Source organism: Pseudomonas sp. 10(2024), from assembly GCF_045164175.1.
Classification (GTDB): domain Bacteria; phylum Pseudomonadota; class Gammaproteobacteria; order Pseudomonadales; family Pseudomonadaceae; genus Aquipseudomonas; species Aquipseudomonas alloputida.
Map to the genome: position 1 here is coordinate 1,020,471 of NZ_CP174006.1, position 450,570 is coordinate 1,471,040.

Consider the following 450,570-nt stretch of genomic DNA (forward strand, 5'->3'; position numbering starts at 1 on the left):
GACTTCGCCCAGAGCGAAGAAGTCGACCTCGCCCACTGGCATGCGCGCCCTTTGTGGCGCAGGGTGAAGCAACGGATCTGGGGCTGGCTCGATCGGCTGGTGGTCAACTTCCTCGACCGCCGTGACTGACAGCGGCTATCGTGCAGTGACTATTCACAGTTAACCGAAGGAGTGGGCGAGATGACGGCGAAGAAAATTCTCATGCTGGTGGGCGACTACGTCGAAGATTACGAAGCGATGGTGCCGTTCCAGGCCTTGAGCATGGTGGGCCACACGGTGCATGCGGTGTGCCCGGAAAAGCTGGCGGGGCAGACCGTGCGTACCGCGATTCATGACTTCGAGGGTGAGCAGACCTACAGCGAAAAGCCTGGGCACAATTTTGCCCTGAATTATGATTTCGTGCGGGTGCGGCCCGAGAGTTATGACGCGCTGCTGATCCCGGGTGGCCGGGCGCCGGAGTACCTGCGCCTGAATGAAAAGGTGTTGGACCTGGTGCGGGCGTTCGACCAGGCCGGCAAGCCGATTGCGGCGGTGTGCCATGGTGCCCAGCTGCTGGCGGCGGCAGGGGTGCTGGAGGGGCGTGAGTGCAGCGCGTACCCGGCATGTGCGCCAGAAGTGCGCCTGGCGGGTGGCACGTTCATCGACATCGCGGTGGACCAGGCGCATGTGGATGGCAACCTGGTGACCGCACCGGCATGGCCGGCGCACCCGGCCTGGCTGGCGGCGTTCCTGCAAGTGCTGGGCACGCGTATTGTCTGACAGGCTTGATTGAGTTGGCAGCGGGTTGCTTCAGGCAACCTGCTCCACCCAGTCATTGAGGTTGTAGTAGTTGGTCACCCGGGCAATCTTGCCACAGTGAATATAGAAGAACGCCCCCGCCGGCAGCACATAGGTCTGGCCGTTTGCTGTCGGCAACCCTTCGTCATCGGCCAGGTATTGGCCATGCACGGTGAACTCCGCCGCCGCGCGGCTGCCATCGGCGTTCTGCATCACCACGATGTCGGCCAGGCGCTCGCGGTAGCAGCGGTTCATCTTTTCCATGAACGCGGCGAACCTGGCCTTGCCCATCTGGCGCTCGCCCTGGTTGATGTCGTGGATCACGTCTTCGCTGAGCAGCGCCAGAAACGCCTGCATGTCACCCGCGTTGAAGGCGGCGTAGTAAGCATTTACCAGTTCGGTTGCGGTCATGGAACATTTCCTGTCGTGTAGGGAAAAGGCGGGTCGTTAACTCGGATGATAGGGTTTCCCCTCAAGCCCGGCTTAGCCGAGCGCGTCATCCACATCGACAAAACGACCGCCAAACATGGAAATACGCCTGTTGCACGGTGCCGCTATCGCGCCTTACATCGATGACCTCGCTCGCCTGCGCCTTACTGTGTTCCGCGAGTTCCCCTACCTTTACGACGGCACCCCGGAGTACGAGGCCGACTACCTGGCCAACTATGCCCGCTCCGGGCGCAGCCTGGTTGTGCTGGCGCTGGACGACGGCAAGGTGGTCGGCGCCTCTACCGGCCTGCCGCTGGTGGATGTCGCGCCCGAATTCCAGCAGCCATTCCTGGCCCAGGGGCGCGACCCGGCCAGTGTGTACTACTTCGGTGAGTCGCTGGTGTTGCCGGCATACCGCGGACAGGGCCTGGGGGTTCGCTTCTTCATCGAGCGCGAGTCCTACGCACACAAACTGGCCGAGTTCGATTACTGCGCGTTCTGCGCGGTCGAGCGACCCGGTGCGCACCCGCGCCGGCCAGCCGAGTACAAACCCCTGCACGGCTTCTGGCGCAACCGCGGCTTCCTGCACGACCCATCGCTGCGTACCACCTACGCCTGGCGCGATCTGGACGAGCAGGAAAGCTCCGACAAGCTGATGTCGTTCTGGCTCAAGGCACTGCCGGTATGATCCGCCTGGCAGCCTGCCAGTACGCCATCGAGCTGCACGAAACCTGGGACGCCTACGCCGACCACCTGCAAGGCCTGTGCGCCGAAGCGGTGGAGGCGGGGGCACACTTGCTGCTACTGCCGGAGTACGCCGGGCTGGTGCTGAGCGGCCAGCTGAATGCCGGGCAGCGGGAAGACCTGAAGGCTTCGATTGCCGGTATCCAGCCGCTGATCGAACCTTGGAAAGCGTTGTGCGAGAGCCTTGCCCGACGCTGGGGGATCTACCTGCAACCGGGCAGTGTGCCGGTGCTGGACAACGATGGGCGCTACCGCAACCGTGCCTGGCTGTTCGGCCCCCAAGGTGTGCTGGGTTATCAGGACAAACTGATGATGACCCGCTTCGAGCGCGAGCAGTGGGACATCGCTGCAGGCCAGGGGCTGCAGGTGTTCGAAACCGAACTGGGGCGCTTGGGCATCCTGATCTGCTACGACAACGAGTTCCCGATGCTGGCCCGCCGCCTGGCCGAGTGTGGTGCCGACCTGATCCTGGCGCCAAGTTGTACCGATACCGAAGCCGGTTACCACCGGGTGCGTATTGGCGCCCAGGCGCGCGCCCTGGAGAACCAGATTGCCGTGTTGCAGAGCCCGACGGTGGGGGTGGCGCCCTGGTCGCCGGCATTGGACGAGAATATCGGCCGGGCAGGCTTGTTCGTACCGCCGGATCACGGGATGCCGGGGGATGGGGTGGTGGCGTTGAGCGAGCAGCTGAACCCGGACTGCAGCCAGTGGCTGGTGTGTGAGGTAGATTTGGAGGAAGTGCGGCGGGTGAGGCGGGAAGGGCAGGTGTTTACCTGGCGGGACTGGCCGGAGCAGTTCGAGAGAGTCCTGTGATGACTGTGGCGGCCTCTTCGCGGGCAAGCCCGCTCCCACAGTCAAATGCGTAGCCTTCTGGCTTGCGCTGTACGTGGACTGCCCCCCAAAAGTTGGACAGTTTTAAGCTGCAGCCTGAGCCCTGTACTCCACAGGGCTCAGGCCATTGAGCCTCAGCTTGATGCGATCATGGTTGTAGTAGTGAATGTACTCATCCAGACCCGCTCTCAGCTCATCAATGCTCTCGAAACGCTTCAGGTAGAAAAACTCAGATTTGAGCGTGCCGAAGAAGCTTTCCATGGCCGCGTTGTCCAGGCAATTGCCTTTTCGAGACATGCTCTGCTTTACCCCACATTCGCTTAGCTTACGGCGGTATTGCGCCTGCTGGTAATGCCATCCCTGATCCGAATGCAGCACGAGCTTCGGTTTCTCTCCCAGGCAATCGAGCGCTTTGCCAAGCATGTTCCCAACCAGGCTATAGCACGGGCGGCTGGCCATTTCGTAGGCCACGATTTCGCCGTTGTACAAATCCATCACGGGCGACAGATAGAGCTTCTGTTGAGCTACTTTGAACTCGGTTACGTCAGTCACCCACTTCTGGTTTGGGCGTTGAGCGACAAAATTTCGCTCCAGTACATTCGCTGCCACTTTGCCGACGGTACCTCGATAGGAGCGATATTTCTTGGGGCGCACTACTGATTTCAATCCCTGCTCAGCCATCAGCCGTTCAATGACCTTCTTGTTCACCCGCTTTTCCTTCCTGATTACGAGTGCGACACGGCGATAACCATAAAGCCGTTTCTGCTCGTGATAGACGCGATGCACCAATGCCTTGAGCTCAGCATGCCGGTCTGGCTTCTGCTGAGCTTTGAGCTGGTAGTAGAAGGTGCTGCGCGCCAGCTCGACCAACTGAAGGAGGTCAGGCAAAGGAAACCTGCGCTTGAGTTTGGAAACGATCAGGACTTTTTCCCGCGTGTTCGTTCCTTTTCCTCGCGCAGAGCCTTGAGCTCCTTTAGGACAGCATTCTCCATGCGCAGGTACTCAAGTTCAGCCATCAGCTGATCTCGAGACTTCTGATCATCATTGGTATCGGTGGGTTTGGCAGGCTTGATCTTCTTCGACACGTCGATTGGCTTTCTTGGCTTGGTGGCAGTAGAGGGTGCAGGACTGCCACTGTAGTACTGCCGCTGCCAAATGCCTATCTGAGAGGACTGCCCAAGACCAAAGTGGGCAGCAGTCTGGCGCAGCGAAAGCCGATGCTCGTGCATATAGCTAAGCACCTGCTGTTTGAAATCACTGGTATAGCGCCGCCCATGCGAGCCTGGACCAATGCCATTATTGGCCTGATAACTGGCCACCCAGCGTCGAAGCAGGCTGAAATCGATACCTAAGTGTTGAGCCACCTTTCTGAAACCGTTGCTGCCATCCAGGTAGGCTGTGATCGCTGTGAGCTTGAATTGCTCGGTGTACTTACCCATAGATCCCCCAAGGGTTGGATTGGTGTCCAACTTCTTGGGGGCAGTCCAACGTGTGGGAGCGGGCTTGCCCGCGAAGCAGCCGCCGCAGTTACATCAGGTTACTTCACTTCGACGGCCAGGCTTTCGGCAATCTTGCTCTGCCACAGGGCAGGGCCAGTGATGTGTACCGACTCACCGTTGCTGTCCACGGCGACGGTCACCGGCATGTCCTTGACCTCGAACTCGTAGATCGCTTCCATGCCCAGCTCGGCGAAGGCCAGTACCTTCGACTTGCGGATGGCCTGGGCGACCAGGTAGGCAGCGCCGCCAACGGCCATCAGGTACACGGCCTTGTTGTCCTTGATCGCCTCGATGGCGGTCGGGCCACGCTCGGACTTGCCGATCATGCCCAGCAGGCCAGTCTGCTCGAGGATCTGGCGAGTGAACTTGTCCATACGGGTAGCAGTGGTCGGGCCGGCTGGGCCTACCACTTCGTCACCCACCGGGTCGACCGGGCCGACGTAGTAGATGAAGCGGCCTTTCAGGTCTACCGGCAACTCTTCGCCACGGTTGAGCATTTCAACCATGCGCTTGTGCGCGGCATCGCGGCCGGTCAGCATCTTGCCGTTGAGCAGGATGGTTTCACCCGGCTTCCAGCTGGCCACTTCTTCCGGGGTGATGTCGTCGAGGTTGACGCGACGGGCGCTCGGGCCGGCTTCCCAGACGATTTCCGGGTAGGCGTCCAGCGACGGCGCTTCCAGTTCTGCCGGGCCGGTGCCATCGAGCACGAAGTGGGCGTGGCGGGTAGCAGCGCAGTTGGGGATCATGCACACCGGCAAGGACGCGGCGTGGGTCGGGTAGTCCATGATCTTGACGTCGAGCACGGTGGTCAGGCCACCCAGGCCCTGGGCGCCGATGCCCAGCTGGTTGACCTTGTCGAACAGCTCCAGGCGGATTTCTTCCAGGCGGTTCTGTGGGCCACGGGCTTTCAGTTCGTGAATGTCGATGGACTCCATCAACACTTCCTTGGCCATGACCGCGGCCTTCTCGGCGGTACCGCCGATGCCGATGCCGAGCATGCCAGGCGGGCACCAGCCAGCACCCATGGTCGGCACGGTCTTCAGTACCCAGTCGACGATCGAGTCGGACGGGTTGAGCATGGCCATCTTCGACTTGTTTTCCGAGCCGCCGCCCTTGGCTGCGACATCAACTTCCACCTTGTCGCCGGGGACGATGGAGTAGTGGATCACTGCCGGGGTGTTGTCCTTGGTGTTCTTGCGGGCACCGGCCGGGTCGGCCAGGATCGAAGCGCGCAGGACGTTTTCAGGCAGGTTGTAGGCGCGACGCACACCTTCGTTGATCATGTCGTCGACGCTCATGGTGGCGCCGTCCCAGCGCACGTCCATGCCCACGCGGATGAACACGGTGACGATACCGGTGTCCTGGCAGATTGGACGATGGCCGGTGGCGCACATGCGCGAGTTGATCAGGATCTGGGCGATGGAATCGCGTGCAGCAGGCGATTCCTCACGCAGATAGGCCTCGTGCATGGCCTGGATGAAATCGACGGGGTGGTAGTACGAGATGAATTGCAGGGCGTCGGCGACGCTCTGAATCAGGTCGTCTTGCTTGATCACGGTCATGCAGCGCGCTCCTCTTAAAGACGGGAACATTCAAAAAGACGCTCGACATAGCCGACCAGCACGTCGAAGCGCCTTGCAAGGCGCCGGCAGGTCAGGCCGACGGAAAAAGGCGCGGCAGTATAGCGCGCATCCGTGCCCGGCACACCTGCGGCCGGTCTGGACCATGGTCGGCAGCGCGCAGGCATCTATTTTGCTGGTGTGCTCTGCTTGGCTTACAGTGAGCCTTGGACAGCAGGAGATGTACCGAACATGCCCGAAATTTGCGTGGGCGAGCGCCGCTGGCTGGTGCCCATTGGCAGCAACCTGCTCGATGCCCTCAACGAGGCGGGGCTGAATGTGCCTTACAGTTGCCGCGCTGGCAGTTGCCACGCCTGCCTGGTGCGCTGCCTGGAAGGGCAACCGGCAGACGCTTTGCCCGAGGCGTTGGCGTTGGAGAAACACGCCCAGGGCTGGCGCCTGGCCTGCCAGTGCCGGGTGGTCGAGGACCTGCGTGTGGCGCTATACGACCCCCTGCTGGGCGGTGTCCCGGCGCAGGTCTGTGCGTTGGACTGGTTTGGCGATGTGTTGCGCCTGCGGTTGCGCCCCGATCGGGTGGTACGTTATCAGGCGGGGCAGCACGTGGTGCTGTGGCTAGGCGCGGTTGCTCGGCCTTATTCCTTGGCCAGCCTGCCGGGCCAGGATGATTTTCTCGAGTTTCATATCGATTGCCAGCGGCCTGGTGCCTTTTGCGACAAGGCGCGCGGTCTGCAGGTCGGCGATGAGATGCGTTTGGGGGAGTTCAGAGGCGGAGCCCTTCATTACGACCCTGATTGGCAGGAGCGGCCGCTGTGGTTGCTGGCTGCGGGAACCGGGCTGGCGCCGCTCTGGGGGATCTTGCGCGAAGCGTTGCGCCGGGGGCATCGGGGCGAAATCCGGGTGGTGCATGTGGCGCGGGATCCGGCTGGGCACTATCTGGCGGAGAAGCTGCTGAAGCTGCCAAGGGTCAGTGTCGAGCTGGTGCTGGTGGAGCATGTGGATGAAGCGTTGGCCGGGATGCGGCTGTTGTCGCGACAGACGGTGGCGCTGCTGTGTGGGGCACCGGGGAGTGTCGAGCGGTTTGCCCGACGCATGTTCATGGCAGGGGTACCGCGGGGACAGGTGTTTGCTGATGTGTTCGTCGAGCATGCCTGAGTAGCATTTGAAGTGCGAAGGGCCGCAAAGCGGCCCCTCTTTCATGCGGCGCTGCGCTCGGCGACGGGCACCTCGGCCAGCCCCCGCCGATAGAGAACCAGGTAATACGACCCCAATCCGATCAACCAGCAGAACACTGCCGTCCACACATTGTGCGACAGGAAGTGCGCCCCCTGCATCATCCTGCCCACCGACAGTATCGACCCTGCTGTCAAGGCCACTACAAACGCCACCCGCGCCAGGCGCGGCTTGCGATCACGCAGCATGAAGAACAAGGCGAACAGGCAGAAACCCGTCGCTGCATGCCCGCCCGGCCAGCACAGGCCAGGCTTGTCGGTAGGCGGCCGTGGTTCCAGCAGCTTGCTGTAGGTTTCGGTGCCGCCAAACTGGGTCAGGCTCCAGGGGCACTGCACCTGGGTGACTTTTTTCAGCGGCGTGACAAACGCCGTGGACAAGCCCAGTGCCAGCGCCAGGCAGCCCAGTTCACGGCGCCAGCCAAACAGGCGCTTCCAGAAAAAGCTCGCGGCAAAGGTCAGCAGCGATATCACCCCCAACAGGATCACCACTTGCTTGACCCGGTCATGCAGGATGTTTTCCAACAGGTAACTGTGGCGGCCAATGAACTGCCCGGCAGCGGGGTCGAAGAACAGGTTGGCGACATCCATGTCGACTGAAGTCAGCTCCAGCAGGATCAAGGCCACCGCAGTCGCCAGGGGAATCCCCAGGTACAGCCAGTAGTTGATCGGGCGGGGGCGGGTGCGTTGCTGCATGACGGCTCCAGGGCGCGAAAAAGATCGGGCATTGTCGACCGCCCGCTATCCTGTGTCCGTGAAGGATCAGTGAAAAAACCGTCAAGTGCGGTGAATTTTCCCCAGGGCTGGCACCGTCCAGGCATAGGCCTTAAGCTGCGCCTGCCGCGCACCACAGCGAGAAGCGCCGCACAGGAGAAACCGATGCGCATTCTTTTGGTTGAAGACAACCGCGATATCCTGGCCAACCTGGCCGATTACCTGGGCATGAAAGGCTACACCGTCGACTGTGCCCAGGATGGCCTGTCCGGGCTGCATCTGGCCGCCACCGAACACTACGACCTGATCGTACTCGACATCATGCTGCCAGGCATCGATGGCTACACCCTGTGCAAGCGCCTGCGCGAAGATGCCCGCCGTGACACGCCGGTGATCATGCTCACTGCCCGTGACCAGCTGGACGACCGCCTGCAGGGCTTCCGCTCGGGGGCTGACGACTACCTGCTCAAGCCATTTGCCCTGTCGGAGCTGGCGGCGCGCATCGAAGCGGTGCTGCGCCGTGCCCAGGGCGGTGGGCGCCGCACCCTGCAGGTGGCTGACCTGAGCTACGACCTCGATACCCTGGAGGTTACCCGCCAGGGTCGCCTGTTGAAGCTCAACCCGGTCGGCCTCAAGCTGCTGGCGGTACTGATGCAGAAAAGCCCGCACGTACTGCGCCGCGAGGTGCTGGAAGAAGCCTTGTGGGGCGACGACTGCCCCGATAGCGACAGCCTGCGCAGCCATGTGCATCAACTGCGCCAGGTGATCGACAAACCGTTTGAAAAACCGTTGCTGCATACCGTCCATGGCGTCGGCTATCGCCTCGCCGAGGGCCGCGATGGAGTTTAAGCAAAGCCTTGCCCAGCGCATCATCATCGCCTTTGCCCTGATGAGCGCGCTGGTGGCCGGGGCCTTCGCATTCGGTATCGTCGGCACGGTGCACCTGGTCGAAGAGCGACTGATTTCCTCGGTACTGGGCGGTGACCTGCAGCGCCTGCTGCGTATGGACAGCGTCAGTGACTGGAGTCATCGGCCTCGCCCAGATCAGCTGTTCTATTTCAGCGGCGGGCGTGACGACTTCGAGCTGCCCAAGGACCTGCGTCACCTCGACCGCGGTTTCCACGAGGTGTTCCGAGACCAGCTGTCCTACCACGCCATGGTCGAGATCGTCGATGGTCGCCGTTATGTACTGCTGCAGGACCAGAGCGACTTCGAGGAGCGCGAGCGCGTACTGTTTGCCGTGGTTGTGGTGGGCTTCGTGCTCAGCCTGGTGCTGGCGGTCATCCTTGGCTGGCTGGTTGCACGTCGGGTAATGGCACCGGTCATCCGCCTGGCGCGTCAGGTGCGCCACCGCGATCAACTACTGGGCCTGGCCCCGCCGCTGGCTCCGGATTATGCGGCAGACGAAGTCGGCCAGCTTGCAGTGGCTTTCGACGATACCCTGGGCCGGCTGCGTGATGCGCTGACCCGCGAGCGGCTGTTCACCAGCGACGTCAGCCACGAGCTGCGCACGCCGTTGATGGTGTTGGCTACCTCGTGTGAGCTTCTGATGGAAAACCCTGGCCTCGATGCCCGCGCGCGTAGCCAGGTGGAGCGCGTGGCGCGGGCCACCGAAGAGATGCGCGAGCTGGTCAAGACCTTCCTCATGTTGGCCCGCGCGCAGCGTGATGAGGGGGCAGTGGCGTCACGGGCGACCCTGCGCGAAGTGGCCGACGAGCTCATCGGGGTGTGGCGCGACACCATCGAACAGAAAGGCCTCACCCTGTATTTCGATGGCCGCGTGAGCGCTAGCCCTGTGCTGTACAACGCCACCTTCCTGCAGTCGGTGATGGGCAACCTGCTGCGCAATGCGGCGCACTACACCGACAGTGGGTATATCCGCCTGAGCCTGGAAGCCAACGGTTTCAGCGTAGAGGACAGTGGCGTGGGTATCCCCGAAGAGCAGCGTGAGGCCATGTTCAGGCCGTTCGTGCGCGGCGATGAACGGCGTGGCGAGGGGCTTGGGCTGGGGCTTTCGCTGGTGCAGCGGATCTGCGACGACCAAGGTTGGCGTGTCACCCTGACATCCACCTTGCCGCATGGCTGCCGCTTCCAGGTGGACCTGAGCAACACCGCGGCCAAAGGCGACCCGGACGCCCTGGTCGAGTAATTTCTTGTATCAGGTCAACTGGTGCCCAACGTTTTTTTCACATTGGCATGACCTGATTCCAACGCTTGCATGACTAGTGTGGGCGCAATGGAGTCAGGAGATGCCCAATGCGTAGCCCCATCAAGCTTGAATTTTCCGAGAAGTACGACAAAGACCATGCGCGCGAGTACTTTCTCAAGCACCAGGACGGCCTGGCGCGACGCCTTTCCCACAAGCGAGATGAGCAGTTGGCGCGCCGCGCCTTGGCATTGGCGGGCGAGCCTGGCCTGGTACTCGACCTGCCATGCGGAGCGGGCCGTTTCTGGCCGCTGTTGGCGGAAAAGCCCAATCGGGTAATCATCGGTGCCGACAACTCCGAGGCTATGATCGAGACAGCCTGTGCGGCGCAACCGCCAGAAGTGGTGGCACGGGTACGGCCTTTGCAGACTTCTGCATTTGCCATCGACCTGCCAGATAACGCCGTGGACAGCATTTTCTGCATGCGCCTGTTCCATCACATTGGCGAGTCGGCGCACAGAAAGACCATTCTTTCGGAATTTCAACGGGTTAGCCGTGATAGTGTGATCCTTTCCCTGTGGGTGGATGGCAACTTCAAGGCCTGGCGGCGGAAAAAGCTAGAGCAACGCCGTAGCGCCAAGGCCGAGCAGGATAATTACCAGAACCGTTTCGTGTTACCTGCCGAAACGGTCGAAGAAGAATTCAGGGCCGCCGGCTTCAGAATCCAGGAACGCCTCGACTTCCTGCCGTTCTATGCCATGTGGCGGGTCTATGTATTGCGTAAGGGGTAGTATTTGATGGCTGTAGCCCATAAAGGGGAAGCGCAGTTCGATTTTTACTGGCGCCAGCAAGGCGAGTGGGTCGAGGAGCCTAACCAGCGCCGCGGCGGCGAGAGTGGCGTGCAACGCCTCAACGATGCCGATGGCAAGCTGTTGTATGCCAAACGCCAGGTTGGGCATATCTACCGCAGCCTGTTGCACCCTTTTGGTCGGCCGACCGTGTTGCGTGAACTCGATGCGCTGAACAGTTTCGAGCAGTTGGGCGTGCGTGTACCGCGCATCGTCTTCTGTGGCGCGCAGCGCGATGCCGAGCACCAGTGGCGCGCGCTGCTGGTCAGCGAAGCGCTGGACGGTTTTGTCGAACTCGACACCTGGCATGCCGAAGGTGCCCGCGAGCGTTACCCGCAGGTGGTGCATGAGCGCATGCTCAAGGACCTGGCGGACAACCTGGCGCGAATGCACCTGGGGCACTGGCAGCACGGCTGCCTGTATGGCAAGCACGTATTCATCAAGGTAATCGGCGAGGGCGAGCAGGCCCGCGTCGAAGTGGCGCTGCTGGACCTGGAAAAGTGCAGGCGGCGCATCAGCTGCCAGCGGGCGGCCGGCAATGACTTGCGTCAGCTACGCCGCCATTCGTCGCTCAATGACGCGGAATGGCGGACGCTGCTCTACTTTTACAAGATGGCGTTTGGCAGCGCTGTCAAAGGGTTAGAGTAATGAAACTAGAAATTGCTCGAGCTTTGTTCCTGGTAGCTGGCCTGGCGGTGACCACCGTGGCGGTGGCTGCCTGGGAAGAGCCGAGGCCAACCGTGTTCAGCAAGGCTGAGATGGCAGACCAGTGCGCGTTGCCGCGGGATGCAAAACCGCAGCAGCAGGCCCGGAGCGAGCCGGACCAGGACCTTTTGCTGTTCCTGTTTGGCCTGCGTCAAGGGTTGCGGTCACAGGGATGAACCCTGCGTTAGCTGGAAAAGCCAGAGGCCTCGCGATTGCGGGGCCTTTGGTTTTTTGCGGCTGCCTTGCCGGCCTCTTCGCGGGCAAGCCCGCCCCAAGGTCGGTTCAAGCGATTGCAGGTGCCTTGGCGCTCGCCTTGTGCGCCAGCAGGGTGTAGATGCACGGCAACACAAACAAGGTAAACAGCGTGCCAATCGACATCCCGGTGGCAATCACCATACCGATGTCAAACCGGCTGACCGCTCCCGCCCCGCTTGCCAGAATCAGCGGCACCATGCCGAACACCATAGCCGCAGTGGTCATCAGCACCGGCCGCAGGCGAATGGCCGCTGCTTCCTCGATCGCTTCGCGCACACTCAGGCCACGCTCATCGCGTAGCTGATTGGCGAACTCGACGATCAGGATACCGTGCTTGCTGATAAGCCCGATCAATGTCACCAGCCCGACCTGGGTGTAGATGTTCATGCTCGACACGCCCAGGAACAGCGGCAAAAGCGCGCCACAGATGGACAACGGCACTGTCACCAGAATCACCAACGGGTCGCGGAAGCTTTCGAACTGTGCAGCCAGCACGAGGAAAATGATCGCCAGCGCCAGGCCGAAGGTGACCCACAATGCGCTTCCTTCCTGTACAAACTGGCGGGCCGCGCCGGCGTAGTCGAAGGCAAAGCCTTCCGGGGCCTCTTCGCGAGCGATGTCCTGCACGGTCTTGAGCGCCTCGCCCAGGCTGACCATGGGCACGCCCTGAATGATCGCAGCGTTCAGTTGCTGGAACTGGTTGAGCTGGCGTGGGCGAGCGCGGTCGGTGAGGGTGATCAGGGTCGACAGCGGCAGCAACTGGCCCTGGTCGTTCTTCACGTAGTAGTTGTTCAGCCAGCCGGGGTTGTCGCGGTAAGGCCGTTCAACCTGGGCGATCACCTTGTAACTGCGGCCTTCAAGGGTGAAACGGTTGATTTCCGCCTCGCCCAGCAGGGTCGCCAGGGTGCCGCCGAGGGTGTCCATCGACACCCCCATCTGCGCCGCCTTTGCCCGGTCGATGTCCACCACCACTTCGGGCTTGTCGAAGGCAAGATCGATATCAAGGAAGGCGAACTTGCCCGATTCCTGAGCGCGCGTCTTGATGCGTTGGGCCACGTCCAGCAGTGCCGGGTAGTCGCCAGCGGTATTGATCACGAACTGGAATGGCAAGCCCTCGCCAGTGCCGGGTAATGAAGGCAGGTTGAAGCCGAAGATCTGCAGCCCGCTGATTTCCTCGAGTTTGGCCTGCACCAGCGGCAGTAGCTCCATCTGTGTGCGTTCGCGCTCGTTCCAGGGCTTGAGCAAAAAACCACCGATACCGGTCTGTACGCCGTTGAAGCCGTTGATCTGAAACGACGAGTAATACTCGGGGAAGGCCTTGAACAGCGGTGTGAACTGGTCGGTGTAGGCGTTGAGGTAGTCGAGGTTGGCCGGTTGAGGCGAGCTGCTCATCATGAAGATCACCCCCTGGTCCTCGTTGGGCGCCAGTTCGTTCTGGGTGAATTTGAGCAGCACCGGGATCAGGCACAGGATGATCACGGCAAACACCAGCACCACCGGCCGGCTGTCGAGGGTGGCGTGAAGCACGCGCTGGTAGCGCCCTTTCAGGCGTTCGAACAGCTGATCGAGGCGGTGGGCCAGGCCGCTCGGGTTCTGCTCCCGGCGCAGCAGCAGGGCGCACATCATCGGTGACAGGGTCAGGGCAACGATACCGGAAATGATCACCGCCCCGGCCAGCGTCAGGGCAAACTCCTTGAACAGCGCGCCGGTGAGCCCGGTGAGGAAGCCGATCGGTGCATACACGGCGGCAAGGGTGATGGTCATGGACACCACTGGCATGGCAATTTCGCGCGCGCCTTCCAGGGCTGCGTCGAACGGCGACTTGCCTTCTTCCATGTGCCGGTGAATGTTTTCCACCACCACAATGGCATCGTCCACCACCAGGCCGATGGCCAGCACCATGGCGAGCAGGGTCAGCAGGTTGAGCGAGTAGCCCATCATCTGCATGAAGAACAGTACACCGATCATCGACAGCGGTATGGTCACCACCGGAATCAGTACCGAGCGCAGGGCACCGAGGAACAGGAACACCACCACGATGACGATCAGCACCGCTTCGCCCAAGGTCTTGATCACTTCGTCGATCGAGGCCTGGATGAACCGCGTGGCGTCGTAGGCAATCGATACGTTCAGTGCCGAGGGCAGCTGGCTTTCCAGCTCAGGCATGATGCGCCGCACTTCCTTGATGACATCCAGCGGGTTGGCGGCCGGGGTGGCCTTGATGCCGATATAGACCGACGGGGTGCCGTCGAACGAGCTGACTGTGTCGTAGTTTTCTGCGCCCATCTCGACCCGCGCCACATCGCCCAGCAGCACGCGGCTGTCACCGCTTGTCTTGAGCGGCAGGGCGGCGAATGCCTCGGCCGACTTCAGCTCGGTGCTGGCGTTGACGCTGGTGACCACGTATTCGCCTTTCACCTCGCCAGCGGCGGAAAGGAAGTTGTAGCGGCGTACGGCATTGGTCACGTCGGTAGCCGAAAGGCCGAAACCAGCCAGCTTCACCGGGTCCAGCCAAAGGCGCATGGCGAACACCTGGTTGCCGAGGATCTCCGCCTCGGCCATGCCCGGCAGAGTGGCCAGCTTGGGCTGAATAACCCGTGACAGGTAGTCGGTGATTTGCGGGTTGCTCATTTCCTTGCTGTAGAAGCTGACGTACATCAGCGCCGAGGCGTCGGCAGCTTCCTTGCTCAGTACCGGGTCTTCGGAGTCCTGGGGTAGCTTGTTTCGCACCTCATTGGCCTTGGCCAGCAGCTCGGTGAACAGCCGGTCGCTGTCGGCGCCAATGCGCGCGTAAATGGAAATGATCGAGAAATTCTGCCGGCTCACCGAGGTCATGTAGTCGATGCCTTCGGCGCTGGCCAGGCTTTGCTGCAATGGCTGGGTGATATAACCCTGAATGGTTTCGGCGTTGGCCCCGGGGTAGGCGGTGGTGACCGTGATCAGGGCGTTTTCCATTTGCGGGTACTGGCGGATCTGCAGCTTGTTCCAGGCCTGGAAGCCGAGCAGCAGAATCAGCAGGCTGACCACGCTGGCCAGCACCGGGCGGCGGATGAACGGGTCGGTGAACGCCATGTCAGCCTCCTGAGTCCTTGGCCGCTGCGCCCGCTTCGGGCTGGAGGGCGTTGTCCTGGCCAATGCGTATTGCGGCACCGGGTGTGAGTTTCAGCTGCCCGGCGGTGACCACCTGTTCCCCGGCCTGCAGGCCTTCGCTGACTACAACCACGCCGTCTCGGCGCTCGCCAGTCTTTACCGTGCGCTGTTCGGCGACCAGCTGGGGTTGGCCCTTGTCGTCGTATTCCGGCTTGCCGTCCTTGTCCTTTTTCGGTGAGGCGACATACACCGAGTTGCCATACAGGGTGTAGGTAATGGCGCTTTCCGGCACCACCACTTGCGGCTGCGGGTTGGGCAGCAGGATCAACAGGCTGGCGAACATGCCTGGCAGCAGTTTGCCGTCGGGGTTGGCCATGGTGGCGCGTACCAGCAGGTTGCGCGTGGTTTCCTCGACCTTGGGGTTGATGGCGCTGAGGCTGCCGGGGAAGCGCTGACCCGGGTAGGCGGCCACTTGCACCAGCACCTTCTGGCCCAGGCTCAGGTGTGGCAGCGCCTGTTCCGGCACGTTGAAGTCTACGTACAGGCTGGAGGTGTCTTGCAGGGTGGCGATCACAGTGCCGGCGGCCAGGTACTGGCCGATGTCCACCTGGCGGATGCCGATGGTGCCGCTGAAAGGTGCATTGATGCGTTTCTTGATCTTCTGCGCCTTAAGCTGCTCGACCACCGCCTGGTTGCGCCGGTACTGGGAGGAAAGGCGGTCGAACTCGCCGCGGGAGATGGCCGAATCACCAACCAGCTGGCTGCCACGGCCGAAGTCGACCTTGGCCAGGCCCAGGTCGGCCAGGGCGGTACCGAGCAGGGCTGTTTCCTGATCGTCGTTGAGCTGCAAGAGCAGTTGCCCGGCCTTGACCTGCTGGCCTGAGTCGAAGTGCAGGGATTTGACGATGCCTTCCACCTCCAGGCTCAGATCCACGCCCTGCAGCGCCTTGAGGCTGCCGACAGCGGGCAGGCGCTCTTGCCACGGGCGTTGTTCGGCCATGGCAGCCGCCACGGTGATGGGGGGCTTGGGGGCAGTGAACATCTGGATCTGCTGGTAGATCGAGAAGGCTTTGTAACCCCCCAGGGCCAGCACGATCAGCAGAACCACGGCCAACATGATGAGCATGCGGCGGCGCAGCATAGGTCCGGTTCCTTGGATGCAGTTGTTATTCGCTTCTACACGACAACGGGCGATCCTGCCCACGTGTGAATGGGGGAAGTATTGACTGTTTTTCCGGAGGTGGGGCGTGAAATGCCTGTGCCGGCCTTTTCGCGGCTAAAGCCGCTCCTACAGGGACTGTGTAGAACCCTGTGGGATCGGCTTCAGCTGGGAGAAGGCCAGTGAATGCAACAGAAAAATCAGACGAGATGCAGGTGGTTGTCCCAGAAGCCGGACGGCAGGTTCATCGGTTGCCCGACCAGTTCGGCCTTGCGGCAATCGTAGAACCGGCAGCGGCCCTGCCCGGAGGTGACGACAAAGCCGTCCTTCACCGCGCCAACGCCTGCGCAGTCGGGCATCGGGGCATCCAGCCGCACCGCGCCGCTGTCCAGGTCCCAGATGAACAGGCGGTTGGCCCGCGGTGCCGTCAGCGCCACCAGCCGCAGCTCGCTGTGGATGGCAACGCTTGCGGTGTATTGGGCCATGGCTTGCAGTTGCCGCTCCGGTACCGGGAAGGCCTTGAATGGCTCACCCGGGCGCTTGATCGCCAGCAGCTCGGCAGTTTCATCGGCATCGCCCATGAACTGCTGGCAGGCGGCGATGGTGCCATCGCTGGCCACTGCCAGGTGTCGCACGCTGTTCATCTGCTGGGCCAGGGTTTCCTTGCTCAACAGGGTGCCGTCGCGCTGCATCAGCACCAGGCTCGGTTGCATGGCGTCGAGGTTCATCTCGACACGGCTTTCGGCCTCGGTACGGATACCGCCGTTGGCCACGACCAGCGTTTCACCGTCAGGCAGCCAGGCAACCTCGTGCGGGCCGATACCGTGGGTCGGGATTTCACCGGTGTGCACCAGGCGATCGCCTTCGAAACGGTACACGCCAAGCACGCCGCGCCCTGGGTCGGTGGTGTCGTTCTCGGTGGCATACAACCATTCGCCGCCTTTGTGCACGACGGCGTGGCCATAGAAGTGCCGGTTCGGCTGCGAGGCTACCGTTTGCAGCAGGCGCCCGTCACGCAGGTCGATCAGGTAGCTTTCGGTACCTGGGCGGCGGGCGACGAACAGAGCGATTGGCTGCTCAGGGTGGTGGATGATGGCATGGCAACGCTGAGCGACCTGCGTGCTGAACACCTGTGTGCCATCCAGGCGAAAACCTACGGCATAGTGCTGGCCGTCGCCGTTGTCACGCGCCGAGAGCAGCAAGGGTTCGCTGCCTTTGCTGCGGAACAGGCTCCAGCCGCCCAAGGTGAGGGCACTGAGCAATACGCTACCGAGTTTGAGTGCCTGGCGTCGCAGCATGATCAGTCACCGTCGTTGGCATTGAAGCCCAGCTGGATGTTCAGCGCCTTGGCCAGATCGCCTTCGTGCAGGCGGTGGACGACGTTCAAGCTGTCGTAGATCTGGTTGAGGGTTTGCTGACCGGCGTCGTCGGCCAGCAGCTCACCCAGCGTTTTCTGGTTGTCGGCCAGCAACTTGAGCGAGGTAGCGTAGGCGGCGTCGATCTTGTCCGCCAGCGCTTTCTGATCGCTGGGCAACAGGCCGCGCAGGCCCTGGTTGTCTACCCCGACCCAGACGGCTTCGGCGGCCTTGAGGCTGGCCTGCAGGCTGTTCATCGAGTTGTGGCTGCGCCAGGCCTCGGCCTGCAGCGGCTGCGGGATGCCCTTGCTCTGACGGCCCATCGGTGCGCCGAGCTTCTTCTTCAGGGTGTCCAGGGCGGTCACCTGGGCGCGCAGCAGATCGGCGATAGCCTCATGGGAGTCGGCATAGCGCTGGTTGGGGAACTTGGTCATCTGCGAAAGCATGCCGTCGGTGCTGTTCCAGCCTTTGAGAATCTCCTCTGCCAAGGCCTTCTGGTGCGCGCCGATGGCCACCAGCAGCGGGCAGTAGCGGGCTTTCTGTTCGGCCGTGGCGATGTCCGGCTTGCTGTCGAACAGGATGTACTCATAGGCCGACAGGCCACGCACCACCACGCTGGACTTGCCCAAGACCTCAGCATCAACCGGCTTGTCGCCGTTGACCAGTTGTTCGACCTGACGGCCGACCAGGTTTTTCTTGTCGGGCCAGAATTGTACCTGCCAGGCGCGGTTGCCTTCGGCCAACGGGCCGACCAGCAGCGGTTGCAGCTCGGCCCAGGCTTTTTGTGCGTTGAGGAAGTCGGCGCGGGCTTTGTCCAGGCTTTCCTTGCCTTCGCAGTAGGCCAGGGCGCTGGCAGCCAGCGTACGGTCGGCTTCGACCCAGCGGCTGTAGGTAGGCAGGATCACCTGGTTGGCGATGGCGGCGGAGGTCACTGCTTGCGGGTCTTGTGGCGAGCAGGCACCGAGGGCGAGTGCGGCGAGGCTTGTGAACAACAGTTTGGGTCGGAACATGCCCGGCTCCTTTGCGCGTTTAAAGTGAGTTCAGGAACGCGAGCAACGCAGCGCGCTGCTCGGCATCGAAAGTGAGTACGAAATTGCGTGCCGCCTCGGCTTCGCCACCGTGCCACAGCACGGCCTCAAGCAGGTTGCGGGCGCGGCCGTCATGCAGGAACTGGCTATGGCCACTGACCGTTTCGCTCAGGCCGATGCCCCACAGTGGCGGCGTACGCCAGTCCTGGCCGTTGGCGGCGAATTCGGTGCGCTCGTCGGCCAGCCCCGGGCCCATGTCATGCAGCAGCAGGTCGCTATAGGGGCGTATGACCTGGTTGGCCAACGCGGGTTCGGTGGCGTCGGCGGCGGTGGTGAACTGCGGTGTGTGGCAACCTTGGCAACCCGCCTGGTAGAACAGGTTCTTGCCCGCCAGTACCTGTGGCGAGCCGACGTCGCGGCGGGCCGGCACAGCCAGGTTGCGGGTGTAGAACGTGACCAGGCGCAGGATGTTGTCGCTGACTTCTTTCTCGCCATCGGCCCCGTCGCCGTTGGGCGCAGCCAGGCAGCCGGTTTGTGCCTGGGTGCAATCGTCGTTGGGCAGCAGGGTGCTGGTCAGGCCCATGTCGCCGGCAAAGGCGTGCACGTTCTGCTGGTTGACGTTGGGCTGCCCGGCTTTCCAGCCGAAGCGGCCGATCACTGTTTTGCCCTGGGCGTCGTCCCACACACGGTTGGCCCGCCCGCGGATGCCATCGCGGTTACGGTCGTCCGGGTCTTCGTTGGCCAGCATGTCGGCTTCGGGGATCGCTTCAAGCAGGCCCAGGCCGATCATCGGTGGTGCCACCCGCGCAGAAAAGCGCGTGTCGGGGTGCATCACTCCATAGCCGAGCTGGGTGATTTGCAGGGCCGGCTTGCGCAGCTCGACCTGATGGCCGTCCTTGAATGACACGGTTTCGCGGGTGTAGCTCACCCGCACCTTGCCTTCGGGCGCCACGCCGGGGATGGCCATGTCCTGCAGCTGGGTACCGTAGACGGGCTCTGGCACCACGCCGAGGCGTTCGATCACTTTGGCCAGGTAGGGTTGGTCGGGGATCGACAGGCGTACCAGCATACCCACGGCGTTGCTGTCGCCCGGCTCTGGTGGGTGGCCACGGCCGTCGCGCACGTGGCAGTTCTGACAGGCGTTGGTATTGAACAACGGACCCAGACCATCACGCGCGGTGGTGGTTGACGGCGCGATCACCCAAGGGTTGCGAAAGAAGCTGTTACCCACGGCGAAGTCCAGGCGTAGCTCTGGCGAGAGGTTGGCCGAGGGCAGGGAATAGGCATTGCGGTCGCTGCGCTGCACGGTCGCCTGGCCACCCGACAACGCTTCGCCGGGCTCGGCGTGGGTGAAGCGCGGGGCGTCGTCACAGGCGGCCAAGGCCAGGGCCAGCAGCAGGGGGGGGAGTCGGGACAGCGACAAGGACATCTAGAATCCTGGGCGTGAGCGAAAAACCGGCGTGCAGCTTAGCAGGCCCAGGATCATTGAATAAGAGCAATTTGCGTTTGCTTGATGAAATCGCTGCGAGCGCGGTTGGTCAGGCCATATAGAGCATGAAGTGTCGGTTGACCAGGTTGACGATCAGGTTCTTGTTGCCGCCACCGCGATTATCGCCGGTGACTTCGATGACTTCTTCGCTGGTGTATTCCATGGAGGAGGCGGTAATGCACTTGACCGCGTCCATGTGCGCAGGTTGCCAGTAATCCTGGAATATCCAGATGCTGGTGTCGGCAGACGGGCCGAGGATCAGGCGCAAGGCCTTGTGGTTCTCAGTCGATCTGCCGATCCACGGGATGGCCAGCGAGCCATTCCAGACGTGTTGTGCGCCGACTGCCAGGCTGTTGCTGCGGTTTTCACCGTCGATCAGGGTCAGGGTATAAGGCGTGTTATTGGCGATGGAGCGCAAGTAGGTGACGTTGGCCATGTAGTGTTTTCCTTTCAATGTTCAGTTTTCGGGCGGGGTAACGGGCTGGTCGGGGCGCGATAGACATAGGCCGCGAGCAAGGTGATTTCGTTGAACGGGGGGGCGAGCTCGGCGGGATGAAAGCGACCGAGCAGCTGCATCCCATGGTCAATGGCGACTGCCTCGAACATCCGGCGGTCGGTTTCGTTGGGGTCGTAGAGGTAGATCTTGCCGGGGCGGGCAACTACCCGGCACATTTCCTCGGCCACACGGTGGGTGATCGGAGCGCCCATCAGCGTCACGTGAGGGACTGCATGGTCGTCGAGGGGGAAGTCCGGAGCATCGTATTCGTATACGACGATGAGGTTGGGAATGTGCCCGCCAGCGAACGGCCCGTTGGAGATGAGCTGGCCAGCCTTGTTCAGGTTGTACGCATCGTTGAATCCGGTGATGAGGTCTTCCCCATTCATGCGCTGGACGATTCGGCCTTCGCCCCAGACATCAAGAATCTGCAGCACTGTGCCTCCTGTTAGGTTTGATCGAAGGCCTACAGGATGAGCATCTGCGCGCACGCCAGGCAGCGGGAAGCGTTTTACCCGGCAGCAAACGAAAACGCCCGGCACAAGGCCGGGCGTTTGCGGTGAAGCGCTACAGCAGGATCAGAACTCGTGATCCGCAGTGTCCGGGTTCAGATTGGCAATGCCCAGCTTGCCCGCAGCCTGTTCGATCGACCCGGTCTGCTTGACCAGGGCGGCGATGGCGTCCCGTACAACCTGGTTGCCGGCAGCGTTGTCGGCGGCGATCAGCTGGTCGTAGTGCTCGCCTTTGAGGGCGTGGTCTACGATCACCTGAAGCTTGGCCTCGGTGGCTTCCAGATCGGCCTTGAGGGCTGCATCGGCGGCCGGGTCAACCTTGGCGACCAGCGACGACAGGCTAGGGCCGGTCAGCTTGGTGCCGTCCGGGCGGGTGTACTCGCCCAGGTAGACGTTGCGGATGCCCTTGGCGTCGTAGAAGTGCGAGTAGTGGGTGTTGTCGCTGAAGCAGTCTTGCTCGTCTTCCGGCGAGTTGGCTTCCAGCGAAACTTTCATGCGCTCGCCAGCCAGCTCGCCCAGCGACAGGCTGCCCATGCCGAACAGCATCTTGCGCAGGCCGTCGTTGACAGGCTCGGCTTCCAGCTTGGCGCGGTAGTTGTCGGCGACGTTCGGTGCCCAGTTGCCGACCATCTCTTCGAGGTCGGTCACCAGCAGGTCGGTAACCGCTTTCAGGTAGGCGCGGCGGCGGTCGTTGTGGCCGCCGGTAGCGCCCTGGCCTTCCAGGTAGTCGGATGCCGGGCGGTTGCCAGCGCCAGGGCCGGTGCCGTTCAGGTCCTGGCCCCAGAGCAGGAATTCGATGGCGTGATAGCCCGTGGCAACGTTGGCCTCGGAGCCAGCCAGCTCGTTCAGGCTAGCCAGTTTTTCGGGGGTGATGTCCTTGACGTCGACCTTCTCTTCACCCACCTGGATCTCGGTGTTGGCGATGATGTTGGCGCTGGCCCCCGGGTTGCCCAAGGCGTGCTCGTAGCTCTTGTCGACGTAGTCGATCAGGCCTTCGTCCAGGGGCCAGGCGTTCACCTGGCCTTCCCAGTCGTCGATGATGGTGTTGCCAAAGCGGAAGGTTTCGCTCTGCAGGTACGGTACGCGCGCGGCGAACCAGGCTTCCTTGGCGGCTTTCAGCGTTTCGTCGTTGGGCTTGGCCAGGAACGCGTCGACTGCGGTCTGCAGCGTCTTGGCAGTGCTCAGCGAGTCGCTGTACACGGCGTAGACCATGTCGGTGTAATGCTTGACCACGGCTTTGCCGGTTGCTTCGTCGACAGCCCCTGGCGCAGCGGTGGTGGCAGCAGCAGGTGCCTGGGCTTGCGGCGCGGCGGCTTTTTCGTCCTTGCCTTCACCGCAACCGGCGAGGGCGATGGCAATGGCCAGCAGACTGGCGGAGGCCAGAGGCATTCGAATCATTATTGGTTTTCCTGCATCGTGTGGTTGGACCAAAGGGGTGGACCGTGCGCCGTGGCACGCAAAACTACAACATCATGCGAAAGATTTGCATTTGCTGTAAAGGGGCGGGCGCGCAATTCATGTAAATCAGGGGCTCGGCCTGTAACCGGGCAGGTGCCTCAGGACACCGAAACCCGGTTGCGTTGCGCTTGTTTGAGGAAGTGGGTCAGTTCACGGGCCGAAAGGGGCTTGCTGTAGTGGTAGCCCTGGCCCTCGTGGCAACCCTGGGCCACGATGTAGGTTTCCTGCTCGGCCGTTTCCACGCCCTCGGCGATCACCTGCATCCCCAGGCTCTTGCCCAGCTGGATGATGGCGCGAACGATGGTGGCGTCGTCATCGTCGTCGAGCAGGTCCTGAACGAAACTCTTGTCGATCTTGATCTTGTCCAAGGGCAGCGACTTCAGATAGCTGAGGGACGAGTAGCCGGTGCCGAAGTCGTCGATGGCAATCAGCGCCCCGGAGCGGCGCAGGCTCAGCAGGTGCTGGGCGGCGGTGCTGATGTCTTCCATCAGGCCGGTTTCGGTGACTTCCAGTTCCAGGCTGCGCGGTGGTAGGCGATAGGCTTGCAGCAGGTTGTTGACCACCCGTGGCAGCTCGCTGTGGTGCAGTTGCACGGTAGACAGGTTGACCGCCATGCGCAGGTCGCTGAAGCCCTGGTCGTGCCATTCGCGCAGTTGCCGGCAGGCCTGGTCAAGCACCCATTCGCCGATGCTGATGATGCTGCCGTTCTGCTCGGCCAAGGGGATGAACTGGTCGGGTGGCACCATGCCCAGGTCCGGGTGCTGCCAGCGCAGCAGGGCCTCTACGCCAACCACCCGGTGGTCGCGGTAGCTGATCTGTGGCTGGTACACCAGGTACAGCTGGTTGCGGGGCAGGGCTTCACGCAGGTCCTTTTCCAGTTCGCGACGGCGACGCATCTCGCTGTCGACGCTGGCGATATAGAACTGGTAGCGGTTGCGCGAGCGGGCCTTGGCCAGGGTCATGGTCTGTTCGGCTTTCTGCAGCAGTTTTTCGGTGCTGTCACCGTCTTCGGGGAACAGGGTGATGCCGATGGTCGCGCGCAGGCGGATTTGCTCGTGGTCGAGGTCGAACGGTACTTCCAGGTCGTCAAGGATGCTTTGCGCCAGTTCGGCAGCCTCGTAGGGCTGCTCGATATTGGCCTGTACCAGGGCGAACTGGTCGCCGCCCAGCCGCGCCAGAGCGCCCAGGCGGCCGCTGTGGGCGCGTAGTCGATCGGCCAGGGCCAGCAGCAACTGGTCACCGACCTGGTAGCTGAATTGTTCGTTGATACCCTTGAAGTCGTCCAGGCCAACGCACAGCACTGCCACTCGGTGCTGCAGGCGGCCGCCGTCGACGAGGATCTTGTCCAGTTGCTGCTGCAGTTGCTGGCGGTTGGGCAGGCCGGTGAGGAAGTCGTACTGGGCCATGCGCTGCAGGCTGTTTTCCGCCTCGTGGCGCAAATGGGTGTTGCGCTCGATCGAGGCCAGCAACTGGTTGGCGGTGTTCACCCACAGGCCCAGCTCGTTTTTCTCGTGGCCCTTGAGCAGCGGTATCTGGTGCTGGCTGGGGCGGTCAGGGTTGATCTGGGTGAGGTGCTCGATGATCTTCGACAGCGGTTTGGTCAGCAACCAGTGGTAGACCAGGTAAAGCACCAGGCCCATGGCCATGGCCCGCAGCACGCCGGATATGAAGATGATCACCGCGTTGATCAGGAAATCTTTGCCGTAGGAGGAGGTATCGAGGGTAATGCTGAGGTCGCCGTAGTATTCGCTGTAAGGTCCACGGCCGACCAGTTGCGTGGTGTAGGTGCGCTCCTGGCCGAGGATGAGGTCGGTGAGCCAGCGCATGGACATGTCCTGCAACGGGCGGGACTTTTCTGCCAGCATGGTTTCGTTGGGATGGCCAATGGAGGCCATGCGCACTGATTCGTCCTGGAACAGGCCTTCCATGACCTGCATGCCCATTTCACGGTCGAGGCTGTAAACCGCCTGGGTCGAAGGATCGCGGAACATGTCGAGGATGCGCTGGGCGTCGCTGTCCACGGCCTGGCGGGTCTTGTAGGTGTCATAGATGATTTGCGCACAGCTGAGCACGACGCCGACCGCCAGCGCCGACAGCAGCACGACCCTGAGCAACTTGACCGACAAGCTGTTCCGCAATTCCAGCTTCAATGGGGTTTCCTTAATCCATGCGCATGGCATCATTTTGCCATCAACGATGACGATACACTACCGGCCGACCATTAGCAGTGTATCGGTTGCCTGACCCCGCAACTTGAATGCGCTGTATCAATCTTCCAGAGGTTTGATGTTAGCGTGGTATGCGGTCTGAGCAAGCGTTTTGCGGGTGGGGCGCAGGTGAAATACGTGCTGGCCGCTTCGCGGATAGCCCGCCCCCACAGGCATGGCACATTCCTCGAACAGAGGGCCTGTGGAGCGGAAGTAAACGATGGCTGCCCCTGAAAGGCAGCGCTATTTCTCCGGCAGCGCCCAGGCAATGATGCTGTCACTCAGCTTGGTCGGAATCCGGTCTTGCCCGCCGACCACGGCAACCACGTACTGGCGGCCTTCGCTCACGTAGGTCAGGGGCGACTCCTGGACCGATTTGGCATTGATCGCATCGAGCTGCTCGCGTGGAACCAGCCCCAGCATGTACGGCAGCCGCTGGTTGTTGATGATCAGCAGGCCTCGCTGCAGGTCCACCATCACGCCGCCCCAGTTCAGGCCGCCGTGGTGCCCGGGAAAAATCAGGCTTTGCTGGCCGACTACTGGCGGCATAGGGCATCCAGGGCCACCAGCGAAGAGCTGAACTTGTCTTCCTGTTCGGTGCGGGTACCGCCATAGAAGTCACCTGCTGCATTACCAGTGGTGATGTAGACCAGCCCCAGCTCGTCGTCGGCGGAAATCGGCGCCCATGAGTTGGGCGTGCTGAGCGTATAGGTTTCATCTGCGTCGGCAGGTGCAGTGCTATCGGGATGGCCAAGATCCCAGGCCCACTTTTGTTTGCCGCTGACTGCATCGTAGGCGCGAACCACGCCTGACGGTGCCGGGCGCACATTCGAGTCCAGCACCCGGCCACCGGTGATGACCACCCCGCGGATGGGTTGGCATCTGGTAATGCCACCGTGCTGCGGCTGAACGGTTGCTGTGAATGCGCGGTAATAGCCGGCGAGTCGGCCAGATGAACGGTGTTCGGGAAGAACAGCGGTGCCAGGATGGTGGCCGCCATCAGCAGCGGCAGCACGCCCATGATGCTGAAGTACAGTGCCTTGTTGATTTTGGCGAAGTCGCGGCGGACCAGTGGCCAGAAAGCCAGAAAGATCACACTGAGCAGTACCAGCCAGGCCAGGCGTGGAATATAGGCCCAGCCGTTATAGCCCGACTCCCAGATCGCCCAACCGTAGGTGGCCAGGGATGCTGCGCCATAGAGGTAGATTCCGGCCGCCTTCTTCAGGCCCATGAGTGCGGCGGCCAGCAACAATACGGTGCCCATCATCGCGTAGTAAGGCGAGCCACCAGCATCGACCAGCGCGCCTCCCTGATAGGCCAGTGTCAGGCCAAGCAGGGCCAGCAGAATCGTGTACACCCCGAACAGAAGGCTCGAGACCCCCGCCCCTTTAGCCAACGTTCCTTGTTCCATTGCATCCCTTCCTGTGTGATTCGGTGCCACAGTGCGTCCGAGCGGTGCGCATATTGCTTATTGTTGCAATGAAATACAATAAGTGGCGCAAATTTTACGCCGAGCGCTGATTTTTCAGGCTGCTTTGTATCTTGTGTCAAAAGGAGGCAATGGATAAGCTGCCATACCTGATTCACGCGCGGGTTTGAGGAAGGAGGAGAGGGGTTATGCCTGCTGGCTTTCCTGCAAGGCAGCCTGGCCGGTTTTGAGGCGGCCTACTTCGTCCAGATGTTTCCACAGAAACCGTGCGGCCTCTTCGCGCCGACCGGACTCGATCAGGTCGAGCAGGTGCAGGTGCTCCAGGCATTGCGTCATCAGGCGACTGCGGTCGACGTTGGCTTTGTAGCTCATGAAGCGTCTGAGCTGGTTTTGCCGGCGTATGGCATCGATGAAGAAGAGGTTGCCCGAGCATTGCACGATCATTTCGTGAAACTGGGCGCCGATCTCAAACAGTTGGGCACGTGACAGCGTGTGAATCTCGCCGTCGAGCATGGCCTGCTGTTGTGCCCTGGCTTTGGCAAAGGCGGCCTGGTTCACGTTGTAGCCCGGCTCACGCAGTGCGGCCGGCTCGATGGCCATGCGGAAGCGGTAGCTCTGGATGTGGGTCTGGGCGTTGTGCACGAATTCGTTGAGGCTCCAGCCTTGCCCAGGCTTGCGCTCGACCATGGCTTCGCTTGCCAGCCGGTTGAGGACCTTGAGCAGTTGCCCGCGAGGCACAGAGTAGCGTCGCAGTAGCTGGGCTTCAAAGAATTCGGCAGGGATTTCCCCGTTGAGGATGTCGTCCACCACACGCAGGTAGAAGTCTTCGAAGGGGTCGCAGACGGGCGGTACGATGGCTTCCTGGATCTGCCCGGCGTCCTGTTTCAGAAAATAGCCGCGATTGGGCTCCTGCACCGCGATGTTCCACTCGGCGAGCAGGGCGAATACCCTGCGGATGGGGGAGCGGGAGACATCGAAGGCTTGGGCGAAGGTCTGCTCGCGCAATGGCTCGCCGGCCTTCATCGACCGGGCGCGGATCATCTCGATGACGCGAGGGGCCAATTGCAGGGCGAGGTCTTTCTTGATCACAGGCTGTATTCCGAATGTTTGACTTCAGTCGATCCGGCAGATTTGGGTCGGACTGGGGCAGGAAAATACCACACGAAGGACCTGAGTATCTGCACGCCGCGAGCTGGCGCAGTTGCCGCCAGCGCAGTGCCTGAGCCGCGGCTCAGGCTTTGCAACGACGAATGTTTTCTTCCCGGGATGGAACTTTACACATGCTCAAATTCAATGCTCACCTCGGCTTCCAGTTCAACGAACTGCCTTTTCTGCAGCGTATCGAAGCCGCCGCTACCGCCGGATTTCGCGCGGTGGAATTCCCCTCGCCCTATGAGTTGGATGCGAGTTTGTTGGCTGATGAACTGGCGAAGTATGCGTTGCCATTGGTCCAGTTTGCCGCACCGGCTGGCGTTTCCAAGGGCATTGCTGCGGTGGCTGGCAAGGAGCCCGAGTTTCGTGACGGGTTGCGCCAGGCGGCCAGCTATGCCCGCACGTTGGCATGTACGGATGTGCACCTGATGTCCGGGATAACCCACGAGGATGGTGCCGGCAAGGTGTACGCGAGCAACCTGGACTATGCCGTGAAGTATTTCGAGGACCAGGGGCTGCGGCCATTGATCGAAGTGATCTGCACGCAGGAAATGCCAGGGTATTACATGTCCGACTTCAACAAGGCACAGCAGGTGCTGGAGGCGCATGCGAGTATCGGGCTGATCCTTGATCTGTACCATGCGCAGTTGTTGACCGGAAATGCGGCCGATGTGCTGGCACAGTTCTTTGAGCGGACGGTGCATGTGCAGGTGGCCGACTGTCCTGGGCGGCATCAGCCGGGGACGGGGCAGATGGACATTGCAGGGTTGTTTGCGACGCTGGAGCAGCGCGGGTATGCGGGCTGGGTCGGGTGTGAGTACCGGCCTACGGGCGCTACTGCAGATAGCCTTGGCTGGCTTGGTCAGTACGCCTCATGAAAGCCCTGTGCGCTGGCCCGTTCCAGAACCCTTGAAAAAAAACCGATGCCAGAAGACTGGCATCGGTTTTTCGAGGAAGCCCGGCGTGGATGGCAATGCTGGACTGCCAGCATTACGGCACGAGGCCGGGTTTCTTGCTCAAGGCTGAGGGACTCAGGCCTTGAAGGTCTTGCCTTCGAACTGCTCGGCAACGAAGGCCCAGTTGACCAGGTTCCAGAATGCCTCGACGTACTTCGGACGCAGGTTGCGGTAGTCGATGTAGTAGGCGTGTTCCCAGACGTCGCAGGTCAGCAGCGGGGTGTCGCCGCTGGTCAGTGGGCAGCCGGCGCCGATGGTGCTGGCCAGGGCCAGGGAACCGTCAGCTTTCTTGACCAGCCAGCCCCAGCCGGAACCGAAGGTGCCAACCGAAGTCTTGGTGAACTCTTCCTTGAACTTGTCGAAGGAACCGAAAGCGGCGTTGATGGCGTCAGCCAGTGCACCGGTAGGCTGGCCGCCGCCGTTTGGCGACAGGCAGTTCCAGTAGAAGGTGTGGTTCCAGACTTGAGCGGCGTTGTTGAAGATGCCGCCCGAAGAGCTCTTGACGATCTCTTCCAGGGTCTTGCCTTCGAATTCGGTGCCTGGGACCAGGTTGTTCAGGTTCACGACGTAGGTGTTGTGGTGCTTGTCGTGGTGATACTCCAGGGTTTCCTTGGAGATGTGCGGCTGCAGGGCGTCATGGGCGTACGGCAGCGGCGGCAATTCAAAAGCCATGGTGGATCTCCTGATTCAGGTCTGTTTGCGGTTTGCGCAAGGCCGATCACGGGCGGCCCGATAAGCGTCGGCGAGTCTGTACTCTTTGCGACGCAAGGGCTGGATCATAGCACCGGGCCCGGCGCATAACCACGCAACAAACATAGGGAATAGAGGTTCCGCAGGGGCTGGGCTGTGCCGACCGGCGGCTCGCGTTGCGCGGGTGTTGCCTGCAAGACCGCGTGCCGCTCGATCTTGCCGTTGATGAATATGCCGCGCCCCGAGGTCAGTTGAAGATCAATTGCGCCGCCACCGCGAACATCATCACCGCCACCATCAGGTCGAGCATGCGCCAGGTCGCCGGCCGCGCCAGCCACGGTGCCAGCCACGCCGCGCCAATGGCCAGGGTCGAGAACCACAGCAGCGAAGCGCTGGCCGCACCGGCCACGTAGGCGCCAGGGGCGGACTGTTGGGCGCCCAGCGAGCCGATCAGCAACACCGTGTCGAGGTACACGTGCGGGTTCAGCAGGGTCACCGCCAGGGCGCTGAGCAGTACGGCGCGACGTGAGCGAACGCCCTGGCCTTGCTGGTGCTGCAGGCTCTGCTTGGAGCAGGCACTGCGCAGCGCCTTGGCGCCGTACCAGATCAGGAACACTGCGCCGCCCCAGCGGGCAATCGCCAGCAAGGTCGGGTTGTGTGCCAGCACGGTAGCCAGGCCGAATACCCCGGCGGCCACGAGGATGGCGTCACAGACGATGCACAGCGCTGCCACCGGCAGGTGATGCTCACGGCGCAGGCTCTGGGCGAGGACGAAGGCGTTCTGGGCGCCGATGGCCATGATCAGGCCGAAGGCCACCAGCATGCCATTGAGATAGCTTTGCCACATGGCAGGGCTCTCCAAAAAGGGTCACGAAAGATGCTGGCCATTGTGATGTTCGGCGCTGTATAAGAAAAACAAATAAAGCTCATCACCCATTAGGAAAATCGATGTTCGACTACAAACTGCTGGCTGCCCTCGCGGCAGTGATCGAACAAGGCGGTTTCGAGCGTGCGGCGCAGGTGCTGGGCTTGTCGCAATCGGCGATTTCCCAGCGAATCAAGTTGCTTGAGGCGCGGGTCGGCCAGCCGGTGCTGGTACGTGCCTCGCCGCCCGGCACGACCGAAGTCGGCCGCCAGCTACTCAACCATGTGCAGCAGGTGCGCCTGCTCGAACGCGACCTGCAGCGCCAGGTACCGGCGCTGGACGAAGAGGGCATGCCGGAGCGCCTGCGCATCGCCCTCAACGCCGATAGCCTGGCCACCTGGTGGGCCGGCGCGGTGGGCAACTTCTGCGCACAACAGAACGTGCTGACCGACCTGGTGGTTGAGGACCAGGAAGTGGGCCTGAAACGCATGCGTGCCGGCGAAGTGGCGGCCTGCCTGTGTGGGAGTGAGCGGCCGGTAGCCGGCGCACGCAGTTTGCCACTGGGGGCCATGCGCTACCGGGCATTGGCCAGTCCCGTGTTCATGGCGCGGCACTTCCCCCAAGGTTTTGTCGCCAGCCGCCTGGCCCGTACGCCAGCGATCGTGTACGGGCCGGACGATTTCCTGCAGCATCGCTACCTGGCATCGCTGGGCATAGAGGGTGGTTTCCTGCACCACCTGTGCCCTTCATCCGAAGGCTTCCTGCGCATGACCGAGGCCGGGTTGGGGTGGGGCCTGGTGCCCGAATTGCAGGCCCGGGAGCAACTGGCCAGTGGGCAATTGGTGGAAATCTGCCGCGATACCCCTATCGATGTGCCGCTGTACTGGCATCATTGGCGCAATGGCGGGCAATTGCTCGCGCAACTGACCGACCACCTGCGGCACACCGCGCAGCATTGGCTGGTGCCCTTGTAGCCATGGCTGGCGTCAGTTGCATCTGAAATCTGGCAAGACGGAGTGTTACATGCGAATTCTGGTCACCGGCGCGAGTGGCTTCATTGGCGGGCGCTTTGCGCGTTTCGCCCTGGAGCAAGGCCTGGACGTGCGCGTCAGCGGCCGCCGTGCCGAAGGGGTCGAGCATCTGGTCAAGCGTGGCGCACAGTTCATCCCGGGCGACCTGGGTGACGCCGAGCTGGCCCGGCGTTTGTGCCAGGGTGTCGAAGCCGTGGTGCACTGCGCTGGCGCAGTGGGTAACTGGGGGCGCTATCAGGATTTCTACCAAGGCAACGTGGTGGTGACCGAGAACGTGGTCGAGGGCTGCCTGAAAGAGCACGTACGGCGCCTGGTGCATCTGTCTTCGCCGTCGATCTACTTCAATGGCCGTTCGCGTCTGGACGTCCGTGAAGACCAGGTACCGCGTCGCTTCCACGATCACTATGGGCAAACCAAGTACCTGGCCGAGCAGAAAGTGTTCGGCGCCCAGGAGTTTGGCCTTGAAGTGCTGGCGCTGCGCCCGCGCTTCGTCACCGGCGCGGGCGATGCCAGTATCTTCCCGCGGCTGATGCAGATGCAGCGCAAAGGGCGTGTGGCGATCATCGGCAACGGCCTGAACAAGGTCGATTTCACCAGTGTGCACAACCTCAACGAGGCGCTGCTAAGTGCATTGTTCGCTGATGACCGGGCGCTGGGCCAGGCTTACAACATAAGCAACGGCCAGCCACTGCCGCTGTGGGACGTGGTCAACTACGTGATGCGCCAGATGCAGCTTCCCCAGGTGACCCGCTACCGTTCCTATGGCCTTGCCTACAGCCTGGCCGCGCTGAACGAGGCGGCCTGCATGTTATGGCCAGGGCGCCCGCAACCGACCTTGTCGCGCCTGGGGATGCAGGTGATGAGCCGTGATTTCACCCTGGATATCAGCCGTGCCCGGCAGTACCTGGACTATCAGCCCAAGGTCAGCCTGTGGACGGCGGTGGATGAATTCTGCGGCTGGTGGAAGCATTTGCCGCCCGGCTGACAATGGTCATCAATGCGCTGCGCTGGCGGTTTATACTCGTGCCTCTTTGTGACTACCGCGGTTGAATGTATCCATGCGTAACCATGCTCACGATGACTTTGATGACGTGCCTGCCTTGCGGGCGGGCACCGTTGATGATGACGAACTGATGCCGGCGCATGTGATGCGCAGCCGCCAGAAAGCCGCCCGCGGGGCCAGCACGGCGCCGTTGTGGGCATTGCTCGGTGCCTCGTTCATCGCGTTGGCGGGTCTGGGCTGGTGGAGCTTCCAGCAGATCTCGCTGATGGAGCAGCAACTGGTGGCGACCCAGGAAAGCTTTGCCCGCATCAGTGAAGAGGCGGCTGGCCGCCTTCAGGCAATCAGTGGCAAGGTGGCGGCCAGTGAGTCTGGCGCCACTACCAGCAGCGAGGCATTGAAGCTACAGCTGCGCCAGTTGCAGCAGGGTGTTGCCGGGCAGACCGGCGACCTGGGCAAGCGTCTGGAGCAGGTGCTGGCCGATACCCGAGAACAGCAGAAGGCTGTTACCGAGCTGCAAAGCCAGTTGCAGGCGCAACTGAAGCTGGTGAATGGCGAGTTGGCGGCGCTGCGTTCCGGCCAGGTCGATGGTGGCAAGCTGGATGCCCAGTTGAAGAGCCTGAGCGAGCAGGTTGCCGCGCTGAAGGCCTCACAGTTGGATGGCGCTCAGCTGGACGGCCAGCTCAAGAGTTTGGGTAGCGAGGTGGCGGCCTTGAAGAAACAGGGCAACCCGAGCGCTGACATTCAGAGCCTGCAGCAGGACATGCTGGTGTTGAAGAGCCAGGTCGACAACCGCCCGGCTGCGGCGTCATCCGGTAGTGCTTCGGTGCAGGAGTTCGATGCCTTCCGTGCGCAGATGACGCGTAACCTGAATACGCTGCAGAGCCAGATTCAGAACCTGCAGCAACAGATCAACGCCCGTCCGTAACATCAGCTGAGCCTTGTTCGCGGGCACGCCCGCTTCCACAGGATCGAGCACAGCTTTCAAGCCTGTCGCTATACCGGTGGGAGCGGGCATGCCCGCGAATGGCCCTCAATCACAACCGCGGATAATCGATGTAACCCACCGGCCCCTTGCCATAGAAGGTTTCGGGATGTGCCTCGTTCAACGGCGCATCCGCTGCCAGCCGTGCCGGCAGGTCGGGGTTGGCGATGAACGGCACACCAAACGCCACGGCATCCGCTTTGCCACTGGCCAAGGCCGCATTGGCACTGGCCTTGTCGAACCGCTCGTTGACGATGTACGGGCCACCGAATGCCTCTTTGATCAGCGGCCCGATGCTGTCGTCGGCTTCCCGCTCCCGTGAGCAGATGAAGGCGATGCCGCGCTTGCCCAGCTCTCGGGCCACATAGGTGAAGGTCTCGGCGCGGTCGGCGTCGCCCATGTCGTGGGCGTCGGCACGCGGTGCCAGGTGCACACCTACGCGCTGCGCGCCCCACACTTCAATGGCCGCATCGGTCACCTCCAGCAACAGGCGCGCGCGGTTTTCCAGCGAGCCACCGTAACGGTCGGTGCGCTGGTTGGTGCTGCTTTGCAGGAACTGGTCGAGCAGGTAACCGTTGGCGCCATGGATCTCCACACCATCGAAACCGGCAGCCTTGGCATTTTCGGCGCCACTGCGGTAGGCCTCGACGATGTCGTTGATTTCTTCGGTTTCCAGCGCCCGCGGGGTAGGGTAGTCACTCAGTGGGCGCACAAGGCTCACATGGCCCTTGGGCTGGATCGCGCTGGGGGCCACAGGCAGTTCGCCATTCAGATAGCTGGGGTGGGAGATACGACCTACGTGCCACAGCTGCAGGAAAATGCGACCGCCCGCGGCATGCACGGCCTTTGTCACGTTGTTCCAGCCACGTACCTGTTCATCGTTCCAGATGCCGGGGGTATCTGGGTAGCCGACGCCCATGGGGCTGACCGAAGTCGCCTCGCTGAGGATCAGCCCGGCGCTGGCACGTTGTACGTAGTATTCGGCCATCAGCGCATTGGGTACGCGGCCTTCATCGGCGCGGCAGCGGGTGAGCGGGGCCATGATGATACGGTTGGGCAGTTGCAGGTCGCCCAGTTTGATCGGATCGAAAAGCGTGGTCATAGCGGTTACCTGCCTTGTCAAAGTGCTTGGCGCAGTTGTTCGAGGAACGCCTGGATGGTGGCTTCGTCGCGTTTGAAGAAGTGCCATTGGCCAATCTTCTGGCTGCTGATCAGCCCGGCGCGCTGCAACGTGGCCAGGTGGGCAGAGACGGTCGACTGCGACAGGCCGCAGCGTTGGTCGATTTGCCCGGCACACACACCGTTTTCGGTGCTGTGGTACTGGTCCGGGAACTGGGTTGCCGGGTCTTTCAGCCAGCTGAGAATTTCTCGCCTGACCGGGTGGGCCAGTGCTTTTATGATTTCGTCGAGATCGAGTGGCATGGTTTGAGGCTCGTTGTAGCGGTATATCGCGATGGAGCGAAATATAATTCGCTGAATTCCGATATACAAATACGAAGGTGTTCTGAGCTGAGCACGAATCGATATATCGCGTTATAACGATATGTTCGGTGACGATGCTAGACTGCGCTCATGAACTACCTCGCACACTTGCACCTGGGCGGCCCGGCGCCGCAACAACTGCTTGGCAGCCTGTATGGCGACTTTGTCAAAGGCTCGTTGGAAGGGCGCTTTCCGCCTGCGCTGGAGGCGGCCATCCGGCTGCACCGGCAAATCGACAGTTACACTGACCGGCACCCAGTGGTGCTGGCGGCTCTGGCACGTTTTCCACGCGAGCGGCGGCGTTTTGCCGGCATCGTCCTGGATGTGTTTTTCGACCATTGCCTGGCACGGCACTGGGGCAACTACGCCGAGCAGCCGCTGGAGCAGTTCACTGGCGCGTTCTATCGGGTATTGCTGGCTGAGCCCGAGCTGCCTGGGCGGCTGGCGCGGATTGCGCCGTTCATGGCAGCGGATGACTGGCTAGGGGCGTATGGCGACTTCGATACGCTGGCGCAGGTGTTCAACGGCATTGCCCGGCGCTTGTCGCGGCCTGAGGGGATGGCCGGGGTGATGGTGGAGCTGGAGCGGCTGTATGAGCCGCTGCTGGCGGATTTTCGCGAGTTCTACCCGCAACTGCAGGCGTTTGCGGCGGTGGGGCGGATGTCTGACCGTTAGAGGTGTGTGGGTGATACTGGCCTCTTCGCGGGTAAACCCGCTCCTACGGGCAATGCGCTCAGTGTAGGAGCGGGTTCACCCGCGAAAGGGCCAGAACAGGCAGTGCAAGCATTCAGGCAGCCCGCGCCTGCCGACGTGGCGCCATCTCCACGTCTTCAACCCCGAACAGCGCCAAGTGAATCGCCTGTTGCGCCTGCAACGCCAGCACCGCACGTTCCTTGCCCACGCTACCTATTGGCTGCAGCAGGTGGATGCACACCTCGCCCCGCGGCAGGGCGAACAGGCGCATAAGGTGGGACACCAGGTCGTCCTCACCAATGAACGGCGCTACCGGGTCGATCCGGCCATCACGCAGGTACTGGATAGCGACTGGCTGCACTGCCACGCCACGGTCGATGGCACCTGCAAGCAGGCGGCCATGAAAGGTGCGCAACGTGCGGCCGCTGGTAGTGGTGCCTTCGGGGAATATCAGCAGCGGACGAGCCAGCCCCAGTTGTCCGGCGATCTGTTCGCGCAGGCGCTGACTGTCGCCACCACCACGGCGAATGAACAGCGTGCCGGCCTTTTCCGCCAGCCAGCCGGCCACCGGCCAGTGACGCACTTCGGCCTTGGACAGGAAAGACAGCGGCGTGAGCATGCCAAGCAGGGGGATGTCGGTCCAGGAAACATGGTTGCTGACCCACAACATCGGCCGTTGCGGAAGTTCGCCGACTACCTTGACGTCGAAGGGCAGGGCAGCGACCAGGCGCTTCATGAACAGGCAAGTCCAGCGCTGGCGCCGTTCGATCGGCGCCTTGAAGCCCAAGCGTTCGCCCAAGGCGATAATGCTGGCCATCAGCATGCCCTGCGCCAGGACCAGCAGCAGTCGGATGAGGCGGGCCAGTACCCGCAACTTCGGCATCAGACCGCCGCCTTGAAGTGGCGGGCGTAGCGTGGGCACAGCTCGTCGCGTTTGAGCAGGATGAATACGTCAGCCACCTGGAAGTCCTCGTCCCAGCATGGTTCGCCGCAAATCTTCGCGCCCAGGCGCATGTAGGCCTTGAGCAGCGGTGGCATTTCGGCAATGACGTTGTTGGGCAGGGCCAGCTTCGGCAGCGGGTTTTTTGGTTCGGCACGCAGGTGTTCGGTGCACAGGTAGCGCTCACGCAGGCGCTGCATCACTGCATGGGCCTGCACGCCGCCGTCCTGCATGGAGATACTGGCGCAGCCCATCAGATAGCTGTAGCGGCCCTCGTTGAGCACCTCGGCCAGTTCACCCCAGAGCACGGCGATGGTGCCGCCGTTGCGGTAGTCGGGGGCCACGCAGGTACGGCCCAGCTCAAGGATCGGGCCTTGCAGCTGCAACAGGCCGTGCAGGCTGAACTCTTCTTCGCTGTAGAAGCGGCCCAGGCTGCTGGCGGCCTGATGATCGAGCAGGCGGGTGGTGGCAACCAGTTCGCCGGTGTTCAGGTCGCGTACACCAATGTGGCGGCAGTGCACGTCGTAGTCGTCCATGTCCAGGCCCTGCTCGGCACCTTTGAGCTTGGCCTTGAATTCTGCGCTGAATACGGTGTAGCGCAGAGCCTGGGCTTCTTGCAACGCCGCGGCGCCAACCAGGCGTTCGGCTTGCAGACGGCGTTCGGTGCTGTAGTCGCCAGCGGTAGCGATCCGAGTCATTACGAGTCTCCATAAGCCAGCCAAGAAGGGTTGCGGCCGGTCGGCTTTGTTGTGCAAAGTCAGCCTAGGTAGACCCAGTGTCACCCCTGTGAATGTTTGGTGATGCTTGCGTGACACACCCTGAGCCTTAACTGAAAGCCCTCCAGCAAGGAGCTGTTCCATGGCCTGGTTGCAACGACTCAACGATCCGCTTCGCCTCGCGCCGACAGGCACCCTGGGCGAAACCTACGCCGCGCTGCTTGAGCGCCTCGGCCCGGTTGCCCCGTTCGAACTGGCGGTACTGGGTGGGCGTGCAATGGCCACCCCGGGCCTGGCCTTCCTGGTGGGTTACCAGGCCGCCCTTCGCGTGCTGTGGCCCAGTGCGCCGCACAGCCTTGGCGCCTTGTGTGCCACCGAGCGGCGCAGCGTGCGGCCTGCAGACATGCACACACGGCTGGACGCTCTGCGGCTGTCGGGCTGCAAAGACTTCGTTACCGCAGGCCTGGAGGCGGAGTGGTTGCTGGTGGCGGCGCGTAGCGAAGCGGCTGGCGCGGCGCCGCAACTGAGCCTGGCGGTGGTCTATCCCGGGGAGCCGGGGGTGACACTGGAGCCATTGCCGACCCTGCCGCTGATGCCGGAAGTCGGGCACGCCCGGCTGCTGCTGGAGCAGGCATCGTGCGAGTTGCTGGCCGGTGACGGCTGGGATGCCTACGTGAAGCCGTTCCGTTCGCTGGAGGATTTGTATGTGCTCGCGGCGCTGACCGCCTGGTTGTATGGCGTTGGGCAGGAGTGCGCCTGGCCGCAGGGGCTGCGCCTGCAGTTGCTTGGGCTGTTGGCCGGCTGCGCCGAGGGTAGCCGCCAGTGTGCCGATAGCATGGGTTGTCACTTGTTGCTTGGCGGGTTGTTTGCGCAGTTCCAGGCCTTGCGGGGGGAGATCGATGCGGCGTTGGCGACAGGGCCGGTGCAGTGGGCGCAAGTCTGGCAGCGTGACCAAGGGGTGATGGCGCTGGCGGCGTCGGCGCGGGAGAAGCGGCTGAACAAGGCTTGGGCTGCTGCGGGCTTTTCATGAATGGCTCACAGGTTTGTGTGAACCGATGAATCACGGCGTGGTACCTGTGGGGGCGGGGTTAGGTGCAAAGCGGCCGGTACTGGCAGCAGAAAACCTGAAAGACATTTCCTTTTATCGCGCTTGATCCCCGCAAATCCCAGCCGTTGACGTATCATTGGCCGCCTGACGGCAACCCCTCCAGGATCGCTTGCGCATGCTCGCCCTTCTTATCCAGACCCTGAACATCACGGCACCGGTTTTCGCCATGCTGTTCATGGGCGTCCTGCTCAAACGCATTCACTTGATCGACGACAACTTCAACCGCGTCGCCTCGCAGCTGGTATTCAACGTCTGCATGCCGGCGCTGCTCTTTCTCGGCATCTACCACGCCGACCTGGCCGCAGCGGTCAAGCCCGGTGTCATCCTGTATTTCATCATCGCCACCCTGGTCGGTTTCGCCATTGCCTGGGGCATGGCCATCTGGCGCAGCCCGATGGCCGACCGGGGCATCTATACCCAGGGCGCCTTCCGCGGCAACAACGGTGTGATCGGCCTGGCCCTGGCCGCCAGCCTGTACGGTGACTATGGCATTTCCCTGGGGGCGGTACTCGCAGGCCTGGTCATCCTCATGTACAACTCGCTGTCAGCGGTGGTACTGGCGGTGTACAGCCCCGACCTCAAGTCCGATCCGTGGAGCATCTGCAAGAGCATTTTCAGCAACCCGCTGATCATCAGCGTGCTGGTGGCCGCGCCCATGGCTTACGGCCAGGTGCCGCTGCCCAACTGGCTACTGACCTCGGGCGACTACCTGGCACAGATGACCCTGCCGCTGGCGCTGATCTGTATCGGCGGCACGCTGTCGCTGGCAGCGCTGCGTAACTGTGGCCGGCTGGCCATCGATGCCAGCTTCGTGAAAATGCTCTGGCTGCCGCTGCTCGGCACCCTTGGGGCCTGGTTGTGCGGGTTTCGCGGGGCGGAGCTGGGCATCCTGTTCCTGTACATAGGCAGCCCGACCGCTGCGGCCAGCTACGTGATGGCGCGGGCAGCCAACGGCAATCATGAACTGGCTGCGTCGATCATCGTGATTACCACGCTAATGGCGGCGATCACCACCAACATTGGTATTTTCATCTTGCAGTGGGGCGGATGGATCTAGATCCTTGACTGCAAATAACAGCAACAACACTGCCTCACTGAGCTAAAGGACACTTCATGCAAGACCAGAGCACGCCCGAGCGGTTACAGCGCGGGCTGAAGAATCGCCATATCCAGCTGATCGCGCTGGGCGGGGCCATCGGTACCGGGTTGTTCCTGGGCATTGCCCAGACCATCCAGTTGGCCGGCCCCTCCGTGTTGCTGGGCTACGCCATCGCCGGCCTGATGGCCTTCCTGATCATGCGCCAGCTGGGCGAAATGGTGGTGGAAGAGCCGGTCGCCGGCAGCTTCAGCCACTTCGCCCACCAATACTGGAGCGAGTTTGCCGGCTTTGTCTCAGGCTGGAATTACTGGGTGGTGTACGTGCTGGTCGGCATGGCCGAGCTGACGGCGGTCGGTATCTACGTGCAGTACTGGTGGCCGGACTTCCCCACCTGGGCCACGGCGGCGATTTTCTTCGTGGTGATCAACCTGATCAACCTGACCCAGGTAAAGGTCTATGGCGAGATGGAGTTCTGGTTCGCCCTGGTCAAGGTGGTAGCCATCGTCAGCATGATCGGCTTTGGTGCCTGGTTGCTGGGTAGCGGTCATGGTGGCCCGGATGCCAGCGTGGCCAACCTGTGGCAGTACGGCGGCTTCTTCCCTAACGGCGTCACGGGTCTGGTAATGGCCCTGGCGGTGATCATGTTCTCGTTCGGTGGCCTGGAGTTGGTCGGCATCACGGCTGCCGAGGCTGACAACCCGCGCGAGAGCATCCCCAAGGCCACCAACCAGGTGGTGTACCGCATCCTGATTTTCTACATCGGTGCCTTGGCAGTGCTGTTGTCGCTGTACCCTTGGCAGAAGGTGGTGCAGGGCGGCAGCCCGTTCGTGATGATCTTCCACGAACTGGACAGCGACCTGGTGGCGACCATTCTGAATATCGTGGTGCTGACGGCTGCGCTGTCTGTGTACAACAGCTGTGTGTACGCCAATAGCCGTATGCTGTTTGGCCTGGCCAGCCAGGGCGATGCGCCGCGTCAGTTGCTGAAGGTGAGCCGTAGCGGCGTGCCGCTGACCGCGCTGGCCGTGTCGGCCTTTGCGACCGGCCTGTGCGTGCTGATCAATTACCTGATGCCGGGCGGGGCCTTTGGCTTGCTGATGGCGTTGGCAGTGTCCGCGTTGGTGATCAACTGGGCGAGCATCAGCATTACCCACCTCAAATTCCGCAAGGCCAAGCTGGCCGCCGGGATCACCCCCTTCTACAAAAGCCTGGGGCACCCGCTGACCAACTACCTGTGCCTGGCGTTCATCGTGCTGATCCTGGTGGTGATGTACCTGACGCCGCCGATTCGCATCTCGGTAATGCTGATCCCGGCATGGATCGCTGTGCTGTGGGTGGCTTTCAAGCTGAAGAAGGCTCGCCAGGCCAAGGGCTGATCGGGTTTGTTCGTAAGGGGTATGCCGTTAGGTTTTCGGCGCCTGTGAGATCGAGCGCCGCCCGTGCGGCGCTTCGCGGGTAAACCCGCTCCTACGTTTGTTTCGGGCCAGTCCGTTCTGTGCCAGGCGCGCGCGACCGCCTTGTTTGTACGACGCGATATCGAGGCATGCGCCAAAGCGTTCGCGCGCAGATCCCGCAGGAATAATTGGCCCGAAACAAACGTAGGAGCGGGTTTACCCGCGAAGCGCCGCGCGGGCGGCGCTCGATCTCACAGGCGATGAAAGCCTAAAGGCATGCGTCTGGCGGCCCTGACGCGTGCCCCTTCGATGCCCCTCAATGCTGCCTCCGCCAAGCACGCACAGTGGTGTACAGCAACACCGTAGCGAGCACCGGCAGTACATAGAACAGCATCAATCGCTCCAGGCGGCCAGCCAGCGGCATACCCATGGTAAAAGCCGCCACATGAAGGCCGTAGGCCAGGTACAGGCAAAGAAACACCAGGCCTTCTGCGCGAGTGATGCGGTAACCGGAATAGAACACTGGCAGGCTCAGGACAGCAACGCCGAGCATTACAGGCAGATCGAAAGACAGCGCGTTAGGCGAGATCGACAGGGGTTCCGGGGTGATCAGTGCGGTCAGGCCCAGTACAGCCAGCAGGTTGAACAGGTTACTGCCGATCACCGTGCCCACGGCGATCTCCCGTTCGCCACGCAAGGCGGCGATCAGCGCAGCGGCCAGTTCCGGCAGGGAGGTGCAGATGGCGACGACCGTCAGGCCGATAATACGCTCGGACAGGCCCAGGTCGGTGGCCACCTCGATGGCAGCTTCCAGTAGCAAGTGGCCCGCCAGGCTCAGCAGGCCAAGGCCGACCAGTATCTGCAGCAGCGTACCTGACCAGAAGCGCCCGGCCCCGGACCTGGCGGCGTCCGGGGCAGGGTAGGTGCGTGCGTAATGGCGCGACTGATGCCAGAGCATTGCCAGGTAACCGGCCAGCCCCAGCAATAGCAGTGCCCCTTCAACCCTGCCCAGGTGGGCATTGGCGGACAGCGCATACACCAGCCCGCTGGCAAGGATCATCAGGGGAATGTCCAGCCGCACCAGCTGGCGTGACACCCGCAGCGGGATGATCAGCGCGGCCAGGCCGAGAATGACCAGTACGTTGAAGATGTTGCTGCCGATCACGCTGCCTACTGCCACATCCGGCGCACCCTGGTAGGCGGCCTGCAGGCTTACGGTCAATTGTGGCGCGGTACTGCCGAAGGCCACCAGGCTCAGGCCTATGATCAGCGGGCGCACGTGCAGGCGCTGCGCCAGGCGCAAAGCGGAGCGCACCAGTAGCTCGGCGCCGCCGACCAGCAACAGCAGGGCAACGCCCATTTGCAGCAGGCTAAAAGTGGGAAGGGTGGCCAGGTCGAAAATGGTCGGACTCCTGTCGCGTCAGTCGCTAAGCCCTTGTACTCGCACGCGCGCTGTTCCGCTACGGAGCATGCCGATTTTTTCCGCTGCTGCGCGAGACAGGTCGATCAGGCGGCCGCGGGTGTGCGGGCCACGGTCGTTTATGCGTACCACCACACTGCGCTGATTGGTCATGTTGGTCACCCGTACACGTGTGCCGAAGGGCAGGCTGCGATGGGCGGCGGTAAGGCCGTGCTGGTTGAACGGTTCGCCACTGGCGGTGCGTTTGCCATGGTGGCGCGAGCCGTAGTAGGAAGCGGTGCCCGTCTGGTCGTAGCCGCGCGGGTCGATGTCATGGCTGGCGCAGCCGGCCAGGAAAGAAAACAGGGCGAGGGTGCCGAGGGAACGTTTTAGCAAGTCAGGTGCTCTCCGGTGCGACCATTCGCGGGTAAATCCGCTCCTACAGGGAACGCTTGGCTTGTGTAGGAGCGGCTTCAGCCGCGAACGAGGGCGAAGCCCTCGCAGCATTACAGGGGTAAAACCATCACCCTTCGAGCTTGGCTTTGAGCAATTGGTTCACCTGCCCCGGGTTGGCCTTGCCTTTGGAGGCTTTCATGGCCTGGCCGACGAAGAAGCCGAACATCTTGCCGCGCTTGGCCTCATCGGCTGCGCGATACTGTTCGACCTGCTCGGCATTGGCTGCCAGCATTTCGTCGAGCATCTTGTCGATCGCACCCGTGTCGGTAACCTGTTTCAGGCCTTTGCTCTCGATGATGCTGTCGGCATCGCCTTCACCGGCGGCCATGGCCTCGAACACGGTCTTGGCAATCTTGCCGCTGATGGTGTTGTCACGAATGCGCAGCAGCATGCCGCCCAGTTGCGCGGCGCTGACCGGCGCCTGATCGATTTCGACACCCAGCTTGTTCAGCAGGCTACCCAGTTCGACCATGACCCAGTTGGCTGCCAGCTTGGCATCACCACCGATCTTCACCACTTCTTCGAAGTAGTCTGCCTGTTCGCGGCTGGAGGCCAATACGTTGGCGTCGTAGGCCGACAGGCCGTACTGAGTCTGGAAGCGCTCGACCTTCTGTGGCGGCAGCTCCGGCAGGCCGGCGCGGATGGTTTCGAGGAAGCTGTCCTCGATGACCACCGGCAGCAGGTCGGGGTCGGGGAAGTAACGGTAGTCGTTGGCTTCCTCTTTGCTGCGCATGGAGCGGGTTTCGTCCTTGTTCGGGTCGTACAGGCGGGTTTCCTGCACCACTTTGCCACCGTCTTCGATCAGGTCGATCTGGCGCTGGATTTCGCTGTTGATCGCGCGCTCGATGAAGCGGAACGAGTTGACGTTCTTGATTTCACAGCGAGTGCCGAACTCGGTCTGGCCTTTCGGGCGGATCGATACGTTGCAGTCGCAGCGCAGCGAACCTTCGGCCATGTTGCCGTCGCAGATGCCCAGGTAGCGCACCAGCGCGTGGATCGCCTTGACGTAAGCCACGGCTTCCTTGGCGCTGCGCATGTCAGGCTCGGAGACGATTTCCAGCAGCGGGGTGCCGGCACGGTTCAGGTCGATGCCGGTGGAACCGCTGAAGTCTTCGTGCAGGCTCTTGCCGGCGTCTTCTTCCAGGTGCGCGCGGGTTACACCGATGCGCTTGATGGTGCCGTCTTCCAGCGCGATGTCCAGGTGACCCTTGCCGACGATCGGCAGGTCCATCTGGCTGATCTGGTAGCCCTTGGGCAGGTCGGGGTAGAAGTAGTTCTTGCGTGCGAACACGTTGCGCTTGCCGATCTCGGCATCGATGGCCAGGCCGAACATGCACGCCATGCGCACGGCTTGCTCGTTCAGCACCGGCAGTACGCCGGGCATGCCCAGGTCAACCAGGCTGGCCTGAGTATTCGGCTCGGAGCCAAAGGTGGTAGCGCTGCCGGAGAAGATCTTCGACTGGGTGGCGAGCTGAGTGTGGATTTCCAGCCCGATCACAACTTCCCATTGCATGTGTGAATTCCTCAGAAGCCGTTGGGGGCGCGGGTATGCCAGTCGGTCACCTGTTGGTAGCGGTGCGCGACGTTGAGCAGGCGGCCTTCCTGGAAGTACGGCGCCAGCAGTTGCACGCCGACCGGCAGGCCGTCGACGAAGCCCGCAGGCATCGACAGGCCTGGCAGGCCCGCCAGGTTGGCGGTGATGGTGTAGACGTCTTCGAGATAGGCGGCAACCGGGTCGCTGCTCTTGGCGCCAAGCTTCCAGGCCGGGTTTGGCGTGGTCGGGCCGAGAATCAGGTCGACATCGTTGAATGCGGCCATGAAGTCGTTCTTGATCAGGCGGCGGATTTGCTGCGCCTTCACGTAATAGGCGTCGTAGTAGCCGGCCGACAGGGCGTAGGTACCGACCATGATGCGGCGCTGTACTTCAACGCCGAACCCTTCGCCGCGTGAGCGCTTGTACAGGTCGGTGAGGTCTTTGGGCTCTTCACAGCGGTAGCCGAAGCGTACGCCGTCGAAACGCGACAGGTTGGAAGAGGCTTCAGCCGGAGCGATCACGTAGTAGGCCGGAATGGCATGCTGCATGTTCGGCAGGCTGATTTCCTTGACCACTGCACCGAGCTTTTCCAGCTCCTTGACGCTGGCCTGTACCAGGTCGGCGATGCGTGGGTCGAGGCCGGCACCGAAGTACTCTTTCGGCAGGCCGATGCGCAGGCCCTGCAGCGAAGCGTTCAGGCTGGCGCTGTAGTCCGGCACCGGTTCTTCGATGCTGGTGGAGTCCTTGGCGTCGAAACCGGCCATACCTTGCAGCAGCAGCGCGCAGTCCTCGGCGGTGCGTGCCAGCGGGCCGCCCTGGTCGAGGCTGGAGGCATAGGCGATCATGCCCCAGCGCGACACACGACCGTACGTCGGCTTGAGGCCGGTGAGGTTGGTCAGTGCCGCTGGCTGGCGGATCGAGCCGCCGGTGTCGGTGCCCGTGGTGGCGGGCAGCAGGCGCGCGGCCACGGCAGCGGCCGAACCACCGGACGATCCGCCCGGAACGTGCTCGAGGTTCCACGGGTTCTTCACCGCGCCGTAATGGCTGGATTCGTTGGCCGAACCCATGGCGAATTCGTCCATGTTGGTCTTGCCCAGGGTGACCATGCCGGCTTCGGCCAGCTTGGCGACCACGGTGGCGTCATAGGGCGCCTTGAAGTTGTCGAGCATCTTCGAGCCGCAGCTGGTGCGTACGCCGTTGGTGCAGAACAGGTCTTTGTGAGCGATCGGTGCGCCCAGCAGCGCGCCGGTTTCGCCCGCGGCGCGACGGGCATCGGCGGCACGCGCCTGGCCCAGGGCCAGGTCTTCGGTGACGCTGATGAAGCTGTTGATCTGCGGGTCGAGCTGCTTGATGCGCGCCAGCAGCGTGCCGGTCAGCTCTTCGGAAGAAAACGATTTGTCGGCGAGTCCGCGGGCGATCTCGGCCAGGGTCAATTGATGCATGGCAGGCTCTATCCCTTACTCGATGACTTTGGGAACCAGGTACAGACCGCTTTCGGTCGACGGCGCGATGGCCTGGTAGGCATCGCGCTGGTTGCTTTCGGTGACTTGGTCAGGACGCAGGCGCTGGCTGGCCTCCAGCGGGTGGGCCAGGGGCTCGATGCCAGTGGTATCGACCGCTTGCATCTGGTCGACCAGGCCGAGAATGCTGTTCAGGGCGTCGGTAATGCGTGGCAGTTCGCCATCGTTCAGGCCCAGGCGGGCCAGATGGGCGATCTTTTCCACGTCGCAGCGTTCAAGCGCCATGAGGATCTCCAAGGGAAACAAAGAACGGAATTTGGGTCCGCGGTGAGGAACATGTCAGCTTTCTGGCGGTCTAACGGCCGCGAAATTCTGCTGGCGTGCTCGGAAAAACAGCCAATTTAACATATTGGCTCCTTGCCCAAAATCCCTGCCATTGTTAGAGTTTGCCGCACTTTTTTACCCACGCTTTCCCCAGGGTCACTTTCCCATGTTCAAGAAACTGCGTGGCATGTTTTCCAGCGATCTTTCTATCGACCTGGGTACTGCCAACACCCTTATTTACGTGCGTGAGCGCGGTATCGTCCTGAATGAGCCCTCGGTTGTTGCCATCCGTACCCATGGCAACCAGAAAAGCGTCGTCGCCGTCGGTACCGAAGCCAAACGCATGCTGGGCCGTACGCCCGGCAACATTGCAGCCATTCGTCCGATGAAGGACGGCGTCATTGCCGACTTCAGCGTCTGCGAAAAAATGTTGCAATATTTTATCAACAAGGTTCACGAGAACAGCTTCCTGCAGCCGAGCCCGCGCGTGCTGATCTGCGTGCCGTGCAAGTCGACCCAGGTCGAGCGCCGCGCCATCCGCGAGTCGGCCCTCGGCGCGGGTGCCCGTGAAGTGTTCCTGATCGAAGAGCCGATGGCCGCTGCCATCGGTGCAGGCCTGCCGGTTGAAGAGGCCCGCGGTTCGATGGTCGTCGATATCGGTGGCGGTACCACTGAAATCGCCCTGATCTCGCTGAACGGCGTGGTCTATGCCGAGTCCGTCCGCGTTGGCGGTGACCGCTTCGACGAAGCCATCGTGACCTACGTGCGCCGCAACTACGGCAGCTTGATCGGCGAATCCACCGCCGAACGTATCAAGCAGGAAATCGGCACTGCCTACCCAGGTGGCGAAGTACGTGAAGTCGACGTGCGTGGTCGTAACCTGGCCGAAGGTGTACCGCGTGCCTTCACCCTGAACTCCAACGAAGTGCTCGAAGCGCTGCAGGAATCGCTGGCGACCATCGTCCAGGCGGTCAAGAGCGCCCTCGAGCAATCGCCGCCGGAACTCGCCTCGGACATCGCCGAGCGCGGCCTGGTGCTGACCGGTGGTGGTGCGCTGCTGCGTGACCTCGACAAACTGCTGGCCCAGGAAACCGGCCTGCCGGTGATCGTCGCCGAGGACCCGCTGACCTGCGTCGCCCGTGGCGGCGGTCGCGCCCTGGAGATGATGGACAAGCACGCGATGGACCTGCTCTCCAGCGAGTGATCCCGCTCGCTGTTCACGAGCGCCCGGTTTACAGGTAGTACGTACAGTGCTACCTGTATGCGCTGGGCTGGCGCCCGTTTGGGGCGCCGTATCCGTCAACCCGCAACCAGGCTGGTGCGTTGTTCCATGTCCAATGACCTCCTGAGTCGTCCACGAGGAACGGCCCATTAAACCGCTTTTCTCCAAGGGCCCTTCGCTGGGCGTTCGCCTGCTCGTTCTGGTGGTGATGTCGGTCGCGTTGATGGTTGTCGACGCGCGCTTCGACGTGCTCAAACCCGTGCGCAGTCAGATGGGCCTGGTGCTGATGGAGTCGTACTGGATCACCGATTTGCCACAGCGTGCCTGGCAAGGTGTGGCCGGCCAGTTCGGTAGCCGCACCGAGCTGATTGCCGAAAACGAGAAGCTCAAGACCGAAGCCCTGCTGCTGCAGGGGCGCCTGCAGAAGCTGGCGGCCCTGACCGAGCAGAACGTGCGGCTGCGCGAGTTGCTCAACTCTTCGGCGCTGGTCAACGAAAAGGTTGAAGTGGCCGAGCTGATCGGTGTCGACCCCAACCCGTTCACCCACCGCATTCTGATCAACAAGGGTGAGCGTGATGGTGTGTTCCTGGGCCAGCCGGTGCTCGATGCCCGCGGCCTGATGGGCCAGGTCGTAGAGTTGATGCCCTATACCGCGCGGGTGCTGTTGCTGACCGATACCACCCACAGCATTCCGGTGCAGGTCAACCGCAACGGTTTGCGTGCCATCGCCAGCGGCACTGGCAACCCGGAGCGCCTGGAGTTGCGCCATGTGGCCGACACTGCCGACATCAAGGAAGGCGACCTGCTGGTCAGTTCCGGCATGGGGCAGCGCTTTCCTGCCGGCTACCCGGTGGCCACGGTCAACGAAGTGATCCACGATTCCGGCCAACCCTTTGCCATCGTCCGTGCCATCCCCACCGCCGCGCTCAACCGCAGCCGCTACATGTTGCTGGTGTTCAGTGACCGGCGTAGCCCGGAGCAGCGCGCCACCGATGCCGCCATTGCCCAGGAAGAGGCTGACCGCAAGGGCGCTGCACCTGCTGGCCAGCCGGCCGCTACCCGTGATCAGGTCGCACCCGCCGCTGGCACGCCTGCCGCGTCGGTCACACCGGCAGCACCGGCCACTCCGGTCGCGCAGCCAGCAGCCCCGTCTGCTGCACCTGCCACGCCGGCCGCACCCGCTCAACCCCGGAGGCAATGATGGCTGCATCACGCCGCAATAACGGCTGGGTCATCTGGCTTACGTTCGCCATCGGCCTGCTGCTCAGCGTTTCCCCCATGCCGCAGTTCATGGAAGTGTTCCGGCCCATGTGGCTGGCCTTGCTGGTGTCGTTCTGGACCCTTGCCGTGCCGAACAAGGTCGGCATGACCACGGCATTCGTGCTGGGCCTTGCCGAGGACGTGCTGTATGGCACGCTGCTGGGGCAGAATGCGCTGGTCCTTACCCTCATCACCTTCTTGGTGCTGTCCCTGCAGCAGCGTCTGCGCATGTTCCCCATGTGGCAGCAAAGCCTGGTCATTCTGGTGATCTTCGGTATCGCCCAGTTGATCCAGCTGTGGCTCAGTGCACTGACCGGCAACCGCCTGCCCACCCTGGCGCTGGTCTGGTCGGCGGTGATCAGCGCCTTGCTCTGGCCGTGGATCAGCTTTGCCTTGCGCGACCTGCGTCGACGCTTGCACATCAACTGACGGCAACGCGCCACTGACAGGGAGATGTCTGCATGACCCCGCTATACCTGGCTTCAGGCTCGCCCCGTCGTCGTGAACTGCTGACGCAGATCGGCGTGCCGTTCATTGTCATCAGTGCCCCGGTCGATGAATCTCCGCTACCCAGCGAAAGCGCCCCTGCCTACGTCGAACGCCTGGCCCGGGCAAAGGCCGCCGCCGGCCTGGCCAGTGTCGACGGCCCGGCTGTAGTGCTCGGCGCAGACACTGCCGTGGTGCTCGATGGTCGTATTCTCGGCAAACCGGAAAACCGTGAAGATGCCTTGGCCATGCTGGCTGACCTGTCAGGCCGTGAGCATCAGGTGCTGACCGCTGTCGCCCTGGACGATGGCCAGCGTGTGCACAGTTTTTGCGTGACCAGCACGGTGCGCTTTCGCGCCATCAGCACTGATGAAGCGCAACGCTATTGGGCCAGCGGCGAGCCATCTGACAAGGCTGGCGGCTATGCCGTCCAGGGGCTGGGTGCGGTCTTCGTCACCGGCCTTTCCGGCAGCTATTCGGCGGTGGTCGGCTTGCCGCTCTGTGAAACGGCCGATTTGCTTGGCCAGTTCGGCATCGCCTGCTGGCAATCGCTCGCGCATACGCCAGAGGTAACAAACCCGCAGTAGCCAGCAGTGCATACGCCATCCATCATTAGAAGAACCTTTGACGAGAGCCTGCCATGAGTGAAGAGATCCTGATCAACATCACCCCGATGGAGTCACGTGTGGCGGTGGTGGAAAACGGGGTGCTGCAGGAGGTGCACGTCGAGCGCACCCAGCGCCGTGGCATCGTCGGCAATATCTACAAGGGCAAGGTGGTGCGTGTGCTGCCAGGCATGCAGGCGGCCTTCGTCGACATCGGCCTCGAACGCGCAGCGTTTATCCATGCCTCGGAAATCTCCCAGCGCGAAGGCTCGGCGGTAGAGAACATCACCGCACTGGTACATGAAGGCCAGGCCCTGGTGGTGCAGGTGACCAAGGACCCGATCGGCACCAAGGGTGCACGCCTGACCACCCAGCTATCGATTCCGTCGCGTTACCTGGTGTACATGCCACGCAGCAGCCATGTCGGTATTTCGCTGAAAATCGAGGACGAAGCCGAGCGTGAGCGCCTCAAGCAAGTGGTCAGCGACTGCATGGATGGCGAAAACATCAAGGATGCCGGTGGTTTCATCTTGCGCACCGCCGCCGAAGGCGCGCGTGCCGAGGAGATCTTGCAGGACATCCGTTACCTGCGCCGCCTGTGGGAGCAGATTGGCACCCAGATCAAGACCTGCGGCGCGCCCACGGTCATTTACGAAGACCTTGGCCTGGCCCTGCGTACCCTGCGCGACCTGGTCAACCCGAAGATCGAGAAGATCCGCATCGACTCGCGGGAAACCTTCCAGAAGACCACGCAGTTCGTCGGCGAGTTGATGCCGGAAATTGCCGACCGCCTCGAACACTACCCGGGCGAGCGCCCAATCTTTGACCTGTACGGCGTCGAAGACGAGATCCAGCGGGCTCTGGAGCGCAAGGTGCCGTTGAAGTCCGGCGGTTACCTGGTGGTCGACCCGGCCGAGGCGATGACCACCATCGACGTCAATACCGGAGCTTTCGTCGGCCATCGCAACCTCGAAGAAACCATCTTCAAGACCAACCTCGAGGCTGCTACCGCCATCGCCCGACAACTGCGCCTGCGCAACATTGGCGGCATCATCATCATCGACTTCATCGACATGGAAGACGAAGATCACCAGCGCCAGGTACTGCGTACCCTGGAAAAACAGCTGGAGCGCGATCACGCCAAGACCAACATCATCGGCATCACCGAGCTGGGTCTGGTGCAGATGACCCGCAAGCGCACGCGGGAAAGCCTGGAACAGGTGCTTTGCGAGCCGTGCCTGGCCTGTCAGGGCCGCGGCAAGCTGAAAACGCCCGAGACCATCTGTTACGAAATATTCCGCGAGATCCTGCGTGAGGCCCGTGCCTATCAGGCTGAAGGCTACCGTGTGCTGGCCAACCAGAAGGTGGTCGACCGCCTGCTGGATGAAGAGTCAGGCAACGTGGCGGAACTGGAAGCCTTCATCGGTCGTACCATTCGCTTCCAGGTCGAGTCGATGTATTCGCAGGAACAATACGACGTGGTGCTGCTCTGAGGCCTTCTGAAACACGCCACTGCATCGGCGCGCTGGCAAAACCGGCACGACGGGCCATCATGGATAAACGACTTGGAGGGCCATGGCCATGGGACGTCTGAACCGCGTTCTTGTTGCTCTGACCCGCTGGGGGTTGGGTATATGTGCCCTGCTGGCCGTATTGGTGGCGCTGTATGTCAGCCTTGGTCGGGAACTGGTGCCGCTGGTAGCCGAGTACCGTGCCGACGTAGAAAGCAAGGCCGAGCAGGCACTGGGCCTGCCCGTGCATGTCGGTGCCCTGGAAGGGCACTGGAGCGGACTGGCCCCTGTGCTGCGGGTGCGCGACCTGCAATTGGGCGAAGGCGCCAAGGCGCTCCGGCTGGATGACGTCATGGTGGTGCCCGACATCTGGGCCAGCCTCACCGCCCGCGAAGTGCGCCTGGCGCGCATCCAGCTGGGCGGACTGCAACTGATCCTTCGCGAGAACGAGCAGGGCGCCTGGAGCCTGGAAGGCCTGCCGAAGAAGGACGACGCGCCGCTGGACCCTGCCGACTTGCTGCAGCGCCTGCGCCAGCTGGGGCGCATCGATGTGTTCGACAGTCTGGTCACCCTGCACCCCTGGCAGCGCGACCCACTGACCCTGACATATGTGAGTGCCGGCCTGCAGGCGGGTGCTAAACGCCAGGCCCTGGATTTGCGTGCGACCCTGCCTGACGGCCAGCCCCTGGCGTTGAGCCTGAACAGCCGTATGTCGGCCGAGGCCTGGCGTGATGGCGAGGTAGAAGCCTATGTGAGCCTGCCGCAAAGTGACTGGGCACATTGGTTGCCGCCTAGGGTGTTGGGGCAGTGGCATGCTGACACCCTGCGGGCAGGCGGTGAGGTCTGGATCGGCTGGGGCAAGGGGCAGTTGCAACGGGCCGTCGTAAGGCTCAATGCACCCAGGCTGGAGGGGGCCTATGCCGGGCGCAAGGCTGCCAACCTGAATAACCTGGCTTTGGGCGCCTGGTTCCAGCGCCGGGAGCAAGGCTTCGATGTGGTCGTCGACTCCTTGGCCATGGACCTCGGCAAGGCCCGCTGGGAGTCTCACCTGCAGTTGCAGCAGCGCCCTGGCCAGAGCGCAGCTGATGAAAGCTGGCAGTTACAGGCCGACCGCCTCGACCTCACCCCGCTGACTCCGCTGATCGATGCCCTGGCCCCCCTGCCGGACAAGGTCAAGGATGTGGTCGATGGCTTGAAGGTGACCGGTGCGTTGCGCAATGTGCGCCTCGAGGCCAGGCCCAAGGCCGAGGGTGACCAGCGCCTGCAGTTCGCAGCCAACCTGGAGAAGGTAGGCTTCGATGCTTATCACAACGCCCCGGCGGCCGGTAACGTCAGTGGCAGCATCAGTGGTGACCTGGGCCACGGCGAACTGCGCCTGGATACCGATGCGTTCATGCTGCATCTGTACCCGATCTTCGCCAAGCCCTGGCATTACCAGAAGGCGAATGCGCGCTTGACCTGGACCTTGGACAAAGACGGTTTCACCCTGATTGCGCCCTACCTCAAGGTGCTGGGCGAGGAGGGCAAGATCGCCGGTGACTTCCTGATTCGCCTGTTGTTCGAGGAAGGCCGCGAGGACTACATGGACCTGCGCGTCGGCCTGACCGAAGGCGATGGCCGCTTTACTGCCAAGTATCTGCCCGAGGTGCTCAGCCCGGCCCTCGACGAGTGGCTGCGCAGCGCTATCGTCAAAGGCGCTGTGGATGAAGGCTACTTCCAGTATCAGGGCTCTCTGAACCATGGCGCATCCCCGCAAGCGCGCAGCATCAGCCTGTTCTTCAAGGTGCATGACGCCGCGCTGGACTTCCAGCCCGGTTGGCCACAGGTGCAGCATGTCGATGGCGATGTGTTCATCGAGGACAGTGGCGTGCGCATCAAGGCTCAGCGAGGCGTGCTGCTCGACACCAAGGTCAGCGATGTGAATGTCGATATCCCGCATGTCGACGGCGACCAGCACAGCCATCTCTACCTGGATGGCGACTTCGACGGTAGCCTGGGTGATGGCCTGAAGATTCTCAAGGAAGCGCCAATCGGCACCGGTGAAATTTTCGCCGGCTGGGAAGGTGAGGGGCCGCTGAAGGGCAAGGTCAAGCTCGATATCCCGCTGGCCCATGGGCAGCGCCCAAAAGTGCAGGTGGACTTCGCCACCAGCGATGCGCGCCTGAAAGTTGCTCCGCCAAGCCTGGAGTTGAGCCGCCTGAAGGGAGACTTCAGCTTCGATTTCGACAAGGGCCTGAGTGGCAAAGGCATCAGCCTACAGGCCTTCGGCAAGCCGGTAACGGCTCGAATATCCGCTGAAGGTCAGGCTGGGCAGATGCAGACCCGCATCAATGCCAATGGCCAGGTATCGCTCAAGGCGCTGACTGACTGGTTGCAGTTCAAGCAGGCCTTGCCGGCCTCCGGTGACCTGCCCTATCAGTTGCAGCTCAGTCTGGGGAGCCGGGACAACCGCCTGAGTGTCACTTCCAGCCTCAAGGGGCTGGCCATCGACCTGCCGGCTCCGTTCGGCAAAGCGGCAGCAGATACCCGCGACAGCCGTTTCAGCATGAGCCTTCAGGGCCCGGAGCGGCAATTCGATGCTGCCTACGCCGACCTTGCCCGTTTTGCCTATGCTGCACCGGCTGAAAACTTGACCCAGGGCCGTGGCGAGCTAGTGCTGGGCACAGGCGACGCCCGGGTACCTGCCAGCCAGGGGCTGAGGGTGCGCGGGCGCCTGGAGACCCTGGACCTGGCCCCCTGGCAAGAGCAGGCGGGCCGGCTGGCTGGGGACGACCCCGGTGGCAGCGCGCGGCAGAACCTGCAAAGCGTCGACCTGAGCATCGGCCAGTTGAAAGCCTTCGGCATGGACCTGAACCAGGCCGTGGTGCGCCTGGCCCGGGGCGGCCCGGCCTGGGATTTGCGCCTCGACAGCAAGGAAGTCATCGGTAACGCACGCGTTCCGGATGCCAAGGGCGCGCCGATGGTCGTGCGCATGCAGACCTTGCGGCTGCCTGCCGCCAGCGCCGCTGAACAGCAGGCTGAAGACGGCCCCGACCCGCTGGCCTCGTTCGATCCGCGCAAAGTCCCGGCACTGGACCTGAGCATCGACAAGCTCTATCGCGGTGACGATCTTTACGGCAGCGCCGCGATCAAGCTGCGGCCGACCCCACGTGGCGTTACTGCCAGTGATATCGACCTCGACCTCAAGGGGTTGCGCATCGATGGCGGTGGTGGCTGGGAGGGGGAAACGGGCAAAACCAGCAGCTGGTACAAAGGGCGCCTTGACGGCAAGAACCTGGCGGATGTGCTCAGCGCCTGGGGCTTTGCCCCGACGGTGACCAGCCGCGACTTCCGCCTGGACGTGGATGGCCGCTGGCCGGGTTCGCCGGCCGCAGTGGGCCTGAAGCGCTTCTCGGGCAGCATGGATGCGGCGCTGCGCACCGGCCAGTTCGTCGAGGTCGAAGGCAGCGCACAGGCACTGCGGGTGTTCGGCCTGCTCAACTTCAACTCGATTGGCCGGCGCCTGCGTCTGGACTTTTCCGACCTGTTTGACAAGGGCCTGGCCTATGACCGGGTCAAGGGCTTGCTGGTGGCCAGCAGTGGCGTGTACGTGACCCGCGAACCGATTACCGTGACCGGCCCGTCGAGCAACTTCGAGCTCGACGGCACGCTGGACATGGTCAGGGACCGGGTCGATGCTGACTTGCAGGTGAGCCTGCCGGTGACCAACAACCTGCCGCTGGCGGCGTTGATCGTCGGCGCGCCGGCGGTGGGCGGTGCGCTGTTCCTGGTCGATCGGCTGATCGGTGACCGCGTGTCACGCTTTGCCAGCGTGCACTACCGTGTCGAAGGGCCGTGGAAAGAGCCTAGAATCACATTTGTGAAACCTTTCGAGAAATCCCGCTAGGAGTACCCATGAAGGCAGCGGTAATCCAGATGGTCAGCCAGGACGACGTGCAGACCAACCTGCAGCGTGCCGGCGCCCTGTTGGAGCAGGCCGCGCTGGGCGGCGCACGGCTGGCGGTGCTGCCGGAAAACTTTGCCGCCATGGGGCGCAAGGACGCGGCTGCCATCGGTCGTGCCGAAGCCTTGGGGGAAGGGCCCATTCTGCCGTGGTTGAAACGCACCGCCCGCGACCTCAAGTTATGGATTGTTGCCGGTACTTTGCCCTTGCCACCGTTCGGCCAGCCCGATGCCAAGGCCCATGCGTGCTCGCTGCTGGTCGATGAACACGGCGAGGTGGCGGCAAGGTATGACAAGCTGCACTTGTTTGATGTGGACGTGGCCGACAACCGGGGCCGTTACCGCGAGTCGGATGACTACGCACAGGGTGCTCAGGTGGTGGTGGCTGATACGCCGGTCGGTCGGCTGGGGCTGAGCGTGTGTTACGACCTGCGCTTTCCCGAACTTTACAGCGCGCTGCGCGCGGCCGGCGCGGAGCTGATCACCGCACCGGCAGCTTTTACTGCAGTGACCGGCGCAGCACATTGGGAGGTGCTGGTGCGTGCCAGGGCCATCGAAACCCAGTGTTACCTGCTGGCTGCGGCACAGGGCGGAGCCCACCCTGGCCCACGGGAGACCCATGGCCATGCGGCGATCGTCGACCCTTGGGGGCGCATTCTCGCAGAACAGGCGCAAGGTGAAGCGGTACTGCTTGCCGAGCGCGACATTGAAGAACAAGCGTCCATTCGGACGCGCATGCCGGTGGTATCGCACCGGCGCTTTTTTTCGCAGGGCGCGTTGCGGCCTGCGCATACCTCGGAGTGACTATGAGCCAGATGTTATCCACCGTCAGTGAGCAGCTCCTGGCCCCAGGCGGCTTGACCCTGGACAGCCTGCAGAGCGTGCTGGGTGAGTTGGCTGGCCCCGGCATCGATGCCGCCGACCTGTATTTCCAGGGCCAGATCTCGGAAACCTGGGCGCTGGAAGACGGCATCGTCAAAGAGGGCAGCTTCAACCTCGACCAGGGCGTGGGCGTGCGTGCCCAGTCCGGCGAAAAAACCGGCTTCGCCTACAGCAACGCGATCAACCTCGAAGCGCTGACCTCGGCAGCCCGTGCCGCCCGTTCGATTTCCCGGGCCGGGCAAAACGGCACGGTGCAAGCCTTCCGCAGCCAGGAAGTGGCCGCCCTGTATACCGCGGACAACCCGCTGGACGTGCTCAGCCGTGCCGAAAAGGTCGAGCTGCTTAAGCGTGTCGATGCCGCCACTCGTGCCCTGGACCCGCGCATTCAGCAAGTCAGCGTGAGCATGGCCGGGGTCTGGGAACGCATTCTGATTGCCGCGGCCGATGGCAGCCTGGCCGCCGACGTACGCCCGCTGGTGCGCTTCAATGTCAGCGTCATCGTCGAGCAGAATGGCCGTCGCGAACGTGGCGGGCAGGGCGGTGGCGGGCGTACCGATTACCGCTACTTCACCGAAGAGCGGGTGATGGGCTATGCCCGCGAGGCCCTGCGCCAGGCCCTGGTGAATCTGGAAGCGATCCCGGCACCGGCCGGTACCTTGCCGGTTGTGCTGGGCTCGGGCTGGTCGGGCGTGCTGTTGCACGAAGCGGTCGGTCATGGCCTGGAAGGCGACTTCAACCGCAAGGGCAGTTCGGCGTTCAGTGGCCGCATTGGCGAAAAAGTGGCGTCGAGCCTGTGCACCATCGTCGACGATGGCACCCTCGAAGGCCGCCGCGGCTCGTTGAGCGTGGACGACGAAGGTACCCCGACCGAGTGCACCACGCTGATCGAGAATGGCGTGCTCAAGGGGTACATGCAGGACAAGCTGAACGCGCGCCTGATGGGCATGGCCGTGACCGGCAACGGGCGCCGTGAATCCTACGCGCACCTGCCGATGCCTCGCATGACCAACACCTACATGCGAGCCGGCGAAAGCGACCCACAGGAGATCATCGCGTCGGTGAAGAAGGGTATCTACTGCGCCAACCTCGGTGGTGGGCAGGTGGATATCACCAGCGGCAAGTTCGTGTTCTCCACCAGTGAGGCCTACCTGATCGAAGACGGCAAGATTACCGCGCCAGTGAAGGGCGCAACCCTTATCGGCAATGGTCCCGAGGCGATGAGCCGGGTTTCGATGGTCGGTAACGACCTGGCACTGGACAGCGGGGTAGGAACGTGCGGAAAGGACGGGCAGTCGGTGCCGGTCGGGGTGGGGCAACCTACCTTGAAACTGGATGCGATTACCGTGGGCGGTACCGGGGCTTGATGGTTTCGGGGGCCTTTGCAGGAGCGGGCACGTCCGCTCCCACAGGGCCCCAGTCCGTCAGCGCAACCCGCGCTGCAACTCGTCGAGGTCGCGGATGTACTTGAACACCTTGCGCGCGGCGGCAGGCGGCTTGTTCCGCGCCTTCTCGTGCTGGGCATGGCGCACCAGCGAGCGCAGCTGCTGGCGGTCGGTGTCGGGATACTCGTTGACGAAGCGCTCGAGGTCTTCGTCGTTACCGTCGATCAACCGGTCACGCCAGCGCTCCAGGCTGTGGAAACGTTCGTTGTACTGGCGAGTCGAGCTGTCCATCTGTTCGAGCAAGGCATGGATGGCATCGAGGTCTTGCACGCGCATGAGCTTGCCGACGAACGACATGTGGCGTTTACGGGCGCCATGAGCGGTGTGCTTGCTGGCCTCGGCCAGTGCCTTGCGCAGCTCGTCGGTCAAAGGCAGGCGCGCCAAGGTATCGGCCTTGAGCGTGGTAAGCCGCTCGCCGAGTTCGACCAGCGCATGCAGTTCGCGCTTGATCTGGGTTTTGCTTTTTTCGCCGTCGAAGGCGTCGTCGTTTGAATCAACCATGGTGGCAGTCCGCTAGAAATCGCCGCCATGATAACCAGTCGGGGGCCGCTTGTCCGGCCCGGTCGTAGAATGACCCCAAGCCGAACGCAGAATTTGAGTGGAGAGAACCATGAGTGCAGTCCAGAGCGTAGGTCCGAAAGACCTGCCAGCATTGCAGGAACAGGTCGAGGCGATCATCGCCGAGGCGCGTCGTCAGGGGGCCAGTGCCTGCGAAGTGGCGGTGTCGCTGGAGCAAGGGCTGTCCACCACCGTACGCCAGCGTGAGGTCGAAACGGTCGAGTTCAACCGCGACCAGGGCTTTGGTATCACCCTTTATGTTGGCCAGCGCAAAGGTTCGGCCAGCACCTCGGCCAGTGGACCGGAGGCGATTCGCGAGACCGTCGCCGCAGCGTTGGCAATTGCCAGGCATACCTCCGAGGATGAATGCTCGGGCTTGGCCGACGCAGCGCTGATGGCGCGTGAAATCCCGGATCTGGACCTGTACCACGACTGGGATATCGAGCCCGAGAAGGCCATCGAAATGGCCCTGGCCTGCGAGGCGGCGGCGTTCGACGCCGACCCGCGCATCCTCAACGCCGATGGCACCACCCTCAATACCCACCAGGGCTGCCGCGTGTATGGCAACAGCCATGGGTTCATCGGTGGTTACGCCTCGACCCGGCACAGCCTGAGCTGCGTGATGATTGCCGAAGGCGACGGGCAGATGCAGCGTGACTACTGGTACGACGTGAACCGCCAGGGCAACCTGCTGGCCGACCCGAGCAGCATCGGCCTGCGCGCTGCCCAGCGTGCCGCCAGCCGCCTTGGCGCCCGGCCGGTGCCGACTTGCGAGGTGCCGGTGCTGTTCTCGGCCGAATTGGCCGGAGGCCTGTTCGGCAGCTTCCTGTCGGCCATTTCCGGCGGCAATCTGTACCGCAAGTCGTCGTTCCTGGAGGGTACCATTGGCCAGCGCCTGTTCCCTTCCTGGCTGACCCTCGACGAACGCCCGCATATTCCGCGCGCGTTGGGCAGCGCTGCCTTCGACGGTGATGGCCTGGCCACCTATGCCAAACCGTTTGTCGACAAAGGCGAGCTGGTGTCGTACTTGCTGGGTACCTATTCAGGGCGCAAGCTGGGTTTGCCGAGTACGGCCAATTCCGGTGGCGTGCACAACCTGTTCGTCAGCCACGGTGTCGAAGATCAGGCCGCGCTGATTCGCCGCATGGGGCGCGGGCTGCTGGTGACCGAACTGATGGGGCATGGCTTGAACATGGTGACGGGGGACTATTCCCGTGGTGCGGCGGGGTTCTGGGTCGAGAATGGCGAGATTCAGCATGCCGTACAGGAAGTCACCATCGCCGGAAACATGAAGGACATGTTCCAGCAGATTGTCGCGATCGGTAGCGATCTTGAAACCCGTAGCAACATTCATACGGGCTCGGTGTTGATCGAGCGTATGACCGTTGCTGGTAGCTGATCTTTAGCCTGCGCCGGCCCTTTCGCGGGTAAACCCGCTCCTACACGGTGGTGGACGTACATCGGGGTTGGACACAGGCCGTTGTAGGAGCGGGTTCACCCGCGAAGAGGCCGGCACAGCACTACACCTTTCCCTGCAAATCCGAAGACCCGGCCCTCGCGCCGGGTTTTTATTTCATCACCTTTTCCTTGAAGTGATTCTGTTTATCACTTAATAATGAATATCATTATCCAGTAACCCGGCGATGATGTTCATGAAATCCGTCCTCCGCGAACTGCCCTACCTGGAAAACTGGCGCTGGCTCAGCCGGCGCATTCGCTGTGCGCTCGACCCCGACGAGCCGCGCCTGATCGAGCATTACCTGGCCGAAGGCCGCTATCTGGTGTGCTGCACCGAAACCTCGCCATGGACGGTGGCGCTGACAGCGTTTCGCCTGCTGCTGGATACCGCCTGCGATCGCATGCTCCCCTGGCATTGGCGTTGCCTGTGCCTGGATCAGGCGTGGCGCCCTCTGCTGGACCTGCGCAACCTCGACCGCCAGGAACAGAACCAACGCTGGCAACCCTATGCCCTGCAGTTGGCCAATTGCCGTCTGCTGCCTTCGATTTCTCCCGATGAACTGATGCAAGGATTTGATGATGAGTGATACCCGTATCGAGCGTGACAGCATGGGTGAGCTGCAGGTGCCGGCCCAGGCCCTCTACGGCGCCCAGACCCAGCGCGCGGTCGACAACTTCCCGATCAGCGGCCAGCGTATGCCGGCCCAGTTCATTCGTGCCTTGTTGCTGGCCAAGGCCGCTGCGGCCAAGGCCAACGTCGAACTGGAGCAACTGTCTGCCGGGCAGGGCCAGGCTATCGTCAAGGCTGTTGAGCAACTGCTGGCCGAGGACTTCATCCAGCACTTCCCGGTGGATGTGTTCCAGACAGGTTCTGGCACCAGTTCGAACATGAACGCCAACGAGGTGATCGCCACCTTGGCTACCCATGTACTGGGTGAGGCGGTCAATGCCAATGACCACGTCAACTGTGGCCAGAGCAGCAATGACATCATTCCGACCACCATCCACGTCAGCGCCGCGCTGGCCCTGCACGAGCAGTTGCTGCCAGCCCTGGCGCACCTGGTACAGGCGATTGAGGTCAAGTCGGCACAAGTACATCAATACGTGAAGACCGGTCGTACTCACCTGATGGACGCGATGCCCGTGCGCATGAGCCAGGTGCTGGATGGCTGGGCTGCGCAGATCAATGCTGCCAAGGCGCACATCGAAGGGATACTGCCGCACTTGCAGGCGCTGGCCCAGGGCGGAACCGCCGTGGGTACCGGCATCAATGCCCATCCGCAGTTCGCTGTCGGTTTCGCTCGCCAGCTCAGTGGCCTGACCAAGGTCGAGTTCACGCCCGGCCAGAACCTGTTCGCCCTGATCGGCTCGCAGGACACTGCCGTGGCTTTGTCGGGCCAGCTCAAGACCACCGCGGTGGCGTTGATGAAAATCGCCAACGATCTGCGCTGGATGAACTCCGGCCCGCTGGCCGGTCTGGGCGAAATCGAGCTGCAAGCTCTGCAGCCGGGCTCTTCGATCATGCCAGGCAAGGTCAACCCGGTGATCCCGGAGGCCACTGCCATGGTCTCCGCCCAAGTGATTGGCAACGACGCTACCATCGCCGTCGCAGGCCAAGCCGGTAACTTCGAGCTGAACGTGATGCTGCCGGTGATCGCCCGCAACCTGCTGGAAAGCATCGAGCTGATGGCCAATGTCAGCCGCTTGCTGGCCGACAAAGCCATCGCCAGCTTCAAGGTCAACGAAGACAAACTCAAGGAAGCCCTAGCCCGCAACCCGATTCTGGTCACGGCGTTGAATCCGATCATCGGCTACCTCAAGGCCGCCGAAATCGCCAAGACCGCCTACAAGCAGGGTCGTCCAATCATCGATGTGGCGCTTGAGCACACCGACCTGTCCCGCGACCAGCTTGAAGCGCTGCTGGACCCGGAAAAACTCACCGCCGGCGGTATCTGACCCTGCGTCCCCGCCCAGGAGACAACCATGCAGCACTGGAAACGCACCACGGAAACCGCCAACCGCCTATTCGAACAAGGCGAGCTGGTGGACGCCCGGGAACACTACCTGCAAGCCTTGGCGTTGGCCCAGGTGCTGTTCGAGCGCTGGCATGACGTGGACGAAGCGGTGGCTGCATTCGTCATCGCCCACCACAACCTGGCTGACCTGCACCTGCGCCTTGACCAGCCGCATGAAAGCGCCGACTACCTGTGCGCTGCTCACCAGCGACTGCTGCAGGCCTGCCAGGAAGTGCGCCTGCCTCAGGGGCTGCGTGATGCAGCCTTGCGCCACAGTGCGCGCACTTACACCGAGCTGCTGAGTTTCATTGCCGAGTATGGCCAGTACCCGCGTACCGAGCGCTTGCTCAACCGCCACAGCGCCGGGGCCAGCGAGCTCGCTGCCTTACCGGATGTGGCACCCAGAAACCATGCCTACGGAATTCATTGACATGCCCCATACCTTGCCTGCATTGCCATACGCCTACGATGCGCTGGAACCACACATTGATGCCCAGACAATGGAAATCCACCACACCAAGCATCACCAGACCTACGTGAACGGCCTCAACGCCGCCCTCGAAGGTACCGAGTGGGCCGAATGGCCGGTGGAAAAACTGGTCGCTGCCGTCAAGCAACTGCCGGAAAACCTGCGTGGCGCCGTGACCAACCACGGCGGTGGTCACGCCAACCACAGCCTGTTCTGGACTGTCATGTCGCCTCAGGGCGGTGGCGAGCCTGTGGGCCAGCTGGCGCAAGCCGTCACTGCACAACTTGGCGGCTTCGAGGCTTTCAAGGAGGCTTTCACCAAAGCCGCGTTGACCCGCTTCGGCAGCGGTTGGGCCTGGCTCAGCGTGACGCCGCAAAAAACCTTGATGGTGGAGAGTAGCGGCAACCAGGACAGCCCGCTGATGCACGGCAATGCGCCGATCCTGGGCCTGGACGTGTGGGAGCACGCGTACTACCTCAAGTACCAGAACCGTCGTCCGGAATACATCGGTGCCTTCTACAACGTCATTGACTGGGTGGAAGTTGAACGTCGTTACCTTGAAGCCCTGAAGTGAGTCGGACCGGTATGCGCTCTGAGGTGATGTCTGTCAGCAGTGTGCGCCTGTTCCGCCTGGCGCTTGGGACTTTGCTTTTGCTGGCTGGCGCCGCGTTATTGGTGGCGCGCGGCCTCGCCTGGCTAGATCTCGACCCGCGCATACTGCGCGCCCTGGAGGGCGGTGCTTTATGCGCACTGGGTACGGCTCTGGGCGCAGTACCGGTACTGGTCATTCGCAATATGCCCGTGGCGCTGGCGGATACGCTGTTGGGCTTCGGTGCTGGCGTGATGCTGGCGGCCACCGCGTTTTCCCTGATCATGCCGGGCCTGGCGGCGGCTCAGTCTATTGGTTTCAGCCCTTGGGGGGCAGGTGGCCTGGTCAGTTTTGGCCTGATGTTCGGGGCGTTGTGCCTGTTCCTGGTCGACCTCAAGGTTTCCTGGGCTTCGCCGGAAGCGCTGGTGGGCACGGCAAACCAACCGGTGATTGCAGCGCGCATCTGGCTTTTCGTGATTGCCATCATTGCCCACAACATCCCCGAAGGTATGGCCATTGGTGTGTCGGCCGGGGGTGGAATGGCCGACGCCGACAGCCTGGCCATGGGCATTGCCTTGCAGGATGTGCCTGAGGGGCTGGTGATCGCGCTGGTGCTGGCAGGGGCGGGCATGCCGCGCTTCAAGGCCTTCCTGATCGGCGCAGCCTCAGGCTTGGTCGAGCCGCTGGCGGCGTTGATCTGTGCCTGGCTGGTGAATGTTGCCGAACTGCTGCTGCCGCTGGGGCTGGCCTGTGCAGCGGGGGCGATGTTGCTGGTGGTCACCCAGGAAATCATCCCCGAATCGCGCAGCAACGGCCATCATCGTCTGGCCAGCCTTGGGCTGTGTACAGGCTTCTGTCTGATGATGGTGATGGATACCGCGATGTCCTGACCTGGTGCAAGCGCAGGTTTGCGAGGCCTATTCGCCTTCGTCAAAGAAATTGTTGATCAGCTCGACCAGTGCGTCCATGGCGTCGCTGTCCTGCTCGCCCTCGGTATGCAGGTGCACCTGGGTGCCTTTGCCTGCGGCCAGCATCATCACCGCCATGATGCTCTTGCCATCCACCAGCTTGTCCGGGGCGCGACCCACCCGTACCTGGCAGGGGAAGCGGCCGGCCACACCGACGAACTTGGCTGCCGCCCGGGCATGCAGACCCAGCTTGTTGATGATGGTGATTTCGCGGGCGGGCATCTGGGGCGGATCCTTGGGCTAGAGGTCGCGATGGCGGACCTGGACGTTTTTCAGGGTTTGCTGCAGCTGTCGACCAAGGCGCTCGGTGATGTACACCGAACGGTGATGTCCGCCAGTGCAGCCGATGGCAATGGTTACGTAGGCGCGGTTGCTGGCAGCGAAGCGGGGCAACCATTTGAGCAGGTAGCTGGAGATGTCGTTGTACATGTCTTCGACATCCGGTTGTGCGGCCAGGTAGTCGATCACGGGTTGATCGAGGCCCGAGTGCTCACGCAGTTCCGGTTTCCAGTAGGGGTTGGGCAGGCAGCGCACGTCAAAAACCAGGTCGGCGTCGACCGGCATGCCCCGCTTGAAGCCGAACGACTCGACCAGAAACGCTGTGCCAGGCTCGGGCTGGTTGAGCAGGCGCAGCTTGATCGAGTCACGCAACTGGTACAGGTTCAGATTGGTGGTGTCGATCTTCAGGTCGGCCAGGTCGGCAATGGGCCCCAACAAGTCGCTTTCCACGCGGATCGCTTCCGCGAGCGAGCGGTTGGCGTTGGTCAGGGGGTGCCGCCTGCGGGTTTCCGAGAAACGCTTGAGAAGGACCTCTTCATCGGCATCCAGGTACAACACGTCGCACTGGATGTGCCGGGCGCGGGCTTCTTCAAGCAGCTCGGGAAAACGCATCAGGTGGCTGGGCAGGTTGCGCGCGTCGATCGAAACCGCCACCTTGGGCTGCAGCAATTCGGTGTTGATCAGTGCATTTTCCGCCAACTGCGGCAGTAGCCCGGCGGGCAGATTGTCGATGCAATAGAAACCGCTGTCTTCCAGGACATCGAGGGCGGTGCTCTTGCCGGAGCCGGACCGGCCGCTGACGATGATCAGGCGCATGTTCAGTGCTCGTTCTGTACGTCCAGGACAACCTGGAACAGGGCCTCGTTGCTGGTGGCCGCACGCAGTCGATCACGGACCTCCTTGCGATCGAGCATGCTGGCGATCTGACGCAGAAGTTCAAGGTGGGCATCGGTGGCCGCTTCGGGCACCAGCAGCACAAACAGCAGGTCCACCGGCGCGCCATCGATGGCGTCGTAATCGATAGGCGCTTCCAGGTGCAGCAGGGCGCTGACAGGCGCGGAGCATCCTTCAAGCCGGCAGTGCGGGATGGCGATGCCATTGCCAAAACCGGTAGAACCGAGCTTTTCCCGGGCTACCAGTTTTTCGAAGACGTCCTGCATCTCCAGTTCTGGCACTTGGTCGGCGATGACAGTGGCGACCTTTTCCAGGGCGCGCTTCTTGCTGCCGCCCGGCACGTTCACGAGGGAACGGCCGGGGGTCAGGATGGTTTCAAGTCGGATCATGGATGAGGGGGATCAGCGGGCAGCTGCACCTTGCAGCAGGCTTTGCTGTTTTTCCTTGTGTTTTTTCAGTTGGCGGTCGAGCTTGTCGGCCAGGGCGTCGATCGCTGCATACATGTCTTCGTGTTCGGCGTTGGCTACCACTTCACCGCCGGGAATCTGCAGGGTCGCCTCGACCTTCTGCTGAAGCTTCTCGACTTTCATGATTACCTGCACGTTGGTGATCTTGTCGAAGTGACTCTCCACGCGGGCGAGCTTTTCAAGCACGTAATCGCGCAGTGGCTGGGTGACTTCTACATGCTGTCCACTGATATTGACTTGCATACAGCTTCTCCTTTGTTGCCCGTGCATAAAGAGGCAGGTCTTGCACCTGCCACGAAAACGCTGTGGCACATCTCAGGGGCTACATCAGTCGCTTGCGTTCGCTCGACGGTGCGATGCCGAGGGACTCGCGGTACTTGGCGACGGTGCGACGGGCTACCTGGATGCCTTGTGCCTCCAGTAAACCAGCGATCTTGCTGTCACTCAATGGCTTTTTCTGATTTTCCGCCGCAACCAGTTTCTTGATGATCGCGCGGATCGCCGTGGACGAGCATTCTCCGCCTTCGGAGGTGCTGACATGGCTGGAGAAAAAGTATTTCAGTTCGTAGATGCCACGCGGGGTGTGCATGTATTTCTGCGTGGTAACCCGCGAAATGGTCGATTCGTGCATGCCTACGGCTTCGGCAATGTCATGCAGCACCAACGGCTTCATTGCTTCGTCGCCGTGGTCGAGGAAGCCGCGTTGGTGCTCGACGATCTGCGTGGCAACCTTCATCAGGGTTTCGTTACGGCTTTGCAGGCTCTTGATGAACCAGCGCGCTTCCTGCAGCTGGTTGCGCATGAAGGTGTTGTCGGCGCTGGTGTCGGCACGGCGGACGAAGCCGGCGTATTGTGGGTTGACGCGCAGGCGTGGGATGGCTTCCTGGTTCAGTTCTACCAGCCAACGGTCGCTGTCCTTGCGCACGATGACGTCGGGCACCACGTACTCGGGCTCGCTGGACTCGATCTGCGAACCAGGGCGCGGGTTAAGGCTTTGCACCAGTTCGATGACCTGGCGCAGCTCGTCTTCCTTGATTTTCATCCGCCGCATCAGCTGGCTGTAGTCACGGCTGCCGAGCAGGTCGATGAAATCGGTGACCAGGCGCTTGGCTTCGGTCATCCACGGGGTTGTAGCGGGCAGCTGGCGCAGTTGCAGCAACAGGCATTCGCCCAGGTTGCGGGCGCCAACGCCAGCCGGCTCGAACTGCTGGATGCGGTGCAGTACGGCTTCGACCTCGTCCAGTTCGATATCCAGCTCGGGGTCGAAACCGGCGCAGATTTCTTCGAGTGTGTCTTCCAGGTAGCCCTGGCCGTTGATGCTGTCGATCAGGGTCACGGCAATCAAGCGATCGGTGTCGGACATCGGTGCCAGGTTCAACTGCCACAGCAGGTGGCTTTGCAGGCTTTCGCCGGCCGATGTGCGCGTGGTGAAGTCCCATTCGTCGTCATCGTTGCTCGGCAGGCTGCTGGCGCTGGTCTGGTAGATGTCTTCCCAGGCGGTATCGACCGGGAGCTCGTTGGGGATGCGCTCGCTCCACTCACCGTCTTCCAGGTTGTCGGCGCTGACGGTGCTTTCCTGGAAACTGTTGTCCTGAACTTCGGCGGCCGGCTTGTTCTCGGCGTTGTCGGCCATCGGGTCGCTGTTGTCGAAGTCTTCGCCGTCTTCCTGACGTTCGAGCATCGGGTTCGACTCCAGCGCTTCCTGGATTTCCTGTTGGAGGTCCAGGGTAGAGAGCTGGAGCAGGCGGATGGCCTGTTGCAACTGAGGTGTCATCGTCAGTTGCTGGCCCATTTTTAGGACGAGCGATGGTTTCATGGCAGGGGCTTAATACCTTGTTCGCCGGCGCGCATGCGCCATCCACTACACGAGGGCGCCGAAGCGCCAGATCAAGCAAGTTTTATGCCTTAAATTGTAGCGTTTGCCTAGAGTACCGTAACAACTTTACCTGCAGTTTCAGGGCTGTTTGCCAGTACTTCAGGCGCGTGCCGGGTCAGAGGCGGAACTCGTGACCCAGGTAAACTTCTTTGACCAGGTCGTTTGCCAGGATGGTTTCAGCGTCGCCTTCGGCGATCAGTCGGCCATCGTTGACGATATAAGCGGTTTCGCAGATATCCAGGGTTTCACGCACGTTGTGGTCGGTAATCAGTACGCCGATACCTTTGGCCTTGAGGTGGTGGATGATCTGCTTGATGTCGCCGACCGAAATCGGGTCGACACCGGCGAACGGTTCGTCCAGCAGGATGAACTTGGGTGCGGTCGCCAGGGCGCGCGCGATTTCGACGCGGCGGCGTTCACCGCCGGACAGGCTCATGCCGAGGTTGTCACGGATGTGGCTGATGTGGAACTCCTGCAGCAGGCTTTCCAGCTCTTTGCGGCGGCCGTCCCGGTCGAGGTCCTTGCGGGTCTCGAGGATGGCCATGATGTTGTCGGCGACCGATAGCTTGCGGAAGATCGAGGCTTCCTGCGGCAGGTAGCCGATTCCGGCGCGGGCGCGGCCGTGCATCGGCTGGTGGCTGACATCGAGGTTGTCGATCAGTACGCGGCCCTGTTCGGCCTGGACCAGCCCAACAATCATGTAGAAGCAAGTGGTCTTGCCGGCGCCGTTGGGGCCGAGCAGGCCGACGATCTGGCCGCTGTCGATAGACAGGCTGACATCACGTACTACCTGCCGCCCCTTGTAGCTCTTTGCCAGGTGCTGGGCTTTGAGGGTTGCCATTTACTCGGCCTTCTTCTTGGGCTGGATCACCATGTCGATGCGCTGACGGGGTGTTGTCACATTGCCACCGCGACCGGCGGTCGCCACCTGGGTCTGGGTGTTGTAGACGATCTTTTCGCCTTCGGTGGTATTGCCTTCGCTCTCGACCTTGGCGCGGTCGGTGAGAATGACCAAGTCCTTCTGCGACTGGTACTGGATGGTTACGCCCCAGCCTTTCATCTTGTCCGGCTTGGCTGCGCTCTGCTGCTGCTCGAAGTAGGCCAGGTTGCCCACCGAGGTCACTACGTCGATATCGCCAGAGGCGGAGCGGGTAATGGTCACGGTGTTGCCTTTGATCATCATAGAACCCTGAGTGATGATCACGTCGCCGGTGTAAGTGGCCACGCCTTGCTTGTCATCCAGGTGAGCGTTGTCGGCCTGGATGCGGATAGGCTGGTCACGGTCGTTCGGCAGGGCGAGGGCGCTCGCGCTTCCCAGTGCTGCGCTCAGGCTGAGCAAAAGGGGGAGGGTTTTAACGAGCCTCATACTGTCCTCTTACGTTAGAGAGCAAGTCCATCTTGCCTTCTTTCAAATACGCTTTCATGCCTTTGCCCGTAGTGGTGCCTCCGGCGCCGTCGATTCTAACGGCTTGCTCGGTCTGCGCATATTGCTTCTGCGGGAACACGGTCATGCGTGAGCTGGTGATGATGGTTTCACGCTGCTTTTCATCGGTGCGGGCAATCCGCACCTTGTCGATCAGTTCGACCTCGGTACCGTCAGGATTGACCTCGGCGCGCGTGCTCTGCACATGCCACGGGTACTCGGTGCCGCGGTACAGGTGCAGGTCCGGTGTGGTCACTTGGGTGATTTCGCTGGTCTTGAGGTGTTCGATCCTGTCGGCGGTCATTTCGTATTGCAGCTTGCCGTCGGGCAGGAACTGCACGCTGTGGGCGTTGATCGCGTAGTAATCGATGGCGCTTTCGTCGACCTGGGCCACGGGCTTGTCGAGGAAGCTCTCCGGGCTGACATTCCAGTAGCCAATGGCTACCAACAGGGCGGCTATCGCCCCGAGCAGCGCAATGTTTCGGGCTTTCTTGCTGAGCATGGGCAGCCTTACAGGTAGTTGGCGTTGGCAGCGTCCAGGGTGCCCTGGGCCTGCATGATCATTTCGCAGAATTCACGGGCCGCGCCTTCGCCGCCACGTGCCTGGGTCACGCCGTGGGCGTGCTGGCGTACGAACGGTGCGGCGTTGGCTACGGCCATGCCCAGAGCCACCCGGCGAATCACCGGCAGGTCGGGCAGGTCGTCGCCCAGGTAAGCCACTTGATCATAGCTTAGGCCCAGTTCGGCGAGCAGGCCGTCAAGCACCACCAATTTGTCCTCCCGGCCTTGGTAGAGGTGCGGGATACCGAGGTTCCTGGCCCGGCGTTCGACCACGGGGGTCTTGCGCCCGCTGATGATCGCGGTGGTCACGCCCGAGGCCATGAGCATCTTGATGCCCTGGCCGTCGAGGGTATTGAACGTCTTGAATTCGCTGCCATCCTCGAGGAAGTACAGGCGGCCGTCGGTGAGCACGCCGTCCACGTCGAACACTGCCAGCTTGATGCCTTTGCCGCGTTGCATGAGGTCCTGGTTCATTCCATCGCTCCTTTACATTACGCCGGCGCGCAGCAGGTCATGCATGTTCAGGGCGCCGGTCGGGCGGTCTTCACGGTCCACCACCACCAGGGCGTTGATCTTGTGGTCTTCCATTATCTTCAGGGCTTCGGCGGCGAGCATGTCGGCACGCGCAGTCTTGCCATGAACGGTCATGACCTGGTCGATCAGGGTGGTGTGCACATCGATATTGCGGTCCAGGCTGCGGCGCAGGTCACCGTCGGTGAAGATCCCGGCCAGTTTGCCATCGGCTTCGACGATCACGGTCATGCCCAAACCTTTGTGGGACATTTCCAGCAGCGCGTCCTTGAGCAGGGTGCCGCGTGGTACTTGAGGCAGGTCGTCGCCGGCGTGCATCACGTTCTCGACCTTCAGCAGCAGGCGGCGGCCCAGCGCGCCTCCCGGGTGCGAGAAGGCGAAGTCCTCGGCGGTGAAGCCGCGGGCTTCGAGCAAGGCGATGGCCAAGGCGTCGCCCAGTACCAGCGCTGCCGTGGTGGAGGAGGTGGGTGCCAGGTTCAGCGGGCAGGCCTCTTGTTCGACACGTGCGTCAAGGTTGACCTCGGCGGCCTGGGCCAGCGGCGAGTCCGGGTTGCCGGTCAGGCTGATCAGCTTGATGCCAAGGCGCTTGATGAACGGCAGCAGGGTGACGATTTCGGCGGTGCTGCCGGAGTTCGACAGCGCAAGGATGACATCATCACGGGTGATCATGCCCATGTCGCCATGGCTGGCTTCGGCCGGATGCACGAAAAACGCCGGTGTGCCGGTGCTGGCCAGGGTCGCGGCGATCTTGTTGCCGATGTGCCCGGACTTGCCCATGCCGACCACGACGACCCGGCCCTTGCTGGCCAGAATCAGTTCGCAGGCTTTGACGAAATTGTCGTCGATGCGCGCCAAAAGGGCCTCTACGGCCTCGAGTTCCAGGCGCAGAGTGCGTTGGGCGGATTGGATCAGCTCGCTGGATTGGCTCATGTCGAAAAAGCAATGCCTGATGAAAGGGCGACGATTATACGCGCAATGATGAAAACCCTCACCTCCTCGATTGTTGCAGTGAATACCACCAAAGCCTGTCCCGGGGCTGAACGACTGCTTGTCCGGCCTTGGGGCGTGGCTGTCAGCGGTGCTATAGTTCGCCGCTATTCGGCCTGTCAGGGGTGCGTGTGCCTTCCAGATGGAGGCCGGCGTCCATTAGGACGAGGCTGCATTAGCAAGGAGTCTAGATGAGTGTGGATAGCGCCTACGCGGTCGAGTTGAAGGGAGTAACCTTCAAACGTGGTTCGCGCAGCATTTTCAGCAACGTGGACATCAGCATCCCGCGCGGCAAGGTCACCGGCATCATGGGGCCATCGGGGTGCGGCAAGACCACGTTGCTCCGCCTGATGGGCGCACAGTTGCGCCCCTCGAGCGGTGAGGTATGGGTTGCCGGGCAGAACCTGCCGACGCTGTCGCGCAGCGACCTGTTCGACGCCCGCAAGCAGATGGGCGTGCTGTTCCAGAGCGGCGCGTTGTTCACCGACCTCGATGTGTTCGAGAACGTCGCGTTCCCGCTGCGCGTGCATACTCAGCTGTCGGACGAAATGATCCGTGACATCGTGTTGATGAAGCTGCAGGCCGTGGGCCTGCGCGGTGCCATCGACCTGATGCCCGACGAGCTGTCCGGTGGCATGAAGCGCCGTGTAGCGCTGGCCCGGGCGATTGCCCTGGACCCGCAGATCCTCATGTACGACGAACCGTTCGTCGGCCAGGACCCGATCGCCATGGGGGTACTGGTGCGCCTGATTCGCCTGCTCAACGATGCCCTGGGCATCACCAGCATCGTGGTTTCCCATGACCTGGCAGAAACCGCCAGCATCGCCGACTACATTTACGTGGTAGGTGACGGCCAGGTGCTGGGCCAGGGGACGCCTGATGAGCTGATGGGTTCGGACAATCCACGGATCCGCCAATTCATGAAAGGCGACCCGGATGGCCCGGTTCCCTTCCACTTTCCCGCGCCTGACTACCGCGCCGACCTGCTGGGGGCGCGTTGATGCGCAGAAAATCCTTACTCGAACGTGTCCGCCTGCTGGGCCGCTCGGCAATCGACGTGCTGGCCGTGCTCGGGCGTTCGTGCCTGTTCCTGTTCCATGCACTGGTCGGTCGCGGTGGTATTGGCGGCGGCTTCCAGCTGCTGACCAAGCAGTTGTACTCGGTGGGTGTGCTGTCGCTGGCGATCGTCGTCGTGTCCGGTGTGTTCATCGGCATGGTGCTGGCGCTGCAGGGCTACAGCATCCTGACCAAGTACGGCTCGGAGCAGGCGGTAGGGCAGATGGTCGCCCTGACCCTGCTGCGTGAACTTGGTCCGGTGGTAACGGCGTTGCTGTTCGCTGGGCGTGCCGGTTCCGCGCTGACCGCCGAAATCGGCAACATGAAGTCCACCGAGCAGTTGTCGAGCCTGGAAATGATCGGTGTCGACCCGCTCAAGTACATCGTTGCGCCACGCCTGTGGGCCGGTTTCATCTCGCTGCCGCTGCTGGCGCTGATCTTCAGCGTGGTCGGTATCTGGGGTGGCTCGTGGGTGGCGGTGGACTGGCTGGGTGTCTACGAGGGCTCGTTCTGGGCCAACATGCAGAACAGTGTTTCTTTCACTGACGACGTGCTCAACGGGCTGGTCAAGAGCGTGGTGTTTGCTTTCGTCTCGACCTGGATCGCCGTATTCCAGGGGTACGACTGTGAGCCCACCTCAGAAGGGATCAGTCGTGCAACCACCAAGACCGTGGTCTATGCCTCGTTGGCAGTGCTGGGTCTGGACTTTATTCTGACCGCCTTGATGTTTGGAGATTTCTGATGCAAAACCGCACCCTGGAAATCGGTGTCGGCCTGTTCCTCCTGGCCGGGATCCTGGCGCTGCTGCTGCTGGCCCTGCGTGTCAGCGGGCTGTCGGCCAGCCCGAGCAGCGATACCTATAAAGTTTATGCTTACTTCGACAATATCGCCGGTTTGACGGTCAGAGCTAAAGTGACCATGGCCGGTGTGACCATCGGCAAGGTCACCGCCATCGATCTGGACCGTGATTCCTACACCGGTCGGGTGACGTTGCAGCTGGACAAGTCGGTCGATAACCTGCCGACCGACTCCACTGCCTCGATCCTGACCGCCGGTTTGCTTGGTGAGAAGTACATCGGCATCAGCGTTGGCGGTGAAGACGACGTTCTCAAGGATGGTGCAACCATCCATGACACTCAGTCGGCACTGGTGCTGGAGGATCTGATTGGCAAGTTCCTGCTCAACTCTGTTGGCAAGGAACCGAAAGAAGCGCAACCGGCTAATTAAGGAGTACCCATGATTTCGATCCTGCGACGTGGCTTGCTGGTGCTGCTGGCGGCCTTCCCCCTGCTGGCCCTGGCTGTGCAGACACCGCACGAAGTGGTTCAAAGCACCACCAATGAACTGCTCGGTGACCTCAAGGCCAACAAGGAGCAGTACAAGTCCAACCCCAACGCCTTCTATGACTCGCTCAACCGCATTCTCGGCCCGGTGGTGGATGCTGACGGTATCTCGCGCAGCATCATGACCGTGAAATACTCCCGCAAGGCGACCCCGGAGCAGATGCAGCGCTTCCAGGAAAACTTCAAGCGCAGCCTGATGCAGTTCTATGGCAATGCCTTGCTCGAGTACAACAACCAGGGCATCACTGTCGACCCGGCTAAAGCCGATGACGGCAAGCGCGCCAGTGTCGGCATGAAGGTTACCGGCAACAACGGTGCCGTGTACCCCGTGCAGTACACCCTGGAGAACATTGGCGGCGAGTGGAAGGTGCGTAACGTGATCGTCAACGGCATCAACATCGGCAAGCTGTTCCGTGACCAGTTCGCCGATGCCATGCAGCGTAACGGCAATGACCTGGACAAGACCATCGACGGCTGGGCCGGCGAAGTGGCCAAGGCCAAGCAGGCTGCCGACAACTCGCCAGAGAAGAGCGTCAAATGAGTGAGGCCGCTGTAAGCATGGCAGAGCCGGGCGTGCTGCGTCTGGCTGGCGTGCTGGACTACCGCAGCGGCCCGGCCTTGCGCAAGCAAGGCAAAGTGCTGATCGATGGCTCGCGCGAGCCGCGACTGGTGCTTGATTGCTCGGCTGTCGAGAAGTCGTCGAGTGTCGGCCTGTCGCTACTGCTGGCGTACATGCGGGATGCTCAGGCCACTGGCAAGGCGTGCGAGGTGCGTGGCATGCCTGACGACATGCGGGAAATTGCCGAGGTCTATGATCTCGATGAAGTGCTGGCAAGCTAGTGGCCAGGCACGGATGATGACCCCTCGGTCAGCGAAGCCTTCGTTGGGCTTCGCAGGCGAGGGGCTTTTTTGTATGATGGCCGACCCGTGCGCATCGGGCGCCGATTGAGGTTGAGCATGCAGGCCGTAGAAGTTAAAAGCTTCCTTGAAGAGAAATTGCCGGGTTCCCGGGTCGAAGTTGAAGGCGAAGGCTGCAACTTCCAGTTGAACGTGATCAGCGACGAGTTGGCTGGCCTGAGTCCGGTCAAACGCCAGCAGGCGATCTATGCTCACCTGAATCCGTGGATCGCCAATGGCAGCATCCATGCGGTAACCATGAAATTTTTCAGCAGCGCAGCCTGGGCTGAGCGCACCTGAGCCAACTTGGCGGCGAGACTCCAATGGACAAACTGATTATTACTGGCGGCGCTCGCCTTGACGGCGAGATCCGCATTTCGGGCGCGAAGAACGCAGCCCTGCCGATTCTGGCAGCCACTCTGCTGGCCGATGGCCCGGTCACCGTGGGCAACCTGCCGCACCTGCACGACATCACCACCATGATCGAGCTCTTCGGGCGCATGGGCATCGAGCCTGTGATCGACGAAAAGCTGTCGGTGGAGATCGATCCACGCACCATCAAGACCCTGGTCGCGCCGTACGAGCTGGTCAAGACCATGCGCGCCTCGATCCTGGTGCTGGGCCCGATGGTTGCCCGTTTCGGCGAGGCCGAAGTGGCCCTGCCTGGCGGTTGCGCCATTGGTTCGCGCCCGGTCGATCTGCACATCCGTGGCCTTGAGGCCATGGGGGCGAAGATCGAAGTGGAAGGCGGCTACATCAAGGCCAAGGCGCCTGAAGGTGGCCTGCGTGGCGCGCACTTCTTCTTCGACACCGTCAGCGTGACCGGTACCGAGAACATCATGATGGCCGCTGCCTTGGCCAAGGGCCGCAGCGTGTTGCAGAACGCCGCGCGTGAGCCTGAAGTGGTCGACCTGGCCAACTTCATCAACGCCATGGGCGGGAACATTCAGGGCGCCGGTACCGACACCATCACCATCGATGGTGTCGAACGACTGGATTCGGCCAACTACCGCGTGATGCCGGACCGCATCGAGACCGGTACCTACCTGGTTGCCGCTGCCGTGACCGGTGGCCGCGTCAAGGTCAAGGACACCGACCCTACCATCCTTGAAGCCGTGCTTGAAAAACTCAAGGAAGCGGGTGCCGACATCAACACCGGCGAAGACTGGATCGAACTGGACATGCATGGCAAGCGGCCGAAAGCCGTCAACCTGCGTACTGCCCCGTATCCGGCGTTCCCGACCGACATGCAGGCGCAGTTCATCTCGCTGAATGCCATTGCCGAAGGCACTGGCGCGGTGATCGAGACCATCTTCGAAAACCGCTTCATGCATGTTTACGAAATGCACCGCATGGGCGCGCAGATCCAGGTCGAAGGCAACACCGCCATCGTCACTGGCGTCAAGGCGCTGAAGGGTGCCCCGGTCATGGCCACCGACCTGCGTGCTTCTGCCAGCCTGGTGCTGTCGGCGCTGGTTGCCGAAGGCGATACCCTGATCGATCGCATCTACCACATCGACCGTGGTTACGAGTGCATCGAGGAAAAACTGCAGATGCTCGGCGCGAAAATCCGCCGCGTACCGGGCTAGTACCCCGCGGGTGCAAGGACGCACCTTTTGAATTGAATGCGGCCAGGTCGATGACCTGGCCGGCAGCAGCCGCTTAAGGACCGACGTTCCAATGTTGACCATCGCGCTTTCCAAAGGCCGTATTCTCGACGATACCTTGCCGTTGCTCGCCGAGGCCGGCATCGTGCCGACCGAAAACCCGGACAAGAGCCGCAAACTGATCATCCCCACCACGCAGGACGATGTACGCCTGCTGATCGTGCGTGCCACCGACGTGCCGACCTATGTCGAGCATGGCGCTGCCGACCTGGGTGTGGCCGGCAAGGACGTGCTGATGGAGTACGGCGGCCAGGGCCTGTATGAGCCTCTGGACCTGCAGATTGCTCAATGCAAGCTGATGACCGCGGGCGTAGTCGGCGCAGCCGAGCCCAAGGGCCGCCTGCGCGTGGCCACCAAGTTCGTCAACGTAGCCAAGCGTTACTATGCCGAACAAGGTCGCCAGGTCGACATCATCAAGCTGTATGGCTCGATGGAGCTGGCACCGCTGATCAACCTTGCCGACAAGATCATCGACGTGGTCGACACCGGCAACACCCTGCGTGCCAACGGCCTGGAACCCCAGGAACTGATCGCCACGATCAGCTCTCGCCTGGTGGTCAACAAAGCCTCCATGAAAATGCAGCACGCCCGTATCCAGAGCCTGATCGACACGCTGCGTCAAGCGGTCGAATCGCGACACCGCGGTTGACTCCTGTGCGCGACCTTCGCTGTCGCGCCCGTCTATCCGCGTCATAGCCATTTTTCTCGGGTGCCCGCGCGGATGGACTGGTAGCTTGGGATTGTGCGAAAAGTCGCCGAGCGGCGATCATGCAAGAACGAAAACAGGCGAGGAACGGCCGGGGTCGCGCCCGACTTTGCTGGTTGCAAATGAGCATTCCGAGCCTGTTTTTAACGTAGCATGATCGTCGCGCAGGCACTTTTCGCACAATCCCCTAGGGCGCCTGAGCATTCGCTAATATTACGAGGCCCTCGCCATGACCGTGTCCACTGCAATTGCCCGTCTCAACGCCGCTGATCCGGATTTCGCCCGACATCTGGATCATCTGCTGAGCTGGGAAAGTGTGTCCGATGACGCGGTCAATCAGCGCGTGCTCGACATCATCAAGGCCGTGCGTGAACGCGGTGATGCGGCGCTGGTGGAATTCACCCAGCGTTTCGATGGTGTTGACGCCAAGTCGATTGACGACCTGATCCTCAATCGCGCGCGCCTGGAACTGGCGCTGACCCGTATTACCCCGGTCCAGCGCGAGGCCCTGGAAAAGGCCGCCAACCGTGTGCGCATTTATCACGAGCGGCAGAAGCAGGATTCCTGGCAGTACACCGAGGCCGACGGCACCGTGCTCGGCCAGAAGGTCACCCCGCTGGACCGTGCTGGCCTGTATGTGCCGGGCGGCAAGGCGTCGTACCCGTCGTCGGTGCTGATGAACGCCATCCCGGCCAAGGTCGCGGGCGTGGCTGAAGTGGTGATGGTGGTACCGACCCCGCGTGGTGAGGTCAACGAGCTGGTGCTGGCGGCTGCCTGCATCGCCGGTGTCGACCGGGTGTTCACCGTCGGTGGTGCCCAGGCCGTGGCTGCGCTGGCCTACGGTACTGAAAGCGTGCCGCAGGTGGACAAGATCGTCGGCCCGGGCAACATCTACGTTGCCACCGCCAAACGCCACGTGTTCGGCCAGGTAGGCATTGACATGATCGCCGGCCCCTCGGAAATTCTCGTGGTGTGCGACGGTCAGACCGACCCGGACTGGATTGCCATGGACCTGTTCTCCCAGGCCGAGCACGACGAAGACGCCCAGGCCATCCTGGTCAGCCCGGATGCCGCCTTCCTCGATCGTGTGGCTGCCAGCATCGACAAGCTGATGCCGACCATGGAACGTGCCGATATCATCGAGAAGTCGATCAATGGCCGTGGTGCGCTGATCCAGGTGCGTGACATGCAGCAGGCCATGGACGTGGCCAACCGCATTGCACCGGAGCACCTGGAGCTGTCGGTGGCCGACCCGCAAGCCTGGCTGCCACACATTCGCCACGCTGGCGCGATCTTCATGGGCCGCCACACCAGCGAAGCGCTGGGCGATTACTGCGCTGGCCCTAACCACGTGCTGCCCACTTCAGGTACCGCGCGTTTTTCGTCGCCGCTGGGGGTGTATGACTTCCAGAAGCGTTCGTCGATCATCTTCTGCTCCGAACAGGGCGCGTCCGAACTGGGCCACACTGCCTCGGTCCTGGCCCGTGGCGAGTCGCTGACCGCCCACGCCCGCAGCGCTGAATACCGTATTTTGACCCAAGAGAAGGGGAACTGAGCATGAGTCGATTCTGGAGCCCCTTCGTCAAGGACCTGGTGCCTTACGTGCCGGGCGAGCAACCCAAGCTGGCCCGCCTGGTCAAGCTGAACACCAACGAAAACCCCTATGGCCCGTCGCCCAAGGCGCTGGAGGCCATGCGCGGCGAGCTGAACGATAACCTGCGCCTGTACCCGGACCCGAACGGTGACCGTCTCAAGCAAGCGGTGGCCGAGTACTACGGCGTGACCCCGGCGCAGGTGTTTGTCGGCAACGGTTCGGACGAGGTGCTGGCGCACATCTTCCACGGCCTGTTCCAGCACGATGCGCCGCTGCTGTTCCCGGACATCAGCTACAGCTTCTACCCGGTCTACTGTGGCCTGTACGGCATTGCCTTCGAACAGGTGGCGCTGGATGAGCAGTTCCAGATCCGCATTGAGGACTACAAAAAGCCCAACGCTGGCATCATCTTCCCCAACCCCAACGCGCCGACCGGTTGCCTGATGCCGTTGCAGGTGGTGGAGGAGTTGCTGCAGGCCAACCGTGATTCGGTGGTGGTGGTGGATGAGGCCTACATCGATTTCGGTGGTGAAACGGCGATCAGCCTGGTGGACCGCTACGATAACCTGCTGGTTACCCAGACGCTGTCGAAGTCGCGCTCGCTGGCGGGGCTGCGAGTTGGCCTGGCGGTGGGGCATCCGGACCTGATCGAGGCGTTGGAGCGGATCAAGAACAGCTTCAACTCCTATCCACTGGACCGTGCAGCTATCGTCGGCGCGGCGGTGGCGTTCGAAGACCGTGAGTACTTCGAGGAAACCTGCCGCAAGGTAATAGACAGCCGCGAGGTGTTGGTCGGTCAGCTGCAGGCCAAGGGCTTTGAGGTGCTGCCGTCGGCGGCCAACTTCATCTTCGCCCGCCACCCGCAGCAGGATGCCGGCGAGCTGGCGGCACGCTTGCGCGAGCAGGGCGTGATCGTGCGTCACTTCAAGCAGCCGCGTATTGCCCAGTTCCTGCGGATTACCATCGGTACGCCGGAAATGAACCAGGCGCTGCTGGATGCGTTGAGCTGACGTGTAGGAGCGGGTTTACCCGCGAATACGGTAGCGGCGGCAGCGGCGAACGGTCGGTGGAAATTGGCCAGCAGGCCCGGCCCCTTCGCGGGTGAACCCGCTCCTATGTATGGACTCGCCCACACTGTCTAGCTGCTTTTTTGAACATAGGAACCCGGTTGCATCTATGTATCAGGCCTGTTCGAGGAAGCTTTTTGCTTCTGGCCAACATCGTGGTGAGCTCGCAGTGTGCCGTTTACATTGAGGCCACTATCAGGCCTGTAGGAGCGGAGGCATCGGTCTGCGACGGTCTTACCTAGGGTCAATGTTCACTAGCAGGGGTTGGAGCGCCTAGCGCCCCGGTGGCATTACCCGGTGGGTCAGAGGCTCATAGCCGCCTCCGGTTTTTCGTTCGGTTTGCGTTGGTAAACCTGATCGCTCTGTAACAGGGCCCAGATAATCCGCAGATTTCGATTAGCCAGCCTGATCGCCGCCTCCTTGCGCCCAAGGCGGGATAGCCAACGCAAGAGGCGGCGATCATCTGGCTGATCGGAATCAGGCCTTAGCTGGCTCAAGACGGAATGCGCGCCCTGGATCATCAGGCTGCGTATGTAGCCGTCACCGCGCTTGCTCATCTTGCCCAATCTGATTTTGTTTCCGCTGCTGTGCTGATCGGGCACGATACCGAAGAAGGCGGAATACATTCGGCCACTGGCGAAGCGGCTGGGGTCGGTCTGTTTCGCCACGATCGCCGTGGCAATGATAGGGCCGACGCCGCGAATGGTGATCAGTCGCTGAGCGACTTTATCCTCTTGGGCAGTCGCTTCGAGCCGGCGGCTCAGCGCCGCTATGCGTTCACCTAGAGACAACCAGTCCATCAGCAACTCATCGAGCAACTCGCGCAACAGGTCGGGTAGAGGCAAGGAAGCATCCTCAAGCGCCTGAGGCACATGCTTATTGATCGCGGCATCGCCCTGGGGCATGGATACGCCATGCTCGAGTAGCAAACCACGGATCTGATTACCCAGCGCGGTATGTCGCTTGATGTTACCGCGCCGGATACGGTGCAGCGCTTGAATAGCCAGTGCAGTGGTGCTCTTGATCGGTATCGAAGCGATGCTCGTATCGCGACCGGCACGCAAAATGGCATAGCAGTCGTTACGATCGTTCTTAGCACCGCTGCGATGTTCGGCGACACGTTGCGCCGGCAGGATGCGAACCGGATTACCTTTGGCCTGCAGCAGTCTGGCCCAGGCTTGCGCACCTGGGCCGCACTCCATCAAGACGGCCACGGTCGTTGGCAGCCTGAGCAGGAAATCGTGGAACGCTTGGCGGGATTTGATGCGATCTTCGTAGATCACCCGCCCAGTAGCGTCCTCGCCTGCTAATTGGAAGACCTGTTTGGCCAGGTCTACGCAGATGGTTGTGCAAAGCTCCACATCAGTGGAAGACAGGGAATCGTGTTTCGAACTATGCTTTTTCATGGTCTCGCCCTCGCTGCCGTTGGCTTCTTCGAACACCACCGTGGCACTGTGATGCCTCGGCGGGGGCGAGTCCATCGATTACAACAGCCTGTGCGCGTCCATCGTAGGAGCGGGTTTACCCGCGAATACGGTAGCGGCGGCAGCGGCGAACGGTCGGTGGAAATTGGCCAGCAGGCCCGGCCCATTCGCGGGTGAACCCGCTCCTACAACAGCCTGTGCGCGTCCAATGTAGGAGCGGGTTTACCCGCGAATACGGTAGCGGCGGCAACGGTGAATGGCGGGTGGTAATTGGCCAGCAGGTCCGGCCCTTTCGCGGGTGAACCCGCTCCTACGGGGGGGGGCGCGCAAGCCCTTGAGGAACGACAGAGCTGTTGCTTCCCAAGGGCTTAATAGCGGCGGTCTTCGATTACAAACGGCTTGGCTGCCGGCCTGTTGCGCACTGCCGCCGGTGTACCATCCAGTACCAGTGCATAATCGTTCTGCTTGTCCATCCCCTCCGGATCGGTCCATTGCTCGTCTCTGGCCGCAACCTGGGCAACCACATGGCCGTTCTTGATAATGGTCAGATAACCCTTGGCGTTACTGTTCCAGCGTAGCCGTCCTTTGTTTTCATCGGCCCGCGCCTTGCGCACGCCGGTATCACCCAGTAAAGGCGTGCCGTCCAATAGCCATTCCGGCTGCAGCTTGAGGCCCATGTGGCGCAGCACCGTGGGCGCTACCGAGGTCTGCGCGGGAAGCCCGTACAGACCGCCGGGCCCAGGCATTTCCACAGGAATGCTCAGCTCGGTCAGTTCCTGATTCAACGGTTTGTTGCTGGCGATGAAGATGCTCTTTTCCTGCTCCGAAGCGCCGCCATGGCCTTTGCCCCAATAGTCCCGGCCATGGTTGGTACTGACGAGTACCAGCCAGTCTTCCTGTGGGAACATGCGACGCCGCTGGCCTACCTTGTCCAACAGCCGCCCGATCTCGCTGTCGGCCTTGCGCAACGCCTGCGCATAGCGCTCACCATAACCCCTGTGATGGCCAATCTGGTCAGGTTCGTCCAATTGAATGAACGTGAAATCAGCGGGTGTGTCGCCGAGGATCTGCAACGTTCGTTCAATCACTTGTTCATCTGGCAAACCACTTTCGCGTACATCGGCGCCATGGGCGTCCTCCAGCAGAAATGCCGTGTTGATGGGCGACCAGTTGACGATGCTGGAGAGGTAGGCATTGGGGTAGGCCAGGCGTAGCCGCTTGAACAGGCTAGGAAACGCCGGGTTTACCCGTTGCGAGTCGTCGTCCGATTCAACGCCATGCTTGTCGCTCCACACGCCGGTCAGCAAAGTGATCCAGCCTGGGCCACTCAAGGTGGGTTGCTCGCTGGCTTTACCATTGATCCCCCCGGCGTAAGCCTTGCCGTAGTGCAGCCGCTGTTTCAGGTTGGTCGCATCGCCCAATTGCAGGTACTGCTGCAATTGCACGCCGTCAAGGCCGATGAGCAAGGTTTTAGGGCGGCTCGGGTGCCGGGCCGGGTCACAGCCCGGCTGCAGGGCCAGGAACAGCAATAACAGCAAACTTGCCAGTCGCATGGGGTCGCATCCTTGAAAGCACGCAACGAGCGTTGCAACAAAGTGGCATGCCCACAACTGGCAGAAATACCAGGTGGTTTACCTCTTTGCCTGCAATCCAGTAAGCTGCATCAATTCGTCGGATGATTGGTTGAGTGGCATGAATACAGAGCTGACCAAGCGCTCCCTGGTGGAGTTGGCGGTAGAGCGCATGCGCGAATGCATCGTGCTGGGCGATTGGCAGGTCGGTCAGCGCCTGCCTACCGAGCCAGAGCTTGCCTTGCAGCTGGGCATCAGCCGCAACACCGTGCGTGAGGCCATGCGCGTGCTGGCGTTCAGTGGCCTGGTGGAAATTCGCCAGGGCGACGGCAGCTACCTGCGCACTGCCCAGGACCCGCTGCAGGCGGTGCACGCGATGTCCCGGTGTACGCCCGAGCAGGCCCGTGAAACCCGCCATATTCTCGAGGCGGAGGCCGTCGGGCTGGCGGCCTTGCGCCGTACCGATGCCGACCTGCAAGCGCTACGGGATGCCCTGGAAGGCAGTGCCGGGCATTTTCACGGCGATGTCGATGCCTATGTGGCCTGCGACCTGGTGTTCCACCAGCGGCTGGTCGATGCCGCCCACAACCCGGCATTAAGCGAGCTTTACCGTTACTTTTCCGGGGTCGTGGCTGCCGCGCTGCAACACAATATGGCCACCGTTCCGCGCTGCCAGGCCACGTTCGACTTGCATGGACAGATCCTCGACGCCATCGAGCAACGTGACGCTGAACGGGCCAAGCGCCTGACCCGTATCCTCATTGAATCCTGAGACCGAGAAGGCCATGGCTGAATCCATCACCCGTAATTCCCCGTCGAACGAGCGGGATCTCGATGAGCTGCTGATCGACGCTGAAGCTGACGACGAACAGGTCCAGCAGCAGGCTGTGGTGTTGCGGCGGCCCTGGCTGTTGCTGCTGGGCCTGGTGCTGGTGGCTTTGAACCTGCGCCCGGCATTGTCGAGCATGGCGCCGGTGCTGGGCCAAGTATCTGAAGGCTTGGGGCTGAATGCTTCACAGGCTGGCTTGCTGACCACCTTGCCGGTGCTCTGCCTTGGCCTGTTTGCTCCCTTGGCGCCGTTGCTGGCGCGGCGCTTTGGCAGCGAGCGAGTGATTCTTGGCATCCTCCTCACTCTGGCACTTGGCCTTGTGGTACGAAGTACCTTTGGGGCAATCGGGGTGTTCCTCGGCAGCCTGATGGCGGGGGCCAGCATCGGCATTATCGGCGTATTGTTACCCGGTATCGTCAAGCGCGACTTTCCACAGCACGCTGGCACGCTGACCGGTGTATACACCATGGCGTTATGCCTGGGCGCGGCCATGGCCGCAGGTGCCACCGTACCTTTGGCCCAGCATTTCGACGGCAGCTGGGCACTGGGGTTGGGCTTCTGGGTGCTGCCGGCTTTGCTGGCCATGCTGGTGTGGCTGCCACAGGCCCGTCAGGGGCATGGCCTGCACAAGGTGGCCTATCGCGTGCGAGGCTTGTGGCGTGACCCACTGGCCTGGCAGGTGACCCTGTATATGGGCCTGCAGTCATCACTGGCTTACATCGTGTTCGGTTGGTTGCCATCGATCCTGATCGGCCGCGGCCTCACCCCGACCGAGGCAGGGTTGGTGCTGTCAGGGTCGGTAATCGTGCAGTTGATCAGTTCGCTCAGCGCCCCCTGGCTGGCCACCCGCGGCAAGGACCAGCGGCTGGCAATCGTGGTGGTCATGTCGGGCACGCTGGCGGGGCTGTTCGGTTGCCTGTATGCGCCACTTTCCGGACTGTGGGGGTGGGCCATTGTGCTGGGCCTGGGGCAGGGCGGTACCTTTGCCCTGGCGCTGACCTTGATCGTGCTGCGCTCGAAGGACGCCCACGTGGCGGCGAACTTGTCGAGCATGGCCCAAGGGGTGGGTTATACCCTGGCCTCGATGGGGCCTTTTGCGGTGGGGCTGGTGCATGACCTGACCGGCGGCTGGACGGCACTGGGTTGGATTTTTGCGGTGCTGGGCGTTGGCGCCGTGGTGTTCGGGCTGGGTGCCGGGCGGGCGTTGCATGTGCAGGTGACCTGCGAAAAAGTCTGAGGCCTGTTTTAGCAGTCCCGTCCTCGTGCCTGCCAAGAGGGCGGGACTGGCATAAGCCACCGGGGCAGATTATCGTGCAGTTTTCGAACCTAGGACGGACCAGCCCCCAATGAGCGATGCCAACCGCGCCCTGATCACCCGTTTCTACCAGGCTTTCCAGCGCCTGGATGCCGACGCCATGCTGGCCTGCTACAGCGACGATATCGTTTTCAGCGACCCGGTGTTCGGCACCCTGCGCGGCAAGGACGCAGGCGATATGTGGCGGATGCTCACCACCCGCGCCAAGAACTTCACCCTGACATTCGACAGCATACGCGCAGATGAGCACAGTGGCAGCGCGCACTGGGTGGCTACCTACCTGTTCAGCCAGACCGGCCGTGTTGTGGTCAACGATATCCAGGCACGCTTTGTCATTCGTGATGGGCTGATTTGCCAGCATGACGACACCTTTGACCTGTGGCGCTGGTCGCGGCAAGCGTTGGGTGTTCCTGGAATGCTGCTGGGGTGGTCGCCGCTGATGCAGAACAAGGTCCGCCTGCAGGCATTCAAGGGGTTGCGCGCATTCCAGCAGGCCCAGGGTGAGTGAAGTCGTCGAACCTGCAATGGGTAAGCCCTGGTTTGTCTATCTGGTAAGGGCTGCCAATGGCTCGTTGTATTGCGGCATCAGCGATGACCCGCAGCGTCGGTTCGCCGCGCATCAGAAAGGGCAGGGCGCCCGCTATTTCAAGACCAGCCCGGCCCAGGCGCTGGTGTATGTGGAGCAGTGGCCGGACAAGAGCGCGGCGCTGCGCCAGGAGCGGTTGGTGAAACGGCTGCGCAAGTCGGCGAAGGAGGCACTGGTGGCCTCCTTTGGCGGCTTGGGGGAAATCAGTCCTTGCGGCGCTTCAGCTGATCCACCAAGGTTGTCGGCAGCCCCTTGATGATCAAGGTCCCCGCCGCTTCGTCATACTCCACCTTGTCCCCCAGCAAATGTGCCTCGAAGCTGATCGACAGCCCCTCGGCACGCCCGGTGAAACGGCGGAACTGGTTGAGGGTGCGTTTGTCAGCAGGAATTTCCGGCGACAGGCCGTAGTCCTTGTTGCGGATGTGGTCGTAGAACGCTTTGGGGCGGTCCTCGTCGATCAGGCTGGACAGCTCTTCGAGCGTCACCGGCTCGCCCAGCTTGGTCTGGGTGGTGGCGTACTCGACCAGGGTCTGGGTCTTTTCGCGGGCGGATTCTTCCGGCAGGTCTTCGCTTTCGACGAAATCGCTGAAGGCCTTGAGCAGGGTGCGGGTTTCGCCCGGGCCGTCGACGCCTTCCTGGCAGCCTATGAAGTCGCGGAAGTAATCCGACACCTTCTTGCCGTTCTTGCCCTTGATGAACGAAATATACTGCCTGGAGTTCTGGTTGTTCTTCCACTCCGACAGGTTGATGCGTGCTGCCAGGTGCAGCTGGCCGAGGTCGAGGTGACGGGAAGGGGTCACGTCGAGCTGGGCATTCACCGCCACGCCTTCGCTATGGTGCAGCAGGGCGATCGCCAGGTACTCGGTCATGCCTTGCTGATAGTGGGCAAACAGGATGTGGCCGCCGGTGGACAGGTTGGACTCTTCCATCAGCTTCTGCAGATGCTCGACAGCCACGCGGCTGAAGGCGGTGAAGTCTTTTTCTTCATCCAGGTACTGCTTCAGCCAGCCACTCAGCGGGTAGGCGCCCGATTCGCCGTGGAAAAAGCCCCAGGCCTTGCCTTGCTTGGCGTTGTAGCTGTCATTGAGGTCGGCCAGGAGGTTTTCGATGGCATCGGAGGCAGCCAGTTCGGAGTCGCGAGCATGCAGTACGGCGGGGCTGCCATCGGGCTTTTTGTCGATCAGGTGAACGATGCAATGACGGATTGGCATGGAATTCTCGGCGAGCTGCAAAAGTTGCCAAGTTTAACCTAGACCTGAGGTGATGCAGTGGCCGTATGTTGGCAGATATGTCGGTTGTTCGTTTTTTGTTCAATTTTCTGTGTTTTCAGCTGAAACCCCCGAAAAACCTGCATTTAATCAAAGTGCGAAGCGGATATTTATCCATTCATGTGGTAGTTTTGCGCGGTCTTGCGCCCCTCGTGTGCGCATTGCTGGCAGCAAGCTTTCGTCGTGTCGAACCAAACGCCGATTTTCGTATCTACATACGCAATTGGCGCGGCCCTCCATTTCAAGGGGCTGGCCCGATAACGTCGTAGTCCGCTGCTTAACCATCGAATTTGATAGGGAAGGAACACCACCATGGCATTGACCAAAGACCAACTGATTGCCGACATCGCCGAATCGATCGCCGCGCCAAAAGCCACCGCCAAGAACGCTCTGGAGCAACTGGGCCAGATCGTTGCTGACCAACTGGAAAACGGCGCTGAAATCACTCTGCCAGGCATCGGCAAGCTGAAAGTCTCCGAGCGTCCTGCCCGTACCGGCCGCAACCCTTCGACTGGCGCTGCCATCGAAATCGCTGCCAAGAAAGTCGTCAAGTTCGTTCCAGCCAAAGTGCTGACCGACGCCATCAACAAGTAATTGTTGCTTTGACGAAACCGCGCCCGGCTTGCCCGGGCGCGGTTTTTTCATGCCTGTGATTTACGCTGGGCGTGCCAGGCTTGGCGTGCGGCGTCGTCAAGGAAGCTCCAGGCGACCATGCGGCTCTGTTTCTGCCCCTGGCCCATCTCAATGATGCGTACGGCCTTGGCGCCGGACTTCTTCAACGCGGCTTCGATGCCCGGCAGGTTGCTGGCCTTGGACACCAGGCTGGTGAACCAAAGTACCCGTTCGGCGTACTGCACGCTTTCGCCGATCAGCTGGGTGACAAAGCGGATTTCGCCACCCTCGCACCACAGTTCATTGTTCTGGCCACCGAAGTTCAGCACGGGCAGCTTGCGTTTGGGGTCCTGTTTGCCGAGGTTCTTCCATTTGCGCTGGCTGCCGCGGGTGGCTTCGTCGCGTGAGGCATGGAAGGGCGGGTTGCACAGGGTCAGGTCGAAGCGTTCGCCCTCCTGCAGCAGGCCGCTGAGGATGTGCGCTCGGTTGGCCTGCTGGCGCAGGGTAATGGCTTTGCCCAGGCCATTGGCCTGGACGATAGCCTTGGCCGAGGCCAGCGCCACCGGGTCGATGTCCGAACCGAGGAAGCGCCAGCGGTAGTCACTGTAGCCCAGCAGTGGATAGATGCAGTTGGCCCCCACGCCGATGTCCAGCGCGCGCACTTGGGCACCCCTTGGGACGTCGCCGGCATTGTCATCGGCCAACAGATCGGCGGCTACGTGGATGTAGTCGGCACGGCCAGGAATGGGCGGGCACAGGTAATCGGCTGGGATGTCCCAGTGCTGGATGCCGTACTGGGCCTTGAGCAGTGCACGGTTGAACACGCGGACGGCTTCGGGGTTGGCAAAGTCGATGCTGGGCTTGCCGTGGGGGTTGGTGATGGTGAAACGGGCCAGATCAGGGTGGGCCTTGATCAGGCTGGGGAAGTCGTAGCGACCCTGGTGGCGGTTGCGCGGGTGCAGGGTGGGTTTGTTCGGGGTCATGGCAGTGTCCAGCCCTATACGAGCGGTGGCTTGAAGACCCTGGAGCTGCTACGCAGCCCTTTTGCGACACAAGGCCGCTCCCACAGGAGGGTGGCGCCTTGAAGGTTGGCGCCGTCCTGTGGGAGCGGCCTTGTGTCGCGAAAGGGCCGTGCAGCGGCCCCAACGGTCTCTCTAGTGATTACAGCGCTGCAATCCGCGCATGCTGCTCGGTGAAGTTGGCCAGGGCCTGTTCGGACTCGGCCAGCTTGGCGCGTTCCTTCTCGATCACCGCAGGCGGGGCCTTGTCGACGAAGGCTGCGTTGGACAGCTTGCCGCCAACACGTTGCACTTCACCTTGCAGACGCTGGATTTCCTTGTTCAGGCGCGCCAGCTCGGCATCCTTGTCGATCAGCCCGGCCATTGGCACCAGCACTTGCAGGTCACCTACCAGGGCGGTAGCGGACAGCGGCGCTTCGTCGGCATCACCCAGTACGGTGAACGACTCGACCTTGGCCAGCTTCTTCAGCAGCGCTTCGTTTTCCTGCAGGCGGCGCTGGTCGTCGGCGTTGGCGTTCTTCAGGAACAGCGGCAGCGGCTTGCCGGGGCCGATGTTCATTTCGGCGCGGATATTGCGCAGGCCGACCATCAACTCTTTCAGCCACTCGATGTCGCCTTCGGCAGCGGCGTCAATGCGTGCTTCGTTGGCCACTGGCCATGGCTGCAGCATGATGGTCTTGCCGTCGATGCCGGCCAGCGGCGCGATGCGCTGCCAGATTTCTTCGGTGATGAACGGCATGAACGGATGCGCAAGACGCAGTGCCACTTCCAGTACGCGCACCAGGGTGCGGCGAGTGCCGCGAGCGCGCTCTACCGGGGCATTTTCGTCCCACAGTACCGGTTTGGACAGCTCCAGGTACCAGTCGCAGTACTGGTTCCAGATGAACTCGTACAGCGCCTGGCTGGCCAGGTCGAAGCGGAACTGCTCCAGCTGGCGGGTTACTTCGGCTTCGGTACGCTGAAGTTGCGAGATGATCCAGCGGTCTGCCAGCGACAGCTCGTAGGCTTCGCCGTTCTGGCCGCAGTCTTCGCCCTTGTCCAGCACGTAGCGGGCAGCGTTCCAGATCTTGTTGCAGAAGTTGCGGTAGCCTTCGACGCGGCCCATGTCGAACTTGATGTCGCGGCCTGTCGAGGCCAGCGAGCAGAAGGTGAAGCGCAGGGCGTCGGTGCCGTAGCTGGCAATACCTTCGGGGAACTCGGCCTTGGTCTGCTTGGCGATCTTCTCGGCAAGCTTGGGCTGCATCATGCCGCTGGTGCGTTTTTCCAGCAGGGCGTCGAGGGTAATACCGTCGACGATGTCCAGCGGGTCCAGCACGTTGCCCTTGGACTTGGACATCTTCTGGCCCTGGCCGTCACGTACCAGGCCGTGCACGTACACGGTCTTGAACGGTACCTGCGGGGTGCCGTCTTCGTTCTTGATCAGGTGCATGGTCAGCATGATCATGCGCGCCACCCAGAAGAAGATGATGTCGAAGCCAGTCACCAGCACGTCGGTGGAGTGGAACTTCTTGAGGAATTCGGTCTGTTCCGGCCAGCCCAGGGTGGAGAATGTCCACAGGCCCGAGCTGAACCAGGTGTCGAGTACGTCGTCATCCTGACGCAGGACCACGTCGGCGCCCAGCTTGTGCTTGGCGCGCACTTCTTCCTCGTTGCGGCCAACGTAGACCTGGCCGGCCTCGTCGTACCACGCAGGAATGCGGTGGCCCCACCACAGTTGGCGGCTGATGCACCAGTCCTGGATATCGCGCATCCAGGAGAAGTACATGTTCTCGTATTGCTTGGGCACGAACTGGATGCGGCCATCTTCCACGGCGGCGATGGCAGGTTCTGCCAGCGGCTTGGTGGAAACGTACCACTGGTCGGTCAGCCACGGCTCGATGACCGTGCCGGAGCGGTCGCCTTTCGGCACTTTCAGGGCGTGGTCGTCGATGCTGACCAGCAGGCCCTGGGCGTCCAGGTCGGCGACGATCTGCTTGCGCGCGACAAAGCGGTCAAGGTTGGCGTACTGGGCCGGCAGTCGGGTGTCGACCTGCTCGTTAACGCTGCCGTCGAGGTTGAAGGCCTGGGCGCTGGCCAGCACGAAGGCGTTCTTGTCGAAGATGTTCAGCAGTGGCAGGTTGTGACGCTTGCCGACTTCGTAGTCGTTGAAGTCGTGGGCCGGGGTGATCTTCACGCAACCGGTACCGAACTCGGGGTCGCAGTAGTCATCGGCGATGATCGGGATGCGGCGGCCGACCAACGGCAGTTCGACGAATTTGCCGATCAGTGCCTGGTAGCGTTCGTCGTTCGGGTTGACGGCCACGGCAGCGTCACCCAGCAGGGTTTCCGGACGCGTGGTGGCAACTACCAGGTAGTCCTGGCCTTCGGCGGTCTTGGCGCCGTCGGCCAGTGGGTAGCGCAGGTTCCACAGGTGGCCTTTCTCGTCGTGGTTTTCCACTTCGAGGTCGGAGATGGCCGTGTGCAGCTTGGTGTCCCAGTTGACCAGGCGCTTGCCGCGGTAGATAAGGCCGTCTTCATGCAGGCGCACGAACGCTTCTTTTACCGCTTCGGAGAGGCCGTCGTCCATGGTGAAGCGCTCGCGGCTCCAGTCAACCGACGAGCCCAGGCGGCGAATCTGGCGGCTGATGTTGCCACCGGACTGATCCTTCCATTCCCAGACTTTTTCCAGGAACTTTTCGCGGCCCAGGTCATGACGGTTCTGGCCTTTGGCTTCAAGTTGGCGCTCGACCAGCATCTGCGTGGCGATACCCGCGTGATCGGTGCCTGGCTGCCACAGGGTGTCGCGGCCTTGCATGCGGCGGAAACGGATCAGGGCGTCCATGATCGCGTTGTTGAACCCGTGGCCCATGTGCAGGCTGCCGGTTACGTTCGGCGGCGGGATCATGATGGTGTAGGACTCGCCTGCACCTTGTGGAGCGAAATAGTTCTCGGACTCCCAGGTGTTGTACCAGGAAGTTTCGATTGCGTGCGGCTGGTAGGTCTTATCCATGCGCGGCGGGACCCTGTGCATTTATTCGGGAAAGCCGGGAAGTATAACCAAGCTGGGGGCCGCAGGCGACAAGCTGCTGACAACTGTCGGAACAGTGTCGCCTGTTTCGCGGGCAAAGCGCAGGCTTCGAACCTGTGGGAGCGGGCGCGCCCGCGAAGCAGGCGACACCGTTGCCGGTTCTACTCGGAACGCTTGATCAGCCGCTCGATCCGCGCATCCAGCCGGCGCTTGATTTCGTTCTCGATATGCGGGGTAAAGTCGTTGATCACGTCCTGCATGATCATCTGCGCTGCGGCGCGCAGCTCGCTTTCCAGGTGCAGCAGGGTGTCCTGGCGGCGGGTCTGCGGGTCGTCCTCGGGCTCGGCAGCTACCGGTTCGGCGGGCGCCGCGGGGTCGCTGGTGGCTTCGTCCAGCAGCAACGGAATCTGCTCTACCGTCTCGGTGAGCAGTGGCGGTTGCAGGTCGGCGTCGCCAAGCAGCTGACGGATCGACTCGAGGTCATCGAGCAGATGGGCGGAATCGGGCAAAGGGGAGGGCTTGTCCATCGTCGTCAAAGTCGCTGTAAGCGGTGGTCTTGCAGAGCATAGCCCTGTTCGCGGTAGAAACGGAATCGCTCACGGGCTGATTGGCGGATAGCCGGCTCTTCAACAACGATTTCGGCCACCCGCTCGAACTGCCCGACAAAGCCCGGCACGCTGGCGCCGAGGTTGATCAGCAGACCGTGGTGCTCGCCGGCGTTGTCAGCCAGGCCCAGAACCACGTCAGCATCGGCATGCACCTCGGCGAGGTCGTGGGGCACGAAGGCCTCGCCCTTGAAGCGCCACAGGCGTTGGTCCAGTTCACTGCGCTGTTCGGCATCCTGGCAGTGCAGATAGACCCGGTGGCCGAGGCGCCAGGCCTTCTCGCACAGCTTGCAGGCGAAATCGAGCCGCGCCGACAGCGAGTCGGTGGGCAGAATGTAGAAGTCGACTTTGCTCATGGTGGGAATCGCCGGCCGGTGGCGCGCAAGGCACCACCGGCTTCACGGCTTCAGGCGCCAGCGCGGTCCAGCAGGTACTGGGTCAGCAGAGGTACCGGGCGGCCAGTGGCGCCTTTGTCCTTGCCGCCACTGACCCAGGCGGTACCGGCAATGTCCATGTGCGCCCAGTTGTAGGCTTTGGCGAAGCGCGACAGGAAGCAACCCGCGGTGATCGTACCGGCCTTCGGCCCACCGATGTTGCCCATGTCGGCGAACGGGCTGTCCAGTTGCTCCTGATATTCCTCGAACAGCGGCAACTGCCAGGCACGGTCGTCGGCGCGCTTGCCGGCATCGAGCAACTGCCCGACCAGGTCGTCGTTATTGCCCATCAGGCCGGAGGTGTGGCTGCCCAGGGCGACGATGCAGGCGCCGGTCAGGGTGGCGATGTCGATGACCGCCTGCGGCTTGAAGCGCTCGGCGTAGGTCAGGGTGTCGCACAGCACCAGGCGGCCTTCAGCGTCGGTGTTGAGGATTTCCACGGTCTGGCCGCTCATGGTGGTGACGATGTCACCTGGGCGGGTTGCACCGCCGCTTGGCATGTTCTCGGCGCAGGCCAGCAGGCACACCAGGTTGATCGGCAGTTGCAGCTCGAGCACTGCACGCAGGGTGCCGAACACGCTGGCGGCGCCGCACATGTCGTACTTCATTTCATCCATGCCGGCGCCTGGCTTGAGGCTGATGCCGCCGGTGTCGAAGGTAATGCCTTTACCCACCAGCACGAATGGCTTGTCGGCCTTTTTGCCGCCCTGGTAATTGAGCACGATCAGGCGTGGCGGCTGGTCGCTGCCCTGGCCCACGGCGTAGAACGCGCCCATGCCCAGGTCCTTGATCTTTTTCTCGTCCAGCACTTCAACCTTGAGGGCCTTGTGCGCCTTGCCCAGCTCCTTCGCCTGTTCGGCCAGGTAGCTTGGGTGGCAAAGGTTGGGCGGCAGGTTGCCGAGGTCGCGGGTGAAGGCCATGCCGCTGGCGATGGCGCTGGCATGCTTGACCGCACGCTCGACTTCGGCCTGGCCGGCTTTGTCGGCCAGCAGGGTGACCTTTTTCAGCGCGCGCGGCTCTGCCTTCTGGCTCTTGAAACGGTCGAACACATATTCGCCGTCCAGCAGGGTTTCGGCCAGCAGGCGGTACTTGCCGTAATGGGCGTCGCGGTTGCTGACCGCGATATCGTCCAGGGCCAGTACTGCGTCAGCGCCGTTCAGGCCCTTGAGCACGCCAGCGACACTGGCTACCAGTTTGCGCCAGGCGCGGTCGCCCAGGGCTTCTTCCTTGCCGCTGCCCACCAGCAGCACGCGCTCGGCCTTCAGGCCCGGAAGGTTCTGTAGCAGCAGGGTCTGGCCCGGCTTGCCGGCCAGGTCGCCGCGCTTGAGCACGGCGCTGATGGCGCCTTCGCTGGCCTGGTCGACAGCCTGGGCAACAGCGCCGAGCTTGCGGTTTTCACCTACCGGAAGGACCAGTGTGGCGGTTTTTACGGATGCAGCAGCTACGCTTTTTACAACCAGTTCCATGTCAGGATCCCCGAATGATCGATACGTATGGCGCTGTGTGTTCCAGCGCTCTGGACGGGCCTGGCCGCGTCGTCGCGCACCAGCGGAAAAGCTGCCAGTTTGAGCCTGTGGCAAGCGTGCTGACAACCCCGATGTGCGCCTTCGTACGCGGCCAAGTGACAGGGGCGGTCAATCACAGGATAATGCGCGCACTTTACATGGAGGTTCGCCTTTGGCGAACCGGCATTGGTCTTGGATGTACTAAGTCATTGTTTGGCGCCATTGCATGGCAGTCCGCCCTGACAACCCAGGAGTGTCTGGTTTGATCGTCTTTCGTTATCTGTCCCGCGAGGTCCTGGTCACCTTGAGCGCCGTCAGCGCTGTGCTGTTGGTGATCATCATGAGCGGGCGCTTCATCAAGTACCTGGCCCAGGCTGCTCAGGGCGTGCTCGACCCGGGCGTGTTGTTCCTGATCATGGGCTTCCGCTTGCCAGGCTTCCTGCAACTGATTCTGCCTCTGGGGCTGTTCCTCGGCATCCTCCTGGCTTACGGGCGCCTGTACCTGGAAAGCGAGATGACCGTGCTGTCGGCCACTGGCATGAGCCAGCAGCGCCTGCTGGGCATGACCATGGCGCCGGCTGCCCTGGTTGCCCTGCTGGTGGCTTGGCTGAGCCTGAGCCTGGCCCCGCTGGGCGTGGCCCAGGTGCAGCAGATCATCAGCCAGCAGGATGCCCTGACCGAGTTCGACACCTTGGTGCCGGGCCGCTTCCAGACCTTGCGTGATGGTTCGCGGGTAACCTATACCGAGCAACTGTCGGATGACCGCATCAACCTGGGCGGGGTGTTCATCTCCGAGAAGCGCTTCAACCAGGACAAGACCAAGGACCGCGCCCCGTCGGTGCTGGTCGCCGAGAAAGGCCACCAGGAAATCCAGGCCGACGGCAACCGCTACCTGGTGCTGGAAAACGGTTACCGCTACGACGGCAACCCGGGCCAGGCCGACTACCGCGCCATCAAGTACGACACCTACGGCGTGCTGCTGCCCAAGCCGGAAGTCGCCGAGGAAGTGACCGAGCGCGAAGCGCTTCCCACCTCCGAACTGATCGGCAAGGAGGGCCTGCGTGAGCGCGCCGAGCTGCAATGGCGGCTGTCGCTGCCGATCCTGGTGTTCGTCGTCACCCTGCTGGCGGTGCCACTGTCGCGGGTCAACCCGCGCCAGGGCCGCTTCCTCAAGCTGCTGCCGGCAATTCTTCTGTACATGGCCTACCTGACAATGCTGATTTCCGTACGCGGCGCCCTCGAGAAGGGCAAACTGCCGATCGCCCTGGGCATGTGGTGGGTCCACGGCCTGTTCCTGCTGATCGGCCTTGGCCTGATGTATTGGGAGCCGCTGCGCCTCAAGCGTGCCGCCCGCCGTGCGGAGGTGGCCCATGGCTAAGCTCGATCGCTACATCGGCCAGAGCGTGCTGCTGGCCATCCTGGCCGTGCTGGGGATCATCCTCGGCCTGGCTTCGCTTTTCGCCTTCATCGATGAAATGGGCGACCTGAGTGACACCTACACGGTGATGGAAGCGGGCAACTTTGTCCTGCTTACCGCACCTCGGCGGCTGTATGAAATGCTGCCAATGGCCGCCCTGATCGGTTGCCTGATCGGCCTGGGCAGTCTGGCCAGCAGCAGCGAGCTGACCATCATGCGTGCGGCCGGCGTGTCCATTGGCCGTATCGTCTGGGCGGTGATGAAGCCGATGCTGGTGCTGATGCTGGTGGGGCTGCTGATTGGCGAATATGTGGCACCGGTGACCGAGAACAAGGCCCAGGCCGACCGTTCCCTGGCCCAGGGTGGTGGTGAAGCACAAAGCTCCAAACGTGGCATGTGGCACCGCCAGGGCGAGGAGTACGTGCACATCAACGCCGTACAGCCCGATGGCCTGCTGCTGGGCGTGACCCGCTACCGCTTCGACAGCGAGCGCAAGATTGTCACCTCGAGCTTTGCCCGCCGTGCGCAGTACCAGAACGACCACTGGCTGCTCGCCGATGTGCGTACCACCTACTTCCGCGGCGACCACACCGAGGTGGTCAACGCGCCAGAGGAGCGCTGGGATGTTTCGCTCACGCCAGAACTGCTCAATACCGTGATCCTCGCGCCAGAGTCGCTTTCGATTACCGGGTTGTGGGATTACATCCACTACTTGTCTGATCAGGGCCTGAACAACTCCCGCTACTGGCTGGCGTTCTGGACCAAGGTGCTGCAGCCGATGGTAACGGCGGCCCTGGTGCTGATGGCGATCTCGTTCATCTTTGGCCCGCTGCGTTCGGTAACCCTTGGTCAGCGCGTGTTCACGGGTGTACTGGTGGGCTTCGTGTTTCGCATTGGCCAGGACCTGCTTGGGCCTTCGAGCCAGGTATTTGGCTTCCCGCCACTGCTGGCGGTGGTGATACCGGCGGGCATCTGTGCCTTGGCCGGTGTGTGGTTGTTGCGCCGGGCAGGGTAATAGCCTGAGCTGCACAAGAAAGCCGACCGCAGGGTCGGCTTTTTCGTGGGTGTTGATCTGGCCCGGCCTCTTCGCGGGTAAGCCCGCGCCTACAGGTACCGCGCAGGCATCAGGAAAGGGCCCGAAGGCAACTCCAATCCTCTGGCTTATTTCTTCTGTTTCGGCACCCGCACCAGCTGGCTTTCCGAATAGATGTCATGCCAACCGCGCTTGCGCTTGTCGATCAGCACCCAGAAAAAACCCAGCCCCAGGCACAGCCACGAGGCGATCGACACGACGAACCGCAACAGCGCCTGCCACAGGCTGATGGCCGAGCCATCGGCATTCTGCACCCGAACGCCCCATACCTGCATACCCAGCGTCTGCCCGCCGTGGGTCCAGAACTTGGCAAAGAAGCCGAACAGGGCAAACAGCAATACCGTAGACAGCAATGGGTCGCCATCCAGTGCGCCGGCCTCGGTCAGCTCGCGCATGCGTGCTTCGCCGATGATCGACATCTGAATCATCTTGTAGGCGCCGGCGGTCACGATCAGCAGTGCGGTGCACAGTAAAAAGTCATAGAACATCGCTGCCAGGCGCCGGCCCAGGCCGACCGGTGGAAAATCCCCCTGGGGAGTGAGTAGAGGCTTGGACATGCAGGACGCTCCAAAAGACGAGCCCACTATTCTACGGGCAAAAAAAAGCCCCTGCACTTGGCAGGGGCTTTTCAAAGTCTGGCGCTGGATCAGACAGGTTGAACCTTGTCAGCCTGCATGCCTTTTTGGCCTTGGACTGCTTCGAAGGTGACTTGCTGGCCTTCTTTCAGGCTCTTGAAGCCGTTGCCTTCGATAGCGCGGAAGTGAACGAAGAGATCCGGACCGCTTTCTGGGGTGATGAAGCCGTAACCTTTTTCGTCATTGAACCACTTGACGGTACCCTTCTGACGCTCAGCCATTGTCTTATTTCCTATGAAACTTAAATTTTGATGACAGTTACTTTCGCACTTTTTTGTAAGCGAAAGATTACTGGGCTGGGTTGCAGGAAGTAAGAGACGTCGAACGGGTTGTAGCAAATCTCGGCTACTGGCCCAGGTCACGAACTGTTGCGACCCATGCAAACACAGTGCAGTGACTCTACGCCAACTCCCGAGCGAAAAACAAGCCCTTGGTCGTATGGAAAACTGGCGGCTTGCCGATAACCGACCGATTTGTCGGAAACGGCATGGCGCCTGGCCTGGCGCCATGTTCAAAAGTTATTGGGCAGGTTCGAAAACGAATATGTCTACGCTGCCCAAAACCTTCACAAAGCCGTTTCAGCCACGGTAGTAACGTGGTGTCACGAAAGGCATTTTACTGACTTTCAAGGCCACCCTCTTTCCACGCACCACGGCAAACAGTGCGGTGTCGAGTGCAGCATGTTCACTATCGATATAACCCATGGCGACAGGGGCAGCGAGTGTCGGGCCAAAGCCCCCGCTGCACACTTTACCCACCGGTTTATCGTTTGCGTCGACAATGTCCGCACCTTCACGAACAGGCGTACGCTCCTGCGGCAACAGGCCGACACGTTTGCGCGCAACACCATCGCGCACGTGGGCGAAGATCGCCTCGGCACCCGGGAAGCCGGCAGCACGTGCACCGTCGGCACGGCGCACCTTGGAAATTGCCCACAGCAGGCTGGCTTCGATCGGCGTAGTCTCGCTGTTCATGTCGTGGCCATACAGGCACAGGCCAGCTTCCAGGCGCAGCGAGTCGCGTGCGCCCAAGCCGATCGGCTGTACTTCCGGCTCGGCCAGCAGGCGGCGGGCCAGGGCGTCGGCAGCGTTGACCGGTGCCGAGATCTCGTAGCCGTCTTCGCCGGTGTAGCCCGAGCGGCTGACGAAGCAGTCCACACCCAGCAGTTTTACCCGGCGGAACTGCATGAAGGTCATGCCGGCCACTTCTGGAGCCAGGCGTTCCAGCACCTTGACTGCAGCCGGGCCTTGCAGGGCGAGCAGGGCACGCTCCTCGAACAGCGGCTGCACCTCGCAACGGCTGCCGATGTGGGTTTGCAGGTGAGCCAGGTCCTGCTCCTTGCAGGCGGCGTTGACGACCAGGAACAGGGTGTCCTCGCCCAGGTTGGCAACCATCAGGTCGTCGAGAATGCCGCCTTGCTCATTGGTGAACATGGCATAGCGCTGCATACCCACCGGCAGGTCGATGATGTCCACCGGTACCAGGCTTTCCAGCGCCTTGGCGGCGTCAGCGCCACGCAGAATGATCTGGCCCATGTGCGAGACGTCGAACAGGCCGGCCTGCTCGCGGGTGTGCAGGTGTTCCTTGAGCACGCCCAGCGGGTACTGCACCGGCATGTCGTAGCCGGCGAACGGCACCATGCGCGCACCCAGTTCCAGGTGCAGGGCATGCAGTGGGGTCTTGAGCAGTGTTTCGGACATCGATGACTCCTTGCTGTCATTGTCGGGTCAACATTCGATGATGTTGACGGCCAGGCCGCCACGGGCGGTCTCTTTGTATTTGCTTTTCATGTCGGCGCCGGTCTGGCGCATGGTGCGGATGACCTTGTCCAGCGACACGTAGTGCTGCCCGTCGCCGCGCAGGGCCATGCGTACCGCGTTGATGGCCTTCACCGAGCCCATCGCATTGCGCTCGATACAGGGCACCTGTACGAGGCCGCCGATCGGGTCGCAGGTCAGGCCCAGGTTGTGTTCCATGCCTATTTCGGCGGCGTTCTCCACCTGCTGCACGCTGCCGCCCATCACTTCGCACAGCGCCCCGGCGGCCATCGAGCAGGCGACGCCGACCTCGCCCTGGCAGCCCACTTCGGCGCCGGAGATGGAGGCGTTTTCCTTGTACAGGATGCCGATGGCTGCGGCGGTGAGCAGAAAGCGCACCACCCCGTCCTCGCTGGCCCCCGGGACGAAGCGCATGTAGTAGTGAAGGACTGCCGGGACGATGCCCGCTGCGCCGTTGGTAGGGGCGGTGACCACACGACCGCCGTAGGCGTTTTCCTCGTTCACCGCCAAGGCGTAGAGGTTGACCCAGTCGAGCACGGACAGGGCGTCACGCAGGCTGGCTTCCGGGTGGCCGCTCAGTTGGCGGTACAGGGCCGGCGCGCGGCGTTTAACCTTGAGCCCTCCCGGTAATATGCCCTCATGCTGGCAACCTGCCGCGACGCAATCTTGCATCACCTGCCAGATGCGCAGCAGCCCGGCCCGGGTTTCTGCTTCTGGGCGCCAGGCGGACTCGTTGGCCAGCATCACCTGGCTCACCGACAGGTCATGCGCGGTGCAGTGGCCGAGGAGCGCCTTGGCGGTCTTGAACGGATAGGCCAGCACCGTGGTGTCCTCGACGATGCGGTCGTGGCCGGCAGCGTCCTCGTCGACCACGAAACCACCGCCTACCGAGTAGTACTCGCGGCTTCGGATTTGCAGGCCTGCGTCGTCGAACGCGCGGAAGATCATGCCGTTGGGGTGGTAGTCCAACGGCTTGCGGATCATCGCCAGGTGCTGCTTTTCGATGAACGCAATGCTGTGCTCGCCCAGCAGGTTGATGCGTCCGCTGTCGCGGATGACCTGCAGGCGGGCGGGAATGCTGTCGGTGTCGATAATGTCCGGGTGTTCGCCTTCAAGGCCCAGCAGCACGGCTTTGTCACTGCCGTGGCCTTTGCCTGTGGCGCCCAGTGAGCCATACAGCTCGGCTTTGACGCTGGCGGTGCGGGCCAGCAGGCCGTCACGGCGCAGCCCTTCGGCAAACCGCGCAGCGGCGCGCATCGGGCCGACCGTGTGGGAGCTGGAGGGGCCGATGCCGATCTTGAACAGGTCGAAGACGCTCAGTGACATGTGGACCTCCTGCCAGGTTGTTGGGTGGACATTGAGCCCTGTAGGAGCGGGTTTACCCGCGAATGCGGCGGTATAGCCACCATCGCATTCGCGGGTAAACCCGCTCCTACACAGAACCCGCCACCCAAGCCAGGTGGCGGGGAGGGCTATCAGGCGTCCTGATAGCTCTCGATCGACGGGCAGGCGCACACCAGGTTGCGGTCGCCGAACACGTTGTCGACCCGGCCGACCGGCGGCCAGTACTTGCCTTCCACCAGGCTCGCCAGGGGGTATACCGCCTGCTCGCGGCTGTAGCCATGGGTCCATTCGCCAACCAGCTCAGCCGCAGTGTGCGGTGCGTTTTTCAGCGGGTTGTCGTCCTTGTCCAGGCTACCGTCCTCCACCGCGCGGATTTCTTCGCGGATCTGGATCATTGCGTTGCAGAAGCGGTCCAGTTCTTCTTTGGACTCGCTTTCGGTCGGTTCGATCATCAGCGTGCCAGCCACCGGGAAAGACATGGTCGGGGCGTGGAAGCCGAAGTCGATCAACCGTTTGGCCACGTCGTCGACACTGATGCCGCTGGTGTCCTTCAGTGGGCGCAGGTCGAGAATGCATTCGTGAGCCACCAGGCCGTTACCGCCGGTATACAGAACAGGATAGTGCTCTTCCAGGCGGCGGGCGATGTAGTTGGCGTTGAGGATTGCCATTTGCGAGGCACGTTTGAGGCCGGCACCGCCCATCATGCGGATATACATCCATGTGATTGGCAGGATGCTGGCGCTACCGAACGGCGCAGCGCATACCGCGCCCTGGGTGTTTTCCAGCTGTGCATGGCCTGGCAGGAACGGCGCCAGGTGCGACTTGACGCCAATCGGGCCAACACCCGGGCCACCACCACCGTGCGGGATGCAGAAGGTCTTGTGCAGGTTCAGGTGGGAAACGTCGCCGCCGAACTTGCCTGGCGCGCACAGTCCGACCATGGCGTTCATGTTGGCGCCATCGATGTACACCTGGCCACCGTTGTCGTGGATGATCGCGCAGATTTCGCCGATCGCTTCCTCGAACACGCCGTGGGTCGACGGGTAGGTGATCATGATTGCAGCCAGGCGCTCGCGGTGCTCGATGGCTTTGGCGCGCAGGTCCTCGACATCGACGTTGCCACGGGCGTCACAGGCGGTAACCACGACACGCATGCCAGCCATGTGTGCGGTGGCCGGGTTGGTGCCATGGGCCGACGACGGAATCAGGCAGATATCGCGATGGCCTTCACCACGGCTGCGGTGGTAGGCGCGGATCGCCAACAGCCCGGCGTATTCGCCCTGCGAGCCGGCGTTGGGCTGCAGCGACACGGCATCATAGCCAGTGGCCGCGCACAGCATGGCCTCCAGTTCGGTGGTCATCTGCAGGTAGCCCTGGCTCTGCTCGGCCGGGGCGAACGGGTGCAGGTTGCCGAACTCGGCCCAGGTGACCGGGATCATTTCGCTGGCGGCGTTCAGCTTCATGGTGCACGAGCCCAGCGGGATCATGCTGCGGTCCAGCGCCAGGTCCTTGTCGGCCAGGCGGCGCAGGTAGCGCATCAGCTCGGTTTCGCTGTGGTAGCGGTTGAACACCGGGTGTTCGAGGATGGCCGACTGGCGCAGCAGGGCGGCAGGCAGCAGGGAACCGGTGCTGGCGGCCAGTGCGGTGAAATCAGGCTGTGCCTGCTCGCCACCCAACAGCTGCCACAGCGACTCGACGTCAGCCTGAGTGCTGGTTTCGTCCAGAGACAGGCCCACATGGGCGGCATCGATCTGGCGCAGGTTGATGCCCTGGGCGCGTGCCTTGTCATGCAGGCTGGCGGTGGCAGTGCCGGTGGCCAGGGTCAGGGTATCGAAGGCGCTGGCGCCCACCACTTGTACGCCCAGCGCCTTCAGGCCGGCGGCGAGGATCGCGGTCAGGGCGTGGGTGCGTTCGGCAATGCGCTTGAGGCCGGCAGGGCCGTGGTACACGGCGAACATGCTGGCGATGTTGGCCAGCAGCACCTGGGCGGTGCAGATGTTGCTGGTGGCCTTTTCGCGGCGGATGTGCTGCTCGCGGGTCTGCATGGCCAGACGCAGGGCGGTTTTGCCGAAGCGGTCGATCGACACGCCGACCAGGCGGCCAGGCATGTCGCGCTTGAACGCGTCGCGGGTGGCGAAGTAAGCCGCGTGCGGGCCACCGAAGCCCAGTGGCACGCCGAAGCGCTGGGCGCTACCGATGGCCACGTCGGCGTCGAATTCGCCCGGTGGGGTCAGCAGGGTCAGGGCCAGTAGGTCTGCCGCTACGGCGACCAGGGCGTTGGCCGCGTGGAAGCGCTGCACGACCTCGCGGTAGTCGAACACTTCACCGTTGCTGGCAGGGTATTGCAGCAGGGCGCCGAAGAAGGCGCTGACATCGCCCAGCTCGCGCTCGTCGCCAACCACAACCTCGATACCCAGCGGCTCGGCACGGGTGCGCAGCACGTCGAGGGTTTGCGGGTGGCAGTGCACGGAGGCGAAGAAGGCATGGCTGGACTTGTTCTTCGACAGGCGCTTGCAGAAGGTCATGGCCTCGGCCGCAGCAGTGGCTTCGTCGAGCAAGGAGGCGTTGGCGATCGGCAGGCCGGTGAGGTCGCTGATCAGGGTCTGGAAGTTCAGCAGCGCTTCCAGGCGGCCTTGGGAAATTTCTGGCTGATACGGGGTGTAGGCGGTGTACCAGGCCGGGTTTTCCAGCAGGTTGCGCAGGATCGGTGCCGGAGTGTGGGTGTTGTAGTAGCCCTGGCCGATGTAGCTTTTGAACAGCTGGTTCTTGCCAGCGATGGCCTTGAGCGCAGCGAGCGCGTCGGCCTCGCTCTGGCCGTCGTGCGAGCCAAGCACGCTGGTACCTTTGATGCTGTCGGGGATGACCGCAGCGGTCATGGCGTCCAGCGAGTCGAAGCCCAGTGCAGTGAGCATGGCCTGTTCGTCAGCGGCGCGCGGGCCTATGTGACGGGCGATGAATTCGTTGGCGGTGCCGAGGTTGATGGTCATGGCGGGATTCCTCAGGCGTCGTCGTTGGCTTTGAGCAGGCGGTCGTAGGCGTCCTGGTCGAGCAGCGCGGTTACCGCTTCTACATCGGCAGGGATGAAGCGGAAGAACCAGCCTTCGCCCATCGGGTCTTCGTTGACCAGTTCCGGGCTGTCTTCGAGCTGGCCGTTGACCTCGACCACTTCACCCGTCAGTGGCATGTACACGCCGCTGGCGGCCTTGACCGATTCAACGGTGGACGCTTCGTTGCCTTTCTCATACTGCTGCAACTCTGGCAGTTGCACGAAAACCACGTCGCCAAGGGCATTCTGGGCGTAGGCGGTGATGCCCACGGTGACGCTGCCATCGGCTTCGACGCGCAGCCATTCGTGATCTTCAGTGAAACGCAACTCGCTCATGGGGAATCCTCGGGAAGCAGGGCGTTGGGGGCGCGGTGGCGCCGCGCTCTTAGGGTAGGATTCCCTTAGCAATAATGCGGCCAACCTATAAAACTTCTTATTTATCAATAGATTACGTAAATTGTCGGAGAAGCCGTATTTTTCGTGTGGAATGATATCGTTACAGGTGCCTATGGGAGGAAAAGGGTTTGAGCATCAAACCCTTGTGCACCCACGGCGAGGAGGGTGTGTATCGTTTTCGCTACGACGTAGCGAAAACGATACATGTGGTGCCTGGACAGCCGAGGTGCCAATGGCCTTCGGTCATCTCACTTTCAGCAGATGATCCAGCGAAAACGCGCCGGCGCCTCGGGCAACCAGGAGCAGCAAGAGCCCTGCCCAGGTCAGGTGGGTGGGCCACGCATCGGGGTAGACGAACACTTCGATCACCAACGTCATGCCCAGCAGTGCCAGCGCCGATAGCCGGGTCATCAGCCCGAGCACCAGCAATAGCGGGAACAAGTGCTCAGCGTAGGCGGCCAGGTGCGCTGCAAGCCAGGGCGAGAGTAGAGGCACCGCGTACTCGGTGCGGAACAGCTCATAGGTGCCGGGTGTAAGGGTGAGGAAACCCTCCACTTTGGTGCGTCCGGAAAGAAAGAATATCGAGGCGATCCCGAACCGGGCGACCAGGCACAACAGGTCATCGCTCAAACGGCGCTCGAGGCTCTGTGCAACGTGGTTCCAGGCGCGCCGCAGGCTGCTGGCCGGAGGTGTGAAATCGGCACTAGCCATGGTGGTGTTCTCCTGTGAAGGCGAGTGAGCGAAAAGCCTGGGCCGTCATCAGGCGCCCGAGCATCTCGGTGAAATCCAGGTCGGTTTCAGCGTGTCGCGCCAGGTCCGAGGCCTGCATCAGCGACTGTCCGGCAGCACAGGCCTTGAGAAACGCATGGCCACCTTTTCCCAGTGGCTGGTGGCATACGCCATCAGCGGTGCCGACAAACAGCACCCCTTCGCCCACCCATGGTTGGTCATCGGGCCAGGCAACCTGCTCGCGGGCGCAGCGCCACAGGGTGTACACAGGGTGCGCCTCGCACCAGTACCAGCGAGCACTGGCACGGGGGTGCAAGCAACCGTGATCAAGATCGCTGGGGGTCATGCCTGCCAGTTCGACAAGGTTCAGGCACGTTTCGTACGGCGCACTGAAGGCTTCTGTCCAACGCAGGTCCAGGCGGGCGACTTCCGCCAGATACGGCACAGCGTGCTGTGACTGAATGTCTTCGAGGAAATCCGGGAAGGTCGCGCCGTAGCAGATCAACCGGGGATCGCTGGGGGGGAATTGCCGCGCATAGATTGCCGCGGTCTCATCCATCCAGGTGCGCCCGACGAGTGTGCACACGCTCGGAAAGTTTGCGCGAAGCGCATCCACGCAGCCGGCCAACACCGTGTTGCGATAAACCGCGAACGCCGCTTGTTCGGTCACGCCCGAAAGCTGGGGAGCGGGACGGGAATAGAGTGCCTCGATGAACGCTTGCTGGAACTGACCAAGGGAAAGGTTCATGGCAATACACCTGGGCAAGTCATGATCGACTGTGCAATGGACCGTTCAGCAAGCAGTTCGGTGAACGGGGGAAGCTTGTCGTCACGTTCAATGAGGGTCGGGCGCGGGCCTACACGGGAAACCAGTTTGCGGTACAGCGCCCATACAGGCTCGGCCACCTGCGCATCATGAGAGTCGATCAACAGGCTGCCTTGGTCATCGTTGCTGTGCCCGGCCAGATGAACTTCTGTGATGGCTTGCGCTGGAAAGCGATCCAGGTAGGCAGTTGCCGAGAACCCCAGATTGTGAGCGCTCACGTAGACGTTGTTGATGTCCAGCAACAGACCACAACCGGTGCGACGTGTCAGTTCGCCAAGAAAGTCGATCTCGTCCCAGTCATGGCCCTGCAGCTGCAAATAATGACTGGGGTTTTCGATGGATATCCGCCGGCCCAAAACCTCCTGGCATCGCTGGATGTTTTCAGCGATGCGCTGCAGAGCTTCGTTGCTGCGCGGAAATGGCAGCAGGTCTGGATGGTAGTGCCCCTGCCAGGTTGACCAGGCCAGGTGCTCTGATACCAGTACCGGTTCGGTCTGATCGCACAGTGCGCGCAGACGCTGCAGATGGTCCTGATCGGGGGCCGCGTCAGCCGCAAGCGAAAGTGCCACACCATGCAATGAGACCGGGTGCCGCTCTGCGATTCGGTTCAGCCAGGCAAGGCGAGGGCCACCGACCATGTAGTTCTCCGGGTGAACTTCAAACCAGAGCCCTTCGAGATTGCACGCCAGCGCCTGGTCGTAGTGCTCGGCCTTCAGGCTGACTCCGGCGCCCATTCGTGCGTCTGTGTTCATGGTCGGTTTCCCCTGATCAAGACTTGATAGGTGTCAGCGAGCCCATGCCGGCGGGTGTCTTGATCGATGTGCAGGTGCCGGCGGGGACGTTTTTCCAGTGCATGCCGTCGTAGTCCTTCTTCGCACTGCCAGCGCAGCTGGTGCCGGCGCCGGCCTTGCAATCGTTCTTTCCTGCCATGGCGACGCCGTAGCATTTTTCCATGGCAGCGCCATTGCCTGCGGGTTGCGTGCTGTCGGCCGCCATGGCGGCGCCTGCAAGCGTGGCAAGCGCGAGTGCTGCGGTGGTGAGGGCGAGGGTTTTCATGGTCAATCTCCTGAGAGTGTGGCCGTGGTCTATACCGGCGGCTCATGGAGTAATTCGTGCCTCGCGTAAAAAGGGTTACAGCCTTGGAAGAAATTTTTTCAGGGCGTGTCTTCACGACCTGATGTTGAAGCCAAGGGCATGGCATATTTGCAGCACCTGCGTGCCACACGGCGGGAGCGGATGAATCAAGTCAATTGTATTCAGGGTGTAACCCAGGCGACCCATGCAGCGAACTAACTCACAGGATGAGCTCGAGGCTCGCGAGGCCCGGTTGAAAGCACTGTTGCTTCAGGGGCTGACAGGCGACCAGCTGGCCTATCAGGATTTTCTTGGCACGCTTGCGCTGCATGTACGTGCGTTTCTGCGCAGCCGTCTGAGCAGGCGCCCGGCCGAGATAGAGGACATGGTGCAGGATGTGCTGCTGGCGGTGCATAACGCGCGCCACACTTACCAGCCGCAGCAGCCTTTGACTGCCTGGGTGCAGGCGATTGCCCGTTACAAGCTGGCGGATCATCTGCGAAGTGTTTCACGTCGCGACGCCCGGCATGATGTGCTGGACGATGATGCGCAACTGTTTGCCGTCTCGGAGGTTGAATCAGCCGAGGCCAGCCGAGACCTGACCAAGCTGCTCAAACAGCTGCCAGAGCGGCAACGACTGCCGATTGTTCATGTCAAGCTGGAGGGGTTGTCTGTCGAAGAGACGGCACAACTTACCGGGCTTTCCAGTTCAGCGGTAAAGGTTGGGATACATCGAGGTCTGAAAGCGCTATCCAGGCTGATTGGAGGAGCCAACAACCATGAAGACTGACGATTTGATTGCCTTGCTGGCCGCAGGCGAAGGGCCAGTGCCGCGCCACGCCGTTGGCAGGCGGATGGCAGTGGCTGTGCTGGGCGGGCTGACCGCAGCACTGCTGCTGACTATTACCCTTTACGGTGTACGCAGTGATATCACAGAGGTCGCACAAACCCCGTTGTTCTGGGGCAAAGTCGCCTTTCCAACCAGCTTGGCGTTGATCGGGCTGTGGTTGACGAGCCGCTTGGCCAGGCCAGGAGGGAAGGGCGCTGCAGGCTGGAAGATGCTTGGCTTGCCACTGCTGCTGGTCTGGTGCGGGGCGGCGGTGAGTATCGCCGGGGCGCCTGTGGAGGCGCGCGCCGACCTGTTGTTCGGGCGCACATGGCGTACCTGCGCACTGAATATCGCGTTGCTGTCGGTGCCGGCCTTTGTCACCGTGTTCTGGGCGCTGAAAGGCCTGGCGCCCACCCGGTTGCGGCTGGCAGGTGCTGCCGGTGGCCTGCTGGCGGGCTCGAGCGCAACGGTGGCCTACTGCCTGCATTGCCCGGAAATGGGCGTGCCGTTCTGGGGTGTGTGGTATGTCCTCGGCATGCTCGTGCCGACGGTACTCGGTGCCTGGTGGGGCCCCCGCATGCTGCGTTGGTAGGCTGTGCCGGCAGGCCCCACGCAACTCAGAACGACGTGCTGATTGCCTGCCCTGGCTTCACAGGTTCGTGACCTCGCTTAACCCGCAACAAACCAAGGCAATGCCAGGTACAGCTTGATCACGATGACATTGATGATGTCGATGAAGAACGCCCCCACCATCGGCACCACCAGGAAGGCGAGGTGCGAGGCACCATAGCGTTGTGTCACCGCTTGCATGTTGGCGATGGCTGTCGGTGTAGCACCCAGGCCGAAGCCACAGTGGCCGGCGGCGAGGACTGCTGCATCGTAGTTGCGCCCCATTATCTTGAACGTCACGAAGATTGCGAACAGCGCCATGACCAGTGTCTGTGCGGCCAACAAGGTAAAGAAGGGTAATGCCAGGGCTGCCAGGTCCCACAACTTGAGCGACATCAAGGCAATGGCCAGGAACAGGGACAAACTCACATTGCCCAGTACCGACACTTCCCGTTCGAATACTTTGTAAACACCTAAAGCCCGAAGCCCATTGCGCAACAGTACGCCGACGAAGAGTACGCAAACAAATGTCGGCAGTTCGAATGCTGTGCCTTTCAACAAGCCATTAAGTAAGGTACCGGTCAGTAAGCTGACAGCAATAAGTGCCAAGGTTTCTATAAATGAAAACGAGGTGATCAGGCGCTCTTTGTCCGGTTGTTCAAAGCCTTTGGGTAATTGCGGTGCTTCTTCTTGCACCCCAGGCGTTTCGACCCGTTTGATCAGCAACCGGGCGACTGGGCCACCAATCAAACCGCCCAACACCAGGCCGAAAGTGGCAGAGGCCATTGCCAGTTCCGAAGCCGAAGCCAGGCCGAACCGCTCAGTGAAGGTCGCGCCCCAGGCAGCGCCTGTGCCGTGGCCACCCGACAAGCTGATCGATCCGGCCAGCAGGCCCATCAGCGGGTCGAGCCCCAATGCTGTTGCCAGGCCGATGCCCATGGCGTTCTGAACCATAAGCAAACCCGTCACCACCAGTAGGAATACTGCGACCACCCGTCCACCCTTCTTCAGGCTTGCGAAGTCTGCACTCAAGCCGATGGTAGCGAAGAATGCCAGCATCAACGGTGTTTGCAACGAGGTATCAAATTGGACGTGTACATCGAAACTGCGCAATGCCAGGAGTGACAAGGCAACGACCAGGCCGCCTGCAACAGGCTCCGGGATATTGTATGCGCGCAGGAAACCAATGCGTGCGACCAAGCCGCGTCCCAGTAGCAGTACCAAAGAGGCGGCTACAAGTGTCCCGTAAAAATCGAGTTCGAACATCAGGGTACTCTTCGTTCAGGGTGACAAGCAAAATTACAATGTCGCCATTCTACGGGGAGCACTCCAGTCAAATGTGGCTGAGCGGCTAGGAAAAGTCCGATTCAATTATGGGTTTTGACCACAGTCGTTATGGTTTCCCGGGTATTCCATATTTACGCAGCCTCTGCGCGATAGCTGTGTGCGAAGTTTGCAAGCGCCCGGCCAGTTGCCGTGTTGACGGGTAGCTGGCGTATAAGCGCTGTAACAGTTCGCGCTCGAAATCACCTACAGCCTGTTCCAGGCTGGCCACTTCGCCGTCTTGCCCGCGTGCCACCGAGGTGCCGGCGATATCCAGGTCGCCGATATCCACCAGGTTGCCCTCGCAGATAGCCGCGGCGCGGAAGATCACGTTCTGCAACTGGCGCACATTGCCCGGCCAAGGGTTGGCCAGCAGTGCCGAATGGGTGGAGGGGGTCAGCCGACAGGCTGGGCGCTGGATCTGCGTGCACGCCTGCTGCATGAAGAAGTGCGCCAGCATCAGGATGTCCTGGCCACGGTCGCGAAGCGGCGGTACCTCCAGGTTAAGCACGTTCAGACGGTAGAACAGGTCTTCGCGGAAGCTGCCTTCGGCGACCATGCGCTCCAGATCGCGGTGGGTGGCGCTGATGATGCGCACATCCACCTTCACTTCACGGTCGCCACCCACCCGGCGGAAGCTGCCATCGCTGAGAAAACGCAGCAGCTTGGCCTGCAGGTAGGGCGACATTTCACCAATTTCATCGAGGAACACGGTGCCCTGGTTGGCCAGTTCCATCAGCCCAGGCTTGCCACCTCGTTGCGCGCCGGTAAAGGCCCCGGGCGCGTAGCCGAACAGCTCGCTTTCGGCCAGGCTCTCGGGCAGCGCGGCGCAGTTCAGGGCCAGGAACGGGGCCGCGTGGCGGCTGCTGACGGCATGGCAGGCGCGGGCTACCAGTTCTTTGCCGGTGCCGGTCTCGCCATGCACCAGCAGCGGTGCATCGAGCGCAGCCACGCGTAAGGCGCGGGCCTTGAGGGTGCGGATGGCCGGCGACTCGCCCAGCAAGGCATCGAAGCCTTCGGCGTGGTCGTGGTGCAGGGCCGACAGGCGTTCGCCCATACGCGAAGGTGGGTACAGCGTCAGCAGGCCACCGGCGTTGGTAATCGGCATGGCGTCCAGCAGCAGGCTATGGCCGTTCAGCTGCATTTCGCGCATGGGCAGGTGGAAGTTGTTGTCCAGCAGCGCCTGCAGCAGCGCGGGGTCGCCAAACAGCTCACCCACCGAGCGGCCGGCAGATTCGCGGCCGCACAGTTCGATCAGCGCCGGGTTGGCCAACAGCACCAGGCCTGCGCTGTCCACCGCCAGCACCGGGTCGCTCATGGCGGCCAGCAGGGCATCGAGCTGCAGGTGGCGGCGCTGGCCGGGGAGGATGTCGACCACGTCCACCGATTGCACGCCGTGTACTTCGAACAGCGCGTCGTGCAGTTCTTCAAGTACGGCGGGGCTGAGGGTGGGGGCGTCGATGTAGACGTTCGGCGGGACCATCTCCACGGCGTCCAGGTTGAGGTTGCGGGCACCGAGCAGGGCGAGGACTTCCTGGGTGATGCCGACGCGGTCGATGAAGCTGACGTGGATGCGCATGGGGTTCGAACAGTTGGCAATGGAGGCCGCCAGTATGCCCTGAGACGGGTGTCAGGCCCAAGGTTGGCGGTGGCGCATTCGCGGGCGCGCCCGCTCCCACAGGCTTGCTGCTGTGGGGGCGGGCTTGCTCGCGAAAAGGGTCACTCCAGATGTTCAGGTTTGATCGGGTCGCCCGATTTCACATCGAGCTTTTCGCGAATGTCCGCGAACATATGGTCATAGAGCTTGTGCGGCGAACTCAGGGTCTCGAATTTCTTCGGCGGCGCCAGATACGACTGCGCCTTGCGGGTCAGTAGCATGAGGAAGCTGGGCAAGACCTGGTCCTTGGCCAGGAAGAACTTTTCTTCCACCGGCTTGCCTTCGATGCTGCCATGCATGTGGAACTGAATACCTCTGCCTTCCTTGGGGTCCGCCACGGCCTCGTACTCGATGTTCAGGTCATAGCTGTGGTCGGCGTTGTTCAGCGCAGTGCGCTCGATGTGTACATGACCGGAGTGATACTGGGCCATGGCTATCTCCTTTGGAAGGTCGAAAATGGCGGGCCGCGTAAGCCCGCCGACTGCATTCAACGGTAGCTGATCCCCGGCTTCTCGGTGGAAACCCGAGTGCCGGCTTTGCCTTTGACGATGTCTTCGATGTTCTCCAGCGAACTGATCACCGCCACCTTGCCGGTGTTGCGGGCAAAGTCGCAGGCAGCCTGCACCTTCGGCCCCATGGAGCCGGCGGCAAACCCCAGCGTTTCCAGCGCGTCCGGGTGGGCCTGGGCGATGGCCTTCTGCGTCGGTTTGCCCCAGTCAATGTAGGCTGCATCGACGTCGGTGGCGATAATCAGAAGGTCGGCTTCCAATTGCTCGGCCAGCAGCGCCGAGCACAGGTCTTTGTCGATCACCGCCTCGATGCCTTTGAGCTTGCCGTTTTCATCGTACATGGTGGGGATGCCGCCACCGCCTGCGCAAATCACGATGCTGCTTTTCTCCAGCAGCCACTTGATCGGGCGAATTTCGAAGATGCGCTTGGGTTTCGGGCTGGCTACCACGCGGCGGTACTTGTCGCCGTCGGCCTTGACCACCCAGCCCTTTTCCTTGGCCAGGCGCTCGGCCTCTTCCTTGCTGTAGACCGGGCCGATGAACTTGGTCGGATCCCTGAAGGCCGGGTCATTGGCGTCCACTTCTACTTGGGTGAGCAAGGTGGCGAATGGCACCTCGAAGGCCAGCAGGTTGCCCAGTTCCTGTTCGATCATGTAACCGATCATGCCCTCGGTCTCGGCACCCAGCACGTCCAGCGGGTAGGCCTCGTCTGGCTTGTACGACAGGGCCTGAAGCGACAGCAGACCCACTTGCGGGCCGTTGCCGTGGGCGATGACCAGCTCGTTGCCAGGGTGAATCTTGGCGATCTGTTCGGTGGCGGTGCGGATATTGGCGCGCTGGTTGTCAGCGGTCATGGGCTCGCCGCGACGAAGCAGGGCGTTGCCGCCCAATGCAACAACGATACGCATGTGGAATGTCCTTTAGCGAAAGAATGAATGGACTGTCGCTGCACGGAGGATGCGGAGTTCGCTGTGGGAGCGGGCATGCCCGCGAAGAGGCCAGACCTGACATCATCGATGATGCGGCTGACGCCTTCGCGGGCACGCCCGCTCCCACAGGGACTGCGGGCTACCTATAGATCAGCCAGGGTCGATACCAGGATCGCCTTGATCGTGTGCATGCGGTTTTCCGCCTGCTCGAAGGCGATGCACGCTGGCGACTCGAACACGTCATCGGTCACTTCGATGCCGTTGGCCAGGTCCGGGTATTGTTCGGCGATCTGCTTGCCTACCTTGGTTTCGGAGTTGTGGAATGCCGGCAGGCAGTGCATGAACTTGGTCCGTGGGTTACCGGTGGACTTCATCAGTTCGGCATTCACCTGATAAGGCTTGAGCTGCTTGATGCGCTCACCCCAGGCTTCGATCGGCTCGCCCATCGATACCCACACGTCGGTATGGACAAAGTCGACACCTTTGACCGCGGCTTTCGGGTCTTCGGTGAGGGTAATGCGTGCGCCGCTTTCTTCAGCGTACTGCTTGCAGCGCTCGACCAGGTCGTCGTGTGGCCACAGTGCCTTGGGCGCGGCGATGCGCACATCCATGCCCAGCTTGGCGCCGATCAGCAGCAGCGAGTTGCCCATGTTGTTGCGGGCATCGCCCAGGTAGGCGTAGCTGATGTCGTGCAGCGGCTTGTCGCTGTGCTCACGCATGGTCAGCACGTCGGCGATCATCTGGGTCGGGTGGTATTCGTCGGTCAGGCCGTTGAACACCGGTACGCCGGCGAACTTGGCCAGCTCTTCGACGATTTCCTGCTTGAAGCCACGGTACTCGATGGCGTCATACATGCGCCCGAGCACACGGGCGGTGTCCTTCATGCTTTCCTTGTGGCCGATCTGCGAGGAGTTGGGGTCGATGTAGGTGACGTTGGCGCCTTGGTCATAGGCTGCGACTTCGAAGGCACAACGGGTACGGGTGGAGGTTTTTTCGAAGATCAGGGCGATGTTGTTGCCCTTCAGGTGTTGCTGCTCGGTGCCCGTGTACTTGGCGCGCTTGAGGTCGCGGGACAGGTCCAGCAGGTAGCGCAACTCACGGGTGGTGTGGTGTTCCAGGCTGAGCAAGTTGCGGTTGTGAATGTTGAACGCCATGACAGTTTCTCCTTGAGTTCGGTGATGTCCCGGCCGCCACTTCATGGGTGCGGCCGGGCGTAATGGTCGTTAGTAGTCGATCGGGTCGCGCACGATAGGGCAGGTCATGCAGTGGCCGCCGCCACGGCCCCGGCCCAGTTCGCCGGCGCTGATGGTGATGACCTCGATGCCAGCCTTGCGCAGCAGGGTGTTGGTGTAGGTGTTGCGGTCGTAGCCAATGACCACGCCCGGCTCGATGGCCACCACGTTGTTACCGTCATCCCACTGCTCGCGCTCGGCGGCGAAGCTGTTGCCGCCGGTCTCGACCACGCGCAGCTGCACGCCCAGTTGCTCGCCCACCACCTCGATAAACGACTTGTTGATGCGGCGTACATCCATTCCGTAAGGCTTGCTTTCGTCCGGGCGGATGATGAATGGCACAATCTCTTTCACCACTTCCGGGAAGACCGTGACCAGGTCGCGATCGCAGAAGCTGAAGACAGTGTCCAGGTGCATGGCGGCGCGGGACTTTGGCAGGCCGGCGACGATCACTTCCTTGACGGCGCCCTTGGCGAACAGGTTTTGCGCGAGCTGGCCGATGGCCTGGCGCGAGGTGCGCTCACCCATGCCGATGAGCACGATGCCATTGCCGATCGGCATCACATCACCGCCTTCGAGCGTGGCATTGCCATGGTCCTTGTCCGGGTCGCCATACCACACCTGGAAGTCGGCCTCGGTGAACTCCTTGTGGAACTTGTAGATGGCGGTGGTCAACAGGGTTTCCTGGCGACGCGCCGGCCAGTACATCGGGTTCAACGTCACGCCGCCGTAGATCCAGCAGGTGGTGTCGCGCGTGAACTGGGTGTTGGGCAGTGGTGGCAGGATGAAGCTGGAGTGGCCCAGGTAGTCGTTGTACATCTTCACGACTTCGGCGCCTTCGCTCTGCGGCAGGTCCTGGCCCGCCACGCCGCCGATCAGGAATTCGGCCAGGTGGCGTGGCTCCAGGCCTTCGAGCCAGCTGCGCACTTCGTTGGTGAGGCCTACGCCGACGGTGTCAGGGGTGATCTTGCGGTCGAGGATCCACTTGAGCGCCTCTTTGTTCTGCACGATATCGGTCAGCAGGTTGTGCATCTCCAGCACATCCACGCCACGCTCGCGCATCTTGGTGACGAAGTCGAAATGGTCACGCTTGGCCTGGTCGACCCAGATCACGTCGTCGAACAGCAGTTCGTCACAGTTGCTCGGCGTCAGGCGCTTGTGCGCCAGGCCCGGGGCGCAAACCATCACTTTGCGCAGTTTGCCGGCTTCGGAGTGGACACCGTACTTCTGTTTTTCAGCGGACATGGTTTCATTCCTCCAATTGATCGAAGACGTGGGTCAAAGGGTCAGGAAGCCGTCATACAGGCCATAGGCTGCCACCAGGGCGCCAATGACCACGGCTGCGAAGATCAGTTTTTCCACGTTGGTGAAGACCGGTTTGCCCACCTCACGCTTGGCCTTGGCGAACAGGATGGCGCCAGGTGCGTAGAGCAGGGCAGAGAGCAGCAGGTATTTCACGCCGCCGGCGTACAGCAGCCAGATGGCGTACAACAGGGCGATGCCACCGATGATCAGGTCCTTCTTGCGTTCGGCCAGGGCTTGTTCGTAGGTTTCGCTGCGCAGTGCCAGCAGGAACGCATAGGCTGCCGACCACAGGTAGGGCACCAGGATCATCGAGGTGGCGAGGTAGATCAGAGACAGGTAGGTGCTGCTTGAGAACAGCGTGATGACCAGGAAGATCTGCACCATGGCGTTGGTCAGCCACAGGGCGTTGGCCGGTACCTGTTTGGCGTTCTCGCGGCGCAGGAACTCCGGCATGGTGTGGTCCTTGGCTGCGGCGAACATGATCTCGGCGCACAGCAGCACCCACGACAGCAGCGCCCCGAGCAGCGAGATGACCAGGCCGACGCTGATCAGCACCGCCCCCCAGTGGCCGACCACATGCTCCAGCACGGCAGCCATCGACGGGTTCTGCAGCTTGGCCAGTTCCGGTTGAGTCATGATGCCCAGCGACAGCACGTTGACCAACACCAGGAACAGCAGCACGGTCACGAAGCCGATCACCGTTGCCTTGCCCACGTCGGTGCGTTTTTCCGCCCGCGCCGAGAAGATGCTCGCGCCCTCGATGCCGATGAACACCCACACGGTGACCAGCATCATGTTGCGCACCTGGTTCATGACACTGCCAAGCTCTGGCGTGCCCATGGCCCAGATATCGGCGGTGAAGATGTCGAGCCTGAAGGCGAACAGGCAGATCAGGGCGAACAGCACCAGCGGCACCACTTTGGCCACAGTGGTGACCAAGTTGATGAAGGCGGCTTCCTTGATGCCGCGTAGTACCAGGAAGTGCACCGCCCACAACAGGATCGACGCGCCAATGATGGCGGCTGGGGTGTTGCCTTCACCGAAGATCGGGAAGAAGTAACCCAGGGTGCTGAACAGCAGCACAAAGTAGCCGACGTTGCCCAGCCAGGCACTGATCCAGTAGCCCCAGGCCGAGGAAAAGCCCATGTAGTCGCCGAAACCAGCCTTGGCGTAGGCATACACCCCGCCATCCAGGTCAGGCTTGCGGTTGGCCAGGGTCTGGAACACGAAGGCCAGGGTCAGCATGCCGACCGCGGTGATCGCCCAGCCGATCAGCACGGCCCCAACCCCTGCGCTGGCGGCCATGTTTTGCGGCAGCGAGAAGATACCGCCGCCAATCATCGAGCCGACGACAAGTGCAACTAACGCGCCGAGCTTTAGTTTTCCGGATGAATCAGACATTTAACAACTCCTGCCAGGAGAAAGTTGACGACAGAATAGATCCGACGCCTTTGCCTTGACCTGACTTGCGTCAGTTTAAGGCGACGTGAAGGTAGGAAATTTCCTTCACGGGTGCTCCTGGAGAGTGCCGACAGCTTGAGCTGCAGGCCTTACGTACTGGCACCTCCATGTCCTTCTAGAGCAAACGCTCTGTTCAGCCTGCGATGCTTGAAACTAGCTGCTTTTGCCGCTTTCGCAAATTTTCCACAAGAATTTCGAGTTTTATCCGTTTCTTTTCTAGTTGCCGGACTGCTGCTAGTTTTGAGAGAGCAGGCACATAGACAAAGCAGTTATGAGTGATATAGGTTGAACGCACAGCTTTAGTATAAGTAACGATATTCATATAGCCCGCAAGGCTGTTTCAAACGCATGACAGGGCTCGAAGAAAGGGAGGCTCATGAGCGAACCGGGACAGAAGCTGCGCCTGGGCGCGCTGATCGCGCTGGTGGTCGGGTCGATGATTGGCGGCGGTATCTTCTCGCTGCCGCAGAACATGGCCGCGCGTGCTGATGTGGGCGCAGTGCTGATCGGCTGGGGGATCACCGCGGTCGGCATGTTGGCCCTGGCCTTCGTGTTCCAGACCCTGGCCAACCGCAAGCCGGAACTGGACTCAGGGGTATATGCCTACGCCAAGGCCGGCTTTGGCGAGTACATGGGCTTTTCCTCGGCCTGGGGCTACTGGATCAGCGCCTGGCTGGGCAACGTCGGCTACTTCGTGCTGCTGTTCAGTACCCTGGGCTTCTACTTCCCGGTGTTCGGCGAAGGCAACACGCCCATCGCCATCGGATGTGCCTCGCTGCTGCTGTGGTCGGTGCACTTCCTGGTACTGCGCGGCATCAAGGAGGCGGCCTTCATCAACCAGGTCACCACCGTCGCCAAAGTGGTGCCTTTGCTGATTTTCGTGGTGATCGCGGCATTTGCCTTCCGCGCCGATATCTTCACCCGGGATATCTGGGGCTTGAGCAACCCACAATTCGGCAGCGTGCTGGAGCAGGTGCGCAACATGATGCTGGTGACCGTGTTCGTGTTCATCGGCATCGAGGGCGCCAGTGTGTATTCCGGGCGCGCCCAGCGTCGGTCAGACGTTGGGAAGGCCACGGTCATCGGTTTTCTGGGTGTGCTGGCGCTGCTGGTGCTGGTCAACGTGTTGTCGCTGGGCATCATGACCCAACCGGAACTGGCCGGGCTGCAGAACCCCTCGCTGGCCTCGGTGCTGGAGCATATCGTCGGCCCCTGGGGCGCCTTGCTGATCAGCCTCGGCCTGGCGGTCTCGCTGCTTGGCGCCTTGCTTTCATGGGCGCTGCTGTGTGCCGAAATCCTTTACGCCACGGCGCGGGACAAGACCATGCCGCGCTTTCTGGCCAAGGAAAACGCCAACCATGTGCCGGCTAACGCCCTGTGGCTGACCAACTGCATGATTCAGGGTTTCCTGCTGATTACGCTGTTCTCCGCCGGTACGTACACTAGTCTGATCTACCTGGCCTCGTCGATGATCCTGGTGCCCTACCTGTGGTCTGCGGCGTATGCCGTGCTGCTGGCGATGCGCGCAGAAACCTATGCCGGGCAGCCGAGGTTGCGGCGCAAGGACTTGCTGGTGGCGCTGGTTGCCCTGCTGTATGCCGTGTGGCTGCTGTATGCCGGCGGGCTCAAGTACCTGCTGCTTTCGGCGCTGCTGTACGCCCCCGGCGTCATCTTGTTCGCGAGGGCCAAGCATGAGCAGGGGCAGACGTTGTTCACGGCCTGGGAAAAGCTGATTTTCGCCGCCGTGCTGGTGGGTGCCGCGCTGGCGGCCTACGCCTTGTATTCAGGGCTGCTGAGCTTGTGACGGGGCAGAGCAGACGTGTTCCGGGCGTGACCAGATCCACAGGTTGCCCAGGGTCATGCCGGCGATTGCCAGGAATACTGGCCAGTGGTGTTCCAGAAAGGTCAGCATCAAGCCCGCGCACAGCAGCATGCTGATGGTTGCGCTGACCTTGGCCCGGCGCTGGATCACCTTGCCGTTGCGCCAGTTATGCAGAATTGGCCCGAACAGCCGGTGGTTCTCCAGCCATGCCGACAGGCGCGGTGAACTGCGTGTGGCAGCCCAGGCGGCCAGCAGGATGAACTCGGTGGTCGGCAAGCCAGGAATCACAATGGCGACCAGACCCACCCCAAGGCTCACGTAAGCCAGGATTCCATACAACAGGCGGGCGAGTTTCGAGCGGGCTGGTAGGGTCATGTTCTCACTGCAAAAAACGGTTCGGCCACCGGAGGGGTGGCCGGCTACGGCGTATCAGACCAGCGCGGCATCCGCAGCGTAGGCGTGCTTGAGCAACTGGGTGAAGCGCTCGAAGGCGGCCACTGCACCGCGTTCTGCAGCCGCTTCCTCTTCAGGCGAGAGCGCCAGGCCATCGAGGATGCGGGTGAACTGCTTCCAGCCTTCGGCACGGCCACCGGCGGGTTCCCCCAGGTGACGGGCGCCGAAGCTGTCGGACAGTTCCAGGGCCACGGCACGCTTGATCAGAAACGCAGCGCCCAGTTTGGAGCCTTCGGAGACGAAGATCCAGCCCATTGCCTCGCCCAGGCTTGGCTTGTCCACAGCGCCCGGCACGGCGGCCGGTACTTCGGTGTCGAGGTCGGCGAGGTCCAGGCGGGCCTGGTCGGCACGGCAGCGCTCAGCCAGATCAGGGACGATGGCGATCAGCTGAGGGTCGTTGTACAGGGCCTGCAGCTCGGACTGGAACAGGTACTGCGCGACGACGAAGCGGGCGAAACTTTCGCGGCTGTCGAAAGGCGCGTGGGATTTCACCAGGGCATCCAGCTCGGCGTGCGGGGCGTGGGTGATCTGGTTCAGGCGCTGGGAGCGCAGGGCTGGGCGGTCGGTCATGGGGGAGTCCTTGGAAAGAGGGCGTCTAGATACAAGACGAAACAGCGGGAGCGGGACAGTAAAAAAAGCCGGTATTTGTGTTGCCAGTACCGGCCTCTTCGCGGGTAAACCCGCCCCTGCAGCAACATCACAGGTCCAAGACCTGTGTTGAACCTGTGGGCGCGGGCGTGCCCGCAAAGAGGCCGGTACAGACGTAACGCCTCAGATATCCCAAACCACATTGATACCGAAGTTGCGCCCCGGCATGGTCAGGCGGTCGATGTTGGCAGGCTGGGTCACAGCCGCCTCACCCTGGCCGTCGTAGCTGCGCACCGAATCCCACTGCCAGTATTTCTTGTCGGTAAGGTTGTACAGCCCGGCATTGATGGTGACGTCGTCGGTGACCTTGTAGTAACCGGTCAGGTCCAGCACACCGTAGCCCGGGGTGCGGAACTTCGAGGTTGAACCGTCAGGCGAATAAAAGGTGCTGTCGTCGACGCGGGTCTTGCGCTTGACCAGCGTCCAGCTCAGCAAGCCACCGTAGTTCTGCTGCTCGTAGCCCAGGCCGAATACGCCCTTGAGCGGGTTGACACTGTTCAACGGCTGACCAGTGTCATCGTTACGACCATAGGTGTAGGCAATCGAGCTTTGGGTATAGAGGCCCTGCGGTGCGCCGAAGTGGTCGAGGTTCAGGCGGCCCTTGAATTCGGCACCCTTGATGGTGGCGTGCTTGATGTTGTTGGCCTGGAAGGTCTGTTCCAGGTTGGCGCTTTGCACGGCATCTTCGTCGATGAAATCACGGTACTTGTTGTAGAACACTGCCACGTCGAAGTTGCCGGCGTCGAAGTTGCCACGCAGGCCGGTTTCGTAGCTTTTGCTCTTTTCAGGCTCAAGGTTCGGGTTGCCCTCCACGCGGTAGCCTTGGTCCAGGTTCTGGAAGCGGCCATACATGGCTTTGGCGGTCGGCGTGCGGAAGCCCTCTGCATACTGGCCGTACCAGGTGTAATTGTCGTTGAAGGCGTAGGTCAGGCCGAACTTGGGCGAGACGCGGTGCCACTTCTTGTCCGAATCGTCCTGGGAGGTAGGCGCCGTACCGCTGGACTCCAGACCGCGCAGGAATTCCTCGGTGAATTTGGGCTCCATACGGGTGTAGTCGTAGCGCGCGCCGGGCATGAAGGTCCAGTTGTTCCAGCGGATTTCATCCTGCGCGAACAGGCTGTAGGTATTCACGGTCGGGTCCGGGAAGTCGCTGACCAGAACCTGGCCGTCTGCCGGGCGTTCGGCGCCGGCGGCGGAACAACCGGATCCTACGGTCAAGCAGGTACCGGTACCGCTGCGCGAACCGGTGACCTTTTCGTGCTTGAGCGTGGTGCCGTAGGTCAGCAGGTGGTCGGTGGCGCCGATGCTGAAGGCCTTGTCCAGCTGGGCGTCGAACACCCACTGGCGGTCCTTGTAGGTGGTATCGCGGGTGCGCAGCACCTGGCGGCCAGGCGGCACGTAAACTTCCTCGGTGTGCTGGTCGGTCTTGGCAATCTGGTAGTTCAGGCTCCACTTGACGTGGTCGGCGACCAGCGAGTCCAGGCCGAACTCATGGTTAACGCCGAAGCGCTCGCGGGTGATGGTGTCGTTGCCATTACGCGCCTTGTAGTAGCCCATGCCACCAAAGCCGGGGATGAACGGCCCACCCACCGCGCTGAGGATGTTCTGGTCGCGGTCATCCTTGTAGCGCTCGTAGGTGAACCCCAGGCGCGCGTCGTCGGCGTAGTTCCAGCCCAGCTTGGCCAGAACGTTGGTGGTGCGCACGTCCATCGGGTTGGCTTCGGTGCGCGACAGGCCGTCGCCACTGTGGCTGCCGTGGGTTTCGGTCTCGTGGCCGTTGCGCTGGCTCAGGTGCAGCAGGCCGTCGAAGTCACCCTGGCGGCCGGCGACGGTGGCGGAGGTCAGCCAGCTTTCGTCGGCCGAGCTGTAGCCGGTTTTCAGGCGCGCACCCACGTCTTTGCCGGGCTTGATGATGTCGTCCGGGTCGAGGGTGAAGTAGCTCACCGCACCGCCGATGGCGTTGCTGCCATACAACACCGAGGCCGGGCCGCGGAGGATTTCCACACGCTTGACGATTTCCGGGTCGACATAGTTGCGCTGGGTCTGGGCATAGGGGCCGTAGAAGAAGCTGTCGGGGATCGACACGCCGTCGACTTGGGTGAGGATCCGCTCGCCGTCGATACCACGGATGTTGTAGCCGTTCAGCCCGCTGCGCTGGCCGGTTCCGGATACCGACACACCCGGCTCGTAGCGCACCAGGTCCTGGATATTGTTCACGTTCTGCCGGTCCAGTTGCTCACGGGTCTGCACGCTGACAGTGCTCGGCACCTGGCTGACGTCCTGTGCGCTGCGGGTGGCGCTGACGGTCACCTGCTGCAGGGCGATCACGTTGCTTGCGGTTTGGCGCTCCAGTACCACATTGCCGTTGCTGATCTTGCGAAAACTCAGCCCGGTACCCCGCAACAGGCGCTTGAGGGCAGCATCTGGCGGCAGCGAACCCTGCACGCCTGGCGAAGCCACGCCGTCGGCCAGCTCGGCGCTGAAGCCGACCTGCCAGCCGGTGACCTGGCTGAAGGCGTTGATCGCCGACACCAGCGGCTGCTGGCCGATGCTGAAGCGGTAGTCGCCCATGCGCGGGCTGCTGGCCTGGGCCGGCTCGGCGGCCAGCGCCGGCAGGCTGCAGGCGCCGCTGGCGAGCAGGGCAAGGGTCAACAGGGACAGTTGTCCTGTACGGCGGGGAAGGTTGGACGAGCGGGTAGGACCAGTGGACATCGGAAGCGCTCCCAGACGCGCGGGCTGTTATAGGTGATGGCTGTTCTCGTTCTCAAACAAGAATCAGTTGCATTGGCTATAACGAGACGGGCGGGCGAGTGCGATCGCGTAAAAATAATTCAGGGGTCAGTTCAGGATGACCAGCGCCGGGTACTCATGCAGTTGTGCCGAGGTGATGTGGGCCAGTGCGCGCAGGGTTTCCAGCGGCTGGTCGAGGCGGTAGTTACCGGTGACGGCAACGTGCTCCAACTGCGCATTGCGGTTGATGATCCAGCCCGGGTAATAGCGCTGCACTTCGGCCAGTACCTGGCTCAACGGGCAGTTCTCGAACACCAGGCGGCCGTCGATCCAGGCCAGGTCCCTGTGCATGTCGGGGCGCTGGCGCTGGCCAAAGCCTTGGGGGCCGACGCTGATGCTGTCGCCGGCACTCAGGCGGATGCGCTGGTCGCGCTCCCCCTGCAGGTCGACATCGCCGCGTTGCACCCGTACCTGGGCCTCGCCGTCAAGGTAGCGCACGGCAAAGTCGGTGTTGCGCACCTGTGCGCGCAACGGCCCGGCTTCCACCTCCAGCGGCAGCTGCGCGCCCTCGGGGACCTGGAAGTAAGCCTCGCCCTGTAGCAGGCGGGCGACCTGGCGGCCGTCCTGGCGTTCGCTGGCGAATGCCGAATTGGTGTTGAGCAGCACTTTTGCGCCGTCTTCCAGTTGCAGGCGCTGGCGCTCGCCGACCACCGTAAGGTGGTCGGCCTGCAGGCGCATGGGCAGGTTACCGACGGTGAACAGCCCGACCAGCAGCAGCGCTGCGGTGGCCAGGGGTTTCCAGTGACTGCGCAGGCGCCCGCGCCATGAGCGGCGTTGCTGCTGGTGCATGTGCGTGGCCACCTTGTGCAACGGCGTACCGTTCCACAGCGCCTCGGCTTCGACATAGGCCTCGGCGTTTTCCGGCGCGGCGCTCAGCCAGGCTTCAAAGGCCTGGGTGTCTGCGGCATCTGCGCATTGCAGGCGCACCAGCCAGTCCAGCGCCTCGTCCATGGCACGAGCACGGGCATCAGGCCTGGCAGGTGACGGGCGAGGGGCAGGGCTGTCGGTCACGGTGAATCCTTGAATGGTTTTTTTGCGAATGATCAAGGCTAAGGCGGGGTGTGGCAAGGGCTTTGCGTTGCCGTTCGCCTGGGGTCAGCTTACTTGAGTCGTTCGGCAACACCCATGCAGATTGCCATGATCAGTTTCAGTTCCTTTTGTACCGTGCTGGGCGAAACACTCAGTTGTTCGGCGATTTCCAGATAGGTGGCGCCATGCAGGCGGCTGAGGATGAAAATGCGTTGTTGGCGTTCGCTCAGTTGATTGAGGCTGACGCTGAGGTGCTTGAGCAACTGCTCGGCGTGGGCGGCATCCTCGCTGCTGGTGGCGGGCGCGGCGACACTGTGCAGCACTTCGTCGGGCACGTCGTCGACCAGCATGCGTGCCTGCACCCGGCGTGCCCGCAGGTGGTCCAGCGCCAGGTTGCGCGCGGTCTGAAACACGAACGGCTCGATGTGCTCGATGGGCCGCTCGCCCAGCGCGCGGGACACCCGCAGGTAGGTTTCCTGCAGCAGGTCTTCGGCCGTGCTGGGGTTACCGACCATGCGCTGCAGGGTACGCAGCAGGGTGAGGCGCTGAACGAGGAAGACGGAATTGAACCGGGACTGACTCACGGGGGGACCTGGCCGACGAAAGGTTAATGATAATGCTTATCATCCGTACGGCAGGTCAAGTGTGGAATTATCAGGAAAAGGTAAAGATTGTAGTCGCTGGATGTCGTTTGCTTTTTTTGGGAGCAACTGTCTTGCTCAATTTCTAAAAGCTGGCGCGATCCCTGTGGGAGCGGGCTTGCCCGCGAACACGGGCGAAGCCCGTGCCATCCACCACGGTGTTGGCTTCGCGGGCAAGCCCGCTCCCACATGGGTCGCGTCAGCCAGCCCGGTGCAGCGCCAGGCAGTTATCCAGCATCCGGTTGCTGAACCCCCACTCGTTGTCATACCAGGCCAGCACCTTGAGCATCCGCCCGTTGGCCCGGGTATGGTTGGCATCGAAGATCGACGACAGCGGGTTGTGGTTGAAATCGCAGGAAACCAATGGCAGGGCGTTGTAGCCCAATACCTTGGAATGCTTGCTGGCCTCGAGGAACAGCTGGTTCACTTGCTCGGCCGTGGCCTCGCGCTTGAGGTTGACGGTGAGGTCCACCAACGACACGTTGATGACGGGCACCCGCACCGCCATGCCGGTCAGCTTGCCGGCCAGCTCCGGCAGCACCAGGCCCACGGCCTCGGCGGCACCGGTCTTGCTCGGGATCATCGACTGGGTGGCTGAACGCGCGCGGTACGGGTCGCTGTGGTAAACGTCAGTCAGCACCTGGTCGTTGGTGTAGGCGTGGATGGTGGTCATCAAGCCTTGCTCGATGCCGAACTCCCGGTGCAGCACCTGGGCGATCGGCGCCAGGCAGTTGGTGGTGCAGGAGGCATTGGAAATGACCTGGTGCGAGGCCCGCAGGATGTCGTGGTTGACCCCGTATACCACGGTGGCATCGGCACCCTTGGCCGGCGCCGAGACAATCACCTTGCCCGCCCCGGCGGCCAGGTGCGCAGCGGCTTTGGCGCGGTCGGTGAACAGCCCGGTGCACTCGAACACCACGTCGATCGCCTCGGCCTTCCAGGGCAGTTCGGCCGGATTGCGAATGGCACTGACCGCGATACGGTCACCGTTGACCGTCAGGCTTTCGTGGTCGGCCTCGACGGTCGCGTCGAAGGTGCCGTGGACACTGTCGTACTTGAGCAGGTGGGCGTTCATGGTGCTGTCGCCCAGGTCGTTGATGGCGACGACCTGCAGGTCCTGGCGGTAGCCTTGGGTATACAGTGCGCGCAGGACATTGCGCCCGATTCGGCCGAATCCATTGATGGCGATGCGAAGGGTCATGGCAGTACCTCTGGCAGTTCGAGTGAAACCTGTGGCACAAAGGAGCTTCACTGAAACGGTTTTGTTGTTGGAATTACAAGATTATTCACTGGCTGATAGAAAACAAGCCTTTTTAGTGGCAGTATTTTGTTTAAATATACAACGAGTGGTTGGGCGTCGTGCCTCCACCGATGCAGCGGGCTCCTAACCATGAGCCTAGGCCGCAATCGTTTGGAGGGGAAATGCCCGGTAAACCGCCCTTACAATTAGCCTGGAGTCCAGTACATGCATCCGCGCATCCTTGAGGTCACCCAGCGGCTGGTCGAACGCAGCCGCGCCACCCGCGAACGCTACCTGCAACTGATTCGCGGTGCGGCCAGTGAAGGCCCCATGCGTGCCAGCCTGCAGTGCGCCAACTTCGCCCACGGCGTGGCCGGTTGCGGCAGCGAAGACAAGCAGACTCTGCGCCTCATGAACGCGGCCAACGTGGCCATCGTCTCGGCCTACAACGACATGTTGTCTGCCCACCAGCCTTACTTGCACTTCCCCGAGCAGATCAAGCAGGCCCTGCGCGAGGTCGGCTCGGTCGGCCAGTTCGCCGGTGGCGTGCCGGCCATGTGCGATGGGGTGACCCAGGGCGAGCCGGGCATGGAGCTGGCGATCGCCAGCCGTGAAGTGATCGCGATGTCCACGGCGGTAGCGCTGTCGCACAACATGTTCGACGCGGCACTCATGCTGGGCATCTGCGACAAGATCGTCCCCGGCCTGATGATGGGCGCGTTGCGCTTCGGCCACCTGCCCACCATCTTCGTCCCGGGTGGGCCAATGGTTTCCGGCATCTCCAACAAGCAGAAGGCCGATGTGCGCCAGCGCTATGCCGAAGGCAAGGCCAGCCGCGAAGAGCTGTTGGAGTCCGAGATGAATTCCTACCACAGCCCCGGCACCTGCACCTTCTACGGCACCGCCAACACCAACCAGTTGGTGATGGAAGTGATGGGGCTGCACCTGCCGGGCGCCTCGTTCGTCAACCCGTACACGCCGCTGCGTGACGCACTCACCGCCGAGGCTGCGCAGCAGGTGACGCGCATGACCAAGGCCAGTGGCAGCTTCATGCCGCTGGGCGAAATCGTCGACGAGAAGGCGCTGGTCAACTCCATCGTCGCGCTGCACGCTACCGGCGGCTCGACCAACCACACCCTGCACATCCCGGCGATCGCCCAGGCTGCGGGTATCCAGCTGACCTGGCAGGACATGGCCGACCTTTCCGAAGTGGTGCCGACCCTGTCGCACGTCTACCCCAACGGCAAGGCCGACATCAACCACTTCCAGGCTGCCGGCGGCATGGCCTTCCTGATTCGTGAACTGCTCGACGCCGGCCTGCTGCACGAAGATGTCAACACCGTGGCCGGCCATGGCCTGCGCCGCTACACCCAGGAACCCTTCCTCGACAATGGCAAGCTGGTGTGGCGCGAAGGGCCGCAACACAGCCTGGACGAAAGCATCCTGCGCCCGGTGTCGCGACCATTCTCGGCCGAAGGCGGCCTGCGGGTGATGGAAGGCAACCTGGGCCGTGGCGTGATGAAAGTGTCTGCCGTCGCCCCCGAGCACCAGGTGGTCGAGGCCCCGGCGCGGGTGTTCCAGGACCAGCAGTCGCTGGCCGACGCGTTCAAGGCCGGTGAGCTGGAGCGTGACTTTGTCGCGGTGGTGCGCTTCCAGGGCCCGCGCTGCAATGGCATGCCGGAACTGCACAAGCTCACCCCGTTCCTCGGTGTATTGCAGGACCGTGGCTACAAGGTTGCGTTGGTCACCGACGGGCGCATGTCCGGTGCCTCGGGCAAGATCCCCGCGGCCATTCACGTTTGCCCGGAGGCTTACGACGGCGGCCCGCTGGCGCGGGTGCGCGATGGTGATATCGTGCGGGTCGACGGAGTCGAAGGCACGTTGCGGATCATGGTGTCGGCCGAAGAACTGGCCAGCCGTGAGCTGCCGCCGGCACCCCAGGGCAACGACCTGGGTTGTGGGCGCGAGCTGTTCGGCTTCATGCGCATGGCGTTCAGCCCGGCAGAGCAGGGTGCCAGTGCCTTTACCTCGGCCCTGGAGCACCTCAAATGAAGCACCTGCTGGTTGGTGATATTGGCGGCACCAATGCCCGTTTTGCGTTGTGGCGTGACAACCAGCTGCATGAAGTAAATGTTTTCGCCACCGCGGACTACACCAACCCCGAGCAGGCCATCGAGGCCTACCTGGAAAGCCAAGGTATCGCCCGCGGTGGCCTGGCGGCGGTGTGCCTGGCGGTGGCCGGCCCGGTCGATGGCGATGAATTCCGCTTCACCAACAACCACTGGCGCCTGAGCCGCACGGCATTTTGCAAGACCTTGCAGGTCGAGCGACTGTTGCTCATCAATGATTTCACCGCGATGGCGCTGGGCATGACGCGTCTGCGCGAAGGCGAGTTCCGCGAGGTGTGCCCCGGCCAGGCCGACCCCTCGAGGCCGGCATTGGTGATCGGGCCAGGTACTGGCCTGGGTGTGGGCTCGCTGCTGCGACTGGGCGAACAGCACTGGAAGGCCCTGCCGGGTGAAGGCGGACATGTTGACCTGCCGGTAGGCAATGCTCGCGAAGCGGCAATCCACCAGCAGATCCACAGTCAGATCGGTCATGTCAGCGCCGAGGCCGTGCTCAGTGGGGGTGGCCTGGTGCGGCTGTACCAGGCGATCTGTGCGCTGGACGGCGAAACGCCCAGGCACAAGACCCCGGCGCATATCACCGATGCCGCGCTGGGCGGTGAGCCACGGGCGCTGGCGGTGGTCGAGCAGTTCTGTCGTTTCCTTGGGCGAGTGGCGGGTAACAATGTGCTGACGCTGGGCGCGCGAGGCGGGGTCTATATTGTGGGCGGTGTGATTCCGCGCTTTGCCGAGCTGTTCTTGCGTAGCGGGTTTGCCGCGAGTTTTGCCGACAAGGGGTGTATGAGTGGCTATTTCACCGGGGTGCCGGTGTGGCTGGTGACGGCGGAGTTTTCCGGGTTGGAGGGGGCAGGGGTAGCGTTGCAGCAGGCGTTGGATCACTGAGGGGGCCGCTTTGCGGCCCCGATGGCAATACCCGACAGCAGGCAAAAAGACCTGTAATCAACAAGAGGAAGGACCACCTTGAGCACTGCCGGCAAATCGATCCTGATGGTCGACGACGACCAGGAAATCCGTGAACTGCTGCAAACCTACCTGAGCCGATCCGGCTTCCAGGTGCATGCCGAGGCTGACGGCAAGGGCTTTCGCCACGCGCTGGAAACCACGCCCTGCGACCTGGTCATTCTTGACGTCATGTTGCCCGACGAAGACGGCTTCAGCTTGTGCCGCTGGGTACGCCAGCACCCACGCCAAGCGCGCGTACCTATCATCATGCTCACCGCCAGCTCCGACGAGGCCGACCGGGTCATCGGCCTGGAGCTGGGCGCTGACGACTATCTGGGCAAGCCGTTCAGCCCCCGCGAACTGCAAGCGCGAATCAAGGCTTTGTTGCGCCGCACCGAGTTCGGCCAGACGGCGCCGGGCAGCGCCGTGCTGGCCTTCGACGACTGGCGCCTGGACACGGTCAGCCACCGCCTGTTCCACCGTGATGGAGAGGAGGTGATCCTCTCCGGCGCCGACTTTGCCCTGCTCAAACTGTTCCTCGATCACCCGCAGCAAATCCTCGACCGCGACACCATCGGCAACGCCACCCGTGGCCGCGAACCGATGCCGCTGGACCGTATCGTCGACATGGCGGTCAGCCGTCTGCGCCAGCGCCTGCGCGATACCGACAAACCTCCCCGGCTGATCCGCACCGTGCGAGGCAGTGGCTACTTGTTGGCGGCGCATGTCTGCTGTGCGCCCTGAGCGGCGCTGGCGCCTGCTGCCGCGCTCCTTGCTGGGGCGCATGCTGCTGCTGACCTTGCTGGTTGTCCTGCTGGCCCAGGGGTTGTCCAGCATCATCTGGGTATCTCAGCTGCGCGCCAGCCAGCTTCAGGGGCTGCGTGCCAGCGCCAGCAGCCTGGCCCATTCCATGAGTGCCAGCGTCAGTTACTTCCGCTCGCTGCCGGTGGCCTACCGGCCGCTGGTGCTCGACCAATTGCGCAGCATGGGCGGCACGCGTTTCTTCGTGTCGCTCAACGCCACACCGCTGGACATGCAGGCACTGCCCGTCACCCCTCGCAAGCAGGCGGTGATCGATGTGTTCCAGCAGGTGCTGCACGAGCGCCTGGGTTCGCAGATGGAAATTTCCGTGGAGTTTGTCGGGCCTGACGACCTGCGCATCTTCAACAGCGGCCTCAAACTCGATGAACTGCCGCGCTCATGGGCCCATTATTCGCTGACCCTGGAACCGCTGAAACCCCCGGTACTGGTCACGCAGATCCGCTTGGGCGAGGGCGAATGGTTGTACATCGCCTCGCTGTTGCCCGAACCGTACACGGGGCTGGAAGCCGAACGCCTGCCGCGCCAGCAGATCGGCTTCATCGTGCTGACCACGGCCTTGCTGTTGCTGTTCATCGGCTTGCTGGTGCACTGGCAAAGCTGGCCACTGAAGCGCCTGGCGCGGGCCGCCCGAGAGATGTCGCTGGGTGCCGATGTGGCGCCAGTGGCTGAAGCTGGCGGCAGTGAAGTGGTCGAGGTGAGCCGGGCATTCAACAGCATGCGCGAGCGTATCAGCCGTTACCTGACCGAACGCAGCCAGCTGTTCAGCGCCATTTCCCATGACCTGCGCACCCCGATCACACGCCTGCGCCTGCGTGTCGAACTGCTGGAGGACGAGCGCCTGCAGGCCAAGTTCAGCCAGGACCTGGACGAGCTGGAGTTGCTGGTCAAAGGCGCCTTGCAGTGCGTAAAGGACACCGACATCCACGAAAACATCGAGCCGGTCGACCTTAACCAGGTGCTGGAGATTCTGGCCGAGCCTTACCTGGGCGATGGTCGCATCACCGTCGAGGGCCAGGCGCTGGCGCCATACCCGGGCAAGCCGCTGGCGTTGCGTCGCTGCATCGGCAACCTGATCGACAACGCCATCAAGTACGGCGAACGGGCGCGGCTGCGCATCATCGACGGGGCAGAGGGCTTTGTGCTGCAGGTGGATGACCAGGGGCCCGGGGTGCCGCAGCAGCAGCTGGAACAGGTGTTCGAGCCGCATTTCCGGCTGGCCGGGCAGCAGCAGGGGTATGGGCTGGGGTTGGGCATTGCGCGCAACATCGCCCATAGCCATGGGGGCGAGGTGAGCTTGCTGAACCTGCGGGAGGGCGGGCTGCGGGTGACCCTGTATCTGCCGCGGGGTTTGGATTGAGTTTTTGGGGTGCCTGTGCGGGCCTCTTCGCGGGCAAGCCCGCTCCCACAGGTACAGCGTAAACTTGGAAGGCTGTGCGGTCTTTGTGGGAGCGGGCGCGCCCGCGAAGAGGCCAATACAGGCAGGCGAAATGTCACTGCCCAGTGACAATCCCGTCGTCCTTCGTGACATCCGCCATGACCCCGCTGGCTAGAATTCGCAAACGACTGGCAAGGATCAAGCTGGCCCATGACCCCCCTCAACCTGTCCGTTAACAGCTGGCTCAATGCCCCGGCCCACACCGCCTGGCGCCTGGCTGAAGCACAGCGCCTGCTGGCCTTTGCCAAGGCCGCGAAACTACCCGACGGTTTCGGTAACCTGGATGCCAATGGGCAACTCGCCCCCGGTGCCCGTGCTGAAACCATCAACACCGCCCGCATGACCCATTGCTTTGCCTTGGCCCACCTGCAGGGCATCCCCGGTAGCCTGGCCTATGCCGAGCACGGTGTGGCAGCGCTGCGCGGTGCCATGCAGGATGCCACCCACGGCGGTTGGTTCGCCCATCCTGGCGGCCACGACGATAGCGGCAAGGCGGCGTACCTGCATGCCTTCGTCGCGCTGGCCGCCAGCTCGGCGGTGGTGGCCGGCGCTGTCGACGCCAATACGCTATTGGCAGACGCAATCCAGGTGATCGAAGCGCATTTCTGGAGCGAAGAAGAAGGTGCCCTGCGGGAAACCTTCTCCCGCGCCTGGCAGCTTCCCGAGCAGTACCGGGGCGCCAACAGCAACATGCACGCGACCGAGGCCTTCCTGGCGTTGGCAGACGTCACCGGCAACGGCCTGTGGCTGCAACGTGCCTTGCGTATCGCCGAACGCATCATCCATACCCATGCCGCCGCCAACGGCTATCGGGTGATCGAACATTTCGATGCCCATTGGCAGCCGCTGCCGGATTACAACCTCGAACACCCCGCCGACCCCTTCCGGCCTTATGGCACTACACCCGGGCATGCCCTGGAGTGGGCGCGGTTGCTGTTGCACCTGGAAGCTAGCCTTGAACGGGCCGGCCTGTACGCCCCGCAATGGCTGGCGGACAGTGCCCGCGCATTGTTCGACACAGCCTGCCAACAGGCCTGGAACGTCGATGGCGAACCGGGTTTCGTCTATACGCTGGACTGGGCTGATCGCCCGGTGGTGCATGCACGATTGCACTGGGTGCACGCTGAGGCTTGCGCGGCTGCGGCAGCCCTGTTGCAACGCACCGGCGAGGCGCATTACGAACAGTGGTACCGCTGCTGCTGGGGCTTTATCGCCAACCATTTCATCGACCCCATTGGCGGCAGCTGGCACCACGAACTCGGTGCGCACAACCAGCCGGCCGGGTCCCTCTGGCCGGGCAAGCCCGACCTCTATCACGCCTACCAGGCGCTGCTGCTGCCAGGTTTGCCCCTGGCACCCAGCCTGGCCAGCAACCTGGCCGGCAATGTAACCAAATGATGACATTCACGCATCGCTTCGTTACCTGACGAGGCGGGCACGCTGTTTAGACTTCATGCTACGCAAGCGATCGACTTGCACGGCATAACAACAAGAAAGGTGCTCCGATGAATTCCACGCTCCGTCTCGCTGCCGCAATTTCCTTTGCCTCGTTAATCCCCTTGGGTGCCCAGGCTGCTGACGCCAAAGGCAGCGTCGAAGTGGTGCACTGGTGGACCTCCGGTGGTGAAAAAGCGGCGGTCGATGTGCTCAAGGCCCAGGTCGAAAAAGACGGCTTCATCTGGAAGGACGGCGCCGTCGCCGGCGGCGGTGGTGCAACGGCCATGACCGTGCTCAAAAGCCGCGCAGTGGCCGGCAACCCGCCGGGCGTCGCGCAGATCAAAGGCCCGGACATCCAGGACTGGGCGGCCACCGGCCTGCTCGACGCCGATGTGCTCAAGGATGTGGCCAAGGAAGAAAAGTGGGACTCGCTGCTGGACAAGAAAGTGGCCGACACCGTGAAGTACGACGGTGACTACGTTGCCGTACCGGTGAATATCCACCGCATCAACTGGCTGTGGATCAACCCCGAGGTGTTCAAAAAAGCCGGCATCGACAAGGCGCCCACCACCCTCGACGAATTCTACGCCGCCGCCGACAAGCTCAAGGCTGCCGGTTTCATCCCGCTCGCCCATGGTGGGCAACCCTGGCAGGACAGCACCGTGTTCGAAAGCGTGGTGCTGTCGGTGATGGGCGTCGATGGCTACAAGAAGGCCTTGGTCGACCTCGACAGCGCAACGCTGACCGGGCCGCAGATGGTCAAGGCGCTGACCGAGCTGAAGAAGGTCGCCACCTACATGGACCCGGACGGCAAGGGCCAGGACTGGAACCTGGAAGCCGCCAAGGTCATCAACGGCAAGGCCGGCATGCAGATCATGGGCGACTGGGCCAAGAGCGAATGGACCCTGGCGAAGAAAACTGCTGGCAAGGATTACCAGTGCGTGCCGTTCCCCGGTACTGACAAGTCCTTCCTGTACAACATCGACTCGTTGGTGGTGTTCAAGCAGAACAACGCTGGCACCTCTGCCGGTCAGCAGGACATCGCCCGCAAGGTGCTGGGTGAGGACTTCCAGAAAGTCTTCAGCATCAACAAGGGTTCGATCCCGGTACGCAACGACATGCTTGCCGACATGGGCAAGTATGGTTTCGATGCCTGTGCTCAAACCTCCGCCAAGGACTTCCTGGCCGACGCCAAAACGGGCGGCCTGCAACCGAGCATGGCGCACAACATGGCCACCACGCTGGCCGTGCAGGGCGCGTTCTTCGATGTGGTGACCAACTACATCAACGACCCCAAGGCCGACCCGGCCGATGCGGCGAAGAAGCTGGCGGCGGCTATCAAGGCTGCCCAGTAACGGCTGTTCGCGGGCACGCCCGCTCCCAGATGGGCCCTGCTCACCACTGTTCCTGGTCATGACGCCGGACCTGTGGGAGCGGGCTTGCCCGCGAAGCGGTGCATAGCACTGCCACTACCTCGGGATCCAATACATGACCACGACCACCGCCCAATTGCGGGCCTCACCCCTGGACGCGCTTCAGCGCTGGCTGCCCAAGCTGGTGCTGGCACCCAGCATGTTCATCGTCCTAGTGGGCTTCTACGGCTACATCCTCTGGACCTTCGTGCTGTCCTTCACCACCTCGACCTTTCTGCCCACCTACAAGTGGGCGGGCCTTGCGCAATACGCCCGTCTGTTCGACAACGACCGCTGGTGGGTGGCGAGCAAGAACCTGCTTCTGTTCGGCGGCCTGTTCATCGCCATCAGCCTGGCCATCGGTGTGTTGCTGGCGGTGCTGCTGGACCAGCGCATCCGTCGCGAGGGCTTCATCCGCACCATTTACCTGTACCCCATGGCGTTGTCGATGATCGTCACCGGTACCGCCTGGAAGTGGCTGCTCAACCCGGGCATGGGCCTGGACAAGTTGTTGCGTGACTGGGGCTGGGAGGGCTTTCGCCTGGACTGGCTGATCGATCCCGACCGGGTGGTGTATTGCCTGGTGATCGCGGCCGTGTGGCAGGCTTCGGGCTTCATCATGGCCATGTTCCTTGCCGGCTTGCGTGGCGTCGACCCGTCGATCATCCGCGCTGCGCAGATGGATGGCGCCAGCCTGCCGCGCATCTACTGGACCGTGGTGCTGCCCAGCCTGCGCCCGGTGTTCTTCAGTGCACTGATGATCCTCTCGCACATTGCCATCAAGAGCTTCGACCTGGTGGCGGCAATGACGGCCGGCGGCCCGGGTTACTCCTCCGACTTGCCGGCAATGTTCATGTACTCGTTCACCTTCAGCCGCGGCCAGATGGGCATGGGCTCGGCCAGCGCCATCCTGATGCTCGGGGCGATCCTGGCGATCCTCGTGCCTTACCTGTACTCGGAGCTGCGGAGCAAACGCCATGCATAGTCCTGTCGACAAGCCAGTGCTCAGCCTCAGCCGCATGGCCATCCATGCCGTGTTGCTGATCGCCGTGCTGCTGTATCTGGTGCCGCTGGTGGTGATGCTGCTGACCAGCTTCAAGACCCCCGAAGACATCACCACCGGCAACCTGCTGAGCTGGCCTGCAGTGATTACCGGCATAGGCTGGGTCAAGGCCTGGGGAGCGGTCAGCGGTTACTTCTGGAACTCGATCATGATCACCGTGCCCGCGGTGCTGATCTCCACCGCGATTGGTGCACTGAACGGCTATGTGCTGTCGATGTGGCGCTTCCGAGGTTCGCAACTGTTCTTCGGCCTGCTGCTGTTCGGCTGTTTCCTGCCGTTCCAGACCGTGCTGCTGCCGGCCTCGTTCACCCTCGGCAAGCTTGGTCTGGCCAGTACCACTGGTGGCCTGGTGCTGGTGCATGTGGTCTACGGCCTGGCCTTCACCACGCTGTTCTTCCGCAACTTCTACGTGAGCATCCCCGACGCGCTGGTCAAGGCCGCGCGGTTGGACGGTGCCGGGTTCTTCACCATCTTCCGCCGCATCATCCTGCCGATGTCCACGCCGATCATCATGGTCTGCCTGATCTGGCAGTTCACCCAGATCTGGAACGATTTCCTGTTCGGCGTGGTGTTCTCCAGCGGCGATTCGCAACCGATTACCGTCGCCCTGAACAATCTGGTCAATACCAGCACCGGGGCCAAGGAATACAACGTCGACATGGCGGCAGCGATGATCGCTGGCCTGCCAACCCTGCTGGTCTACGTGGTGGCAGGCAAATATTTCGTGCGCGGGCTGACGGCCGGCGCGGTCAAGGGGTAAGCCATGGCAACGCTCGAACTTCGCAATGTGAACAAGACCTACGGCAGCGGCCTGCCGGATACCCTCAAGGACATCCAGCTGTCGATCAAGGACGGCGAGTTCCTGATCCTGGTGGGTCCGTCGGGCTGCGGCAAGTCGACCCTGATGAACTGTATCGCCGGCCTGGAGCAGATCACCGGCGGCGCCATCCTCATCGACGAGCAGGACGTCAGTGGCATGAGCCCCAAGGATCGCGATATCGCCATGGTGTTCCAGTCCTATGCGCTGTACCCCACCATGAGCGTGCGCGAGAACATCGAGTTCGGCCTGAAGATCCGCAAGCTGCCCCAGGCCGCCATCGACGAGGAAGTGGCGCGGGTGGCCAAGTTGCTGCAGATCGAACACTTGCTGGCGCGCAAGCCGGCGCAGCTGTCCGGCGGCCAGCAGCAGCGCGTGGCCATGGGCCGGGCACTGGCGCGGCGACCCAAGATCTACCTGTTCGATGAACCCCTGTCCAACCTCGATGCCAAGCTGCGGGTCGAAATGCGCACCGAAATGAAGTTGATGCACCAGCGCCTGAAGACCACCACGGTGTACGTCACCCATGACCAGATCGAGGCCATGACCCTGGGCGACAAGGTGGCGGTGATGAAGGACGGCATCATCCAGCAGTTCGGCACCCCGCAGCAGATCTACAACGACCCGGCCAACCAGTTCGTGGCCAGCTTCATCGGTTCGCCGCCAATGAACTTCATTCCGGTGCGTCTGGCCAGGCAGGATGGCCGCTTGCTGGCGCTGCTCGACAGCGGCCAGGCGCGCTGCGAACTGCCCTTGGGGGAGGCTGCTGACGCGCTTGAGGGGCGCGAGATCATCCTCGGCATCCGCCCTGAGCAGATCGCCCTGGGCACTGCTGACGGCAATGGTTTGCCGGCTATCCGCGCCGAGGTGCAGGTGACAGAGCCCACCGGGCCGGACCTGCTGGTGTTCGTCACGCTCAACCAGACCAAGGTGTGCTGCCGCCTGGCGCCAGATGTGGCGTGCCGGGTGGGCGACACCCTCAACCTGCAATTCGACCCGGCCCGGGTGCTGCTGTTCGACGCCGCCAATGGCGAGCGCCTGCACCTGGCCAGTACTGGCGCAACCGCAAAGGATAACGTGGCTCACTTCAAAGGCCGTTGACTCGTCTACACCATCAATAAGAAAAAGAGGACGCAAAGGGATGGAACAGCGCAAACGCATCAAGACACTGGGATCGCTGGCCTTGCTTGCACTTGTAGGCAGCAGCGGTACACAGGCTGCCGAGGCTTTTTCCAGCGAATCCAAATGGATGACCGGCGACTGGGGCGGCACCCGGACCGAGCTGCTGGACAAGGGCTATGACTTCACCCTCGATTATGTGGGTGAGGTGGCTGGCAACCTGCATGGCGGCTACAACGACGACAAGACGGCACGCTACAGCGACCAGTTCGCCCTCGGCGCGCATCTGGACTTGCAGAAGATACTGGGTTGGCATGATGCCGAGTTCAAGCTGGCGATCACCGAGCGAAGCGGTCGCAACCTGTCCAACGACCGCATCAGCGACCCGCGCGCCGGGCAGTTCAGCTCGGTGCAGGAGGTGTGGGGCCGTGGCCAGACCTGGCGCCTGACCCAGATGTGGATCAAGCAGAAGTACTTCGACGGCGCGCTGGACGTGAAATTTGGCCGTTTTGGCGAGGGCGAGGACTTCAACAGCTTCCCTTGCGACTTCCAGAACCTGGCCTTCTGCGGCTCGCAGGTGGGCAACTGGGTGGGCGGCATCTGGTACAACTGGCCGGTCAGCCAGTGGGCGCTGCGGGTGAAGTACAACATCACGCCGGAGTTCTTCGTACAGGTCGGGGCCTTCGAGCAGAACCCTTCCAACCTGGAAACCGGCAACGGCTTCAAGCTCAGCGGCAGTGGTACCAAGGGTGCGATCTTGCCGGTGGAAGCGGTGTGGTCGCCCAAGGTCAATGGCCTGCCGGGCGAGTACCGCCTGGGTTACTACTACAGCACGGCCAAGGCTGACGATGTGTACGACGACGTCAACGGCAACCCGCAGGCGCTGACAGGTGAAGCCTTCAAGTCGCACTCCAGCAAGCACGGATGGTGGGTGGTGGCGCAGCAGCAGGTCACTGCCCATGGCGGCGACGTCAACCGGGGCCTCAGCCTTTTCGCCAACTTCACCGTGCACGACAAGGCCACCAACGTGGTCGACAACTACCAACAGGTGGGGTTGGTCTACAAAGGCGCTTTCGACGCCCGGCCCAAGGATGACATCGGCTTCGGCGTGGCGCGAATTCATGTGAATGACGACGTGAAGAAGCGCGCCGAACTGCTCAACGCACAGAGCGGCATCAACGATTACGACAACCCTGGTTTCGTACCGCTGCAGCGTACCGAATACAACGCAGAGCTCTACTACGGCTTCCACGTTACCAACTGGCTGACCGTGAGGCCCAACCTGCAGTACATCAAGAGCCCTGGCGGGGTGGACGAGGTGGATAACGCGCTGGTCGCTGGCTTGAAGATTCAGTCGTCATTCTGAGTCAACTTGTTGTAAATTTACGCCAATCCATTTTCGGTTCCCGGCACCCACTGGTCTGCAGTGGGTGTTGGGGATAGGCCGAGACAGCGCTATCTCAAACAACAAGAGCTCTGAACCATGCCCGAACATCCGCTCCATCGCTTCTTCTCCTCGCAGCGGCCCCGGCCGACATTCGAGTGGGAGCGTTATCAGCAGCGCGATGTCCTGATCATCGATCACCCCCGTTGCCAGGCGGTGTTCAGCCGCCAGGGCGCGCAGTTGCTGCACTTTCAGCCAGCGGGTGAGCGGCCGTGGCTGTGGTGCGCCGAACAGTGGCCGCAGGTGGGGGCGATCCGCGGTGGTGTGCCGGTGTGCTGGCCCTGGTATGGCCGTCATCCCAGCGAAGACCTGTGGCCGGCCCACGGTTGGGCGCGGTTGCTGGACTGGAAGCTGGTGGACAGCCGTGAGGACGAGGAGGGCGTGACCCTGAAATGGCGGCTGGACCTGTGCGACTGGCAGGTCGACCTGCATGCCCGGTTGGGTAGCCGCATGGAGCTGAGCTTGAGCACCGAACATCAGGACAGCGAACCCTGCCAGTTGAGCCATGCGCTGCTGGCGTACTGGCGCATCAGTGACGTGTCCGAGATAGCGCTGTCTGGTCTGGAAGACATCGAGGGCTACGACCGCCTCAACCGCCAGGCTTGCCGTGAGGATGGCGCGCTGAAGCTCAAGGGCGGCTGCCAGAAGGTCTACCCCGGTACGCCACGGGTGCAATTGCAGGACCCAGCCTGGCAGCGCGAGCTGTGCATCGACACCGGTGACAGCGACGACACCGTGGTCTGGCACCCTGGCAATCGCCCGCTGATGGGGGTGACTGGCCGCGAGTCGCAGCGTTTTGTCTGCGTCGAGGCGACCAGCGGCAGTGGCGAAGGCCTGAGCCTGGCACCTGGGCAGCGTGCGCACCTGCGTTTGCAGGCGCACCGGCTCAGTTGAGTTCGTCGTCCTCGATCGGGTAGCGGCTGGCGTTGAGGCTTTCCTTGATCTTGCGCAGGTGGGGCTGGAAGTCCACGCCGCGGCGCAGGGTCATGCCGGTGGCCAGTACATCGAGCACAGTCAGCTGGATGATCCGCGAGGTCATTGGCATGTAGATGTCGGTATCTTCCGGCAGCGGAATGTGCAGGCTCAGGCTGCAAGCATTGGCCAGTGGCGAGCCTGCGGCGGTCAGGCCCAGCACCGAAGCGCCGTTTTCACGTGCCAGGCGCGCCACTTCGACCAGTTCGCGGGTGCGCCCGGTGTAGGAAATGATCACGAACAGATCGCCGGTGTGGGCGACCGAGGCCAGCATGCGCTGCATCAGCACATCGGCGTGGGCCGACACGGCCAGGTTGAAGCGGAAGAACTTGTGCTGCGCATCCAGGGCCACCGGGGCTGAGGCGCCGAGGCCGAAGAAGTGGATCTGCCGGGCCTGGATCATCATGTCCACGGCGCGGCTGACCTGCTGCGGGTCCAGTTGCTGGCAGGCGCTGTCAAGCGAGGCGATGGCGCTGGCGAAGATCTTCTGGGTGTAGGCGGCCGGGTCATCGTCGGCCTCTACCGCGCGGCTGACATAGGCGGCACCACTGGCCAGGCTCTGCGCCAGTTGCAGCTTGAGCTCGGGGTAGCCGCTGACGCCGAACGAGCGGCAGAAGCGGTTGACGGTCGGTTCGCTGACCTTGGCCGCCTGGGCCAGCGCAGCGATGCTGAAACGGGTGGCTTGTTGCGGGTTGAGCAGGATGACTTCGGCGACTTTGCGTTCGGCCTTGTTCAGCTCGTCGAGGCGGCCCTGGATCTGTTCCAGGAGGTTTCGCACGCGGTCCATGGGTGTGTCCTTGGGTCGGGAAGACAGCCGGCTGTGTGAGCAGCAGGCTTTTTGCACGGTCGTCTATCGTACTGTCGGTGCGGTTGGCGTACCACTTGTCTGTAACACTTGTGTGTAATGTTGTGGTTTTTACTACATTATCCCTTGAAAACCGTGTGTGAAAGCGGTATTCCTAGACCAACTTTAGGAAAGAACCAACATCATGGCCGCAATCAGTGTCGAACCTTGCACCTTTGCCCTGTTTGGCGCCCTCGGCGACCTGGCATTGCGCAAGCTGTTTCCTGCGCTCTACCAGCTCGACCGGGCCAACCTGTTGCACCCGGACACCCGCCTGCTGGCCCTCGCCCGTGAGGTCGGCAGTGCGCAGGAGCACCTGGACAGCATCGAAGCCCACCTGCGCCGGCACGTGCCCGAGGCAGATATCGAGCCTGCTGCGCTGGGGCGCTTCCTTGCCCGCCTGAATTACCAGCACCTGGACTTCCTTCAGCCTGAGGGCTATCAGGCCTTGGCCGAGCAACTGCCGGGCGAGCTGCCGCTGATCGCCTACTTCGCCACGGCGGCGGCGGTGTATGGGGCCATCTGCGAAAACCTCGACAAGGTCGGGCTGGCTGCGCGCACCCGGGTAGTGCTCGAGAAACCTATTGGCCACGACCTGGAGTCGTCGCGCCGGGTCAACGATGCCGTGGCGCGGTTCTTCCCTGAAAGCCGGGTTTACCGCATTGACCATTACCTGGGCAAAGAGACGGTGCAGAACCTGATTGCCCTGCGCTTCGCCAATAGCCTGTTCGAAACCCAGTGGAACCAGAATTCCATCTCCCATGTGGAGATTACCGTCGCGGAAAAGGTCGGTATCGAGGGCCGTTGGGGTTATTTCGACAAGGCCGGCCAACTGCGCGACATGATCCAGAATCACCTGCTGCAGTTGCTGTGCCTGATCGCCATGGACCCGCCCAGCGAACTGTCCGCCGATGCCATCCGCGACGAGAAGGTGAAAGTGCTCAAAGCCCTGGCACCGATCACTGGCGACGGCCTGAGCACCAGCGTGGTGCGTGGCCAGTACATTGCCGGCTACAGCGAAGGCAAACCGGTGCCGGGTTACCTTGAAGAAGATAACGCCAACGCCCAGAGCGACACCGAAACCTTCGTCGCCCTGCGCGCCGACATCCGTAACTGGCGCTGGTCGGGCGTGCCGTTCTACCTGCGAACCGGCAAGCGCATGCCGCAAAAACTGTCGCAGATCGTCATTCACTTCAAGGAAACGCCGCACTACATCTTCGCCCCGGAACAGCGTTTGCAGATCGGTAACAAGCTGATCATCCGCCTGCAACCGGACGAAGGCATTTCTTTACGGGTGATGACCAAGGAGCAGGGCCTGGACAAGGGCATGCAACTGCGCAGTGGCCCATTGCAGCTGAATTTTTCTGATGCCTGGCGCAGTGCACGAATTCCGGATGCCTACGAGCGGCTGTTGCTCGAAGTGATGCGCGGCAACCAGAACCTGTTCGTGCGCAAGGACGAAATCGAGTATGCCTGGAAGTGGTGCGACCAGTTGATCGCCGGCTGGCGTAATGCGGGCGATGCGCCCAAGCCATACGCGGCGGGCTCCTGGGGGCCGATGAGCTCGATTGCACTGATCACACGCGATGGGAGGGCGTGGTATGGGGATATCTGAATTGAAACTGCCAGCGGCCGTGAAGGCTCATGAACTGGCGGATGCCAAGGCACTGTCCGTGTCCTTGGCTCATGATGTGGCTGAGCGCCTGCGCGCCGCGATTGCCGCCAAGGGGCAGGCCTGTGTGGTGTTGTCTGGCGGCCGCAGCCCGGTGCCGTTCCTGGAGAAACTGGCCAGCGAGCACCTGGACTGGGCCAAGGTCACTGTCAGCCTGGCTGATGAGCGCTGGGTGCCGGTGGAGCACGCCGACAGCAATACCGGCCTGCTGGCCCGCCACCTGCTGAAGGGCGAGGCGGCCAAGGCCCGTTTCGTTGGCCTGTACCAGCAGGCGGAGAACCTCGATGCAGCTGCGCTCAAAGCTGACCAGGCCTTGGCCGAGCTACCGCCGATCGACGTGCTGGTGCTGGGCATGGGCGACGATGGCCATACCGCCTCGCTGTTCCCCGCCAGTCCCAACCTGGAAGCAGGCCTGGACCCGGCCGGCCCACGCCGCTGCCTGCCGATGCTGGCGCCGAGCGTGCCGCACCAGCGCCTGTCGATGACCCGTTCGCTGCTGGCCAGCGCGGCCTTCATCGCGCTGTCTGTGCAAGGCCAGGGCAAACTCGCTACCCTGCGCGCCGCGCTGGCGGGCAACGACCTTACTGAAATGCCGATTCGCGCTTTTCTTCACGACCCCCTGGACATCTACTGGTGCCCATGAGCCAAGGATCCACAGTCATGACCACCCTTGAACGCCCACAGCCCAAGCTCTCGATGGCTGATAAAGCCGCGCGGATCGACGCCATTTGCAAAAAGGCGCGCATCCTGCCGGTAATCACCATTGCTCGTGAGGAAGACATTCTGCCGCTGGCTGACGCCCTGGCCGCTGGCGGTATCCGTACCCTGGAAGTGACCCTGCGCTCGCAGCATGGCCTCAAGGCCATTCAGGTGCTGCGTGAGCAGCGCCCGGAGCTGTGTGTCGGCGCCGGTACCGTGCTCGACCGCAGCATGTTCGCGGCGGTTGAAGCTGCGGGCGCGCAGTTCGTCGTTACCCCTGGCATTACCCAGGACATTCTCGAGGCTGGCGTGGACAGTGAAATCCCGCTGTTGCCGGGCATCAGCACGCCGTCCGAAATCATGATGGGCTATGCCCTGGGCTACCGCCGGTTCAAGTTGTTCCCGGCGGAAATCAGCGGCGGCGTAGCGGCGATCAAGGCCTTTGGTGGCCCGTTCGGCGATATTCGTTTTTGTCCCACCGGCGGTGTGAACCCGGCCAACGTGCGCAACTACATGGCACTGCCGAATGTGATGTGCGTGGGTGGAACCTGGATGCTCGACAGCAGCTGGATCAAGAACGGTGACTGGGCGCGGATCGAAGCGTGCAGTGCCGAGGCGATGGCGCTGCTGGACGCCAACTGAAAACAGTTGTGTGCTTTACGGCTTGTGGGGCGCTTGGTCGGCGCCCCTTTTTTTGGGTTCTTCACGGAATCCCGGGAAAGACAGAAACAAGAACGCCGGTTTGATGGATGATGTTCGTGCGAGCAAACACATCAACAAACCGGCGTTCTTGTGCACGATATTAATACGTTTCTGCCCTTTTGGGAGGGCTTTTCTGTCATTGCCATCAGGCCTGACGGCGACGATCTGCTGATCGACCTGATTCCGCAGCCCACTAGGTTCCCCACCTGCAGCGGCTGCCATCAGCCCAGCACCGCCATCCACGAATACTGCCAGCGTTCGATCCGTGATCTCCCCATTCTTGGCCATGCGGTACGGTTGAATGTGGAACTGCGGCGCGTTGGGTGTCGCGCATGCGGCAAGCGGATGGAGTCAGTCAGCTGGCTTGATCGCTATTCGCGTATGACCCAGCGCTTGGCCGAGGCCGTGATCCAGGCTTGCCAGCGGCTGCCTACCCTGCACGTCGCTGAGCTGTTTGACTTGCATTGGGACAGTGTGCGCTTGCTGGAGCGACGAGCTCTACAAGCCGCTCTAGAGAAGCTACCAAAGGCCCAGCCCAGGCGCCTGGTGATGGACGAGTTCGCCCTGTTCAAAGGCCATCGCTACGCCAGCGTGGTGCTGGACGCCGATACCCGCCGGGTTCTGTGGATTGGCGAAGGACGTAGCAGAGCGGCTGTCAGGCCCTTCTTTGAGGAGTTGGGGCCAGAAGGCTGTGCGCGGATCGAAGCAGTGGCGATGGACATGAACACCGCATTTGACCTGGAGGTACGCCAACACTGCCCTCAGGCACGCGTGGTCTACGACCTGTTTCATGTAGTCGCCAAGTATGGGCGCGAGGTGATTGACCGGGTACGGGTCGACGAAGCCAACCGTCTGCGCCATGACAAACCCGCGCGCAGGGTGATCAAGCAAGCACGCTGGCTACTGCTGCGTAATCCGGAAAATCTCAAGCGAAAAGATCAACAGGTGCACCTGAGGGATCTGCTGTCGGCTAACCAATCGCTGATGACGGTTTATCTGATGAAAGCAGAGTTAAAAGCGCTGTGGTCGCCCACCACCGCCTGGGGTTGGCGATCAGCCTGGAAGCAGTGGCTGCGTCTGGCTGATGAAAGCGCGATACCGGCACTGAAGCAGTTTGCTAAACGCCTGAAGGGATACTGGCGCGGCATCTTGAGCAGGGTGCGATGGCCGATGCATACGGGCCAGCTGGAAGGCATCAACAACCGGATCAAGGTGATCAAGCGGATGGCTTACGGTTACCGGGACAGCGAATTCTTTTTCATGAAGATCAAGAATGACTTTCCCGGCAATCCGTGAAGAACCTTTTTTTGCCTGGGGTATTTGCCGTGGTTGTGCTGGCCCTTTCGCGGGTAAACCCGCTCCTACGCACCGATCTGCGGTGGACACACACCGGGTGTTGGACACAGGCCGTCGTAGGAGCGGGTTTACCCGCGAATGGGCCGGGCCCGCTGGCCAATATCCCTGGCCGTTCACCGTTGCCGTGGCCTGCGTATTCGCGGGTAAACCCGCTCCTACACCTGATCGGTGGTGGACACACATTGGTGATTGGGCGCAGCCCGTCGTAGGAGCGGGTTTACCCGCGAAAGGGCCAGTCCAGGCCAACAAAAAGCCCGCATCAAACGATGCGGGCTTTCTCATCCCTCATTCCAGGCTTCAGGCCGCCTTGGCTTCCTGCTGGCTCAGCGAGCGGTTCAGCGCACTGAACAGCGCCTTGAAGCTGGCCGTGGTGATGTTCTCATCGATACCCACGCCATGTACCGGGCGGCCACCGGCCACGCGCAGTTCGATGTAGGCAGCTGCCTTGGCGTTGGTGCCAGCGCCAATCGCATGCTCGTTGTAGTCCATGATCTCCACGGCAATCGGCAGGCCGGCCACCAGTGCTTCCAGGGCGCCGTTGCCCTTGCCGCGCCAGTGCAGGGTGGTTTCGCCTTCACCGGCAACTTCCACTTCCACGGCGCTGTGGCCGTTTTCTTCCTGCAGGCGATGGCTGACCAGTGCGTATGGCGCGTTGGCCTGGAGGTATTCCTTGTGCAGCAGGCTGTAGATCTGCTGGGCGGTCATTTCCAGGCCCAGGCGGTCAGTCTCACCCTGCACCACCTGGCTGAATTCGATCTGCATGCGACGCGGCAGGCTGATGCCATATTCCTGCTCGAGCAGGTAGGTGATACCGCCTTTGCCCGACTGGCTGTTGACGCGGATTACCGCTTCGTAGCTGCGGCCGATGTCGGCCGGGTCGATCGGCAGGTAAGGCACCTCCCACAGTTCCCCATCCTGCTGCTTGGCGAAGCCCTTGCGGATGGCGTCCTGGTGCGAGCCGGAGAACGCGGTATGGACCAGGTCGCCCACATACGGGTGACGAGGGTGTACCGGCAACTGGTTGCATTCTTCGACCACCTTGCGCACGCCGTCGATGTCGGAGAAGTCCAGCAACGGGTCGATGCCCTGGGTGTAGAGGTTCAGTGCCAAGGTCACCAGGTCGACGTTACCGGTACGCTCGCCGTTGCCGAACAGGCAGCCTTCGGCACGGTCGGCGCCGGCCATGAGGCCCAGTTCGGTGGCAGCGATGCCGGTGCCGCGGTCGTTGTGGCAGTGCAGGCTGATGATCACGCTGTCGCGGCGGCTGACGTTGCGGCAGAACCACTCGATCTGGTCGGCGTAGATATTTGGCGTGGACACTTCCACGGTGGCCGGCAGGTTGAGGATGATCTTGTGTTCAGGGGTAGGGTTCCACACCTCGATGACCGCGTCGCAGACCTCCTTGGCGAACTCCATTTCAGTGGCGCTGAAGGTTTCTGGCGAGTACTGGAAGGTCCACTGGGTTTCCGGCTGCTGGGCGGCGTACTTGACGAACAGCTTGGCCGCGTTCACCGCGATGTCCTTCACGCCTTGCTTGTCCTGATTGAAGACGATGCGGCGGAACGACGGGCTGGTGGCGTTGTACAGGTGGACGATGGCCTTCTTCGCACCGCGCAGCGATTCGAAGGTACGGGCAATCAGGTCTTCACGTGCCTGGGTGAGCACCTGGATGGTGGTGTCATCCGGGATGTGGCCGTCCTCGATCAGGGTGCGCACGAAGTCGAAATCGGTTTGCGAGGCAGACGGGAACGAGGCTTCGATCTCCTTCACGCCAACCTGCACCAAGGTCTTCCAGAAGCGCAGTTTCTTCTCCGAGTCCATCGGCTCGATCAGCGACTGGTTGCCATCACGCAGGTCGGAGCTGCACCAGATAGGTGCCTGGGTGATGGTCTTCGACGGCCAGGTACGGTCAGGCAGGTCGATGGTCGGGAAAGCGCGGTATTTCTTCGAAGGGTCTTTGAGCATGGTCATGGAAGCAATCCTTTTGTGTGCGGCCGAGATCGGGCCTGCCGAGCGATAACGATATGAAGAGGCGAGGCGACGCGATTCAGCCTGGTAGTCGGGCGCTGACCAGGCAGAGGCTGCGATGTTGTCGGAGCAGGATGAGGGTGCTGAAGGTTTTCATGCCTTCAAACTTAACCAGTGGGGTGGGGGATGGCAAGCGTTCGGGAAAAATTGAGAGGAATGCTTAAAAAAAGCCATTAGGCGAGATTTTATGGCTTGGATCTGCTGGGCGCTTATTGATGTTTGCGCAGTATTTTTCGATGGCGCAACACAGTTGAACTGCTGTCGACTGTGCTGGCCTCTTCGCGGGCATGCCCGCTCCCACAAGTATTGTGCTGTGTCTGAAGGCTTCGCTGTACCTGTGGGAGCGGGCGTGCCCGCGAAGCAGGCGCCGCATTTTCAGGGCTGGAACGCGCCAATGAAAATCGCCGGGTCCACCCGTGCATCGTTCAGGCTGACGTTCCAGTGCATGTGCGGCCCGGTAGCCCGCCCGGTCGAGCCCACGCGCCCGACCACCTCGCCACGACGCAGTTGCTGGCCGACCTGCACATCGATTTTCGACATGTGGCAGAACATGCTGATAAAGCCCTGCCCATGGTCGACGAACACCGTGCGGCCGTTGAAGAAATAATCCCCCACCAGAATCACTTTGCCATTGGCGGGTGTCTTGATCGGCGTGCCTGCCGGCACCGCAAAATCCAGCCCCGCATGCGGGTTGCGTTCTTCGCCGTTGAAGAAGCGGCGCACGCCGAACTTGCTCGACAGCGGGCCGTTGACGGGCTTGTCGAGAACCAGGTTGCTCGGCAGGTTCGGGCTGAAGCTGCGGTAGGCCTTGATCTGCTCGGCCAGCTCGCGCTCGATGCGCTTGAGGTCGGCCGGGTTCGGGTTGACTTGGCGCGTGTTCTTCAGGGTAATGCGCTGCTCAGGGTACTTCTTGCTGCCTACGCTGAAAGGCAGGGTGCGCCCGCCCTGGTTCAGCACTGCGGTGCCGGGCTTCTGGGTCAGCGGGATGCCGACGATGGCCAGCCAGTTGTCCTGCTCCTTCACCACCAGCACCGGTTTGCCGTCGAAACGGGCGCTGGGTGCGCTGGTGGCGGGGCCCAGGTCGACGACTGCCACACCGCCGGGTACCGGTTTGTTCAGTGTGCGGGTGATGTAGCTGGCCTGGGCGCCGCCGGCCAACAGCAGCAGGGAAAGGGCAAGCAGGGGCGCGAGCACGCGGGGCATGTGTCAGTCCAGTAGTGAGAGGGTGACCGGGGTCAGGTGGTTGTCTTCGACCCGCACCAGCAGCTCGCCTTCGTTCAGGCGGGCGGTCAGGCGTTGGCCGTTGCGGGTCTGTTCGGCGCTGCGAATGGCCTGGCCTTGCTCATCCAGCAAAATGCTGTATCCACGGGCCAGGGTGGCCAGCGGACTGACCACCTGCAGTGTCTGCAACTGGGCCTGGAACCGCTGGCGACGGTCCTTGAGCACCTCGCGCATGGCCCGTGGCAGGCGGTCGGCCAGGCTGTCCAGGCGCTGGTTCAGCAGTTTCAGGTTACGCCCCGGATGCTGCGCGGCCAGGCGGGCGTCCAGGCGTGCCAGGCGTTCGCGGCGCTGGTTGAGGTTGAGCATGAACGCGCGACGCAGGCGCATGTCCAGGTCGTCCAGGCGTTGAGCCTGCTGGCGCAAACGCTCGCCTGGGTGGCGCAGGCGCCGGGTGAGTGACTCCAGGCGCAGGCGGTCGTGGGTCAGGCGGTTCTGCATGCGCAGCAGCAGGCGCCGTTGCAGGCCATCCAGGCGTTGCCGAAGGCCGCTGTTGTCAGGGGCCAGCAGCTCGGCGGCAGCCGACGGGGTGGGCGCGCGCACGTCAGCCACGAAGTCGCTGATCGACACGTCGGTTTCATGGCCCACGGCGCTGACAATCGGCGTGACGCAGGCGGCCACGGCACGCGCCACGGCTTCCTCGTTGAAACACCACAGGTCTTCCAGCGAACCCCCACCCCGCGCCAGAATCAGCGCATCGAAGCCGAGGCTGTCGGCCAGGCGGATGGCGCGTACGATCTGCGCGATGGCTTCGCGGCCCTGTACCGCCGTAGGGATCAGGTTCAGCTCCACCTGCGGGGCACGGCGGCCGAACACGCTGATGATGTCGCGGATCACCGCGCCAGTGGGCGAGGTGATGATGCCGATGCGCTGCGGGTGAGCCGGCAGTGGCTTCTTTCGTTCGGCGCTGAACAGCCCCTCGGCCCCGAGCTTTTCCTTCAGGGCATCGAAAGCCAGGCGCAGCGCGCCATCACCGGCTGGCTCGACAGTGTCGAGAATAAGCTGGTAGTCGCCACGCCCCTCGAACAGCGAAACCTTGCCACGCACCCGCACCGCCAGGCCGTCGCGCAGCGCCTGGCGTACCCGCGTGGCGTTCTGCCGGAACAACGCACAACGCACCTGGGCGCCGCTGTCCTTGAGGGTGAAGTACATGTGGCCGGACGCCGGGCGGGCGAGGTTGGAGATTTCGCCTTCCACCCACACGCTGCGGAAAACGTCTTCCAGCAGCACGCGGGCGCGGCCGTTGAGTTGGCTGACGGTAAGGACCTCGCGGTCCAGCCCGAGTCGTTCGAAAGGGTCTTTGATCATGGCTGGCATCATAAATGACATCGGCCCCGGTTGTCTGTCCCGGGCCCTGTTGGAGCGGGTGCACCGGCGAGGAACAAGGTTCAGGCCTGCAGGGCCGTTACGAACTGCCTGGCTATCTGCCCCGCATCGCGGCGACAGGCCAGCGCCACTGTGCTCTGGCAATCGCCTTCCAGCGCCACGAAACTGACCGAAGCGGGTGCGATCTGGCGCATGCACTCTGGCAACAACGCCACCCCAAACCCCGCCTGTATCAGCTGCAACTGCGTAGTCTTGCGCGACAGTACCTGCGCCGCCTGCGGGAAGAACCCTGCCCCCATGCACAACGAGGCCGACAGGTAGCTCAAGCCACCGCGATCCCGGTGCGGGATGGAAATGAAGCGTTCTTCCTTCAATTGCTCCAGTTGCACGTGCTGAGTACCCGCCAAGGGGTGTCCAGCGGCGACCGCCAGCAACAAGGGTTCGTCGAACAACTCATGCAGCACCACGCCTTCATGCTGGCGCAGCACCGGCAAGCGCAACAGGCCGATATCCAGCCGTCCGGCAGCAATGTCTTCCAGCTGTGCCTCCGATGACTGCTGCGCAATCTCCAGCGAAACCCCTGGGTTGTGCTTCAGGTAGTTCCCCAGGCGAGCCAGAAGCCCGCCGGTCAGCGGCACGGTGCTGGAATGGTTCAGGCGCAAGCTGCCTTGCAACCCTTGGCCAATGTCACGGGTAACCCGCTCGGCCTGTTCCAGGTCAGCCAGCAAGCGTCGCGCCCGTTCAAGAAAGGCCTGACCGGCCAGCGTCAGGCGAGGCAGGCGCGCCGTGCGTTCGAACAGCGGCGTGTCCAGTTGTTGCTCCAGCTCCTTGATCTGCCGGCTAAGGGCCGACTGGGCGACGTACAGTCGCTCGGCGGCGCTGCTGAAACTGCCGCACTCGGCGATCTCCACGAAGTAACGCAGCTGTCGGATTGACGTCATGTCATGCCTTTTCGAGATGGCTTTTGGGATAAAGGCATATTAGTCGGCATGGCTCATGGCTGGCTAACCTTTGCCTGTCTTCCCAGGAACTGCTGCCATGCTTGCCCAACTGTCGTTTTCCGGCCTTGACTGGCTGCCGATCCTGTTCGCCATTGCCGCGGCCTACATCGTCTTCGGCATCGCCGGCTTCGGTACTGCACTGGTGGCGGGGCCAGTGCTGATTCACTTCATGCCGTTGTCACGCATCATCCCGTTGCTGGTGCTGCTGGATTTCGTGGCCGCGTTCGGCAACCTGCTGCCGTCGCGCCGGGATGTGGTCCGCAGTGAATTGCTGCGGCTGCTGCCCTTCATGGCCTTGGGTTGTACTTTGGGCGTGGTGTTCCTGCTGCAACTGAAGTCCGACCTGTTGCTGCTGTTGATGGGGGTATTCGTGACTGCCTATGCAGTTTACGGGCTGGCAGTGAAAGTGAGGCCAGCCAGCCTGTCCGGCTTCTGGGCGGTGCCGATGGGCACGGCAGGCGGGTTGTTCGGGGCTTTGTTCGGCAGCGGCGGATTTCTTTATGCCCTTTACCTGAGCGCACGGCTGGAGGTGAAGGAACAGGTACGCGCCACCCAGAGCGCGCTGATCAGCTGCAGTACGATAGTGCGTCTGTCGCTGTTCCTGATCGCCGGTGTCTATGCCGACCAAAGCCTGCTGCTGCTCGCCGCCTCCCTGCTGCCTGTCATGTTCATTGGCCTTTGGGTAGGGCGTCGGTTGACCAACCGGTTGTCCCGCGAAGCGTTCGTACGGCTGGTGACCTGGCTGGTGCTGGCCAGTGGGCTGGCGTTGATTGGTCGCTACCTGAGCGCCTGAGCGGTAGAATTGCGTCATTACCGGCGTTTCTCAGGCTTGTCCCGTTCATGAACACCCAGAGCATCATCGTTCCAAAGCTGTCTACCGTCCCGGTGCATGAAGCCCGTGCCCGCGCCATCCTGCGCTGGCTGGTGCGCGAAAAGGTCGTCGAGGAGCAACTGACCACCTGTGGCCGCACCGGCAACCGCATGGGCCACGCCCTGGCGGCAGGGGCGCGCAAAGTGGCCCTGCACCCGGAAAAACTGCCCTTCGGCGAACCGGTCAACGGCCTGGAAGTGATGCTCAAACGCTGCATCTATACCCCCACCGAAGGCTTCCTCGAAGAAGCCGGTTGCCCGGAGTGCCGGCGCGAGGTAGGTGAGCCGTTGTTCGAAAGCCTGGAAGAGTGGATGCCGGCAGTGAGCGACAATTTCACCTGCCCACTGTGCGGCTTCGAAGATGACATCAATGGCTTCATTTACCTGCAGCCATGTGCCTTTTCCAACCTGGGGTTCATCTTCAACAACTGGGGCGAGGCCGGGTTCACCCAGGCCTTTCTCGACAGCTTCGCCGACTGGCTCGACCAGCCGGTGGCCGTGGTGCAGGTAAAACTGCCACAAGCCTGACCGAAGGCCCTTATTTTGCATTGAGCGGCGCGCCATGCATGAGTATAATGGCGCGCTTCCATTTTTCCCGCCCGGGAGCCCCCGCGATGCTGCGTATCAGCCAAGAAGCCCTGACCTTCGACGATATCCTCCTTGTACCTGGCTATTCCGAGGTACTGCCCAATGAAGTCAGTCTCAAGACCCGTTTGACCCGTGGCATCGAGCTGAACATTCCGCTGGTTTCCGCTGCCATGGATACCGTGACCGAAGCGCGTCTGGCCATTGCCATGGCTCAGGAAGGCGGTATCGGCATCATCCACAAGAACATGACCATCGAACAACAGGCCGGCGAAGTGCGCAAGGTCAAGAAGTTCGAGGCTGGCGTGGTCAAGGACCCGATCACCATCGACGCCGATGCCACTGTGCGCGACCTGTTCGAGCTGACCCGCCTGAACAACATCTCCGGCGTGCCGGTACTGGCCAATGGCGACCTGGTCGGCATCGTCACCTCCCGTGACGTGCGCTTCGAAAATCGCCTGGACGCCAAGGTTCGCGACGTGATGACGCCGAAAGAGCGCCTGGTCACCGTCCGCGAAGGCGCCGACAAGAACGAAGTTCGCGAGCTGCTGCACAAGCATCGCCTGGAAAAAGTCCTGATCGTTGACGACAAGTTCAACCTCAAGGGCATGATGACCGTCAAGGACATCGAAAAGGCCAAGGCTTACCCGCTGGCCAGCAAGGACGACCAGGGTCGCCTGCGCGTCGGCGCCGCCGTCGGCACCGGCAAGGACACCGGCGAGCGCGTTGCGGCGCTGGTGGCGGCTGGCGTTGATGTCGTCGTCGTCGACACTGCCCACGGCCACTCCAAAGGTGTGATCGACCGCGTACGCTGGGTGAAAGAAACCTACCCGCAAGTGCAGGTGATCGGCGGCAACATCGCCACCGGCGCTGCCGCCAAGGCCCTGGCCGAAGCGGGTGCCGATGCGGTCAAGGTTGGTATCGGCCCTGGCTCTATCTGCACCACTCGTATCGTTGCCGGTGTCGGCGTGCCGCAAATCAGCGCCATCGCCAACGTCGCCGCAGCACTGGAAGGCACTGGCGTGCCACTGATCGCTGACGGCGGTATCCGCTTCTCCGGTGACCTGTCCAAGGCCATCGTTGCCGGTGCTTCCTGCGTGATGATGGGTTCGATGTTCGCCGGTACCGAAGAGGCCCCGGGTGAAGTCGAGCTGTTCCAGGGCCGTTCCTACAAGGCCTACCGCGGCATGGGCTCGCTGGGTGCCATGGCACAGGCGCAAGGCTCGTCCGACCGTTACTTCCAGGACTCCTCGGCCGGCGCCGAGAAGCTGGTACCGGAAGGCATCGAAGGCCGCGTTCCTTACAAAGGCGCCCTGGCCGCGATCATCCACCAGCTGATGGGCGGCCTGCGTTCGTCCATGGGCTACACCGGCAGCGCAACCATCGAAGAAATGCGCACCAAGCCGGAGTTCGTGCGCATCACCGGTGCCGGCATGGCCGAGTCCCACGTGCACGACGTGCAAATCACCAAAGAAGCCCCTAACTACCGCGTAGGCTGAGGCTTCAAGCTACAACATAAAGCGGGGCTGTCATGACAGCCCCGCGTCGTTTCCGATTTCCACTGACGAGATTGAGTCATGGCCCTCGACATTCACGCTCACCGCATCCTGATCCTCGATTTCGGTTCCCAGTACACCCAGCTGATCGCCCGCCGCGTGCGCGAAATCGGCGTGTACTGCGAACTGCACCCGTTCGACATGGACGATGAAGCGATCCGCGAATTCAACCCGCGCGGCATCATCCTCGCCGGCGGCCCCGAGTCGGTCCACGAAGCCAACAGCCCGCGCGCTCCGCAGGCCGTGTTTGACCTGAATGTGCCTGTGCTGGGTATCTGCTACGGCATGCAGACCATGGCCGAGCAGATGGGCGGCAAGGTAGAAGGTTCCGACCTGCGTGAGTTCGGCTATGCCCGCGTGGACGTTGTCGGCAAGAGCCGCCTGCTCGACGGCATCGAAGACCACGTTGATGACGATGGCGTGCTGGGCCTGGACGTGTGGATGAGCCACGGTGACAAGGTCACCCAGATGCCTGGCAACTTCAACATTCTGGCCAGCACCCCAAGCTGCCCGATCGCCGGCATGTACGACGACGTCCGCGGCTACTACGGCGTGCAGTTCCACCCCGAAGTGACCCACACCAAGCAAGGTGGTCGCATCCTGTCCCGCTTCGTGCAGGACATCTGCGGCTGTGAAGCCCTGTGGACGGCGTCCAACATCGTCGAAGACGCCATCGCCCAGGTGCGTGCGCAAGTCGGTTCGGCCAACGTCCTGCTGGGCCTGTCCGGCGGCGTCGACAGCTCGGTGGTTGCCGCGCTGCTGCACCGCGCCATCGGCGACCAGCTGACCTGCGTATTCGTCGACAACGGCCTGCTGCGCCTGCACGAAGGCGACCAGGTGATGGCCATGTTCAAAGAGAACATGGGCGTCAAGGTGATCCGCGCCGACGCTGAAAAGCAGTTCCTCGACAACCTGGCCGGCGAAGCCGACCCGGAGAAGAAGCGCAAGATCATCGGCCGCACCTTCATCGACGTGTTCGATGCCGAAGCCAGCAAGCTGGAAAACATCCAGTTCCTCGCCCAGGGCACCATCTACCCGGACGTGATCGAGTCGGCTGGCGCCAAGAGCGGCAAGGCCCACGTGATCAAGTCGCACCACAACGTCGGCGGCCTGCCGGAGGAAATGAACCTCAAGCTGGTCGAACCGCTGCGTGAACTGTTCAAGGACGAAGTGCGCAAGATCGGCCTGGAGCTGGGCCTGCCGTACGACATGGTCTACCGCCACCCGTTCCCGGGCCCGGGCCTGGGCGTACGTATCCTCGGCGAAGTGAAGAAGGAATACGCCGACATCCTGCGTCGCGCCGACCACATCTTCATTGAAGAGCTGCGCAAGGCCGACTGGTACCACAAGACCAGCCAGGCGTTCGTGGTGTTCCAGCCGGTCAAGTCGGTCGGCGTCGTCGGCGACGGCCGTCGCTACGCCTGGGTCGTGGCCCTGCGTGCCGTCGAGACCGTGGACTTCATGACCGCGCGTTGGGCACACCTGCCGTACGAGCTGCTGGAAACTGTCAGCGGTCGTATCATCAACGAAATCGAGGGTATCTCGCGCGTTACCTACGACGTGTCGAGCAAGCCGCCTGCCACTATCGAGTGGGAATGATTGGGTAGCCAGCCCAGGCTGGTACCCGCAGGACGGATACACCAGAAAGCCCGCATGATTGCGGGCTTTCTGGTTCTTGCTCGTTCAGATTGCTTATTCTTCTGGCTTTCTGGCAAATAGCGCTTTCTGGTAGGCGTTATAGGAAAGCAGCCTGCTCCTCACTGCGATGAACTCGTCACCCTCCACGCGTTGCGGGTGCTTTTCCTGCGGGTCATCCTCAAGATTGTATTTAGTCAGGGTGTCCGAACTGAATTCGTATATGTATTTGTACGGGTGCTCCACCAAGGCTGACGCCAGTTGGTCAAAGAACGTGGACATGAAGAATGTGCGTTTCCCCTGTTCCCTCAACAAGCTGATGCCTTGTACAGAGAGGGGGGATTCGGTCACATCAAAAAAATCGGCAACCGTGGGCGTAATATCGATCTGGTGACTGGTGGTTGAGGCGGGTTTGGGCAGTGACTTTCCATTACTCCAGAAAATCAGGGGGACGCTCACTTCTTCTTCGTGCATGGACGCGTTGTGAATGAACAGACCGTGCTCACCAAATGACTCACCGTGGTCACCCACGAGTACGAATAATGTCGAGTCCAGAAGGCCTTGCTTGTCGAAGGATGTCAGCATTTCACCCAGCACGCTGTCTGTCTTGGCTATGCAGTCTTCATACTTTTCCAGCTCGCTCTGTAATGGGGGCCCTTGGCTGCATTGGTAGGGGTAGTGGGCTGCGCTTGGGAAATAGAGCGCGATGAAACCCTTGCCATTCTTTTTGATGTTTTCCAGGTAAGCGATGCTGGACGAAAACAGCTGTTCATCACTTTCACCGAAGCTGCTGGCGTTTTGTGAGCGGTTCTCGGCGGGGATGAGCTCCGAAATTCCGTAAGCATTCGACACACCGATGGATTTCAGGAAGCCCTCCATGTTTTCGAACTGCAGGTACAGCGAGCTGAAGGCGACGGCTTCCATGTTTTTCCTGTTCTTCAGCTCATGGATGACACTGGGTTGTAGCAGGTACATGGCTTCTTTGATTTCAATATCAGGGTAGGCATGCAGCCCCGTCAGGATCGCGTGGTAGCCTTTGGACGAGTGAGGCACTGAGACGTACGATTTGAAGAGCATGCCCTCCCGAGCGAGCTTATCGAAGGTGGGGTACCGCTCGGCGGTTTTGATGTCGGGAGCAAACACGCTGTTCCAGCGCACTGACTCCAGAACGATGAAGACCAGGTTCTTGAAGTCTGGCGTGGGGTGAGATTGAAGTTTTTGGATTTCGTTGACGCTGGCCAGCGGGTAGGCGGGTTGTTCGAATGGCAGCGACGGTCTATGCGGCGCTGCGGTCAAGGAAGTGGTGTTTCTGAGTGTTGTGACCAGTGGGCTGATGACAATGTTTTCGTTCAGGTGATAGCGCGCGTCTTTGGCATGGATGGAGCCGAAGAGCAGGGCGCCGATCACCAGCAGTGATGCCCAGAGGTGTTGTCTTTTCTTTACTGTGCGGGTGCGCTGTTCTTTATAAGCGATGCAGGTTGCCAGCCCAGCGAAAGACCAGGTCGCCAGGTAAGCCAGAAAAAGCACAAAGACAATGAACCTGAATGTGTGCCCGAAACCGGCAGATTGCGTGAGAAACACCTCGGCCCCGGAGGTCAGGTTGCTTGCGTTTTGCAGGCTGTAGCTTATCAGTTGCCAGTCCAGAGGCTTCAGCCATAGCTCCCGAACACGCATGTCCACCAGCAGGAACAGCAGCAAGGCGCCTGAGGCGATGCTCAACAGATAGAAGTTGAATTTGTTTCTGGTAATGGTGTTGGCGGCAATCACATAGAGGGCAACCACTAACAGCACGTCTTGAAGCAAGTACAGGGCAATGTCGAAAACACCGGTCTCCACCCATCGATGGGAGAAAAACTCGATCAGGATGATCTTCGGTGCCAGCAGCAGGCCTGCAGCGAGCAGGAGCGAGATATGCAGTAATGAATTCCTGAGCCACATGGTGTCTACCTTCGCATTCACAGAGCCGGCGTCTTGTCTGAAGCGATAGGCGGGCAAAAGGCCAGCACCTGCGCACCCCGTTTTTAGACTTAAGCAGCCCACCCTGAATTCGGCAAGTCAGCCCCGGGGCGTTGGGTTGGTACCGAAGGGGGAGCGGGTTGCCACTGGCGATCGCGGCCGCTAACCGGTCGTGCGACAAGACTTCACTTAATATTTCGCAAATGCAGGTGTATCGTATTCGCCCTTCATCGCCAGCCCCTGCTGGCAGACTGATTGCGCAGAAACGAGGTACCCGCACCGATGTCCTTTACCCGTCGACAAATGCTCAAAGGCCTTACTGGTCTGGTTGTGGTAGGCCTGGGCGCCGGGGGCGCGGCGCGCTACTGGCTGGGCAAGGTCGAGGACGAGAATGCCGGGCACGACTACGAGCTGATTGCCGCCCCACTGGAAGTGGAGCTGGTGCCGGGTTTCAAGACCGAAGCCTGGGCCTTCGGCCCGTCGGCACCTGGCACCGAACTGCGGGTGCGCCAAGGCACCTGGTTGCGGGTGCGTTTCATCAATCACCTGCCGGTCGAAACCACCATCCACTGGCACGGCATCCGCCTGCCGCTGGAGATGGATGGTGTGCCATACGTTTCGCAATTGCCGGTCAAGCCTGGTGAATACTTCGATTACAAATTCCGCGTGCCGGACGCCGGCAGCTATTGGTATCACCCCCATGTCAGCAGTTCCGAGGAGCTGGGCCGCGGTCTGGTCGGGCCGCTGATCGTCGAGGAACGTGAACCCACCGGGTTCCAGCATGAGCGTACGCTGAGCCTGAAGAACTGGCATGTGGACGAACAGGGTGCATGGCTGCCTTTCAGCATCCCGCGCGAGGCCGCGCGCAACGGCACTGCCGGGCGGTTGATCACCATCAATGGCCAGGCCGACTCGATCACCGAGCTGCCGGCCGGCCAGGTGGTGCGGGTGCGCCTGCTGAACCTGGACAATACCTGGACCTACCGCCTCAACCTCAAGGGCAACTGCGAGGCGAGAATCTATGCCCTCGATGGCAACCCAGTGACCCCGCGTGCGCTGGATGAGTACTGGCTAGGCCCGGGCATGCGTATCTGCCTGGCCATCCGCATTCCCGAGGCGGGTGAGGAAATCTCCCTGCGCGACGGTTTCGTGCGCCTGGGCACCCTGCGTTCGGTGGCCAGCAACGACGCGCCGAGTGACTGGCCGCCCGCGCTGCCGCCCAATCCGATCGCCGAGCCGGACCTGGAGAATGCCGAAAAGCTGAACTTCAATTTCGAGTGGGCGGCCAGCGTCTCTGTCACCCCTGATCCGGCCAAACCGTCGAGCATGTGGCAGATCAACGGCCAGGCCTGGGATATTACCGACAAGACCTGCGCCGACCGCCCCATCGCCACGTTGCAGAAGGGCAAGAGCTACATCTTCGAGCTTAAGAACATGACCCAGTACCAGCACCCGATCCACTTGCATGGCATGAGCTTCAAGGTGATCGCCTCCAACCGTCACGACATCAAGGAGCCGTGGTTCACCGACACCTACTTGCTGGGCAAGAATGAGCGCGCCCAGGTAGCACTGGTGGCGGATAACCCTGGGACCTGGATGTTTCACTGCCACGTCATCGACCACATGGAAACCGGCCTGATGGCCGCGATCGCGGTGGTCTGATGCGCCCGCAGATCATCGATCGCAGTCGCGATCAGGAATTCATGCGTCTGGCGCTGGCCTTGGCCGCCGAAGGCGCGGCGTTGGGCGAGGTGCCAGTGGGGGCGGTGCTGGTGCAGCATGGGCAGGTGATCGGCCAGGGTTTCAACCGGCCGATCATCGACAGCGACCCCAGCGCGCATGCCGAGATGGTGGCGATCAGGGCGGCAGCCAGGTCGGCAAGCAACTACCGGCTACCCGGCAGCACCCTGTATGTGACCCTGGAACCGTGCAGCATGTGTGCGGGGCTGATCGTGCATTCGCGGGTGATGCGCGTGGTGTTTGGCGCGCTGGAACCCAAGGCGGGGATCGTGCAGAGCCAGGGGCAGTTCTTTGGCCAAGGCTTTCTCAACCACCGGGTGATGGTGGAGGGCGGGGTGCTGGCGCAAGAGTGCGGGCAGATCCTCAGCGACTTCTTCAAGGCCCGCCGGGCCAAGGCTTGAGCTGCACCGGCCTCTTCGCGGGCAAGCCCGCTCCTACAGGTTCTGCGCAAATCTTGTAAGCGCGGGCGTGCCCGCGAAGAGGCCTGCTGGCTTACATCGGCGACGACTTATCCGCTGGCTTGTCCTTGTTGACCCCGGGCACATGCAGGTTGCCCTCGGCCACCTGGCCTTCGAGCTGCGGCTGGGTCACCCAGGTGAGGATGTCGTAGTAACGGCGGATGTTGGCCACGAAATGCACCGGTTCGCCCCCACGGGCATAGCCGTACTTGGTCTGCCGGTACCACTGCTTCTGAGCCAGCCGCGGCAGCATCTTCTTCACGTCCAGCCACTTGTTCGGGTTGAGCTTCTCGCGCTTGGCCAGGGTGCGGGCGTCTTCCAGGTGGCCGCCACCGACATTGTAGGCGGCAAGGGCGAACCAGGTGCGGTCCGGCTCCTTGATGCTGTCGTCAAGCTCTTCCTTGATCTTCATGAAGTACTTGGCGCCGCCCTGGATGCTCTGCCTCGGGTCCAGGCGGTTGGACACACCCATGGCCTGGGCGGTGCGCTGGGTCAGCATCATCAGGCCGCGCACGCCGGTCTTGGAGGTGACTTCCGGCTGCCACATCGATTCCTGGTAGCCGATGGCTGCCAGCAGGCGCCAGTCGACCTGCTCGACCTTGGCGTAGCTCTTGAAGTGCTTCTCGTACTTGGGCAGGCGCTGTTGCAGGTGCTGGGCGAAGGTGTAGGCGCCGACATAGCCAAGTACGTCGACATGGCCGTAGTAGCGGTCCTTCAAGCGCTGAAGGGTGCCGTTTTTCTGTGCCTTGTCGAGATACTCGTTGATTTCGTTGAGCAGGCTGTTGTCTTCGCCTGCTGCCACTGCCCAGCGCTGGTCACGGGTTTCGCCCAGATCGAAGGCGACCCGCACGTTGGGGAAATACACCTGGTTCATCGCCAGTTCGTTGGAGTCCACCAGGGTCAAGTCGATCTGACCTTCGTCCACCATGCGCAGCAGGTCGACCACTTCGACGGCGTCGGATTCCTCATATTGCAAGGCCGGGTACTGCTTTTTCAGCTCGGCCAGCTGATCAGCATGGCTGCTGCCCTTGAGCACCATGATCTTCTTGCCGACCAAACCCTTGGCGCCGGTGGGGCGCGGGCGGCCGTTGCGGTAGATGACCTGCGGGGTCACCTCCAGATAGGGATGGGAGTATCTCACCTGGGTTTTGCGCCGCTCACTGCTGACCAGGCCGGCGGCAGCCAGTACCGGGCCGGATGGCTTGGCGAGGGCGTCGTACAGCTCGTCCAGATTGTCGGCGGTCTCGATCTGCAGCTTTACGCCGAGATCGTCGGCGAAATGCTGGACCAGTTCGTACTCGAAGCCGGTTTCGCCGTTACGGTCCTGGAAGTAGGTTGCCGGGCTGTTGCGTGTGATCACGCGCAGCACGCCATCCTCCTTCACGCGCTCGAGGGTGCTGGGTTTTTCAACGCAGGCACCTAGCAGCAGAAAGAGTCCGGTTGCGAGAAGCCATTTGGCGCAACGCTGGCGCAAATCAGTGTGGGCGAACATAGGTTGCAGTATACGCAAAGGACTGGCCCAACCATATCTCGACAACTGTTAGCTTGTCTGGTAGCGGGTTGTGTGGTTGGGGAGAGGGGGGATTGCATCAGGGCTACCAGGTGGCCGGCTTGAGATATTCAGCGCCTGTGAGATCGAGCGCCGCCAGGTGTCCGCCTTAAGATATTCAGCGCCTATGAGATCGAGCGCCGCCCGCGCGGCGCTTCGCGGGTAAACCCGCTCCTACGTTTGTTTCGGGCCAGTCCATCCTGTGCCTGGCGCGCGCGACCGCCTTGTTGGTACGACGCGATATCGAGATAGGCACCAAGGCGTTCGCGCGCGAATCCCACAGGCATAATTGGCCCGAAACAAACGTAGGAGCGGGTTTACCCGCGAAGCGCCGCGCGGGCGGCGCTCGATCTCACAGGCGCTGAATGTCTTGAGGCGGACACCTGCGGCGCTCGATCTCCCTGGCGCTGAATGTGTCGAGCCGGACACCCGGTGCCGCTCGATCTCGTCTCAAGCCGGACGCCTCTGAAAACTGACCCCGAAGTCCGGTTCCGCCGCCCGGCAGGCGTGGCTTAGAGCAGGTGCCGAAAGCCATCGAATTAGGCTAGAATGCACGGCCTCTAAGCACACCCCTTCCTGAGGCTGTCCCGACGATGTTGATCCTGCGCGGCGCTCCTGCCCTTTCTGCCTTTCGCCACGGTAAATTACTCGAGCAACTGAGCCAGAAAGTCCCCGCTGTTACTGGTTTGTATGCCGAATTTGCCCACTTCGCCGATGTTGACGGCGAGCTGACCGCCGACCAGCAGCAGGTGCTGGGCCGTCTGCTCAAGTACGGCCCGAGCGTGCCGGTACAGGAGCCGACGGGTCGTCTGTTCCTGGTGGTACCGCGCCTGGGCACCATTTCGCCATGGGCCAGCAAGGCCAGCGACATCGCCCACAACTGCGGCCTGCAGTCGATCCAGCGCCTGGAGCGCGGCATCGCCTACTACGTTGCCGGCACCCTGAGCGACGCTGATGCCGAACTGATCGCCGCCGAACTGCACGACCGCATGACCCAGCGTGTGCTCGGCCAGCTGGAGCAGGCTGCAGACCTGTTCAGCCACGCCCAGCCCAAGCCGATGACCTCGGTGGACATCCTGTCCGGCGGTCGCGACGCCCTGGCCAAGGCCAACATCGACCTGGGCCTGGCCCTGGCCGAAGACGAGATCGACTACCTGGTCAACGCCTTCCAGGGCCTCAAGCGCAACCCGAACGACATCGAACTGATGATGTTCGCCCAGGCCAACTCCGAGCACTGCCGCCACAAGATCTTCAACGCCAGTTGGGATATCGACGGCCAGGCCCAGGAAAAGAGCCTGTTCGGCATGATCAAGAACACCTACCAGATGCACAACGAAGGTGTGCTGTCGGCGTACAAGGACAACGCCTCGGTGATCGTCGGCAACGTTGCCGGCCGCTTCTTCCCGAACCCTGAAACCCGCCAGTACGGCGCGGTGCAGGAGCCGGTGCACATCCTGATGAAGGTGGAAACGCACAACCACCCGACCGCCATCGCGCCGTTCTCCGGCGCCTCGACAGGCTCCGGTGGCGAAATCCGCGACGAAGGTGCTACCGGCCGGGGCGCCAAGCCCAAGGCCGGCCTGACCGGCTTCACCGTGTCCAACCTGCGCATTCCGGGCTTCGAACAGCCTTGGGAGCAGGCCTATGGCAAGCCCGAGCGTATCGTCGACGCCCTCGACATCATGATCGAAGGCCCTCTTGGCGGCGCTGCGTTCAACAACGAATTCGGCCGCCCGGCCCTGACCGGTTACTTCCGTACCTTCGAGCAAGCCATCAACACCCCGCACGGTGAAGAAGTGCGCGGCTACCACAAGCCGATCATGCTCGCCGGAGGTATGGGCAACATCCGTGAAGACCACGTGCAGAAGGGCGAGATCACTGTCGGCGCCAAGCTGATCGTGCTCGGCGGCCCGGCCATGCTGATCGGCCTGGGCGGCGGCGCTGCTTCGTCGGTGGCTACCGGTGCCAGCTCGGCTGACCTGGACTTCGCTTCGGTACAGCGCGAAAACCCGGAAATGGAGCGCCGTTGCCAGGAGGTCATCGACCGTTGCTGGCAGCTGGGCGACGACAACCCGATCGCCTTCATCCACGACGTGGGTGCTGGCGGTATTTCCAACGCCTTCCCTGAGCTGGTCAACGACGGTGGCCGCGGTGGTCGCTTCGAGCTGCGCAACGTGCCCAACGACGAGCCGGGCATGGCCCCGCACGAAATCTGGAGCAACGAATCGCAAGAGCGTTACGTGCTGGCCGTCAGCGCGGTCGACTTCGAGCGCTTCAAGGCCATCTGCGAGCGCGAACGTTGCCCGTTTGCCGTGGTGGGTGAAGCGACTGAAGAGCAGCACCTGACCGTCAGCGACAGCCACTTCGGCAACACCCCGGTGGACATGCCGCTGGACGTGCTGCTGGGCAAGCCGCCGCGCATGCACCGTTCGGTTACCCGCGAAGCCGAGCTGGGCGATGACTTCGACCCGAGCGAGCTGGACCTGGACAGCGCCGTCCAGCGCGTGCTGAACCACCCGGCCGTGGCCAGCAAGAGCTTCCTGATCACCATTGGCGACCGCACCATCACCGGCCTGGTTGCCCGCGACCAGATGGTCGGCCCGTGGCAGGTTCCGGTGGCTGACTGCGCCGTCACCGCCACCAGCTTCGACGTCTACACCGGTGAAGCCATGGCCATGGGCGAGCGTACGCCGCTGGCGCTGCTGGATGCCCCGGCGTCCGGCCGCATGGCCATCGGCGAAACCCTGACCAACCTGGCTGCTTCGCGCATCGAAAAGCTGTCCGACATCAAACTGTCGGCCAACTGGATGTCCGCTGCTGGTCATCCAGGTGAAGACGCACGCCTGTACGACACCGTGAAGGCTGTCGGCATGGAGCTGTGCCCGGAGCTGGGCATCACCATTCCGGTCGGCAAAGACTCGATGTCGATGAAGACCAAGTGGAGCGACGAGGGCATCGAGAAGAGCGTCACCTCGCCGATGTCGCTGATCATCACCGGCTTCGCCCCGGTCACCGACATCCGCAAGACCCTGACCCCGCAACTGCGCATGGACAAGGGCGAGACCGACCTGATCCTGATCGACCTGGGCCGCGGCAAGAACCGCATGGGCGCCTCGATCCTGGCCCAGACCTACGGCAAGATCGCGGCCCAGGCACCGGACGTCGACGACGCCGAAGACCTCAAGGCCTTCTTCGCCGTGATCCAGGGCCTGAACGCCGATGGCCACCTGCTGGCCTACCACGACCGTTCCGACGGCGGCCTGGTCACCACCGTGCTGGAAATGGCCTTCGCCGGCCACTGCGGCCTCGACCTGCAACTCGACCCGCTGACCGACAGCAAGGGCGAAGTGCCGGCCATCCTCTTCAACGAAGAGCTGGGTGCGGTGATCCAGGTTCGCCAGGATGCTACCCCGGACGTGCTGGCACAGTTCAGCGCTGCAGGCCTGGGTGAAGAGTGCGTCGCGGTGATCGGCAAGCCGGTCAACAACGCTGAAGTGACCATCAGCCTGAACGGCGAAGTGCTGTTCGACGATGACCGTCGCATGCTGCAGCGTCAGTGGGCTGAAACCAGCTACCAGATCCAGCGCCTGCGCGACAACGCCGACTGCGCTGACCAGGAGTTCGACCTGCTGCTCGAGGAAGACAACCCGGGCCTGTCGGTGAAGCTGGGCTTCGACGTCAACGACGACATCGCCGCGCCTTACATCAAGAAGGGCGTGCGCCCGCAAGTGGCCATCCTGCGCGAGCAGGGCGTCAACGGCCAGGTCGAGATGGCTGCTGCCTTCGACCGCGCCGGCTTCGCCGCCATCGACGTGCACATGAGCGATATTCTCGCTGGCCGTGTCGACTTCGAAGCCTTCAAGGGCCTGGTCGCCTGTGGCGGCTTCTCGTACGGTGACGTGCTGGGCGCTGGCGAAGGCTGGGCCAAGTCGGCGCTGTTCAACGCCCGTGCCCGTGACGCCTTCCAGGCCTTCTTCGAGCGTACCGACAGCTTCGCCCTGGGCGTGTGCAACGGTTGCCAGATGATGTCCAACCTGCACGAGCTGATCCCGGGCACCGAGTACTGGCCGCACTTCGTGCGCAACCGTTCCGAGCAGTTCGAGGCCCGCGTGGCCATGGTCGAAGTGCAGAAGTCCAACTCGATCTTCCTGCAGGGCATGGCCGGTTCGCGCATGCCGATCGCCATCGCCCACGGCGAAGGCCATGCCGAGTTCGCCAGCGAAGAAGCATTGCTGGAAGCCGATGTGTCCGGTTGCGTGGCCCTGCGCTACGTCGACAACCACGGCAAGGTCACCGAAGCCTACCCGGCCAACCCGAACGGCTCGCCGCGTGGTATCACCGGCCTGACCAGCCGCGACGGCCGCGTGACCATCATGATGCCGCACCCGGAGCGTGTGTTCCGCGCTGTGCAGAACTCCTGGCGCCCGGACGAGTGGCAGGAAGATGCCGCGCTGATGCGTATGTTCCGCAACGCGCGGGTGTGGGTGAACTAAGGCGTGTACAAGCTCGCCTTCTTCGTCCCCGCCAGCCATGTCGAAGTGGTCAAGGCCGCTGTGTTCGCTGCTGGCGGCGGGCGCATCGGTGACTATGACCACTGCGCCTGGCAAACCCTTGGCCAGGGCCAGTTCCGCCCGTTGGACGGCAGCCAGCCGTTCCTCGGGCAAGCGGGCCAGGTCGAGGCGGTGGAAGAGTGGAAGGTGGAGCTGGTGGTGGCTGACGAGCTGATTGTGCAGGTCGTCGCTGCGCTCAAGCAGAGCCACCCGTACGAGACGCCAGCCTATGAAGTCTGGCGGCTCGCCGAGTTCTAGAACGCATCACGGCTATTCGCCGGCACGCCCGCTCCCACAGGGATATCACAATCTTCAGAACCGTGATATCCCTGTGGGAGCGGGCGTGCCCGCGAAAGGGCCCTACAATCCAGCCACAATCTCCTTGTCTGGCTCCGGCCGCTTCAACATTCCACAAGCCAGCAACCCCATCTCGAACAGCACCCACATCGGCACTGCCAGCATCGTCTGCGAAAACACATCCGGCGGTGTCAGGATCATCCCCACCACAAAGCACCCGACGACCACGTAGGGCCTGCTGCGCCGCAATGTGGCCACATCGGCCAACCCTGCCCAGACCACGATGAACGTCGCCACCGGGATCTCGAACGCCAGCCCGAACGCCAGAAACAGCGCCAGGATAAAGTCCAGGTACTGGCTGATATCGGTCATCATCGCCACGCCGTCCGGCGTCACGCTGGCAAAGAAACCGAACATCATCGGGAAAACCAGGAAGAACGCGAACGCCATGCCGGCATAGAACAGCACGATGCTCGATACCAGCAGCGGCAGGGCAATGCGCCGTTCACGGCGGTACAGCCCAGGCGCCAGAAAGCCCCAGGCCTGATGCAGCAGCAGCGGCATGGCCAGGAACAGTGCGCACATCGCGGTCAGCTTGAACGGTGTCAGAAAGGGCGAGGTGACACTGGTGGCGATCATGCTCGCGCCTTCAGGCAAAAAGCGCCGTAGCGGCTCGGATATGAGCGTGTACAGCGTCTGGGCGAAGGGGAACAGGCCGGCAAATACCAATGCCACCAGCGCCAGGCAACGCACCAGGCGTTTGCGCAGGTCGCGCAGGTGTTCGGTCAGGGGCATGCTCGCGGCAGGGTCCATGGCAACACTCATGAAGCATTTTCCTTGGGCAGCACGGCCGTGGCCGCATCATTGGCCGGTTCCGCGTTCAGGCTGATGCCCTGGCGGATCTCCTGTTCCAGGCGTTGCAGAGGTGCCTGGTCAAGGTTGGGCATCTCGATTTCGCGCTCCACCTGCGTGCGCAAGGCGTGCATGGCCCGGCGCGCCTGGCCCAGGCCGCGCCCGAGGGTACGGGCTGCCACCGGTAGGCGCTCGGGGCCCAGCACCAACAGCGCGACGACGCCGATCAGCAGCAACTCGCTGAAGCCTACCTCGAACATCAGGCCTGGCGGTCCGCTTGAGGTTGCTGAGCAGCCTGGCCGTTCAGCGGGCACTGTAGCTGCACTTGCGCCTGGCCAGCGGCGTTGGCGTCATTGTCACCGCCCATGGACTTGCGAAAACCCTGGATCGCCTCGCCCACATCGCTACCCAGACCCTTCAGGCGTTTGGTACCAAACAGCAAGAACACGATCAGCAGTACGATCACCAGTTGCCAGATTCCAATGCCACCCATAGCGACCACTCCTGTAAGGTCATGAAAAGGAAGGGCAATCCTGCCTTGCCTAGATGACGTGCACATGACGAACAGGCATTGCCATCTAGCTGAAACACCCCGCGTGTTGACTGGCGTTTTTATTCCGCGAGCGAGGCACGCACGGATGGGTGGAAGGCAACAGCGGGGTGCGGCCCTGCTGATGGTGATGGTGGTGCTGGCAATGCTGGCGGCGGGCATGGCCTGGCTGGTGGAGGATGGCCGACGTCAGGTCGACGAAGTGCGGCTGCTACACCAGCGGGTGCAGGTGCGGGCCATGGAGCAGGCCGGCCTGGCCTATGCCGGGCAAGCCCTGCGTGACCCCGCCTGGCGGCTCAGCCCGCTGTTCTGGCAAGCCTTGCGTGGGCAGCCGCTGAAATACGATTTTGGCGCTGGTCAGGCTCAGTTGCAGGTACGCGACCAGCACACCTGCTTCAATGTAAACGCATTGCTCGGCGCCGACGGCGAACGCGCCGAGCGCCAGCTGCGTTACTTGCTGGGCAATGACATGGCGGCCGAGCGCCTGGTCGATGCCCTGGCCGACTGGCTCGATGCCGACAGTGATGCCCGCCTGCAGGGCGCCGAGAGCGCCCAGTACCTGCGTCAGCAACCGCCACGGCTGGCGGCCAACCAGCCGATGCTCGACACCAGCGAGCTGAACCTGTTGCTGGAGCCGGACGCCAGCCGCCAGGCGCGTTACCCGATGCTGTGCGCCTTGCCCCAGACCACGGGTTGGCGGCTCAACGCCAATGCGCTGGGGTTGGAGCATCTGCCTCTGCTGGAGGCGCTGTATGAAGGGCGTTACTCGCGTTCGTTGCTAAGCCGCATTGTCAGCGGCAGGCCGGCGTCGGGGTATGTGGACGCGGCTGCACTGCGTCAGGCGCTGGGGGCGGTGGATGACGAAACGTTCGAACGGTTGAGCGAAGGGCTGCTGCTCAACAGCGGTCATTTTCTGTTGCAGCTGTCGTTCGAGGAAGAGGGGCGGGTGATGCGCAGCGAATTCCAGGTGGAGGCGCTGGGGGTGGTGCAATGGCATGCCCGTGTACCTGCGCAACAAGTGCGGGTGCGTAGCCGGGAGCCGATAGCCTGGTAACGTTCACTGACCTCTTAGCGGGCAAATCCGCCCCTACGCTGGTTCTGAAACCAGTGCCCCCCCGTAGGAGCGGGCTTGCCCGCGAAGAGGCCGGTACAGCCAGCAAAAGTTGACTGACCGACACTTCAGTTCTCCGAGTGCTGAATTTGGACGCGCTGACCGGCACCTGCTTGCCGCTGGCATCCTTAAGGTGATCATCATTTCTTCTCCTCGACTCGTCGTGCAGCTGATTGCGTAGCGATACTTTTTGGGAACAAAGCGCATCACAAGCTCACGCCATCGCGCACAATTTGTGCCACCGTCCTCAGTCGTTAAAACGAATATAAGGAGCATGGGGATTTTGAGTAGTGCCGCTTCGAATGCTTGATAGAACATCAAAGATGATGCCTCTGTCGAGATATACCTGAGTTGAGAGCGCGGTGGCAAGAGGGAGATATGTATTGGTTGTGCCAAGAATACTTTGAGTCGCAAGCCGTGTTGCAGTACCGACCATAACCCCTGCGGCAAAATTCTGGGCGCGGGTGATTACTTGTCCAGAAACCTCAGCTAGCTCATCGGAGCTATTAAGGACTCGGTTTCCTATTTGCGCGACTTCCTCGATGTAATCGACTTGTAGGGTAATGTGGGGTGAGTCTGGTGACGGTGTTTGTCCCCTTCTATGTAAATTGATACGTGGAGTTGGATTTTGCGAGTTTCTGTTGCCGATGGGTAACTGTGGTCTGTCTACAGAAAGCGTTGGCAACTGATTGGCCAGCCAACGCACACCTTGACTCACACCTTGACTCACCTTCAGCCGCAACCATTCCCAAAACTGTCCAGTCGGGTCATTCCGATTGATGGGGTCGTTCTGACAATAGCTGTATCCGTTAGGCCCACCTTTAAGAAATGGAGACTGAGTATCAGGCTGGAGAAAACGTCTTAATGTGGGGCTGTAGAATCGGTGTCCATTGCCAAGTGCGTAACAGTGCAGCACGTTATCAAGTCGCTGCCCGCTGTATGCGACAAGTTGTGATGATGGAACTGTGTGGAGAAAACCATAGGGTGTATAATTTTGTGGCAAGCCTTCAGGAATGCCACGCAAAGCAGAATTGGCATTGTCAGATTGTAGAATTTGGCCTGCTTGTGTGGGGATCTCTAACTCTGCTAATGCCTTGCCATTGCCCCACAACAGGTGGCGGGGGCTGTCACTTGCTTCACAAACCAATCGGTCACCTTGGAAAAAGAAATGCTTCTTTTTTGACTGTAGCGTTGTTGAGCGCATATGCGTCATCCGCAGAGTTGTAGGTGGTCGAATGATTTTCTACAGGCGGGCGGATGTCTACTGGCAGATTTATCAGGTAGCTTGAATACTGCCACTGTGTGTGCGGTTTCGAGGGGAAGTGGAAGGAAAGATTTTGCTGGATTGCTATGCAGCCCATCGCGACACAAGGGCGGCTCAGGGGGATTCGATCCCTTCGAAGAGCGGCCTCGCGTTGCGATTGGGCCGCAAAGCGGCCCCGGTACCCCGGTCTATCAAACGGTCCCGATCTCCCCACCATCAATACGCTGGATCACCACGGTCGAAGCCCGCGGCCGTACGGTAGCCCCAGCCGGCGTCGCATCGGTCGCCTTGTCGGTATACGGCCAGTTGTCCGGGTGTTGAATGTTGACGAACAGCGTCTTGTTGTCCGGGGTAAAGGTAATCCCGGTCACCTCGCAACCATTTGGCCCGACAAAGAAGCGCCGCAGGTCCACCTGGTTCTGTGCGTTCACCGGCACCTGCTTGCCGCTGGCATCCACCAGGTCAGTAGGGATCACCGCCAGCAACTGGTCGTTGGTGTAGTCGGTCAAGGTGGTTTCGCCGTTGTCGGTCTCGAACCACAGCACGCCTCGGCTATCGAAGCTCATGCCGTCGGGGCTGGCGAACTGGTTCAGTTCGGTCAGGCCGGAGCGGTTGATGTCGGCGGTGCCGGCAGCGTTGGCGCCGAACACGAAGATGTCCCAGGTAAAGCTCAGCTGGTCGTCGCTGTCGTGCCAGCGAATGATGTGGCCGTGGCGGTTCGGGCCGCGTGGGTTCGCTGCATCGACCTTGTCCGGGGTGCGTGCACTGTTGTTGGTCAGGGTCAGGTACACATCGCCGTTCAGCGGGTTGACCGTGGTCCACTCCGGGCGGTCCATCGGCGTTGCGCCCACGGCATCGCCAGCACCACGGGTGTTGAGGATGATGCCCGGCAGGTCACCATACAGCGCGCCCAGGGTGCTGCCACCTGTGGTGGCGGTGCCCACGTCCAGCAGCAGCCATACGCCGGTGCCGTCGGCATTGAAGCGGGCCACGTAGAGTTTGCCTTGGTCGAGGTACTTGGCGCCGGTGGCCAGGCGGTCGGCCGGGGTGGCGTCGGCGGGGTCCCACACGGCGGTGGACACCCACTTGTACAGGTACTCGTTGTTCGAGTCGTCACCCATGTACCACACCAGCGGCTTGCCGGCGACGGGCAGGCCGGGGGCGCAGCCCTCGTGGCGGAAGCGGCCCAGCGCGGTGCGTTTGGTGGCCAGGGTGCTGCTGTTGTACGGGTCGATCTCGACAATGTAGCCGTAGGTGCTGGCTTCGTTGCGATAGTCGTCGGTGGCGCTGGCGCCTTTGACGGTAACGTCGAAGCGGGCGAATTCGTCGTCCACTTCGCTGGCGTCACCGGCAGCGCTTTCCCACTTGTACTGGCCGCTGGAAGTGCCCACGCCAATGCGGCGCTGGTCCTCGGGGCGGGTGCCCTTGTTGACGAAAATGCCCGGCCAGTTCTCTTCGCAGGTCAGGTAGGTGCCCCACGGGGTATAGCCGTTGCCGCAGTTGTTGTTGGTGCCACGGCAGTGGGTGCCAGCAGTGGAGTATTTGGTCTTGACGTGGTCGGTGCCACGCAGCGGGCCGGTGATTTCCATGCGTGAAGCGGTGGTGAAGCGACGGTTCAGCGGGTCGTTGTCGACCACCTGCCAACGGCCGTTGATTTTCTGCAGGCGTACGACGCCCGCACCGTGTGCGTTGATTTCCTTGCGCACTTCTTCAACCGGGCGCTTGCCGTTGACATCGGTAGTGGGGCCGGCCGGGTGCAGGGCTGCGGTGTCGATGTACTCGAAATTGATTGCCAGCAGGCCGTCTTCCGAGCTGCCGTTGATGGGGAAGAAGTGCATGCCGTCGTGGTGCATGCCCATGGCGTTGGCCTGGTCGGTCGAGGTGTTGCTGCCGTCGGACTTCCACGGGTTGCCGTTGCTGTTCAGTGGCGTACCCCAGGGCGCCAGCACGTAGGCGCTGTAGCCGGCGGCGACCACACAGGCGTCGGTGCGCGAGCCTGGGATGGACTGGAAGCCCAGTGCCAGTTTCGGCACTTCCGGCTCGGTGACTGGCGGTTCGGTCACCGGTGGCTCGGTGACCGGATCATCGTGATCGGAACCACCACCGTCGAAGCAGCCTGTCAGGCCGGTACCGGCAATCATGGCGATGGCGGCGCCCAGGCTGCCGCGCATCACGCTGCGGCGGCTCAGGTAGGCGTCCATGACGTTGGCCATCGGCAGGTTGCCGCTTTGGTTCCGGTCCAGGTTGTCGCCGGTATCTCGACTCATCAGGTTGTCCTTATGTTGGCTGAGTTGGAAGAAACCGCGACTGTAAGGCGCAAGTGTGATGATTCCTTGGCAGAAATGTTAACGAGCTTTTAAAACTTCCGGTTCTTGGATTGCTCTTCTAAAGATCGAATTGGAATTGCTGTCGGATTTCTGCCATCAAACTGTAATGCAAACGCCGCAACATCCGGGGCCCTGAATGGACGTGGTTAAGGATGGCGGATGCGATGGCGAGCAGTGTGCACAGGCGCGAAGTGATCGGCTGGATGGGTATCGGTGCCTTGGCACCGCTGCTCGGCGCCTGCACAGCCTTCCCAGGGCAGCAGGGCGGCAATGCCCAGCTCGACTTGCTGTACGTCGCCGATACCCTCGATGCCCGCCAGCCTGGCCAGGCGGTGGTACCGGCTACCCGGTTGGGGCCGGTCAGCCACTTGGGCCGTGCGCCCTGGATGACCGGCCGCAGCGCCAGTATCGCCTACCCGCAACTGGCGCCGCTGCTCGATGCCCGCCAGGCAACGACAGCCCAGCTGGGCGGTTATGCGGTACTCGCGGCGTTGCTGGAACAACTGCGTGGCGAGGCCGGTGCAGGCAACAGCCTGACCCTGGAAAACGGCCAGGGCTGGAATGGCAGTGGCCTGGCCTACCTGACCCAAGGCGAAAGTGGCGTGCAAGGCAGCCAGCTGCTGGGCATCGAAGCGCGGGTCAGCAGCGACGAGCGTGTGCTGTGGCCACAACGCAGCACGGGCCTGTATCGCCAGGCCAGCGCCATTACCCTCGGTGCCGGGCTGGCTGATGCACAACGCCAGGCACTGGGTGTGCAAGCCCTGCACGTTTTCGAGCGCGGCGGTGCCCGTATTGCAGTGGTCGGCGTGACCGACCCGTACGCCCAGGATCAGAAAGCCTCACTCAAACAGTGGTACCAGTCTCTGCTGCCGGTATTCGAACAAGCCCGGCACGAGGCTGACCTGGTGGTGGCCATGGCCGATGCAGGCACGGGCCCCGGCCTGTGGCTGGCTGAACGGGTGCCGCAAATCGACGTGCTGTTGTGCGCCCGTGGTCAGGACCTGTGGCCCGCACCGGTCGAGGTCACCCAGGCCAGCGGTCGGCGCGTGCCGGTGCTGTTTGCCGGCTGCCGGGGCAGCGGTGCCTTCCGCCTGCGCTGCCAGTGTGTGGCCGGCCAGTGGCAGTTCGACGGGCGTTTTTTCCCGGCCTTTGAACAGCAACTGGCGCCTGCCGCGCAGCTGCGTGTCGCGCAATTGCAGGCGCAACTGCGCCAGCAACGGTCCGGCCACGCGGCCTGGCTTGACCAGCCGCTGGCCCGCGCGCCCCAGGCCTTGTGGCGCCGCGATACCCGTGGCGGCAGCTGGGACTGCCTGCTGCATCAAGCCTTGGCCGACGATAGCAGCATGCCCGTGTTGCTGCCGGGCTTGCGTTATGACTACCCGCTGGCAGCGGGGGCGGCCATTACCCGCGAACATCTGATCAGCCTTACCGGTGGCTACCCCGCGCCAGTGGTCGAGGCACCGGCCAGGCAGGTCGAGCAAGTGCTGGAAAACGCCGCTGAGCAATTGTTCGGTGACCCGCTGCTGCTGGACAACAGCCAGGACCTGCCGCGCTGGCAGGGCCAGGCCTGGAGCGTCAGCTACAGCCCGCAAGGCAAGCGCATCACGGGGTTGGAGCCGGTGCAGGGCCTGTGCCGCACCTTTGGCTTGCAATTCGAAAGCCAGGCCGGCGAGCCACTGTGGCAGCGGGTCGAAGCCTGGCTGGCCCGTCAGCCTGACAACTGGCAACTGGCGCCGCTGCAACTGCCCGAAGTGCGTTACGTGCAGGGGCACCCAGGCTGGCACCCACGGCAATTGGCCTCGTGATGCTCACCTCGCGTCTGCTCACCGGTGCTGGCCTGACCCTGGCCGGCTGGCTGTCTGCGCAGTGTGTGCTGCAGTTGAGCCGGCAGCCACACCCGGCCACGGCGCCTGCGGTGGCCGACAGCCCGCTGCCCGGGCTGATGGTCGGTCACTGGCAGGCGCCGCCCGACGACGGCGCCATCACCATCACTCGTCTGCCGCTGCAATACCTCGGCGGCCTCAAGGCCCAGCCATTGGCCGCCAGTGTGGTGGTGCTGCGCTACGGCGAGCAAGTGCGCACCCTGGCCCGCGGTCAGCGCCTGGCGCCAGGGATCGTGCTGCAGGACATCGACAGCGATGGCCTGATTTTCAACAACCAGGGGCGGCGTGAGCGCCTGCCCTGGCCGCCACGCCCCGCCGTGACCGGCTTCAAGCGGCAAGGATGAACGATGCCTGTTAGATACTGCATGGCAGCTGCGCTGAGCCTGGCCTTGTCCATGGCCTATGCCCAAGAGCCGGTGTTCGATGACAACGGTACGCCGATGTACGAAGTGAATTTCGTCGATACCGAACTCGGCGAGTTCATCGACAGCGTGTCGCGCATCACCGGCACCACCTTCATCGTCGACCCCCGGGTCAAGGGCAAGGTCACCGTGCGCACCGTCGACCTGCACGACGCCGACGCCATCTACGACATCTTCCTGGCCCAACTGCGTGCCCAGGGCTATGCCACCGTCGACCTGCCCAATGGCAGCGTGAAAATCGTGCCCGACCAGGCCGCGCGCCTGGAGCCGGTGCCAGTGGAGGCGGGCGGGCAGCAAGGCGAGGGCAGCGACAGCGTGGCCACCCGCGTATTCAGCGTGCGCAACGCCGCCAGCGAACAGGTACTGGGCATCCTCAAACCGCTGATCGACCCACGGGTTGGGGTTATTACACCGTACCCGGCGGCGCACCAGTTGGTGGTGACTGACTGGCGCAGCAACCTCGAACGCATCGCCAGCCTGCTGCGCCAGCTCGACCGCCCTCAAGAGGCACCGGGCAGCGGCAGCACCCAGGTGATCTACTTGCGCCATGCCAATGCCGGTGAAGTGGTCAAGGTGCTGCGAGGGCTCAGCCAGGAAGGGGCGGTGCCGGCTGAAGGCGCGGGTGAGGCAGAGGGCAAGGACCGGCCGGTGGTGCCAGCCGCCGGTGGCTCGGGCATCCGCCTGGAATACGAAGAAGGTACCAATGCCGTGGTCATGGTCGGCCCCGACAGCGAGCTGGCGGCGTACCGGGCCATTGTCGAGCAACTGGACATTCGCCGTGCCCAGGTGGTGGTCGAAGCGATCATCGCCGAGGTGTCCGACAGCAGCGCCCAGGAGCTGGGCGTGCAGTGGCTGTTCGCCGACGACAAGTTCGGCGCCGGTATCGTCAACTTCGGCAGTAACGGGGTGAATATCGCCAGCATTGCCGGGGCCGCCGCCAGTGGAGACAACGAGGCCCTGGGCGATCTGTTGTCCACCACCACCGGTGCCACGGCAGGCATCGGCCATTTCGGCGGTGGCTTCAACTTCGCCATGCTGGTCAACGCGCTGAAGGGCAAGAGCGGCTTCAACCTGCTGTCCACGCCCACCTTGCTGACCCTGGACAACGCCGAAGCATCGATCCTGGTCGGCCAGGAAGTGCCCTTCGTCACCGGCTCCGTGACGCAGAACAACGCCAACCCGTACCAGACCATCGAGCGCAAGGAAGTCGGGGTGAAGCTGCGCATCAAGCCGCAGATCAATATCGACAACAGCGTGCGCCTGGACATCGTCCAGGAGGTGTCGTCGATTGCCGACACCAGCTCGGCCAGCGACGTGATCACCAACAAGCGCGAGATCAAGACCAAGGTCATGGTCGAGGACAACGGCCTGGTGATACTTGGCGGCCTGATCAGCGACGAGTTGAGTACCAGCGACCAGCGTGTGCCACTGCTCGGCGACATTCCTTATCTTGGCCGGTTGTTCCGCTCCGATGCCACCCGCAATACCAAGCAGAACCTGATGGTGTTCATCCGCCCGCGTATCCTGCGCGACGGGCCGAGCCTGGCGGGCCTCAGTGAAGACAAGTACCGCACCTTACAGCAGACAACACCGCTGCAGTTGCCGGACCTTGCAGAGGGCACACGGCTGTTGCAGGTATTCCCCGCCAGCCGCGCACGCCTGGAAGGCGGTGACTGGTGATGCTGCCCTATCGCCAGGCACGGCAGAGCGGAGTGGCCATGGCCCCGGCAGAGCAGGGCTGGCAGCTATGGCTGCGGCCCGACGCCGACAATGCCCAGTTGCAGGAGTTGCTGCGTGTGCATGGCCAGCCAAGCCTGCTCGAATACCTGGAACCTGCGCTGTTCGACGAGCGCCTTGGCCAGCTGTACCAGGCCGGCGATGCCGCCACCGAAGCGCTGATCGAAGGCATCGGCGACCAGGTCGACCTGGATAGCCTGATGAGCGAGATGCCGCGCATCGAAGACCTGCTTGAAAGCGACGACGAAGCCCCGGTGATCCGCCTGATCAACGGCCTGTTCGGCCAGGCGCTGCGGCTGCGCGCCTCGGATATCCATATCGAGACCTTCGAGCAGAGTCTGGTGGTGCGTCTGCGGGTCGATGGCCACCTGCGTGAGGTGCTGCGTCCTCCACGTGCGTTGTCGGCCATGCTGGTATCACGGATCAAGGTCATGGCCCGCCTGGACATCGCTGAGAAGCGTCAGCCCCAGGACGGCCGCATCACCTTGCGCGCGGCGGGGCGCGAAGTGGATGTACGAGTCTCGACCTTGCCCGGCATCCACGGCGAGCGGGTGGTGATGCGCGTGCTCGACAAGCAGGCCAGCCTGCTGGCGCTGGATAACCTGGGCATGCCGGCAGCGGTATTGCAGGGCCTGCGCAGTTGCCTGGCGCGGCCCAACGGCATTGTGCTGTCCACCGGGCCGACCGGTTCGGGCAAGACCACGACCTTGTACGCCAGCCTGAACAGCCTCAACGATGGCAGCCGCAACATCCTCACCGTCGAGGACCCGGTGGAGTACGCCATCGCCGGCATTGGCCAGACCGCCATCAACCCGCGTGCCGGGCTGACGTTTGCCAGTGGCCTGCGCGCCATCCTGCGTCAGGACCCTGACGTGATCATGCTCGGCGAAATCCGCGATCAGGAGACTGCACAGATCGCCGTGCAGGCCAGCCTCACCGGCCACCTGGTGCTGTCGACCTTGCACACCAACAGCGCGGTAGGCGCAGTGACCCGCCTGCGCGACATGGGCATCGAGCCCTTCCTGATCGCCTCGTGCCTGCGCGGCGTCCTGGCCCAGCGCCTGGTGCGGCGTTTGTGCAACTGTGCCGTGGCGCACCCGCTACAGGCTGCCGAGCGCGAGCTATGGCCTGAGCTGGCGGCGTTGGGCAGCACTTATCACGCCGTGGGTTGCGAGCAGTGCCAGGGCAGCGGTTATATCGGGCGACTGGGGCTGTACGAATTCATCGAGCTGGACGCTGGGCTCATCGGTCTGTTGTACGACGGCGCCAGTGAGCTGGCCATGCAGGACTATCTGGCTGACCGGCGCCAAAGCCTGGTGGCGATGGCCAGCGATTGCCTGGCCCGCGGTGAGACCAGCCTGGCCGAAGTGCTGCGCGTGGTGCAGGGCTAAGGCATGCCGACCTATCGCTACCAGGCCGTTGACCTCGCCGGCAAATCGCACAAGGCCAGCCTGCAGGCTGACAGTGAACGCCACGCCCGCCAGCTGTTGCGCGAGCAGGGCCTGTTCGCCCGCCAGTTGCAGCGTCATGACGCCGGCAGCCGACAACCCCGTCGCCAGCGCCTGAGCCGCGCCCAATTGTGTGAGCTGACCCGTCAGCTGGCCACCTTGACCGGGGCCGGCATTCCCTTGGTCGATGCCCTTTCCACCCTTGAACGGCAACTGCGTCAGCCCGCCTTGCACAGTGTGCTGGTGGCCTTGCGCGGCTCACTGGCCGAAGGCCTGGGCCTGGCCCGCAGCCTGGCCCGGCAGGGGGCACCGTTCACTGGCTTGTACTGCGCGCTGGTCGAGGCCGGCGAACGTTCCGGGCACCTGGCCCAGGTGCTGACCCGCTTGGCCGACCACCTGGAGCAGGTGCAACGCCAGCAGCACAAGGCCCGCACAGCGCTGATCTACCCCGCTGTGCTGATGGGTGTATCGCTGGCCGTGGTGATTGGCCTGATGACGTTCGTCGTGCCCAAACTCACCGAGCAATTCGCCCATGCCGGGCAAAGCCTGCCGCTGATCACCTCGTTGCTGATCGGCCTGAGCCAGGGGCTGGTGCACGCCGGGCCCTGGTTGTTAGGGGGGGCGCTGTTGCTCGGGGGGCTGGCTGGCTGGTTGTTGCGCAAACCGCACTGGTGCCTGCGTCGCGACCAGCTGCTGCTGCGCCTGCCGCGTATTGGCAACCTGCTGCAGGTGCTGGAAAGCGCGCGCCTGGCGCGCAGCCTGGCGATTCTCTGTGGCAGTGGCGTGGCCCTGCTCGAAGCCTTGCAAGTGGCCACCGAAACCATCGGCAACCGGCGTATCCGCCTGGCCATGGAGCAGGTGCGCCAACACGTGCAGGGCGGCACCAGCCTGCACCGTGCGCTGGATGCCAGCCAGCAATTCCCGCCGCTGCTGGTGAACATGGTCGGCAGCGGCGAGGCCAGCGGCACCCTGGCGGACATGCTCGAGCGCGTGGCCGACGACCAGGAGCGCGGCTTTGCCCGCCAGGTCGATACCGCCATGGCGCTGTTCGAACCCCTGATGATCCTGATGATGGGCGCCGTGGTGCTGTTCATCGTGCTGGCGGTGCTGCTGCCGATCATGCAACTCAACCAGGGCCTGCAATTGTGACGACAAGGAGTATTGCCATGCAGCATCGACGTAACCGCCAACGCGGCTTCACCCTCATGGAAATCATGGTGGTGATCTTCATCATCGGCCTGCTGATTGCCGTGGTGGCGCCCAGCGTGCTGGGCAACCAGGACAAGGCCATGAAGCAGAAGGTGATGGCCGACCTGGCCACCCTGGAGCAGGCGCTGGACATGTATCGCCTGGACAACCTGCGCTTCCCCAGCAACGAACAGGGCCTGGCCGCGCTGGTCAAAAAGCCGGCTCAGGAGCCGCTGCCTCGGGCCTGGCGCAGTGATGGCTACGTGCGTCGCCTGCCGGAAGACCCGTGGGGCACCCCGTACCAGTACCGCATGCCTGGGGAACATGGCCGGGTCGATGTGTACTCGCTGGGTGCCGATGGCCTGCCGGGTGGAGAAGGCCAGGATGCCGACCTGGGTAACTGGGCGCTGTAACGGTGCGTCATCAGCGCGGCTTCAGCCTGATCGAACTGTTGGTGGTACTGGCCATTGCCGGGCTGATGACCGGGCTGGCGGTGGCCGGCCTTGGCAACGGCCAGGCCAGTGTCGAGCAGGCCTTGCAACGGCTGGCGGTCGAGGTCCGCAGCCAGGCCGCGCTGGCCCGGCATGCGGGGCAACTGCGCGGGCTGCGCTGGAATGGCCAGCGACCGGAGTTCGTCCGCCGCGAGGGCAATGCCTGGGTGGTCGAAGCGGTCCCGCTCGGCGACTGGCCCAAGGGCCTGCACCCGGACTGGCCGGCCAGCCCGCAACCGCGCGTACTGTTCACGCCGCATGGCTGGGCGCAGGCGGGTAGCGTGCGCTGGCGCTGGGCCGATGGCAGTCAGCAATGGGCCTGGAGCCGCACCGATGGCATGTGGGTAGTGCCATGAAGCAAGCACAGCGTGGTTTCACTCTGCTGGAGGTGACCGTAGCCCTGGCAATCGCTGCTGTGCTGGCGGTGATCACCAGCCAGGTACTGCGCCAGCGGCTGGCAGTGCAGGACAACCTGCAACAGCACCGCCTTGGCCTGTTGTGCGCGCGTGAGCTGCAAGCCCGCTTTGCCGTCGAGCAGTACTGGCCCGCCGAAAACCAGGTAGCCGGCGAGCTCGGCCTAGGTGGCCAACTGTGTCACTGGCAATTGCAACTGCGCCGCACCGGCGTGCGAGACCTGCGCCGTGGCGAACTGCAATTGTTCGCCGACCGTGACCAGCGCCTGCCACTGGGTCAGTACACCGTGTTTCTGGAGCGCCCATGAAACACCGCCAAACCGGCCTGACCCTGATCGAGCTGATGGTCGCCCTGGCCCTGACTGCCGTGCTCGGCATCATGCTCGCCGCGCTGGTCAATGGCTGGCTGAAGGTTCGCGAACGCCTGCAGGACACCACTCGGCAAACCTCGGTGCTGGACTTTTGCCTGGCCCTGGAGCGGCGCTTCGACAGCCCGGTGCTGCGCCGTGTCTACGACCAGCGTCTGCCGCTGGCCAGCCGTTGGCTGGACTGGCAGCCCGCCAGCAACCAGTTGCTGTGGGTCGCCAGCACCGGTCTGCCGGCAGCCGAAGGTGGCTCGCGCCTGCAACGCCAGCGCCTGCGGTTCGAGGCCCGCGAGCAACGCCTGCTGCTGGAAAGCTCGGCGGACTTGTACGCCGCCGTCGCCCCGCGCTGGGTACAGCGCGAACGACTCGACCAGGTCAGTGCCATGAACGTTCTGTACTACCAGGGCGGCCGCTGGCTGGCCTGGCCTTCTGACCAACCGGTGCACCCAGGCCGTGGTGTGCGTCTGGAACTGCTGCGTGATGGAGCCCCCTATGTTTGCACCTTCGCCCTTCCATGGGGGCGCTCATGAAACTTGAATGGCGGCGGCGTACGCCGGCCCAGGCGTGGCTGCTGCTGCGCCCGGGTGCTGTCTGGCACTGGGCACTGGTTCAGGACGGTATTTTGCAAAGCGAGGGGCAGGGCGAGCCACCGGCCAACCCGCAGGCGCATGTTGCGCTGGTTCTGCCTGCCGAGGCGTGCAGCCATTTTCGCGTGCCGGCTCCGCCCGGGCTCAAGCGCGAAGAGTGGCCTTTGCTGCTTGAGGATCGCTTGCTGCAGGCCCCGCATGAGGTGGCCTGTGCTTGCCTGGCCCGTGAACCGGGGTACCTTCGTCTGTTGGTAGTGGCGCGTCAGCAGCTGGATGACTGGCGTGGCCAATGCGCCGAATGGGGCTTGCAGACGGTACGTTGCTGGACGGAGCTACAGCTGCTGCCATCACCCGAGCCAGGATGCGCCTGGCAATGGCAACGCACCCCCGGCATGTCGCTCTACAAAGGCTTGGCCGAAGACGGACAGGAGCACTGGCTGGCGTGGCCTGATGCCTTGGGTGGCGTGCCGCAGCCACCGTGGGCAGGGCTGCACAAGACGTCGCTGAGCGGCAAGTGGCCAACCGTATTTGCGCCGCTCGACACAATGCCCGGCCTGTTCGACCGCGCCCGCAAGGTGCGCTCGTTGCCGGCGGCGTCCCGCCAGCAGCAGCGGCTGCTGGCAGCTTGCCTGGTGTTGGCCACCGTTTGGGGTGGCCTGTGGGTGAGCCAGCAATGGCGTCAGGCGCAACTCTGGCGTAGCCAGGTCGTTGCCGTGACCGGCGAGCAGGCCAGCCCTCGGCACGCGGCACAGGCCCTCAAGCGCCTGCGCGAGAGCGTACTGCAGCAGCAACTGCGTACACGTCAGCTCGACGACCTGCAGGCTCGCTTGCAGACCTGGCTGCGTGACAACCCCGGCTTGCGCCTGCAAGCGGTGCGCTTCGATGGTCAGCGTTGGCACCTGCGCCTGGAGGGCGAGGGCAGTGCGCCGCCATGGCCTGATATGGCGGCTGCCGCTGGCGCCACAGTGCAGGTTCAAGATGGCCAAGTGATCTTCGACCTGGGAGCAGCCTCATGAACCGGGACTGGCTACAGCGTCATCGCTTCACGTTCGCCTGGGGACTGATCGCCCTGCTGCTGGCCTTCCTGGCGCTGCGCGAAGGCGTTGCGCAATGGCGCGTGCTTGGCCAGTGGCGTGTGCTGGCCGAACAGGCGGCCAGCCTGCAAGGCGGGCCCGGTTTGAACCTGGAGCGGCTACGTCAGTCGGCCCAGGCCCGTGGGGTCGAACTGATCGAAGTCGATACGCAAGGCAAGGCCTGGCAACTGCGTGGGCAGGTGGCCGATGAGCGCATGCTGCAAGGCTGGGTGCAGAGCCTGCGTGCAGAAGGCGCATTGCCGTTGCAATGGGGGCTGGAGCAGCAGGGCATGGCTTTGCGATTCGACCTGGTGGTGCAGCCATGAGCCGCAGTGCAGCAATGGCCTGGGTGCTACTGGTATTCGTGCTCACGCTGTTTATCGAGCTTCCGGCCAATTGGGTGGTGCGTGCGTTCGGCCTGCCGGTACGCGATGTCGGTGGAAGCCTCTGGCAAGGGCAGGCACAACAATGGGGGCCGGTCGGGCCTTTGCGCTGGACGCTGCAGCCCTGGCGCTTGCAGGCGAATGCGCAAGTGGGGTTCCAGGGCCAGGCCTGGCAGTTGCGCGCAGAAGGCTGGCCTTGGCAGTGGCGGCTGGAGGCATCAGCCAAGGGGGCTTTGGCGACGGTCTCGACGGATTATCGCCTGGCCGGCCAGTGGCAGGGGGGGGTGAGGATGCAGGGGGCAGGGCGCCAATGCCAGGCCAGTGAAGGCCGCGTGATCGTAACCGACCTAGCCCTCAGCGACCCTTGGTCCCTGGGCCTTGGGCACGGCTGGCTGGAAATGGATTGCCGCAGTGGCTGGCACCTGCGCGGGCAGTTGGCGCAGCAAGGGCAACATCAACTGACCGTGGATGCCGACCTGCCAGGACGCCGGGCGCAGGTGGTGTTCCAGCTGCAGCCTGAAGCGCAGTTGACGCCATTGTTGCGGGGGGCCCAATGGCTCGGGCCGCAGGCCTTGGCGGGGCAGCGAGACCTTCGTTGGTAAGCAACAACGTGGCGCGGCCTCCTGTAGATACGCTGCGAGCGGTCGAGCTTTTCTGAGCTGCTCGGGGCTGAAGCGCTTGGTCGTATCGATGGTGCATACCCGCGAAGCAGGCGGCGCGTTGCGTGGCACCGGCTGCGCCGGTGTTCGCGGGTGAACCCGCTCCTACAACGGCCTGTGCCCAACCACCGATTTGTGTCCAACCGCCGATTTATGTCCATCCCCGATCAGTGTAGGAGCGGGCTTGCCCGCGAAGACGGCAGATCAGGCAATCACGATCACTCGTCGTCCGCAGTCCCGTTGGCCCGCCAGTAGGCTGCAGCCTTTAGCGCATCTTCCGGCACCCCTTTCTCCAGCAACAACGCCTTGGCCTGGCGAGTCAGGGCTTTTTCCAGCGCCACCCAGGCATACAGCCGGCCTTGCGGCAAGCTCAGGTTACGCACCAGTTCCAACAAGTCTTCCTCTTGGCGACGTACCCAGATCACTTCCACCTGCGCCTTGCTTGGCAGCGGCTGGCGCTCGTGCTCGTCTTCGATCTGGATCACTGCCAGTACCTGGCGGCCCGCCGGCAACTCCTCCAGCCGACGGCCAATGGCCGGGATGGCAGTTTCATCACCGATCAGCAGGTAGCTGTCGAAAATATCCGGCACCACCAGCGAGGCCCGTGGCCCTGCGATGTCCAGGGTTTGCCCAGGCGCGGCTTGCGCGGCCCAGGTAGAGGCAGGGCCGTCGCCGTGCAGCACGAAGTCGATGTCCAGCTCATGTGCCACCAGGTCGATGCGCCGTGGTGTGTACTCGCGCATGGTGGGCCGCGCGCCACCGTCCTTGCCCAGGTTACGGGCCTCGATGGCCTGTCGTTGCTCCGGCGTTTCGGCGAACAGCAGCTTGATATGGTCGTCGCTGCCCACGCTGGTAAAGCCTTGCAGCTCGCCACCCCCAAGGGTGATGCGGCGCATGCGCGGGGTCAGCTCGGTGACCCGCAGCACTTGCAGACGGCGCTGGCGGATCTCGTGGTTTACGCGGTGAATGGTGTCACTCATGGGGCGTCTCCCTGAAAGGTTCGGTGGGCCCGGAGGCGATGGCCTTGGCGGTATGGTTGAGCAGGTCACGGACCCGTTCGATTTCTTCCACTGTCCAGCGGCCGCTGTGCATGTGCAGTGCATGGCGCAGGTTGCCGACCGCTTCATGAATCTCTGGTGGGCGGTCGTGGCCGCGCAGGGCGCGTTTGCTGACCTCGATGCGCATGCGCACGCCATCCAGGGCCACTGCCTGATCCGCCAAGGCGCTGCGGCCGGCATCGGTGATCGCGTAGAGGCGTTTGCTGCCTTGTACCTGGCCGCTGATCAGTTCGGCCTCTTCAAGGAAGTTCAGCGTGGGGTAGATCACCCCAGGGCTTGGGCTGTAGCTGCCGTCGAACAGATTTTCGATCTGGCGGATCAGGTCGTAACCGTGGCCGGGCTGCTCGGCCAGCAAGTCCAGCATCAGCAGCTTGAGGTCACCCGGGGCGAAGACACGCGGGCCGCGCTCGCCACGGGCGGGGCGCCGCTCGAAGGGATCATGAGGGGGATGTTCGCGCATAGGGATAGGGCTCCGTCGTTTGCGATATATCGTAAGATATTACTCAAGATATATCTAAAGACAAGCCCTTCAATGCTGATGATTATCATCTACTGCGTCGATGTGTTCCCTGCCGGTGGCGGTGTGTGCAGGGCAACCTGTGGCGGCTTGCACTCATTCGGGTTGCCCGGCTGCAGGTAAGGCATGAGGATCGGTGCCATGCCCTTGAGCACCTGCACCGGCAGCGCCGAGGTAAATTTGAACGCTTCTGCCGTGCGACCCGGCACGAAGGCGGTCAGCGTGCCGAAATGGTTATCGCCGAGGAAGAACACGAAGGTGGCGGTGCGGTTCAGCGAGCGCGAGCCGATCAGCCGGCCGCCGGCGCCGAAACTCTCGATTCGGTTGTCGCCGGTACCGGTCTTGCCGCCCATCACCAGCGGCGTGCCGTCCTGCAGCTTGAAACTGCCGGAAATACGCCGCGCGGTACCTGCATCGACCACTTGCGACATGGCGCCTTTGAGTGCACGCGCCACTTCGACTGGCAGAATTCGCACGCCCCGGTCCGGGTCTGTGATCAACTTGGTCTCATAGGGTGTGTTGGCTGCGAAATGCAGGGTGTCGATGCGCAGGGTCGGCAGGCGAACACCGTCATTCTGGATGATCCCGACCAGTTCGGAGAGGGCAGCGGGGCGGTCGCCGGAGCTGCCGATGGCGGTGGCCAATGAGGGCACCAGGTGGTCGAATGGATAGCCCACGCGTTTCCAGCGTTGGTGGATATCGAGGAAGGCTTCGATTTCGACCATGGTGCGGATGCGGCTGTCACGGGCGCCCTGGTGGCGGCTCTTGAACAGCCAGCCGTATACCTCCTGGCGTTCGAAACGACTGGCGTTGATCATCTCGGTCAGTGTCGAGCTCGGGTTCTTCAGCAGGTAGCCAAGCAGCCACAGGTCCAGCGGGTGGACCTTGGCGATGTAACCCTGGTCGGGCAGGTCGTACTTGCCGGGGCCGTAAGCTACGTACATCTCTGACAGACGGCCATCGGTCAGTTTGCCCAGCACGACCTTGTCACCCTTGAGGTGGGCACGCACGAACGCGTTGAAGGTTTCCTGGCTTGCCTCGGGGAACAGGTAGCGGTGTACCGCCGCCAACCGCTGTGGGGTCACGCGCATGCTGTCGAGGAAGGTGTCCAGGCGTTGTTGCGAGGTTTTACGCTGGTACTTCTTCCAGAAGCGCATCAGGTAGTTGGTGCCTTCCTTGTCGGCAAAGCGCGCAAGGTACTCCTGGCGGCGCGGGTCGGCATCGTCCTTGAGCAGCGGCACGCGATTGTACGGCTGCTGGTAAGTCACGTAGCGCACCAGGTCGCGCATCAGGCGGATGAACGGCAGGTTGATCGACTCGCGCAGTGCATCCTTGAGTGTCGGGTTGCGGTTGTTGTCTTCCTTGCGGAAGTTGTTGAACACATGCATCCCGCCACCGGTGAAAAACGCTTCACCGGTGTTGGCCGAGTACTTGCGCTCGAGCGCGGCGTCGAGCATGGCGTCAAGGCTCTGGTTCTTGCTGTTCTGCGCCAGCCATTCCAGCGACCATTGCGTGATGCGGTCGAGTTCGGCCACTTCGACCTTCTTCAGCTCGGCGGCAGGTTTGCCAGCGTACTTCTCGTGCAGCTCGGCGATAATTTCAAGGTAGGTGGTCAGTACCCGCAGCTTGGCGGTTGAGCCCAGCTCCAGCTTGCTGCCTTCGTTGATGTCGAAGGGCTGGTTGGTGCTGTCGGTCTGCACCCGTACCCGCGAGCCATCTGCGGTGCGTTCGAACAAGGTGAAGCTGTAGCTCACCTGGTCGGTGGTCTTGGCAGTGAGCAGCCGCTCGCCGATCAGGCCGATCTGTGCGGCAAACTCCGGGTCGGCAAGGTTTTTCAGGTACTGGCTGACTTGCAGCTGCAGGTCGGCCTGCAAGGTACTGGTGGCTGACAGGTCGAGGCGGTCGAGGTCGTACAGCGGGCGATTGAGCATGGCCGACAGGCGGTTGCGCGCCAGGCTGATGCCCTTGTTGGTGATGATCGGTACGATGGTCGGCTGCGCGACCCAGTCGCGGTACACCGCCTTGCTGGCCAGCGCGGCATCGGCCAGCGGCTGATCGATGACCTTGTTGGCGGCAAGCAGCCGAATGTGCGAATCGGTGAGTTCGGCCAGCTCGACCCGGCCCTTGGACAAGTAATGCGAGGGGCGGCGCTGGGCAATCATCAGCGACAGCACCTGGCGCAGGGCCAGGCCACGTGCGGCCATGCTCTGGGGGTCGGTGGCGGTGGCGTTCAGAGCCTGGTTGACCTGGTCGAAGTCGGCGCCGTACCACACCCGCAGGCCCTCGGCCATGCCATGTACCTCACCATGCCCAGGCACGGCCGACAGCGGTACGCTGTTGAGGTAGTCGCGCACGATGCGCTGGCGTGCCTCGGTGGTGTCGGGGCCGCCCTGGTAGGCACGCACGCTGGCAGAAATCATCTGCCGGATCTTCTCCGCGCCCGATACCGTCAGGCCGTCGGGTGAGTGGCGATATTTCTCCAGCTGTGTGGCCAGGGTGCTGCCGCCGGCAGACTGGCCGGGCAGGGCCAGGTACTTGGCGACCTGGCTGTAGGCGGCCTTGGCAAAGCGTGGCCAGTCCACTGCCGGGTTGTTACGTGGGTCCTGGGTATCCAGCAGGTCGCGGTTTTCGATGAACAGCAAGCTGTTGACCATCACGGGAGGGATCGCTGCAAAGTCCGGGTACAGGTGCTGGGGGTAGTTGTACTGGTACAGCGTGTCGCCGCGGCAGTCGGTGATCGACAGGCCGGCCTGGATTTTCTCGATATAGGGCGCGAACAGCCCATGATCGACGTAGTTCATCAATGCGGGTGAGAACTTCACCTGTTCGCTGATGAGATAGTCGCGCTTGAGCAGGCGTGGCAGGAATTCACCCAGGGCGCTATAGCCCAGGCGTTTGTCGAACGGCCCGTCACCGGGGTAGATGATGGCATCGCTGGGACCGGGTTGCAGCGAATAGGTCAGTGTACTGGCCAGTTTGCTGAACTCGCGCGATTGCAGTTCGGAGGTACGGAATTCGTCATACGCGGCAACACCGATGGCTACCAGTGCCACCAGCAGGATGAGGATGATCAGCCGCCACCATAGCCGACGCTGACGGGGGGACTTGGGTTGTGGCGTCTCGTCCGGAGGTATCTCGGGTGCTTCCGTTCTGCTTGGTTCCGATTGCCACAGTGCGCCCATAATCTTCTATCCGGCCAAGTATTTTCGTCTTGCTTGTCTGAAGCTTAGACGTTGAGTGGATAGGGTGAAAAATTTGTAAGAAGAAGGAAAAAGTCATGTGGGGCTATGCGGCTTTGGTGTGGGTTCCTTCAACGGACGATGTTGTTATGGTGCCCTGGCGATTTTTGGGGCGCGAAGCGGCCCCAGAGTTCTAGCCAAATTTCTGCATATATACAGTGAAAACACCTACAACGGTCTTCCTATACTGCTCGCCCCCTTCGCCCTGCCGGGCGCTCTAGTCCGGCACATGGGCAGGCCCACAAGGCCAGCCTGGCAAGCCAACGCCACGCCTATCGGCATGGTCGCGGCTGCACGAAGGTCAAATCCAATAACAAAATGAGGTTGTATTGCTATGCCAGTCGGCAACCACTCTGCCCACGGCCAGGCCACTGAAGGCGGCCCGCTCAAGCGTGAACTGGGCGAACGGCACATCCGCTTGATGGCGCTGGGCGCCTGTATCGGTGTCGGTCTTTTCCTCGGTTCGGCCAAGGCGATCGAAATGGCCGGCCCAGCCATCATGTTGTCTTACATCATCGGTGGCCTGGCCATCCTGGTGATCATGCGCGCGCTCGGTGAAATGGCCGTGCATAACCCTGTCGCCGGCTCTTTCAGCCGTTATGCCCAGGATTACCTCGGCCCATTGGCGGGCTTCCTGACCGGCTGGAACTACTGGTTCCTGTGGCTGGTGACCTGTGTTGCCGAAATTACTGCAGTGGCCATCTACATGGGCATCTGGTTCCCCGACGTACCGCGCTGGATCTGGGCCCTGGCGGCACTGGGCAGCATGGGCGCGATCAACCTGGTGGCGGTGAAGGCTTTTGGTGAATTCGAGTTCTGGTTCGCGCTGATCAAGATCGTCACCATCATCGCCATGGTGCTTGGCGGCATCGGCATCATTGCCTTCGGCTTTGGCAATGACGGTGTGGCAGTGGGGATCTCCAACCTGTGGAGCAACGGCGGCTTCATGCCCAATGGTGTGACCGGCGTGCTGATGTCGCTGCAGATGGTGATGTTCGCCTATCTGGGTGTGGAAATGATCGGCCTCACCGCCGGTGAAGCACGCAACCCGCAAAAGACCATTCCGCAGGCCATCGGCTCGGTGTTCTGGCGCATCCTGCTGTTCTACGTCGGTGCGTTGTTCGTGATCCTGTCGATTTACCCGTGGAACGAAATCGGTAGCCAGGGCAGCCCGTTCGTCATGACCTTCGAGCGCCTCGGCATCAAGACCGCTGCCGGCATCATCAACTTCGTGGTCATCACGGCGGCGCTTTCGTCGTGCAACGGCGGCATCTTCAGCACCGGGCGCATGCTCTATAGCCTGGCACAGAACGGCCAGGCCCCGGCGGCCTTCGCCCGCACCTCGAAGAACGGCGTGCCACGCAATGCGCTGCTGCTGTCGATCGGCGCGTTGCTGCTGGGCGTGCTGGCCAACTACCTGGTGCCAGAAAAAGTCTTCGTCTGGGTGACCTCGATCGCCACCTTCGGTGCGATCTGGACCTGGGTGATGATCTTGCTGGCGCAGTTGAAGTTCCGTGCCGGCCTTACCACTGCCGAGCGCAAGGCACTGAAGTACCGCATGTGGCTGTGGCCGCTGAGCTCGTATCTGGCACTGGCCTTCCTGGTGCTGGTGGTGGGGCTGATGGCGTACTTCGAGGATACGCGTGTGGCCCTGTACATCGGCCCGGCGTTCCTGGTGTTGCTGACAGTGCTGTATTACACGTTCCGCCTGGCGCCGAAAGACGCGCAAGGTGTGACGAGTACAGCCTCCTGACCTGACGTGGGGCCGCTTCGCGGCCCCAGCGTTCTCTCAGGCCGCCACTTCGCTGTGCGGCTCGAAACTGTCCGACCGGGCCAGTTGCCACATCCGCGAATAGAACTGCCCGTTCACCTCGCCGGTCAGCAGCTCGCCTGGCTTCAAGAACACATGCATCTGCGAGAACAGCTTGATTTCGGTGGCCGAAATGCGCCGCACCAGGTGCTTGGCCTCCAGTTGTGCCGGATGCTCCAGGCCTGCCGCCGCCAGCATTTCTGCCAAGGCACGCAACGTGTTGTGATGGAAGTTCAGCACCCGCTGGGCTTTGTCGGGCACCACCAGCGCGCGCTGGCGCAGCGGATCTTGCGTGGCCACGCCGGTCGGGCATTTGTTGGTGTGGCAGCTTTGTGACTGGATGCAGCCGATGGCGAACATGAAGCCGCGTGCCGAGTTGGCCCAGTCGGCGCCAATGGCCAGCACGCTGGCGATGTCGAAGGCGCTGACAATCTTGCCGCTGGCGCCCAGCTTGATCTTGTCGCGCAGGTTCAGGCCGACCAGGGTGTTGTGCACGAACAGCAGGCCTTCACGCAGTGGCACGCCGATATGGTCGGTGAACTCCACGGGCGCTGCGCCGGTGCCGCCTTCCTTGCCATCGACGACGATGAAGTCGGGCAGGATGCCGGTTTCCAGCATGGCCTTGGCGATGCCCATGAATTCCCACGGGTGGCCCAGGCAGAACTTGAACCCCACTGGCTTGCCGCCGGACAGCTCACGCAACTGGGCGATGAACTGCATCATTTCGATCGGTGTCGAGAAGGCGCTGTGGCGCGACGGTGAGATGCAATCCTCGCCCATCAGCACGCCACGGGTTTCGGCAATTTCCTGGGTGACCTTGTGTTTGGGCAATATGCCGCCATGGCCGGGTTTGGCACCCTGGCTCATCTTGATCTCGATCATGCGCACCTGAGGGCTGCGCGCCTGGGCGGCGAAGCGTTCGGGATCGAAGCGCCCATCTGGCGTGCGGCACCCGAAGTAGCCGCTGCCCAGTTCCCACAGCAGGTCACCACCGTGCTCGCGATGGTAGGGGCTGATGCTGCCCTCGCCGGTGTCATGGTGGAAATTGCCCAGCTTGGCGCCCTGGTTGAGCGCACGGATGGCATTGGCGCTGAGCGAGCCGAAACTCATGGCCGAAATGTTGAAGATCGACGCGGAATACGGCTGGCTGCACTGCGGCCCACCGACGATGACACGGAAGCTGGTCGGGTCAGCCAGCGGTGCCGGGCGCATGGAGTGGCCGATGAACTCGAAACCGGATTCATATACGTCGATCAGGGTGCCGAAAGGTTTGTCCGAGGCTTCGTTCTTCGCCCGGGCATACACCAGCGAGCGCTGGGCGCGGGAGAAGGGCAGGGCATCGCTGTCGGACTCCAGCAGGTACTGGCGGATTTCCGGGCGAATGGCCTCGACCAGATAGCGGATGTTGCCGAGAATCGGGTAGTTGCGGCGTACGGCGTGGCGGTGCTGCAGCAGGTCGAACAGGCCGATCAGGCTGAGAATGCCTGTGGTCAGGGTGAACGGCCACAGCCATTCGTGGTGGCTGAAGGGGAGGCTCGCCAGGGTGAACAGCACACAGGCGGCGAAGAAGGCATAGCGACTGAGAAGTGACAGGCTCATACAGGGTCCTTGCGATGGCGCGGTCAGGCTCAGGGCCTGGGGGCAAACCCCGACCATAGCCAAGTTGCCGGGCGCTGCAAAATAAAATCGGGGTAGCGAAAATCATTCTCGACCCGAGCCGAATTGCCTGGGTGCAACGCAATCGGGGGTGGGCACACATTGATGATTGGGCACAGGCCGTCGTGTAGGAGCGGGTTTACCCGCGAAAGGGCCGGGCCTGCTGGCCAATTTCACCCGCCGTTCACCGTTGCCGCCGCTACCGTATTCGCGGGTGAACCCGCTCCTACAGGGGGGCGCGCAGCAGTTTCTGCCGCCAGCTTTCCTGCTCCTGTGCGGACGCCTCGACCAGATACGCGTAACGCCCGGCCATCCGCACCGCCACCGGTATCCCGTCGCGATACAGAAGCCGGTTGCCAATCACTGCCGGCACTTTCGCCCCAGGCAGCAACGAGCCGATCAGGTTCAGCGGGTCACCGGCGCTCACCACCTGCAGCGTTCCGTCCGGTTCACGTCGTCTCACTTGCCGCAGCAATACTACCGCCTCAGGCAAGGCGAACTGTTCACCGGCCAGCCCGGCAATGAAGCGCCCGCCCCGGATCTCGCCACGCGCTTCCAATCGGTGATAGCAGCGCAGCAGCTCACGCCAGGGCGGCAGTACATCACTCTCGCGCGCCAACAGCCGCCAGCAGATCACGCCATAGCGGCGCAGCAGCGTGCGGGCAATGTGCTCCAGGCGCTGGTCGTGATCCGGGGGCGCATCGCTGCGGCGCAGCAGGGCCCAACGTCCGGCATGCGCCATGCTGCTGGAAAGCGGCGGGTGCCCTCGGCGGCTGTTACGTGAGCTGCGCTTGGTTGCAGGCGTGATCAGGCTGCGCAAGCCAGTGAAACTGTCCGCCCCGGCCAGGCCCGAGCCCACCAGCTCCTGCAGTGCAGTTTCCAGTTCACTGGGCAGCAGGTGTGCCTCATGTGCCAGTTCATCGAAGAACAGCGCACCCTGGGTTTTCAGCGCTTCGTGCACACGTTGCGCACGTAGGCCAAGGGCGTCGACAGCAGGTGCGGGCGCCAGGCTGCGCCACGTGTTCAACTGGTCCCGCGGCAGCAACACCAGTGGGGTACTGGTCAACGTGCTGCTCGCCACTGTTGCCGCCAGCCGGCTCCAGGCAAACTGGCCGCTTCGGCAGGCTTCGTCGAGCCAGTGCGGACTGTAGTCTTTGATACGCGCCGGCAGCAGTTCCGCCTCCCAGGCCGCTGCGGCGCTGGGGAACCCTTGTAACTGGCCCAGCACTTCGGCCACCGCCGGCGGACCACGCAGGCGCTCGTCTGGCGCCAGGTGCTGCCAATCGAACAGAAAGCGCATGAAGTCTTGCAGGCTGACCGGTTCGATCTCGCGGCGCAGGCGTTTGACCGTGTAGCGGTGGATGCGCGCCAGCAAGTGGCGTTCGCACCATTGCAGGTCAGTTGCACCTGGGCTGAAGTGCCCGCGCAGCACATAGCCTTCGGCTTCCAGGCGGGCCAGAGCCTGCTCGATATCGGTTACCGGTTTGCCCAATGGCGCAGCGATCTGCGCCAGGGTCTGTGGGCCATGGCCGCTCAGGCGGGCGCGCAGCAGTTCGCTCAGTGCGTGGTCGGGCTCGATGGGCTGGTCGAAGCCAGCGAGCCGTTCGAGCGCTGGCTCCCTGTGCGCTGTGGGGTACAGTGCCAGCAGCAGGTTCAGGCGTTCGCGGGCCAACCAGAGCTTGTCATCGGGCAGGCGCAAGGCACGCCCGGCCTTGGCCAGCTGCCTTAGCAGCAAATCCCAGCAGGGGTTGGCATCTACCTCGACCTGACCGATGGCACCCAGGCTCATCAATGCTTCGTGCATTTCGTCGGGATTGGCCGGCTGTGGCCAGGCCTCGGCCGCGACGGCAGCAATGGCATCAGCGTCCAGCGCGCCCAGGTCGTCGCTACTGTGCACGTCGTTCCAGCGCCGGTTGAGTACCGCCTGGGTACGTCGTTCTTCCAGTGGCGCATCGTCCAGAAAGGCATAAGGCCGGGCGTTGAGAATCGCTGATGCCAGCGGCGAGGGGGCGGGCAAATCCCGGCACAGCAAGCGCACTGCACCGCTTTCCATGCGCCGCAGCAGGGCCAGCCAGCCTTCGCTGTCCATCGCCTCGTGCAGGCAGTCGTCGAGGGTTTGCTCGACCAGCGGATGGTCGGGAATCTGCCGCTCGCCGGCGATGTTCTCCAGGCAGGCGATCTGGTCGGGGAACACGGCGGCAACCAGGTCCTCACTCTTCATGCGCTGGATTTGTGGCGCCACCTTGCGTCCGCCCACAAAGCGCGGCAGTGCCATGGCCACGCCTGCATTCCAGCGCCAGCGCACGCCAAACAGCGGTGCATCGAGCAGGGCCTGGATGAGAATCGGCTCGGCGCTGCGGCTGTTCAGGTAACGCCACACTTCGTCCAGCTCGAAACTGTGGCTGGTCGACAGTGACAGCACGATGGCGTCCTCGCTGGCGGCAGCCTGCAATTCGAAGTTGAAGGTGCGGCAGAAGCGCTTGCGCAGGGCCAGGCCCCAGGCGCGGTTGATGCGGCTACCGTAGGGTGAATGAATGATCAGTTGGGTCCCGCCGGACTCATCGAAAAAACGTTCCATCACCAGCGTATCCTGCGAGGGCAGGGCGCCAAGCACTTCACGGGTGCGGGCCAGGTAGTCGAGCAACTGGCCCGCACAAGCTTCGTCCAGTTCGAAGGTCGCCTGCAACCAGGCCAGTACCTCCACCATGTCGCCGCCTGCCAGCGCCAGTTGCTGGTCGATTCGCGCCTGCAGCCGGGCCACGGCGGCAGACAGCTCGTCACTGCGCCCCGGCGCTTCACCCAGCCAGAACGGAATGGTCGGTGGCAGGCCATGAGCATCCTCTACCCGCACCCGGCCCGGCTCGACGCGCAGAATGCGATAGGAGGCGTTGCCCAGCTGGAAAATATCGCCAGCAATGCTTTCCACGGCAAAGTCTTCATTGACGCTGCCGATGTTCAGCGCCTGCGGCTCCAGCAACACGGCGTAGTCGGCGTTGTCGGGGATGGTGCCGCCGCTGGTCAGCGCGGTCAGCTGGCTGCCACGTCGGCCACGCAGCGTGCCGCTCACTGCGTCACGGTGCAAGTAGGCACTGCGCACACCCTGGCGGCCGTTGTAGCCCTCGGCGAGCATGCGCAGCAGGGCCTGGTAATGGTGCTGGTCAAGCTCGGCGTAAGGTGTGGCCTGGCGCAGGCAATCCAGCAGTTCCTGTTCGTGCCAGGCCTGGTTGCTGGCTTCTGCGACGATCTGCTGGGCCAGCACATCCAGCGGTGCCCGGGGGATGTGCAGTGCGTCCAGTTCGCCCTGTCGAACGCAGTCAAGCAAGGCAACGCATTCGATCAGGTCATCGCGTGAGGTGGGGAACAGGCGCCCCTTCGGCACACCATCGACCTGGTGTCCAGCGCGGCCAACCCGTTGCAGGAAGGCGGCAATCGAGCCCGGCGAGGCGATCTGGCAGACCAGGTCGATATCGCCAATATCAATGCCAAGCTCCAGCGATGCGGTCGCTACCAGCACCTGGAGCTGGCCGCTCTTGAGCCGCTGCTCCGCATCCAGGCGCAGCGCTTTGGACAGGCTGCCATGGTGTGCGGCAACCGCCTCCTTGCCCAGCCGGTCGCTGAGGTGGCGGGTGATACGTTCGGCCAGGCGCCGGGTGTTGACGAATACCAGCGTGGTGCGGTGTTCGCGGGCAAGTGTGGCCAAGCGGTCATACACCAGGCCCCAGACATCGGTGGCCATCACCGCCCCCAGCGGTACCGGCGGCACTTCGATGGCCAGGTCACGCTTGCGGGCATGGCCGATATCGACAATGGCGCAGGGACGCCCGCTACCCACCAGAAACTGTGCCACCCGTTCGACCGGGCGTTGGGTAGCGGACAGGCCGATACGCCGCAGTGGCTTTTTGCACAAGGCTTGCAGGCGTTCCAAGGTCAGGGCCAGATGGGCGCCACGCTTGTTACCGGCCAAGGCATGGATTTCGTCGACGATTACCGTGTGCACATGGGCCAGGCCTTCACGGCCAGAAGCCGAGCCCATCAGCACGTAAAGCGATTCGGGGGTCGTCACCAGAATGTGCGGGGCCAGCTTGCGCATGGCGGCGCGTTCCTTCTGCGGTGTATCGCCGGTGCGTACTGCCGTGGTGATGCGCGGGGCGCTCAGGCCTTGCTCTGCAATGGCTTGGCTGATGCCTTCGAGCGGGGCCTGCAGGTTCAGACGAATGTCATTGGACAGGGCCTTCAGAGGTGAAACGTAGATCACCAGGGTCTGTGCGGGCAGTTCGCCCTCGTGCTTCATGCCTTCACGCAGCAGCTCATCAAGCACGGCCAGAAAAGCGCTCAGGGTCTTGCCTGAGCCCGTTGGCGCGGCCAGCAGCATGGATTGCCCGGCGTGGATCAACGGCCAGGCCTGAGCCTGGGCATCGGTGACCGTGGCGAAGTGGCGGCGGAACCAGGTGCTGACGGCAGGGTGGAACAGCTCGAGCACCGGGTGGTGTTTGGCGGGCAGGTTCATGTGTTGTTTATGGAGGGTGTGCAACAGGTTGGCAAGGGGCCGCTCGTCTGCCAGGCCGGTACAGGAATAACCGGCCTTGTCAGGCCAATGACCTCATGGGATCCTCGCGGGTCATTTTATTCAGCGAGCCCACCCCATGCCCAACATCATCCGCATCGCCGCCGCCCTGCTGATCGACCCTCAGGGCCGCACGCTGCTGGTGCGCAAGCGTGGCACCGAGGCTTTCATGCAGCCAGGCGGCAAGATCGATGCCGGTGAAACGCCGGTACAGGCGCTGGTGCGCGAGTTGCAGGAGGAACTGGGCCTGCGCATCGACCCGGCTCAGGCCATGCACCTGGGCCAGTTCAGTGCCCCCGCCGCCAACGAGCCAGGCTTCGAAGTGCAAGCCGAGCTGTTCCGTGTCGACAGCGCCGCTGCCGTGGTGCCGGCCGCAGAGATCGAGGAGGTGATCTGGCTGGCTGCAGATCAGGCACCCGTCATGCCACTGGCTCCCCTGACCCGCGACTTGATTCTGCCGCTGTATCGCCAGGCGCTCAACGCACCGCGCTGACACCGTCGAGGGTGGCGAACGAGGTGTCCTTGGCCGTCAGCAAAAAGTCGCGCATGTACGGGGCATCGAGCATGTCGGTGCGTACGGCGGCATAAAGCGTGGCAAACAGGCCTTTCTCACCCAGGCGTTTGCCCTTCACATAGCCGCGCGAGCTGTACTCGTGCAGCGCCCAATGCGGCATGCCGCATACACCACGGCCGCTGGCCACCAGTTGCATCATCATCACCGTCAGCTCCGAGGTACGCACGGCGGCTGGCTCGATATCGGCCGGCTCCAGGAAGCGGGTGAAGATGTCCAGGCGATCGCGCTCCACCGGGTAGGTGATCAGCGTCTGGTCGAGCAAGTCTTGCGGCACGATGTAAGGCTTGCTGGCCAGCGGGTGCTGGTTGGCCACTGCCAGCATCGCCTCGTAGGTGAACAGCGGCACATAAGTGATGCCTGCCAGGTCCACCGGGTCGGAGGTCACCACCAGGTCAAGGTCGCCGCGGGCCAGGGCCGGCAGCGGGGCGAAGGCAAAGCCCGAGGCCAGGTCCAGTTCCACTTCCGGCCAGGCATCACGGAACTGGTCGATGGTCGGCATCAGCCACTGGAAGCAACTGTGGCATTCGATAGCCATGTGCAGGCGTCCGGCAGTGCCTCCGGCCAGGCGTGCGATGTCACGTTCGGCACTGCGCAGCAACGGCAGGGTGGCATCAGCCAGTTGCAGCAGACGCAGCCCGGCGCTGGTGAAGCGGATCGGCTTGGTCTTGCGCACGAAAATCGGGAGGCCCAGGCGCTCTTCAAGCTCCTTGAACTGGTGCGACAACGCCGACTGGGTCAGGTGCAGGCGTTCGGCGGCCTCCACCAGGCTGTCGGCCTCGCGCAGGGCATGAAGGGTTTTCAGGTGACGGATCTCCAGCACAGATAACTCCGGGGTATGGAATAGAGGAACCAGGTAATGAGTTGAGTTTCTCTCATGATGCTACATCTGTCGACTGGGCGATCGTCGCACCGCCTGGCGGGAGTCATGAAACTGTCACCGAACTGTGGCAGCGCGCCCGAACAGAATTCATCAGACTCGCGCTCTACTGGGGATCTGCATTCTGGTGTTTCTTTCATGCGGGCTTTTTGGTTTTTTCTTTTCTTTCTGTTCAGCGCACCGGCGAGTTTCGCCGAACAGCGCTGTGACGCCCAGGTGCCGGTGCAGCGTGCCGAACTCGGTGCCGTCAGCCTGGTGTACCAGAGCGTCGGTGCGCCACGCGACCCGGCCTTGCTGCTGGTCATGGGCTTGGGCGGGCAGCTGATTCATTGGCCAGACGACGTGGTCGAAGCATTGTGCCGCCAAGGTTTTCGGGTGATCCGCTATGACAACCGCGATGTCGGCCTGTCACGCTGGAACCAGGTGCCACCGCACGCCAACCTGACGCTCGAACTGTTGCGTTACAAGCTGGGCCTGCCCGTGTCGGCGCCCTACACGCTGACTGATATGGCCGATGACGGCTTGCGCCTGATGGACGCGTTGGGCGTGCGCCAGTTTCATGTATTGGGGGTGAGCATGGGCGGCATGATTGCCCAGCACCTGGCGGCGATGGCGCCCGAGCGTGTGCGCAGCCTGACGCTGGTCATGTCCAGTTCAGGGGCGGCGGGGCTGCCGGCGCCGGACCCGGCGCTGGTGCAGTTGCTGGCCCGGCGCAGCGCACCGAACCGTGAAGTGGCAATCGAGCAGCAGGCCGACCTGCTGGCGGCCTTGGGCAGCCCTGAGGTACGGGACGACCGCGAGGTGTTGCTGCACCAGGCGGCGCAGGCCTACGACCGGGCGTTCAACCCTGACGGGGCCAAGCGCCAGATCATGGCGATACTGGCCGAGCCGAGCCGCGTCGAGTTGCTCAACCAGTTGCGAGTGCCGACCCTGGTGGTACACGGCACGGCTGATCCGTTATTGCCGGTGATGCATGGCGTGCACCTGGCGGCGCATATCCGGGGCAGCCAGTTGCGCTTGATCCCGGGGCTGGCGCACCGTTTCCAGGAGCCGTTCAAGGCGCCGTTACTGGGGGCGGTGTTGCCTTATTTGCAGGCGCATAGGCAAGAGGTCACGCACATCGCAGGGCTCTGAATCCGCGCTGGCTGCTTCGCGGGCTTGCCCGCTCCCACAGGTGCTGCACCGATCTCAGACATTGTGGAGACCCTGGGAGCGGGCGAGCCCGCGAAGCAGCCAGTGCCGATTTCGCTCAGTGCATCCGCACCCACAAAGTCACCAGCACGGTCGCGGCGATCAGCCAGGCCACCGTGGCCAGCGCCATCGAAGCCTCGAGGCGCAAGCGGTCGACCAGTACATACAGGGTTGCCAGGTACACGAAATACGGAATGATCGACCACATGCCAAACAGGATGGTGGTCTTCAGGTCGGCAATGCTGCGCCCCTTGCCGACGATGTAGTGGGCAATCAGGGCGAAGGTGGGGAACAGCGGCACCAGCCCTGCGATGTAGTAGTTGCGCGTTTTCGACAGCACCGCCAGCAATAGCACCACGCCTGCGCCCAGGGCCGCTTTGAATACCAGGTCCACGTTGTTTTCCAGTTTGGGTTCAGTCAGGCGAGGCCGTATTTTTTCACTTTGTCGAACAGCGTGGTCTTGGCCATGCCCAGTTCCTGGCTGGCCTGGCTCAGGTTGCCACCCGTGCGTTGCAGGGCATCAGTGAGCAGGTTGCGTTCGAATGCTTCCACCGCCTCGGCAAAAAGCAGGCCTTGGTTGGCACCACCGCTGGGGCCTTTCTTGAACGCTGGCAGGCCGAGGGCATAGCGTTCGGCCACGTTGCGCAACTCGCGCACGTTGCCTGGCCAGTCGTGGGCCATCAGGCGCGACAGGGTCTGGCTGTCCAGTGTCGGTGTTTCGCGGTCGAAGCGCAGGGCCGACTGCTGCAGGAAATGTTCGAACAACTGCAGGATGTCTTCACGGCGCTCACGCAGCGGCGGCAGCTCCAGGGTGACCACGTTCAACCGGTAATACAGGTCGCTGCGGAACTGGCCGCTCTGGCCCAAGGCATCGAGGTCGGCCTTTGTCGCGGCGATCACCCGGCAATCCACCGGGATGCTCTGGTTCGAGCCCAATCGTTCCAAGGTGCGCTCCTGCAGCACGCGCAGCAGCTTGATCTGCAGGTTGATCGGCATGCTCTCCACTTCATCGAGGAACAGCGTGCCGCCATTGGCGTGTTCGATCTTGCCGATGCGGCGTTTGCCGGCACCGGTGAAGGCGTTGGCCTCGTGGCCGAATATCTCGCTTTCAAACAGGTTTTCCGGCAGGCCTCCACAGTTCAGCGCCACGAACGGGTGGCTCTGGCGGCGGCTGAAGTCGTGCAGGCAGCGTGCGACCAGCTCTTTGCCGGTGCCGGTCTCGCCTTCGATCAGCACGTTGGCTGAGGTGTCGGCGACGTTGGCGATCAGTTCGCGCAAGTGCTCCATGGCCGGTGAGCGGCCAATGATGCGTCCCTCCAGGCTGCTCTGTTCGGCCAGCTGGCGGCGCAGGGCCACCACTTCGCGTGAAAGCCCGCGCTGTTCCAGCGCGCGGCGTACCACGTCGACCAGGCGCTCGGGGGAGAACGGTTTTTCCATGAAGTCGTAGGCGCCGTTACGCATGGCGCCAACGGCCATGTCGATATCGCCATGGCCAGTGATCAGCACCACCGGCAGGCTGCGGTCACGGGCCTTGAGGCGATTGAGCAGCTCCAGGCCATCAATACCCGGCAGGCGGATGTCGCTGACGACAATGCCGGCGAAATCGTCGCCGATGCGTTCCAACGCCTGTTCGGCGCTGCCTACGCCCTCGCAGGCGATATCCTCCAGGGCCAGCGCCTGCTGGCAGCCGAGCAGCACATGCGGGTCGTCTTCGACGATCAGGACGGTAAGAGGCGCTTGGTTCATGGATGCTCTGCCGATTCGCTAGGGGGTGAAACCAGAGGCAGGGCCAGGACAAAGGCCGTGCCGCCGGTGACGGGATGCTCGACGTTTAGGCTTCCCTTGGCGGCGGCGGCAAGGCTCGCCGACAGGGTCAGGCCCAGGCCCAGGCCATGCTCGCCCGGTTTGGTGGTAAAGAAAGGTTCGAACAGGTGCTTGCGCGCTTCGGGGTCGATACCGTGGCCGTTGTCGCGCACCTGCAAACGGTACTTGTCACCCTGCAACTCACCTTCCAGCCATAGCTCAGGCTGCGGTTGCGCGGCCATGGCGTCAAGGGCATTCCCGATCAGGTTGACCAGAATCTGCTCCAGGCGGGTCTGGTCGATAGCCAGTTGCTGGTCCTCGAACTGGTGGTGCAATTGCAAATGACAGGCACTGATGCGGTTGGCCAGCACCTGCAGGGTGGCCTCTACTGCCTTGGCCAGTGAAGCCTGGCCGCTGTCATCGCCGCGCCGGGCGAACGAGCGCAGGCTGGCGGTGATGCGGCCCATGCGGTCGATCAGGTCATTCATGGTGCGCAGGTTGGTGCTGGCGGTTTCCAGCGCCCCGCGCTCGAGGAAGCGCACTGTATTGCCAGAAAGGGTGCGCAGTGCAGCCAGTGGCTGGTTCAGCTCGTGGGCAATGCTGGTGGACATCTGCCCGATGGCGGCCAGCTTACCTGCCTGTACCAGCTCATCCTGGGCGTGGCGCAAGGTCTGCTCGGCATGCCGGCGCTCGCGAATCTGGCCCTTGAGGCGTTCGTTGCTGGCGCGCAGGTCGGCGGTGCGTTCGGCAATCCGTCGCTCCAGCTGGCTGTTGGCCTCTTCAAGGGCTTCACGGGCCGCCAGGCGGGTGGCGATCACTTTGCGCCGCTCGTTCCAGGCAATGCCGAGGATCGCCAGCAAGGCAAAGGCAACGCCCACCAGAATGCCCTGCACCATGGATTCGCGACGCAGGTCCTGCAGTGGGGTCAGCAGGGTGAAATGCCAGGGTGTGTCGACCAGGCGCCTGGTTTGTGCCAGGTACGCCACTTCGTGCGGTTTGCCATGAGCGGTTTCGGTGTTGGCCGGGAAGGTCAGTTTTTCCACACCATCGGCCAGGGTTTCCCGGGCCAGGGGCTGCAATTCGTTCAGCGGCCACCAGTAGTACTGCAGGCTTCGCGCCAGGCGCTCCTTGATTTGCGGGGTCAGCGGGCGCACCGACTTGAGGCGCCGGGCCGGGTCGCTGGAGAGAATGATGATGCCATTCTCGTCACTGACGAACGCCTCCAGGCGGGCACGCTGCCAGCGCTCCTCGAGGGTGTCCAGGCGCACCTTGATCACCGCAACGCCTATGATCTTGCCGTGCTCCTCAAGCCCATGGGCCAGGTAATAGCCGGCCTCGCCCGTGGTACTGCCGATGCCGTAGAACCGCCCTGGCTCGCCGCGCACGGCAGTCTGGAAGTAGGCGCGGAACGACAGGTCTTCACCCAGGAACGAGTCGGCATCGCGCCAGTTGCTGGTGGCCTGTACCCGGCCATTGGTGTCGAGGACGAAGATGGCCCGACTGCGACTGCGACGGTTCAGGCCTTCAAGGTATTCGTTGACCGTCTGGCGTGAGGCGCCGTCCGGGTCGTTGAGCAGGTGCGAGACGCTGTCTTCCAGCTCCAGCAGGCTCGGCAAGTAGGTGTACTTGCTGATTTCGCTTTCGACCGTGCGTGCGTGCAGCTCCAGCTGGCGTTCGCCGTTTTCGCTGAGGGTGCGGATACCATTGCTCTCGCTGATCAGGTAGCCAGCCATTCCCAGGCCGACCATCAGCAGGATGATCAGTGGTGGTAACAGCAATTGACGGATCAGGCGGGAATTCACGGCAGGCTTGGCAGGGCGAAGTAGCGAGGGATCGCATTTCATCACAGTGGCCTTGTTACGACCAGCTTCCGCTGCCTGGTGGGTCCCTGGCAGCGGAAGCTGTGGCCGGGTCAGTGCTGCAGGATCTTGCTGAGGAAGTGCTGGGTGCGCTGGTCGCGGGCGCTCTGGTCACCGAAGAACTCTTCCTTGGTGCAGTCTTCGATGATGCTGCCCTTGTCCATGAAGATGACCCGGTTGGCGACTTTGCGGGCAAAGCCCATCTCGTGGGTTACGCACATCATGGTCATGCCTTCGTGGGCCAGTTGCACCATCACGTCCAGTACCTCGCTGACCATTTCCGGGTCCAGTGCGGAGGTAGGTTCGTCGAACAGCATGACGATCGGGTCCATCGCCAGGGCGCGGGCGATTGCCACGCGCTGCTGCTGGCCACCGGAGAGCTGGCCGGGGTGTTTCTTGGCATGGGCACTGAGGCCTACACGGTCGAGCAGCGCCAGGCCCTTCTTGGTGGCTTCCGCCTCGCTGCGGCCCAGTACCTTGCGCTGGGCAATGGTCAGGTTCTCGGTGATGGTCAGGTGCGGGAACAGCTCGAAGTGCTGGAACACCATGCCCACGCGCGAGCGCAGCTTGGGCAGGTTGGTCTTCGGGTCGGCAATCGAAGTGCCATCGACCACGATGTCGCCCTTCTGGAACGGCTCCAGCGCGTTGACGCACTTGATCAGGGTGGACTTGCCCGAGCCCGACGGGCCACAGACCACCACCACCTCACCTTTCTTGACCTCGGTGCTGCAGTCGGTCAGTACCTGGAAGTCGCCGTACCACTTGTTGACGTTCTTGATGGAAATCATACGGTGATCCTTTTTTGCAGGCGCTTGACCAGCCACGAAGCGGAGAAGCTGATGAGGAAGTAGACGACGCCGGCGAAGATCAGGAACTCATGGGAGCGCCCGATGATGTCGCCGTTGGAGCGTGCCGAGTTGAGGAAGTCGACCAGGCCCACGGTGTATACCAGCGAGGTGTCCTGGAACAGGATGATGCTCTGCTGCAGCAGCAGCGGGGTCATCTTGCGGAAGGCCTGGGGCAGGATGATCAGGCGCATGGTCTGCGCGTAGTTCATGCCCAGCGCTTGTGCGGCGCCCATCTGGCCCTTGGAGATCGACTGCACACCGGCGCGGACGATTTCGCAGAAATACGCGGCCTCGAACATCATGAAGGCGACCACGCAGGAGGTGAAGGCACCCACCGGGGTATCTTCGCCGGTGATCCAGCGCAGCACGAACGGTACCGCCAGGTAGAACCAGGTGATCACCAGCAGCAGCGGGATCGAGCGGAAGTAGTTGACGTAGGCGCCGGCCAGGTTCGACAGCAGTTTGCTCGACGACAGGCGCATCAGTGCCAGGATGGTGCCCAGCACGATACCGCCGATGACTCCCATGACCATCAGTTTGAGGGTCATGACCATGCCCTCCCAGAGGGCAGGCAGGGCGGGGATGATTTCGCTGAAATCCATTTCCATTTACTTGCCCCCCACGGAAATCAGGCCAGGCACGGCGACTTTCTTCTCGACCATGCGCATGAGCAGCATCAGGCCCATGTTCAGGGTGAAGTAGATCAGCGTGGCCAAAGTGAACGCCTCGAACAGGTTGGCGGAAAACTCTGCGGTCTGTTTGGTCTGCGCCAGCAGCTCCATCAGGCCGATCAGCGACGCCACCGAGGAGTTCTTGAATACGTTGAGGAACTCGGAGGTGAGCGGCGGAATGATGATCCGGTAGGCTTGCGGCAGTAGCACATTGTTGTAGATCTGCGGGAGGCTGAAGCCCATGGCGCGGGCGGCAGCTTCCTGGCCTTTGGGCAGCGCCTGGATACCGGTACGCACTTGCTCACAGACGCGCGCGGCGGTGAACAGGCCCAGGCAGATGACCACGCTGATCAGCGCCGAAGTGGTCGGGTTGAGGTCCTGCTTGAACCATTCCTGCAAGCCTTCTGGCAGCAGGTCCGGTACCAGGAAGTACCAGATGAACAGTTGCACCAGCAGTGGCACGTTGCGGAACAGTTCCACGTAGGCGGTGGCGATACCCGATACCAGGCGGTTCGGTACGGTACGCATGACACCGAGGAGCGACCCCAGCAGCAGCGCGATGATCCAGGCGGTGATGGCGATGGCGATGGTCCAGCCCAGGCCGGTGATGTACCAGTCCAGATAGGTTTCGCTGCCCACGCCGGTGGACTTGAAGAACACGCCCCAGTCCCAGTTGTAATTCATCGGGATTTCCCCTCAGACGGTTGTTTCACGGGCACCTTCGAGCATCCGGGGGCGCAAGGCGCCCACGGATGAAAGGTTAGACACTAATGAGTGGCCTGCAGAATTGATTCGTGCTCGTGAGCACCAGGCCACTATTTACTGAGGATCAGGACTTCTTCTCGTCCGCAGCCTTGTCGGTCGGCTCGGCGATCAGTTTTTTCAGCTCGTCGCTCATCTGGAAGTTGAGGTTCAGACCTTTAGGCGGGATCGGCTGCATGAACCACTTGTCATAGCTCTTGTTGACTTCGCCCGACTTGAAGTAGGCAACGATGGCGTCGTCGACCGCTTTCTTGAACGCAGCGTCATCCTTGCGCACCATGCAGCCGTAGATTTCGTACGACTGAGGGGTACCGGTGATGACCCAGTCCGCTGGCTTGCGCGCCTTGGCCATTTCACCGGCGAGCAGGGCGTCGTCCATCATGAAGGCCACGGCGCGGCCGCTTTCGAGCATGTTGAAGGCTTCACCGTGGTCCTTGGCGGAAATCACGTTCATCTTCATCTGCTTGTCGGCGTTCATCGCCTTGAGGATGCGCTCGGAGGTGGTACCGGCGGTGGTCACCACGTTCTTGCCGGCCAGGTCCGGGAAGTCTTTGTATGCCGGCTGACCATCCTTGACCTTGGTCAACAGGCGGGTACCGACTTCGAAGATGCCGACCGAGAAGCCGACTTGTTGCTGGCGCTCGACGTTGTTGGTGGTGGAGCCGCACTCCAGGTCGACGGTGCCGTTCTGCACCAGCGGAATACGGGTTTGCGAGGTGACCAGGTTGTAGCGGACCTTGATGTCCGTGCCCAGTTGCTTTTTCAGCGCGTCGACGACGGCCAGCTGGATGTCATGCGAGTAACCGACGGGCTCGGGTTTGCCGGCCAGGTAGGAAAATGGAATGGAGGAGTCGCGGTGCCCCAGCGTGATGGTGCCCGATTCCTTGATCTTCTTCAGGGTGCCGGTGAGCTCCTCGGCCATGGCCGGCGAAGCGATGACTGCAGCCGCGATGGCTGCGCCCAGCAATTGACGAACGATACGCATCAAATTTTCCTCGACGTGTTTGTTTTTTTTATGGAGCCGTTGGCGGACTCTTCGTTCAACGAATACAGCAAGAAGCGGGTGCATTCGGCTACCAAGTGTAGAGCATGACTCGTGCCAAGCCCTGCTGTCGACCTTAAACCACTGGTATTGCTCGTGCTTGACAGTCTCGATCTCTCTTCGGGGTTCGCCAGGCCGAATAAACAGCGATTGCTCGTTCGGTTATCCGAACGCATGGGCAGCCACCTATCCCGGTATCGCTTGCGGTAACTATGCAGTGCGCGGCAAGGGCTCAGACGTAGTGAGCTTTGCTCTTTGCCTGGAGAGTTCCACAGATGTCACCGCACCGGCTCCCGAACGATTCCATCGATAGCCTGATCGCCCAGAATTTGCCTGGATGGCTAGTCGACCACGCCCAACCGGAAAGGCTCGATGCGTTACGTAATGCCCTGAGTCGTCAGGCGCACTGCAATGCGCGGCTTGGCCCGATCCTCCAGGCCATCCCTTCTTTGCAGGCCTACGCAGCAGCGTTGCTCAAAACGAAACTGCGCAAGAGCGGCTTCAGCAACCCGGACGTGACGGGCTGGAGGGTACGGGTCTCGCAGCGGCTGTTGCTGCCCAGCGCTTCGCCTGTGCTGCTGCGGCCCACCTATGTTCGCCGCTCCAGGCGGTCATTGCTGGAGGCGGCGCTGCATAACTATCATCGTAGGGAGACACGCCCCGGGCTCACGCTCAAAGGTGAACTGGTCGATGGCAACGGTAACCGCCTGCCGATGAGCTTCCACGCGTTTGCCTCCGCATGTCGCGAGGTCGACGCAGGGGGCAAGTACCAGGCGTTGCTCACCCACCATCTACAGCCTGAAGATGGCCCGGAGGATGAGCCGGGCCAGGCCGTTTCCCGCTTGCACGGGCTGTTCGAGGCGAGTTTCAAGGCCCATTTCGAGGTGGCGATGCGGGTCGCTGCGTTGAAACAGGACATTGACGAGCGCACGTATTTTTTTCTGTTGCCACTTATTGCCGAAAAGCCGGTGGTGCCTGCGCTGGTGGGCACTGTGGTGCCCCGGCAGTTGTACCTGCTGGGCCGCCCGGTTCAGGGCGTGCTGACGCTGGAAGTGCGTTCCTCCGCTGATGGCGCAGTGGAGTCGGTGGTGATCTGGATACCCGATGACCCTCATCAGCCCGTCTCCCGTCATGCCAGCTGGGATGCACTCGACAACTACCTTGGAAAGCGCTTCCGTGCGCCGGCCTATCGGCGCTTTTTCGCACGCTTCATTACCGAGCGTGAGCGCATCAATTTCTATCGCGTATTGAACGAGCGGGTCGCACAGGCATCGACAGCCGGGGTGGAACTCGACGCCCGTTCTGCACCGATCACTGACGCACCGTTCGTACACCTGCGTCGGCAATGCCTCGCCAAGATCAGGGATGACGCCAGGGTGCTCGCCGTGCCCACCGATGTCGAAGATGACGAAGACCGTGAAGCGCGCATGCAGGGCTACAAAGAGCTGGGTTTGAATGTGCTGAACGTGGCGGGGGCGTTCGTGCCTGTGCTTGGCGAAGTGCTGCTGGTGGCAAACGCGGTTCAGATTGCTGACGAAGTTTATGAAGGGTATGAAGATTGGCGCATGGGTGACCGCGAAGGGGCGTTGAACCACCTGTTCAACGTTGCCGAAAACGTCGTGGTCGGCGGGATGATCGCAGCCGGCAGCCAAGTAGCCGTGCGTGCTCTTGAGCGTCTGGCCTTCGTGGATGACTTGGCACCGGTGTGCACCTCCGCCGGCAAGGTCAAGCTCATGGCCACGGATCTACCCGGTTACGATGCCAAACCATTGCGTGGTGCTGGCGCACAGGAATGGTTATGGCACCTCGATGAGGGCCGTTATCGGGTGATGGAGGATCCGCAGGATGGTCGCGCCAGGATCCTGCACCCTGGTCGTCCCGGTGCCTATCGCCCTGTGATCGAGCAGAATGGCGCCGGCGGCTGGCGCCATGAACTGGAAGCTCCCCAATACTGGGACGGGCGGGCCAATCTGGTGCGCCGCCTGAGTACGCCCCTGGCAGAACTACCGGAAGCGACATGCGACTACCTGCTCCAGGTAACAGGGCTGAGTGAAGCGCAGGTTCGCCGTTTGCACGTCGAGCACATGGGCGCACCTGCACGCTTGCTCGATGCCCTGGAGCTTTATCAGGCACATGAATTACACCCGGACTTCAGCGCGCCGCGACTGGCGCAGTACGTTGCTGCACGGCAAGTGCAGCCCAATGGTATCGAGCGGATATTGCAGCGCACTTTCCCGGGCCTGTCGGCTCGTTGTACCCGTGAGCTGCTTCAGCAATGCAGCGGTGCACAGCTCGATACGCTCAGCGCCGCGCAGCGGGTCCCTTTGGCAGTGGCCGAGCGCGCACGATGGTCGCTGCGCGAAAGCCGTCTGGACAGGGCCTGTGCGGGTTTTCGCCTGCCGCGTTGCGTCAATCCGGACACCGAACGCCTGGCTTTGGGGTTGCTCGAGCGTCAGCTGAAATGGCCGGACACCCTGCGCATCGAACTGCGCGAAGGCAGCCCGAGTGGCCGGTATCTGGCCGGTATCGGCGCCGAGTCTGCGCAGGATGTACGGTGTATCGTGCGCCGCGGCGACGGCTACCGCTACGCCGGTCAAGGCACATCCGGCCCCTACCTGGCGGCACTGTTGGCGGCGCTGGACGAGACGCAGACAGCCGATCTCGGCGATGCCGCTGTCAGTCCAGGCGCCCTGGGCTCGTTGCTGATCGAGGCCGCTGCCGGTGATCGCACCCAAGCGGCTGAGCTCTGTGGCATGCCGCGTCTGGGTGTTGGCCTGCGACCCCCGACCCGTTTCGGGGATGGGCGTATCGGGTATGCCTTGAGTGGGCGAGGCGAAAGCAGTCGGCGTGCCATAGGACGTGGTATTCACCAAGTGTTTCCGACGATGACAGACGGGGAGCTACAAGCCTATCTGCTTGACCTCATGGAGCGGCGAGTAGGGTTGTGGGAGCACTACAGCCAGCTGACGGGGCAGTTGGCGCGCCTGCGTCAGAGCCTGCGCCAGTGGCGCAGGGATGCCAGTAACCCACTGGACGCGCTACGCCGCCGTCGGGTCGCTACTGCCGTACGGCGAAGCTGGCGGCGCAAGATAACCGACGAGGCCGGGGACTACGCGCTGATCATCAGCGGAGAGCGTATCGGGAGTCTGCCCGAATTACCGGAGGGGGTGAGCTTTGATCATGTGCGACGGCTGATCCTCAGTGACCTGGGCCTTGCTGAAATCAATGCGGACTTTCTTCGCCGTTTTCCCAACCTGATTGAACTCGACCTGTCCGGCAATCGCCTGACTGCGATCCCTCACGGCATTGAACATATGCCCCGCCTGCGGCAGCTAAACCTGCGCCGCAACAGCGTGATAATGGATGAGGCCGGTGAATTGCGTCTTGCCGGGATGAGTGCGCTGCGGTACCTGGACCTCAGCCACAACCCGTTGGGAAGGGCGCCGGTACTGACGCGCCTGGGCAATTTGCGTGAAGTCAACCTGCGCTCTGCCGGCCTTGAGGCGTTGCCTGAGCAGATCTCATTTCGTGCCCATGTGGACGTGCGTAACAACAACATTCGCACACTGCGCCGAGAGTTGCAGCAGCTGCGCCTGCAGGTGCACCAGTTGTCCTTGCACGATAATCCACTTGGCGAAGCTGACGCATTGCTGCTCGATGAGGCTCGAGGTGTGGCCCCGGGCCAGTGGGGGGCAGCGTCCGCACGCCATCGCGGCATTGACAGTGACCTGTTCAATACCTGGGCCAACAGCACAGCCGACGCTGAACGTGATCGCCAGCAGGCCATATGGACAGCGCTGCTTGAGGAACCGCACTCAGATGGAATGTTCCGATTTCTGGCAGACTTCGTCCACGGCGAGGACTTTGAACAGCACCCTGGGCATTACCGCAGCCGAATCTGGCGGATTCTGGAAACGTGTGAGCAGCACGAGCAGTTGCGTCATCAATTGTTTCTCGAGGCATCTGGCCGGCGCAGTTGTGAGGACCGCCTGCTGCTGTTGCTGGAGCAGATGGAGCTTGGGGTTTTGGTACTGCGCGCCGTCGAAGATGCTCATGGCAGCCGGATGGAAGCTCGTTTGCTAAGCCTGGCGCGTGGTTTGTTTCGCCTGGACGAGGTCGACCGCCACGCGACGTTGCACGTGCAACGCATGCATGCCGAGCACGCCCCACATATCGATGAAATCGAGACAAGGCTGTTTTACCGACAGCGGCTTGCGCGTCCATTGGGCTTGCCGATCGAGCTCGACGAAATGCACTACCCAAGTTTTGCAAACGTGACCACCAGCGACCTGCTGCGGGTCCAGGACGCGGTTTTGCAAAATGAGTCGATGGATGCCCTGATTGCCTCGTTGGCACAGCGGCCTTTCTGGGAGCAATACGCGCGCGAGTTTCATGCGCAGCGATTTGAAGACCTGGTACAGCCACTGCACCAGCGTATGGAGGCCCTGCAGGCTCAGGTAGATGAGCAAGTGATCAGCGAAAACGAGTTTCTGCAACGCTGTGAAGCACTGAAGGCTGATTTCGATCGCAGCGAGCGGGCATTGCTGGCGCGTTTGGCGCGTGAAGCCTATGAGCGCTGGGCGAGTACGCCCCCTTGACGGATCAAGAGGGCTTCACCGTCGGTATCAGGCTGCGCGGCTATTCGCGCGCACCTTGCGGGCTTGCTGCAGATACGCCTCCAGGGCCACCTGCTCCTGTGCGGTCAGCGACAGGCCCAGCTTGGTGCGACGCCAGATAATGTCAGCGGTTTGCTCAGCCCATTCCTCCTCCAGCAGGTAGTCCACCTCACGGGTGAACAGCCCGGCCCCGATAGCCTGCCCGAGGTCTTCGGGGCCGTGAACGCCATCGAGCAGTCGCCACACACGGCTGCCATAGGTGAGCACCCAGCGTTTGGCCAGGTCGACAGGCAACCAGCCGCAACGTGCCAGTACGGCATCGATCAGCGCCTGTACCGTTGTCATGCCCTCTGCGCCCGGCAGTGGCGCACTGGCGGTCCAGGGGGCGCGCATCTGGGTGAAGAAGGGCTTGAGTTCAGCCATGGCAGATTCGGCCAGCTTGCGGTAAGTGGTGAGCTTGCCGCCGAACACCGACAGCAGCGGTGCCTGGCCAACCTCTGCCGAAAGGGCGAGTGTGTAGTCCCGGGTCACCGCCGAAGGGTTGTCCGACTCGTCGTTGCACAGCGGCCGAACGCCGGAGTAGGTATGCAGGATGTCGGCTTGGCTCAGTTGGTGGTTGAAGTGCTCGTTGACGACCTTCAACAGGTAATGTGTTTCCTGCTCGGTAATGGCGACCGCGGCCGGGTCGCCGCTGTATTCCCGGTCAGTGGTGCCGATCAGGGTGAAGCGGTCCAGGTACGGGATGCAGAAGACGATGCGCTGGTCTTCATTCTGCAGAATGTAGGCATGTTCGCCTTCATACAGGCGCGGCACGATAATGTGGCTGCCCTGGATCAGGCGGATGCCGTAAGGCGCATCGAGCTTGAGGTCGTCCTTGATGAAGCTGGCCACCCACGGGCCGGCGGCGTTGACCAGCGCGCGGGCATGGATCGTCTGGAGGCTGCCATCGGCGTGCTGTAGCTCTACCTGCCACAAGCCCTCTACACGTTCGGCGCGCAAGCAGCGGGTGCGGGTGCGGATATGGGCGCCAAGCTCACGGGCCGCCATGGCGTTGAGTACTACCAGGCGGGCGTCATCGACAGCGCAGTCGGCGTATTCGAAGCCGCGGGTGATTGCCGGCTTCAGCGGGTAGCCCGGGCCAAAGCGCAGGCTGCGCGAGGCGCCCAGGCGCTTGCGCTTGCCCAGGTGGTCGTAGAGGAACAGGCCGGCGCGGATCATCCATGCAGGGCGCAGGTGCGGGCGGTGCGGAAGCACGAAGCGCATAGGTTTGACGATGTGCGGCGCCTTGGCCAGCAGCACTTCGCGTTCAGCCAGGGCCTCGCGCACGAGGCGAAATTCGTAGTGCTCCAGGTAGCGCAGTCCACCGTGAATCAGTTTGCTGCTGGCTGACGACGTGTGTTGGGCCAGGTCGTCTTTTTCGCAAAGGAAGACCTTCAAGCCGCGACCAGCGGCGTCGGCAGCGATGCCCACGCCATTGATGCCACCGCCGATTACGGCAAGGTCATAGCAGTTGGCTGTTGGGGGCTGGGACGAAACTGGCTGGGACACGGGCAAGGCCTCCTGGGGCTGTTCACATCGAATATGAACATTGATGTTCGTTTGCGAAAATATTAGCGCAACAGAAAGCCGGTCGCCAGTCAGTCTCTATAGAAAAAACTGATCAAATGACAATGAAGTGAACATTTACGAAAATTCAGGGGGTACGGCTTGGGTGAGGGGCGCTTGCTCACGCAGACACCAAAAATCTGGCGGCATGCACCCACCAGCCCTCACACCACCTCAAGCCTGATCTTGTTCTGATTCAACAATTGGGTAAGGGCCGGGGTCGGTGTCTGGTCGGTCACCAGGCAGTCGACCAGGTCGATCGAGCCCAGGCGCACCATGGCATTGCGCCCGAACTTGCTGGAATCGGCGGCGAGGATCACTTGCCGGGCATTGGCAATGATGGCTTGCGACACCCGCACTTCCTGATAGTCGAAATCGAGCAGGCTGCCATCCTCGTCGATACCGCTGATGCCCACCAGGGCGAAGTCGACCTTGAACTGGTTGATGAAATCGACACTGGCCTGGCCGACGACACCACCATCTCGGCGCACCGTGCCACCCGCCACCAGCACTTCGAAATCGTCCTTGGCGGCCAGGATCGCCGCCACATGCAAGTTATTGGTGATGACTTTCAGGTGGCTGTGGTTGAGCAGCGCCCGTGCGATCGATTCGGTGGTGGTGCCGATGTTGATGAACAGCGACGCATGGTCGGGAATCTGCCGGGCTACGGCGTCGGCAATGCGCTGCTTTTCGTCACGCATCTGGTCGGCACGCATGGCGTAGGCGGTGTTCTCGATGCTCGAGTCGTAAGCCGCGCCGCCGTGGTAACGGCGCAGCAGGTTGAGCTCGGCAAGCTGATTGATGTCGCGTCGGATGGTCTGGGGAGTGACAACGAACAGCTGCGCCATTTCCTCGATACTGACATAGCCGCGTTCGCGTACCAGTTCGAGGATTTGTTGTTGGCGGGGGGGCAGATTCATGGGCGGTCCTTTGGGGCTGCCGGACAAATTCTGCAATGATGCCGTAGGAAGGGGATGACGGCCAGTAGACGATTGGGGCCGCATGGCGGCCCCAACAGCGATCATGCCTCGTGATCTTCCCAGTCACGGGTACGCTCGACCGCCTTCTTCCAGCCGGCATACAGCTTTTCTTTCTGCGCTTCGTCCAGTTGCGGGCTGAACTCACGCTCGATGATCGCCTTGTCGCGCAGCTCGTCCAGGCCACTCCAGAAGCCACAGGCCAGGCCTGCCAGATAGGCGGCGCCCAGCGCCGTGGTTTCGCGCATCTGCGGCCGCTCCACGCAGGTGCCGAGGATGTCGGCCTGGAACTGCATGAGGAAGTTGTTGGCCACGGCACCACCGTCCACGCGCAGCTCGGACAGGCGCTGGCCACAGTCCTGCTGCATGGCGTCGAGGACATCGCGGGTCTGGTAGGCGATGGACTCCAGTGCGGCGCGGATGATGTGGTCCACCTTCACGCCACGTGTCAGGCCGAACAACGCACCACGGGCATACGGGTCCCAGTACGGGGCACCCAGGCCGGTAAAGGCTGGCACCAGGTACACGCCATTGCTGTCCTTGACCTTGCTGGCGAAATACTCGGTATCCAGGGCGTCGTTGACGATCTTCAGTTCGTCACGCAGCCATTGCACGGTAGAGCCACCATTGAATACCGCGCCTTCCAGTGCATAGGCCACCTCACCACGCGGGCCGCAGGCAATGGTCGTGAGCAGGCCGTGGGACGACTTCACCGCCTGGTCGCCCGTGTTCATCAACAGGAAGCAGCCAGTGCCGTAGGTATTCTTGGCTTGGCCCGGCTCCACGCACATCTGGCCGAACAGTGCCGATTGCTGGTCGCCGGCGATACCGGCGATGGCTATGCCGCTCTTGGTGTGGCCGTACACTTCCGAGGATGGGCGCACCTCAGGCAGCATCTGCCGCGGAATGCCCAGGATTTCCAGCAGCTTGTCGTCCCACTGCAGGCTGTGGATGTTGAACATCAGCGTGCGCGAGGCGTTGGTGTAGTCGGTGACGTGAACCTTGCCACCCGTAAACTTCCAGATCAGCCAGGTGTCGATGGTGCCGAACAGCAGTTCGCCACGCTCGGCGCGTTCACGGGCGCCGTCGACATTGTCGAGGATCCATTTCAGCTTGGTGCCGGAGAAATACGGGTCGGTGACCAGGCCGGTGGTTTCACGAATGTAGTCTTCATGGCCGTCACGCTTGAGCTGAGCACAGATCTCGGTGCTGCGGCGGCACTGCCAGACAATGGCGTTGTACACCGGGCGCCCGGTTTCCTTGTCCCATACCACCGTGGTTTCGCGCTGGTTGGTAATGCCCAGCGCGGCGACCTGGGCGTGGCTGATACCCGCCTGGGCCAGGGCCTCGACCATGGTCGCGCTTTGTGTGGCGAAAATCTCCATCGGGTCATGCTCGACCCAGCCCGCCTGCGGGTAATGCTGTGCGAACTCGCGCTGGGAGGTACCTACAACATTGGCGTCACGGTCGAAAATGATCGCCCGCGAACTGGTGGTACCCTGGTCCAGGGCGATGATGTAGTTCTTATCCTGGGTGTCTGTCATGGTCGTAGGCCTTGCAAGAATAGGGGGTCAGGGCTGTGCGTGATGGTGGCATCAATTGGCTTGAGTATCGCCCTGGCGAATGTCATTTGTCTCAGGGGTCGCGGCGGGCGCCATTGGCAGGTTGCGTGCAATCAGGCCGCGATAGCTCGCTGCACCCAAGCAGGCGCCAAGGATCGGTGCAAATACCGGAACCAGGAAATAGGGAATATCCCGCCCGCCAGTGAAGGCGATTTCGCCCCAACCGGCCAGGAAGGTCATGAGTTTTGGCCCGAAATCGCGGGCCGGGTTCATCGCAAAACCCGTCAATGGGCCCATGGCGCTGCCAATCACTGCAATCAGCAGGCCGATCAGCAGCGGGGCCATGGCGCCGCGCGGCAGGCCGTTGTTGTCGTCGGTCAGGGCCATGATCACGGCCATCAGAATGGCAGTGATCACCACTTCGACCAGAAACGCCTGGCTGGTGGACAGCGACGGGTGTGGATAGGTGGAGAACACCGAGGCCAGCTCCAGGCTGCCTTCGCTACCGCGCAGCATGGCGTGGGCTTGTTCGAAATCGAAGAACAGGTTGCTGTACAGCGTGTAGACCAGTGCCGCGCCACAGAATGCGCCGCATACCTGGGCCAGCATGTAGAAGGGCAGCTTGCGCTTGTCGAACCCTGCGAACAGTGTGAGGGCGATACTCACGGCTGGGTTCAGGTGCGCACCGGAAATACCGGCGGTGAGGTAGATGGCCATGCTGACGCCCACGCCCCAGATGATACTGATTTCCCAAAGCCCGAAGCTGGCGCCGGCAACCTTGAGCGCGGCGACGCAGCCGGTGCCGAAGAAGATAAGCAGGGCGGTGCCGAGAAACTCGGCCAGGCATTGGCTGGACAGTGTGGGTTGGCGCAGAGCAGTCGTCATGTATGACCTCGTTTTTTTTGTTGTGAGGCGCGTGGCGCTCGACAGCAAAACCCGGTGTCTATCCCCATTGACCCCGGGTGATGTAGGAAATGCACCTTAAAAGGGCATCGTTTATTCAGAAACGAAAAAATATAGACAAGAAACGCTGATGTCAAAGGTCGAAAGTGAACGGTCAGTCACGATAAGGTCGCTAGAATCAGCTGCTGATCCCTGTACTAGACGCGCGCGATTGCGGTGCGGTGGCTGGGATGTGGGAATTGTCCTAAAGTAGCCGCCGAGTCGTCCCTGACTGGAGCCCTTGCATGACCCCCGCCCTAGACCTGTTGAAGAAGCACCGTGCCGAGCATCGTGTGCACAGTTATGAACATGACCCGAAGTCGGCGTCGTACGGCCTGGAGGCGGCAGAAAAGCTCGGGCTCGACCCGCAACAGGTGTTCAAGACGTTGCTGGCAAGCAGCGAGAAAGGGGAATTGCTGGTAGCGGTTGTGCCTGTGGTGGGTACCCTAGACCTCAAGGCCCTGGCCCATGCTGCCGGGGTGAAGAAGTGCGAGATGGCCGACCCGGCGGCGGCGCAGCGGGCGACCGGTTACCTGGTGGGCGGCATCAGCCCGCTGGGGCAGAAGAAGCGCCTGCGGACCTTCATTGATGATTCGGCGCAGAATTTTGCAACTATCCATGTCAGCGCCGGCAGGCGTGGCCTGGAAGTGGAGTTGGCCGCGGCGGTGCTGGCGGAGTATACGCAGGGCACGTTTGCCGGGATTGGTCGAGGCTGAGAACAGGGGGCCGCCAAGCGGCCCCCTGGCGCTTGAGTCAAGTCGCCGAACTGTATCGACGCACGCCGTTCTCCTGGCGTGGCAACTGTGCCGCAACGCTTCCCGGTACCGGGAATAGCACGAGGTGATCGGCCTTCACTGCAATCTCCACATTCTCACCGACCTCGTGGTCATCATGGCTAGGGAAGATCGCTTCGAGCTGGCTACCGGTGGGCAACTGCAGGCGGTAGAGCGTGGATGCCCCAAGGAAACTCTTGCCCACGATGTTCGCCATGAGCGCGCTGCCAGGTGCATGCACGATATCATCCGGGCGCAGCAGTACATCCACCGAGCTGCCCGGCGCCATGATGTAGGCGCGGTTACCGCGCAGCTCACCCACTTCGGTATTGACCGCCTCGTGGCTGCTCATTTGCCCACGGATGAAGTACCCCTGGCCGATGAAACTCGCCACGAATGGCGTCTGCGGTTCGTGGTAAAGGTTATAGGGCGTATCCCACTGTTCCAGGCGGCCTTCCTTGAAGACGCCAACCTGGTCGCTGACGGCAAAGGCTTCTTCCTGGTCATGGGTGACCAGAATGGCGCTGGTACCGCGGCTTTTGAGAATATCGCGAACCTCATGGCTCAGGCGCCGGCGCAGCTCCACGTCGAGGTTGGAGAATGGCTCGTCAAGCAGCAGCAGTTGCGGCTCGGGCGCCAGCGCCCGGGCCAGGGCAACACGTTGCTGCTGGCCGCCGGACAGCTCATGCGGGTAACGCCCGCCCAGCCCGCCGAGTTTGACCAGCTCCAGCATCTCTTCGATGACGGCGGCCTGGCGTGGGTGTTTGGCGATACCAAAGGCAATGTTCTGCGCCACGGTCAGGTGCGGGAACAGCGCGTAGTCCTGAAATACCATGCCGATGCGGCGCTTTTCCGGGGCCAGGGTGAACCCAGCCCGGGAAATGACTTCGCCAGCCAGGTGGATTTCACCTTCGTGCACCGGCTCGAAACCGGCGATGGCGCGCAGGGTGGTGGTCTTGCCACAACCGGATGAACCCAGCAGGCAACCGATGTCGCCTGCGTTCAGGTGCAGGTTGAGGTTCTGGACGATGCGCTGGTCGCCATAGCCGCAGGCGAGGTTGCGCAGGTTGAGCAGTAGGGGTTGACTCATGCGTGGTGGTAAGCCGGTTCTACAAGGAATTCGAGAAGCGCCTTCTGTGCATGCAGGCGGTTTTCAGCCTCGTCCCAGGCGACCGAGCGTGGGTCGTCGAGCAGGTCCTGGCTGATTTCCTCGCCACGGTGGGCGGGCAGGCAGTGCATGAAGAGGACATCGGGTGCAGCCAGGTCGAGCAGTTCGCGGGTGACCTGGTAAGGCGCGAAATGCGCCAGGCGCCGTGCAGTTTCCTCCTCCTGACCCATGGAAGTCCAGACGTCGGTGACCACCAGGTGTGCATCACGCACAGCTTCCCTGGCATCCCGGATGATCTGCACGCGGTCACCGCCCAGTGCCATGAAGCGTTGATCCGGCTCATAGCCTTCGGGGCAGGCGATGCGCAGCTGGAAATCGAACTGCCTGGCGGCTTCGATATAGGAGTTGCACATGTTGAAGCCATCGCCGATCCAGGTCACGGTCTTGCCCTGAATCGAGCCGCGGTGTTCAACGAAGGTCTGCATGTCGGCCAGCAGTTGGCACGGGTGCGATTCGTCGGACAGGCCGTTGATCACGGGTACACGCGACTTGGCGGCGAACTCGGTCAGGGTGCTGTGGGCGTGGGTACGGATCATCACCGCATCAACCATGCTCGACAGCACGATGGCGCTGTCACCAATCGGCTCGCCGCGGCCCAGCTGGGTGTCGCGGGGCGAGAGGAAGATGGCTTGGCCGCCGAGCTGGATCATGCCGGCCTCGAACGACACACGGGTACGGGTCGAGGACTTTTCGAAGATCATGCCCAGCACACGGTTCTTCAGCGGTTCGAACAGCACGCCTCGCTTACGCAGGTCCTTCAGCTCGATGCCGCGGCGGATCACCCCGAGCAATTCGTCGGTGGTGAAGTCCAGCAGGGAGAGAAAGTGCCTAGCGCTCATGAGTGACTACCTTATCTGCAACGGTATGCAGGTCGACCGTATGGTTTTTTTTGACAACGGGGGTGACCTGCGGCGTAAGCCGCACGGGGCGGACGAAATAGGGAAAGGCGCAATACTATAAGTAAATGTCGCCTGAAGCCAAGGGGGGAAAAGCGGCGTGATTGCAAAGGGTGTTGCAAAGGGTGTCTTTACCCGTTGGCCCGTGCTGTTCTTTATTTGCTACAAACGGTTGTACACGGCTTGCTGGCAATTTGGCAAATGGCTGTCGTAAATCGTGCGCATGATGTCGGTGGATTCACGCGGCGAAGCGCACTGGCCGCGGGGCGGGGGCGGGCGCATAGTCACTGTTCGACAACAACAAGGCAGAGGCGGCCATGACCAAGACCCTGCATCACCGTGCCTGTCACCTGTGCGAAGCGATCTGCGGGCTCAACATCGAAGTCAGCCATGAGGAGGACGGGCGGGCGCTGATCAGCTCGATCAAGGGCGACCCCCTGGACCCGTTCAGCCGTGGCCATGTCTGCCCCAAGGCCGTGGCGTTGCAGGACATCCAGAACGACCCGGACCGCCTGCGCCAGCCCCACAAGCGAGTCGGCGAGCATTGGCAGGCCATTGGCTGGGATGAGGCTTTCGCACTGGCTGCCGAAAAGCTGTGGGCGGTCCAGCAAGCCCATGGGCGCAATGCCGTGGCGGTCTACCAAGGCAACCCGAGTGTGCACAATTACGGCTTGATGACCCACAGCAACTACTTTCTGGGCCTGCTCAAGACCCGTAACCGTTTCTCTGCCACGTCCGTGGACCAGTTGCCCCAACACCTGGTCAGCCACTTGATGTATGGGCATGGGCTGCTGCTGCCGATTCCGGACATCGATCACACGGGGTTCATGCTGATTCTTGGCGGCAACCCGCTGGCCTCCAATGGCAGCATCATGACCGTCCCGGACGTGGAGAAGCGCCTTAAGGCCCTGCGGGCGCGTGGTGGGCGCCTGGTGGTGGTTGACCCGCGGCGTAGCGAAACGGCGGCAATGGCTGACCGCCATTTGTTCATACGCCCTGGTGGTGATGCAGCCCTGTTGTGCGGCTTGCTCAACACATTGTTCGAAGAAGGCCTGGCACGGGGCTCGCACTTGCCGGTCAGCGGCCTGGAGCAGGTGCGCGAGGCCATTGCGCCGTTCAGTGCCGAGGCCATGAGCGCCCAATGTGGTATTGCTGCCGCGGACATTCGCCAGCTGGCACGCGACTTCGCTGCAGCCGGGCAGGCCGTGTGCTACGGCCGCATGGGTGTCTCGACCCAGGCATTCGGTACCCTTTGCCACTGGCTGGTGCAGCTTGTGAACCTGGTGACCGGCAACCTCGACCGTACAGGCGGCGCGTTGTGCACGGAGCCTGCCGTCGACCTGGTGGCAACCACCTCGGGCGGCCATTTCAACGCCTGGCAGAGCCGTGTGTCGGGCTTGCCCGAGTACGGCGGCGAGCTGCCGGTGGCTGCCCTGGCTGAGGAAATGCAAACACCGGGCGAAGGGCAGGTGCGCGCCCTGGTGACCGTTGCCGGCAACCCTGTGTTGTCCACGCCTAACGGCCGCCAGCTGGATACGGCGCTGGAGGGTTTGGAGTTCATGCTCAGTATCGATCTCTACATCAACGAAACCACCCGCCATGCCGACTTGATCCTGCCCTCTACCTCCGCGCTGGAAAACGACCATTACGACAGCACCTTCAACCTGCTGGCAGTGCGCAATGTCACGCGCTTCAACCGGGCGATCCTGCCCAAGCCGGAGGGAGCACTGCATGACTGGGAGATCTTCGTCGGCCTGGCCCAGGCGTTTGCCAAGCGTGCCGAGTTGGCGTTGAAGCCGACCTGGTCGCCTGCGCAGATGATTGATCAAGCCCTGCGCAAAGGGCGTTACGGTGAAGCAACGCCTTGGCGCCTCTCTCTGGCAGCCCTGGACGATCACCCGCACGGGCTTGACCTGGGGCCGTTACGCAGCAACCTCGCTGGTCGTCTGGCGACTGCCAGCAAGGCTGTCGAAGCCGCCCCCCAGGTTTTGCTGGACGACCTGCACCGCCTGGCGCAAATGACGCCCCCGGTGCCGGGCGAGCTGCTGCTGATCGGGCGCCGCCATGTGCGCAGCAACAACTCGTGGATGCACAACTTTCATCGCCTGGTGAAAGGCAAGCCACGGCATCAGTTGTTGATGCACCCGCAAGATTTGCAGCAGCGGCAACTGCAGGATGGCCAGCGCGTGTGCATCCGTTCGCGTACCGGCTCCCTGGAGGTCGAGGTGCAGGCCTGCGAGGACATGATGCCCGGTGTGGTCAGCTTGCCCCATGGTTATGGTCATGGTCGTCAGGGCGTGCACATGCAGATCGCCCAGGCGCAACCCGGCGTGAGTGCCAATGACCTGACCGATGAGCGCTTTCGGGACCAGGTTTCCGGAAACGCTGCGCTCAATGGCGTACCCGTGCAGGTCGAGGCCGCTTGAGGAACGGCAAGGCCGAGCACAGCGCTCGGCTTTCCGATACAATGCGACACCGTGCCGACGACTGTGTCGGATAGTTCAGCCGAGGTGCTACATGGATATCATCGAAACGATCAAAGAGCAGATTGCCAACAACACCATTCTGCTTTACATGAAAGGCTCGCCGAATGCCCCGCAGTGCGGCTTCTCTGCGCGTGCATCGCAGGCCGTGATGGGTTGTGGCGAAAAGTTCGCCTACGTCGACATCCTGCAGAACCCGGAAATTCGCGCCAACCTGCCAAAATACGCCAACTGGCCGACCTTCCCGCAACTGTGGGTAGCCGGTGAGCTGGTTGGCGGCAGCGACATCATGCTGGAAATGTTCGAGAAGGGTGAGCTGCAAACCCTGATCAAGGAAGCGGCTGCCAAGGCCAAGGCTTCTGAAGCCTGATCTTCCGGCAAGCATGAAAAAACCCGCTGATCGCGGGTTTTTTCATGGGGCGAATAGTTACTCTTCGCCCATCTGCGACTGCAGGTAGTTCTCGATACCGATCTTGTCTATCAGCCCCAGTTGGGTTTCCAGCCAGTCGATGTGTTCTTCCTCGGACTCGAGGATATCTTCGAGCACGTCACGCGAGCCGAAGTCGCCAGCGGTTTCACAATGGGCGATGGCGGCCTTCAGGTCGACCAGGCCTTGCTGTTCAATCTTCAGGTCACACTCAAGCATTTCCTTGGTGTGCTCGCCGATCAGCAGTTTGCCCAGGTCCTGAACGTTAGGAATACCTTCGAGGAACAAAATACGCTTGATCAGTTTGTCAGCGTGTTTCATTTCATCGATGGATTCTTTGTACTCGTGCTTGCCGAGTTTGTTCAGCCCCCAATCTTCGTACATGCGTGCGTGCAGGAAGTACTGGTTGATCGCGACCAGCTCGTTTCCGAGGATCTTGTTGAGATGCTGGATGACGCTTACGTCGCCTTTCATGTCGGGTTCCTGCCCTGTAGAAGTGTGTCAATCCACTGAAGTTTGAGCCCGATACTTAGGTGTGTCAAACCTAAGTTCTTGAATACTAAGTGAAAATTAATAGGAATAAGAATGTTTGTGAACCGCGTTGCAACGCTAACTTGTTGAATTTCGGGCATAAAAAAACCGGACACCAGGTCCGGGACCATGCTTTTTCGCCTGGATTCATGCGGGTTCATACTCCTTTACGGTCTAGTGTTTTCGGGGTCTCCAGTGCTTTATGGGGCTACGCTGAAATTATCCGGGTTACACCTGCTGCGTAACCCGAGCGTAACCCGTGGAGGCCCACGATGAGCAGCAACGTGAATTTCACTCAAGTAGCGCTAAATGGCCTGCCGCTTCCCGCGCCTGGGGAGCGTGCCGTTTATCATGATTTTGGTGGATCGCAGTCGGTTTCCGGGTTGGAGGTGCGCGTCACCAGCACCGGCGTCAAGACCTTCAGCGTTTTCAAACGGGTCGCGGGTGGAAAGCCTGAGCGCGTCACAATCGGCAAGTTTCCCGAGGTCTCGATTGACCAGGCGAGAAAGAAGGCCAAGGCAATCATCGCTGATTTGGCCGCCGGGGTAAGCCCCAGCGAAACAAAGCGCGAAGCGAAGGCGCAGGGCATGACCCTGGCCGAGGCTGTGACCCGCTATATAGAAGAACAGACCCGAGAAGATAACGGCATGCACCTCAAGGCGCGGACCAAGGCCGATTACTTGGGCATGATCCAGCCCAGTCGGGCGACTGTGAAGGGCAAGCCAACGAAAGGCGGCCTGCTGCGCAAGCTGGCCAAAAAGCCGATACGTGCCATCACCGCCGGTGAGATAAAGGCAGTGAATATTGAAAACAAGGCGCAGCGGGGCGAGCGTCAGGCGGCCTATGGGATGCAGGTACTACGGGCCGTTTTGGGCTTTTACGGTGTCGTGCTCAAGGACAGCCCGTTCGACAAGAAAACGCCCAAGGCCGAGCGGGTCGTGATTCCAAAAACGCAAGCCGCCGATGATGCACCGGTGAAGGCGCTGCTGAGTAATCTTGGCACGTTCTGGCGGGGGCTAAGCGCTATGCCGCAAACACCCACCCGCGACTACTTGATGTTCCTGCTGCTGACTGGGTGTCGGCCTGGCGAGCCGCTGCGCGTACCGGTGGGTGATTGTGACCTGGCAGTGGGTCAGGTGCTGCTGCGCGACACGAAAACCCGAACCGACCATACGTTGCTGCTTTCAACTCAGGCGCTGGTGATTGTGCAAAGGCAGGTTGAGGGCAAGACCAGTGACGACCGCTTGTTCACCGTCACACCTGCGCAAGCGAATGCTCTTGCTGATGAACTCATGAGCCTGACGGGTCTGGATTTTGTCCCCAAAAATTTGCGTGCCGCGTTCGCGTCAATCGCCAGCAATTTGGTAAACGTGCACACGTATAGGCGCATCATGAACCGTGGGCGGAAAAGCGATACAGACGACAATAGTTATATAAAGCTGCTCGAAAGCCAAATGCGCGAGGGCTGGCAAAAGGTCGCCGATCATATCGAGGCCACTGCCGCCAATAATGTTATCCCGATATCAGTTAAATTAAGCTAAATCTAAAAGGCCCTCTCTGAAGGGCCTTTTTTATTCTCCCGACAAATGGTAAATGGCTGTAAACACCCAAACTTTCAACACGTTACCTAGTGTTTGTATCACGCTTGTATTTTTACACTACAGAACTTGCCGCTTGATATCTTCTTTTCCCAGTTCTAGTGTGGGCTTGTAGTCAGTCATTCACTGTTGTGGGGTTTGATATGAACGAGAAATTTAACACTGAGCAAGCCGCCGAATACCTCGGGCTTAAGCCTGGCACGCTGAATATCTGGCGTTGCACGAAAGCTTCACCGGCGCCCGCGTATATTAAAATGGGGACAAAGGTTTATTACCTGAAGAAAGACTTGGATGCGTACATTGAAAGTCAAACTGTGCGGGCTTGAGAAGCCGCGCGACTGGCTGACGAATAAAGAAACCGACCTTGGGGTGGGGCAAGGTCGGTTCAAGTGATAGCAACTTTGAGGAAGTACACCGGGAACGCCGGGGATCAATCAGCAGCACCAAGTGGTATTTTCAATATAAACCCACTGGTGTTACTTGGCAACATCAGGGGGTTATTCATGAATCTTGACGATATCTTTGGTTACATTGGCGAGCTTCCACGTTGGGTGCCCTTTAAACTGGTCTACAACACGAAGCGTAAAAAACACGACAAGGTGCCGGACAACGGGCGCCATGGCTTGGCGACTACTGACCCAATGGACTGGCGCCCGTTACTGGAAGCGATCAAGACCGCCAAGGAAGGCTTCGGCCTGTCGGGCGTCGGCCTTGTCATGACTGGCGGTATCGAGGTAGACGGGCTCACGCTGGTTGGTTTCGACTTCGACGGCGTAGACAAAGACAAGTTCGACCTGCCGTTCGAGACGTACACCGAGCTGTCGCCATCGGGTAAAGGCATCCGCGCCTTTGCATGGGCACCGTCGAGCTGGTGTAAGCAGTATCAGGATTCAGCCGACACGCATCCGCCACATTGCGAGCACGCCGAAATTTATATCGGCACGGCGCCGCGCTTCTTGACCGTCACCTTCATCCCCGTCCAGCAGCTTGAGTTCAAGGAGCTGGACGAAGACGATTTAAAAGTCCTTGTCTCGTGGGGCATGAAACCCTATGTGGAAAAGGTCGAGCCGTCCATAGCACCAGACACGGCGGGCAAGCCTGCTGACTTGACCCGCGTCCGGCTCACCGATGACCAGAAACAACTGGTCGACGGCACGTTCAAGGGCGACAAGTCCAAGACCATGCAAGGTCTTATCATCCGTCTGCTGGACAGCAACTTATCCAATGAAGACGTATTCGCCACACTGGTACAGACGCCAGCCTTGTGGGCCTATCTGCTGTCGCACCGCAGCGAGGATGAAACCAAGGCGCTCAAGTTCGCACACGACGAAATCAGCAAGGCCTATCCGCTATCAATGGCTGGCAAGCGCGAAGCTTTGACCGCCTATAACGAAAACTGGAAGCCGACCACGAACGCGGTGTCAAAAGATTCCGAAACAGTGGCCTACCCGACACCCTACCCCGGCATCATGGATGAAGTGGTAAAAGCGGCCTTGGAAGTGGCGCACAAGCCGCAGCCACAATTGACCATGCTGGCGGTTTTGATTGCCTCGGCATCCCTGTGCGGCAGTTTCTACGCGCTCGCCAGCGGCTGCCGGTTGAATCTATACGGCATCGGCGTATTGCCGACCGCTGGCGGCAAGAACCAGCCGCAGCAACTGACCAAAAAACTTGCCGCGCAGGGCAACGTAAAAATTATCAGCGCGCCCGCATCCGGTGAAGCCTTGGAAGATGATCTGCTCAGTCACATTGGAACTTATTGTGTCGTCGATGAAATTGGGCACCTGCTGGCATTAACGAACGCAAGGGACGCAAAAGCATGGCACGTTTCATTAATGCGCAAAATCCTCGACTTATACGCGGCAGGTGCGGATGACAATTATTACCAACGCGGCAAAGCAGGCAAGCCGGGGCGTGCTATCCCGAATCCGGCATTGAATCTTATTGGCTTCACCACACCGGGGGTACTTGCACAGGCTCTTACCTTGGCCGATATCGAAAACGGACTGTGCGGGCGTTTGTTGTGGGTGGTCAGTGATGACATGCCGAAAAACCGCCGTATCAGAAAGCCATTCGTGATGCCTAAATCGTTCAGCAGCGCCGCCACACGGATAAAAGTCAACCTGGCGAGTAGCAGTTTAGCGAACGGTGCGCCAGTTTTAGTCGATATCCACCCCAACGCCGACGCACTGCTTGACACCCTCAACGATGAGTTCGATCTGATCGGTCGTGGCGTCGGTGCGCCGCACGAAAGGGCACTCTGCGCCCGCTCATTGGAGAACGTCGAGCATATTTCGGGCGTGCTGGCCGTGCTCGATGACCCGGATAAGCCAGTGATTACCACGGCGCATGTGGAGTGGGCGGCGCAGTTCGTGCGGGCATCCAACAAGGCCGTACTCGGCTACGTCGAGAGCGAGCTACACAGCGGGGGTGAACAGAAGAATGCCGCCATCTTGCTGCAAATGATTAGCGACGGCGAAACCAAACCGAGAAGCACCAGCGAAGTAGCTGCCTGCAAGGCGGGATGGACACCACGTTCGGCGCTGTTGCGCCGGTCGAAAATGGGAGCGGATCGGGAGTTTGAACCCGCCATACGCCTGCTGGTGAAGCGCGGCGAAATCGTGGAGTGGGAGTTTGGCGGCTCGAAACTCCAGGTGCTGAGGCTCAGGGGCGATGACGAATAGGGGGCTTACACCGGCGGGGGCGTTCCGCCCGTTCCGGTCCCGTTCCGGGAACGCTGGAAGGCCCGTGGTAGAGAGGTTAGAGAGATAAATATATACACATTCCCCCCCCCTCTACACACAGCTCTTTTTTTATGGGGTTCTTATGGGTTTTTTAATTATTTTTAACTTATTTTGGGGCCATCTGTGTGTGTGTTCGTGAGAAGGGCGGAACGGTGAAAAAATCCTCACGCAGCCCATGCGCGGTGTGGCTTTCAGCGTTCCCGGAACGGGGCGTCGTTCCGGACGGAACGACCACTTTTTGGAGGTGAAATTGTGAAACCGAAAATGATGGTGCACCCATCGCAGGCTCGGACCATTTCCAGCCCGGTGGAAGTTGAACGCCTGCTCGCTCTGGGCTGGCTGATTGGCACGCCGAAACCGCGAACCGCGATGGCGAAGCGGATGCGCACATTGAGAGCGCAACGGCGGGCTGAAGGTTGGACGGTGCTTTCGCTGTGGGTCGATCCCGAAGACGCCGCCGCCATCCGGGAGTGCCAGCGCCCCGGCGAGACTGTGGTGGAAATGATAATTCGTTTAGTGCGCAAACAAAGTTTGCTCTAACTAATTTGTATGGTGTAGGCACACAACTAGAAAAACTGCCCGCAGCTTTATCAGAGGGCTCTAATCCGCAAACTATGAGGCCTGGGAGAATGAAAGATCATCTGATGCTTGAGTTCTATAAATCTCAAACCAGCTTCGACGATGATGTTTTTGCGAACTGGTGCGCCTGGTGCGTCGATCATGCTGAGCCACATGGTTCCTACAGCGAGTTCGTGGGGCGCCTGTCCCGTTGCCACATCGCGCAGTTGCGGGTGAGAAATTCCAGGTCCGGCCACCTGTCGGTCCTGCAAATCGGCCAGCCAAAAATACTCAAAACGGACTGTTGATCCGCTTTTTTTACCAGTGAAAGCACCATGCTAGAGCGGATACACCGTTTTGGGGTTACGAAAGGGTCACGGAAAGCGAACAAAGCACGGGTTTTCGGAAAACCGGGCCAGTCCCAGCAAGGCCAAAAAGAGCCCCGCTGTGAAGCGCAAGCACTACCCCTGTGGGTATGGGCGAAATAGACCAGAAACACGCCAGGGGCGCACGGGGCGGCCTTCTGGTGGCACATTTGAGGGAAGGTGACGATGAAAACTCAAAAAGTCAGGACCATTCTCGATTTGCCGTGGTTCGAATACCGCGAAACGCCCTGGCGGCCACGCGGCTCGAAAGCTCACAACGGAATGAGAAAGTCCGGTGTAAAGGGGATTAGGTTATGAACATCACAGCAGGGTCAACCGCCTACGACGATGCCCAACTGGCCCGCCGCCTGCCGCCTGACCTGCTGCTCACTGTGCTGGCCTATGAGGATGAATTGCAGCGGCTCCAGGCGCTACCAGCCAGGAAAACCAAGCTCATGCGTCAGGTCAAGATAGACGCGGCACTGGCCAAGGACGCGGACCTGCAAGCCGCCATCGCCAAGGTGCTGGAAATCAAGCTCAAATCCATCAAAAAGAAGGACCGGAGTGAACGCGCCAGCTTCGTCAAGTCCCAGTTGGAATCAACGCCTGTCGAATACGGACTCTCAGCAGACTACGCGGAAACTGCACGGCAGAAGGACATTCGCCTGATCCGCAAGGCACTGCGCGAATGGGAAAAAATAAACGGACTTTCTTGTAAGAGCGGACAGCCAGACTAGATCGGATGCCGTTAACTGGCTCCAGATAGCTGATCTATCTGGAGAACATAATCATGCCAGCTACACCCTCTACAGAAACCACAGAAGCGCCCATCAAGATCAAGCCACTTGTGCGCTCTGCGATGACGTTTCACGAGACCAGGAACAATAACTGGAGCGCCGTTATCCCACGCGGCACCACCAAGGAAATGCTTACGTTGTCCGCCTTGTGGAGCGTGTGCAGTGACCAATGGCACAGCTTCGACCGCGTGAATTGCATATGGGAAGACCGCAGCGCCTATGCTGAATTGCTGGTGCTCGACGCCGGTCGTGGATATGCAAACGTCATCTTGCTTAGTTATCACCCACTTCCCGCGTTGCTCGTTTCCGAAGCCGGTTTGCCGCCTGGGTTCGAGATTTTTTACAGCGGCCCGGTGGAGAACGCCAGTAGAGGATATTGCGTTAAGAGGCTCTGTGATGGCGTCCTCATGGTGCAGGGTAAAACTTCCCGCGATGCCGCTTTGGCAGAGCTGCTGGACTCGGCAACGCTTCGGTAAACAGCCATGAACATCGAACAGCAGCTAATCCTGTTAGCACACTTACAGTTCACGGCGCGGCACTTCATCGCACTAAGATGTTCACTGGATAAGCTTATCGAACTGGTGCGCTATTCCATCGGTGAAGCGGCGCCAGCACCCGACCAGATCAGGTTGTTCCTGCTTAAAGAGTCCACGCAAAAGACGCTTGAACTGGAGTACGAAAGCGCGCTTTGGCAGTCCAGCGACTATTCCAAGAGCTGGCGCCTGATCTGCCTGGCCACTACTGCTGACCCGCAAGTCGCGTCTCGTTTACTGGCACGGCGCCCGCCTAGTTCAGATTGCTGTGCATTTTGCTTCCAAGACGAACGTGGCGTGATGAACGCACTAAAACCGGAGTTGGATATCTACGGCAACAAGCTTGCCGGTGTATACCTTCATCGCCAGTGCAGCCGTCCTTGGAAGTACCTTCGCGACCTGGTAGCACGGGCTGGCAACATCGAGAAAGTTAAGGAGTCATTACTGTGACCGAGTTTGAAATCTCAATTTACCGACTTATCAACGAATTCGCGCAAGCTGAGTCGCGCAAATGCACCTTCCCGCAATTCCTGGCCGCTATCGGCAAGGACGAGGTACCGCTTGAAGAGAAGTCGAGTATCGCCACGCTTATCCACGACGCCACCTTCCAGAAAGTGCTACGGCAGGTGGGCACTCATTTGTGGATTGGCCGTGACCACATGATTCGTATCGTCGATACGCTGTCATCAGCGAAGGGCGCTCAAGAAGTTGGCCCCGGCATGTGCCGCCTGTGCTTGATGGACGAAGACGACCATCAGGAACTGGTGCAAGTCGGGAAGCAAAGTTTTGTCCATCACGGCTGCAAGGCACGTTACGAACTTATGCGGAAATGCCGCAAGGTTGTGGGAGTAGAACTCGATGGCGAATGAACTCGATACCCACAGCTTTGGCGGCATTCAGTCCTACGAGCCAGGCCAGCCCCTTGCACCCGCACCGACCCCCGACTTCGGTGGCACTGAACTCGATCTGCTGCACGAGTCCACTACCAATTACAACGGTGGCGGGCAAATGGTTTTTGGCCAGCCACTTCCTGCTGGTGTAACTTTAGGTCAGGTCATGGAGGCCTATAACCAACTGGGCGCGCTGTTCGTTAATGACTTTATGCGTCTCGGCCATAACGTCAGCCATACGCAGAAGTGCGTTAAGTGGTTTATGGACTCCATAAGCAATCCTCCCGCCAAGCAAAAGCCAAGGCACAATTACAATCTCTACGAGCACGTCAATGATCCACTGTTCCAGGCCTTTGCAAACTACGCATATGACAACGGTTTTAGTGCCAAGCTGCTCAGCGATGCTTGTTACTGGGTCAGTCGAGCCGGAGAGCAACTTGCAGCACGAAATGGCAGTACCCCTGCGCAAGGACGCGCACTTTCTTCCGAGCCGACCGATAATCTCACAGACGCCCAGTTCGAAGCGGTGGTGAAGGCCAACGACGCAGCCAAGCTAAAGACTTATGTTTACTTTGAGAATCTGTGGGGTCAAAGTTATCAAGCCAACATGAAGATGGTGGACGCTTATTTTCAGTCGCTACCATTACATGAACAGCGAGCCTTAGATGTATTTACCACAGGATGGATCAAGGCCCTAAACACAAAGGAAGTCATACTCGGGCTTTATAAGCAAGCCATTGGGTCGGCGACCCTCCCAAGTGGGGCTGCCCTTGCGGCAGAAATCGCACAGCACGAGCATGCCATGAAGACTGACCGCAAGCGCTGGATGAACGATGAAAGACTCGGCGCTAGATACCGGGAACTTATCCGTATGCGTGATGGTGGATAAAATGCAGCCGAAAAAGACCAAACGTATCGACACACAACTGGCCAAGGAGCGCGCTCGTTGGTTGAAGAAGCAAAAGCGTAACAAGGGGAAATAGCATGTCTGATTATATCCACACGGGGCACTCCCTGATTCAGGCCGCAACGGAAGCTCGCGATAAACTTGCCTTGACCGGCAGTGATGAAGTATCGCTGCGCAAACTGGATGACTTGATTAAAAAGGCATCGGGTGTAGGACTGCACGGCGGCGAGCAATTGAAGTTAGAGCGCTTGTTGGAGAAACTGAAATGACCCCTCGACTGCAATTGATCGCCCGTCAAATGGATCGGCGAGAGCAGCAACAGGCACCCGCGCCCGAAGTTCCCTCAGGTATTGGTGGTGCCATCGAAGCGATGATCGAGCAGGCGGTGGAGGAGCGTGTCACCCAGGCACTGGCCGCACAGAAACAGATGCTGGCCGAACAGCAGCCCAAACCGCGCTTCGACGACTTCAGGCAGATCCCCCCTGTGCAAAGTACGCGAGCACCCAAGGCCATGCAGGGTACGGTACAGCGAGACGGCGCTGGCGTGGCAAGGGCGATGGTCATCAACGGCCAGCGCTTCCTACTGCAACGTGACGCTGCTGGCCAACTGGTGGGCTTCGTCGACGAACAGCAGGCCAGCGAGGTCAGCTACAACGGCCAGCCTGTGCCACCGGCTAAGCTGAACCGCCCCCGCAAGCTGTATGGCAACGATCCCGAGGTATGACGATGGCTACCGTGACCTTCACCGATGACCCGGTGGCAGAAGCCCGCGCCCTGGCCACCACACTCAACCTGTGGCTGGCCGAACAGCCACGGCCCGAAGCAGCGCCCCCGGCCACTGTACGCTTTGCCTACACCGAGGACGGCGACCTCAAGGCCGTGACCGTGACCTTGGGGGATGACTGACATGGCCAGAGGTAGACCGCCAGGACAGCCGAAAACAGGCGGTCGGCTTCGCAAGTCCCTGGACAAGGGCGAAAGGCAGTTGGTCAGTGCCGAGCTTGCTGGGTCAATTCTGACGACATTCGAGCGCCTTGGTGGCGTGGATGACATGCTGTCGTGGGCGTCCGCAAATCGCTCCGTCTTCTACACACAGGTTTTGAGCCGCTTGTATCCGGCGCCTCAAAAAGACGAGCCGGATGTGCAGTTCAACGTACAGACCAACATCGGCAATATGTCCGATTTTCAAATCGCACAAAGAATCGCATTTGTGTTGGCGAAAGCCGCCTATGAACAAGAACAGCTGCCACCCGCAATCGAAGCGGTACGCGTCACGAGCGCACGGGCAGCACCCGAGCCGGTGGAACAGCCGGAAATGTCGCCCCAGGAAGCCTGCCGCTGGGGGGCGTCCGATCAGCCGAACCCATCACCAGAGCCCGAAGGCCTCGACCTCGCACGCCAACGGTGGGTCGAGGAACTGCCCCTCACCCCCGAGGAAAGGGCCGACAATGCTCTTACCCGAGAGACCCGCGAATGCAGCCTCGAAACGTACCATGGCAGCAGCGCCGAGCAGTGTGACGCCCCGGCCCGACCGTCATCGCGCCGACTAACCGCTGGTGAACGGTGCCGAGCATTGAGCCGTCGCGGGCGTGATCTGTTGTGATCAAGAGGGATCAAGTATGAACGAACGACATGCAGCCGCTTTGGGCGCCCTTGTGCGCACCGTATCGCTGATGCTGAGCAGCCCCAGCCCGGACATCGGGTTGGGGCGCAGGATGAATCTACTTCTACCGGTGGACTTTGGTACCAGCGAACATCCCGAGAAGGATGTAGGAGGGATCGAGGCCGCAAGCCTTGCACCAGTTGGCGAATTCTTGAGGGTGGATTGTCACCTCGTTGATAACCTCGCCACGCGCTCGATGTTGCTCGTTTTCCTTCGTAGTGCGTTTGAGCCAATCGTCGTAGGTTTTGGGAAATTCAGGGTCATGACCGATGATGGTGGCGAAGGCATCATATTCGTCAGGTGAGATGATTACGGCAATGCGCGGCATCGTGACCTCCTTGAACGTCAGCGCTGAACAGTTCCAGTTGCACAGGCGCCGGGTCTGCTAACGGGTCCAGTTCAATGACTAGGCCGGTGTCCAGGTCGATGCCTGGATGGGTGAAGGCTTGAAGGTTTTGCTGGTCGATGACGATGATGGTAGGCATGAGGGCGAGTCTCCAATTAGAAGGCAAATCGCTGGCGCCCCCCTTCAATTGGCAAATCAGGGCGCGATTCCATCCTACACCGACTGGTGTGGTCACACATCGTGTCAGACCAGTGGCCTGACGTGGACGCTGGAGCCGATAATGTAGACAGGGTGATGGCAACTCGGTAGCTTTCTGGCCATTGAGTTGCAAGAACGGAATCCGCTTGATGAGCTTACATTTTTTGGAAACCCGCTTTGACAAGGTCAGCTATCTGCAGAACCTGCTGATTGCTCACGCCACAGGGAAACCAGCAGACTCGGGTGAGTACGCTCAACTCCGTCATGAGCTTCTTAGCGACAACGAAATAGCTAAGCAGCTCCCCGCATGGCTCAAGCTTCACAGGGATCTAGAATCTTTTTGGGGCTTTATCCAACCAAAATTTGGTACATATGCCGAGCGAAGAACCTACATATCACAGCAGTTTACCCCGCTGCTTGATGCGCTAGAGTTCGGTGCGACTGGATATACGCCCGCCCAACCAACGCCCGGTCCCGTCGTTGATCCTCGCACCTTCCCCATACCTATGCCGGTCGCAGGGCCGACCCCGACCGTTGCCAGGAACAAAAGGAATGTCTTTATCGTTCATGGCAGGGATAACGAAGCCAAGCTGGACGTAAGTCGCTTCATCGAAAGCATTGGGCTCAGGGCGATAATCCTGCACGAACAAGCCAATGCTGGAATGACCATCATCGAGAAGATTGAGCACTATGCAGGTGAAGCCGACTTCGCCCTGGTGCTCTACACGCCTTGCGATCAAGGGCGGGGGCATCATGAGAAAAAGATGCCACCCAAGGACCGCGCTCGGCAGAATGTGGTCTTCGAGCACGGTTATTTGATGGCGAAGCTCGGCAGGGAAAACGTATGCGCCTTGGTCAAAGGCACAATTGAGACACCTAATGACGTTAGTGGTGTGGTTTATGTGTCTCTGGACCAATCAGGGGCGTGGCAAAAAGAAATCGTCAAAGAGCTTAGGGCTTGTGGTTACACCATCAACAATTGGTAGCAGCAGGCTCAGTTCTTGGCCGACCAGTGGTCAGCGTCACCCCGACGTAACCCCGGCCAGAAACGACAAAGGCCTACATCGCTGTAGGCCTTTGTTTTTGCTCGAATTCTTGACTGTTTCGGGCTTGGAATACGCGGACACCAGGTCCGGTTCTTGAAATTCTGCGTTCAGGCAGCGGTAAATTCGACGGGGTAGGGCAGGGCTGCCTGGCTGACCTGAAGCTCGGTCAGGGTCTCGCGGACCACCTGCTTGGCCACGCAGGCGCATTTCCCACACTGGCTGGCGACATTGGTGGCGGCTCGCACTTCCTTGTAACTGCAGCATCCTTCATAGATCGCATCGCGGATCTGTCCGTCGGTAACGCCGACACAAAGACACACATACATAAGGGCTGACCATCGCTGGTTGGGTCGATGGGTTGGAGCTTAATGGTAATGAGAATGCTTGTCAAAGATCTTTCTGAGAGGGCTGTGCTTGAGCGACCGGTGGTCGCTTTGTCGACGGAGTCGGCCTGTCATGAGAAGCCGTGTATGATGGTCGGCCTTTGTTGGATGTCGGGCAAGCCCGTCTGGCCCGGCAAACGGTTTTTCACCCTCATCAGGAGATTACAATGAGCGTACTCGTTGGTAAGAAAGCCCCCGATTTCACCGTTCCGGCCGTGCTGGGCAATGGCGAGATCGTCGATAGCTTCAACCTGGCCTCGGCCATCAAGGGCAAGTACGGCCTGGTGTTCTTCTACCCGCTGGACTTCACCTTCGTCTGCCCGTCCGAGCTGATCGCCCTGGACAACCGCATCCCTGACTTCCAGGCGCGCAACGTGGAAGTGATCGGCGTGTCGATCGACTCGCACTTCACCCACAACGCCTGGCGTAACACCCCGGTCAACAACGGCGGCATCGGTCAGGTGAAGTACACCCTGGCTGCCGACATGACCCACGAAATCTGCAAAGCCTACGACGTCGAGTCCGAAGGCGGCGTGGCCTTCCGTGGTGCCTTCCTGATCGATACCAACGGTGTTGTCCGTTCGCAGATCGTCAACGACCTGCCACTGGGTCGTAACATGGACGAGCTGCTGCGTCTGGTTGACGCTCTGCAGTTCCACGAAGAGCACGGCGAAGTCTGCCCTGCCAACTGGAAAAAAGGCGACAAGGGCATGAACGCTTCGCCTGAAGGCGTTGCTGCCTACCTGAGCGAGAACGCTGGCAAGCTGTAATTGCGGCGTGCATGAAAAAACCGGCCTTCGTGGCTAATGCCAGTCAGTTAAGCTGACTGGCATTTTTCATTTTCGGGTGGGGTACTTCGCTGGACGTTGCTTCACCGTTCGCGGAAACCATCGGTCAGGCCGTCGATGTGGCAAGACATATTGTGCCGCCGAAGCCTGCAGATCCGACAAAAATCCCGGCAAATTTCCGGGGTGGTTCAAGGATGTGCCATGCAGCAAGCCCAGTATTGCCCAGCTACAGGCAGTAAAACTCATCTCGCATGGGTACACACCAGGGCACTGTCGAGACATTTGCACCATCTGATAACGCAACAGGTTGTAGCCCAGCAGTACGCCCCATAGCTCTTGCGCAATCATCTCCGGCGTCTTGCTTCTCAGCGTATATTCACCACCTAAAAGCCCTTGCTTGATCTCTCGATATCCCAGTTCGATTTCCCAACGCTGACTGTAAAGGTCGACGATCTCATCACCCGGGAAACGCAGCGGATCGACCATTGAGGTCAGTACGCTCACCACCTTGCCTTTAATCGTCTTGCTTAACAGCCGTGCTCGAGTCTCCAGCGGCAGGCCGGGCCATTGCTTACGGGCTTGTGGCGAGGTGCGCAGAATGACTACGGCATCGTTGCGCCCAAGCTTGTGCTCGACTTCGTACTGGCTACCCTTCTTCAAAGGAATAAGCCAATGACGCTGCTCGCCTTGTGATTGCCAGTGATGCAGCAAACCCAACGAGTAGAAACCTTTATCGAACAGGGTCAGCGAGTGATCAGGCGTGGTAGCGATCAACTGTTCGGCCAGCTTCATTTCGCTACTGTGATAGCTCTCGAAAGTACTGCTTATCAGCAGATGGCTAGTCAGTTCCATCTGGCAGACCATTCGGACTTGAGGGTAACTGCCATCGCCATGCTGATTGGTCGCGCCGCCGTAGCACGCCCGATTTTCTGCGGTGTCGGGGGTATTCCAGACGACGCCATCCACACCCAAAAGTGTTAACCCCAACCATTGAGGGTGTTGGACTTCTGCATGCCATCGCTGCTGGGTGAGCGAAAACACCTCGCGAACCGCTTCGCTACCCAGCCGTTGCCGTCCCTGAACAACAGCGCTGGGCGCCACCAGCGGTCGCTTGCCCGGCAGCATGATGTCCATGTGATTCACGACATCCCAAGCCGACATCCGGCGGAACAACGCCATGCCGATGATGCACCAGACCAGGCTTTCCAACGGCAACCGGCGCTTGCGTATAGTCGAGACACCTGCCGTTTCGAAGGCCTGTTTCACAATGTCTGGATCAAGCAAGGCTCCAAGCCCTTCGAGGGCATGTGGCCGCGATGCCATTTCATGAGTGAGGGACAGGGCTTTTGACAGGCGCATAAAAAATCCGATGCTCGTTTCCAAGCATCGGATTTTGCGGCCTATGGGCTAAAGGTCAATGCGTCAGTCTTAACTGACTGGCATTAGCCTTCGTGGCCGGTTTTTTTTTGCCTTCCTGTGCCGGCCTCTTCGCGGGCGCGCCCGCTCCCACAGATTCTCTGCATGCCTGAAGGCAAAGGTGAACCTGTGGGAGCGGGCGTGCCCGCGAATGCCTTTAGCAGATCAATCGTTGAAATCGCGCCAGCCGCCCATTTCTTTCCAGCGGTTGACGATGCCGCAGAACAGCTCAGCGGTTTTCTCGGTGTCATAGCGTGCCGAGTGCGCCTCACGCCCGTCGAAGTCGATGTCGGCGCTCTGGCAGGCCCGCGCCAGCACGGTCTGGCCATACGCCAGGCCCGCCAGGGTGGCGGTGTCGAAGCTGGAGAACGGGTGGAACGGGTTGCGCTTCAGGTCATTGCGCGCCACTGCTGCATTGAGGAAACCCAGGTCGAAGCTGCTGTTGTGGCCGACCAGAATCGCCCGCTTGCAGCCGTTGGCCTTGAGTGCCTTGCGCACGCCACGGAAGATGTCGGTCATCGCGCTTTCCTCGCTGACCGCCATGCGCAGCGGGTGGTCCAGCTTGATCCCGGTGAACTCAAGTGCGGCCGGCTCGATGTTGGCGCCCTCGAACGGCTCCACTCGGTGGAAGTAGGTATGTTCGGGGAACAGGAAACCTTTCTCGTCCATGCCAATGGTGACGGCGGCAATTTCCAGCAATGCATCGGTAGCGCTGTTGAAACCACCGGTTTCAACATCCACCACGACCGGCAGATAGCCGCGGAAGCGCTCGGCCATCGGGTGACGAGGACCGCTGCTGCCTTGGGTGTCCAGGTCGTCTTCGTAAAGGTCTTCGCTCACGCGTTTTTCTCCAGCAGGCGCCAGCGCAGTTTTTCGCCAGCGCGCAGCGGGACTACGGTTAGCTCGCCAAATGGCAGGCTTTCCGGAGCGGTCCATTCTTCGCGGACCAGGGTAATGGTGTCGGTGTTCGCCGGCAGGCCATAGAAGGCCGGACCGTGCAGGCTGGCGAAGCCTTCCAGCTTGTCCAGCGCGTTACGCTGTTCGAATGCTTCGGCGTACATCTCGATGGCCGCATAAGCGGTGTAGCAACCCGCGCAACCACAGGCTGCTTCCTTGGTGTGACGGGCATGAGGTGCCGAGTCGGTGCCGAGGAAGAACTTCGGATTGCCGCTGGTGGCAGCGTCCAGCAAGGCCACCTGGTGGGTGTTGCGCTTGAGGATCGGCAGGCAGTAAAAGTGCGGGCGAATGCCGCCGACCAGCATGTGGTTGCGGTTGTACAGCAGGTGCTGGGCGGTGATGGTCGCACCCACGTTGGCCGGGGCCTCGGTGACGAACTGCGCGGCGTCGCTGGTGGTGATGTGTTCGAACACCACTTTCAGCGTCGGGAAGCGCTCGACCACACGGCGCATGTGCTCGTCGATGAAGCGCTTCTCGCGGTCGAACACGTCGATCTCGCTGCGGGTCACTTCGCCATGCACCAGCAGCGGCATGCCCACTTCCGCCAGTGCCTCTATGGCCGGGAAGATGTTGTCGATGCTGGTCACGCCCGAATCGGAGTTGGTGGTGGCGCCGGCCGGGTACAACTTGGCGGCGTACACGAAACCGCTGGCCTTGGCCGCGCGGACGTCCTCGGGGCTGGTGCGGTCGGTGAGGTACAGCACCATCAGCGGCTCGAAGCGGCTGCCGGCCGGGCGGACAGCCAGAATGCGCTCACGGTAGGCGCCGGCCTCGGTGGCATTGCGCACCGGCGGCACGAGGTTGGGCATGATGATGGCACGGGCGAAGGTACGCGCCACGTCGCCAACGGTGTGGGGCAGGACGGCACCATCGCGCAGATGGATGTGCCAGTCGTCGGGGCGCAGGAGGGTCAGGCGATCGGACATTGGGGATTCCAGGCGGGTCGAACTCAAGCCCCAATCCTACCGGAAAACCCCGGGGCGAGCACGGCTATCAAGTTTTCCGGACAGCGTCCGATAGCCTGCTGGTAAGCCGTCAGAATTTGTGGAGCCGCCCGTGCGCCAGCGTTACCTAGCCCTGTTGACCCTGTTCGCCAGCCTGCCGGCTGGCGCACTGACTTTCCAGACGCGCATGGAGAACATTGCCTGGAAGGTCGAGGGTGACCAGTTCGAGTGCCGTCTGAGCCAGCCGATCGAAGGTTTCGGCAGCGGTACGTTCGTGCGTCGGGCAGGCGAGCAGCCGGTGTTTCAGCTGCGGTCGGACAGCAACGCACTGGGTGCCGGCACCGCCAGCCTTCTGGCTGCGGCAGCGCCGTGGCAACCTGGGCGTGGCGATATCAACCTGGGCAATGTGCGAATGGCCCGCAGTGGCGTGCTGTTCAGCTCCTCCCAAGGGCAGGCCAGCCGGCTGATCAACGGCTTGCTCGACGGGCGTAGCACCGTTGTGCGCAACTACACCGGTGAGGCGGGCAGGCCGATGGAGGTGCGTGTGCTGCCGGTCAGCTTCGCCAAAGCCTACAATGACTATCAGGTCTGTGCTGGCAAGCTGTTGCCGATGAACTACGACCAGGTGCGCCAGACCCAGGTGGGTTTCCCCGGGGGCGGTATCGAGCTGGATGCAGCAGCCAAGGCGCGGCTGGATGTGATCCTCGATTACATGAAAGCCGACCCGACGGTGAACCATGTCGAGCTCAATGGGCATTCCGACAACAGTGGCAACCGCCTGGCCAACCGCGACCTGTCGCGCCGCCGCGCATTGGCCGTGGCCGATTATTTCAAGGCTAACGGTGTGCCGGAAGAGCAGATCACTGTGCGCTTCCATGGCGAGCGTTATCCGCTCGCGAAGAACAACAGTGCGTCGAATCGGGCGCGTAATCGGCGGGTGAATATCGAGCTGGATCGGGTGGCGGTGGTTGAAAAAGCCGTGGAAAAGCCGGTTGAGCAAGCGGCGCCGGCTGTTGCACCTGCCTCGGGCGTCCCGGGGGCGAAGGCGCCCTGAGATCTGGTCGGTGCATGTCATGGGCTCGCATCAAGGCCACCAGGGGTTCGTCACAACATTTTCAGCGCCTGTGAGACCGAGCGCCGCCAGGTGTCCGCCTCGACACATTCAGCGCCTGTGAGATCGAGCGCCGCCCGCGCGGCGCTTCGCGGGTAAACCCGCTCCTACGTTTGTTTCGGGCCAGTCCATCCTGTGCCTGGCGCGCGCGACCGCCTTGTTGGTACGACGCGATATCGAGATAGGCACCAAGGCGTTCGCGCGCGAATCCCACAGGCATAATTGGCCCGAAACAAACGTAGATACTCTGTTGGCGGTCAAGCTTTTCCGAGGTGTTCAGAGCTGAAAAGCTTCACCGTATCAAATGGCACATCCCCACGCATGCATGCCCAGATGCCTGTCAGATACTTGCGCATGACAGCAGCGATAGCCTGCATTTTTTTCTTGCCCCTACTGACCAGGGATTCGTAAAAAGCCTTCGCATAAGGGTCGCAGCGCACTGCGGTCAAGGCAGGCATGTACATGGCTGCCCGCAGATAAGCATTCCCGCTTTTGCCGAGCCGACCGGGCTTGTCAATGCTCGTCCCCGACTGTGTCTGCCGAACATCCAGCCCCGCGTGACGAGCTACCTGCGAGGACTTGAGCATTTGAGGAAGGGTGGTCAGCTCAGCCAATGCAGCAAGTGCTGAGACTTCTCCTATTCCTGGGCCTGCGAGCAGCTGCTTGTACTGCCGAGTAAGCGTCGGACACTGGGCGACCATCTCGCGGCCAGCCTTACGAAAGCGTTCAATTCGATTATCCAGTGAAGCAATGGCTTCTTCTTGATCTTCGATCAGCATCGACACGGTCGTAGAGGTCGCCTGCAGCGCATGAAGTTCGTTCTTCGCCCTGGTACGGTGTCCCACCAAACGGTTGATGTGCCGGCCCAGAGCCCTCAGCTCAAGCTGCACAGGGCTTGGAGGCGTCCACAAGCGCGGTGTCATACGCTCGCCGTACTCGGACAGCAACTGAGCATCTATTGCATCGGTCTTGCTGTTCACCAGCATCAGTTTGGCGAAATTGTGAAAGCTCTTGGGGTTGATCACTGAAACAGGGAGGTCAGCCGCATGTAGCTCAAGAGCCAAGTCTAGGTAATAGATTCCGGTCGCCTCCATCACGATCGACTTGGGCTTGAGTGCCAGCAGCTTTTTCACCGCAGCCTTACGGCCTGCAGGGGTTTGAGCGATATCCCACTGTCCGGCCGGACGCCCATCTTTACGTACCCCGACGATCGAAGTGCGTGAGCCGATATCGAGGCCAACACAGACACTCATTCTTCCCTCTCCCCAGCGAGTTAGGTAACAATGGCCTCCGGTTCCCCGACCTCGAACTTCATGCTGCTGCAACCTTGTAATGCGAAGTCCGACTTGTCGGCTTCTCGATACTCTTCGCAGTGGGCAATGAGGCGGGGGGCCTCTCTACGTACAAGGTCAGGGGTAATCCCTGCCTTTAGGAGCGATCGGCCTCCCCGGAAGTGCTTCTTCAGCCTGACGAGAATAACCTCTCCCGCCAGGCTAAGGACAACATACAAGGAGCGGGTTTACCCGCGAAGCGCCGCGCGGGCGGCGCTCGGTCTCACAGGCGCAGAATGCGTCGAGGCGGACACCTGAGGCACTCGATCTCACAGGCGCAGAATGCGTCGAGGCGGACACCTGGTGGCGCTCGATCTCACAGGCGCAGAATGTCTTGAGGCGGCCACCTGGCGGCGCTCGATCTCACAGGCGCTGAACTCCTCAAGGCATGCACGCTGCGGCGCGACGCCCCTCCAAGGTCCTCATGCCACATCCCTCAACCGACCGCCCGTCGCCCCTACGAAAGTTCCTGTCGCTTTGTCGTCAGAAGCTGTCGCCCCACTGTAAATTTATCCGCAACGCCGGTAGAATCGATCCCTTTCCGTACAACCCCGTGGAGTGATGGCATGGCGGACGTAAAAAAGGTCGTACTGGCGTATTCCGGCGGCCTTGATACTTCGGTGATTCTCAAGTGGCTGCAGGATACCTACAACTGCGAAGTGGTGACCTTCACCGCTGACCTGGGGCAGGGCGAAGAGGTCGAACCGGCCCGTGCCAAGGCCCAGGCAATGGGCGTTAAAGAGATCTACATCGACGACCTGCGCGAAGAATTCGTGCGTGATTTCGTGTTCCCGATGTTCCGCGCCAACACCGTCTACGAAGGCGAGTACCTGCTGGGTACTTCCATCGCCCGTCCGCTGATCGCCAAGCGCCTGATCGAAATCGCCAACGAAACCGGCGCTGACGCCATTTCCCATGGCGCCACCGGCAAGGGTAACGACCAGGTGCGCTTCGAGCTGGGTGCCTATGCCCTGAAGCCAGGCGTCAAGGTCATCGCTCCATGGCGCGAGTGGGACCTGCTGTCCCGCGAAAAGCTGATGGACTACGCCGAGAAGCACGGCATCCCGATCGAGCGCCACGGCAAGAAGAAGTCGCCGTACTCGATGGACGCCAACCTGCTGCACATCTCCTATGAAGGCGGTGTCCTGGAAGATACCTGGACCGAGCACGAAGAAGACATGTGGCGCTGGAGTGTCTCGCCTGAGAACGCCCCGGACCAGGCTACCTACATCGAGCTGACCTACCGCAATGGTGACATCGTTGCCATCGACGGCGTCGAGAAATCCCCGGCCACCGTCCTGGCAGACCTGAACCGTATCGGTGGTGCCAACGGCATCGGCCGTCTGGACATCGTCGAAAACCGTTACGTCGGCATGAAGTCGCGCGGTTGCTACGAAACGCCTGGCGGTACCATCATGCTCAAGGCACACCGTGCCATCGAGTCGATCACCCTGGACCGCGAAGTCGCTCACCTGAAAGATGAGCTGATGCCAAAGTATGCCAGCCTGATCTACACCGGCTACTGGTGGAGCCCGGAGCGTCTGATGCTGCAACAGATGATCGATGCTTCGCAGGTCAACGTGAATGGTGTGGTGCGCCTGAAACTGTACAAGGGCAATGTGACCGTGGTTGGCCGCAAGTCGGACGATTCGCTGTTCGATGCCAACATCGCCACCTTTGAAGAAGATGGTGGTGCCTACAACCAGGCAGATGCTGCTGGCTTCATCAAGCTCAATGCACTGCGTATGCGCATTGCCGCCAACAAGGGCCGTTCGCTGCTCTGATTGCTGGTGTGTGCGAAAACCCCGGCTCGGTCCGGGGTTTTTTTATGCCCGCGCAAAGGCGGGTCGTTCAACTTCGATGGCTCACATCATCGCCCTCGAGTGCGCTGATCGAAAGCTGCGCACATTGACGTCTGTCCAGATTACAAAAGCGCCAGACGCGCGCTGGCTCGGGCGGTTGGGCAAGTGCGTGCAAGAGTTGTTGTTCCATCATGCGACAGGCGTCGGGGCCGGAGAACATGAAAGTGACAGGTTCGCCCTGTACCGCCTCGGGGGCATCATTGGCAATTGCGGGTGTGGCCACACTGCTCAGTGCTGGCGTGTTGTCGTGTGCTGTGTTGTTGGGAAGCGGGCTATAGAACGACTTGTAATTGAAGTTGAGTGTCAGAAAAAACAGTGCCGTCAGAAAGAATGGAAAGCCTACCAGGAACCAGGTGTAGAGCTTTTGGCTGGACTCGCCGAGAAATGGCAGTGTGGCAAGGGCGGAGGCTTCGATGATCCCCGCGAAGATGGCAATGATCGTCAGCGGGGCGACAGGTTGTGCTTGGGTCATATAGGCCGTCTCCAGCGGTTTTGTCCATCTTTACCTTACTGCTGTACTCAACTAAAGGCTGGATTGTTTCCCGGGGGAGGAATGATCGTCAGAGAACCTCGTTGTGTTGCTTTTTCGACGTGTTTGAGTCGGAAGTTTTCCTTTGCTGAAGATCAGTATTCAACTGGTACGTTTATGTCAGTGGGTGGTACCTTTTTTTCGGTAATAAGTAATTTATTTGTTACAACCATAGTCATTGTGTGTAGGAAGTTTCTGTAAGTTCTGTAGGCTTTGTCTGTCCATGGCTTTCGCTGGTAAATCGCCGCGCCAGCAAGCGTCCTGTCGGTTATCGTGGCGTGCCAAAGCAACAACAATGTATGGATATCGCATGAATAAAGTGCTTATCGTGGATGATCATCCGGTCATACGCCTGGCCGTACGCATGCTGATGGAGCGGCATGGGTATGACGTTGTGGCGGAGACTGACAATGGGGTAGCTGCGTTGCAGCTGACACGGCAACACCTGCCGGATATTGTGGTGCTGGATATCGGTATCCCGAAACTGGATGGCCTGGAGGTGATTGCCCGCATGGCGACATTCAGCCCGGGTAGCAAGGTACTGGTGCTGACGTCACAGGCCCCCGGCAACTTTTCGATGCGCTGCATGCAGGCAGGGGCGGCGGGTTACGTGTGCAAGCAGCAGGAGCTTACCGAACTGCTCAGCGCTATCAAGGCTGTGTTGTCGGGTTACAGCTACTTCCCCAACCAGGCCTTGCATGCGTCACGTGGCAGGGGGGCGGGCAGCGAGACGGATATGGTGAATCGCCTTTCTGCCCGAGAAATGACGGTGCTGCAACAACTGGCGCGAGGGCGTTCGAACAAGGAGATTGCCGACAGCATGTACCTCAGTAACAAGACGGTCAGTACCTACAAGTCGCGGCTGTTGCTAAAACTCAATGCACGGTCACTGGTTGACCTGATCGAGCTGGCGCAACGGCAAGGTCTGAACTGATCGCCAAGCCTTGAAGCCTCCAGCCAGGAGGCTTTGCCAAGGCTATCGGTCCATGACTACGGGACCCGCACTACAGGTCGTAATCGAAATCGGCCAACTGCTTTTGCAGGCGCCGTTCTTCCAGCATGTTGTCGATGGTGCGACGTTTGCTCAGGTTGGTCTTTGCGATTTCAACCTGTGGCTCCGCGTCATCGTCTGCGGCAACAAAATCATCATCGATCGACAGGTCGTCTTTATCGGTACTCATGAGTCGCTCCAAGCCAAGGGGCCATTGGCCGTCCTTATAACCAGAAAGCAGACGCTGGTAAAAAAGATTTTTTCAATCGATGTGAGTGGTTTTTGGCTATCGGCTCAATCGTCGGAGGTTTTGTGCTTGTACTCGCACAAATCTTCGATCCTGCAGCTGCCGCACCTTGGCTTGCGCGCCTGGCACACGTAGCGCCCGTGCAGGATCAGCCAGTGGTGGGCGTCGAGCAGGTAGTCCTTGGGTACAAACTTGAGCAGTTTCTTTTCCACTTCCAGCACCGTTTTGCCTGGCGCGATGCCTGTGCGGTTACTCACCCGGAAGATATGGGTATCCACGGCCATGGCCGGTTGGCGAAACGCCGTGTTTAGCACCACGTTGGCGGTTTTGCGGCCGACGCCGGGTAGCGCCTCCAGCGCTTCGCGGGTTTGCGGTACCTGGCTGTCGTGGCGCTCGATCAGTAGCCGACACGTTTCTATGACATTCTTGGCCTTGCTGTTGTAAAGCCCGATGGTCTTGATGTATTCGCTGAGGCCTTCAACGCCCAGGGCATAGATGGCCTCGGGGGTGTTGGCGACGGGGAACAGGCGGGCAGTGGCCTTGTTGACGCCGACGTCGGTGGATTGCGCGGACAGTGTCACGGCGACCAGCAGTTCAAACGGGGTCGTGTAGGCCAGTTCGGTCTTTGGGTCGGGGTTGTCTTCGTGCAGCCTGCGAAAAATCTCCAGGCGTTTGGCGGCATTCATGAAATCAGGGCTTTCCTTGACGAGGTGGGTGGGCAGGGTCCGGAAGCAGGCGATTGTACAAGGCCAACAGCAGACCCAGCAGCAGTAGCGCACCGGGTGCGAGGCTGGCCAGGTGCAGCTCGGCATGGTCAGCCAGCCATTGGCGGCTGGCGCCCAGCAGCAGGCAAATGGCAAAGACAGCGCCGAGGTGCCTTGCGAGCAGGCGCCAGCGGCGTTGGTCAGGTAGCAGGTGGTCACTGGCCAGGCATTGCATACACAGCAATGCGGGATAGTGGCCCAGGGCAATGGCCAGCGGTAGCAGCCAGGCCCGCAGGGCCAACTGCAGGCAACTGGCCAAGGCTGCCAGCAGCAGCAGGCTAGCCAGTACATAGGCCCAGCTGGCCACGTGTTTACGCAGTGGCGCCAGCAACAGTTGGTGCAGCCCCCCCATCAGTACTGCGCACAGGCCGATGGCCGCGCCTTCAGCCAGCGTTCGGGTGGCACCCAGCAGTGGCGCCAGGCTCATGGCCAGCAGGCAGAACCTATTCATGGGTGGCGCCCTCCAGCAATACACTACGCTGCTCGTCGAAATAGCTCAGCGCATCCTGCAATGCGGCGATCACCGCGCGCGAGGTCACGGTTGCGCCGGCCAATTGGTCAAAGTCACCCTGGTCCCGCTTCAGCGCCCAGTGATCGCCCTGATCGCGGTTGTTGAACTGACTCAGCCAGTGCAATCGCGGATCCCCCAGGCGATCGCCCAGCCCGGGGCTTTCCTGTTGTTCGACAACCTGGCTGCCGATCAGCCGGCCGTCCGTGGCGATGGCGACGCTCAGCACGATCGGCCCGGCATACCCCTGGGCCTGTGTGATCAGGATAATGGCGCTTGGCTTACCTGCCACAGTGGCACGGTAAGCTGTCAGGATACGGCTGTTGGGCCTCTGTGCGGCGGGCCTTGGCAGCGGGCTTTCCAGGGGCTGGTTGTCATAGCTACCGTCGGGCAGCACGGCCAGTCGCTGGCGGCTTTGCAGCTGCTTTTCAGCGCCGGCGATGGCCGGACCGGTCCACTGCCGCCAGGCCAGGGTGGCAGACACTGCCAATACTCCCGTCAGCAGCAACAGGCCCACATCCCGAACCCCGCGCTTCATCGGGCTGCCTGCTGACGCTGCGCAGCCATGCGCTCGAGTGCCGGTGCGAAAAGGTTCATCAGCAGGATGGCGAACGCGGTGCCGTCCGGATAGCTGCCCCAGGTACGAATCAGGTAGATGAGCACCCCTGTTCCCACGCCGAAGCACAGCTTGGCCCAGTCGTCTCTGGGGCCGGACACTGGCTCGGTCGCAATGAAGAAGGCTGCCAGCATGGTCGAGCCGGAAAACAGGTGCAGCAGAGGCGAGCCATTGGAGTCCGACCCCGAACCGTTCCAGCCCAACAAGCTGAATACCAATAGCCCCGCCAGCAAACCTGCCGGTGCATGCCAACTGATCACCTTGCGCTGTAACAAGAACAGGCCACCAAGCAGGAATGCCAGGTTGACCCATTCGCTGCCTGCCCCGCCAATGTTGCCAAAGCCCGGATGGCTGGCAAACAGCTCGTCGATGGTCAGGCTGCGGTTGTGGCGCAAGCCGTCGAGCAATGTCGGACGGGCCCAGGCATCGATCTGTTCGCCCCCAGCGAACACCTGCTGCACGCTGTCGAGCAGGCCTGGGGCCTGCCCAGGCCAATGGTTCATCTGCAACGGGAAGCTGAGCAGCACGAAGGCATAGCCCACCATGGCTGGATTGAACAGATTTCGCCCGACCCCACCGTAGGCCTGCTTGCCGATACCGATCGCGACACTTGCCGCGATGACCGGCAGCCACCATGGCGCCAAGGTGGGCAGGGCGGCCGCCAGCAGTACGGCGGTCACCAGTGCGCTGCCGTCGTTGAGCGCCTGGCTCAGTGATTGGCTGCGCAGTGCCAGCAGCGATGCCTCGCACAGCAGCGCGGCACTGGCGCACAGCAACAGGTTCAGCATCATGCCCCAGCCATGCAGCCACAACAGCGCCAGCAGCCCAGGCGTGCAAGCGAGCAAGACCAGGCCCATGCTGGTGCGTAGGCGCGGATCGGGACTGCTCATTGGCCAAACATTCCGTTGAAACCGGAAAACGCCATGGCCATCACCCCGGCACCGATCAACTCGATGGGCAGGCCGCGCAGTGCGTTGGGGATATCGGCGTGGGCGCTGCGCTGGCGCAGGTCGGCGAACACCATCAGTGCCAGCCAGAAGCCGCCACCCGTCAGCAAGCCTTGGAGCAGCATGGTTGGCCAGGTGCTGTCGTCGCTTGTCTGCTGCAGGGCCAGCCCAAGCGCTGCTGCATTGCTCAACAGCAGCGCTGGCAACCCCACTACAGGCCAGGCCGGGCGCCACTTGGCCAAAAGCCAGGGCAGGCCCCAGGCGAGCAAAGCCAGCCAGGGCAATAGCAGAAACAGGGCAAGATCGTGGATGTGCAACGGGGCAAGTACCGCGTGCACCAGCAGCTGCGCGCCGATTACGCCCAGGGCGATGCACAGGGCGCAGGCCAGGCCGTGCACCTGCAGTTGCAGCCCGGAGAGTGGCTGTCGGAGCAGGCACAGGTGATTGATCAGTGCGGCGCTGATCAGGACCAGGATGTAGTCATTCATGAGATGACGATAGCCGGGAATCGGTGCGATTGTCCGGGTTTGACATGAAGGGCCTGCGTAATTGTGGGAGCGGGCAGGCCGCTCCCACAATGGCCCGCAGGGCGGTTACTTGATGCGCTGGCCTGGCTTGGCGCCGCTGTCCGGGCTCAGCAGGTAGATTTCTTCACCGCCAGGGCCGGCAGCCATGACCATGCCTTCGGACACGCCAAAGCGCATCTTCCGGGGTTTGAGGTTGGCTACCATCATGGTCAGGCGGCCTTCCAGCTTGGACGGGTCTGGGTAGGCTGACTTGATGCCGGAGAACACGTTGCGGCGCTCGTCACCAATGTCCAGGGTCAGTTGCAGCAACTTGTCGGCACCCGCCACGGCTTCAGCCTTGACGATCAGCGCCACACGCAGGTCGACGGCAGCGAAGGTATCGAACTCGATCTCTGCCGACAGCGGGTCCTTGGCCAGCTCGCCATTGCCCGCCGGGGCCTTGGCTTCGGCAGCCAGCAGGTCTTCCTTGCTGGCAGCGACCATGGCTTCGACCTTGGCCGGCTCGATACGGCTCATCAAGGCCTTGAACGGGTTAAGCGCGTGGTTTTCCAGGCGTGTCAGGTGGTCGTTCCAGGTCAGCGGGGCCACGTTGAGGAAAGCCTCGGCGTCAGCGGCCAGCACCGGCAGCACCGGTTTGAGGAAGATCACCAGCTGGCGGAACAGGTTGATGCCTTGGGCGCAGATGGCCTGGACTTCATCCTGTTTGCCTTCCTGCTTGGCCAGTGACCACGGTGCCTTGTCGGCGATCCAGGCGTTGGCGCGGTCGGCCAGTGCCATGATTTCGCGCATGGCGCGGCCAAAATCACGGGCCTCATAGGCTTCGGCGATGGAAGGTGCGGCAGCCAGGAAGGCTTCGGTCAGCTCAGGCGCGGCATCACCGCTTACCATCACACCTTCGTTGCCCTTGTGGATGAAACCGGCGCAGCGGCTTGCAATGTTGACGACCTTGCCGACCAGGTCGGAGTTGACCTTCTGCACGAAGTCTTCCAGGTTCAGGTCCAGGTCGTCGACGCCACGGCCCAGCTTGGCCGCATAGTAGTAACGCAGGTATTCCGGCTGCAGGTGGTCCAGGTAGGTGCGGGCCTTGATGAAGGTGCCGCGCGACTTGGACATCTTGGCGCCGTTGACCGTCAGGTAGCCGTGCACGTTGACCGCGGTCGGCTTGCGGAAGCCGGCGCCTTCGAGCATGGCTGGCCAGAACAGGGCGTGGAAGTTGACGATGTCCTTGCCGATGAAGTGGTACAGCTCGGCCTTGGAGCCTTCGTTCCAGAAGGCGTCGAAGTCCAGCTCCGGGCGGCGTGCGCAGAGGTTCTTGAAGCTGGCCATGTAGCCGATTGGCGCATCCAGCCATACGTAGAAGTATTTGCCAGGCTCGCCCGGGATCTCGAAGCCGAAGTACGGTGCGTCGCGGGAGATATCCCACTCCTGCAGGCCGGAGTCCAGCCATTCCGCCAGTTTGTTGGCTACCGCGTCCTGCAGGGTGCCGCTTCGGGTCCACTGCTGCAGCATGGCCTGGAAGTCTGGCAGCTTGAAGAAGAAATGCTGGGAATCACGCAGTACCGGGGTGGCACCGGAGATCGCTGACTTGGGGTTCTTCAGCTCGGTGGGTGCGTAGGTGGCGCCGCATTTTTCGCAGTTGTCGCCGTACTGGTCTTCGGCCGCGCACTTCGGGCAGGTGCCCTTGATGAAGCGGTCGGCGAGGAACATGCCTTTTTCCGGGTCGAAGTACTGAGTCACCGAACGGGTGGCAATGTGCCCGGCTTCACGCAGGCGTGAGTAGATCAGGCTCGACAGCTCGCGGTTCTCTTCGCTGTGGGTGGAGTGGAAGTTGTCGAAGTCCACCAGGAAGTCGGCGAAATCGCTGCTGTGCTCGGCCTGGACGTTGGCGATCAGCTGTTCCGGGGTGATGCCTTCCTTTTCGGCGCGCAGCATGATGGCCGAACCGTGGGCGTCGTCGGCGCAGACATAGATGCACTGGTTGCCGCGCAGCTTCTGGAAGCGCACCCACATGTCCGTCTGGATGTACTCCAGCATATGGCCGAGATGGATCGATCCATTGGCATAGGGCAGGGCGCTGGTGACGAGAATCTGGCGTGGCTCGGACATGGTGGCTCGGCTACTTATCTGGCTACGGGGTAAAAATGAGGATGATCGGCCACTATAAAGGGCTGGCGAAGATATTTCACCCCGCAAGCGCATCTGCTGACGATTGACGGGTTAGGATAGGCGGCTGTTTTACATTCAGTTTGCCAATGGGAGTCTCCATGAGTGCCGTCACCCGTGCCGCCGTTGAAGGCGTGCTTCGCCAGTACACCGACCCCTACCTGAACCAGGACCCGGTCAGCGCCGGCTGCGTGCGCGCCATCGATATCCAGGGCGGGCAGGTCAGCGTGCAGTTGCAGTTGGGTTATGCCGCAGGGCTGTTCAAGAACGGCTGGGCCCAGGTGCTGCAGACCGCCATTGGCAGCCTCGAGGGGGTCACTGGCGCCCAGGTTTCGATCGATTGCGTGGTGGCCGCGCACAAGGCCCAGGCCCAGGTGCCAGCCATGGCCAACGTCAAGAACATCATCGCCGTGGCCTCGGGCAAGGGCGGTGTGGGCAAGTCGACCACCGCGGCCAACCTGGCCTTGGCCCTCGCACGCGAAGGCGCACGGGTAGGTATTCTCGATGCCGATATCTACGGCCCCAGTCAGGGGGTGATGTTCGGCATCGCCGAGGGCACCCGTCCACAGATTCGCGAGCAGAAGTGGTTCGTGCCGATCAAGGCCCACGGCGTGGAAGTCATGTCCATGGCCTTCCTCACCGACGACAACACGCCGATGGTATGGCGTGGCCCAATGGTGTCTGGCGCGCTGCTGCAACTGGTCACCCAGACTGCCTGGGATGACCTGGATTACCTGGTGATCGATATGCCACCGGGTACCGGTGACATCCAGCTGACCCTGGCACAAAAGGTACCGGTGGTCGGTTCGGTGATCGTCACCACGCCGCAGGACCTGGCGCTGCTGGATGCCAAGAAGGGCGTGGAAATGTTCCGCAAGGTCAACATTCCGGTGCTGGGCGTGGTCGAGAACATGGCCGTGCATATCTGCTCGAATTGCGGCCATGCCGAACACCTGTTCGGTGAAGGTGGCGGCGAGAAGCTGGCCAGCCAGTATGGCGTCGACCTGCTGGCGTCGCTGCCGTTGTCGATGCTGATACGTGAGCAGGCCGACAGCGGCAAGCCCACGGCGATCGCCGAGCCGGAAAGCCAGATTGCCATGGTTTACCAGGAGCTGGCTCGCCAGGTAGGCGCGCGGATCGTGCTGCAGGAAGCTGCGGCGCCGGCAATGCCCAGCATTACCATCAGCGAAGATTGACCTGCTATACCGAGTTTGCCCGCACACAGCGACTGCGCCGTACTTGAAGCCTGTGCAGTCCCTGTGGGAGCGGGCGAGCCCGCGAAGAGGCCAGCGCCTATTTCGAGCAGGCATAAAAAAACCCGCCAGAAGGCGGGTTTTTTTGAAAGCTAGGAAGCTAGATCGACTTAGGCGATCTGAACTTCTTCAGCCTGCATGCCTTTCTGGCCGCGGGTAGCGACGAAAGTAACAGCCTGGCCTTCTTTCAGGGTTTTGAAGCCGTCAGCTTGGATGGCTTTGAAGTGCACGAACAGGTCGTCGCCCGACTGAGGGGTGATGAAGCCGTAGCCTTTCTCATCGTTGAACCACTTAACAACACCGGATTGACGGTTGGACATTTTTCTGTCTCCTTGGACAATTTGATAACGGTCAGGAAAAACCCTGCCCGGGACTGAGCGCAAAGAGAGCAGAAAATTCAGCGATGGGCCGATCAGGATCGTGCATCAAACTAGAGATTCTCGGTGTCACGTGCAGCACAGTGGCAACACCTTACCCCACTTTCCGCAACCTGCCAATGGTCAGAAGACGCTTTAGGCAAATTCGGATCGGCGGCGGCTGCAGCCCCCACCCGGCGCGGGATGAGGGATGGAACTTTAACCTGGGCGCCGGGACCGGTAATATGCGCGTCACGATTTTCACCTCGCAACTCTTCAGGACACCCCGCCATGAGCATCAAATCGGACAAGTGGATTCGCCGCATGGCGCAGGAACACGGCATGATCGAGCCGTTCGTCGAGCGCCAGGTGCGCGGCGAGCAGGACAACCGCGTGATCTCCTTCGGCGTCTCCAGCTATGGGTACGACGTACGCTGCGCCGACGAATTCAAGGTGTTCACCAACATCAACTCGGCCACCGTCGACCCGAAAAATTTCGATGCTGGCAGCTTCGTCGATATCAAGAGCGACGTGTGCATCATCCCGCCAAACTCTTTCGCCCTGGCGCGCACTGTCGAATATTTCCGCATTCCTCGTGACGTGCTGACCATTTGCCTGGGCAAGAGCACCTACGCCCGTTGCGGCATCATCGTCAACGTCACGCCGCTCGAGCCCGAATGGGAAGGCCACGTGACGTTGGAGTTCTCCAACACCACCACGCTGCCGGCGAAGATCTACGCCAACGAAGGCGTGGCGCAGATGCTGTTCTTGCAGTCCGACGAAGAGTGCGAAGTGTCGTACAAGGACCGTGGCGGCAAATACCAGGGCCAACGCGGCGTCACTCTGCCGCGTACCTGAGCCGACCAGCGCGGGGAATTACCCGCGCCTTTGGCACTCCAACGAAGTAACGCCGGTGTGCATGATGTGCATCGGCTTTCGTCAGGAGCAGCCAATGAAACTCCATCCCGCAATCAGTGCCAAGCTGGCAGGCCTGCAGCCCAATCACGTAGGGTTGTTGCCCTGGTCACTGCTGGCGCACCCGCTGCCCATGCAGGCGGGGGGCGTGCCCCATCAGCCTGACCCCGATACCCCGCAACCGCCGGAACCCGGTGAGACGCCTCCCATGGAGCCGGGTGAGCCGACCTTGCCGGACGAGCCGCCTCCCGCCCCTGTGGCCTGAGCGTCGCTAAAGCGGCCAGACGCGTTCAGCGCCAGCCAGGTACAGCCGGCTGGCGCTGGCGGGGGTGATTTCCCACCCCCCGGTGAACTCACCGAATGCAGGTAGCAGGCTGACTTGCTCATCGATCACGAAGCAAGGCAGGCGCAAGCGCTGACGGGCCTTGCCGCGCAGGACGAAGACCGGGTGTACATGGCCCGCCAGTACCGGGTGTGTGCGGTGGGGCTGCGGCTCGTGCTGCAGGGCAAAGGGCTCCAGAACCCAAGGCTCGTCCACGACCTGAATATCGAGCGAGGCAGGTGGATCGCCGGCGTTGCGATCATGATTGCCGCGTATGAGCACCACTTTCAGATTTTTGTGCCGCTTGCGCCAATCCTCCACCTTGGCCAGCGTTGCCGGGGCGCGGGCCGTGCGGGCATGCAGAAAGTCGCCCAGGATGATCAGTTGTTCGCAGTCATGCTCGGCCAGCAGGCGATCGAGCCTGTCGAGTGTCGCCTCAGTCGTTCCGCGTGGCACTGGTTGATGCAGGGCGCGGTAGCTGGCGGCCTTTCCGATGTGCACGTCGGCCACCAGCAGGGCGCGACGTGCGGGCCAGTAGATGGCTTTGTCGGCGAGCAGCCAGAGCACCTGACCCCAGTGTTCGATGGGTTGGTAGTTCATCCCGCGTCCGCCGCTTGTTCCAGTTCCGCCACCATCCGCGCGATGCGGTCTGCCAGCTTCTCGGTGCTCAATGTCTCGCGCATGCCTTCCACCAACAAGGCAAACGCCAGGGGCCCTGGCCGCTTCAACGCCTGCAGGTCCAGTTGCAACTCACTCATTTTCAGCAGTTGCCGATGCAGCCGTTCGATTTCCAGCTCTTCGCTCAATACTTCATCCCGCGCCTGGCCAAGCAGCAAATTCCCCGCGTCGTGCTTGCGAAACACCTCATAGAACAGCCCGCTGGAGGCCTGGATTTGCCGCGTGCTCTTTTGCGCGGCGGGATAGCCGCCAAACACCAGCCCGGCAATCTGGGCAATTTCACGAAAGCGCCGCAGTGCCATTTCCCCGGCATTCAGGCTGGCCAGCACATCTTCCAGCAGGTCCGCGGTGCCGAGTGCTTGAGGCAGGTGACTGGCCCAGTCCACCTGGGTAGGGCTGAGGAGTTCGAATCCGTAATCGTTGACGGCAATCGACACCGACAGCGGCTGTGCGCGGCTGACCCGCCAGGCAATCAGATTGGCCAAGCCCAGGTTGGCCATGCGCCCGGCAAAGGGATACAGGAACAAGTGCCAGCCCTGGCGGGACTTGAAGGTCTCGGCCAGCAGTGTGCTTGTGGTGGGCAAGGCTGACCACTGCGCCTGGAGCGCAAGCAGCGGGCGTACTGCGCGCATTTCCGGCCCGTCAAAGCGTTCATGGGCGGCAGCATCGAGCTGCTCGACCAGCGCCTCGGCCAGTTCGCTCGAGAGCGGCATGCGCCCGCCGTTCCAGCGCGCTACCGCAGCCTTGCGCGCCGTGCTGCGACGCACATAGGCCGTCATGTTTTCCACGCGCACCAGCTCCAGTACCCGCCCGGCAAACACCAGCGTATCGCCGGGGCGCAGGCGGGCGATGAACGCTTCTTCAACACTGCCCAGCGTTTTCCCGCCGCCGCCCTTGCTCCAGTATTTCAGTTGCAGGTTGGCATCGCTGACGATGGTGCCGATGCCCATGCGGTGGCGCCGCGCCAGGCGTTCGCTGGTAACCCGGTAAACACCGTCGGCCTGGCGCTCGACGCGCTGGTAGTCCGGGTAGGCGGTCAGTGAGCTGCCGCCGTGGCAGACGAAGTCCAGCGCCCATTGCCATTGGCTGTCGCGCAACTGGCGAAAAGCCCAGGTGCTGCGCACTTCGGCGAGCAGTTGCTCCGGGCGAAAACCGCTGCCCAAGGCCATGCTGACCAGATGCTGTACCAGCACGTCCATGCACAGGCGCGGTGAAAAGCGGGCTTCGATGTGGCCGGCTATCAGCGCCTGCCGGGCCGCCGCCGCTTCCACCAGTTCCAGGCTATGGGTGGGCACCAGGGTGACCCTGGAGCGCCGCCCGGGCGCGTGTCCTGAGCGACCCGCCCGCTGCATCAGGCGGGCGATGCCCTTGGCCGAGCCGATTTGCAGCACCCGTTCCACGGGCAGAAAGTCCACGCCCAGGTCCAGGCTGGACGTGCAGATCACCGCCTTGAGGCTGCCTTGCTTGAGGCTGCGCTCGACCCAGTCGCGGGTATCGCGGGCCAGCGAGGCGTGGTGCAGGGCGATCAGCCCGGCCCAGTCCGGGCGGGCCTCAAGCAGGGCCTGATACCAGATTTCTGCCTGGGCGCGGGTGTTGGTGAACACCAGGCTACTGGCACTGGCATCGATCTCGTGACAGACCTGGTCGAGCATCTTCAGGCCCATGTGTCCAGCCCAAGGGAAGCGCTCGATCGCTTTTGGCAGCAGGGTGTCGACTTGCAGTGCCTTGTCTTGCCGGCCTTGCACCAGCAGGCCGCCCTGGGGCAGCAAGACATCCCGTGCGTGTTGCAGGTTGCCGAGGGTTGCCGACAAGCCCCAGGTCGGTAGGCCCGGGTGCCAATGCCGCAGGCGCGCCAAGGCCAGCTGCAGTTGTACCCCGCGCTTGTTGCCAAGCAGCTCGTGCCATTCATCCACCACCACCAGTTGCAGCGTGGCGAAATCCTCACGTGCCTGTGCCCGGGTCAGCAGCAGGGTCAGGCTTTCGGGGGTGGTGATCAGCACACTGGGTAGCCGCCGGGCCTGTCGGGCGCGCTCGGCACTGTTGGTGTCGCCGCTGCGCACCCCTACGCTCCAAGGCAGCTGGAGTTCATCAAGCGGCGCTTGCAACGCACGTGCGGTGTCGGCGGCCAGGGCACGCATGGGCGTCACCCACAGCACCTGTATGGGGGTCAAGTGGCGGCCCTGGGGCCTGGGCTTGAACGCACGCAGCGCCGCGAGCCAGACCGCGTAGGTCTTGCCGGCACCGGTACTGGCATGCAGCAAACCGGACTCGCCCCGTTCGACGGCAGCCCATACGCGCCGCTGGAAGGCGAAGGGCTTCCAGCCGCGCTTGGCAAACCAGGCATTGGCGAGGTCGGTAGCAGCAGGCATGAGGCAGGCGGTCCTTCGAAGGCTGTGCTTCTACAGACCACTTGCCGGCTGCAATGGTTTTACCGGATCAATTGGCCAACAGGTAGCCGCTGCGGCATACCTGTTCGCCGGCCACATGGGCGATGACCATGCCAGCGGTGGCCATGCGCCGGACGCTACGCGCATACAGCAGCCCCGGCTGGCTGTTGCGCAGGGGGGTGACTCGGTCACTGAGTGGGTCGATGACTTCGGCGATCAGTTGGCCGGCCTCCAGGTGCTGGCCCGGTCTGGCGTGGTAAACCAGCAACCCACCCAGTGGCGTTGCCACAGGTTCCACCGCGGCCAACGGCGTGGCGTGGCGTAACAGCGCGGGCAGGGGGGCGCTGGTGCCTTCGATGACACCAGCGTGGGTCAGGAAGTCGAGGATCGCCTGGCAGTCCTTGCTGGCCAGATCATGGCTGACATCCGCCTGGCCACGAAGCTCCACGGTAACCGAGCAGCAGCCCAGCGGAATCGGGAAGCGTTTGCCGAAACGTTGCTGCAATTGCCACCAGACCAGGCTGAAACATTCATCGAACGACTGCCCGCCCGAGTCGGTTGCCAGCAGGCTGGCCTGGGCGCCCAGGTAACGGGCCAAGGGTTCGATCTGGGGCCAGGCATCGGGTGTGGTGTACAGGTGCTCGACTGCTTCGAAGTCGCAGTGCAGGTCCAGCACCATATCGGCATCGCAGGCCAGGCGCTGCAGTATCAGGCGCTGGGCTTGCAGGGGAGTGCGGACCGGGTGTGCGTCCAGGCCGCGGCGCAGGTATTCGCGGATCAGTGCGAGGTTGTGCGTCGGGTCCTGGGTGAGGTGTTCTTCGATCTGGTCGCCGATGCTATCCGACAGGTCGACGAAGTTGCGATTGAAGTTCTCGCCGCTTTGCAGTTCAAAACGCCCCAATGGTGAATCCAGCAGCACTTGCTCCAAGCCCACCGGGTTGGCCACCGGCACCAGTATGATCTCGCGCTGCAGTCGGCCTTGCTGTTCCAGCTCGGCCAGGCGGCGCTTGAGGTGCCAGGCTACCAGCATGCCCGGCAGTTCGTCGGCGTGCAGCGAGGCCTGGATATAGATTTTGCCACCACTGCGGGGGCCGAAGTGGAAGCTGTGCAGTTGGCGGGTGATCCCCGGTACGGGGGAGAGCAGGTCGTGGGTTGAATGGTGCATGTTGGTCCTGGCTGCGTGGCGAAAACGGTCTGCGACACGGGTCGGCTCAAAAATAGAAGCATAGTTTCAGCGAATGCGCCTCATCCTGCAGCAGTCGGGCATCGCAAACTTTTTCAGGCCAGTAGTGCCTGCAAGGTGGCCAGGTCATCTGCTTCTTCCACCGGCTTGTCCAGCCGCCAGCGCAGCATGCGCGGAAAGCGCACGGCAATACCGCTTTTGTGGCGCCGGGACAGGGCGATGCCTTCGAAGCCCACCTCGAACACCAACGTTGGAGTGACACTGCGCACCGGGCCGAACGTTTCCACCGTGGTCTTGCGGATGATGGCGTCGACCTTGCGCATTTCTTCGTCGCTGAGCCCTGAATAGGCCTTGGCAAAGGGCACCAACGCCCGACCAGGGGAACCTGCCGGTGCATCCCATACGGCAAAGGTGTAGTCGCTGTAAAGACTGGCCCTGCGGCCGTGGCCGCGTTGGGCATAGATCAGCACCGCATCGACGCTGAAAGGGTCGATCTTCCACTTCCACCAGATGCCCATGTCCTTGGTGCGCCCCACGCCGTACAGGGCCTCGCGCTGCTTCAGCATCAGCCCTTCCACGCCCAGGCTGCGTGACTGTTCGCGCTGGCGGGCAAGGTCGGCCCAGTCCGGGCCTTGCAGCAGAGGCGACAACAGCACGGGGGCAAGTGGGTGTTCATCCACCAGGCGTTCCAGCTGGCTTCGGCGTTCGTGTTGCGGTCGGCTGCGCCAGTCCTCGCCCTGCCACTCCAGCAGGTCGTAGGCCTGCAGCACCACCGGCGCATCGTTCAGCAGTTTTTTGCCCAGCGTTTTGCGACCGATACGCTGTTGCAGCAAGGCAAACGGCTGCACGGCCAGTTCAGCCTCGGTTTCACCAGGTTTCCAGACCAGGATCTCGCCGTCGAGCACCACGCCATCGGGCAACGTCTGTGCCAGACCATGCAGTTCGGGGAAACGCTCGGTAACCAGTTCTTCGCCGCGTGACCACACCCACAGCTGGCCATCGCGCTTCACCACTTGCGCCCGAATGCCATCCCACTTCCATTCGATTTGCCAATCGCTTGGTGGCCCGAGCAGGGTATCGAACTGATCGCTGGACACTTGCAGCGGATGGGCCAGGAAGAATGGGTAGGGCTGGCCGCCACGCTGGTTGTGTTCATCGGCGGACTCTGGGGCGATCAGCCTCTGGTAACTGGCTGCAGTCGGGCGATGGCCTATATCGGTGTAGCCGACCAGGCGCTGGGCCACGCGTTTGGCGTCCAGCCCGGCCAGTTGCGCCAGGGCGCGGGTGACCAACAGCTTTGACACGCCCACGCGAAAGCTGCCAGTGATCAGCTTCAGGCATAGCATCAGGCTGGCACGGTCCAACCGGGCCCAGAGCGGCGGCAGGCGCTGGCGGACTTGCTCAGGCGTCAGCCCGCGCAGGGGCAGCAAGTGCTGTTCCACCCAGGTGGCCAGGCCTTCCTCGTTGCCATCGGCGTGCAGCGGCAGCAGCAGCGAAATGGTCTCGGCCAGGTCGCCCACGGCCTGATAGCTTTCTTCGAAAAGCCAGTCCGGCAGGCCAGCCAGCGTCGTCGCCAGTTCGCGTAGAAGGCGGGTGGGCACCAGCTGGCGTGGGCGCCCGCCGGCCAGGAAATACACCGCCCAGGCAGCATCGTCGGCGGGCGCCATGTCGAAGTAGTCGCGCAGTGCCTCGAGCTTGGCATTGCTGGAGGTGGTCGCGTCCAGGCGCAGGAACAGCGTAGCGAAGGCTTTCATGGCGAGGGGGCGGTGTTGGGCACATCGTCTTCGTCGCCATACTCGGTGACGAAGGCGCGGGCATCCAGGCCTTGTTCGGTGAGGTAGCGCACCAGTACCTCGACCGAGCCGTGGGTGACCATCACCCGTTGGGCACCGGTCTGGCCAATGGCCCAGAGCAGGCCAGGCCAGTCGGCGTGGTCGGACAGCACAAAGCCCCGGTCCACGCCGCGCCGCCGGCGGGCGCCGCGTAGCAGCATCCAGCCGCTGGCGAAGGCATCACTGTAATCGCCAAAACGGCGCATCCAGCTACTGCCGCCGGCTGACGGGGGCGCCAGGACCAGTGCCTGGCGCAGCAGTGGATCGTTGCGCGGAATATCGCCTGCGTAGCGGGTTTCCGGCAGGCGGATGCCGGCATCCCGGTACACCCGGTTGAGCGGCTCCATGGCGCCATGCACGAGGATCGGGCCGATGCTGGCATCCAGCCCATGCAGAATCCGCTGGGCCTTTCCGAAGGCATAGCAGAACAGCACGCTGGCCTTGCCCTGTTCACTGTTGGCCCGCCACCAGGCATTGATGCTGGCGAAAATCTCGCTCTGGCTTGGCCAGCGGTAGATCGGCAGGCCGAAGGTCGACTCGGTGATGAAGGTGTGGCACGCCACCGGTTCGAAGGGCGTACAGGTGCCATCGGGTTCTACCTTGTAGTCACCGGATGCAACCCAGACTTCACCTCGATACTCCAGGCGCACCTGTGCCGAACCCAGCACGTGCCCGGCCGGGTGCAGGCTCAACGTCACGCCGTGGTGCAGCAGGCGCTCACCGTAGGGCAGGGTCTGCAAATTGATGTCCTGGCCCAGGCGGCTGCGCAGAATGCCGGCACCGGGGCTGGCGGTCAGATAATGGCCATTGCCGGTGCGTGCGTGGTCGCCGTGGCCATGGGTAATGACAGCCCGGTCCACGGGCCGCCAGGGGTCGATGTAGAAATCTCCGGGCGGGCAGTACAGGCCTTCGGGGCGGGCGATGACGAGGTCCATGGCACGGGCACTGGTTCTGGGGTTACCCGTTAAGAGGCATGGTGCTGGACGTTAGTTCGGATGGATTTGGGAGGGAGCTGCTGAAAAAAGTTCATCAAGCCCCCTCATGCGCCCCTGAACGCCGTTACCGCCCCGGCACCAACGTAAGCCGCTGGTTGCCATACGCCCTGCCGAAGTTCTGCTGTTGCAGTGGCAGGCTCATGAAGCGCCCTTTGAACCAGGCATCCAGCCCATCGCGGTAATGCGCGCTGGCCGGGTTGCCGGACTGGCCGCTGCTGGTCAGTATCTGCAACGGTTCGGCCTGGCCGAAGTCGACGATCATCCGTGCCGAGGCTGGCAGACGCGTGTCGAAGTCGCTGCCCCAGGCGAATGGTGTGAGGGCCAGGGTAGTGAAGTCGCCGCCTGCGGCAAGCGGCGCACGGCTGATCGCATCACCCAGGCCATGGTAAGCCGGTGCCGGCCAGCGGTACTGGTGCAGCTTGCCCCACTGCCAGGTGCGTCGGTCGGCCCCCAGCTGTGCGATACCGGCCTCCATTGCGCCCGCCAGGCTGCGGGCGAGGATGGCGGGCTTGTCTTCTTTTTGCGGCGTGTTGCGATCATCCCAGAAGGGGCTGTCATCGCGGCCCAGCAGATGATCGGCCTGCGCCGAGAACGACAAACGTGCATTGCTGACGAATGCCTGCCAGGCCGGGCCGGACTCCGGGCCCAGGTCATCGAGGAAGGTCTGTCGAGCGACCTCCTGCAGGAACAACTCGTACAGCGCGGCATCTGCCGACACCGGGCTCAGGCGGCCATCGAAGGCCTTGAGCCGGGCCAGCGTGTCGCGGGCCTTGTCGCGCTGCCCGGCGGGGAGGGCGTCGATCGCCTGCTTCAGTGGCTGGGCCATGCCGGGTGCGTCGAACATCTGCTTGAGCTTGTTGGCCAGCAAGGTCACCTGGTCGTTCTGCAGGGCCATCAGGCTGCGACTGTCGTGGCGACCGTTGCCGGCCAGCTGTGCCAGGCGTTCGGCACGCTCGGGGTAGTACCAGGTGCTGGACAGCTGCATGCCATAGCCGCGCGGCAGGCTGCGCTGGTTGGCATGGCCGATCCAGCCCGCGGGTGGGTCCTGGTCGTACGGGTGCAGCATCGGGTCGGCATAGCCGTCCCAGTCGTAACGCCCGTCCCAGCCCGGCGAGGGCAGCAGGCCCTGGCCTTCGCGGCGATTGGGGTAGCGGCCACTGACTTGCCAGCCGATGTGCTCAGGCTCGGCGAAAACGAAGTTGACGGCAGCAGCAGTCACCTCACGTGTGCTGTCGAAGGCCCGCTCCACGTTCTTGGCCCGCGTCAGGTCGAACAGGGCATCCAGGCTGCGATCACCTTTGAACTGTGGCAGGTTCAGCGCAAGGCCCAGGCTGGCATTTTCTGGCTGGGTCAGCAGGGTGCCGTGGCGGGTGTCGTACATCACTTCGCGCACGGGGCGTTGGCCACGTACAAAGTAGGTTTCGCTGCGGGCGCGGGCCGGCAGCCATTTACCATCGGCCAGGTAGCTCAGCTGATTGCCTTGGCGGCGCAGCTGCTCGAGGAACAGGTCCTGATTGTCGGCCATGACCGCGCTGCTGCTCCAGGCCAGCTTGCCATTGTAGCCGGCCAGCACAATTGGCAGGCCCGGCAAGGACAGGCCGGCAACCTGATACTTGCTGGTATTGATTTGTACCGGGCTCAAGGCCCAGGCGGCGCGGCTGTCGCTGGCCAGCAGGCTCTTGCCGCTGCGGCTGCGCTGCGGGCCCAGGGCCAGGTTGGCCGACCCCGGGCTACCGAGCAGGTCGAGGTCGGCGAGCTTCTGGCTGGCAGCCGCCAGGGCTGCCAGCCCCGGCAACTGGCTGGCCAGGTTCAGGCCCTTGAGCTTGTCCACTTCCATTTCGGCCAACGGCTCGTCCGGGGCCCCGGGCAGCAACCAGGCCAGCTTGTCGCTACCGGCTTTTTGCGCCAGGGGCAGGGCGCTGAGTTCCTCTTGCAGGTTGACCGACTGGCTGAACGCGTACAGGCAGAAGATCAGCGCCGAGTCTTCAGGCTTCCAGTATTCGGGGCGATAGCCACTACTGGCCAGGCCTGCTGGCAGCTTGTCGCGGTAGCGGAACAGGTAGGCGTTGACCCCGCGCGCGTACACTTCGAAGAAGCGCTTGAGCCGTGGCGATGCGTCGGCGTATTGCTGGGCGGCACTCTGCTTGAGGTTGGCGGCGCGCATGAGGCGGTCGATATCCAGCGCCTCGCTGCCGGCCAGTTCGGCCAGGCGGCCCTGGGCGAGCAGGCGCATGGCGACCATCTGTTCGATGCGGTCACCGGCGTGCACATAGCCCAGGCTGAACAGCGCATCATGGAAGCTGCTGCTTTCGATCAGCGGCGCGCCCATGGCATTGCGCCGTACCGAAACATTCTGTGCCAGGCCTTTGAGCGGCTGCACGCCGCTGGTCGGTGGCACGCTGTCCTGATAGCCGCCCGTCTGGCAGCCGGCCAGCCCGAGCATGCCGAGCAGGGTGGCAGCGGTTGCGAACCGCAGGCGGAAGGGAGGAAAGGCGGGGGCGGCCATGGCAAGGGCTCCTGCAAGGCGAGGCTGGTTTGGAAAGGCGCTAAGGTAGTAAGCGCGCAGGCGCCGTGCAAGGTCCCAGGTCGGTTTATTTGATTGCGCCGGGTTAAACCTCGAAGTGCTCGGCCAAGGCGTCGGAAAAATGCGTGCAATTGATGCGCGTGTAGCGTTGGTAGTCACGGCTCACCGCGAATGCAGAGCCGGGCATCAGCAGGATCTTGTGTTGCTCCAGTTTACGCACGAAAGGTTGCAGGTCGGGCAGGTCCGGGTGGTATACCCAGAGGAACATACCCCCTTGCGGTGCGATGTCGAACTGCCAGCCGCGCTCGAGCAGCAAGCGTTGGGTTTGCACTTGCTGGCGGATCAGGCGCTGCTGCACGTCTTTCATGTGCCGGGCATAAGTGCCATCCGACAATATGGTGTTGACGAAGCGTTCGCAAAACGCGGGGACAGCGACGCAGGTCAGCAGTTTAAGGCGTGTGAGCGGCTCGATCAGGTCTTGCGAGCAGGCAATGAACCCTACGCGCAGCGAGGCCGACAGGCATTTGGAGAAGCTGCCGATGTAGATAACCCGGTCAAGGTTGTCCAGCTCGGCAAAGGTCTGGCGCACAGCAGGGCTGAAGTCCCCGTAAACGTCGTCCTCGACCACGAAGAACTCGTGCTCCACCGCCAGGCGCAGGACGCTGAAGGCGTTGTGCGGGCTGATGTTGCTGCCGGTCGGGTTGTGGAAGGTGCTGTTGCAGAAAAACGCCTTGACCTTGTGCCTGGCCAGGTGGCTTCTCATTTCTTCCACGTCCGGCCCGTCCTGGGTCCGCCGAATGCCGACGACGTGTCCGCCAGCCAGTTGGATCAGCTTGATCAGGTTGCCGTTGCCCGGCTCGTCGACGAACACGTGGTCGCCCGGTTTGATCAGCAACCGTGCAACCAGGTCCAGGCCTTGCGTGGCCCCCAGTGTGGTCAGCAACTGGTTGGGGCGGACTTCGACACGGGTTAGCCGTTTCATGTGCACGCAGAGCTGTTTGCGCATGGGCAGGTACCCCTGGATGTCGCCGTACTCTGCCAGCGAGCTCTGCTCCAGCCGCGCCGTGCGACGAATCGCCTTGGCCAGCAGTTCGGTGTCGCGCCACGCTGGGGGCAGCCAGCCGCTGCCCAGCTTGGTGAAGTGCTGGCCGCCCTGCAGCAGCCGGAACAGCGGGTCGCCGGCCATGCATTCGGGTTCGTGGATCACGCTGGTTTGCCGGGCGCGGTTTGCCACGAAGTAGCCTCGCCCAGGTGATGCCGTCAACACACCTTCGCTGACCAGCTGGGCGTAGGCCGACACGACGTCGTGGTAACTGAAGTCCACTGCAGCGGTCAGCTTGCGGATGGAGGGCATGCGTTGCCCGGGCAACCACTCGCCTGCATCCAGGCGTTGTTTCAAAAGGTGATGAAGGCTGCAGGGGATCATGGCAGGTCCGAAACCGTTAGAAAAAAAAGCCTAACAGTTAACGGAAATGCTTGTCGACTGTTCGTTTGCAAATGGCCAGCACATGCCAATATCCCTGTGTCGGAACTTTCGGCTGCCAACAAAGGCGGCACTTTTAGCGTCTGTGCAGACCAGACAACTGGATATCAAGCCCATGCACCCTATGGACATGCAATCAGCCGTCATTGCCAGGCTTCCTGTCCCTGACGAACTGGAGTCATTCAAAGTTGTAAAGAATCTTGTGACCTCGGCGTTATTGGAGTGTTGTTCAGTCGTCGAGTTCGAAGCACTGAAAGAAACAATGGTCATAGAACATGTGACTGAACAGGCACATGCCGATTTACAGGCATTTGCCATGAAGGATCCGGCTGCCGGCCGCGACCTGGTATTCATTGCAAAAACCTACACCTCTTATTCTGCGGTTTTGCATTATCGGCTTGCCCATTGGATTTACAACAATAGCGCCGCGACCTACGGCGCCGGCGGTCAATGCCTGGCCGCCATGATCTCCAGGCGCGGAAAAATGCTTTCGGGGGCGGAGATCCATTTCCGCAGCCGCATTGGTGCGCGCTTCATCATCGATCACGGCATGGGCACCGTCATTGGTGAAACGTCGACCATTGGTGACGATTGCTACGTGCTTGGCGGCGTAACCCTGGGCGCCCGCGGTATCAGTGACAACCCCTCGAGCCCCAGGCATCCGACGTTGGGTAACCGGGTGCAGATCGGCGCTTTCGCCAGTGTGCTGGGCGCAATTCATGTCGGTGACGGTGCGTTTATCGGGCCGGGCTGCATTGTTACCAAAGACGTCCCGGCCGCTGCCCGGGTACAGGTTAAAACATCATTGCAGGTGGTATTGGAATCATGAACGCTCTGAACTATGAAGTTTTAAGAAATACCGAGAAACTGTATTACAAAGACCAGTATTTGGCGGGCGCGAATACGCAAGTAGCGCGGGTGCACAGTGACGGCATCGAGTTGCTGAGTACGGTGGCCTATCCAGAAGGAGGCGGCCAGGAAGCTGACTTCGGCACCATTGAATTACCGGTGGGTACCGTGCGATTCGTCTGGGTTAAAAAACTCTACGGTAGCCCTATTCGCCTGGAAGGTTTCAAAGGTGGAAAACTGGGCGGCATCATTATTCACAGCCTGCACCCTGATGATTTGCACTTGCTGGATGAAGTCACGGTAGGCATGCCGGCCCGCGTCACTATCGATATCGAACGGCGCGAACGGCTGACGTTGTCTCACAGTGCCAGCCACTTTCTGTATGCCGCCGCCATCGGGCTGCGTGAAGAATTGAAGCAATGGACTATCGGCTGCCATATCAAGGAGGACACGGCACGTTTCGACTTCCTGGTCGAGGACGCGTTCACGGCTGAAGACGTACTTGAAATAGAACGACGGGCGAATGAACTGATCGGCTGCGATGCGCCCATCGAGCACTACGCGGTTCAAGGCCTGGAAGACGCGCGTTTGTGGACCTACAACGGCATCGAAATCCCGTGCGGTGGCACGCACCTCGATTCGCCTCGGCGCATCGGGCGCCTTGGCGTCAAGCGCAAACGCCTGGGTAAAGGCAAGGAACGGCTGATCTGCGTGTTCCCCGAGGCCGAAATCGACCTGTCCACTTATCACGAGCACGCATTATGAACAGCACGTTACCGCGGCGCACGTACCTGTACTTCACGGCGCAGTCGATCAACCTGACGACTGCCGTGATGTCGGTGACGATGGCGGCCATTGTCGGGGCTGCGCTGGCGCCTGATGCCGCATGGTCCACGGTGCCGTACGGGTTCCAGTTTCTGTGCCTGATGCTGGCAACTTATCCAGTCTCCAGGCTGATGAGCCGTATCGGCCGTAAAAAGGCGTTCATGCTGGGCGCGATTCCCCTGGCGCTGTCTGGCGTCAGCGGCTTTCTGGCGGTGGAGCACCAGCATTTTCCAACGCTGGTCCTCAGCCACTCTGCATTGGGTGTGTACATCGCGTTCGCCAACTTCAACCGGTTCGCGGCAACCGACAATCTTTCCCAGGCCTTGAAGCCCAAGGCGCTTTCGCTGGTCGTGGCGGGCGGGGTCATCGCGGCTGTCGTCGGGCCGACGCTTACCGAGTGGCTGCGTGACGTGGGTGGCTATCCACTGTTTTCGCTGTGTTATGCCGCGTTTGTCGGCCTGGCGTTGCTTTCATTGTTGATTGCGCTGTGCCTGCCCAACGATTCCGGTATGGCCAGCGCGGTCAACAGCGCAGCAAAGCCGGCCAGTGTCCGTGCCGAGCCGGCAGGCCCGAGCGTGGTTGTGGCAATGGCTGTCGCTGCCCTGGGCTACGGGATCATGAACCTGCTGATGATCCAGGCCTCGATGCACATGAAACACATGCACGAGGACTTCACTGACGTCCGTCTGGCGATCCAGTGGCATGTGATTGCCATGTTTGCCCCGTCGTTCTTCACCGGCGCCATCATCCAGCGGCTGGGTATCAAGACCACCATTTGCGCGGGCCTGGCCCTGTTGATCGGTTGCTCAGCGATGAATATCTGGTCGCACAGCTACGCCATGATGACCCTGGCACTGATTGCCCTCGGGCTGGGCTGGAACCTCACTTACGTAGGCGGAGGCGCCTTGCTGGCCCAGTCACTGCAGAACAGCCCGGCAGCGATGCAGATGCAGGGTAAAAACGACCTGGCCATTGCCATTTTTGCCACCCTCGGCGCATTCAGCCCTTCGCTGTTGCTCAGCTCGGTCGGCTGGGACGGTACCAACGCCATCTGCATGGTCCTCTGCCTGGGGCTGCTGGTTGCCACTGCCGGCCTGCTGCAGAACAAGGTCGGCCTGCAAACTTCAATGGAAGGTAGCCGCAAATGAGCGAGCTCATCAGTGTCAGCGATCGTATCTACACCAAGCTGGAAATGAACAATCCGGGCGGTAGCCACAAATATCGGGCGGCGCGGCGGATCGTCGAACATGCCGTGCGCAAGGGTGAGATCATTCCCGGGGTGACGACCGTCATCGAAAAAACCGGTGGCAGCTTCGGTTTTGGCTTGCTGGCGGCCTGCCACAAGTACCAGGTCGCCGTAGAGCTGGCGGTCGGGCTGAGCTTCAGCCAGACCAAGCGGGATCTGCTGGAGTGTTTCGGTGCCCGACTGATCGGCAAGGAAATGCTGATGGCCGGTGCCACACCCAAGGACGTGGTGATGCATCACCTGGATAACCAGGCCGCGCTGGGCAAGTCATACTTCTACACCGACCAGTTCAACAACCCGGTGGGCATCGAGGCACATCGTTATCAGACCGCCAGCGAACTGGCCGTGCAACTGAGCAACGCCGGGGCAGGACGGCAGATCCTGTTCGTGGGCTGTGCGGGTACTGGCGCCAGTTTCACGGGTATCACCCTGGGGCTGAAGGACCATGGCTTCGACGTGTCGACGGTACTGGTCGATCCCAATGGCTGCGATTCGAGGGCTGGCGTGTTCGCCGATCATCGTTTTGAAGGCATGGCCGTGGGCGTTTGCCCGCCGTTCATGGACTGGTCGCTGGTGGACGAGCGGGCCCAGGTGCAACATGCAGAAATGCTGGCCGCACAGCGCTGGTTCTACATGCAGAGTGGCATTTTCGTCGGTAATACAGCCGCTGCCTGCCTGGCGGTTGCCCAGCGCATGGCCCAGCACCCGCGGTATGTCGAGACCACCCTGGTGACCATCGCCTATGATGCCGGCCTCTGGTACCAGGACCTGTTGGGGGCAAACCGGCGAAAGGCCGCGTAGCCACCTGTGTCAGGCTCATGATCCAGAGGCTGGCACGGAAACTGTGCGGGCGAGCCCGCGAAGCAGGCGACGCGGTGGATGGCACGGGCTTCGCCCGTGTTCGCGGGCGCGCCCGCTCCCACAGTGTTCGAGCCATCTCTCAGATTTTTATCGCGTCAGTCGATCAGGCGCCGTGGCACTTCTTGTACTTCTTCTCGCTACCGCACGGGCACGGGTCGTTACGGCCAACGTCCTTCAGGGCGTTGCGTACCGGCTCCTGGTGGCCGTGGTTGCAGTGCGGGCCGTGTACATGGCCGTGGTCGTGGTGGTGATCATGGTCATGGTTGCAGTCAGGGCCATGAACGTGGGGTTGTTGGGACATTGCAGGGTTACTCCGGTATGTAATCGTCGGGGATTATCTCACCACTGCGCGAGATGTGCAGGTCCCGATGGATGAGCAACCCGGTCGCCAGTTCGCCCTGCAGGGAGTAACGCAGCGGCTGCTTGCTTCTGAGCAGCTTGGCCAGTGGCTTCAGGTGCTGCCACAGGTTGGTTCGTGCGGTGATCTTGAAAGTGCGCCGTGCATGCCCGCCCACGCTGCGCCATACGCTGGCTTCATCCTGCACCAGTAGCAGGTCATTGAGGCGTATTGCATACGACACGTTGCGAATGAACAGGCGGCTGTCATTGGGGTTGTCGACCCGCAGGTGCAACACGAACTCCTGTTCCAGTAACCTGGCCTTGACCGTTTCGACCTCGACCAGATGCACTTCGGGCTCGCGCCAGTCCTCGCCCCAACTGGCACAGCCCGTCAGCCATGCCAGCAGCGCACCGAGCAGTAGCAGACGGGTGCGCTTGATCATGTTCAGCTCCCTACGTAGCTGGCGCAGCATTTCTTGAATTTGTGCCCACTGGCGCAGGGGCAGGGGTCGTTGCGCCCGGCCTTCAGCCCGACCGTTGGGTCGATGAAGTACCAGCGACCGGCATGCTGGACGAAGGCCGAGCGTTCGCGGTGCTGATGATCGCCGTCTTGGTCGTGCCAGCGCGCGGTGAAGGTGACGAAGCTGTGCTCGGGTTGGCCGCCCAGCACTTCTGCGCTTTCCACCTCCAGGCCCAGCCAGGTGCTCTGTGCACTCCAGTCGGCCATGGCAGCACGGTCCAGGCCGGCTTGCTGGGCCGGTAGGGTGGTGGCTACCAGGTAGTCGACCAGGCCCAGCACGTAGGCACTGTAGCGTGAGCGCATCAGGGCCTGGGCATCCGGTGCCGGGGTACCGGCATGGTAATGCCCGCAGCAGGCGTCAAGCAGGTTGCCACTGCCACAAGGGCAGACCGAGACACTCATCATCACCACCAGTACTTGCCGAAGTTTTCAGGGTTGGCCCAGAACCTGGCATTGAGCCAGTCCGGGACCTGCTTATAGTCATGTAGATCATAGGTGAACAGGCTCAAAACCTGTTGGTCACGGCAGAATTTCTCGCTGGCCGACATGGCCAGGGCGAAAAAGTCGGTGTCCTGCCAGCCGCAGGCAGCCAGGTCGGCCAGCACTGCAACCCGGCTGGCATTGAGGTTGCGAATACCGCCGAGCAGCTCCAGGCCGGTGCGCCTGGGCAAGTGTTCCAGGCAGTCCACCAGTACCGCCAGGTCAAAGCGCTTGGCGGCCAGTTCGGCTGGCAGCGGGCCAGGGGCGGCGGTGTCGATGGTGACCTGGGGGTGTGCCTGGGCGAAGGCGTCCAGCGCCGGAAAGCGCGTACCTACCAGCAGCAGCCGTTGTGGAGTGAAGCGCTCGAGCAGGGCTGCCAGGGCCTGTTGCGGGGTGCGTTTGGAGAAACCTTCGGTCATTGCCATTCCTCGTTCAAGTCATCCAAGACTAGCGGGCTGCGGCGTGCGGGCAAAGAGGCATGTGACCGTGTCGTAGCTTATTGCTGGCAGGGTTGGAATGCGCGGTCTTTACTCCCAGAGATCGGCCTTATGCCGATTCCCCCTAGGAGAAGCAATGAAATGAGCATAGTACGCACAGCGTTACCCCTGGTACTGCTCACCAGTGTGTTGACTGGTTGTGCAGGTTTGCAAAAAACCGACTGGCCGAAATGTGCCGCCGTCGGGGGTGTAGGCGGCGCCGCCCTGGGCGCCATCGAAAGCTCCAGCTGGGCTGGCTGGGGTGCGTTGCTGGGCGGTGGCCTGGCGGCGGGCTATTGCTGGGCCCATGGCGATGGCGACGAGGATGGCGACGGCGTGCCAGACAGCCGTGACAAGTGCCCTGGCACCCCGCGTGGTGTGCAGGTCGATGCCAACGGATGCCCGCCTGAGCCGGTTGCGGTGGTCGAAGAAGTGGTGGTGCAGAAGGAAGAAGTCATTGTCATCCGCGACGTGCACTTCGAGTTCGATTCTGCGCGCCTGACTGCCAGTGACAAAGAGCGCCTCAATACCATTGCCACGCGCCTGAAGCAGGAAGCGCCCTCTGCCCGCCTTAGCGTCAGCGGCCATACCGACAGCGTCGGTTCCGACAGCTACAACCAGAAACTGTCCGAGCGCCGTGCCCATTCGGTGACCGATTACCTGGTCGAGAGCGGTGTACCGCGCAGTAGCTTCGTTTCGGTGGTCGGCGCGGGTGAAACCCAGCCGGTGGCAGACAACGCCACGGCCGAAGGGCGTGCCATGAACCGTCGTACCGAGATCAAGATCCAGCGGTAAGACGGCAGGCGCCCGTGCCTTGAGCAGTGGCACGGGCGCGTCTTCATGCCGGCCAGCCGTTTGTGGCCAATGACACAGGAGCATTCAGCATGAGTGTGACGTCGAAGGCGGCTTTGCCGCTGTTGGTGGCTGCCAGCCTGCTCACGGGCTGCGCTACGCACAGCGATGGCAGCGCGCCCCTCAATCAAAGGACCTGGCCCATCTGCAGCCTGCTGGGCGGCTTGGTCGGTGGTGGCCTTGGTGCCATCGAGAGTTCTTCCTGGGCTGCCGGTGGTGGCGCCTTGGGCGCCATCGCCGGCGGGCTGATTTGTTACGCCCAGGACGGTGACGAAGATGGTGACGGCATTTTCGACCGGCGCGATCACTGCCCCGAGACCCCGGCCAACACGGCGGTCGACCACATGGGTTGCCCACTGAAACAGTACCCGGCCGCGCCACCTGCCAGTGCACCCGAACCCTCGCCAGAGGTGATCACCCTCGATGACAACGGCGCGGTGATGTTCGCCTTCGACTCCGCCGAACTGACGCCGGCGGCCCAGCAACGCCTGCAAGGCCTCGTGGAGAAGCTCAATTCACCGACGGTGGCCAAGGTTCGTGTGATCGGGCACACCGACAGTGTGGGCTCCGACAGCTACAACCAGGCACTTTCCGAACGCCGCGCCAGCAGCGTTGCCGAGTACCTGATCGGCCAGGGTCTGGAGATGGGCAAGGTCACCAGCCAGGGCCGTGGGGAAAGCGAGCCGGTTACCGACAACGAAACCGAGGAGGGCCGTGCGCGCAACCGACGGGTGGAGCTGCACCTCAACTGAGTGGTGCTGGCGCCTGCCTCGGCATTGCCGTTAATGTTGTTCGCACAGTTTGCTCGATCAGGCCACCTCGACATGACAACCATCTATAGGGGCGTGGTATGAAGTTCATCCTGGGCCTGGGCAAGGTCCTGACGGTCGCTTTCTGGGGGGTGGTGCTGTTCAATCAGCTGATGCCACAACCCTTGCCCTTCAATCTGCTGATCAATGCCGCAGGCATCGTCTTGTTTGGCCTGCACCTGCTTGAAGTGCTGTTCTTCAATCGCAGCCTGCGCGGGCGCAGTCACCGTTGGTTTGACCGTTTGCAAATCCTGTTGACGGGAATCTTCCATGTCATGTCCATTCCCCGTCCGCGGGAGGCGCCGCGGGTGAACTGATCTTGCCGCGTACTAATTCTCGCTGCGATCCCTTGCAGGAGCGGACTTGCCCGCGAACACTGGCAACGCCGGTGCCATCCATCGTGGCACCTGCTTCACTGCTGTTTGCACGCAGCGCCTGTCAGATCACCAGCCGCGAACTGGCCACCGCAACCACGGCCAGCCCCAGCAGCAGATTGATACCCACCATCCGCCGAATGCGCCCGAGTACCGCCGCCCCCGTCGGCCAGTCCTCGGCCTGCACTGCTGCCTTCAATTCCGGCAGCAGCAACGCCTGAATGCGCATGAACAAGGCAAGCATGGCGATCCCGCCACCTATCATTACGTGCACGTACCGGGGCGCCGTTTCGAAACCGCTGAAGCGCATGTGCAACATGCCGATACCACTTATCGCCAAAATCGCCACCGCCAGCCAGACCCAGCCGAAGAAGCGTCGGAAAACTTCCACCCACAAGCGCAGACGGGCAGGCCCTTCAAGGGCTGCAACCGTTGCCGGGCGCAGCACCAGCCAGGCGAAGAACATGCCGCCGACCCATACGAGTGCGGCCAGAACATGCAGGGTGTAGGGCAGGGCAAAGGCGAGCATTCGGATCTCCATGCGGCAGAAAGGGCAATAGCGGGGTATGATAGCCGCCCCATGTGAAACACTGAAAATATATCCAGCCCTTCGGGCGCCTGCAGACCATGATCAGCAACGAACTCAAAGCCACTATCCAGGGCGCCTATTCGCGTTTTCTCGAAGCCAAGAGCCTCAAGCCGCGCTATGGCCAGCGCCTGATGATCGCCGAAGTGGCCAAGGTGCTTGGCGACATTGCCTGCGACGATGACGGCCGCCGCGCCGGCGAGCCTGCCGTGGTGGCCGTGGAAGCGGGCACCGGTACCGGCAAGACGGTAGCCTACAGCCTGGCAGCCATCCCGGCGGCCAAGGCCGCCGGCAAACGCCTGGTGATCGCCACGGCCACCGTGGCCCTGCAGGAACAGATCGTCTTCAAGGACCTGCCCGACCTGATGCGCAGCAGCGGCCTCAACTTCAGCTTCGCCCTGGCCAAGGGCCGTGGCCGCTATCTGTGCCTGTCCAAGCTCGACATCCTGTTGCAGGAAGGCCACGCCCAGTCAGCCACGGCTCAGTTGTTCGAGGAAGAAGGCTTCCGCATCGAAGTCGACGAGCGCAGCCAGAAGCTGTTCAACAGCATGATCGAGAAGCTTGCCGGCAACCGCTGGGACGGTGACCGTGACAGCTGGCCAGAGGCCCTGGAAGACCAGGACTGGGCACGCCTGACCACCGATCACAGCCAGTGCACCGGCCGCCACTGCCCCAACTTCCAGCAGTGCGTGTTCTACAAGGCCCGCGAAGGCATGGGCAAGGTCGATGTGATCGTCACCAACCACGACATGGTCCTGGCCGACCTGGCCCTGGGTGGCGGTGCGGTGTTACCCGACCCGCGCGATACCATGTACGTGTTCGACGAAGGCCATCATCTGCCAGACAAGGCGATCGGCCATTTCGCCCATTATTCGCGGCTGCGTTCCACCGCCGACTGGCTGGAGCAGACCGCCAAGAACCTGACCAAATTGCTGGCCCAGCATCCGCTGCCTGGCGACCTGGGCAAGTACATCGAGCAGGTGCCGGAGCTGGCGCGAGAAGTACGCACCCAGCAGCAGTTCATGTTCACCCTTTGTGAACAGGTGGCTGACTTCCGTCCCAGCGAGGACACCGAAGGCCGTGAGCGCCCGCGTTACCGTTTCGAGGGTGGGGTGGTGCCGGAGCAGATTCGTGAAGTGGGCATCGAACTGAAAAAGGGCTTTGCCCGCCTCAACGATTTGTTCACCCGCCTGGCTGACCTGCTCAAGGAAGGCATGGACGGCGAGGTCAATATCGGCATCGCCAGCCATCAGGCCGAAGAGTGGTATCCGCTGTTCGGCAGCCTGGTCACCCGTGCCCAGGGTAACTGGGAGCTGTGGACGGCCTTCACCGCCGAAGACCCGGAAGACAGCCCGCCCATGGCGCGCTGGCTGACCTTGGCCGAAAGTGGCGCGCTGTTCGACATCGAAGTCAACGCCAGCCCCATCCTCGCCGCCGATATGCTGCGGCGCAGCCTGTGGAGCGTGGCCCACGGCGCGCTGGTGACCTCGGCGACATTGACCGCGCTAGGCAAGTTCGACCGTTTTCGCATGCGTTCGGGGTTGCCGCGCGACGCAGTCACCTGCGTGGTGCCCAGCCCGTTCGTGCATGGCGATGCCGGCCTGTTGCGGGTCCCCGACCTGCAGGCCGACCCACGCGATGCAGCAGCGCACACCGCGGCGATCATCCGCGAACTGCCGAACATCGTCGAAGATGCCCGTGGCGCGCTGGTGTTGTTCTCGTCACGCAAGCAGATGCAGGATGTGTTTGACGGTCTGGACCGTGACTGGCGCAAGCTGGTGCTCATCCAGGGCAACCTTTCAAAGCAGGAAACACTGAACAAGCACAAGGCGCGGGTCGACGATGGCCAGCACAGCGTGCTGTTCGGCCTGGCCAGCTTTGCCGAGGGTGTCGACCTGCCGGGCGCGTATTGCGAGCACGTGGTCATCGCCAAGATTCCCTTTGCTGTGCCCGACGACCCGGTCGAAGCTGCGCTGGCCGAGTGGATCGAGGCACGTGGCGGCAACCCGTTCATGGAAATTGCCGTGCCTGACGCCTCGTTGAAGCTGATCCAGGCCTGCGGCCGCCTTCTGCGTACCGAGCAGGATCGCGGCGTTATCACCTTGCTTGACCGGCGCTTGGTCACGCAGCGCTACGGCAAGGCTATTCTCAATGCGCTGCCGCCGTTCCGGCGGGAAATTTCCTGACCGCCGGAGCACTTGCGCCGGCGCATTGTCCATTACTCGTCTTGGGCCCATCAGGGTCCTGAAGGAGAGCCTCAGCCTTATGATCCGCCGCACCCTGCCCGCCGTATTCGCCTTGTTGTGCAGTTCGCCCTTGCTGGCCGGGCAGCAAACGCTGTTCAGCTTCGTGCGCCCGGCTTCGGTGGTCAATGTGGCGACGGTGGATGCCGGCATGCCGCAGTACAACGCGGAGCAAACGGCCGAGGGCGAGGTGTTGCGGCGTGTGGTGTTCAACCCGGCCCAGCAGCCGACCCTGCGCCTGAGCCCGCAGAGCGGGGTGTGGGACTGGTCCGCCGGGCAGTTCCTGACCTTGCGCCTGCAAAGTGCCATGGATTGGGCATTGACCGTGGATGTCACAGTGCAAGGCAGCGATGGCCGCGTCTTGACCAGCCGTATCGACCTCCCCGCTGGCCCCGCGCAAACCGTAATGGTGCCCCTGACGGCCAGTTCGCCGCTGGACCAGGGCATGCGCGCCGGCCCGCCGATGCCCTGGAACCATGGTGGTCAGCGCCTCCTTTTGACCAGCAGCGCCGGTGCAGTCGACCTCAAGCAGGTGACCTCGGTCAGCCTGAGCATCCCCAGCCCCAAGGTGGCGCAGAGCCTGCTGATCGAGCGTGTCGGTATCCAGGATGACGACCAGGCGTACAGGGCGGCCTACCACGAGCTGATTGATGCTTATGGCCAGTCGACTCGCGGTAACTGGCCCGAGAAGGTATCCAGTGACGAGCAGCTCAAGGCGGCCGATACCCGTGAACAGCAACAGCTCAAGGGCTGGTTGGCAGAGCGCGGCAAGCTGCAGCTGGACGCTTACGGTGGCCTGGTGGGCGGGCCGACCTTTGCAGCCAAGGGTTTCTTTCGCACTGAAAAGCGTGATGGCCGCTGGTACCTGGTAACGCCGGATGGGCACCCGTTCTATTCTCTGGGGGTGAACGCCGTGGCGGCAGACGGCGGGCGTACCTATGTCGCCGGGCGCGAAGGCATGTTCAAGGCCTTGCCCGCTGAGGGCGATGCACTGGCCGCGTTCTATGGCGAAAGCAACAACGACGATGGCAATGCCTCGTCGCAAGGGCGCAATTTCAAGCAGGGGCGCTGGTTCGACTTCTACGCCGCCAACCTGCAGCGTACCTATGGCAAACCCTGCCGGCCCGCAGTGGAGGGCCAGCCAGCCGATTGCGCGCCGCCGGTGCTGGATGCCGACCGCTGGCAGGCGCATGCGCTTGATCGCCTTCAGGCCTGGGGGTTTAACACTATTGGCAACTGGAGCGAGCCGGCGCTTGGCCAAGCCAGACGCATGCCGTACACCTTGCCGCTGTCGATCGTAGGCGACTACGCCAGCATCAGCACTGGCATGGACTGGTGGGGCCGCATGCCCGACCCGTTCGACCCGCGTTTTGCCATGGCCACCGAACGTGCCGTGGCCATCGCCGCTCGTGATCACCGTGACGACCCTTGGCTCATCGGCTACTTCGCCGATAACGAACTGGCATGGGCCGCCCCTGGAAGCGACCCCAAGAGCCGTTATGGCCTGGCCTACGGCACCTTGCGCCTGACCACCGATGTGCCAGCCAAACGCGCATTCCTCAAGCAGTTGCGCGACAAGTATCGCAACCAGGAAGGGTTGTCCAAGGCCTGGGGCATCGAACTGACCGCCTGGGAACTCATGGAAGATCCTGGCTTCGAGGCGCCGTTGCCTGACCCGGAGCACCCGGAAATCGAACGTGACTACCAGCACTTCCAGCGGGTATTTGCCGAGACCTACTTCAAGACCATTTCCGATTCGTTGAAATGGCATGCGCCCAATCACATGCTCCTGGGTGGCCGCTATGCAGTTAGTACGCCGGAAGCGGTCAAGGCCTGTGCCGAGTTCTGCGATGTACTGAGCTTCAACTTCTATACCCTCAAGCCACAGGACGGCTACGACTTTGCCCGCCTGGCAGAGCTGGACAAGCCGGTGCTGGTGTCCGAGTTCCAGTTCGGCTCGCGTGATCGCGGGCCGTTCTGGCCGGGGCCATTGGAGCTGGCGCGGGAAGAGGATCGCGGCCCGGCCTATGCAAACTTCCTCAAGGCAGCCATGGCGCAGCCGATGATCGTTGGCGCGCACTGGTTCCAGTACCTCGACCAACCGGCCAGCGGTCGCCTGCTCGATGGTGAGAACGGCCACCTGGGGCTGGTGGCGATTACCGATATGCCCTATCCAGGGTTTGTCGATGCCGTGCGCAAAAGCAATCTGCAAACCATGAACCAACTGCGTGCCGAGCTGGAAAAACCGGCCCCCTGAGATCAGGCAGATGCAGTCAACCCAGGTGAGAGCGGCCTTGTGTCGCGACCACTTGGCCCAAGCCAGTTTGCAAAACACCCAACTACTGAAACAATGCACACCTTTTTGGATATGGTCGTACGGAGAGCAGCGGGTGCAGATCCAGGGTCACTATGAGCTGAAGTTCGAAGCTGTGCGCGAAGCTTTTGCCGCGCTGTTCGATGATCCCCAGGAGCGTGGCGCCGCGCTGTGCATCCAGGTGGGTGGCGAAACCGTCGTTGACCTGTGGGCCGGCAGTGCCGACAAGGACGGCCAGCAGGCCTGGCACAGCGATACCATCGCCAACCTGTTCTCCTGCACCAAGACCTTCGCGGCCGTTACCGCCCTGCAGTTGGTCGGCGAGGGCAAGCTGGCCCTCGATGCCCCGGTGGCCAACTACTGGCCCGAGTTCGCCCAGGCGGGTAAGCAGTCGATCACCTTGCGTCAGCTGCTCAGCCACCGTGCTGGCTTACCGGCCATTCGTGAGCTGCTGCCGGCTGAAGCCTTGTATGACTGGCAGATCATGGTCGATGCCCTGGCAGCCGAGACTCCGTGGTGGACGCCAGGCACAGAACACGGCTATGCCGCCATCACCTATGGCTGGCTGATCGGCGAGCTGATTCGCCGTGCCGACGGCCGTGGCCCTGGCGACTCGATCGTGGCCCGCACCGCCCGCCCATTGGGGCTGGATTTCCATGTTGGCCTGGCCGACGAGGAGTTCCACCGCGTGGCGCATATCGCCCGTGGCAAGGGCAATGCTGGAGACAGCGCAGCGCAACGCTTGCTGCAGGTGACCATGCGCGAGCCTGAGGCGCTGTCGACCCGTGCCTTTACCAACCCACCCGCGATACTGACCAGCACCAACAAACCGGAATGGCGACGCATGCAGCAGCCAGCGGCCAATGGCCATGGCAACGCACGCAGCCTGGCGGGGTTCTATGCCGGGCTGCTGGACGGCAGCCTGCTTGAATCCGAACTGCTCGATGAGCTGACCCGCGAGCATAGCCTTGGCCAGGACCGTACCTTGCTCACCCAGACCCGTTTCGGCCTGGGTTGCATGCTCGACCAGCCCGATGTGGCCAATGCCACCTTTGGTCTCGGCGCCCGCGCCTTTGGCCACCCTGGTGCCGGTGGTTCGGTCGGTTTTGCCGACCCGGAGTACGATGTGGCCTTCGGTTTTGTGGTCAATACCCTCGGCCCTTATGTGCTGATGGACCCACGCGCCCAGAAACTGGTACGCGTCCTTGCCAGTTGCCTTTGATCGGGTAATGCGGGTATTGCCACCCCCCTTTGACTATTCTCAATGCCAACGCCTGAAGTTCGTAGGCAAAATATCTTTCTATTTCATGGTGTATCGCTGATGTCTTCACATAAAACCTTAGCACTCGCCCTGTGCCTGACCGCCGTTACCGGCTGCGCCAGCCACTCCCCGGACGGCTCCAAGGAAGGTGGCTCCAGCTGGTGGCCTTTCGGTTCGGACAAGGTTGCCGAGCAGGAAGTGAAGTCAGCCGTCACTGAAAACGTGGCCAAAGCCGATGCCAAATCCGAAAGCTCCAGCCGCTGGTGGTGGCCGTTTGGCGGTGACGACAAGCAAGCCAAGGGGCCGGTGGTACCGAAGATCGATCAGAAGGCCACGCAGGCCTGGCTGGACGAATACGAGCCCAAGCTGCGCGAAGCGATCAAGGACAGCAAGCTGGAGCTGGAGCGTCGTGACAACGTGCTGGCGGTAACCCTGCCGGTGGACAGCTCGTACAATCCTGATCGCCCGAACATGTTGCTGCCCATGTCCCTGGGCCCGATTACCCGCGTTGCCAAGACTGTCGAAGGCGACCCCAAGACTGCCGTGCTGGTACTGGGCCATGCCGACAGCAGCGGCGCCGCCGTTGCCAACCAGAAGCTCAGCCTGGAGCGCGCCGCTTCGGTATCGGCCATCTTCCGCCTCAGCGGCCTGCAGCGTGACCGCCTGACCCTCAAGGGCATGGGTTCGGTGATGCCGCGCGCTGCCAACGACAGTGCCGAGGGGCGCGCCCTGAACCGCCGCGTGGAAATGTTGCTGACTCCGCAAAACACCATGGTCGCGCTGCTGGCCAAGTACCAGCAGGCCGCCCCGGCACCCGCCCCGGCCTCGATGGTGGCGGTGCAGGATGCCAAGGCACCAGCCGCCAAGGCCGCGGCGAAGAAACCGGTAGCCAAGGCCAAAACGCCTGCGAAGACTGCAGCCAAGAAAAAAGCTGCGCCGGCCAAGCCTGCAGCCAAGAAAGCTGCCGTTGACAAGAAAGTAGCTGCCAACAGCCCTGCGAAGACCAACTGATCGTCAAGGAACCGCAGTAATGACCCAATCCCTGGCCGATATGCGCCGCGATTACACCCGTGATGGCCTGGCCGAAGCCCAGGCACCAGGGGAGCCGTTCGCCCTGTTCCACCAGTGGTTCGCCGATGCGGTGAAAACCGAGCAGGTACCGGTGGAAGCCAACGCCATGACCTTGGCCACCGTGGACGGCGAAGGTCGCCCGCATTGCCGTGTTTTGCTGTTGAAGGGGCTCGACGAGCAGGGTTTCACCTTCTTCACCAACTATGACAGCGCCAAGGGCCAGCAACTGCAAGCCAACCCCTTTGCGGCAATGACCTTCTTCTGGCCGGCCCTGGAACGTCAGGTGCGCATTGAGGGCCGGGTGCAGAAGGTCACGGCGCAGGAGTCGGATGCCTACTACCAGGTGCGCCCGCTGGGCAGTCGCCTGGGGGCCTGGGCTTCGCCACAGAGCCGCGTGATTGCCGGGCGTGAAGAGCTGGAGAGCCTGGTAAAGGCTACCGAAGCGCGTTTCTCCGACACCCAGCCGCACTGCCCTGAGCATTGGGGGGGGTACCGGTTGTTGCCCGAGCGCATCGAGTTCTGGCAGGGGCGGCCAAGCCGCCTGCATGACCGGTTGAACTATCGACTGGTGGATGGGCAGTGGCTGCGAGAGCGGCTGGCGCCCTGAGCAACCGGGGCCGCCAAGCGGCCCCAGCCATTGATCAAGCTACCCCGTATAACCTGCTGCCTCGCGCTCCAACCACCCCGCCAGTTGCTTACGCCCCACCTTCTCCTGGCGTGCCTGCGCCAACCTTTCCAGCATGAAGGCGCGTTTTTCAGGATCGGCCCCTGCCAGCGACAACGCCAGGTCGCGGTCCATCCAGCGGCGCATGCGCACATACAGCCACCAGTGGAAATACAGTCCCGTAACGGTGGTGACCACGACGATGAAGTAATCCATGGCTATTCTTGGTCTCACTTGAAAGGCCTTCGACACAGCCCGGCAGGCTGTACCCCGGCTGAATGAAAACAATTTTATTACGTTTGTACCGTGACAGCCGTCAATGTGCAGCGTCTAATGAGCACCTGACTTATGGAGACTTTACCCATGCGTAAATCCGCTTTGCTGGTGGCGACCTTTACCACCATGTCGCTGCTGCTGGGGGGCTGTGCCTCGAGCCTGACCGGTGACAGCTACTCTCGTGACGAAGCCCGCCGCGTGCAAACCGTGCGTATGGGTACCATCGAATCCCTGCGTCCGGTCAAGATCGAGGGCACCAAGACCCCGATTGGCGGCGGTGCCGGTGCCATCGTGGGTGGCGTAGCCGGCAGCGCCGTGGGCGGTGGCCGTGGCAGCATCGTGGCTGCCGTGATCGGTGCCGTGGCCGGTGGCTTGGCCGGCTCCGCAGCAGAAGAAGGCCTGACCCGTACCCAAGGTGTCGAAATTACCGTTCGTGAAGATGATGGCAGCATGCGCGCTTATGTGCAGGCCGTGCAGGAGAACGAAATCTTCCGCGTTGGCGACCGCGTGCGCATCATGACAGTTGACGGTACCAGCCGCGTTTCGCACTGACCGTAGCGCAGTCAAACAAAACCCCGACATGGCTGATGCCAGTCGGGGTTTTTTCATGCCTCAGCCAAGTCAGGCAATGCTGGTTTTGCGGCTGGCCATTGCGGTGACGGCGTAGCCGATCACCGCGGCAAAGAACGAACCAGTAAGAATGCCCATGCGGTCCATGCCGGCGTACTCACTGCTACCCGGGGCGAAGGCGAGCGAGCCTACGAACAGGCTCATGGTAAAGCCAATGCCGCAGAGTATCGCCACCCCCAGAATTTGCCCCCAACCAGCGCCCGCAGGCAGCGCGGCCAGGCGCAGCTTGACCGCCACCCAGGTCAGGCCGAAAACCCCCACTGTCTTGCCCAGCAACAGGCCGATCGTGATGCCCATCGGCACGGGGTGGGTGAAGCTGTCTACGGTCATGCCTGCCAGCGAAACGCCGGCATTGGCAAAGGCGAAAATTGGCAGGATGGCATAGGCCACCCAGGGCTGCAGGGCGTGTTCCAGCGCCAGCAGCGGCGACGATTCAGCATTGCGTGTACGCAGCGGGATGCAAAAGGCCAGGGCGACACCAGCCAAGGTGGCATGCACGCCACTCTTGAGCACGCAGACCCACAGGATCAGGCCAACGATCATATACGGGCCAAGCTTGATCACACCAAGCCGGTTCATCGCCACCAGCACCAGCAGACAGGCCGCAGCCAGCAGCAGCGATACACTCGACAGGGTGCCGGAGTAGAACAGGGCGATGACAATGATCGCACCCAGGTCGTCGATGATCGCCAGGGTCATCAGGAACAACTTCAGTGACACCGGTACGCGTTTGCCGAGCAGGGCCAGGACACCGAGGGCGAAGGCGATGTCGGTGGCGGTAGGGATCGCCCAACCGGCCACGGCCGCAGGATTGTCACGGTTGATGAACCAGTAGATCAGCGCTGGCACCACCATGCCGCCCACGGCTGCGGTGGCAGGCAGAATCACTTGTGAGGGCTTCGACAGGTGACCGTCGACCACCTCGCGTTTGACCTCCAGGCCGATGAGCAGGAAGAACAGGGCCATCAGGCCGTCGTTGATCCACAGCAGCAATGGCTTGGCGATGTTCAGCGCGCCTACCTGGATGGCGACGGGTACCTCGAGCAAGCCGCCGTACAGGTCGGACAGTGGCGAGTTGTTGATGATCAGGGCCAGAACGGCGGCGGCGATCAGCAGCAGGCCGCTGGCGGCTTCGAGCTGGAAGAAACGGGTAAACAGGCTACGCACGGGCTGTAGGCCCTCCATGAGCAGTTTACGCAGGGTACGGGCGTACACCCTAGCCTGTAGAGATATGCTTTCAAACAAAAGACATATTCGTTTTTGTTATATGTTGTTGCTGACAGGCCTGAGGCAAGCCTAGATGGATTTGGGGAAGGATGGGGAGGGGAAGTCTGGAGTAGGTGCTGGAATAGTCTGATGCCGGACCGGGCCCTTTCGCGGGTAAACCCGCTCCTACAGGGGATCATTGTTCCGTGTAGGAGCGGGTTTACCCGCGAAGAGGCCCTGTCAGTCGATAAAGCATCAGAGGCCGAGCATATCCCGCGCCACTGCCTCGGCGATGCGAATGCCATCCACACCGGCTGACAGGATCCCGCCCGCGTACCCGGCCCCTTCACCCGCTGGGAACAGCCCTTTGAGGTTCAGGCTCTGGTAATCCTCACCGCGGGTAATCCGCAGTGGCGAAGAGGTACGCGTCTCGATCCCGGTCAACACTGCATCATGCAGGTTATAGCCCTTGATCTGCCGGTCGAACGCTGGCAGTGCTTCACGGATCGCCTCGATGGCGAAGTCCGGCAGGCTCGGCGCCAGGTCACCCAAGGTCACGCCCGGCTTGTAGGACGGCTCGACACTGCCCAGTGCGGTCGAGGGCCGGCCGGCGACAAAATCACCCACCAGCTGTGCCGGGGCCTGGTAGTTGCTGCCGCCCATTACATAGGCGTGCGCCTCCAGGCGCTCCTGCAGTTCGATACCGGCCAACGGGCCACCCGGGTAGTCGCGCTCGGGGTCGATGCCGACGACGATGCCGGAGTTGGCGTTGCGCTCGTTACGCGAATACTGGCTCATGCCGTTGGTGACGACTCGCCCTGGCTCGCTGGTGGCCGCGACCACGGTGCCACCCGGACACATGCAGAAGCTGTATACCGAGCGGCCATTCTTGGCGTGGTACACCAGCTTGTAGTCGGCGGCACCCAGTTTCGGGTGGCCGGCATACTTGCCCAGGCGTGCCTTGTCGATCAGCGTTTGCGGGTGCTCGATACGGAAGCCCACCGAGAACGGTTTGGCTTCCATGTAGACACCTTTGGCGTGCAGCATGCGGAAGGTGTCGCGGGCGCTGTGGCCCAGGGCCAATACCACATGGCGCGAGTGCAACTGCTCGCCGCTTTCAAGCACTACACCGGTCAGTTGGCCATCTTCGATCAACAGGTCGGTGACCTTCTCCTGGAAGCGCACTTCGGCCCCTAGGGCGATCATGTCCTGGCGCATCTGTTCGACCATGCCGGTGAGGCGGAAGGTGCCGATGTGCGGCTTGTTGATGTACAGGATTTCGTCTGGCGCACCGGCCTTGACGAATTCTTCCAGCACTTTGCGGCCGTGGTGTTGCGGGTCCTTGATCTGGCTATACAGCTTGCCGTCCGAGAAGGTACCGGCGCCGCCTTCACCGAACTGCACGTTGGACTCGGGGTTGAGCACGCTCTTGCGCCACAGGCCCCAGGTGTCCTTGGTGCGCTGGCGCACTTCCTTGCCACGTTCGAGGATGATCGGCTTGAAGCCCATTTGTGCCAGCAACAGGCCGGCAAAGATGCCGCACGGGCCGAAACCGACCACGATCGGGCGCTCCTGCAGGCCTGCCGGGGCCTGGCCGACGAACTTGTAGGTGACGTCTGGAGCCGGGCCGATGTTGCGATCATCGGCGAACTTGCTGAGCAGCTCGGCCTCGTTGCTGGCTTCCAGATCGATGGTGTAGATGAACAGCAGTTCGCTGTTCTTCTTGCGCGCATCGTAGCTGCGCTTGAACAGGTTGAAGCTGAGCAGTTGCTCGTCGCGGATGCCCAGGCGCTGGACGATGGCTTCGCGCAGCGCTTCGTCGGGATGGTCCAGGGGCAGCTTCAGTTCGGTGATTCGTAGCATGGCAGGGTCCAGTATCCCGGCCATGGGCGGCCGGCGGCTTTACACAAACCGCCAAGTATAAGCTGTTAACCGCCCCGACTGGCAGGATAAAAGCGCCCGGCGATCAGTTGTCGCGCGCACCACCGTAGTAACCGCAGCCGCGCAGGGTCTGGCCGTCGATGCGCAGTTCGGCGCGCAAGTGGCGTACGGCGCCGGTGGCGCTGTCGACGCAGCGTTGCGGGGCGACCCACAGTTCCACGTGCTGGCCGTTGGCTTCGCTGGTCAGGGTCAGGCCGCCGCCGGGCACTTCTTCTTCGAGGAATGGCAGGGGCAGCGGGTCTTTGCCGATGCGGTTAAGCACCATGCCCTTGCCGCTGGCCTTGATGTCCCAATCCGGTTCATGGCCATTGGCGCGCAGGGTCAGCTGCTTGAAGTTGGGGTCGTCGCAAGCGCGGGTGGAGGGTTCCAGGCGGTACAGGCGGCTGACTTCCAGCTGGCCGTCGTTGTCGGCCTGCTTGGCGCCAGTGAGGCGACCGCGCACGTCGGCGAACAACTTGGCGTTGGCGTCCTTGGCCAGGTTGGCGGACTCCTGCAGGATGCCGGTGCCGGCAACGTCGTTGATCACGAAGCGGCGTGCTTCGCTGCAGGGCTTGAACAACAGGCGGCCGCCGTTGGCGCTCAGTTCGCCCTGCATGCGCGTGGTGCCGATGTTCGGGTCACGGGGCTTCTCGGCCAGTAACTGGCAGCCAGCGAACAGGGGCAGCAGGGCACTGAGCAGCAGGGTAGGGGTGAGACGCATGAGCGGGCTCCGGGGGAATCTTTGCCAAAGAGCTGGCCACGATACACGTCCTGCGGGCAGAAAAAAGGGCCCGAAGGCCCTTTTTCATTCAACCCCCGAGGTAGGCATCGCGTACCTTCGGGTCGGTCAGCAGTGCCTCACCGGTGCCCTGCATCACCACCCGACCGTTCTCCAGCACGTACGCCCGGTCAGCGATCTTCAACGCCTGGTTGGCGTTCTGCTCCACGAGGAACACCGTCACGCCATCGCGGCGCAGCTGTTCGATGATGTCGAAGATCTGCTGGATGATGATCGGCGCCAGGCCCAGCGAAGGCTCGTCGAGCAGCAGCAGCTTGGGCTTGCTCATCAGCGCCCGGCCGATGGCCAGCATCTGTTGCTCGCCACCGGACATGGTGCCGCCGCGCTGGATGTAACGCTCTTTCAGGCGCGGGAACAGTTGCAGGACCTTGTCCAGTTGTTCCTGATAGTCGCCCTTGTCGGTGAAGAAACCGCCCATGGCCAGGTTTTCCTCGACGGTCAGGCGAGCGAACACGCGACGGCCTTCCGGCACTACCGCGATGCTCTTGCGCATGATGTGCGAGGACGGCTGGCCGACCAGCTCTTCACCCAGGTACTTGATGCTGCCGCTGTGCGCCTGCGGCGAACCGCACAGGGTCATCAGCAAGGTCGACTTGCCGGCACCGTTGGCGCCGATCAGGGTGACGATCTCGCCCTGGTTGATCTCCACGTTGACGCTGTGCAGCGCCTGGATCTTGCCGTAGAAAGTGGAAACGTTTTCAAACTTCAGCATTTACGCTTCCCCCAGGTAGGCTTTGATCACGTCAGGGTTGTCGCGGATCTCTTCCGGCGTGCCGTCGGCCAGGGGGGTGCCCTGGTTGATGACCACGATATGGTCGGAAATGCTCATCACCAGCTTCATGTCGTGCTCGATCAGCAGCACGGTGACGTTGTGCGACTCACGCAGGTAGGCGATCAGAGCCTTGAGGTCTTCGGTTTCCTTCGGGTTCAGGCCGGCCGCCGGTTCATCGAGCATGATGATGCGTGGCTGGGTCATCATGCAGCGGGCGATTTCCAGGCGGCGTTGCTGCCCGTAGGCGAGGGTGCCGGCGGTACGGTTGGCGAACTCGGTCAGGTTGACCTTCTCCAGCCAGTACTGCGCACGCTCCAAGGCTTCCTTCTCGCTGCGGCGGAAACTCGGGGTCTTGAACAGGCCGGCGAAGAAGTTGGTGTTGAGGTGGCGGTGCTGGGCAATCAGCAGGTTTTCCAGTGCGGTCATTTCCTTGAACAGGCGCACGTTCTGGAAGGTCCGCACCACGCCCTTGCGGGCGATCTGGTGGCCGGCCAGGCCCTGGATCGGCTGGCCATCGAGCAGGATGGTGCCGTCGCTGGGTTTGTAGAAGCCGGTCAGGCAGTTGAACACGGTGGTCTTGCCGGCGCCGTTCGGGCCGATCAGCGCCACTACCTGTTTCTCCTTGACGGTCAGGCCCACGCCGTTGACCGCCAACAAGCCGCCAAAGCGCATGCTCAGGCCGCTGACTTGCAGAATTTCGCGGCTCATCGGGGCAGCTCCATCTGTGGACGTTGCATAGGCAGCAGGCCTTGCGGACGCCAGATCATCATCAACACCATCAGCGCACCGAACATCAGCATCCGGTATTCGCTGAACTCACGCATCAGCTCAGGCAGCAGGATCATCACGATGGCCGCGAGAATCACGCCCAGTTGTGAGCCCATGCCACCCAGCACGACGATGGCGAGGATGATTGCCGACTCGATGAAGGTGAACGACTCCGGCGTCACCAGACCTTGGCGCGCGGCGAAGAAGCTGCCGGCGAAACCGGCGAAGCAGGCACCCAGGGTGAATGCCGAGAGCTTGATCACGGTCGGGTTCAGGCCCAGAGCACGGCAGGCGATCTCGTCTTCACGCAGGGCTTCCCAGGCACGGCCGATCGGCATGCGCAGCAGGCGGTTGATCACGAACAACGCCAGCAGGGCCAGCAGCAGGGCCACCAGGTACAGGAAGATGACCTTGTTGATCGAGTTGTATTGCAGCCCGAAGAACTCGTGGAAGGTCTGCATGCCCTCGGCCGCACGGCGTTCGAAGGTCAGGCCGAAGAACTCCGGCTTGGGGATGTTGCTGATGCCGTTGGGGCCGCCGGTCCAATCGGTGAGGTTGCGCAGGAACAGGCGGATGATCTCACCGAAACCGAGGGTCACGATCGCCAGGTAGTCACCACGCAGGCGCAGCACCGGGAAGCCGAGCAGGAAGCCGAACGTGGCAGCCATCAGGCCGGCAATCGGCAGGCACACCCAGAAGCTCCAGCCCAGGTAATGCGAGAGCATGGCGTAGCTGTAGGCACCGACGGCATAGAAGCCCACATAGCCGAGGTCGAGCAGGCCCGCCAGGCCGACCACGATGTTCAGGCCCAGGCCCAGCAACACGTAGATCAGGATCAGCGTGGCGATGTCGACCGCACCGCGAGAGCCGAAGAACGGCCATACCAGTGCCATCACGATCAACCCGATGATGACATAGCGCTGGGTCTTGGGCAGGGTGAGGTAGTTGCTGACTGCCGGGGGGATCAGCTTGCGATCCGATCGGCGGCCCATCACCGAACTCCACTGCTTGTCGAACAGCACGCGCAGGAACATCAGCACCGAACAGACGGCGATGATGCTGATGGTGAACGAGCCCTGACTGTGCACGACCAGGCTGATGCCGTCGATGCTCAGTTTCAGGCCCAGTACCGGGAAGGCCACGGCCCAGACCAGCAAGGCGCTGAAGAACGCCTGTTTGAGATTTCTGTTCATACTTTTTCAACCTCCGGGCGGCCCAGGATGCCGGTCGGCCGGAATAGCAGGACAAGAACCAACAAGCCGAATGCCACCACGTCCTTGTACTGGTCGCCGAAGATATCGGCACCGAACGCTTCGGCCACGCCCAGCACCAGCCCACCGAGCATGGCGCCCGGGATGCTGCCGATGCCACCCAGTACCGCCGCGGTGAAAGCCTTCAGGCCCACCAGGAAACCGGCGTTGGGGTTGATCACCCCGTACTGCATGCTCAGCAGCACGGCCGCCACGGCAGCCAGGGCGGCACCGATGACGAAGGTGAGGGCGATGATGTTGTTGGTGTTGATGCCCAGCAGGTTGGCCATCTTGATGTCCTCGGCACAGGCGCGGCAGGCGCGGCCCAGGCGGGAACGAGAGATGAACAGGGTGAGCAGGGTCATGGCCACCAGGGTGACGACGAACACCAGGATTTGCATGTAGCTGATCAGTACTTCTTCAGCACCGCCTGGCCCGAAGGAGAAACTCCCGGGGATCAGGTTGGGGATGGACTTGTCCTTGGAGTCCTGCGAAAGCAAGACCGTGTTCTGCAGGAAGATCGACATGCCGATGGCAGAAATCAGCGGGATCAGACGGTTGCTGTTGCGCAGGGGGCGGTAGGCAACCCGTTCGATACTGTAGCCATAGGCACTGGTGACGAAGATCGTCGCGACGAAGGCGACGGTCATCAGGATCGGCAGCGAATGGATACCCATCATGGCCAGGCCCGCCAGGGCGATGAAGGCCACGTAGGAACCGATCATGTACACCTCGCCGTGGGCGAAGTTGATCATGCCAATGATGCCGTACACCATCGTGTAGCCGATGGCGATCAAGGCATAGGTGCTGCCGATGGTCAATCCATTAACCAGTTGTTGGAAGAAATGGTAGATCTCAGGCATTACAGCGCTCCTAAAAACCTGATTTGCATTTCACTGGCAGGGGTACGGCCAGGAAACCGCGGGTGACGGTTTTAAGATTTTCAGGTGAGCCGGCCCCCGGATCGCGGGGATCGGGCCCATGAACCTCATAAAACGAAGCCCACTGCTCGCACAGTGGGCTCGTAGGTCAGCTATTAGTCACGCAGTTACTGAGGGGAGACTTCGGTCTTCGGCTTGCCGAAGTGCCATTCGTAGACCACGAACTTGAAGTCTTTCAGGTCGCCTTTGTCGTCGAACGACAGGTCGCCGGTCGGGGTCTTGAAGGTGCCTTCGTGGATGGCCTTGGCCACCTTGTCGGTATCATCGGAACCGGCTTTCTTGATGCCTTGAGCGATCAGCTCGACAGCCGAGTAGGCAGGGAATACGAACGGGCCACTTGGGTCCTTGCCGTCAGCCTTGATGGCGTCGACGATCTTCTTGTTCGCCGGGTCTGCGTCGAACGACTTCGGCAGGGTGACCAGCAGGCCTTCGGAGGCGTTCTGGGCGATCTGCGAAATGGAGTCGTTACCCACGCCTTCCGGACCCATGAACTTGGCTTTCAGGCCCTTCTCTTGAGCCTGGCGCAGGATCAGGCCCAGCTCTGGGTGGTAGCCGCCGTAGTAGACGAAGTCGACGTTGTTCTGCTTGAGCTTCTGGATGATCGAGGAGAAGTCCTTGTCACCCGCGTTCAGGCCTTCGAACACGGCAACCTTGGTGCCTTTGCTTTCCAGGGTTTGCTTGACGGCGGTGGCGATGCCTTCACCGTACTGCTGCTTGTCGTGCAGGACGGCAACGACCTTCGGCTTGACGTGGTCGGCGATGTAGTTGCCGGCAGCCGGGCCCTGGGCGCTGTCCAGGCCGATGGTGCGGAAGATCAGCTTGTAGCCACGGGCGGTGATTTCCGGCGAGGTGGCGGCCGGGGTGATCATGATCACGCCTTCGTCCTCGTAGATGTCGGACGCTGGCTGGGTGGAGCTGGAGCACAGGTGGCCGACCACGAACTTGACGCCGTCGTTGACCACTTTGTTGGCGACTGCCACGGCCTGTTTAGGGTCGCAGGCGTCGTCGTATTCCTTGGCTTCGAGCATCTTGCCATCCACGCCGCCCGCGGCGTTGATATCCTTGATGGCTTGCTTGGCGCCGATGAACTGCATGTCGCCGTACTGGGTCACGGGACCCGTCTTGGGACCGGCGATGCCGATCTTGATGGTATCGGCGGCAAACGAATGGCTGGCTACCCCGGCCAGTACCATTGCGGCGAACAGCTTGGAAATCTTGATCATAGTGCTCCACTCATTCTGTTGTAATTCTTATAGTCCTGGCGGCCAGGGCTACAGACCGGGCGGGATTTGCGGCGTGGCCATGCCAACGCGCTAGCCCACCTTCCCCCGGAACATGTCCCGGAACTGTACCGGTACAGTGTAGAGCGCTGTTCGAGCGCTTGAAAAGCGGTCGAAAAGTGCGTCTTTCCTGCGTTGTCGCTTGATCGACAGAAAGATACAGAAAGGCGCCATCAAACTGCCTGCATCTGCGACCCCGTCCCACAACTTCGGGGCCAATCGACCAAATTACATATTTGAAACCGGGTTTTTCTGCAAAAATGCCGGCCTTTTTATTGACCGATTTTTTGCGGATACCACCCATGACTGATCAAACAAGCACCCTCTATGCCAAATTGCTTGGCGAGACGGCAATCATCGAGTGGAAAGCGCTGGAGCGTTTTTGGGCCAAGGGTGACCTGATTTGGGTCGACCCCAGCCTTGACCTGATCGCCGTTGCCGAGGCGATGGCCGAGAATCGCAGCGAGATCTTCGCCAAGTGGCGTAGTGATGGCACTGTTGGGCCGGTGTCGGCCGAGCAGGCATTGGACCTGCAAAGCCGCGACCCAGAGATCTGGGCGGTGGTGGTTTCACCGTTCATCGTGATTCAGGTGAAGGGCCAGGAAGAGGCGTGATCTTTTTTAGTGCGCAAAAATACGCATCAGCGCCGTTTTGGTGCTTGAAAGCAATCAAGACGGGTAGAGGGAAGTAACAATTCGGCGTGGCGGTAACAGTTTACGGGATGCGTAATGTGGCCATCGTTCTGCCAGGCGCCACCGGGACCGTCGCCAGCCTGGGAAATGTTCGAATCAGTCAGGAGTTTATCGATGAGCACTGCACTACCTTCGCTTGGATTCGCCGGCATCGGCCTGATGGGCCTGCCCATGTGCCGCCGCCTGCTGGCAGCGGGTTATCCGCTGACGGTATGGAACCGCAGCCCGGACAAGTGCGCCGCGCTGGTCGCTGCTGGTGCGCGCCTGGCCAGCAGCCCGGCCGAATTGTGCCGTGACAGCGACATGGTGCTACTGTGCCTCGCCGACACGGCGGTGGTGCGTGAAGTGGTGTTCGGCGAGCAAGGCGTTGCCCAGGGCGGGCGCAGCGGCCAGTTGCTGATCGATTTCTCCAGCCTGGAACCCACCGCCACCCGTGAAATGGCTGCCGAACTGGCCGCACTGTGCGGCATGGCCTGGCTGGATGCACCGGTATCTGGCGGTACGCCCGGTGCCGAAGCGGGCACGCTGGCGATCATGGTTGGCGGTGAAGCGGCCGATCTGCAGCGTGCACGCCCGGTGCTGCAGGTGCTTGGTCAGCGCGTGACGCATATGGGCGCGGTAGGCGCGGGCCAGGTGACCAAGGCTTGCAACCAGATGATCGTAGCCTGCAATGCCCTGGTAATTGCAGAAGTGGTGGCACTGGCCGAACAGTCGGGCGTGGACGCGACGCTGATCGCTGAAGCGCTGGCGGGGGGCTTTGCCGATTCCAAGCCATTGCAGATTCTTGCGCCGCAAATGGCCGAGAGCCGCTTCGAGCCAATCAAGTGGCACGTACGCACGCTGCTCAAGGACCTCGATGGCGCGGTCAAGTTTTCCCGCGAGCAAGGCTCTGCGACGCCGCTCAGTGGCCTTGCCGCGCAACTGATGCGCTTGCACGGTAGCCAGGGTTACCTGCAAAAAGATCCGGCGACCCTGGTAGAGCTGTACCGCAAGAAGGTGTGATCCGGCTGTTTTGGCGCTGCAACCGCTCCAGCAGTGGGCGCAACTCGGCCAGCGGTACGGGGCGCCCCAACAGGTAGCCCTGCAGGTAGTCGCAACCATGGCTTTCGAGGAACGCCTGCTGTTCGGCGGTTTCCACGCCCTCGCTGACTACCCGCAGGTGCAGGGTATGCGCCATGGCGATGATCGCCTGGACAATTTCCCGGTCTTTCTGGCTGCCCGGTACATCCTGCAGGAAGGTGCGGTCGATCTTCAGCACATCCAGCGGCAGGCGCTTGAGGTAGGCCAGTGACGAGTAGCCGGTACCAAAATCATCGATCGAAAGTGCCACCCCCAAAGCCCTGACGCGTTTGAGCAGGCTGACCGTGCGCTGGATATCCCCCACCAGGGCGTTCTCGGTCACCTCCAGCTCCAGGTGGCGTGGCGCAAGGCCGGCGTGGAACAGCGCCTTTTCTACTTCGTTAGGCAGTTCGTCGTGGCTGAGGGTGACTGCCGAGCAATTGACCGTGACCTTGACCTCGCCGTAGCCGTGGCGCTGCAAGTGGGCCAGGTCGGCACAGGCATGGCGCAGCACCCACAGGTCAAGGTCGATGATCAGGCCGTTGGCTTCGGCAATGCCGACAAAACGGTCGGGCCCGAGCAGGCCGTGTTGAGGATGCTGCCAGCGTACCAGCGCTTCCAGTTTGGCCATTTGCCCGCTGCGCAGGTCGAAGATCGGCTGGTAGTGCACACACAGCCCGCGCTCTTCGAGCAGCGCCAGGCGCAGCTCTTCTTCCAGTTGCAAGGCGATCGACGCGCGAGCCTTCAGGCTGTCATTGAAGAAATTCAGGCTGTTGCGCCCGTTGTCCTTGGATTGGTAGAGGGCCAGGTCGGCATGCTTGAGCAGCTCTTCGGCTGTGCTGCCATCGTCCGGGAAGATACTTATACCAATGCTGGTGGTCATGACCATGCGCCGCCCGCCCAGGTCGATGGGGTCTTTCATCCGTTGCATGATGCGCTGGGCCAGGTGGCGGGCTTCGTCGCGGCTGTTCAGGCTGGTGACTACACAGAACTCGTCGCCACCAAAGCGCGCAACCAGGTCGTGGTTGCGGGTAGCGGCCTTGATGTGGTTGGCGATCACCTTGAGCAGCTCGTCACCGGCATCGTGGCCAAGGCTGTCGTTGATACGCTTGAAATGGTCGATGTCGAGGAACATGACGGCCAGGCGGTTTTCGCTGGCCTGATGTTCGACCAGGCGCTCGGCGAATACCTGGTTGAATCCACGGCGGTTGAGCAGGTTGGTCAGGGCATCATAATGCGCCGCCTGCTGCAGCGAAGCGCGGGCCTGGTCCAGTTGGCTGAGTAGTACGCTGACCCGGCGCAGGTCGTGCTCCTTGCTTTGCAGCTTCTTGTCGGCCAGTGCGGCGCTGATGCTGGCGCCACTGATCAGCAGGGTGATGAAGCCGATGCCCAGTCCCAGTTGCAGGCTGTTGTCGCCCGAGGGCAGGCGCAGTGCGGTATCGGCAGGGATGACCAAGGTCATGGCCGACATCGCGGTGAAATGAGTGGCGACGATGCCGCCGGCCATCAGCAGGCTGGCGCCGTACTTCATGGCCTGGTACAGGGTGCCGCTGCCATTGCGCAAGTAGCGGGCCAGGTACAGCGCGGTCAGGGCGGTGAGCAGGGCAATGGCGGCAGAGGCAAGTAGCAAGCCGGTTTGGTAGTACTGGCGGGCACCCGTTTCCATCGCGGCCATGCCGACAAAATGCATGAGGATGATGCCCAGGCCGATCAGCCCTGCGCTCGGCACGAAATGGTGCGCGCGCATGTTGCTGCGTTCGAGGCTGTGCATGGCCAACCAGGCCACGCCCAGTGCGATGAGCAGTGAAAGAATGGTCAGGGATACGTCGTAGTGCACGTCCACCGGGGCCCGAAAGGCCAGCATGCTGATGAAGTGCATGGCCCATATGCCGCCTGCCAGGCAGCAGGCTCCAAGCATGTTCCATTGCCGGTGGGCGGTGGGGTCGTCGCTGTGGGACTGACGCTCGGCCATGTCGAGCGTGGCGAAACAGGCCGCGCAAGCAACGAAATAGGCGAGCAGAACCAAGAGCGGTTCATGACGGCAGTCGATGACGATGCGCCCGGTTGCGGGAAGATCGGCGAACAGTTGCAGCCCCAGCCATTCCATGGAATGCCTCTTGATCGAGTCTTCACTCGTCTGCGCTACAACCCTGTGCAGACTGTCCAGAGGCAGTATAGGAAGGAGTACTTAAGCCTTCCTGACTAATGGCACAATGATTTCTACGATTTGGTTATAACTCCAATCGCAGTGAGGAATAAATTTGGGGCCCTAATGCCTTCCTGTGGGAGCGGGCGAGCCCGCGAAGCATCCACTGCGGTGGATGCCACCGGCTTCGCCGGTGTTCGCGGGCGTGCCCGCTCCCACAAGGGGCGCGGGGCCTGCGTTAGCCAGCCACCAGCACGCGAATGGCTTCCAGGCGCAGGGCGGCCTTTTCCAGCATTGCCAAGCCATCTTCGCGCCGCTTGCGCAGGGCGTCGATTTCGCTGTCACGCACACTTGGGTTGACCGCTTGCAATGCCACCAGGCGCGCCAGCTCTTCGTCGGCCTCGGCTGTCAGGCGGCGCTGGGCTTCGGCCACGCGCTCGTTGTGGGCCGGCAGGATCTTCTCCTCGCCGCCACTGATACGCTTGGCCAGCACATCGCGCTGGGCCTGGACGAACTTGTTGGCGCTGGCGCGCGGTACACTCTCGAGCTGGTCGTTGAGGGTTTCGAAGGCCACGCGTGACGCCAGGTCGTTGCCATTGGCATCGAGCAGGCAGCGCAGTGCCGCCGGCGGCAGGTAGCGGCCCAGTTGCAGGCTACGGGGTGCCACCACCTCGCTGACGAACAGCAGTTCAAGCAGGACAGTGCCTGGTTTGAGCGCTTTGTTCTTGATCAACGCCACGGCGGTGTTGCCCATCGAGCCTGACAGCACCAGATCCATGCCGCCCTGTACCATCGGGTGCTCCCAGGTGAGGAACTGCATGTCCTCGCGTGACAGCGCCTGGCCACGGTCGTAGGTGATGGTCACGCCTTCATCGTCGCCCAGCGGGAAGCTGGCATCGAGCATCTTCTCGCTCGGCTTGAGGATCAGTGCGTTCTCGGAATGGTCTTCGCTGTCGATGCCGAAGGCGTCGAACAGGGTTTCCATGTAGATCGGCAGAGCGAACTGGTCGTCCTGTTCCAGAATGGCCTCGACCAGCGCCTGACCTTCGCCGGCGCCGCCGGAATTGAGTTCCAGCAGGCGGTCACGGCCAGTGTGCAGTTCGGCTTCCAGGCGCTCGCGTTCGCTGCGGGCGTCGGCCACCAGGGTATCCCAGGCCTTGTTTTCGCCGCCTTCGAGCAGCGGCAGCAGGCGTGGGCCGAACTGGTGCTGCAGGGCATTGCCGGTGGGGCAGGTGTTGAGGAAGGCGTTGAGGCCTTCGTGGTACCACTGGAACAGGCGCTCTTGCGGGCTTTCCTGCAGGTACGGGATGTGCAGCTGGATAGTGTGCTTCTGGCCGATCCGGTCAAGGCGGCCGATGCGCTGTTCGAGCAGGTCGGGGTGCGCCGGCAGGTCGAACATCACCAGGTGATGAGCGAACTGGAAGTTGCGGCCTTCGCTGCCGATTTCCGAGCAGATCAGCACCTGGGCGCCAAACTCTTCATCGGCAAAGTAGGCAGCGGCACGGTCGCGCTCGAGGATGCTCATGCCTTCATGGAACACCGAGGCCGGGATGCCGGAGCGCACGCGCAGGGCGTCCTCCAGGTCCATTGCGGTTTCGGCGTGAGCGCAGATCACCAGCACTTTGGTGCGCTTGAGCATCTTCAGGGTGTCGATCAGCCAGTCGACGCGTGGGTCGAAACGCCACCAGCGCTCGTCATCGGCCACTTCACCCTGGGCCTGGAAGGCAACTTCCGGGTACAGCTCGGCGTGCTCGCCGGCTGGCAGGTCGCGGTATTGCTCGGGCGTGGGCAGCGGGTAGGGGTGCAACTGGCGCTCGGGGAAGCCCTGGATCGCCGCACGGGTGTTACGGAACAGCACGCGGCCGGTGCCGTGGCGATCCAGCAGCTCGCGAATCAGCCGTGCGCTGGCCTGGGTATCGCCGTCGCTGACTGCCGCCAGCAGGGCTTCGCCTTCGGCACCCAGGAAGCCCAGTATGGTGGCGTGGGCCTTGGGCGACAGGCGGCCTTCGTCGAGCAGTTCCTGCACTGCCTCGGCTACCGGGCGGTAGTGTTCGCTCTCGGCGCGGAAAGCGGCCAGGTCATGAAAACGGTTGGGGTCGAGCAGGCGCAGGCGGGCGAAGTGGCTGTCCTGGCCAAGCTGCTCGGGGGTGGCGGTCAGCAACAGTACGCCCGGAATCACTTGGGCCAGTTGCTCGACCAGGCCGTATTCGGCGCTGACCTGGTCTTCGTGCCAGACCAGGTGGTGGGCTTCGTCGACGACCATCAGGTCCCAGCCAGCGGCAAACAGCGCGTCCTGGGCCTTTTCGTCATCGACCAGCCACTCCAGGGCAACCAACGCCAGTTGGGCATCCTCGAACGGGTTGCTGGCGTCGCTTTCGATGAAGCGCTCGGCGTCGAACAGCGCCACTTGCAGATTGAAGCGCCGGCGCATTTCCACCAGCCACTGGTGCTGGAGGTTTTCCGGCACCAGGATCAGTACGCGGCTGGCGCGACCCGACAGCAGTTGGCGGTGAATGACCAGGCCGGCTTCGATGGTTTTGCCCAGGCCCACTTCGTCGGCCAGCAGAACGCGCGGGGCGCTGCGGTCGGCGACTTCGCGGGCAATGTGCAGTTGGTGGGCGATGGGCTGTGCGCGGCAGCCGCCCAACCCCCACAGTGCCGACTGCATCTGCTTGCTGGTGTGCTGCAGGGTGTTGTAGCGCAGGCTGAACCACGACAGTGGGTCTATCTGCCCGGCGAACAGGCGGTCGCTGGCCAGGCGGAACTGAATGAAGTTCGACAACTGGGTTTCAGGCAGGGTGCGAGGCTGGTTCTGCCCGTCCAGGCCGTGGTAGACCATCAGCCCGTCGATGTCCTCGACCTCGCGCACGGTCAGCTTCCAGCCCTCGAAGTGGGTGATCTGGTCACCTGGCGAGAAGCGCACGCGGGTCAGCGGCGCATTGCGCAGGGAATACTGGCGGGTGTCGCCAGTGGCCGGGTAGAGCACGGTCAACAGGCGGCCATCCTGCGCCAGGATGGTACCCAGGCCGAGCTCTGCTTCGCTGTCGCTGATCCAGCGTTGCCCCGGTTGATACTGCTGCGCCATACTGCCTGAACTCCCGCGATGAAAAAGCCGATTATGTTAACGGATCGGCCGGTCAGACCAAAGTGCCGATAGCACCGAATGGTATCGAAAGGCACAGTCTAGTCGTTTCATCGCCCTGCACAGCGCCGCCGACGAGGGCCCCGGATCAACATGTCTGCCAAGCACCGCTGGATCAGCGCTTCGATGGCCGTGGGCAGCCTGGTGCTGCTGAGCGCCTGCGAGCAGAAAAACTTTGAGACATTGCCCCCCATTCCGATGGAGCAGCTTGAGGTACTGGGCGTGCAGACGCCGATAAAGAGCGTGCACTTTCGTGACAGTGACGGCGAAGGGCTGCTGGTCCTGAGCCGCAGCGATGGCCAGGCCAGCGACCTCGAAAGCGAACAGGAAGTGGACAAGGTGGTGCTCAAGGCCACCTTGTACGGGCGCACGGCCGAGAGCGACGCCTTCAAGGCGCGTTGGCAGGTCGAGCAGGAAACGACCTGCCCGGGGCTGGACCTGGACGTGGACTTCTATAATGACGTCAGTGACGTCAGCGACCTGAACCAGAATGGGGTGGCCGAGATAACGGTGGCCAGCCATGCATTCTGCGGCGGCGGTATCGACCCGCATGACATCGCCATCGAGATGCGTGAAGGGCAGGCCAGTTACACCATTACCGGCCAGTCGCTGATCACCCCGGCGGGCGAGGAACCGGTCGGTGGTGAGCGCGAGGACAGCGCTTCGCTGAAAGCCGCGCCGCAGGTATTGCGCGATCATATGGATGCGGTTTGGCAGCAGGTGTACAAGCGGCCCTGGAGCGAGGCCAGCCCGCCAGTCGACGACGAGCCGGGTGACGAAGCCGAGTAAATGTTGTCCATGACATCAAGGTAAAGCTGCGCCTGCCGATACAGGGGGCATAGGAGAACGTCCATGCTGCCGCCGATCATTCCGCTCAGTGCCGCCCCGGTCACCTCGCAACAGGACCCGGTCAAGCCAACCCCCGACGTCAAGCCGGTGGTGCCGACGCAGCCTGCGTCCGGCGAAAGTGCCATTGACCTCAAGCGCCAGCGCGACCCGCAGGAGCAGGTATTGTTGCTGCGCGATGAACAGCGCCGCCAGCAGCAACGCCGGAACAAGGGCGAGCAGGAACGCTACGAGGCCGTGCCGGGTGACGAGGTCAATGCCGACAACACCGTACCGGTAGCGCCATTGATGGGCGAGCATGTACGCCAAGGGCTGCTAGTGGACATCGAAGTCTGATACGGGGCTGGTCAGCGCCTGCGCCTGGCTTCATCATGCAATTCTCTGTTGATCGTCGAGCCCACCCCATGAGCCAAGACAACCTCATCGATTTCGATGCCGAACGTGCCAAGCGCGTCCACGACCTCAAGGAAAAGCGGCTAAATGAAATGCGCAATGCTTTCGAGCAGGCCCTGCCATTGAGTACCAGCAAGAAAAAGAAGCCCAAGGGCAAACCTAAGAAGCGTTGAAACTTGACGCAGGTCAACCCTGCGCACCCCTCGCGTGCCCGGCCTCGGGCACCATTGACACTGATCAATTTTCCCCGCCGCCACATTGGTTAACGTGTACCCATCGGACAACGGCAAACGAATGGGGAGGCCAGCATGTTCTTCGACAACGTGGTTATCGCCGGTGTGGTAACGGTCGGGCTGATGGTCGCCTTCTTTGCCGGTCTGGGCATTTTCATCTGGAAGGACTCGAACAAGCGCAAGCCGCGCTGACCTTCCGGGTACACGAGCACGCAAGGCATTTAGGGCGACTTCGGTCGCCCATTTTTTTTGCCTGCATTTTTTACTGTCTGAGCTGTCCCTTTCAATGCAGGCAAATCGAATATACATGATTAGCTAGCTAATTAATCGTTTCCGCTTTATCCTGCTCATCATTGTCTATCTTTTCAGCAAGACTTTTCCCCGCAAGGTCCGCCTCGTGCCCATCACCTTTCAGGCCCTGTTCGCGCCCAGCAGCCTCGCCCTCAAGTTTGCCATCAAGACCCTGCTCGGGGGCGGCCTGGCGTTGTGGCTGGCGATGCGCTGGGGGCTGGAGCAACCCTCCTGGGCATTGATGACTGCTTTCATCGTCGCCCAGCCGCTATCGGGCATGGTGGTGCAGAAAGGCTTGGCGCGGTTGGCCGGCACGTTGGTCGGCACAGTCATGTCGGTGCTGTTCATCGGCCTGTTCGCCCAGACCCCCGGCCTGTTTCTGCTTACCTTGGCGCTTTGGCTGGCGCTGTGTACCGCCGCGTCCACCCAGTTGCGCAGCGCCTGGGCCTATGCCTTCGTGCTGGCCGGCTACACCGCAGCGATCATTGCCTTGCCGGCCATTGACCACCCCCTGCAAGTATTCGACCAGGCCGTGGCTCGCTGTACCGAGATCTGCCTGGGTATTTTCTGTGCAACAGCCAGCAGTGCCTTGCTCTGGCCCATGCGGGTCGAGCAGCAACTGGGCGGGCAGGCGCGGCAGGCCTGGCAGAACGGCCTGCAGGCCGCCAGCGCCATGCTGGGCGGAGAGGACGAGGCGCGTAAAGGCCTGCTGGAAAGCCTGGGGCGCATCGTTGCCATCGACAGCCAACGTGAACATGCCTGGTTCGAGGGCAATCGCGGGCGCCAACGTGCCCGTGCCATTCGTGGCCTTAGCCAGAAACTGATGGTGCTGTTGCGTATTTCCCGTTCGGTGCGCCGCCAGTGGCGGCAACTGGATGAGGGTGAGGTCGAGCATCTGACGCCCTGGTTGCAGGAAGTGCGCACGCTGCTGGCCCAACCCGATCAGCCCAGCCTGCTGTTGTTGCGTCAGCGAATCTGGGATGCCGCCCACGATGAGCAAATCAGTTCGGCGGAGCACTTCTGCCTGGCGCGCATGGCCCTGCTATTGGACTATGCCATGGCCGCCAGCCAGGCACTTGAGGATGTGGAGGCGGGCAGGGCGCCCAAGGACGTGTCCCAGGGGCTGGCCGCGCACCGAGACTGGTCGCTGGCCTTGCTGTTCGGCTCGCGCAGCGCGCTGGCCTTCCTGGTAATGAGTGGTTTCTGGCTGGCCACGGCCTGGCCTTCGGCCCCCGGTGGCCTGGTGCTGACCTGCGTGGTCTGCAGCCTGTTCGCCAGTCGCGAGAACGGCGCACAGATCGGCCTGAGTTTCCTGCGCGGGATATTCCTGGCGATACCGGCGGCGTTTGTGGTCGGGCAGATCATGCTGCCGCAATGGAGCAGCTTCGCCATGCTCTGCCTGGGCATGGGCGTGCCACTGTTTCTTGGTGCACTGGGCATGGCCCATCCGCGTACCGGGGCTACGGCCACTTCCTATTGCCTGCACTTCATTGTGCTGGTGTCGCCGCTCAACGCCATGCAGTTCGGCGTGGCGACCATGCTGAACAGTGCCCTGGCCATGCTGGTGGGGGTGTCGGCAGCGGTCATGGCCTTTCGCTTACTGGTGTTCCGCCATCCGGCCTGGCTGGGCCGGCGCTTGCGTGCTGCAACGCAGAACGACCTGGTGCGCCTGACTCGGCGCGACCTGCGCGGGGCTGACAGCTGGTTTGGCGGGCGCATGGCCGACCGGCTGATGCAACTGGCGCGGCATGCCAGTGAATTACCGGAAGGCGAACGCAAACGTTGGGATGACGGCCTGCACGGGCTGGATATCGGCGATGAACTGGTACACCTGCGCATGTGCCTGGCGGTCGCACAGGCCCCTTTGGGGCGGGCCGAGCGCGAGTACCTGCAACACGTGGAGGCAGCGCTGGCCAAAGGGCCTGCTGCCGGGCGTGGGCAGCTGCTGGATGCTGCCAGTGAGCAGTTCATTGCGGCCTTGCGTCGGCTGCCAGCCAGCGACCCGCTTCGCCTGGCCGAGGGGGCGGTACTGCAATTGCAGAAAAGCTGGGGCAAATGGTGCCGCTGGCAGGAGGACACCCATGGGTTTGTGTGAGTGGGAAGTGGGCGGTGTGCTGCTCAGCCCGTTTTTGCTTTATGTGTTGTTGGCGCTGCTGCTCACCGGCCTGCTGCGCCTGGTGGTGCATGCCACACCGTTGGGGCGCTGGATCTGGCATGAAGCGCTGTTCGACGCTGCGCTGTTCGTCTGTGTGTTGTTCCTGGTGGTACGTCTGTCTGGGACTTTATAAAGGAGTGTTTCGATGCGTGCGGCCGTACGTATTCTGGTGACCCTGTGTGTGGTGGCCCTGGCCGTGTTGGCCGGCTACCAGCTGTGGCAGTACTACATGCTCACCCCATGGACGCGCGATGCCCGTGTGCGCGCCGATGTGGTGGTGATCGCACCTGATGTGTCTGGCTGGGTTCGTGAACTCAAGGTCCATGACAACCAGCAGGTCAAGGCTGGCGACCTGTTGATGAGCATTGACCGCGAGCGCTTCCAGGCCGCGTTCGATCAGGCCAGCGCGGTGACCGAGACCCGCGCCCAGCAACTGCGCTTGCGCGAGCGTGAAGCAGCCCGGCGTACTGCTTTGGGGCCAGAGGCGATCAGTGCCGAGTTGCGTGAAAACGCCCAGATCAATGCCGCCATCGCACGTGGCGAGCTGCATGAAGCCGAGGCGCAGTTGCAGGTGGCCAGGATCAACCTGGCGCGCAGTGAAGTGCGGGCCCCGCGCAGCGGGCATATCACCAATCTGCGTCTGGCCGAGGGCAATTATGTGAACACCGGGGAGTCGGTGATGGCGCTGGTGGATGATTCGACGTTCTACATCCAGGCCTATTTCGAGGAAACCAAGTTGCCGCGCATTCGCGTTGGGGACACTGTGAAGGTGTGGCTGATGGGCACGGGTGAACCGATGCAGGGGCACGTGGAGAGCATCAGCCGCGGCATCACCGACCGCAACAGCAACCCGGACAGCCAGTTGCTGCCGGAGGTAGAGCCGACCTTCAACTGGGTGCGACTGGCCCAGCGCATACCGGTGAGGATTCGCCTGGATCAGGTGCCGGAAGGGCTGACCTTGAGTGCGGGGATGACGGCGAGTGTGCAAGTGCACGAGGACCGCGACCCGCAGTGATGGTGCTGCCTCAAAGACAGAAATGTAACGTTCGAAGCGGTACAGCCGGGTCGTGTGGTGAAGGCAGTCCAACTCCAGTACGCCGACGACGTCGGGCAAACACGAAAAAACTTGGCGATCGGCCCGCCAGTTGCGTTAGGCTGCCGTTGTGAGTTGCCCGACAGAGGCAACCCTTTTCCCGCCTGGCGTGCGTATCTTCCGATTTCATTGCGAGGTTACGTCATGGCCATCACTTCCCAGGATATCTGCAACGCCGCCGATCAGCTAAAGGGCTTTGTCGGCTTTCACGGCAAGCGCGGTGTTCATATCGTGCGTTTCTCCGAGGACGCGTTCGGCATGGACGTGGCCGACGCCAGTATCACCCCCTGCAGCGAGTTTGTCTGGCGGCCCGAGCAAGGGCAGCGCATGGCGTTGTGCCGCGAACGGCTGTCGCTTTTGCTGGATCAGCATGTGGATGACCGCTTGAACATTGGTGAACCGCTGCGCGCCTACCTTCGCCGCTGTGATCTGCCTGAAATCGTGGCGCAGCGCAGCCTGCAGCAGCGCACCCAGTCTGTTTAGGAGCAAGGCCGGGTCTACAAAGGCTGTGCAGTGTTTTGGGAGGGTTGGTGCAACAACGCCGTCAACCCGGCGCTGTCCAGGGGCTTGCTCAGGTAATAGCCTTGCACTTCATGGCAGCGGTCCTTTTCCAGCGACTTGAGTTGATGTTCGCTTTCCACGCCTTCGGCTGTCACTGTCAGCCCCATCGCTTCGCCCAGGTTGATGATGGCCTGGACCACAGCGCGGTCGCTGCCGCCGTTGTTGTTCAGGCCGCTGATGAAGCGCTTGTCGATCTTGATGCTGTCGAACGGGTAGGTACGCAGGTAGCCCAACGACGAATAGCCGGTGCCGAAATCATCCATGTTCAGGCGCACCCCTAGCTCCTTGAGCGACAGCATGGTGCCTAATGCGCCTTCGATATCGTTGAGCATCACGTTCTCGGTAATTTCCAGTTCCAGGCGTTGGGCGGGGAAGGCCGTGTCGAGCAAAGTTTCGCGCACGTCCGCTACCACATCGCTGCGCAAGAACTGGGCAGGCGACAGGTTGACCGAAACCAGCACGTCGGCCGGCCAGTCATGGGCAGTGCGGCAAGCTTCGCGAAGCACCCAGCGGCCCAGCGCAACAATGATGTCGCTCTGCTCGGCCAACGGGATGAAGGTGTCCGGCCCCAGCAACCCTTCCTGAGGATGCCGCCAGCGCACCAAGGCCTCGACCGCGACGATACGCAGGTCGTCGAGGCGGTAGCGCGGCTGGTAATGCAACTCGAACTCCTCATTGCGCAGGGCCCGGCGCAGGTCGTTCTCCAACTGGCGGCGGTACTGGATCTGCTGGTTCATTTCGGCAACGAAGTAGCGCCATGTGTTCTTTCCATCGGCCTTGGCCTGGTACAGGGCGATGTCGGCGCAGCGGATCAGCTCACATGCATCGAAGCCCTGGTTGCGCGTCTGGGCAACACCAATGCTGGCACCAATGTGCAGCGGCTGGTTTTCGAAGACGATGGGTTGCTGCAGCAGGCCGATCAGGCGCGCACAGAAGCGGTCGATCTCGCTGCTGTTGTCCATGCCGCTGAGTACCAGGATGAACTCGTCGCCGCCCAGGCGCGCGACCAGGTCGCCATCGCGGGTGGTGTCGCGCAGGCGCGTTGCCACTTCTTGCAGCACGGCATCTCCGGCAGCATGACCGAGCGAGTCGTTGATCGGCTTGAAGTTGTCCAGGTCCAGCAGCAACAAGGTCAGCGGCGGCGAGTCACTGCCGCGCAACAAGGCCTGCTCCAGGTGCCGGGCGAGCTTGTTGCGGTTGGCCAGCCCGGTCAGTGGGTCGTGCAGCGAAAGGTGCTGGATGCGCGCATGGGCGTCGACTTCGTCGGTGATATCGCTGGCGGTACCCCGAAAACCGATGGCCTTGCCATCGCGCCAGATAGCGCGGGCGGATATCCGGCAGTAGCGGTTCTGGCCATTCTGGTCGCGGTAAGTGCAGCGCAGGTTGGCCAATTGCTGTGGCTCGGCCGTAGTCAGGGCGTCCAGCCAGGGTGACAGCGGCGTGGTATCGCAGGCCAGCAACTGGTTGAGCGGGTGGCCCAGCCAGCCGTCTACCGGGTAGCCGGTGACGTTGGCGAAGCGTTGCGACAGGTAGGTCAGGCGTTGTTGCCGGTCGGTTTCCCAGATCCAGTCGGATGCCGACTCGGCCACCGCCCGGAAGCGCTGCTCGCTGGCCTCCAGGGCCTGGTTGCTTTGTTGCAGATGCACGAGCGTGAGGCCGATTGCCCGGGAGCTGCGCAAGGCATGGCGGAACAGGTACAGCATCACCAGCCCAAGTATCAGTAGCGCGCACAACAGTGCGGGCAACACTGCCCACAGCATCTGCTGCCCCGGCAGCGGGCTGTTCCAGGTCAGATGGTAGCCGGTGTCGCCCAGGTCGATGCGCAGGTGGTTGTGATCCTGCATATCCTCCTTTTCCACGTGCATGCCGGTCAGGCCGGCGCCTTTGCCCAACTGCGCCAGTTTGCTTTCGGTGAGCTGGTCAATGAACAGCATGACCGGCGCCTGGCTCACCTCGCTGTCGGTAACCTCCCGGTCCGGGCGCACGGCTGCTGCACTGAGTGCGGCCGGCCAGCCATTGAACAGCACGAAACGGGTGACCTGCTCGCGTGAAATCGCCGCCGCGCGGGCCTGTTCGATGATCGGCTGCAGCGGTGTGTCTATATAGCTGTCAGCGCCTGCCTGGCTGGGCTGGCCTTTGAACAAGGCATAGGTGGTGCGGTCGTTTTCCACTACGAACACCCCTTCGTAGCCGCTGGCGCTGTACAGCGACTCGCCTACGTTCTTTTCCTCGTAGGCCCATTGCCAGTCGGCTTGGCCCGACAGGTGCTCGAAGGCTGCATCCCATACGGCATAGCTGGACAGAAACTGGCGCGAGGCGAGCAGCCGTTGTTCCAGCGCCTGGGTCGCATGGAAGGCGCTACGCTCGCGCTCCTGTTGGTCGAGCGTGCGGGCGATATTGAACAGAGCGCCGAGAATGACCAGGCAAGCCAGGCCGAACACTGCGCTGAAACCGGCAATGAGGTGGCGTACCTGAAAGCGCGGTGTAGGGCTAGCGGGTGAAAGCTTGGCGGTCCTGGCCATGCGCGAGCGACTCCTTCAGGCAACCTCCCGCCAGTCAGTCAGGAAGGAGGTTCAATCAGGATAGGCCAGCCTGAGCGTGGCAGCTTCACCGCGGGCAAAATTGACCTGATCGCGGCCAGCGTGCTTGGCGATGTACAGCGCCTTGTCTGCCTGTTCGAGCCAGTGCTCGGGGGACTCGAGGCTGGCCTGGAAGGGCGACAGGCCGATACTCAGGCTGATGCGCAGGTGCGGTAACTGTGGGTTGCGGTAGCTGGAAACCCGCTCGCGCAGACGCTCCATGGCTTGGCAGGCCTGGGCTTCGCTGGTTTCGGGCATGATCACGCAGAATTCGTCGCCGCCGTAACGCCCGGCCTGGTCGCCCTCGCGCAAACTGCGCCGCAGCTCAGCACTGAGCTGGCGCAGTACACAGTCGCCGACCACATGGCCAAAGGTGTCGTTGATGGTCTTGAAGTGATCGATGTCGATCAGGGCAATCACCGCGTGCCCCTGTTGTTGCTTGCACGCCTGGAACTTGAGCTGCAGCAGGTCCTTCCAGGCACCGTGGTTGAACAGCCCGGTCAGGCTGTCGGTCAGGCTCAGGGCGCTCAGCCGGCGCTTGTGGTCGCCCAGCTTGATCGCAAGCTGGTAGCACACCCAGCCCAAAGCCAGCGGGTACAGCGCCAGCATGGGCAGGCACGCATAGACCTGCAGGGGCGTGGCGGTCAATTGCAAGCCAGGGCCGAGCAGCAGGATGGCGGCGAGCATGCCAGCCAGTTGCGCCAGCACCCCGCGAAAGACCATGCGCTTGCCGCCGGCGGCGACGTTGTTCATCGTCATCATCGCCAGCACGGTCACGCTGGGCAGCGGGTTGAAGTGCATGGCGGCGGTCCAGAACCCGCCCATCAGGGAGTCCAGCAGGAGGTTGCGCTGTTCCGACTGGTAAGGCGTTGTCGAGCGGGCAGCCCACAGGTAGGCCACGTGCGGCCACAGTAGACCATTGAACAGTAACAGCAGCCATGCCCAGGAGGGGGGCGACAGCGGCGCAATGGCCGCCATGACAGTGAACAGACCGATTCCCAGGCCAATGACCCGCGGCAGGTAGATGCGCTTGACGAATGAAAGTCCTTTGCCGTTGCGGTTATCCATAGTGCTCACAGTTTTCTGTCGGTGTACCGTTCATCGCATAACACGCATGAATATTGTTGAACAGTGTGTCACCGGCGAGAAATGACCTTGCAAGCCAATTCACGGTTGATTCGATCACGGTGGGGCAGTTGATAACCAGGCTCAGGTACGACTGAGCACTCGCAGGCGGGGGCGAGGCAACCTGGACTCACCGCATGACGGGCAAACGGATGGGTAGCCCCTGGCCTGTGAGTGAGCAGGACCAGGGGCATGAACTCACCGTAGCGGCACGCTGAGTATCATTTGTGCTCATGTCTGCTGCGCGCGGACCGGGGCTGGTCGTCGTTCAGAAGCCGCGAGGGTGGTTTGCCACTGTCACTGCGCACTTGTGCATGGCTGATCAAGGCGAAGATGAAACTGCCACCGATGATGTTGCCCGCCAGCGTCGGCAGTGCAAATTCCAGCCAGAAGCGGCTCCAGGTTTCGTCGCCAGCCCACACCAGGTAGGACACTTCGACTGACCCCACTACTATATGAGTGAAATCGCCAAGGGCCATCAGGTAGGTGATCATCAGAATGATCCAGATCTTGGCGTGCTCCATTGAAGGGATCATCCAGACCATGGTGGCAATCATCCAGCCTGAGACTATGCCCTTGGCGAACATCTGGCTGATGTCGTTCTTCATTACCTTGCGACCGACCTCCAGGAATGCCACATCGGTCTTGCTGTCGAATATCGGCAGTTCCAGCATCACCCAGGCCACCAGCAGGGTACCTGCCAGGTTGCCAAGCAACACCACGCCCCAGAGGCGTAGCAGGCGTCCGAAGTTGGCCAGCGTAGGGGCGGTCATGACGGGCAGCACCGCGGTGAGCGTATTCTCGGTGAACAGTTGCTGGCGGGCCAGGATCACGGCAAGAAAGCCCGCACTGTAGCCGATGCTGGCAACCACCTGGGCACCATCGCCTTCTGGCAGGCGGGCGTAGAATAGCCCCATGGCCATCAACGACAGCCCCATGGACAGGCCGGCGGCAAGTGCCGACCACCACAACGCGGCAAGTGTACGTTCCAGCTCCTGGTCGCCCTGGTAGCGAATGATTTCGTGCAGCACTGCCGCCCGTGGCGGTTGGCTGTGGCTGACCTCCTGCTCTTCATCTGCAGAGAGGCCGGGGGTTTTCTCGCTTTGCCCATTGCTCATGGCCGCTACGCTCCGTGGTGTGTTTCTTTACAGATCCACGGCGCTTTCATTAGTTGCCGGTTAGCGGCAAAACGGTGTTGGAAAAGTTTTTCAGAACAAGGTGTTGACTCTGATTTCAAAGCGCGTATTATTCGCCTCCTCGCAGCGATGAACGCTTCGGGGCAAGCGGTAAGTTGTTGAAGTTGTTAGCTTTCGAAAGAAAGCGGTAGTAAAAAACTTCAAAATAAACGCTTGACAGGCTCTGAGGAAAGCGTAGAATGCGCGCCTCGGTTGAGACGAAAAGCTCTTAACCAAACGCTCTTTAACAAATCGAATCAAGCAATTCGTGTGGGTGCTTGTGAGTACGGACTGATAGTCAAAAAGATTATCAGCATCACAAGTGGCCATGCGAGAAATCACATAGTCATTTGAGATTGCTGAGCCAAGTTTAGGGTTTCTTAAAAACCCAAGCAGTATTGAACTGAAGAGTTTGATCATGGCTCAGATTGAACGCTGGCGGCAGGCCTAACACATGCAAGTCGAGCGGATGACGGGAGCTTGCTCCTTGATTCAGCGGCGGACGGGTGAGTAATGCCTAGGAATCTGCCTGGTAGTGGGGGACAACGTTTCGAAAGGAACGCTAATACCGCATACGTCCTACGGGAGAAAGCAGGGGACCTTCGGGCCTTGCGCTATCAGATGAGCCTAGGTCGGATTAGCTAGTTGGTGGGGTAATGGCTCACCAAGGCGACGATCCGTAACTGGTCTGAGAGGATGATCAGTCACACTGGAACTGAGACACGGTCCAGACTCCTACGGGAGGCAGCAGTGGGGAATATTGGACAATGGGCGAAAGCCTGATCCAGCCATGCCGCGTGTGTGAAGAAGGTCTTCGGATTGTAAAGCACTTTAAGTTGGGAGGAAGGGCAGTAAGCTAATACCTTGCTGTTTTGACGTTACCGACAGAATAAGCACCGGCTAACTCTGTGCCAGCAGCCGCGGTAATACAGAGGGTGCAAGCGTTAATCGGAATTACTGGGCGTAAAGCGCGCGTAGGTGGTTTGTTAAGTTGGATGTGAAAGCCCCGGGCTCAACCTGGGAACTGCATCCAAAACTGGCAAGCTAGAGTACGGTAGAGGGTGGTGGAATTTCCTGTGTAGCGGTGAAATGCGTAGATATAGGAAGGAACACCAGTGGCGAAGGCGACCACCTGGACTGATACTGACACTGAGGTGCGAAAGCGTGGGGAGCAAACAGGATTAGATACCCTGGTAGTCCACGCCGTAAACGATGTCAACTAGCCGTTGGAATCCTTGAGATTTTAGTGGCGCAGCTAACGCATTAAGTTGACCGCCTGGGGAGTACGGCCGCAAGGTTAAAACTCAAATGAATTGACGGGGGCCCGCACAAGCGGTGGAGCATGTGGTTTAATTCGAAGCAACGCGAAGAACCTTACCAGGCCTTGACATGCAGAGAACTTTCCAGAGATGGATTGGTGCCTTCGGGAACTCTGACACAGGTGCTGCATGGCTGTCGTCAGCTCGTGTCGTGAGATGTTGGGTTAAGTCCCGTAACGAGCGCAACCCTTGTCCTTAGTTACCAGCACGTTATGGTGGGCACTCTAAGGAGACTGCCGGTGACAAACCGGAGGAAGGTGGGGATGACGTCAAGTCATCATGGCCCTTACGGCCTGGGCTACACACGTGCTACAATGGTCGGTACAGAGGGTTGCCAAGCCGCGAGGTGGAGCTAATCTCACAAAACCGATCGTAGTCCGGATCGCAGTCTGCAACTCGACTGCGTGAAGTCGGAATCGCTAGTAATCGCGAATCAGAATGTCGCGGTGAATACGTTCCCGGGCCTTGTACACACCGCCCGTCACACCATGGGAGTGGGTTGCACCAGAAGTAGCTAGTCTAACCTTCGGGGGGACGGTTACCACGGTGTGATTCATGACTGGGGTGAAGTCGTAACAAGGTAGCCGTAGGGGAACCTGCGGCTGGATCACCTCCTTAATCGACGACATCAGCCTGCTGATGAGCTCCCACACGAATTGCTTGATTCATTGTCGAAGACGTTTTTCCTGGTCAGAACCTGGAAATGAGCATTCGCTTCGAATGTTGATTTCTGGCTTTTGTCAGATCGTTCTTTAAAAATTCGGATATGTGATAGATATAGACTGAACACCAGTTTCACTGCTGGTGGATCAGGCTAAGGTAAAATTTGTGAGTTCTGCTCGAAAGAGCAACGTACGAATTTTCGGCGAATGTCGTCTTCACAGTATAACCAGATTGCTTGGGGTTATATGGTCAAGTGAAGAAGCGCATACGGTGGATGCCTTGGCAGTCAGAGGCGATGAAAGACGTGGTAGCCTGCGATAAGCTTTGGGGAGTCGGCAAACAGACTGTGATCCAGAGATCTCTGAATGGGGGAACCCAGCCAGCACAAGCTGGTTATCTTGTACTGAATACATAGGTGCAAGAGGCGAACCAGGGGAACTGAAACATCTAAGTACCCTGAGGAAAAGAAATCAACCGAGATTCCCTTAGTAGTGGCGAGCGAACGGGGACCAGCCCTTAAGTTGATTTGAGATTAGTGGAACGCTCTGGAAAGTGCGGCCATAGTGGGTGATAGCCCCGTACACGAAAATCTCTTATCAATGAAATCGAGTAGGACGGAGCACGAGAAACTTTGTCTGAATATGGGGGGACCATCCTCCAAGGCTAAATACTACTGACTGACCGATAGTGAACCAGTACCGTGAGGGAAAGGCGAAAAGAACCCCGGAGAGGGGAGTGAAATAGAACCTGAAACCGTATGCGTACAAGCAGTGGGAGCCTACTTTGTTAGGTGACTGCGTACCTTTTGTATAATGGGTCAGCGACTTATATTCAGTGGCGAGCTTAACCGAATAGGGGAGGCGTAGCGAAAGCGAGTCTTAATAGGGCGTTTAGTCGCTGGGTATAGACCCGAAACCGGGCGATCTATCCATGGGCAGGTTGAAGGTTAGGTAACACTGACTGGAGGACCGAACCGACTACCGTTGAAAAGTTAGCGGATGACCTGTGGATCGGAGTGAAAGGCTAATCAAGCTCGGAGATAGCTGGTTCTCCTCGAAAGCTATTTAGGTAGCGCCTCATGTATCACTGTAGGGGGTAGAGCACTGTTTCGGCTAGGGGGTCATCCCGACTTACCAAACCGATGCAAACTCCGAATACCTACAAGTGCCGAGCATGGGAGACACACGGCGGGTGCTAACGTCCGTCGTGAAAAGGGAAACAACCCAGACCGTCAGCTAAGGTCCCAAAGTCATGGTTAAGTGGGAAACGATGTGGGAAGGCTTAGACAGCTAGGAGGTTGGCTTAGAAGCAGCCACCCTTTAAAGAAAGCGTAATAGCTCACTAGTCGAGTCGGCCTGCGCGGAAGATGTAACGGGGCTCAAACCATGCACCGAAGCTACGGGTATCATCTTATGATGATGCGGTAGAGGAGCGTTCTGTAAGCCTGTGAAGGTGAGTTGAGAAGCTTGCTGGAGGTATCAGAAGTGCGAATGCTGACATGAGTAACGACAATGCGAGTGAAAAACTCGCACGCCGAAAGACCAAGGTTTCCTGCGCAACGTTAATCGACGCAGGGTTAGTCGGTCCCTAAGGCGAGGCTGAAAAGCGTAGTCGATGGAAAACAGGTTAATATTCCTGTACTTCCAGTTATTGCGATGGAGGGACGGAGAAGGTTAGGCCAGCCTGGCGTTGGTTGTCCAGGTTTAAGGTGGTAGGCTGAAATCTTAGGCAAATCCGGGATTTCAAGGCCGAGAGCTGATGACGAGTTGCCTTCAGGCGACGAAGTGGTTGATACCATGCTTCCAAGAAAAGCTCCTAAGCTTCAGATAACTGGGAACCGTACCCCAAACCGACACAGGTGGTTAGGTAGAGAATACCAAGGCGCTTGAGAGAACTCGGGTGAAGGAACTAGGCAAAATGGCACCGTAACTTCGGGAGAAGGTGCGCCGGCGAGGGTGAAGGACTTGCTCCGTAAGCCCATGCCGGTCGAAGATACCAGGCCGCTGCGACTGTTTATTAAAAACACAGCACTCTGCAAACACGAAAGTGGACGTATAGGGTGTGACGCCTGCCCGGTGCCGGAAGGTTAATTGATGGGGTTAGCGCAAGCGAAGCTCTTGATCGAAGCCCCGGTAAACGGCGGCCGTAACTATAACGGTCCTAAGGTAGCGAAATTCCTTGTCGGGTAAGTTCCGACCTGCACGAATGGCGTAACGATGGCGGCGCTGTCTCCACCCGAGACTCAGTGAAATTGAAATCGCTGTGAAGATGCAGTGTATCCGCGGCTAGACGGAAAGACCCCGTGAACCTTTACTATAGCTTTGCACTGGACTTTGAATTTGCTTGTGTAGGATAGGTGGGAGGCTTTGAAGTGGGGACGCCAGTTCTCATGGAGCCATCCTTGAAATACCACCCTGGCAACTTTGAGGTTCTAACTCAGGTCCGTTATCCGGATCGAGGACAGTGTATGGTGGGTAGTTTGACTGGGGCGGTCTCCTCCCAAAGAGTAACGGAGGAGTACGAAGGTGCGCTCAGACCGGTCGGAAATCGGTCGTAGAGTATAAAGGCAAAAGCGCGCTTGACTGCGAGACAAACACGTCGAGCAGGTACGAAAGTAGGTCTTAGTGATCCGGTGGTTCTGTATGGAAGGGCCATCGCTCAACGGATAAAAGGTACTCCGGGGATAACAGGCTGATACCGCCCAAGAGTTCATATCGACGGCGGTGTTTGGCACCTCGATGTCGGCTCATCACATCCTGGGGCTGAAGCCGGTCCCAAGGGTATGGCTGTTCGCCATTTAAAGTGGTACGCGAGCTGGGTTTAGAACGTCGTGAGACAGTTCGGTCCCTATCTGCCGTGGACGTTTGAGATTTGAGAGGGGCTGCTCCTAGTACGAGAGGACCGGAGTGGACGAACCTCTGGTGTTCCGGTTGTCACGCCAGTGGCATTGCCGGGTAGCTATGTTCGGAAGAGATAACCGCTGAAAGCATCTAAGCGGGAAACTTGCCTCAAGATGAGATCTCACTGGGATCTTGAATCCCCTAAAGGGCCGTCGAAGACTACGACGTTGATAGGTTGGGTGTGTAAGCGCTGTGAGGCGTTGAGCTAACCAATACTAATTGCCCGTGAGGCTTGACCATATAACACCCAAGCAATTTGCTGACGCAGATTGCGGTGGTGAAGACGAAAGACCCGAAAATTCGTAAGACCACAAATATCGCATATCCGAATTCGCTGGGCTGTCCATCTGGACATTCTGGCAACAGAATTTCTTGACGACCATAGAGCATTGGAACCACCTGATCCCATCCCGAACTCAGTAGTGAAACGATGCATCGCCGATGGTAGTGTGGGGTTTCCCCATGTGAGAGTAGGTCATCGTCAAGATTCATTTCGCAAAACCCCTATCTGCGCATGCAGGTAGGGGTTTTTGTCTTTGTGGGCAAAAAACTGGACCTGCTCGAGAGCGGAGATGGCACCGGCTTCGCCGGTGTTCGCGGGTAAACCCGCTCCTACAGAGGATGGTGCGAAGCCAGGTTAGAATGGCCTCAACGCGGCATTAACGTGACTTTCCCGCATCCCCCCTACGTCAAGACTTTGGTTCGGGGCACTTTTGCTCCTGGACCTGGCGATGCCAGCGTACCGTGCTGCGCATTTCTGGACTTCCCCGTCCCATCACTTGAGGTAGCAAGCAAGATGGCCAAGGCCGCCGATGTCGTTGTGCAATGCCTGGAAAACGAAGGTGTCGAGTATGTATTCGGCATTCCCGGTGAGGAAAACCTCGACCTGCTCGAATCCCTGCGCAAGTCGAAGATCAAGCTGGTACTGACCCGTCACGAGCAGTCTGCAGGTTTCATGGCTGCCACCTACGGTCGTCTGACCGGCAAGACCGGCGTCAGCCTGTCGACCCTCGGCCCTGGTGCCACCAACCTGGTGACCGCCAGCGCCTACGCCTATCTGGGCGGCATGCCGATGATGATGATCACCGGGCAGAAGCCGATCAAGAAGTCCAAGCAGGGTCGCTTCCAGATCATTGACGTGTGCGGCATGATGGACCCCATCACCAAGTACACCCACCAGTTCGCCTCGGCCGACAACATCCCGGCCCGCATGCGCGAAGCCTTCCGCCTGGCCGAAGAAGAAAAGCCGGGTGCGGTGCACCTGGAGCTGCCGGAGGACATCGCCGCCGAGCAGACCGACGCGCTGCCGATCCCGCGCAGCCTGCACCGCCGCCCGCTGGCCGAGCATGTGGCCATCGAAGCTGCCGTCGAAAAACTGCAGAACGCGCGTAACCCGATCCTGGTGATCGGTGCCGGTGCCAACCGCAAGATGACCGCCAAGGTCCTCAAGCAACTGATCGACAAGACCGGCATCCCGTTCATCACCACCCAGATGGGTAAAGGCGTGGTCGACGAGCGCCACCCGCGCTTCCTCGGCAACGCGGCGCTGTCGTCGGGCGACTTCGTTCACCGCGCTGTCGAAGCCGCCGACCTGATCATCAACATCGGCCACGATGTGATCGAGAAGCCACCGTTCTTCATGGTCCGTGGCGGCACCGAAGTCATCCACATCAACTTCCGCGCTGCCGAAGTCGATGCCGTGTACTTCCCGCAAGTAGAAGTGATTGGCGACATCGCCAACGCCGTGTGGCAGATCAGTGAAGCACTGAACGACACGTCGCACTGGGACTTCACCCGCCTGATGGCCATCCGTGAAGCCAACGAAGCACAGATCGCCGAAGGCGCCGACGACGACCGCTTCCCGGTCTACCCACAGCGCATGGTGGCTGACATCCGTCGTGTACTGCCGTCCGAAGGCATCGTCGCCCTGGACAACGGCATCTACAAGATCTGGTTCGCCCGCAACTACAAAGCGCACAAGCCAAACACCGTGCTGCTGGACAACGCCCTGGCGACCATGGGCGCCGGCCTGCCATCGGCAATGGCTGCGCACCTGGTGCACCCGGACCGCCCGGTAATCTCGGTGTGTGGCGACGGCGGCTTCATGATGAACAGCCAGGAACTGGAAACTGCAGTACGTCTGGGCATGCACATCACCGTGGTGATCCTGCGTGACGACGGCTACGGCATGATCCGCTGGAAGCAGGCCAACATGGGCTTCACCGATTTCGGCCTGGACTACGGCAACCCGGACTTCGTCAAATATGCCGAAGCCTACGGCGCCAACGGCCACCGCGTGGAAAGTGCCGAAGGCCTGCTGCCGCTGCTGGAGCACTGCATCAAGACCCCAGGTGTGCACGTGATCGACTGCCCGGTCGATTACAGCGAGAACGACCGCATCCTCAACAGCGAGCTGCGTGAGCGCGCCCTGGCGGTGTAAGCCCTGACGCCCTGATCGCTGCAAGGCGGCACCTACAGGTATCTCACGATCCTGTAGGTGCCGTCGGGTGGTGCATAGCAACCACTTTACGCCTCTCGCAATTGATCATTCTCAGGTTCTCTACTCATGGAGAACACGAGAACATGACTATTGGTTCAACACACAACCATCCTGCCGATCTGGCCATCGACCCATTACTGCCCACGCAGCCGTGGGCCGCGCGTTTCCCTAATCCCCCGGATCTCTGCTTCGACTACCGCCGGCTTCTCGAACAAGAGGGCGGCGTCGCACGTGCCACACAACCCGATCACCGCATTTGCATCGTCGGTGCCGGAGTTACCGGGCTGACTGCTGCCCGCGAGTTATTGCGCTGTGGTTTCAACCGTATCACCTTGATTGAGCAGTCCCGGCGTGTAGGCGGGCGACACCTGACGGTCGTGAACAGCTCAGCAAGCCACAAGCAACCTGCAACCCCTTTTGAAATGGGGGCGATGCGCATGCCGTTCTTCAATAGGACTGGAGAGTCGCCTAAAGAGGGGCGCTCGCTTATGGCCCATTACGCAAAGCTGTTCGAGCTGCGGATTTCTGACTTCCCTAACCCAGGTACACCTTGGGTGAATGCCACGGGGATTTATCTTCGTGAAGGTCAATTAGAAGGGGAAGGTGACCCGGGTCTTTTGATCTGGCGTAATCCGTCAGGCGAAACCCCACCTCCTTCGGCAATCTTGCAACAGGTCTACGAGAAATGGCGCAATTTTGCTCAGCAATTTGCTGAACATGTTGCCGCGGTTTATGGCACGTCAAGCTGGGAGTCGCTATGGCGGGAAATCGTCGAACGCTATCATCGACTGTCGTTCAGGGATCTGGTGCATTTGCCCGCCCTTGCTGCCTGGGATCCTGAAAACCCTGGTGACTTTGGCGGTTTGGGCATGAGCAGTGACGAGTCAGCCATTTTCTATGCAATCGGTATTGGCGATGGCAGCTGGGGAGCATTTTATGATGTTTGCTGCCTGTACCCGCTACGTACGGCAATCTTTGGCTTCAGCAGTCATTTGCAGTTGGTGCATGGCCGTGTGGATTCAAGAGGGGTGCCTTACACTGCGCCGCATCTTGAAGCAAACAATGTCCCTGATAGCAGGGGATTGCCGTTTCAAGGGCCAGCCTATCTCGGACTTGCGGCCCTCGACGAAAGCCTTTTGCACCTGGACGTCGGCATGGGTGGGATTTCGCTATATGAACATCTTCTGAAAACAAATGATGGGCTACTGACAGATACGTCCGTGTGTGCGGTGCAGAAGCTGGAAGATGGCCGTGTTCGGGTCGGATATCGTTGGCGATGCAGTGATCCGTTACACGAGAGCACCGAGTATGAAGACTTCGACAGCGTGATCATGACCACTCCGTCATGGCTGATCGAAACCAACATCAACCTCAGCGGCTTCACCCGCCAGATGTTGCCGCAGCCGATTATCGATGCCTGGAAGCATGCCCATTGGGAGACCAGTTGCAAGGTCTATGCACCGTTGAAGAAAAGTTTCCTCGACCACAAGCCGATGCCGCAAATTCTGATTACCGATAGCTTTGTGCACGATGTCTATGCCTATCGGTACAACGATAGCTATCCAGATGACTGCATTCTCCTCAGTTATACCTGGGAAGATGACGCGACCAAACTGGCAGCCTTTTCTGATGCGGAGTTGGCGAGCAAATGCCTGAAGGAGCTTGATCGGATCCTTCTACGCTGCACCAATGTGGGGGAGGCTATTTCGCCTTACGTCGATACTCGAAATATTTGCATACAGCGTTGGATCACAGACCGAAATGCGCTCGGGTGTGCGAAGTTGTATAGGGCAGGTACCTACTTTGATGCTGTAAACCTGATGAAATACAACCGAGACCTGAGTGCGCGCTCAGGGCTGTATCTGGCTGGCGAGTCCTTCTCAGTTGACGCTGGATGGACCGAGCCGTGTTTGCGCACGGCAATCGATACGGTCATCAACCTCTGCAACAACACGTCAGCCCAGTTCAATGGCGGCTTTACCCTCGAGTACTACCCCCACTATCAGGTTGGGAAATAACGGCGTACGGGCCATTTTGTAGGGGGAGTCCTACTGCCATTATGTGACTTTCCTTTGGCCCTATAGGACTCTCCTGACTGTCGCTCCCTGACCCAACATCGCTTTACTGGCGTCCTTCCAAAACAACCACAAAAAGGAAGCCGCCATGTCTGAATCCTGTTCCCCCGTCAGCCCCGTACGTATAGCTGTCATCCAGTACGACCCTCAGGTCGGTCTTGACCACTGTGAGAGCAACGTGAGCAGAGGCCTGGCATTGGCCCGGCGCGCAGCACGCGAAGGTGCGAACCTGATCGTACTGCCTGAACTGGCCAACACGGGCTACACCTTCAACTCCCGTGCCGAAGCCTATTCCCATGCGCAGGTGCTGCAGGACGGCCCTTGCCTGAAAACCTGGGCGGACTTCGCCAGGCAATACCAGGTATACCTGGCTGCGGGGTTTGCCGAACGCGACGGGCTGAAGCTCTACGACAGTGCTGTCCTGTTTGGCCCCGAAGGCCTGCTTGGGCATTACCGCAAAGCGCATCTGTGGAACCAGGAAAAGCTTTGGTTCACCCCCGGTGACCTGGGGTTCCCGGTATTCGAGACGCCTATCGGCCGTATCGGCCTGCTGATCTGCTGGGACATCTGGTTCCCGGAAGTACCACGGGTGATGGCCGCACAAGGTGCCGACATCATCTGCAGCCTCAACAACTGGGTATGGACCCCGCCACCTTTGTTCGATGATGCAGGGCGCTGTATGGCCTCGTACCTGACCATGACGGCAGCGCATGTCAACAACGTTTATATCGCCGCCGCGAACCGTGTCGGCAGCGAGCGGGGCGGGCGCTTTCTGGGCTGCTCGCTGATCGCCGGTACCAATGGCTGGCCGATCGGCGAGGTGGGCAGTGCAGAAGCCGAGGAGATCATCTATGCCGATGTCGATTTGAGCAGTGCGCGCTCGGCACCGATCTGGAACAGCCTCAACGACCTGCCAAGAGACCGGCGCACCGACCTCTACGATGCCACCCTTGGCTATCGCTTGCATGCACCTATGCCACGTTGAGGAGTTGCGAATGAACACGCTCTTCTTCTCACGACAGCAGTATTGGCTTGCGTTGATTTTCGGCTGCCTGCTGGTGTTTCTCGCTGCAAGCCTTGGCCATGGGCAATGGCTGGATTATGCACAGAGGGTGGCGACGCTCGATGAGCCGCTCAGCCGCTTGCGCTGGATTGTTGGTGATATCAGTGAAGTGGCTTTCTACAAGCACGAACTGCCCGCGATGGGCTTGCTGCTGGGCGCGTGCCTGGCGCACTGGGCGCAGCTGCAAGGGTACCGCTGGCAGGGCTTTGCCATCTGCTATGGCAGCGGATTATGGCCATGGGTGTTTACCAGCTCGCTTTTGGGCTTGCTGCTTAGCCATGTGTTGTGGGGATGGACCTTGGCCAGTGGCACCTGGCAACCAACGTTCGTTGCCTTCGTGTCATTGCCGGCAGCCATGGTCTTGCTTTTTGGTGCGGGCTGGCGGGTGACGATCACAGGGGCGCTACTGGGGGCACTACTGGTAACACCGGCCAGCCTGCTGATGGTCAATTACCTGTGTTATCCCCTGCAGTTACCAGTGGTAGTGGGCAATGTGAGTGGCATGGCAGTGGCAAGCGTGGTGGCCTTCATCCTGTGCAAGCGCTTTCCTTCATGGGTACGCCAATGCGGTGAACCCACCGTCGTGGCGCCGGTTGTCAATCAGCCTGACTACGGTGTGGTCTGGACTTTGCGACGCGTTCTGGCCGACTTCAGCGAAGCCCCATTCTTTGGTAATGAGCTGGCCAGCCTCGGGCTATTGCTGGGTGTGTTGCTGGCATACCTGTTGAGCCCGGCTGCACTGTCCTACGGTTCTATGCTGGTGATGCAGATAGTGGCCGGGCAGGCCCTGGCATCCCTGGTCGGAGTTGTACTCTGGCGTGGACAGTGGAAAGCCTGTGGGTGGTACCCTACCTACATTCCGATTGTGTCGATCGTCCCGGCCGCGGTGTTGACACATGGCGGCAGCTGGCAAGTAGTGGTGGCCAGTGCAGTGCTGGGTGCCCTGGTGGCTCCGCCGCTGGCAGTGGCGATCACTCAGCGGTTGCCGGCCTATGTGCATGGCTACATCGGCAATGTGGTGTCGATGGCCATCTGCACGCTTGGCATCGTGCCGGTAGTCGGGTTGCTTGTGGGGGGAGAAGCATGAGTGAACATTCGAGCCTGCCCAGGCTGTCGATCGCTACTCTGGGCGGCACGGTCAGTATGCAGGCCTGTGCTGTCGGGGATGGTGTAACGCCAAGCCTGGATTGTGAGCGGCAACTGCTTCAGGTTCCACAATTTCGCGAGATGGCGCAGTTGAACGTTGCTTCATTGTGCCTGCTCCCCAGTGCATCGCTGGGCTTCGCGACGTTGCTGGAGGTGCTGGCATGGGCCCGGGGCGAGGTGGAGCGCGGGGCTCAGGCCTTGGTATTGAGCCAAGGGACCGACAGCCTTGAAGAAACGGCCTATTTCCTGGATCTGCTCTGGCCATTCGATGTGCCATTGGTGATGACCGGTGCCATGCGCTCGGCGAGTCAGCCGGGCAATGATGGGCCGGCCAACTTGTTGGCTGCGGCTCAGGTTGCATTGGCACAAGACAGCCGTGGGCGAGGTGTGCTTGTGGTCATGAATGATCAGGTCCACTGCGCGGCAAGGGTTCGCAAGACGGCCAGCCTGGCGATGGCGGCATTCGAGTCGCCCGGATGTGGCCCGTTGGGCGACGTTGTGGAGGGTGTTGTGTTGTATCGCCATCCGCCCGGGCGACGGAAAGTGTTGCCGTTACCGTATCGCACCGACCAGCGCGTTGCCCTGCTGGAAGCCTGCCTGGACGCAGACACGGCGCTGCTGCGGGCTGTGGCCACCTTGGGTTATGAGGGGTTGGTCATCGCCGGTTTCGGTGCTGGGCATGTTTCCGCCAGTTGGTCCGAAGTGCTGGAACACCTGGCGCCCACCTTGCCGGTCATGGTTGCTACGCGCACAGGTAGGGGGCCTACAGCCCGGGCAACCTACGGGTTTGCTGGTGCAGAGATCGACCTGCAGAAAAAAGGCGCCTACATGGCTGGGCAACTCTGCCCGCGCAAATGCCGCATCTTGCTGTGGCTGCTGATAGGCACCGACCGGCAACATGAGCTGCAGGCCTGGTTGCAGCCCTGAACCATCTGCCCGCGCGGGTGTTCGCGCGGGCAGCCCTTCCGGCGTTGCTGTGCTAGGGTGCACACACTTTTGCTTCCCAGGATTCTTACCCATGCTCCCCGTACTCAGCGAAAAAGAACTCGACCGCCTCGAAGACCTGCTGATCACCTATGGCAATGACTACTCGGTGCTGGACCTGGCCGAGCTCAATGGCTTTTTCGTCGCACTCGCCAGTTCGCCGATCACTGTCCTGCCGGAACAATGGCTGCCGGCGGTAGCGGGTGGCAAGGTACCGAAGTTCAAGAAGCCCGCCCATGAGGAGGCCTACACGGCATTGATGCTGCGTTATGCCAGCCAGGTGGCAGAAGAACTGAGCAATGAGGTCGACCAGTTCGAACCGCTGTTCGAGGAACGCGAAGGCGAGCAGGGCACTGTGATCGTGATGGAGGAGTGGTGTTTCGGCTACATGCGCGGTACCCAGGTGGCCGGTTGGGGCGAGTTGCCACCGGCGCAGGCCTCGCTGCTCAAGGCCATTTCGCTACATGGGCTGGAAGATAACTTCGAGCTGCTGGACCAGATGAGCGATGAGGATATCCAGGCCTGTGTGCCGCAGGTGGTCGAGGCTGCGCGTGGGCTGTACCGACATTTCAAAAAGCTGCACTGATCGGATCGTTGGCTAGCGCTCACCTGCAGGCGCCGGCGCAAGTGTTTGGAAACCATTATTCCGCCCTGCGAAATTATGGTTTCCCCTGCGCACTGATTCTGCTGCCAGCCGATCCAGTGCAGCATGTGCTCCATCAGCCCCATCCCGGCGCTGACCAGGAGCCAAGCCCATGTCGCACCCGATCAAGCTCTACAACTTCCCAAAGTCTGGCCATGCTCACCGCATCGAGTTGATGCTCTCGCTACTGAACCTGCCCACCGAGCTGGTGTTTGTCGACCTGGCCAAAGGCGCGCACAAGCAGCCGGACTTCCTCGCCCTCAACCCGTTCGGCCAGGTTCCAGTCATCGATGACAACGGCACTGTGATTGCCGACTCCAACGCCATCCTCGTCTACCTGGCCAAAAAGTATGACAACGGTGCCTGGCTGCCCGAAGAACCTGCCGCCGCCGCCCGGGTGCAACGCTGGCTATCAGTCGCTGCCGGCCCGCTGGCCTTTGGCCCGGCCGCCGCCCGCCTGGTCACGGTGTTCGGGGCTTCGTTCAATACCGACGAAGTGATTTCCCGCGCCCACACCTTGCTCAAGGTGATCGATGCCGAGTTGGCCAACACGCCATTCCTGACGGGTAGCACACCCACCATAGCGGACATTGCCAACTACTCGTACATCGCTCACGCCCCCGAAGGCAATGTGTCGCTGGAGCCCTATGCCAATGTGCGCAACTGGCTGGCGCGGATCGAGGCGCTGCCGCGTTTCGTCCCCATGCCGCGCACCGTGATCGGGCTGCAAACCCACGCCTGAAACCCCGCCATCGCGAGGAACGCCGCCATGCAACAATCTCCTGATCACCGCCCCTCGCCCTGGCATGCGGGTGAAAAGACCCTGCAGGAAAAGGTCGGTGTAGCAGAACGCATGGAGGCGTTCGGGCAAAAGGTCATTCGTGACCACATGCCCGACCAGCATCGAACGTTCTATCACCAGTTACCGTTCATGGTCGCCGCCAGTGTTGATGCCCAGGGTCGGCCTTGGGCCACGCTGCTGGAAGGGCCGGAAGGGTTCGTAAGCTCGCCCGACCCTCGTATGCTGACGATCCACACCACGTTGCCAGCAGATGACCCCGCCACCCCCGGGTTGGCAGCCGGGCAGGCGGTCGGCCTGCTGGGGATCGAACTGCACACCCGTCGGCGCAATCGCATCAACGGGCAGATCCGCCACGCTGCCCAAGGGCAACTGCAAGTGGCCGTAGAGCAGGCGTTTGGCAACTGCCCGCAGTACATCCAGTTGCGTGACTACACCCGCGTCACCGAACCCGCCCTCGGGCGCATCGATGCGACAACACTGGATACCTCAACCGTCAGCATGATCCAGGCGGCCGATACCTTCTTCGTCGCCAGCTATGTCGAGCATGCTGACGGCCAGCGCTCGGTGGATGTCTCCCACCGTGGTGGCCGGCCAGGGTTCATCAAGGTCGAAGGCAATCGGCTCACCATTCCCGACTATGCAGGCAATCTGCATTTCAACACCTTGGGCAACCTGGTGGTCAACCCGCGGGCCGGCTTGCTGTTCATCGACTTCAAAAATGGCAATGTGTTGCAACTGTACGGGCGTGCCGAGGTGCTGCTGGACAGCCCGGCCATCCAGGCCTTTGAAGGCGCTGAGCGGTTATGGACACTGCAGGTCGAGCAGGTGGTGTGGCGTCCGGCAGCCGTTGCCCTGCGCTGGGCTTTCAAGGAGTACGCGCCGACCAGTCTGATGACCGGTACCTGGGCCGAGGCCGATGCGCGCCTGGAGCAGCGGCAACAACAGCGCCAATGGCTGGCCTGGCAGGTGCTGCGGGTGGAGCAGGAAAGCCGCGACATCCGCTCGTTCTATCTCGAACCACCGGCAGGCTGCCGTGTGGCCTTTGCCCCTGGCCAGCATCTGCCTGTGCAAGTGCCGCGTGATGGCGAGTCGGCGCTGATCCGCACCTACAGCCTTTCAAGTGCCCCCGACGATGGATTCTTGCGCATCAGCGTCAAAGCCCAGGGCCCGGCTTCGCGGTATTTGCATGAGCGCGTTGTGGCCGGCAATGTGCTGAATGTGCGGCCGCCGATGGGCAGCTTCACGCTTGACCAGCAAAGCACGCGCCCGTTGGTGCTGATCGGCGCGGGCGTGGGCATCACGCCGTTGCTGGCCATGCTGCGCCAGCAGTTGAGGACAGGGCAGGCCCGGCGCATTCATCTGTTCCATGGCGCCCGCAGCCTGGCCGACTTGCCGTTCCAGCAGGAACTGGCGGCCTTGCAGCAACAGGCTGGCGATCTACTGCAGGTACACCGCGCCCTGAGCCAGCCTGAAGGGCACGCGCAGGTCGGTCGTGATTACGAGTTTGCCGGCCGGTTGGGTATCGAACAGGTCAAGGCAACGCTGGCGTTGGACGACTACGATTTCTACCTGTGTGGCCCGGGCAGCTTCACCCAGCAGCTTTACGAAGGGCTGCGTAGGGTGCATGTGCCGGATGCGCGGATTCACGCCGAAGCGTTTGGCCCGTCGACGCTGCGGCGGCACACCGACGCAGACCAGCCAATCCTGCAACAGCCACCTGCCGCTGACGAACCGGTGCCGGTGTATTTTGCCGCGTCGGCCAAGGAGGCTCGCTGGGTACCCGGTAGCGGCACCTTACTGGAACTGGCCGAGGCGCGTGGGCTGGCACCGGAGTTCAGTTGCCGGGGTGGTTCGTGTGGTACCTGCAAGACCCGGCTGGTGAGCGGCCAGGTGCATTATCCGAATCCGCCGGCAGAGTTGCCGGAGGCAGGGTCGGTGCTGATCTGTTGCGCTGTGCCGGCGAAGGTGGAGGAGGGGGGGCAGGCGTTGGTGCTGGATGTCTGATTCAAGCCAGTCGCAGGTGCGGGCTTGCCCGCCAAGAGGCCGGCACAGCTAACACCAGGCATCCAGATGAAAGATAATCCCCACGCCTCTTAACCTTCAGGAGCCCGCATGGACCAGATCCACCTGATGAAGGTGTTCGTCGCCGTCGGCGAGCTGGAAAGCTTCGCCGCTGCTGCTCGCCGTCTGGACATTTCCCCGGCCGCCGTCACCCGCGCCGTCAGCGCCCTGGAAGAGCAGCTCGGGGTCAAGCTGTTGCTGCGCACAACACGCAGCGTGCGCCTGACCGAGGCCGGCGGCCGCTATCTGGAAGACACCCGGCACATCCTCGCCAGTATCCACGAGGCCAATGAAGCCGCTGCCGGTATCAACGCGACTCCCAGGGGCGATTTGGCGGTGACCGCCCCGATTTTGTTCGGCAAGAAGTTCGTCATGCCGTGCATCGTCCGTTACCTGCAGCAGTACCCGGAAGTCGATGTTTCCGCGTTCTTTCTCGACCGAGTGGTGAACATGGTCGAGGAGGGCATGGACGTGGCCGTGCGCATCGGGCCGTTGCCCGACTCCGGGTTGAAGGCGCTGCGGGTGGGCAGGGTGCGGCGCATGTTGTGTGCCTCGCCCGACTACCTGGCGCGCCATGGTGTGCCGAAGCATCCGTCGGACCTGGCCGGGCATGCGATAATCGGCACCACCAACCTGTCGCCGCGTGCGGGTTGGCGCTTCGGAGTGACCGACGAGCCGACCTTGGTGCGCATGAAGCCGCGGCTGACGGTCACCAGCAATGACGGGGCAATCGCAGCTGCCAGCGGCGGGCTGGGGATTGCCCGGCTGCTGTCGTACCAGGTGGCAGACGAACTGGCCAGCGGGCAGTTGCAGGTGCTGCTGGCCGAGTACGAAGAGGCGCCCTGGCCCATTCATGTGCTGCACCGCGAAAGCAAGTACGGCTCGGCCAAGGTCAGGGCCTTTATCGACATGCTGGCGCAAGGATTGCGCGATCAGCAGCTGGATTAAGGTCTTACAGCGGGTCGAAAAGGATGTCAGACAATGTTCGATATCGTGGCGGCCCTTTCTCAGGCAACCCGCTCACAACGCCCGATACTGCATCCTGAACCCCAGGTTCATTGCCTCCCCCCGGTGCAGCAACCGCAACCCTGGTCGCCCTGGCAGGTGGTGCGCATTGATGGGGTGGCTAACCGGCTCAAAGCAGAAAAAACCTTGCCCTTGCGGGCAAAACAGCAAGAAGTGCTCAGCCCCGCTGGCACTGCACGCCAGTCGATAACCCGCGCTGGGCTGTTCGATCACACACTCCCCTGGCCAGCCAGTGAAGGCGTGATCAACCACTGTCTCGGGTAAACGCCCCATGGCATTGAAGCGCCATTGTTCGGGCACTTCGGCGTGGTACGAGGGCAACCGACCATCCTCTGCCAGCCATACTTTGCGTGCGGCTGCGTACAACTTGGTATCGGGATACCGCGGAAAGTAGGGGTGCAGCCCCAGCCCGCACCAGGTAGCTGGCTCATCCAGGTGCATCAGATGCAGGTCCAGATTGAGGCAACCTTCATGCAGTTGCACATCCAGCGTGGCCTGGTAGGCGAACGGCACGGCACTGTCCAGCGTCAACCGAGCATGCTGTTCACTGTGCTGTTCTACCTGCCAGGCCTGCTGCCAGGCGCTGCCATGAATCGGGTAAGGGTCATGCCCGGTATTCGGTAGCAGTGCCTGCCACCCTTCGGGGCGCGCAAACCCACCCTCGGCAATACGGTTGGACCACGGCGCCAGCGGGTAGCAGGCCAGGCGTCGTGGCGTACCACTGGCCAGCGCGGCCGCGTCGGTATGGCGCAGCAGCGCCTGCCCGGTCGCCTTTACCTGCCAGTTGACCAGGCTGGCACCGATTTCCGGGGCCAGGCTCAGGCGTGTCAGGCGGTCTTGCAGGTGCAGTTCGGTCACAGCCATGCAAGGCTCCTTTATGGAAGATCAATCAATTGGCCCGGCGGTAGGTGAGCAGCACGATGCCACACACCACCACCGCAGCGCCGACCAGTTGCACAGGGCTCAGGTGCTGGTCGAGCAAGGCCCAACCCAGCAACAACGTGGCGATGGGTTCAACGTTCATTACGGGTGCGTTCTGCGCCATGTTCAGGCGAGGGACACAGACGAACAGCAAGCTGAAGGCCAGGCCATACAGCATCACCAGGCTGGCCAGGGCCGCCCAGCCACTGCTGCTGCCCGGCAGTGACAAACCGGATGGCATCACGCCGCTTGCGCCTGCAACCAGCATGCTGGAGAAAACGATCAGCAAGGTCAGCAGGCTGCGTACAGGGCCGCGCACGGCAGCCAGTTTGTGGTCGGTGATCCACAAGGCACAGGCAAAGGCACAGGCCGCGCCGAAAGCCAGGCTCACCCCTATTGCCCAGTGCGGGTTGGCCGCAGAGCTGTCGGCCAGGCGTGCCGGCACATCCAGCGCCAGTACCAGGCCGCACAGAATCAGGCCCATGAACAACACCGTGCGGCCGGTGGGGCGTGCACCGCCCAGTGCCCAGGTGAGCAGCGCCAGTAGCATCGGGAACGTGTTGCCCACCAGCAGCGCCAGGGCTACCGGAATGCGTGCTACCGCCGAGTACAGGCACAGGCTCTGGGTGGCGATCAGCAGGCCAAGCAACAGTTGCCAGTGCCGGGTACCGGCGGGCAGGCCCAGGGCCTGGCGTTGCCACAGCAGCAGGCAGGCAAGCACCAGCAAGGTGATGCCTGAGCGGCAGAGAATGGCCAGCAGCACGCCGGTGCCGTCGTCGAATGCAATGCGAGCGGCGATGTGATTGCCGGCGAACGAACAGGCCAGCAGGGCCAGCAAGGCGATTGCCAGTTTGCGTGGGAATAGAGGTGCAGCCGAGGAGGGGACAGCCATGTGCAGGATCCGTTTGCAGGTAGGGTCAAGGGGGCTGCCTGGCACCCCCCTCGCAGCCCCGATTTTATTTACAGCACCACACTGGGCAGCCACAGCGAGATGGCCGGAATGTAGGTTACCGCCATCAGGACCATGAACAGCGCCAGGTAGAACGGCAGCATCGCCTTCACCGTCGACTCGATGCTCACCTTGCCGATGGCCGAGCCGACGAACAGCACGGCGCCCACCGGTGGTGTGATCAGCCCGATCCCCAGGTTCACCAGCATGATCATGCCAAAGTGCACCGGGTCCACGCCGATACCGGTGATGACCGGCAACAGGATCGGCGTAAGGATCAGGATCAGCGGCGCCATGTCCATCACCGTGCCCAGCAGCAACAGCATGAAGTTGATGCACATCAGCACCACATAGCGGTTGTCCGAGAGGGTCAGGAACGCCGTGGTGATCTTCGACGGAATCTGCATCAGCGTCATCACGTAACCAAAACTGGCAGCAAAGCCGATGAGGATCATCACGATCGAGATGGTCCGTACCGTGCGGTGCATCAGCTTGGGCAGGTCGCGCCATTTGTAGTCGCGGTAGATGAACATGGTCACGAAGAACGACCACACCACCGCCACTGCTGCCGATTCGGTCGCGGTGAACATGCCCGACAGAATACCGCCCAGAATGATCACCATGGCCATCAGGCCCCACAGCGCTTCACCGGCAATCTTCAGCGCCTGGCGCATCGGAATCACCTCACCCTTGGGGTAGTTGCGCTTCCTGGCAAAGATCAGGCACAGGCCCATCATCACGGCGCTCAGCAGCAACCCGGGCATCACACCTGCGATGAACAGCGAGCCAATGGAAACCGTACCGCCCGCCGCCAACGAGTACAGCACCGAGTTGTGGCTGGGCGGCGTCAGCAGCGCCTGTACCGAGCCGCTGACGGTGACGGCGGTGGAGAACTCGCGCGGGTAGCCCTTGCGCTCCATTTCCGGGATAAGCACCGAGCCCACCGATGCGGTGTCCGCCACCGACGAGCCGGAAATCGCGCCGAAGAAGGTCGAGGCCATGATGTTGACCAGCGACAGCCCGCCACGCACGAAGCCCACCAGTACCCCGGCAAACGCCACCAGCCGCCGCGACATACCGCCTTCGGCCATGATCGCGCCGGCCAGCACGAAGAACGGAATCGCCAGCAGCGAGAATTTGTTAACCCCACTGGCCACCTGGATCATCATCGCCTGCAGCGGGATGTCGATCCACCAGGCGCCAATCAACGCCGACAGCCCCAGGGCGTAGGCCACTGGCATGCCCAGCAGAATAAGCGCAATGAAGCTGCCCAACAGAATGAACGCATCCATTTATGCCGCTCCTTCGTTTTCTTCCAGGTGGTCGAAGCGCATGACATTGCGGTGGCTCTGATCGCCCAGCAGGAGCCTTTCCAGCACAAAGACCAGGGTCAGCACGCCACCGATCGGGATCGGCGCATAGGTCATGCCCACCCGCACACCCGGCAGTGACGCCAGAAACTGGTTCCAGGTGGTGATGCACAGCTTCGTGCCGTAGTAGGTCATGAACACGCACACCAGAATCATCAGTACTTGCACCAGTAGCGCGGCCAGGCTGCGCTGCAGCGGTGGCAGGCGGTCGGTGATCATCGTCACCGCCATGTGTGCCCCGGCCCGGTAGCTTGCGGCGGCACCGACGAAGGTGAACACCACCATCAGCAGGATCGCCACCGGCTCCGGCCAGCTGGCGCCGGTGCCGAGCACGTAGCGGGCAAAAATGCCCCACGGAATGATCAGCGACATGGTCAGGATCGACAGGCCGGCAACCCAGGTGCAGGTGCAGTACAGCGTGTCATTCACACGCAGGAACAGGTTTTTCATGGGCATCACCAAAGCGGCAGTGCGACGGGCGCCGCGCTGCCGAGGTCGTTCAGGAAGGGGCGCGGTTACTGGACAGCGTCGATACGCTTCATCAAGTCGGCGTACTGCGCGCCGTATTTTTCGCGTACCGAAGCGGTGGCGTCGTAGAACGGCTTCTTGTCGACGGTAATGAACTCGACACCGGCGGCCTTGAGCTTCTCTTCGCTGGCGGCGGACTTGGCGTCCCACAGCGCGCGCTCTTCCATCTGTGCTTCACGCGCAACCTTCTTCACCAGCGCCTGCTGCTCGGGGCTGAGCTTGTTCCAGGTGGTCTTGGACATCACTACCGGCTCCGGGAGGATCAGGTGACCCGTGAGTGTGTAGTACTTGGCGCTCTGGAAGTGGTTGTGCTCAAGCAGCGTGGGCGGGTTGTTCTCGGCGCCATCGATCACGCCAGTCTGCAGGGCGCTGAAGATTTCCCCGGTGTCCATGGCGATGCCGTTGCCGCCCATGGCGTTCATCATGTCGATGAACAGCGGGTTGCCTTGTACGCGAATCTTCATGCCCTTGAGGTCTTCCAGGCTGCGCACCGGCTTTTTCGTGTAGATGCTGCGCGAGCCGCCGTCCATCCAGGCCAGGGCCACCAGGTTGAAATCGGAATTGGTGATCTTGTCGAGGATTTCCTGGCCGATCTCGCCGTCGATGATCTTGCGCATGTGATCATGGTCGCGGAACACGAACGGCATGTTGAATACGTTCACATCCGGCACCACCGGGCCGACGATCCCCAAGCTGACACGGGTCATTTGCACGGCACCGATCTGTGCCTGTTCGATCACTTCCTTCTCAGAACCCAGAACGCCGCCGGCGAACATCTTGAAGGTGATTTCGCCATTGCTGGCGTCTTCCAGCTTTTTACCCATGTTCTGTTCGGCGACCACGGTCGGGTACCCGGCCGGGTGAATCTCGGCGAACTTGATGTCCAGTGCCGAGGCGGGCATGGCCACGCTGAAGGCGAACGGGAGTACGGCAAGAAGCAGCTTGCGTTTGAACGTCATGATGAAACTCCGTGGTTTTTATTATCTGGTTTCGTGGGTGCAAGTGTGGGTGTGGCACGGCGCGTCAGCCCCGGTAGGCAGGTTCCTCCAGGCCCTTGGTGCCAGGGTCGAGGGCAAATACCCCGCCAGCCAGGGGCTGGTCGCTGAGGTCGATGCCCGTGGGGCGGATCGAGGTGACGTACAGAATGTCCAGGCTGGCGCCGCCAAAGGCGCACATTGCCGGCTTTTTCACCGGCACGCTGAGTGATCGGTCGAGGCGACCTTCGGGGGTAAAACGGTGGATCTGCCCGGCGTCGTTGCCGCAGATCCAGTAGCAGCCGTCCTGGTCGATGGCGGCGCCATCCGGGCGGCCGGGGTAATTGCGCATGTCGACGAACAGCTGCTTGCCGTGCGGTGTGCCGCTGTCGGTGTCGTAGTCGAAAGCCCATACCTTCTGTACGTTCGGGTGCGAGTCGGACAGGTACATGCGCTTGCCGTCGGGGCTGAACGCCAGGCCGTTGGGCACGATCATGCCGTCCTGCTGCAGGTGCAGGTGGCCTTCGCCGTCATGCCGGTACAGCGCGCCCACGCGGGCACCTTGCTGCATGTCCAGCAGCATGGTCCCGGCCCAGAAGCGGCCCTGACGGTCGCAGCGGCCATCGTTGAAGCGCATGCCGGCCTGGGCGTGCTGCACGTTGCTGAGCAGTCGGCTGTCCAGGCTGCCGTCCGCCTTGGCCTGGAGCTGGAAGATGCCGCTTTCCATGCCCGCAACCCAGTCCTGACCGCTGCGGGCGATGCAGGCCAGCATCTCGTCGCCCTGCCAGCACTGGTGTTTGCCATCTGCCGCTTGCCAGCGATGTAATTGGCGAGCGGGAATGTCTACCCAGTACAAGGCCTGTTCACCGGGGTGCCACACAGGGCTTTCGCCGGTACCGTTACGGGCGTCGACGATCAGTTCGCAGTTCATGGCCGTGCCTCCTGGCGTGGGGTCAGTTGAACGGGCCGGCCACGGCGAAAGCGCCGCCCTGGTAGACCATGCTCGGGTCATCGGCGGCGGGTGCCGGTTGTGCCTCCACGGCTGCGCGGAAGGCTTCCGAGCTGTCCTTGGGCACATAGCCCAGGTGCGCGGCATGGCGGTTGTCCCACCACACGGTGCGATTGTCGGAGGCGCCGTAGACGATGGTGTGGCCAACCCCGGGGGTGAACAGCCCGCGTTCGATCAACTGCACCAGGTCGTCGTAACTGAGCCAGGTGCAGAGCATGCGCAGGTTTTGTGGCTGCGGGAACGACGAGCCGATGCGAATGCTGACGGTCTCGATGCCGTAGCGGTCAAAGTAGAAGCTGGCCACATCTTCGCCGTAGCACTTGGACAGCCCGTAATAGCTGTCGGGACGGCGCGGCGCGTGAGCGTCGATGCGCTCATCCTGGCGATAGAAACCGATGGTGTGGTTGGAGCTGGCGAAGATGATGCGCTTGACCCCGTGCTTGCGCGCTGCCTCGTACACGTGGAACACGCCGCAGATATTGGGGCCGAGAATCTCTTCGAAGGCGTGTTCGGTAGAAACCCCGCCAAAGTGGATGATGGCGTCTACGCCCTCGACCAGGGCATGCACCGCAGCCTTGTCGGCCAGGTCACAGGTAATGACTTCTTCATGCGGGCCCGCGGCCGGGGCCATGGGGCTGATGTCAGACAGGCGCAGGACCTCGGCGTAGCCTTGCAGGCGTTCGCGAAGGACCTTGCCCAGGCCGCCTGCGGCTCCGGTGAGCAGCAGGCGATTGAAGGGGGTAGTGGTCATGGCCGGCTCTTGTTGTTAGTTGTTGTAGGTTGTCGTATGACTTGGGTGATTATTGGCGGTGGTTCTGTGTGTTGTCAATGAGGCTTGGGCGGCTTTTGCCGGCCTTTTCGCGGGTAAGAAATGCGAAAGGCCTGCGCGACCGCCCGTAGGAGCGGGTTTACCCGCGAAGAGGCCGGCCCCTGCTGGCCAATCTCCACCCGTCGTTCACCGTCTCCGCCACCACCGCATTCGCGGGTAAACCCGCTCCTACACACATCGGTGGTTGGGCACGGGCCGCCGTAGGAGCGGGTTTACCCGCGAAAGGGCCGGCCCTGCTGGCCAATCCCCACCCGCCATTCACCGTCGCAGCCACCACCGTATTCGCGGGTAAACCCGCTCCTACACCTGATCAATGGTGGACACACATCGGAGGTTGGACTGAGGCCGCCGTAGGAGCGGGTTTACCCGCGAAAGGGCCGGCCCTGCTGGCCAATCCCCACCCGCCATTCACCGTCGCAGCCACCACCGTATTCGCGGGTAAACCCGCTCCTACACCTGATCAATGGTGGACACACATCGGAGGTTGGACTGAGGCCGCTGTAGGAGCGGGTTCACCCGCGAAAGGGCCGGCCCTGCTGGCCAATCTCCACCCGCTGTTCACCGTCGCCACCGCCACCGTATTCCCGGGTAAACCCGCAGATCTTGATCAGAGCAACGACAGCGGATAGTTGAAGATCAACCGGTTCTCATCGAACTCGTTATTGCTGTAATCCCGGCGAATCGACGAGTTACGCCATTTCACGCTCAAATCCTTGAACGCCCCGCTCTGGATCACGTACGCAAGCTCCGTTTCACGCACCCACTCCTTGCCATCGGTCACGCCCCCGCTGTGCACATCGCGCCCGCTGATGTAGCGGTTCATCAGGGTCAACCCCGGTACCCCGACGGTGACGAAGTTGAAGTCATGGCGCACCTGCCACGAACGCTCGTTGGCATTGTCGAAGCTGGAGTTGTAACTGTCGTTGGCCAAGGTTCCGCCACTGGTGCCGTTCACCCGCATCCAGGTATCACCATCGACTTTTTGCAGCCCCACCCAGAAGGTGCTGCCGCCGTACTTGGCCGAGAACATCCCCGAGTAGGTCTTGTTGTCCAGCTGCCCGGCGCGTTCGGAGCCGTCCTCGTCGCCATGGAAGTAGCCCAGGTTCGCACCCAGGGTCCAGTCACCCACCGGCTGGCTGTGGCTCAGTTGCAGGTATTGCTGCTGGTACACGTCCTTCAGCACCGCATTCCACAGCCCCACCAGCGTGCGGTCCTGGTTGAACTTGTACTCGCCGCCGACGAAGTTGAAACGGTCCGACACGCCGCCGCCGTAGCTCATGTCTTCCATGCTCGCGTCGTTACGCGGGCTGTTGCCGCGGAACTGGCCGCCGTACAGGGTCAGCCCGGCGATTTCATTGGAGGTAACCTGCCCGCCACGGAATGTTTGCGGCAACGAACGCCCGTCGTCCGAACGTAGAATCGGCAGCACCGGCATCCATTCACCGATCTTCAGTTCGGTCTTGGATATACGCGCCTTGCCCGCCACCGCCAGGCGCCCGTAATCGTCGGCTGGCCGGCCATCGTCATGGCGAGGCAGCAACGCCGTGCCATAGGTACCGCCACCGCCGTCGAGCTTGACCGACCACAGCCCCAGCACATCCACGCCGAAGCCGATTGGCCCTTCTGTGAACCCCGAGCGGGCGTCGAGGATGAAGCTTTGCGTCCACTCCTCGGCCGTGCTTTGCGGGTTGCTGGGGTTGGTGAAGTTTCGGTTGATGTAGAAGTTGCGCAGCCCGAGGGTGGCCTTGCCGTCCTCGACAAATCCCGCGGCCAGGCTGGTGCCCGGCAGGCTGGCGATAACCCCGGCGCCAAGCAGGGCGAAGGGCAGGGTGTGGCAGATTTTCATTATTGTTGTGCTCCCTAAGGGTGTGGCAGCCCGTCCACCGGGCACGCGCAAGCGGCCTGCGGCAGGGGCGGGTAGATAACGGGCCGGTCAGGGCCAGGGGTGAATGCGCGGTAACCGGGCGCTACGTACTGGCAGGTATACGCGAGCTGGCTGGGGGAAGAGGGGTATGCAACAGACGTAGGTGTAGGGGGATGGATGTCGACATGAGTTCGTCCACTGATTGTTGTTTTTGTTATGCGTTGTCGTACAACTGTGGGCGATTATTAGCAAGGGGGAGGAGGGCTGTCAACGGCTGATCGCAGAGCAAATAAGGTACTAGACGCCAAAAACTGAGCGGCAGAGGCTCTACCCTGAACGCGCTGCAGACATACTACAACTGCCATGCACCATGCCACGCACGTACGCGACCTATTGGTAGGAGCGGGCTTGCCCGCGAGCACGGGTAAAGCCCGTGCCATCCACCCCATTGGCTGCCTCGCACCGCAAACCGGGGACAGGGTTACAAATGAAATCGAAACAGCGGTGGCCCTATACCCGAGCCTGCGCTATCTTCAGATCTGGCCTCGCCCTTGACCACTTAGACTGGCATGTCCAGTCCCGGCATCCTTGCTGGTGCCGTACCCCTCCTGTCGGCAGGGGCGAGGCCTCTTCATTTGAAGGGAATGGCGCTGTGGTCACTTTTCGTAACTGACGTCAGGACCCTTGGGGAAAATCATAAAAAAAGGCTGCCAATCGGCAGCCTTCTCGATAATCAGCCCGGACAATCAGTCCCAGCTCAACGCACCACCCGTCTGATACTCAATCACACGCGTCTCAAAGAAGTTCTTCTCTTTCTTCAAGTCCATGATCTCGCTCATCCATGGGAACGGGTTGGTAGTCCCTGGGTACTCTTCTTTCAAACCAATCTGGGTCAAACGACGGTTGGCAATGAACTTGAGGTAATCCTCCATCATCGCTGCGTTCATGCCCAATACGCCGCGTGGCATGGTGTCTCGGGCGTATTCGATCTCCAGCTGGGTCCCTTGCAGGATCATCTGGGTCGCTTCTTCCTTCATCGCCGCATCCCACAGGTGCGGGTTTTCGATCTTGATCTGGTTGATCACGTCGATACCGAAGTTCAGGTGCATCGACTCGTCACGCAGGATGTACTGGAACTGCTCGGCCACGCCGGTCATCTTGTTGCGGCGGCCCATGGACAGGATCTGGGTGAAGCCGCAGTAGAAGAAGATGCCTTCCAGGACGCAGTAGTAGGCGATCAGGTTGCGCAGCAGCTCTTTGTCGGTTTCGACGGTGCCGGTGTTGAATTCCGGGTCGGAGATGGCGCGGGTGTACTTCAGGCCCCAGGCGGCTTTTTTAGCGACCGACGGGATCTCGTGGTACATGTTGAAGATCTCGCCTTCATCCATGCCCAGCGACTCGATGCAGTACTGGTAGGCGTGGGTGTGGATCGCCTCTTCGAAAGCCTGGCGCAGGATGTACTGGCGGCACTCCGGGTTGGTGATCAGGCGGTACACGGCCAGGGCTAGGTTGTTGGCAACCAGCGAGTCGGCGGTGGAGAAGAAGCCGAGGTTGCGCATGACGATGCGGCGCTCGTCTTCGGTCAGGCCGTCCTGGCTCTTCCACAGGGCGATGTCGGCGGTCATGTTGACCTCTTGCGGCATCCAGTGGTTGGCGCAGCCGTCCAGGTACTTCTGCCAGGCCCAGTCGTACTTGAACGGTACCAGCTGGTTGAGGTCGGCGCGGCAGTTGATCATGCGCTTTTCATCTACTGCAACGCGGGCCGAGGAGCCTTCCAGCTCGGCCAGGCCTTCGGCAACGTCGAGGGCGTCGAGGGCAGCCTTGGCACGTTTGACGGCTTCGGAGTCAGAAGCGGTGGCCGCACGGGCCTCCAGGGCGGCGGCACCACCGGCGCTGTCGAGCTTGTCGAGGGTGGCGGCGGCAGCGGCCTGCGCAGGGGTGTTGCCTTTGGCGGCTACTTCGCCGTCTTCTTTGTCGAATTCGTCCCAGCTCAGCATGGTTTGGCTCCTGCTTGAGGGTCGCCCAGAGGCAACCGGTTGGATTTTAAGAATGTGATGCCTGACGCAAGGCCGTAATGGCGAATGGGCAGCTCGAGAGGCTGACTCTCGTTTACATCTGAATGTGTTCTGGCTTGTACCTGGCCAGGCCTCTGGGAGGGGCCAGGACAATTGAATAGGTGCTCTTTTCAGAGGGCGCAAAGTATACCGGAATTCACCTTCGATCGGGGCGCGTGTCTTGCCGGCGAGGGTAACTTTTTTGACCGGTTTGGCGTGCGTCCGTTCACGAAACGGGTGGCTTCTTCTACGGGGGGAGAGTGTAGCGCCAACCTATATGTTGTGCCAGTTTAAATTTTAAGGCACATCATATGGTGTTTCTGAGGGCTGTATTGGCGGAATCGGCCTCACCGAGGGCTAGCCGGCGATGAGGCCAGCCACCACTAGCTACGGTGGGTATACAGCGTTTCGACGATGTGTGTCTTGGGGTGCTTGCGTGCCTGTTCCACTGAGGTGAAACGGCCGGTTTCGGCGTTGCGACCAATCTTGCGAGATGCCAGTTTTTTCCGCGCCATGGGCTTACATCCTTTTTGAGAGGTCCTGTTCTTTTACCGAGCTGCGTGAACAGTGGGCAAAGGGCAAGGTTTCTCTGAGGCGCGGATACAAAAATGCCGCGCGGGGCACCCGTAGGTACCGCGCACGGCATTCAGGCCTTACTGGCAGGCTTCGCAGTCAGGCTCGTCGATCGCGCAGGCCTTCGGCACTGGCGCTGGGCCGGCTGCCTGGACCGGGGCGCTGTCGCCACCGCTGGAAACGGCGTTGAGCTTGCCGGTGTTGATGGTCGACTTCTCGGTGCTGGTGGCGGCCAGGGCACGGAGGTAGTAGGTGGTTTTCAGGCCACGGTACCAGGCCATGCGGTAGGTCACGTCCAGCTTCTTGCCCGATGCACCAGCGATGTACAGGTTCAGCGATTGCGCCTGGTCGATCCACTTCTGGCGACGGGAAGCAGCATCGACAATCCACTTGGTCTCGACTTCGAACGCAGTGGCGTACAGGTCTTTCAGCTCTTGCGGGATACGCTCGATCTGCTGTACCGAACCGTCGTAGTACTTCAGGTCGTTGATCATGACCGAGTCCCACAGGTCGCGGGCCTTGAGGTCGCGAACCAGGTACGGGTTGATCACGGTGAATTCGCCCGACAGGTTCGATTTCACGTACAGGTTCTGGTAGGTAGGCTCGATCGACTGCGACACGCCAGTGATGTTGGCGATGGTCGCGGTTGGCGCGATGGCCATGATGTTCGAGTTACGAATACCTTTCTGTACGCGGGCACGTACCGGCGCCCAGTCCAGGGTTTCTTCCAGGTTGACGTCGATGTACTTCTGGCCACGGGCCTCGATCAGGATCTGTTGCGAATCCAGCGGCAGAATGCCCTTGGACCACAGCGAACCCTGGAAGGTCTCGTAGGCGCCGCGTTCATCAGCCAGGTCGCAAGAAGCCTGGATGGCGTAGTAGCTGACCGCTTCCATCGACTTGTCGGCAAACTCGACGGCAGCATCGGAGCCGTAAGGAATGTGCTGCAGGTACAGCGCATCCTGGAAGCCCATGATGCCCAGGCCGACCGGACGGTGCTTGAAGTTCGAGTTACGCGCTTGCGGCACCGAGTAGTAGTTGATGTCGATCACGTTGTCGAGCATGCGCACAGCGGTGTTCACGGTGCGTTGCAACTTGGTGGTGTCCAGCTTGCCGTCGACGATGTGGTTCGGCAGGTTGATCGAGCCCAGGTTGCAGACCGCGATCTCGTCCTTGTTGGTGTTCAGGGTGATTTCGGTGCACAGGTTCGAGCTGTGGACCACGCCCACGTGCTGCTGCGGCGAACGCAGGTTGCACGGGTCCTTGAAGGTCAGCCATGGGTGGCCGGTCTCGAACAGCATCGACAGCATCTTGCGCCACAGGTCTTTGGCCTGGACGGTCTTGAACACCTTGATCTTGTTGTACTCGGTCAGGGCTTCGTAGTACTCGTAGCGCTCTTCGAAGGCCTTGCCGGTCAGGTCGTGCAGGTCTGGCACTTCCGAAGGCGAGAACAGGGTCCACTTGCCGTCATCGAAGACACGCTTCATGAACAGGTCAGGGATCCAGTTGGCGGTGTTCATGTCGTGGGTACGACGGCGGTCATCACCGGTGTTCTTGCGCAGCTCGATGAACTCTTCGATGTCCAGGTGCCAGGTTTCCAGGTAGGCACACACGGCGCCTTTGCGCTTGCCACCCTGGTTGACCGCAACGGCGGTGTCGTTGACCACTTTCAGGAACGGTACGACGCCCTGCGACTTGCCGTTGGTGCCCTTGATGTACGAGCCCAGTGCGCGCACAGGGGTCCAGTCGTTGCCCAGGCCACCGGCGAATTTCGACAGCATGGCGTTGTCGTGGATCGCGTGGTAGATGCCCGACAGGTCGTCCGGCACGGTGGTCAGGTAGCAGCTGGACAGCTGCGGGCGCAGGGTGCCGGCGTTGAACAGGGTCGGGGTCGAGGCCATGTAGTCGAACGACGACAACAGGTTGTAGAACTCGATCGCACGGGCTTCCTTGTCTTTTTCTTCCAGCGCCAGGCCCATGGCCACACGCATGAAGAACACCTGCGGCAGCTCGAAGCGCACGCCATCCTTGTGGATGAAGTAGCGGTCGTACAGGGTCTGCAGGCCCAGGTAGGTGAACTGCTGGTCGCGCTCGTGGTTGATCGCCTTGCCCAGTTTTTCCAGGTCGAAGTCGGCCAGGGCCGGGTTCAGCAGCTCGAACTCGATACCTTTGGCGACGTAGGCCGGCAGGGCCTTGGCGTAAAGGTCAGCCATCTCGTGGTGGGTGGCGCTGTCGGCTACATTCAGGAAGCCCAGGCCTTCGGCGCGCAGGGTGTCCATCAGCAGGCGGGCGGTAACGAACGAGTAGTTCGGCTCGCGCTCCACCAGGGTACGGGCGGTCATCACCAGGGCGGTGTTGACGTCCTTGATGGCCACGCCGTCGTACAGGTTCTTCAGGGTTTCGCGCTGGATCAGGTCGCCATCGACTTCGGCCAGGCCTTCGCAGGCTTCGCTGATGATGGTGTTCAGGCGGGCCATGTCGAGCGGCGCCAGGCTGCCGTCAGCCAGGGTGATGCGGATGCTCGGGTGCGGCTCGACCACGGCGTCGGTGTTGGCGCGGGTGGCGCGCTCCTTGGCGCGCTGGTCACGGTAGATCACGTAGTCGCGGGCGACTTTCTGCTCGCCGGCGCGCATCAGGGCCAGTTCGACCTGGTCCTGGATTTCTTCGATGTGGATGGTGCCACCCGATGGCATGCGACGCTTGAACGTGGCGGTAACCTGCTCGGTCAGGCGCGCGACGGTGTCGTGGATGCGCGACGAAGCGGCGGCGGTACCGCCTTCAACTGCGAGGAACGCCTTGGTGATGGCCACGGTGATCTTGTCGTCTGTGTAAGGGACGACAGTGCCGTTGCGCTTGATCACACGCAGTTGGCCAGGGGCGGTGGCGGCCAGATCCGGGTTGGAATCGGCGGCCTGCGGCACCTTGGCCTGCGGGTTCTCGCGAGTTGTGTCGGTTTGCATGGGTGGGTGTCTCCACAATTTCTATATTGTTCAGGCGCCCTAAGGGCGCCCACCGTTCCGTCCACTTGCTCGATGGCCTCGCGGGGATGCGTAATGCATGCGCATCCGCCCGCGCGGGCGTACCGACTTCGGGACAGACTCAGGAATAAGGGGCAATGGCTTGCCGCTCCCTGGCCGAAGTCAAAGGTTCTGGGCGGGGCCCAAAATCTGTTGCTGATGGATGCCAGGCCTGGCCTGCAACACCCATGCCCGAACAAGGCCCTGGAAGGGCTTGCCTCGGTCGCCTCCGCAGGAGCGGTTTGGCTGCTGAAATCACTTCAAGTTCCGCCCGGAAAATCGCTTGATCTTGCGGGTTGACTTTTGTGTGTGATTTTGCACGAACCCCTATATCTAGTGGTTCGCTGCGATCGGGATACAAGATAATGCGGTATTGGGGGCTTTGCAAGGCAATCGCCTGTGGATAACGTGTGCGTACTTTGTGAGTGAATGGTGGGTATTCGCTGTAGGCCTTGTGCCAAGTGGTTTGCAGTATTTTTCTGCTTCGTGACGCCCTTGGGCAGTTTTTTTCGGGCGCGAACCCTATCACAAAAAACGGTTCAGTCGAGGGGGCGGTAGGGGCATGCCTGAAGATCCTGGTTCCCGCGCGCGCGGTCGCCTGTAATCGATGGACTCGCCCCCGCCGAGGCATCACAGTGCCACGGTGGTGTTCGAAGAAGCCAACGGCAGCGAGGGCGAGACCATGAAAAAGCATAGTTCGAAACACGATTCCCTGTCTTCCACTGATGTGGAGCTTTGCACAACCATCTGCGTAGACCTGGCCAAACAGGTCTTCCAATTAGCAGGCGAGGACGCTACTGGGCGGGTGATCTACGAAGATCGCATCAAATCCCGCCAAGCGTTCCATGATTTCCTGCTCAGGCTGCCAACGACCGTGGCCGTCTTGATGGAGTGCGGTCCAGGTGCGCAAGCCTGGGCCAGGCTGCTGCAGGCCAAAGGTAATCCGGTTCGCATCCTGCCGGCGCAACGTGTCGCCGAACATCGCAGCGGTGCAAAGAACGATCGTAACGACTGCTATGCCATTTTGCGTGCCGGTCGCGATACGAGCATCGCTTCGATACCGATCAAGAGCACCACAGCACTGGCTATTCAAGCGCTGCACCGTATCCGGCGCGGTAACATCAAGCGACATACCGCGCTGGGCAATCAGATCCGTGGTTTGCTACTTGAGCATGGCGTATCCATGCCCCAGGGCGATGCCGCGATCAATAAGCATGTGCCTCAGGCGCTTGAGGATGCTTCCTTGCCTCTACCCGACCTGTTGCGCGAGTTGCTCGATGAGTTGCTGATGGACTGGTTGTCTCTAGGTGAACGCATAGCGGCGCTGAGCCGCCGGCTCGAAGCGACTGCCCAAGAGGATAAAGTCGCTCAGCGACTGATCACCATTCGCGGCGTCGGCCCTATCATTGCCACGGCGATCGTGGCGAAACAGACCGACCCCAGCCGCTTCGCCAGTGGCCGAATGTATTCCGCCTTCTTCGGTATCGTGCCCGATCAGCACAGCAGCGGAAACAAAATCAGATTGGGCAAGATGAGCAAGCGCGGTGACGGCTACATACGCAGCCTGATGATCCAGGGCGCGCATTCCGTCTTGAGCCAGCTAAGGCCTGATTCCGATCAGCCAGATGATCGCCGCCTCTTGCGTTGGCTATCCCGCCTTGGGCGCAAGGAGGCGGCGATCAGGCTGGCTAATCGAAATCTGCGGATTATCTGGGCCCTGTTACAGAGCGATCAGGTTTACCAACGCAAACCGAACGAAAAACCGGAGGCGGCTATGAGCCTCTGACCCACCGGGTAATGCCACCGGGGCGCTAGGCGCTCCAACCCCTGCTAGTGAACATTGACCCTAGGTAAGACCGTCGCAGACCGATGCCTCCGCTCCTACAGGCCTGATAGTGGCCTCAATGTAAACGGCACACTGCGAGCTCACCACGATGTTGGCCAGAAGCAAAAAGCTTCCTCGAACAGGCCTGATACATAGATGCAACCGGGTTCCTATGTTCAAAAAAGCAGCTAGACAGTGTGGGCGAGTCCATACATAGGAGCGGGTTCACCCGCGAAAGGGCCGGCCCTGCTGGCCAATTTCCACCCGCCGTTCACCGTTGCCGCCGCCACCGTATTCGCGGGTAAACCCGCTCCTACGCCTGATCGAGGGTGGACACATGTCGGTGGTTGGGCGCAGGCCGCCGTGTAGGAGCGGGTTCACCCGCGAAAGGGCCGGCCCTGCTGGCCAATTTCCACCCGCCGTTCACCGTTGCCGCCGCCACCGTATTCGCGGGTAAACCCGCTCCTACGCCTGATCGAGGGTGGACACATGTCGGTGGTTGGGCGCAGGCCGCCGTGTAGGAGCGGGTTCACCCGCGAAAGGGCCGGCCCTGCTGGCCAATTTCCACCCGCCGTTCACCGTTGCCGCCGCCACCGTATTCGCGGGTAAACCCGCTCCTACGCCTGATCGAGGGTGGACACATGTCGGTGGTTGGGCACAGGCCGCCGTGTAGGAGCGGGTTCACCCGCGAAAGGGCCGGCCCTGCTGGCCAATCTCCACCCGCCGTTCACCGTTGCCGCCGCCACCGTATTCGCGGGTAAACCCGCTCCTACGCCTGATCGAGGGTGGACACATGTCGGTGGTTGGGCACAGGCCGCCGTGTAGGAGCGGGTTCACCCGCGAAAGGGCCGGCCCTGCTGGCCAATCTCCACCCGCCGTTCACCGTTGCCGCCGCCACCGTATTCGCGGGTAAACCCGCTCCTACGCCTGATCGAGGGTGGACACATGTCGGTGGTTGGGCACAGGCCGCCGTGTAGGAGCGGGTTCACCCGCGAAAGGGCCGGCCCTGCTGGCCAATTTCCACCCGCCGTTCACCGTTGCCGCCGCCACCGTATTCGCGGGTAAACCCGCTCCTACACATTGATCGGTGGTGGGCACACATCGGGGGTTGGACACAGGCCGTTGTAGCGAGCTTCGCTCGCGATGCGCCGTGCGGGCGGCGCTCGATCTCGCAGGCCCCACCCATCTACAGTCATACTCTCAGCTGCCCTGACACGATCCCAAGAACAAACAAGGCCAAAGTCATGGACCAAACCCTACCCCGCATCCTCATTGTCGAAGACGACCAGCGCCTGGCCGAGCTGACCGCCGAGTACCTGCAGGCCAACGGCTTCGAGGTCAGCGTGGAGGGTGATGGTGCCCGCGCCGCCCGGCGCATCATCGACAGCCAGCCCGACTTGGTCATCCTCGACCTGATGCTGCCCGGCGAGGACGGCCTGAGCATCTGCCGCCGGGTGCGCAGCCAGTACCAGGGGCCGATCCTCATGCTCACCGCGCGCAGCGATGAACTCGACCAGGTCCAGGGCCTGGACCTGGGCGCCGACGACTACGTCTGCAAACCCGTGCGCCCACGCTTGCTGCTGGCACGTATCCAGGCCCTGCTGCGCCGCAGCGAAACCGTGGACAGCAAGCGCCAGGACCTGGCCTTCGGTGCGCTGCGTATCGACAACCGCCTGCGTGAGGCGCACCTGGGCGAGCAGTTGATCGAGCTGACCGGCGCCGAATTCGACCTGCTCTGGCTGTTGGCCAGCAACGCTGGCCGGGTGCTGACCCGTGAACAGATCTTCACCGCACTGCGTGGCGTGGGCTACGACGGCCAGGACCGCTCCATCGATATCCGCATCTCGAAAATCCGCCCCAAGATCGGCGATGACCCGCTTCAGCCGCGGTTGATCAAGACCCTGCGCAGCAAAGGCTACCTGTTCGTGGGCGAGGCGCCATGAACAATTCGATCTTCCTGCGCATCTACGGCGGCATGCTGGCCGTGCTGGTGCTGGTGGCCCTGCTTGGCGTGCTCAGCCTGCACCTGGTCAACGAAGTGCGCGCTGCCCAGCACCGCGAGGGCCTGGCCCAGGGCACCTTCAGCCTGATGGCCGACAACCTGGCAATGCAGAATGAAACCCAACGCAAGCGTTCGCTGCTGATCTGGGAACGCCTGCTTGGCGTGCCGTTGGCGCTGCAGCCGATGAGCGCACGCAGCCTTGACGGTGGCCAGCGGGCGCGCCTGTACCGTGGCCTGGTGGTGGTCGAGAAGATTGGCCCGCATGCGGCGCAAGTGCTACGCAAGGTGGGCCAGGAAGACCTGATGCTGGTCGCGCAGATCAAACAGATCAGCGAGCAGTTGGCGCGGGCCACCCTCTATCTATTGGCCGACGAATTGGTGCGCTACCCGGTAGCCGAACAGCAGCAGCGTCTGGCACAGATCAAGCAGGAAAAAGGCTTCGGCTTTGGCGTTGCCTTGCAACGTATCGAGCGGGTCAGCCTGGACGATGACCAGCGGCGCCGGGTGGAGGAGGGCGACACGGTGATGGCGCTGGGCAAGGATGGTGACTCGATCCGGGTGTTCGCTGGGCTGACGGGCTCGCCATGGGTACTGGAAATCGGCCCGCTGTACCAGCTCAACCCTTACCCGCCGCAGTTGCTGATCCTGATTGCCTTCCTGGGGCTGTGCCTGATCGGCCTGGTGGTCTACCTGCTGGTGCGTCAGCTGGAACGTCGTGTGTCGGGCCTGGAGATTGCTGCCACGCGCATCGCCCAGGGCAGCCTGGATACCCGCGTGCCGGCCGGCGACGCCGACTCGGTAGGGCGCCTGGCGGCTGCCTTCAATGGCATGGCCGAGCACCTGCAGCGCTCGCTGACCATGCAGCGTGAGCTGGTGCGAGCGGTGTCCCACGAGCTGCGCACGCCGGTGGCGCGCCTGCGCTTTGGCCTGGAGATGATCGAAAGCGCCACGACTGAACAGGTGCGGGCTAAGCATCTGGCGGGCATGGACGGGGATATTCAGGACCTCGACAAGCTGGTCGATGAGATGCTGACCTACGCCCGCCTGGAGCAGGGCGCACCGGCCTTGAAGTTCCAGCGGGTCGATCTGGATGCCTTGCTCGATCGGGTGATCGAAGAGCTCGCACCTTTGCGTGCCGAGGTGCGGGTGGTGCGCGGCGACTGCCAGGGCGCGGATGCCGAAGGCGCCTGGGTCGAGGCCGAGCCGCGCTACTTGCACCGGGCCTTGCAGAACCTTGTCGGCAATGCCATGCGCCATGCCGAGGGCGAAGTGCGCCTGAGCTATCAGCTGGGCCAGCAACGTTGCCGCATCGATGTGGAGGATGACGGCCCGGGGATCCCCGAGGGCTTCTGGGACCGCATCTTCACGCCCTTCACCCGCCTCGATGACAGCCGTACCCGTGCCTCGGGCGGGCACGGGTTGGGCTTGTCGATCGTACGGCGGATCATCTACTGGCACGCGGGCCGGGCCACGGTGGGCCGCAGCGAGGCGTTGGGCGGTGCCTGCTTCAGCCTGAACTGGCCAAGGCAGCAGGCACCGCTGTAAAGGTCAGACGCTGACCAGGCTCAGCAGGTGGCCGTCCTGCAGGCAGAACTGGCCTTGCAGCTCTGCGCCTTGCTGCCACTGCGGTGACAGGTCGGTGAGCAGGCGCAAGCGCGCCAGCCCTTCCGCGGACCAGTCGAGCACTTCTGCGTGTTCGAAGTAGAAGCGTTGGCGAGTCAGTGGGTACAGGGTCTTGAACAAGCTTTCCTTCAGCGAGAACGTCAGGGTGACCGTAAGCCCAAGCTGGCGGCGGTCAAGGCGTTCGAGCTCTGCCGGGATAAGGATTTCACCCATCAGCCGCTCGGCGCGCTCGTCATCCAGCAAGGCTTCCTGATCCAGGCCCAGACCTTGGCAGCTGTTTTCGCCGGCGACCACCGCAGCGGCCCAGCCCTTGCCGTGTGTGATCGAGCCATGAATACCGGCGGGCCAGATGGGCGAGCGGTCTTCGTGGGTGCCGGGCACGTAGTCGCGACCGTCCAGGTGCTGGAGCGCGGCGCGGGCACATACGCGACCGGCCAGGTACTCGGCCTGGCGCTTGGCGACCGAGCGCTGCAGGCTGGCGCTGGGCACGATACCGGCGCGCTGGAAGTCGTCGGTTGCCAGGTGGGCAGGGTCGAAGGCGCAACTGACCAGCACCGCGCCGGGCAATGGACGGGGCAGGGGCCAGTGGTGCCGGAGCGGGGCGCAGCAGGCGGGAAGTGTGTTCATGGCGGCTATTGTGCCAGCTGTGCAGGCGCTAAGGGAGGTGGCGTGGCAGGATGACTTACCGCAGCCATGACAACATGGCGCAGATCAAAGCGTGATCGTGTGGGAGATTCTATGGTTTTCAGCAAGCCAATTTTCGGCTTTTGGTGACGTATTCGCCCTGATCTCGCATCAGGGCGAATGCGACGCGAGCGAGCTTGCGAGCCAAGATCACTAATGCCTGAGTCGTTGCTTTACCGTTGCTCCGATACTGCTCATACACGTCTTTCCAGGTAGCTGACCTACTGGCCGACATCGCTGCGTTATGCAACAAACGACGGATCTCCGAACAGCCTCGCTTTGTAAGGCGGCGGCGTCCATTCTTTTGCCCGGAGTCATTCACTCGCAGATCCATCCCCAAGAAGGCGATGTAAGCGTCACTGCTTTTGAATTCGCCTCTGATAAATGCCATTACCAGTGCTGACGCTGTGAGAAAACCAATACCTTCCACGGCTTGGCAGCGAATAACCTGTTCAAGCAGCCCTGCCTCTCGCAATACTTCTTTGATCTTCTTTTGTATCAGCAAGTCCAGCCGTTCTATCGACTTGACGAAGGTTTCGAAGGCCGCTTTCAACAGGCCCTCGTTAGCCCAGCTCTGCGTCATTGCAGTACGTGCCGATACCAGCGCAGCCCTGCGCCGCAGAAGGCTCTGCAGCTTGCCGTAGACGGCGGGAGGCGGGGTCCAAGGGCGAAGATCCTCACCCTCGTTTTTCAGAAAACGGGACAGTAACCGCGCATCGGACGGGTCAGTTTTGACTCGGCCGCCAACACTCTTGCGATAGTTACTCAGTTGAAATCCATCAATGACATAAACATCGAAGCCCATGCCATGGGCTAGCTCGACCAGATCCAAGTGATAGATGTTGGTCGCTTCAACGGCGATAGCCGTGTTCAGTGGCTGCTGCCTGAGCCACTTATTGATTTCAGATTTAGAGTTTTTCAGCTTGATGATCTCATCACGCTCCTCGTGATGGATCACCAATTCAGCTTTTGCAACGTCCGCTCCGATGATCGACTTCACTACCTGCATTGCCATCGGCGGCTCTCCACGTTATGGTTTTTCGGCTTGAGGGGCTTTCACCAAGAGGCGCTGGCTTGCTTCTATCGTCGCTTGCAAACGATGCATTCTTTATCGGCGCTTTGGTGGAAGGGGTGGGGCGATGTCTCCCACGGTCTGTACTGCTCGTAACAGTCAGAATCGGGCATTTAGTCCCACCACCCCTTCAAGTCTAACCATACAAGCGGGTTTACCCGCGAAGAATACACCGCGGTGGATGGCACGGGCTTCGCCCGTGTTCGCGGGCAAGCCCGCTCCCACAGATCGCGCCAGCTTTTAGAAATTGAGCAAGACAGTTGCTCCTACAACGATTGCACAATCTTTTATTTGAACACCTTCTTGAAGAACGCCTGCATATCCGCCCAGGAACGCTCGTCCGCTGCCTTGTTATAGCCAATGTCCGGCCCACCATGTTCACCATGGCTCAGCCGATCGGCATCGGGGTTGGTGAACCCGTGCTTGGCCCCTTCAATACTGACGAACTGGTAGTTGACCTTGGCCGCATCCATCTCGGCCTTGAACGCCTCTACCTGCTGTGGGGTGACCATGCTGTCCGCCGCACCATGCTCGACCAGGATATCGGCCCGCACTACGCCAGGTTTTGCCGGGGTCTGGGTGGCCAATGCGCCATGGAAGCTCACCACGCCATCGAGCTTTTCTCCCCGGCGTGCGGCATCGAGCACCACCTTGCCGCCAAAACAGTAGCCGACAGCGCCCAGTTGATGCTTGTTCACATTCGGCTGCTTTTTCAACAACTCCAGGCCCGCGTCGAAGCGCGCTGCTGCTGCGGCCGGGTCCTTCATTGCTGCGGCCATGAATGCCTGGGCATCCTGCGGATGTTCGGTGTGTTTGCCATCGCCGTACATGTCGATGGCCAGTGCCTTGTAGCCCAGGGCGGCGAGATCTCTCGCACGACGCTTGGCATAGTCGTTCAGGCCCCACCATTCATGCACCACAACGATGCCTGGGCGTTTGCCGTCCAGCGCGTCATCGTAGGCGTAGTAGCCGACGAGGCGGTTGCCATCGTCGTCCTGATAAGGAATTTCACGGGTCACTACCGCCGCTTGGGCGAGGGCGGCGCTGCACATCAGGGTCAGGGCCAGCAGGGCTCGCATGTTCACAACTCCTTGTTTTGCTATCGGTTCGTTCAGCCGGGGTTCAGCCAGGGTTCAGTCGCGGTTCAGGGTGCCCTGATTACTCTAGCTTCCAGACCGAAACAGCGCACCCAACTGGAGTACCCAGCCATGAAAACCTTCAATACCCTGCTTGCCGCCATGGCCGTCTGTGCCGCTGGCATCACCACCGCCCAGGCCGCGGACGACAACTTCGCCAGCCTCACCTACGGCCAGACCAGCGACAAAGTCCGCAAGTCCGGCCTGCTGCAACGCAACACCGACCACCTCAACGCCGACGGTATCATCGGCAAGGACGATACCTGGGGTGTGCGTCTGGGCAAGATCAACGACCAGGGCCGCTACTACATGACCTATGACAACGTATCTGGCGACCACAGTGGCCTGAAGTTGCGCCAGGAAAACCTGCTTGGCAGCTACGACTTGTTCCTGCCGGTGGGCGATACCACCAAGCTGTTCGGTGGTGGCAGCCTGGGTGTGACCAAGCTGACCCAGGACTCGCCAGGCGCCAGCCGGGACACTGACTACGGTTATGCCTACGGCTTGCAGGCCGGTGTGATCCAGGACATCACCGACAAGGCCTCGGTCGAACTGGGCTACCGTTACCTGCGCACCAATGCCGCGACCGAGGTGGGCGCACATGGCGGGCCGAAGGACGGCACCCTGCGTCTGACCAGCAGCGCCCAGACCTACCTGGCGGCTTCATACAAGTTCTGACGGACGAGCCGCGTTATCCTGTACTGGCCTCTTCGCGGGCACGCCCGCTCCCACAGGTGCTGCACAAACCTCAGAACCTGTGCAGTGCCTTTGGTTTCTGCAGGTGCTACACAGGTTTCAGGGACTGTGCGATTACTGTGGGAGCGGGCGTGCCCGCGAAAGGGCCGGTACAGGCAATACACATAAGGAGCTGCACATGAAACTGCTGGTGGTCGAGGACGAAGCCCTGCTTCGCCATCACCTCTACACCCGCCTGGGCGAAAGCGGCCATGTGGTCGAGGCGGTCGCTGATGCCGAAGAGGCGCTGTACCAGGCCGAGCAGTACCATTTCGACCTTGCCATCATCGACCTGGGCCTGCCCGGTATCAGCGGCCTGGAGCTGATTACGCGCCTGCGCAGCCAGGACAAGACCTTCCCCATTCTCATCCTCACAGCCCGTGGCAACTGGCAAGACAAGGTCGAGGGCCTGGCCGCCGGTGCCGACGACTACCTGGTCAAGCCGTTCCAGTTCGAGGAGCTTGAAGCACGGCTCAATGCCCTGTTGCGCCGCTCCAGTGGTTTCACCCAGTCGACCATCGCCGCTGGCCCCTTGGTGCTTGACCTCAACCGCAAGCAGGCCACCCTCGACGAACAAGCCTTGGCCCTGACCGCCTACGAATACCGCATCCTCGAATACCTCATGCGCCATCACCAGCAGGTGGTGGCCAAGGATCGCCTGATGGAGCAGTTGTACCCAGGAGACGAAGAGCGCGACCCCAATGTCATCGAAGTGCTGGTTGGCCGCCTGCGCCGCAAGCTTGAAGGGGAGCGCGGCTTCAAACCCATCGACACGGTGCGCGGCCTGGGCTACCTGTTCACCGAGCGCTGCCGATGATCCGCTCGCTGCGGGTGCGCCTGATGCTGGCCGCCGCAGTGTTGGCGCTGCTGTTCATGCTGGCGCTGCTGCCGGCCTTGCAGAAGGCCTTCAGCCTGGCTCTGCAGGAATCGATCGAGCAGCGTCTGGCCTCGGATGTGACCACGCTGATTTCCGCTGCGCGTATCGAGCATGGCCGGTTGCAGATGCCGACACTGCTGCCGGACGAGCGCTACAACCTGCCCTACACAGGCCTGCTCGGTTATATCTTTGACCGCGACGGCAAACTGGTCTGGCAGTCGCGTGCCACCGCCGACCGGCACATCAACTACCAGCCGCGCTATGACGGGCGCGGCAACGAGTTCGACCGCATTCACCAGTCCGATGGCGAAGAGTTCTTCGTGTATGACGTCGAGATAAAGCTGCTGGGCGGGCAGAGCGCCGCCTACAGCATTGTCGCTCTGCAGCCCGTGAGCGAGTACAAGGCCACCCTCAATGGCCTGCGCGAAAAGCTCTACCTGGGGTTCGGCGCTGCATTGCTGGCGCTCATGGTGTTGTTGTGGGCAGGCCTGACCTGGGGGCTGCGCTCGTTGCGACGCCTCAGCCACGAACTGGATGAAGTGGAATCCGGTGCACGTGACGGCCTGAGCGGCGAGCACCCACGCGAGTTGCTGCGCCTGACCCGCTCGCTCAACCGTCTGTTGCGCAGTGAGCGTGAGCAGCGCACGCGCTACCGTGATTCGCTGGACGACCTGGCGCACAGCCTGAAGACGCCGCTGGCGGTGTTGCAGGGGGTGGGTGAAAGCTTGCAGCAACGCAGCGGCGAGCGCGAGCAGGCGCGGGTGCTGCAAAGCCAGATCGAGCGCATGAGCCAGCAGATCGACTACCAGCTGCAACGCGCCAGCCTGCGCAAGAGTGGCCTGGTCCGCCACAGCGTATTGCTGCGGCCGTTGCTCGACAGCCTGTGCAGCACCTTGGCCAAGGTTTACCGGGAAAAACGCGTGGACGTGGTGCTGGAGTTGCCGGACGCGGCGCAGGTACCGATGGAGCAGGGCGCGTTGTTGGAAATGCTCGGCAACCTGCTGGAGAACGCCTACCGGCTGAGCCTGGGCCAAGTGCGGGTGAGCCTGGTGAAGGCGCCGGGGTATCTGACCTTGTGCATCGAGGACGACGGGCCGGGCGTGCCCGTCGACCAGCGTGAACGCATTCTGGAGCGTGGGGAGCGGCTGGACAGCCAGCACCCGGGGCAGGGCATTGGCTTGGCAGTGGTCAAGGATATCGTCGACAGCTATGACGCCGAGCTGAGCCTTGGCGATTCGCCGCTGGGGGGCGCTGCGTTCAGGATCACCTTCCACCTGGATTGATTCGTAGCCTGTACCAGCCCGTTCGCAGGTCAATCCGCGAATGGGCCGGCACAGGCAATCCACAAAGGGCGGATTTCCGCCATTCCTCCTTGTACAAATTCCGCCATCGGGCGGAAATCCGCCAATCCGTCCCGTGAGTATCGCCCTGTCGTTGGGCATTTATCCCCAGCAAATACGGACCTTGCACCCTTCATGGGCATTTTGGCACCACCCTTGCTATTGATCCTCGCAGAGGCCTGCCCAGGCAGCTCGAACACAACGACAAATCCCTCCAAGTGCAGGAGGGTTAGCGATTCAGGTGCCCCCATCACCCTGGGAAGGGTGAACCGGCACACTTGAGGAAAATTAGCCATGACGACACGTCAGCCGCTGTACAAATCCCTGTATGTCCAGGTGTTGGTCGCCATCACCATCGGCATCCTGCTCGGCCACTACTACCCGGAAACGGGCGTTGCCCTCAAACCCCTGGGTGACGGCTTCGTCAAACTGATCAAGATGGTCATCGCCCCGATCATCTTCTGTACCGTGGTCAGCGGCATTGCCGGCATGCAGAGCATGAAGTCGGTCGGCAAAACCGGCGGCTACGCGTTGCTGTACTTTGAAATCGTCTCCACCATCGCCCTGATCATCGGCCTCGTCGTCGTCAACGTGGTCAAGCCAGGCGCTGGCATGCACATCGACGTCAGCACCCTGAACGCCAGCAGCGTGGCTGCCTACGCCGCCGCCGGCGCGCAGCAGACTACCGTCGGTTTCCTGCTTAACGTCATCCCCAACACGGTCGTCGGCGCCTTCGCCAACGGCGACATCCTGCAAGTGCTGATGTTCTCGGTACTGTTCGGCTTCGCCCTGCACCGCCTGGGCAGCTACGGCAAGCCGGTACTGGACATGATCGACCGCTTCGCCCACGTCATGTTCAACATCATCAACATGATCATGAAGCTGGCTCCGATCGGCGCTTTCGGCGCCATGGCCTTCACCATTGGCCAGTACGGTGTTGGCTCGCTGGTGCAGCTGGGCTACCTGATGGCCTGCTTCTACATCACCTGCCTGCTGTTCGTGCTGGTGGTGCTGGGCGGTATCTGCCGTGCCCACGGCTTCAGCGTGATCAAGCTGATCCGCTACATCCGTGAAGAACTGCTGATCGTGCTGGGTACTTCGTCCTCGGAGTCGGCCCTGCCACGCATGCTGGCCAAGATGGAGCGCCTGGGTGCCAAGAAATCGGTAGTGGGCCTGGTTATCCCGACTGGCTACTCGTTCAACCTGGACGGTACCTCGATCTACCTGACCATGGCTGCGGTGTTCATCGCTCAGGCCACTGACACCACCATGGACATCACTCACCAGATCACCCTGCTGCTGGTGCTGCTGGTGGCGTCCAAGGGGGCTGCCGGCGTTACCGGGTCGGGCTTCATCGTGCTGGCCGCGACCCTGTCGGCTGTTGGCCACCTGCCGGTTGCCGGCCTGGCGCTGATCCTCGGCATCGACCGCTTCATGTCCGAAGCCCGCGCCCTGACCAACCTGGTGGGCAACGCCGTTGCCACCGTGGTAGTGGCCAAGTGGGTCAAGGAAATGGACAACGACAAGCTGGCTTCGGAACTGGACTCCGGTGGTGCGCCGCTGATCGATACCCGCCCGACGGACGACCTGGGCGTGGCTGAAGGCCCGGCTCGTTGATAGCTGGTTGAAATGAGAAAGGCGACCAAAGGTCGCCTTTTTCGTGTTAGCGCGGTCCCTTGTGTGGGCCTTGCTCAATTTCTAAAAGCTGGCGCGATTGGACTTGTGGGAGCGGGCTTGCCCGCGAACACGGGCGAAGCCCGTGGCCCTCAGCCCAGTACCACTTCCAACACCCGGATGACGTCCGGCTGCGGGTAATGCCACCTTACTTGCACATCCCAGAACTTCACCCCGTACACCCGCTCGGCCGGTGGTATCTGGTAGGCCGGCCGTGGGTCCTGCGCCAGGCATTGCTCGATCAGCTCCACCAGCGGCTCGCTCAGACGCTGCGCATGCTCGCGGGCCTGGAGCAGGGCGTTGTCGGCCCACTGCACGGCAATTGCCACCGGCGCTGCGTTGGCCATCTGGTTGCTGGCGCCAGCGATGCTGTCGGCATAGGGCACATACGGCTTGATGTCCAGCACCGGCGTGCCGTCGAGCAGGTCGATCCCGGACAGCAGCAGGCGCCCGGGCTCCACGCCCTCCAGGCGTACCACCGACTGGCCGATGCCGTTGGGCCGGTGGGTGGCGCGGGTGGCGAACACCCCCATGCTCTTGTTGCCGCCCAGACGCGGAGGCCGCACTTTCAGGCGCGGCTTTTCCTCCAGGGCCTGGTGGAACAGGAACAGCAGCCACACATGGCTGACCTGTTCCAGGCCCTCGACCGCGTCACCTTGATCAAACGGCGGCAACAGTTCGAGGACGCCACGGGCGGCAGGCGCCAGTTGCGGCTGGCGCGGAATGGCGAACTTTTCCTTGAAACAGGAGTGGACGATGCCGACCGGGACAACCGTATGCTGCATGGCCACTCAGCCGCGCACGCGCAGGGTCAGGCCCTTGAGGAAGTTGCGCATCAACTGGTCGCCACACGGGCGGTAGTTGTCGTGGCCAGCCTTGCGGAACAGCGCGCTGAGCTCAGGTTTGCTGACCGGGAAGTTGACCGACTTGAGAATCGCATGCAGGTCGTCTTCCTTGAGCTCAAAGGCCACACGCAGCTTCTTGAGGATCAGGTTGTTGGTTACCGGCAGCTCGATCGGCTGCTGCGGGCGGCTCTCGTCTTTGCCTCGGCGGTAGATCACCAGGCCGTCAAGGAAGTGCGCCATCACCCGTTCCGGGCAGCGCACGAAGCCTTCCTCTTCTTCTTTTTTCAGGTAGGTGGCCAGCACCAGAGGATGCACTTCGAGGCCAGAGAGCCCGATGATTTCGGCCATCTTGGCGTCGTTCACCTTGAGCATGTAGCGCAGGCTGCGCAGGACGTCGTTGTGGTTCATTGCAGCAGAATCCTGTTCAGGTGCCGCGCATTCCAGCGCGGCGTATTGCTTAGAAACGTTCGGAGGTAGCCAAGTAACGCCATTGGCCCAAGGGCAGCTTGCCCATCGACACACCACCCAGGCGAATGCGTCGCATGCCTAAAAGCTCCAGGCGCAGGTAGGCGCATAGCTCGGAAATCTGCCCTGGTTGTGGGTTTTTCAACACCATGCGCAGGTGTGTCTCGTTCTGCCAGCTGGCCTTGGCCTTGGGCAACTCGCGGTCATTGCGCATGGCCCCACGCGCCAGGCGTTCCAGCGCCTGGGGGGTGGTTTCGCCGCGCACTTCAATGATGAACTCCTGCTCCAGGCGACGCAGGTCGGCCTCGATCTTGCGGGATACCCGCCAGTCCTGGGTAAACACCTGCAGGCCGCTGGCGCCACGCTCCAGCGGTGCCACGCAGGCCTGCCGGGCAAAATGCCCGTGCAGGGCGCGCACGCCTTCGCGGTGGGCTTCGCTGAGGCTGCCCATGTTCATGCTGGCGCGGGCGTCTTCACTGTCCATGCCGGCTGGCTGGTTCAGTAGCAGGGTCACCGGCTCCAGGGTTTCGGCGCGGGCGCCCGGCAACAGCTCGACGCGCTGCTGCTCAACCTTGAACTGCGGCTGCTCGACCACCACGCCATCGACGGTTACCCAGCCTCCTTCAATGTACTGCTCGGCCTCGCGGCGGGAGCAGCCGAGCTGCTCGATGAGGCGTTTGGACAGGCGGACGGGTTCGGACATGGGGCAATTCGCAAGGCAGGGAAAGGCCTCCATTGTACCTGCCTGCAAGCGGTAGATGATGGGAATCTGTGTCAGGTGCGCCATTTTGGACACATAGCGCGGCACATTCAGGCGCCGCCTCAAGGCACTGTGCGCATCAGCCTCATGTGCAGCAGAGGATAGGGCTGGCCCAGGCCGTCGGTTTCCGAACGGCCGATGACCTCGAAACCTTCATGCAGGTAGAAGCCCAGCGCTTTCGGGTTCTGCTCGTTGACGTCAAGGTACTCGGCATTCAGCTCACTGATGGCATAGCGCAGCAGGCGCTTGCCTACCCCTTGGCCATGGTAGCCAGGTGAGACGAACAGCATGTCCACCCGCCCGTTGGCGACACCGGCGAAGCCACAGATGCGCTGGCGGTCCTTGCAGCAGATCAGCATCACTGCGTCGAGGTAGCGGCGCAGCACATGTTCGCGCAGTAGCAGGATATAGCCCTCTGGCAGAAAGTCGTGGGTGGCGCGTACTGAATCCTCCCACACCTGTACCAGCTCGCTGTAGTCGCACAAGCGCGGGGTTTGCAGCGTCAGTAGCGCAGCCATGCCGGTGTTCCTCTGGGGCGATAGGGAAAACATAGCAGGCCAACCACTCGTCGAGGGGCGTCCTGATGCTGTTCCACAGGTTCTGACAAAAAAGCCCCTGCGCCGGTCATTCCCTATGGAGAACGCCGGGGCAGGGGCTTTGCTGGCTTCAGCCGTTTTAGACGGGTTCAGCCCACATGTCGTACTCGTCGGCATCCACCACACGGCAACGCACTTTGTCGCCTGGCTTGAAACCATGGTCGCCATCGATGAACACGCTGCCGTCGATTTCCGGTGCATCGAAGAAGCTGCGGCCAACCGAACCTTGTTCTTCGACTTCGTCGATCAGCACGTCGATTTCCTTGCCGATGCGCAATTGCAGGCGGGCAGCACTGATGGCCTGCTGGTGGGCCATGAAGCGGTCCCAGCGCTCTTGCTTGACGTCGTCCGGTACTTCTTCCAGGCCCAGGTCGTTGGCCGGGGCGCCTTCTACCGGCGAGTACTGGAAGCAGCCCACGCGGTCGAGCTGGGCTTCGGTCAGCCAGTCCAGCAGGTACTGGAAGTCTTCCTCGGTCTCGCCCGGGAAGCCGACGATGAAGGTGGAGCGGATCACCAGCTCAGGGCATTGCTCGCGCCAGTTCTTGATGCGTGCCAGGGTGCGGTCTTCGAAGGCCGGGCGCTTCATCGACTTGAGCACTTTCGGGCTGGCGTGCTGGAACGGGATGTCCAGGTACGGCAGGATCTTGCCGGCAGCCATCAGCGGGATCACGTCGTCAACGTTCGGGTAAGGGTACACATAGTGCAGGCGTACCCAGGCGCCCAGGCTGCTCAGTGCTTCGCACAGCTCGAGCATGCGGGTCTTGACCGGGCGGCCGTTCCAGAAGTCGGTCTTGTACTTGACGTCGACGCCGTAGGCGCTGGTGTCCTGGGAAATCACCAGGATTTCCTTCACCCCGGCCTTGACCAGGCGCTCGGCCTCGCTCAGCACTTCACCCACAGGGCGGCTGACCAGCTTGCCGCGCATCGACGGGATGATGCAGAAGCTGCAGCTGTGGTTGCAGCCTTCGGAGATCTTCAGGTAGGCATAGTGGCGCGGGGTCAGCTTGACGCCCTGTGGCGGCACCAGGTCGATCAGCGGGTTGTGGTCCTGACGCGGCGGCACCACTTCGTGAACGGCGTTGACTACCTGCTCGTACTGCTGCGGGCCAGTGACCGACAGCACGCTTGGGTGCACGTCACGGATGCTGCCTTCTTCGACGCCCATGCAGCCGGTGACGATCACCTTGCCGTTTTCCTTGATCGCTTCGCCGATCACTTCCAGCGATTCGGCCTTGGCGCTGTCGATGAAGCCGCAGGTGTTGACCACCACCACGTCGGCGTCCTCGTAGGTGGGTACGACTTCATAGCCTTCCATGCGCAGCTGGGTGAGGATGCGCTCGGAGTCGACCAGGGCTTTTGGGCAACCCAGGCTTACGAAACCTACCTTGGGGGTGGCGGGCGTGGTGGACATGACTAACCTCGGTATTGAATGCAGGTCGCCCGGCCGGAATCGGGGGCGAACTTGACGGGCGCTTTTGGCGCCTCTGATCAAAAAGTGCGCAATTCTAGCGAGCGCAAGGGCGCTTGACCAGCAGAAATACGACTAACGCTGCGCTATGCTTCGCGCCGTTGTGCCGGGGTACCTTCTAGGGCCTGGTGGCTTTCGTGTACTTAGCTCAAGGCCGCAAGTACATGTTCGGGATCGTTATGAATCGCTCGAAGCAAGGCACGAGCTGGTCCTTCAGGTTCGCGACGGCCCTGTTCCCAATTCCGTAGAGTTCCTACTGCGACATCGATACGTTTGGCAAACGCAGCCTGGGAAAGGCCAGTGGCTTGACGAATCTTTTTGACTTGAAGTGCGTCTACGTGGAACTCACGCGAGGGCTGACGCTCACCGCGATCGATCTCATCCATCTGAGTCATGCTTTCCACAAGACGATCGAAGAGATGCTTTTCCATTATTTCCACCCTTTGTTTAGTGCGCGAAGCTGCGCTTTCTGACTGCTTGTCAAGGTATCCACGATGCCCTTGCGATAGATCAGAATCATACGGATCTGGTGGGCTGCAGTGACGTGGTAGTAGATCACTCGTACACCCCCACTCTTGCCCTTGCCCTTGGCTGCCCAGCGGATCTTTCTGAGGCCGCCGGTTTCCTCCAGGAGAGAACCGGCTTCGGGATGCTCGGCCAGATAGGCCTGCAAAGCCCGGTATTCTTCATCATCCAGGTGCTCCTTGAGATCGGAGGTGAATACTGGGGTCTCGATGAAGATCATGCAGTCCCTGCTATGCGTCAATGGCGTAGCTGGATGATAGGGCGCTCATCTAAGTTGTACAAGGTGACGCTTGTGTCAGCGTGTGATTCTTCTTGATCAGGGGATGAGCGGTATAGGTTGAGATCAACGTTCAAGTATGGATTGAGAGTCATCAGGGCAATCCAGGCCTTCCAAACCGAAACCTACCTTGGGGTGGCGGGCGTGGTGGACATGACTAACCTCGGTATTGAATGCAGGTCGCCCGGCCGGAATCGGGGGCGAACTTGACGGGCGCTTTTGGCGCCTCTGATCAAAAAGTGCGCAATTCTAGCGAGCGCAAGGGCGCTTGACCAGCAGAAATACGACGAACGCTGCGCTATGCTTCGCGCCGTTGTACCGGGGTACCTTCCAGGGCCTGGTGGCAGACTGATTACCAAGGGCCGTGATGGCCGTTTGCGGGAGTGGTCGATGGTTCAGGCAAGCAGTCACGCTGAGAGCGGGCACGAGGGGAAGCAGGGGGCATCGCGGGCGGTGGGCCTGCTGGTGGCGGCGGTCGGGGTGGTTTATGGCGATATCGGCACCAGCCCGTTGTATACCCTCAAGGAAGTCTTTACCGGCGGCTACGGGGTGTCGGTCAACCATGATGGCGTGCTGGGGATCCTCTCGCTGATCCTGTGGTCGCTGCTGTGGGTGGTGTCGTTCAAGTACGTGATGTTCATCTTGCGCGCCGATAACCAGGGGGAGGGCGGCACCATGGCGCTGACCGCACTGGCGCGGCGGGCCACGGCGGCGTACCCGCGGCTGCGCACACTGATGGTGATCTGTGGCTTGATCGGCGCTTCGCTGTTCTATGGCGACAGTATGATCACCCCGGCGGTGTCGGTGCTGTCGGCGGTGGAGGGCGTGGGCCTGGCCTTCGACGGTATTGACCACTGGGTGGTGCCAATTTCGCTGGTGGTGCTGGTGGCACTGTTCCTGGTACAGCGGCACGGCACCGAGAAAATCGGCAAGCTGTTTGGTCCTATCATGGTTACCTGGTTCCTGGCGCTGGGCGCGCTGGGTGTGCATGGCATCTCGCAGAGCCCGGAAGTACTCAAGGCGTTCAGCCCGGTCTGGGCAGTCAATTTCTTCGTGGTGCACCCTGGCATCGGCGTGGCCATTCTCGGCGCGGTCGTGCTGGCGCTGACGGGGGCCGAGGCGCTGTACGCCGACATGGGGCACTTTGGCCGTAAGCCGATTGCCCGGGCCTGGTTCATCCTGGTGCTCCCGGCGCTGGTGCTCAATTACTTTGGCCAGGGTGCATTGCTGCTGCAAAACCCGGAGGCCGCGCGCAACCCGTTCTACCTGCTGGCGCCGGGCTGGGCGCTGCTGCCCCTGGTTGGGCTGGCCACCATGGCCACGGTTATCGCCTCGCAGGCGGTGATTTCCGGGGCCTTCTCCTTGACACGCCAGGCCATCCAGTTGGGCTATATTCCGCGTATGCACATTCAGCACACTTCAAGCGACGAGCAGGGGCAGATCTACATTGGTGCGGTGAACTGGACGCTGATGGTGGGCGTGGTGTTGCTGGTCATCGGTTTCGAGTCGTCAGGCGCCCTGGCGGCTGCCTACGGGGTTGCGGTGACCGGTACCATGCTGATCACCACCGTCCTGGTGTCAGCGGTGATGCTGCTGCTGTGGAAGTGGCCGCCGCTGCTCGCAGTGCCGATTCTGGTCGGCTTCCTGCTGGTCGACGGGCTGTTCTTCGCCGCCAACGTGCCGAAAATCGCTCAGGGCGGTGCCTTCCCGGTGTTGGCCGGTGGTGTGTTGTTCCTGCTGATGAGCACCTGGAAGCGCGGCAAGCAGATTCTGGTCGAGCGCATCGATGAAGGGGCGCTGCCATTGCCATTGTTCATCAGCAGCATCCGCATTCAGCCACCGCACCGGGTCGAGGGTACGGCGGTGTTTCTGACTGCACGCTCCGATGCCGTGCCGCATGCGTTGTTGCACAACATGTTGCACAACCAGGTGCTGCACAGCCAGGTGGTGCTGCTGACTGTGGTCAGCGAGGACCGGCCCCGTGTGCCGGAACATGAGCGTTTCGAGGTGGAAGCCTATGGCGACGGATTCTTCCGGGTGTTGCTGCACTTTGGGTTCATGGATGAGCCGGACGTGCCTGCCGCGTTGAAGCTGTGTCATCTGGATGGCCTGGACTTCACGCCCATGCGCACCACTTACTTCCTCAGCCGCGAGACGGTGATCGCGTCACGGCTGGAGGGGATGTCGCGCTGGCGGGGCAACCTGTTCGCGTTCTTGCTGAAGAATGCCAACGGCAACTTGCGCTTCTTCAACCTGCCGTTGAACCGGGTGATCGAGCTAGGGACCCAGGTCGAGATCTGAATCGGTTTATACAGCAGGCTCAGGGCCGCAGAGCGGCCCTGAGCTTTGTCAGTTCTGCTCAGCTACGCTGGACTTGCCTTGGCGCGTCTCGATCTCGCCAATCAACCGCTTGGCGAGTGCCGGGTAGTTCTCGTCGAAGTGGTGCCCGCCAGGCAGTTTCAGGCGCTCACCTACTGCCGTCTTTTCCGTGCAACCGCTCTCGTCGGTTTCCTCGACGCCATATACGCACACGACCTTGGACGCCGGCAGCTTGGCCATTTCCGGCCCGGTTGGCGCTTCCTGGCCTTCCTTGCCCAGCCAGCCCTCGACCTCGATCTCGAAGCTGCCACTGCGCGCAAAGGCTAGCAGCATCACCGCATCGATACGCTGCTGGTCCTCGACGGGCAGGCGGTTGTAGATCGCCGGCAGCACGTCGGCGCCGAACGAATAGCCGGTCAACACGAAGCGCTTGGTACCCCACTTCTGCCGGTAGTGATGCATCAGCTCGGAAAGGTCGGCGGCGCTTTGTTCCGGGGTCTTGTGCTGCCAGTAGTAGCGCAGCGTGTCGATGCCCACCACCGGGTAACCCAGCTTGGCCATTTCCCCGGCCACGTCGCGGTCCAGATCGCGCCAGCCGCCATCACCAGAGAGGAACAAGGTAACCGTGTCTGTGGTTTGCCCGGCCGGCACTTCGACCACCGGGATGGCCAGTGCGTTACCGTCGCGGCCGACCAGGGCTTGGGTCAGTTGCGCCTTGAGCACTTGTGGCAAGTGGATGTCGTAGTCGCTGATGCTGGTTTCGGCGTTAGCCTGGTCGCGCACGAAGGCGGCGCTGGCGTCATCCGGGTTGTCGTTCCAGGCGACGTTCCAGTGGCCATGGGCAGCCGATTTGGGCAGCGGTGCCTGGCAGTCAGGCTGTTCGAGGGTGAAGCCCACGGAAATGGCCCGCGCCTTGTCATCGTTCTGGCTGGCCAGCCAGCGCCAGGCCTGGGCGGCACCGGGACCGATACCGGCGACCAAGGTCGGTTTTTCCTGCAGTTGGTTCAGCGCCTGGTCCATGGCCTGTTGCTGCTTGCTGCAGTCGCCAGGCGGCAGAATCACCTGCACCAGCTGGGCTTCACCGGCCTGGCTCAGGTCGAGCAGTTGCTTGCCCGTCAGTGCCTGGTCTTGTGGCACGCCGATGGCCACCCGGGCCTTGGGGTGCACGCCAGGGGTAACACGGGTGATGCTGGTGTCATTGATGCTCAACTGTTCCAGGCGCGCCTCGGGGGCCGGGCGCGTCCACAGCCAGAAGGCCAGCGCACCACCCAGGGCGGCCAGCAGCAGGGGAACCAGCAGGTACAACCAAAAGCGTCGGGTCATCAGCGTTTCACCAATCCAGTCAGGCCGCCTGCAATCAGGGCGGCGGTGTCGGCCAGTGCCACCAGCGGGTCGAGCCCGGCTGGCACGGCCATGTAGCGGGGTTCCCAGTCCGGCTGGAACTTGTCCTTGAAGCGTCGAAGCCCCTGGAAGTTGTAAAGCTGTTCACCACGGCGGAACACCAGCGAACCCAAGCGTTGGGTCAAGGGGGCGCCGCGCCTTGGTTGCAGGCCGGAAAGCGGTACCATGCCCAGGCTGAAACGCCCGTAGTCATGGCTTTTGTAATGCAGGATCAAGCCGATCATCATGAATTCCATGGTCAGCTTTGGCGCTTCGGGGTGCGCACGCATCAGGTCGAGGCTGGCCAGCTCGTTTCCATGGGTTTCCAGCAGGTTGGCGAAGGCTACCGGGCGGCCCTGGAAGCGAATCAGGGCTATGCGGAAGTGCTGCAGGTAGTCTGGGCTGAAGCGCCCCAGCGAGAAGCCTTTCTCGCGCACGTTCTTGCCGCCGAGCCAGGCGTCGGAAATTTCCTTCAGCTCAGTCAGCGGGGCGTGGCCGGGCTCATGGATCTCCAGGCTCAGGCCATCTCGTCCGCCGCGGTTCCAGGTGTAGCGAAGGTCTTTCATCTCCTTGCCTTTGGCTTCAAGGTCGAAGCGGCGCAAGTCGACCCGGGCTTCTTCACCGAGCTTCAATGCGGTCAGGCCGATGTCCATGTAGAACGGCAGGTTCTCTGCGCGCACCTGATAGAACACGGGGCGTGCGTGGTGCAGGTCGCACAGGTCGCGGAACTGCCAGATCATCTCGGCGCGTTCCTGGGCCGGGCCTATCGGGTCGTACAACGCCACCAGGCTGCGGCCGCGCCGGGCATACATGAGGAACGCGTTATCACGCGGGTGGAACAGCAACGCCTTGTCGCCAGTCAGCGCCAGGCCACCGTCGGGCTGGTCGGAGGCCTGCAGGATACGGTTGGCGCGTTGCAACTCTTCTTCGTCAGGCAGGTGGATCACGGGCGGCGCTGTACGCAGCAGCCACGTCAGTGCCACGGCAGCCAGCAGCAAGGCACTGCCCATGGCGGCGCGCAGGCCCCGTGGCGCGTCGGCATCGAGGGTGAACTGCCACCACAGCTGATGGCTGTAAGGCACATCCTGGTAGGCGAACAGCAGAAGCCACACTGATGCGCCCACCGTACAGGCGCTGGCCACCAGGAACACCGGCGAGAAGGGCAGCTCCAGCAGTCGGCTGGGGCGATAGAACGAGCGGCGGAACAGCGCGAGCAGGGCGGCGGTAAAGGTCAGCAGGCAAGCCTCTTCCCAGTCAAAGCCCTTCAACAGCGACAGCAGGGCGCCGACCAGCAACAGCACGGTGGTCAGTAGCCAGGCGGCGGACAGGCGCCGGCGCAGGCCTTGGGCCAGCAGCAGGCAGAGCACACCGATCAGGCTGGCGCCGAAATGAGAGGCATCGATCAGCCGGTGTGGCACCAGGAAGCCCATATGCTCCAGGCGCGTATCTATCTCGGGCGTGGCACCGGAAAACAGCAGCACCACGCCGGACAGGAACACCAGGATCGACAGGATTGGTGCGGCCAGACCCGAAGCGGCCTTGATGGCCTGTTGCGCAAACAGCAGGCGTCGGGCTTCATTGGCCAGCAGCAACACGCAGGCCAGCAGCAGTGGCAGCACCACATAGATCAGCCGATACAGCAGCAAGGCTGCCGCCAGCGGTGCGGCACCGAGCTGGTCGGCAAAGGCCGCCAGCAGGATCGCTTCGAACACCCCGACGCCGCCCGGTACGTGGCTGAGCACGCCCGCAGCCAAGGCCAGCAGGTACACCAGCACGAACGCGCCGAAAGGAGGGGCTTCGGGCAGCAACAGGTAGAGCACGGTGGCAGCGGCCGCCACATCCAGCGCGGTAATCAGCAATTGCAGGGCCGCCAGGCGTGCATCCGGCAGGCGAAGTGTGCGCCGCCCCAGTTGAACGAGCAGGTTATTGGCCGCCGGTTGCTCGGCCAGGCGGCGGCGGTACAAGCCAATTACCAGTAAGGCAGACACCACCAGCACGGCGCTGGCAACAGCTGCCAGCAGGCCGGGCGCCAACCCCAGCGCTGTCGAGGCCGCCGGCAGGTTGCTCAATGTCGCCAAGGCGGCCAGGGGCGGCAGCGCGCAGCCCAGTGACAGGCTGGCAAACACGGTCATGCGTGCGACTTCGCCAGCACCAAGCCCTTGCCGGGCGTACAGGCGATAGCGAACCGAGCCGCCAGAGAGCATCGACAGGCCGATGGCGTTGCCGATGGCAAAGGCGCTGAAGCCGCCCAGTGCCAAGCTGCGTGCTGGCAGTTTCACGCCCGCATAGCGGCTGGCCGACCACTCGTAGCCCAGCAGGATCACAAAGCCGATCACCGTTGCCAGCAAGGCGCCCAGCAATGACTGGGTTGGCACGCTGAGCATGGCATCGTGCAAGGCATAGATGTCCAGCTCGCTCAGCAGGTGACGGCAGGCAATCAAGGCCATCGTGAACAGTAGCAGGGTCACCATCAGGCCTATGGGCTGGCGGTAGCGACTCAGGCGTTCGAGTAGGGGCAGGCGCTGCACAGCACCGGGTAGCGCCGTAGCGAGTGGCACCGGAGGTTCGGGATTGTGCGAAGTCATGAGTTGCCCCGGGCATGCAGCGCGAGGTGAAGGAAAGGTGCGGCCAAGTGAAAGTCCCTTTGGAAAACGTATCCAATGTTACTCCGGCCTCAGGCGTTTGCAGCGGCTTGGCAGGGTTAAAGATAGTTCATCCTGGGCACGACATCTCAAGCCTGCGGGTTGGCATGAGGAGGGGAAATCGAGGCGACGAAAGTCAGGGAGGTATAAAGCAACAAACCCCGCGCTGCTTTTACACAGGCGGGGTTTGTTCTGACGAATATGGTTGCGGGAGCCGGATTTGAACCGACGACCTTCGGGTTATGAGCCCGACGAGCTACCAGGCTGCTCCATCCCGCGTCAGTGGGGCGGATTCTACAGTGTGTAGTGTGTATGTCAAGCGCTAGGCTTTGATTTGTCGAAGTTTTTTCGAAAATGCTTATCAGCAGACAAAGAAAAAGGCCACTGTGTTAACAGTGGCCTTTTCTTGAATCTGGTTGCGGGAGCCGGATTTGAACCGACGACCTTCGGGTTATGAGCCCGACGAGCTACCAGGCTGCTCCATCCCGCGTCAGTGGGGCGGATTCTACAGCGTGTAGTTTATATGTCAAGCGCTAGGCTTTGATTTGTCGATGTTTTTTCGAAAAAGCTTTTTAACGGGCAAAGAAAAAGGCCACTGCGTTAACAGTGGCCTTTTCTCGAATCTGGTTGCGGGAGCCGGATTTGAACCGACGACCTTCGGGTTATGAGCCCGACGAGCTACCAGGCTGCTCCATCCCGCGCCTGTGAGATCGAATTCTACGGATTTACGCACTGATGTCAAGCAATTGTTTTGGAAAAACCTTTTTTGTTCAAACCCTTAGCGCTTCATGGCCGTGTACAGCTCAGTCACGGCGGGGCTTTCAGGCCGATTATCGTGTAGCAAAGCAGGTGAGCTGTTTCAGAGCAGGGTGCATGCGATACTATCTGTATGAATTTACAGTGCTGACGGTCGTCCATGTCCTTGCGCAAGATCATCCACGTCGACTGCGATTGTTTCTACGCTGCGATCGAGATGCGTGACGACCCGCGCCTGGCCGGTCGCCCCATGGCGGTGGGGGGCTCGCCCGACCATCGCGGGGTAATCGCCACCTGCAACTATGAAGCGCGTGCCTATGGCGTGCGCTCGGCCATGTCATCGCGGCATGCGCTGAAGCTTTGCCCCGACCTGTTGATCGTCAAGCCGCGCTTCGAGGCCTACCGTGAGGCCTCGCGGGAAATCCACACGATCTTTCGCGACTACACAGAGCTCATCGAGCCTTTGTCCCTGGACGAAGCCTATCTGGATGTCAGCGACAGCCAGTGGTATTCGGGCAGCGCCACACGCATTGCCGAGGATATTCGCCGGCGTGTTGCCCGTACCCTGCATATCACCGTGTCGGCTGGCGTGGCGCCTAACAAGTTTCTGGCCAAGATCGCCAGTGACTGGCGCAAACCCAATGGGCTGTTCGTGATTACCCCAAATGAAGTGGAAGCGTTCGTTGCAGCCTTGCCGGTGGCCAGGTTGCATGGGGTGGGTAAGGTGACGGCCGACAAACTGACGCGGCTGGGCATCGAAACCTGCCTGCATTTGCGTGAGTGGTCACGGCTGGCATTGGTGCGTGAGTTCGGCAGTTTTGGCGAGCGGTTGTGGGGGCTGGCACGGGGGATCGATGAGCGTGCGGTGCATAACGACAGCCGACGCCAGTCGGTGAGTGTGGAAAACACCTACGACACCGACCTGCCAGACCTGGCCAGTTGCCTGGCGCGGCTGCCAGAGCTGCTGGCTAGCCTGAACGAACGCATCGCCCGAATGGACAGCAGTTACCGGCCAGACAAACCGTTCGTCAAGGTCAAGTTCCATGACTTCAGCCAGACCACCATGGAGCAGGCCGGGGCGGGCCGGGACCTGGAGAGTTATCGGCAATTGCTGGGGCAGGCGTTCGCCCGTGGCGGCAAGCCGGTACGCTTGCTAGGGGTAGGGGTGAGGTTGCGTGACTTGCGGGGCGCGCATGAACAGCTGGAGCTGTTCCCGCCCAAATGAAAGGGGCTGCAATGCAGCCCCTTCTGTCAATGCACGCCTGGATCAGCCACCAACCGGCCAGTGGCCTTGGTCAGCGACTGCAAGAATTCCTGCTGCAGCTCCGGATCGTTGCGGGTCAGCTCGATCAGGCTCTGTTCCATTTCACTGGCTTCCTCTTCAAGGCCCAGTTCGGACAGGCGCTTGACCCGGTGCACCCACTGGCCGACATCATCATCTTCGAGGTCATCGAAGATCAGCTCATGGGCTTCGAGCAGCTTATTGCGCAGGGTAGCGCTGACCAACAGGCTGGCATCGCCTCGTACCGCATTGTCCTCGTCAAGTACTTGCAGGTGCAGGGTGCCGACGTGGTTGAGGTTTTGCTCGGAGAACGGGCTGTCTAGCAGGTTCAGGCGCAGCACGCCGTTGCGGTCGGTGGTCAGCTCGTGGGTCATCTTGCCGGCCTTGACCTCGACCAGGCGCTCGCTCCAGGGCAGGCTGATGGATTCCTCGCGCTTGCCTTTCTGCACTTCGCTGATCCCGGCCAGGTTCTGCTGGGCGCGGCCGTTGGATGGCACGTTCATGAACGGGTTGAGCCCATCCACGCCATAGCTTAGCCAGTCGTGGGTGATACTTTGCGGCAGGTTACCCAAGGCGAAGACGTTGACCACATTGGCGCCGACACCCGCCACCACGGCCACTGCACCCAGCGGGATCTCGTAGATCTCCCGCCAGGGTTGGTAAGGCGTATAGCGGTCATAACGACGGGTCACTTCGAATTCGGTGACTTCGAAGCGCTTTTGCTCATGCACGCGCACACGTCGCTGCGGAAGCTCCATCACCTTCGGCTCGCCGACATCGATCTGCAGGGTATGCTCGAGCAGTTTGCGCTCGACGCGCTCCTCATGGTCGCTGCGCTGGGACATCTGGTTGGCGCAGCCGCTGACGAGCAGGGCGCCGCACAGTGCGGCGCCCCCAAGGGTAAAGGTACTTCGCTTGTACATGATCACTCGTGCATTGGTTATCAGCGGCGAACGCGGGCCTGCAGGAAGGTCAGCACTTCATTGAGCGGCAACGCCTGGGCGTCCTGCTCGGTGCGGTGCTTGTACTCCAGGTTGCCTTCGGCCAGGCCGCGATCGCTGACGACGATGCGGTGCGGGATACCGATCAGCTCCATGTCGGCAAACTTGATGCCTGGGCTGGTCTTCTTGTCGCGGTCGTCCAGCAGCACTTCATAGCCGGCGGCAGTCAGTTCGGCATACAGCTTGTCGGTCGCTTCGCGGACCACGTCGGTTTCGTAGCGCAGTGGGACCAGGGCAATCTGGAACGGAGCCAGGGCGTCGTTCCAGATGATGCCCTTGTCGTCATAGCTCTGCTCGATGGCAGCTGCAACCACACGGGACACGCCAATGCCGTAGCAACCCATCGACAGCACGACCGGCTTGCCGTTCTCGCCCAGCACCTGGCACTTCAGCGCCTCGCTGTACTTGGTGCCCAGCTGGAAGATGTGGCCCACTTCGATGCCGCGCTTGATAACCAGGGTGCCCTGGCCGTCCGGGCTTGGGTCGCCTTCGACCACGTTACGCAGGTCGGCAACCTGTGGCACCGGCAGGTCGCGCTCCCAGTTGACGCCGAAGTAGTGCTTGTCGTCGATGTTGGCGCCGATGCCGAAGTCGCTCATCAGGGCAACCGAGCGGTCGATGATGATTTCCAGTGGCAGGTTGAGCGGGCCGAGCGAGCCGGCACCGGCGCCAATGGCGTCGCGCAGTTCGGCTTCGGTGGCCATGACCAGCGGGTCGGCAACCTGTTCCAGCTTGGTGGCCTTGATTTCATTCAGTTCGTGGTCGCCACGGACGATCAGGGCAATCAGCTTGCCCTCTTCGGCACCGCGCACGATCAGGGTCTTGACGGTCTTTTCGATCGGCAGGCCGTGGTTTTCCACCAACTGGGCGATGGTCTTGGCGTTCGGGGTGTCGACCAGGCGCAGCTCCTCGGTAGGGGCAGGGCGCACGGTTTCACGCGGGATGGCTTCGGCCTTCTCGATGTTGGCGGCATAGTCGGAGCTGTCGCTGAAGATCACGTCATCTTCGCCAGACTCGGCCAGCACGTGGAACTCGTGCGAGTAGCTGCCACCGATCGAGCCGGTATCGGCCTGCACAGGGCGGAAGTCCAGGCCCAGGCGGGTGAACACATTGGTGTACGCCTGGTGCATGCGATCATAGGTTTCCTGCAGGGAAGCCTGGTCGGCATGGAACGAGTAGGCGTCCTTCATGATGAACTCGCGGCCACGCATCAGACCGAAGCGCGGGCGGATCTCGTCACGGAACTTGGTCTGGATCTGGTACAGGTTGAGCGGCAGCTGTTTATAGCTGGACAGCTCGTTACGGGCCAGGTCGGTGATCACTTCTTCGTGGGTAGGGCCGACGCAGAAGTCACGCTGGTGGCGGTCTTTCAGGCGCAGCAGCTCAGGGCCGTATTGCTCCCAGCGACCGGATTCCTGCCACAGCTCGGCGGGCTGGATGCTCGGCATCAGCACTTCCAGGGCGCCGGCGGCGTTCATTTCCTCACGCACCACGGCTTCGACCTTGCGCATTACCCGCAAGCCCATCGGCAGCCAGGTGTACAGGCCGGAGGCCAGTTTGCGGATCATGCCGGCACGCAGCATGAGCTGATGGCTGATGACCACTGCGTCGGCAGGGGTTTCTTTCTGGGTGGCGAGCAAATATTGACTGGTGCGCATGGTTAGCCGTGTCGATTGCCTAAGACGTTGAAATAGCCCCGCATTGTACGGGGGGGAAACGAAGGCGTACAGGATGCCCCAGGGCGTGACACTTGTCAGCCAAGAAAAAGCCCGGCGTGATTGCCGGGCTTTTTCAGGTGCGGGGCACTGCAAGCCAGGCTTACAGGATGCTCAGCGGGTACTCCACGATCAGGCGCAGTTCGTCGATCGATGGGGAACCGTAGTACACGCCATCGCCCGAACGGTAGGTGGCCTGACGTACGCGGAAGCTCAGGTCCTTGGCCGGGCCGCTCTGCATCACGTACTTGACGTCGATGTCGCGTTCCCATTCCTTGCCGCTGTCGGTGGTGCGGGTGGTGGCACCGGTACCGCTAACGTAGCGGGTCATGAAGGTCAGGCCAGGTACACCGAACTCGGCGAAGTTCAGGTCGTAGCGCGCTTGCCAGGATTTTTCGTCTTCGGCGTTGAAGTCGGAACGGGCAACGGAGTTGGCCAGGAAGACGGTGCCGCCACCGTCCACGCCGTAAGCGTAATCACCGTCGCCGCTGACTTTCTGGTAGGCCAGGGTGAAGGTGTGGGCGCCAACGTTGTAAGCGGCCGACAGGCTGGCTGCGATGTTGTCCAGCTCATTGGTGCCGTCGGACTTGCTGACGTAGGCGCCGGTCAGGTTGTTGCCAATCGACTTGGTGTCATAGATGTTGAAGTCGAACACCAGGCCTTGCTTGTCGCTGATCGGCAGCGCCCAGTTGATGTTGCCGTACCACTTGCGGAAGTGATCTTCGACACGCGAGTAGTAGACGCTGGTGCTGAGGCTGTCGGTAATGGCGTAGGTGCCACCAAAGACGTTGGCTTCAGTCAGGTTCAGGCTGTCGTGGTAGGTCTGAGCCTGGGCGTTGAGTGCGGTGAAGTGACCGGCATGCAGGGTCAGGCCATCGATTTCGTTGCTGGTGATCAGGCCGCCTTCAGCCACTTCCGGCAGCAGTCGGCTGTCGTCGGTAGCCAGTACTGGCAGGGCGGTGAACTGGTCGCCGAACTTGAGCACGGTGTTGGAAATGCGCATTTTCACTGCGCCGCCGCCTTCGGAGTAGTCGTCTTGCGAGCGACCGTCGGCACCTGTCGGGAACAGGCCGGTGCCGGCGCGGCCTTTGCCGCTGTCCAGCTTGAGGCCCAGCATGCCGATGGCGTCGACACCGAAGCCTACGGTGCCTTGGGTGAAGCCCGATTCGAAGGTGCCGAGGAAGCCAAGGCCGGTTTCTTCAACGCGGCTCTGGGAGCCAGGCGCGTTGTTACGGAAGTCACGGCTAAAGTACAGCATGCGGGTCTTGACGCTCAGCTTGCTGTCTTCGATGAAACCTTTGGACTCGTCCTGTGCCGAGGCCATTGCCAACTGCGAGGTCCCTGCCGAAACGGCCAGGGCGATCATGCTCCACTTCATCACGCGCATCGTGATTTGCTCCTTTGGTTTTTAGGAAGAGTACCGCTGCGTCCAAGTCTTTTAGTTATATGGGGCAGCTCTTTCTTTTTATGTCGGCGAAAATGTATAGCACGCAGACTGTTGTTGGCGATATGGCTATAAGCACTCTTTGCGGAACTTTTTCACCGTGTCGCTTTTAAGTATTTCCATGTCGCAAATCACGCCCCGGTTCAGGGGCCGTATAACCTCAGCGCTGTTCCTGGCACCGTAACGAATCTGTAACCGCCGATTCCGGTTGAGGAAAATCCCTGGTAACCCATGTCGCTGTTGTTATTTGTCGCGTACACCTGCTACTGCAGATGTCGTGCCGACTTGGCGTGAAGGGAATGCAACAAGCGTGCTCAAAATTCGCAACAGTTCATGAAATTTTCACAAAACCTGCTACCGAGGGTCGGAAAGTCCCGTAAATGCGGGACGAAGGCTGCTTGTGTGATTTATGCGATCGAGAATCATTAGAAATTAATAACTTGCCTTTAGAGTCAAAGTGTTACCGCAACTTGTTCATCCAGCATCGTTTGTGGGGTGGTCAGTGTGGGGAGGGCGGGCAGGTGGCCTCATTTTGGTGCGAAAAGTAGCGCTGTGTTACCGGGAGTGTGCAAGGTATCCTTGCTGGCCTGTTTTCCGCCTGAAGCGGGATGGTATTGCCTGAAGGAGATATGCCGTGTTCGTCCTCGATTCGCGTTTGCAGCAGGATTCGCTGGTGTTGGGAGAGTTTCCGCTGTGCCAGTTGCTGCTGAGCAAGGATGCCAATTACCCATGGTTCATTCTGGTGCCCAAGCGCGCTGGTATCAGTGAGCTGTTCGAGCTGGATGTGGCAGAGCAACAGCAGTTGTGGCAGGAAACCACCTTGTTGGCAGAGGCGTTGAAGGCCAGCTATGGGGCCGACAAGATGAACGTGGCTACCTTGGGCAACGTGGTCAGCCAGTTGCACATGCATGTGATTGTGCGCCAGCGCGACGACGCTGCATGGCCGGCACCGGTATGGGGCAAGTGTGCGCCTGTGGGCTACACCGATGATCAACTGCAAGCTGTTCGCCAGCGTCTGCGCGGGCTCCAACTTGCTGGATACCAAGAGGCCTGAGATGACACTGGAAATGCGGATGGTCGAACTGGAAACCCGTCAGGCGTTTCAGGATGACGCTATCCAGGCGCTGAATGACGTGGTGGTGGAGCAAGCGCGGGTGATCGAGCGGCTGCAATTGCAGATGGCCGAGCTGATCAAGCGTCATGAAGAGATGGTTGGCCAGTATGGCAGCGAAGGGGAAGAGACCCCGCCTCCTCATTATTGAGTTGTTCCAGGCTGCTATCGCCGGCAAGCCAGCCCCCACAGGTATGATGCTGCCTTCAGGTGCAGCACGGCCCTTGTGGACGCTGGCTTGCCGTTGATGGCGTCGGCCGGTCAGCCGTTGGTCAGCGGCGGGTTACTGCAACCACGTCTTCGGCCTGCAGGCCCTTGTCGCGGTGCATCACCGAAAACTCCACGCGCTGGCCTTCGACCAGAATGCGGTGGCCCTCACCGCGGATGGCCCGAAAGTGCACGAAGATGTCATCGCCCGAGTCTCGGGAGATGAAACCAAAGCCTTTCGATGTGTTGAACCATTTGACGGTGCCGGTATCACGGTTGCCGGCATCTTGTGCCACGTGTTGACTGCCGCGTGCCTTGCGCGGGCTGCGGGCAAAGCCCACGGCCAGATGCACGGCCACGGCCAGCGCCGCACACACCAGGGCTGCCAGGTTGCCCATTTCGGGGCGGGCCAGTAGCGTCAGGGTCTGCAGCACGACGGCGACTACCAGCAGGGCGCAGGCCAGGTGCTGCAGTTGTTGCCGCGCGCCGCGATGATACAGCGGCACGACCGGGGCCAGCACAAGGTTGAGCAGGCCGAGCAGGGCCAGGTAAACCGCGTCGGGTTGTTGCAGGAAGGGTGTCGCATCGGTTTTCAGGCTGGGTATGAGCGATAGCAGCAAAGCTGCCACGCCCGTCACCAGATGGACGATCTTGAACATGGGGTTGGCTCACTGTTGATAAGGCCGATCACAGGAAGAGCTGGCAGCACGGTGCGCATGAGATATAGAGCGCGAACACGTGGCAGGCCAGCCTATGCACCCGGCAATGACAGTCCGCACGGGTGGCACAGTGCCTATTTAACAGTAAAGCTGCAGCCTACTCAAACCGCAGGCCGCCCAGTGGGCAATGTATTGCGCCATGTCACATGCGGCATGCGGCAAGTGTTGCTACAGTGGTCGGCACCCGCTTGAGTCTCAAGCCTTGTGGAGAGGGGAGCTTCATGGCAATCGATATCGGTATCAGTGAAGAAGATCGCAAGTCCATCGTCGATGGGCTGTCCCGCCTGTTGTCGGATACCTACGTGCTGTATCTGAAAACCCATAACTTTCACTGGAACGTCACCGGCCCGTCGTTCCGCACCTTGCACCTGATGTTCGAAGAGCAGTACAACGAACTGGCCCTGGCAGTCGATTCGATCGCCGAGCGCATCCGTGCCTTGGGCTTCCCGGCACCGGGTTCGTATGCATTCTATGCACGACACTCGTCGATCAAGGAGGAGGAAGGCGTCCCCCCGGCAGACGAGATGATTCGCCAGCTTGTTCAGGGGCAGGAGGCCGTGGTACGCACTGCGCGCAGCATTTTCCCTGTGGTGGACAAGGTCAGTGACGAGCCGACCGCCGACCTGCTGACGCAGCGCATGCAGGTTCACGAGAAAACCGCCTGGATGCTGCGGGTACTGCTCGACGACAAGTAACCGTTGCTCAAGGGGAAAGCTTGCGCAACCCCTGTGGGAGCGGGCGCGCCCGCGAACACCGGCGCAGCCGGTGCAATCCACCGCATTGCCTGCTCCCACAGGCTCCGCCTGGCAATCTGGTATTTGCGAAGGAACATTTTGCCGCTGCTTTAAGCTCGCCCGTCAGCGCTTCATAGGTCACCTGGTACCTGTGACGAGGAAGTGTGGCGCATGATGCAAGCGAACAAGCGTATGGCCGGCCAGGGCAGCTGGCCAGGAAAACAGTGCATCGACCCGTTCAAGGCGGACTTCGACATGTTGCAGACGCAGCCGGTGTCACGTTCCGTGCGGCTCAACGGCTTTTCTACCTGTCTGCGCCTGGAGGCTGTCTACTGGGGTATCCTTGAGCGCATCGCCGCCGCCAACCGTTGTTCGGTCAGTGCCGTGTTGTCCTACGTGGACCGTGAGGTGCACCTGCGCCAGGGCGGAGTGCGCAATTTCAGCGGGCTGATCCGGGTAATCTGCGTGGCGTGGCTGCAGGACCCGCCAAGTGCGCGCTGATCGCCAGGCGGGCTGCGCAGTGCTTGCTAACCATATATAATCCCGCTTTTTGCTGCCCCCCGGCAGCCAGCGTTATGGTTGACGAGAGACACCCGTGCCCCTTTATGACTATCAATGTGCGTCCTGCGAGCACCGCATGGAAGTGCTGCAGAAGATCAGCGCCGCGCCGCTGACCGATTGCCCGGCCTGTCAGGCGCCGGCACTGAAAAAGCTGCTGTCGGTGCCAGGCTTTCGCCTGAGCGGTAACGGTTGGTACGAAACCGACTTCAAGACCGGGGCAAAAAAGAATCTGGCAGGCGGCGACAAGGCCGACTGAGTTGAATGCTGTGACCGGGTCTTGCAGTATTAGCCCTCCGGGCGGCCAAGGCCTCCACCGAATACACGAATCACGAGAAGCGAAACCACCATCATGATGCGCAGCCATTATTGCGGCCAACTGAACGAGAGCCTGGACGGCCAGGAAGTCACCCTTTGCGGCTGGGTCCATCGTCGCCGCGACCACGGCGGGGTGATCTTCCTCGACATCCGTGACCGCGAAGGCATGGCCCAGGTCGTGTTCGACCCGGATCGCGCCGAAACCTTCGCTGCCGCCGACCGTGTGCGCAGCGAATACGTCGTGCAGATCACCGGCAAGGTCCGCAAGCGTCCTGAAGGTGCAGTGAATGCCAACATGGCTTCCGGTGCCATCGAGATCCTCGGCTACCAGCTGAACGTGCTCAACGAAGCGGAAACCCCGCCGTTCCCCCTGAACGAATACTCCGACGTCGGCGAGGAAACCCGCCTGCGTTACCGCTTCATCGATCTGCGTCGCCCGGAAATGGCCGACAAGCTGCGCCTGCGCTCGCGCATCACCAGCAGCATCCGTCGCTTCCTCGACGAAAACGGCTTCCTCGACGTCGAAACCCCGATTCTCACCCGTGCCACCCCGGAAGGCGCGCGCGACTACCTGGTGCCAAGCCGTACCCACGCCGGTAGCTTCTTCGCCCTGCCGCAATCGCCACAGCTGTTCAAGCAGCTGCTGATGGTCGCTGGCTTCGACCGTTACTACCAGATCGCCAAGTGCTTCCGTGACGAAGACCTGCGTGCCGACCGTCAGCCGGAATTCACCCAGATCGACATCGAGACCAGTTTCCTCGATGAAAGCGAGATCATGGGCCTGACCGAAAGCATGATCCGCAAGCTGTTCAAGGAAGTGCTCGACCTGGAATTCGGCGAATTCCCGCACATGACCTTCGAAGAGGCCATGCGCCGCTACGGCTCCGACAAGCCAGACCTGCGTATTCCGCTGGAACTGGTCGACGTTGCCGACCAGTTGAAGGATGTCGACTTCAAGGTGTTCGCCGGCCCGGCCAACGATCCGAAGTGCCGTGTTACCGCCCTGCGTCTGCCAGGTGGTGCCAGCATGCCGCGCAGCAAAATCGACGAGTACACCAAGTTCGTCGGTATCTACGGTGCCAAGGGGCTGGCCTACATCAAGGTCAACGAGCGCGCCAAGGGCGTCGAAGGCCTGCAGTCGCCGATCGTCAAGAACATCCCTGAGGCCAACCTCAACAACATCCTCGACCGCGTTGGCGCCGTAGACGGTGACATCGTGTTCTTCGGTGCCGACAAGTTCAAGGTGGTCAGCGAAGCCCTGGGTGCGCTGCGTATTCGTCTGGGTCACGACTTCGAGCTGCTGACCTGCGAGTGGGCGCCGATGTGGGTCGTCGACTTCCCGATGTTCGAAGAGAACGAAGACGGCAGCTTCACTGCACTGCACCACCCGTTCACCGCGCCGAAGTGCACCCCGGAAGAGCTCGAGGCCAACCCGGCCACCGCCCTGTCCCGTGCCTACGACATGGTTCTGAATGGTACCGAGCTGGGTGGCGGTTCGATCCGTATCCACCGGAAAGAGATGCAACAGGCGGTATTCCGTCTGCTGGGTATCGAGGCGGAAGAACAGGAAGAGAAGTTCGGCTTCCTGCTCGACGCTCTGAAGTTCGGGGCACCGCCTCACGGTGGCCTGGCGTTCGGTCTGGACCGTCTGGTCATGCTGATGACCGGCGCCCAGTCGATCCGTGAAGTGATCGCGTTCCCGAAAACCCAGAGCGCTGCATGCGTCATGACCCAGGCCCCTGGCATGGTCGACGCCAAGGCCCTGCGCGAACTGCACATCCGACTGCGCGAACAGACCAAGGTCGAGTAAGCAGTCCCCGGGCGCATCCACATGGATGCGCCTTTGCGTTTCGACGCAGGTTTTTTCCCGTCCCGCCCCGTCATGGGGCGGGGCCGTTTGTGATTCAAAGGATTCGGAGTCGTTATGGCTGGTCATTCCAAGTGGGCGAACATCAAGCACCGCAAAGAGCGCCAGGATGCCAAGAGAGGCAAGGTCTTCACCAAGTGGATCCGTGAACTGACGGTCGCTGCCAAGCAGGGTGGCCCTGATCCGGCATCCAACCCGCGTCTTCGCCTGGCGCTGGACAAGGCGTTGGGCGCCAACATGAGCCGCGACATCATCGATCGCGCCGTGGCCCGTGGTGCTGGCACCAATGAAAGCGACAATGTCGAAGAGCTGAGCTACGAAGGTTACGGCCCGGGTGGCGTGGCGATCATGGTCGAAGCCATGACCGACAACCGCAACCGTACCGCCGCGGCCGTGCGTCATGCCTTCACCAAGTGTGGCGGCAACCTGGGTACTGACGGTTCGGTGGCCTACCTGTTCGAGCGCAAAGGCCAGATCAGCTTTGCCCCGGGCGTGGAAGAGGACGCGTTGATGGAAGCGGCAATGGAGGCCGATGCCGACGACGTGGTCGCCAATGACGACGGCTCGTTCGACGTGTTCACCTCGTTCAACAGCTTCTATGCCGTGCGTAATGCCTTGGAAGAGGCAGGCTTCAAGGCCGCTGACGCGGAAATCGTCATGCAGCCGACCACCAGTGCCGAGCTCGACCAGGACGGTGCCGAAAAGGTGCTCAAGTTGATCGACATGCTCGAAGACCTGGACGACGTGCAGAACGTCTATTCCAATGCCCAGATTTCCGACGAGATCATGGAAAACCTCGGCTAAGGTGATTTGGCATTCTGTGCCAACTCTGAGCGTTTGATAGCGCCTGTGCCGGCCCTTTCGCGGGTAAACCCGCTCCTACAGGTATTACGCCCATTTCAAATGTGGTGCAGTGCCTGTAGGAGCGGGTTTACCCGCGAAAGGGCCGGCGCAGTTTGTAGAGATGCATCATTTTTTCGACGGGCTTTATGACTCTGATTCTAGGTATCGACCCCGGCTCGCGCATCACCGGCTATGGCGTGGTACGCCAGACCGCCCGTGGTTGCGAGTACGTGGCGTCGGGCTGCATCCGCACCGGCAGCGGTGAGCTGCACGAGCGGCTGCAGATTGTTTTTCGTGGTGTCAGTGAAATCATTGCCCAGCACGGCCCGGTGACCATGGGCATCGAACGGGTGTTCATGGCCCGCAACGCCGATTCGGCGCTCAAGCTTGGCCAGGCACGTGGCGCGGCTATCGTCGCCGCCGCCGAGGCCGGCCTGGAGATCGCCGAGTACAGCGCCACCCAGGTCAAGCAGGCCGTGGCCGGCACGGGCGGGGCCAACAAGGAGCAGGTGATGATGATGGTCATGCACCTGCTGAAATTGACGCAGAAACCGCAGATCGACGCTTCCGATGCCCTGGCCATCGCTCTGTGCCACGCCCACACCCGCTCCAGCCTGGTGCCGCATGGCTTGACCACAGCGCGGCGACGCGGCGGGCGCTTGCGTCTGTAAGCGCTTCATGCGCTGATACACATTTTGTTCGGGTGTTACATTCACCCGCTGCATTTGCTGATAGGGTTGAGCGGTCTTTGACCGGCTCCCCGAGAGGAAGGATCGGAACGTGATTGGACGTTTGCGCGGCACCCTGGCGGAAAAACAACCGCCTCACCTGATTATCGACGTCAACGGCGTGGGTTACGAACTGGAAGTTCCCATGACCACGCTGTACCGTCTGCCCAAAGTGGGTGAAACCGTCACGGTGCATACCCACCTGGTCGTGCGCGAAGATGCCCACTTGCTCTACGGCTTTGCCGAAAAGCGCGAGCGCGAGCTGTTTCGCGAGCTGATCCGCCTGAACGGCGTAGGGCCGAAGCTGGCCCTGGCGCTGATGTCCGGGCTGGAAGTGGATGAACTGGTGCGCTGCGTGCAGGCCCAGGACACCTCAGCCCTGGTGCGCGTACCGGGCGTCGGCAAGAAAACCGCCGAGCGCTTGCTGGTCGAGCTCAAGGACCGTTTCAAGGCCTGGGAAACCTCGCCGGCCATGTTCACCCTGGTGTCCGATGGGCCTCTACCGGTCGCCAGCGAGTCCAGTGCCGAGGCCGATGCCGTCAGTGCCCTGGTCTCGCTGGGCTACAAGCCGCAGGAAGCCAGCAAGGCAATCGCCGCGATCAAGGACAAGGCCGGCCTGAGCAGTGAAGAGCTGATCCGCCGCAGCCTGAAAGGGATGATTTCCAAGTGATCGAAGCCGACCGCCTGATCGCCGCCAGTGGCCGCGACCGCGAAGAAGTCCAGGACCGTGCGATTCGCCCGCTGAGCCTGGACGAGTACATCGGCCAGCCGGTGGTGCGCGAGCAGATGGCGCTGTTCATCCAGGCCGCCCGCGGCCGCGGCGAGTCGCTTGACCACACACTGATCTTCGGCCCGCCCGGCCTGGGCAAGACCACCCTGGCCAACATCATCGCCCATGAAATGGGCGTGTCGGTGAAGAGCACTTCGGGGCCGATTCTCGAGCGCCCCGGTGACCTGGCAGCCATGCTGACCAACCTCGAGCCGCACGACGTGCTGTTCATCGACGAAATCCACCGGCTGTCGCCTGTTGTCGAGGAGGTGCTGTACCCGGCCATGGAGGACTTCCAGCTCGACATCATGATCGGCGAAGGCCCGGCAGCCCGTTCTATCAAACTCGATCTGCCACCCTTCACCCTGGTGGGGGCTACTACCCGTGCCGGCATGCTGACCAACCCACTGCGTGATCGCTTCGGTATCGTCCAGCGCCTGGAGTTCTACAACGACAAGGATCTGAGCACCATCGTCAGCCGCTCGGCCAACATCCTTGGCCTGGCCATCGAAGACCAGGGTGCCTACGAGATCGCCCGCCGTGCCCGTGGCACGCCGCGCATCGCCAACCGCCTGCTGCGCCGCGTGCGTGACTATGCCGAGGTACGCGGCAAGGGCCAGATCACCAAGGCCGTGGCTGACATGGCGCTGAACCTGCTGGATGTCGACGAGCGGGGTTTCGACCATTCCGACCGTCGCCTGCTGCTGACCATGATCGAGAAGTTCGATGGCGGCCCGGTGGGCGTGGACAACCTGGCTGCAGCCATCAGCGAAGAGCGTCATACCATCGAAGATGTGCTTGAGCCGTACCTGATTCAGCAGGGCTACATCATGCGCACGCCACGCGGCCGCGTGGTCACCCGGCATGCCTACCTGCACTTTGGGCTGAATATTCCCGGGCGCTTGGGGGAGGGGGGCGATTTTTCCGAGCCAGGCGATGAATGACAGATCGAAAGCGACTTTTTGTGGTCCTACCGCTGGCATGCCCCTGGTGCGCTGGCAATAAGACATTAATGAAGAAAAAACAGTTGCCACAGCGGATTGGCAAGCTGAGGAGTAAGCACTAGAGTATGCGCGCGCAAAATCAGCTCGAACCGTTCGCACATCGGTGTCGCGTCTATTACGAAGATACCGATGCGGGCGGCGTGGTGTATTACGTCAACTACCTGAAATTCATGGAGCGCGCGCGCACCGAACGCCTGCGGCACCTGGGCTTTTCCCAGTCGCAACTGGCTGAAGACAACCTGCTGTTCGTGGTCCATTCCAGCGAAGCGCGCTATCACGCGCCGGCGCGGCTGGATGACGAATTGCGGGTGACCGCGCAGGTCCTTGAACTCAATCGCGCCAGCTTGCGTTTCGTACAGCAGGTCTGGCGGGAAAAGGATGAAACGCTGCTTTGCGAAGGGCAGTTCCTGGTGGCTGCCGTGCGCGCCGACACTTTCAAACCCCGAGCCCTACCCCCCCAGCTGCGCGACGCCTTTGCGGCGGACGGCTCGGGTAATCAATCGAATGCAGGAGAATAAGCGTGGAAGCTAACGTCGTCGACCATACCTCCATGTGGAGTCTGGTCAGCAATGCCAGCGTGGTGGTACAGCTGGTAATGCTGACCCTGGTGGCCGCCTCGGTCACCTCATGGATCATGATCTTCCAGCGCAGCACCATGCTGCGCGCCGGTCGTCGTGCGCTGGATGCCTTCGAAGAGCGCTTCTGGTCGGGCATCGACCTGTCCAAGCTGTACCGCCAGGCAGGCAGCAACCCAGACCCGGACTCCGGCGTGGAGCAGGTGTTCCGTGCCGGTTTCAAGGAGTTCTCGCGCCTGCGCCAGCAGCCGGGTGTTGACCCGGACGCCGTCATGGAAGGTGTTGGCCGTGCCATGCGTGTGGCCATCTCGCGCGAGGAAGAAAAACTCGAGCAGAGCTTGCCGTTCCTGGCCACCGTTGGTTCGACCAGCCCGTACATCGGCCTGTTCGGCACCGTATGGGGCATCATGAACTCCTTCCGCGGCCTGGCCAGCGCCCAGCAGGCCACCCTGGCTACCGTTGCTCCGGGCATCGCCGAAGCACTGATCGCTACCGCCATCGGCCTGTTCGCGGCAATCCCGGCTGTTATTGCCTACAACCGTTTCGCCGCGCGCAGTGAAGTACTGATCGGCCGTTACTACACCTTCGCCGACGAGTTCCAGGCGATCCTGCACCGCAAAGTGCACACCAGCGAAGAGTAATCAGGTAGAAGCCCATGGCCCGAGTTCGCCACAAACGCAAGCCCGTCGCCGAGATGAACGTGGTGCCCTACATCGACGTGATGCTGGTGCTGCTGGTCATCTTCATGGTGACGGCGCCCATGCTCAACCAGGGCGTGAAGGTCGACCTGCCCAAGGTTTCCAGCGAAGCCTTGCCGCAGGACAACAACGTCCAGATCCTCACCATCTCCATCAAGGCCGATAAAACCTATTACTGGAACCTCGGCAGCGAAGTCGATACCGACAAGCAGATGGACAAAGCCATGACCTTGCCGGCCATGACCGACGCCGTGACCAAGATCATTGCTGCCGGCCGTGACCAGGGCAAGCAGACCCAGGTGTTCATTCGTGGCGACAAGGCTGTCGACTATGGCGCGGTCATGGGTGCCATGGGCGGGTTGCAGAAGGCCGGTGTCGGTAACGTTGGCCTGATTACCGAGGCGCCCTGATGCAACAGCGAGAGCCATCCGCCTCGGAAAGCTACTTCTGGCCCAGTGTCTGGGCCATCGGCCTGCATGTGCTGGTGTTCGCCCTGCTGTTCGTCAGTTTTGCCATGACGCCGGAGCTGCCGCCTTCCAAGCCGATCGTTCAGGCGACCCTGTACCAGCTCAAGTCCAAGAGCCAGGCAACCACCCAGACCAATCAGAAGATTGCCGGGGAGGCGAAGAAAACCGCTTCGCGCCAGACCGAAGTCGAGCAGCTGGAACAGAAGAAGGTCGAGCAGGAGGCCGTGAAGGCCGCGGAACAAAAGAAAGCTGACGCCGCTCAAAAGGCCGAAGAGGCCCGCGAAGCCGCCGAGGCGAAAAAAGCCGAGGATGCTGCCAAGGCCGCTGAAGCCGCCAAGGCTGCCGAGGCCAAGAAAGCTGCCGAAGCCAAGAAGGCCGACGAGGCGAAGAAAGCTGCCGAGAAACAGCAGGCCGACATCGCCAAGAAGAAGGCCGAGGACGAAGCCAAGAAAAAAGCCGAAGAAGAGGCCAAGAAAGCGGCCGCTGAAGAGGCGAAGAAGAAAGCCGCCGAGGACGCCAAGAAAAAGGCAGCCGAAGAGGCCAAGAAGAAAGCAGCCGAGGACGCCAAGAAGAAAGCGGCGGCCGAGGACGCGAAGAAGAAGGCAGCTGAAGAGGCCAAGAAAAAGGCCGCTGCAGATGCCCAGAAGAAGAAGGCACAGGAAGCGGCCCGCAAGGCGGCAGAAGACAAGAAAGCCCAGGCACTGGCTGAGCTGTTGTCCGATACCACCGAGCGGCAGCAGGCGCTGGCCGATGAGCAGGGTGACCAGGTGGCCGGCGACTTCGACGACCTGATCCGCATGCGCGCGGCCGAGGGCTGGGCACGTCCGCCTTCCGCGCGCAAGGGCATGACGGTGGTCCTGCAGATCAACATGTTGCCGGACGGTACCATCACCAATGTCAGCGTGGCCCGGTCCAGTGGTGACGGCCCGTATGACAGTTCGGCGGTGGCTGCGGTGAAGAACATTGGTCGTTTGACCGAGATGCAGGGTATGAAGCCGAGCGATTTCAACCAATATCGTTCGTTCAAGATGACATTTACACCTGAGGATCTAGCGTTGTGATTAAACGTCTGAGAGGACTGCTGGTCATGCTCTGCTGCGTGGCAGGCATGGCGGTGGCAGAAGAAAAGAACATCCTGGTTACCAGCGGCAGCGACCGGGCCACGCCCATCGCGGTAGTACCGTTCGGTCTGCAGGGCGGTAGCGTGTTGCCTGAAGACATCGCCGACATCATCGGCAACGACCTGCGCAACTCTGGCTACTACTCGCCAATTCCGCGGCAGAACATGATCAGCCAGCCGTCGCAGGCCAGCGAAGTGATCTTCCGTGACTGGAAAGCGCTGGGTGCACAGTACGTGATGGTCGGCAGCATCGTGCCGTCGGGCGGTCGCCTGCAGGTGCAGTACGCGCTGTTCAACGTCGCCACCGAGCAGCAAGTGCTGACCGGCAGCGTGGCGGGCAGCACCGACCAGCTGCGCGATATGGCGCACTACATTGCCGACCAGTCGTTCGAGAAGCTCACCGGCATCAAGGGCGCGTTCTCTACGCGCATGCTGTACGTGACGGCCGAGCGTTTCTCCACCAACAACACCCGCTACACCCTCCAGCGTTCGGACTACGACGGTGCGCGTGCGGTGACCCTGCTGCAATCGCGTGAGCCGATCCTGTCGCCGCGCTTTGCGCCAGATGGCAAACGTATCGCCTACGTTTCGTTCGAGCAGAAGCGCCCACGTATCTTCGTGCAGAACATCGATACTGGCCGCCGCGAGCAGGTGACCAACTTCGAAGGCCTGAACGGTGCGCCAGCCTGGTCGCCGGACGGTTCGCGCCTGGCGTTCGTACTGTCCAAGGACGGCAACCCGGACATCTACGTGATGAACGTGGCCTCGCGCCAGATCAGCCGTGTTACTGCAGGCCCGGGTATCAATACCGAGCCGTTCTGGGGCAAAGATGGCAACACCCTCTACTTCACTTCCGACCGTGGCGGCAAACCGCAGATCTATAAACAGTCGGTCAGTGGTGGTGGTGCCGAGCGCGTAACGTTCGTAGGTAACTACAACGCCAACCCGAAACTTTCGGCGGACGAAAAGACCCTGGTAATGATTCATCGCCAACAGGGCTTTACCAACTTCAAAGTGGCGGCACAGGACTTGCAACGCGGAAGTGTAAAGATTCTGTCTGAAACAAGTCTTGATGAGTCTCCCACTGTTGCGCCAAACGGCACCATGCTAATCTACGCCACCCGCCAGCAGGGCCGGGGAGTCTTGATGCTCGTGTCGCTGAACGGCCGCGTGAGGCTCCCACTTCCTACCGCTCAAGGCGAAGTCAGAGAACCGTCCTGGTCCCCTTACCTGAACTGATTGCGGCGTAATACATTTTGCTTAACACACTGGGGTTTCATTAGGAGTTTCACGATGGAAATGCTGAAGTTTGGTAAATTTGCTGCGCTGGCTCTGGCCATGGCCGTAGCTGTAGGTTGCTCCTCGAAGGGCGGTGATAACGCAGGCGAAGGCGCTGCTGTAGACCCTAACGCTGGCTACGGTGCCAACACTGGCGCTGTTGACGGCTCCCTGAGCGAAGAAGCCGCCCTGCGCGCAATCACCACCTTCTACTTCGAATACGACAGCTCGGACCTGAAGCCAGAAGCCATGCGCGCTCTGGACGTTCACGCCAAGGACCTGAAAGCCAACGGCAACCGTGTTGTTCTGGAAGGTAACACCGACGAGCGCGGCACCCGCGAGTACAACATGGCTCTGGGTGAGCGTCGTGCGAAAGCCGTTCAGCGCTACCTGGTTCTGCAGGGCGTTTCCCCTGCTCAGCTGGAACTGGTTTCCTACGGCGAAGAGCGTCCAGTTGCTACCGGCAACGACGAGCAGTCCTGGGCTCAGAACCGTCGCGTAGAACTGCGTAAGTAAGTTCTTATGCGTATGTGCCGCCGTGTAGTAACCGTCCTCGCACTCAGCCTGCCGCTTGCGGCCTGGGCTGAGGTCCCTGTAGTAGATGACAACGCAGGCAGCTATCCGCCTGCGGGTTATGGCACGAGCGGCGCCTATGCCGGGTCAGGGGCTTCGGCCCCTGCCTCTGCACAGGGCCAGCTGTTCATGCAGCTGCAACAGATGCAGGATCAGCTTTCCCGCCAGCAAGGCATCATCGAAGAGCTGCAAAACGATGTGTCCCGCATGAAGCAGGAAAACCTGGAGCGTTACCAGGACCTGGACCGTCGCATCAACAGTGGCGCTGCGCCTGCCGCAACCCCTGACAATTCCTCCGGTGGTGGTGCGTCCAATGCCGCCCCCGATGCCGCAGCAGGTGTTGCTGCGCAACAACCGGCCGGCAGTAGCCAGCCCGGTGATCCGGCGAAAGAGAAGCTCTATTACGACGCAGCTTTCGACCTGATCAAACAGAAAGACTTCGACAAGGCCAGCCAGGCGTTCAACGCCTTCCTGCGCAAGTACACCAACAGCCAGTACGCCGGTAATGCCCAGTACTGGTTGGGTGAAGTGAACCTGGCCAAGGGTGACTTGCAAGGCGCCAGCCAGGCCTTTGCCCAAGTCAGCCAAAAGTACCCGAAGCACAGCAAGGTGCCAGATTCGCTGTACAAACTGGCTGATGTCGAGCGCCGTATGGGCCATACCGACAAGGTAAAAGGCATCCTTCAGCAGGTCGTCACCCAGTACCCCGGCACCTCTGCCGCTCAACTGGCCCAGCGTGACCTGCAGAAGCTCTAGGCGTTGTCGCTGTACCGCTCGAAAGAAACCCGCGCCAGTCGCGGGTTTTTTCGTTAGAATCACTGCCCTTTTTTCGTAAACACGCTGCTGCGGATAACGCTATGTCGAGTCCGCGACAGTGCCTGACGGAGGCGGACAGCCTGTTTAGCTGTCACGCCCGTGGCGATCATGCAAGACACATTACGCATCACCGAAGTCTTTTACTCTTTGCAGGGTGAGACGCGAACGGCCGGGCTGCCCACGGTATTTGTGCGCCTCACCGGTTGCCCCCTGCGTTGCCAGTACTGCGACAGTGCCTATGCCTTCAGTGGCGGTACCGTACGCACCCTTGATTCGATCCTCGAACAAGTGGCCGGCTTCAAACCGCGCTACGTCTGTGTCACCGGTGGCGAACCACTGGCTCAGCCCAACGCCTTGCCGTTGCTGCAGCGGCTGTGTGATGCCGGTTACGAGGTGTCGCTGGAGACCAGCGGCGCGCTGGATATTGCTGGCACCGACACCCGCGTCAGCCGTGTGGTCGACCTGAAAACCCCAGGCTCCGAAGAGTCGCACCGTAACCGCTACGAGAACATCGAGCAGCTGACACGCAACGATCAGGTCAAGTTCGTCATCTGTTCCCGCGAGGATTATGACTGGGCGGTATCCAAGCTGATCCAGTACAACCTGGCCGAGCGTGCCGGTGAGGTGTTGTTCTCACCCAGCCATCATCAGGTGAACGCCAGTGACCTGGCTGACTGGATCGTTGCTGACAACCTGCCTGTACGCTTCCAGTTGCAGCTGCACAAGCTGCTGTGGAACGACGAGCCCGGACGTTGATTGAGGAGCACGTACACATGACAGAAAAACGCGCAGTAATCCTGTTGTCCGGCGGCCTGGATTCGGCCACCGTGGTTGCCATGGCCAAGGCCGAAGGCTACAGCTGCTACACCATGAGCTTTGATTACGGCCAGCGTCATCGCGCCGAGCTGAACGCCGCTGCCCGCGTGGCCCGCGACCTGGGTGTGGTCGAGCACAAGGTGATTGGGCTGAACCTCGACGGCATCGGCGGTTCTGCATTGACCGACAGCAGCATCGACGTGCCGGAAGCCCCGGGTGAAGGCATTCCGGTCACTTATGTGCCGGCGCGCAACACCGTGTTCCTTTCGCTGGCGCTGGGTTGGGCAGAAGTGCTGGAAGCGCGCGACATTTTCATTGGCGTCAATGCCGTGGATTACTCCGGCTACCCGGATTGCCGACCCGAGTTCGTCGAGGCCTTCGAGCGCATGGCCAACCTGGCGACCAAGGCTGGCGTAGAAGGGCAGGGCTTCCGCATCCAGGCGCCGCTGCAGAACATGAGCAAGGCGCAGATCGTGCAGGCCGGTATGGCTCGTGGTGTGGACTACAGCCTGACCGTTTCCTGCTACCAGGCCGACGATGACGGCCGCGCCTGTGGCAAATGCGACAGCTGCCGCCTGCGCGCCGATGGTTTCAAGGCGGCCGGTATCGAAGACCCGACTCGGTATTTTTGAAAAAATCGTGATGGGGTGTTGAATTCTCGTTAGAAATCAGTATTATACGCGCCATCAAATGGGTCGTTAGCTCAGTTGGTAGAGCAGTTGGCTTTTAACCAATTGGTCGTAGGTTCGAATCCTACACGACCCACCATACGCAGTACGTGAGAGCCCGCTACCAGAAATGGTCGCGGGCTTTTTCGTTTGCGCTACGGGTGTTCGGAAAAAGGGGCGCAGAGCGCCCACCAATTACTCGGCCCATTCCGGGTCGCCAGTGAACACCACTGTCAGCCAGCGGTCCGGCCCTTCGCCGCCTACCGCGTCGCCAATCTCGTTGCGCCAGGCATCCCATTCATCGATGGTCTTCGCCGCCATGGTTTTGGGCATGATGAAATACAGCTCAATCTCCCGCGAACGCCCGACCTTGGCGACATAGGCGCGGTAAGACTGCAGGCCGTGGCGGGCGACGAAGGCCTTGGCCACCTCATCTACGTGCAGCTTGAGGTCGCCGGGGGTGACCAGGAAGATTTCAGACAGCGCCTGACGCACCACCGACATCGGCAACGGCACGATCACCAGGCACACCAGCGCCAGCACCGCCGGGTCAATGTAGGGTGATACCCATTCCAGCGAAGTGCCTTGCACGGCATAGCCAAAGCAGAAGGCGATCAGCAGTGCGGCAGTGATGCTGGCCGACATCACCCAGCCCTTGACGTCCATGCGCACGAAGTCTGACTTCAGTTTGCGGTTGGCGCGGGCCTCGATGACGGCGATGGTCACGCAGGTGATCACCGTCAGCGCCGCGTAGACCATGGCAATGCCGAACTCCAGGTGGCGCCCGCCTTGCAGCAGGCTGCTGACGGCATTGATCAGCGCGTAGATGGCCACGCCGCCGAGAAGAATGCCGTTGAGCGCCAGTACCATGGGCTCCAGATGCCAGAAACCCATGGTGAAGCGCTCGCGCAGCTTGCGCGACATCTGCACGCTGGTGGTGTGCGAAGTGATCAGCTTGACCACCACCAGCGACAGCCCGCTCATGCTGGCGTCGACCAGCGAGTACACACCGTCGAAGACGATGGAGAACGAGCCGGAGGCAAGGCCGAAGGCGATGCCGATGGTGGCGATGAACAGGGTCGCGGCGATCGAGGTGCGTAAAAGCCCTTGTTCGCTGGTGATGTCGAAGAAGGTGGATCGGGTTGGATTAGGCATAAGTTGTGCTCAAAAATAACAATGGTGCGGTGCCTGTCAGGGCCTCTTCGCGGGCACGCCCGCTCCCACAGGAACTGCACAGCCCCTTAGGGCACGCCGAACCTGTGGGAGCGGGCGTGCCCGCGAAGAGGCCCTGACAGGCTAGACGCGAAACTGCTCCATCAGCGCCTGCTGCTGGTTGGCCAGCCGGTTCAGGGCCTGACTGATGCGTGCCGATTCATCGGCCTGCCCGGCCAGTGATTCTGTCACGTCTCGAATGCCGGCCACGTTACGGTTCACTTCCTCGGCCACCGCACTCTGCTCTTCCGCCGCCGAGGCAATCTGCAGGTTCATGTCGCTGATCACCGCCACGGCCTCGCCAATACGCTGCAGTGCCGGTAATGCCTGCTCCATGCGTGCGGCGCTGTCCAGGGCCTGGCGTTGGCCTGCATGCATGGCCCCGACCACGTCCTGGGTGCCTTGCTGAAGGCCTTCGATGACCTGGCGAATTTCCTCCACCGAAACCTGCGTGCGCTGGGCCAGGCCGCGCACCTCATCGGCAACCACGGCGAAGCCACGCCCGGCTTCGCCTGCGCGGGCCGCTTCGATGGCGGCATTCAGTGCCAGCAGGTTGGTTTGCTCGGCAATGGTGCGGATCACTTCAAGCACCGAGCCGATTTGCCCGCTGCGGTCTTCCAGTGCACGAGCCTCGTCCATGGCAGTGTTCATGCCTGCGGCCAGGCGGTCGATGCCCTGGCGCGTGCTGTCCACCAGTTGCAAGCCTTCCTGGCTGGCCTGATCCGCGGCGCGTGCGGCCTGGGCCGCCTGCGAGGCATTGTGGGCGACATCCAGGGCGGTGGCGCTCATTTCGTTGGCCGCTGTGGCCACCTGTTCGATTTCGCGATGCTGTTGCTGCATGCCGTCGCTGGTCTGGCTGGCAATGGCGGCCGATTGGTCGGCGGTATTGCGGGCCTCCTGCAGCGAGCCTTTGACCTGGGCAATGACCGGTTGCAACTTGTCGAGGAAACGGTTGAACCAGCCGGTGAGCTGGCCCAGTTCATCCTGGTGGGCGTAGTCCAGGCGACGGGTAAGGTCGCCTTCGCCACTGGCAATGTCTTCCAGGCGTGCAGCCACGGCCAGGATTGGCCGGGTAACGCCGCGCGCGGTCAGCCACACCAGCAGCAAACCCACGATTGCCGTGCCAAGGCCTATCAGCAGGCTGGTGAGGTTGGCGTTCTGGTTATGGGCATCAAGGCGCTGGTTGAGGGCGACGGCAGGGGCCTGCAGCACGCTTTCCGGCAGTTCCAGCACTACCTGCCACGGGGCTGTGTCAGGGATTGGCGTGAAGGGGTGGGCCACGCGCAGCAGGCCGTCGGCTACCGCCTTGTCCATAGACTTGCCGAGCACGCTGTCGTCGCGACTGTTGCCGGCCAGCAGGCCGGCGGCGGTGGCGATGCTCACCTGGCCCTGGCCGTCGAACAGATCGCGGCGGCCGTCCACGCTCAGTTGCTGCAGGTTGGCCAGGCCGATGTCCACGCCGACCACGCCGACTACCTTGCCGTGTTCCAGCAATGGCAGAGCGATGCTGGTCATCAGCACCTGACGGCCGTTGACCTCGTCGAGGTACGGTTCGAGCATGCAGGTCCTGGCGGTGTCCTGCGGGCAGGTCAGCCAGCGGTTCTTCGCCGCGCCGTTGCTGCCGATGCTGGTGTTGCCGAGCATCGTTTCCGGCATGGCTTCAAGTTCCAGGGTGCCGGGGCTTGGTTGGGACCAGTACAGCGAGAAACGCCCGCTCTCATTGCTGCCCATGGCGTCCTGGCCGAGGTAGTGGCTGTCCTGCTGGTCCAGGGCATTGGGTTGGAACACCAGGTACAGGCCGATCACATCCGGGTTGCCGGCCAGGCTGGCACGCGCCTGGCGGGTCAGTTCGGCGCGCAGGTCGCTACCACCACGATCCTTCAGCACCTGTACCAGGCGGGCAAAGCCATTGCCGTACTGGTAGGCGTCCATGAAGTAGCGCTGGATACGCAAGGCCTGGGTTTCGGCGTGGGCCTGCAGGCGCTGGCGGGCGCTGTCTTCGAGCATGGCAGTGTTGGCCTGGTTGACCAGGGCGGCGCTGCGATGGGCCTGGGTCAGCGAGGTGGCTACCAGCAAGGCGACAATGGCCAGCAGGCACAGGCCGGCGAGGAGTGTGATCTTCCACTGGATGGAGAGGCGACGCAGCGGCATGAGGGCTTTCCTTTTCGAACAAATGCAACGCCCGCGATCAGGCGCGGGCGTTGTTGGCAGCGTGGGTCATTCGGCGACGTAGTTGGGCGGTGCCGCGCGGAAGGCTTTGGTCAGCCAGCCCAGGTAGACCAGCCCGAGCGCAGCCCAGATACCGCCAAACATCAGCGAATGTGCGTTCAGGTCCAGCCACAGCGAGACGATGATGCAGAAGCCGATGGTCGGCAGCACCAGGTACTTCAGCTGATTGGCCAGGCCTTTACGGTTGCCTTCGCGCAGGTAGCAGTGGTTGATCACCGACAGGTTGACGAAGCTGAACGCGACCAGGGCGCCGAAGTTGATGATGGAAGTGGCGGTGACCAGGTCGAAGAAGATTGCCGACAGCGAAATCAGCCCTACCACGGCAATGTTCAGCACTGGCGTCTTGTAGCGCGAATGCAGGCGGGCGAAGACGCTGGCCGGGATCACGTTGTCGCGGCCCATTACATACAGCAGGCGTGACACGCTGGTTTGCGAGGCCAGGCCCGAGGCGATGGTGTTGATCACGGTGCAGGCGATGAAGATCGACTGGAAGAGCTTGCCGCCAACGTACAGGGCAATTTCCGGCAGGGCTGCTTCCTGGTCGTGGAAGCGGGCCATGGTCGGGAAGTAGGCCTGGATGAAGTACGACACGGTGATGAACACCACACCGCCAATCAGTGCGGTGAGGAAGATCGCCCGGGGAATGGTCTTGGCCGGATCGCGGGTTTCCTCGGACAGGCAGGTGACCGCGTCAAAGCCCAGGAACGAGAAGCACAGGATGGTCGCACCGGCGGCCAGGGCGCTGAACTGGGTCTGGCTGTCGGCGAACGGTATCAGGCTCCAGGTGGTACCCAGCCCTTCACCCTGGTCCAGGCCGCGTACGCACAGGTAGATGAACACGGCGATGATCGCCACCTGCACACCCACGAACAGCAGGTTGAAGTGCGCCACCAGGTTCACGCTGCGCATGTTGATCAGGCTGATCAGGGTGACGAAGCCGGCCACCCACATCCACTCAGGCACTTCCGGGAACATGGCCGAAAGGTACAGCTTGGCCAGTAGTGCGTTGACCATCGGCAGCAGCAGGTAGTCCAGTAACGAAGACCAGCCCACCAGGAAGCCCACGTGCGGGTTGATCGCGCGCTGGGTGTAGGTGTAGGCCGAGCCCGACTGCGGGAAGCGTTTTACCAGGGTGCCATAGCTCACCGCGGTGAACAGGATGCCAGCCAATGCCAGGATGTAGGCGCTGGGTACATGGCCGGCAGTAATCCCGCTGACGATGCCGAAGGTGTCGAACACGGTCATCGGGGTCAGGTAGGCCAGGCCGATGATGATCACGTGCCAGAGGCGCAGGGTTTTGCGGAGTTGGCCGTTGCCGGAAGCGCTGTGGTCAGGCTGCATGCTGGCATGGCTCCTGCTGCTGGGCGTAAACGACGGGCACGGTGTATTGCGCATGCGGCAAGGGCGAGCGGGTGGGCTCCATGTTGTTCACCTTTTATGTTGGAGCGGCGGAAGGCGCGGTGGGGCGCGCAAAGTGGTGAAAATAAAAAACGATGGGTAGGTGGGTGTCAAGTTAAACATGACAAGATGTTGCCGGATTGAAATATCTATCGATGAAATACGGGGTTTGTTCGGTTTTTGCGCGTTTTTTTGCGATTATGATCAATTTGTGTGTTCGTAAAAATTAACGAGCCCTTTGCTTGCCGCAGCGTGATGTCGGATGTGTCCGAAAAATGGCATTTCTCGACCTGGGCCAGCACTCGGCCCAATCGGGGGTGGTACTCTTCGAATTCTGCGTGGCCTCTGGCCGCCTTCGAAGCCCTTACGGACAGCAATCGGTTCTATTCATGAAGAAATCAGTTGGCATCCTTTCCGGCCTGGCTATCGCCATTGCCGTCGCAACTACCGCAGGCGCCTGGTACACCGGCAAGCAGCTGCCGGCAGAGCTGGACAACGCCCTTGCACGCAGCAACGCCGAACTCAAAAAGGCCCTGGTCAGTACCGGTGGTAGCATGAGCATCGAGCGTGTGTCGCTGGAGCAGCATCTCTTCAGCAGCACTGCCCAGTACCGGCTCAAGGCTCGCGACGTCAACGTGGGTCAGGGCGAGGTGATCAATTTTGACGTGGGCGTGACCGACCAGATCGAGCACGGCCCGTTTCCGTGGTCGAGGGTCAGGTCACTGAAGCTGATGCCGGTAATGGCGGTCAGCAACAGCACGCTGCAGAAGGATGACGCCGTTGCGCCATGGTTCGCCGCTGCGGGTGAAAAGGCCCCGATCAGCGCGCAGACCAGCCTGGGTTACGGCGGCAATGTGGTCAGCCAGGTTCAGCTGGCGCCACTCAAGTTTGACGAAGCGGATGGCAACAGCCTTGACTTCTCGGGCATGCAGTTCGAAGTCAGTGGGGACAAGGAGGGCAAGGCCTCGAAGTTCCAGGGCCAGGCCGACAGACTGGTGATGAAATGGGTGCATGACGACCAGCCGCCGGCCACCTTCGAGCTCAAAGGGCTGACGTTTGGCGGTAACCTCGCCGCCACCGCGCACGATGCCATCTATGTCGGCAACGTCGATCTGGCGTTGGCCGAAACCAAGGTCACCCTTGGGCCGAAACAGCAGGTGCTGCTGATCAAGGGCCTGGAACAGAACGCCTTGCAAACCCTCGACGGCACGGACACCGTAGGTGGCCGCGCGGAGTACAAGGTCGGTGACATCAGCTGGGATGGCCGCGCGGTAGGCAAGGCGCAGATGGCGGTGAGCGTGACCTCGGTCAACGCCCCGGCGCTGCAGGCCTTGTCGAAGTGGTACCAGTCGCACTTGCCGGAGTTCGAGGCCGCCAGTGCGGCTGGCCAGCCGGTACCGCAGATCCAGATGGACGACGCCGAAAAGGCCCGCTTCCAGGGTGACTTGCAGAAATTGCTGGCCGCCAAGCCCAAGCTGGCGGTGGAAAACCTGTCGTTCAAGACCGCCAATGGCGAGAGCCGCTTCAACCTGTCGATGGACCTCGCCGCGCCGGCCAGCTTCGACCTGCCGCCGGACCAGCTGAGCAAGCAGATCATCACCGAGGTGAAAGGCAAGCTGTCGCTGTCCAAGCCGATGATCGGTGACCTGGCGACCTTGCAGGCGTTGCTGGATGGCCAGACCGACGCCCAAGCGATTGCCATGCAGTCGAGCCAGGCGGGGGAGATGGTCGGCATGATGGCGCTGCAGAGCGGCATGGCCACCGTGCAGGGCGATGATGTGGTCAGCAGCCTGCACTATGCCGATGGCATGGTCGATTTCAATGGCCGAAAAATGACCGTGGAAGAATTTGCCATGTTCATGGCGGCGCATCTGGGGGCCCTGTCGCCGCAGGGGTGATGGTTTCTACTGTTGCGGCCTCTTCGCGGGTGAACCCGCTCCTACGAGGATTTCACAGTGTAGGGGCGGGTTCACCCGCGAAGGGGCCCGCACAAGCACTACAAAAACCCCTTTAGTAATCGCTGGATTGTCTGTAGCCTTCGGCCTCCGATAATAATCCGCGCCCGCAGAGGGCCGTGACGGTCAGCATGCCGTCCGGCACCCTTAGCCGATCTGCCAGGGCCGGGTGATACACTCGATTTGACGCGCAAGCGCGCCTGCAGGTCCAGCGATCATGACCCAGATTTCCGAACGCCTTTTGGTTCAGGCCCACCTCGACGCCAAACAGCCCAACCCGCTGACAGCCGAGCAGGAGGCCGAATACCGTGCGGCCATCGCTGCCGAGCTCAAAGCCCAGAATGCCGTGCTGGTTGCCCATTATTACTGCGACCCGGTCATCCAGGCGCTGGCTGAAGAAACCGGCGGCTGTGTATCCGACTCGTTGGAAATGGCCCGTTTCGGCAAGAACCACCCGGCCGAAACGGTCATCGTGGCCGGTGTGCGCTTCATGGGCGAGACGGCAAAAATCCTCACCCCGGAAAAGCGCGTGCTAATGCCGACACTGGAGGCCACCTGCTCGCTCGACCTGGGTTGCCCGGTGGAAGAGTTCTCGGCCTTCTGCGACCAGCACCCAGAGCGCACCGTGGTGGTCTACGCCAACACGTCCGCAGCGGTGAAGGCACGCGCCGACTGGGTAGTGACTTCGAGCTGCGCGCTGGAAATTGTCGAAAGCCTGATGGACAACGGCGAAACCATCATCTGGGGCCCGGACCAGCACCTGGGCCGTTACATCCAGAAGCAAACCGGTGCCGACATGCTGCTGTGGGACGGTGCCTGCATCGTTCACGAAGAGTTCAAGTCGCGCCAGTTGGCCGACATGAAGGCGCTGTACCCGGATGCTGCGATCTTGGTGCACCCCGAGTCGCCGGAAGCGGTGATCGAGTTGGCCGACGCGGTGGGCTCCACCAGCCAGCTGATCAAGGCTGCCCAGACCCTGCCGAACAAAACCTTCATCGTCGCCACCGACCGCGGCATCTTCTACAAGATGCAGCAGCTGTGCCCGGACAAGGAATTCGTCGAAGCCCCCACCGCCGGCAACGGCGCGGCCTGCCGCAGCTGTGCGCATTGCCCGTGGATGGCGATGAACACCCTGGAGCGGGTGCTGGATTGCCTGCGTAATGGCACCAACGAGATTTTCGTTGACCCGGCGCTGGTGCCCAAGGCGATCAAGCCGCTTAATCGCATGCTGGACTTTACCCAGGCGGCGCGGCTGAAGCTGTCTGGTAATGCCTGACGCCAGACCGCGTCATACTCTTCGCGGGCTCGCCCACTCCCACAGATATTGCACCGTTTACCAAGGCGGTGGAGTACCTGTGGGAGCGGGCTTGCCCGCGAATCGCCTTCAGCGCCCCATCATTTCCTGAACCATGCGCCGCTGCTCCATGATCTCGCGCTGGCGCTGGTCAATCTGTGAGGCCAGCGGGAAGTTACCGCCCGCCCGACGCTTGGCGTAATCCAGCTGCTGGATTGCCTGATCAAAGTCGCCGACCAGCGTGAAGTACTCGGCACGCGCCCGGTGCAAGCCAATGGTATTGCCCGACAAGCCACGCACCTCGGCCATGTCGTACCACACATCCGGGTCATCCGGCCGACTCTTCACCAGCTCGTTCAACACCTTCTCGGCCTCAGCCGGCTTGTTCTGTTTCACCAGCAGGTCGGCACGCACCTGTTTCAACGGGTAGTTGCCCGGGTACAGCCCCTGCATCCGTTCGGCGCGCTGCTGGGCGTCGGCAAGACGGTTGTTGGTGATGTCCAGGTCGATCTGTGCCAGGTTGTAGGTGATGTCGTTAGGCGCCTTGGCCAGCAGCGGCTTGAGCATTTCACGGGCCTCGTTCAATTGCCCGCCCTTGATCTGTGCCAAGGCCAGGCCATAACGTGCGGCGTCCAGCTTTGGGTCTTCGTCCAGTTGGGCGCGGAAGCGCTTGGCGGCAAGCCCCGGTGTGCCCTCGTAGATCAGTGCCACCCGGGCGCGGATCAGTTGGTAGCGCATGCTGTCTTCAATGCCACCCTTGGGCGCCTGGTCGGCGCGGTTACGGGTGTCGGCAATACGTGATTCGGTCACCGGGTGGGTCAGCAGGAATTCCGGCGGTTTGGCGTCATAGCGATACTGGCGTGCCAGGCGCTCGAACATGGTCGGCATGTTGCGTGGATCGTAGCCGGCTTTTTCCAGGTTCTGGATACCGATGCGGTCGGCTTCCTGTTCATTCTGGCGCGAGAAGCGCCGTTGCTCCTGAATGGCCGCTGCCTGGGTGCCGGCAATCATGCCGATGCCCGCATCGCCGGCACCACCTGCGGCCAGCACGATGCCGGCCAGCAGCGCCGCCATCATCGGCAACTGCATGCGCTGCTGGGCCTCGACACCCCGCGCGAAGTGGCGTTGCGACAAGTGCGCCAGTTCGTGGGCCAGTACCGAGGCATATTCGCCCTCGGTCTGGGCGTTGAGGAACAGCCCACCGTTGACCCCGACAATGCCACCCGGGGCGGCAAAGGCGTTCAGCTCGCGGCTGTCGATCAGGATGAATTCCAGGCGCCGGTCCTGCAGCTGGCTGGTTTCGGCCAGCTTGTACACGCTGGTTTCGACGTAGTCCTTGAGCTGTGGGTCGTTGAGCTGATTGACCTGGCCGCGCAGCAGGCTGAGCCAGGCGCGGCCCAGTTGGTGCTCCTGTTGCGGCGAGACGATCGCAGAACTGGCATCACCCAGTGATGGCAGGTCGTCAGCATGGCCGGGAAGGGCCATCAGGCAGGCCAGCGTCAGCAGGGTAGGGCGCAGTAGATTCATGCATGAAGCTCGCGTCGGATCAAAGATACCTACTGTAGCGGGCTCACACGTTGACGACCAGTGGCGCTATCCTAGCCAGCCATGCCAAGAAGCAGCCTGGCGATGCCTTTGGAGACCCTGCGATGAGTAACACCCTGACCTGCGACGCCGAACTGGACGCCAGCGGGCTGAATTGCCCTTTGCCACTGCTCAAGGCCAAGATGGAACTCAATCGCCTGGCCAGTGGCGCGGTGCTCAAGGTAATCGCCACGGACGCAGGCTCCCAGCGCGACTTCCGCACTTTCGCCCAATTGGCCGGTCATACCCTGCTGCAAGAAACGGCCGAGGCCGGTACCTACACTTACTGGCTGCGCAAGGCCTGAGTCTTTTCCAAGGATCGTCAATGTTCAAAGTGCTTCGCGACTGGGTGCAGCGCTACTTCTCCGATGAGGAAGCGGTGGTGCTGGCGGTCCTGTTGTTCCTGGCTTTTACCGCCGTGCTCACCCTGGGCGGCATGCTCGCGCCGGTGCTGGCGGGCATGGTGCTGGCGTTTCTGATGCAGGGGCTGGTCAACGCCCTGGAGCGCGTGCGCGTACCTACACGGCTGGCGGTGATGCTGGTGTTCGCCTTGTTCATGGGCGCACTGGCGGTGTTCATGCTGGTGCTGGTACCGCTGCTGTGGCACCAGCTGATCACGCTGTTCAACGAGTTGCCGGGCATGCTCGGCAAGTGGCAGTCGTTGTTGCTGCTGCTGCCAGAGCGCTATCCGCACCTGGTGTCGGACGAGCAGGTATTGCACGCCATCGAGTCGGTGCGCGGTGAAATTGGCAAGTTTGGTCAATGGGCGCTGACCTTCTCGCTGTCCAGCCTGCCACTGCTGGTCAATGCCATGATCTATCTGGTGCTGGTACCGATTCTGGTGTTCTTCTTCCTGAAGGATCGCGAACTCATTGGCCGCTGGGTCAGCGGCTACCTGCCGCGCCAGCGCACCTTGCTGAACCGGGTGGGCAGCGAGATGAACCGGCAGATCGCCAACTACATCCGTGGCAAGGGTATCGAGATTCTGATCTGCGGCATTGCCACTTATATCGCCTTCATCAGCCTGGGGCTCAATTACGCAGCGCTATTGGCGTTGCTGGTGGGGTTGTCGGTGGTGGTGCCTTACGTGGGCGCGGTGGTCGTGACCGTGCCGGTCACCCTGATTGCGCTGTTCCAGTGGGGCTGGGGCGACCAGTTCATCTACCTGATGACGGTGTACGCGATCATCCAGGCGCTGGATGGCAATGTGCTGGTACCGCTGCTGTTCTCCGAAGCGGTGAGCCTGCACCCGGTGGCGATTATCTGCGCGGTGCTGCTGTTTGGCGGGCTGTGGGGGTTCTGGGGGATATTCTTCGCCATCCCGCTGGCGACGTTGATCAAGGCCGTGCTGGATGCGTGGCCCAAGCAGGAGCCTAGCGTTTCACCGATGCTTTGAATGTAATTGGGGCCGCTCTGCGGCCCTTCGCGGGCACGCCCGCTCCCACTGGTCCCTGCACAATTCCGGTGGGAGCGGGCGTGCCCGCGAAGGGTTGCAAGGCAGCCCCATTCAATTTCAAGCCTTGTTCAAGGCTTGGGCGGCCGCCAATACGGCATCCACATGCCCGGGCACCTTCACGCCACGCCATTCCTGGCGCAGCACCCCGTCCTTGTCGATCAGGAAGGTGCTGCGGTCAACGCCCATGTACTCCTTGCCATACAGCTTCTTCAGCTTGATCACGTCGAACAGCTGGCACAGGACCTCGTCCTTGTCGCTGATCAGCTCGAACGGGAAGCCTTGCTTGGCCTTGAAGTTCTCGTGCGACTTGATGCCATCACGCGACACACCGAATACCACGGTGTTGGCCGCGGCGAAGGCGTCGTGCTGGTCGCGGAAGCCCTGGCCCTCGGTGGTGCAGCCTGGGGTGCTGTCCTTGGGGTAGAAGTACACCACCACCTGCTGGCCCTTGAGTTCGGCAAGGCTGACGGTTTGCCCGCTGGTGGCCTGGGCCTGGAAGTCGGCGACAGGTTGGTCGAGTGCTACAGCCATGATCGGTTTCCTTACATAGGGTTCTGGGGACGCCATGGCTCGATCAGTGCGTCGAGGTTCAGGGCATCGGCAAAGTCCAGGAACTGGTCGCGTAGCCAGCTGATCTGCGTGCCGGCCGGCAGAATCACGGTGAACTGGGCGTTGAGCATGCTGCTACCGGTTTGCGGCGCCAGGTAGGTGTCGCAGGTCATGGCTTCCAGCTCGACGCGGTGGTCAAGGAAGAACTGGCACAGCTCGTTGATGATGTCCGGGCGGTAGGCAGCGCTGACGTAGGCCACATACGGAAGGGCCTGCGGGCGCACTTCCTGGTCCGCGCTGCGGACCACGTCGAGGGTCAGGCCGTGCTTCTTGCCCAGGCCTGGCAGGGTGGATTCGAGACGTGCCAGTGCATCCCAGCTGCCGCCCACCTGCAGCACCAGGGCGCTGGTCTCGCCGTGGCGGCTCAGGCGCGAGGTGACCACCGCGCAGCGGTTTTCGAAGGCAGCGCGGCTGAGGACGTTGGCCAGCTCCATGGGGTTAGGGCCCAGGGCACTGATGACAAGGAATTGTTCGCGGACGGTGGGGGTGGACATGCAGCATTCCTAAAGCGATGAGCGGTCGGCACAGGACGGGCAAAAGCCTCCTGTCGGCAGGGCCCGGGGCTCGCATGCGAGGTCTTGGACGCTGGCGGGGAGCAAGGTCGACGGCCCGGCGGGCCGCGCTGCACCGATCAAAGGGCCAAGGGTAGCGAAATAAGCCGCCGAGGGGAATGCTCCACCCGCCTGCTTCGCTTGTGCAAGGTCGATGCCCCCAGTACCATTACCGCTCTCTTTTTCCGGCAGGAGCAGTTACATGATTGCGGGCAGTATGGTGGCATTGGTCACACCCATGGATGCACAAGGGCGTGTTGACTGGGGCAGCCTCGACAAACTTGTAGACTTCCACCTGGAAAACGGCACCCATGCGATCGTCGCTGTCGGCACCACCGGTGAGTCGGCCACGCTGGATGTCGAAGAACACATCCTGGTCATCAAGCACGTGGTCGAGCGCGTCAAACGCAGCGCCAAACCAATTCCGGTCATCGCCGGCACCGGTGCCAACTCCACCGCCGAAGCCGTGCACCTGACCCAGAACGCCAAGAATGCTGGCGCCGACGCCTGCCTGCTGGTTGTGCCGTACTACAACAAGCCGACGCAAGAAGGCCTGTACCAGCACTTCAAGCACATTGCCGAAGCCGTCGACATCCCGCAGATCCTCTACAACGTTCCCGGCCGTACCTCCTGCGACATGCAGGCCGAGACCGTGATCCGCCTGTCGACCGTGCCGAACATCATCGGCATCAAGGAAGCCACGGGCGACCTGGCCCGCGCCAAGGCCATTCTCGATGGCGTCAGCAAGGACTTCATCGTCATGTCCGGCGACGACCCGACTGCCGTCGAGCTGATCCTGATGGGCGGCAAGGGCAACATCTCCGTCACCGCCAACGTCGCTCCGCGCGAAATGGCGGACCTGTGCGAGGCCGCCCTTGAGGGCAATGCCGAGAAGGCCCGCGCAATCAACGAAAAACTCATGCCGCTGCACAAGGACCTGTTCTGCGAGTCCAACCCGATCCCGGTGAAATGGGCGCTCGTCGAAATGGGCCTGATGCAAAAAGGTATTCGCCTGCCACTGACCTGGCTGAGCGAAGGCTGCCACGAAAAAGTCCGTACTGCCTTGCGCCAGTCCGGCGTACTGGTTTAAGAGGAAGTACACCGCATGAAGCGACTGGCTGGTCTTTCCGCCCTTGCCCTGATTATCTCCAACACCAGTGGGTGTGGCTGGCTGTGGGGCGAGGATGGCTATTTCCGCGACCGCGGCAGTGACTACCTGCAGGCGCACCCGACCGCGCCGATGCAGCTGCCGCCGGACGCCAGCAACGTCAAGCGCCTTGATCCGCTGCTGCCGATTCCGCGTAACGTCGCTGACGATACCGTCAAGGGTGAGTTCGAAGTGCCTCGCCCGCAACCGCTGACGGGCGGTGCCGCCCAGGTCACCGACTACAGCCTGCAGCGCAGCGGCAGCAGCCGTTGGGTGCTGGCCCAGCATTCGCCAGCCGAAGTGTGGCCGGTAGCCCGGCAGTTCTTCGAGGATAACGGCTTCCGCATTGCTGAAGAGCGCCCGCAGACGGGTGAGTTCAACACCGCCTGGCAGCGTTTCGATGAACTGTCGGCATCGCTTGGCCAGCGTCTGGCCAGCACTGCCAGCAGCGGCGACAGCGAGGTGCGCGTACGTGTGCGCATGGAGCCTGGCGTGCAGCGCAATACCTCCGAAGTGTATGTGGTCAGCGTCGAGCGCCCGGCGGGCAGCACTGCCGAGCCTGCGTTCCCGTCCACCTCCATCAATACCGGCACCGATGCCCTGCTGGCCGACGAAATGCTTGCCAGCATGAACCGCAGCGCCGAGAAGGGCGGTTCGGTGTCGCTGCTGGCCGCGCGCGATTTCGACGCACCAAGCCGCGTCAGCCTGAGCGAAGACGGCAGCGGCAACCCGGTGCTGTACCTGGGCTCCGACCTGGACCGCGCCTGGTCTGGCGTGGGCCGTGCCCTGGAGCAGGGTGGCGAATGGCGTGTTGAGGACATCAACCGCAGCCTGGGCCTGTACTACATCAACCTGTCCGAAAAACCTGACGACAAGCAGAACCAGCCTGGCTTCTTCAGCCGCCTGTTCGGCAGCGAGCCGACCAAGGAAGAGCGTGAAGCCCGTGCCGAGCGTTACCAGGTTCGCCTGAGCAAGGTGGGTGAGAGCGTGCAGGTCACGGTCGAGAAAAACATCAACACCGTGGCTCCGGCCGATGTCGCCCGCCGCGTGCTGAGCGCCATTCAGGACCACCTGGGCTAAGTGCGCTTCGCGGTACTCGGAAGCGGCAGCCAAGGGAACGGCACGCTGATCGCCAGTGGTGACACGTTCATCCTGGTCGATTGCGGCTTTTCCCTGCGTGAAACCGAGCGGCGCCTGGCGCTGCTCGGGGTTTCTGCAGCTCAGCTCAGTGCAGTGCTGGTCACCCACGAACATGCCGACCACGTGCATGGGGTCGGCTTGCTGTCACGGCGCTACAATGTACCGGTCTACCTCAGCCAAGGGACTTTGCGCGGCATGCGCAAGCCGGTGGAGGTGGCCGGTTTTCTCGCGTGTGGCCAAAGCCTGCGTATCGGCAGCCTGGAAGTAACCGCAGCGCGGGTCGAGCACGACGCCTACGAGCCGTTGCAGTACGTGGTCAGCGATGGTCGGCGGCGTTTTGGCATGCTCACTGACCTGGGCTCGTACGACGCGCTGCTGTTGGAGCGTTACCAGGGCCTGGATGCACTGCTGATCGAGGCCAACCACTGCCGCGACCTGCTGGCACGCGGTCACTATCCGGCCTTCTTGAAGCAGCGGGTGGGTGGCATGCAAGGGCATTTGAACAACCACCAGGCCGCGCGCCTGGTGCACGAGTTGGGCTGGAGCAACCTGCAACATCTGGTGCTGGCCCATCTCAGCAGCAAGAACAACCTGCCACACTTGGCCCGCCAGTGCTTCGTCGACACCCTTGGGTGCGACCCGGACTGGCTCCAGGTGGCGAATCAGGAACACGGGCTCGACTGGCGCGAAATCGCCTAGCCCAACACCTCAAGCAAGCGGAGCCCAATCATGGAAAAACGCGAAGAACTTTACCGCGGCAAGGCCAAATCGGTTTACAAGACCGATGACGCCGACCGCTTGATCCTGCTGTTCCGTAACGACACTTCGGCGTTCGACGGCAAGCGTATCGAACAACTCGACCGCAAAGGCATGGTGAACAACAAGTTCAACGCCTTCATCATGCAGAAACTGGAAGAAGCCGGCGTGCCGACCCAGTTCGACAAGCTGCTGGGCGACAACGAGTGCCTGGTGAAGAAGCTGGACATGATTCCGGTCGAGTGCGTGGTGCGTAACTACGCTGCCGGCAGCCTGGTCAAGCGCCTGGGCGTGGAGGAGGGCATCAAGCTGGAGCCGTCCACCTTCGAGCTGTTCCTGAAGAACGACGAGAAGGGCGACCCCTTCATCAACGAATCCCACGTTGTCGCGTTCGGTTGGGGCACCGCCGAGCAACTGGTGGAAATGAAGAAGCTGTCGTTGAAGGTCAACGAAGTGCTGAGCAAGCTGTTCGATGACGCCGGCCTGCTGCTGGTCGACTTCAAGCTGGAGTTCGGCGTATTCCACGGCCAGATCGTGCTGGGCGACGAGTTCAGCCCGGACGGCTGCCGCCTGTGGGACAAAGAAACCCGCAAGAAGATGGACAAGGACCGCTTCCGTCAGGGCCTGGGCGACGTGATCGAAGCCTACGAAGAAGTTGCCAAGCGCCTGGGCGTGCCGCTGTAAGCGGCGCGTTCACGCAAGCGCCTGATACCACGCGGTTTTTTTGAAAAAAAGATTTGCGTTTTAAAGGAACGCTGGTATGATGCGCGGCATTGGAGAGATGCCGGAGTGGTCGAACGGGACGGATTCGAAATCCGTTGTACTGGCAACAGTACCTAGGGTTCAAATCCCTATCTCTCCGCCATATTAAAGGCCCCGAGCGCTGTATAGCCCTCGGGGCCTTTTTCATTTGGGGGAATTTTGGGGGAATGGGGGAGCGTGTAATTCCCCCAAGCGTTCGCTATCATTCCGCCATGGCCTACTACGAAAAGCGCGGTGACGCCTGGCGCGCCCAGATCCGCCGCAAAGGATACCCAACCCTTTCCGCCACCTTTGACACCAAGGCAGAAGCCCAGCGCTGGGCAGCCGAGATCGAGGGTGACATGTCGCGTGCGCGCTTTGTCGACATGCGCGAAGCCGAGAGTACCACGCTTGCCGAGGCCCTGGGCCGTTACCTGTCCGAGGTAACTTCCACCAAGAAGGGCGCCAAGCAGGAACAGGTCCGCATCAAGAAGTGGAAAGAGCACAAGCTGGCCAGCAAAGGCTTGGCTGCCATTCGCTCGAGCGACATGGCCGCGTATCGCGATGCTGAACTGAAGGAAGGGAAGTCGACAGCAACCGTCCGCCTCAACCTGGCGGTGATCAGCCATCTCTACACGGTGGCCACCAAGGAATGGGGTATCGAAGGGCTGACCAACCCATGCCGAGCTATCCGGATGCCGAAGGGCAGTAAGGAAAGGGATCGGCGCCCGACGCCGGCGGAGCTCACTGCGCTGTACAAGGCAGCCGGCCAGATGAATGCCCAGCTTCCGGTGTTCATTGAGTTGGCGGTGGAGACGGCGATGCGTCGGTCTGAGCTGTTGATGCTGCGCCGCGACCAGGTGCGCGGCAAAGTGGCCTATCTGGAAGACACCAAGAACGGCGAGCGGCGCGCCGTGCCATTGTCCTCCCGGGCGATCGCCCTGCTGGAGGGGCTGCCCACGCCGATCGGCGGCGGCCGGTACTTCAACCTGGCGCTCAACACGATCAGCAACTACTTCCCCCGGGCCTGCGTAGCCGCCGCGATTGAAGGCTTACGACTGCACGACTTGCGCCATGAGGCGACCAGTCGTCTCTTCGAGCGCGGCTTCACGATGATGGAGGTCGCGAGCATCACCGGGCATAAGACCCTGGCAATGCTGAAGCGCTATACTCACCTCAGCCCTCAAGACTTAGCTGAAAAGCTTGGTTGAAATTTAGGCACAGATAGCCACATAGTCAGCCTGCCGGCGGAAAATGTTTGCTGGAGGCAGAGGAGAATTAACGTGTTTCTCAAGGAAATTGAATACAGCGAGTATGCTGGAACAGCCCAGGAATGGCGTCTTGAACGTACTACCCTTGGTCAGCGAAATTTGGTGGTTGGGAAAAACTCAACAGGCAAAACGAGAACCCTCAACTTAATTGCTGCTATCGCCAGAAGCTTGACTTCCAACGGCCCACTCCCATTGTCATCACATTATCGTATTAAATGGATGCATGAGGAGAAAGAGTACTTTTATGAGCTTCATGTAGAAGATCAGCAAGTGTTATTAGAGTCCCTTGAGATTAATGGTCACTCCTACCTGCATAGAACTAAAGGGGGGGTTGGGCATATATGGGCAGATAAGATCGGTACTGGTCAGTCTATCGAGTTTCAAACTCCTCCATCCGAGATATCGATATTCAAAAGAAGGGATTCGATACAGCATGGATTTCTTGAGCCTATCCATCAATGGGCATCTCAGGTTCGACACTATAGATTCGGTTCGTTGTTTGGCAAAGATCATGTAACGATATTTGTTCCTAACGGTCCGGCAGTCGACGAGCGCGATGAGAATCAAGTCTCTGGCTTGTTCCGTCAAGCAATCAAGCAGTTCGGGCAGTCATATATCGATGCAGTCATAGCTGATATGCATAAGGTTGGTTATGCAATCGAATCCATAGAGCTGGGTGCGCCGGTATCGGTAAGGTTTGAAGGTGTGCCTGGAGAATTGCTCTCAATTCGGGTCAGAGAGCGTGGGCTTACCTGTACGACTGATCAGTTCGGTATGTCACAAGGGATGTATAGGGTTCTATCTCTTTTTGTGCATTTGAATTATATGCAGATGAAGGGTGTGAGTACTTGTGTTGTCGTTGATGATATCGGCGAAGGTTTGGACTTTGAGCGTTCTTGTCAAGTGATCAACGTATTGCGAGAGAAGTCTGAGATATCCGGGCTGCAGTTGATCATGTCAAGCAATGATCGCTTTGTAATGAATGAGGTCCCATTAGAGGAGTGGACTGTTTTGCAGCGAACCGGCTCTTGCGTGCGCGCTCGGAACTACGAAAATTCAGCAGAGCAGTTCGACGAGTTTAGGTTTACTGGTTTGAGTAACTTCTCCTTCTTTGAGATGGATTATCTTAACGAATCAAGGACAGAATAATGCGCCGCATCGCTTTCTTCGTAGAGGGTTACTCAGAGCTTCTATTTGTTGATAAACTAGTTACAGAGATTGCAGGCGCTCATAATGTCACGATTGAGCAGCGGCAGATAAGTGGTGGAGTTAAGGCACCTAGGCAAGTAAAGGTTATTAAGGCTGCCGATGCAAGCGGGGAGCACGAGTTTTTCGTTCTAATTGTTGATTGCGGTGGTGAAACTCAAGTTAAAACCCGTTTGCAAGAAGAACATGAAGGTCTTACCAAGGCTGGGTATGAGAAGATTGTGTGCATAAGAGATGTTCGGCCACAATTCTCTCGTGAGGAAATACCCAAGCTGGAGCAAGGTATGCGCATGTATGTGAAGGGCTCGCTGGCCCCGGTCGATTTCATTCTTACAACCATGGAGCTGGAAGCTTGGTTCCTCGCTGAGTTTAATCACTATGAAAAGATAGATCCGGCTCTCACGGTTGATGCCATACATGGAGCGCTAGGTTTTCATCCCGTGACGGATGACCCATGCCTGCGGGATACCCCGACTGAGGACTTGAGAATTTGCTATGCGATTGCAGGCAAGACATACGAAAAGTCCGAAGTTAGCCGAACAGTTGAGTCGTTGGATTACTTGTATATTTACACGGAGCTTGGGGGGCGTGTTCCAGAGGTCGCGAAGGTTATCCAGCATGTAGACGAATTCCTATCGCCCCGCCCTGTAACTCCTTAAGCTACACCCCGTAAATTTGGGGGTGGGTTACGCTTACGGCCTGTTTTCTTATGCGCCACCTCGCCATTACGCAATTGATGCAGGAATTTGCGCACATCCTCCCTAAGCCAGCAGTGCCGGTTGCCCATCTTGAAGCTCTTGGGCAGCCAAGGCACGCCGCGGCGAATCCCCTCCCTGATTGACGCCTCGGTGCGGCCCAGCAACTTGGCCAAGCCCTCGACCGTCAACACCTCAGTCTCTTCACTCATACCTTCCTCCCGGCCTGACGCGTCAGGTTTTGGTTGTCACATTGATCTGTCACGTCAGGTTCGTTTCGCTGGCGGTAGGGCTGGCTTCGACTCGATGAACGAGCTGGCCGGGTTATCGCCGCCGATGTGGCGGAAGTAGTCGATCTCAACCTTCGCGCTCTCTATCAGCACACGGCTGATATCCGATACTGACTGGGCGCGCTGGACTTCCTTGGCCAAGTTGTCGTCATCGGCCTCACGCACCGCTTCAAGCTGGGCGAACAGGTGGTCGCGAAGGTCGCTGAGCTTATTTTTCATTCCTAGTCTTCCTCTTGATCTCTTTTTTCAGTTCGTTCTGCAGATGGAGGATGTCAACGATCTCCTCCGGCAGTCCTCGGTAGTGGTGGTTGTTGCGCAATTGGTGCTCGGCTCGCGTCCGCAGGCAAAGGTTATCGAGGTTGACGTTCTGGACGTTCCCATCCTTTGCCGCGACGATCATTCCTTCGGGGACTGGGCCGTTTACCCGTTCCCAGGTATGGATATGCAGTGGCTTCCACACATCGGGCTGAGCGATCTTGATTAGGGTGTACCGGCCTTTACGATGGGTAGCGCCTATCGGTCTAGGATCTTGGCCCGGCGATTCTCCCCGGGCTTCACATGCAGCCAGAAAGATTCGTCGATGTGTTTCTGATCGATGTGCCTCGGTCTTACTCAGGCCGAACAGATTGGCCCTCAGTGTGATCGCGGTCTTCGTGCGTTCTGGCAACAACACGAGCATTTCCTTGTTCGTTCGGATCGGATAGAACTGGCGAAGGACAGCATCTTCCGCCTCAGTCCAGCGCTTGACTGGCCCGCGCCTAGTCATGGCTTGCTCCGGCCTGCAGTTCTCCGATAACCGATTGGATGCCGGCCACATAGCTGCCTGGCCGGCCTGCAGTCGCGCCGTTCAATCGCTCTACCACTACCTCGACCGGAGAGCCTCGCAGCGAGGCGACCAAATCAATCGCCCAGTTCCTCGCTTCCAAGTACATGAAGCGATTGATGGGGCCGGCCGGAGGCTGTGCCGGGCCAGATAATTTCCGGGCCGGCTCTGCAATCTGCGCAGACGGGAGCTTTGCAGCCGACCTCGATGCGACCGAGTTGATCTGGCCGCGACCCCGCTTGAGCCCCATCGATTCGATGATCTCCATTGCAGCTTGGCTGACATCGCGATGGCTCATGAGCACCCCCGGAAATGGTCGGCCAGCACTCGGCGCCCGTCCAGGCCGCAGGCGGCGGACAGGTCGAGAACCTGTCCAAAGGTGGTCTCACGCTGCTGCAGAGCATCCCACAGCAGGAGCAGCAGGCCAGCCTGGTTCATGGCTGCTGCACCTGCGTGTCCTGCTGGCCCTGCATCTGGTTTGCCAGCACCAGAGCCCCGAGCAGCGTCTGCTGGCGTTGCTGCAGGTCCAGATACTCGCGGATTGCCTTCACAATCAGGCTGTTCATGCTGCGGTCGTCGGCGGTGGCCGCGGCGTTCACCTGGTCGCGCATGCCATCAGGGAGGCGGACAACAAATTTGTCGGCGGTGCGGCTGTCGTAATCAAACGCCATTGGGCACCTCCTGCGCCTGGCCGGCCTGGATGCGTTCGTAGATCTCCTGGCGGTGAACGGCGACCTCCTCAGGCGCTTCGACACCCAGTCGAACCTGCATCCCCTGGACGCCCAGGACGGTGACGGTGATGTCGTCGTTGATGCGGATGGATTCGCCTACGCGGCGGGTCAAGATGAGCATGTTCAAACTCCATTTTTTGGGCAAGCCGGGGGCCTGCCGCGTTTATTGGCTTTCGCAAAATTCAGGGTTGGATCAGGTCAGGCGGGCAGCGTTATGCCACCACCAAGGCGCACTCTGCGCGCTGGGTTGCTACACGAGTTTCGATCTTTCGCTCGCCGCTGTTGCCGCCACGACGAACACGCATAGCTTGGTCGTCTCCGATCATGCCGTGGATGGCCATAATCAGGGCCAGTGCGGTTACGGCAGGGCTGATGACGCCACGCTTGAATGCCTCAGCAACCAGCGCAGCGCGACGGGTGACACCCCATTTGGTGCCGAGGGCGATCAGGCGCTTCTTGACGCCATCTTCGCTGATGCCCAATGCCCGAGCGGCTTCCTTGCCTGAGGCTCCACCAGCAATGGCAAGCAGACATTCCAGTTCACGCGGAGCAGCACCGCGACCGAGTAATCCCGTAAATCCAGAAAGGGTGATGGTATTGGTGGTCATCTTGGCTGCTCCATGCAGGGTGGCAATGAGCAGAAGATACTAGCGGTTATAACTCTCAGTCAATACCGATGGTTATAAATTTTTGTTCAGTCGAAAAAAGGCCCGCTTTTGCGGGCCGTTTGCTTGGCGGAAAAGTCTCTCAGAGCCTCAGCATGGCTCGGACGACGACGCCAATTATCTTGCAGTTCCCATTCACCTGGAGCATCGGATACGCGGGGTTGAGGGGCTTCAAAAATCTTCGGCCGGCGTCTTCGATCAGCTTTTTGAAGGTCGCCTCGTTGCTGTCGGTCAGTTTCGCCACAACGAGCTTGCCCGAGCTTGCGTCGGCATCTGTGTCCACTAGGATCATCATTCCCTCTGGAATGCTTGTGCCGGTTGGCGCGGTCATTGAGTCACCTTTGACCTCGAGCCAGAACGCGGCGCCTTTCGCTTCGTAATCTGAAACCTCGTACCTGTCCGAGAAGCCGGGCGGAAACGGCTCAACAGCCTCAGCCCAGTCACCAGCTGCCACCCAGCTGATTACCGGATAGCGATAAGACATCGATGGCTGAGCCGTGAGCTTGATATTGCTGTCTTCCGAGGATGCAACTTCACCGATACGAGCCGCCTCGGTGGTGTACGCGATTTCCTTCGCGAGACGGGGGCTAAAAACCGATACCGGAACTTCAAGCATCTTGGCAAAGACTGCAGCTGTGCGAGCGTTGAGAGGGTTGTACCCATTTAGGTAATGGCTAACTGCCGCCTGACTGATCTCAAGTTCGGTCGCTATCGCTCCCTGGGTGACATTTCGGTTCTTCCGGGAGAGGAATACCTCTTTGAGCTTGGCGCATTCTTCAGCTTGTTCTGGGGGAAGGGCTCGTTTTTTCATGTGTTCATCCTAGAACTGATGGTTATGCAGGTCAAAAACCATGGGTGTAGACATTTTCACTACCGGCGGTTATCTTTCGTGCCATAAGCCGTTCTCAGGTGAGCCCATGACACCAGTTCAATTAGCGGATTTTGTTGGTCAACACGGCCAGGAAGAAGCCGCAAAGAAGCTTGGTACCAGCCAGGCCGCAATTAGCAAAGCTATCCGCAGTGGCCGTCAAATCGTTGTTCGTTCGCGCGCTGGCGGATCTCTTGAGGCATTCGAACTCAAGGCATTCCCAAGCAGTGGATCCGTGAGCAGACCACGTGCCGATCTTGAACTGATTATGTCGGTTATCGCGGTTCTTGCAGAGCCAACTGAAGGTGCTGTTCGTTCATACAGTCCCGTGAGTAGCCCTGTATGAAATCACTAGTGTGTTTATCACCTTATGGCGATCGCTTGGGTCTCGGACAATCACACCTAGCTCCGCCGGCTGATCTAAGAAAAACCTTGCACGGACAGGAAACACACCGGTCGGCAAGCATCAGCAAAATTACTTACGAGCCAGGTTTGCGGTCAGGCCTTGATTCCGACTTTTTTTGTGAGAGCTTTGAAGGCAGGGGGAAATTTGAATGATCAGGACAGTCACCGTAAAGCCGCCTTAACCGTGCGGCCCTACCAAATTCTGCGTTTGGCTTAGCCCAGAAAGCAGAAAACCCGGCTTCGCAGGCCGGGCTTCTTAACCAGTCCCCTGGCAGGGACCTTTTGAATCTTCGTCACTTGGAGACGATTTCATGCACCCAAAAAATACCATTGCCGAAACTCCAAATCAACATCCGCCATCTTCAGATGGTGTTTGCCAGCCTGACGGCGGTCTTGCCGCGATCTTCACCAAAGACCAGCGCGCAGTCGTCGTCGGACTGCTGATCGCCGAGCGAAACCATGCCAGTCGTTGGTGGACCTATCTTTCAGAGATGCGCCTCCACGGCCAGTTGCCGGGCTGGGTGGCGGATCAGGAGGTCGGTCGCCATTTGGATTACGACCGTTGGGTCGGTGATTGCCAGGCTACCAATCACGAATTGCTCGGCTTTGAAGGTCACCTCAACAACTACGGTGGTGCCGGGTTGTCGATTATCGACCTCGAAGGGGGCGCGCCACAGAAATCTACCTCTCCAGTCCGTGGCGCGGGAGGTGATGCATGGTAACAGTGCGCACCCAACTGATGCCGATCTCGGTTGCCGGCGAGATCGTCCAGGACGTAACCCTCACCGCCGCCGAAATCGCACGCTTCAACGAAGCCCGCGAGTCATTCAAGTTGATCAAAGCCTTGTACTGGGCGCATGTCGTGCCTTCACTCGGGGGCTTCGACAATCCTGTAACTGGCGAGCTTGAGCGCCTGTTTGAGCGTGTCGTCTTCGACACTCGCAATTTCCTGTACCCGCACCGCAACGCCGCTGCCTTCCATGATGCAAAAGATGTGGGAGGTACGGCATGATCCTGCCTTCTGCAGCTTTCACCACCATGGACACCACCGAGCTGCTGGCGCTAGTCAACGAGGCGCGGGCTTCGTTCGGCGAAGGATCGGTCCGGCACAACGATTTTGTTGCTCGCTGCAAGGATGAGCTCGATGGGGAGCACTACGAAATTTTCGTAGTGCAAAATTTGAACAACACCCAGTCTGAAGGGCTGCGCCTGACCGCTGACCAATGCAAGCTGGTTGCTATGCGTGAGTCGAAGGGTGTTCGTCGTCGCGTACTTGCTCGCCTGAACGAACTGGAGGGGCAGCAGGGCCGACCGATGACCCAGGCCGAGCTCATCGCTGCCAGTGCGAATCAGTTGGTCGCCATCGAGCGGCAGCAGGCCGCCCACCAGGTGGCGCTGGAGCGCGTCGAAGATCGCACGACCAAGCTTGAGCAGGTCCGCTATCTCGATTCCGTGCCCAGCGGCTTCGAGACCATCACCACGATCCGCTACCGCATCAACAATCGCCATGGCCTGCCGGCCTGGGTGGTCAACGCAGTGATGCGTGAGGTTTCAGGGGCTCCGCTGCCGTTCGCCATGGTGCGCAGCCGCCATTCCGACGAAGGGGGACAGCCTTTTGCGATCTGGCCCAAGCCGGCAATCACGCGCCGATTTGACCAGTTCGTGGAGCAATGCGCGTACGTCACATCCGAGCGTGCAACCCATCCGGAGATCCCACAAGGGCGATTCAAGATCAACCCGAGGGCGCCGCAATGACCGACAACGTGATTCCTCTGTTTGGCCGGAAGCCCACCGATCCGGTGGTGATCAACGAGGCGTATTTCGAACCATTGACCAACGACCAGCTCGCGTACCGAGCCTGGAACCACTGCGACCTGGCTGAGGAAATCTTCTTCTCGGATGAGGCAGAGGAAGACTCCCTACGCGAAGCCAAGTTTGAAGTGCTCATGGCGCAGTGGGCTTTGCGGGTGCTGGTTCGGCGACTAACCGGGTTCCCTGCCCTTGAGCTTCGGGAGCAGGTGAACAAGGCGTTTCTTGAACGGCTTGCAATCGATCCGGACGGACTGGCTACAGCGACTGAGCCCTGCGGCGCCGAATCATTGGTGATGGGCCCATGGCCCAGTTACGCCGGGGCTCGACATTTGCCTGAGCGCGAGCGTTGGGTGGTTTACAGCACGGCCAAAGCATATCGGGCCGCAATGGAAGAACAGGGCATCACCATGGCCGAACCCTACGGCCAGTTTGTCCAGCGGGTTACCGCTGAGTTGGAGATCTGAACCCATGAGCATGGAATTGATGGTCAAGGCCATGAAGACCAAGGTCGGTAACCCGCTGCGCAAGTTGGTGCTGATCAAGCTGGCGGACAACGCCAGCGACCAGGGCGAGTGCTGGCCGTCCTATCAGCACGTTGCCGATCAATGCGAGATCGACCGCAGCACCGTGCGCAAGCACATCAAGCAGCTTGCGGCTCAGGGCCTGCTGCGTATCGAGAATAGAGAGGGGCCGAAAGGGAACTCTACCAACCTGTATTACCTGACCCTTTCCGGTGTAGGCCGAAACAGCACCCCTGTAGGCCCAGAAAGCACAGGGGTAGGCCCACAGCCTACAGGGGGTGTAGGCCCAGAAAGCACCAGAACCAGTCACCCTTCTGAACCAGTCAATGAACCTAAACCTACGTGCACTTCGGTGGCGGATGGGTTCGAGCAGTTCTGGAAGCTGTACCCGAAAAAGAAGAGCCGGAAGGACGCGCTGAAGGCCTGGAACAAGATCAACCCTGACGCAGAACTGCAGGTGGTGATGATCACTGCTCTGGCGCAGCACTGCGTGTCGCGGGACTGGACCAAGGATGCCGGCCAGTACATCCCGATGGCCTCCACCTGGCTCAACGGCGAGCGCTGGCACGACGTTCTGCAACCAGCTGGCGCAGCTGCCCAGGGCGGCGCATTCAACAATCTCCCTCACCACACCGATGACATGTACCAGGAGAGCCACGATGGCCGCTCGAATTTCTGATCTGTTCCACCGTCGCCCCTTCATGCGCATCTTCTCCGGCGAGTGCGCCGTGCACGGCCAAGTCGATATGACCGAAGTCGAACAGCTGGACGGCTCGATGCTGGCGCGTGGCTGCAAGCGCTGCGCCTGGGAGGCCCTGCACACCACGCCTCGCGACTCGGCCGAGCGCGCTCTGGCCACCGCCCAGCGCAAGGCCGAGGACACCATGGCCGCGCTGATCGGCGCCGGGATCACGCCGCGCTTCGCCGCCGCCACCTTCGACAGCTATCGAGCCGAGAAAGAGCCGCAGCACAAGGCTCTGGCCAAGTGCGGTGCCTATGCCGAGCAGTTCCCGGCCAACTTCCGAGCAGGTCGTTCGCTTCTGCTGACGGGGAATGTCGGCTGCGGCAAAACTCATCTGGCCAGCGCTATCGTGCGCACCGTGGTTGCCGACCACGGTCGGGCGCTGATCATCCCGGCCGGGGATATCGTGAGCATCGCCCGCGCCTCGATGGTGCCTGGCTCTGGCTACACCGACCGCGATGCAGTGGTCCACCTTGGCGGCCTTGACCTGCTGGTGATTGATGAGGTCGGCGCCCAGAAAGGCAGCGAGTACGAGCTGGGCCTACTGCACAGCATCATCGACCGCCGGTACCAGGCGGTACTGCCGACCGTGGTGGTCAGCAACCTGAATGCCGAGGGCCTCAAGTCATACATTGGTGATCGCGCCCTTGACCGCCTGCGGCAGAACGGTGGCCAGCAGGTTGGCTTCACCTGGTCCTCGATGAGGGCTGTGGCATGAGGGAACTGTTCAGTATCGAGGCGGAGCACGCGCTGCTGGGCGCGCTGCTGCTTGACGCCAACCTCTTCGACGAGATCACCAGCAAGCTGACCACGGAAGACTTCAGCGATCTGGAAAACGCTGCGCTGTATCAGGCGATCCTCAACACCCATGACGCTGGTCACGCCGTCGACGCCGTGACGGTCGGCACGCGCTACCCAGCGCTGCCAAGTGGCGAGGGCACGATCTTCTATGCCGGCACGATCGCCAAGAACACGCCCAGCACCGCGAACTGGAAGTCATACCTCAATACCGTGCTCGAGCGTTCGACGCTGCGGCGAGTGGTCGAGGTGGCCGAGGTCATCCGCGGTAGCGCCCACGATGACAAGCCGGTCGAGGAGATTATCGCGCTGGCGCAGCAGGCTACCGCTGACCTGCGCAACCTCGACAGCGGGGAGCCGGAGTACTACCGCATCAGTGAGGTGCTGCCGGCGGTGATCGACGGGATTGACGCGCGGTTCAACGGCGCAGTCTCGCGCGGACTGACGACTGGTCTGGACGATCTGGATGCCATCCTGTGCGGGCTGCGGCCTGGGCACATGATCGTGGTTGCTGGGCTGCCAGGTTCGGGGAAAACCATTCTCGGCCTGCAGATCGCCCAGCACGTCACCACCCGCCACGGCCATTCCGGTCTGGTGTTCTCGATGGAGATGACCAAGGAAGAGCTGACCGCCCGGGGCATTGCCTCCTTGGGCGGCGTCAGCCTGTCGCGCCTGGATGCCGGTACAACCCTGCAAGATGACGACTGGCCCAGGATCACCAGCGCGGTTGGCCTGCTGGGCAAGGCCCGGCTCTTCGTCAACGACCAGCCGGGGATGACGATGGCGCGCATCCGCTCAATCGCCAGGCAGTGCCAGAAGCGGGAAGGCCTTGACGTGCTGGTGGTGGACTACCTGACCCTAATCGCTTCAGAGGGCGGCCAGAACCGCGCATTGGAAGTCGGCAGGATCAGCACGGCGCTGAAGAACTTGGCCAAGGAGCTCGGCGTGCCGGTGATCGTGCTGGCGCAGTTGAACCGCGGCCCGGCCAACCGACCTGACAAACGCCCGCGCCCGAGCGACCTGCGGGATTCGGGGCAGATCGAGCAGGATGCCGACGCTGTGATCCTGGTGCACCGCGACCCTGACAGCGAAGAGGGTCAGAACGGCGTCACCGAGCTGATCGTGGGCAAATGCCGACACGGAAAGCCCGGCACCTGCCTGGTGCAGGCCATGGGCGAATACGTTCGCTTTGTGCCGTTTCAGGGTCGCCCGCCAAGCGATGACGAGGTGGAGATGGGGCGTGGCACATATGCCCAGCGCTACAAGGGGGCTGACCTGTGATCGAGCCAATCAAGATGGCGCCATGCCCATTCTGCGAAGGGCCGCCTTGCATCACGGCGAAGGATGAGGCCGGTACCGAAATTTCTGAGGGCCACACCTTCGACCCCTCTGACGAGTTCCCGATGGTCTCGGCGCACGTCTGGTGCCACGACTGCGGCGCACAGGGGCCGAACATCGACACGCTGACCCTGGGCACGTTTGAGCAGCTGTATGACCTGCAGGTGGCGGATGTGATGCGGATCGCTGTCGAGAGCTGGAACAACCGCCACGCGAAGGCCCGCGCCTGCTACGACGCTGGCGATCAGAAAGGCCTCAATCTCTGGCCGAGGAGGGACACATGAGCGCTGCCAAGACTCTCACCGTGACCCTCAGTGATGCGGAGATCCGCCGGCATGCCACCGGCGAGGTCTTCCAGCTGCGCGATACCCGCCACCGGGAGCTGCGGTTCCGGTTCTCGACTGTTGACCGTTCCCGCGGCGCCTGGCACGTCGTGGTGCGCGGTCGCTGGGGCAAGGCCGGCGATTACCCAGGGATCAACACCAAGACCATGCTGGCCACGCTTCCGGCCATCCTGGCGCGCCGGGCTGCCGATGCCGATGCCAAGTCGACGACCACCAACTGGGCCACGGTGGGCGATGTGCTGGCGTGGTACCGCGACCGGATGAGCCGTGACCGGGGGCTTTCGGCCAAGCGCAAGGCAAGTGCCAAATCGGCGCTTGATCGCCATCTGGTGCCTCGCCTGGGTGACCTGCCGCTGGCCGAGACCAACAAGCAGGCGATCGACCAGCGCCTGATGTGGCCGATGCAGGAGCGCTATGCGCTGTCTTTCGTGCGTTCGGTGTATGGCGTGCTCTCGGTGGCGTTCCGTCAGGCCTTGCGCTTGGACATGCTGCCGGCCAACCCCATGGCCTCGCTGAAGTTCACCGACTTCGTGCGAACCCGGATCAGGCCCCGGCCGGCGCGCCTGCGCGGTGACGATGTGCCGGGCTTGCTGGTGGTGGTGGCCGAGCGCTTCGAGGTGGAGCCGGCGGGCTGCATGCTGGCCCTGATGATGCTGTGCCACGGCTCCCGTCTGGGTGAGACCCGGCTGGCGTGCTGGCGCAACGTCAACCTCGACGCGGGGCGCTGGTTCATCCCGGCCGGCGACACCAAGACCAAGGCGGAGCACACGCTGCCGCTGACGATCCAGGCCTGCGCGCTGCTGCGCCGATACCAAGGCCTGCAGGTCGCCCAGGGCTACACCGGGCCGCTGTTGTTCCCGGGCAGCCACGGTGCACCGCTGAGCCCGAGCAAGGCCAACACCTTGTTCACTGATCTGGCCAAGGGCGAATGGTCGAGCCATGACCTGCGCAAGGTGGCCCGCACGGCGTGGACCGACCTTGGGGTGGACTACATGGTGGGCGAACTGCTGTTGAACCACGCCATGAAGGACCTCGACGCTACCTACATCCACACCACCGCCGAGGGCCTGAAGCGTCAGGCGCTGGAGGCCTGGCACAAGCATCTCGACGGGCAGGGATTCGCCGCCATTCACACCGAGACATTGCCGGGACACAAAACCGAGCCTGCAACCGCCGACGCCACTACCGGCGCGGGTTGCAGCACCTCACAGCATCCATCCCAAGGGAGGATGTTTAATCAAGAATCCAAGCCAGGAGATGGCCATGAGTAACGTCGCAGCGGTCATGCCGCGCAAGACCCTGACCCCTGTCGAGCGGCAGTTCCTGAAGCAGGGCAATCGCATGCTACTGGACCAAACCAATGGCCGGATCGCCTCGGCAGCCCTGATGGATATCGTGGCCGACTGGCACGGGTCCCGGGCCGCCCAGGGCTTCGAGCAATTCGCTAAGGCCTGGATCATCCAAGGCGGCGCAAAGAACAAACATGCCTACAAGCTGCTGTGCGAGCTGTTCGGCCTGGACACCGACCCAACGCCCCGGAGGGCTGCATGAATACAAGGAAACCAATTCGCCTGCCGCTGGGTGATACCGAGCAGATGCTCGAGCAGTGGGGGCTGTGGCGAATGGATGGAATGGGAGTGCCTAGCTACGTCTCCCCGGCTTGGGCGTTGATGAGGGACGCCACGCCGTCGAAGTCGAAGGGGTACGCGATCACGGATGAGTTGGCCATGGCGGTTGATGGAGCCGTGGCCAGGCTGTGCGCGCGGGACAAACAGATGGGTGACTTCATCTGGCTGTACTACGGCTCGAAGTGGCCGGCCAAGCGGATCGGCATTAAGTACAAAATGAGTGAGGCCAGCGCGCGGCAGCTCATTAAAACTGGAGTGGGGTGGATCGACTGCGCCTTGGATCGTCTGCGAGAGGCTGCGTAAAAAGGGGTTGCACGCGCGGAATAGGACTGTTTTTATAGCAGCGTGTCCAGCTTGCAACGCACCGAGACACTGACAAACCCCGGCCATTGCGTCGGGGTTTTTGTTGCGTGCAAGGCCGGTTAGAATCGCTCCTCATCTAAGGAAGATCTGAGGCTAGCCATGAAGCGCGACATGAAGCTGGTGAAAGATGTGCTGGAGTTCATCGAGTATACGGTTACCCTGGATGGGCCAACCCACTCTGAACTCATGGAAGAGGTACTGGCCAATCACGGCGTACTAGGTAGCGGTGAGGCTGAGGACGCTTTGCTTGAAGAAATTATCTACCAGGTGGCTATTTTGGAGTCTGGTGGGTTTTTGGCGAAGACCGAGGTAGAGCCAAGCGGCGATCGCCCCGATGAGATCTATTACCAGCTCACATGGGCTGGGCATGACCTCCTCGACTCCATTAACAAACGTCAGTATCAATGAATCTCTTCTAGTTACTCAGGGCCCCGGCAAACGTCGGGGCTTTTCGTTATTGAGCCTCGGCATTTGCCGGGGCTTTTTCGTATTCGGCCCCACCATACCCATCGCCCCAAGCTGGGTGTGCTGTTGGGGCCGAACCTACTCCACTCCCCAAAAGGGAGGAATCGAGATGCCAAACATGCCCGAGAAGGATCCTGGCCTGTGGGCCGCTGTGCTCGCCTGGGTGCTTGCTCACCAGCCGCAGCTGTATACCGGTGGCATGGCTGCTGCCGTGGCCATGTGTCGTGTCATCTACGGCGGTGGCCGCGGTCGCAAGATCGCCCTCGAGGGCACGATCTGCGGCTTGATAGCTATCAGCCTGCTACCAGTGCTGGAGTACTTCGCGCTTCCCCCCAACCTCTCTGTCTTCGCGGGTTGCCTTGTCGGATTCGTTGGGGTGGAGAAGTTGCGCGAGTACTCCGACCGATTCATGAGCAAGAAGGTAGAGGGCTGATGGCCTGCAGCGGATGCGCTGAGAGGCGCGAACGGATGATGAAGTGGACGAGGGTGGCATATGAACGAGCACGCAGTCTCCTTGCTGGAGCAGATGCTGGCCGAGCAGAAGAAGCAGACCGGCCTGCTCGAGCAGATCGCAAGCCAGAACCTGGAGCTGATCGAAGCTCTGGCTGACGATGTGGACATCGACCAAGACGAACTGCCTCGCGCTCACTATCTGGACGGATCGCCATGCCGATGAGGCCTCAGCGCCCATGCCGGGCACAGGGCTGCCGGGCGCTGCATCGCAATGCCAATGGCTACTGCGATGGCCACGCCGAGATGGCTGCCGAGCAGGCCAAGGCCTGGGCGACACGTAAGGGGTCGGGCCGTGGCGGTCGCCCCTGGCGCCGCAAGCGTGAGCGAATCCTGAAGAGAGACCAGTACCTCTGTCGGTGCGATGACTGCACCCAGCTTGGCCGGATCCGCGAAGCGCATGAGGTTGACCACATCGTGGCCCTGGCCCACGGCGGCACGGACGATGACGACAACCTTCGAGCCATCAACCGCGACTGCCACAAGACGAAGACGCAGCGGGAGTCGAAATCGGTCAAAAAATGATCGAAAACGGCGCAAATGAGACGAAATCTCGTCTATAGGGAGGGGGAGGGTCAAAAGTTCAGGCCCTTTTGCTCGGACACCGCGCCCTCAGTCGTTTTTTTACACCCGCGAAATATAAAGTTTAGTGGAGGCGCCGATGCCAGGGGTTGCCGGGCGCTCCGGCCGTCGCCCAAAACCCACGGCCCAGAAGGCGTTGGCCGGCAATCCCGGCAAGCGCAAGCTGAACAAGGACGAACCAGATTTCGCCCTCGTGACCAATGTCGACGCGCCCGAATGGCTGTGCGAACACGCCACCCGGGTATGGGAAATGCTGGTTCCGGAACTGCTCCGGGCAAAGGTTCTTGCCCTGACCGACATGCACAACGTCGAGGCGTTCTGCTCTGCTTACGGCAACTGGCGAAGGGCACAAGAATCGGTTATCGCCCACGGCATCGTGGTGGCAGGAGCCACTGGCGGGCCGGTGAAAAATCCGGCGCTCACTGCAGCTAACGAAGCGATGCGCCAGATGGTCACCTTCGGTTCGATGCTGGGTCTGGATCCGGCCAGCCGCACGCGGATCATCGGCGGCAACAAGCAGAAATCCACCAACGAGTTCGCAGCCCTACTGAGTTCCTGATGGCCAGAGCCAAATACACCAACGTCGACAAGGCGATGGCGTGGGCAAAGTCCGTCCTCAAAGGAAAGTTTCCCGCCTGCCGCTTCATCCACCAGGCGATAGAGCGGCACTTCGATGACGTAGCGGCCAGCCGATCGAAGGATTACCCGTACAAGTTCGACCCGGCCAAGGCTGAGAAAAAGCTGCGGCTCATGCAGCTGCTGCCTCACACCAAGGGCGAATGGGCGTTCAAGCGACAGCTGATCACCCTGGAGCCTTGGCAGCTCTTCGGCCTGGCCTGCACCTTCGGCTGGGTCCGGAAGAAGGGCGGGTACCGGCGCTTCCGCGAGAGCTACTGGGAAGTGCCGCGCAAGAACGGCAAATCGGTGATTGCTGCCGGCGTTGGCATCAGCATGTTCACTGCCGACAACGAGTTCGGCGCCGAGGTCTACTCCGGTGCGACCACCGAGAAACAGGCGTGGGAGGTGTTCCGTCCTGCAAGGTTGATGGTCAGTCGCTCCCCGATGCTGATCGAGGCAGCAGGCATCGAGGTCAACGCCTCGAACCTGAACATCCCGTCCAACGGCAGCCGCTTCGAGCCGCTGATCGGCAACCCCGGTGATGGTGCGTCGCCGTCCTGCGCGATCATCGACGAATACCACGAGCACGACAGTGCGGCCCAGTACGACACGATGCTCACCGGCATGGGCGCACGCCGTCAGCCGTTGATGTTCATCATCACCACAGCCGGCGCGAATATTGAGGGTCCGTGCTACGACAAGCGGCGCCAGGTCATCGAGATGCTCAACGGCACCGTCCCCGACGACGAGCTGTTCGGCTACATCTGGACGCTCGACGACGGCGACGACTGGACCGACCCGAAGAACTTGGCCAAGGCCAACCCCTGCATGGGAGTGTCCGTGTTCCAGGAGTACCTGGAGAGCCAGCTGGCCAGGGCGATCCGCTCGGCGCGCTTCACCAACACGTTCAAGACCAAGCACTTGAACCTGTGGGTGAGCGCCAAGTCCGGCTTCTTCAACATGGAGAGCTGGAAAGCCTGCGAGGACAAGACGCTCACGCTTGAACAGTTTGAGGGCCAGGAGTGGGTTGCCGGCTTCGACCTGGCGCGGAAGCTGGACATGAACTCCAGGGCCAGGCTGTTCTGGCGTGAGGTCGATGGGAAAATCCACTACTACAGCGTCGGGCCCGCGTTCTGGGTGCCGGAAGACACGGCCAACGACGTAGACAACAAGCGAATGTCCGAGCGCTTCCAAGCCTGGGTCAACACTGGCCATCTGATCGCCACGCCCGGTGCCGAGGTCGATTACCGCGAAATCCTCGAGGACACCAAGGACGCTAACAAGCTGGCACCCATCAGGGAGAGCCCGATCGACCCGCACGGAGCCACTGGTCTGAGCCATGACCTGGACGACGAGGGCTTCAACCCGATCACCATCACCCAGAACTACACCAACATGTCCGACGGCATGAAGGAGCTGGAGGCAGCAATTGAGGCGGGCCGCTTCCACCACGACGGCAATCCGATCATGACCTGGTGTATCGGCAACGTGATCGGCAAGAACCTGCCGGGTAACGATGACGTGGTGCGACCAATCAAGCAGGGCGAAGACAACAAGATCGACGGCGCCGTGGCACTGATCATGGCTGTTGGATCGGTTCTGCGCCTGGCTGCCGAAGGCTCTGGCGGCTTCGACAACTTCTTCGCCAACCCTATCGTGGTTGGCTAATGGGACAACCTATGAAAACTGGCCTGATCATCTTTCTGGTGCTTGCCGCCGGCGGCTTGCTGCTGGGCGTTGCTGGCGTATATGTGCTGGCCGGCCTGGGTTACGCGCTGCTGGCCGCTGCCGGTTCGCTACTGGTCGCCGCGGGCTTCATTCGCAAGGGGTTGATCGGTGGCTAAATCACTCACGCAGATCCTCGGCCAGGCCTTGGTGAAGTCGGCCGAGCCGGGAGTGGCTTCGAGCCTGGCTGGATGGGCTGGCCGCAAGATTGGCCTCACCGACTCCGCGTTCTGGAACACGTACTACGGCACCGATTCAGCGTCGGGAAAGGTGGTCAGTCAGCAGACGGCGTTGCAGCTCTCGACGGTGTGGGCTTGCGTGCGCTTGATCGCCGAGACCATTGCAACGCTGCCGATCGCTCTGTATGAGGACAAGAACGGCGCGCCGGTGGTGGCCAGCTCCCACCCGGTCAACTTCGTCATCAGCCAGCAGCCGAACGCCGATCAAACCCCGGTGGAATTCTGGGAGAACGTCCTGGCCAGCTTGTTGCTGCAGGGGAACGCCTTCTGCGAGCCTCACCAGAGCGGCCGCACGCTGACCAGCCTGGAATTTCTATTACCGCAGAACATGTCGCCACCGCGACGCTTGGCCGATGGCTCGATCGAGTACCGCTACATCGACAACTTCGGCAAGCCTCACACGTTGACCGAGGATCAGATGGTGCACGTGCGAGCCTTCGGCGTTGACCCGCTTTGCGGCCTGTCACCTCTGGCCTACGGGCGACAGGTGCTGGGCTCGGCCATGGCGGCTGATGAGTCGGCGGCCAAGATGTTCGCCAACGGCATGAAGCTGGGCGGCGTCCTGTCCACGGACCAGATCCTCAAGCCGGAACAGCGGAAGGATATCCGCGAGGACATGATCAAGCAGTTCTCAGGCGCGACGAACCACGGCAAGACGATGGTTCTCGAAGCGGGCATGAAGTACCAGCAGGTATCCATGACGCCTGAGGATGCCCAGATGCTGCAGACCAGGGCGTTCAACGTCGAGGAGATTTGCCGCTGGTTCCGCGTGCCGCCGTGGATGGTCGGGCACACACAGAACTCCACCAGCTGGGGCACCGGCATGGAGCAGCAGATGATCGGCTTCCTATCCTTCACCCTGCTGCCGTGGATCAAACGCATCGAGATGTGCGCCAACCGGCGTCTGCTGCGCCCTGACGAACGTCGCCGCTTCTACGTGAAGTTCAACCCGGAAGGGCTGCTGCGCATGGACAGCGCGGCGCGGGCGGCCTTCTACAGCTCCATGACGCAGAACGGTATCTACTCGCGAGACGACTGCCGAATCAAAGAAAACCTGCCACCGCAGGGCGGTAACGCCGCGAAGCTCACCGTGCAATCCAACATGCTGCCGATCGACAAGCTGGGTGAAGACCCCGGCGGTGCCAACCAGGCCAAGTCGGCGCTGCTCGACTGGCTCAATGACCAGCCAAGAGGTAATACCCCATGAGGCACAAGGATCGACTGGCGGCGGTCAAGTACCGCTCTTTCGACTATGACGTGAAGGCTGTCGGCGACGACGGCCTTTTTTCTGGCTACGGCTCAGTATTCGGCGTGGTCGACAGCTACAAGGAGGTCGTTGCGCCGGGTGCCTTTCTCGAATCGATCGAGGATACCAAGGCCAAGGGCCGCACCTTCCCTGTCCTGTGGCAGCACATGACCCGAGAACCAATTGGCAGTTGGGACATTGAAAGCCTGAAGGAAGACGATCACGGCTTGTTTGGCGATGGTGAGCTGTGGCTTCCAGACGCGCCGTACGCCCGTATCGCCTTCCGAGGCATGCAGACGAGATCGATCACTGGTCTATCTATCGGCTACTACGTCCGCGAGTCGAGCTTCGACCAGAAGACCGGTATTCGAACCCTGACGAAACTCGATCTGATCGAGATATCGATCGTCACCGTGCCCGCCAATGACGAGGCGCGCACCGACACCATCAAGTCGAAACTGGCCCATGGCGGCCTGCCTTCGATGCCCGAATTTGAGTTGCTCCTGCGCGAGGCAGGCTTCTCGAAATCTCAGTCCACGGTGATTGCCAACCGCGGGCTGCAGCACCTGCTCCGGAGCGAGTCCGAGGGCGACCTGGCAGCAATCGAAATCGTCGAGGCGTTGAAATCGCGCCCAGCTCTTTCTCTCCCATCGTTTTGAGGATTCATCATGCATAACGCCATGAGCAACCAGGCTCGCTCCGAACACCGCCAGTTCCAGCGCAAGGAGCACGCCGAAGACAAGCTGCAACTGAAGGCGGTCAACGACCTGCTCGACGAGCGCGACAAAGAGATCAAGGCATTCGCCGCCAAGGCGACTGAAGAGATCAAGTCGCACGGCACCATCTTGGCCGACACCAAGACCATTCTCGATGGCCTGGTGAAAGACGGCTTGGGCCTGCAGGACCGCCTGCAGGAGATCGAGCAGAAGATGGCTCGCCGCTTCTCCGCGAATGATCCGGTCGACTTCAAGTCGGCTGGCGAGGAGCTGACCGAATGCGACGACTTCAAGTCGCTGCAAACCCGAGGTCGCGGGATCGTTCGTGTAGGTCGGAAGGCCGTCACCAACATCACCAGCGCTACCACCGGGACCGGTGGTGTCGGCGTGGCCATCCAGCCGACCCGCGTACCCGGCATCGTGGTGGGCCCAGAGCGTGAGTTCACCATTCGCGACTTGATCATGCCAGGCCGCACCGGCTCGAACGCGGTCGAGTTCGTGCAGGAAACCGGCTTCCAGAACATGGCCGCGCCGCAGGCGGGTGAGGGCGCCGCGAAGGCCCAGTCCGATCTGTCCTTCGGCCTAAAGACTACCAACGTCATCACCATTGCCCACTGGTTCCGCGCTTCCAAGCAGGTGCTGTCGGACATCCCGCTGCTGCAGAGCTACATCAACGGCCGCGCGATCTACGGCCTGAAGTACAAGGAAGAGGAGCAGCTGCTGGCCGGCGACGGCACCGGGCAGAATCTGCTGGGCCTGATCCCGCAGGCTACTGCGTTCAACGAGGCGCTGCGCAAGACCGGCGACACCAAGATCGACACCCTGCGCCGCGCGATCCTGCAGGTGCGCGTTGCCGAATACCGCGCTTCGGCCATCGCCCTGAACCCGGTGGACTGGGCCGACATCGAGCTGACCAAGGACGCAAACGGCTCCTACATCTGGGTGAACGTCCAAGAAGGCGGCGTGCAGCGCCTGTGGAAGCTGCCGGTTGTGGACAGCAACGCAGTGCCAGAAGGCGAATTCCTGGTCGGTGCGATGAACATCGCGGCCCAGGTGTTCGACCGTGAGGAGGCGGCTGTCGAGGTATCCACCGAGGATGGTGACAACTTCCGCACCAACATGGTCACCATTCGCGCCGAGGAGCGCCTGGCTCTGGCGGTGTACCGCCCCGAGTCGTTCGTGCACGGCGAATTCGAAGCCACCCCTTAATCCGCCCAGGAGCACGCCCGGGAAACCGGGCGTTACTGCACATGCCAGACGTCAAAGTGAAAACCATCAAGGGCTTCAACAACGGTGGCGCGTACGTCAAGCGCAACCAAGAAATTACCGTCGATGAGCTGCGTGCTCGCGATTTGCTGCGTAATGGCCTGATCGAGGATTACGACGTGAAGAAAGCCCAGGAACCCGAGAACAAGAAGGCGCCGGAGCCGGCCAACAAAGGCGGAAAGGGAGCGGCCACCAAGCCCAAGGAGTGATCCATGTCCGTGATCGCCATCGACATCGCCATGCACCATCTGCTAGCCGAGCCAGACGACCAGGTGCTGGTACAGGCGCAGCTTGAGGCGGCAGAAGGGGCGGCGATGCAATTCCTAAATCGACGCTTCTATCTGGATCAGGTAGCGCTCGACCAGGCCCGTGCCGGCGTTCCGGCGGCGATGCGGGCGGCCAAAGAGGCGAATGCCGCCGCCGTGGCTGACGCCGAGGCCGAGCCGGACAATGCACTACGCTGCCGCCTGCTCGAGCATGCCCGGCAGGTGCTGGCCGACGCCTACGACCAGGCCGACGCAATCGCCTATGGCATGGTGATCAATGCCCAGATCCAGGCGGCCTGCTTGCTCAAGCTGGGCCACTTGTTCGCCAACCGCGAAGATGTCGTCACCGGCACCATTGCCACCGAGCTGCCGCTGGCGTCCCAGCATCTGCTGATGCCGCACCGCATCCGGATGGGTGTGTGATGCAGGCCGGCAGACTGCGGCACCGCATCGACATTCAGGAGCTGAGGCCGGTGCGTGACCCGGTGACCCTGGAATTCGGCGAACCTGAATGGGTCTCCCGCTGGGAGAAATGCCCGGCCAGTGTCGAAGACTTGTCGGCCAGGGACTTCATCGCGGCTCAGGCCGGCCAATCACAGGCCACCAGCAGGATGGTGATCCGGTACCGGCCTGGCGTGCTTCCAACCATGCGCATCATTCACCGAGGCGAGGTTTACAGCATCGTCGGCCCGCCACTGGCTGACCCAAAGTCCGGTCTGGACTATCTGACGATATTGGTCGAGAAGGGGGTGAAGGATGGGTGACGGTGTCGATTTCAGCATTCTTGGCTTGGACAGCCTGCTGGGAAAGTTATCGGAGGTCAGCGTTGATGTTCGCCGCAAGGGTGGCCGGGCCGCGCTTCGCAAGGCTGCCCAGGTGGTGGTGCAGAAGGCTAAGGCAGGCGCTGAGCGCATCGACGACAAGGCCACTGGACGGTCGATATCGGACAACATCGCACTGCGCTGGAATGGGCGGCTGTTCAAGCGCACTGGCGACCTGGGTTTCCGGATCGGTGTGCTGCACGGCGCGGTGCTCAAGGATGGCGGAGATCTCAGCTCAAACGCTCCGACGCCTCACTGGCGCTTGATCGAGTTCGGCACGGAGAAAATGCCCGCCGCACCATTCATGCGCCCGGCCCTGGCCGACAGCATCAGCGAGGTGACCAACACTTTCGTCACCGAGTACGAGAAGGCAATCGACCGTGCCATTCGGCGCGCAGCGAAGAAGGCGGCAGGCTCATGACACCACCCATCGTACAGGCCTGCCTGCAGAGCCCTGCCGTTACCGCGCTGCTCGGCGCCGGGACTGGCATGCGCCTCTACTCGTTTGGCGAAGCGGAGCAGGGCGTGACCAAGCCATACGCTGTTTGGCAGATCGTCAGCGGCAGCCCCGAGAACTATCTGGCTGGCCGCCCGGATCTAGACAGCGTCACCCTGCAGGTCGATGTCTACGCCGCGACCGGCGATTCTGCCCGAAAGGTTCGTGACGCGATCCGTGATGCGGTTGAGCTGGACGCCTACGTCACCCGCTGGGGGGTCGAAGGTCGCGATCCAGAGACGAAGAATTACCGAGCCAGCTTCGACGTGGACTGGATGGTTCACCGGTAGAGCTGCAACAAACCCCAATAGCCCGCCCAGTGCGGGTTTTCTTTTGCCCGCAATTGGAGAGACCCATGGCGATTCTCGCTCAAGGCACCCAGATCTACGCCCTGGTGCCCAAAGTTGGTAACCCGTCCGAGTTCGAAGTTATCGAAATCGAGTGTGCAACGGCGTTCAACCCGGGCGGCAACCCGGCTGACCAGGTTGAGGTGACCTGCCTCAGCGATACGGTCCGTAAGTATCTGCGCGGCCTGCGCACGCCAGGCCAGGCTTCGCTGACACTCAACGTCGACCCGCGCAACCCGTCCCACGTTCGCCTCCACCAGATCTCCGAGGATGACACCATCGAGAGCATTCGTTGGGTGGTGGGCTGGTCCGATGGCAAAGATATCAAGCCGACTGTTGGCGTCGCTGGCGCAATTGCGGCCATCGAATTAACCAGCGGCGGTTCCGGCTATACCTCGGCGCCTACCGTTGCGTTCTCTGGTGGCGGCGGTACCGGCGCTGCTGCAACCGCGATCATCGAGGACGGCAAAGTGATTGGCTTTAACATCACCAATGCCGGCTCCGGTTACACCAGCAAGCCGAGTATCACACTCACCGGTGGCGCCGGTACCGGCGCAGCAGCTTCGGCGATCCTGGGCGACGCGGATGACTTCGTGTTGCCGTCGACCCGAACCTGGTTCTTGTTCGACGGCTACGTATCTGACTTCCCGTTCGATTTCGCGGCGAACGCGGCGGTGACCACTGCTGCCACCATCCAGCGTTCCGGCGGCTCCGCCTGGATTCGCAAGACCACCAACGCCTGAGGTAACGCATGAAACTGACACTCGACGCGCTCAAGGGCGTAGGTTCGTTTACCGGGCGTCCGGTGGAGAAAGAAATCAGCTGGCTCCAGAACGGCACCAAGCTCACCGCAACTGTGTATGTCCGTCCCTTGGGCTATCAGACGGCTGTCAACGACGTGCTGTCGTTCAACGGTAAGCACGACACCATCGCCGGCAAGATCGCTGCTTCGATCTGCGACGAGCATGGTTACCCGATTTTCAGCAGTCCGATGGACATCACTCACGGCCCGCTTGATCCGGTGGAGCTGGAAAAAGACCCGGAGAGCACCAAGCGCTTAGGTTCGCTTGACGGAGCCCTGTCTGTCGCCCTGTTGCTTGCCATTCAGCAGGTCAATGACTTGGGAAAGACGAAGAGCTCACCGAGCGAGACGAGATCTGGCACGAGCTCGTCCTCTCCGGGGTCGGGGGCTCGACGATCGCGCAAGCCAAGGAAACCCTCAGCCTGAGCGAGTTCCGATCTTGGGTGAAGTACAGGAAGCGCCGCGGAACTCTTCACATCGGCATGCGTGTAGAGCGCTCGATGTCCATGCTGGCGGCGCTGATGGCAAACCTGCACCGTGACCAGAAGAAGCGGCCGACTCCTTACACCTGGAAGGACTTTGCACTGCATGAGGATGAGGAAGGGCCAATCTCCCTTGAGGACGCTATGAGCACATGGGCGTAGCGGTTTTCGCTATTCGCCGATGAGGTGTTAAATTGGCACCTTTCAATCCAAGGGAGTGGCCATGGAATTCCTCACCGGCAGCTACATATTGATCGCTGCAGCCTCATTTTTTCTGTACATACTCCCGATGATGATTGCTTTTCATCGACATCACGAAAATTACACCGTGATTTTCTTGGTTAATCTTCTGCTGGGTTGGACAGTAGTCGCTTGGGTTGTCTGCCTCATTTGGTCTCTCATTGGAAAGCCGAGGGCTTTTGGCGAAATCAAGAGCTCTCCAGTATCGCAATCCAGGTATGAGGAGCTCGAAAAGATTTCTGAACTTCGTTCCAGCGGAGTTCTAACGACCGAAGAATTCGAGAGAGAGAAGTCTCGAATACTGAAATGATATCGAAACCCGCCAATCGGCGGGTTTTTTAATGTCCGGAGAAAGTAATGGCATCAAGATCTCTAGGCACTTTGACTCTTGATGTCATTGCGCAAGTCGGCGGCTTCGTAGCCGGCATGGATAAGGCTGAGCGCACCTCGGAGAAATGGCGAAAGCAAGTTGAGAAAAATGCTAAAGCTGTAGGTACGGCAATAGGTGCCGGGCTCGCTACGGGTATTACTGCCATAACGGCGATGACCATTTCAGCGGTAAATTCCGCTTCTGAAATAGCCAATTTGGCCGCTGTGGCGAACGTTAGTACCACTGACTTCCAAAGGCTGGCAGTGGGCGCCAAGACTGTTGGAATTGAGCAAGACAAGCTTTCCGACATTCTCAAAGACGTGAATGACAAAGTTGGTGATTTTCTTAACACCGGCGGCGGGGGAATGGCTGACTTCTTCGAGCAGATCGCTCCGAAGGTAGGGGTTACTGCCGAACAGTTCCGAAACCTCAGCGGTAGTCAGGCGCTGGGGCTTTATGTATCCAGCCTAGAAAAGGCAAAGGTCAGTCAGTCCGACATGACTTTTTACCTCGAAGCGCTAGCCAGCGATGCCACCGCATTGCTTCCCCTTCTCCGGAACAATTCCGAGGGGTTCAAGCGGTTTGGCGATGCTGCCGAGGCTGCTGGGTCAGTTATGGATGAGAAGACCATCCGGGCGGCTCAAGAGCTTCGAGCGGCGAACTGGTTAGTTGATCAGTCCGTCAGCGGTCTCGCTAATCAACTGACGAGCGCAATGCTGCCAACGCTAGCGAATTTCGCCACTAGGTTGAACGATGCGACCATAAATGGCGTTTTGGCCAAGCGTGTATCGGATGACCTGGCCGCCAGCCTGCGTGCACTTGGCAAGTTTGCTGTCGGCACGGTAGCTGGCATCCATCTACTTGGCGTTGGGCTCAAGACGCTATCTGATGTCGATAACGCCATGGTTGGCGGTGAGGGCGCTAAGTGGTGGGATCGATACCTGCCTCCGGTGAGGATTTACAACGCATTCAAGAACGTCGACGCCATGGGCAAGACGATCAACGATGCGAAGGCCCAAATGGGGGATCTCGCCGTAGGGTATGGGGACCTGATGGCGTCATTCGATGAAGAGCCTGGCCAGGGTCCAACGAACCAGGTTAAAGAGCTGGCCGATCTCCTCGAACAGATGAGAAAAGGTCAGTCAGGAAACTTCACAGCTATCACGCCGGCCCAGCAGGAAGCCGCCAAAGCAGCCGAAGCAGCAGCCAAGAAGCTGCAGGGCCAGTTCGACACTGCCGAAGAGGGCTACAAGCGGCAGATCGCCCTGATCAACACCGAAACCGACAAGCGCAAGGAGGCCACCGAGGTCGCCAAGCTTCAGTTCGAACTGGAGTCGGGCAACCTCACGGGCCTGAGCGCCAAGCAGCAGGAGCGTTTGAAAGGCCTGGCAGCCGAGCTGGACCAGCTGAAAAAGCTGAAGCAGGCCAAGGAGGATGACAAGGCGGTCAGCGAGTTTGGCGCAAGCGTGAAGCGGCAACTGGACATCGACCAGCGCGCTCTGGACGCGCCATTGCTGAACGCCTATAGCAGCGACGAGATGAAGCAGCGGGCGCTGGATCTGCTGGCGATCGAGCAGGACTACCAGGACCAGCTTGAGGATTTACGGCAGCGGCACGAAGCCGGCGACGTTTCGGATTCGGCGTATGAGCGCGAGACGAAAATTCTCAATGATGCGCTGGAAGAGCGTCGGGCCATGCAGGAGAAGTACTACGAGGACATCGACAAACTTCAGCTCAACGGTACGGCCGGCTTCCTCAGCGGCTTTGCCACCCAGGCCGAAGCCGCGATGGACCTTTACGGCAGCATGCAGCAGGTCGGCGCCGATACCTTGGCCAACCTGACGGATGCTGTCACCGAGTGGGCCGAGACTGGAAAGCTCGATGTCGAGGGCTTTGCCTCAACGTTCATTCAATCCATGGGCAACGCGCTTCTATCCTTTGCCGCCGCGCAGGTAGCCATGGCTGCCCTGAACGCCTTCGTTTCCATGATCGGCGTTCCCTTCGTGGGTCCAGCGATTGCACCTGGTGCTGCAATCGCCGCCGCCGGCGCCGCTGGTGTGCTCATGTCCGCTGTTGGCGCCTCGCTGGATGGCCAGGCGCACGACGGCATCGATTACGTGCCGGCTGATGGCACCTGGAACCTGAAGAAGGGCGAACGGGTTACCACCGCCGAAACCAGCGCGAAGCTTGACCGCACATTGGATAGCGTGGCGAAAAACTCGAATCAGCCTGGGGCTCTGAAGATCATCAACAATGGCCCGCCGGTGCGGGCGCGTCGCGAAATGTCCGAGGGCGAACTGGCAGTGATCCTTGATGCAGCTGAGGACAGGATCGCCAGTGGGTTCGCCCGCGGTACAGGCAAGGTCAGTCGTGCCGCCGGGGCGGCCTACGGCTTGAGGAGGGACCCGAAATGACGGCGCTTGAAGTTGTTTACGCCTCGGGTGGGGATGACATAGTTCCAACGCTGGAGATTTCCTGCCCTGCCTGGGACAAGACGCTTTACCTGGTGCAGGACTTCGAAGACTTCCGGGCAACGACCGAGGCCGGCAAAACAGTCACGTTCCTGGCCTCGGCCATCGACGTGGCGTTGCCAGCCAAGGACAACAGTGGTGCACAGACGCTGACCTTCGTTATCGACAACGTAACGGGCGAAGCGCAGCAGCTGATCGATGCATCACTCGAAGCCGAGGCCAGGGTCACCATCGTTTACCGCGAGTACCTGTACAGCATCCCCGGCGAGCCTGCTGACAGGCCATACCGGATGACATCGTTCGGCGGGACCATGGATGGACCTACGATCCAGATCGAGGCCGGCTATTACGACCTGATCAACATGATGTGGAACAGGTTCCGCTACACCACCGATTTCGCTCCAGCACTGACCTACCAGTAGCCATGTACGACAAATATTTCACCGCGACGTATGAAGACGGGGCGCGGGGTGAGGTCGTGGGCGGCCGATATCTGCTCGACTGCTGGGGCCTGGTCCTGGCTATCCGCGAGGAAGTGCTCGGCCTGCCGCCTCTGCCTTCTTTCGGGCCAATCGACCGCCGGGACCTTCGCTCATCCGCCAAGGCCTATGCCAAGTACTCCGACCTGATGCCAGTTGGGCCACCAGTTCCTGGGGCAATTGCCGCCGTGATTCATGGTGGGCTGTGCACACACGTCGGTGTCGTCGTCCTGATTGACGGCGAGTTGCGGGTCTTCGAGACCAACCCCGTTGCAGGGGTAACCAACATGCGCTTGATCGACTTCGAGCGATCCTACCCAAAGGTCAAATACCATCGTGATCGAGATCTTCCCGAGCAAGCTTGAAGGCGGGCCGCTTGAGCGCCATCCGTTGGAGCAGGCCACTACCCTCGAGGCGTGGCTGAAGGCCAAGGTCAAGGGTTACGAGCCAAGGCCGGTACCGCCGATCAGCATCCTGGTGAACGGCGAACTGGTTGTGCCGTCCGCCTGGTGTGAAACTGAGGTTGGGCCGGATGACCAGGTGGCAATCTACATCGAGCCAAAGGGCAGCTCTCTCAAGACCATCTTCAAGCCTGGCCCGCTGGCCAAGCTGTTTGGCCTGGGCAACCCTTTCGACCCGGTTAAGCCGGCCACGCCCAACATGCAGAACCGGAGCTCGAAGGAGCTGAACCTGTCGACGGTGAAGGGTAACCTGCCCGCACTGAATGATGTGATCCCAGAACTGGCAGGCTCGCCGAAACGGTTCCCGGACCTGCTGGCGCCGGTTCATCGATACTTCGGTGATCCCAACGAGCAATGGGCGGAATTGCTGTTGTGCATCGGCAGGGGCAAATATCAGGTGTTGCCCAGCAATATTCTGGTCGGTGACACGCCGATCGCTTCCCTTGGCGGTACCGCCAGCTACGCGATTTATGGCCCTGGCGAAGACTTGGCCAGCGAGACAGCCGCCCAGTGGTGGCATAGCGCAACCGAGGTTGGGGCGACCAACACCGGCAATGCCGGGCTCACGCTGACTACCACAGTTGCAGTGCAGCAGCAGTTCTCTGGCAGTGCCGTTCAGGCGAGTGACTTTGTGATCACAGTTCCGGAGGGGGCAGGGTGGTTCCCGGCCGGCTGGGCGGCCGGCATGATTGCTCGCATTGAGGTGCCTTACTCGTACACCTTCACCGCGCCCGCCGATGGTAGCGCCACGGTGATCATCGGCAAGCACCTGCCTATGCTGTTGCCCTTTGTTGGCATGAAGATCGAGATCACCGGTGCCAACGCCGGCGAGTATGTCGTGGCCACCTACGACCCGGAGGTGCCAGGCACTCCGGAAGTGCCTGGTAGTGCTTCCATGGTGACCGGCAGCGCAGCGCCGAACCGCTTCAACTTCGATGTTGTGCCGCTGAGCTTCACCGTGAGTCGCGGCGCGAGCACGTTTCCCGTGACGCTGAACACGGCCACCACCAACCTGGCCGGCTTGGTGTCGGCGGTGAATAGCGCATTGGCTGGTACGCCGCTGGTGGCCAGTGCTTCTGCTGGTCTGCTGCGTATTGCCGAGCAGACCGCGCCATTCAGCGGCGTTGGGCTGGGCCTTACTGGAACGACTTCGGACATTTTCGGGGCCAGTCCGGTGTTCGTAACCGGCACCAAGTCGGAAGCTGCGACTGATGGCCAGTTCGCGAAGATGACCCTGGCATACGACGGAGGTGCGCCGGTTATCGGCCTGCAGGTCGGGGAGTTGCTATCGACCATCGGCTACCGCGACCTTCGGTATCGCATCACAGCGGTTGCCGACGACTCCGAGGAGGATGACGAGGACACTCCGGAAAACGAAGCGCACGGGCCGTCCGCCATCACCGTCGCACGCTTGACTGACACCGGCGCCGTGCATGACGAATGGGAAGGATTCGACCCTATCGAAACCAACGATGTGAACATCGTCCTTGATGGTTCGACCACCGAGGGCGATTGGTCCGGCCCCATCGCCGCGCTGCCTGATGGTGAGGTCACCCGTCGGCTTGAGGTGGACTTCTTCTTCCCGCAGGGGCTGATCCGTTACACGGACAAGAACGGCAACCCACGCCAGGTCAGCGTCAAGGTCGAGATCCAGTACCGCGACATCGCGACAGCGGGTGATTGGACATCCGTGACTACGACGTACACAGCCACATCACCGGACCAGATGGGCTACACCCGCAAAATTTCGCTGCCAACCTTCATGCGCCCGGAAGTGCGCGTGCGTAGGATCGGCGAGGAGTCGACCAGCTCCAACAAGCAGGACCGCGTGCAGTGGTATGGCCTGCGCGCCAGAATCGAGCGAGCGCCGCGCCGCTATGAAGGCGTCACGGTCATGGTGGTTTACATCAAGGGCAGCAACCGGCTTTCTGCTCAATCCCAGACGATGGTCTCGGTCCGGCCAACCCGGGTGCTGCCGGTGCGCAGCGGAGGTGCTTGGGCTGTCGAAACGCCCACCAGGGACATCGTACCGTGGCTCGCTCACGTCGCTCGCAGCATTGGTTATACCGACGACGACCTTGACCTGGCCGAACTGGACCGCCTGGATGCGATTTGGCGGGCGCGTGGTGACAAATTCGACCTTGAGGTGAATGGCCAGGAAACGGTGCTTGAGGCGCTAAACACTGCGCTGATGGCCGGCTTTGCTGAGTTGACCATAGACCGTGGGCTGATACGCCCAGTGCGTGACGAACCTCGGTCGGTGTACGAGCACCTGTACACGCCGCAGAGCATGGTGGCGAGACTGGTCCGTAAGTTCACCACGGTGCGGCCAGACGATTACGACGGGGTAGATGTCGAGTACATGGACGAGGACACCTGGCAGAAGGAAACAGTGAAGTGCCGTCTACCTGGTGACCAAGGACTGAAGACAGAGAAGATCACGCTGAGAGGGGTGATTAACCGGGATCGGGCTTGGCGGATCGGGATGCGGCAGCGGCGGCGGTACAAGTACCAACGTCACGGCTATACGTTCTCTACGGAGCTCGCCGCGATGAACAGCCGGTACAAGAGCTACTGCGCCGCCTCCGACGACATACCTGGATACGGGCAGAGCTCATTGCTGATCGACCTTCAGGAGGGCAATGACCTGACCCTGTTGGAGAGTTCGGAGCCGCTGCCGTGGGAGGAGGGGGCCAACCACGTTGTGGGCCTTCGCCGCCCAGATGGCACGCTAAGCGGCCCATGGCCGGCAACCCGGGTCGACGAGACCAGGCTGACGGTTCCCCAGCTCGACTTCGTTCCGGATCTGTCGTGGGACATCGAGCCGCCGCACCTGCAGTTCGGCACGACCACCCGCTGGAGCTACCCGATCCTGATCGAATCCATCAAGCCGAATGACTTCACCGCCGATGTCGAGGCCGTGAACTATGACGCGCGGGTCTATGCCGACGATGACAACTTTGCACCGACCTGAGGAAGGGCCTGATGCATTCGATACCTGACAACCTTCCGCTGCCGTTGCGCGAGGGCTATGGGTTCGCACCGGTGAGCCCCATCGAGCGAACGCCTCTGGTTACCGGCAGAGCAATGCAGCGCCGGCGCTACCGGACGGTTCCCACCCTGGTGAACGTCTCTTGGATGTTCACGGCCACCGAGGCAAAGCTGTTCGACGGTTGGCGCAAGTGGGGAATCAAGTGGGCGGACTGGTTTCTCTGTCCGCTCAAAACACCGCTGGGCCTGCAGCCGACCCGGGCTCGGTTCACGGATACGCCAGTGGTGCCGGAGCTAGTGGGTGTCGACCTCTGGCGCTACACCGCAGAGCTGGAGCTGTTCGAACTGCCCATCGTTGACGAGGCAGAGTTCACCTCGCTGCTCGCCGGTATGTCGATCACGGTAATGACGGCCCAGCTGCGAGCCTTGCTGGAGCGCTGGTACACCAAGTCGTGGCCAGGCGCCACGGCTACCTAATTCTCTGCCCACTTCGGTGGGCTTTTTTTCGCCTGGAGTAAACATGAGCGGAGCAGAAGATCTCGCACGCTTGACACAAACGATCGACACGACAAATGAGTTGCTCTTGTCGGAAGAGATCAAGATGGTGGACGTTGGCGGCGGAACCCTGCGGCCGACCAACGCCAAGGTGTTGGCCGATCTTTCGACGCAGATGAGTGGAGCGCTCATCTACACCAGCACTGCGCTTGGTCTCGCTGGCACCGTGTCCGGAGGGTATTTCAGTGTGTTGGCCGCTGACGCCTCGGACTACCTGATCCTTTACCGAAATGAGGCCGGGGTCGCTGTAGAGAAGAAGCGCTACCCCTCATCGCAGGCGCTGTCCGAGGTGCAGGACGTGATCCGGCAGATCGAGGCGGAAGAATCCGATGCCTTTAGCTTCGAAGATGAGTTCCGTTACATCCTGATGCGCTTGCTTCGCGACGGCACACTTGATCTGCTCGGCGGCCAGTTGAGGAACAATGGTGACGGCCTAGAAGTGAGCGACCCTAACGGCTTTATCGTCGCTCGTTTCGGCTCCATGAGCAGCTTCGTGAACGGCCTGACTTTCCAGCCCACGGAAGAGGAAGGCATCGAGTTCTCTGACGAGAACCGCTTCATTGTCGGTCGGATTGCGCCCGGTACCGCCTACTTTGGGCTGCCTGCGGCTCAGGGCACGCTGACACCGATTGCTGAGGCACTGCTGGATCAACAGATCCGGACCTACTTCAAGCAGGTCCTGGGCTATGGTCAGTCGCTTGCTCGCGGGTATTTTGCAAAGCCTGCCATCTCGACCGTTCAGGAATATCAGAACGTCATGATGGCCAGCGGTGTGAAATCGAGACCTGGTGACCCTGGCTATACCCCTGACACCTTTGCTCCGTTGGTTGAGTCGGACTTTGGTGATGAGGGCGAAACGCCTGTGTCAGCCCTGTGTAACGGCCTGGTCCGCCGTGCTGTAGCTGATGGTGAATCGGAGGCTGACTGGATCATGGTTGGGGCCGCCACCGGCCGCGGCGGCCGGTCGGTTGAGCAGTTGTCAGCCGCCCCCCTTGGTGAAGGCTATTACGAGAAAACCATCCAAACGGTTCGTGATGGCCTGGCCGCTGCAACGAAGCTGGGTAAGACCTACTCGGTGTGGGCGTACACCTGGGACCAGGGTGAAAGCAACTACACCACCACAGTCTCCACCAAGTCGGCGTACCAGTACGCTGAGTACATGATGGCGATCTTCGATGGGATGACCAGGGAAATCGTCGGCATAACCGGACAGAAGTTCCGACCGTACCTCTTCACTTATCAGGTAGCGGCTCACAGAAAGTACGACCTGGACAACATGAGCATCGCACTGGCCCAGTGGCGCTTGAGCAGGAAACGGCCTGACGTGGTGCTTGCAGCGCCGGCTTACATCTTCCCGACTGTCGAGGACGTGCTGCACCTCACCAACGAGGCCTCCTGGCTGCTTGGCGAGTATCGATCGCGCGCCATGTACGAAACGATGGTTCGCCGCTCTGGAAAATGGCGGCCGTTGGAGCCCGTTAGTGTCGATTGGAAATCCCAGGCTATCGACATCAAGTTCCATGTTCCTCGTGGGGAGCTGGTCCTGGATAACGCTCTGGCCGCGTTGACGGCGAACTTCGGCTTCGACATTCGCGAGAACGGAATCCTGGTCACCGATCTCATCAGCTCGGTCAGCGTTACGGCTTTCGATACTGTTCGCATCTCGCTTTCGCGCGCCGCCGCCCCGGACAGCACATTGAGCTACGGGCGAGGCCGACCTACCGATCCAAAGGCATCCGGCCCAGCCACCGGTGCCCGGGGCAACCTGCGGGACACACACGGCCTGTACGACCAGGTTCAGTCCCCGCTTGGCAACACGTTCGCATTGCACAACGCCTGTGTGATGTTTGAGTTCAACCGTAGTACTGGGTTTTAAGGAGTTAACAATGGGTGTCCGATTGGTTGCAAAGGGCGTTGATGCCGAGAGTGTGGCAACTGAGTACGCCGCGCCTGTACGGCGAGGGCTTGAGGCGGTGCATTTCTTGAACACCAGCCTGACCAAGGCTGCGCGGAATTTCGCCCCGGGCAAGGCGCAGAGCAAAGTGGTGGGGGCCCCAGTCCCTCAAGCGGCTTACTTGAGCTGCAAGGGCACGGTGAATCTCATCGAAACTGCTATGTCCGAGACCGAGTCCATGACGATGTTCGTCATCGCCAGGACAGCCGCAGACGGTTCGGTGGTGGCTGATCGCCCCATGTTCCTGGGTAACTATCAAGGCCAGGCCGGTGATGGCGGCGCTGCTTACGGTGTGAGCATTTACCTCTCGGCCTTGAACCGCATCACCGCAACTGCAGGTTATGGCTCGGACGCCGGAACCAACACCAACGTCCTGGCTGGCGTGACCAAACCGGCGGTGGCGAACCTGTGGGGCCTGTACATGATCCAGGTTACCCCTACGGCTGTTGTCATGCGTGACTTCACCAGCGGGCTGACCCAAACGACCTCGGCATCGCTGCCGCGACGGCTGGCGACTGGCAAGATCAGGATCGGTAGCGGTCAGACCAACCTTCTCGGCGCATGTGACGTTGCTGCGTTCCAAGGGCATAGCGTTGCCCTCACCGAGACGGAAATTCAGACCACCGTAGCTGACCTGCGGGCCTATGCCGCGAGACGCGGGATTACCGTCTAAGCCTGATCATTTCACACGACCGCCTTGAGCGGTTTTTTTGCGCCTGAATTCATGCAGCCCGCCATGCGCGGGCTTTCCTGTACCTGGAGTAACCCTATGAGGACATCGCAACGCGGCTTGAGCCTCATCAAGTCGTTCGAAGGCCTGCGCCTGCAGGCCTATCAGGATTCAGTAGGCGTCTGGACCATCGGCTACGGCACCACCCGGGGCGTTAAGGCCGGGATGAAGATCAGCAAGGAGCAGGCGGAGCGCATGCTGCTGAACGACGTGCAGCGGTTTGAGCCAGAGGTGCAGCGCCTGGTAACAGCACCGCTGAACCAAAACCAGTGGGACGCCCTGATGAGCTTCACCTATAACCTGGGCGCAGCCAATCTCGAATCGTCCACGCTCCGCCGGCTGCTCAATGCGGGCAACTACGCAGCCGCTGCCGAGCAGTTCCCTCGTTGGAACAAGGCTGGCGGTAAGGTGCTGGACGGCCTGGTCCGCCGGCGGGCCGCTGAGCGAGATCTGTTCCTGGGGGCGGCGTGAGCGACTGGGTGACGCGGCTTGCGGGCGCCGGCCTGCTGATTCTGATCGGCGTGATGGGGGGCACCTGGGCGGCCACCGGGCACTTCCGACCTCTACTCGACGATCAGCAGAACATATCTGCCCAGTGCGCGGCCGCTCGCGACAACCTGGCAGGCCTGGCGCAGGAGCAGGGCAAGGCTCTGGGCGACCTGACCCTGGCCGCGAACGCACGCCAGGCAGGGGCAGAGAAAGCGGTGGGCGAGGCCAAGTCCAGCGCAGGCATCGACTACGCCGCGGCGAATCGGCTGCAGCAAGAGCGTACCGGCGGCGACCAATGTGTGGCGGCCACCTCGATCATCGACAAGGAGCTAGACCTATGAGGCTGGGGCTGAACTCGCACACCTGTGGGAGCGGAATGGGTCTTTTCAAGACTGCCCGCCGCGTAATCCGTGGCTTCGCCTATGGGAGCGGGCTGGTGCTGGCGCTGGCCGGGTGTGCAAGGGAGGTGGCGCCGCAGGTCCAATACGTGCGCGTCGAGGTGCCTGTGCAGGTGCCGTGCCGTGCGCCAGATGTAGCGGTACCACCTTGGGCAGCGGCCGGCCTGCGCAAGACCGACAGCCTTGAGGTGAAGGTGCGGGCGCTTCTCGCTGAGCGTCGGCAGAGGGTCGGATATGAAAAGCTGTTAGAGGCAGCAGTGTCAACTTGTCGTTGATCGCCGGCTTGAACGCTAGAATTCCATTGAAGCCCAGTAATCTATAGACTTTTCGTCCACCCTTCTCGTGAGTCGATTGTAAATATCAGCTCTTATTCCACCTTTCTGCCCCATTGTTTTGACGTTGCGGGCATATTGCTGCAGCGCAATTCTCATGAACCCGTTGGCGCTCAAGCTCTTGAGGTGTAGCAAAGTCTTTTGGTCTGCAAACACCTCCGCGCCCACCAGGTCCATCGTCCGCTGCGAAGTGTTGAAATTCTTCTGCTTGCTGAAGTCTAGAGCATGCATCAACTCGTGGTGAAGAGAGTTATATTTCCAGAGCCAAACCGCGCCCTCATGTGAATCAGGGGGTAAGCAGTTTTCGTTGATGAATATAGCGCTTCGGCCCCTGCCATCTAGGAGGAAATTTACGGTGACCCCGCCAGCGCCTTCCATGCCATAATTTTTCAGATCAGCAGTGTCGTCGTTGAAGTAAAGCTTTTCGTCGTAATGAACCCCGCATAGGTCCAGCAGATCGGTTCCTTCATTCATCTTTTCAGGCGGCACAAGGTAGACATCGCGTGTCAGGCCTGCGTATCTACTGGCCAGGTCATGGTATGCGGCTTCAAAAAATTCAGCTCCAAGCATAACGTTACTCCATGATGACTGTGGGTCTTGCAAGTGGCATTCTGCCACTCGTGCAGCCTCTATCACCAGATGCAAAGCAGCCATCTAATCCCCGATGGTGCTCTCCGATCTGCTCACACGGGCTGATGCTCGAGCGGGAGAGCTCGCGAAAGCTTATGATCGTGCCCGAATTGCGGGACTGACATGCGAAGCATCTTATGATGCGTTGCGCAACTGAGTCAGCTATTTGTCTTGTCTTTGTTTTTGCCATTGTATATCTCTTCGTATTTACGCAGAAGTTCTTGAAGAGATTCAAGTTTCAATGAGTTTTTCTTGCAGATACTGTAGTTCTCGACGGTGTTAATCATCAAGTCGCGTAGAGTTGGCTTTTCCTCTTTCAGAGGCTTTAAGCTCTCCGGTGGCTCCATGAGAATGCTGGGGGGGAGTTGGAAAACTGGAGCTATGAATGATTCACCCCTCCTTATACTGTCCTTCATGTCTCTCGTAAAAGGCACTGGAGAACTGCGGTCCAGTACTGCTACCGCCCAGCCTCGCATTTCTTCGTCAGATTTTTCTGAGTTGAGAATGTTTACCGCCATCTGAACATAGTCTTTTTTGACTGCGTCTGCTGATGTTTGCGACTGGAGCACCCATCCGAAAACCGCTACGATAATTGGGACGGCGATAGTTGCAAATATAGTGGAGATTGCTTGCGCTTTCTCAAGTTGTTCTTTAGTAGGCATGGGATATAGTCAACTGCCGATGATGAGGATCGGCCACCCCGCCCGCAGGCGGGGTATGCCTAGCATTAGACCTTGGCCAGGATTACGGCAGAGACCAAAGCCAGCGCTACTGCGGTCACTGGCTCAAAGCCCAGCACGAAAAAGAACGTGCCGCAAAGGCTGCCGAACGCCGGAAGGCGAAGGTGCAACGCTGCTGAACCAGCTTTTTCAGAAATGCCCATAGGCACGTCCTCCTCAGCTGTTTCTCCCGGTCTCATGTAGCAGTTGGCGGGGAGGTTCAGACTTCGCTGCCTATTTCCGTTTTCCCCAGCTACATGATGGGGTTTTGCCAGATTGGCTGGCGGCAGCGGTCCAACTGGTCGTTTGCGGAAAAGGGTTACCCCTTGCCCGGCATCTCGAAGTGGCGGAACGATATCACTCAGCTAGGCGGCTTTCCAGCGCTTCGAGCGTGGGGGAATTTTGGGGGAATGAATCCCCCGAATGGTGTGGAATGCTGTTGTGTCACACTGCGTTTAAGCAACTGATTCTATTGAGTTTTACAAAAAACATCTTAAAAAAATATGAGGTCGAAAACGGATTCGAAATCCGTTGTACTGGCAACAGTACCTAGGGTTCAAATCCCTATCTCTCCGCCATACAAGATCAAGCCCCTGGAAGCGAAAGCTTTCGGGGGCTTTTTCGTTGCGCCTTACTTTTTCATCATCCCCAACTCAGCATCATCCAGCAGCGCCTTGGCCATCGCGCTCAGGTAATGCGAGGCCCAGATCAGTTTCTGGTCGCCGTCCATCAGGCCGGTGATGATCAGGTCGCGCACGTAACCCATCAGTTCGGATGCCTGTTCGCGGGCGTCCTGGCAGGGGATGCCGGGTTCGATGCGGAACAGCGGGTGGGTGTTGTTTTCGCCTTGGTAGAAGCAGGTCTTGCCGACTGTGGTGGGTTCTTTTGTGTTGTCGGTGGGCATTGTTTTGTTTCCCTGGATTCTGGGTTGCCTGGGCTGGCCTCTTCGCGGGCTCGCCCGCTCCCACAGGTACTGTGCAGTGCGTGACGGCTGTGATGACCCTGTGGGAGCGGGCGTGCCCGCGAAGAGGCCTGACCTGCTAATGCAAGGTGTGAGGCTCTGTGGGTAAATGCGGCCGCATCTGCAACTGCATCAACGCCGATTCGACCAGCCCCTGTACCGCTTCCATTTCATGGATCACGGCCTGCATCACGATCGAGCTGTGGGCGGTGGGTTTGAGTTGCACGGATTGACGGGCCACGGACAGGGCGCAGAGTACGTACTCTGAGGACTGGACCAGGGTGTCTTGCAGGAACTGGGTGGTATCGAGGGGTGGATCAGGGACCATCTTGCGCATAAACATCTCCAGGATCATTGGAGCTGCCGCAAGCTTGCTGTCAAACAAGAGGGTGGCAGCTGTACATGGGTTGACAGACCGAGGATCCCGGAGTAACTCGGCGCACACGAAGGTGCCCCACGTACAGCCGCCATAAACAGTGCACGTGTGCGGAAAATCGTCGGCCTGTCAAAGCCGGCCGTTGATTTTGCAACGACGAGCCGAGACTAGAGCGCGACCGAATCCGTCGCAACCGTTTGAGCGGGTTGGCAGTATGTTTGGGAAACGCCCTACAAGGAAGGGGATAATTCTGAGTACAAGTTGTAGGACGGATTTCTACTAATCAATCAGACAGGCTTCCTGCAACATTTTGTCTTGAACTGCCAATGGCACCTTGGGCTACAATGCGGCCCTCTGATACGCCACTCACGCCCAGGCCACACGCCGTAATGATTACGCGCGCTGGGCGATGAACTCTTCCTGACATGGATTCGTTGGATGCTTTGCGCCGTACTGGTCTCCCCCTGCGCCCCTCGCTGGACGGCTGAATTGTCGTCTGCGGCCAGTGCTGCACACTTTCTGAAAACCCCGCACAAACTCGAATGCTGCCGCCAACCATTGGCTGCGGTACGCGGCTGTGCGCCCCACCGAAAATGGAGTGCTCCACTTGCGTAAGAAATTCGTCGCGTCCCTTCTGGCGGTCGCCATCGCCTCTACCACGGCCTGTGCACAGCTCGGGATCAGCAAAGAGCAAGCGGGCACCGTGATCGGTGGCCTGGCCGGTGTGGCCATCGGCTCGACCATGGGCAGTGGCAACGGCAAGATCGCCGCCGCGCTGATCGCAGGTGGCATTGGCGCCTACGTGGGCAACCGCATCGGCCACATGCTCGATGAAAAAGACCAGCAAGCCCTGGCGCTGCGCACCCAGGAAGTGCTGAGCCAGCAACAGACCACCGCCAGCGCCCAGCCTGTGACCTGGAAGTCCGACCACTCTGGCGCCACCGCGCAGATCGTGCCGGGCAAGGAATACACCAAGACCAAGCAGGTCGAGGTCAAGCGCGCGCCGAAGATCCAGGCGGTGCCGTCGATGAAGCTGATCAACGAGCCGTATGTGACCATCAGCGACAACCTCAACGTGCGCGCCGCGCCTAGCCAAGCTGGCGAGAAGGTCGGCAGCCTGAAGAACCACACCGAATTCACTGCCGTGGGCTCCACCGGTGACTGGGTCCTGGTCGGGCGCAAGGGCGTGACCGTGGGCTACGTGCACAAGAACTACGTCGAGCCCAAGGCACAAGCGGTCGCCAAGCGCGTAACGCCAGCCGTCAACCTGGACGAGCTGGACGTTGCCGCCAGCAAGGAAACCCAAGGCTTCGACCTGGACTCGGTGCAGTCGCTGCCGACCCAGACAGTTGCCGCCGAAGCGGCCTGCCGGCCGGTCACCGTCAGCCTGAAATCGCAAAGCGGCCAGACCGAACAAGAGCAGAACACCTTCTGCAAACAAGCCAACGGCACCTGGGAACTGATCTGAGGAACTCCATGAAAAAGCACGCGCTCGCGCTGGCTGTGATCGGCGCTTGTGGTCTGGTACCGCAGGCGTTCGCCCACGAGCTGGCCTTTTCCAAGAAAGACAACATCAAGGTCGAAGTGCCCGGGGATGCCACCACCTGGTGCAAACCCCAGGTCGACCTGACCATTACCCGCCCGGCCTGGGATAACCAGGAACTGCTGGCGGGCCTGCTGACCAAGCTGCCGTTCGTGTTCGCCAAGGACTGCTCGACCGCCAAGGTGAGCTGGAAGGCGGTCGATGCCAAGGGCAACCTGTACGCCAGCGGCTCGGGCAATGCCAGCAACCTGGGGCTGGTGACCCTGGCTGCTGCGCCTGCCACTGCCGCCCCGGCACCGGCTGCAGCAGATGCACCCGCTCCGGCACCTGCGCAGCCAGAAGCACCGGCTGCTGCTGCACCGACACCGACACCTGCTCCGGCCCCAGCCCAAGCCCCTGCTGCTGCAGCGGCGCCGGCAGTGGTCGAAGCCGCACCTGCGCAGGCAAAACCCGCTCCGGCCCCCGCGCCGGCGCCAGCCGTAGCTGCAGAGCCAGCCCCAACCCCCGAAGCCCCGGCAGCAGCCCCTGTTGTGTCGCCCGTCCCGGCACCTGCCACAGCAGTCGCCGCAGCCCCCACTTCGGACTTCGGTCGCTCGGTGGTCCTGGAAAACCGCAACCTGATGCAGGTAACGGACGGCACCGGCTGCAAATGGGTGCTCAGTACCTCGATCATCGGCGATGGCGACACCCTGTCGTTCGGCACCACCCCGGCCATGCCGTGCCCAGCGTCCGGCTTTGGTGAAGGCAGCTTCGACAAAATCAGCTGGAAGGCTGTGGGTACCTACCGGGGTGATAACTGGACCCGCGTTTATGCTCACGCGAGTGGTTTGATCTTCAACAAGAACCTTGAGCCTGCGGTAAAGGACAAGGCCGTTTCTTATCTCACGCCGCAAGCTGACCAGGCCGCGTTCCTGGTTGGTGAGATCCCCGGCCGGCAGATGAAGGTGTACCTGACGTTCACCCGCTCCAGCTACGGCGTGCTCCGCCCGTTCAGCAGCGACCCTTACTACGTCGCGGTCACCCCGGACGAGTCGTTTGCCCTGGACGCGACCAAGTACAAGGAAGCTGCGCTGGAAATCTTCGACCTGATCAAGACCACCTCGCCGACCACCACCGATGTGGCCAACCTGTTCATCGTCAAAGACCTGTCGGCGATCTCGAACAACATCTGGGGCAACGACGCGCAGAAGATCACCCGCAATCGCATCGGCATCAACCGCCAAGGCCTGTTCTTCGATGTGCGCGACGGTGCCAACTGGGCGGTACAGCGTGAGCAGCAGCGTGTGCGTGAGCAGCGTCAGCGCCAACAGGAACTGGCCCGCGTGCACACCCGTGTGCTGGAGCGTTACCAGCAGTTGCAGGACGGCATGAGCGACTTCAAGGGGCGCGAAACCGAGGCGTTGGCGCAGATGGCCGGTATCAAGGTGCGCTTCGCTTCGCCACTGGAGCAGCAAAACCCTGCGACCTCGGCCAGCGTAGTGCCGATGATGGTGCACGTCACCGGCAAGAAAGGTGACTTCTACAGCATCGACTTCCCGAGCAACGGCCGCCTGGTTGCGGACGAGGAATACAGCGAAGGCTGGTACGTGACCCAGGTGGCCAACGCCACGCCGTACTACCCGCTGGACGACGGCCGCGCCGTGCCTACCTACCGTGCCTACAGCGCCGGTGAACCCGAGGCCTGCAAGCAGGACCACTGTGCCGACCGCGTGTCGTTCGGCGCCGTGCTGGCCAAGGAATTCCCCAACGCCGGTATCGATTTCAGCTGGACCCCCGAGGTCTCCCAAAAGTACGTGAACGACTGGAACAACGCTTCCGCCATGGTCCAGTGAGGCAAACACCATGATCAAACAGATGAACAAGAAGCAGCTGCTGATTGGCGGTGTGGCCGCAGCGGTGCTGGTGCTCGGTGGTGGCTATGCGATGGTCGCCAGCTCGGGCAAGAAGGCTGCGCTGGCCTACTACGACGATTTCAAGGAGCGCTATTTTCTTGAGGATGTGCTGTCTGAGGGGGACATTTCCTACTCGGCGTTTTCCGGCAACCTGACGGTAGCCGACCCGGAGATCCGCGTGGCGGCGGCGCAGACCAATGGCGCCCAGCAGTTCCTGCGCGGCCTGTCGGGCTTGATGGAGTCCGTACAGGGTGGTTCGGCTGAGGAAGGCCTGGCGGGCTGGGCCAAGTACCAGCTCAATGTCAGCCGCAATGTGGCCGGGGTGTACCTGAAGGCTGATGCGCTGAAGCTGGCCCATGACGGAGACAGCAAGGATGGCAGCATTCATATCCAGTTGCTGGGCATGCAGATGAGCAACCCTTACGTTGCCAGCAAGGGGGCCGAAGTCGTGCTGGTGGCTGATGTCAGCGACGAAGTCCAGCCACGTGCCGAGCTGGCCGCCAATGGTCGGGCCGCCCCGTCGAACTTCACCTGGGGCGCCAACATGGCGGTGCGCCAGCCAGTAACTGGCGCGTTTCTGGTCAGCAGCACGGGTGACTTTGGTACCACGGTCGACCTGGACTTCACCATCAAACGCTCCAGCGATGGCGAAGGCTCGATGGCGTTCGTGGTCACCCACCGCAACGACGGCTCCAAGGTGGGGGAAATCGTGCGCAAGGCCGACTTCCAGTCGCTGCCGGAGCTAGACGATGTCGAAACCCAGCTCAAGAGTGCCCTGAGCGCGATGCTGATCGGGGCATACAGCCCGTACTCCGGCCAGGCGGTGTTGGCTGAAGCGGTGAGCGGCTTTGCCCGCAAGGCCAAGGTCGAGAACTACTCGGTAAGTTACAGCGGCTTCAAATCGCTGAAAGAGGCTTTCAGCGAATACCAGCAGCAAGTCCCCAAGGCAAAGTTCGCAGCCTTCTGCCAGGAGGTTGGGCTGTCGTCGTGGAGCAGTGACTTTGGCGCCAAGGCCAAGAACCACAGCGATTCGGAATGCGCCATCGGGCAGAAGCTGGTCGAAGACGGCAGTTTCGAAGAGCAGTACATCTTCAAGGAAGGCAAGAGCCTGTTTGCGGCGTTGTTCGTGAGCAAGGCCTATCAGCTGGAAACCAATTGACTGGGTAATGGCTGAGTGAACAAGCCCCCGGGAACCATGAGTTGCCGGGGGCTTGTTCAGGGTTGCTGTCAGGCGCGCCCGGACCCTGTCGGGCTTGGGATCAGCGCATCGCCGCCAGTTTGATGCCGAATCCCACCAGGCAAGCCCCCGCCAGCCGCTCGAACATATTGGCAATCCGCGGGTTGGCGCGCATGCGCTCGGCCAGTTGATGGGTCAGCACCACGGCAATCAGCCCATACAGGAAGGTCACCACCGCCACTGTCGCCGCCATGAAACCGAACGTCACCAGCCCTTGGTGTTTCACCGGGTCGACGAACAGCGGGAAAAACGCCATGTAGAACATGATCGCCTTGGGGTTGAGCAGGGTGATCATCATGGTCTGGCGCAGGTACTGGCCGTTGTCCATGCGGCAGGTGTGTGCTGCACCACCGGGTTTGCTCAGCAGCATGCGCAGGCCCAGGTAGGCCAGGTATGCAGCCCCCGCCCACTGCACCACATGAAAGGCGGCAGGGTAGGTGGCCAGCAGGGTGGCGACACCGGCTACCGCCAGCCACAGCAGCACCTGGTCACCCACGATCACGCCACAGGTCGCGGCCAGGCCTGCCTTGATACCGCCCTTGCCGGTGGCGGTGATCAGGGCGAAATTGCCCGGGCCGGGGATGGCCAGAAGAATGAGGAAGGCGATGACGAATGCGCCGTAGTCGGTGACGCCAAGCATGGTGAGTTCCTGTTGGGCATTGCGAAGGCAGTGCTCTGAACTATCGTCGCCAAAGGCGCGCTTTTCAACCTGTTGTTGCACAGTTGCAAAGAACCTGTGCCAAGCGCGGCTTGGATCCAATGCCTGGAGTCTGTATGATTCCGCGGCCATCAGACGATGGTCGAAGATGATTCATTTAAAGGATTGAGTAATGAAAAAGCTGTTCAAGGCCACCGTAGCCGTTGCCGTCGTTTCGGGTGTCGCCCTGCTGTCGGGTTGCACTGGCCAGGTTTACAACCAACCGAAAAACTGCACCTACGACTACCTGTTCCACCCTTCGGTTTCCATCTCCAAGATCATCGGTGGCTGCGGCCCGATCGATAAACTGCCTCAGCAGCAGTAATCTTGGCGGTACCCTGATCGCGACGCTTGCGGCGTGATCCAAGGCCCCCGGTCATGCACATGGCCGGGGGCTTTTGTTTGTGACGTGGCAAACTGCCGCTGGGGCAACCGGTCGCCTTGACGCTCCGGCCTGCAATTTGTTTGTGCTGGCATTTCAGATACAATCGGAAAAACGATTCAGCCTTGTCGGTCAATTCGACCAAAGGCCGAGCCGTTTTCTGGTTCTCTGGCTGCTGAACAATGATCAACAAAAAGCCTGCGCTGAAGAACACGCTTTACCGGGGCCAGCCACAGGCCCTCACTCTGTTCTCCTGACTGGAATTGATCAATGTTCAAGAAAGCTGGCAAGACCTTGCTGGGTCTGGCGGTCGCTGCAAGCGTCATGCAAGCGCATGCTGCAGAAACCAAGAAAGTAGACGTGCTGCTGGTCGGCGGCGGCATCATGAGCTCCACCCTGGCCGTGTGGCTGCACGAGCTGGAGCCAAGCTGGTCGATGGAAATGGTCGAGCGCCTGGATGGCGTGGCCGAAGAAAGCTCCAACGGCTGGAACAATGCCGGTACCGGCCACTCCGCGCTGGCCGAGCTGAACTACACCCCGGAAGACAAAGACGGCAACGTCAACATCTCCAAGGCCATCGAAATCAACGAAGCCTTCCAGATTTCCCGCCAGTTCTGGTCGTGGCAAGTACGCCAGGGCGTGCTGAAGAACCCGCACTCGTTCATCAACACCACCCCCCACATGAGCTTCGTGTGGGGCGATGACAACATCAAGTTCCTCAAGAAGCGTTACGACGCACTGCAGGCCAGCCCGCTGTTCCGTCCGATGCAGTACTCCGAGGACCACGCGCAGATCGCCAAGTGGGTCCCGCTGATGATGGAGGGCCGCGACCCGAACCAGAAGCTGGCCGTGACCTGGACGCCGATCGGTACCGACGTCAACTTTGGTGAGATCACCCGCCAGTTCGTTGGCCACCTGCAGACCCAGAAAGGTTTCGAGCTGAAGCTGTCCAGCGAAGTGCAGGACATCACCCGCAACAAGGACGGCTCCTGGCACGTCGAGTACAAGAACCTGAAGGACGGTACCGAGTCGGCCACCGACGCCAAGTTCCTGTTCATCGGTGCCGGCGGCGGCGCGCTGAAGCTGCTGCAGAAGTCGGGTATTCCGGAAGCCAAGGAATACGCAGGTTTCCCGGTGGGCGGTTCGTTCCTGGTGACCGAGAACCCGACCGTGGCCATGCAGCACATGGCCAAGGCCTACGGTATCGCCTCGACCGGTGCGCCACCCATGTCGGTCCCGCACCTGGACACCCGTGTGCTCGATGGCAAGCGCGTCATCCTGTTTGGCCCGTTCGCTACCTTCTCGACCAAGTTCCTGAAGAACGGCTCGTACCTGGACCTGCTGAGCAGCACCACCACCCACAACGTGTGGCCGATGACCAAAGTCGGTATCGACCAGTACCCACTGGTCGAGTACCTCGCTGGCCAGCTGATGCTGTCTGACGATGACCGCTTCGAAGCCCTGCGCACCTACTTCCCGAACGCCAAGAAAGAAGAATGGCGTCTGTGGCAGGCCGGCCAGCGTGTGCAAATCATCAAACGTGATGCCGAGAAGGGCGGCGTGCTGAAGCTGGGCACTGAAGTGGTGGCGTCCGAAGACCGCACCATCGCGGGCTTGCTGGGTGCATCGCCGGGTGCTTCGACCGCTGCGCCGATCATGCTGCACGTGCTGGAAACGGTGTTCAAGGAGAAGGTCGCTACCCCAGAGTGGCAGGCCAAGATCAAGGAAATCGTGCCGAGCTACGGCACCAAGCTGAACGATTCGGCAGCGGCCACCCAGAAAGAGTGGAACTACACCGCTGAAGTGCTGCAACTGGGTAAACCGCCGGTGATCGACGCCAGCGTTGAATTCGGTGGCGCGGCAAGCAAGCCGGTCGAGAGCAAGCCTGAGAACGACATGGCGCTGTAATCGGCCATTGTTGTGAAAGAAAGCCACGGGGGAGACCTCGTGGCTTTTTTGTGTGCGCCAGGCATGGCGCGTTGCGCGTAAGCGCAATCCGCTTGGCTGTGGTGGCCAAGCGGGTGACTTGGAGGTGAAAGTCCTCTACACACCCGGCAAGGGGAAGTGTTAGCCAGAGGCAAGGGTGTCGTGGGCGACTGCGAATCTGAAGGAAGCCCGAGGCAAAATGCTGGCCTGACGAACAGGAAGCGGATAGAGGCGGCACAGCGGGGTGAGGTGGCACAAATCGCCAAAGCCCAATACTTGCACGGAACGCTGTGACGTAGATCCGACAGGCATAAGCAGGAAGGTCGCGCGAATTACCCTGGGAGATCTGTACGTTTGCCATTGTGCTACCGCGCGTCGAAAGGCGACGGGATGAGCGTGCAGAAGTCAGCCGAAGCCGTAGTAAGTGGCGGTCAACCGCGCCACCAAGGGCCGAACAGGTTATGCCGCCAGTAGGCGTCACTGTCTCGTTGGTAGCCGTAATGCAGAAATTTCCCACAGCGGAAACTGTCATCCCGAGTCCCGGCCAGAAGCTGAGGATGATGCATGACAGTGCAAAGGTATCGACGGCGTCAGTAACGTGGACGAACGCGGAGCCGGACACGCTGATGGAGCGGGTGCTTGCACCGGCCAACCTCAGACGTGCGTATCAACGCGTGGTCAGCAACAAGGGAGCGCCGGGTGCCGATGGCATGACGGTCGCTGACTTGGCGGGCTACATGAAACAGTATTGGCCAACCCTCAAGGCCAGGTTACTGGCCGGTGAATACCAGCCCCAAGCAGTGCGAGCGGTTGAAATTCCCAAGCCGCAGGGCGGCACACGGCAACTGGGAATCCCCAGCGTCGTGGATCGCCTGATCCAGCAAGCACTGCAGCAGCAGCTCACACCTATCTTCGACCCACTGTTCTCGGACTACAGCTATGGTTTTCGTCCGGGCAGAAGTACGCATCAAGCCATCGAGATGGCCCGTGCTCATGTGACAGCGGGACACCGCTGGTGCGTGGAACTCGATCTGGAGAAGTTTTTCGATCGGGTCAATCACGACATCCTCATGGCTTGCATCGAACGTCGGATCAAAGACAAGTGCGTACTCAGGCTTATCCGCCGCTACCTTGAAGCCGGGATCATGTCGGGCGGTGTCGTCAGCCCACGGCAGGAAGGGACGCCGCAAGGCGGCCCGCTCTCGCCGTTGCTGTCGAACATCCTGCTCGACGAACTCGACCGCGAGCTGGAGCGGCGGGGCCATCGCTTCGTACGTTATGCCGATGATGCGAACATCTATGTACGCAGTCCCCGGGCCGGCGAACGGGTGTTGGTCAGCGTCGAGCGCTTCCTGAGAGAACGTCTGAAGCTGACGGTGAACAGAAAGAAAAGCCAAGTGGCAAGGGCGTGGAAGTGCGACTACCTAGGCTATGGGATGAGCTGGCACCAGCAGCCAAGGCTGCGCGTGGCAACGATGAGCCTAGACCGCTTACGCGACCGGCTCAGAATGCTGCTGCGCAGCGTACGGGCTCGCAAAATGGCGACTGTCATCGAGCGGATCAACCCCGTCCTGAGAGGCTGGGCTAGCTACTTCAAGCTCAGCCAGAGCAAGCGGCCGCTTGAGGAACTGGATGGTTGGGTCAGGCACAAACTCCGCTGCGTCATCTGGCGTCAATGGAAGCAGCCTCCCACGAGGCTGAGAAACTTGATGCGCCTGGGGTTGAGCGAGGAGCGTGCCAACAAGTCAGCCTTCAATGGCCGAGGTCCATGGTGGAATTCGGGAGCGCAACATATGAACTACGCGCTGCCAAAGAAACTGTGGGACCGGCTCGGGCTGGTCTCGATACTGGATACGATTAACCGGCTTAGCCGCGTAACCTGAACCGCCGTGTACGGAACCGTACGCACGGTGGTGTGAGAGGACGGCGGGTGTGAATCCGCCTCCTACTCGATTGCCAAGCCCAGCGCAACCCTCAGGCTTATCGCCATCCCTGGTAGGAGCGGGTTCACCCGCGAAGAGGCCTGCACAGGTATCACTGCTGGCGCAGTATGCACTCCAGCAGCCCGGGAAACCGCTCGCCCAGCATCTCGCTACGCAGCGAATTCATATGGGTAGTCCCCACATTGCGGGTTTGCACCAGCCCTGCATCACGCAACACACGGAAGTGGTGGGACATGCTCGACTTCGGCCGGCCTCCGTCCAGCTCGCCACAGCTGGCCTCGGTCACACCGGCCAGGTGGCGGACGATTTCCAGGCGAACGGGGTCGCTGAGCGCATAGAGCAGGCGTTCAAGGATGAGGTCTTCGGGGTTGGGATGTTTATAGGCTCGCATGGTTGACATGATAACGGGGGTTTCATTAATTGCCATAGTTCGATTATGATCGAACAACAGTATTCAAATGAACCCGGAGTTTCCCATGTCCGCACTGTTCGAACCCTACACCCTCAAAGACGTCACCCTGCGTAACCGAATCGCCATTCCGCCGATGTGCCAGTACATGGCTGAAGACGGCATGATCAACGACTGGCACCACGTACACCTGGCCGGCCTGGCCCGTGGTGGTGCCGGCTTGCTGGTGGTCGAGGCCACTGCTGTTGCGCCGGAAGGGCGTATCACCCCGGGTTGCGCCGGTATCTGGAGCGATGCCCACGCTCAGGCGTTCGTACCGGTGGTGCAGGCCATCAAGGCTGCCGGTTCCGTGCCGGGTATCCAGATCGCCCACGCCGGGCGCAAGGCCAGCGCCAACCGCCCGTGGGAGGGTGACGACCACATTGCCGCCGACGACGCGCGCGGCTGGGAGACCATTGCCCCGTCTGCGATTGCCTTTGGCGCGCATCTGCCGAAAGTGCCACGCGAAATGACGCTGGACGATATCGCCCGGGTCAAGCAGGACTTCGTCGATGCCGCCCGCCGTGCGCGTGATGCCGGCTTCGAGTGGATAGAACTGCATTTCGCCCATGGCTACCTGGGCCAGAGCTTCTTCTCCGAGCACTCCAACAAGCGCACCGATGCCTACGGTGGCAGCTTCGACAACCGCAGCCGCTTCCTGCTGGAAACACTGGCCGCCGTGCGCGAAGTGTGGCCGGAGAACCTGCCGCTGACCGCGCGCTTTGGTGTGTTGGAATACGATGGCCGCGATGAGCAGACCCTGGAAGAGTCGATCGAACTGGCCCGCCGCTTCAAGGCCGGTGGGCTCGACCTGCTGAGCGTGAGTGTCGGCTTCACCATTCCCGACACCAACATCCCCTGGGGGCCAGCGTTCATGGGGCCGATTGCCGAGCGCGTGCGCCGCGAAGCGAAGCTGCCCGTGACGTCGGCGTGGGGCTTTGGTACGCCGCAGTTGGCGGAGGCCGCATTGCAGGCCAACCAGCTGGATCTGGTTTCGGTAGGGCGCGCGCACCTGGCCGACCCGCACTGGGCTTACTTTGCGGCCAAGGAACTGGGGGTGGAAAAAGCGTCCTGGACCTTGCCGGCACCGTATGCGCACTGGCTCGAGCGTTACCGCTGAGGCTTGGAGGGGCTGCTTTGCAGCCCATTCGCGGGCAAGCCCGTCCCCACAGAGACACCACAGGTGTCAGATGCTGCACCCTCTCTGTGGGAGCGGGCTTGCCCGCGAAGAGGCCGGTAAAGACTAAAACCGATCCAGTCGGTATGCACTCATCTCAGGCCCACCAGCCTGCTCAGCCAACCGCCCCACCCATTCCGCCGTCACCGCCGCCTGGGTCAACCCCAGGTGCTGATGCCCAAACGCCAACAGCACCCGCCCATTGCACACCCTGTCGATTACTGGCAATGAGTCTGGCAACGAAGGCCTGAAACCCATCCACGGCGTTGCCCCTTCGACGCTCAAGTCGTGCCGGAACAACCCCTTGCTCAACCGGTGCAACTGCCAAGCCCGTTGCATGCTCGGTGGTGCCTGAAGCCCGGCAAACTCCACAGTGCCAGCCAGGCGCAAGCCTTCGGCCATGGGCGTCATGATGAACTTGCGCTCAAGCGAGGTGACGGCAAACGGCAGGCGTTGGTGCTCACCTGGCAACATCAGGTGGTAGCCGCGTTCGGTATCCAGCGGCACCCGCTTGCCTGTCAGCGCAGCGGTCAGTTTCGCAGAATGGGCGCCACAGCTGACAATCACCTGGCGGGCTTTGAGCGTGCCCCGGTCGCTGGCAAGGCTCACGCCGGCACTGTGTAGCTGCCCGCCATCGACCTGCGCCTGGACAAAGCGTACCCCGCTGGCCTTGGCCGCTTCGAACAATTCGCACACCACCCGATAAGGGTCGATGAAGTGCCCGGTGCGTGGAAAGAACAGTCCGCCCAACAGTGACGGGCTGAGCTGCGGCGCCGCTTCGCGCACGGTTTTGGCGGACCAGAAGTCCACCGGCACCGCCTGCTGTTGCATGCGTGTGCGCAACGCCTCCAGCGCCTGGCGTGACTCAGGTTTCTCGAACACCAGCAACGAACCATCCTCTTGAAACAATTCGCTGCGTCCGATCGAGCTCAACAGCCGGTGCCAGGCGCCCAGGCTGCCTTCGTTCAATGTGCGGATGCCCGCCACGCTGCGCTGGAACGGCGCCGGGCGCAGGTTGAGCAGCAGCCGCGTGAACCACGGCATGGCCTTGGGCAGGTATTTCCAGTCCAGGCGCAGCGGGCCCATCGGATCGAGCAGCATGCGCGGCAGGCGCTTGAGGATCGACAGGTCGGCAATCGGGAACACTTGCTCGGTTGCCAGGTGCCCGGCATTGCCGAAGGACGCGCCGAGGCCGGGCGCCTGGCGGTCGACCAGCGTTACCCGATGGCCCTGGCGGGCCAGTTGCAGGGCACAGGCGACGCCGACAATGCCGGCGCCCACCACGGCGATATCGGTTTCAGCGGTTTCGACCATGCTCAGTCTTCCCGTTTACCATCAAGCAGGCGCCGCAGCTGCAGCGGGTTGCCGTGTTTCAATGCCTGCGGCAGCAGCGCATCGGGGACGTCCTGATAGCAAACCGGGCGCAGGAATCGCAGGATCGCCGCCGTACCCACCGAGGTGGTGCGTGCATCGGAAGTGGCCGGGAACGGCCCGCCGTGGACCATGGCATCGCACACCTCGACGCCGGTCGGCCAGCCATTGACCAGAATACGCCCGGCCTTGCGCTCAAGGGTGGGGAGCAGGGCGCGAGCGCTGTCGATGTCGGCCTCGTCCAGTTGCAGGGTGGCGGTCAGCTGACCTTCCAGCTGTTCGGCTACCTGGCGGACCTGCTCATCGTCGGTGCAGGCAACGACCAGCGACGCTGCACCGAACACTTCAGCCTGCAACGCCGGGTCGGCGAGAAACGCTTCGGCCTGGGTTACGAACAACTGTGCCTGGCACTGGTTGGGGCCCTGACCGGTTTGGCCACTGGCGATGGCCTGGGCACAGGGGTTGTCTGCCAGGGCTGCGATACCGGCCTGGTAGGCACTGAAAATGCCGGGGGTGAGCATGGTTTGGGCGGAGGCCTGCTGCACGTACCCGGCGGCTGCAGTGATGAACCGCTGCAATGCCGGCCCCTGCCGGGCGATTACCAGACCGGGGTTGGTGCAGAACTGGCCAGCGCCCTGAGTCAGCGAGGCGACGAAACCTTGTGCCAGTGCTTCGGCACGGGCTTGCAGGGCGGCGTCGAACAGGAACACTGGGTTGATCGAACTCATCTCGGCATACACCGGGATGGGCTCCGGGCGCGCCTGGGCGGCCTGGCACAGCGCCACGCCACCGCTGCGCGAACCGGTGAAACCAACGGCCTTGATACGTGGGTCGCTGACCAGGGCAATGCCCACTTCGCGGCCCGAGCCATAAAGCAGCGAGAACACACCGGCTGGCAAGCCGCACTGCTTCACTGCTTGCGCCACCGCCTGGCCGACCAGCTCGCTGGTGCCGGGGTGGGCGCTGTGGGCCTTGACCACCACTGGGCAGCCAGCGGCCAATGCCGACGCGGTGTCACCACCGGTCACCGAGAAGGCCAGCGGGAAATTGCTGGCGCCGAACACGGCGACTGGCCCCAGGGCCACCTGGCGCTGGCGCAGATCAGCACGGGGGAGGGGCTGGCGCTCAGGCAGGGCGCTGTCGACCCGCACGTCCAGCCATTCGCCGGCTCGCACCACACGGGCAAAGGTGCGTAGCTGGGTGCAGGTACGACCACGCTCGCCCTGAATGCGCGCCTTGGGCAGGCCGGTTTCGGCCACGGCGCGGTCGATCAGGGCATCGCCTAGGGCCTCGATCTGTATGGCGATGGCTTCAAGGAACTCTGCTCGTTGTTCGAGCGAAGTTTCGCGGTAGGTATCGAATGCCGCCCAGGCCAGCGCGCAGGCCTGGGCCACCTGTTCGCCTGTGCCGCCGAGGTAGGTCGGTTCCAGAGCCTGACCGGTGGTTGGGTCGATGGCACGGATGGCTTCGCGGCTGCCGGTTACCGGCCTCTGGCCGATCAGCAGGTTGCCTGTGAGGGTCATGGAGCCTCCTTGGAAATCTAATGCAGATGCATGGGGGATTACGCCCCCTGTAGGAGCGGGTTCACCCGCGAACACCGGCGAAGCCGGTGCCATGCACCGGGTCGCCTGATTCGCGGGCACGCCCGCTCCCACAGGTAGAGCAGTGGCTGCTCAGGCGATGTTCTGCTCAGCCGACCAGCTGGCGTACCAGCTGCGGAACAGCGCGTACTGCTGTTCGGCATAGTTGCGCTGAGCGTCGGTCAGGACGTCGGTCTCGTTGAAGTGCAGGCTGTACTCGGTGTCGCCGTTGAGCACCATCAAGTGCTTGTAATACAACACCAGGTCGCAGCCTTCATCGAACGACGACAGCACCGCCAGCGCCGCTTCCAGCTCGCGCGCCAGGCGGCGGGCACGGGCGTCGCCTTTGGCGGCCTGTTTGCTCAGGCTCACCAGTTGCAGCACTTCGCGCGGCAGCGCATTGCCGATGCCGGTGATGGCGCCGGTGGCGTTGCAGTTGACGAAGCCATGCACCACCTGGGTGTCGACACCGACCATCAGGGTGACATCGTCATCCTTGGAGGTGATGTGCTCGGCGGCGTAGCGCAGGTCGGCGCCACCGCCGAACTCCTTGAAGCCGATCAGGTTGGGGAACTGGCTGCGCAGTTCGAAGAACAGGTCGGCGCGGGTGGCAAAGCCGTAGTAAGGGCTGTTGTAGATCACCGCCGGCAGTTTCGGTGCGGCAGCGAGGATGGCCGAGAAATGGTGCTTCTGGGCGATCAGCGAGGCGCCGCGGCTGAGCACGCGAGGGATGACCATCAGGCCGGCGGCACCGACCTTGGCGGCGTGGGCGGCATGCGACACTGCCTCACGGGTGTTGACTGCGCCCGTGCCGACGATGGTC

432 protein-coding genes, 5 tRNA genes, 3 rRNA genes and 2 pseudogenes (2 of these 442 running past the window's edge) are annotated in these 450,570 nt (G+C 61.6%); 243 read left to right on the top strand and 199 right to left on the bottom strand.

All coding sequences use genetic code 11. The annotated features are described in order from the left end of the window. Both ACI7M0_RS04555 and ACI7M0_RS04560 read left to right on the top strand, forming a co-directional pair. On the top strand, positions 1-129 hold the end of the coding sequence (locus ACI7M0_RS04555) for a phosphatidylserine/phosphatidylglycerophosphate/cardiolipin synthase family protein (protein ID WP_104886652.1). The gene continues 1,029 nt to the left of window position 1, outside the view; the window shows 129 of its 1,158 coding nt (coding positions 1,030-1,158); its start codon lies off the left edge, out of view; its stop codon occupies positions 127-129. A 51-nt stretch (positions 130-180) separates the two neighbouring features. After that, positions 181-759, top strand: a complete 579-nt coding sequence (locus ACI7M0_RS04560; protein ID WP_003255238.1) for a DJ-1/PfpI family protein — start codon at positions 181-183, stop codon at positions 757-759. Between the two features lie 30 nt (positions 760-789). Here the strand turns inward: ACI7M0_RS04560 and ACI7M0_RS04565 are convergent, their stop codons facing one another. Further along, positions 790-1,188 (bottom strand): nuclear transport factor 2 family protein, encoded by a 399-nt coding sequence (locus ACI7M0_RS04565; RefSeq protein ID WP_064492390.1) that lies wholly within the window; start codon positions 1,186-1,188, stop codon positions 790-792. A 115-nt stretch (positions 1,189-1,303) separates the two neighbouring features. Here ACI7M0_RS04565 and ACI7M0_RS04570 point away from each other — a divergent pair, with 115 nt between their 5' ends. Together ACI7M0_RS04570 and ACI7M0_RS04575 are read left to right on the top strand one after the other, a co-directional pair. Further along, positions 1,304-1,894 carry a GNAT family N-acetyltransferase gene (locus tag ACI7M0_RS04570; protein WP_010952101.1) on the top strand — a complete coding sequence of 197 codons (591 nt, stop codon included), beginning with the start codon at positions 1,304-1,306 and terminating at the stop codon, positions 1,892-1,894. Continuing rightward, positions 1,891-2,763: a carbon-nitrogen hydrolase family protein gene (locus ACI7M0_RS04575; protein WP_104960837.1), complete on the top strand. Its 873-nt coding sequence runs from the start codon at positions 1,891-1,893 to the stop codon at positions 2,761-2,763. Before ACI7M0_RS04570 ends, ACI7M0_RS04575 begins: the two co-directional genes overlap by 4 nt. A 102-nt stretch (positions 2,764-2,865) precedes the next feature. Here ACI7M0_RS04575 and ACI7M0_RS04580 read toward each other — a convergent pair. Further along, a protein-coding gene (locus tag ACI7M0_RS04580) for an IS3 family transposase (protein WP_405314508.1) occupies positions 2,866-4,220 on the bottom strand; the annotation gives its coding sequence in 2 pieces (ribosomal slippage) (positions 2,866-3,744 and positions 3,747-4,220; 1,353 coding nt in all). 98 nt (positions 4,221-4,318) lie between these two features. Next, on the bottom strand, positions 4,319-5,842 hold the full coding sequence (locus ACI7M0_RS04585; RefSeq protein WP_003255232.1) for a fumarate hydratase: 1,524 nt from the start codon (positions 5,840-5,842) through the stop codon (positions 4,319-4,321). A 249-nt stretch (positions 5,843-6,091) separates the two neighbouring features. On the opposite strand from ACI7M0_RS04585, the gene ACI7M0_RS04590 reads away from it, so the two are divergent. After that, positions 6,092-7,012: an iron-sulfur-binding ferredoxin reductase gene (locus ACI7M0_RS04590; protein WP_129932308.1), complete on the top strand. Its 921-nt coding sequence runs from the start codon at positions 6,092-6,094 to the stop codon at positions 7,010-7,012. A gap of 41 nt (positions 7,013-7,053) precedes the next feature. Here ACI7M0_RS04590 and ACI7M0_RS04595 read toward each other — a convergent pair whose 3' ends face one another. Beyond that, positions 7,054-7,782, bottom strand: coding sequence for a phosphatase PAP2 family protein (locus tag ACI7M0_RS04595; protein ID WP_064492393.1), 729 nt, complete (start codon positions 7,780-7,782; stop codon positions 7,054-7,056). Between the two features lie 183 nt (positions 7,783-7,965). On the opposite strand from ACI7M0_RS04595, the gene colR reads away from it, so the two are divergent. From colR to ACI7M0_RS04620, 5 genes are all read left to right on the top strand, one after another. Continuing rightward, positions 7,966-8,649, top strand: coding sequence for a two-component system response regulator ColR (gene colR / locus ACI7M0_RS04600; protein WP_003255215.1), 684 nt, complete (start codon positions 7,966-7,968; stop codon positions 8,647-8,649). Beyond that, positions 8,639-9,949: a HAMP domain-containing sensor histidine kinase gene (locus tag ACI7M0_RS04605; RefSeq protein ID WP_064492394.1), complete on the top strand. Its 1,311-nt coding sequence runs from the start codon at positions 8,639-8,641 to the stop codon at positions 9,947-9,949. Before colR ends, ACI7M0_RS04605 begins: the two co-directional genes overlap by 11 nt. Positions 9,950-10,056: 107 nt before the next feature. Next, a complete protein-coding gene (locus tag ACI7M0_RS04610) occupies positions 10,057-10,737 on the top strand; it encodes a class I SAM-dependent methyltransferase (protein ID WP_010952107.1) in 681 nt (226 codons plus the stop codon). Between the two features lie 6 nt (positions 10,738-10,743). Continuing rightward, positions 10,744-11,442 (top strand): lipopolysaccharide kinase InaA family protein, encoded by a 699-nt coding sequence (locus tag ACI7M0_RS04615; protein ID WP_049586448.1) that lies wholly within the window; start codon positions 10,744-10,746, stop codon positions 11,440-11,442. Continuing rightward, positions 11,442-11,675, top strand: coding sequence for a hypothetical protein (locus tag ACI7M0_RS04620; protein WP_010952109.1), 234 nt, complete (start codon positions 11,442-11,444; stop codon positions 11,673-11,675). The genes ACI7M0_RS04615 and ACI7M0_RS04620 overlap by 1 nt, the downstream gene beginning before the upstream one ends. 106 nt (positions 11,676-11,781) lie before the next feature. Here ACI7M0_RS04620 and ACI7M0_RS04625 read toward each other — a convergent pair whose 3' ends face one another. From ACI7M0_RS04625 to ACI7M0_RS04680, 12 genes are all read right to left on the bottom strand, one after another. Next, positions 11,782-14,826 (bottom strand): multidrug efflux RND transporter permease subunit, encoded by a 3,045-nt coding sequence (locus ACI7M0_RS04625; protein WP_129932309.1) that lies wholly within the window; start codon positions 14,824-14,826, stop codon positions 11,782-11,784. A 1-nt stretch (position 14,827) separates the two neighbouring features. Continuing rightward, on the bottom strand, positions 14,828-15,985 hold the full coding sequence (locus ACI7M0_RS04630; protein WP_129932310.1) for an efflux RND transporter periplasmic adaptor subunit: 1,158 nt from the start codon (positions 15,983-15,985) through the stop codon (positions 14,828-14,830). A 218-nt stretch (positions 15,986-16,203) separates the two neighbouring features. Beyond that, on the bottom strand, positions 16,204-17,301 hold the full coding sequence (locus tag ACI7M0_RS04635; protein WP_129932311.1) for a DUF1513 domain-containing protein: 1,098 nt from the start codon (positions 17,299-17,301) through the stop codon (positions 16,204-16,206). 2 nt (positions 17,302-17,303) lie between these two features. After that, positions 17,304-18,368 carry an imelysin family protein gene (locus ACI7M0_RS04640; protein WP_104960841.1) on the bottom strand — a complete coding sequence of 355 codons (1,065 nt, stop codon included), beginning with the start codon at positions 18,366-18,368 and terminating at the stop codon, positions 17,304-17,306. A gap of 19 nt (positions 18,369-18,387) precedes the next feature. After that, complete coding sequence (locus tag ACI7M0_RS04645) at positions 18,388-19,815, bottom strand: di-heme oxidoredictase family protein (RefSeq protein ID WP_129932312.1); 1,428 nt, start codon at positions 19,813-19,815, stop codon at positions 18,388-18,390. 109 nt (positions 19,816-19,924) lie between these two features. Then, complete coding sequence (locus ACI7M0_RS04650; protein ID WP_020192047.1) at positions 19,925-20,311, bottom strand: hypothetical protein; 387 nt, start codon at positions 20,309-20,311, stop codon at positions 19,925-19,927. Positions 20,312-20,325: 14 nt separating this feature from the next. Then, positions 20,326-20,808, bottom strand: coding sequence for a hypothetical protein (locus ACI7M0_RS04655; protein ID WP_049586451.1), 483 nt, complete (start codon positions 20,806-20,808; stop codon positions 20,326-20,328). Positions 20,809-20,949: 141 nt separating this feature from the next. Continuing rightward, positions 20,950-22,281 carry an imelysin family protein gene (locus tag ACI7M0_RS04660; protein ID WP_129932313.1) on the bottom strand — a complete coding sequence of 444 codons (1,332 nt, stop codon included), beginning with the start codon at positions 22,279-22,281 and terminating at the stop codon, positions 20,950-20,952. 158 nt (positions 22,282-22,439) lie between these two features. Further along, a complete protein-coding gene (locus ACI7M0_RS04665) occupies positions 22,440-24,491 on the bottom strand; it encodes a bifunctional diguanylate cyclase/phosphodiesterase (protein WP_162497226.1) in 2,052 nt (683 codons plus the stop codon). A 300-nt stretch (positions 24,492-24,791) separates the two neighbouring features. Continuing rightward, entirely contained in the window at positions 24,792-25,097 is a 306-nt protein-coding gene (locus ACI7M0_RS04670; protein ID WP_256658187.1) for a hypothetical protein, read from the bottom strand. Continuing rightward, complete coding sequence (locus ACI7M0_RS04675; protein WP_256658188.1) at positions 25,085-25,390, bottom strand: hypothetical protein; 306 nt, start codon at positions 25,388-25,390, stop codon at positions 25,085-25,087. The genes ACI7M0_RS04670 and ACI7M0_RS04675 overlap by 13 nt, the downstream gene beginning before the upstream one ends. 773 nt (positions 25,391-26,163) lie before the next feature. Then, positions 26,164-27,066 carry a GntR family transcriptional regulator gene (locus tag ACI7M0_RS04680; RefSeq protein WP_129932314.1) on the bottom strand — a complete coding sequence of 301 codons (903 nt, stop codon included), beginning with the start codon at positions 27,064-27,066 and terminating at the stop codon, positions 26,164-26,166. A 191-nt stretch (positions 27,067-27,257) separates the two neighbouring features. Between ACI7M0_RS04680 and ACI7M0_RS04685 the strand changes: the two genes are divergently transcribed. Then, positions 27,258-28,007: a hydroxypyruvate isomerase family protein gene (locus ACI7M0_RS04685; protein ID WP_129932315.1), complete on the top strand. Its 750-nt coding sequence runs from the start codon at positions 27,258-27,260 to the stop codon at positions 28,005-28,007. 153 nt (positions 28,008-28,160) lie between these two features. Here ACI7M0_RS04685 and ACI7M0_RS04690 read toward each other — a convergent pair whose 3' ends face one another. Together ACI7M0_RS04690 and ACI7M0_RS04695 are read right to left on the bottom strand one after the other, a co-directional pair. Further along, on the bottom strand, positions 28,161-28,757 hold the full coding sequence (locus ACI7M0_RS04690; RefSeq protein ID WP_003255187.1) for a superoxide dismutase: 597 nt from the start codon (positions 28,755-28,757) through the stop codon (positions 28,161-28,163). A gap of 265 nt (positions 28,758-29,022) precedes the next feature. Further along, positions 29,023-29,622 (bottom strand): LysE/ArgO family amino acid transporter, encoded by a 600-nt coding sequence (locus tag ACI7M0_RS04695; RefSeq protein WP_003255185.1) that lies wholly within the window; start codon positions 29,620-29,622, stop codon positions 29,023-29,025. Between the two features lie 101 nt (positions 29,623-29,723). Here ACI7M0_RS04695 and ACI7M0_RS04700 point away from each other — a divergent pair, with 101 nt between their 5' ends. The 3 genes from ACI7M0_RS04700 (at position 29,724) to ACI7M0_RS04710 (ending at position 32,599) form a co-directional block, all read left to right on the top strand. After that, positions 29,724-30,614: a LysR family transcriptional regulator ArgP gene (locus ACI7M0_RS04700; protein WP_003255184.1), complete on the top strand. Its 891-nt coding sequence runs from the start codon at positions 29,724-29,726 to the stop codon at positions 30,612-30,614. Positions 30,615-30,663: 49 nt separating this feature from the next. Next, a complete protein-coding gene (locus ACI7M0_RS04705; RefSeq protein ID WP_064492402.1) occupies positions 30,664-31,656 on the top strand; it encodes an NAD(P)-dependent oxidoreductase in 993 nt (330 codons plus the stop codon). 73 nt (positions 31,657-31,729) lie between these two features. Next, positions 31,730-32,599: an ATPase gene (locus ACI7M0_RS04710; protein ID WP_129932316.1), complete on the top strand. Its 870-nt coding sequence runs from the start codon at positions 31,730-31,732 to the stop codon at positions 32,597-32,599. 109 nt (positions 32,600-32,708) lie between these two features. Here the strand turns inward: ACI7M0_RS04710 and ACI7M0_RS04715 are convergent, their stop codons facing one another. Together ACI7M0_RS04715 and ACI7M0_RS04720 are read right to left on the bottom strand one after the other, a co-directional pair. Further along, positions 32,709-33,758, bottom strand: coding sequence for an alkene reductase (locus ACI7M0_RS04715; protein ID WP_010952123.1), 1,050 nt, complete (start codon positions 33,756-33,758; stop codon positions 32,709-32,711). 17 nt (positions 33,759-33,775) lie between these two features. Continuing rightward, positions 33,776-34,078: a helix-turn-helix transcriptional regulator gene (locus ACI7M0_RS04720; protein ID WP_003255178.1), complete on the bottom strand. Its 303-nt coding sequence runs from the start codon at positions 34,076-34,078 to the stop codon at positions 33,776-33,778. Positions 34,079-34,228: 150 nt separating this feature from the next. Here ACI7M0_RS04720 and ACI7M0_RS04725 point away from each other — a divergent pair, with 150 nt between their 5' ends. Beyond that, positions 34,229-34,813, top strand: coding sequence for an ACP phosphodiesterase (locus ACI7M0_RS04725; RefSeq protein WP_129932317.1), 585 nt, complete (start codon positions 34,229-34,231; stop codon positions 34,811-34,813). Between the two features lie 112 nt (positions 34,814-34,925). Here the strand turns inward: ACI7M0_RS04725 and ACI7M0_RS04730 are convergent, their stop codons facing one another. Then, entirely contained in the window at positions 34,926-35,714 is a 789-nt protein-coding gene (locus tag ACI7M0_RS04730) for a lysophospholipid acyltransferase family protein (protein WP_104886645.1), read from the bottom strand. Beyond that, positions 35,714-36,469, bottom strand: a complete 756-nt coding sequence (gene olsB / locus ACI7M0_RS04735; protein WP_129932318.1) for an L-ornithine N(alpha)-acyltransferase — start codon at positions 36,467-36,469, stop codon at positions 35,714-35,716. Before olsB ends, ACI7M0_RS04730 begins: the two co-directional genes overlap by 1 nt. Positions 36,470-36,629: 160 nt before the next feature. Here olsB and ACI7M0_RS04740 point away from each other — a divergent pair, with 160 nt between their 5' ends. From ACI7M0_RS04740 to ACI7M0_RS04750, 3 genes are all read left to right on the top strand, one after another. Further along, on the top strand, positions 36,630-37,517 hold the full coding sequence (locus ACI7M0_RS04740) for a hypothetical protein (RefSeq protein ID WP_020193101.1): 888 nt from the start codon (positions 36,630-36,632) through the stop codon (positions 37,515-37,517). Between the two features lie 193 nt (positions 37,518-37,710). Next, positions 37,711-38,652: an AEC family transporter gene (locus tag ACI7M0_RS04745; protein WP_064492407.1), complete on the top strand. Its 942-nt coding sequence runs from the start codon at positions 37,711-37,713 to the stop codon at positions 38,650-38,652. A 56-nt stretch (positions 38,653-38,708) separates the two neighbouring features. Continuing rightward, positions 38,709-40,070, top strand: a complete 1,362-nt coding sequence (locus ACI7M0_RS04750; protein WP_003255172.1) for an amino acid permease — start codon at positions 38,709-38,711, stop codon at positions 40,068-40,070. A gap of 334 nt (positions 40,071-40,404) precedes the next feature. On the opposite strand, the gene ACI7M0_RS04755 is transcribed toward ACI7M0_RS04750, so the two are convergent. From ACI7M0_RS04755 to gatC, 5 genes are all read right to left on the bottom strand, one after another. After that, the gene (locus tag ACI7M0_RS04755; RefSeq protein ID WP_064492408.1) at positions 40,405-41,448 is read right to left on the bottom strand and encodes a calcium/sodium antiporter; all 1,044 of its coding nucleotides are present in this window, start codon (positions 41,446-41,448) and stop codon (positions 40,405-40,407) included. Between the two features lie 60 nt (positions 41,449-41,508). Beyond that, positions 41,509-41,883, bottom strand: a complete 375-nt coding sequence (locus ACI7M0_RS04760) for a septal ring lytic transglycosylase RlpA family protein (protein ID WP_129932319.1) — start codon at positions 41,881-41,883, stop codon at positions 41,509-41,511. 127 nt (positions 41,884-42,010) lie between these two features. After that, a complete protein-coding gene (gene gatB, locus ACI7M0_RS04765; protein ID WP_010952130.1) occupies positions 42,011-43,456 on the bottom strand; it encodes an Asp-tRNA(Asn)/Glu-tRNA(Gln) amidotransferase subunit GatB in 1,446 nt (481 codons plus the stop codon). A gap of 11 nt (positions 43,457-43,467) precedes the next feature. Then, entirely contained in the window at positions 43,468-44,919 is a 1,452-nt protein-coding gene (gatA, locus tag ACI7M0_RS04770) for an Asp-tRNA(Asn)/Glu-tRNA(Gln) amidotransferase subunit GatA (RefSeq protein ID WP_019436962.1), read from the bottom strand. Positions 44,920-44,934: 15 nt separating this feature from the next. After that, positions 44,935-45,222 carry an Asp-tRNA(Asn)/Glu-tRNA(Gln) amidotransferase subunit GatC gene (gene gatC, locus ACI7M0_RS04775; protein WP_003255165.1) on the bottom strand — a complete coding sequence of 96 codons (288 nt, stop codon included), beginning with the start codon at positions 45,220-45,222 and terminating at the stop codon, positions 44,935-44,937. Between the two features lie 205 nt (positions 45,223-45,427). Here gatC and mreB point away from each other — a divergent pair, with 205 nt between their 5' ends. The 8 genes from mreB (at position 45,428) to tldD (ending at position 56,533) form a co-directional block, all read left to right on the top strand. Further along, on the top strand, positions 45,428-46,465 hold the full coding sequence (gene mreB, locus ACI7M0_RS04780; RefSeq protein WP_003255163.1) for a rod shape-determining protein MreB: 1,038 nt from the start codon (positions 45,428-45,430) through the stop codon (positions 46,463-46,465). Positions 46,466-46,691: 226 nt separating this feature from the next. Continuing rightward, on the top strand, positions 46,692-47,684 hold the full coding sequence (mreC, locus tag ACI7M0_RS04785; protein ID WP_003255162.1) for a rod shape-determining protein MreC: 993 nt from the start codon (positions 46,692-46,694) through the stop codon (positions 47,682-47,684). Continuing rightward, positions 47,684-48,172, top strand: coding sequence for a rod shape-determining protein MreD (gene mreD / locus ACI7M0_RS04790; RefSeq protein ID WP_003255161.1), 489 nt, complete (start codon positions 47,684-47,686; stop codon positions 48,170-48,172). The genes mreC and mreD overlap by 1 nt, the downstream gene beginning before the upstream one ends. Positions 48,173-48,204: 32 nt before the next feature. Then, positions 48,205-48,816 (top strand): nucleoside triphosphate pyrophosphatase, encoded by a 612-nt coding sequence (locus ACI7M0_RS04795; protein ID WP_129932320.1) that lies wholly within the window; start codon positions 48,205-48,207, stop codon positions 48,814-48,816. Positions 48,817-48,869: 53 nt separating this feature from the next. Then, complete coding sequence (gene rng, locus ACI7M0_RS04800) at positions 48,870-50,327, top strand: ribonuclease G (protein WP_010952135.1); 1,458 nt, start codon at positions 48,870-48,872, stop codon at positions 50,325-50,327. 82 nt (positions 50,328-50,409) lie between these two features. Then, positions 50,410-54,231, top strand: a complete 3,822-nt coding sequence (locus tag ACI7M0_RS04805; protein WP_129932321.1) for a YhdP family protein — start codon at positions 50,410-50,412, stop codon at positions 54,229-54,231. Between the two features lie 8 nt (positions 54,232-54,239). Then, entirely contained in the window at positions 54,240-55,091 is an 852-nt protein-coding gene (locus ACI7M0_RS04810; RefSeq protein WP_014589818.1) for a carbon-nitrogen hydrolase family protein, read from the top strand. Between the two features lie 2 nt (positions 55,092-55,093). Then, entirely contained in the window at positions 55,094-56,533 is a 1,440-nt protein-coding gene (tldD, locus tag ACI7M0_RS04815; RefSeq protein WP_003255154.1) for a metalloprotease TldD, read from the top strand. A 57-nt stretch (positions 56,534-56,590) separates the two neighbouring features. On the opposite strand, the gene yjgA is transcribed toward tldD, so the two are convergent. Next, on the bottom strand, positions 56,591-57,112 hold the full coding sequence (yjgA, locus tag ACI7M0_RS04820) for a ribosome biogenesis factor YjgA (protein WP_003255152.1): 522 nt from the start codon (positions 57,110-57,112) through the stop codon (positions 56,591-56,593). A gap of 109 nt (positions 57,113-57,221) precedes the next feature. Between yjgA and pmbA the strand changes: the two genes are divergently transcribed. The 6 genes from pmbA (at position 57,222) to ACI7M0_RS04850 (ending at position 62,590) form a co-directional block, all read left to right on the top strand. Beyond that, positions 57,222-58,568, top strand: a complete 1,347-nt coding sequence (gene pmbA, locus ACI7M0_RS04825; RefSeq protein ID WP_014589820.1) for a metalloprotease PmbA — start codon at positions 57,222-57,224, stop codon at positions 58,566-58,568. A gap of 244 nt (positions 58,569-58,812) precedes the next feature. Further along, entirely contained in the window at positions 58,813-59,214 is a 402-nt protein-coding gene (locus ACI7M0_RS04830; protein ID WP_012051310.1) for a hypothetical protein, read from the top strand. Then, on the top strand, positions 59,207-60,583 hold the full coding sequence (locus ACI7M0_RS04835; protein WP_129932322.1) for a lyase family protein: 1,377 nt from the start codon (positions 59,207-59,209) through the stop codon (positions 60,581-60,583). The genes ACI7M0_RS04830 and ACI7M0_RS04835 overlap by 8 nt, the downstream gene beginning before the upstream one ends. A 27-nt stretch (positions 60,584-60,610) precedes the next feature. Further along, positions 60,611-61,072: a hypothetical protein gene (locus tag ACI7M0_RS04840; protein WP_129932323.1), complete on the top strand. Its 462-nt coding sequence runs from the start codon at positions 60,611-60,613 to the stop codon at positions 61,070-61,072. A 1-nt stretch (position 61,073) separates the two neighbouring features. Continuing rightward, positions 61,074-61,685, top strand: a complete 612-nt coding sequence (locus tag ACI7M0_RS04845) for a superoxide dismutase (protein ID WP_014589823.1) — start codon at positions 61,074-61,076, stop codon at positions 61,683-61,685. A gap of 11 nt (positions 61,686-61,696) precedes the next feature. After that, positions 61,697-62,590: a ZIP family metal transporter gene (locus tag ACI7M0_RS04850; protein ID WP_104960857.1), complete on the top strand. Its 894-nt coding sequence runs from the start codon at positions 61,697-61,699 to the stop codon at positions 62,588-62,590. A gap of 27 nt (positions 62,591-62,617) precedes the next feature. On the opposite strand, the gene ACI7M0_RS04855 is transcribed toward ACI7M0_RS04850, so the two are convergent. From ACI7M0_RS04855 to ACI7M0_RS04900, 10 genes are all read right to left on the bottom strand, one after another. Beyond that, the gene (locus tag ACI7M0_RS04855; protein WP_010952144.1) at positions 62,618-62,890 is read right to left on the bottom strand and encodes an HPr family phosphocarrier protein; all 273 of its coding nucleotides are present in this window, start codon (positions 62,888-62,890) and stop codon (positions 62,618-62,620) included. An 18-nt stretch (positions 62,891-62,908) separates the two neighbouring features. After that, positions 62,909-63,763: an RNase adapter RapZ gene (gene rapZ / locus ACI7M0_RS04860; RefSeq protein WP_010952145.1), complete on the bottom strand. Its 855-nt coding sequence runs from the start codon at positions 63,761-63,763 to the stop codon at positions 62,909-62,911. A 2-nt stretch (positions 63,764-63,765) separates the two neighbouring features. Then, positions 63,766-64,230: a PTS IIA-like nitrogen regulatory protein PtsN gene (ptsN, locus tag ACI7M0_RS04865; protein WP_003255137.1), complete on the bottom strand. Its 465-nt coding sequence runs from the start codon at positions 64,228-64,230 to the stop codon at positions 63,766-63,768. Between the two features lie 12 nt (positions 64,231-64,242). Then, positions 64,243-64,551 (bottom strand): ribosome hibernation-promoting factor, HPF/YfiA family, encoded by a 309-nt coding sequence (hpf, locus tag ACI7M0_RS04870; protein WP_003255135.1) that lies wholly within the window; start codon positions 64,549-64,551, stop codon positions 64,243-64,245. A gap of 79 nt (positions 64,552-64,630) precedes the next feature. Next, positions 64,631-66,124, bottom strand: a complete 1,494-nt coding sequence (locus ACI7M0_RS04875) for an RNA polymerase factor sigma-54 (protein ID WP_003255133.1) — start codon at positions 66,122-66,124, stop codon at positions 64,631-64,633. A gap of 175 nt (positions 66,125-66,299) precedes the next feature. After that, entirely contained in the window at positions 66,300-67,025 is a 726-nt protein-coding gene (lptB, locus tag ACI7M0_RS04880; RefSeq protein WP_003255132.1) for an LPS export ABC transporter ATP-binding protein, read from the bottom strand. Then, entirely contained in the window at positions 67,026-67,550 is a 525-nt protein-coding gene (lptA, locus tag ACI7M0_RS04885) for a lipopolysaccharide transport periplasmic protein LptA (protein ID WP_003255131.1), read from the bottom strand. Beyond that, a complete protein-coding gene (gene lptC / locus ACI7M0_RS04890; RefSeq protein ID WP_019438078.1) occupies positions 67,537-68,109 on the bottom strand; it encodes an LPS export ABC transporter periplasmic protein LptC in 573 nt (190 codons plus the stop codon). Before lptC ends, lptA begins: the two co-directional genes overlap by 14 nt. Before the next feature lie 8 nt (positions 68,110-68,117). Next, on the bottom strand, positions 68,118-68,642 hold the full coding sequence (locus ACI7M0_RS04895) for an HAD family hydrolase (protein ID WP_014589828.1): 525 nt from the start codon (positions 68,640-68,642) through the stop codon (positions 68,118-68,120). Between the two features lie 12 nt (positions 68,643-68,654). Continuing rightward, positions 68,655-69,629 carry an SIS domain-containing protein gene (locus tag ACI7M0_RS04900; RefSeq protein WP_010952149.1) on the bottom strand — a complete coding sequence of 325 codons (975 nt, stop codon included), beginning with the start codon at positions 69,627-69,629 and terminating at the stop codon, positions 68,655-68,657. 248 nt (positions 69,630-69,877) lie between these two features. Here ACI7M0_RS04900 and ACI7M0_RS04905 point away from each other — a divergent pair, with 248 nt between their 5' ends. From ACI7M0_RS04905 to hisC, 10 genes are all read left to right on the top strand, one after another. Then, positions 69,878-70,687 carry an ATP-binding cassette domain-containing protein gene (locus ACI7M0_RS04905; RefSeq protein ID WP_010952150.1) on the top strand — a complete coding sequence of 270 codons (810 nt, stop codon included), beginning with the start codon at positions 69,878-69,880 and terminating at the stop codon, positions 70,685-70,687. Further along, on the top strand, positions 70,687-71,484 hold the full coding sequence (gene mlaE, locus ACI7M0_RS04910) for a lipid asymmetry maintenance ABC transporter permease subunit MlaE (RefSeq protein WP_020192840.1): 798 nt from the start codon (positions 70,687-70,689) through the stop codon (positions 71,482-71,484). Before ACI7M0_RS04905 ends, mlaE begins: the two co-directional genes overlap by 1 nt. Further along, positions 71,484-71,969: an outer membrane lipid asymmetry maintenance protein MlaD gene (gene mlaD / locus ACI7M0_RS04915; RefSeq protein ID WP_014755441.1), complete on the top strand. Its 486-nt coding sequence runs from the start codon at positions 71,484-71,486 to the stop codon at positions 71,967-71,969. Before mlaE ends, mlaD begins: the two co-directional genes overlap by 1 nt. Before the next feature lie 9 nt (positions 71,970-71,978). Beyond that, on the top strand, positions 71,979-72,626 hold the full coding sequence (locus tag ACI7M0_RS04920) for a phospholipid-binding protein MlaC (protein ID WP_010952153.1): 648 nt from the start codon (positions 71,979-71,981) through the stop codon (positions 72,624-72,626). After that, the gene (locus tag ACI7M0_RS04925; protein ID WP_003255122.1) at positions 72,623-72,925 is read left to right on the top strand and encodes a lipid asymmetry maintenance protein MlaB; all 303 of its coding nucleotides are present in this window, start codon (positions 72,623-72,625) and stop codon (positions 72,923-72,925) included. Before ACI7M0_RS04920 ends, ACI7M0_RS04925 begins: the two co-directional genes overlap by 4 nt. 117 nt (positions 72,926-73,042) lie before the next feature. Then, on the top strand, positions 73,043-73,282 hold the full coding sequence (locus tag ACI7M0_RS04930) for a BolA family protein (protein ID WP_003255121.1): 240 nt from the start codon (positions 73,043-73,045) through the stop codon (positions 73,280-73,282). A gap of 23 nt (positions 73,283-73,305) precedes the next feature. Beyond that, the gene (murA, locus tag ACI7M0_RS04935; protein ID WP_003255119.1) at positions 73,306-74,571 is read left to right on the top strand and encodes a UDP-N-acetylglucosamine 1-carboxyvinyltransferase; all 1,266 of its coding nucleotides are present in this window, start codon (positions 73,306-73,308) and stop codon (positions 74,569-74,571) included. 91 nt (positions 74,572-74,662) lie between these two features. Beyond that, entirely contained in the window at positions 74,663-75,298 is a 636-nt protein-coding gene (gene hisG, locus ACI7M0_RS04940; RefSeq protein ID WP_003255118.1) for an ATP phosphoribosyltransferase, read from the top strand. A 286-nt stretch (positions 75,299-75,584) separates the two neighbouring features. Then, positions 75,585-76,910: a histidinol dehydrogenase gene (gene hisD, locus ACI7M0_RS04945; protein WP_003255117.1), complete on the top strand. Its 1,326-nt coding sequence runs from the start codon at positions 75,585-75,587 to the stop codon at positions 76,908-76,910. 2 nt (positions 76,911-76,912) lie between these two features. After that, positions 76,913-77,959, top strand: coding sequence for a histidinol-phosphate transaminase (hisC, locus tag ACI7M0_RS04950; protein ID WP_104960859.1), 1,047 nt, complete (start codon positions 76,913-76,915; stop codon positions 77,957-77,959). A gap of 359 nt (positions 77,960-78,318) precedes the next feature. On the opposite strand, the gene ACI7M0_RS04955 is transcribed toward hisC, so the two are convergent. Then, positions 78,319-79,377, bottom strand: a complete 1,059-nt coding sequence (locus ACI7M0_RS04955) for an IS110-like element ISPpu11 family transposase (protein WP_405314606.1) — start codon at positions 79,375-79,377, stop codon at positions 78,319-78,321. Positions 79,378-79,808: 431 nt separating this feature from the next. After that, on the bottom strand, positions 79,809-80,993 hold the full coding sequence (locus ACI7M0_RS04960; RefSeq protein ID WP_129933779.1) for an alkaline phosphatase family protein: 1,185 nt from the start codon (positions 80,991-80,993) through the stop codon (positions 79,809-79,811). Positions 80,994-81,132: 139 nt separating this feature from the next. Between ACI7M0_RS04960 and ACI7M0_RS04965 the strand changes: the two genes are divergently transcribed. The 4 genes from ACI7M0_RS04965 (at position 81,133) to ACI7M0_RS04980 (ending at position 83,997) form a co-directional block, all read left to right on the top strand. Beyond that, a complete protein-coding gene (locus ACI7M0_RS04965; RefSeq protein WP_010952159.1) occupies positions 81,133-81,783 on the top strand; it encodes a FadR/GntR family transcriptional regulator in 651 nt (216 codons plus the stop codon). 13 nt (positions 81,784-81,796) lie between these two features. After that, positions 81,797-83,077 carry an MFS transporter gene (locus ACI7M0_RS04970; RefSeq protein WP_064493186.1) on the top strand — a complete coding sequence of 427 codons (1,281 nt, stop codon included), beginning with the start codon at positions 81,797-81,799 and terminating at the stop codon, positions 83,075-83,077. Positions 83,078-83,186: 109 nt separating this feature from the next. Beyond that, positions 83,187-83,663, top strand: coding sequence for a nuclear transport factor 2 family protein (locus tag ACI7M0_RS04975; RefSeq protein WP_010952161.1), 477 nt, complete (start codon positions 83,187-83,189; stop codon positions 83,661-83,663). Then, complete coding sequence (locus ACI7M0_RS04980; RefSeq protein WP_049586473.1) at positions 83,656-83,997, top strand: GIY-YIG nuclease family protein; 342 nt, start codon at positions 83,656-83,658, stop codon at positions 83,995-83,997. The genes ACI7M0_RS04975 and ACI7M0_RS04980 overlap by 8 nt, the downstream gene beginning before the upstream one ends. On the opposite strand, the gene yejK is transcribed toward ACI7M0_RS04980, so the two are convergent. After that, positions 83,945-84,952 (bottom strand): nucleoid-associated protein YejK, encoded by a 1,008-nt coding sequence (yejK, locus tag ACI7M0_RS04985; protein WP_010952163.1) that lies wholly within the window; start codon positions 84,950-84,952, stop codon positions 83,945-83,947. The two genes, ACI7M0_RS04980 and yejK, sit on opposite strands and share 53 nt — an antisense overlap. A 369-nt stretch (positions 84,953-85,321) precedes the next feature. On the opposite strand from yejK, the gene ACI7M0_RS04990 reads away from it, so the two are divergent. Continuing rightward, positions 85,322-85,603 (top strand): HU family DNA-binding protein, encoded by a 282-nt coding sequence (locus ACI7M0_RS04990; RefSeq protein WP_003255106.1) that lies wholly within the window; start codon positions 85,322-85,324, stop codon positions 85,601-85,603. Between the two features lie 47 nt (positions 85,604-85,650). Here the strand turns inward: ACI7M0_RS04990 and rlmF are convergent, their stop codons facing one another. The 5 genes from rlmF to ACI7M0_RS05015 all read right to left on the bottom strand — a co-directional run bounded on the left by rlmF (position 85,651) and on the right by ACI7M0_RS05015 (position 92,152). Then, positions 85,651-86,604: a 23S rRNA (adenine(1618)-N(6))-methyltransferase RlmF gene (rlmF, locus tag ACI7M0_RS04995; RefSeq protein WP_010952165.1), complete on the bottom strand. Its 954-nt coding sequence runs from the start codon at positions 86,602-86,604 to the stop codon at positions 85,651-85,653. A gap of 178 nt (positions 86,605-86,782) precedes the next feature. Further along, a complete protein-coding gene (locus ACI7M0_RS05000; protein ID WP_020191205.1) occupies positions 86,783-89,629 on the bottom strand; it encodes a valine--tRNA ligase in 2,847 nt (948 codons plus the stop codon). 179 nt (positions 89,630-89,808) lie between these two features. Next, complete coding sequence (locus tag ACI7M0_RS05005; protein ID WP_129933780.1) at positions 89,809-90,174, bottom strand: DNA polymerase III subunit chi; 366 nt, start codon at positions 90,172-90,174, stop codon at positions 89,809-89,811. 5 nt (positions 90,175-90,179) lie between these two features. Next, positions 90,180-90,608, bottom strand: coding sequence for a DNA polymerase III subunit chi (locus tag ACI7M0_RS05010; protein ID WP_010952168.1), 429 nt, complete (start codon positions 90,606-90,608; stop codon positions 90,180-90,182). A gap of 50 nt (positions 90,609-90,658) precedes the next feature. Next, positions 90,659-92,152 carry a leucyl aminopeptidase gene (locus ACI7M0_RS05015; protein WP_104960861.1) on the bottom strand — a complete coding sequence of 498 codons (1,494 nt, stop codon included), beginning with the start codon at positions 92,150-92,152 and terminating at the stop codon, positions 90,659-90,661. A gap of 301 nt (positions 92,153-92,453) precedes the next feature. Between ACI7M0_RS05015 and lptF the strand changes: the two genes are divergently transcribed. After that, positions 92,454-93,569 carry an LPS export ABC transporter permease LptF gene (gene lptF, locus ACI7M0_RS05020; protein WP_004575655.1) on the top strand — a complete coding sequence of 372 codons (1,116 nt, stop codon included), beginning with the start codon at positions 92,454-92,456 and terminating at the stop codon, positions 93,567-93,569. Further along, on the top strand, positions 93,562-94,623 hold the full coding sequence (lptG, locus tag ACI7M0_RS05025; RefSeq protein ID WP_010952171.1) for an LPS export ABC transporter permease LptG: 1,062 nt from the start codon (positions 93,562-93,564) through the stop codon (positions 94,621-94,623). The genes lptF and lptG overlap by 8 nt, the downstream gene beginning before the upstream one ends. A 146-nt stretch (positions 94,624-94,769) precedes the next feature. Here the strand turns inward: lptG and ACI7M0_RS05030 are convergent, their stop codons facing one another. From ACI7M0_RS05030 to ACI7M0_RS05075, 10 genes are all read right to left on the bottom strand, one after another. Then, a complete protein-coding gene (locus tag ACI7M0_RS05030; protein ID WP_003255094.1) occupies positions 94,770-95,258 on the bottom strand; it encodes an RDD family protein in 489 nt (162 codons plus the stop codon). An 89-nt stretch (positions 95,259-95,347) separates the two neighbouring features. After that, positions 95,348-95,557: a cold-shock protein gene (locus tag ACI7M0_RS05035; protein WP_014589840.1), complete on the bottom strand. Its 210-nt coding sequence runs from the start codon at positions 95,555-95,557 to the stop codon at positions 95,348-95,350. Between the two features lie 357 nt (positions 95,558-95,914). Continuing rightward, a complete protein-coding gene (gcvT, locus tag ACI7M0_RS05040) occupies positions 95,915-97,036 on the bottom strand; it encodes a glycine cleavage system aminomethyltransferase GcvT (RefSeq protein ID WP_405314551.1) in 1,122 nt (373 codons plus the stop codon). A gap of 27 nt (positions 97,037-97,063) precedes the next feature. Beyond that, the gene (locus ACI7M0_RS05045; RefSeq protein WP_003255090.1) at positions 97,064-98,440 is read right to left on the bottom strand and encodes an L-serine ammonia-lyase; all 1,377 of its coding nucleotides are present in this window, start codon (positions 98,438-98,440) and stop codon (positions 97,064-97,066) included. 149 nt (positions 98,441-98,589) lie between these two features. Beyond that, complete coding sequence (gene gcvP, locus ACI7M0_RS05050) at positions 98,590-101,445, bottom strand: aminomethyl-transferring glycine dehydrogenase (protein WP_003255089.1); 2,856 nt, start codon at positions 101,443-101,445, stop codon at positions 98,590-98,592. Between the two features lie 11 nt (positions 101,446-101,456). Next, complete coding sequence (gene gcvH, locus ACI7M0_RS05055) at positions 101,457-101,840, bottom strand: glycine cleavage system protein GcvH (protein ID WP_064493352.1); 384 nt, start codon at positions 101,838-101,840, stop codon at positions 101,457-101,459. Between the two features lie 303 nt (positions 101,841-102,143). Then, positions 102,144-102,611, bottom strand: coding sequence for a DoxX family protein (locus ACI7M0_RS05060; RefSeq protein ID WP_064493353.1), 468 nt, complete (start codon positions 102,609-102,611; stop codon positions 102,144-102,146). Next, positions 102,604-103,377, bottom strand: a complete 774-nt coding sequence (locus ACI7M0_RS05065) for a DNA-binding domain-containing protein (RefSeq protein ID WP_104886632.1) — start codon at positions 103,375-103,377, stop codon at positions 102,604-102,606. The genes ACI7M0_RS05060 and ACI7M0_RS05065 overlap by 8 nt, the downstream gene beginning before the upstream one ends. Continuing rightward, positions 103,374-104,207, bottom strand: coding sequence for a DUF692 domain-containing protein (locus ACI7M0_RS05070; RefSeq protein ID WP_177413612.1), 834 nt, complete (start codon positions 104,205-104,207; stop codon positions 103,374-103,376). Before ACI7M0_RS05070 ends, ACI7M0_RS05065 begins: the two co-directional genes overlap by 4 nt. Before the next feature lie 16 nt (positions 104,208-104,223). Then, positions 104,224-104,511, bottom strand: a complete 288-nt coding sequence (locus ACI7M0_RS05075; protein WP_010952179.1) for a DUF2282 domain-containing protein — start codon at positions 104,509-104,511, stop codon at positions 104,224-104,226. 223 nt (positions 104,512-104,734) lie between these two features. Here ACI7M0_RS05075 and ACI7M0_RS05080 point away from each other — a divergent pair, with 223 nt between their 5' ends. Both ACI7M0_RS05080 and ACI7M0_RS05085 read left to right on the top strand, forming a co-directional pair. Beyond that, positions 104,735-105,319, top strand: a complete 585-nt coding sequence (locus ACI7M0_RS05080; protein ID WP_010952180.1) for a sigma-70 family RNA polymerase sigma factor — start codon at positions 104,735-104,737, stop codon at positions 105,317-105,319. Continuing rightward, the gene (locus tag ACI7M0_RS05085; RefSeq protein ID WP_104960866.1) at positions 105,309-105,950 is read left to right on the top strand and encodes a DUF1109 domain-containing protein; all 642 of its coding nucleotides are present in this window, start codon (positions 105,309-105,311) and stop codon (positions 105,948-105,950) included. Before ACI7M0_RS05080 ends, ACI7M0_RS05085 begins: the two co-directional genes overlap by 11 nt. Positions 105,951-106,027: 77 nt before the next feature. Here ACI7M0_RS05085 and gltS read toward each other — a convergent pair whose 3' ends face one another. The 7 genes from gltS to arcD (ACI7M0_RS05120) form a co-directional block, all read right to left on the bottom strand. Further along, entirely contained in the window at positions 106,028-107,233 is a 1,206-nt protein-coding gene (gltS, locus tag ACI7M0_RS05090; protein ID WP_129933259.1) for a sodium/glutamate symporter, read from the bottom strand. A 127-nt stretch (positions 107,234-107,360) separates the two neighbouring features. Further along, positions 107,361-108,869: a sigma-54-dependent transcriptional regulator gene (locus ACI7M0_RS05095; RefSeq protein ID WP_003255078.1), complete on the bottom strand. Its 1,509-nt coding sequence runs from the start codon at positions 108,867-108,869 to the stop codon at positions 107,361-107,363. 140 nt (positions 108,870-109,009) lie between these two features. Continuing rightward, positions 109,010-109,378 carry a DUF5064 family protein gene (locus tag ACI7M0_RS05100; RefSeq protein ID WP_049588478.1) on the bottom strand — a complete coding sequence of 123 codons (369 nt, stop codon included), beginning with the start codon at positions 109,376-109,378 and terminating at the stop codon, positions 109,010-109,012. Between the two features lie 56 nt (positions 109,379-109,434). Next, complete coding sequence (gene arcC, locus ACI7M0_RS05105) at positions 109,435-110,364, bottom strand: carbamate kinase (RefSeq protein WP_129933262.1); 930 nt, start codon at positions 110,362-110,364, stop codon at positions 109,435-109,437. Positions 110,365-110,528: 164 nt separating this feature from the next. Further along, entirely contained in the window at positions 110,529-111,539 is a 1,011-nt protein-coding gene (locus tag ACI7M0_RS05110; protein WP_010952185.1) for an ornithine carbamoyltransferase, read from the bottom strand. 69 nt (positions 111,540-111,608) lie between these two features. Then, on the bottom strand, positions 111,609-112,862 hold the full coding sequence (gene arcA / locus ACI7M0_RS05115) for an arginine deiminase (RefSeq protein ID WP_021781892.1): 1,254 nt from the start codon (positions 112,860-112,862) through the stop codon (positions 111,609-111,611). 33 nt (positions 112,863-112,895) lie between these two features. Further along, complete coding sequence (gene arcD, locus ACI7M0_RS05120; RefSeq protein WP_010952187.1) at positions 112,896-114,323, bottom strand: arginine-ornithine antiporter; 1,428 nt, start codon at positions 114,321-114,323, stop codon at positions 112,896-112,898. Positions 114,324-114,759: 436 nt separating this feature from the next. Here arcD (ACI7M0_RS05120) and arcD (ACI7M0_RS05125) point away from each other — a divergent pair, with 436 nt between their 5' ends. After that, positions 114,760-116,187: an arginine-ornithine antiporter gene (arcD, locus tag ACI7M0_RS05125; RefSeq protein WP_003255067.1), complete on the top strand. Its 1,428-nt coding sequence runs from the start codon at positions 114,760-114,762 to the stop codon at positions 116,185-116,187. On the opposite strand, the gene ACI7M0_RS05130 is transcribed toward arcD (ACI7M0_RS05125), so the two are convergent. The 6 genes from ACI7M0_RS05130 to gap form a co-directional block, all read right to left on the bottom strand. After that, positions 116,167-116,580, bottom strand: coding sequence for a YbaN family protein (locus ACI7M0_RS05130; protein ID WP_129933264.1), 414 nt, complete (start codon positions 116,578-116,580; stop codon positions 116,167-116,169). The two genes, arcD (ACI7M0_RS05125) and ACI7M0_RS05130, sit on opposite strands and share 21 nt — an antisense overlap. Before the next feature lie 54 nt (positions 116,581-116,634). After that, entirely contained in the window at positions 116,635-117,228 is a 594-nt protein-coding gene (locus ACI7M0_RS05135; protein WP_129933266.1) for a biliverdin-producing heme oxygenase, read from the bottom strand. Positions 117,229-117,429: 201 nt separating this feature from the next. Continuing rightward, a complete protein-coding gene (locus ACI7M0_RS05140; RefSeq protein ID WP_129933269.1) occupies positions 117,430-120,018 on the bottom strand; it encodes a TonB-dependent receptor in 2,589 nt (862 codons plus the stop codon). 126 nt (positions 120,019-120,144) lie between these two features. Then, complete coding sequence (locus tag ACI7M0_RS05145; protein ID WP_129933271.1) at positions 120,145-121,107, bottom strand: FecR domain-containing protein; 963 nt, start codon at positions 121,105-121,107, stop codon at positions 120,145-120,147. 89 nt (positions 121,108-121,196) lie between these two features. Continuing rightward, entirely contained in the window at positions 121,197-121,709 is a 513-nt protein-coding gene (locus tag ACI7M0_RS05150; RefSeq protein WP_003255059.1) for an RNA polymerase sigma factor, read from the bottom strand. A gap of 256 nt (positions 121,710-121,965) precedes the next feature. Further along, a complete protein-coding gene (gap, locus tag ACI7M0_RS05155; RefSeq protein ID WP_014589858.1) occupies positions 121,966-122,967 on the bottom strand; it encodes a type I glyceraldehyde-3-phosphate dehydrogenase in 1,002 nt (333 codons plus the stop codon). Between the two features lie 264 nt (positions 122,968-123,231). Between gap and edd the strand changes: the two genes are divergently transcribed. The 11 genes from edd to ACI7M0_RS05210 all read left to right on the top strand — a co-directional run bounded on the left by edd (position 123,232) and on the right by ACI7M0_RS05210 (position 136,517). Next, a complete protein-coding gene (gene edd, locus ACI7M0_RS05160; protein WP_003255057.1) occupies positions 123,232-125,058 on the top strand; it encodes a phosphogluconate dehydratase in 1,827 nt (608 codons plus the stop codon). Further along, positions 125,055-126,014: a glucokinase gene (locus ACI7M0_RS05165; protein WP_129933273.1), complete on the top strand. Its 960-nt coding sequence runs from the start codon at positions 125,055-125,057 to the stop codon at positions 126,012-126,014. Before edd ends, ACI7M0_RS05165 begins: the two co-directional genes overlap by 4 nt. A 78-nt stretch (positions 126,015-126,092) precedes the next feature. Beyond that, a complete protein-coding gene (gltR, locus tag ACI7M0_RS05170; protein WP_014589861.1) occupies positions 126,093-126,818 on the top strand; it encodes a two-component system response regulator GltR in 726 nt (241 codons plus the stop codon). Beyond that, positions 126,799-128,253, top strand: a complete 1,455-nt coding sequence (locus ACI7M0_RS05175; protein WP_274142284.1) for an ATP-binding protein — start codon at positions 126,799-126,801, stop codon at positions 128,251-128,253. Before gltR ends, ACI7M0_RS05175 begins: the two co-directional genes overlap by 20 nt. Positions 128,254-128,481: 228 nt before the next feature. Further along, positions 128,482-129,729: an AGE family epimerase/isomerase gene (locus ACI7M0_RS05180; RefSeq protein WP_129933931.1), complete on the top strand. Its 1,248-nt coding sequence runs from the start codon at positions 128,482-128,484 to the stop codon at positions 129,727-129,729. A gap of 107 nt (positions 129,730-129,836) precedes the next feature. Further along, positions 129,837-131,123: an ABC transporter substrate-binding protein gene (locus ACI7M0_RS05185; protein WP_064493191.1), complete on the top strand. Its 1,287-nt coding sequence runs from the start codon at positions 129,837-129,839 to the stop codon at positions 131,121-131,123. A 133-nt stretch (positions 131,124-131,256) separates the two neighbouring features. Further along, positions 131,257-132,165 (top strand): carbohydrate ABC transporter permease, encoded by a 909-nt coding sequence (locus ACI7M0_RS05190; protein WP_003255050.1) that lies wholly within the window; start codon positions 131,257-131,259, stop codon positions 132,163-132,165. Then, positions 132,158-133,003, top strand: a complete 846-nt coding sequence (locus ACI7M0_RS05195; RefSeq protein ID WP_010952198.1) for a carbohydrate ABC transporter permease — start codon at positions 132,158-132,160, stop codon at positions 133,001-133,003. Before ACI7M0_RS05190 ends, ACI7M0_RS05195 begins: the two co-directional genes overlap by 8 nt. A 3-nt stretch (positions 133,004-133,006) precedes the next feature. Further along, complete coding sequence (locus ACI7M0_RS05200; protein WP_129933932.1) at positions 133,007-134,161, top strand: ABC transporter ATP-binding protein; 1,155 nt, start codon at positions 133,007-133,009, stop codon at positions 134,159-134,161. Between the two features lie 40 nt (positions 134,162-134,201). Continuing rightward, entirely contained in the window at positions 134,202-135,545 is a 1,344-nt protein-coding gene (locus ACI7M0_RS05205; RefSeq protein WP_010952199.1) for a carbohydrate porin, read from the top strand. Positions 135,546-135,662: 117 nt separating this feature from the next. Further along, positions 135,663-136,517 (top strand): D-hexose-6-phosphate mutarotase, encoded by an 855-nt coding sequence (locus tag ACI7M0_RS05210; protein ID WP_003255044.1) that lies wholly within the window; start codon positions 135,663-135,665, stop codon positions 136,515-136,517. Here the strand turns inward: ACI7M0_RS05210 and hexR are convergent. Beyond that, the gene (hexR, locus tag ACI7M0_RS05215) at positions 136,510-137,373 is read right to left on the bottom strand and encodes a DNA-binding transcriptional regulator HexR (RefSeq protein WP_169774905.1); all 864 of its coding nucleotides are present in this window, start codon (positions 137,371-137,373) and stop codon (positions 136,510-136,512) included. The genes ACI7M0_RS05210 and hexR overlap by 8 nt on opposite strands. Before the next feature lie 211 nt (positions 137,374-137,584). Between hexR and zwf the strand changes: the two genes are divergently transcribed. Genes zwf through ACI7M0_RS05230 form a run of 3 tightly spaced genes read left to right on the top strand, consistent with a single transcriptional unit; the run spans position 137,585 to position 140,452 of the window. Continuing rightward, positions 137,585-139,054 carry a glucose-6-phosphate dehydrogenase gene (gene zwf / locus ACI7M0_RS05220; protein ID WP_010952201.1) on the top strand — a complete coding sequence of 490 codons (1,470 nt, stop codon included), beginning with the start codon at positions 137,585-137,587 and terminating at the stop codon, positions 139,052-139,054. Then, positions 139,041-139,754 carry a 6-phosphogluconolactonase gene (gene pgl / locus ACI7M0_RS05225; RefSeq protein ID WP_104960873.1) on the top strand — a complete coding sequence of 238 codons (714 nt, stop codon included), beginning with the start codon at positions 139,041-139,043 and terminating at the stop codon, positions 139,752-139,754. The genes zwf and pgl overlap by 14 nt, the downstream gene beginning before the upstream one ends. 17 nt (positions 139,755-139,771) lie before the next feature. Then, positions 139,772-140,452, top strand: coding sequence for a bifunctional 4-hydroxy-2-oxoglutarate aldolase/2-dehydro-3-deoxy-phosphogluconate aldolase (locus ACI7M0_RS05230; protein WP_003255037.1), 681 nt, complete (start codon positions 139,772-139,774; stop codon positions 140,450-140,452). Positions 140,453-140,467: 15 nt separating this feature from the next. Here the strand turns inward: ACI7M0_RS05230 and ACI7M0_RS05235 are convergent, their stop codons facing one another. Continuing rightward, positions 140,468-140,755 (bottom strand): hypothetical protein, encoded by a 288-nt coding sequence (locus ACI7M0_RS05235; RefSeq protein WP_405314553.1) that lies wholly within the window; start codon positions 140,753-140,755, stop codon positions 140,468-140,470. On the opposite strand from ACI7M0_RS05235, the gene ACI7M0_RS05240 reads away from it, so the two are divergent. Further along, positions 140,651-141,808 carry an ISL3 family transposase gene (locus ACI7M0_RS05240; RefSeq protein WP_405314605.1) on the top strand — a complete coding sequence of 386 codons (1,158 nt, stop codon included), beginning with the start codon at positions 140,651-140,653 and terminating at the stop codon, positions 141,806-141,808. The two genes, ACI7M0_RS05235 and ACI7M0_RS05240, sit on opposite strands and share 105 nt — an antisense overlap. 357 nt (positions 141,809-142,165) lie before the next feature. On the opposite strand, the gene leuA is transcribed toward ACI7M0_RS05240, so the two are convergent. The 4 genes from leuA to ACI7M0_RS05260 all read right to left on the bottom strand — a co-directional run bounded on the left by leuA (position 142,166) and on the right by ACI7M0_RS05260 (position 147,441). After that, complete coding sequence (leuA, locus tag ACI7M0_RS05245) at positions 142,166-143,839, bottom strand: 2-isopropylmalate synthase (RefSeq protein WP_010952204.1); 1,674 nt, start codon at positions 143,837-143,839, stop codon at positions 142,166-142,168. Positions 143,840-144,271: 432 nt separating this feature from the next. Beyond that, positions 144,272-145,099 (bottom strand): M23 family metallopeptidase, encoded by an 828-nt coding sequence (locus tag ACI7M0_RS05250; RefSeq protein WP_129933841.1) that lies wholly within the window; start codon positions 145,097-145,099, stop codon positions 144,272-144,274. Positions 145,100-145,102: 3 nt separating this feature from the next. Next, on the bottom strand, positions 145,103-146,482 hold the full coding sequence (gene xseA, locus ACI7M0_RS05255; protein ID WP_129933839.1) for an exodeoxyribonuclease VII large subunit: 1,380 nt from the start codon (positions 146,480-146,482) through the stop codon (positions 145,103-145,105). Positions 146,483-146,562: 80 nt separating this feature from the next. After that, entirely contained in the window at positions 146,563-147,441 is an 879-nt protein-coding gene (locus tag ACI7M0_RS05260) for a LysR family transcriptional regulator (protein WP_104960876.1), read from the bottom strand. 97 nt (positions 147,442-147,538) lie between these two features. On the opposite strand from ACI7M0_RS05260, the gene ACI7M0_RS05265 reads away from it, so the two are divergent. From ACI7M0_RS05265 to guaA, 4 genes are all read left to right on the top strand, one after another. Beyond that, positions 147,539-148,294 (top strand): sulfite exporter TauE/SafE family protein, encoded by a 756-nt coding sequence (locus ACI7M0_RS05265; RefSeq protein ID WP_020193645.1) that lies wholly within the window; start codon positions 147,539-147,541, stop codon positions 148,292-148,294. Positions 148,295-148,341: 47 nt separating this feature from the next. Further along, positions 148,342-148,899 (top strand): hypothetical protein, encoded by a 558-nt coding sequence (locus ACI7M0_RS05270; RefSeq protein WP_003255027.1) that lies wholly within the window; start codon positions 148,342-148,344, stop codon positions 148,897-148,899. A gap of 86 nt (positions 148,900-148,985) precedes the next feature. Then, positions 148,986-150,455: an IMP dehydrogenase gene (gene guaB / locus ACI7M0_RS05275; RefSeq protein ID WP_003255025.1), complete on the top strand. Its 1,470-nt coding sequence runs from the start codon at positions 148,986-148,988 to the stop codon at positions 150,453-150,455. A gap of 78 nt (positions 150,456-150,533) precedes the next feature. Further along, positions 150,534-152,111, top strand: a complete 1,578-nt coding sequence (gene guaA / locus ACI7M0_RS05280) for a glutamine-hydrolyzing GMP synthase (protein ID WP_129933837.1) — start codon at positions 150,534-150,536, stop codon at positions 152,109-152,111. Between the two features lie 93 nt (positions 152,112-152,204). Here the strand turns inward: guaA and ACI7M0_RS05285 are convergent, their stop codons facing one another. Next, the gene (locus tag ACI7M0_RS05285) at positions 152,205-154,085 is read right to left on the bottom strand and encodes an LTA synthase family protein (RefSeq protein WP_129933843.1); all 1,881 of its coding nucleotides are present in this window, start codon (positions 154,083-154,085) and stop codon (positions 152,205-152,207) included. A gap of 300 nt (positions 154,086-154,385) precedes the next feature. Between ACI7M0_RS05285 and ACI7M0_RS05290 the strand changes: the two genes are divergently transcribed. Together ACI7M0_RS05290 and tadA are read left to right on the top strand one after the other, a co-directional pair. Next, on the top strand, positions 154,386-155,765 hold the full coding sequence (locus tag ACI7M0_RS05290; RefSeq protein ID WP_020193354.1) for a multicopper oxidase family protein: 1,380 nt from the start codon (positions 154,386-154,388) through the stop codon (positions 155,763-155,765). Beyond that, on the top strand, positions 155,765-156,244 hold the full coding sequence (gene tadA, locus ACI7M0_RS05295) for a tRNA adenosine(34) deaminase TadA (protein ID WP_012051365.1): 480 nt from the start codon (positions 155,765-155,767) through the stop codon (positions 156,242-156,244). Before ACI7M0_RS05290 ends, tadA begins: the two co-directional genes overlap by 1 nt. 91 nt (positions 156,245-156,335) lie before the next feature. On the opposite strand, the gene mltF is transcribed toward tadA, so the two are convergent. Then, positions 156,336-157,793 (bottom strand): membrane-bound lytic murein transglycosylase MltF, encoded by a 1,458-nt coding sequence (gene mltF, locus ACI7M0_RS05300; RefSeq protein WP_129933835.1) that lies wholly within the window; start codon positions 157,791-157,793, stop codon positions 156,336-156,338. Between the two features lie 650 nt (positions 157,794-158,443). On the opposite strand from mltF, the gene purL reads away from it, so the two are divergent. Both purL and ACI7M0_RS05310 read left to right on the top strand, forming a co-directional pair. Continuing rightward, positions 158,444-162,343 carry a phosphoribosylformylglycinamidine synthase gene (gene purL / locus ACI7M0_RS05305; RefSeq protein ID WP_129932361.1) on the top strand — a complete coding sequence of 1,300 codons (3,900 nt, stop codon included), beginning with the start codon at positions 158,444-158,446 and terminating at the stop codon, positions 162,341-162,343. Positions 162,344-162,346: 3 nt separating this feature from the next. Then, positions 162,347-162,658, top strand: a complete 312-nt coding sequence (locus ACI7M0_RS05310) for a YqfO family protein (protein WP_010952215.1) — start codon at positions 162,347-162,349, stop codon at positions 162,656-162,658. A 102-nt stretch (positions 162,659-162,760) separates the two neighbouring features. On the opposite strand, the gene tatC is transcribed toward ACI7M0_RS05310, so the two are convergent. From tatC to tatA, 3 genes are read right to left on the bottom strand one after another with little or no spacing between them, the layout of a single operon-like run. After that, a complete protein-coding gene (tatC, locus tag ACI7M0_RS05315; RefSeq protein ID WP_020193221.1) occupies positions 162,761-163,522 on the bottom strand; it encodes a twin-arginine translocase subunit TatC in 762 nt (253 codons plus the stop codon). Beyond that, the gene (gene tatB, locus ACI7M0_RS05320) at positions 163,519-163,809 is read right to left on the bottom strand and encodes a Sec-independent protein translocase protein TatB (protein ID WP_003255013.1); all 291 of its coding nucleotides are present in this window, start codon (positions 163,807-163,809) and stop codon (positions 163,519-163,521) included. The genes tatC and tatB overlap by 4 nt, the downstream gene beginning before the upstream one ends. Next, positions 163,809-164,042 carry a twin-arginine translocase TatA/TatE family subunit gene (gene tatA, locus ACI7M0_RS05325; protein WP_129932360.1) on the bottom strand — a complete coding sequence of 78 codons (234 nt, stop codon included), beginning with the start codon at positions 164,040-164,042 and terminating at the stop codon, positions 163,809-163,811. The genes tatB and tatA overlap by 1 nt, the downstream gene beginning before the upstream one ends. Before the next feature lie 145 nt (positions 164,043-164,187). On the opposite strand from tatA, the gene gspK reads away from it, so the two are divergent. Further along, positions 164,188-165,153 (top strand): type II secretion system minor pseudopilin GspK, encoded by a 966-nt coding sequence (gene gspK, locus ACI7M0_RS05330; RefSeq protein WP_129932359.1) that lies wholly within the window; start codon positions 164,188-164,190, stop codon positions 165,151-165,153. A gap of 304 nt (positions 165,154-165,457) precedes the next feature. Here gspK and ACI7M0_RS05335 read toward each other — a convergent pair whose 3' ends face one another. Continuing rightward, positions 165,458-166,414 (bottom strand): RHS repeat-associated core domain-containing protein, encoded by a 957-nt coding sequence (locus tag ACI7M0_RS05335; RefSeq protein ID WP_256658190.1) that lies wholly within the window; start codon positions 166,412-166,414, stop codon positions 165,458-165,460. Positions 166,415-166,665: 251 nt separating this feature from the next. After that, positions 166,666-168,741 carry a PhoX family phosphatase gene (locus tag ACI7M0_RS05340; protein ID WP_129932358.1) on the bottom strand — a complete coding sequence of 692 codons (2,076 nt, stop codon included), beginning with the start codon at positions 168,739-168,741 and terminating at the stop codon, positions 166,666-166,668. Between the two features lie 224 nt (positions 168,742-168,965). On the opposite strand from ACI7M0_RS05340, the gene ACI7M0_RS05345 reads away from it, so the two are divergent. Genes ACI7M0_RS05345 through ACI7M0_RS05400 form a run of 12 tightly spaced genes read left to right on the top strand, consistent with a single transcriptional unit; the run spans position 168,966 to position 179,393 of the window. Then, complete coding sequence (locus tag ACI7M0_RS05345) at positions 168,966-170,606, top strand: lipoprotein UxpA (protein ID WP_129932357.1); 1,641 nt, start codon at positions 168,966-168,968, stop codon at positions 170,604-170,606. Beyond that, on the top strand, positions 170,606-171,028 hold the full coding sequence (locus ACI7M0_RS05350; protein ID WP_049588493.1) for a pilus assembly protein PilZ: 423 nt from the start codon (positions 170,606-170,608) through the stop codon (positions 171,026-171,028). Before ACI7M0_RS05345 ends, ACI7M0_RS05350 begins: the two co-directional genes overlap by 1 nt. A 21-nt stretch (positions 171,029-171,049) precedes the next feature. Next, on the top strand, positions 171,050-172,786 hold the full coding sequence (gene gspD, locus ACI7M0_RS05355; RefSeq protein ID WP_129932363.1) for a type II secretion system secretin GspD: 1,737 nt from the start codon (positions 171,050-171,052) through the stop codon (positions 172,784-172,786). After that, complete coding sequence (locus ACI7M0_RS05360; protein WP_129932364.1) at positions 172,786-174,234, top strand: GspE/PulE family protein; 1,449 nt, start codon at positions 172,786-172,788, stop codon at positions 174,232-174,234. Before gspD ends, ACI7M0_RS05360 begins: the two co-directional genes overlap by 1 nt. Before the next feature lie 3 nt (positions 174,235-174,237). After that, a complete protein-coding gene (gene gspF / locus ACI7M0_RS05365) occupies positions 174,238-175,440 on the top strand; it encodes a type II secretion system inner membrane protein GspF (protein ID WP_129932356.1) in 1,203 nt (400 codons plus the stop codon). A 17-nt stretch (positions 175,441-175,457) separates the two neighbouring features. Beyond that, positions 175,458-175,892, top strand: coding sequence for a type II secretion system major pseudopilin GspG (gspG, locus tag ACI7M0_RS05370; protein ID WP_003254997.1), 435 nt, complete (start codon positions 175,458-175,460; stop codon positions 175,890-175,892). A 2-nt stretch (positions 175,893-175,894) separates the two neighbouring features. Continuing rightward, positions 175,895-176,326 (top strand): type II secretion system minor pseudopilin GspH, encoded by a 432-nt coding sequence (gspH, locus tag ACI7M0_RS05375; RefSeq protein ID WP_029615570.1) that lies wholly within the window; start codon positions 175,895-175,897, stop codon positions 176,324-176,326. Beyond that, the gene (locus ACI7M0_RS05380) at positions 176,323-176,691 is read left to right on the top strand and encodes a type II secretion system protein GspI (RefSeq protein WP_129932355.1); all 369 of its coding nucleotides are present in this window, start codon (positions 176,323-176,325) and stop codon (positions 176,689-176,691) included. The genes gspH and ACI7M0_RS05380 overlap by 4 nt, the downstream gene beginning before the upstream one ends. Next, on the top strand, positions 176,688-177,278 hold the full coding sequence (locus ACI7M0_RS05385; RefSeq protein ID WP_014589891.1) for a type II secretion system protein: 591 nt from the start codon (positions 176,688-176,690) through the stop codon (positions 177,276-177,278). Before ACI7M0_RS05380 ends, ACI7M0_RS05385 begins: the two co-directional genes overlap by 4 nt. Then, positions 177,275-178,351 (top strand): type II secretion system protein GspL, encoded by a 1,077-nt coding sequence (locus ACI7M0_RS05390; protein WP_256658189.1) that lies wholly within the window; start codon positions 177,275-177,277, stop codon positions 178,349-178,351. The genes ACI7M0_RS05385 and ACI7M0_RS05390 overlap by 4 nt, the downstream gene beginning before the upstream one ends. Continuing rightward, positions 178,348-178,734 carry a type II secretion system protein GspM gene (gene gspM / locus ACI7M0_RS05395; RefSeq protein ID WP_129932354.1) on the top strand — a complete coding sequence of 129 codons (387 nt, stop codon included), beginning with the start codon at positions 178,348-178,350 and terminating at the stop codon, positions 178,732-178,734. The genes ACI7M0_RS05390 and gspM overlap by 4 nt, the downstream gene beginning before the upstream one ends. Continuing rightward, complete coding sequence (locus ACI7M0_RS05400) at positions 178,731-179,393, top strand: general secretion pathway protein GspN (protein WP_104960892.1); 663 nt, start codon at positions 178,731-178,733, stop codon at positions 179,391-179,393. Before gspM ends, ACI7M0_RS05400 begins: the two co-directional genes overlap by 4 nt. A 275-nt stretch (positions 179,394-179,668) precedes the next feature. On the opposite strand, the gene ACI7M0_RS05405 is transcribed toward ACI7M0_RS05400, so the two are convergent. From ACI7M0_RS05405 to ACI7M0_RS05415, 3 genes are all read right to left on the bottom strand, one after another. After that, on the bottom strand, positions 179,669-180,430 hold the full coding sequence (locus ACI7M0_RS05405) for a siderophore-interacting protein (RefSeq protein ID WP_129932353.1): 762 nt from the start codon (positions 180,428-180,430) through the stop codon (positions 179,669-179,671). Further along, on the bottom strand, positions 180,423-180,968 hold the full coding sequence (locus ACI7M0_RS05410; protein WP_003254989.1) for a PadR family transcriptional regulator: 546 nt from the start codon (positions 180,966-180,968) through the stop codon (positions 180,423-180,425). The genes ACI7M0_RS05405 and ACI7M0_RS05410 overlap by 8 nt, the downstream gene beginning before the upstream one ends. A gap of 89 nt (positions 180,969-181,057) precedes the next feature. Further along, on the bottom strand, positions 181,058-184,207 hold the full coding sequence (locus tag ACI7M0_RS05415) for a transglycosylase domain-containing protein (protein ID WP_129932352.1): 3,150 nt from the start codon (positions 184,205-184,207) through the stop codon (positions 181,058-181,060). Between the two features lie 391 nt (positions 184,208-184,598). On the opposite strand from ACI7M0_RS05415, the gene ACI7M0_RS05420 reads away from it, so the two are divergent. Beyond that, positions 184,599-186,017, top strand: a complete 1,419-nt coding sequence (locus ACI7M0_RS05420; RefSeq protein ID WP_129932351.1) for an amino acid permease — start codon at positions 184,599-184,601, stop codon at positions 186,015-186,017. Positions 186,018-186,053: 36 nt separating this feature from the next. Here the strand turns inward: ACI7M0_RS05420 and ACI7M0_RS05425 are convergent, their stop codons facing one another. Both ACI7M0_RS05425 and ACI7M0_RS05430 read right to left on the bottom strand, forming a co-directional pair. Next, positions 186,054-187,673 carry an FMN-binding glutamate synthase family protein gene (locus ACI7M0_RS05425; protein ID WP_129932350.1) on the bottom strand — a complete coding sequence of 540 codons (1,620 nt, stop codon included), beginning with the start codon at positions 187,671-187,673 and terminating at the stop codon, positions 186,054-186,056. Positions 187,674-187,956: 283 nt separating this feature from the next. Beyond that, complete coding sequence (locus ACI7M0_RS05430) at positions 187,957-192,237, bottom strand: DEAD/DEAH box helicase (RefSeq protein ID WP_129932349.1); 4,281 nt, start codon at positions 192,235-192,237, stop codon at positions 187,957-187,959. Between the two features lie 136 nt (positions 192,238-192,373). Between ACI7M0_RS05430 and ACI7M0_RS05435 the strand changes: the two genes are divergently transcribed. Then, positions 192,374-192,787: an NUDIX domain-containing protein gene (locus tag ACI7M0_RS05435; protein ID WP_129932348.1), complete on the top strand. Its 414-nt coding sequence runs from the start codon at positions 192,374-192,376 to the stop codon at positions 192,785-192,787. On the opposite strand, the gene metR is transcribed toward ACI7M0_RS05435, so the two are convergent. Beyond that, a complete protein-coding gene (metR, locus tag ACI7M0_RS05440; protein ID WP_003254981.1) occupies positions 192,771-193,688 on the bottom strand; it encodes a transcriptional regulator MetR in 918 nt (305 codons plus the stop codon). The genes ACI7M0_RS05435 and metR overlap by 17 nt on opposite strands. Before the next feature lie 195 nt (positions 193,689-193,883). Here metR and ACI7M0_RS05445 point away from each other — a divergent pair, with 195 nt between their 5' ends. Beyond that, positions 193,884-194,879 carry an alpha/beta fold hydrolase gene (locus tag ACI7M0_RS05445; protein WP_129932347.1) on the top strand — a complete coding sequence of 332 codons (996 nt, stop codon included), beginning with the start codon at positions 193,884-193,886 and terminating at the stop codon, positions 194,877-194,879. Between the two features lie 115 nt (positions 194,880-194,994). Here the strand turns inward: ACI7M0_RS05445 and ACI7M0_RS05450 are convergent, their stop codons facing one another. The 7 genes from ACI7M0_RS05450 to ACI7M0_RS05480 all read right to left on the bottom strand — a co-directional run bounded on the left by ACI7M0_RS05450 (position 194,995) and on the right by ACI7M0_RS05480 (position 201,864). Beyond that, positions 194,995-195,330 carry a GlpM family protein gene (locus ACI7M0_RS05450; protein ID WP_016498198.1) on the bottom strand — a complete coding sequence of 112 codons (336 nt, stop codon included), beginning with the start codon at positions 195,328-195,330 and terminating at the stop codon, positions 194,995-194,997. A gap of 23 nt (positions 195,331-195,353) precedes the next feature. Beyond that, entirely contained in the window at positions 195,354-196,631 is a 1,278-nt protein-coding gene (locus tag ACI7M0_RS05455; RefSeq protein WP_230678104.1) for a sigma-54 dependent transcriptional regulator, read from the bottom strand. 47 nt (positions 196,632-196,678) lie between these two features. Further along, positions 196,679-198,583, bottom strand: coding sequence for an ATP-binding protein (locus tag ACI7M0_RS05460; protein ID WP_020190712.1), 1,905 nt, complete (start codon positions 198,581-198,583; stop codon positions 196,679-196,681). A 68-nt stretch (positions 198,584-198,651) separates the two neighbouring features. Further along, positions 198,652-199,386, bottom strand: coding sequence for an amino acid ABC transporter ATP-binding protein (locus ACI7M0_RS05465; RefSeq protein ID WP_012273899.1), 735 nt, complete (start codon positions 199,384-199,386; stop codon positions 198,652-198,654). Beyond that, positions 199,383-200,054 (bottom strand): amino acid ABC transporter permease, encoded by a 672-nt coding sequence (locus tag ACI7M0_RS05470; RefSeq protein ID WP_012051387.1) that lies wholly within the window; start codon positions 200,052-200,054, stop codon positions 199,383-199,385. The genes ACI7M0_RS05465 and ACI7M0_RS05470 overlap by 4 nt, the downstream gene beginning before the upstream one ends. Continuing rightward, complete coding sequence (locus ACI7M0_RS05475; protein ID WP_010952242.1) at positions 200,055-200,801, bottom strand: amino acid ABC transporter permease; 747 nt, start codon at positions 200,799-200,801, stop codon at positions 200,055-200,057. It lies immediately after the preceding gene. 145 nt (positions 200,802-200,946) lie between these two features. After that, positions 200,947-201,864, bottom strand: a complete 918-nt coding sequence (locus ACI7M0_RS05480) for a glutamate/aspartate ABC transporter substrate-binding protein (RefSeq protein ID WP_064492331.1) — start codon at positions 201,862-201,864, stop codon at positions 200,947-200,949. Between the two features lie 332 nt (positions 201,865-202,196). Here ACI7M0_RS05480 and ACI7M0_RS05485 point away from each other — a divergent pair, with 332 nt between their 5' ends. Continuing rightward, the gene (locus ACI7M0_RS05485; RefSeq protein WP_129932346.1) at positions 202,197-206,519 is read left to right on the top strand and encodes an NEL-type E3 ubiquitin ligase domain-containing protein; all 4,323 of its coding nucleotides are present in this window, start codon (positions 202,197-202,199) and stop codon (positions 206,517-206,519) included. A 27-nt stretch (positions 206,520-206,546) separates the two neighbouring features. Here the strand turns inward: ACI7M0_RS05485 and glpD are convergent, their stop codons facing one another. The 4 genes from glpD to ACI7M0_RS05505 form a co-directional block, all read right to left on the bottom strand. Further along, positions 206,547-208,085, bottom strand: a complete 1,539-nt coding sequence (gene glpD / locus ACI7M0_RS05490) for a glycerol-3-phosphate dehydrogenase (RefSeq protein WP_129932345.1) — start codon at positions 208,083-208,085, stop codon at positions 206,547-206,549. A 221-nt stretch (positions 208,086-208,306) separates the two neighbouring features. Then, positions 208,307-209,062, bottom strand: coding sequence for a DNA-binding transcriptional repressor GlpR (gene glpR / locus ACI7M0_RS05495; RefSeq protein ID WP_129932344.1), 756 nt, complete (start codon positions 209,060-209,062; stop codon positions 208,307-208,309). Between the two features lie 101 nt (positions 209,063-209,163). Next, positions 209,164-210,663: a glycerol kinase GlpK gene (gene glpK / locus ACI7M0_RS05500; RefSeq protein WP_020190707.1), complete on the bottom strand. Its 1,500-nt coding sequence runs from the start codon at positions 210,661-210,663 to the stop codon at positions 209,164-209,166. Positions 210,664-210,714: 51 nt separating this feature from the next. After that, positions 210,715-211,566, bottom strand: coding sequence for an MIP/aquaporin family protein (locus ACI7M0_RS05505; RefSeq protein ID WP_003254959.1), 852 nt, complete (start codon positions 211,564-211,566; stop codon positions 210,715-210,717). A gap of 302 nt (positions 211,567-211,868) precedes the next feature. Between ACI7M0_RS05505 and ybaK the strand changes: the two genes are divergently transcribed. Next, positions 211,869-212,339, top strand: coding sequence for a Cys-tRNA(Pro) deacylase (ybaK, locus tag ACI7M0_RS05510; RefSeq protein WP_003254957.1), 471 nt, complete (start codon positions 211,869-211,871; stop codon positions 212,337-212,339). Between the two features lie 37 nt (positions 212,340-212,376). Here the strand turns inward: ybaK and ACI7M0_RS05515 are convergent, their stop codons facing one another. Continuing rightward, positions 212,377-213,486: an ABC transporter ATP-binding protein gene (locus ACI7M0_RS05515; protein WP_129932343.1), complete on the bottom strand. Its 1,110-nt coding sequence runs from the start codon at positions 213,484-213,486 to the stop codon at positions 212,377-212,379. Then, a complete protein-coding gene (argF, locus tag ACI7M0_RS05520; RefSeq protein WP_014589911.1) occupies positions 213,483-214,403 on the bottom strand; it encodes an ornithine carbamoyltransferase in 921 nt (306 codons plus the stop codon). The genes ACI7M0_RS05515 and argF overlap by 4 nt, the downstream gene beginning before the upstream one ends. Before the next feature lie 374 nt (positions 214,404-214,777). Between argF and ACI7M0_RS05525 the strand changes: the two genes are divergently transcribed. Together ACI7M0_RS05525 and grxD are read left to right on the top strand one after the other, a co-directional pair. After that, positions 214,778-216,886 carry a molybdopterin-dependent oxidoreductase gene (locus ACI7M0_RS05525; RefSeq protein WP_129932342.1) on the top strand — a complete coding sequence of 703 codons (2,109 nt, stop codon included), beginning with the start codon at positions 214,778-214,780 and terminating at the stop codon, positions 216,884-216,886. 91 nt (positions 216,887-216,977) lie between these two features. Continuing rightward, the gene (gene grxD / locus ACI7M0_RS05530; RefSeq protein WP_003254949.1) at positions 216,978-217,313 is read left to right on the top strand and encodes a Grx4 family monothiol glutaredoxin; all 336 of its coding nucleotides are present in this window, start codon (positions 216,978-216,980) and stop codon (positions 217,311-217,313) included. Between the two features lie 57 nt (positions 217,314-217,370). Here the strand turns inward: grxD and bfr are convergent, their stop codons facing one another. After that, positions 217,371-217,844, bottom strand: a complete 474-nt coding sequence (bfr, locus tag ACI7M0_RS05535) for a bacterioferritin (protein WP_003254948.1) — start codon at positions 217,842-217,844, stop codon at positions 217,371-217,373. Positions 217,845-218,173: 329 nt separating this feature from the next. On the opposite strand from bfr, the gene ACI7M0_RS05540 reads away from it, so the two are divergent. The 15 genes from ACI7M0_RS05540 (at position 218,174) to ACI7M0_RS05610 (ending at position 228,260) form a co-directional block, all read left to right on the top strand. Next, entirely contained in the window at positions 218,174-219,442 is a 1,269-nt protein-coding gene (locus tag ACI7M0_RS05540) for an integrase family protein (RefSeq protein WP_129932341.1), read from the top strand. Positions 219,443-219,642: 200 nt separating this feature from the next. Further along, positions 219,643-219,825 carry a helix-turn-helix domain-containing protein gene (locus ACI7M0_RS05545; protein WP_129932340.1) on the top strand — a complete coding sequence of 61 codons (183 nt, stop codon included), beginning with the start codon at positions 219,643-219,645 and terminating at the stop codon, positions 219,823-219,825. A gap of 177 nt (positions 219,826-220,002) precedes the next feature. Next, positions 220,003-222,183 carry a DUF3987 domain-containing protein gene (locus tag ACI7M0_RS05550; RefSeq protein ID WP_129932339.1) on the top strand — a complete coding sequence of 727 codons (2,181 nt, stop codon included), beginning with the start codon at positions 220,003-220,005 and terminating at the stop codon, positions 222,181-222,183. A 312-nt stretch (positions 222,184-222,495) separates the two neighbouring features. Further along, positions 222,496-222,783, top strand: coding sequence for a hypothetical protein (locus ACI7M0_RS05555; protein WP_129932338.1), 288 nt, complete (start codon positions 222,496-222,498; stop codon positions 222,781-222,783). 89 nt (positions 222,784-222,872) lie between these two features. Beyond that, positions 222,873-223,109, top strand: a complete 237-nt coding sequence (locus ACI7M0_RS05560; protein ID WP_129932337.1) for a hypothetical protein — start codon at positions 222,873-222,875, stop codon at positions 223,107-223,109. 371 nt (positions 223,110-223,480) lie between these two features. Further along, positions 223,481-223,903, top strand: a complete 423-nt coding sequence (locus ACI7M0_RS05565; RefSeq protein WP_129932336.1) for a hypothetical protein — start codon at positions 223,481-223,483, stop codon at positions 223,901-223,903. A 53-nt stretch (positions 223,904-223,956) separates the two neighbouring features. Continuing rightward, positions 223,957-224,439: a hypothetical protein gene (locus ACI7M0_RS05570; RefSeq protein ID WP_129932335.1), complete on the top strand. Its 483-nt coding sequence runs from the start codon at positions 223,957-223,959 to the stop codon at positions 224,437-224,439. A 6-nt stretch (positions 224,440-224,445) separates the two neighbouring features. Then, positions 224,446-224,946 (top strand): hypothetical protein, encoded by a 501-nt coding sequence (locus ACI7M0_RS05575; protein WP_129932334.1) that lies wholly within the window; start codon positions 224,446-224,448, stop codon positions 224,944-224,946. Then, positions 224,943-225,365: a hypothetical protein gene (locus ACI7M0_RS05580; protein ID WP_129932333.1), complete on the top strand. Its 423-nt coding sequence runs from the start codon at positions 224,943-224,945 to the stop codon at positions 225,363-225,365. Before ACI7M0_RS05575 ends, ACI7M0_RS05580 begins: the two co-directional genes overlap by 4 nt. Continuing rightward, positions 225,355-226,275, top strand: coding sequence for a hypothetical protein (locus tag ACI7M0_RS05585; protein WP_129932332.1), 921 nt, complete (start codon positions 225,355-225,357; stop codon positions 226,273-226,275). Before ACI7M0_RS05580 ends, ACI7M0_RS05585 begins: the two co-directional genes overlap by 11 nt. Before the next feature lie 95 nt (positions 226,276-226,370). Continuing rightward, positions 226,371-226,562 (top strand): hypothetical protein, encoded by a 192-nt coding sequence (locus ACI7M0_RS05590; RefSeq protein WP_129932331.1) that lies wholly within the window; start codon positions 226,371-226,373, stop codon positions 226,560-226,562. Further along, the gene (locus tag ACI7M0_RS05595; RefSeq protein WP_129932330.1) at positions 226,559-227,017 is read left to right on the top strand and encodes a hypothetical protein; all 459 of its coding nucleotides are present in this window, start codon (positions 226,559-226,561) and stop codon (positions 227,015-227,017) included. The genes ACI7M0_RS05590 and ACI7M0_RS05595 overlap by 4 nt, the downstream gene beginning before the upstream one ends. Beyond that, a complete protein-coding gene (locus ACI7M0_RS05600) occupies positions 227,014-227,199 on the top strand; it encodes a hypothetical protein (protein WP_405314555.1) in 186 nt (61 codons plus the stop codon). The genes ACI7M0_RS05595 and ACI7M0_RS05600 overlap by 4 nt, the downstream gene beginning before the upstream one ends. Next, the gene (locus ACI7M0_RS05605) at positions 227,192-227,896 is read left to right on the top strand and encodes a hypothetical protein (protein WP_405314556.1); all 705 of its coding nucleotides are present in this window, start codon (positions 227,192-227,194) and stop codon (positions 227,894-227,896) included. The genes ACI7M0_RS05600 and ACI7M0_RS05605 overlap by 8 nt, the downstream gene beginning before the upstream one ends. 16 nt (positions 227,897-227,912) lie before the next feature. After that, positions 227,913-228,260 carry a hypothetical protein gene (locus ACI7M0_RS05610; RefSeq protein ID WP_165366979.1) on the top strand — a complete coding sequence of 116 codons (348 nt, stop codon included), beginning with the start codon at positions 227,913-227,915 and terminating at the stop codon, positions 228,258-228,260. Here ACI7M0_RS05610 and ACI7M0_RS05615 read toward each other — a convergent pair. Beyond that, positions 228,253-228,441, bottom strand: coding sequence for a hypothetical protein (locus ACI7M0_RS05615; RefSeq protein ID WP_129932326.1), 189 nt, complete (start codon positions 228,439-228,441; stop codon positions 228,253-228,255). The genes ACI7M0_RS05610 and ACI7M0_RS05615 overlap by 8 nt on opposite strands. 208 nt (positions 228,442-228,649) lie before the next feature. Between ACI7M0_RS05615 and ACI7M0_RS05620 the strand changes: the two genes are divergently transcribed. Then, on the top strand, positions 228,650-229,486 hold the full coding sequence (locus ACI7M0_RS05620) for a TIR domain-containing protein (RefSeq protein WP_129932325.1): 837 nt from the start codon (positions 228,650-228,652) through the stop codon (positions 229,484-229,486). A gap of 167 nt (positions 229,487-229,653) precedes the next feature. On the opposite strand, the gene ACI7M0_RS05625 is transcribed toward ACI7M0_RS05620, so the two are convergent. Continuing rightward, positions 229,654-229,872 (bottom strand): bacterioferritin-associated ferredoxin, encoded by a 219-nt coding sequence (locus tag ACI7M0_RS05625; RefSeq protein ID WP_003254947.1) that lies wholly within the window; start codon positions 229,870-229,872, stop codon positions 229,654-229,656. A gap of 224 nt (positions 229,873-230,096) precedes the next feature. On the opposite strand from ACI7M0_RS05625, the gene ACI7M0_RS05630 reads away from it, so the two are divergent. After that, positions 230,097-230,699, top strand: a complete 603-nt coding sequence (locus tag ACI7M0_RS05630; protein ID WP_003254945.1) for a peroxiredoxin — start codon at positions 230,097-230,099, stop codon at positions 230,697-230,699. A 66-nt stretch (positions 230,700-230,765) separates the two neighbouring features. Here the strand turns inward: ACI7M0_RS05630 and ACI7M0_RS05635 are convergent, their stop codons facing one another. The 3 genes from ACI7M0_RS05635 to pyrC form a co-directional block, all read right to left on the bottom strand. After that, complete coding sequence (locus ACI7M0_RS05635) at positions 230,766-232,076, bottom strand: IS4 family transposase (protein WP_104960600.1); 1,311 nt, start codon at positions 232,074-232,076, stop codon at positions 230,766-230,768. 222 nt (positions 232,077-232,298) lie between these two features. Next, positions 232,299-232,910, bottom strand: a complete 612-nt coding sequence (rnt, locus tag ACI7M0_RS05640) for a ribonuclease T (protein WP_010952252.1) — start codon at positions 232,908-232,910, stop codon at positions 232,299-232,301. Positions 232,911-232,969: 59 nt separating this feature from the next. Further along, positions 232,970-234,016, bottom strand: a complete 1,047-nt coding sequence (gene pyrC / locus ACI7M0_RS05645) for a dihydroorotase (protein WP_129934038.1) — start codon at positions 234,014-234,016, stop codon at positions 232,970-232,972. A 130-nt stretch (positions 234,017-234,146) separates the two neighbouring features. Here pyrC and ACI7M0_RS05650 point away from each other — a divergent pair, with 130 nt between their 5' ends. Further along, positions 234,147-235,088, top strand: a complete 942-nt coding sequence (locus tag ACI7M0_RS05650) for an OmpA family protein (protein ID WP_129934039.1) — start codon at positions 234,147-234,149, stop codon at positions 235,086-235,088. A 314-nt stretch (positions 235,089-235,402) separates the two neighbouring features. On the opposite strand, the gene ACI7M0_RS05655 is transcribed toward ACI7M0_RS05650, so the two are convergent. Continuing rightward, complete coding sequence (locus ACI7M0_RS05655; protein ID WP_129934054.1) at positions 235,403-236,398, bottom strand: IS110 family transposase; 996 nt, start codon at positions 236,396-236,398, stop codon at positions 235,403-235,405. Between the two features lie 644 nt (positions 236,399-237,042). On the opposite strand from ACI7M0_RS05655, the gene ACI7M0_RS05660 reads away from it, so the two are divergent. Next, a complete protein-coding gene (locus tag ACI7M0_RS05660; protein ID WP_003254941.1) occupies positions 237,043-238,260 on the top strand; it encodes an argininosuccinate synthase in 1,218 nt (405 codons plus the stop codon). Between the two features lie 67 nt (positions 238,261-238,327). Here the strand turns inward: ACI7M0_RS05660 and ACI7M0_RS05665 are convergent, their stop codons facing one another. Further along, positions 238,328-238,810: a hypothetical protein gene (locus tag ACI7M0_RS05665; RefSeq protein ID WP_064492967.1), complete on the bottom strand. Its 483-nt coding sequence runs from the start codon at positions 238,808-238,810 to the stop codon at positions 238,328-238,330. Positions 238,811-239,177: 367 nt separating this feature from the next. Between ACI7M0_RS05665 and ACI7M0_RS05670 the strand changes: the two genes are divergently transcribed. After that, positions 239,178-239,801: a response regulator transcription factor gene (locus ACI7M0_RS05670; RefSeq protein ID WP_003254939.1), complete on the top strand. Its 624-nt coding sequence runs from the start codon at positions 239,178-239,180 to the stop codon at positions 239,799-239,801. A gap of 70 nt (positions 239,802-239,871) precedes the next feature. Here the strand turns inward: ACI7M0_RS05670 and ACI7M0_RS05675 are convergent, their stop codons facing one another. The 7 genes from ACI7M0_RS05675 to metG all read right to left on the bottom strand — a co-directional run bounded on the left by ACI7M0_RS05675 (position 239,872) and on the right by metG (position 245,573). Then, positions 239,872-240,048: a PA3496 family putative envelope integrity protein gene (locus ACI7M0_RS05675; RefSeq protein ID WP_010952256.1), complete on the bottom strand. Its 177-nt coding sequence runs from the start codon at positions 240,046-240,048 to the stop codon at positions 239,872-239,874. Between the two features lie 104 nt (positions 240,049-240,152). Next, entirely contained in the window at positions 240,153-240,791 is a 639-nt protein-coding gene (nth, locus tag ACI7M0_RS05680; protein WP_020193232.1) for an endonuclease III, read from the bottom strand. 4 nt (positions 240,792-240,795) lie between these two features. Beyond that, the gene (locus ACI7M0_RS05685) at positions 240,796-241,320 is read right to left on the bottom strand and encodes an Rnf-Nqr domain containing protein (protein ID WP_129932477.1); all 525 of its coding nucleotides are present in this window, start codon (positions 241,318-241,320) and stop codon (positions 240,796-240,798) included. Next, the gene (locus ACI7M0_RS05690) at positions 241,313-241,915 is read right to left on the bottom strand and encodes an RnfABCDGE type electron transport complex subunit G (protein ID WP_129932476.1); all 603 of its coding nucleotides are present in this window, start codon (positions 241,913-241,915) and stop codon (positions 241,313-241,315) included. Before ACI7M0_RS05690 ends, ACI7M0_RS05685 begins: the two co-directional genes overlap by 8 nt. Beyond that, positions 241,912-242,883, bottom strand: a complete 972-nt coding sequence (locus tag ACI7M0_RS05695) for an RnfABCDGE type electron transport complex subunit D (protein ID WP_129932475.1) — start codon at positions 242,881-242,883, stop codon at positions 241,912-241,914. The genes ACI7M0_RS05690 and ACI7M0_RS05695 overlap by 4 nt, the downstream gene beginning before the upstream one ends. Continuing rightward, entirely contained in the window at positions 242,880-243,428 is a 549-nt protein-coding gene (locus tag ACI7M0_RS05700; RefSeq protein ID WP_129932474.1) for an Rnf-Nqr domain containing protein, read from the bottom strand. The genes ACI7M0_RS05695 and ACI7M0_RS05700 overlap by 4 nt, the downstream gene beginning before the upstream one ends. A 105-nt stretch (positions 243,429-243,533) precedes the next feature. Then, complete coding sequence (gene metG, locus ACI7M0_RS05705; RefSeq protein ID WP_003254925.1) at positions 243,534-245,573, bottom strand: methionine--tRNA ligase; 2,040 nt, start codon at positions 245,571-245,573, stop codon at positions 243,534-243,536. A 158-nt stretch (positions 245,574-245,731) separates the two neighbouring features. On the opposite strand from metG, the gene apbC reads away from it, so the two are divergent. Continuing rightward, complete coding sequence (apbC, locus tag ACI7M0_RS05710; protein ID WP_003254924.1) at positions 245,732-246,826, top strand: iron-sulfur cluster carrier protein ApbC; 1,095 nt, start codon at positions 245,732-245,734, stop codon at positions 246,824-246,826. A 167-nt stretch (positions 246,827-246,993) separates the two neighbouring features. Here the strand turns inward: apbC and ACI7M0_RS05715 are convergent, their stop codons facing one another. Further along, positions 246,994-247,203, bottom strand: a complete 210-nt coding sequence (locus ACI7M0_RS05715; RefSeq protein ID WP_003254922.1) for a cold-shock protein — start codon at positions 247,201-247,203, stop codon at positions 246,994-246,996. A gap of 327 nt (positions 247,204-247,530) precedes the next feature. Here ACI7M0_RS05715 and dcd point away from each other — a divergent pair, with 327 nt between their 5' ends. Together dcd and ACI7M0_RS05725 are read left to right on the top strand one after the other, a co-directional pair. Further along, entirely contained in the window at positions 247,531-248,097 is a 567-nt protein-coding gene (gene dcd / locus ACI7M0_RS05720; RefSeq protein WP_003254920.1) for a dCTP deaminase, read from the top strand. 94 nt (positions 248,098-248,191) lie between these two features. Next, positions 248,192-248,419 (top strand): hypothetical protein, encoded by a 228-nt coding sequence (locus ACI7M0_RS05725; RefSeq protein WP_003254918.1) that lies wholly within the window; start codon positions 248,192-248,194, stop codon positions 248,417-248,419. A 6-nt stretch (positions 248,420-248,425) separates the two neighbouring features. Here the strand turns inward: ACI7M0_RS05725 and pdeM are convergent, their stop codons facing one another. From pdeM to ACI7M0_RS05760, 7 genes are all read right to left on the bottom strand, one after another. Then, positions 248,426-249,076, bottom strand: a complete 651-nt coding sequence (gene pdeM, locus ACI7M0_RS05730; protein ID WP_129932473.1) for a ligase-associated DNA damage response endonuclease PdeM — start codon at positions 249,074-249,076, stop codon at positions 248,426-248,428. Then, entirely contained in the window at positions 249,073-251,523 is a 2,451-nt protein-coding gene (locus ACI7M0_RS05735; protein ID WP_129932472.1) for a ligase-associated DNA damage response DEXH box helicase, read from the bottom strand. The genes pdeM and ACI7M0_RS05735 overlap by 4 nt, the downstream gene beginning before the upstream one ends. A gap of 67 nt (positions 251,524-251,590) precedes the next feature. Beyond that, on the bottom strand, positions 251,591-252,706 hold the full coding sequence (locus ACI7M0_RS05740) for a succinylglutamate desuccinylase/aspartoacylase family protein (RefSeq protein WP_129932471.1): 1,116 nt from the start codon (positions 252,704-252,706) through the stop codon (positions 251,591-251,593). A 113-nt stretch (positions 252,707-252,819) separates the two neighbouring features. Then, on the bottom strand, positions 252,820-254,478 hold the full coding sequence (locus tag ACI7M0_RS05745) for an ATP-dependent DNA ligase (RefSeq protein ID WP_129932470.1): 1,659 nt from the start codon (positions 254,476-254,478) through the stop codon (positions 252,820-252,822). Then, the gene (locus ACI7M0_RS05750) at positions 254,475-255,491 is read right to left on the bottom strand and encodes a ligase-associated DNA damage response exonuclease (RefSeq protein ID WP_020191305.1); all 1,017 of its coding nucleotides are present in this window, start codon (positions 255,489-255,491) and stop codon (positions 254,475-254,477) included. The genes ACI7M0_RS05745 and ACI7M0_RS05750 overlap by 4 nt, the downstream gene beginning before the upstream one ends. A 124-nt stretch (positions 255,492-255,615) precedes the next feature. After that, positions 255,616-258,057, bottom strand: a complete 2,442-nt coding sequence (locus ACI7M0_RS05755; protein ID WP_129932469.1) for a penicillin acylase family protein — start codon at positions 258,055-258,057, stop codon at positions 255,616-255,618. Between the two features lie 103 nt (positions 258,058-258,160). Continuing rightward, positions 258,161-259,501, bottom strand: a complete 1,341-nt coding sequence (locus tag ACI7M0_RS05760; RefSeq protein WP_010952272.1) for a PLP-dependent aminotransferase family protein — start codon at positions 259,499-259,501, stop codon at positions 258,161-258,163. A gap of 172 nt (positions 259,502-259,673) precedes the next feature. Between ACI7M0_RS05760 and ACI7M0_RS05765 the strand changes: the two genes are divergently transcribed. From ACI7M0_RS05765 to ACI7M0_RS05780, 4 genes are read left to right on the top strand one after another with little or no spacing between them, the layout of a single operon-like run. Further along, a complete protein-coding gene (locus tag ACI7M0_RS05765; RefSeq protein ID WP_177409993.1) occupies positions 259,674-260,387 on the top strand; it encodes a serine O-acetyltransferase in 714 nt (237 codons plus the stop codon). Beyond that, entirely contained in the window at positions 260,384-261,172 is a 789-nt protein-coding gene (locus ACI7M0_RS05770; RefSeq protein WP_010952274.1) for an alanyl-tRNA editing protein, read from the top strand. The genes ACI7M0_RS05765 and ACI7M0_RS05770 overlap by 4 nt, the downstream gene beginning before the upstream one ends. Next, a complete protein-coding gene (locus ACI7M0_RS05775; RefSeq protein WP_129932468.1) occupies positions 261,169-262,380 on the top strand; it encodes an MFS transporter in 1,212 nt (403 codons plus the stop codon). The genes ACI7M0_RS05770 and ACI7M0_RS05775 overlap by 4 nt, the downstream gene beginning before the upstream one ends. Beyond that, a complete protein-coding gene (locus ACI7M0_RS05780) occupies positions 262,377-263,279 on the top strand; it encodes a pyridoxal-phosphate dependent enzyme (protein ID WP_129932467.1) in 903 nt (300 codons plus the stop codon). Before ACI7M0_RS05775 ends, ACI7M0_RS05780 begins: the two co-directional genes overlap by 4 nt. Before the next feature lie 163 nt (positions 263,280-263,442). Here ACI7M0_RS05780 and ACI7M0_RS05785 read toward each other — a convergent pair whose 3' ends face one another. From ACI7M0_RS05785 to ACI7M0_RS05800, 4 genes are read right to left on the bottom strand one after another with little or no spacing between them, the layout of a single operon-like run. Continuing rightward, the gene (locus ACI7M0_RS05785) at positions 263,443-263,640 is read right to left on the bottom strand and encodes an SEC-C metal-binding domain-containing protein (RefSeq protein ID WP_003254900.1); all 198 of its coding nucleotides are present in this window, start codon (positions 263,638-263,640) and stop codon (positions 263,443-263,445) included. A 7-nt stretch (positions 263,641-263,647) separates the two neighbouring features. Beyond that, the gene (locus tag ACI7M0_RS05790) at positions 263,648-264,121 is read right to left on the bottom strand and encodes an LEA type 2 family protein (protein ID WP_020191309.1); all 474 of its coding nucleotides are present in this window, start codon (positions 264,119-264,121) and stop codon (positions 263,648-263,650) included. A 2-nt stretch (positions 264,122-264,123) separates the two neighbouring features. Further along, positions 264,124-264,600, bottom strand: coding sequence for a YchJ family protein (locus ACI7M0_RS05795; protein WP_029615445.1), 477 nt, complete (start codon positions 264,598-264,600; stop codon positions 264,124-264,126). A gap of 2 nt (positions 264,601-264,602) precedes the next feature. Next, complete coding sequence (locus ACI7M0_RS05800) at positions 264,603-265,097, bottom strand: DUF6231 family protein (protein WP_129932466.1); 495 nt, start codon at positions 265,095-265,097, stop codon at positions 264,603-264,605. Between the two features lie 159 nt (positions 265,098-265,256). Between ACI7M0_RS05800 and ACI7M0_RS05805 the strand changes: the two genes are divergently transcribed. From ACI7M0_RS05805 to ACI7M0_RS05815, 3 genes are all read left to right on the top strand, one after another. Continuing rightward, complete coding sequence (locus ACI7M0_RS05805; protein ID WP_010952284.1) at positions 265,257-265,949, top strand: OmpA family protein; 693 nt, start codon at positions 265,257-265,259, stop codon at positions 265,947-265,949. Between the two features lie 89 nt (positions 265,950-266,038). Next, on the top strand, positions 266,039-266,758 hold the full coding sequence (locus ACI7M0_RS05810; RefSeq protein WP_049588526.1) for an OmpA family protein: 720 nt from the start codon (positions 266,039-266,041) through the stop codon (positions 266,756-266,758). Positions 266,759-266,856: 98 nt separating this feature from the next. Next, entirely contained in the window at positions 266,857-267,132 is a 276-nt protein-coding gene (locus ACI7M0_RS05815) for a DUF1145 domain-containing protein (RefSeq protein ID WP_003254892.1), read from the top strand. A 121-nt stretch (positions 267,133-267,253) separates the two neighbouring features. Here ACI7M0_RS05815 and ACI7M0_RS05820 read toward each other — a convergent pair whose 3' ends face one another. Further along, positions 267,254-267,718 carry a CopD family protein gene (locus ACI7M0_RS05820; RefSeq protein WP_021785832.1) on the bottom strand — a complete coding sequence of 155 codons (465 nt, stop codon included), beginning with the start codon at positions 267,716-267,718 and terminating at the stop codon, positions 267,254-267,256. Positions 267,719-267,816: 98 nt separating this feature from the next. Between ACI7M0_RS05820 and dinG the strand changes: the two genes are divergently transcribed. The 5 genes from dinG to pdxH all read left to right on the top strand — a co-directional run bounded on the left by dinG (position 267,817) and on the right by pdxH (position 275,271). Then, positions 267,817-269,961, top strand: a complete 2,145-nt coding sequence (dinG, locus tag ACI7M0_RS05825; RefSeq protein ID WP_129932465.1) for an ATP-dependent DNA helicase DinG — start codon at positions 267,817-267,819, stop codon at positions 269,959-269,961. A gap of 79 nt (positions 269,962-270,040) precedes the next feature. After that, positions 270,041-272,275 carry a beta-galactosidase gene (locus ACI7M0_RS05830; RefSeq protein WP_129932464.1) on the top strand — a complete coding sequence of 745 codons (2,235 nt, stop codon included), beginning with the start codon at positions 270,041-270,043 and terminating at the stop codon, positions 272,273-272,275. A 133-nt stretch (positions 272,276-272,408) separates the two neighbouring features. Beyond that, positions 272,409-273,554 (top strand): serine hydrolase domain-containing protein, encoded by a 1,146-nt coding sequence (locus ACI7M0_RS05835; protein WP_129932463.1) that lies wholly within the window; start codon positions 272,409-272,411, stop codon positions 273,552-273,554. A gap of 99 nt (positions 273,555-273,653) precedes the next feature. Continuing rightward, positions 273,654-274,604, top strand: a complete 951-nt coding sequence (locus ACI7M0_RS05840) for an OmpA family protein (RefSeq protein WP_129932462.1) — start codon at positions 273,654-273,656, stop codon at positions 274,602-274,604. Between the two features lie 19 nt (positions 274,605-274,623). Beyond that, complete coding sequence (gene pdxH, locus ACI7M0_RS05845) at positions 274,624-275,271, top strand: pyridoxamine 5'-phosphate oxidase (RefSeq protein WP_064492950.1); 648 nt, start codon at positions 274,624-274,626, stop codon at positions 275,269-275,271. A 39-nt stretch (positions 275,272-275,310) separates the two neighbouring features. On the opposite strand, the gene ACI7M0_RS05850 is transcribed toward pdxH, so the two are convergent. Next, a complete protein-coding gene (locus ACI7M0_RS05850) occupies positions 275,311-275,544 on the bottom strand; it encodes a hypothetical protein (RefSeq protein WP_020193747.1) in 234 nt (77 codons plus the stop codon). A 147-nt stretch (positions 275,545-275,691) separates the two neighbouring features. Here ACI7M0_RS05850 and ACI7M0_RS05855 point away from each other — a divergent pair, with 147 nt between their 5' ends. Then, positions 275,692-276,156 (top strand): glycine zipper 2TM domain-containing protein, encoded by a 465-nt coding sequence (locus ACI7M0_RS05855; protein ID WP_009684613.1) that lies wholly within the window; start codon positions 275,692-275,694, stop codon positions 276,154-276,156. A gap of 69 nt (positions 276,157-276,225) precedes the next feature. Here ACI7M0_RS05855 and nhaA read toward each other — a convergent pair whose 3' ends face one another. The 8 genes from nhaA to ACI7M0_RS05895 form a co-directional block, all read right to left on the bottom strand. Beyond that, complete coding sequence (gene nhaA, locus ACI7M0_RS05860) at positions 276,226-277,419, bottom strand: Na+/H+ antiporter NhaA (protein WP_177413599.1); 1,194 nt, start codon at positions 277,417-277,419, stop codon at positions 276,226-276,228. A gap of 276 nt (positions 277,420-277,695) precedes the next feature. Beyond that, positions 277,696-279,303 carry an NAD(P)/FAD-dependent oxidoreductase gene (locus ACI7M0_RS05865; protein WP_019750617.1) on the bottom strand — a complete coding sequence of 536 codons (1,608 nt, stop codon included), beginning with the start codon at positions 279,301-279,303 and terminating at the stop codon, positions 277,696-277,698. A gap of 103 nt (positions 279,304-279,406) precedes the next feature. Further along, positions 279,407-280,081, bottom strand: coding sequence for a COG3650 family protein (locus ACI7M0_RS05870; protein WP_104886598.1), 675 nt, complete (start codon positions 280,079-280,081; stop codon positions 279,407-279,409). An 88-nt stretch (positions 280,082-280,169) separates the two neighbouring features. Next, a complete protein-coding gene (locus tag ACI7M0_RS05875; protein ID WP_003254879.1) occupies positions 280,170-280,871 on the bottom strand; it encodes an ABC transporter ATP-binding protein in 702 nt (233 codons plus the stop codon). After that, positions 280,872-281,639 carry a high-affinity branched-chain amino acid ABC transporter ATP-binding protein LivG gene (gene livG / locus ACI7M0_RS05880; RefSeq protein WP_020192376.1) on the bottom strand — a complete coding sequence of 256 codons (768 nt, stop codon included), beginning with the start codon at positions 281,637-281,639 and terminating at the stop codon, positions 280,872-280,874. Further along, positions 281,636-282,892, bottom strand: coding sequence for a high-affinity branched-chain amino acid ABC transporter permease LivM (locus ACI7M0_RS05885; protein ID WP_104960934.1), 1,257 nt, complete (start codon positions 282,890-282,892; stop codon positions 281,636-281,638). The genes livG and ACI7M0_RS05885 overlap by 4 nt, the downstream gene beginning before the upstream one ends. Further along, positions 282,889-283,812 (bottom strand): high-affinity branched-chain amino acid ABC transporter permease LivH, encoded by a 924-nt coding sequence (gene livH / locus ACI7M0_RS05890; RefSeq protein ID WP_008097482.1) that lies wholly within the window; start codon positions 283,810-283,812, stop codon positions 282,889-282,891. Before livH ends, ACI7M0_RS05885 begins: the two co-directional genes overlap by 4 nt. A gap of 185 nt (positions 283,813-283,997) precedes the next feature. Further along, positions 283,998-285,113, bottom strand: a complete 1,116-nt coding sequence (locus ACI7M0_RS05895) for a branched-chain amino acid ABC transporter substrate-binding protein (RefSeq protein ID WP_014755540.1) — start codon at positions 285,111-285,113, stop codon at positions 283,998-284,000. Positions 285,114-285,472: 359 nt separating this feature from the next. On the opposite strand from ACI7M0_RS05895, the gene ACI7M0_RS05900 reads away from it, so the two are divergent. Next, entirely contained in the window at positions 285,473-285,784 is a 312-nt protein-coding gene (locus ACI7M0_RS05900) for a DUF2288 domain-containing protein (protein ID WP_012051427.1), read from the top strand. 192 nt (positions 285,785-285,976) lie between these two features. After that, positions 285,977-286,864, top strand: a complete 888-nt coding sequence (locus ACI7M0_RS05905; RefSeq protein WP_064492946.1) for an NAD(P)-dependent oxidoreductase — start codon at positions 285,977-285,979, stop codon at positions 286,862-286,864. On the opposite strand, the gene ACI7M0_RS05910 is transcribed toward ACI7M0_RS05905, so the two are convergent. Both ACI7M0_RS05910 and rapA read right to left on the bottom strand, forming a co-directional pair. After that, positions 286,764-289,028, bottom strand: a complete 2,265-nt coding sequence (locus ACI7M0_RS05910; RefSeq protein ID WP_129932460.1) for a bifunctional diguanylate cyclase/phosphodiesterase — start codon at positions 289,026-289,028, stop codon at positions 286,764-286,766. The genes ACI7M0_RS05905 and ACI7M0_RS05910 overlap by 101 nt on opposite strands. 277 nt (positions 289,029-289,305) lie before the next feature. Beyond that, entirely contained in the window at positions 289,306-292,152 is a 2,847-nt protein-coding gene (rapA, locus tag ACI7M0_RS05915) for an RNA polymerase-associated protein RapA (protein WP_104886595.1), read from the bottom strand. Positions 292,153-292,302: 150 nt separating this feature from the next. Between rapA and ACI7M0_RS05920 the strand changes: the two genes are divergently transcribed. The 8 genes from ACI7M0_RS05920 to ACI7M0_RS05955 all read left to right on the top strand — a co-directional run bounded on the left by ACI7M0_RS05920 (position 292,303) and on the right by ACI7M0_RS05955 (position 297,703). Then, a complete protein-coding gene (locus tag ACI7M0_RS05920) occupies positions 292,303-292,998 on the top strand; it encodes a M949_RS01915 family surface polysaccharide biosynthesis protein (protein ID WP_129932459.1) in 696 nt (231 codons plus the stop codon). A gap of 63 nt (positions 292,999-293,061) precedes the next feature. Continuing rightward, the gene (locus ACI7M0_RS05925) at positions 293,062-293,391 is read left to right on the top strand and encodes a hypothetical protein (protein WP_010952305.1); all 330 of its coding nucleotides are present in this window, start codon (positions 293,062-293,064) and stop codon (positions 293,389-293,391) included. 68 nt (positions 293,392-293,459) lie between these two features. Then, positions 293,460-293,621 carry a hypothetical protein gene (locus ACI7M0_RS05930; protein WP_003254864.1) on the top strand — a complete coding sequence of 54 codons (162 nt, stop codon included), beginning with the start codon at positions 293,460-293,462 and terminating at the stop codon, positions 293,619-293,621. A gap of 135 nt (positions 293,622-293,756) precedes the next feature. Next, the gene (ccoM, locus tag ACI7M0_RS05935) at positions 293,757-293,873 is read left to right on the top strand and encodes a cytochrome c oxidase subunit CcoM (protein WP_003254862.1); all 117 of its coding nucleotides are present in this window, start codon (positions 293,757-293,759) and stop codon (positions 293,871-293,873) included. 205 nt (positions 293,874-294,078) lie between these two features. After that, complete coding sequence (locus ACI7M0_RS05940; RefSeq protein ID WP_129932458.1) at positions 294,079-296,067, top strand: FUSC family protein; 1,989 nt, start codon at positions 294,079-294,081, stop codon at positions 296,065-296,067. Beyond that, the gene (locus ACI7M0_RS05945; protein ID WP_129932457.1) at positions 296,054-296,260 is read left to right on the top strand and encodes a DUF1656 domain-containing protein; all 207 of its coding nucleotides are present in this window, start codon (positions 296,054-296,056) and stop codon (positions 296,258-296,260) included. The genes ACI7M0_RS05940 and ACI7M0_RS05945 overlap by 14 nt, the downstream gene beginning before the upstream one ends. Before the next feature lie 12 nt (positions 296,261-296,272). Beyond that, positions 296,273-297,142: an HlyD family secretion protein gene (locus ACI7M0_RS05950; RefSeq protein WP_003254857.1), complete on the top strand. Its 870-nt coding sequence runs from the start codon at positions 296,273-296,275 to the stop codon at positions 297,140-297,142. A gap of 222 nt (positions 297,143-297,364) precedes the next feature. Beyond that, on the top strand, positions 297,365-297,703 hold the full coding sequence (locus tag ACI7M0_RS05955) for a DUF2025 family protein (RefSeq protein WP_020191710.1): 339 nt from the start codon (positions 297,365-297,367) through the stop codon (positions 297,701-297,703). A gap of 14 nt (positions 297,704-297,717) precedes the next feature. Here ACI7M0_RS05955 and ACI7M0_RS05960 read toward each other — a convergent pair whose 3' ends face one another. The 3 genes from ACI7M0_RS05960 to ACI7M0_RS05970 all read right to left on the bottom strand — a co-directional run bounded on the left by ACI7M0_RS05960 (position 297,718) and on the right by ACI7M0_RS05970 (position 302,603). Further along, positions 297,718-300,303 carry an EAL domain-containing protein gene (locus tag ACI7M0_RS05960; protein ID WP_129932456.1) on the bottom strand — a complete coding sequence of 862 codons (2,586 nt, stop codon included), beginning with the start codon at positions 300,301-300,303 and terminating at the stop codon, positions 297,718-297,720. Between the two features lie 51 nt (positions 300,304-300,354). Further along, entirely contained in the window at positions 300,355-301,428 is a 1,074-nt protein-coding gene (locus tag ACI7M0_RS05965; protein WP_129932478.1) for a diguanylate cyclase, read from the bottom strand. Between the two features lie 278 nt (positions 301,429-301,706). After that, positions 301,707-302,603 carry a formate/nitrite transporter family protein gene (locus ACI7M0_RS05970; protein WP_129932455.1) on the bottom strand — a complete coding sequence of 299 codons (897 nt, stop codon included), beginning with the start codon at positions 302,601-302,603 and terminating at the stop codon, positions 301,707-301,709. Between the two features lie 457 nt (positions 302,604-303,060). Between ACI7M0_RS05970 and ACI7M0_RS05975 the strand changes: the two genes are divergently transcribed. The 12 genes from ACI7M0_RS05975 to ACI7M0_RS06030 all read left to right on the top strand — a co-directional run bounded on the left by ACI7M0_RS05975 (position 303,061) and on the right by ACI7M0_RS06030 (position 319,764). Continuing rightward, positions 303,061-304,597: ribosomal RNA gene (locus ACI7M0_RS05975) — 16S ribosomal RNA — on the top strand. Between the two features lie 292 nt (positions 304,598-304,889). Next, positions 304,890-307,782: ribosomal RNA gene (locus tag ACI7M0_RS05980) — 23S ribosomal RNA — on the top strand. 131 nt (positions 307,783-307,913) lie between these two features. Beyond that, a 5S ribosomal RNA gene (gene rrf / locus ACI7M0_RS05985) occupies positions 307,914-308,029 on the top strand. The 16S, 23S and 5S rRNA genes sit together here, the layout of an rRNA operon. Positions 308,030-308,338: 309 nt before the next feature. Continuing rightward, on the top strand, positions 308,339-309,982 hold the full coding sequence (locus tag ACI7M0_RS05990) for an acetolactate synthase large subunit (RefSeq protein ID WP_023389386.1): 1,644 nt from the start codon (positions 308,339-308,341) through the stop codon (positions 309,980-309,982). Positions 309,983-310,125: 143 nt separating this feature from the next. Next, positions 310,126-312,060 carry an FAD-dependent oxidoreductase gene (locus ACI7M0_RS05995; RefSeq protein WP_129933799.1) on the top strand — a complete coding sequence of 645 codons (1,935 nt, stop codon included), beginning with the start codon at positions 310,126-310,128 and terminating at the stop codon, positions 312,058-312,060. A gap of 145 nt (positions 312,061-312,205) precedes the next feature. Continuing rightward, positions 312,206-313,102 carry a nitrilase family protein gene (locus ACI7M0_RS06000; protein WP_129933797.1) on the top strand — a complete coding sequence of 299 codons (897 nt, stop codon included), beginning with the start codon at positions 312,206-312,208 and terminating at the stop codon, positions 313,100-313,102. A gap of 10 nt (positions 313,103-313,112) precedes the next feature. After that, positions 313,113-314,267, top strand: coding sequence for a hypothetical protein (locus ACI7M0_RS06005; protein ID WP_129933795.1), 1,155 nt, complete (start codon positions 313,113-313,115; stop codon positions 314,265-314,267). Continuing rightward, positions 314,264-315,253, top strand: coding sequence for an asparaginase (locus ACI7M0_RS06010; RefSeq protein WP_129933793.1), 990 nt, complete (start codon positions 314,264-314,266; stop codon positions 315,251-315,253). Before ACI7M0_RS06005 ends, ACI7M0_RS06010 begins: the two co-directional genes overlap by 4 nt. Positions 315,254-315,344: 91 nt before the next feature. Continuing rightward, complete coding sequence (locus ACI7M0_RS06015) at positions 315,345-315,896, top strand: UPF0149 family protein (RefSeq protein ID WP_129933792.1); 552 nt, start codon at positions 315,345-315,347, stop codon at positions 315,894-315,896. Between the two features lie 169 nt (positions 315,897-316,065). After that, positions 316,066-316,695, top strand: a complete 630-nt coding sequence (locus ACI7M0_RS06020) for a glutathione S-transferase family protein (protein ID WP_129933791.1) — start codon at positions 316,066-316,068, stop codon at positions 316,693-316,695. 27 nt (positions 316,696-316,722) lie between these two features. After that, complete coding sequence (locus tag ACI7M0_RS06025; RefSeq protein WP_129933790.1) at positions 316,723-318,759, top strand: pyridoxamine 5'-phosphate oxidase family protein; 2,037 nt, start codon at positions 316,723-316,725, stop codon at positions 318,757-318,759. Between the two features lie 108 nt (positions 318,760-318,867). Beyond that, on the top strand, positions 318,868-319,764 hold the full coding sequence (locus ACI7M0_RS06030) for a LysR family transcriptional regulator (RefSeq protein WP_010952319.1): 897 nt from the start codon (positions 318,868-318,870) through the stop codon (positions 319,762-319,764). A 72-nt stretch (positions 319,765-319,836) separates the two neighbouring features. Here the strand turns inward: ACI7M0_RS06030 and ACI7M0_RS06035 are convergent, their stop codons facing one another. The 11 genes from ACI7M0_RS06035 to ACI7M0_RS06085 all read right to left on the bottom strand — a co-directional run bounded on the left by ACI7M0_RS06035 (position 319,837) and on the right by ACI7M0_RS06085 (position 333,873). Further along, a complete protein-coding gene (locus tag ACI7M0_RS06035; RefSeq protein WP_129933789.1) occupies positions 319,837-320,706 on the bottom strand; it encodes an aldose 1-epimerase in 870 nt (289 codons plus the stop codon). 25 nt (positions 320,707-320,731) lie between these two features. Next, on the bottom strand, positions 320,732-321,655 hold the full coding sequence (locus ACI7M0_RS06040) for an EamA family transporter (protein WP_129933788.1): 924 nt from the start codon (positions 321,653-321,655) through the stop codon (positions 320,732-320,734). A 68-nt stretch (positions 321,656-321,723) separates the two neighbouring features. Beyond that, entirely contained in the window at positions 321,724-323,004 is a 1,281-nt protein-coding gene (locus ACI7M0_RS06045) for a TRAP transporter large permease (protein WP_020192662.1), read from the bottom strand. Next, the gene (locus ACI7M0_RS06050; RefSeq protein WP_104960950.1) at positions 323,005-323,532 is read right to left on the bottom strand and encodes a TRAP transporter small permease; all 528 of its coding nucleotides are present in this window, start codon (positions 323,530-323,532) and stop codon (positions 323,005-323,007) included. Positions 323,533-323,597: 65 nt separating this feature from the next. After that, positions 323,598-324,569, bottom strand: coding sequence for a TRAP transporter substrate-binding protein (locus tag ACI7M0_RS06055; protein WP_010952323.1), 972 nt, complete (start codon positions 324,567-324,569; stop codon positions 323,598-323,600). Between the two features lie 64 nt (positions 324,570-324,633). Then, the gene (locus ACI7M0_RS06060; RefSeq protein ID WP_129933787.1) at positions 324,634-325,515 is read right to left on the bottom strand and encodes an SMP-30/gluconolactonase/LRE family protein; all 882 of its coding nucleotides are present in this window, start codon (positions 325,513-325,515) and stop codon (positions 324,634-324,636) included. Positions 325,516-325,537: 22 nt separating this feature from the next. Continuing rightward, positions 325,538-326,344 carry an NAD(P)-dependent oxidoreductase gene (locus tag ACI7M0_RS06065; protein WP_129933786.1) on the bottom strand — a complete coding sequence of 269 codons (807 nt, stop codon included), beginning with the start codon at positions 326,342-326,344 and terminating at the stop codon, positions 325,538-325,540. A 685-nt stretch (positions 326,345-327,029) separates the two neighbouring features. Next, positions 327,030-328,268, bottom strand: coding sequence for an OprD family porin (locus ACI7M0_RS06070; protein WP_129933986.1), 1,239 nt, complete (start codon positions 328,266-328,268; stop codon positions 327,030-327,032). A gap of 764 nt (positions 328,269-329,032) precedes the next feature. Next, entirely contained in the window at positions 329,033-330,283 is a 1,251-nt protein-coding gene (locus ACI7M0_RS06075) for a ribonucleotide-diphosphate reductase subunit beta (RefSeq protein ID WP_003254823.1), read from the bottom strand. Between the two features lie 440 nt (positions 330,284-330,723). Further along, positions 330,724-330,855, bottom strand: coding sequence for a hypothetical protein (locus ACI7M0_RS06080; protein ID WP_003254821.1), 132 nt, complete (start codon positions 330,853-330,855; stop codon positions 330,724-330,726). 138 nt (positions 330,856-330,993) lie between these two features. Further along, on the bottom strand, positions 330,994-333,873 hold the full coding sequence (locus tag ACI7M0_RS06085) for a ribonucleoside-diphosphate reductase subunit alpha (RefSeq protein ID WP_020191859.1): 2,880 nt from the start codon (positions 333,871-333,873) through the stop codon (positions 330,994-330,996). 784 nt (positions 333,874-334,657) lie between these two features. Between ACI7M0_RS06085 and ACI7M0_RS06090 the strand changes: the two genes are divergently transcribed. The 3 genes from ACI7M0_RS06090 to ACI7M0_RS06100 all read left to right on the top strand — a co-directional run bounded on the left by ACI7M0_RS06090 (position 334,658) and on the right by ACI7M0_RS06100 (position 339,302). Beyond that, positions 334,658-335,716 (top strand): IS110-like element ISPpu11 family transposase, encoded by a 1,059-nt coding sequence (locus ACI7M0_RS06090; RefSeq protein ID WP_405314606.1) that lies wholly within the window; start codon positions 334,658-334,660, stop codon positions 335,714-335,716. A gap of 1,283 nt (positions 335,717-336,999) precedes the next feature. Then, entirely contained in the window at positions 337,000-337,698 is a 699-nt protein-coding gene (locus ACI7M0_RS06095; RefSeq protein ID WP_019438844.1) for a response regulator transcription factor, read from the top strand. Next, positions 337,695-339,302 carry an ATP-binding protein gene (locus ACI7M0_RS06100; RefSeq protein ID WP_104960957.1) on the top strand — a complete coding sequence of 536 codons (1,608 nt, stop codon included), beginning with the start codon at positions 337,695-337,697 and terminating at the stop codon, positions 339,300-339,302. The genes ACI7M0_RS06095 and ACI7M0_RS06100 overlap by 4 nt, the downstream gene beginning before the upstream one ends. A 3-nt stretch (positions 339,303-339,305) precedes the next feature. Here the strand turns inward: ACI7M0_RS06100 and ACI7M0_RS06105 are convergent, their stop codons facing one another. From ACI7M0_RS06105 to ACI7M0_RS06115, 3 genes are all read right to left on the bottom strand, one after another. Then, on the bottom strand, positions 339,306-340,007 hold the full coding sequence (locus ACI7M0_RS06105; RefSeq protein WP_010952336.1) for a 4'-phosphopantetheinyl transferase: 702 nt from the start codon (positions 340,005-340,007) through the stop codon (positions 339,306-339,308). Positions 340,008-340,125: 118 nt separating this feature from the next. Then, a complete protein-coding gene (locus ACI7M0_RS06110) occupies positions 340,126-341,079 on the bottom strand; it encodes an IS110 family transposase (protein ID WP_392523497.1) in 954 nt (317 codons plus the stop codon). A 344-nt stretch (positions 341,080-341,423) separates the two neighbouring features. Beyond that, positions 341,424-342,215, bottom strand: a complete 792-nt coding sequence (locus ACI7M0_RS06115; RefSeq protein WP_004576834.1) for a dienelactone hydrolase family protein — start codon at positions 342,213-342,215, stop codon at positions 341,424-341,426. Positions 342,216-342,344: 129 nt separating this feature from the next. Here ACI7M0_RS06115 and ACI7M0_RS06120 point away from each other — a divergent pair, with 129 nt between their 5' ends. The 4 genes from ACI7M0_RS06120 to ACI7M0_RS06135 all read left to right on the top strand — a co-directional run bounded on the left by ACI7M0_RS06120 (position 342,345) and on the right by ACI7M0_RS06135 (position 346,841). Beyond that, a complete protein-coding gene (locus ACI7M0_RS06120; protein WP_010952338.1) occupies positions 342,345-342,950 on the top strand; it encodes an outer membrane beta-barrel protein in 606 nt (201 codons plus the stop codon). A 196-nt stretch (positions 342,951-343,146) separates the two neighbouring features. After that, positions 343,147-343,824 carry a response regulator gene (locus ACI7M0_RS06125; protein WP_010952339.1) on the top strand — a complete coding sequence of 226 codons (678 nt, stop codon included), beginning with the start codon at positions 343,147-343,149 and terminating at the stop codon, positions 343,822-343,824. Next, positions 343,821-345,167, top strand: coding sequence for an ATP-binding protein (locus ACI7M0_RS06130; protein ID WP_129933767.1), 1,347 nt, complete (start codon positions 343,821-343,823; stop codon positions 345,165-345,167). Before ACI7M0_RS06125 ends, ACI7M0_RS06130 begins: the two co-directional genes overlap by 4 nt. A 351-nt stretch (positions 345,168-345,518) precedes the next feature. Further along, complete coding sequence (locus ACI7M0_RS06135; protein WP_010952341.1) at positions 345,519-346,841, top strand: dicarboxylate/amino acid:cation symporter; 1,323 nt, start codon at positions 345,519-345,521, stop codon at positions 346,839-346,841. A 149-nt stretch (positions 346,842-346,990) separates the two neighbouring features. Here ACI7M0_RS06135 and tsaA read toward each other — a convergent pair whose 3' ends face one another. The 7 genes from tsaA to ACI7M0_RS06170 all read right to left on the bottom strand — a co-directional run bounded on the left by tsaA (position 346,991) and on the right by ACI7M0_RS06170 (position 351,777). Beyond that, positions 346,991-347,683 (bottom strand): tRNA (N6-threonylcarbamoyladenosine(37)-N6)-methyltransferase TrmO, encoded by a 693-nt coding sequence (gene tsaA, locus ACI7M0_RS06140; RefSeq protein WP_129933766.1) that lies wholly within the window; start codon positions 347,681-347,683, stop codon positions 346,991-346,993. A 6-nt stretch (positions 347,684-347,689) separates the two neighbouring features. Then, complete coding sequence (locus ACI7M0_RS06145; protein WP_010952343.1) at positions 347,690-348,151, bottom strand: DUF1456 family protein; 462 nt, start codon at positions 348,149-348,151, stop codon at positions 347,690-347,692. 49 nt (positions 348,152-348,200) lie between these two features. Then, entirely contained in the window at positions 348,201-348,911 is a 711-nt protein-coding gene (locus ACI7M0_RS06150) for an rRNA pseudouridine synthase (RefSeq protein ID WP_010952344.1), read from the bottom strand. 119 nt (positions 348,912-349,030) lie between these two features. Continuing rightward, on the bottom strand, positions 349,031-349,486 hold the full coding sequence (locus ACI7M0_RS06155) for a GNAT family N-acetyltransferase (protein WP_020189837.1): 456 nt from the start codon (positions 349,484-349,486) through the stop codon (positions 349,031-349,033). Between the two features lie 157 nt (positions 349,487-349,643). Further along, positions 349,644-350,975 carry a 30S ribosomal protein S12 methylthiotransferase RimO gene (gene rimO, locus ACI7M0_RS06160; protein ID WP_129933765.1) on the bottom strand — a complete coding sequence of 444 codons (1,332 nt, stop codon included), beginning with the start codon at positions 350,973-350,975 and terminating at the stop codon, positions 349,644-349,646. A gap of 200 nt (positions 350,976-351,175) precedes the next feature. After that, positions 351,176-351,463: a DNA-binding transcriptional regulator gene (locus ACI7M0_RS06165; protein ID WP_049587986.1), complete on the bottom strand. Its 288-nt coding sequence runs from the start codon at positions 351,461-351,463 to the stop codon at positions 351,176-351,178. Then, the gene (locus ACI7M0_RS06170; protein ID WP_049587984.1) at positions 351,463-351,777 is read right to left on the bottom strand and encodes a hypothetical protein; all 315 of its coding nucleotides are present in this window, start codon (positions 351,775-351,777) and stop codon (positions 351,463-351,465) included. Before ACI7M0_RS06170 ends, ACI7M0_RS06165 begins: the two co-directional genes overlap by 1 nt. 447 nt (positions 351,778-352,224) lie before the next feature. Between ACI7M0_RS06170 and ACI7M0_RS06175 the strand changes: the two genes are divergently transcribed. Further along, positions 352,225-354,135, top strand: a complete 1,911-nt coding sequence (locus ACI7M0_RS06175) for a potassium transporter Kup (protein WP_104960962.1) — start codon at positions 352,225-352,227, stop codon at positions 354,133-354,135. Between the two features lie 48 nt (positions 354,136-354,183). On the opposite strand, the gene ACI7M0_RS06180 is transcribed toward ACI7M0_RS06175, so the two are convergent. The 5 genes from ACI7M0_RS06180 to ACI7M0_RS06200 form a co-directional block, all read right to left on the bottom strand. Next, a complete protein-coding gene (locus ACI7M0_RS06180) occupies positions 354,184-355,476 on the bottom strand; it encodes a virulence factor family protein (protein WP_064492882.1) in 1,293 nt (430 codons plus the stop codon). Then, positions 355,476-358,118 (bottom strand): bifunctional lysylphosphatidylglycerol flippase/synthetase MprF, encoded by a 2,643-nt coding sequence (gene mprF, locus ACI7M0_RS06185; protein ID WP_129933764.1) that lies wholly within the window; start codon positions 358,116-358,118, stop codon positions 355,476-355,478. The genes ACI7M0_RS06180 and mprF overlap by 1 nt, the downstream gene beginning before the upstream one ends. Before the next feature lie 259 nt (positions 358,119-358,377). Further along, a tRNA-Met gene (locus tag ACI7M0_RS06190) sits at positions 358,378-358,454 on the bottom strand. Between the two features lie 134 nt (positions 358,455-358,588). Beyond that, positions 358,589-358,665: transfer RNA gene (locus ACI7M0_RS06195), tRNA-Met, on the bottom strand. A gap of 134 nt (positions 358,666-358,799) precedes the next feature. After that, a tRNA-Met gene (locus ACI7M0_RS06200) sits at positions 358,800-358,876 on the bottom strand. Between the two features lie 221 nt (positions 358,877-359,097). On the opposite strand from ACI7M0_RS06200, the gene dinB reads away from it, so the two are divergent. Next, positions 359,098-360,156 (top strand): DNA polymerase IV, encoded by a 1,059-nt coding sequence (gene dinB, locus ACI7M0_RS06205; protein ID WP_165366994.1) that lies wholly within the window; start codon positions 359,098-359,100, stop codon positions 360,154-360,156. A 26-nt stretch (positions 360,157-360,182) separates the two neighbouring features. On the opposite strand, the gene ACI7M0_RS06210 is transcribed toward dinB, so the two are convergent. The 3 genes from ACI7M0_RS06210 to ACI7M0_RS06220 all read right to left on the bottom strand — a co-directional run bounded on the left by ACI7M0_RS06210 (position 360,183) and on the right by ACI7M0_RS06220 (position 364,316). Continuing rightward, positions 360,183-361,136, bottom strand: a complete 954-nt coding sequence (locus tag ACI7M0_RS06210; RefSeq protein WP_014589989.1) for a hypothetical protein — start codon at positions 361,134-361,136, stop codon at positions 360,183-360,185. Positions 361,137-361,156: 20 nt separating this feature from the next. Further along, positions 361,157-362,872, bottom strand: a complete 1,716-nt coding sequence (locus ACI7M0_RS06215; protein ID WP_014589990.1) for a proline--tRNA ligase — start codon at positions 362,870-362,872, stop codon at positions 361,157-361,159. Between the two features lie 160 nt (positions 362,873-363,032). Further along, on the bottom strand, positions 363,033-364,316 hold the full coding sequence (locus tag ACI7M0_RS06220; protein WP_129932411.1) for an OprD family porin: 1,284 nt from the start codon (positions 364,314-364,316) through the stop codon (positions 363,033-363,035). Positions 364,317-365,007: 691 nt separating this feature from the next. Between ACI7M0_RS06220 and ACI7M0_RS06225 the strand changes: the two genes are divergently transcribed. Further along, positions 365,008-365,427 (top strand): HIT domain-containing protein, encoded by a 420-nt coding sequence (locus ACI7M0_RS06225; protein ID WP_014589992.1) that lies wholly within the window; start codon positions 365,008-365,010, stop codon positions 365,425-365,427. A gap of 1 nt (position 365,428) precedes the next feature. Further along, entirely contained in the window at positions 365,429-365,635 is a 207-nt protein-coding gene (locus ACI7M0_RS06230) for a SlyX family protein (RefSeq protein ID WP_014755587.1), read from the top strand. Positions 365,636-365,756: 121 nt separating this feature from the next. On the opposite strand, the gene ACI7M0_RS06235 is transcribed toward ACI7M0_RS06230, so the two are convergent. Beyond that, positions 365,757-366,350, bottom strand: a complete 594-nt coding sequence (locus tag ACI7M0_RS06235) for a cold-shock protein (RefSeq protein ID WP_129932410.1) — start codon at positions 366,348-366,350, stop codon at positions 365,757-365,759. Between the two features lie 281 nt (positions 366,351-366,631). Here ACI7M0_RS06235 and ACI7M0_RS06240 point away from each other — a divergent pair, with 281 nt between their 5' ends. The 18 genes from ACI7M0_RS06240 to ACI7M0_RS06325 all read left to right on the top strand — a co-directional run bounded on the left by ACI7M0_RS06240 (position 366,632) and on the right by ACI7M0_RS06325 (position 380,342). After that, on the top strand, positions 366,632-367,105 hold the full coding sequence (locus tag ACI7M0_RS06240; RefSeq protein WP_010952363.1) for a Dps family protein: 474 nt from the start codon (positions 366,632-366,634) through the stop codon (positions 367,103-367,105). Positions 367,106-367,315: 210 nt separating this feature from the next. Continuing rightward, a complete protein-coding gene (locus ACI7M0_RS06245; protein WP_064492886.1) occupies positions 367,316-367,645 on the top strand; it encodes a ribbon-helix-helix domain-containing protein in 330 nt (109 codons plus the stop codon). A 94-nt stretch (positions 367,646-367,739) separates the two neighbouring features. Beyond that, a complete protein-coding gene (locus ACI7M0_RS06250; RefSeq protein ID WP_003254776.1) occupies positions 367,740-367,961 on the top strand; it encodes an FmdB family zinc ribbon protein in 222 nt (73 codons plus the stop codon). A 93-nt stretch (positions 367,962-368,054) separates the two neighbouring features. Beyond that, positions 368,055-369,830, top strand: coding sequence for an aspartate--tRNA ligase (gene aspS / locus ACI7M0_RS06255; protein WP_004575741.1), 1,776 nt, complete (start codon positions 368,055-368,057; stop codon positions 369,828-369,830). 114 nt (positions 369,831-369,944) lie between these two features. Beyond that, a complete protein-coding gene (locus ACI7M0_RS06260) occupies positions 369,945-370,691 on the top strand; it encodes a YebC/PmpR family DNA-binding transcriptional regulator (protein ID WP_003254770.1) in 747 nt (248 codons plus the stop codon). A gap of 185 nt (positions 370,692-370,876) precedes the next feature. Beyond that, a complete protein-coding gene (ruvC, locus tag ACI7M0_RS06265; protein ID WP_010952366.1) occupies positions 370,877-371,401 on the top strand; it encodes a crossover junction endodeoxyribonuclease RuvC in 525 nt (174 codons plus the stop codon). 109 nt (positions 371,402-371,510) lie between these two features. Then, positions 371,511-372,128 carry a Holliday junction branch migration protein RuvA gene (gene ruvA, locus ACI7M0_RS06270; RefSeq protein ID WP_003254768.1) on the top strand — a complete coding sequence of 206 codons (618 nt, stop codon included), beginning with the start codon at positions 371,511-371,513 and terminating at the stop codon, positions 372,126-372,128. Then, positions 372,125-373,171, top strand: a complete 1,047-nt coding sequence (ruvB, locus tag ACI7M0_RS06275; protein WP_003254766.1) for a Holliday junction branch migration DNA helicase RuvB — start codon at positions 372,125-372,127, stop codon at positions 373,169-373,171. Before ruvA ends, ruvB begins: the two co-directional genes overlap by 4 nt. A 125-nt stretch (positions 373,172-373,296) precedes the next feature. Further along, on the top strand, positions 373,297-373,749 hold the full coding sequence (gene ybgC, locus ACI7M0_RS06280) for a tol-pal system-associated acyl-CoA thioesterase (protein ID WP_003254764.1): 453 nt from the start codon (positions 373,297-373,299) through the stop codon (positions 373,747-373,749). Between the two features lie 2 nt (positions 373,750-373,751). Then, the gene (tolQ, locus tag ACI7M0_RS06285) at positions 373,752-374,447 is read left to right on the top strand and encodes a protein TolQ (protein WP_010952367.1); all 696 of its coding nucleotides are present in this window, start codon (positions 373,752-373,754) and stop codon (positions 374,445-374,447) included. A gap of 14 nt (positions 374,448-374,461) precedes the next feature. After that, the gene (tolR, locus tag ACI7M0_RS06290) at positions 374,462-374,914 is read left to right on the top strand and encodes a protein TolR (protein ID WP_003254760.1); all 453 of its coding nucleotides are present in this window, start codon (positions 374,462-374,464) and stop codon (positions 374,912-374,914) included. Continuing rightward, positions 374,914-376,032, top strand: coding sequence for a cell envelope integrity protein TolA (gene tolA, locus ACI7M0_RS06295; RefSeq protein WP_010952368.1), 1,119 nt, complete (start codon positions 374,914-374,916; stop codon positions 376,030-376,032). The genes tolR and tolA overlap by 1 nt, the downstream gene beginning before the upstream one ends. A gap of 26 nt (positions 376,033-376,058) precedes the next feature. Then, entirely contained in the window at positions 376,059-377,330 is a 1,272-nt protein-coding gene (gene tolB, locus ACI7M0_RS06300; RefSeq protein ID WP_012051477.1) for a Tol-Pal system beta propeller repeat protein TolB, read from the top strand. Between the two features lie 54 nt (positions 377,331-377,384). Continuing rightward, the gene (gene pal, locus ACI7M0_RS06305) at positions 377,385-377,885 is read left to right on the top strand and encodes a peptidoglycan-associated lipoprotein Pal (RefSeq protein ID WP_003254755.1); all 501 of its coding nucleotides are present in this window, start codon (positions 377,385-377,387) and stop codon (positions 377,883-377,885) included. A 6-nt stretch (positions 377,886-377,891) separates the two neighbouring features. Next, on the top strand, positions 377,892-378,698 hold the full coding sequence (ybgF, locus tag ACI7M0_RS06310) for a tol-pal system protein YbgF (protein WP_129932409.1): 807 nt from the start codon (positions 377,892-377,894) through the stop codon (positions 378,696-378,698). 168 nt (positions 378,699-378,866) lie between these two features. Beyond that, on the top strand, positions 378,867-379,514 hold the full coding sequence (gene queE / locus ACI7M0_RS06315; protein ID WP_003254753.1) for a 7-carboxy-7-deazaguanine synthase QueE: 648 nt from the start codon (positions 378,867-378,869) through the stop codon (positions 379,512-379,514). Beyond that, positions 379,514-380,206 (top strand): 7-cyano-7-deazaguanine synthase QueC, encoded by a 693-nt coding sequence (queC, locus tag ACI7M0_RS06320; protein ID WP_076403786.1) that lies wholly within the window; start codon positions 379,514-379,516, stop codon positions 380,204-380,206. The genes queE and queC overlap by 1 nt, the downstream gene beginning before the upstream one ends. Before the next feature lie 60 nt (positions 380,207-380,266). Beyond that, positions 380,267-380,342: transfer RNA gene (locus ACI7M0_RS06325), tRNA-Lys, on the top strand. A 95-nt stretch (positions 380,343-380,437) separates the two neighbouring features. Here ACI7M0_RS06325 and ACI7M0_RS06330 read toward each other — a convergent pair. The 4 genes and pseudogenes from ACI7M0_RS06330 to ACI7M0_RS06345 all read right to left on the bottom strand — a co-directional run bounded on the left by ACI7M0_RS06330 (position 380,438) and on the right by ACI7M0_RS06345 (position 385,024). After that, positions 380,438-381,397, bottom strand: coding sequence for a cation diffusion facilitator family transporter (locus ACI7M0_RS06330; protein ID WP_129932408.1), 960 nt, complete (start codon positions 381,395-381,397; stop codon positions 380,438-380,440). A 141-nt stretch (positions 381,398-381,538) separates the two neighbouring features. Further along, entirely contained in the window at positions 381,539-382,294 is a 756-nt protein-coding gene (locus ACI7M0_RS06335; RefSeq protein ID WP_371920531.1) for a methyl-accepting chemotaxis protein, read from the bottom strand. A 150-nt stretch (positions 382,295-382,444) separates the two neighbouring features. After that, a pseudogene (gene mcpU, locus ACI7M0_RS06340) lies at positions 382,445-383,605 on the bottom strand (methyl-accepting chemotaxis protein McpU); the annotation flags it as partial. 66 nt (positions 383,606-383,671) lie between these two features. Beyond that, complete coding sequence (locus ACI7M0_RS06345) at positions 383,672-385,024, bottom strand: APC family permease (protein WP_010952372.1); 1,353 nt, start codon at positions 385,022-385,024, stop codon at positions 383,672-383,674. 446 nt (positions 385,025-385,470) lie between these two features. Here ACI7M0_RS06345 and ACI7M0_RS06350 point away from each other — a divergent pair, with 446 nt between their 5' ends. Both ACI7M0_RS06350 and nadA read left to right on the top strand, forming a co-directional pair. Then, complete coding sequence (locus ACI7M0_RS06350; RefSeq protein ID WP_104887846.1) at positions 385,471-386,979, top strand: YdgA family protein; 1,509 nt, start codon at positions 385,471-385,473, stop codon at positions 386,977-386,979. Positions 386,980-387,253: 274 nt separating this feature from the next. Continuing rightward, complete coding sequence (gene nadA / locus ACI7M0_RS06355) at positions 387,254-388,312, top strand: quinolinate synthase NadA (RefSeq protein ID WP_003254747.1); 1,059 nt, start codon at positions 387,254-387,256, stop codon at positions 388,310-388,312. Between the two features lie 108 nt (positions 388,313-388,420). Here the strand turns inward: nadA and ACI7M0_RS06360 are convergent, their stop codons facing one another. Continuing rightward, a complete protein-coding gene (locus ACI7M0_RS06360) occupies positions 388,421-389,857 on the bottom strand; it encodes a M48 family metalloprotease (RefSeq protein WP_101196315.1) in 1,437 nt (478 codons plus the stop codon). A 122-nt stretch (positions 389,858-389,979) separates the two neighbouring features. Between ACI7M0_RS06360 and ACI7M0_RS06365 the strand changes: the two genes are divergently transcribed. Together ACI7M0_RS06365 and ACI7M0_RS06370 are read left to right on the top strand one after the other, a co-directional pair. Next, positions 389,980-390,219: a sulfurtransferase TusA family protein gene (locus ACI7M0_RS06365; RefSeq protein ID WP_003254745.1), complete on the top strand. Its 240-nt coding sequence runs from the start codon at positions 389,980-389,982 to the stop codon at positions 390,217-390,219. 20 nt (positions 390,220-390,239) lie between these two features. Then, positions 390,240-391,310: an AI-2E family transporter gene (locus ACI7M0_RS06370; RefSeq protein WP_003254744.1), complete on the top strand. Its 1,071-nt coding sequence runs from the start codon at positions 390,240-390,242 to the stop codon at positions 391,308-391,310. Between the two features lie 117 nt (positions 391,311-391,427). On the opposite strand, the gene ACI7M0_RS06375 is transcribed toward ACI7M0_RS06370, so the two are convergent. Together ACI7M0_RS06375 and ACI7M0_RS06380 are read right to left on the bottom strand one after the other, a co-directional pair. Next, a complete protein-coding gene (locus tag ACI7M0_RS06375) occupies positions 391,428-391,901 on the bottom strand; it encodes a peroxiredoxin (protein WP_129932407.1) in 474 nt (157 codons plus the stop codon). 11 nt (positions 391,902-391,912) lie between these two features. Then, a complete protein-coding gene (locus tag ACI7M0_RS06380; RefSeq protein ID WP_003254741.1) occupies positions 391,913-392,473 on the bottom strand; it encodes a glycine cleavage system protein R in 561 nt (186 codons plus the stop codon). Positions 392,474-392,732: 259 nt separating this feature from the next. On the opposite strand from ACI7M0_RS06380, the gene dapA reads away from it, so the two are divergent. From dapA to ACI7M0_RS06420, 8 genes are all read left to right on the top strand, one after another. Further along, positions 392,733-393,620 carry a 4-hydroxy-tetrahydrodipicolinate synthase gene (gene dapA / locus ACI7M0_RS06385; RefSeq protein WP_003254739.1) on the top strand — a complete coding sequence of 296 codons (888 nt, stop codon included), beginning with the start codon at positions 392,733-392,735 and terminating at the stop codon, positions 393,618-393,620. A 15-nt stretch (positions 393,621-393,635) separates the two neighbouring features. Further along, positions 393,636-394,757 (top strand): outer membrane protein assembly factor BamC, encoded by a 1,122-nt coding sequence (gene bamC / locus ACI7M0_RS06390; RefSeq protein WP_064492889.1) that lies wholly within the window; start codon positions 393,636-393,638, stop codon positions 394,755-394,757. Next, positions 394,758-395,516 carry an MBL fold metallo-hydrolase gene (locus tag ACI7M0_RS06395; RefSeq protein WP_014590006.1) on the top strand — a complete coding sequence of 253 codons (759 nt, stop codon included), beginning with the start codon at positions 394,758-394,760 and terminating at the stop codon, positions 395,514-395,516. A 30-nt stretch (positions 395,517-395,546) separates the two neighbouring features. Continuing rightward, positions 395,547-396,257: a phosphoribosylaminoimidazolesuccinocarboxamide synthase gene (gene purC, locus ACI7M0_RS06400; protein ID WP_003254733.1), complete on the top strand. Its 711-nt coding sequence runs from the start codon at positions 395,547-395,549 to the stop codon at positions 396,255-396,257. A 91-nt stretch (positions 396,258-396,348) separates the two neighbouring features. Then, positions 396,349-396,438, top strand: a tRNA-Ser gene (locus tag ACI7M0_RS06405). 109 nt (positions 396,439-396,547) lie between these two features. Next, complete coding sequence (locus tag ACI7M0_RS06410) at positions 396,548-397,525, top strand: site-specific integrase (protein ID WP_129932406.1); 978 nt, start codon at positions 396,548-396,550, stop codon at positions 397,523-397,525. Between the two features lie 72 nt (positions 397,526-397,597). Next, positions 397,598-398,734 (top strand): AAA family ATPase, encoded by a 1,137-nt coding sequence (locus tag ACI7M0_RS06415; protein ID WP_165366985.1) that lies wholly within the window; start codon positions 397,598-397,600, stop codon positions 398,732-398,734. Next, positions 398,734-399,450, top strand: a complete 717-nt coding sequence (locus tag ACI7M0_RS06420) for a hypothetical protein (RefSeq protein WP_129932404.1) — start codon at positions 398,734-398,736, stop codon at positions 399,448-399,450. The genes ACI7M0_RS06415 and ACI7M0_RS06420 overlap by 1 nt, the downstream gene beginning before the upstream one ends. On the opposite strand, the gene ACI7M0_RS06425 is transcribed toward ACI7M0_RS06420, so the two are convergent. From ACI7M0_RS06425 to ACI7M0_RS06465, 9 genes are all read right to left on the bottom strand, one after another. Next, positions 399,447-399,698, bottom strand: coding sequence for an AlpA family transcriptional regulator (locus ACI7M0_RS06425; RefSeq protein WP_129932403.1), 252 nt, complete (start codon positions 399,696-399,698; stop codon positions 399,447-399,449). The two genes, ACI7M0_RS06420 and ACI7M0_RS06425, sit on opposite strands and share 4 nt — an antisense overlap. 54 nt (positions 399,699-399,752) lie before the next feature. Further along, positions 399,753-399,995, bottom strand: coding sequence for a hypothetical protein (locus ACI7M0_RS06430; RefSeq protein ID WP_129932402.1), 243 nt, complete (start codon positions 399,993-399,995; stop codon positions 399,753-399,755). Continuing rightward, positions 399,985-400,542, bottom strand: coding sequence for an HNH endonuclease signature motif containing protein (locus ACI7M0_RS06435; protein ID WP_129932401.1), 558 nt, complete (start codon positions 400,540-400,542; stop codon positions 399,985-399,987). The genes ACI7M0_RS06430 and ACI7M0_RS06435 overlap by 11 nt, the downstream gene beginning before the upstream one ends. Further along, positions 400,535-400,897 (bottom strand): hypothetical protein, encoded by a 363-nt coding sequence (locus ACI7M0_RS06440; protein WP_129932400.1) that lies wholly within the window; start codon positions 400,895-400,897, stop codon positions 400,535-400,537. The genes ACI7M0_RS06435 and ACI7M0_RS06440 overlap by 8 nt, the downstream gene beginning before the upstream one ends. After that, entirely contained in the window at positions 400,894-401,037 is a 144-nt protein-coding gene (locus ACI7M0_RS06445; protein WP_165366984.1) for a hypothetical protein, read from the bottom strand. Before ACI7M0_RS06445 ends, ACI7M0_RS06440 begins: the two co-directional genes overlap by 4 nt. Next, positions 401,034-401,270 carry a CopG family ribbon-helix-helix protein gene (locus tag ACI7M0_RS06450; RefSeq protein WP_129932399.1) on the bottom strand — a complete coding sequence of 79 codons (237 nt, stop codon included), beginning with the start codon at positions 401,268-401,270 and terminating at the stop codon, positions 401,034-401,036. Before ACI7M0_RS06450 ends, ACI7M0_RS06445 begins: the two co-directional genes overlap by 4 nt. Beyond that, entirely contained in the window at positions 401,260-401,451 is a 192-nt protein-coding gene (csrA, locus tag ACI7M0_RS06455) for a carbon storage regulator CsrA (protein WP_129932398.1), read from the bottom strand. The genes ACI7M0_RS06450 and csrA overlap by 11 nt, the downstream gene beginning before the upstream one ends. Before the next feature lie 91 nt (positions 401,452-401,542). Beyond that, on the bottom strand, positions 401,543-401,938 hold the full coding sequence (locus ACI7M0_RS06460; protein ID WP_129932397.1) for a LuxR C-terminal-related transcriptional regulator: 396 nt from the start codon (positions 401,936-401,938) through the stop codon (positions 401,543-401,545). Between the two features lie 139 nt (positions 401,939-402,077). Continuing rightward, on the bottom strand, positions 402,078-402,806 hold the full coding sequence (locus ACI7M0_RS06465) for a LexA family transcriptional regulator (RefSeq protein WP_129932396.1): 729 nt from the start codon (positions 402,804-402,806) through the stop codon (positions 402,078-402,080). 40 nt (positions 402,807-402,846) lie between these two features. Here ACI7M0_RS06465 and ACI7M0_RS06470 point away from each other — a divergent pair, with 40 nt between their 5' ends. From ACI7M0_RS06470 to ACI7M0_RS06670, 41 genes are all read left to right on the top strand, one after another. Beyond that, a complete protein-coding gene (locus tag ACI7M0_RS06470; protein ID WP_256658191.1) occupies positions 402,847-403,209 on the top strand; it encodes a Cro/CI family transcriptional regulator in 363 nt (120 codons plus the stop codon). Positions 403,210-403,579: 370 nt separating this feature from the next. Further along, positions 403,580-403,990: a hypothetical protein gene (locus ACI7M0_RS06475; RefSeq protein ID WP_129932395.1), complete on the top strand. Its 411-nt coding sequence runs from the start codon at positions 403,580-403,582 to the stop codon at positions 403,988-403,990. Then, positions 403,984-404,280: a hypothetical protein gene (locus ACI7M0_RS06480; protein ID WP_129932394.1), complete on the top strand. Its 297-nt coding sequence runs from the start codon at positions 403,984-403,986 to the stop codon at positions 404,278-404,280. The genes ACI7M0_RS06475 and ACI7M0_RS06480 overlap by 7 nt, the downstream gene beginning before the upstream one ends. Next, positions 404,277-405,023 carry a phage antirepressor gene (locus tag ACI7M0_RS06485; protein ID WP_129932393.1) on the top strand — a complete coding sequence of 249 codons (747 nt, stop codon included), beginning with the start codon at positions 404,277-404,279 and terminating at the stop codon, positions 405,021-405,023. Before ACI7M0_RS06480 ends, ACI7M0_RS06485 begins: the two co-directional genes overlap by 4 nt. Then, positions 405,020-405,544, top strand: coding sequence for a hypothetical protein (locus ACI7M0_RS06490; protein WP_256658193.1), 525 nt, complete (start codon positions 405,020-405,022; stop codon positions 405,542-405,544). Before ACI7M0_RS06485 ends, ACI7M0_RS06490 begins: the two co-directional genes overlap by 4 nt. 4 nt (positions 405,545-405,548) lie before the next feature. Beyond that, entirely contained in the window at positions 405,549-406,280 is a 732-nt protein-coding gene (locus tag ACI7M0_RS06495; RefSeq protein ID WP_129932392.1) for a helix-turn-helix domain-containing protein, read from the top strand. Further along, the gene (locus ACI7M0_RS06500; protein WP_129932391.1) at positions 406,261-407,061 is read left to right on the top strand and encodes an ATP-binding protein; all 801 of its coding nucleotides are present in this window, start codon (positions 406,261-406,263) and stop codon (positions 407,059-407,061) included. The genes ACI7M0_RS06495 and ACI7M0_RS06500 overlap by 20 nt, the downstream gene beginning before the upstream one ends. Next, positions 407,058-408,422: a DnaB-like helicase C-terminal domain-containing protein gene (locus ACI7M0_RS06505; protein ID WP_129932390.1), complete on the top strand. Its 1,365-nt coding sequence runs from the start codon at positions 407,058-407,060 to the stop codon at positions 408,420-408,422. The genes ACI7M0_RS06500 and ACI7M0_RS06505 overlap by 4 nt, the downstream gene beginning before the upstream one ends. Continuing rightward, on the top strand, positions 408,419-408,763 hold the full coding sequence (locus ACI7M0_RS06510; protein ID WP_129932389.1) for a Lar family restriction alleviation protein: 345 nt from the start codon (positions 408,419-408,421) through the stop codon (positions 408,761-408,763). Before ACI7M0_RS06505 ends, ACI7M0_RS06510 begins: the two co-directional genes overlap by 4 nt. Further along, positions 408,760-410,094, top strand: a complete 1,335-nt coding sequence (locus ACI7M0_RS06515) for a site-specific integrase (RefSeq protein WP_129932388.1) — start codon at positions 408,760-408,762, stop codon at positions 410,092-410,094. The genes ACI7M0_RS06510 and ACI7M0_RS06515 overlap by 4 nt, the downstream gene beginning before the upstream one ends. After that, positions 410,087-410,374: a hypothetical protein gene (locus ACI7M0_RS06520; RefSeq protein ID WP_129932387.1), complete on the top strand. Its 288-nt coding sequence runs from the start codon at positions 410,087-410,089 to the stop codon at positions 410,372-410,374. Before ACI7M0_RS06515 ends, ACI7M0_RS06520 begins: the two co-directional genes overlap by 8 nt. After that, entirely contained in the window at positions 410,371-410,754 is a 384-nt protein-coding gene (locus ACI7M0_RS06525; RefSeq protein ID WP_129932386.1) for an antiterminator Q family protein, read from the top strand. Before ACI7M0_RS06520 ends, ACI7M0_RS06525 begins: the two co-directional genes overlap by 4 nt. Positions 410,755-410,913: 159 nt before the next feature. After that, entirely contained in the window at positions 410,914-411,222 is a 309-nt protein-coding gene (locus ACI7M0_RS06530; protein ID WP_129932385.1) for a DUF2513 domain-containing protein, read from the top strand. A gap of 175 nt (positions 411,223-411,397) precedes the next feature. Then, positions 411,398-411,712 (top strand): phage holin, lambda family, encoded by a 315-nt coding sequence (locus ACI7M0_RS06535; protein WP_371920364.1) that lies wholly within the window; start codon positions 411,398-411,400, stop codon positions 411,710-411,712. Positions 411,713-411,772: 60 nt separating this feature from the next. Beyond that, a complete protein-coding gene (locus ACI7M0_RS06540; protein ID WP_129932383.1) occupies positions 411,773-411,955 on the top strand; it encodes a hypothetical protein in 183 nt (60 codons plus the stop codon). Beyond that, on the top strand, positions 411,946-412,314 hold the full coding sequence (locus ACI7M0_RS06545) for an HNH endonuclease (RefSeq protein WP_129932382.1): 369 nt from the start codon (positions 411,946-411,948) through the stop codon (positions 412,312-412,314). The genes ACI7M0_RS06540 and ACI7M0_RS06545 overlap by 10 nt, the downstream gene beginning before the upstream one ends. A 136-nt stretch (positions 412,315-412,450) precedes the next feature. Further along, positions 412,451-412,930, top strand: a complete 480-nt coding sequence (locus ACI7M0_RS06550) for a phage terminase small subunit P27 family (RefSeq protein ID WP_108078152.1) — start codon at positions 412,451-412,453, stop codon at positions 412,928-412,930. After that, positions 412,930-414,657: a terminase large subunit gene (locus tag ACI7M0_RS06555; RefSeq protein WP_129932381.1), complete on the top strand. Its 1,728-nt coding sequence runs from the start codon at positions 412,930-412,932 to the stop codon at positions 414,655-414,657. Before ACI7M0_RS06550 ends, ACI7M0_RS06555 begins: the two co-directional genes overlap by 1 nt. A gap of 11 nt (positions 414,658-414,668) precedes the next feature. Then, complete coding sequence (locus ACI7M0_RS06560) at positions 414,669-414,833, top strand: hypothetical protein (protein ID WP_010952648.1); 165 nt, start codon at positions 414,669-414,671, stop codon at positions 414,831-414,833. Next, complete coding sequence (locus ACI7M0_RS06565) at positions 414,826-416,160, top strand: phage portal protein (protein ID WP_129932380.1); 1,335 nt, start codon at positions 414,826-414,828, stop codon at positions 416,158-416,160. The genes ACI7M0_RS06560 and ACI7M0_RS06565 overlap by 8 nt, the downstream gene beginning before the upstream one ends. Continuing rightward, positions 416,157-416,858, top strand: a complete 702-nt coding sequence (locus ACI7M0_RS06570) for an HK97 family phage prohead protease (protein WP_129932379.1) — start codon at positions 416,157-416,159, stop codon at positions 416,856-416,858. The genes ACI7M0_RS06565 and ACI7M0_RS06570 overlap by 4 nt, the downstream gene beginning before the upstream one ends. A 9-nt stretch (positions 416,859-416,867) precedes the next feature. Next, positions 416,868-418,124, top strand: a complete 1,257-nt coding sequence (locus ACI7M0_RS06575) for a phage major capsid protein (protein WP_129932378.1) — start codon at positions 416,868-416,870, stop codon at positions 418,122-418,124. Positions 418,125-418,165: 41 nt separating this feature from the next. After that, positions 418,166-418,390, top strand: a complete 225-nt coding sequence (locus tag ACI7M0_RS06580) for a hypothetical protein (RefSeq protein ID WP_129932377.1) — start codon at positions 418,166-418,168, stop codon at positions 418,388-418,390. Positions 418,391-418,393: 3 nt separating this feature from the next. Further along, positions 418,394-418,870: a head-tail connector protein gene (locus ACI7M0_RS06585; RefSeq protein WP_129932376.1), complete on the top strand. Its 477-nt coding sequence runs from the start codon at positions 418,394-418,396 to the stop codon at positions 418,868-418,870. Continuing rightward, positions 418,870-419,211, top strand: coding sequence for a phage head closure protein (locus ACI7M0_RS06590; protein ID WP_129932412.1), 342 nt, complete (start codon positions 418,870-418,872; stop codon positions 419,209-419,211). The genes ACI7M0_RS06585 and ACI7M0_RS06590 overlap by 1 nt, the downstream gene beginning before the upstream one ends. Next, positions 419,204-419,689, top strand: a complete 486-nt coding sequence (locus tag ACI7M0_RS06595; RefSeq protein ID WP_129932375.1) for an HK97-gp10 family putative phage morphogenesis protein — start codon at positions 419,204-419,206, stop codon at positions 419,687-419,689. Before ACI7M0_RS06590 ends, ACI7M0_RS06595 begins: the two co-directional genes overlap by 8 nt. Next, positions 419,686-420,054, top strand: a complete 369-nt coding sequence (locus tag ACI7M0_RS06600; protein ID WP_012053489.1) for a DUF3168 domain-containing protein — start codon at positions 419,686-419,688, stop codon at positions 420,052-420,054. Before ACI7M0_RS06595 ends, ACI7M0_RS06600 begins: the two co-directional genes overlap by 4 nt. Before the next feature lie 65 nt (positions 420,055-420,119). Then, the gene (locus ACI7M0_RS06605; RefSeq protein WP_129932374.1) at positions 420,120-420,854 is read left to right on the top strand and encodes a phage tail tube protein; all 735 of its coding nucleotides are present in this window, start codon (positions 420,120-420,122) and stop codon (positions 420,852-420,854) included. Between the two features lie 8 nt (positions 420,855-420,862). Next, entirely contained in the window at positions 420,863-421,339 is a 477-nt protein-coding gene (locus ACI7M0_RS06610) for a phage tail assembly chaperone family protein, TAC (RefSeq protein WP_129932373.1), read from the top strand. Between the two features lie 74 nt (positions 421,340-421,413). Then, positions 421,414-421,557: a hypothetical protein gene (locus ACI7M0_RS06615; protein WP_405314558.1), complete on the top strand. Its 144-nt coding sequence runs from the start codon at positions 421,414-421,416 to the stop codon at positions 421,555-421,557. A 61-nt stretch (positions 421,558-421,618) separates the two neighbouring features. After that, positions 421,619-421,945 (top strand): superinfection immunity protein, encoded by a 327-nt coding sequence (locus tag ACI7M0_RS06620; protein ID WP_129932371.1) that lies wholly within the window; start codon positions 421,619-421,621, stop codon positions 421,943-421,945. A 47-nt stretch (positions 421,946-421,992) separates the two neighbouring features. Further along, positions 421,993-424,419 (top strand): phage tail tape measure C-terminal domain-containing protein, encoded by a 2,427-nt coding sequence (locus ACI7M0_RS06625; protein WP_129932370.1) that lies wholly within the window; start codon positions 421,993-421,995, stop codon positions 424,417-424,419. After that, the gene (locus ACI7M0_RS06630; RefSeq protein WP_129932369.1) at positions 424,416-424,898 is read left to right on the top strand and encodes a DUF1833 family protein; all 483 of its coding nucleotides are present in this window, start codon (positions 424,416-424,418) and stop codon (positions 424,896-424,898) included. The genes ACI7M0_RS06625 and ACI7M0_RS06630 overlap by 4 nt, the downstream gene beginning before the upstream one ends. Positions 424,899-424,900: 2 nt before the next feature. After that, positions 424,901-425,320, top strand: a complete 420-nt coding sequence (locus ACI7M0_RS06635) for a hypothetical protein (protein WP_129932368.1) — start codon at positions 424,901-424,903, stop codon at positions 425,318-425,320. Beyond that, positions 425,292-428,390: a host specificity factor TipJ family phage tail protein gene (locus tag ACI7M0_RS06640; protein WP_129932367.1), complete on the top strand. Its 3,099-nt coding sequence runs from the start codon at positions 425,292-425,294 to the stop codon at positions 428,388-428,390. The genes ACI7M0_RS06635 and ACI7M0_RS06640 overlap by 29 nt, the downstream gene beginning before the upstream one ends. A gap of 11 nt (positions 428,391-428,401) precedes the next feature. Next, positions 428,402-428,884: a hypothetical protein gene (locus ACI7M0_RS06645; protein ID WP_129932366.1), complete on the top strand. Its 483-nt coding sequence runs from the start codon at positions 428,402-428,404 to the stop codon at positions 428,882-428,884. Between the two features lie 43 nt (positions 428,885-428,927). Continuing rightward, positions 428,928-430,838, top strand: coding sequence for a hypothetical protein (locus ACI7M0_RS06650; RefSeq protein ID WP_405314559.1), 1,911 nt, complete (start codon positions 428,928-428,930; stop codon positions 430,836-430,838). Between the two features lie 10 nt (positions 430,839-430,848). Next, positions 430,849-431,589 carry a hypothetical protein gene (locus ACI7M0_RS06655; RefSeq protein ID WP_405314560.1) on the top strand — a complete coding sequence of 247 codons (741 nt, stop codon included), beginning with the start codon at positions 430,849-430,851 and terminating at the stop codon, positions 431,587-431,589. 96 nt (positions 431,590-431,685) lie between these two features. Beyond that, a complete protein-coding gene (locus ACI7M0_RS06660; RefSeq protein WP_129933953.1) occupies positions 431,686-432,117 on the top strand; it encodes a lysozyme in 432 nt (143 codons plus the stop codon). A gap of 53 nt (positions 432,118-432,170) precedes the next feature. Continuing rightward, positions 432,171-432,476, top strand: coding sequence for a hypothetical protein (locus tag ACI7M0_RS06665; protein ID WP_371920370.1), 306 nt, complete (start codon positions 432,171-432,173; stop codon positions 432,474-432,476). A gap of 35 nt (positions 432,477-432,511) precedes the next feature. Then, positions 432,512-432,808, top strand: a complete 297-nt coding sequence (locus ACI7M0_RS06670) for a hypothetical protein (RefSeq protein WP_256658294.1) — start codon at positions 432,512-432,514, stop codon at positions 432,806-432,808. A 15-nt stretch (positions 432,809-432,823) separates the two neighbouring features. Here ACI7M0_RS06670 and ACI7M0_RS06675 read toward each other — a convergent pair whose 3' ends face one another. Further along, positions 432,824-433,435, bottom strand: coding sequence for a hypothetical protein (locus ACI7M0_RS06675; protein WP_129933956.1), 612 nt, complete (start codon positions 433,433-433,435; stop codon positions 432,824-432,826). 94 nt (positions 433,436-433,529) lie between these two features. On the opposite strand from ACI7M0_RS06675, the pseudogene ACI7M0_RS06680 reads away from it, so the two are divergent. Next, positions 433,530-433,652: pseudogene (locus ACI7M0_RS06680) on the top strand (DUF2514 family protein); the annotation flags it as partial. Between the two features lies 1 nt (position 433,653). Here the strand turns inward: ACI7M0_RS06680 and ACI7M0_RS06685 are convergent. From ACI7M0_RS06685 to ACI7M0_RS06700, 4 genes are all read right to left on the bottom strand, one after another. Beyond that, positions 433,654-434,157, bottom strand: coding sequence for a hypothetical protein (locus tag ACI7M0_RS06685; protein WP_129933957.1), 504 nt, complete (start codon positions 434,155-434,157; stop codon positions 433,654-433,656). A 65-nt stretch (positions 434,158-434,222) separates the two neighbouring features. Then, positions 434,223-434,378, bottom strand: coding sequence for a hypothetical protein (locus ACI7M0_RS06690; RefSeq protein WP_165367001.1), 156 nt, complete (start codon positions 434,376-434,378; stop codon positions 434,223-434,225). 467 nt (positions 434,379-434,845) lie between these two features. Then, a complete protein-coding gene (locus tag ACI7M0_RS06695; RefSeq protein ID WP_014590008.1) occupies positions 434,846-435,118 on the bottom strand; it encodes a DUF3077 domain-containing protein in 273 nt (90 codons plus the stop codon). A 136-nt stretch (positions 435,119-435,254) separates the two neighbouring features. Next, positions 435,255-435,512 carry a hypothetical protein gene (locus ACI7M0_RS06700; protein WP_054889139.1) on the bottom strand — a complete coding sequence of 86 codons (258 nt, stop codon included), beginning with the start codon at positions 435,510-435,512 and terminating at the stop codon, positions 435,255-435,257. A 646-nt stretch (positions 435,513-436,158) separates the two neighbouring features. On the opposite strand from ACI7M0_RS06700, the gene ACI7M0_RS06705 reads away from it, so the two are divergent. The 3 genes from ACI7M0_RS06705 to ACI7M0_RS06715 are packed head-to-tail and all read left to right on the top strand — an operon-like array spanning position 436,159 to position 440,145. Beyond that, positions 436,159-437,019 (top strand): SH3 domain-containing protein, encoded by an 861-nt coding sequence (locus ACI7M0_RS06705; RefSeq protein WP_129933958.1) that lies wholly within the window; start codon positions 436,159-436,161, stop codon positions 437,017-437,019. 8 nt (positions 437,020-437,027) lie between these two features. Further along, entirely contained in the window at positions 437,028-438,926 is a 1,899-nt protein-coding gene (locus tag ACI7M0_RS06710; protein ID WP_129971918.1) for a hypothetical protein, read from the top strand. A gap of 10 nt (positions 438,927-438,936) precedes the next feature. Beyond that, positions 438,937-440,145, top strand: a complete 1,209-nt coding sequence (locus ACI7M0_RS06715; RefSeq protein WP_064491366.1) for a hypothetical protein — start codon at positions 438,937-438,939, stop codon at positions 440,143-440,145. A 100-nt stretch (positions 440,146-440,245) separates the two neighbouring features. On the opposite strand, the gene ACI7M0_RS06720 is transcribed toward ACI7M0_RS06715, so the two are convergent. After that, positions 440,246-440,863, bottom strand: a complete 618-nt coding sequence (locus ACI7M0_RS06720) for a LysE family transporter (protein WP_104960974.1) — start codon at positions 440,861-440,863, stop codon at positions 440,246-440,248. Between the two features lie 190 nt (positions 440,864-441,053). Between ACI7M0_RS06720 and ACI7M0_RS06725 the strand changes: the two genes are divergently transcribed. From ACI7M0_RS06725 to ltrA, 3 genes are all read left to right on the top strand, one after another. Further along, positions 441,054-441,245, top strand: coding sequence for a YhfL family protein (locus ACI7M0_RS06725; protein ID WP_003254720.1), 192 nt, complete (start codon positions 441,054-441,056; stop codon positions 441,243-441,245). Between the two features lie 327 nt (positions 441,246-441,572). Continuing rightward, positions 441,573-443,210, top strand: coding sequence for a malate dehydrogenase (quinone) (gene mqo, locus ACI7M0_RS06730; RefSeq protein ID WP_010952387.1), 1,638 nt, complete (start codon positions 441,573-441,575; stop codon positions 443,208-443,210). A gap of 479 nt (positions 443,211-443,689) precedes the next feature. After that, complete coding sequence (gene ltrA / locus ACI7M0_RS06735) at positions 443,690-445,111, top strand: group II intron reverse transcriptase/maturase (protein ID WP_405314498.1); 1,422 nt, start codon at positions 443,690-443,692, stop codon at positions 445,109-445,111. 151 nt (positions 445,112-445,262) lie between these two features. Here the strand turns inward: ltrA and ACI7M0_RS06740 are convergent, their stop codons facing one another. Next, positions 445,263-445,598, bottom strand: a complete 336-nt coding sequence (locus ACI7M0_RS06740; protein ID WP_129933379.1) for a helix-turn-helix transcriptional regulator — start codon at positions 445,596-445,598, stop codon at positions 445,263-445,265. A gap of 49 nt (positions 445,599-445,647) precedes the next feature. Between ACI7M0_RS06740 and xenA the strand changes: the two genes are divergently transcribed. Beyond that, positions 445,648-446,739 (top strand): xenobiotic reductase XenA, encoded by a 1,092-nt coding sequence (gene xenA / locus ACI7M0_RS06745; RefSeq protein WP_010952388.1) that lies wholly within the window; start codon positions 445,648-445,650, stop codon positions 446,737-446,739. Between the two features lie 123 nt (positions 446,740-446,862). On the opposite strand, the gene ACI7M0_RS06750 is transcribed toward xenA, so the two are convergent. The 3 genes from ACI7M0_RS06750 to ACI7M0_RS06760 form a co-directional block, all read right to left on the bottom strand. Beyond that, positions 446,863-448,110 carry an FAD-binding oxidoreductase gene (locus ACI7M0_RS06750; protein ID WP_129933377.1) on the bottom strand — a complete coding sequence of 416 codons (1,248 nt, stop codon included), beginning with the start codon at positions 448,108-448,110 and terminating at the stop codon, positions 446,863-446,865. 2 nt (positions 448,111-448,112) lie between these two features. After that, on the bottom strand, positions 448,113-449,690 hold the full coding sequence (locus ACI7M0_RS06755) for an aldehyde dehydrogenase (NADP(+)) (protein WP_129933375.1): 1,578 nt from the start codon (positions 449,688-449,690) through the stop codon (positions 448,113-448,115). Positions 449,691-449,840: 150 nt separating this feature from the next. After that, a protein-coding gene (locus ACI7M0_RS06760) for a dihydrodipicolinate synthase family protein (protein WP_129933373.1) crosses the window boundary here: on the bottom strand, positions 449,841-450,570 show its 3' portion. It continues 218 nt past the right edge of the window; the window shows 730 of its 948 coding nt (coding positions 219-948); the start codon falls outside the window, past its right edge — the gene reads right to left on this strand; its stop codon occupies positions 449,841-449,843.

Coding starts and splice junctions, on each gene's coding strand:
- ACI7M0_RS06670 (WP_256658294.1), top strand. CDS start 432,512: ATGGGTCTTTTCAAGACTGCCCGCCGCGTAATCCGTGGCTTCGCCTAT.
- ACI7M0_RS04615 (WP_049586448.1), top strand. CDS start 10,744: ATGGCTGTAGCCCATAAAGGGGAAGCGCAGTTCGATTTTTACTGGCGC.
- ACI7M0_RS04565 (WP_064492390.1), bottom strand. CDS start 1,188: ATGACCGCAACCGAACTGGTAAATGCTTACTACGCCGCCTTCAACGCG.
- ACI7M0_RS06220 (WP_129932411.1), bottom strand. CDS start 364,316: ATGCGCGTGATGAAGTGGAGCATGATCGCCCTGGCCGTTTCGGCAGGG.
- ACI7M0_RS06715 (WP_064491366.1), top strand. CDS start 438,937: ATGATCAAACAGATGAACAAGAAGCAGCTGCTGATTGGCGGTGTGGCC.
- edd (WP_003255057.1), top strand. CDS start 123,232: ATGCATCCGCGCATCCTTGAGGTCACCCAGCGGCTGGTCGAACGCAGC.
- leuA (WP_010952204.1), bottom strand. CDS start 143,839: ATGACCATGCTCAAAGACCCTTCGAAGAAATACCGCGCTTTCCCGACC.
- ACI7M0_RS06695 (WP_014590008.1), bottom strand. CDS start 435,118: ATGCCCACCGACAACACAAAAGAACCCACCACAGTCGGCAAGACCTGC.
- ACI7M0_RS06125 (WP_010952339.1), top strand. CDS start 343,147: ATGAAACTGCTGGTGGTCGAGGACGAAGCCCTGCTTCGCCATCACCTC.
- livH (WP_008097482.1), bottom strand. CDS start 283,812: ATGCCTGAGATCTACCATTTCTTCCAACAACTGGTTAATGGATTGACC.
- ACI7M0_RS05080 (WP_010952180.1), top strand. CDS start 104,735: ATGCAGCGAACTAACTCACAGGATGAGCTCGAGGCTCGCGAGGCCCGG.
- ACI7M0_RS04900 (WP_010952149.1), bottom strand. CDS start 69,629: ATGAGCCAATCCAGCGAGCTGATCCAATCCGCCCAACGCACTCTGCGC.
- ACI7M0_RS05900 (WP_012051427.1), top strand. CDS start 285,473: ATGACTGATCAAACAAGCACCCTCTATGCCAAATTGCTTGGCGAGACG.
- ACI7M0_RS06005 (WP_129933795.1), top strand. CDS start 313,113: ATGAACACGCTCTTCTTCTCACGACAGCAGTATTGGCTTGCGTTGATT.
- ACI7M0_RS06600 (WP_012053489.1), top strand. CDS start 419,686: ATGACACCACCCATCGTACAGGCCTGCCTGCAGAGCCCTGCCGTTACC.
- ACI7M0_RS05725 (WP_003254918.1), top strand. CDS start 248,192: ATGAAACTCCATCCCGCAATCAGTGCCAAGCTGGCAGGCCTGCAGCCC.
- ybgF (WP_129932409.1), top strand. CDS start 377,892: ATGCGTATGTGCCGCCGTGTAGTAACCGTCCTCGCACTCAGCCTGCCG.
- ACI7M0_RS05380 (WP_129932355.1), top strand. CDS start 176,323: ATGAAGCAAGCACAGCGTGGTTTCACTCTGCTGGAGGTGACCGTAGCC.
- tatC (WP_020193221.1), bottom strand. CDS start 163,522: ATGAGTGTTGCCATGGACCCTGCCGCGAGCATGCCCCTGACCGAACAC.
- hisG (WP_003255118.1), top strand. CDS start 74,663: ATGTTGACCATCGCGCTTTCCAAAGGCCGTATTCTCGACGATACCTTG.
- pmbA (WP_014589820.1), top strand. CDS start 57,222: ATGAGTGCAGTCCAGAGCGTAGGTCCGAAAGACCTGCCAGCATTGCAG.
- ltrA (WP_405314498.1), top strand. CDS start 443,690: ATGCCGCCAGTAGGCGTCACTGTCTCGTTGGTAGCCGTAATGCAGAAA.
- ACI7M0_RS05920 (WP_129932459.1), top strand. CDS start 292,303: ATGTCTGCCAAGCACCGCTGGATCAGCGCTTCGATGGCCGTGGGCAGC.
- pal (WP_003254755.1), top strand. CDS start 377,385: ATGGAAATGCTGAAGTTTGGTAAATTTGCTGCGCTGGCTCTGGCCATG.
- ACI7M0_RS05410 (WP_003254989.1), bottom strand. CDS start 180,968: ATGCGCGAACATCCCCCTCATGATCCCTTCGAGCGGCGCCCCGCCCGT.
- ACI7M0_RS05130 (WP_129933264.1), bottom strand. CDS start 116,580: ATGACCCTACCAGCCCGCTCGAAACTCGCCCGCCTGTTGTATGGAATC.
- ACI7M0_RS06150 (WP_010952344.1), bottom strand. CDS start 348,911: ATGTCCGAACCCGTCCGCCTGTCCAAACGCCTCATCGAGCAGCTCGGC.
- ACI7M0_RS05615 (WP_129932326.1), bottom strand. CDS start 228,441: ATGCCTACCATCATCGTCATCGACCAGCAAAACCTTCAAGCCTTCACC.
- rimO (WP_129933765.1), bottom strand. CDS start 350,975: ATGTCCACCACGCCCGCCACCCCCAAGGTAGGTTTCGTAAGCCTGGGT.
- ACI7M0_RS06095 (WP_019438844.1), top strand. CDS start 337,000: ATGGACCAAACCCTACCCCGCATCCTCATTGTCGAAGACGACCAGCGC.
- hisC (WP_104960859.1), top strand. CDS start 76,913: ATGAGTCGATTCTGGAGCCCCTTCGTCAAGGACCTGGTGCCTTACGTG.
- dcd (WP_003254920.1), top strand. CDS start 247,531: ATGAGCATCAAATCGGACAAGTGGATTCGCCGCATGGCGCAGGAACAC.
- ACI7M0_RS04750 (WP_003255172.1), top strand. CDS start 38,709: ATGCAAGACCAGAGCACGCCCGAGCGGTTACAGCGCGGGCTGAAGAAT.
- ACI7M0_RS04875 (WP_003255133.1), bottom strand. CDS start 66,124: ATGAAACCATCGCTCGTCCTAAAAATGGGCCAGCAACTGACGATGACA.
- hisD (WP_003255117.1), top strand. CDS start 75,585: ATGACCGTGTCCACTGCAATTGCCCGTCTCAACGCCGCTGATCCGGAT.
- ACI7M0_RS05595 (WP_129932330.1), top strand. CDS start 226,559: ATGACCCCTCGACTGCAATTGATCGCCCGTCAAATGGATCGGCGAGAG.
- ACI7M0_RS04650 (WP_020192047.1), bottom strand. CDS start 20,311: ATGGCCAACGTCACCTACTTGCGCTCCATCGCCAATAACACGCCTTAT.
- ACI7M0_RS06035 (WP_129933789.1), bottom strand. CDS start 320,706: ATGGCTGTGACCGAACTGCACCTGCAAGACCGCCTGACACGCCTGAGC.
- ACI7M0_RS04835 (WP_129932322.1), top strand. CDS start 59,207: ATGAGTGATACCCGTATCGAGCGTGACAGCATGGGTGAGCTGCAGGTG.
- ACI7M0_RS06260 (WP_003254770.1), top strand. CDS start 369,945: ATGGCTGGTCATTCCAAGTGGGCGAACATCAAGCACCGCAAAGAGCGC.
- gspF (WP_129932356.1), top strand. CDS start 174,238: ATGCCGACCTATCGCTACCAGGCCGTTGACCTCGCCGGCAAATCGCAC.
- ACI7M0_RS04590 (WP_129932308.1), top strand. CDS start 6,092: ATGCCCGAAATTTGCGTGGGCGAGCGCCGCTGGCTGGTGCCCATTGGC.
- ACI7M0_RS05005 (WP_129933780.1), bottom strand. CDS start 90,174: ATGGACAAGCCCTCCCCTTTGCCCGATTCCGCCCATCTGCTCGATGAC.
- ACI7M0_RS06570 (WP_129932379.1), top strand. CDS start 416,157: ATGAGGCACAAGGATCGACTGGCGGCGGTCAAGTACCGCTCTTTCGAC.
- ACI7M0_RS05610 (WP_165366979.1), top strand. CDS start 227,913: ATGAACGAACGACATGCAGCCGCTTTGGGCGCCCTTGTGCGCACCGTA.
- ACI7M0_RS06180 (WP_064492882.1), bottom strand. CDS start 355,476: ATGACCCGACGCTTTTGGTTGTACCTGCTGGTTCCCCTGCTGCTGGCC.
- ACI7M0_RS05345 (WP_129932357.1), top strand. CDS start 168,966: ATGGCGAGCAGTGTGCACAGGCGCGAAGTGATCGGCTGGATGGGTATC.
- gatC (WP_003255165.1), bottom strand. CDS start 45,222: ATGGCGCTTGAACGCTGCGACGTGGAAAAGATCGCCCATCTGGCCCGC.
- ACI7M0_RS05755 (WP_129932469.1), bottom strand. CDS start 258,057: ATGGCCGCCCCCGCCTTTCCTCCCTTCCGCCTGCGGTTCGCAACCGCT.
- ACI7M0_RS05965 (WP_129932478.1), bottom strand. CDS start 301,428: ATGGATAACCGCAACGGCAAAGGACTTTCATTCGTCAAGCGCATCTAC.
- ACI7M0_RS06720 (WP_104960974.1), bottom strand. CDS start 440,863: ATGCTTGGCGTCACCGACTACGGCGCATTCGTCATCGCCTTCCTCATT.
- ACI7M0_RS05230 (WP_003255037.1), top strand. CDS start 139,772: ATGACCACCCTTGAACGCCCACAGCCCAAGCTCTCGATGGCTGATAAA.
- ACI7M0_RS05525 (WP_129932342.1), top strand. CDS start 214,778: ATGACCAAGACCCTGCATCACCGTGCCTGTCACCTGTGCGAAGCGATC.
- pyrC (WP_129934038.1), bottom strand. CDS start 234,016: ATGTCCGATCGCCTGACCCTCCTGCGCCCCGACGACTGGCACATCCAT.
- ACI7M0_RS06500 (WP_129932391.1), top strand. CDS start 406,261: ATGGCCGCTCGAATTTCTGATCTGTTCCACCGTCGCCCCTTCATGCGC.
- ACI7M0_RS06545 (WP_129932382.1), top strand. CDS start 411,946: ATGCCGATGAGGCCTCAGCGCCCATGCCGGGCACAGGGCTGCCGGGCG.
- ACI7M0_RS06555 (WP_129932381.1), top strand. CDS start 412,930: ATGGCCAGAGCCAAATACACCAACGTCGACAAGGCGATGGCGTGGGCA.
- ACI7M0_RS06430 (WP_129932402.1), bottom strand. CDS start 399,995: ATGAAAAATAAGCTCAGCGACCTTCGCGACCACCTGTTCGCCCAGCTT.
- ACI7M0_RS05905 (WP_064492946.1), top strand. CDS start 285,977: ATGAGCACTGCACTACCTTCGCTTGGATTCGCCGGCATCGGCCTGATG.
- murA (WP_003255119.1), top strand. CDS start 73,306: ATGGACAAACTGATTATTACTGGCGGCGCTCGCCTTGACGGCGAGATC.
- ACI7M0_RS05950 (WP_003254857.1), top strand. CDS start 296,273: ATGCGTGCGGCCGTACGTATTCTGGTGACCCTGTGTGTGGTGGCCCTG.
- ACI7M0_RS06085 (WP_020191859.1), bottom strand. CDS start 333,873: ATGCAAACCGACACAACTCGCGAGAACCCGCAGGCCAAGGTGCCGCAG.
- glpK (WP_020190707.1), bottom strand. CDS start 210,663: ATGACAGACACCCAGGATAAGAACTACATCATCGCCCTGGACCAGGGT.
- ACI7M0_RS06645 (WP_129932366.1), top strand. CDS start 428,402: ATGCATTCGATACCTGACAACCTTCCGCTGCCGTTGCGCGAGGGCTAT.
- ACI7M0_RS05505 (WP_003254959.1), bottom strand. CDS start 211,566: ATGACGACTGCTCTGCGCCAACCCACACTGTCCAGCCAATGCCTGGCC.
- olsB (WP_129932318.1), bottom strand. CDS start 36,469: ATGACTCGGATCGCTACCGCTGGCGACTACAGCACCGAACGCCGTCTG.
- ACI7M0_RS04840 (WP_129932323.1), top strand. CDS start 60,611: ATGCAGCACTGGAAACGCACCACGGAAACCGCCAACCGCCTATTCGAA.
- colR (WP_003255215.1), top strand. CDS start 7,966: ATGCGCATTCTTTTGGTTGAAGACAACCGCGATATCCTGGCCAACCTG.
- ACI7M0_RS05770 (WP_010952274.1), top strand. CDS start 260,384: ATGAACGCTCTGAACTATGAAGTTTTAAGAAATACCGAGAAACTGTAT.
- metG (WP_003254925.1), bottom strand. CDS start 245,573: ATGTCCGAGCCACGCCAGATTCTCGTCACCAGCGCCCTGCCCTATGCC.
- ACI7M0_RS06585 (WP_129932376.1), top strand. CDS start 418,394: ATGTCCGTGATCGCCATCGACATCGCCATGCACCATCTGCTAGCCGAG.
- tatB (WP_003255013.1), bottom strand. CDS start 163,809: ATGTTCGAGGTAGGCTTCAGCGAGTTGCTGCTGATCGGCGTCGTCGCG.
- ACI7M0_RS04610 (WP_010952107.1), top strand. CDS start 10,057: ATGCGTAGCCCCATCAAGCTTGAATTTTCCGAGAAGTACGACAAAGAC.
- ACI7M0_RS05850 (WP_020193747.1), bottom strand. CDS start 275,544: ATGGATTACTTCATCGTCGTGGTCACCACCGTTACGGGACTGTATTTC.
- bfr (WP_003254948.1), bottom strand. CDS start 217,844: ATGAAAGGCGACGTAAGCGTCATCCAGCATCTCAACAAGATCCTCGGA.
- ACI7M0_RS05140 (WP_129933269.1), bottom strand. CDS start 120,018: ATGTCCACTGGTCCTACCCGCTCGTCCAACCTTCCCCGCCGTACAGGA.
- ACI7M0_RS04745 (WP_064492407.1), top strand. CDS start 37,711: ATGCTCGCCCTTCTTATCCAGACCCTGAACATCACGGCACCGGTTTTC.
- arcD (WP_003255067.1), top strand. CDS start 114,760: ATGAGCGAACCGGGACAGAAGCTGCGCCTGGGCGCGCTGATCGCGCTG.
- ACI7M0_RS05790 (WP_020191309.1), bottom strand. CDS start 264,121: ATGATCAAGCGCACCCGTCTGCTACTGCTCGGTGCGCTGCTGGCATGG.
- ACI7M0_RS05565 (WP_129932336.1), top strand. CDS start 223,481: ATGAACATCACAGCAGGGTCAACCGCCTACGACGATGCCCAACTGGCC.
- ACI7M0_RS06115 (WP_004576834.1), bottom strand. CDS start 342,215: ATGCGAGCCCTGCTGGCCCTGACCCTGATGTGCAGCGCCGCCCTCGCC.
- rapA (WP_104886595.1), bottom strand. CDS start 292,152: ATGGCGCAGCAGTATCAACCGGGGCAACGCTGGATCAGCGACAGCGAA.
- xenA (WP_010952388.1), top strand. CDS start 445,648: ATGTCCGCACTGTTCGAACCCTACACCCTCAAAGACGTCACCCTGCGT.
- ACI7M0_RS04845 (WP_014589823.1), top strand. CDS start 61,074: ATGCCCCATACCTTGCCTGCATTGCCATACGCCTACGATGCGCTGGAA.
- guaA (WP_129933837.1), top strand. CDS start 150,534: ATGGCCCTCGACATTCACGCTCACCGCATCCTGATCCTCGATTTCGGT.
- ACI7M0_RS05205 (WP_010952199.1), top strand. CDS start 134,202: ATGGAACAGCGCAAACGCATCAAGACACTGGGATCGCTGGCCTTGCTT.
- ACI7M0_RS05290 (WP_020193354.1), top strand. CDS start 154,386: ATGTCCTTTACCCGTCGACAAATGCTCAAAGGCCTTACTGGTCTGGTT.
- ACI7M0_RS04960 (WP_129933779.1), bottom strand. CDS start 80,993: ATGCGACTGGCAAGTTTGCTGTTATTGCTGTTCCTGGCCCTGCAGCCG.
- ACI7M0_RS06620 (WP_129932371.1), top strand. CDS start 421,619: ATGGAATTCCTCACCGGCAGCTACATATTGATCGCTGCAGCCTCATTT.
- ACI7M0_RS06740 (WP_129933379.1), bottom strand. CDS start 445,598: ATGGCAATTAATGAAACCCCCGTTATCATGTCAACCATGCGAGCCTAT.
- arcA (WP_021781892.1), bottom strand. CDS start 112,862: ATGTCCGCTGAAAAACAGAAGTACGGTGTCCACTCCGAAGCCGGCAAA.
- ACI7M0_RS05110 (WP_010952185.1), bottom strand. CDS start 111,539: ATGGCGTTCAACATTCACAACCGCAACTTGCTCAGCCTGGAACACCAC.
- ACI7M0_RS06240 (WP_010952363.1), top strand. CDS start 366,632: ATGGCAATCGATATCGGTATCAGTGAAGAAGATCGCAAGTCCATCGTC.
- ACI7M0_RS04690 (WP_003255187.1), bottom strand. CDS start 28,757: ATGGCTTTTGAATTGCCGCCGCTGCCGTACGCCCATGACGCCCTGCAG.
- xseA (WP_129933839.1), bottom strand. CDS start 146,482: ATGATCAAAGACCCTTTCGAACGACTCGGGCTGGACCGCGAGGTCCTT.
- ACI7M0_RS06055 (WP_010952323.1), bottom strand. CDS start 324,569: ATGACGTTCAAACGCAAGCTGCTTCTTGCCGTACTCCCGTTCGCCTTC.
- ACI7M0_RS06080 (WP_003254821.1), bottom strand. CDS start 330,855: ATGGCGCGGAAAAAACTGGCATCTCGCAAGATTGGTCGCAACGCCGAA.
- ACI7M0_RS05810 (WP_049588526.1), top strand. CDS start 266,039: ATGAGTGTGACGTCGAAGGCGGCTTTGCCGCTGTTGGTGGCTGCCAGC.
- ACI7M0_RS05135 (WP_129933266.1), bottom strand. CDS start 117,228: ATGACCGACCGCCCAGCCCTGCGCTCCCAGCGCCTGAACCAGATCACC.
- ACI7M0_RS06335 (WP_371920531.1), bottom strand. CDS start 382,294: ATGCAGCAACAGCATCGCGAAATCGAACAGGTGGCCACAGCGGCCAAC.
- ACI7M0_RS05100 (WP_049588478.1), bottom strand. CDS start 109,378: ATGGCCCAGTATCACTCCGGTCATGTACACATCGAGCGCACTGCGCTG.
- pdeM (WP_129932473.1), bottom strand. CDS start 249,076: ATGAACTACCAACCCATCGAACACTGGGGTCAGGTGCTCTGGCTGCTC.
- ACI7M0_RS06710 (WP_129971918.1), top strand. CDS start 437,028: ATGAAAAAGCACGCGCTCGCGCTGGCTGTGATCGGCGCTTGTGGTCTG.
- rapZ (WP_010952145.1), bottom strand. CDS start 63,763: ATGCGCCTGATCATCGTCAGCGGCCGGTCCGGCTCCGGCAAGAGCACC.
- argF (WP_014589911.1), bottom strand. CDS start 214,403: ATGAGCGCTAGGCACTTTCTCTCCCTGCTGGACTTCACCACCGACGAA.
- ybaK (WP_003254957.1), top strand. CDS start 211,869: ATGACCCCCGCCCTAGACCTGTTGAAGAAGCACCGTGCCGAGCATCGT.
- ACI7M0_RS05675 (WP_010952256.1), bottom strand. CDS start 240,048: ATGAGTACCGATAAAGACGACCTGTCGATCGATGATGATTTTGTTGCC.
- ACI7M0_RS04630 (WP_129932310.1), bottom strand. CDS start 15,985: ATGCTGCGCCGCCGCATGCTCATCATGTTGGCCGTGGTTCTGCTGATC.
- ACI7M0_RS05560 (WP_129932337.1), top strand. CDS start 222,873: ATGAAAGATCATCTGATGCTTGAGTTCTATAAATCTCAAACCAGCTTC.
- ACI7M0_RS04635 (WP_129932311.1), bottom strand. CDS start 17,301: ATGCTGCGACGCCAGGCACTCAAACTCGGTAGCGTATTGCTCAGTGCC.
- arcD (WP_010952187.1), bottom strand. CDS start 114,323: ATGTCTGATTCATCCGGAAAACTAAAGCTCGGCGCGTTAGTTGCACTT.
- nadA (WP_003254747.1), top strand. CDS start 387,254: ATGACCCAGATTTCCGAACGCCTTTTGGTTCAGGCCCACCTCGACGCC.
- ACI7M0_RS04645 (WP_129932312.1), bottom strand. CDS start 19,815: ATGTCCTTGTCGCTGTCCCGACTCCCCCCCCTGCTGCTGGCCCTGGCC.
- ACI7M0_RS04715 (WP_010952123.1), bottom strand. CDS start 33,758: ATGACCACGCTTTTCGATCCGATCAAACTGGGCGACCTGCAACTGCCC.
- ACI7M0_RS05830 (WP_129932464.1), top strand. CDS start 270,041: ATGATCCGCCGCACCCTGCCCGCCGTATTCGCCTTGTTGTGCAGTTCG.
- ACI7M0_RS06480 (WP_129932394.1), top strand. CDS start 403,984: ATGGTAACAGTGCGCACCCAACTGATGCCGATCTCGGTTGCCGGCGAG.
- ACI7M0_RS05270 (WP_003255027.1), top strand. CDS start 148,342: ATGAACACCCAGAGCATCATCGTTCCAAAGCTGTCTACCGTCCCGGTG.
- ACI7M0_RS05995 (WP_129933799.1), top strand. CDS start 310,126: ATGACTATTGGTTCAACACACAACCATCCTGCCGATCTGGCCATCGAC.
- ACI7M0_RS05780 (WP_129932467.1), top strand. CDS start 262,377: ATGAGCGAGCTCATCAGTGTCAGCGATCGTATCTACACCAAGCTGGAA.
- gcvP (WP_003255089.1), bottom strand. CDS start 101,445: ATGACCATCAACCTCGGCACCGCCAACGAATTCATCGCCCGTCACATA.
- apbC (WP_003254924.1), top strand. CDS start 245,732: ATGAGTGCCGTCACCCGTGCCGCCGTTGAAGGCGTGCTTCGCCAGTAC.
- ACI7M0_RS06665 (WP_371920370.1), top strand. CDS start 432,171: ATGGGGGGCACCTGGGCGGCCACCGGGCACTTCCGACCTCTACTCGAC.
- ACI7M0_RS05990 (WP_023389386.1), top strand. CDS start 308,339: ATGGCCAAGGCCGCCGATGTCGTTGTGCAATGCCTGGAAAACGAAGGT.
- ACI7M0_RS05390 (WP_256658189.1), top strand. CDS start 177,275: ATGAAACTTGAATGGCGGCGGCGTACGCCGGCCCAGGCGTGGCTGCTG.
- ACI7M0_RS05930 (WP_003254864.1), top strand. CDS start 293,460: ATGAGCCAAGACAACCTCATCGATTTCGATGCCGAACGTGCCAAGCGC.
- ACI7M0_RS04585 (WP_003255232.1), bottom strand. CDS start 5,842: ATGACCGTGATCAAGCAAGACGACCTGATTCAGAGCGTCGCCGACGCC.
- ACI7M0_RS05415 (WP_129932352.1), bottom strand. CDS start 184,207: ATGGGCGCACTGTGGCAATCGGAACCAAGCAGAACGGAAGCACCCGAG.
- ACI7M0_RS05475 (WP_010952242.1), bottom strand. CDS start 200,801: ATGAATTACAACTGGGACTGGGGCGTGTTCTTCAAGTCCACCGGCGTG.
- ACI7M0_RS05740 (WP_129932471.1), bottom strand. CDS start 252,706: ATGCACCATTCAACCCACGACCTGCTCTCCCCCGTACCGGGGATCACC.
- ACI7M0_RS05385 (WP_014589891.1), top strand. CDS start 176,688: ATGAAACACCGCCAAACCGGCCTGACCCTGATCGAGCTGATGGTCGCC.
- ACI7M0_RS06675 (WP_129933956.1), bottom strand. CDS start 433,435: ATGCTTGGAGCTGAATTTTTTGAAGCCGCATACCATGACCTGGCCAGT.
- ACI7M0_RS04930 (WP_003255121.1), top strand. CDS start 73,043: ATGCAGGCCGTAGAAGTTAAAAGCTTCCTTGAAGAGAAATTGCCGGGT.
- ACI7M0_RS05065 (WP_104886632.1), bottom strand. CDS start 103,377: ATGAACCTTTCCCTTGGTCAGTTCCAGCAAGCGTTCATCGAGGCACTC.
- tolA (WP_010952368.1), top strand. CDS start 374,914: ATGCAACAGCGAGAGCCATCCGCCTCGGAAAGCTACTTCTGGCCCAGT.
- livG (WP_020192376.1), bottom strand. CDS start 281,639: ATGAGCCGCGAAATTCTGCAAGTCAGCGGCCTGAGCATGCGCTTTGGC.
- ACI7M0_RS04725 (WP_129932317.1), top strand. CDS start 34,229: ATGAACTACCTCGCACACTTGCACCTGGGCGGCCCGGCGCCGCAACAA.
- ccoM (WP_003254862.1), top strand. CDS start 293,757: ATGTTCTTCGACAACGTGGTTATCGCCGGTGTGGTAACGGTCGGGCTG.
- ACI7M0_RS06345 (WP_010952372.1), bottom strand. CDS start 385,024: ATGCAGCCTGACCACAGCGCTTCCGGCAACGGCCAACTCCGCAAAACC.
- ACI7M0_RS06460 (WP_129932397.1), bottom strand. CDS start 401,938: ATGACCACCAATACCATCACCCTTTCTGGATTTACGGGATTACTCGGT.
- ACI7M0_RS06420 (WP_129932404.1), top strand. CDS start 398,734: ATGCGCCGCATCGCTTTCTTCGTAGAGGGTTACTCAGAGCTTCTATTT.
- ACI7M0_RS04755 (WP_064492408.1), bottom strand. CDS start 41,448: ATGGGCGTTGCCCTGCTGTTGCTGGTCGGCGGCGCCGAGCTACTGGTG.
- ACI7M0_RS05910 (WP_129932460.1), bottom strand. CDS start 289,028: ATGGAATGGCTGGGGCTGCAACTGTTCGCCGATCTTCCCGCAACCGGG.
- ACI7M0_RS05460 (WP_020190712.1), bottom strand. CDS start 198,583: ATGAAATGCGATCCCTCGCTACTTCGCCCTGCCAAGCCTGCCGTGAAT.
- purC (WP_003254733.1), top strand. CDS start 395,547: ATGGAAAAACGCGAAGAACTTTACCGCGGCAAGGCCAAATCGGTTTAC.
- ACI7M0_RS04620 (WP_010952109.1), top strand. CDS start 11,442: ATGAAACTAGAAATTGCTCGAGCTTTGTTCCTGGTAGCTGGCCTGGCG.
- ACI7M0_RS05575 (WP_129932334.1), top strand. CDS start 224,446: ATGAACATCGAACAGCAGCTAATCCTGTTAGCACACTTACAGTTCACG.
- ACI7M0_RS06135 (WP_010952341.1), top strand. CDS start 345,519: ATGACGACACGTCAGCCGCTGTACAAATCCCTGTATGTCCAGGTGTTG.
- ACI7M0_RS05430 (WP_129932349.1), bottom strand. CDS start 192,237: ATGAACCTGCCCGCCAAACACCACCCGGTGCTCGAGCTGTTCCACCCT.
- ybgC (WP_003254764.1), top strand. CDS start 373,297: ATGCGCGCGCAAAATCAGCTCGAACCGTTCGCACATCGGTGTCGCGTC.
- ruvC (WP_010952366.1), top strand. CDS start 370,877: ATGACTCTGATTCTAGGTATCGACCCCGGCTCGCGCATCACCGGCTAT.
- bamC (WP_064492889.1), top strand. CDS start 393,636: ATGAAGCGACTGGCTGGTCTTTCCGCCCTTGCCCTGATTATCTCCAAC.
- ACI7M0_RS05955 (WP_020191710.1), top strand. CDS start 297,365: ATGGCCATCACTTCCCAGGATATCTGCAACGCCGCCGATCAGCTAAAG.
- tolB (WP_012051477.1), top strand. CDS start 376,059: ATGCTCTGCTGCGTGGCAGGCATGGCGGTGGCAGAAGAAAAGAACATC.
- ACI7M0_RS06755 (WP_129933375.1), bottom strand. CDS start 449,690: ATGACCCTCACAGGCAACCTGCTGATCGGCCAGAGGCCGGTAACCGGC.
- ACI7M0_RS06370 (WP_003254744.1), top strand. CDS start 390,240: ATGTTCAAAGTGCTTCGCGACTGGGTGCAGCGCTACTTCTCCGATGAG.
- gltS (WP_129933259.1), bottom strand. CDS start 107,233: ATGTTCGAACTCGATTTTTACGGGACACTTGTAGCCGCCTCTTTGGTA.
- pdxH (WP_064492950.1), top strand. CDS start 274,624: ATGACCCAATCCCTGGCCGATATGCGCCGCGATTACACCCGTGATGGC.
- ACI7M0_RS05190 (WP_003255050.1), top strand. CDS start 131,257: ATGACCACGACCACCGCCCAATTGCGGGCCTCACCCCTGGACGCGCTT.
- ACI7M0_RS05075 (WP_010952179.1), bottom strand. CDS start 104,511: ATGAAAACCCTCGCCCTCACCACCGCAGCACTCGCGCTTGCCACGCTT.
- ACI7M0_RS04575 (WP_104960837.1), top strand. CDS start 1,891: ATGATCCGCCTGGCAGCCTGCCAGTACGCCATCGAGCTGCACGAAACC.
- ACI7M0_RS05515 (WP_129932343.1), bottom strand. CDS start 213,486: ATGAGTCAACCCCTACTGCTCAACCTGCGCAACCTCGCCTGCGGCTAT.
- grxD (WP_003254949.1), top strand. CDS start 216,978: ATGGATATCATCGAAACGATCAAAGAGCAGATTGCCAACAACACCATT.
- lptG (WP_010952171.1), top strand. CDS start 93,562: ATGGCTAAGCTCGATCGCTACATCGGCCAGAGCGTGCTGCTGGCCATC.
- ACI7M0_RS05970 (WP_129932455.1), bottom strand. CDS start 302,603: ATGAGCAATGGGCAAAGCGAGAAAACCCCCGGCCTCTCTGCAGATGAA.
- ACI7M0_RS06515 (WP_129932388.1), top strand. CDS start 408,760: ATGAGCGCTGCCAAGACTCTCACCGTGACCCTCAGTGATGCGGAGATC.
- ACI7M0_RS04970 (WP_064493186.1), top strand. CDS start 81,797: ATGGCTGAATCCATCACCCGTAATTCCCCGTCGAACGAGCGGGATCTC.
- ACI7M0_RS06605 (WP_129932374.1), top strand. CDS start 420,120: ATGGCGATTCTCGCTCAAGGCACCCAGATCTACGCCCTGGTGCCCAAA.
- ACI7M0_RS06175 (WP_104960962.1), top strand. CDS start 352,225: ATGGTTCAGGCAAGCAGTCACGCTGAGAGCGGGCACGAGGGGAAGCAG.
- ACI7M0_RS05760 (WP_010952272.1), bottom strand. CDS start 259,501: ATGATCCCCTGCAGCCTTCATCACCTTTTGAAACAACGCCTGGATGCA.
- ACI7M0_RS05060 (WP_064493353.1), bottom strand. CDS start 102,611: ATGGCTAGTGCCGATTTCACACCTCCGGCCAGCAGCCTGCGGCGCGCC.
- ACI7M0_RS06495 (WP_129932392.1), top strand. CDS start 405,549: ATGAGCATGGAATTGATGGTCAAGGCCATGAAGACCAAGGTCGGTAAC.
- ACI7M0_RS06130 (WP_129933767.1), top strand. CDS start 343,821: ATGATCCGCTCGCTGCGGGTGCGCCTGATGCTGGCCGCCGCAGTGTTG.
- ACI7M0_RS06435 (WP_129932401.1), bottom strand. CDS start 400,542: ATGACTAGGCGCGGGCCAGTCAAGCGCTGGACTGAGGCGGAAGATGCT.
- ACI7M0_RS06440 (WP_129932400.1), bottom strand. CDS start 400,897: ATGAGCCATCGCGATGTCAGCCAAGCTGCAATGGAGATCATCGAATCG.
- ACI7M0_RS04730 (WP_104886645.1), bottom strand. CDS start 35,714: ATGCCGAAGTTGCGGGTACTGGCCCGCCTCATCCGACTGCTGCTGGTC.
- ACI7M0_RS05620 (WP_129932325.1), top strand. CDS start 228,650: ATGAGCTTACATTTTTTGGAAACCCGCTTTGACAAGGTCAGCTATCTG.
- tadA (WP_012051365.1), top strand. CDS start 155,765: ATGCGCCCGCAGATCATCGATCGCAGTCGCGATCAGGAATTCATGCGT.
- ACI7M0_RS05010 (WP_010952168.1), bottom strand. CDS start 90,608: ATGAGCAAAGTCGACTTCTACATTCTGCCCACCGACTCGCTGTCGGCG.
- ptsN (WP_003255137.1), bottom strand. CDS start 64,230: ATGATCCGACTTGAAACCATCCTGACCCCCGGCCGTTCCCTCGTGAAC.
- ACI7M0_RS04700 (WP_003255184.1), top strand. CDS start 29,724: ATGTTCGACTACAAACTGCTGGCTGCCCTCGCGGCAGTGATCGAACAA.
- ACI7M0_RS05765 (WP_177409993.1), top strand. CDS start 259,674: ATGCACCCTATGGACATGCAATCAGCCGTCATTGCCAGGCTTCCTGTC.
- ACI7M0_RS06245 (WP_064492886.1), top strand. CDS start 367,316: ATGATGCAAGCGAACAAGCGTATGGCCGGCCAGGGCAGCTGGCCAGGA.
- ACI7M0_RS04560 (WP_003255238.1), top strand. CDS start 181: ATGACGGCGAAGAAAATTCTCATGCTGGTGGGCGACTACGTCGAAGAT.
- ACI7M0_RS05435 (WP_129932348.1), top strand. CDS start 192,374: ATGCCCAACATCATCCGCATCGCCGCCGCCCTGCTGATCGACCCTCAG.
- ACI7M0_RS06030 (WP_010952319.1), top strand. CDS start 318,868: ATGGACCAGATCCACCTGATGAAGGTGTTCGTCGCCGTCGGCGAGCTG.
- ACI7M0_RS05735 (WP_129932472.1), bottom strand. CDS start 251,523: ATGCCTGCTGCTACCGACCTCGCCAATGCCTGGTTTGCCAAGCGCGGC.
- ACI7M0_RS06465 (WP_129932396.1), bottom strand. CDS start 402,806: ATGAAAAAACGAGCCCTTCCCCCAGAACAAGCTGAAGAATGCGCCAAG.
- ACI7M0_RS05340 (WP_129932358.1), bottom strand. CDS start 168,741: ATGAGTCGAGATACCGGCGACAACCTGGACCGGAACCAAAGCGGCAAC.
- ACI7M0_RS04810 (WP_014589818.1), top strand. CDS start 54,240: ATGAAGGCAGCGGTAATCCAGATGGTCAGCCAGGACGACGTGCAGACC.
- ACI7M0_RS06425 (WP_129932403.1), bottom strand. CDS start 399,698: ATGAGTGAAGAGACTGAGGTGTTGACGGTCGAGGGCTTGGCCAAGTTG.
- ACI7M0_RS05360 (WP_129932364.1), top strand. CDS start 172,786: ATGCTGCCCTATCGCCAGGCACGGCAGAGCGGAGTGGCCATGGCCCCG.
- ACI7M0_RS05070 (WP_177413612.1), bottom strand. CDS start 104,207: ATGAACACAGACGCACGAATGGGCGCCGGAGTCAGCCTGAAGGCCGAG.
- ACI7M0_RS06470 (WP_256658191.1), top strand. CDS start 402,847: ATGGGTGTAGACATTTTCACTACCGGCGGTTATCTTTCGTGCCATAAG.
- ACI7M0_RS06505 (WP_129932390.1), top strand. CDS start 407,058: ATGAGGGAACTGTTCAGTATCGAGGCGGAGCACGCGCTGCTGGGCGCG.
- ACI7M0_RS05470 (WP_012051387.1), bottom strand. CDS start 200,054: ATGGAAATGGATTTCAGCGAAATCATCCCCGCCCTGCCTGCCCTCTGG.
- ACI7M0_RS06650 (WP_405314559.1), top strand. CDS start 428,928: ATGAGCGGAGCAGAAGATCTCGCACGCTTGACACAAACGATCGACACG.
- ACI7M0_RS06000 (WP_129933797.1), top strand. CDS start 312,206: ATGTCTGAATCCTGTTCCCCCGTCAGCCCCGTACGTATAGCTGTCATC.
- ACI7M0_RS05795 (WP_029615445.1), bottom strand. CDS start 264,600: ATGAGTGTCTCGGTCTGCCCTTGTGGCAGTGGCAACCTGCTTGACGCC.
- ACI7M0_RS06365 (WP_003254745.1), top strand. CDS start 389,980: ATGAGTAACACCCTGACCTGCGACGCCGAACTGGACGCCAGCGGGCTG.
- ACI7M0_RS06330 (WP_129932408.1), bottom strand. CDS start 381,397: ATGCCTAATCCAACCCGATCCACCTTCTTCGACATCACCAGCGAACAA.
- ACI7M0_RS06520 (WP_129932387.1), top strand. CDS start 410,087: ATGAGTAACGTCGCAGCGGTCATGCCGCGCAAGACCCTGACCCCTGTC.
- ACI7M0_RS05425 (WP_129932350.1), bottom strand. CDS start 187,673: ATGAGCCTGTCACTTCTCAGTCGCTATGCCTTCTTCGCCGCCTGTGTG.
- gspD (WP_129932363.1), top strand. CDS start 171,050: ATGGCAGCTGCGCTGAGCCTGGCCTTGTCCATGGCCTATGCCCAAGAG.
- ACI7M0_RS05820 (WP_021785832.1), bottom strand. CDS start 267,718: ATGCTCGCCTTTGCCCTGCCCTACACCCTGCATGTTCTGGCCGCACTC.
- ACI7M0_RS04710 (WP_129932316.1), top strand. CDS start 31,730: ATGCGTAACCATGCTCACGATGACTTTGATGACGTGCCTGCCTTGCGG.
- ACI7M0_RS05625 (WP_003254947.1), bottom strand. CDS start 229,872: ATGTATGTGTGTCTTTGTGTCGGCGTTACCGACGGACAGATCCGCGAT.
- tolR (WP_003254760.1), top strand. CDS start 374,462: ATGGCCCGAGTTCGCCACAAACGCAAGCCCGTCGCCGAGATGAACGTG.
- ACI7M0_RS05690 (WP_129932476.1), bottom strand. CDS start 241,915: ATGAAGCGCGGGGTTCGGGATGTGGGCCTGTTGCTGCTGACGGGAGTA.
- mreC (WP_003255162.1), top strand. CDS start 46,692: ATGTCGGTCGCGTTGATGGTTGTCGACGCGCGCTTCGACGTGCTCAAA.
- ACI7M0_RS06685 (WP_129933957.1), bottom strand. CDS start 434,157: ATGCCTACTAAAGAACAACTTGAGAAAGCGCAAGCAATCTCCACTATA.
- ACI7M0_RS05875 (WP_003254879.1), bottom strand. CDS start 280,871: ATGCTGAAGTTTGAAAACGTTTCCACTTTCTACGGCAAGATCCAGGCG.
- ACI7M0_RS04855 (WP_010952144.1), bottom strand. CDS start 62,890: ATGCCCGCCCGCGAAATCACCATCATCAACAAGCTGGGTCTGCATGCC.
- ACI7M0_RS04850 (WP_104960857.1), top strand. CDS start 61,697: ATGCGCTCTGAGGTGATGTCTGTCAGCAGTGTGCGCCTGTTCCGCCTG.
- ACI7M0_RS05660 (WP_003254941.1), top strand. CDS start 237,043: ATGGCGGACGTAAAAAAGGTCGTACTGGCGTATTCCGGCGGCCTTGAT.
- lptC (WP_019438078.1), bottom strand. CDS start 68,109: ATGCTCAGCAAGAAAGCCCGAAACATTGCGCTGCTCGGGGCGATAGCC.
- ACI7M0_RS06535 (WP_371920364.1), top strand. CDS start 411,398: ATGCCCGAGAAGGATCCTGGCCTGTGGGCCGCTGTGCTCGCCTGGGTG.
- ACI7M0_RS04660 (WP_129932313.1), bottom strand. CDS start 22,281: ATGATTCGAATGCCTCTGGCCTCCGCCAGTCTGCTGGCCATTGCCATC.
- purL (WP_129932361.1), top strand. CDS start 158,444: ATGTTGATCCTGCGCGGCGCTCCTGCCCTTTCTGCCTTTCGCCACGGT.
- ACI7M0_RS05665 (WP_064492967.1), bottom strand. CDS start 238,810: ATGACCCAAGCACAACCTGTCGCCCCGCTGACGATCATTGCCATCTTC.
- ACI7M0_RS06350 (WP_104887846.1), top strand. CDS start 385,471: ATGAAGAAATCAGTTGGCATCCTTTCCGGCCTGGCTATCGCCATTGCC.
- ACI7M0_RS06660 (WP_129933953.1), top strand. CDS start 431,686: ATGAGGACATCGCAACGCGGCTTGAGCCTCATCAAGTCGTTCGAAGGC.
- ACI7M0_RS05635 (WP_104960600.1), bottom strand. CDS start 232,076: ATGCGCCTGTCAAAAGCCCTGTCCCTCACTCATGAAATGGCATCGCGG.
- ACI7M0_RS05030 (WP_003255094.1), bottom strand. CDS start 95,258: ATGTCCAAGCCTCTACTCACTCCCCAGGGGGATTTTCCACCGGTCGGC.
- ACI7M0_RS06145 (WP_010952343.1), bottom strand. CDS start 348,151: ATGAACCACAACGACGTCCTGCGCAGCCTGCGCTACATGCTCAAGGTG.
- mlaD (WP_014755441.1), top strand. CDS start 71,484: ATGCAAAACCGCACCCTGGAAATCGGTGTCGGCCTGTTCCTCCTGGCC.
- ACI7M0_RS05485 (WP_129932346.1), top strand. CDS start 202,197: ATGTCACCGCACCGGCTCCCGAACGATTCCATCGATAGCCTGATCGCC.
- nhaA (WP_177413599.1), bottom strand. CDS start 277,419: ATGGAGGGCCTACAGCCCGTGCGTAGCCTGTTTACCCGTTTCTTCCAG.
- ACI7M0_RS06625 (WP_129932370.1), top strand. CDS start 421,993: ATGGCATCAAGATCTCTAGGCACTTTGACTCTTGATGTCATTGCGCAA.
- ACI7M0_RS06070 (WP_129933986.1), bottom strand. CDS start 328,268: ATGAAAATCTGCCACACCCTGCCCTTCGCCCTGCTTGGCGCCGGGGTT.
- ACI7M0_RS05445 (WP_129932347.1), top strand. CDS start 193,884: ATGCGGGCTTTTTGGTTTTTTCTTTTCTTTCTGTTCAGCGCACCGGCG.
- glpR (WP_129932344.1), bottom strand. CDS start 209,062: ATGAATCTGCCCCCCCGCCAACAACAAATCCTCGAACTGGTACGCGAA.
- ACI7M0_RS05400 (WP_104960892.1), top strand. CDS start 178,731: ATGAGCCGCAGTGCAGCAATGGCCTGGGTGCTACTGGTATTCGTGCTC.
- ACI7M0_RS04640 (WP_104960841.1), bottom strand. CDS start 18,368: ATGTTCCGACCCAAACTGTTGTTCACAAGCCTCGCCGCACTCGCCCTC.
- ACI7M0_RS05855 (WP_009684613.1), top strand. CDS start 275,692: ATGCGTAAATCCGCTTTGCTGGTGGCGACCTTTACCACCATGTCGCTG.
- ACI7M0_RS05590 (WP_129932331.1), top strand. CDS start 226,371: ATGTCTGATTATATCCACACGGGGCACTCCCTGATTCAGGCCGCAACG.
- ACI7M0_RS04595 (WP_064492393.1), bottom strand. CDS start 7,782: ATGCAGCAACGCACCCGCCCCCGCCCGATCAACTACTGGCTGTACCTG.
- ACI7M0_RS05585 (WP_129932332.1), top strand. CDS start 225,355: ATGGCGAATGAACTCGATACCCACAGCTTTGGCGGCATTCAGTCCTAC.
- ACI7M0_RS05655 (WP_129934054.1), bottom strand. CDS start 236,398: ATGAGTGTCTGTGTTGGCCTCGATATCGGCTCACGCACTTCGATCGTC.
- mprF (WP_129933764.1), bottom strand. CDS start 358,118: ATGACTTCGCACAATCCCGAACCTCCGGTGCCACTCGCTACGGCGCTA.
- ACI7M0_RS06045 (WP_020192662.1), bottom strand. CDS start 323,004: ATGGATGCGTTCATTCTGTTGGGCAGCTTCATTGCGCTTATTCTGCTG.
- queE (WP_003254753.1), top strand. CDS start 378,867: ATGCAAGACACATTACGCATCACCGAAGTCTTTTACTCTTTGCAGGGT.
- ACI7M0_RS06215 (WP_014589990.1), bottom strand. CDS start 362,872: ATGCGCACCAGTCAATATTTGCTCGCCACCCAGAAAGAAACCCCTGCC.
- ACI7M0_RS04685 (WP_129932315.1), top strand. CDS start 27,258: ATGCTCAAATTCAATGCTCACCTCGGCTTCCAGTTCAACGAACTGCCT.
- ACI7M0_RS05085 (WP_104960866.1), top strand. CDS start 105,309: ATGAAGACTGACGATTTGATTGCCTTGCTGGCCGCAGGCGAAGGGCCA.
- ACI7M0_RS05775 (WP_129932468.1), top strand. CDS start 261,169: ATGAACAGCACGTTACCGCGGCGCACGTACCTGTACTTCACGGCGCAG.
- ACI7M0_RS05405 (WP_129932353.1), bottom strand. CDS start 180,430: ATGAGTGACACCATTCACCGCGTAAACCACGAGATCCGCCAGCGCCGT.
- ACI7M0_RS06450 (WP_129932399.1), bottom strand. CDS start 401,270: ATGGCGTTTGATTACGACAGCCGCACCGCCGACAAATTTGTTGTCCGC.
- ACI7M0_RS05465 (WP_012273899.1), bottom strand. CDS start 199,386: ATGATTTCCATCAAGAACGTCAACAAGTGGTACGGCGACTTCCAGGTA.
- ACI7M0_RS04905 (WP_010952150.1), top strand. CDS start 69,878: ATGAGTGTGGATAGCGCCTACGCGGTCGAGTTGAAGGGAGTAACCTTC.
- ACI7M0_RS06530 (WP_129932385.1), top strand. CDS start 410,914: ATGAAGCGCGACATGAAGCTGGTGAAAGATGTGCTGGAGTTCATCGAG.
- ACI7M0_RS06155 (WP_020189837.1), bottom strand. CDS start 349,486: ATGGCTGCGCTACTGACGCTGCAAACCCCGCGCTTGTGCGACTACAGC.
- ACI7M0_RS05335 (WP_256658190.1), bottom strand. CDS start 166,414: ATGCGCTCAACAACGCTACAGTCAAAAAAGAAGCATTTCTTTTTCCAA.
- ACI7M0_RS05195 (WP_010952198.1), top strand. CDS start 132,158: ATGCATAGTCCTGTCGACAAGCCAGTGCTCAGCCTCAGCCGCATGGCC.
- ACI7M0_RS06690 (WP_165367001.1), bottom strand. CDS start 434,378: ATGGGCATTTCTGAAAAAGCTGGTTCAGCAGCGTTGCACCTTCGCCTT.
- ACI7M0_RS05180 (WP_129933931.1), top strand. CDS start 128,482: ATGACCCCCCTCAACCTGTCCGTTAACAGCTGGCTCAATGCCCCGGCC.
- ACI7M0_RS05840 (WP_129932462.1), top strand. CDS start 273,654: ATGTCTTCACATAAAACCTTAGCACTCGCCCTGTGCCTGACCGCCGTT.
- ACI7M0_RS05670 (WP_003254939.1), top strand. CDS start 239,178: ATGAATAAAGTGCTTATCGTGGATGATCATCCGGTCATACGCCTGGCC.
- ACI7M0_RS06445 (WP_165366984.1), bottom strand. CDS start 401,037: ATGAACCAGGCTGGCCTGCTGCTCCTGCTGTGGGATGCTCTGCAGCAG.
- gcvH (WP_064493352.1), bottom strand. CDS start 101,840: ATGAGCGAGTTGCGTTTCACTGAAGATCACGAATGGCTGCGCGTCGAA.
- lptA (WP_003255131.1), bottom strand. CDS start 67,550: ATGAGGCTCGTTAAAACCCTCCCCCTTTTGCTCAGCCTGAGCGCAGCA.
- arcC (WP_129933262.1), bottom strand. CDS start 110,364: ATGCGTATCGTTGTTGCATTGGGCGGCAACGCCCTGCTTCGTCGCGGC.
- mlaE (WP_020192840.1), top strand. CDS start 70,687: ATGCGCAGAAAATCCTTACTCGAACGTGTCCGCCTGCTGGGCCGCTCG.
- dapA (WP_003254739.1), top strand. CDS start 392,733: ATGATTGCGGGCAGTATGGTGGCATTGGTCACACCCATGGATGCACAA.
- ACI7M0_RS05545 (WP_129932340.1), top strand. CDS start 219,643: ATGAACGAGAAATTTAACACTGAGCAAGCCGCCGAATACCTCGGGCTT.
- ACI7M0_RS06630 (WP_129932369.1), top strand. CDS start 424,416: ATGACGGCGCTTGAAGTTGTTTACGCCTCGGGTGGGGATGACATAGTT.
- ACI7M0_RS05785 (WP_003254900.1), bottom strand. CDS start 263,640: ATGTCCCAACAACCCCACGTTCATGGCCCTGACTGCAACCATGACCAT.
- ACI7M0_RS05175 (WP_274142284.1), top strand. CDS start 126,799: ATGTCTGCTGTGCGCCCTGAGCGGCGCTGGCGCCTGCTGCCGCGCTCC.
- ACI7M0_RS04925 (WP_003255122.1), top strand. CDS start 72,623: ATGAGTGAGGCCGCTGTAAGCATGGCAGAGCCGGGCGTGCTGCGTCTG.
- rlmF (WP_010952165.1), bottom strand. CDS start 86,604: ATGACCCCGAACAAACCCACCCTGCACCCGCGCAACCGCCACCAGGGT.
- ACI7M0_RS06230 (WP_014755587.1), top strand. CDS start 365,429: ATGACACTGGAAATGCGGATGGTCGAACTGGAAACCCGTCAGGCGTTT.
- tsaA (WP_129933766.1), bottom strand. CDS start 347,683: ATGCAGCATACGGTTGTCCCGGTCGGCATCGTCCACTCCTGTTTCAAG.
- ACI7M0_RS05480 (WP_064492331.1), bottom strand. CDS start 201,864: ATGCGTATCGTTCGTCAATTGCTGGGCGCAGCCATCGCGGCTGCAGTC.
- ACI7M0_RS04740 (WP_020193101.1), top strand. CDS start 36,630: ATGGCCTGGTTGCAACGACTCAACGATCCGCTTCGCCTCGCGCCGACA.
- ACI7M0_RS05600 (WP_405314555.1), top strand. CDS start 227,014: ATGACGATGGCTACCGTGACCTTCACCGATGACCCGGTGGCAGAAGCC.
- ACI7M0_RS06490 (WP_256658193.1), top strand. CDS start 405,020: ATGACCGACAACGTGATTCCTCTGTTTGGCCGGAAGCCCACCGATCCG.
- ACI7M0_RS06725 (WP_003254720.1), top strand. CDS start 441,054: ATGAAAAAGCTGTTCAAGGCCACCGTAGCCGTTGCCGTCGTTTCGGGT.
- ACI7M0_RS05870 (WP_104886598.1), bottom strand. CDS start 280,081: ATGCGTCTCACCCCTACCCTGCTGCTCAGTGCCCTGCTGCCCCTGTTC.
- rng (WP_010952135.1), top strand. CDS start 48,870: ATGAGTGAAGAGATCCTGATCAACATCACCCCGATGGAGTCACGTGTG.
- ACI7M0_RS04920 (WP_010952153.1), top strand. CDS start 71,979: ATGATTTCGATCCTGCGACGTGGCTTGCTGGTGCTGCTGGCGGCCTTC.
- gcvT (WP_405314551.1), bottom strand. CDS start 97,036: ATGTCCGAAACACTGCTCAAGACCCCACTGCATGCCCTGCACCTGGAA.
- ACI7M0_RS04990 (WP_003255106.1), top strand. CDS start 85,322: ATGGCATTGACCAAAGACCAACTGATTGCCGACATCGCCGAATCGATC.
- ACI7M0_RS04805 (WP_129932321.1), top strand. CDS start 50,410: ATGGCCATGGGACGTCTGAACCGCGTTCTTGTTGCTCTGACCCGCTGG.
- ACI7M0_RS06410 (WP_129932406.1), top strand. CDS start 396,548: ATGGCCTACTACGAAAAGCGCGGTGACGCCTGGCGCGCCCAGATCCGC.
- csrA (WP_129932398.1), bottom strand. CDS start 401,451: ATGCTCATCTTGACCCGCCGCGTAGGCGAATCCATCCGCATCAACGAC.
- ACI7M0_RS06075 (WP_003254823.1), bottom strand. CDS start 330,283: ATGCTGAGCTGGGACGAATTCGACAAAGAAGACGGCGAAGTAGCCGCC.
- ACI7M0_RS04895 (WP_014589828.1), bottom strand. CDS start 68,642: ATGAACCAGGACCTCATGCAACGCGGCAAAGGCATCAAGCTGGCAGTG.
- ACI7M0_RS05865 (WP_019750617.1), bottom strand. CDS start 279,303: ATGCTACGAATCACCGAACTGAAGCTGCCCCTGGACCATCCCGACGAA.
- ACI7M0_RS06635 (WP_129932368.1), top strand. CDS start 424,901: ATGTACGACAAATATTTCACCGCGACGTATGAAGACGGGGCGCGGGGT.
- ACI7M0_RS04830 (WP_012051310.1), top strand. CDS start 58,813: ATGATGTTCATGAAATCCGTCCTCCGCGAACTGCCCTACCTGGAAAAC.
- ACI7M0_RS05805 (WP_010952284.1), top strand. CDS start 265,257: ATGAGCATAGTACGCACAGCGTTACCCCTGGTACTGCTCACCAGTGTG.
- ACI7M0_RS05045 (WP_003255090.1), bottom strand. CDS start 98,440: ATGTCACTGAGCGTCTTCGACCTGTTCAAGATCGGCATCGGCCCCTCC.
- gatB (WP_010952130.1), bottom strand. CDS start 43,456: ATGCAATGGGAAGTTGTGATCGGGCTGGAAATCCACACTCAGCTCGCC.
- ACI7M0_RS04965 (WP_010952159.1), top strand. CDS start 81,133: ATGAATACAGAGCTGACCAAGCGCTCCCTGGTGGAGTTGGCGGTAGAG.
- ACI7M0_RS05540 (WP_129932341.1), top strand. CDS start 218,174: ATGAGCAGCAACGTGAATTTCACTCAAGTAGCGCTAAATGGCCTGCCG.
- gatA (WP_019436962.1), bottom strand. CDS start 44,919: ATGCATCAATTGACCCTGGCCGAGATCGCCCGCGGACTCGCCGACAAA.
- tldD (WP_003255154.1), top strand. CDS start 55,094: ATGAGCCAGATGTTATCCACCGTCAGTGAGCAGCTCCTGGCCCCAGGC.
- ACI7M0_RS05695 (WP_129932475.1), bottom strand. CDS start 242,883: ATGAGCAGTCCCGATCCGCGCCTACGCACCAGCATGGGCCTGGTCTTG.
- gspM (WP_129932354.1), top strand. CDS start 178,348: ATGAACCGGGACTGGCTACAGCGTCATCGCTTCACGTTCGCCTGGGGA.
- ACI7M0_RS06015 (WP_129933792.1), top strand. CDS start 315,345: ATGCTCCCCGTACTCAGCGAAAAAGAACTCGACCGCCTCGAAGACCTG.
- ACI7M0_RS04695 (WP_003255185.1), bottom strand. CDS start 29,622: ATGTGGCAAAGCTATCTCAATGGCATGCTGGTGGCCTTCGGCCTGATC.
- mltF (WP_129933835.1), bottom strand. CDS start 157,793: ATGTTCGCCCACACTGATTTGCGCCAGCGTTGCGCCAAATGGCTTCTC.
- ACI7M0_RS06235 (WP_129932410.1), bottom strand. CDS start 366,350: ATGTTCAAGATCGTCCATCTGGTGACGGGCGTGGCAGCTTTGCTGCTA.
- pgl (WP_104960873.1), top strand. CDS start 139,041: ATGGGGATATCTGAATTGAAACTGCCAGCGGCCGTGAAGGCTCATGAA.
- ACI7M0_RS04795 (WP_129932320.1), top strand. CDS start 48,205: ATGACCCCGCTATACCTGGCTTCAGGCTCGCCCCGTCGTCGTGAACTG.
- ACI7M0_RS06025 (WP_129933790.1), top strand. CDS start 316,723: ATGCAACAATCTCCTGATCACCGCCCCTCGCCCTGGCATGCGGGTGAA.
- ACI7M0_RS06595 (WP_129932375.1), top strand. CDS start 419,204: ATGGGTGACGGTGTCGATTTCAGCATTCTTGGCTTGGACAGCCTGCTG.
- mreB (WP_003255163.1), top strand. CDS start 45,428: ATGTTCAAGAAACTGCGTGGCATGTTTTCCAGCGATCTTTCTATCGAC.
- ACI7M0_RS05685 (WP_129932477.1), bottom strand. CDS start 241,320: ATGAATAGGTTCTGCCTGCTGGCCATGAGCCTGGCGCCACTGCTGGGT.
- ACI7M0_RS06165 (WP_049587986.1), bottom strand. CDS start 351,463: ATGGAAAAGCATCTCTTCGATCGTCTTGTGGAAAGCATGACTCAGATG.
- ACI7M0_RS06010 (WP_129933793.1), top strand. CDS start 314,264: ATGAGTGAACATTCGAGCCTGCCCAGGCTGTCGATCGCTACTCTGGGC.
- ACI7M0_RS06560 (WP_010952648.1), top strand. CDS start 414,669: ATGAAAACTGGCCTGATCATCTTTCTGGTGCTTGCCGCCGGCGGCTTG.
- ACI7M0_RS04625 (WP_129932309.1), bottom strand. CDS start 14,826: ATGGCGTTCACCGACCCGTTCATCCGCCGCCCGGTGCTGGCCAGCGTG.
- tatA (WP_129932360.1), bottom strand. CDS start 164,042: ATGGGTGGCATTGGAATCTGGCAACTGGTGATCGTACTGCTGATCGTG.
- ACI7M0_RS06580 (WP_129932377.1), top strand. CDS start 418,166: ATGCCAGACGTCAAAGTGAAAACCATCAAGGGCTTCAACAACGGTGGC.
- ACI7M0_RS05945 (WP_129932457.1), top strand. CDS start 296,054: ATGGGTTTGTGTGAGTGGGAAGTGGGCGGTGTGCTGCTCAGCCCGTTT.
- ACI7M0_RS05165 (WP_129933273.1), top strand. CDS start 125,055: ATGAAGCACCTGCTGGTTGGTGATATTGGCGGCACCAATGCCCGTTTT.
- ACI7M0_RS05200 (WP_129933932.1), top strand. CDS start 133,007: ATGGCAACGCTCGAACTTCGCAATGTGAACAAGACCTACGGCAGCGGC.
- ACI7M0_RS05895 (WP_014755540.1), bottom strand. CDS start 285,113: ATGATCAAGATTTCCAAGCTGTTCGCCGCAATGGTACTGGCCGGGGTA.
- guaB (WP_003255025.1), top strand. CDS start 148,986: ATGCTGCGTATCAGCCAAGAAGCCCTGACCTTCGACGATATCCTCCTT.
- ACI7M0_RS06375 (WP_129932407.1), bottom strand. CDS start 391,901: ATGGCTGTAGCACTCGACCAACCTGTCGCCGACTTCCAGGCCCAGGCC.
- ACI7M0_RS05925 (WP_010952305.1), top strand. CDS start 293,062: ATGCTGCCGCCGATCATTCCGCTCAGTGCCGCCCCGGTCACCTCGCAA.
- ACI7M0_RS06525 (WP_129932386.1), top strand. CDS start 410,371: ATGAATACAAGGAAACCAATTCGCCTGCCGCTGGGTGATACCGAGCAG.
- ACI7M0_RS05800 (WP_129932466.1), bottom strand. CDS start 265,097: ATGACCGAAGGTTTCTCCAAACGCACCCCGCAACAGGCCCTGGCAGCC.
- ACI7M0_RS06655 (WP_405314560.1), top strand. CDS start 430,849: ATGGGTGTCCGATTGGTTGCAAAGGGCGTTGATGCCGAGAGTGTGGCA.
- ACI7M0_RS05000 (WP_020191205.1), bottom strand. CDS start 89,629: ATGGATAAGACCTACCAGCCGCACGCAATCGAAACTTCCTGGTACAAC.
- ACI7M0_RS05700 (WP_129932474.1), bottom strand. CDS start 243,428: ATGAATGACTACATCCTGGTCCTGATCAGCGCCGCACTGATCAATCAC.
- dinG (WP_129932465.1), top strand. CDS start 267,817: ATGATCAGCAACGAACTCAAAGCCACTATCCAGGGCGCCTATTCGCGT.
- ACI7M0_RS05265 (WP_020193645.1), top strand. CDS start 147,539: ATGCTTGCCCAACTGTCGTTTTCCGGCCTTGACTGGCTGCCGATCCTG.
- ACI7M0_RS06360 (WP_101196315.1), bottom strand. CDS start 389,857: ATGAATCTACTGCGCCCTACCCTGCTGACGCTGGCCTGCCTGATGGCC.
- ACI7M0_RS05015 (WP_104960861.1), bottom strand. CDS start 92,152: ATGGAACTGGTTGTAAAAAGCGTAGCTGCTGCATCCGTAAAAACCGCC.
- ACI7M0_RS05210 (WP_003255044.1), top strand. CDS start 135,663: ATGCCCGAACATCCGCTCCATCGCTTCTTCTCCTCGCAGCGGCCCCGG.
- ACI7M0_RS05350 (WP_049588493.1), top strand. CDS start 170,606: ATGCTCACCTCGCGTCTGCTCACCGGTGCTGGCCTGACCCTGGCCGGC.
- hpf (WP_003255135.1), bottom strand. CDS start 64,551: ATGCAAGTCAATATCAGTGGACAGCATGTAGAAGTCACCCAGCCACTG.
- gap (WP_014589858.1), bottom strand. CDS start 122,967: ATGACCCTTCGCATCGCCATCAATGGATTCGGCCGAATCGGGCGCAAT.
- ACI7M0_RS04605 (WP_064492394.1), top strand. CDS start 8,639: ATGGAGTTTAAGCAAAGCCTTGCCCAGCGCATCATCATCGCCTTTGCC.
- rnt (WP_010952252.1), bottom strand. CDS start 232,910: ATGGCCGAGCGCTTCCGCGGCTATCTGCCGGTCGTGGTGGATGTTGAA.
- ACI7M0_RS05550 (WP_129932339.1), top strand. CDS start 220,003: ATGAATCTTGACGATATCTTTGGTTACATTGGCGAGCTTCCACGTTGG.
- ACI7M0_RS04705 (WP_064492402.1), top strand. CDS start 30,664: ATGCGAATTCTGGTCACCGGCGCGAGTGGCTTCATTGGCGGGCGCTTT.
- ACI7M0_RS06700 (WP_054889139.1), bottom strand. CDS start 435,512: ATGCGCAAGATGGTCCCTGATCCACCCCTCGATACCACCCAGTTCCTG.
- nth (WP_020193232.1), bottom strand. CDS start 240,791: ATGAATGCCGCCAAACGCCTGGAGATTTTTCGCAGGCTGCACGAAGAC.
- yejK (WP_010952163.1), bottom strand. CDS start 84,952: ATGCCAATCCGTCATTGCATCGTTCACCTGATCGACAAAAAGCCCGAT.
- mqo (WP_010952387.1), top strand. CDS start 441,573: ATGTTCAAGAAAGCTGGCAAGACCTTGCTGGGTCTGGCGGTCGCTGCA.
- lptB (WP_003255132.1), bottom strand. CDS start 67,025: ATGGCAACCCTCAAAGCCCAGCACCTGGCAAAGAGCTACAAGGGGCGG.
- ACI7M0_RS05815 (WP_003254892.1), top strand. CDS start 266,857: ATGAAGTTCATCCTGGGCCTGGGCAAGGTCCTGACGGTCGCTTTCTGG.
- ACI7M0_RS05745 (WP_129932470.1), bottom strand. CDS start 254,478: ATGAAAGCCTTCGCTACGCTGTTCCTGCGCCTGGACGCGACCACCTCC.
- ACI7M0_RS05630 (WP_003254945.1), top strand. CDS start 230,097: ATGAGCGTACTCGTTGGTAAGAAAGCCCCCGATTTCACCGTTCCGGCC.
- ACI7M0_RS06020 (WP_129933791.1), top strand. CDS start 316,066: ATGTCGCACCCGATCAAGCTCTACAACTTCCCAAAGTCTGGCCATGCT.
- ACI7M0_RS06475 (WP_129932395.1), top strand. CDS start 403,580: ATGCACCCAAAAAATACCATTGCCGAAACTCCAAATCAACATCCGCCA.
- ACI7M0_RS05605 (WP_405314556.1), top strand. CDS start 227,192: ATGACTGACATGGCCAGAGGTAGACCGCCAGGACAGCCGAAAACAGGC.
- ACI7M0_RS06575 (WP_129932378.1), top strand. CDS start 416,868: ATGCATAACGCCATGAGCAACCAGGCTCGCTCCGAACACCGCCAGTTC.
- ACI7M0_RS05885 (WP_104960934.1), bottom strand. CDS start 282,892: ATGAACAGAAATCTCAAACAGGCGTTCTTCAGCGCCTTGCTGGTCTGG.
- ACI7M0_RS05095 (WP_003255078.1), bottom strand. CDS start 108,869: ATGCGCATCCACGTCAGCTTCATCGACCGCGTCGGCATCACCCAGGAA.
- aspS (WP_004575741.1), top strand. CDS start 368,055: ATGATGCGCAGCCATTATTGCGGCCAACTGAACGAGAGCCTGGACGGC.
- mreD (WP_003255161.1), top strand. CDS start 47,684: ATGGCTGCATCACGCCGCAATAACGGCTGGGTCATCTGGCTTACGTTC.
- ACI7M0_RS06065 (WP_129933786.1), bottom strand. CDS start 326,344: ATGACCACTACCCCCTTCAATCGCCTGCTGCTCACCGGAGCCGCAGGC.
- ACI7M0_RS05185 (WP_064493191.1), top strand. CDS start 129,837: ATGAATTCCACGCTCCGTCTCGCTGCCGCAATTTCCTTTGCCTCGTTA.
- ACI7M0_RS05570 (WP_129932335.1), top strand. CDS start 223,957: ATGCCAGCTACACCCTCTACAGAAACCACAGAAGCGCCCATCAAGATC.
- ACI7M0_RS06110 (WP_392523497.1), bottom strand. CDS start 341,079: ATGGCAATGCAGGTAGTGAAGTCGATCATCGGAGCGGACGTTGCAAAA.
- ACI7M0_RS06750 (WP_129933377.1), bottom strand. CDS start 448,110: ATGGTCGAAACCGCTGAAACCGATATCGCCGTGGTGGGCGCCGGCATT.
- ACI7M0_RS06170 (WP_049587984.1), bottom strand. CDS start 351,777: ATGATCTTCATCGAGACCCCAGTATTCACCTCCGATCTCAAGGAGCAC.
- ACI7M0_RS04720 (WP_003255178.1), bottom strand. CDS start 34,078: ATGCCACTCGATCTCGACGAAATCATAAAAGCACTGGCCCACCCGGTC.
- ACI7M0_RS05715 (WP_003254922.1), bottom strand. CDS start 247,203: ATGTCCAACCGTCAATCCGGTGTTGTTAAGTGGTTCAACGATGAGAAA.
- ACI7M0_RS05260 (WP_104960876.1), bottom strand. CDS start 147,441: ATGACGTCAATCCGACAGCTGCGTTACTTCGTGGAGATCGCCGAGTGC.
- ACI7M0_RS06060 (WP_129933787.1), bottom strand. CDS start 325,515: ATGAACTGCGAACTGATCGTCGACGCCCGTAACGGTACCGGCGAAAGC.
- ACI7M0_RS05960 (WP_129932456.1), bottom strand. CDS start 300,303: ATGGCCAGGACCGCCAAGCTTTCACCCGCTAGCCCTACACCGCGCTTT.
- ACI7M0_RS06540 (WP_129932383.1), top strand. CDS start 411,773: ATGAACGAGCACGCAGTCTCCTTGCTGGAGCAGATGCTGGCCGAGCAG.
- ACI7M0_RS05285 (WP_129933843.1), bottom strand. CDS start 154,085: ATGTGGCTCAGGAATTCATTACTGCATATCTCGCTCCTGCTCGCTGCA.
- ACI7M0_RS06040 (WP_129933788.1), bottom strand. CDS start 321,655: ATGGCTGTCCCCTCCTCGGCTGCACCTCTATTCCCACGCAAACTGGCA.
- gspK (WP_129932359.1), top strand. CDS start 164,188: ATGGGTGGAAGGCAACAGCGGGGTGCGGCCCTGCTGATGGTGATGGTG.
- ACI7M0_RS06615 (WP_405314558.1), top strand. CDS start 421,414: ATGTCCATGCTGGCGGCGCTGATGGCAAACCTGCACCGTGACCAGAAG.
- ACI7M0_RS04570 (WP_010952101.1), top strand. CDS start 1,304: ATGGAAATACGCCTGTTGCACGGTGCCGCTATCGCGCCTTACATCGAT.
- yjgA (WP_003255152.1), bottom strand. CDS start 57,112: ATGGTTGATTCAAACGACGACGCCTTCGACGGCGAAAAAAGCAAAACC.
- gspG (WP_003254997.1), top strand. CDS start 175,458: ATGCAGCATCGACGTAACCGCCAACGCGGCTTCACCCTCATGGAAATC.
- ACI7M0_RS06485 (WP_129932393.1), top strand. CDS start 404,277: ATGATCCTGCCTTCTGCAGCTTTCACCACCATGGACACCACCGAGCTG.
- ACI7M0_RS06105 (WP_010952336.1), bottom strand. CDS start 340,007: ATGAACACACTTCCCGCCTGCTGCGCCCCGCTCCGGCACCACTGGCCC.
- ACI7M0_RS05420 (WP_129932351.1), top strand. CDS start 184,599: ATGCCAGTCGGCAACCACTCTGCCCACGGCCAGGCCACTGAAGGCGGC.
- ACI7M0_RS05250 (WP_129933841.1), bottom strand. CDS start 145,099: ATGCCCCGCGTGCTCGCGCCCCTGCTTGCCCTTTCCCTGCTGCTGTTG.
- zwf (WP_010952201.1), top strand. CDS start 137,585: ATGGCCGCAATCAGTGTCGAACCTTGCACCTTTGCCCTGTTTGGCGCC.
- ACI7M0_RS06610 (WP_129932373.1), top strand. CDS start 420,863: ATGAAACTGACACTCGACGCGCTCAAGGGCGTAGGTTCGTTTACCGGG.
- ACI7M0_RS06550 (WP_108078152.1), top strand. CDS start 412,451: ATGCCAGGGGTTGCCGGGCGCTCCGGCCGTCGCCCAAAACCCACGGCC.
- ACI7M0_RS06120 (WP_010952338.1), top strand. CDS start 342,345: ATGAAAACCTTCAATACCCTGCTTGCCGCCATGGCCGTCTGTGCCGCT.
- ACI7M0_RS06590 (WP_129932412.1), top strand. CDS start 418,870: ATGCAGGCCGGCAGACTGCGGCACCGCATCGACATTCAGGAGCTGAGG.
- ACI7M0_RS06050 (WP_104960950.1), bottom strand. CDS start 323,532: ATGAAAAACCTGTTCCTGCGTGTGAATGACACGCTGTACTGCACCTGC.
- ACI7M0_RS06210 (WP_014589989.1), bottom strand. CDS start 361,136: ATGTACAAGCGAAGTACCTTTACCCTTGGGGGCGCCGCACTGTGCGGC.
- ACI7M0_RS06380 (WP_003254741.1), bottom strand. CDS start 392,473: ATGTCCACCCCCACCGTCCGCGAACAATTCCTTGTCATCAGTGCCCTG.
- ACI7M0_RS06100 (WP_104960957.1), top strand. CDS start 337,695: ATGAACAATTCGATCTTCCTGCGCATCTACGGCGGCATGCTGGCCGTG.
- ACI7M0_RS04975 (WP_010952161.1), top strand. CDS start 83,187: ATGAGCGATGCCAACCGCGCCCTGATCACCCGTTTCTACCAGGCTTTC.
- ACI7M0_RS04670 (WP_256658187.1), bottom strand. CDS start 25,097: ATGCCGCCAGTAGTCGGCCAGCAAAGCCTGATTTTTCCCGGGCACCAC.
- ACI7M0_RS05035 (WP_014589840.1), bottom strand. CDS start 95,557: ATGGCTGAGCGTCAGAAGGGTACCGTCAAGTGGTTCAATGACGAAAAA.
- ACI7M0_RS05750 (WP_020191305.1), bottom strand. CDS start 255,491: ATGGACCTCGTCATCGCCCGCCCCGAAGGCCTGTACTGCCCGCCCGGA.